The sequence below is a fragment of the Campylobacter iguaniorum genome (genome assembly GCF_000736415.1).
GTDB lineage: Bacteria > Campylobacterota > Campylobacteria > Campylobacterales > Campylobacteraceae > Campylobacter > Campylobacter iguaniorum.
In genome coordinates, this window is the sequence record NZ_CP009043.1 from 115,344 (window position 1) to 575,509 (window position 460,166).

459 protein-coding genes, 6 tRNA genes, 6 rRNA genes, 2 other RNA genes and 6 pseudogenes (2 of these 479 cut by a window edge) are annotated in these 460,166 nt (G+C 36.3%); 344 read left to right on the top strand and 135 right to left on the bottom strand.

The annotated features are described in order from the left end of the window. The 5 genes and pseudogenes from CIG1485E_RS00600 to CIG1485E_RS00615 all read left to right on the top strand — a co-directional run. Window positions 1-1,192, top strand: partial view of an ABC transporter substrate-binding protein gene (locus tag CIG1485E_RS00600; RefSeq protein ID WP_051870886.1) — the 3' portion only. The gene continues 482 nt to the left of window position 1, outside the view; 1,192 of the gene's 1,674 nt are visible here — the last part of the coding sequence; its start codon lies beyond the left edge, outside the window; its stop codon occupies window positions 1,190-1,192. Beyond that, entirely contained in the window at window positions 1,176-2,858 is a 1,683-nt protein-coding gene (locus CIG1485E_RS00605) for a sensor histidine kinase (protein WP_051870887.1), read from the top strand. The genes CIG1485E_RS00600 and CIG1485E_RS00605 overlap by 17 nt, the downstream gene beginning before the upstream one ends. A gap of 221 nt (window positions 2,859-3,079) precedes the next feature. Then, window positions 3,080-3,634 (top strand): annotated as a pseudogene (locus tag CIG1485E_RS09675) (cache domain-containing protein); the annotation flags it as partial. 231 nt (window positions 3,635-3,865) lie between these two features. Then, a pseudogene (locus tag CIG1485E_RS09680) lies at window positions 3,866-4,888 on the top strand (methyl-accepting chemotaxis protein); the annotation flags it as partial. Between the two features lie 128 nt (window positions 4,889-5,016). After that, complete coding sequence (locus CIG1485E_RS00615; protein WP_038452589.1) at window positions 5,017-5,274, top strand: hypothetical protein; 258 nt, start codon at window positions 5,017-5,019, stop codon at window positions 5,272-5,274. A 15-nt stretch (window positions 5,275-5,289) separates the two neighbouring features. Here the strand turns inward: CIG1485E_RS00615 and CIG1485E_RS00620 are convergent, their stop codons facing one another. From CIG1485E_RS00620 to ccoG, 12 genes are all read right to left on the bottom strand, one after another. Continuing rightward, window positions 5,290-5,502, bottom strand: coding sequence for a hypothetical protein (locus tag CIG1485E_RS00620; RefSeq protein WP_038452591.1), 213 nt, complete (start codon window positions 5,500-5,502; stop codon window positions 5,290-5,292). Window positions 5,503-5,581: 79 nt separating this feature from the next. Beyond that, entirely contained in the window at window positions 5,582-6,274 is a 693-nt protein-coding gene (gene ung / locus CIG1485E_RS00625) for a uracil-DNA glycosylase (protein WP_038452593.1), read from the bottom strand. Window positions 6,275-6,303: 29 nt separating this feature from the next. Continuing rightward, on the bottom strand, window positions 6,304-6,657 hold the full coding sequence (gene rplT / locus CIG1485E_RS00630; protein ID WP_002848108.1) for a 50S ribosomal protein L20: 354 nt from the start codon (window positions 6,655-6,657) through the stop codon (window positions 6,304-6,306). An 84-nt stretch (window positions 6,658-6,741) separates the two neighbouring features. Continuing rightward, on the bottom strand, window positions 6,742-6,933 hold the full coding sequence (gene rpmI, locus CIG1485E_RS00635; RefSeq protein WP_023384088.1) for a 50S ribosomal protein L35: 192 nt from the start codon (window positions 6,931-6,933) through the stop codon (window positions 6,742-6,744). Window positions 6,934-7,037: 104 nt separating this feature from the next. After that, window positions 7,038-7,658, bottom strand: coding sequence for a penicillin-binding protein activator LpoB (gene lpoB / locus CIG1485E_RS00640; RefSeq protein WP_038452598.1), 621 nt, complete (start codon window positions 7,656-7,658; stop codon window positions 7,038-7,040). A gap of 9 nt (window positions 7,659-7,667) precedes the next feature. Beyond that, window positions 7,668-8,036, bottom strand: coding sequence for a DUF1425 domain-containing protein (locus tag CIG1485E_RS00645; protein WP_038452600.1), 369 nt, complete (start codon window positions 8,034-8,036; stop codon window positions 7,668-7,670). A 3-nt stretch (window positions 8,037-8,039) separates the two neighbouring features. Continuing rightward, window positions 8,040-9,380, bottom strand: a complete 1,341-nt coding sequence (locus CIG1485E_RS00650) for a hypothetical protein (RefSeq protein WP_038452602.1) — start codon at window positions 9,378-9,380, stop codon at window positions 8,040-8,042. A 97-nt stretch (window positions 9,381-9,477) separates the two neighbouring features. Next, window positions 9,478-10,866, bottom strand: coding sequence for an efflux transporter outer membrane subunit (locus tag CIG1485E_RS00655; protein WP_038452605.1), 1,389 nt, complete (start codon window positions 10,864-10,866; stop codon window positions 9,478-9,480). After that, window positions 10,859-14,008 carry an efflux RND transporter permease subunit gene (locus tag CIG1485E_RS00660; protein WP_038452607.1) on the bottom strand — a complete coding sequence of 1,050 codons (3,150 nt, stop codon included), beginning with the start codon at window positions 14,006-14,008 and terminating at the stop codon, window positions 10,859-10,861. Before CIG1485E_RS00660 ends, CIG1485E_RS00655 begins: the two co-directional genes overlap by 8 nt. Continuing rightward, window positions 14,008-15,132 carry an efflux RND transporter periplasmic adaptor subunit gene (locus tag CIG1485E_RS00665; RefSeq protein WP_038452609.1) on the bottom strand — a complete coding sequence of 375 codons (1,125 nt, stop codon included), beginning with the start codon at window positions 15,130-15,132 and terminating at the stop codon, window positions 14,008-14,010. The genes CIG1485E_RS00660 and CIG1485E_RS00665 overlap by 1 nt, the downstream gene beginning before the upstream one ends. A gap of 115 nt (window positions 15,133-15,247) precedes the next feature. Continuing rightward, window positions 15,248-15,889, bottom strand: a complete 642-nt coding sequence (locus CIG1485E_RS00670; protein WP_038452611.1) for a TetR/AcrR family transcriptional regulator — start codon at window positions 15,887-15,889, stop codon at window positions 15,248-15,250. A 2-nt stretch (window positions 15,890-15,891) separates the two neighbouring features. Further along, window positions 15,892-17,286 carry a cytochrome c oxidase accessory protein CcoG gene (gene ccoG, locus CIG1485E_RS00675; protein WP_038452613.1) on the bottom strand — a complete coding sequence of 465 codons (1,395 nt, stop codon included), beginning with the start codon at window positions 17,284-17,286 and terminating at the stop codon, window positions 15,892-15,894. Window positions 17,287-17,444: 158 nt separating this feature from the next. Between ccoG and rpsU the strand changes: the two genes are divergently transcribed. Next, complete coding sequence (gene rpsU / locus CIG1485E_RS00680; RefSeq protein ID WP_002848116.1) at window positions 17,445-17,657, top strand: 30S ribosomal protein S21; 213 nt, start codon at window positions 17,445-17,447, stop codon at window positions 17,655-17,657. Between the two features lie 35 nt (window positions 17,658-17,692). Here rpsU and CIG1485E_RS00685 read toward each other — a convergent pair whose 3' ends face one another. From CIG1485E_RS00685 to CIG1485E_RS00730, 10 genes are read right to left on the bottom strand one after another with little or no spacing between them, the layout of a single operon-like run. Continuing rightward, window positions 17,693-18,136, bottom strand: coding sequence for a hydrogenase 3 maturation endopeptidase HyCI (locus tag CIG1485E_RS00685; protein WP_038455465.1), 444 nt, complete (start codon window positions 18,134-18,136; stop codon window positions 17,693-17,695). Window positions 18,137-18,144: 8 nt separating this feature from the next. Beyond that, the gene (locus CIG1485E_RS00690) at window positions 18,145-18,492 is read right to left on the bottom strand and encodes a formate hydrogenlyase maturation HycH family protein (RefSeq protein ID WP_038452615.1); all 348 of its coding nucleotides are present in this window, start codon (window positions 18,490-18,492) and stop codon (window positions 18,145-18,147) included. After that, on the bottom strand, window positions 18,489-19,307 hold the full coding sequence (locus tag CIG1485E_RS00695) for an NADH-quinone oxidoreductase subunit B family protein (RefSeq protein WP_038452617.1): 819 nt from the start codon (window positions 19,305-19,307) through the stop codon (window positions 18,489-18,491). The genes CIG1485E_RS00690 and CIG1485E_RS00695 overlap by 4 nt, the downstream gene beginning before the upstream one ends. Then, a complete protein-coding gene (locus CIG1485E_RS00700) occupies window positions 19,307-19,843 on the bottom strand; it encodes a formate hydrogenlyase complex iron-sulfur subunit (protein ID WP_038452620.1) in 537 nt (178 codons plus the stop codon). The genes CIG1485E_RS00695 and CIG1485E_RS00700 overlap by 1 nt, the downstream gene beginning before the upstream one ends. After that, the gene (locus CIG1485E_RS00705; RefSeq protein WP_038452623.1) at window positions 19,840-21,573 is read right to left on the bottom strand and encodes a hydrogenase large subunit; all 1,734 of its coding nucleotides are present in this window, start codon (window positions 21,571-21,573) and stop codon (window positions 19,840-19,842) included. Before CIG1485E_RS00705 ends, CIG1485E_RS00700 begins: the two co-directional genes overlap by 4 nt. Then, on the bottom strand, window positions 21,573-23,048 hold the full coding sequence (locus CIG1485E_RS00710) for a proton-conducting transporter transmembrane domain-containing protein (protein ID WP_038452625.1): 1,476 nt from the start codon (window positions 23,046-23,048) through the stop codon (window positions 21,573-21,575). The genes CIG1485E_RS00705 and CIG1485E_RS00710 overlap by 1 nt, the downstream gene beginning before the upstream one ends. 3 nt (window positions 23,049-23,051) lie before the next feature. Beyond that, a complete protein-coding gene (gene hyfE, locus CIG1485E_RS00715; protein WP_038452627.1) occupies window positions 23,052-23,687 on the bottom strand; it encodes a hydrogenase 4 membrane subunit in 636 nt (211 codons plus the stop codon). Between the two features lie 2 nt (window positions 23,688-23,689). Further along, complete coding sequence (locus CIG1485E_RS00720; RefSeq protein ID WP_038452629.1) at window positions 23,690-24,610, bottom strand: respiratory chain complex I subunit 1 family protein; 921 nt, start codon at window positions 24,608-24,610, stop codon at window positions 23,690-23,692. Beyond that, window positions 24,611-26,563 (bottom strand): proton-conducting transporter transmembrane domain-containing protein, encoded by a 1,953-nt coding sequence (locus tag CIG1485E_RS00725; RefSeq protein WP_038452631.1) that lies wholly within the window; start codon window positions 26,561-26,563, stop codon window positions 24,611-24,613. Beyond that, window positions 26,556-27,179: a 4Fe-4S dicluster domain-containing protein gene (locus CIG1485E_RS00730; protein ID WP_038452633.1), complete on the bottom strand. Its 624-nt coding sequence runs from the start codon at window positions 27,177-27,179 to the stop codon at window positions 26,556-26,558. The genes CIG1485E_RS00725 and CIG1485E_RS00730 overlap by 8 nt, the downstream gene beginning before the upstream one ends. A gap of 240 nt (window positions 27,180-27,419) precedes the next feature. Between CIG1485E_RS00730 and rfbA the strand changes: the two genes are divergently transcribed. Genes rfbA through rffA form a run of 7 tightly spaced genes read left to right on the top strand, consistent with a single transcriptional unit; the run spans window position 27,420 to window position 32,939 of the window. Beyond that, window positions 27,420-28,289: a glucose-1-phosphate thymidylyltransferase RfbA gene (gene rfbA, locus CIG1485E_RS00735; RefSeq protein WP_038452635.1), complete on the top strand. Its 870-nt coding sequence runs from the start codon at window positions 27,420-27,422 to the stop codon at window positions 28,287-28,289. Further along, window positions 28,286-29,338, top strand: coding sequence for a dTDP-glucose 4,6-dehydratase (rfbB, locus tag CIG1485E_RS00740; protein ID WP_038452637.1), 1,053 nt, complete (start codon window positions 28,286-28,288; stop codon window positions 29,336-29,338). The genes rfbA and rfbB overlap by 4 nt, the downstream gene beginning before the upstream one ends. A 37-nt stretch (window positions 29,339-29,375) precedes the next feature. Beyond that, window positions 29,376-30,314, top strand: coding sequence for a glycosyltransferase family 2 protein (locus CIG1485E_RS00745; RefSeq protein ID WP_038452639.1), 939 nt, complete (start codon window positions 29,376-29,378; stop codon window positions 30,312-30,314). Continuing rightward, complete coding sequence (locus tag CIG1485E_RS00750; protein WP_038452641.1) at window positions 30,314-30,871, top strand: acyltransferase; 558 nt, start codon at window positions 30,314-30,316, stop codon at window positions 30,869-30,871. Before CIG1485E_RS00745 ends, CIG1485E_RS00750 begins: the two co-directional genes overlap by 1 nt. 49 nt (window positions 30,872-30,920) lie before the next feature. Beyond that, window positions 30,921-31,463 carry an acyltransferase gene (locus CIG1485E_RS09140; protein ID WP_051870888.1) on the top strand — a complete coding sequence of 181 codons (543 nt, stop codon included), beginning with the start codon at window positions 30,921-30,923 and terminating at the stop codon, window positions 31,461-31,463. Then, entirely contained in the window at window positions 31,456-31,812 is a 357-nt protein-coding gene (locus tag CIG1485E_RS00760) for a hypothetical protein (protein ID WP_038452643.1), read from the top strand. Before CIG1485E_RS09140 ends, CIG1485E_RS00760 begins: the two co-directional genes overlap by 8 nt. Further along, the gene (gene rffA / locus CIG1485E_RS00765; protein WP_038452645.1) at window positions 31,812-32,939 is read left to right on the top strand and encodes a dTDP-4-amino-4,6-dideoxygalactose transaminase; all 1,128 of its coding nucleotides are present in this window, start codon (window positions 31,812-31,814) and stop codon (window positions 32,937-32,939) included. The genes CIG1485E_RS00760 and rffA overlap by 1 nt, the downstream gene beginning before the upstream one ends. A gap of 372 nt (window positions 32,940-33,311) precedes the next feature. Here the strand turns inward: rffA and CIG1485E_RS00770 are convergent. Further along, window positions 33,312-33,399 (bottom strand) — tRNA-Ser (locus CIG1485E_RS00770). A 324-nt stretch (window positions 33,400-33,723) separates the two neighbouring features. Here CIG1485E_RS00770 and moaC point away from each other — a divergent pair. The 5 genes from moaC to CIG1485E_RS00795 all read left to right on the top strand — a co-directional run bounded on the left by moaC (window position 33,724) and on the right by CIG1485E_RS00795 (window position 38,961). Further along, a complete protein-coding gene (gene moaC / locus CIG1485E_RS00775) occupies window positions 33,724-34,200 on the top strand; it encodes a cyclic pyranopterin monophosphate synthase MoaC (RefSeq protein WP_038452648.1) in 477 nt (158 codons plus the stop codon). Next, the gene (locus CIG1485E_RS00780; protein ID WP_038452651.1) at window positions 34,193-34,456 is read left to right on the top strand and encodes an HP0495 family protein; all 264 of its coding nucleotides are present in this window, start codon (window positions 34,193-34,195) and stop codon (window positions 34,454-34,456) included. Before moaC ends, CIG1485E_RS00780 begins: the two co-directional genes overlap by 8 nt. Window positions 34,457-34,465: 9 nt before the next feature. Further along, window positions 34,466-35,629, top strand: coding sequence for a hypothetical protein (locus CIG1485E_RS00785; protein ID WP_038452653.1), 1,164 nt, complete (start codon window positions 34,466-34,468; stop codon window positions 35,627-35,629). A 380-nt stretch (window positions 35,630-36,009) separates the two neighbouring features. After that, the gene (locus tag CIG1485E_RS09145; RefSeq protein WP_051870889.1) at window positions 36,010-36,849 is read left to right on the top strand and encodes a hypothetical protein; all 840 of its coding nucleotides are present in this window, start codon (window positions 36,010-36,012) and stop codon (window positions 36,847-36,849) included. Between the two features lie 171 nt (window positions 36,850-37,020). Beyond that, complete coding sequence (locus tag CIG1485E_RS00795; RefSeq protein WP_038452654.1) at window positions 37,021-38,961, top strand: hypothetical protein; 1,941 nt, start codon at window positions 37,021-37,023, stop codon at window positions 38,959-38,961. 18 nt (window positions 38,962-38,979) lie between these two features. Here the strand turns inward: CIG1485E_RS00795 and CIG1485E_RS00800 are convergent, their stop codons facing one another. Together CIG1485E_RS00800 and CIG1485E_RS00805 are read right to left on the bottom strand one after the other, a co-directional pair. Further along, entirely contained in the window at window positions 38,980-39,429 is a 450-nt protein-coding gene (locus CIG1485E_RS00800; RefSeq protein WP_038452656.1) for a DUF411 domain-containing protein, read from the bottom strand. Between the two features lie 111 nt (window positions 39,430-39,540). Next, complete coding sequence (locus CIG1485E_RS00805; RefSeq protein WP_038452658.1) at window positions 39,541-41,205, bottom strand: anaerobic C4-dicarboxylate transporter; 1,665 nt, start codon at window positions 41,203-41,205, stop codon at window positions 39,541-39,543. 211 nt (window positions 41,206-41,416) lie between these two features. On the opposite strand from CIG1485E_RS00805, the gene CIG1485E_RS00810 reads away from it, so the two are divergent. The 3 genes from CIG1485E_RS00810 (at window position 41,417) to CIG1485E_RS00820 (ending at window position 44,668) form a co-directional block, all read left to right on the top strand. Then, window positions 41,417-42,388, top strand: coding sequence for a putative transporter (locus CIG1485E_RS00810; protein WP_038452661.1), 972 nt, complete (start codon window positions 41,417-41,419; stop codon window positions 42,386-42,388). A gap of 55 nt (window positions 42,389-42,443) precedes the next feature. Then, window positions 42,444-43,238 (top strand): M48 family metallopeptidase, encoded by a 795-nt coding sequence (locus tag CIG1485E_RS00815; protein WP_038455471.1) that lies wholly within the window; start codon window positions 42,444-42,446, stop codon window positions 43,236-43,238. 125 nt (window positions 43,239-43,363) lie between these two features. Further along, window positions 43,364-44,668 (top strand): hemolysin family protein, encoded by a 1,305-nt coding sequence (locus CIG1485E_RS00820; RefSeq protein ID WP_038452663.1) that lies wholly within the window; start codon window positions 43,364-43,366, stop codon window positions 44,666-44,668. Here the strand turns inward: CIG1485E_RS00820 and CIG1485E_RS00825 are convergent. Beyond that, window positions 44,665-45,138: a hypothetical protein gene (locus CIG1485E_RS00825; RefSeq protein ID WP_038452665.1), complete on the bottom strand. Its 474-nt coding sequence runs from the start codon at window positions 45,136-45,138 to the stop codon at window positions 44,665-44,667. The two genes, CIG1485E_RS00820 and CIG1485E_RS00825, sit on opposite strands and share 4 nt — an antisense overlap. A gap of 527 nt (window positions 45,139-45,665) precedes the next feature. Here CIG1485E_RS00825 and CIG1485E_RS00830 point away from each other — a divergent pair. From CIG1485E_RS00830 to CIG1485E_RS00995, 34 genes and pseudogenes are all read left to right on the top strand, one after another. After that, window positions 45,666-47,180 (top strand): 16S ribosomal RNA (locus CIG1485E_RS00830). Between the two features lie 87 nt (window positions 47,181-47,267). Further along, a tRNA-Ala gene (locus CIG1485E_RS00835) sits at window positions 47,268-47,343 on the top strand. Window positions 47,344-47,886: 543 nt separating this feature from the next. Further along, window positions 47,887-50,797 (top strand): 23S ribosomal RNA (locus CIG1485E_RS00840). Between the two features lie 150 nt (window positions 50,798-50,947). Then, window positions 50,948-51,065 (top strand): 5S ribosomal RNA (gene rrf / locus CIG1485E_RS00845). The 16S, 23S and 5S rRNA genes sit together here with 1 tRNA gene alongside, the layout of an rRNA operon. Before the next feature lie 1,258 nt (window positions 51,066-52,323). After that, a pseudogene (locus CIG1485E_RS09560) lies at window positions 52,324-52,557 on the top strand (ComEA family DNA-binding protein); the annotation flags it as partial. 485 nt (window positions 52,558-53,042) lie between these two features. Then, window positions 53,043-53,402: an NADH-quinone oxidoreductase subunit A gene (locus CIG1485E_RS00855; RefSeq protein ID WP_038452667.1), complete on the top strand. Its 360-nt coding sequence runs from the start codon at window positions 53,043-53,045 to the stop codon at window positions 53,400-53,402. Further along, complete coding sequence (locus CIG1485E_RS00860; RefSeq protein ID WP_038452670.1) at window positions 53,393-53,899, top strand: NADH-quinone oxidoreductase subunit B; 507 nt, start codon at window positions 53,393-53,395, stop codon at window positions 53,897-53,899. The genes CIG1485E_RS00855 and CIG1485E_RS00860 overlap by 10 nt, the downstream gene beginning before the upstream one ends. Window positions 53,900-53,945: 46 nt before the next feature. Continuing rightward, window positions 53,946-55,562 (top strand): NADH-quinone oxidoreductase subunit D, encoded by a 1,617-nt coding sequence (locus tag CIG1485E_RS00865; RefSeq protein WP_038455475.1) that lies wholly within the window; start codon window positions 53,946-53,948, stop codon window positions 55,560-55,562. Further along, on the top strand, window positions 55,559-56,050 hold the full coding sequence (locus CIG1485E_RS00870; RefSeq protein ID WP_038452672.1) for an NADH-quinone oxidoreductase subunit NuoE family protein: 492 nt from the start codon (window positions 55,559-55,561) through the stop codon (window positions 56,048-56,050). Before CIG1485E_RS00865 ends, CIG1485E_RS00870 begins: the two co-directional genes overlap by 4 nt. Then, on the top strand, window positions 56,037-57,263 hold the full coding sequence (gene nuoF, locus CIG1485E_RS00875) for an NADH-quinone oxidoreductase subunit NuoF (protein WP_038452674.1): 1,227 nt from the start codon (window positions 56,037-56,039) through the stop codon (window positions 57,261-57,263). Before CIG1485E_RS00870 ends, nuoF begins: the two co-directional genes overlap by 14 nt. Before the next feature lie 161 nt (window positions 57,264-57,424). Then, on the top strand, window positions 57,425-58,768 hold the full coding sequence (locus CIG1485E_RS00880; RefSeq protein WP_038452676.1) for a 2Fe-2S iron-sulfur cluster-binding protein: 1,344 nt from the start codon (window positions 57,425-57,427) through the stop codon (window positions 58,766-58,768). After that, window positions 58,765-60,036, top strand: coding sequence for a complex I subunit 1/NuoH family protein (locus CIG1485E_RS00885; RefSeq protein ID WP_038452679.1), 1,272 nt, complete (start codon window positions 58,765-58,767; stop codon window positions 60,034-60,036). Before CIG1485E_RS00880 ends, CIG1485E_RS00885 begins: the two co-directional genes overlap by 4 nt. Beyond that, window positions 60,026-60,520 (top strand): NuoI/complex I 23 kDa subunit family protein, encoded by a 495-nt coding sequence (locus CIG1485E_RS00890; RefSeq protein ID WP_200876039.1) that lies wholly within the window; start codon window positions 60,026-60,028, stop codon window positions 60,518-60,520. The genes CIG1485E_RS00885 and CIG1485E_RS00890 overlap by 11 nt, the downstream gene beginning before the upstream one ends. Continuing rightward, on the top strand, window positions 60,520-61,014 hold the full coding sequence (locus CIG1485E_RS00895) for an NADH-quinone oxidoreductase subunit J family protein (RefSeq protein ID WP_038452682.1): 495 nt from the start codon (window positions 60,520-60,522) through the stop codon (window positions 61,012-61,014). Before CIG1485E_RS00890 ends, CIG1485E_RS00895 begins: the two co-directional genes overlap by 1 nt. Then, on the top strand, window positions 61,007-61,315 hold the full coding sequence (gene nuoK, locus CIG1485E_RS00900) for an NADH-quinone oxidoreductase subunit NuoK (protein WP_038452684.1): 309 nt from the start codon (window positions 61,007-61,009) through the stop codon (window positions 61,313-61,315). The genes CIG1485E_RS00895 and nuoK overlap by 8 nt, the downstream gene beginning before the upstream one ends. Beyond that, entirely contained in the window at window positions 61,305-63,113 is a 1,809-nt protein-coding gene (gene nuoL, locus CIG1485E_RS00905; protein ID WP_038452686.1) for an NADH-quinone oxidoreductase subunit L, read from the top strand. Before nuoK ends, nuoL begins: the two co-directional genes overlap by 11 nt. Beyond that, window positions 63,110-64,582: a complex I subunit 4 family protein gene (locus tag CIG1485E_RS00910; protein ID WP_038452688.1), complete on the top strand. Its 1,473-nt coding sequence runs from the start codon at window positions 63,110-63,112 to the stop codon at window positions 64,580-64,582. Before nuoL ends, CIG1485E_RS00910 begins: the two co-directional genes overlap by 4 nt. Next, a complete protein-coding gene (locus CIG1485E_RS00915; RefSeq protein WP_038452690.1) occupies window positions 64,579-65,970 on the top strand; it encodes an NADH-quinone oxidoreductase subunit N in 1,392 nt (463 codons plus the stop codon). Before CIG1485E_RS00910 ends, CIG1485E_RS00915 begins: the two co-directional genes overlap by 4 nt. 115 nt (window positions 65,971-66,085) lie before the next feature. Continuing rightward, entirely contained in the window at window positions 66,086-66,832 is a 747-nt protein-coding gene (locus CIG1485E_RS00920; protein WP_038452693.1) for a DUF4198 domain-containing protein, read from the top strand. Next, complete coding sequence (gene cbiM, locus CIG1485E_RS00925) at window positions 66,832-67,419, top strand: cobalt transporter CbiM (protein WP_038452695.1); 588 nt, start codon at window positions 66,832-66,834, stop codon at window positions 67,417-67,419. Before CIG1485E_RS00920 ends, cbiM begins: the two co-directional genes overlap by 1 nt. Beyond that, window positions 67,413-67,820, top strand: a complete 408-nt coding sequence (locus CIG1485E_RS00930; protein WP_038452697.1) for a hypothetical protein — start codon at window positions 67,413-67,415, stop codon at window positions 67,818-67,820. The genes cbiM and CIG1485E_RS00930 overlap by 7 nt, the downstream gene beginning before the upstream one ends. Continuing rightward, window positions 67,817-68,464 carry an energy-coupling factor transporter transmembrane component T gene (locus CIG1485E_RS00935; protein ID WP_038452700.1) on the top strand — a complete coding sequence of 216 codons (648 nt, stop codon included), beginning with the start codon at window positions 67,817-67,819 and terminating at the stop codon, window positions 68,462-68,464. The genes CIG1485E_RS00930 and CIG1485E_RS00935 overlap by 4 nt, the downstream gene beginning before the upstream one ends. Continuing rightward, window positions 68,461-69,114 carry an energy-coupling factor ABC transporter ATP-binding protein gene (locus tag CIG1485E_RS00940; protein WP_038452702.1) on the top strand — a complete coding sequence of 218 codons (654 nt, stop codon included), beginning with the start codon at window positions 68,461-68,463 and terminating at the stop codon, window positions 69,112-69,114. The genes CIG1485E_RS00935 and CIG1485E_RS00940 overlap by 4 nt, the downstream gene beginning before the upstream one ends. Before the next feature lie 74 nt (window positions 69,115-69,188). Then, window positions 69,189-71,267 (top strand): type I DNA topoisomerase, encoded by a 2,079-nt coding sequence (topA, locus tag CIG1485E_RS00945; protein WP_235183862.1) that lies wholly within the window; start codon window positions 69,189-69,191, stop codon window positions 71,265-71,267. Next, on the top strand, window positions 71,267-72,109 hold the full coding sequence (locus CIG1485E_RS00950) for a biotin synthase (RefSeq protein WP_038452707.1): 843 nt from the start codon (window positions 71,267-71,269) through the stop codon (window positions 72,107-72,109). The genes topA and CIG1485E_RS00950 overlap by 1 nt, the downstream gene beginning before the upstream one ends. Beyond that, window positions 72,090-73,265, top strand: a complete 1,176-nt coding sequence (locus tag CIG1485E_RS00955; RefSeq protein WP_038455479.1) for a cation:proton antiporter — start codon at window positions 72,090-72,092, stop codon at window positions 73,263-73,265. The genes CIG1485E_RS00950 and CIG1485E_RS00955 overlap by 20 nt, the downstream gene beginning before the upstream one ends. Before the next feature lie 69 nt (window positions 73,266-73,334). Continuing rightward, a complete protein-coding gene (locus tag CIG1485E_RS00960) occupies window positions 73,335-74,609 on the top strand; it encodes a citrate synthase (RefSeq protein WP_038452710.1) in 1,275 nt (424 codons plus the stop codon). Continuing rightward, a complete protein-coding gene (locus CIG1485E_RS00965) occupies window positions 74,609-75,385 on the top strand; it encodes a 3'(2'),5'-bisphosphate nucleotidase CysQ family protein (protein WP_038452712.1) in 777 nt (258 codons plus the stop codon). Before CIG1485E_RS00960 ends, CIG1485E_RS00965 begins: the two co-directional genes overlap by 1 nt. A 145-nt stretch (window positions 75,386-75,530) precedes the next feature. Beyond that, entirely contained in the window at window positions 75,531-76,553 is a 1,023-nt protein-coding gene (pstS, locus tag CIG1485E_RS00970) for a phosphate ABC transporter substrate-binding protein PstS (RefSeq protein WP_038452714.1), read from the top strand. Between the two features lie 15 nt (window positions 76,554-76,568). Beyond that, the gene (gene pstC, locus CIG1485E_RS00975) at window positions 76,569-77,441 is read left to right on the top strand and encodes a phosphate ABC transporter permease subunit PstC (protein WP_038452716.1); all 873 of its coding nucleotides are present in this window, start codon (window positions 76,569-76,571) and stop codon (window positions 77,439-77,441) included. Then, complete coding sequence (pstA, locus tag CIG1485E_RS00980; RefSeq protein WP_038452718.1) at window positions 77,438-78,271, top strand: phosphate ABC transporter permease PstA; 834 nt, start codon at window positions 77,438-77,440, stop codon at window positions 78,269-78,271. Before pstC ends, pstA begins: the two co-directional genes overlap by 4 nt. Before the next feature lie 9 nt (window positions 78,272-78,280). Then, complete coding sequence (pstB, locus tag CIG1485E_RS00985; RefSeq protein WP_038452720.1) at window positions 78,281-79,045, top strand: phosphate ABC transporter ATP-binding protein PstB; 765 nt, start codon at window positions 78,281-78,283, stop codon at window positions 79,043-79,045. After that, window positions 79,029-79,472: a nucleotidyltransferase family protein gene (locus tag CIG1485E_RS00990; RefSeq protein ID WP_038452723.1), complete on the top strand. Its 444-nt coding sequence runs from the start codon at window positions 79,029-79,031 to the stop codon at window positions 79,470-79,472. Before pstB ends, CIG1485E_RS00990 begins: the two co-directional genes overlap by 17 nt. Window positions 79,473-79,523: 51 nt before the next feature. Next, complete coding sequence (locus CIG1485E_RS00995; protein WP_038452725.1) at window positions 79,524-80,816, top strand: MFS transporter; 1,293 nt, start codon at window positions 79,524-79,526, stop codon at window positions 80,814-80,816. On the opposite strand, the gene rimI is transcribed toward CIG1485E_RS00995, so the two are convergent. From rimI to CIG1485E_RS01010, 3 genes are all read right to left on the bottom strand, one after another. Then, window positions 80,794-81,225, bottom strand: a complete 432-nt coding sequence (gene rimI / locus CIG1485E_RS01000) for a ribosomal protein S18-alanine N-acetyltransferase (protein WP_038452727.1) — start codon at window positions 81,223-81,225, stop codon at window positions 80,794-80,796. The two genes, CIG1485E_RS00995 and rimI, sit on opposite strands and share 23 nt — an antisense overlap. Further along, on the bottom strand, window positions 81,219-82,211 hold the full coding sequence (locus CIG1485E_RS01005) for a DUF2156 domain-containing protein (RefSeq protein WP_038452730.1): 993 nt from the start codon (window positions 82,209-82,211) through the stop codon (window positions 81,219-81,221). The genes rimI and CIG1485E_RS01005 overlap by 7 nt, the downstream gene beginning before the upstream one ends. A 64-nt stretch (window positions 82,212-82,275) precedes the next feature. Further along, window positions 82,276-83,475, bottom strand: coding sequence for a molybdopterin molybdotransferase MoeA (locus CIG1485E_RS01010; protein WP_038452732.1), 1,200 nt, complete (start codon window positions 83,473-83,475; stop codon window positions 82,276-82,278). A gap of 159 nt (window positions 83,476-83,634) precedes the next feature. Here CIG1485E_RS01010 and yedE point away from each other — a divergent pair, with 159 nt between their 5' ends. Next, window positions 83,635-84,693 (top strand): YedE family putative selenium transporter, encoded by a 1,059-nt coding sequence (gene yedE / locus CIG1485E_RS01015; RefSeq protein WP_038452734.1) that lies wholly within the window; start codon window positions 83,635-83,637, stop codon window positions 84,691-84,693. Window positions 84,694-84,753: 60 nt separating this feature from the next. On the opposite strand, the gene CIG1485E_RS01020 is transcribed toward yedE, so the two are convergent. The 3 genes from CIG1485E_RS01020 to CIG1485E_RS01030 are packed head-to-tail and all read right to left on the bottom strand — an operon-like array spanning window position 84,754 to window position 86,737. Continuing rightward, on the bottom strand, window positions 84,754-85,188 hold the full coding sequence (locus tag CIG1485E_RS01020) for a molybdopterin synthase catalytic subunit (protein ID WP_038452736.1): 435 nt from the start codon (window positions 85,186-85,188) through the stop codon (window positions 84,754-84,756). A 1-nt stretch (window position 85,189) separates the two neighbouring features. Then, window positions 85,190-85,411: a MoaD/ThiS family protein gene (locus CIG1485E_RS01025; protein WP_038452739.1), complete on the bottom strand. Its 222-nt coding sequence runs from the start codon at window positions 85,409-85,411 to the stop codon at window positions 85,190-85,192. A 12-nt stretch (window positions 85,412-85,423) separates the two neighbouring features. After that, window positions 85,424-86,737, bottom strand: coding sequence for an NFACT RNA binding domain-containing protein (locus CIG1485E_RS01030; protein ID WP_038455481.1), 1,314 nt, complete (start codon window positions 86,735-86,737; stop codon window positions 85,424-85,426). Window positions 86,738-86,801: 64 nt separating this feature from the next. Here CIG1485E_RS01030 and leuC point away from each other — a divergent pair, with 64 nt between their 5' ends. Genes leuC through CIG1485E_RS01045 form a run of 3 tightly spaced genes read left to right on the top strand, consistent with a single transcriptional unit; the run spans window position 86,802 to window position 89,605 of the window. Further along, complete coding sequence (gene leuC / locus CIG1485E_RS01035; protein WP_038452741.1) at window positions 86,802-88,067, top strand: 3-isopropylmalate dehydratase large subunit; 1,266 nt, start codon at window positions 86,802-86,804, stop codon at window positions 88,065-88,067. A 30-nt stretch (window positions 88,068-88,097) separates the two neighbouring features. Beyond that, window positions 88,098-88,640: a molybdenum cofactor guanylyltransferase gene (mobA, locus tag CIG1485E_RS01040; protein WP_038452743.1), complete on the top strand. Its 543-nt coding sequence runs from the start codon at window positions 88,098-88,100 to the stop codon at window positions 88,638-88,640. Next, complete coding sequence (locus CIG1485E_RS01045; RefSeq protein ID WP_038452745.1) at window positions 88,637-89,605, top strand: phospholipase A; 969 nt, start codon at window positions 88,637-88,639, stop codon at window positions 89,603-89,605. Before mobA ends, CIG1485E_RS01045 begins: the two co-directional genes overlap by 4 nt. A 1-nt stretch (window position 89,606) precedes the next feature. Here the strand turns inward: CIG1485E_RS01045 and CIG1485E_RS01050 are convergent, their stop codons facing one another. Genes CIG1485E_RS01050 through recA form a run of 4 tightly spaced genes read right to left on the bottom strand, consistent with a single transcriptional unit; the run spans window position 89,607 to window position 92,893 of the window. Then, window positions 89,607-90,323 (bottom strand): AMIN domain-containing protein, encoded by a 717-nt coding sequence (locus CIG1485E_RS01050; protein ID WP_038452748.1) that lies wholly within the window; start codon window positions 90,321-90,323, stop codon window positions 89,607-89,609. Beyond that, a complete protein-coding gene (locus CIG1485E_RS01055; protein WP_038452751.1) occupies window positions 90,320-90,607 on the bottom strand; it encodes a hypothetical protein in 288 nt (95 codons plus the stop codon). Before CIG1485E_RS01055 ends, CIG1485E_RS01050 begins: the two co-directional genes overlap by 4 nt. Continuing rightward, window positions 90,604-91,854 carry a phosphopyruvate hydratase gene (gene eno / locus CIG1485E_RS01060; RefSeq protein ID WP_038452753.1) on the bottom strand — a complete coding sequence of 417 codons (1,251 nt, stop codon included), beginning with the start codon at window positions 91,852-91,854 and terminating at the stop codon, window positions 90,604-90,606. Before eno ends, CIG1485E_RS01055 begins: the two co-directional genes overlap by 4 nt. 1 nt (window position 91,855) lies before the next feature. Next, window positions 91,856-92,893 (bottom strand): recombinase RecA, encoded by a 1,038-nt coding sequence (gene recA, locus CIG1485E_RS01065; protein WP_038452756.1) that lies wholly within the window; start codon window positions 92,891-92,893, stop codon window positions 91,856-91,858. Between the two features lie 96 nt (window positions 92,894-92,989). Here recA and CIG1485E_RS01070 point away from each other — a divergent pair, with 96 nt between their 5' ends. The 4 genes from CIG1485E_RS01070 (at window position 92,990) to CIG1485E_RS01085 (ending at window position 95,033) form a co-directional block, all read left to right on the top strand. Then, the gene (locus CIG1485E_RS01070) at window positions 92,990-93,859 is read left to right on the top strand and encodes a menaquinone biosynthesis family protein (protein WP_038452758.1); all 870 of its coding nucleotides are present in this window, start codon (window positions 92,990-92,992) and stop codon (window positions 93,857-93,859) included. After that, the gene (gene fliQ / locus CIG1485E_RS01075; RefSeq protein WP_038452760.1) at window positions 93,859-94,125 is read left to right on the top strand and encodes a flagellar biosynthesis protein FliQ; all 267 of its coding nucleotides are present in this window, start codon (window positions 93,859-93,861) and stop codon (window positions 94,123-94,125) included. The genes CIG1485E_RS01070 and fliQ overlap by 1 nt, the downstream gene beginning before the upstream one ends. Beyond that, entirely contained in the window at window positions 94,122-94,883 is a 762-nt protein-coding gene (locus CIG1485E_RS01080) for a UDP-N-acetylmuramate dehydrogenase (RefSeq protein ID WP_038452762.1), read from the top strand. The genes fliQ and CIG1485E_RS01080 overlap by 4 nt, the downstream gene beginning before the upstream one ends. Window positions 94,884-94,958: 75 nt before the next feature. Beyond that, window positions 94,959-95,033: transfer RNA gene (locus CIG1485E_RS01085), tRNA-Asn, on the top strand. On the opposite strand, the gene CIG1485E_RS01090 is transcribed toward CIG1485E_RS01085, so the two are convergent. Then, window positions 95,034-95,441: a hypothetical protein gene (locus CIG1485E_RS01090; RefSeq protein WP_038452764.1), complete on the bottom strand. Its 408-nt coding sequence runs from the start codon at window positions 95,439-95,441 to the stop codon at window positions 95,034-95,036. It abuts the tRNA gene before it with no gap. Between the two features lie 3 nt (window positions 95,442-95,444). Continuing rightward, window positions 95,445-95,747, bottom strand: a complete 303-nt coding sequence (locus CIG1485E_RS01095; RefSeq protein WP_038452766.1) for a hypothetical protein — start codon at window positions 95,745-95,747, stop codon at window positions 95,445-95,447. A gap of 118 nt (window positions 95,748-95,865) precedes the next feature. On the opposite strand from CIG1485E_RS01095, the gene CIG1485E_RS01100 reads away from it, so the two are divergent. The 9 genes from CIG1485E_RS01100 (at window position 95,866) to CIG1485E_RS01140 (ending at window position 105,100) form a co-directional block, all read left to right on the top strand. Continuing rightward, on the top strand, window positions 95,866-96,177 hold the full coding sequence (locus CIG1485E_RS01100; RefSeq protein ID WP_038452770.1) for a hypothetical protein: 312 nt from the start codon (window positions 95,866-95,868) through the stop codon (window positions 96,175-96,177). 8 nt (window positions 96,178-96,185) lie between these two features. Next, entirely contained in the window at window positions 96,186-96,500 is a 315-nt protein-coding gene (locus CIG1485E_RS01105; RefSeq protein WP_038452772.1) for a hypothetical protein, read from the top strand. A gap of 78 nt (window positions 96,501-96,578) precedes the next feature. Beyond that, entirely contained in the window at window positions 96,579-97,322 is a 744-nt protein-coding gene (locus CIG1485E_RS01110; protein WP_038452775.1) for a phosphatidate cytidylyltransferase, read from the top strand. Continuing rightward, window positions 97,319-98,401 (top strand): 1-deoxy-D-xylulose-5-phosphate reductoisomerase, encoded by a 1,083-nt coding sequence (locus tag CIG1485E_RS01115; protein WP_038452777.1) that lies wholly within the window; start codon window positions 97,319-97,321, stop codon window positions 98,399-98,401. The genes CIG1485E_RS01110 and CIG1485E_RS01115 overlap by 4 nt, the downstream gene beginning before the upstream one ends. After that, complete coding sequence (locus tag CIG1485E_RS01120) at window positions 98,401-99,654, top strand: uracil-xanthine permease family protein (RefSeq protein WP_038452779.1); 1,254 nt, start codon at window positions 98,401-98,403, stop codon at window positions 99,652-99,654. Before CIG1485E_RS01115 ends, CIG1485E_RS01120 begins: the two co-directional genes overlap by 1 nt. After that, window positions 99,654-100,403: a D-alanyl-D-alanine carboxypeptidase family protein gene (locus CIG1485E_RS01125; protein ID WP_038452782.1), complete on the top strand. Its 750-nt coding sequence runs from the start codon at window positions 99,654-99,656 to the stop codon at window positions 100,401-100,403. The genes CIG1485E_RS01120 and CIG1485E_RS01125 overlap by 1 nt, the downstream gene beginning before the upstream one ends. Beyond that, a complete protein-coding gene (locus CIG1485E_RS01130) occupies window positions 100,363-101,709 on the top strand; it encodes a M99 family carboxypeptidase catalytic domain-containing protein (RefSeq protein ID WP_407637573.1) in 1,347 nt (448 codons plus the stop codon). The genes CIG1485E_RS01125 and CIG1485E_RS01130 overlap by 41 nt, the downstream gene beginning before the upstream one ends. After that, entirely contained in the window at window positions 101,706-102,707 is a 1,002-nt protein-coding gene (gene tsaD, locus CIG1485E_RS01135; protein WP_038452784.1) for a tRNA (adenosine(37)-N6)-threonylcarbamoyltransferase complex transferase subunit TsaD, read from the top strand. The genes CIG1485E_RS01130 and tsaD overlap by 4 nt, the downstream gene beginning before the upstream one ends. A 20-nt stretch (window positions 102,708-102,727) precedes the next feature. Next, window positions 102,728-105,100: a tetratricopeptide repeat protein gene (locus CIG1485E_RS01140; RefSeq protein ID WP_038452786.1), complete on the top strand. Its 2,373-nt coding sequence runs from the start codon at window positions 102,728-102,730 to the stop codon at window positions 105,098-105,100. Here CIG1485E_RS01140 and miaA read toward each other — a convergent pair. Then, on the bottom strand, window positions 105,090-106,010 hold the full coding sequence (gene miaA / locus CIG1485E_RS01145) for a tRNA (adenosine(37)-N6)-dimethylallyltransferase MiaA (protein ID WP_038452789.1): 921 nt from the start codon (window positions 106,008-106,010) through the stop codon (window positions 105,090-105,092). The genes CIG1485E_RS01140 and miaA overlap by 11 nt on opposite strands. Window positions 106,011-106,094: 84 nt before the next feature. On the opposite strand from miaA, the gene mqnP reads away from it, so the two are divergent. From mqnP to CIG1485E_RS01170, 5 genes are read left to right on the top strand one after another with little or no spacing between them, the layout of a single operon-like run. Beyond that, window positions 106,095-106,964, top strand: a complete 870-nt coding sequence (gene mqnP / locus CIG1485E_RS01150) for a menaquinone biosynthesis prenyltransferase MqnP (RefSeq protein ID WP_038452791.1) — start codon at window positions 106,095-106,097, stop codon at window positions 106,962-106,964. Further along, window positions 106,958-107,464 carry a hypothetical protein gene (locus CIG1485E_RS01155; protein WP_038452793.1) on the top strand — a complete coding sequence of 169 codons (507 nt, stop codon included), beginning with the start codon at window positions 106,958-106,960 and terminating at the stop codon, window positions 107,462-107,464. The genes mqnP and CIG1485E_RS01155 overlap by 7 nt, the downstream gene beginning before the upstream one ends. After that, window positions 107,454-107,972 carry a DUF6115 domain-containing protein gene (locus CIG1485E_RS01160; protein ID WP_038452795.1) on the top strand — a complete coding sequence of 173 codons (519 nt, stop codon included), beginning with the start codon at window positions 107,454-107,456 and terminating at the stop codon, window positions 107,970-107,972. Before CIG1485E_RS01155 ends, CIG1485E_RS01160 begins: the two co-directional genes overlap by 11 nt. Next, window positions 107,972-108,940 carry a GTP 3',8-cyclase MoaA gene (gene moaA, locus CIG1485E_RS01165; protein WP_038452798.1) on the top strand — a complete coding sequence of 323 codons (969 nt, stop codon included), beginning with the start codon at window positions 107,972-107,974 and terminating at the stop codon, window positions 108,938-108,940. Before CIG1485E_RS01160 ends, moaA begins: the two co-directional genes overlap by 1 nt. Further along, window positions 108,940-109,668 carry a 7-carboxy-7-deazaguanine synthase QueE gene (locus tag CIG1485E_RS01170; RefSeq protein ID WP_051870890.1) on the top strand — a complete coding sequence of 243 codons (729 nt, stop codon included), beginning with the start codon at window positions 108,940-108,942 and terminating at the stop codon, window positions 109,666-109,668. The genes moaA and CIG1485E_RS01170 overlap by 1 nt, the downstream gene beginning before the upstream one ends. Before the next feature lie 9 nt (window positions 109,669-109,677). Here CIG1485E_RS01170 and CIG1485E_RS01175 read toward each other — a convergent pair whose 3' ends face one another. The 4 genes from CIG1485E_RS01175 to CIG1485E_RS01190 all read right to left on the bottom strand — a co-directional run bounded on the left by CIG1485E_RS01175 (window position 109,678) and on the right by CIG1485E_RS01190 (window position 114,435). Then, complete coding sequence (locus CIG1485E_RS01175; protein ID WP_038452800.1) at window positions 109,678-111,285, bottom strand: AlwI family type II restriction endonuclease; 1,608 nt, start codon at window positions 111,283-111,285, stop codon at window positions 109,678-109,680. 14 nt (window positions 111,286-111,299) lie between these two features. Further along, window positions 111,300-112,193 carry a Dam family site-specific DNA-(adenine-N6)-methyltransferase gene (locus CIG1485E_RS01180; RefSeq protein WP_038452802.1) on the bottom strand — a complete coding sequence of 298 codons (894 nt, stop codon included), beginning with the start codon at window positions 112,191-112,193 and terminating at the stop codon, window positions 111,300-111,302. After that, entirely contained in the window at window positions 112,190-113,191 is a 1,002-nt protein-coding gene (locus tag CIG1485E_RS01185; protein ID WP_038452804.1) for a DNA adenine methylase, read from the bottom strand. The genes CIG1485E_RS01180 and CIG1485E_RS01185 overlap by 4 nt, the downstream gene beginning before the upstream one ends. 95 nt (window positions 113,192-113,286) lie before the next feature. Next, window positions 113,287-114,435 (bottom strand): iron-containing alcohol dehydrogenase, encoded by a 1,149-nt coding sequence (locus tag CIG1485E_RS01190; RefSeq protein WP_038452807.1) that lies wholly within the window; start codon window positions 114,433-114,435, stop codon window positions 113,287-113,289. 84 nt (window positions 114,436-114,519) lie between these two features. Here CIG1485E_RS01190 and CIG1485E_RS01195 point away from each other — a divergent pair, with 84 nt between their 5' ends. From CIG1485E_RS01195 to CIG1485E_RS01295, 21 genes are all read left to right on the top strand, one after another. After that, complete coding sequence (locus CIG1485E_RS01195) at window positions 114,520-115,101, top strand: 6-pyruvoyl trahydropterin synthase family protein (protein WP_038452809.1); 582 nt, start codon at window positions 114,520-114,522, stop codon at window positions 115,099-115,101. Then, window positions 115,101-115,280, top strand: coding sequence for a hypothetical protein (locus CIG1485E_RS01200; RefSeq protein WP_038452811.1), 180 nt, complete (start codon window positions 115,101-115,103; stop codon window positions 115,278-115,280). The genes CIG1485E_RS01195 and CIG1485E_RS01200 overlap by 1 nt, the downstream gene beginning before the upstream one ends. Before the next feature lie 3 nt (window positions 115,281-115,283). Next, the gene (locus tag CIG1485E_RS01205; protein ID WP_038452813.1) at window positions 115,284-115,691 is read left to right on the top strand and encodes a hypothetical protein; all 408 of its coding nucleotides are present in this window, start codon (window positions 115,284-115,286) and stop codon (window positions 115,689-115,691) included. Beyond that, window positions 115,688-116,341, top strand: a complete 654-nt coding sequence (locus CIG1485E_RS01210; RefSeq protein WP_038452815.1) for a 16S rRNA (uracil(1498)-N(3))-methyltransferase — start codon at window positions 115,688-115,690, stop codon at window positions 116,339-116,341. Before CIG1485E_RS01205 ends, CIG1485E_RS01210 begins: the two co-directional genes overlap by 4 nt. A 2-nt stretch (window positions 116,342-116,343) precedes the next feature. After that, window positions 116,344-116,649, top strand: a complete 306-nt coding sequence (locus CIG1485E_RS01215) for a hypothetical protein (protein WP_038452817.1) — start codon at window positions 116,344-116,346, stop codon at window positions 116,647-116,649. Beyond that, complete coding sequence (gene polA / locus CIG1485E_RS01220) at window positions 116,646-119,273, top strand: DNA polymerase I (protein WP_038452819.1); 2,628 nt, start codon at window positions 116,646-116,648, stop codon at window positions 119,271-119,273. Before CIG1485E_RS01215 ends, polA begins: the two co-directional genes overlap by 4 nt. A 72-nt stretch (window positions 119,274-119,345) precedes the next feature. Beyond that, window positions 119,346-120,116 carry a flagellar motor stator protein MotA gene (gene motA / locus CIG1485E_RS01225; RefSeq protein WP_038452821.1) on the top strand — a complete coding sequence of 257 codons (771 nt, stop codon included), beginning with the start codon at window positions 119,346-119,348 and terminating at the stop codon, window positions 120,114-120,116. 8 nt (window positions 120,117-120,124) lie between these two features. After that, on the top strand, window positions 120,125-120,841 hold the full coding sequence (gene motB / locus CIG1485E_RS01230; protein WP_038452824.1) for a flagellar motor protein MotB: 717 nt from the start codon (window positions 120,125-120,127) through the stop codon (window positions 120,839-120,841). A gap of 76 nt (window positions 120,842-120,917) precedes the next feature. Continuing rightward, window positions 120,918-121,202 carry a DUF362 domain-containing protein gene (locus CIG1485E_RS01235; RefSeq protein ID WP_038452826.1) on the top strand — a complete coding sequence of 95 codons (285 nt, stop codon included), beginning with the start codon at window positions 120,918-120,920 and terminating at the stop codon, window positions 121,200-121,202. Between the two features lie 146 nt (window positions 121,203-121,348). Next, complete coding sequence (ndk, locus tag CIG1485E_RS01240; RefSeq protein WP_038452828.1) at window positions 121,349-121,762, top strand: nucleoside-diphosphate kinase; 414 nt, start codon at window positions 121,349-121,351, stop codon at window positions 121,760-121,762. A 7-nt stretch (window positions 121,763-121,769) separates the two neighbouring features. Then, the gene (locus tag CIG1485E_RS01245) at window positions 121,770-122,135 is read left to right on the top strand and encodes a hypothetical protein (RefSeq protein ID WP_038452830.1); all 366 of its coding nucleotides are present in this window, start codon (window positions 121,770-121,772) and stop codon (window positions 122,133-122,135) included. 1 nt (window position 122,136) lies between these two features. Then, window positions 122,137-122,283 carry a 50S ribosomal protein L32 gene (rpmF, locus tag CIG1485E_RS01250; RefSeq protein ID WP_002848290.1) on the top strand — a complete coding sequence of 49 codons (147 nt, stop codon included), beginning with the start codon at window positions 122,137-122,139 and terminating at the stop codon, window positions 122,281-122,283. 8 nt (window positions 122,284-122,291) lie between these two features. Beyond that, complete coding sequence (gene plsX, locus CIG1485E_RS01255) at window positions 122,292-123,281, top strand: phosphate acyltransferase PlsX (protein WP_038452832.1); 990 nt, start codon at window positions 122,292-122,294, stop codon at window positions 123,279-123,281. Window positions 123,282-123,289: 8 nt separating this feature from the next. Further along, a complete protein-coding gene (locus CIG1485E_RS01260; protein WP_038452834.1) occupies window positions 123,290-124,276 on the top strand; it encodes a beta-ketoacyl-ACP synthase III in 987 nt (328 codons plus the stop codon). Window positions 124,277-124,338: 62 nt separating this feature from the next. Further along, a complete protein-coding gene (locus tag CIG1485E_RS09565) occupies window positions 124,339-125,478 on the top strand; it encodes a PilZ domain-containing protein (protein WP_038452837.1) in 1,140 nt (379 codons plus the stop codon). Between the two features lie 15 nt (window positions 125,479-125,493). Beyond that, complete coding sequence (gene plsY, locus CIG1485E_RS01270) at window positions 125,494-126,111, top strand: glycerol-3-phosphate 1-O-acyltransferase PlsY (protein ID WP_038452841.1); 618 nt, start codon at window positions 125,494-125,496, stop codon at window positions 126,109-126,111. Next, a complete protein-coding gene (locus CIG1485E_RS01275) occupies window positions 126,108-126,425 on the top strand; it encodes a dihydroneopterin aldolase (protein WP_038452844.1) in 318 nt (105 codons plus the stop codon). Before plsY ends, CIG1485E_RS01275 begins: the two co-directional genes overlap by 4 nt. A 78-nt stretch (window positions 126,426-126,503) precedes the next feature. Continuing rightward, the gene (gene hsrA, locus CIG1485E_RS01280; protein ID WP_038452847.1) at window positions 126,504-127,175 is read left to right on the top strand and encodes a homeostatic response regulator transcription factor HsrA; all 672 of its coding nucleotides are present in this window, start codon (window positions 126,504-126,506) and stop codon (window positions 127,173-127,175) included. A 38-nt stretch (window positions 127,176-127,213) separates the two neighbouring features. Next, entirely contained in the window at window positions 127,214-128,470 is a 1,257-nt protein-coding gene (locus tag CIG1485E_RS01285; RefSeq protein ID WP_051870976.1) for a sensor histidine kinase, read from the top strand. 52 nt (window positions 128,471-128,522) lie between these two features. Continuing rightward, a complete protein-coding gene (locus tag CIG1485E_RS01290; RefSeq protein WP_038452849.1) occupies window positions 128,523-128,774 on the top strand; it encodes a YfhL family 4Fe-4S dicluster ferredoxin in 252 nt (83 codons plus the stop codon). Next, window positions 128,774-130,210, top strand: a complete 1,437-nt coding sequence (locus CIG1485E_RS01295) for a Ppx/GppA phosphatase family protein (protein WP_038452851.1) — start codon at window positions 128,774-128,776, stop codon at window positions 130,208-130,210. Before CIG1485E_RS01290 ends, CIG1485E_RS01295 begins: the two co-directional genes overlap by 1 nt. Here CIG1485E_RS01295 and recO read toward each other — a convergent pair. From recO to accD, 6 genes are read right to left on the bottom strand one after another with little or no spacing between them, the layout of a single operon-like run. Beyond that, on the bottom strand, window positions 130,207-130,821 hold the full coding sequence (recO, locus tag CIG1485E_RS01300) for a recombination protein RecO (RefSeq protein ID WP_038452853.1): 615 nt from the start codon (window positions 130,819-130,821) through the stop codon (window positions 130,207-130,209). The two genes, CIG1485E_RS01295 and recO, sit on opposite strands and share 4 nt — an antisense overlap. After that, window positions 130,821-131,741, bottom strand: a complete 921-nt coding sequence (locus CIG1485E_RS01305; protein WP_038452855.1) for a tRNA dihydrouridine synthase — start codon at window positions 131,739-131,741, stop codon at window positions 130,821-130,823. Before CIG1485E_RS01305 ends, recO begins: the two co-directional genes overlap by 1 nt. Continuing rightward, on the bottom strand, window positions 131,738-132,739 hold the full coding sequence (locus tag CIG1485E_RS01310) for a hypothetical protein (protein ID WP_038452857.1): 1,002 nt from the start codon (window positions 132,737-132,739) through the stop codon (window positions 131,738-131,740). Before CIG1485E_RS01310 ends, CIG1485E_RS01305 begins: the two co-directional genes overlap by 4 nt. Window positions 132,740-132,749: 10 nt before the next feature. Next, window positions 132,750-133,106: an RNA polymerase-binding protein DksA gene (gene dksA, locus CIG1485E_RS01315; protein ID WP_038452859.1), complete on the bottom strand. Its 357-nt coding sequence runs from the start codon at window positions 133,104-133,106 to the stop codon at window positions 132,750-132,752. Between the two features lie 9 nt (window positions 133,107-133,115). Beyond that, the gene (locus CIG1485E_RS01320) at window positions 133,116-133,565 is read right to left on the bottom strand and encodes a 23S rRNA (pseudouridine(1915)-N(3))-methyltransferase RlmH (protein WP_038452861.1); all 450 of its coding nucleotides are present in this window, start codon (window positions 133,563-133,565) and stop codon (window positions 133,116-133,118) included. Next, window positions 133,565-134,437, bottom strand: a complete 873-nt coding sequence (gene accD, locus CIG1485E_RS01325) for an acetyl-CoA carboxylase, carboxyltransferase subunit beta (RefSeq protein WP_038452863.1) — start codon at window positions 134,435-134,437, stop codon at window positions 133,565-133,567. Before accD ends, CIG1485E_RS01320 begins: the two co-directional genes overlap by 1 nt. Before the next feature lie 240 nt (window positions 134,438-134,677). Here accD and CIG1485E_RS01330 point away from each other — a divergent pair, with 240 nt between their 5' ends. Continuing rightward, on the top strand, window positions 134,678-135,274 hold the full coding sequence (locus CIG1485E_RS01330) for a peroxiredoxin (protein WP_038452865.1): 597 nt from the start codon (window positions 134,678-134,680) through the stop codon (window positions 135,272-135,274). Between the two features lie 49 nt (window positions 135,275-135,323). On the opposite strand, the gene serC is transcribed toward CIG1485E_RS01330, so the two are convergent. From serC to CIG1485E_RS01350, 4 genes are read right to left on the bottom strand one after another with little or no spacing between them, the layout of a single operon-like run. After that, window positions 135,324-136,403, bottom strand: a complete 1,080-nt coding sequence (serC, locus tag CIG1485E_RS01335) for a 3-phosphoserine/phosphohydroxythreonine transaminase (RefSeq protein WP_038452867.1) — start codon at window positions 136,401-136,403, stop codon at window positions 135,324-135,326. Between the two features lie 13 nt (window positions 136,404-136,416). Beyond that, the gene (gene xseA, locus CIG1485E_RS01340) at window positions 136,417-137,580 is read right to left on the bottom strand and encodes an exodeoxyribonuclease VII large subunit (RefSeq protein ID WP_038452869.1); all 1,164 of its coding nucleotides are present in this window, start codon (window positions 137,578-137,580) and stop codon (window positions 136,417-136,419) included. Continuing rightward, complete coding sequence (gene ubiE / locus CIG1485E_RS01345) at window positions 137,577-138,287, bottom strand: bifunctional demethylmenaquinone methyltransferase/2-methoxy-6-polyprenyl-1,4-benzoquinol methylase UbiE (RefSeq protein ID WP_038452871.1); 711 nt, start codon at window positions 138,285-138,287, stop codon at window positions 137,577-137,579. Before ubiE ends, xseA begins: the two co-directional genes overlap by 4 nt. Further along, window positions 138,288-139,679, bottom strand: a complete 1,392-nt coding sequence (locus tag CIG1485E_RS01350) for a CYTH domain-containing protein (RefSeq protein ID WP_038452873.1) — start codon at window positions 139,677-139,679, stop codon at window positions 138,288-138,290. Window positions 139,680-139,812: 133 nt separating this feature from the next. On the opposite strand from CIG1485E_RS01350, the gene CIG1485E_RS01355 reads away from it, so the two are divergent. The 4 genes from CIG1485E_RS01355 to CIG1485E_RS01370 are packed head-to-tail and all read left to right on the top strand — an operon-like array spanning window position 139,813 to window position 144,550. Continuing rightward, on the top strand, window positions 139,813-140,808 hold the full coding sequence (locus CIG1485E_RS01355; protein WP_038452875.1) for an HlyD family efflux transporter periplasmic adaptor subunit: 996 nt from the start codon (window positions 139,813-139,815) through the stop codon (window positions 140,806-140,808). Continuing rightward, window positions 140,783-142,438 carry an ATP-binding cassette domain-containing protein gene (locus CIG1485E_RS01360; RefSeq protein ID WP_038452878.1) on the top strand — a complete coding sequence of 552 codons (1,656 nt, stop codon included), beginning with the start codon at window positions 140,783-140,785 and terminating at the stop codon, window positions 142,436-142,438. Before CIG1485E_RS01355 ends, CIG1485E_RS01360 begins: the two co-directional genes overlap by 26 nt. Beyond that, window positions 142,428-143,504 (top strand): ABC transporter permease, encoded by a 1,077-nt coding sequence (locus CIG1485E_RS01365; RefSeq protein WP_038452881.1) that lies wholly within the window; start codon window positions 142,428-142,430, stop codon window positions 143,502-143,504. Before CIG1485E_RS01360 ends, CIG1485E_RS01365 begins: the two co-directional genes overlap by 11 nt. Further along, window positions 143,501-144,550, top strand: coding sequence for an ABC transporter permease (locus tag CIG1485E_RS01370; RefSeq protein WP_038452884.1), 1,050 nt, complete (start codon window positions 143,501-143,503; stop codon window positions 144,548-144,550). Before CIG1485E_RS01365 ends, CIG1485E_RS01370 begins: the two co-directional genes overlap by 4 nt. On the opposite strand, the gene CIG1485E_RS01375 is transcribed toward CIG1485E_RS01370, so the two are convergent. From CIG1485E_RS01375 to CIG1485E_RS01430, 12 genes are all read right to left on the bottom strand, one after another. Then, the gene (locus tag CIG1485E_RS01375) at window positions 144,551-145,915 is read right to left on the bottom strand and encodes an L-serine ammonia-lyase (protein ID WP_038452887.1); all 1,365 of its coding nucleotides are present in this window, start codon (window positions 145,913-145,915) and stop codon (window positions 144,551-144,553) included. A 15-nt stretch (window positions 145,916-145,930) separates the two neighbouring features. After that, on the bottom strand, window positions 145,931-147,190 hold the full coding sequence (locus tag CIG1485E_RS01380) for an aromatic amino acid transport family protein (protein ID WP_038452890.1): 1,260 nt from the start codon (window positions 147,188-147,190) through the stop codon (window positions 145,931-145,933). A gap of 211 nt (window positions 147,191-147,401) precedes the next feature. After that, window positions 147,402-147,818, bottom strand: coding sequence for a peroxide-responsive transcriptional repressor PerR (gene perR, locus CIG1485E_RS01385; RefSeq protein WP_038452893.1), 417 nt, complete (start codon window positions 147,816-147,818; stop codon window positions 147,402-147,404). 62 nt (window positions 147,819-147,880) lie between these two features. Continuing rightward, window positions 147,881-149,701, bottom strand: a complete 1,821-nt coding sequence (dxs, locus tag CIG1485E_RS01390; protein WP_038452896.1) for a 1-deoxy-D-xylulose-5-phosphate synthase — start codon at window positions 149,699-149,701, stop codon at window positions 147,881-147,883. A 1-nt stretch (window position 149,702) separates the two neighbouring features. Continuing rightward, window positions 149,703-150,491: a flagellar assembly protein FliH gene (fliH, locus tag CIG1485E_RS01395; protein WP_038452899.1), complete on the bottom strand. Its 789-nt coding sequence runs from the start codon at window positions 150,489-150,491 to the stop codon at window positions 149,703-149,705. Further along, window positions 150,488-151,516, bottom strand: coding sequence for a flagellar motor switch protein FliG (gene fliG, locus CIG1485E_RS01400; RefSeq protein ID WP_038452902.1), 1,029 nt, complete (start codon window positions 151,514-151,516; stop codon window positions 150,488-150,490). The genes fliH and fliG overlap by 4 nt, the downstream gene beginning before the upstream one ends. Continuing rightward, window positions 151,516-153,216 (bottom strand): flagellar basal-body MS-ring/collar protein FliF, encoded by a 1,701-nt coding sequence (fliF, locus tag CIG1485E_RS01405; RefSeq protein WP_038452905.1) that lies wholly within the window; start codon window positions 153,214-153,216, stop codon window positions 151,516-151,518. The genes fliG and fliF overlap by 1 nt, the downstream gene beginning before the upstream one ends. Window positions 153,217-153,222: 6 nt before the next feature. Beyond that, window positions 153,223-154,323: a histidinol-phosphate transaminase gene (gene hisC, locus CIG1485E_RS01410; RefSeq protein ID WP_038452907.1), complete on the bottom strand. Its 1,101-nt coding sequence runs from the start codon at window positions 154,321-154,323 to the stop codon at window positions 153,223-153,225. Window positions 154,324-154,326: 3 nt separating this feature from the next. Then, a complete protein-coding gene (gene pheA, locus CIG1485E_RS01415; protein ID WP_038452910.1) occupies window positions 154,327-155,403 on the bottom strand; it encodes a prephenate dehydratase in 1,077 nt (358 codons plus the stop codon). Beyond that, on the bottom strand, window positions 155,390-156,169 hold the full coding sequence (locus CIG1485E_RS01420) for an HAD-IIA family hydrolase (RefSeq protein ID WP_038452912.1): 780 nt from the start codon (window positions 156,167-156,169) through the stop codon (window positions 155,390-155,392). The genes pheA and CIG1485E_RS01420 overlap by 14 nt, the downstream gene beginning before the upstream one ends. After that, window positions 156,169-157,380, bottom strand: coding sequence for a diaminopimelate decarboxylase (gene lysA, locus CIG1485E_RS01425; RefSeq protein ID WP_038452916.1), 1,212 nt, complete (start codon window positions 157,378-157,380; stop codon window positions 156,169-156,171). The genes CIG1485E_RS01420 and lysA overlap by 1 nt, the downstream gene beginning before the upstream one ends. Before the next feature lie 57 nt (window positions 157,381-157,437). Further along, entirely contained in the window at window positions 157,438-158,499 is a 1,062-nt protein-coding gene (locus CIG1485E_RS01430; RefSeq protein ID WP_038452918.1) for an LptF/LptG family permease, read from the bottom strand. A 103-nt stretch (window positions 158,500-158,602) separates the two neighbouring features. On the opposite strand from CIG1485E_RS01430, the gene CIG1485E_RS01435 reads away from it, so the two are divergent. From CIG1485E_RS01435 to purF, 25 genes are all read left to right on the top strand, one after another. Further along, the gene (locus CIG1485E_RS01435) at window positions 158,603-159,232 is read left to right on the top strand and encodes a TVP38/TMEM64 family protein (protein WP_051870891.1); all 630 of its coding nucleotides are present in this window, start codon (window positions 158,603-158,605) and stop codon (window positions 159,230-159,232) included. Window positions 159,233-159,267: 35 nt separating this feature from the next. Then, a complete protein-coding gene (locus CIG1485E_RS01440; protein WP_038452921.1) occupies window positions 159,268-159,891 on the top strand; it encodes a non-canonical purine NTP pyrophosphatase in 624 nt (207 codons plus the stop codon). A gap of 273 nt (window positions 159,892-160,164) precedes the next feature. Continuing rightward, a complete protein-coding gene (locus CIG1485E_RS01445; protein WP_038452923.1) occupies window positions 160,165-162,237 on the top strand; it encodes a TonB-dependent receptor in 2,073 nt (690 codons plus the stop codon). Between the two features lie 24 nt (window positions 162,238-162,261). Beyond that, on the top strand, window positions 162,262-163,272 hold the full coding sequence (locus tag CIG1485E_RS01450) for an ABC transporter substrate-binding protein (protein WP_038452926.1): 1,011 nt from the start codon (window positions 162,262-162,264) through the stop codon (window positions 163,270-163,272). Next, window positions 163,259-164,224, top strand: coding sequence for a FecCD family ABC transporter permease (locus CIG1485E_RS01455; protein ID WP_038452928.1), 966 nt, complete (start codon window positions 163,259-163,261; stop codon window positions 164,222-164,224). Before CIG1485E_RS01450 ends, CIG1485E_RS01455 begins: the two co-directional genes overlap by 14 nt. Beyond that, the gene (locus CIG1485E_RS01460; RefSeq protein ID WP_038452931.1) at window positions 164,221-164,949 is read left to right on the top strand and encodes an ABC transporter ATP-binding protein; all 729 of its coding nucleotides are present in this window, start codon (window positions 164,221-164,223) and stop codon (window positions 164,947-164,949) included. The genes CIG1485E_RS01455 and CIG1485E_RS01460 overlap by 4 nt, the downstream gene beginning before the upstream one ends. Next, entirely contained in the window at window positions 164,946-165,737 is a 792-nt protein-coding gene (locus CIG1485E_RS01465; protein WP_038452933.1) for a class I SAM-dependent methyltransferase, read from the top strand. The genes CIG1485E_RS01460 and CIG1485E_RS01465 overlap by 4 nt, the downstream gene beginning before the upstream one ends. A 17-nt stretch (window positions 165,738-165,754) precedes the next feature. After that, on the top strand, window positions 165,755-166,189 hold the full coding sequence (gene exbB, locus CIG1485E_RS01470; protein WP_038455491.1) for a TonB-system energizer ExbB: 435 nt from the start codon (window positions 165,755-165,757) through the stop codon (window positions 166,187-166,189). Then, entirely contained in the window at window positions 166,186-166,560 is a 375-nt protein-coding gene (locus tag CIG1485E_RS01475) for a biopolymer transporter ExbD (RefSeq protein WP_038452936.1), read from the top strand. The genes exbB and CIG1485E_RS01475 overlap by 4 nt, the downstream gene beginning before the upstream one ends. Further along, entirely contained in the window at window positions 166,529-167,263 is a 735-nt protein-coding gene (locus CIG1485E_RS09445) for an energy transducer TonB (RefSeq protein WP_051870892.1), read from the top strand. Before CIG1485E_RS01475 ends, CIG1485E_RS09445 begins: the two co-directional genes overlap by 32 nt. A gap of 73 nt (window positions 167,264-167,336) precedes the next feature. Next, window positions 167,337-168,551, top strand: coding sequence for a saccharopine dehydrogenase family protein (locus CIG1485E_RS01485; protein ID WP_038452938.1), 1,215 nt, complete (start codon window positions 167,337-167,339; stop codon window positions 168,549-168,551). Continuing rightward, window positions 168,548-168,808, top strand: a complete 261-nt coding sequence (locus CIG1485E_RS01490) for a hypothetical protein (RefSeq protein ID WP_038452941.1) — start codon at window positions 168,548-168,550, stop codon at window positions 168,806-168,808. Before CIG1485E_RS01485 ends, CIG1485E_RS01490 begins: the two co-directional genes overlap by 4 nt. Window positions 168,809-168,879: 71 nt before the next feature. Further along, window positions 168,880-169,080, top strand: coding sequence for a 50S ribosomal protein L31 (gene rpmE / locus CIG1485E_RS01495; protein ID WP_038452945.1), 201 nt, complete (start codon window positions 168,880-168,882; stop codon window positions 169,078-169,080). A 6-nt stretch (window positions 169,081-169,086) separates the two neighbouring features. Beyond that, the gene (gene rsmI / locus CIG1485E_RS01500) at window positions 169,087-169,902 is read left to right on the top strand and encodes a 16S rRNA (cytidine(1402)-2'-O)-methyltransferase (RefSeq protein ID WP_038452949.1); all 816 of its coding nucleotides are present in this window, start codon (window positions 169,087-169,089) and stop codon (window positions 169,900-169,902) included. A 36-nt stretch (window positions 169,903-169,938) separates the two neighbouring features. Then, on the top strand, window positions 169,939-170,619 hold the full coding sequence (rlmB, locus tag CIG1485E_RS01505; protein ID WP_038452952.1) for a 23S rRNA (guanosine(2251)-2'-O)-methyltransferase RlmB: 681 nt from the start codon (window positions 169,939-169,941) through the stop codon (window positions 170,617-170,619). Next, window positions 170,612-171,526, top strand: a complete 915-nt coding sequence (locus CIG1485E_RS01510) for a hypothetical protein (protein WP_197408328.1) — start codon at window positions 170,612-170,614, stop codon at window positions 171,524-171,526. The genes rlmB and CIG1485E_RS01510 overlap by 8 nt, the downstream gene beginning before the upstream one ends. Next, window positions 171,520-172,335: a hypothetical protein gene (locus CIG1485E_RS01515; RefSeq protein ID WP_038452955.1), complete on the top strand. Its 816-nt coding sequence runs from the start codon at window positions 171,520-171,522 to the stop codon at window positions 172,333-172,335. Before CIG1485E_RS01510 ends, CIG1485E_RS01515 begins: the two co-directional genes overlap by 7 nt. A 10-nt stretch (window positions 172,336-172,345) precedes the next feature. Next, window positions 172,346-173,554: an LL-diaminopimelate aminotransferase gene (locus CIG1485E_RS01520; protein WP_038452959.1), complete on the top strand. Its 1,209-nt coding sequence runs from the start codon at window positions 172,346-172,348 to the stop codon at window positions 173,552-173,554. Next, complete coding sequence (locus tag CIG1485E_RS01525; protein WP_038452962.1) at window positions 173,551-174,819, top strand: homoserine dehydrogenase; 1,269 nt, start codon at window positions 173,551-173,553, stop codon at window positions 174,817-174,819. The genes CIG1485E_RS01520 and CIG1485E_RS01525 overlap by 4 nt, the downstream gene beginning before the upstream one ends. 2 nt (window positions 174,820-174,821) lie before the next feature. After that, window positions 174,822-175,160: a YraN family protein gene (locus CIG1485E_RS01530; RefSeq protein ID WP_038452965.1), complete on the top strand. Its 339-nt coding sequence runs from the start codon at window positions 174,822-174,824 to the stop codon at window positions 175,158-175,160. 69 nt (window positions 175,161-175,229) lie between these two features. Continuing rightward, on the top strand, window positions 175,230-175,544 hold the full coding sequence (gene trxA / locus CIG1485E_RS01535; RefSeq protein WP_038452967.1) for a thioredoxin: 315 nt from the start codon (window positions 175,230-175,232) through the stop codon (window positions 175,542-175,544). Window positions 175,545-175,674: 130 nt separating this feature from the next. Further along, on the top strand, window positions 175,675-176,619 hold the full coding sequence (gene trxB, locus CIG1485E_RS01540; RefSeq protein ID WP_038452968.1) for a thioredoxin-disulfide reductase: 945 nt from the start codon (window positions 175,675-175,677) through the stop codon (window positions 176,617-176,619). Between the two features lie 65 nt (window positions 176,620-176,684). Then, window positions 176,685-177,461: a complement resistance protein TraT gene (locus CIG1485E_RS01545; protein WP_407637580.1), complete on the top strand. Its 777-nt coding sequence runs from the start codon at window positions 176,685-176,687 to the stop codon at window positions 177,459-177,461. 121 nt (window positions 177,462-177,582) lie between these two features. Further along, window positions 177,583-178,347, top strand: a complete 765-nt coding sequence (gene dapB, locus CIG1485E_RS01550; protein ID WP_038452974.1) for a 4-hydroxy-tetrahydrodipicolinate reductase — start codon at window positions 177,583-177,585, stop codon at window positions 178,345-178,347. A gap of 1 nt (window position 178,348) precedes the next feature. Beyond that, window positions 178,349-179,692, top strand: a complete 1,344-nt coding sequence (gene purF, locus CIG1485E_RS01555) for an amidophosphoribosyltransferase (protein ID WP_038452976.1) — start codon at window positions 178,349-178,351, stop codon at window positions 179,690-179,692. On the opposite strand, the gene CIG1485E_RS01560 is transcribed toward purF, so the two are convergent. The 5 genes from CIG1485E_RS01560 to CIG1485E_RS01580 are packed head-to-tail and all read right to left on the bottom strand — an operon-like array spanning window position 179,689 to window position 183,562. After that, the gene (locus tag CIG1485E_RS01560) at window positions 179,689-180,228 is read right to left on the bottom strand and encodes a DUF2393 family protein (protein WP_038452979.1); all 540 of its coding nucleotides are present in this window, start codon (window positions 180,226-180,228) and stop codon (window positions 179,689-179,691) included. The genes purF and CIG1485E_RS01560 overlap by 4 nt on opposite strands. Next, a complete protein-coding gene (locus CIG1485E_RS01565; RefSeq protein ID WP_038452981.1) occupies window positions 180,228-180,761 on the bottom strand; it encodes a DUF2393 family protein in 534 nt (177 codons plus the stop codon). The genes CIG1485E_RS01560 and CIG1485E_RS01565 overlap by 1 nt, the downstream gene beginning before the upstream one ends. After that, window positions 180,745-181,491 carry a bifunctional phosphoribosyl-AMP cyclohydrolase/phosphoribosyl-ATP diphosphatase HisIE gene (gene hisIE, locus CIG1485E_RS01570; protein WP_038452985.1) on the bottom strand — a complete coding sequence of 249 codons (747 nt, stop codon included), beginning with the start codon at window positions 181,489-181,491 and terminating at the stop codon, window positions 180,745-180,747. The genes CIG1485E_RS01565 and hisIE overlap by 17 nt, the downstream gene beginning before the upstream one ends. Window positions 181,492-181,541: 50 nt before the next feature. Continuing rightward, window positions 181,542-182,627, bottom strand: a complete 1,086-nt coding sequence (locus CIG1485E_RS01575) for a prohibitin family protein (RefSeq protein WP_038452987.1) — start codon at window positions 182,625-182,627, stop codon at window positions 181,542-181,544. Window positions 182,628-182,638: 11 nt separating this feature from the next. Further along, window positions 182,639-183,562, bottom strand: coding sequence for a branched-chain amino acid transaminase (locus CIG1485E_RS01580; protein WP_038452989.1), 924 nt, complete (start codon window positions 183,560-183,562; stop codon window positions 182,639-182,641). Between the two features lie 144 nt (window positions 183,563-183,706). Here CIG1485E_RS01580 and CIG1485E_RS01585 point away from each other — a divergent pair, with 144 nt between their 5' ends. From CIG1485E_RS01585 to bcp, 4 genes are all read left to right on the top strand, one after another. Beyond that, complete coding sequence (locus CIG1485E_RS01585; protein WP_038452991.1) at window positions 183,707-184,231, top strand: Bsp6I family type II restriction endonuclease; 525 nt, start codon at window positions 183,707-183,709, stop codon at window positions 184,229-184,231. Between the two features lie 73 nt (window positions 184,232-184,304). Continuing rightward, the gene (gene dcm / locus CIG1485E_RS01590) at window positions 184,305-185,228 is read left to right on the top strand and encodes a DNA cytosine methyltransferase (RefSeq protein WP_081867117.1); all 924 of its coding nucleotides are present in this window, start codon (window positions 184,305-184,307) and stop codon (window positions 185,226-185,228) included. Between the two features lie 56 nt (window positions 185,229-185,284). Next, window positions 185,285-185,485, top strand: a complete 201-nt coding sequence (locus CIG1485E_RS01595; protein ID WP_038452996.1) for a tautomerase family protein — start codon at window positions 185,285-185,287, stop codon at window positions 185,483-185,485. An 87-nt stretch (window positions 185,486-185,572) separates the two neighbouring features. Continuing rightward, window positions 185,573-186,043, top strand: a complete 471-nt coding sequence (gene bcp / locus CIG1485E_RS01600) for a thioredoxin-dependent thiol peroxidase (RefSeq protein ID WP_038455497.1) — start codon at window positions 185,573-185,575, stop codon at window positions 186,041-186,043. Window positions 186,044-186,072: 29 nt separating this feature from the next. On the opposite strand, the gene CIG1485E_RS01605 is transcribed toward bcp, so the two are convergent. Further along, window positions 186,073-189,132 (bottom strand): DUF748 domain-containing protein, encoded by a 3,060-nt coding sequence (locus tag CIG1485E_RS01605; RefSeq protein ID WP_038452999.1) that lies wholly within the window; start codon window positions 189,130-189,132, stop codon window positions 186,073-186,075. Window positions 189,133-189,237: 105 nt separating this feature from the next. Here CIG1485E_RS01605 and CIG1485E_RS01610 point away from each other — a divergent pair, with 105 nt between their 5' ends. Together CIG1485E_RS01610 and CIG1485E_RS01615 are read left to right on the top strand one after the other, a co-directional pair. After that, window positions 189,238-190,311 carry an epoxyqueuosine reductase QueH gene (locus CIG1485E_RS01610; protein WP_038453001.1) on the top strand — a complete coding sequence of 358 codons (1,074 nt, stop codon included), beginning with the start codon at window positions 189,238-189,240 and terminating at the stop codon, window positions 190,309-190,311. A gap of 252 nt (window positions 190,312-190,563) precedes the next feature. Continuing rightward, on the top strand, window positions 190,564-190,968 hold the full coding sequence (locus CIG1485E_RS01615) for a tetratricopeptide repeat protein (RefSeq protein ID WP_051870893.1): 405 nt from the start codon (window positions 190,564-190,566) through the stop codon (window positions 190,966-190,968). A gap of 202 nt (window positions 190,969-191,170) precedes the next feature. On the opposite strand, the gene CIG1485E_RS01620 is transcribed toward CIG1485E_RS01615, so the two are convergent. Continuing rightward, the gene (locus CIG1485E_RS01620) at window positions 191,171-192,346 is read right to left on the bottom strand and encodes an MFS transporter (RefSeq protein ID WP_038453004.1); all 1,176 of its coding nucleotides are present in this window, start codon (window positions 192,344-192,346) and stop codon (window positions 191,171-191,173) included. A gap of 231 nt (window positions 192,347-192,577) precedes the next feature. On the opposite strand from CIG1485E_RS01620, the gene fabZ reads away from it, so the two are divergent. From fabZ to CIG1485E_RS01665, 9 genes are all read left to right on the top strand, one after another. Further along, on the top strand, window positions 192,578-193,024 hold the full coding sequence (gene fabZ / locus CIG1485E_RS01625) for a 3-hydroxyacyl-ACP dehydratase FabZ (RefSeq protein ID WP_038453006.1): 447 nt from the start codon (window positions 192,578-192,580) through the stop codon (window positions 193,022-193,024). A gap of 11 nt (window positions 193,025-193,035) precedes the next feature. Further along, window positions 193,036-193,824: an acyl-ACP--UDP-N-acetylglucosamine O-acyltransferase gene (gene lpxA / locus CIG1485E_RS01630; protein ID WP_038453007.1), complete on the top strand. Its 789-nt coding sequence runs from the start codon at window positions 193,036-193,038 to the stop codon at window positions 193,822-193,824. Then, window positions 193,824-195,047, top strand: coding sequence for an ATP-dependent Clp protease ATP-binding subunit ClpX (clpX, locus tag CIG1485E_RS01635; protein ID WP_038453009.1), 1,224 nt, complete (start codon window positions 193,824-193,826; stop codon window positions 195,045-195,047). The genes lpxA and clpX overlap by 1 nt, the downstream gene beginning before the upstream one ends. 12 nt (window positions 195,048-195,059) lie before the next feature. Next, entirely contained in the window at window positions 195,060-196,097 is a 1,038-nt protein-coding gene (locus CIG1485E_RS01640; protein WP_038453011.1) for a rod shape-determining protein, read from the top strand. After that, a complete protein-coding gene (gene mreC, locus CIG1485E_RS01645; RefSeq protein WP_038453013.1) occupies window positions 196,087-196,839 on the top strand; it encodes a rod shape-determining protein MreC in 753 nt (250 codons plus the stop codon). The genes CIG1485E_RS01640 and mreC overlap by 11 nt, the downstream gene beginning before the upstream one ends. Continuing rightward, window positions 196,840-200,094, top strand: coding sequence for a carbamoyl-phosphate synthase large subunit (gene carB / locus CIG1485E_RS01650; RefSeq protein WP_038453015.1), 3,255 nt, complete (start codon window positions 196,840-196,842; stop codon window positions 200,092-200,094). It abuts the gene before it with no gap. Then, complete coding sequence (locus tag CIG1485E_RS01655; RefSeq protein ID WP_038453018.1) at window positions 200,091-200,930, top strand: beta/alpha barrel domain-containing protein; 840 nt, start codon at window positions 200,091-200,093, stop codon at window positions 200,928-200,930. Before carB ends, CIG1485E_RS01655 begins: the two co-directional genes overlap by 4 nt. Beyond that, window positions 200,927-201,349, top strand: coding sequence for a Sua5 YciO YrdC YwlC family protein (locus CIG1485E_RS01660; RefSeq protein WP_038453020.1), 423 nt, complete (start codon window positions 200,927-200,929; stop codon window positions 201,347-201,349). Before CIG1485E_RS01655 ends, CIG1485E_RS01660 begins: the two co-directional genes overlap by 4 nt. A 68-nt stretch (window positions 201,350-201,417) precedes the next feature. Continuing rightward, window positions 201,418-201,798, top strand: a complete 381-nt coding sequence (locus CIG1485E_RS01665; RefSeq protein ID WP_144242165.1) for a tetratricopeptide repeat protein — start codon at window positions 201,418-201,420, stop codon at window positions 201,796-201,798. 15 nt (window positions 201,799-201,813) lie between these two features. Here CIG1485E_RS01665 and CIG1485E_RS01670 read toward each other — a convergent pair whose 3' ends face one another. The 3 genes from CIG1485E_RS01670 to surE are packed head-to-tail and all read right to left on the bottom strand — an operon-like array spanning window position 201,814 to window position 204,101. Next, window positions 201,814-202,698, bottom strand: coding sequence for a nuclease-related domain-containing protein (locus CIG1485E_RS01670; RefSeq protein WP_038453022.1), 885 nt, complete (start codon window positions 202,696-202,698; stop codon window positions 201,814-201,816). Then, the gene (locus CIG1485E_RS01675; RefSeq protein WP_038453024.1) at window positions 202,691-203,332 is read right to left on the bottom strand and encodes a tRNA threonylcarbamoyladenosine dehydratase; all 642 of its coding nucleotides are present in this window, start codon (window positions 203,330-203,332) and stop codon (window positions 202,691-202,693) included. The genes CIG1485E_RS01670 and CIG1485E_RS01675 overlap by 8 nt, the downstream gene beginning before the upstream one ends. Next, window positions 203,322-204,101 (bottom strand): 5'/3'-nucleotidase SurE, encoded by a 780-nt coding sequence (gene surE / locus CIG1485E_RS01680; protein WP_038453026.1) that lies wholly within the window; start codon window positions 204,099-204,101, stop codon window positions 203,322-203,324. Before surE ends, CIG1485E_RS01675 begins: the two co-directional genes overlap by 11 nt. Window positions 204,102-204,181: 80 nt before the next feature. On the opposite strand from surE, the gene lpxB reads away from it, so the two are divergent. From lpxB to flhB, 20 genes are all read left to right on the top strand, one after another. Further along, a complete protein-coding gene (lpxB, locus tag CIG1485E_RS01685) occupies window positions 204,182-205,207 on the top strand; it encodes a lipid-A-disaccharide synthase (RefSeq protein ID WP_038453028.1) in 1,026 nt (341 codons plus the stop codon). Window positions 205,208-205,254: 47 nt separating this feature from the next. Beyond that, window positions 205,255-205,740: a transcription elongation factor GreA gene (gene greA, locus CIG1485E_RS01690; protein ID WP_038453030.1), complete on the top strand. Its 486-nt coding sequence runs from the start codon at window positions 205,255-205,257 to the stop codon at window positions 205,738-205,740. Window positions 205,741-205,746: 6 nt separating this feature from the next. Next, window positions 205,747-206,529, top strand: coding sequence for a DNA methyltransferase (locus CIG1485E_RS01695; protein ID WP_038453032.1), 783 nt, complete (start codon window positions 205,747-205,749; stop codon window positions 206,527-206,529). Continuing rightward, entirely contained in the window at window positions 206,529-207,212 is a 684-nt protein-coding gene (locus CIG1485E_RS01700) for a restriction endonuclease NlaIII (protein ID WP_038453034.1), read from the top strand. The genes CIG1485E_RS01695 and CIG1485E_RS01700 overlap by 1 nt, the downstream gene beginning before the upstream one ends. After that, complete coding sequence (locus CIG1485E_RS01705) at window positions 207,209-208,204, top strand: DNA adenine methylase (RefSeq protein WP_038453036.1); 996 nt, start codon at window positions 207,209-207,211, stop codon at window positions 208,202-208,204. The genes CIG1485E_RS01700 and CIG1485E_RS01705 overlap by 4 nt, the downstream gene beginning before the upstream one ends. A gap of 12 nt (window positions 208,205-208,216) precedes the next feature. Next, window positions 208,217-209,233 carry an N-acetyl-gamma-glutamyl-phosphate reductase gene (gene argC, locus CIG1485E_RS01710; RefSeq protein ID WP_038453038.1) on the top strand — a complete coding sequence of 339 codons (1,017 nt, stop codon included), beginning with the start codon at window positions 208,217-208,219 and terminating at the stop codon, window positions 209,231-209,233. Next, on the top strand, window positions 209,230-209,952 hold the full coding sequence (locus CIG1485E_RS01715; protein WP_038453040.1) for a UDP-2,3-diacylglucosamine diphosphatase: 723 nt from the start codon (window positions 209,230-209,232) through the stop codon (window positions 209,950-209,952). The genes argC and CIG1485E_RS01715 overlap by 4 nt, the downstream gene beginning before the upstream one ends. Then, a complete protein-coding gene (locus tag CIG1485E_RS01720) occupies window positions 209,945-210,904 on the top strand; it encodes a chemotaxis protein (protein WP_038453042.1) in 960 nt (319 codons plus the stop codon). The genes CIG1485E_RS01715 and CIG1485E_RS01720 overlap by 8 nt, the downstream gene beginning before the upstream one ends. A gap of 3 nt (window positions 210,905-210,907) precedes the next feature. Continuing rightward, window positions 210,908-213,226 (top strand): hybrid sensor histidine kinase/response regulator, encoded by a 2,319-nt coding sequence (locus tag CIG1485E_RS01725; RefSeq protein WP_038453044.1) that lies wholly within the window; start codon window positions 210,908-210,910, stop codon window positions 213,224-213,226. A gap of 9 nt (window positions 213,227-213,235) precedes the next feature. Next, window positions 213,236-213,733 carry a chemotaxis protein CheW gene (locus CIG1485E_RS01730; RefSeq protein ID WP_038453046.1) on the top strand — a complete coding sequence of 166 codons (498 nt, stop codon included), beginning with the start codon at window positions 213,236-213,238 and terminating at the stop codon, window positions 213,731-213,733. A gap of 8 nt (window positions 213,734-213,741) precedes the next feature. Next, on the top strand, window positions 213,742-214,365 hold the full coding sequence (gene serB / locus CIG1485E_RS01735) for a phosphoserine phosphatase SerB (RefSeq protein WP_038453048.1): 624 nt from the start codon (window positions 213,742-213,744) through the stop codon (window positions 214,363-214,365). 8 nt (window positions 214,366-214,373) lie between these two features. Continuing rightward, the gene (locus CIG1485E_RS01740) at window positions 214,374-215,372 is read left to right on the top strand and encodes a transaldolase (protein ID WP_038453050.1); all 999 of its coding nucleotides are present in this window, start codon (window positions 214,374-214,376) and stop codon (window positions 215,370-215,372) included. Next, window positions 215,369-216,550: a type IV pilus twitching motility protein PilT gene (locus CIG1485E_RS01745; RefSeq protein ID WP_038453053.1), complete on the top strand. Its 1,182-nt coding sequence runs from the start codon at window positions 215,369-215,371 to the stop codon at window positions 216,548-216,550. The genes CIG1485E_RS01740 and CIG1485E_RS01745 overlap by 4 nt, the downstream gene beginning before the upstream one ends. A 58-nt stretch (window positions 216,551-216,608) precedes the next feature. After that, window positions 216,609-217,145: a 50S ribosomal protein L25/general stress protein Ctc gene (locus CIG1485E_RS01750; protein ID WP_038453055.1), complete on the top strand. Its 537-nt coding sequence runs from the start codon at window positions 216,609-216,611 to the stop codon at window positions 217,143-217,145. Beyond that, entirely contained in the window at window positions 217,145-217,693 is a 549-nt protein-coding gene (gene pth, locus CIG1485E_RS01755; protein ID WP_038453056.1) for an aminoacyl-tRNA hydrolase, read from the top strand. The genes CIG1485E_RS01750 and pth overlap by 1 nt, the downstream gene beginning before the upstream one ends. Window positions 217,694-217,762: 69 nt before the next feature. Beyond that, a complete protein-coding gene (gene nspC, locus CIG1485E_RS01760) occupies window positions 217,763-218,896 on the top strand; it encodes a carboxynorspermidine decarboxylase (protein WP_038453059.1) in 1,134 nt (377 codons plus the stop codon). Window positions 218,897-218,973: 77 nt separating this feature from the next. Beyond that, window positions 218,974-219,567 carry a sulfurtransferase-like selenium metabolism protein YedF gene (gene yedF, locus CIG1485E_RS01765; RefSeq protein WP_038453061.1) on the top strand — a complete coding sequence of 198 codons (594 nt, stop codon included), beginning with the start codon at window positions 218,974-218,976 and terminating at the stop codon, window positions 219,565-219,567. Next, on the top strand, window positions 219,548-220,579 hold the full coding sequence (gene selD / locus CIG1485E_RS01770) for a selenide, water dikinase SelD (protein WP_081867120.1): 1,032 nt from the start codon (window positions 219,548-219,550) through the stop codon (window positions 220,577-220,579). The genes yedF and selD overlap by 20 nt, the downstream gene beginning before the upstream one ends. 279 nt (window positions 220,580-220,858) lie before the next feature. After that, entirely contained in the window at window positions 220,859-221,479 is a 621-nt protein-coding gene (locus CIG1485E_RS01775; RefSeq protein WP_038453064.1) for an NAD(P)H-dependent oxidoreductase, read from the top strand. Between the two features lie 10 nt (window positions 221,480-221,489). Continuing rightward, the gene (gene flhB, locus CIG1485E_RS01780; protein ID WP_038453066.1) at window positions 221,490-222,563 is read left to right on the top strand and encodes a flagellar biosynthesis protein FlhB; all 1,074 of its coding nucleotides are present in this window, start codon (window positions 221,490-221,492) and stop codon (window positions 222,561-222,563) included. On the opposite strand, the gene nhaA is transcribed toward flhB, so the two are convergent. Then, complete coding sequence (gene nhaA, locus CIG1485E_RS01785) at window positions 222,555-223,730, bottom strand: Na+/H+ antiporter NhaA (RefSeq protein WP_038453068.1); 1,176 nt, start codon at window positions 223,728-223,730, stop codon at window positions 222,555-222,557. The two genes, flhB and nhaA, sit on opposite strands and share 9 nt — an antisense overlap. 126 nt (window positions 223,731-223,856) lie before the next feature. Beyond that, the gene (gene uvrA, locus CIG1485E_RS01790; RefSeq protein ID WP_038453071.1) at window positions 223,857-226,688 is read right to left on the bottom strand and encodes an excinuclease ABC subunit UvrA; all 2,832 of its coding nucleotides are present in this window, start codon (window positions 226,686-226,688) and stop codon (window positions 223,857-223,859) included. A gap of 231 nt (window positions 226,689-226,919) precedes the next feature. On the opposite strand from uvrA, the gene CIG1485E_RS01795 reads away from it, so the two are divergent. The 5 genes from CIG1485E_RS01795 (at window position 226,920) to CIG1485E_RS01815 (ending at window position 231,458) form a co-directional block, all read left to right on the top strand. Continuing rightward, window positions 226,920-228,578, top strand: coding sequence for an SLC13 family permease (locus CIG1485E_RS01795; protein ID WP_038453074.1), 1,659 nt, complete (start codon window positions 226,920-226,922; stop codon window positions 228,576-228,578). 261 nt (window positions 228,579-228,839) lie between these two features. Beyond that, the gene (locus CIG1485E_RS01800; protein WP_200876041.1) at window positions 228,840-229,280 is read left to right on the top strand and encodes a DUF302 domain-containing protein; all 441 of its coding nucleotides are present in this window, start codon (window positions 228,840-228,842) and stop codon (window positions 229,278-229,280) included. A gap of 302 nt (window positions 229,281-229,582) precedes the next feature. Then, window positions 229,583-229,894, top strand: coding sequence for a hypothetical protein (locus CIG1485E_RS01805; protein ID WP_038453076.1), 312 nt, complete (start codon window positions 229,583-229,585; stop codon window positions 229,892-229,894). 137 nt (window positions 229,895-230,031) lie between these two features. Then, complete coding sequence (locus CIG1485E_RS01810; protein WP_038453079.1) at window positions 230,032-230,562, top strand: hypothetical protein; 531 nt, start codon at window positions 230,032-230,034, stop codon at window positions 230,560-230,562. A gap of 20 nt (window positions 230,563-230,582) precedes the next feature. Then, complete coding sequence (locus CIG1485E_RS01815; RefSeq protein ID WP_038453082.1) at window positions 230,583-231,458, top strand: hypothetical protein; 876 nt, start codon at window positions 230,583-230,585, stop codon at window positions 231,456-231,458. 113 nt (window positions 231,459-231,571) lie between these two features. On the opposite strand, the pseudogene CIG1485E_RS09155 reads toward CIG1485E_RS01815, so the two are convergent. Beyond that, window positions 231,572-232,282, bottom strand: a pseudogene (locus CIG1485E_RS09155) (Cj0814 family flagellar-dependent secreted protein); the annotation flags it as partial. Between the two features lie 59 nt (window positions 232,283-232,341). Next, on the bottom strand, window positions 232,342-232,479 hold the full coding sequence (locus CIG1485E_RS09450) for a hypothetical protein (protein ID WP_158336099.1): 138 nt from the start codon (window positions 232,477-232,479) through the stop codon (window positions 232,342-232,344). Between the two features lie 55 nt (window positions 232,480-232,534). Here CIG1485E_RS09450 and CIG1485E_RS09455 point away from each other — a divergent pair, with 55 nt between their 5' ends. From CIG1485E_RS09455 to trpA, 6 genes are all read left to right on the top strand, one after another. Then, entirely contained in the window at window positions 232,535-232,702 is a 168-nt protein-coding gene (locus CIG1485E_RS09455; RefSeq protein WP_158336101.1) for a hypothetical protein, read from the top strand. A gap of 216 nt (window positions 232,703-232,918) precedes the next feature. Then, entirely contained in the window at window positions 232,919-234,184 is a 1,266-nt protein-coding gene (locus tag CIG1485E_RS01825; protein ID WP_038453085.1) for an anthranilate synthase component I family protein, read from the top strand. Beyond that, a complete protein-coding gene (gene trpD, locus CIG1485E_RS01830) occupies window positions 234,181-235,782 on the top strand; it encodes an anthranilate phosphoribosyltransferase (protein ID WP_038453087.1) in 1,602 nt (533 codons plus the stop codon). The genes CIG1485E_RS01825 and trpD overlap by 4 nt, the downstream gene beginning before the upstream one ends. Next, complete coding sequence (locus CIG1485E_RS01835; RefSeq protein ID WP_038453089.1) at window positions 235,773-236,369, top strand: phosphoribosylanthranilate isomerase; 597 nt, start codon at window positions 235,773-235,775, stop codon at window positions 236,367-236,369. The genes trpD and CIG1485E_RS01835 overlap by 10 nt, the downstream gene beginning before the upstream one ends. Before the next feature lie 2 nt (window positions 236,370-236,371). Further along, window positions 236,372-237,553, top strand: coding sequence for a tryptophan synthase subunit beta (gene trpB, locus CIG1485E_RS01840; protein WP_038453091.1), 1,182 nt, complete (start codon window positions 236,372-236,374; stop codon window positions 237,551-237,553). Beyond that, window positions 237,546-238,289 carry a tryptophan synthase subunit alpha gene (gene trpA, locus CIG1485E_RS01845; RefSeq protein ID WP_038453096.1) on the top strand — a complete coding sequence of 248 codons (744 nt, stop codon included), beginning with the start codon at window positions 237,546-237,548 and terminating at the stop codon, window positions 238,287-238,289. The genes trpB and trpA overlap by 8 nt, the downstream gene beginning before the upstream one ends. Before the next feature lie 55 nt (window positions 238,290-238,344). On the opposite strand, the gene bamA is transcribed toward trpA, so the two are convergent. Then, entirely contained in the window at window positions 238,345-240,600 is a 2,256-nt protein-coding gene (gene bamA, locus CIG1485E_RS01850; RefSeq protein ID WP_038453097.1) for an outer membrane protein assembly factor BamA, read from the bottom strand. 152 nt (window positions 240,601-240,752) lie between these two features. On the opposite strand from bamA, the gene CIG1485E_RS01855 reads away from it, so the two are divergent. The 15 genes from CIG1485E_RS01855 (at window position 240,753) to CIG1485E_RS01925 (ending at window position 257,980) form a co-directional block, all read left to right on the top strand. Then, entirely contained in the window at window positions 240,753-241,583 is an 831-nt protein-coding gene (locus tag CIG1485E_RS01855) for a prephenate dehydrogenase (RefSeq protein WP_038453099.1), read from the top strand. A gap of 56 nt (window positions 241,584-241,639) precedes the next feature. Continuing rightward, window positions 241,640-243,007 carry a peptidoglycan metallopeptidase Pgp6 gene (pgp6, locus tag CIG1485E_RS01860; protein ID WP_038453101.1) on the top strand — a complete coding sequence of 456 codons (1,368 nt, stop codon included), beginning with the start codon at window positions 241,640-241,642 and terminating at the stop codon, window positions 243,005-243,007. A 19-nt stretch (window positions 243,008-243,026) separates the two neighbouring features. Continuing rightward, window positions 243,027-243,926 (top strand): PhzF family isomerase, encoded by a 900-nt coding sequence (locus CIG1485E_RS01865; RefSeq protein WP_038453103.1) that lies wholly within the window; start codon window positions 243,027-243,029, stop codon window positions 243,924-243,926. Between the two features lie 71 nt (window positions 243,927-243,997). Next, a complete protein-coding gene (lpxC, locus tag CIG1485E_RS01870) occupies window positions 243,998-244,879 on the top strand; it encodes a UDP-3-O-acyl-N-acetylglucosamine deacetylase (protein WP_038453105.1) in 882 nt (293 codons plus the stop codon). Window positions 244,880-244,917: 38 nt separating this feature from the next. Further along, a complete protein-coding gene (locus CIG1485E_RS01875) occupies window positions 244,918-245,322 on the top strand; it encodes a glycoprotease (RefSeq protein WP_038455505.1) in 405 nt (134 codons plus the stop codon). Window positions 245,323-245,330: 8 nt separating this feature from the next. Then, window positions 245,331-246,215, top strand: coding sequence for a homoserine kinase (gene thrB / locus CIG1485E_RS01880; RefSeq protein WP_038453108.1), 885 nt, complete (start codon window positions 245,331-245,333; stop codon window positions 246,213-246,215). A 23-nt stretch (window positions 246,216-246,238) separates the two neighbouring features. After that, on the top strand, window positions 246,239-246,475 hold the full coding sequence (locus CIG1485E_RS01885) for a YlxR family protein (RefSeq protein WP_038453110.1): 237 nt from the start codon (window positions 246,239-246,241) through the stop codon (window positions 246,473-246,475). After that, window positions 246,468-249,047 carry a translation initiation factor IF-2 gene (gene infB / locus CIG1485E_RS01890; RefSeq protein ID WP_038453113.1) on the top strand — a complete coding sequence of 860 codons (2,580 nt, stop codon included), beginning with the start codon at window positions 246,468-246,470 and terminating at the stop codon, window positions 249,045-249,047. Before CIG1485E_RS01885 ends, infB begins: the two co-directional genes overlap by 8 nt. Further along, entirely contained in the window at window positions 249,044-249,412 is a 369-nt protein-coding gene (rbfA, locus tag CIG1485E_RS01895) for a 30S ribosome-binding factor RbfA (protein WP_038453115.1), read from the top strand. Before infB ends, rbfA begins: the two co-directional genes overlap by 4 nt. Beyond that, entirely contained in the window at window positions 249,409-249,819 is a 411-nt protein-coding gene (gene rimP / locus CIG1485E_RS01900; RefSeq protein WP_038453117.1) for a ribosome maturation factor RimP, read from the top strand. The genes rbfA and rimP overlap by 4 nt, the downstream gene beginning before the upstream one ends. 103 nt (window positions 249,820-249,922) lie before the next feature. Next, window positions 249,923-250,933 carry a bifunctional diaminohydroxyphosphoribosylaminopyrimidine deaminase/5-amino-6-(5-phosphoribosylamino)uracil reductase RibD gene (gene ribD, locus CIG1485E_RS01905; protein ID WP_038453120.1) on the top strand — a complete coding sequence of 337 codons (1,011 nt, stop codon included), beginning with the start codon at window positions 249,923-249,925 and terminating at the stop codon, window positions 250,931-250,933. A 136-nt stretch (window positions 250,934-251,069) separates the two neighbouring features. Further along, window positions 251,070-255,467 carry a glutamate synthase large subunit gene (gene gltB / locus CIG1485E_RS01910; RefSeq protein WP_038453122.1) on the top strand — a complete coding sequence of 1,466 codons (4,398 nt, stop codon included), beginning with the start codon at window positions 251,070-251,072 and terminating at the stop codon, window positions 255,465-255,467. Window position 255,468: 1 nt separating this feature from the next. Further along, window positions 255,469-256,830 carry a glutamate synthase subunit beta gene (locus tag CIG1485E_RS01915; protein WP_038453124.1) on the top strand — a complete coding sequence of 454 codons (1,362 nt, stop codon included), beginning with the start codon at window positions 255,469-255,471 and terminating at the stop codon, window positions 256,828-256,830. Window positions 256,831-256,875: 45 nt separating this feature from the next. Then, complete coding sequence (locus CIG1485E_RS01920) at window positions 256,876-257,406, top strand: LOG family protein (protein WP_038453127.1); 531 nt, start codon at window positions 256,876-256,878, stop codon at window positions 257,404-257,406. Window positions 257,407-257,464: 58 nt separating this feature from the next. Further along, on the top strand, window positions 257,465-257,980 hold the full coding sequence (locus CIG1485E_RS01925) for a hypothetical protein (RefSeq protein ID WP_038453129.1): 516 nt from the start codon (window positions 257,465-257,467) through the stop codon (window positions 257,978-257,980). Between the two features lie 20 nt (window positions 257,981-258,000). On the opposite strand, the gene CIG1485E_RS01930 is transcribed toward CIG1485E_RS01925, so the two are convergent. Further along, on the bottom strand, window positions 258,001-258,951 hold the full coding sequence (locus CIG1485E_RS01930) for a formate dehydrogenase subunit gamma (RefSeq protein WP_038453132.1): 951 nt from the start codon (window positions 258,949-258,951) through the stop codon (window positions 258,001-258,003). 172 nt (window positions 258,952-259,123) lie between these two features. On the opposite strand from CIG1485E_RS01930, the gene mnmA reads away from it, so the two are divergent. Further along, on the top strand, window positions 259,124-260,173 hold the full coding sequence (gene mnmA / locus CIG1485E_RS01935; protein ID WP_144242167.1) for a tRNA 2-thiouridine(34) synthase MnmA: 1,050 nt from the start codon (window positions 259,124-259,126) through the stop codon (window positions 260,171-260,173). Window positions 260,174-260,269: 96 nt separating this feature from the next. Here mnmA and CIG1485E_RS09635 read toward each other — a convergent pair whose 3' ends face one another. From CIG1485E_RS09635 to CIG1485E_RS01960, 5 genes are all read right to left on the bottom strand, one after another. Continuing rightward, window positions 260,270-260,761, bottom strand: coding sequence for a type II secretion system protein (locus CIG1485E_RS09635; protein WP_051870896.1), 492 nt, complete (start codon window positions 260,759-260,761; stop codon window positions 260,270-260,272). 155 nt (window positions 260,762-260,916) lie between these two features. Further along, window positions 260,917-261,414 carry a type II secretion system protein gene (locus CIG1485E_RS09575; RefSeq protein ID WP_051870897.1) on the bottom strand — a complete coding sequence of 166 codons (498 nt, stop codon included), beginning with the start codon at window positions 261,412-261,414 and terminating at the stop codon, window positions 260,917-260,919. Window positions 261,415-262,129: 715 nt separating this feature from the next. Next, window positions 262,130-262,642, bottom strand: coding sequence for a hypothetical protein (locus CIG1485E_RS01950; RefSeq protein WP_038453136.1), 513 nt, complete (start codon window positions 262,640-262,642; stop codon window positions 262,130-262,132). A gap of 38 nt (window positions 262,643-262,680) precedes the next feature. Beyond that, entirely contained in the window at window positions 262,681-263,961 is a 1,281-nt protein-coding gene (locus tag CIG1485E_RS01955; protein WP_038453138.1) for a dihydroorotase, read from the bottom strand. Between the two features lie 2 nt (window positions 263,962-263,963). Beyond that, a complete protein-coding gene (locus CIG1485E_RS01960) occupies window positions 263,964-264,896 on the bottom strand; it encodes an aspartate carbamoyltransferase catalytic subunit (RefSeq protein WP_038453140.1) in 933 nt (310 codons plus the stop codon). A 107-nt stretch (window positions 264,897-265,003) separates the two neighbouring features. On the opposite strand from CIG1485E_RS01960, the gene CIG1485E_RS01965 reads away from it, so the two are divergent. The 26 genes and pseudogenes from CIG1485E_RS01965 to CIG1485E_RS02085 all read left to right on the top strand — a co-directional run bounded on the left by CIG1485E_RS01965 (window position 265,004) and on the right by CIG1485E_RS02085 (window position 286,642). Next, a complete protein-coding gene (locus CIG1485E_RS01965) occupies window positions 265,004-265,933 on the top strand; it encodes a ribose-phosphate pyrophosphokinase (RefSeq protein WP_038453142.1) in 930 nt (309 codons plus the stop codon). Between the two features lie 271 nt (window positions 265,934-266,204). Continuing rightward, a complete protein-coding gene (lepA, locus tag CIG1485E_RS01970; protein ID WP_038453145.1) occupies window positions 266,205-267,995 on the top strand; it encodes a translation elongation factor 4 in 1,791 nt (596 codons plus the stop codon). A 31-nt stretch (window positions 267,996-268,026) separates the two neighbouring features. Continuing rightward, entirely contained in the window at window positions 268,027-268,236 is a 210-nt protein-coding gene (locus tag CIG1485E_RS01975; RefSeq protein WP_038453147.1) for a tautomerase family protein, read from the top strand. A 12-nt stretch (window positions 268,237-268,248) separates the two neighbouring features. Continuing rightward, window positions 268,249-268,923, top strand: coding sequence for a hypothetical protein (locus CIG1485E_RS01980; protein ID WP_038453149.1), 675 nt, complete (start codon window positions 268,249-268,251; stop codon window positions 268,921-268,923). Window positions 268,924-268,932: 9 nt separating this feature from the next. Further along, on the top strand, window positions 268,933-269,484 hold the full coding sequence (locus CIG1485E_RS01985; RefSeq protein ID WP_038453151.1) for a hypothetical protein: 552 nt from the start codon (window positions 268,933-268,935) through the stop codon (window positions 269,482-269,484). Beyond that, window positions 269,484-270,053 carry a ComF family protein gene (locus tag CIG1485E_RS01990; RefSeq protein ID WP_038453154.1) on the top strand — a complete coding sequence of 190 codons (570 nt, stop codon included), beginning with the start codon at window positions 269,484-269,486 and terminating at the stop codon, window positions 270,051-270,053. Before CIG1485E_RS01985 ends, CIG1485E_RS01990 begins: the two co-directional genes overlap by 1 nt. Before the next feature lie 13 nt (window positions 270,054-270,066). Continuing rightward, window positions 270,067-271,340 (top strand): annotated as a pseudogene (locus CIG1485E_RS01995) (DUF4910 domain-containing protein). Continuing rightward, on the top strand, window positions 271,337-272,824 hold the full coding sequence (locus tag CIG1485E_RS02000; protein WP_038453158.1) for an amino acid adenylation domain-containing protein: 1,488 nt from the start codon (window positions 271,337-271,339) through the stop codon (window positions 272,822-272,824). The pseudogene CIG1485E_RS01995 and the gene CIG1485E_RS02000 overlap by 4 nt, the downstream one beginning before the upstream one ends. Beyond that, window positions 272,811-273,548: a GNAT family N-acetyltransferase gene (locus CIG1485E_RS02005; RefSeq protein WP_038453161.1), complete on the top strand. Its 738-nt coding sequence runs from the start codon at window positions 272,811-272,813 to the stop codon at window positions 273,546-273,548. The genes CIG1485E_RS02000 and CIG1485E_RS02005 overlap by 14 nt, the downstream gene beginning before the upstream one ends. Continuing rightward, window positions 273,538-274,272 (top strand): formyltransferase family protein, encoded by a 735-nt coding sequence (locus tag CIG1485E_RS02010; protein ID WP_038453163.1) that lies wholly within the window; start codon window positions 273,538-273,540, stop codon window positions 274,270-274,272. Before CIG1485E_RS02005 ends, CIG1485E_RS02010 begins: the two co-directional genes overlap by 11 nt. Continuing rightward, a complete protein-coding gene (locus CIG1485E_RS02015) occupies window positions 274,269-274,493 on the top strand; it encodes a hypothetical protein (protein WP_038453165.1) in 225 nt (74 codons plus the stop codon). The genes CIG1485E_RS02010 and CIG1485E_RS02015 overlap by 4 nt, the downstream gene beginning before the upstream one ends. Beyond that, entirely contained in the window at window positions 274,490-275,272 is a 783-nt protein-coding gene (locus CIG1485E_RS02020) for an AAC(3) family N-acetyltransferase (RefSeq protein ID WP_038453168.1), read from the top strand. Before CIG1485E_RS02015 ends, CIG1485E_RS02020 begins: the two co-directional genes overlap by 4 nt. A 70-nt stretch (window positions 275,273-275,342) precedes the next feature. Beyond that, window positions 275,343-277,955, top strand: coding sequence for a DNA gyrase subunit A (gene gyrA / locus CIG1485E_RS02025; RefSeq protein WP_038453170.1), 2,613 nt, complete (start codon window positions 275,343-275,345; stop codon window positions 277,953-277,955). A gap of 45 nt (window positions 277,956-278,000) precedes the next feature. Beyond that, a complete protein-coding gene (locus CIG1485E_RS02030; protein ID WP_038453173.1) occupies window positions 278,001-278,486 on the top strand; it encodes an LPP20 family lipoprotein in 486 nt (161 codons plus the stop codon). After that, window positions 278,462-278,854, top strand: a complete 393-nt coding sequence (locus tag CIG1485E_RS02035; protein ID WP_038453175.1) for a hypothetical protein — start codon at window positions 278,462-278,464, stop codon at window positions 278,852-278,854. The genes CIG1485E_RS02030 and CIG1485E_RS02035 overlap by 25 nt, the downstream gene beginning before the upstream one ends. Before the next feature lie 3 nt (window positions 278,855-278,857). Further along, a complete protein-coding gene (locus CIG1485E_RS02040) occupies window positions 278,858-280,000 on the top strand; it encodes a sigma-54-dependent transcriptional regulator (protein WP_038453177.1) in 1,143 nt (380 codons plus the stop codon). 126 nt (window positions 280,001-280,126) lie between these two features. Next, window positions 280,127-280,579 (top strand): hypothetical protein, encoded by a 453-nt coding sequence (locus CIG1485E_RS02045; protein ID WP_051870898.1) that lies wholly within the window; start codon window positions 280,127-280,129, stop codon window positions 280,577-280,579. A gap of 56 nt (window positions 280,580-280,635) precedes the next feature. Beyond that, window positions 280,636-281,133 carry a hypothetical protein gene (locus CIG1485E_RS09165; protein ID WP_051870899.1) on the top strand — a complete coding sequence of 166 codons (498 nt, stop codon included), beginning with the start codon at window positions 280,636-280,638 and terminating at the stop codon, window positions 281,131-281,133. Between the two features lie 107 nt (window positions 281,134-281,240). Then, on the top strand, window positions 281,241-282,269 hold the full coding sequence (locus tag CIG1485E_RS02050) for an aspartate-semialdehyde dehydrogenase (protein WP_038453179.1): 1,029 nt from the start codon (window positions 281,241-281,243) through the stop codon (window positions 282,267-282,269). A gap of 76 nt (window positions 282,270-282,345) precedes the next feature. Further along, complete coding sequence (locus CIG1485E_RS02055; protein ID WP_038453182.1) at window positions 282,346-282,855, top strand: YqhA family protein; 510 nt, start codon at window positions 282,346-282,348, stop codon at window positions 282,853-282,855. 17 nt (window positions 282,856-282,872) lie between these two features. Then, on the top strand, window positions 282,873-283,904 hold the full coding sequence (gene hemE, locus CIG1485E_RS02060) for a uroporphyrinogen decarboxylase (protein WP_038453184.1): 1,032 nt from the start codon (window positions 282,873-282,875) through the stop codon (window positions 283,902-283,904). Further along, window positions 283,901-284,827: a radical SAM protein gene (locus tag CIG1485E_RS02065; protein ID WP_038453186.1), complete on the top strand. Its 927-nt coding sequence runs from the start codon at window positions 283,901-283,903 to the stop codon at window positions 284,825-284,827. The genes hemE and CIG1485E_RS02065 overlap by 4 nt, the downstream gene beginning before the upstream one ends. A gap of 60 nt (window positions 284,828-284,887) precedes the next feature. Beyond that, window positions 284,888-284,962, top strand: a tRNA-Asn gene (locus CIG1485E_RS02070). A gap of 116 nt (window positions 284,963-285,078) precedes the next feature. Then, entirely contained in the window at window positions 285,079-285,495 is a 417-nt protein-coding gene (locus CIG1485E_RS02075) for a hypothetical protein (protein WP_038453188.1), read from the top strand. Then, window positions 285,492-285,797 carry a flagellar motor switch protein FliN gene (fliN, locus tag CIG1485E_RS02080; protein WP_038453190.1) on the top strand — a complete coding sequence of 102 codons (306 nt, stop codon included), beginning with the start codon at window positions 285,492-285,494 and terminating at the stop codon, window positions 285,795-285,797. The genes CIG1485E_RS02075 and fliN overlap by 4 nt, the downstream gene beginning before the upstream one ends. Beyond that, window positions 285,794-286,642 (top strand): hypothetical protein, encoded by an 849-nt coding sequence (locus tag CIG1485E_RS02085; protein ID WP_038453193.1) that lies wholly within the window; start codon window positions 285,794-285,796, stop codon window positions 286,640-286,642. Before fliN ends, CIG1485E_RS02085 begins: the two co-directional genes overlap by 4 nt. 5 nt (window positions 286,643-286,647) lie before the next feature. Here the strand turns inward: CIG1485E_RS02085 and CIG1485E_RS02090 are convergent, their stop codons facing one another. The 6 genes from CIG1485E_RS02090 to CIG1485E_RS02115 form a co-directional block, all read right to left on the bottom strand. Beyond that, window positions 286,648-287,211: a putative periplasmic lipoprotein gene (locus tag CIG1485E_RS02090; RefSeq protein ID WP_038453195.1), complete on the bottom strand. Its 564-nt coding sequence runs from the start codon at window positions 287,209-287,211 to the stop codon at window positions 286,648-286,650. A 23-nt stretch (window positions 287,212-287,234) separates the two neighbouring features. After that, window positions 287,235-287,906, bottom strand: a complete 672-nt coding sequence (gene modB, locus CIG1485E_RS02095; RefSeq protein WP_038453198.1) for a molybdate ABC transporter permease subunit — start codon at window positions 287,904-287,906, stop codon at window positions 287,235-287,237. Continuing rightward, window positions 287,907-288,755: an ATP-binding cassette domain-containing protein gene (locus tag CIG1485E_RS02100; RefSeq protein WP_038453200.1), complete on the bottom strand. Its 849-nt coding sequence runs from the start codon at window positions 288,753-288,755 to the stop codon at window positions 287,907-287,909. Continuing rightward, window positions 288,752-289,141 (bottom strand): hypothetical protein, encoded by a 390-nt coding sequence (locus CIG1485E_RS02105; protein WP_038453201.1) that lies wholly within the window; start codon window positions 289,139-289,141, stop codon window positions 288,752-288,754. Before CIG1485E_RS02105 ends, CIG1485E_RS02100 begins: the two co-directional genes overlap by 4 nt. After that, complete coding sequence (gene modA / locus CIG1485E_RS02110) at window positions 289,141-289,881, bottom strand: molybdate ABC transporter substrate-binding protein (RefSeq protein WP_038453203.1); 741 nt, start codon at window positions 289,879-289,881, stop codon at window positions 289,141-289,143. The genes CIG1485E_RS02105 and modA overlap by 1 nt, the downstream gene beginning before the upstream one ends. A 140-nt stretch (window positions 289,882-290,021) precedes the next feature. Beyond that, on the bottom strand, window positions 290,022-290,810 hold the full coding sequence (locus CIG1485E_RS02115) for a TOBE domain-containing protein (RefSeq protein WP_038453205.1): 789 nt from the start codon (window positions 290,808-290,810) through the stop codon (window positions 290,022-290,024). A 182-nt stretch (window positions 290,811-290,992) separates the two neighbouring features. Here CIG1485E_RS02115 and CIG1485E_RS02120 point away from each other — a divergent pair, with 182 nt between their 5' ends. From CIG1485E_RS02120 to CIG1485E_RS02130, 3 genes are read left to right on the top strand one after another with little or no spacing between them, the layout of a single operon-like run. Then, window positions 290,993-291,712 (top strand): MlaA family lipoprotein, encoded by a 720-nt coding sequence (locus CIG1485E_RS02120; RefSeq protein WP_038453208.1) that lies wholly within the window; start codon window positions 290,993-290,995, stop codon window positions 291,710-291,712. A gap of 2 nt (window positions 291,713-291,714) precedes the next feature. After that, window positions 291,715-292,308: an MlaC/ttg2D family ABC transporter substrate-binding protein gene (locus CIG1485E_RS02125; RefSeq protein ID WP_038453211.1), complete on the top strand. Its 594-nt coding sequence runs from the start codon at window positions 291,715-291,717 to the stop codon at window positions 292,306-292,308. Next, window positions 292,305-294,770 carry an efflux RND transporter permease subunit gene (locus CIG1485E_RS02130; RefSeq protein ID WP_038453213.1) on the top strand — a complete coding sequence of 822 codons (2,466 nt, stop codon included), beginning with the start codon at window positions 292,305-292,307 and terminating at the stop codon, window positions 294,768-294,770. Before CIG1485E_RS02125 ends, CIG1485E_RS02130 begins: the two co-directional genes overlap by 4 nt. Here CIG1485E_RS02130 and CIG1485E_RS02135 read toward each other — a convergent pair. Continuing rightward, window positions 294,743-295,318: a BON domain-containing protein gene (locus tag CIG1485E_RS02135; RefSeq protein ID WP_038453215.1), complete on the bottom strand. Its 576-nt coding sequence runs from the start codon at window positions 295,316-295,318 to the stop codon at window positions 294,743-294,745. The genes CIG1485E_RS02130 and CIG1485E_RS02135 overlap by 28 nt on opposite strands. A 133-nt stretch (window positions 295,319-295,451) precedes the next feature. Here CIG1485E_RS02135 and CIG1485E_RS09440 point away from each other — a divergent pair. The 39 genes from CIG1485E_RS09440 (at window position 295,452) to CIG1485E_RS02325 (ending at window position 338,687) form a co-directional block, all read left to right on the top strand. Beyond that, a tRNA-Sec gene (locus CIG1485E_RS09440) sits at window positions 295,452-295,549 on the top strand. Between the two features lie 36 nt (window positions 295,550-295,585). Continuing rightward, window positions 295,586-299,698 (top strand): diguanylate cyclase domain-containing protein, encoded by a 4,113-nt coding sequence (locus CIG1485E_RS02140; protein WP_038453217.1) that lies wholly within the window; start codon window positions 295,586-295,588, stop codon window positions 299,696-299,698. Between the two features lies 1 nt (window position 299,699). After that, on the top strand, window positions 299,700-300,557 hold the full coding sequence (locus tag CIG1485E_RS02145) for an ATP phosphoribosyltransferase regulatory subunit (RefSeq protein ID WP_081867121.1): 858 nt from the start codon (window positions 299,700-299,702) through the stop codon (window positions 300,555-300,557). Between the two features lie 15 nt (window positions 300,558-300,572). Next, window positions 300,573-301,823: an adenylosuccinate synthase gene (locus CIG1485E_RS02150; protein WP_038453223.1), complete on the top strand. Its 1,251-nt coding sequence runs from the start codon at window positions 300,573-300,575 to the stop codon at window positions 301,821-301,823. Continuing rightward, window positions 301,820-302,245: a flagellar export protein FliJ gene (locus tag CIG1485E_RS02155; protein ID WP_038453225.1), complete on the top strand. Its 426-nt coding sequence runs from the start codon at window positions 301,820-301,822 to the stop codon at window positions 302,243-302,245. Before CIG1485E_RS02150 ends, CIG1485E_RS02155 begins: the two co-directional genes overlap by 4 nt. Further along, the gene (locus CIG1485E_RS02160) at window positions 302,242-302,763 is read left to right on the top strand and encodes a MotE family protein (protein WP_038453227.1); all 522 of its coding nucleotides are present in this window, start codon (window positions 302,242-302,244) and stop codon (window positions 302,761-302,763) included. Before CIG1485E_RS02155 ends, CIG1485E_RS02160 begins: the two co-directional genes overlap by 4 nt. A gap of 126 nt (window positions 302,764-302,889) precedes the next feature. After that, a complete protein-coding gene (locus tag CIG1485E_RS02165) occupies window positions 302,890-303,441 on the top strand; it encodes a DUF507 family protein (protein ID WP_038453229.1) in 552 nt (183 codons plus the stop codon). After that, window positions 303,441-304,559, top strand: coding sequence for a glutamine-hydrolyzing carbamoyl-phosphate synthase small subunit (gene carA / locus CIG1485E_RS02170; RefSeq protein ID WP_038453231.1), 1,119 nt, complete (start codon window positions 303,441-303,443; stop codon window positions 304,557-304,559). The genes CIG1485E_RS02165 and carA overlap by 1 nt, the downstream gene beginning before the upstream one ends. Further along, window positions 304,559-305,227 (top strand): sulfite exporter TauE/SafE family protein, encoded by a 669-nt coding sequence (locus CIG1485E_RS02175; protein ID WP_038453233.1) that lies wholly within the window; start codon window positions 304,559-304,561, stop codon window positions 305,225-305,227. Before carA ends, CIG1485E_RS02175 begins: the two co-directional genes overlap by 1 nt. Continuing rightward, window positions 305,224-306,459 (top strand): PAS domain-containing sensor histidine kinase, encoded by a 1,236-nt coding sequence (locus CIG1485E_RS02180; RefSeq protein WP_038453235.1) that lies wholly within the window; start codon window positions 305,224-305,226, stop codon window positions 306,457-306,459. Before CIG1485E_RS02175 ends, CIG1485E_RS02180 begins: the two co-directional genes overlap by 4 nt. Continuing rightward, complete coding sequence (locus tag CIG1485E_RS02185; protein ID WP_038453237.1) at window positions 306,452-307,132, top strand: response regulator transcription factor; 681 nt, start codon at window positions 306,452-306,454, stop codon at window positions 307,130-307,132. The genes CIG1485E_RS02180 and CIG1485E_RS02185 overlap by 8 nt, the downstream gene beginning before the upstream one ends. Window positions 307,133-307,291: 159 nt before the next feature. Further along, the gene (gene ccoN / locus CIG1485E_RS02190) at window positions 307,292-308,758 is read left to right on the top strand and encodes a cytochrome-c oxidase, cbb3-type subunit I (protein ID WP_038453238.1); all 1,467 of its coding nucleotides are present in this window, start codon (window positions 307,292-307,294) and stop codon (window positions 308,756-308,758) included. A 10-nt stretch (window positions 308,759-308,768) separates the two neighbouring features. Continuing rightward, window positions 308,769-309,434, top strand: coding sequence for a cytochrome-c oxidase, cbb3-type subunit II (gene ccoO, locus CIG1485E_RS02195; protein WP_038453240.1), 666 nt, complete (start codon window positions 308,769-308,771; stop codon window positions 309,432-309,434). A gap of 9 nt (window positions 309,435-309,443) precedes the next feature. Then, window positions 309,444-309,668 carry a cytochrome c oxidase, cbb3-type, CcoQ subunit gene (locus CIG1485E_RS02200; protein ID WP_038453242.1) on the top strand — a complete coding sequence of 75 codons (225 nt, stop codon included), beginning with the start codon at window positions 309,444-309,446 and terminating at the stop codon, window positions 309,666-309,668. After that, window positions 309,665-310,531 (top strand): cbb3-type cytochrome c oxidase N-terminal domain-containing protein, encoded by an 867-nt coding sequence (locus tag CIG1485E_RS02205; RefSeq protein WP_038453245.1) that lies wholly within the window; start codon window positions 309,665-309,667, stop codon window positions 310,529-310,531. The genes CIG1485E_RS02200 and CIG1485E_RS02205 overlap by 4 nt, the downstream gene beginning before the upstream one ends. 1 nt (window position 310,532) lies before the next feature. Next, complete coding sequence (locus CIG1485E_RS02210) at window positions 310,533-310,751, top strand: DUF4006 family protein (protein WP_038453247.1); 219 nt, start codon at window positions 310,533-310,535, stop codon at window positions 310,749-310,751. Window positions 310,752-310,885: 134 nt separating this feature from the next. After that, complete coding sequence (locus tag CIG1485E_RS02215) at window positions 310,886-311,446, top strand: hypothetical protein (protein ID WP_231723686.1); 561 nt, start codon at window positions 310,886-310,888, stop codon at window positions 311,444-311,446. 3 nt (window positions 311,447-311,449) lie between these two features. Next, a complete protein-coding gene (locus tag CIG1485E_RS02220) occupies window positions 311,450-311,983 on the top strand; it encodes a hypothetical protein (RefSeq protein ID WP_038453249.1) in 534 nt (177 codons plus the stop codon). Then, the gene (locus CIG1485E_RS02225; protein ID WP_038455512.1) at window positions 311,964-314,324 is read left to right on the top strand and encodes a PD-(D/E)XK nuclease family protein; all 2,361 of its coding nucleotides are present in this window, start codon (window positions 311,964-311,966) and stop codon (window positions 314,322-314,324) included. Before CIG1485E_RS02220 ends, CIG1485E_RS02225 begins: the two co-directional genes overlap by 20 nt. Beyond that, window positions 314,321-317,119, top strand: coding sequence for a RecB-like helicase (locus tag CIG1485E_RS02230; RefSeq protein WP_038453251.1), 2,799 nt, complete (start codon window positions 314,321-314,323; stop codon window positions 317,117-317,119). Before CIG1485E_RS02225 ends, CIG1485E_RS02230 begins: the two co-directional genes overlap by 4 nt. Before the next feature lie 83 nt (window positions 317,120-317,202). Beyond that, window positions 317,203-317,628: a 50S ribosomal protein L13 gene (rplM, locus tag CIG1485E_RS02235; protein WP_038453254.1), complete on the top strand. Its 426-nt coding sequence runs from the start codon at window positions 317,203-317,205 to the stop codon at window positions 317,626-317,628. A 2-nt stretch (window positions 317,629-317,630) separates the two neighbouring features. After that, window positions 317,631-318,020, top strand: coding sequence for a 30S ribosomal protein S9 (gene rpsI, locus CIG1485E_RS02240; protein WP_038453257.1), 390 nt, complete (start codon window positions 317,631-317,633; stop codon window positions 318,018-318,020). A gap of 292 nt (window positions 318,021-318,312) precedes the next feature. Continuing rightward, window positions 318,313-319,341 carry an OmpA family protein gene (locus CIG1485E_RS02245; protein ID WP_038453259.1) on the top strand — a complete coding sequence of 343 codons (1,029 nt, stop codon included), beginning with the start codon at window positions 318,313-318,315 and terminating at the stop codon, window positions 319,339-319,341. 32 nt (window positions 319,342-319,373) lie between these two features. Further along, a complete protein-coding gene (locus CIG1485E_RS02250; RefSeq protein WP_407637575.1) occupies window positions 319,374-320,180 on the top strand; it encodes a mechanosensitive ion channel family protein in 807 nt (268 codons plus the stop codon). Window positions 320,181-320,182: 2 nt separating this feature from the next. Further along, window positions 320,183-320,827 carry an HAD family hydrolase gene (locus CIG1485E_RS02255; RefSeq protein ID WP_038453264.1) on the top strand — a complete coding sequence of 215 codons (645 nt, stop codon included), beginning with the start codon at window positions 320,183-320,185 and terminating at the stop codon, window positions 320,825-320,827. A 165-nt stretch (window positions 320,828-320,992) separates the two neighbouring features. Then, window positions 320,993-324,550 carry a pyruvate:ferredoxin (flavodoxin) oxidoreductase gene (gene nifJ, locus CIG1485E_RS02260; RefSeq protein ID WP_038453266.1) on the top strand — a complete coding sequence of 1,186 codons (3,558 nt, stop codon included), beginning with the start codon at window positions 320,993-320,995 and terminating at the stop codon, window positions 324,548-324,550. A 96-nt stretch (window positions 324,551-324,646) separates the two neighbouring features. Next, window positions 324,647-325,300 (top strand): DUF5416 family protein, encoded by a 654-nt coding sequence (locus CIG1485E_RS02265; RefSeq protein WP_051870900.1) that lies wholly within the window; start codon window positions 324,647-324,649, stop codon window positions 325,298-325,300. Window positions 325,301-325,324: 24 nt separating this feature from the next. Further along, complete coding sequence (locus CIG1485E_RS02270; RefSeq protein WP_038453269.1) at window positions 325,325-325,918, top strand: hypothetical protein; 594 nt, start codon at window positions 325,325-325,327, stop codon at window positions 325,916-325,918. Then, a complete protein-coding gene (locus tag CIG1485E_RS02275; protein WP_038453272.1) occupies window positions 325,905-326,324 on the top strand; it encodes a hypothetical protein in 420 nt (139 codons plus the stop codon). The genes CIG1485E_RS02270 and CIG1485E_RS02275 overlap by 14 nt, the downstream gene beginning before the upstream one ends. Window positions 326,325-326,536: 212 nt before the next feature. Next, entirely contained in the window at window positions 326,537-327,754 is a 1,218-nt protein-coding gene (locus tag CIG1485E_RS02280) for a major outer membrane protein (RefSeq protein WP_038453274.1), read from the top strand. 335 nt (window positions 327,755-328,089) lie between these two features. Then, complete coding sequence (locus CIG1485E_RS02285; protein ID WP_038453276.1) at window positions 328,090-329,325, top strand: porin; 1,236 nt, start codon at window positions 328,090-328,092, stop codon at window positions 329,323-329,325. Between the two features lie 158 nt (window positions 329,326-329,483). After that, on the top strand, window positions 329,484-330,053 hold the full coding sequence (locus CIG1485E_RS02290; RefSeq protein ID WP_038453278.1) for a c-type cytochrome: 570 nt from the start codon (window positions 329,484-329,486) through the stop codon (window positions 330,051-330,053). Between the two features lie 148 nt (window positions 330,054-330,201). Continuing rightward, a complete protein-coding gene (locus CIG1485E_RS02295; RefSeq protein WP_038453280.1) occupies window positions 330,202-331,320 on the top strand; it encodes an ABC transporter substrate-binding protein in 1,119 nt (372 codons plus the stop codon). A gap of 314 nt (window positions 331,321-331,634) precedes the next feature. Continuing rightward, a complete protein-coding gene (locus tag CIG1485E_RS02300; protein ID WP_038453282.1) occupies window positions 331,635-332,531 on the top strand; it encodes a branched-chain amino acid ABC transporter permease in 897 nt (298 codons plus the stop codon). A 2-nt stretch (window positions 332,532-332,533) separates the two neighbouring features. Next, the gene (locus CIG1485E_RS02305) at window positions 332,534-333,589 is read left to right on the top strand and encodes a branched-chain amino acid ABC transporter permease (RefSeq protein WP_038453284.1); all 1,056 of its coding nucleotides are present in this window, start codon (window positions 332,534-332,536) and stop codon (window positions 333,587-333,589) included. Continuing rightward, a complete protein-coding gene (locus CIG1485E_RS02310) occupies window positions 333,586-334,350 on the top strand; it encodes an ABC transporter ATP-binding protein (RefSeq protein ID WP_038453287.1) in 765 nt (254 codons plus the stop codon). The genes CIG1485E_RS02305 and CIG1485E_RS02310 overlap by 4 nt, the downstream gene beginning before the upstream one ends. Continuing rightward, window positions 334,347-335,042: an ABC transporter ATP-binding protein gene (locus CIG1485E_RS02315; protein ID WP_038453289.1), complete on the top strand. Its 696-nt coding sequence runs from the start codon at window positions 334,347-334,349 to the stop codon at window positions 335,040-335,042. Before CIG1485E_RS02310 ends, CIG1485E_RS02315 begins: the two co-directional genes overlap by 4 nt. Window positions 335,043-335,112: 70 nt before the next feature. Further along, window positions 335,113-338,187, top strand: a complete 3,075-nt coding sequence (ccsA, locus tag CIG1485E_RS02320) for a cytochrome c biogenesis protein CcsA (RefSeq protein ID WP_038453292.1) — start codon at window positions 335,113-335,115, stop codon at window positions 338,185-338,187. Between the two features lie 50 nt (window positions 338,188-338,237). Further along, window positions 338,238-338,687 carry a hypothetical protein gene (locus CIG1485E_RS02325; RefSeq protein ID WP_038453294.1) on the top strand — a complete coding sequence of 150 codons (450 nt, stop codon included), beginning with the start codon at window positions 338,238-338,240 and terminating at the stop codon, window positions 338,685-338,687. Here the strand turns inward: CIG1485E_RS02325 and CIG1485E_RS02330 are convergent. The 4 genes from CIG1485E_RS02330 to CIG1485E_RS02345 are packed head-to-tail and all read right to left on the bottom strand — an operon-like array spanning window position 338,677 to window position 342,305. Further along, on the bottom strand, window positions 338,677-339,129 hold the full coding sequence (locus CIG1485E_RS02330) for a phosphatidylglycerophosphatase A family protein (RefSeq protein ID WP_038453296.1): 453 nt from the start codon (window positions 339,127-339,129) through the stop codon (window positions 338,677-338,679). The two genes, CIG1485E_RS02325 and CIG1485E_RS02330, sit on opposite strands and share 11 nt — an antisense overlap. 8 nt (window positions 339,130-339,137) lie before the next feature. Next, window positions 339,138-340,322, bottom strand: a complete 1,185-nt coding sequence (locus CIG1485E_RS02335) for a sulfate adenylyltransferase (RefSeq protein ID WP_038453298.1) — start codon at window positions 340,320-340,322, stop codon at window positions 339,138-339,140. Then, window positions 340,300-341,190 carry a response regulator gene (locus CIG1485E_RS02340; RefSeq protein ID WP_038453301.1) on the bottom strand — a complete coding sequence of 297 codons (891 nt, stop codon included), beginning with the start codon at window positions 341,188-341,190 and terminating at the stop codon, window positions 340,300-340,302. The genes CIG1485E_RS02335 and CIG1485E_RS02340 overlap by 23 nt, the downstream gene beginning before the upstream one ends. Next, a complete protein-coding gene (locus tag CIG1485E_RS02345; RefSeq protein ID WP_038453304.1) occupies window positions 341,187-342,305 on the bottom strand; it encodes a bifunctional 2-C-methyl-D-erythritol 4-phosphate cytidylyltransferase/2-C-methyl-D-erythritol 2,4-cyclodiphosphate synthase in 1,119 nt (372 codons plus the stop codon). Before CIG1485E_RS02345 ends, CIG1485E_RS02340 begins: the two co-directional genes overlap by 4 nt. 154 nt (window positions 342,306-342,459) lie before the next feature. On the opposite strand from CIG1485E_RS02345, the gene thiC reads away from it, so the two are divergent. From thiC to abc-f, 4 genes are all read left to right on the top strand, one after another. Further along, the gene (gene thiC / locus CIG1485E_RS02350) at window positions 342,460-343,812 is read left to right on the top strand and encodes a phosphomethylpyrimidine synthase ThiC (protein WP_038453306.1); all 1,353 of its coding nucleotides are present in this window, start codon (window positions 342,460-342,462) and stop codon (window positions 343,810-343,812) included. Further along, on the top strand, window positions 343,809-344,885 hold the full coding sequence (locus CIG1485E_RS02355) for an Mrp/NBP35 family ATP-binding protein (protein WP_038453309.1): 1,077 nt from the start codon (window positions 343,809-343,811) through the stop codon (window positions 344,883-344,885). Before thiC ends, CIG1485E_RS02355 begins: the two co-directional genes overlap by 4 nt. A 131-nt stretch (window positions 344,886-345,016) precedes the next feature. Continuing rightward, window positions 345,017-346,207 (top strand): tetrahydrodipicolinate N-succinyltransferase N-terminal domain-containing protein, encoded by a 1,191-nt coding sequence (locus CIG1485E_RS02360; protein WP_038453312.1) that lies wholly within the window; start codon window positions 345,017-345,019, stop codon window positions 346,205-346,207. Between the two features lie 8 nt (window positions 346,208-346,215). Continuing rightward, complete coding sequence (abc-f, locus tag CIG1485E_RS02365) at window positions 346,216-347,802, top strand: ribosomal protection-like ABC-F family protein (protein ID WP_038453314.1); 1,587 nt, start codon at window positions 346,216-346,218, stop codon at window positions 347,800-347,802. A 472-nt stretch (window positions 347,803-348,274) separates the two neighbouring features. On the opposite strand, the gene CIG1485E_RS02370 is transcribed toward abc-f, so the two are convergent. The 3 genes from CIG1485E_RS02370 to CIG1485E_RS02380 all read right to left on the bottom strand — a co-directional run bounded on the left by CIG1485E_RS02370 (window position 348,275) and on the right by CIG1485E_RS02380 (window position 352,760). Next, window positions 348,275-350,332: an autotransporter outer membrane beta-barrel domain-containing protein gene (locus tag CIG1485E_RS02370; RefSeq protein ID WP_038453316.1), complete on the bottom strand. Its 2,058-nt coding sequence runs from the start codon at window positions 350,330-350,332 to the stop codon at window positions 348,275-348,277. Window positions 350,333-350,494: 162 nt separating this feature from the next. After that, window positions 350,495-350,695, bottom strand: coding sequence for a KCU-star family selenoprotein (gene kcuS, locus CIG1485E_RS02375; protein WP_038453318.1), 201 nt, complete (start codon window positions 350,693-350,695; stop codon window positions 350,495-350,497). Then, on the bottom strand, window positions 350,679-352,760 hold the full coding sequence (locus CIG1485E_RS02380) for a carbon starvation CstA family protein (protein ID WP_038453320.1): 2,082 nt from the start codon (window positions 352,758-352,760) through the stop codon (window positions 350,679-350,681). Before CIG1485E_RS02380 ends, kcuS begins: the two co-directional genes overlap by 17 nt. Window positions 352,761-353,041: 281 nt before the next feature. On the opposite strand from CIG1485E_RS02380, the gene thiS reads away from it, so the two are divergent. The 3 genes from thiS to CIG1485E_RS02395 all read left to right on the top strand — a co-directional run bounded on the left by thiS (window position 353,042) and on the right by CIG1485E_RS02395 (window position 354,222). Further along, entirely contained in the window at window positions 353,042-353,245 is a 204-nt protein-coding gene (gene thiS, locus CIG1485E_RS02385) for a sulfur carrier protein ThiS (RefSeq protein WP_038453323.1), read from the top strand. A gap of 21 nt (window positions 353,246-353,266) precedes the next feature. Continuing rightward, window positions 353,267-353,746 carry a MarR family winged helix-turn-helix transcriptional regulator gene (locus CIG1485E_RS02390; RefSeq protein ID WP_144242168.1) on the top strand — a complete coding sequence of 160 codons (480 nt, stop codon included), beginning with the start codon at window positions 353,267-353,269 and terminating at the stop codon, window positions 353,744-353,746. 92 nt (window positions 353,747-353,838) lie between these two features. Next, entirely contained in the window at window positions 353,839-354,222 is a 384-nt protein-coding gene (locus CIG1485E_RS02395) for a cupin domain-containing protein (RefSeq protein WP_038453328.1), read from the top strand. Window positions 354,223-354,251: 29 nt separating this feature from the next. On the opposite strand, the gene CIG1485E_RS02400 is transcribed toward CIG1485E_RS02395, so the two are convergent. Next, window positions 354,252-354,896: a GntR family transcriptional regulator gene (locus tag CIG1485E_RS02400; RefSeq protein ID WP_038453330.1), complete on the bottom strand. Its 645-nt coding sequence runs from the start codon at window positions 354,894-354,896 to the stop codon at window positions 354,252-354,254. 234 nt (window positions 354,897-355,130) lie between these two features. Here CIG1485E_RS02400 and tcuC point away from each other — a divergent pair, with 234 nt between their 5' ends. From tcuC to thiH, 7 genes and pseudogenes are all read left to right on the top strand, one after another. Beyond that, window positions 355,131-356,462 carry an MFS transporter gene (gene tcuC / locus CIG1485E_RS02405; protein WP_081867123.1) on the top strand — a complete coding sequence of 444 codons (1,332 nt, stop codon included), beginning with the start codon at window positions 355,131-355,133 and terminating at the stop codon, window positions 356,460-356,462. Then, window positions 356,450-357,847 carry an FAD-dependent tricarballylate dehydrogenase TcuA gene (tcuA, locus tag CIG1485E_RS02410; protein WP_038453332.1) on the top strand — a complete coding sequence of 466 codons (1,398 nt, stop codon included), beginning with the start codon at window positions 356,450-356,452 and terminating at the stop codon, window positions 357,845-357,847. The genes tcuC and tcuA overlap by 13 nt, the downstream gene beginning before the upstream one ends. After that, window positions 357,844-358,923 carry a tricarballylate utilization 4Fe-4S protein TcuB gene (gene tcuB / locus CIG1485E_RS02415; RefSeq protein WP_038453334.1) on the top strand — a complete coding sequence of 360 codons (1,080 nt, stop codon included), beginning with the start codon at window positions 357,844-357,846 and terminating at the stop codon, window positions 358,921-358,923. The genes tcuA and tcuB overlap by 4 nt, the downstream gene beginning before the upstream one ends. Before the next feature lie 13 nt (window positions 358,924-358,936). Beyond that, a pseudogene (locus CIG1485E_RS02420) lies at window positions 358,937-360,610 on the top strand (DASS family sodium-coupled anion symporter). Between the two features lie 123 nt (window positions 360,611-360,733). Then, window positions 360,734-361,531 carry a sulfur carrier protein ThiS adenylyltransferase ThiF gene (thiF, locus tag CIG1485E_RS02425; protein WP_038453336.1) on the top strand — a complete coding sequence of 266 codons (798 nt, stop codon included), beginning with the start codon at window positions 360,734-360,736 and terminating at the stop codon, window positions 361,529-361,531. Next, window positions 361,524-362,294 (top strand): thiazole synthase, encoded by a 771-nt coding sequence (locus CIG1485E_RS02430; RefSeq protein ID WP_038453338.1) that lies wholly within the window; start codon window positions 361,524-361,526, stop codon window positions 362,292-362,294. The genes thiF and CIG1485E_RS02430 overlap by 8 nt, the downstream gene beginning before the upstream one ends. Then, the gene (gene thiH, locus CIG1485E_RS02435) at window positions 362,287-363,447 is read left to right on the top strand and encodes a 2-iminoacetate synthase ThiH (RefSeq protein ID WP_038453340.1); all 1,161 of its coding nucleotides are present in this window, start codon (window positions 362,287-362,289) and stop codon (window positions 363,445-363,447) included. The genes CIG1485E_RS02430 and thiH overlap by 8 nt, the downstream gene beginning before the upstream one ends. Here thiH and CIG1485E_RS02440 read toward each other — a convergent pair. After that, window positions 363,444-364,052: an IMPACT family protein gene (locus tag CIG1485E_RS02440; protein ID WP_038453342.1), complete on the bottom strand. Its 609-nt coding sequence runs from the start codon at window positions 364,050-364,052 to the stop codon at window positions 363,444-363,446. The genes thiH and CIG1485E_RS02440 overlap by 4 nt on opposite strands. 78 nt (window positions 364,053-364,130) lie before the next feature. On the opposite strand from CIG1485E_RS02440, the gene galU reads away from it, so the two are divergent. The 3 genes from galU (at window position 364,131) to CIG1485E_RS02455 (ending at window position 366,801) form a co-directional block, all read left to right on the top strand. Next, a complete protein-coding gene (gene galU, locus CIG1485E_RS02445; RefSeq protein WP_038453344.1) occupies window positions 364,131-364,961 on the top strand; it encodes a UTP--glucose-1-phosphate uridylyltransferase GalU in 831 nt (276 codons plus the stop codon). Next, window positions 364,948-366,153, top strand: coding sequence for a glucose-6-phosphate isomerase (locus tag CIG1485E_RS02450; RefSeq protein WP_038453347.1), 1,206 nt, complete (start codon window positions 364,948-364,950; stop codon window positions 366,151-366,153). The genes galU and CIG1485E_RS02450 overlap by 14 nt, the downstream gene beginning before the upstream one ends. A gap of 207 nt (window positions 366,154-366,360) precedes the next feature. Further along, window positions 366,361-366,801, top strand: coding sequence for a Dps family protein (locus CIG1485E_RS02455; protein ID WP_038453349.1), 441 nt, complete (start codon window positions 366,361-366,363; stop codon window positions 366,799-366,801). A 49-nt stretch (window positions 366,802-366,850) separates the two neighbouring features. Here the strand turns inward: CIG1485E_RS02455 and CIG1485E_RS02460 are convergent, their stop codons facing one another. The 6 genes from CIG1485E_RS02460 to CIG1485E_RS02485 all read right to left on the bottom strand — a co-directional run bounded on the left by CIG1485E_RS02460 (window position 366,851) and on the right by CIG1485E_RS02485 (window position 370,839). Continuing rightward, window positions 366,851-367,414, bottom strand: coding sequence for a YceI family protein (locus tag CIG1485E_RS02460; RefSeq protein WP_038453352.1), 564 nt, complete (start codon window positions 367,412-367,414; stop codon window positions 366,851-366,853). Between the two features lie 80 nt (window positions 367,415-367,494). Continuing rightward, entirely contained in the window at window positions 367,495-367,854 is a 360-nt protein-coding gene (locus CIG1485E_RS02465; RefSeq protein WP_038453354.1) for an HIT family protein, read from the bottom strand. Further along, the gene (gene bioD, locus CIG1485E_RS02470; RefSeq protein ID WP_038453356.1) at window positions 367,851-368,459 is read right to left on the bottom strand and encodes an ATP-dependent dethiobiotin synthetase BioD; all 609 of its coding nucleotides are present in this window, start codon (window positions 368,457-368,459) and stop codon (window positions 367,851-367,853) included. The genes CIG1485E_RS02465 and bioD overlap by 4 nt, the downstream gene beginning before the upstream one ends. Next, window positions 368,456-369,145, bottom strand: a complete 690-nt coding sequence (locus tag CIG1485E_RS02475) for a methyltransferase (protein ID WP_038453358.1) — start codon at window positions 369,143-369,145, stop codon at window positions 368,456-368,458. The genes bioD and CIG1485E_RS02475 overlap by 4 nt, the downstream gene beginning before the upstream one ends. Next, window positions 369,135-369,755: a pimeloyl-ACP methyl esterase BioG family protein gene (locus tag CIG1485E_RS02480; protein ID WP_038453360.1), complete on the bottom strand. Its 621-nt coding sequence runs from the start codon at window positions 369,753-369,755 to the stop codon at window positions 369,135-369,137. The genes CIG1485E_RS02475 and CIG1485E_RS02480 overlap by 11 nt, the downstream gene beginning before the upstream one ends. Further along, entirely contained in the window at window positions 369,736-370,839 is a 1,104-nt protein-coding gene (locus tag CIG1485E_RS02485) for an aminotransferase class I/II-fold pyridoxal phosphate-dependent enzyme (protein ID WP_038453362.1), read from the bottom strand. The genes CIG1485E_RS02480 and CIG1485E_RS02485 overlap by 20 nt, the downstream gene beginning before the upstream one ends. A gap of 151 nt (window positions 370,840-370,990) precedes the next feature. Between CIG1485E_RS02485 and CIG1485E_RS02490 the strand changes: the two genes are divergently transcribed. The 4 genes from CIG1485E_RS02490 (at window position 370,991) to rnpB (ending at window position 373,740) form a co-directional block, all read left to right on the top strand. After that, entirely contained in the window at window positions 370,991-371,470 is a 480-nt protein-coding gene (locus CIG1485E_RS02490; protein WP_051870901.1) for a type 1 glutamine amidotransferase family protein, read from the top strand. Next, on the top strand, window positions 371,463-372,281 hold the full coding sequence (locus tag CIG1485E_RS02495) for a thiamine-phosphate kinase (protein WP_038453364.1): 819 nt from the start codon (window positions 371,463-371,465) through the stop codon (window positions 372,279-372,281). Before CIG1485E_RS02490 ends, CIG1485E_RS02495 begins: the two co-directional genes overlap by 8 nt. Further along, window positions 372,259-373,392 (top strand): tRNA pseudouridine(13) synthase TruD, encoded by a 1,134-nt coding sequence (gene truD, locus CIG1485E_RS02500; RefSeq protein WP_038453366.1) that lies wholly within the window; start codon window positions 372,259-372,261, stop codon window positions 373,390-373,392. Before CIG1485E_RS02495 ends, truD begins: the two co-directional genes overlap by 23 nt. A gap of 29 nt (window positions 373,393-373,421) precedes the next feature. Beyond that, window positions 373,422-373,740, top strand: an RNA gene (rnpB, locus tag CIG1485E_RS09245) — RNase P RNA component class A. Here the strand turns inward: rnpB and CIG1485E_RS02505 are convergent. Genes CIG1485E_RS02505 through CIG1485E_RS02520 form a run of 4 tightly spaced genes read right to left on the bottom strand, consistent with a single transcriptional unit; the run spans window position 373,736 to window position 376,533 of the window. Further along, window positions 373,736-373,951 carry a hypothetical protein gene (locus CIG1485E_RS02505; protein WP_038453368.1) on the bottom strand — a complete coding sequence of 72 codons (216 nt, stop codon included), beginning with the start codon at window positions 373,949-373,951 and terminating at the stop codon, window positions 373,736-373,738. The two genes, rnpB and CIG1485E_RS02505, sit on opposite strands and share 5 nt — an antisense overlap. Then, a complete protein-coding gene (gene fliS / locus CIG1485E_RS02510; RefSeq protein ID WP_038453370.1) occupies window positions 373,951-374,328 on the bottom strand; it encodes a flagellar export chaperone FliS in 378 nt (125 codons plus the stop codon). The genes CIG1485E_RS02505 and fliS overlap by 1 nt, the downstream gene beginning before the upstream one ends. Window positions 374,329-374,337: 9 nt before the next feature. Next, window positions 374,338-376,146, bottom strand: coding sequence for a flagellar filament capping protein FliD (fliD, locus tag CIG1485E_RS09170; protein WP_051870902.1), 1,809 nt, complete (start codon window positions 376,144-376,146; stop codon window positions 374,338-374,340). A gap of 3 nt (window positions 376,147-376,149) precedes the next feature. Further along, entirely contained in the window at window positions 376,150-376,533 is a 384-nt protein-coding gene (locus CIG1485E_RS02520; RefSeq protein WP_038453372.1) for a FlaG family protein, read from the bottom strand. Window positions 376,534-376,649: 116 nt separating this feature from the next. Here CIG1485E_RS02520 and CIG1485E_RS02525 point away from each other — a divergent pair, with 116 nt between their 5' ends. The 13 genes from CIG1485E_RS02525 to CIG1485E_RS02585 all read left to right on the top strand — a co-directional run bounded on the left by CIG1485E_RS02525 (window position 376,650) and on the right by CIG1485E_RS02585 (window position 387,694). Beyond that, window positions 376,650-377,000, top strand: a complete 351-nt coding sequence (locus CIG1485E_RS02525; protein ID WP_038453374.1) for a hypothetical protein — start codon at window positions 376,650-376,652, stop codon at window positions 376,998-377,000. Further along, window positions 376,990-377,571, top strand: coding sequence for a 16S rRNA (guanine(966)-N(2))-methyltransferase RsmD (rsmD, locus tag CIG1485E_RS02530; protein ID WP_038453376.1), 582 nt, complete (start codon window positions 376,990-376,992; stop codon window positions 377,569-377,571). Before CIG1485E_RS02525 ends, rsmD begins: the two co-directional genes overlap by 11 nt. 63 nt (window positions 377,572-377,634) lie before the next feature. After that, complete coding sequence (locus CIG1485E_RS02535; RefSeq protein WP_038453378.1) at window positions 377,635-378,684, top strand: flagellar basal body P-ring protein FlgI; 1,050 nt, start codon at window positions 377,635-377,637, stop codon at window positions 378,682-378,684. Then, window positions 378,684-378,986 carry a rod-binding protein gene (locus tag CIG1485E_RS02540; RefSeq protein ID WP_038453381.1) on the top strand — a complete coding sequence of 101 codons (303 nt, stop codon included), beginning with the start codon at window positions 378,684-378,686 and terminating at the stop codon, window positions 378,984-378,986. The genes CIG1485E_RS02535 and CIG1485E_RS02540 overlap by 1 nt, the downstream gene beginning before the upstream one ends. Before the next feature lie 50 nt (window positions 378,987-379,036). Next, window positions 379,037-379,243 (top strand): flagellar biosynthesis anti-sigma factor FlgM, encoded by a 207-nt coding sequence (locus tag CIG1485E_RS02545; protein WP_038453383.1) that lies wholly within the window; start codon window positions 379,037-379,039, stop codon window positions 379,241-379,243. Between the two features lie 36 nt (window positions 379,244-379,279). After that, a complete protein-coding gene (flgN, locus tag CIG1485E_RS02550; RefSeq protein ID WP_038453386.1) occupies window positions 379,280-379,717 on the top strand; it encodes a flagellar export chaperone FlgN in 438 nt (145 codons plus the stop codon). Window position 379,718: 1 nt separating this feature from the next. Further along, window positions 379,719-381,566, top strand: a complete 1,848-nt coding sequence (gene flgK, locus CIG1485E_RS02555; RefSeq protein WP_038453388.1) for a flagellar hook-associated protein FlgK — start codon at window positions 379,719-379,721, stop codon at window positions 381,564-381,566. Window position 381,567: 1 nt separating this feature from the next. Next, window positions 381,568-382,329, top strand: coding sequence for a TIGR02757 family protein (locus CIG1485E_RS02560; RefSeq protein ID WP_038453389.1), 762 nt, complete (start codon window positions 381,568-381,570; stop codon window positions 382,327-382,329). A 60-nt stretch (window positions 382,330-382,389) separates the two neighbouring features. After that, window positions 382,390-383,757 carry a phosphomannomutase/phosphoglucomutase gene (locus tag CIG1485E_RS02565; RefSeq protein WP_038453391.1) on the top strand — a complete coding sequence of 456 codons (1,368 nt, stop codon included), beginning with the start codon at window positions 382,390-382,392 and terminating at the stop codon, window positions 383,755-383,757. After that, the gene (queC, locus tag CIG1485E_RS02570) at window positions 383,754-384,425 is read left to right on the top strand and encodes a 7-cyano-7-deazaguanine synthase QueC (protein ID WP_038453393.1); all 672 of its coding nucleotides are present in this window, start codon (window positions 383,754-383,756) and stop codon (window positions 384,423-384,425) included. Before CIG1485E_RS02565 ends, queC begins: the two co-directional genes overlap by 4 nt. Before the next feature lie 41 nt (window positions 384,426-384,466). Next, window positions 384,467-385,756, top strand: coding sequence for a glutamate--tRNA ligase (gene gltX, locus CIG1485E_RS02575; protein ID WP_038453396.1), 1,290 nt, complete (start codon window positions 384,467-384,469; stop codon window positions 385,754-385,756). Continuing rightward, the gene (locus tag CIG1485E_RS02580; protein ID WP_038455521.1) at window positions 385,756-386,046 is read left to right on the top strand and encodes a YggT family protein; all 291 of its coding nucleotides are present in this window, start codon (window positions 385,756-385,758) and stop codon (window positions 386,044-386,046) included. Before gltX ends, CIG1485E_RS02580 begins: the two co-directional genes overlap by 1 nt. Then, window positions 386,030-387,694, top strand: a complete 1,665-nt coding sequence (locus CIG1485E_RS02585; RefSeq protein ID WP_038453398.1) for a lytic transglycosylase domain-containing protein — start codon at window positions 386,030-386,032, stop codon at window positions 387,692-387,694. The genes CIG1485E_RS02580 and CIG1485E_RS02585 overlap by 17 nt, the downstream gene beginning before the upstream one ends. Here the strand turns inward: CIG1485E_RS02585 and CIG1485E_RS09320 are convergent. Then, window positions 387,588-388,091 (bottom strand): hypothetical protein, encoded by a 504-nt coding sequence (locus CIG1485E_RS09320; protein WP_081867124.1) that lies wholly within the window; start codon window positions 388,089-388,091, stop codon window positions 387,588-387,590. The two genes, CIG1485E_RS02585 and CIG1485E_RS09320, sit on opposite strands and share 107 nt — an antisense overlap. A 135-nt stretch (window positions 388,092-388,226) precedes the next feature. On the opposite strand from CIG1485E_RS09320, the gene CIG1485E_RS02590 reads away from it, so the two are divergent. The 4 genes from CIG1485E_RS02590 to luxS all read left to right on the top strand — a co-directional run bounded on the left by CIG1485E_RS02590 (window position 388,227) and on the right by luxS (window position 390,368). After that, the gene (locus tag CIG1485E_RS02590; RefSeq protein ID WP_038453400.1) at window positions 388,227-388,553 is read left to right on the top strand and encodes a DUF2325 domain-containing protein; all 327 of its coding nucleotides are present in this window, start codon (window positions 388,227-388,229) and stop codon (window positions 388,551-388,553) included. A 2-nt stretch (window positions 388,554-388,555) separates the two neighbouring features. Beyond that, window positions 388,556-389,272, top strand: a complete 717-nt coding sequence (locus CIG1485E_RS02595; protein ID WP_038453402.1) for a hypothetical protein — start codon at window positions 388,556-388,558, stop codon at window positions 389,270-389,272. Beyond that, complete coding sequence (fldA, locus tag CIG1485E_RS02600) at window positions 389,269-389,757, top strand: flavodoxin FldA (RefSeq protein ID WP_038453405.1); 489 nt, start codon at window positions 389,269-389,271, stop codon at window positions 389,755-389,757. Before CIG1485E_RS02595 ends, fldA begins: the two co-directional genes overlap by 4 nt. An 89-nt stretch (window positions 389,758-389,846) precedes the next feature. Next, window positions 389,847-390,368, top strand: a complete 522-nt coding sequence (luxS, locus tag CIG1485E_RS02605; protein WP_038453407.1) for an S-ribosylhomocysteine lyase — start codon at window positions 389,847-389,849, stop codon at window positions 390,366-390,368. 49 nt (window positions 390,369-390,417) lie between these two features. Here luxS and CIG1485E_RS02610 read toward each other — a convergent pair whose 3' ends face one another. The 9 genes from CIG1485E_RS02610 to CIG1485E_RS02650 all read right to left on the bottom strand — a co-directional run bounded on the left by CIG1485E_RS02610 (window position 390,418) and on the right by CIG1485E_RS02650 (window position 399,594). Next, window positions 390,418-391,137, bottom strand: coding sequence for a fumarate reductase iron-sulfur subunit (locus CIG1485E_RS02610; RefSeq protein ID WP_038453409.1), 720 nt, complete (start codon window positions 391,135-391,137; stop codon window positions 390,418-390,420). Next, complete coding sequence (locus tag CIG1485E_RS02615; RefSeq protein WP_038453411.1) at window positions 391,130-393,118, bottom strand: fumarate reductase flavoprotein subunit; 1,989 nt, start codon at window positions 393,116-393,118, stop codon at window positions 391,130-391,132. Before CIG1485E_RS02615 ends, CIG1485E_RS02610 begins: the two co-directional genes overlap by 8 nt. After that, window positions 393,115-393,891 carry a fumarate reductase cytochrome b subunit gene (locus CIG1485E_RS02620; protein WP_038453413.1) on the bottom strand — a complete coding sequence of 259 codons (777 nt, stop codon included), beginning with the start codon at window positions 393,889-393,891 and terminating at the stop codon, window positions 393,115-393,117. Before CIG1485E_RS02620 ends, CIG1485E_RS02615 begins: the two co-directional genes overlap by 4 nt. A 231-nt stretch (window positions 393,892-394,122) precedes the next feature. Then, window positions 394,123-394,947 (bottom strand): prolipoprotein diacylglyceryl transferase, encoded by an 825-nt coding sequence (gene lgt / locus CIG1485E_RS02625; protein ID WP_081867125.1) that lies wholly within the window; start codon window positions 394,945-394,947, stop codon window positions 394,123-394,125. Continuing rightward, window positions 394,940-395,491 carry a hypothetical protein gene (locus CIG1485E_RS02630; RefSeq protein ID WP_038453416.1) on the bottom strand — a complete coding sequence of 184 codons (552 nt, stop codon included), beginning with the start codon at window positions 395,489-395,491 and terminating at the stop codon, window positions 394,940-394,942. Before CIG1485E_RS02630 ends, lgt begins: the two co-directional genes overlap by 8 nt. Window positions 395,492-395,531: 40 nt before the next feature. Beyond that, window positions 395,532-396,674 (bottom strand): DNA polymerase Y family protein, encoded by a 1,143-nt coding sequence (locus CIG1485E_RS02635; protein WP_038453417.1) that lies wholly within the window; start codon window positions 396,672-396,674, stop codon window positions 395,532-395,534. Continuing rightward, the gene (locus CIG1485E_RS02640; protein WP_265182800.1) at window positions 396,675-398,828 is read right to left on the bottom strand and encodes a heavy metal translocating P-type ATPase; all 2,154 of its coding nucleotides are present in this window, start codon (window positions 398,826-398,828) and stop codon (window positions 396,675-396,677) included. Between the two features lie 8 nt (window positions 398,829-398,836). Further along, window positions 398,837-399,043: a heavy-metal-associated domain-containing protein gene (locus CIG1485E_RS02645; protein ID WP_038453420.1), complete on the bottom strand. Its 207-nt coding sequence runs from the start codon at window positions 399,041-399,043 to the stop codon at window positions 398,837-398,839. Then, window positions 399,040-399,594: a GNAT family N-acetyltransferase gene (locus CIG1485E_RS02650; protein WP_038453422.1), complete on the bottom strand. Its 555-nt coding sequence runs from the start codon at window positions 399,592-399,594 to the stop codon at window positions 399,040-399,042. The genes CIG1485E_RS02645 and CIG1485E_RS02650 overlap by 4 nt, the downstream gene beginning before the upstream one ends. A gap of 160 nt (window positions 399,595-399,754) precedes the next feature. Here CIG1485E_RS02650 and CIG1485E_RS02655 point away from each other — a divergent pair, with 160 nt between their 5' ends. From CIG1485E_RS02655 to CIG1485E_RS02670, 4 genes are all read left to right on the top strand, one after another. Then, a complete protein-coding gene (locus CIG1485E_RS02655; protein WP_051870979.1) occupies window positions 399,755-400,957 on the top strand; it encodes an aromatic amino acid transport family protein in 1,203 nt (400 codons plus the stop codon). A gap of 57 nt (window positions 400,958-401,014) precedes the next feature. Further along, window positions 401,015-401,722, top strand: coding sequence for a YebC/PmpR family DNA-binding transcriptional regulator (locus CIG1485E_RS02660; RefSeq protein ID WP_038453426.1), 708 nt, complete (start codon window positions 401,015-401,017; stop codon window positions 401,720-401,722). An 8-nt stretch (window positions 401,723-401,730) separates the two neighbouring features. Continuing rightward, the gene (locus CIG1485E_RS02665) at window positions 401,731-402,225 is read left to right on the top strand and encodes a peptidylprolyl isomerase (protein WP_038453428.1); all 495 of its coding nucleotides are present in this window, start codon (window positions 401,731-401,733) and stop codon (window positions 402,223-402,225) included. A gap of 217 nt (window positions 402,226-402,442) precedes the next feature. After that, complete coding sequence (locus CIG1485E_RS02670) at window positions 402,443-403,747, top strand: cation:dicarboxylate symporter family transporter (protein WP_038455527.1); 1,305 nt, start codon at window positions 402,443-402,445, stop codon at window positions 403,745-403,747. A gap of 20 nt (window positions 403,748-403,767) precedes the next feature. Here the strand turns inward: CIG1485E_RS02670 and CIG1485E_RS02675 are convergent, their stop codons facing one another. After that, entirely contained in the window at window positions 403,768-404,373 is a 606-nt protein-coding gene (locus tag CIG1485E_RS02675; RefSeq protein WP_038453430.1) for a Crp/Fnr family transcriptional regulator, read from the bottom strand. A gap of 188 nt (window positions 404,374-404,561) precedes the next feature. Between CIG1485E_RS02675 and CIG1485E_RS02680 the strand changes: the two genes are divergently transcribed. The 19 genes from CIG1485E_RS02680 (at window position 404,562) to CIG1485E_RS02770 (ending at window position 425,557) form a co-directional block, all read left to right on the top strand. Further along, a complete protein-coding gene (locus tag CIG1485E_RS02680) occupies window positions 404,562-406,907 on the top strand; it encodes a molybdopterin-dependent oxidoreductase (RefSeq protein ID WP_407637581.1) in 2,346 nt (781 codons plus the stop codon). 1 nt (window position 406,908) lies between these two features. After that, window positions 406,909-407,436, top strand: a complete 528-nt coding sequence (locus CIG1485E_RS02685; RefSeq protein WP_038453434.1) for a hypothetical protein — start codon at window positions 406,909-406,911, stop codon at window positions 407,434-407,436. A 203-nt stretch (window positions 407,437-407,639) separates the two neighbouring features. Continuing rightward, window positions 407,640-409,292 (top strand): sensor histidine kinase, encoded by a 1,653-nt coding sequence (locus tag CIG1485E_RS02690; protein ID WP_051870903.1) that lies wholly within the window; start codon window positions 407,640-407,642, stop codon window positions 409,290-409,292. Further along, entirely contained in the window at window positions 409,289-409,966 is a 678-nt protein-coding gene (locus tag CIG1485E_RS02695; RefSeq protein WP_038453437.1) for a response regulator transcription factor, read from the top strand. Before CIG1485E_RS02690 ends, CIG1485E_RS02695 begins: the two co-directional genes overlap by 4 nt. Before the next feature lie 47 nt (window positions 409,967-410,013). Next, window positions 410,014-410,625, top strand: coding sequence for a protein-disulfide oxidoreductase DsbI (gene dsbI / locus CIG1485E_RS02700; protein WP_038453439.1), 612 nt, complete (start codon window positions 410,014-410,016; stop codon window positions 410,623-410,625). A gap of 68 nt (window positions 410,626-410,693) precedes the next feature. After that, a complete protein-coding gene (locus CIG1485E_RS02705; protein WP_038453440.1) occupies window positions 410,694-412,760 on the top strand; it encodes a dynamin family protein in 2,067 nt (688 codons plus the stop codon). Then, the gene (locus CIG1485E_RS02710) at window positions 412,754-414,547 is read left to right on the top strand and encodes a dynamin family protein (protein WP_038453442.1); all 1,794 of its coding nucleotides are present in this window, start codon (window positions 412,754-412,756) and stop codon (window positions 414,545-414,547) included. The genes CIG1485E_RS02705 and CIG1485E_RS02710 overlap by 7 nt, the downstream gene beginning before the upstream one ends. Window positions 414,548-415,012: 465 nt before the next feature. Beyond that, window positions 415,013-415,873, top strand: coding sequence for a hypothetical protein (locus tag CIG1485E_RS02715; RefSeq protein WP_038453444.1), 861 nt, complete (start codon window positions 415,013-415,015; stop codon window positions 415,871-415,873). A 44-nt stretch (window positions 415,874-415,917) separates the two neighbouring features. Further along, window positions 415,918-418,512 carry a Sec-dependent nitrous-oxide reductase gene (gene nosZ, locus CIG1485E_RS02720; protein WP_038453447.1) on the top strand — a complete coding sequence of 865 codons (2,595 nt, stop codon included), beginning with the start codon at window positions 415,918-415,920 and terminating at the stop codon, window positions 418,510-418,512. A gap of 123 nt (window positions 418,513-418,635) precedes the next feature. Further along, a complete protein-coding gene (locus tag CIG1485E_RS02725; protein WP_038453449.1) occupies window positions 418,636-419,406 on the top strand; it encodes a hypothetical protein in 771 nt (256 codons plus the stop codon). Further along, a complete protein-coding gene (locus CIG1485E_RS02730) occupies window positions 419,403-420,617 on the top strand; it encodes a nitrous oxide reductase family maturation protein NosD (RefSeq protein ID WP_038453452.1) in 1,215 nt (404 codons plus the stop codon). Before CIG1485E_RS02725 ends, CIG1485E_RS02730 begins: the two co-directional genes overlap by 4 nt. Then, window positions 420,610-421,290, top strand: a complete 681-nt coding sequence (locus CIG1485E_RS02735) for a 4Fe-4S dicluster domain-containing protein (RefSeq protein ID WP_038453455.1) — start codon at window positions 420,610-420,612, stop codon at window positions 421,288-421,290. The genes CIG1485E_RS02730 and CIG1485E_RS02735 overlap by 8 nt, the downstream gene beginning before the upstream one ends. Continuing rightward, window positions 421,290-421,829 (top strand): c-type cytochrome, encoded by a 540-nt coding sequence (locus CIG1485E_RS02740; RefSeq protein WP_038453457.1) that lies wholly within the window; start codon window positions 421,290-421,292, stop codon window positions 421,827-421,829. The genes CIG1485E_RS02735 and CIG1485E_RS02740 overlap by 1 nt, the downstream gene beginning before the upstream one ends. After that, on the top strand, window positions 421,826-422,275 hold the full coding sequence (locus CIG1485E_RS02745; protein WP_038453460.1) for a c-type cytochrome: 450 nt from the start codon (window positions 421,826-421,828) through the stop codon (window positions 422,273-422,275). Before CIG1485E_RS02740 ends, CIG1485E_RS02745 begins: the two co-directional genes overlap by 4 nt. A 5-nt stretch (window positions 422,276-422,280) precedes the next feature. After that, entirely contained in the window at window positions 422,281-423,177 is an 897-nt protein-coding gene (locus CIG1485E_RS02750) for a NapH/MauN family ferredoxin-type protein (protein WP_038453462.1), read from the top strand. Between the two features lie 11 nt (window positions 423,178-423,188). After that, window positions 423,189-423,836 carry an ATP-binding cassette domain-containing protein gene (locus CIG1485E_RS02755; RefSeq protein ID WP_038453465.1) on the top strand — a complete coding sequence of 216 codons (648 nt, stop codon included), beginning with the start codon at window positions 423,189-423,191 and terminating at the stop codon, window positions 423,834-423,836. Then, the gene (locus CIG1485E_RS02760; RefSeq protein ID WP_038453467.1) at window positions 423,829-424,656 is read left to right on the top strand and encodes an ABC transporter permease; all 828 of its coding nucleotides are present in this window, start codon (window positions 423,829-423,831) and stop codon (window positions 424,654-424,656) included. Before CIG1485E_RS02755 ends, CIG1485E_RS02760 begins: the two co-directional genes overlap by 8 nt. After that, window positions 424,653-425,108, top strand: a complete 456-nt coding sequence (locus tag CIG1485E_RS02765; protein ID WP_038455531.1) for a nitrous oxide reductase accessory protein NosL — start codon at window positions 424,653-424,655, stop codon at window positions 425,106-425,108. Before CIG1485E_RS02760 ends, CIG1485E_RS02765 begins: the two co-directional genes overlap by 4 nt. Window positions 425,109-425,116: 8 nt before the next feature. Then, entirely contained in the window at window positions 425,117-425,557 is a 441-nt protein-coding gene (locus tag CIG1485E_RS02770) for a hypothetical protein (protein WP_038453469.1), read from the top strand. Here CIG1485E_RS02770 and CIG1485E_RS02775 read toward each other — a convergent pair. The 6 genes from CIG1485E_RS02775 to CIG1485E_RS02800 are packed head-to-tail and all read right to left on the bottom strand — an operon-like array spanning window position 425,547 to window position 429,804. Further along, a complete protein-coding gene (locus tag CIG1485E_RS02775) occupies window positions 425,547-426,761 on the bottom strand; it encodes a HAMP domain-containing protein (protein ID WP_038453471.1) in 1,215 nt (404 codons plus the stop codon). The two genes, CIG1485E_RS02770 and CIG1485E_RS02775, sit on opposite strands and share 11 nt — an antisense overlap. 2 nt (window positions 426,762-426,763) lie before the next feature. Continuing rightward, complete coding sequence (locus tag CIG1485E_RS02780) at window positions 426,764-427,423, bottom strand: response regulator transcription factor (RefSeq protein ID WP_038453474.1); 660 nt, start codon at window positions 427,421-427,423, stop codon at window positions 426,764-426,766. After that, entirely contained in the window at window positions 427,420-427,803 is a 384-nt protein-coding gene (locus CIG1485E_RS02785; protein ID WP_038453476.1) for a Spy/CpxP family protein refolding chaperone, read from the bottom strand. Before CIG1485E_RS02785 ends, CIG1485E_RS02780 begins: the two co-directional genes overlap by 4 nt. After that, entirely contained in the window at window positions 427,800-428,900 is a 1,101-nt protein-coding gene (locus tag CIG1485E_RS02790) for a cytochrome b/b6 domain-containing protein (RefSeq protein WP_038453478.1), read from the bottom strand. Before CIG1485E_RS02790 ends, CIG1485E_RS02785 begins: the two co-directional genes overlap by 4 nt. After that, window positions 428,881-429,378, bottom strand: a complete 498-nt coding sequence (locus CIG1485E_RS02795; protein ID WP_038453480.1) for a diheme cytochrome c — start codon at window positions 429,376-429,378, stop codon at window positions 428,881-428,883. The genes CIG1485E_RS02790 and CIG1485E_RS02795 overlap by 20 nt, the downstream gene beginning before the upstream one ends. A 9-nt stretch (window positions 429,379-429,387) precedes the next feature. Further along, window positions 429,388-429,804 (bottom strand): DUF1924 domain-containing protein, encoded by a 417-nt coding sequence (locus CIG1485E_RS02800; protein ID WP_038453483.1) that lies wholly within the window; start codon window positions 429,802-429,804, stop codon window positions 429,388-429,390. A gap of 277 nt (window positions 429,805-430,081) precedes the next feature. Between CIG1485E_RS02800 and CIG1485E_RS02805 the strand changes: the two genes are divergently transcribed. Both CIG1485E_RS02805 and CIG1485E_RS02810 read left to right on the top strand, forming a co-directional pair. Next, window positions 430,082-430,390, top strand: a complete 309-nt coding sequence (locus tag CIG1485E_RS02805) for an MGMT family protein (RefSeq protein WP_038453485.1) — start codon at window positions 430,082-430,084, stop codon at window positions 430,388-430,390. A gap of 15 nt (window positions 430,391-430,405) precedes the next feature. Continuing rightward, window positions 430,406-431,248 (top strand): isocitrate lyase/PEP mutase family protein, encoded by an 843-nt coding sequence (locus CIG1485E_RS02810; RefSeq protein ID WP_051870904.1) that lies wholly within the window; start codon window positions 430,406-430,408, stop codon window positions 431,246-431,248. Window positions 431,249-431,569: 321 nt separating this feature from the next. Here the strand turns inward: CIG1485E_RS02810 and ssrA are convergent. Next, window positions 431,570-431,930, bottom strand: a transfer-messenger RNA (tmRNA) gene (gene ssrA / locus CIG1485E_RS09285). 37 nt (window positions 431,931-431,967) lie between these two features. Then, on the bottom strand, window positions 431,968-432,384 hold the full coding sequence (locus CIG1485E_RS02815; RefSeq protein WP_038453489.1) for an Hpt domain-containing protein: 417 nt from the start codon (window positions 432,382-432,384) through the stop codon (window positions 431,968-431,970). Between the two features lie 84 nt (window positions 432,385-432,468). On the opposite strand from CIG1485E_RS02815, the gene panB reads away from it, so the two are divergent. From panB to CIG1485E_RS02855, 8 genes are read left to right on the top strand one after another with little or no spacing between them, the layout of a single operon-like run. Further along, a complete protein-coding gene (panB, locus tag CIG1485E_RS02820; RefSeq protein WP_038453492.1) occupies window positions 432,469-433,263 on the top strand; it encodes a 3-methyl-2-oxobutanoate hydroxymethyltransferase in 795 nt (264 codons plus the stop codon). Then, window positions 433,247-433,558: a rhodanese-like domain-containing protein gene (locus CIG1485E_RS02825; protein WP_038453495.1), complete on the top strand. Its 312-nt coding sequence runs from the start codon at window positions 433,247-433,249 to the stop codon at window positions 433,556-433,558. The genes panB and CIG1485E_RS02825 overlap by 17 nt, the downstream gene beginning before the upstream one ends. 9 nt (window positions 433,559-433,567) lie before the next feature. Next, the gene (gene ruvB, locus CIG1485E_RS02830) at window positions 433,568-434,581 is read left to right on the top strand and encodes a Holliday junction branch migration DNA helicase RuvB (RefSeq protein ID WP_038453498.1); all 1,014 of its coding nucleotides are present in this window, start codon (window positions 433,568-433,570) and stop codon (window positions 434,579-434,581) included. Beyond that, entirely contained in the window at window positions 434,574-435,641 is a 1,068-nt protein-coding gene (locus CIG1485E_RS02835; RefSeq protein WP_038453501.1) for an AI-2E family transporter, read from the top strand. Before ruvB ends, CIG1485E_RS02835 begins: the two co-directional genes overlap by 8 nt. Further along, window positions 435,638-436,705: an MlaE family ABC transporter permease gene (locus CIG1485E_RS02840; protein ID WP_038453504.1), complete on the top strand. Its 1,068-nt coding sequence runs from the start codon at window positions 435,638-435,640 to the stop codon at window positions 436,703-436,705. The genes CIG1485E_RS02835 and CIG1485E_RS02840 overlap by 4 nt, the downstream gene beginning before the upstream one ends. A gap of 41 nt (window positions 436,706-436,746) precedes the next feature. Beyond that, window positions 436,747-437,442, top strand: a complete 696-nt coding sequence (locus CIG1485E_RS02845; RefSeq protein ID WP_051870981.1) for an ABC transporter ATP-binding protein — start codon at window positions 436,747-436,749, stop codon at window positions 437,440-437,442. Next, window positions 437,432-438,337: an MlaD family protein gene (locus CIG1485E_RS02850; RefSeq protein ID WP_038453511.1), complete on the top strand. Its 906-nt coding sequence runs from the start codon at window positions 437,432-437,434 to the stop codon at window positions 438,335-438,337. Before CIG1485E_RS02845 ends, CIG1485E_RS02850 begins: the two co-directional genes overlap by 11 nt. Next, window positions 438,334-438,891 carry an ABC-type transport auxiliary lipoprotein family protein gene (locus CIG1485E_RS02855; protein WP_051870905.1) on the top strand — a complete coding sequence of 186 codons (558 nt, stop codon included), beginning with the start codon at window positions 438,334-438,336 and terminating at the stop codon, window positions 438,889-438,891. The genes CIG1485E_RS02850 and CIG1485E_RS02855 overlap by 4 nt, the downstream gene beginning before the upstream one ends. Here CIG1485E_RS02855 and ybeY read toward each other — a convergent pair. From ybeY to CIG1485E_RS02875, 4 genes are read right to left on the bottom strand one after another with little or no spacing between them, the layout of a single operon-like run. Then, the gene (gene ybeY, locus CIG1485E_RS02860; RefSeq protein ID WP_038453514.1) at window positions 438,888-439,292 is read right to left on the bottom strand and encodes an rRNA maturation RNase YbeY; all 405 of its coding nucleotides are present in this window, start codon (window positions 439,290-439,292) and stop codon (window positions 438,888-438,890) included. The two genes, CIG1485E_RS02855 and ybeY, sit on opposite strands and share 4 nt — an antisense overlap. A 1-nt stretch (window position 439,293) precedes the next feature. Continuing rightward, entirely contained in the window at window positions 439,294-440,637 is a 1,344-nt protein-coding gene (gene radA, locus CIG1485E_RS02865; protein ID WP_038453515.1) for a DNA repair protein RadA, read from the bottom strand. A 2-nt stretch (window positions 440,638-440,639) separates the two neighbouring features. Continuing rightward, entirely contained in the window at window positions 440,640-441,506 is an 867-nt protein-coding gene (ftsY, locus tag CIG1485E_RS02870) for a signal recognition particle-docking protein FtsY (RefSeq protein WP_038453518.1), read from the bottom strand. Next, window positions 441,506-442,057: a TlpA family protein disulfide reductase gene (locus CIG1485E_RS02875; RefSeq protein ID WP_038453519.1), complete on the bottom strand. Its 552-nt coding sequence runs from the start codon at window positions 442,055-442,057 to the stop codon at window positions 441,506-441,508. The genes ftsY and CIG1485E_RS02875 overlap by 1 nt, the downstream gene beginning before the upstream one ends. Window positions 442,058-442,105: 48 nt before the next feature. Between CIG1485E_RS02875 and CIG1485E_RS02880 the strand changes: the two genes are divergently transcribed. From CIG1485E_RS02880 to cas7b, 15 genes are all read left to right on the top strand, one after another. Further along, window positions 442,106-442,732 (top strand): 5-formyltetrahydrofolate cyclo-ligase, encoded by a 627-nt coding sequence (locus tag CIG1485E_RS02880; RefSeq protein WP_038453521.1) that lies wholly within the window; start codon window positions 442,106-442,108, stop codon window positions 442,730-442,732. Then, window positions 442,665-444,218 carry a ribonuclease Y gene (gene rny / locus CIG1485E_RS02885; RefSeq protein ID WP_038453524.1) on the top strand — a complete coding sequence of 518 codons (1,554 nt, stop codon included), beginning with the start codon at window positions 442,665-442,667 and terminating at the stop codon, window positions 444,216-444,218. The genes CIG1485E_RS02880 and rny overlap by 68 nt, the downstream gene beginning before the upstream one ends. Window positions 444,219-444,227: 9 nt before the next feature. After that, a complete protein-coding gene (locus CIG1485E_RS02890) occupies window positions 444,228-444,821 on the top strand; it encodes a lipid-binding SYLF domain-containing protein (RefSeq protein ID WP_038453527.1) in 594 nt (197 codons plus the stop codon). An 8-nt stretch (window positions 444,822-444,829) separates the two neighbouring features. Then, the gene (locus CIG1485E_RS02895) at window positions 444,830-445,396 is read left to right on the top strand and encodes a DedA family protein (RefSeq protein WP_038453530.1); all 567 of its coding nucleotides are present in this window, start codon (window positions 444,830-444,832) and stop codon (window positions 445,394-445,396) included. Continuing rightward, entirely contained in the window at window positions 445,396-446,685 is a 1,290-nt protein-coding gene (locus CIG1485E_RS02900; protein ID WP_038453533.1) for a YdgA family protein, read from the top strand. Before CIG1485E_RS02895 ends, CIG1485E_RS02900 begins: the two co-directional genes overlap by 1 nt. A gap of 549 nt (window positions 446,686-447,234) precedes the next feature. Next, window positions 447,235-448,749 (top strand): 16S ribosomal RNA (locus CIG1485E_RS02905). Window positions 448,750-448,850: 101 nt separating this feature from the next. Further along, a tRNA-Ile gene (locus CIG1485E_RS02910) sits at window positions 448,851-448,927 on the top strand. A 526-nt stretch (window positions 448,928-449,453) separates the two neighbouring features. After that, window positions 449,454-452,364, top strand: a 23S ribosomal RNA gene (locus CIG1485E_RS02915). A gap of 150 nt (window positions 452,365-452,514) precedes the next feature. Then, window positions 452,515-452,632 (top strand): 5S ribosomal RNA (gene rrf, locus CIG1485E_RS02920). An 830-nt stretch (window positions 452,633-453,462) separates the two neighbouring features. Continuing rightward, window positions 453,463-455,346 (top strand): hypothetical protein, encoded by a 1,884-nt coding sequence (locus tag CIG1485E_RS02925; protein ID WP_038453536.1) that lies wholly within the window; start codon window positions 453,463-453,465, stop codon window positions 455,344-455,346. A gap of 65 nt (window positions 455,347-455,411) precedes the next feature. After that, window positions 455,412-455,885, top strand: a complete 474-nt coding sequence (locus CIG1485E_RS02930; protein ID WP_038453538.1) for a hypothetical protein — start codon at window positions 455,412-455,414, stop codon at window positions 455,883-455,885. Between the two features lie 221 nt (window positions 455,886-456,106). Further along, window positions 456,107-456,682: an SU10 major capsid protein gene (locus CIG1485E_RS02935; protein ID WP_051870906.1), complete on the top strand. Its 576-nt coding sequence runs from the start codon at window positions 456,107-456,109 to the stop codon at window positions 456,680-456,682. 77 nt (window positions 456,683-456,759) lie between these two features. Further along, window positions 456,760-457,434: a CRISPR-associated endoribonuclease Cas6 gene (locus CIG1485E_RS02940; protein WP_038453541.1), complete on the top strand. Its 675-nt coding sequence runs from the start codon at window positions 456,760-456,762 to the stop codon at window positions 457,432-457,434. Window positions 457,435-457,619: 185 nt separating this feature from the next. After that, a complete protein-coding gene (locus CIG1485E_RS02945) occupies window positions 457,620-459,413 on the top strand; it encodes a TM1802 family CRISPR-associated protein (RefSeq protein WP_038453544.1) in 1,794 nt (597 codons plus the stop codon). 1 nt (window position 459,414) lies between these two features. Then, window positions 459,415-460,166: the 5' portion of a type I-B CRISPR-associated protein Cas7/Csh2 gene (cas7b, locus tag CIG1485E_RS02950; protein ID WP_038453547.1), read on the top strand. It continues 169 nt past the right edge of the window; 752 of the gene's 921 nt are visible here — the first part of the coding sequence; the start codon lies at window positions 459,415-459,417; its stop codon lies off the right edge, out of view.

The window sequence follows — 460,166 nt, forward strand, 5'->3', positions numbered from 1 at the left end:
TGACTTGGCTAGAATATATTTTTACACAAAAGAGTATATCGAGCGCTATAAGCCAGTTGGCAAATCAACAGGGACTAGCAATGTAGTCCCAGGTCCGTTTGGTATGGGTCCATACATCATCAAAGATGGATATGCCTTAGGCGATAGCCATACTAATAAAGTCGAGCTTGTAGCTAATCCACATTACTGGAACAAAGAGTATCCAAAGATCAAACATATCACAGTATATACGCAGCTAAATTCAGATGAAGCATTAGAAGATATAACCAAATTTGAAGGCAAATTAGATCTAGCGCCTATCGCTTTTAATAAAAAGCTAGATGTCATAATGTCTGATTATGCAAAGCTTGTTGTATCAGAATCCACAGATAATATCACTATTTTTTTTAATCTCATTAATGGAAGCAAAAAGCTACTAGATCAAAGAGTTAGGCTCGCACTCAATCAAGCTCTAAATCAAGAAAATCTCTTGAAATTTGCATACAAAAACGAGGGTAAAATCTCGCCATTTTGTGCGTCTAGTAATTATAAAATAGTTAAAGATATCATCGCTACAAACGTAGTGCCAGACTGCCATTTATCTGAAGTTGAGATAAGATCTTTGCTAAATGGATTAAAAATCAATATTTTGTCGCAAGATAGATTTATGTTTTTGTTAAAAGGTTTGGAGTATCAGCTAAATCAATATGGGGTTAAATTTGAGTATAAAATAACTACTAGCGAAAAAGATATTTATAAGCAGCTATTATCTACCATGAGTGGCAAAAATACAGAGTCTTGGGATATGCTTGTGTGGGGAAATGATGATTGGTATTATAAAGATCCTTGGACTGTATTTCTTATATATAAACCAAAAAGCTCATGGTCTGTCATACCAGAAGATAGCATTATAAAGCAGTATATTGATGATTATTTTATCACAAGTAAGGATGATCCAAAATATAAAGATATAGTAAAAAATATTTTATTTAGAGCCAAAGGGCAAGCCTATACGCTTATCGTCCCATCTCCAAATAAAGTAATGGCTGTCAATAAAGAGGTTCTCTTCAAACCATATCAAGGTGGGATTATTCCACTTTGGGAGATTGAGATTACAAAAGATCATTGGTCGGTGAGAGATTATAAAACATACCCTGATGACTTTAAAAAACCTATAAAACCTAAAAGATATTTCTATGATGAGTCTAATTAAAAACATCAATATAAGAACCAAATTTATACTTTTATTTGCGATTTTGCTGATATCTATATCTATTTTGGGATATAAAATCATAGCCATTAGCGCGTATAATCAAATCATCTTAAAAGACGTGCATAGCAAGTCAAAAGCTGTGCTGTCCTTGCAAAATAATGTTATCATACCGCTATATAATTTAAGGCAGCTCAGCCACTCTTTAGTCATGGCTCCAAATAAAAATATCAGAAAAAATATCCAGCTAGAAATCGATCAAATAATACAAACTTTGAGCCATTATTTTGAAGAAGTTGGCGTATTTAGCAATGATACTTGTATGGTGTGGAATAATTACAAAAAGTTGCTTAATAAAACAAAAGAGTATTTGGATAGCGAATTTGAAGAAGGCGCATATCTTAATATCACAACGACAACAAAAAGGCAGTTTGATATTTTAATGAATATGCTTTTAAATTTGCAAGAAAAGTCACTAAACAACTCCACCATAGCCTACAATAACGCAGTATCTAAAACCGAGGAGATTAAATTTGAGATATTGTTTATTATCGCTTTGATAATAATATTTTCTATGATTGTTAGCTGGCTGATAACTAATAATATAATCAAATCAATATACAGCGTTCAGCATGGGCTTAATAATTTTTTTAAATACCTAAATGATAAGACAACTCATGTTGGCAAAATAGAGCTATTTTGTAATGATGAATTTAAACAAATGGCTACTATCATAAATGAAAATATGCTCTACATCAGCAATAATGTCAAACAAAATGAAGCTTTAATCAAAAATGCAACAAAGGTACTAGAAGCTTTGAAATCTGGCAAACTAGGCTCAAGACTATATAAAAGCACAAATGATGAATCGCTAAATGAGCTTAAAAATATGATAAATGATATGATTGACAATCTAGAAAATCGTGTAAATACCGAAATCAATAAAAGGCTAGAGCAAGAGCAGCTTCTCATACAGCAAAGCAAACTAGCTGCCATGGGCGAAATGATAGGCAATATAGCTCATCAGTGGAGACAGCCTTTAGCAGAGATTTCAGCGATACATATGAATATCCAAGTCACGTTTAATTTCAATGAATTTGATAAAAAATACCTAAATGACAAAATAGGTGAGCTAAATAGGCTGACATCGTATATGTCGCAGACCATAAGCGATTTTCAAAATTTCTTCAAGCCAAGGGGCAAGCCAGAGCTATTTTCGGTAGCTTGCGTATGCAAAGATGCTATAAATATAATCATATCTTCTTTAAAATATCACTCTATAAATTTAAATTTGACGATACTAAATAATACATTTACCGTTGGATATAAAAACGAATATGCTCAAGTGATTTTAAATGTTTTAAGCAATGCAAAAGATATAATCATCGAAAGAAAAATAGAAAATCCAAACATAAATGTGGAAATCAAAGAAGATAATGAGTATTCTATCGTAAAAATATCTGATAATGCAGGAGGCATTGATGATTCAATCATAGATAAGATTTTTGATCCATATTTTACTACCAGACATAAAACTAAAGGCACTGGCATAGGTCTATATATGGCTAAAAATATCATAGAAAGGAATATGAATGGTGTAATAAGTGTTAAAAATATTAAAAATGGAGCACTTTTTACGATAAAAGTCCCTAAAAAAGATCAAAAATAAATTAGCATTAAATTTAAACAATTACAAAATAAGGAGTTTTCATGTCTAGTTCTGAAAATAAAACTAGCTTCACAAAGACCATAGTTGGTAAAATGGTTAGCGTATTATCTGTGTCTGCTTTAATATGCTTTAGCGTATTTTCGGTGTTTAATTATATCGATACAAAAAATATGATTAAAGACTTGTATTTTAATACATATAAGGCTGGATTAAATATATCAATGGAATACATAAATGATTATTTTCATGATAATCTTGAGTTCCCTACTGATATATCAAATCATATTGTTTCTACTGCGAATGATGAAGAAGAGATGAAAAAAATGCTAAAAACCGCATTTCAGACAAGTTCTGGTATAGATGCTGTTTTTATCGGTTTTAATGACGGTAGAACTTTAAAAATAGATCAAAATACAAATGAAGTTTATGAAATACCAAATTTCGATGGAAGAACTAGAGAGTGGTTTATCCAAGCAAAATCTACAATGAAAAACGGATATACAAAAATTTATAGTGATGTAACAACAAAAAAAGATATTATCACAGCTTTTAGCCCAGTTATAAAAGGCAATCAACTAATCGCCGTTGTCGGTGCAAATATATTTTTAGATAGCTTTAAAGACGTAATATCTAGTATGAAAATCACGAAAAATTCTGATCTTGTCTTTTTAGATGATAATGGAAATATATTAGTTCATCAAGATATTAACAAGGTGAATAATACAGATCCAAATTTCTACAAAAGAAATGTTGATATAATGAAAGAGAGTTACGCAGATAAAAACGGTAATGGCGGCATAGTAGAAGCTGATGGGAATTACGCTATTTGCACCAAAATCAAAGCTGTTGATTACTGGAATATATGCAATATCGCTTCTTCAAATGGAATAAACAGCTACGTTGCTGATGCGATGCTATCTCAAATATCTGCGATTATCATTCTTATCATTGCACTACTAGCAATTATAGCTTACGCTACAAAGCATTTTATTAGCCCTATAAATTTGATAAGAAATGGATTAAATAGCTTCTTCGACTTCCTCCACCACAAGAATGACAATCCTAAAGTAATAGAGATAAAGACTAATGATGAGTTTGGTATCATATCTAAGCTTATTAATGAAAACATTGCAAATGTTAAATCTGCTCTTGATCAAGATGATAAAGCTGTAAATGAGTCTTTAACTAGAGCTAAAGAGGTAGAGAGTGGAAACCTTAGTGTAAGAATAATAAATACTCCATACTCTCCAGGTCTTAGACAACTAAGAGATGTACTTAATAATATGCTTGATGTATTACAAGCTAAGATTGGTAAAGATATAAATGTTATCCAAAAAACATTTGATGATTTTAAAAATCTAGATTTTACTTCTAGTATATCTGATGCTAATGGCGAAGTAGAAAAGGTAACTAATCTACTAGGTAGTCAAATAACAAATATGCTAAGAGATAATCTAGCTCAAGCAAATAACTTACAAGAAAAAGCAAATGATCTAAAAACTTATGTAAGCTCACTAAATGAAGGAGCTAAATCTCAAGCAGAATCACTTCAAGAAAGTGCAGCAGCTGTTGAAGAGATGAGTAGCTCTATGAACTCTATAAATGAAAGAGCTAGTGAAGTAATCAAACAAAGTGAAGACATTAAAAACATCATTACTATAATAAGAGATATAGCAGATCAAACAAATCTTCTAGCTCTAAATGCAGCTATTGAAGCAGCACGTGCTGGAGAGCATGGTAGAGGATTTGCAGTAGTTGCTGATGAAGTTAGAAAACTAGCTGAAAGAACTCAAAAATCTCTTGGCGAGATAGAAGCTAATGTAAATATCCTAAGCCAAAGCATAAATGAGATGAGCCAAAGCATAGGTGAACAAACTGAAGCTATAAATCAAATCAATCAAGCTGTAGTAAGTGTAGATGAACTAACCAAACAAAATGTTGATATAGCTAGCAATAGCAATAGAGTAACTACTGAAGTAGAAAAGATAGCTGATATTATTGTTAGTGAAGTTAAGAAGAAGAAGTTTTAAGTAGCATAAGTGGCTTATATAATTAAGCCACTTTCTTTATATAAATTTATGTATTCGACTTTTTTTACATATTTTTTTGTTAATATTTTTCTATAAATTTAAAAAGTATAAAAGTATATAGGACAAATATGGGATACCAGTATTCAAACATTTTGCTAGAAGAGAGCTTACTTATATTAGAAAAATACAGAAACGAAATCACAACAGAACAATACCAACAAAACAGATCTATAATTTACAATTACGCTTTAGATGGTAGATATATGGATGAAGAAGGCGTCGTTGTGTTGATCGAAATCGACAAAAAGTCCAAAATGACGACATGGAACGATCTCATTGCCAAATACAAAAAAGCAGTCATAGATAGTGATTGCAAGGCGTATTAGACCAAATTTGATATTCTAATGATGAAATCTAAAGTTGTTCCAATCTATGTTTTGATTTTTTATGATTATGCTATCTAGGTTGCAAGCATTTTGAGTGCAGATTTCACTACTTTTATTTTCTTTACTTTTTATTTCTTTGTTGATTGCTTCATTTGTACTATTTATGTTTGTTTGAATATAGATTGAAAATAGAACCAAAATATATGGTATAAATTTAAGATTTTTCACGATTATTTCCTTGCTATTTTCAAAAATAATAACAAAAAAAAGTGGTAAAAAAATCGCTTGAATTATAAATAATTAGAATCTAAATTTTATTGTTCAAATCCCAATCAATAGGCGTTTGCGAGGTTTGTTTAAGGTAGTCATTGCACTTTGAGAAGTGCTTGCAACCAAAAAATGCTCCACGTGCTAGTGGGCTTGGGTGAGCTGCGCTTAGTATTAGATGCTTGTTAGCTTCTATGAGCGGGATTTTGGCTTTTGCTGGATTGCCCCAAAGCATAAAAACTACGTTTGATTTTTTGTCGCTTATATTTCGCACAACTGCGTCGGTGAATCTTTGCCAGCCAAAGCTTGAGTGAGAACCAGGCATGCCAGCTGCTACGCTTAGACTTGTGTTTAGTAGTAAAACGCCTTGTTTTGCCCAGTAAGATAGATCGCCAGAGTTTGGCTCGTTTATGCCCAGATCATCTTTTATCTCTTTATACACATTGATTAAGCTTGGTGGTATTCTTACGCCTTTTGGTACTGAAAAGCTTAGTCCCATAGCCTGACCTGCACCATGATATGGATCTTGTCCTAAGATGACTACTTTGACTTTGTCAAATGGGGTTAGATTAAATGCGTTAAATATGAGATTATTTGGGGGATATACTGTGCTTGATTTTAGAGCGTTGATTAAATTTACTTTGATATCTAAAAAATATGGGCTTAGAAATTCATCTTTTAAGACTTCTTTCCAGCTTGGATCTATTTGGACTTTAGCTAAATCGATTTGCATAAATTAAAAGCCCCAAAAAGGGGCTAGAATTATAAAGCTTTTTTAGCTTCTGCTACGATAGCAGCGAATGCAGCTGCATCATTCATAGCAAGATTTGCCAAAACTTTTCTGTCAAGGGCGATATTTGCTTTTTTAAGACCATTCATAAATCTTGAATAGCTTATGTCATTTAGTCTGCAAGCAGCGTTGATTCTGATGATCCATAAACGGCGGAAATCACGTTTTTTCGCACGTCTATCGCGGAATGCATAAACTAAACTTCTTTCTAATTGTTCTTTTGCTTTTCTAAAATGTTTATGTCTAGCACTGTAAAAACCACGAGCTAGTTTTAGAACTTTTTTATGGCGTCTTCTTCTTACTACGCCTGTTTTAACTCTTGCCATATTTATCCTTTACAAATTGGCGTCCATATCTGGAACTTGTCCTAAACTCTAAATTTAGGAGGTCAAATGACTGATGTCAAAAACTTATATACAAAGCATTTTTTTAACAGCTGAAACGTTAGTACTATCTACATAATGAGATTGTCTAAGGTCTCTCATACGCTTAGATGGCTTTTTAGTCAAGATATGGCTTCTAAATGCTGAGCCTCTTTTTATCTTGTTTTTACCAACTTTAAAGCGTTTAGCTGCACCGCGAACAGATTTCATCTTTGGCATACTAATCCTTTACTTTAAAATGAACGCTGATTTTACCAAAAAATTGATAAATTTAAGCTAAATTTTATCTATACTTTTATATATGCGTTTTGTGGCTAGCAAATTTACCAGCTCACAGACTTGCTAGAACCTGTTTTGTTGATGGTTTGCTCATCTTCCCAAAAGACAAGGCCAGAGGCGAGATCAGTCATTCTAAGTAAGAAAAAATATTCTACTTGGACTTTGCCACTACTGAGTTTTACATTGTCTTGTCTGATTTTGCCACTCAGTGAGAAATCTGGCGAGATGAGAGTTCCTTTTTTGGCTATTGTATCTTGGTTGAACTCATCGTTTTGCCTTAGCTCTCTTACATCTTCACTCATGCCATCGATTGCCCCACCCGCAGCTACTGCTGAAGTCAGGATAAATTTGCCTGATTTTCTTAGGGCTGTGGTGATCTTGGCAGTGAGTTTGTCTGTGTCGATTCTTTGGGGAGTATCATTTACGATTAAGCCCATTGCGACTACTTTTTTGCTGCCTTTTATATCGTTAAATGCTGGATCGCTAAGCATGCTATTTATCATGGTTGTGGCTGCGTTTTCGAAGTCTTGTCTGTCTAATCCCATGCTGAGTGACTCGCCTAAGTCCTCTTGGGCTGCTGTGCCGTCTGTGTACAGTATTTTGGTACTACATCCACCAAAAAGTAAAGCACCAAGGCTAAGTGCTAATATGAGTGATTTTTTCATTTTTATCCTTTATTTTTCTTTCATATCGATTTTTATGTTTGTAGCTCTTGCGTCTGTGGCGACTGCTGTTATGACAACTTCTTTATCAGGAGTAACTCTTATATAGCGGTACCTCTCATCAAGTGCACTTCTTAGGACAAATCCATAGCTATCTATCCAACTTATTTTGTATTCGATATCCACTGCATCAGAGGATTTGAGTATGATTTCGACTTCTAAAAGGTCGTTTGCATTTCTTCTTTTTTTGTAGTCTTGAATGACGTCTTTGTCTAGTGAAGACTGCACGTTAAACTCGCTTTTATCTATCTTGTCAAGAGGATGAGATGCACATCCCACAAATAAAGCACCAGCTAAAGCTAATAAAAAAACTTTTTTCATATTTTACCTTTGTATTATTGTCGTATGGCTTGGAGCAGAGCGTAAAGGCGATCTGACAAGCACCAGCGTATCTTTTGTTTCATCTAAATTTTGCTCAAATAAAATTCTGCCATTTGGCACGCTTATCGTAATTTTACCTTTATTTTCTATCATAATTACTGAAACGCTTTTTGGCAAACCAGTCCAAGAGCGGACATTTGCTCTAGTGCTTACGCTAGTTAGCAAGCTACTCAGCAACGCCAGCCAGCCGCCAGTATCGTCGTTTTTGGCTACGGCTATGTTTAAGGCTGTTTTGGTCGCTGTGGAGGTCAGGGATTTGAGTATCATGGAGGGCATATTGATTTTAAATTCAGTCGCAACAATGCTATCTAAGTTTATCAAATTTGAAGTTTGAGCCAAATTTGCTTCTATGGTTTCATAAGATGAGCCTTGCTTTTTTAGCGTTTCAAACGCCACGCTTGTGGTGACTATTTTTTTATCAACGACAAAAGGCAAGGTGAGCCTAAACTCATCTTTGATAGCTCCAAGCCCGTCTTCATAAATCAAAAATATATATTTTTTGGACTTTTGCGGATTTATGGACGCAGCTTGCTTGGCAAATGTTGCGTATTGCTTTTGGATCTCTTTGTTGTTTGGGTGGATTATAGCTATTTCTTTTAGCAAGTCGCTAGCTCTTTTGTAGTCATTATCCATGTAGAAAAACACAGAAGCAAGGTAGGTGGCGTATGGATTTGTGAAGTCTTTGACGGTGTCAAATTCTCTAAATAGCGAGTTATAATTCGCAGATATATTTTTGAAATTTGAGGCTACATTTTTGTCATAGTTTTTGTCTAAATCATCTCTGTTTTTTTCTATTTGATTTGCGAAATACTCTTTTGCCAGCTCTTGTCTCATAAGGGCTCGATTAAACTCAACTCTAGCGTTTTGAAAATCGCCTAAACTCATGAAATTTAGAGCTTTGTATGAGTTTAGCATAATCCTTTCGTGCATTGAGCCTTCATAGTCTGAGATGTTTTCATTTATGAGCGTTGAAGTTATGATTTTCGTGCCTTTTAGGGCGTAATTTTGCAAATCAACGTCGTATTTGTAAGCGTCTTCAACTGCGTCAAAAAACTCTATGCTTTGAGCAAATTTAGAGCAATTTCTAGCGATCAGTCCAGCATTTAAGCCGTTGTATATGGCGTCATCATTGTCTTTGACTTTTTCTAAGCTTTGAGCCAAAAACTCATCATCGCAGTAGCTATTTACTATCATATTTTGAAAATCGTTGTTTGTGGCTGCGTGGTTTGCACATCCAACAAAAAATAGGGTAAAAAAGAGAGATAATAGTAAATTTAGCTTCATTATTTTTCTTAAATTTGATTGTTTGATTTTATCCAAAAAGCGGTTTTTTGTCAAAATAATGGTGTTTAGAGCCAGATATTTGGCTCTAAATCTGGCGTTATTTTGTAGAGTTTGAATCAGCGTTAAAGCCGCCGCCAAGTGCTTTATAAACCCCAACGACGCTTGAAGCGACTTCTAGTTTGGACTGAGCTAGACTGAGTTTGGCACTTAGCAGGTTTCTTTGAGAGTCTAAAAACTCAAGATGCGTGCTATATCCTGCATCATATCTGATTTTAGCAAGGTCATAGACTTTGGTTTGAGAGTTGGCAAGCTCTTGCATGCTTTGCTCTTTTAAGACTGAGTTTTTACGGCTATTTAGCGCGTCTTTTATCTCGCCAAAAGCGTTTTTGATAGCCTTATCATAATTTAGCAAGCTTGCGTTTTGGTCTAAATTTGCTAGTTCGACGTTGTTTGATGTCCTACCAAAATCAAGCAAAGGCATAACCACGCTTCCACCAATACTCCAAGTGTTTGCATTATTTATCAAAAATCTATCAAATTCATCGCTACTATATCCAAAAACTCCAGTCAAAGATAGCTTTGGAAGCCACGCAGTTCTTGCTACGCCAACCATAAAATTTGAAGCTCTAAGGCTCTCAAGCGAGCTTGCTACATCTGCTCTGTGGAGCAAAATATCTGAGCTTATGCCTTCTGGAACATCTGGAGAAAGTGGCAATATTTTTGGCGCTGCTATGCTTTTGTTTAGTATTTCATCTGGATTTTGACCTATTAGCAAGGCAAGGGCAGTGTTTGTTTGTGAAATTTGGTTTTGCAAAGTGATGAGCTGTGTTTTTGCCATATCTACGCTGGCTTTTGCTTGATAATATGTAAGCTCATCTATGCTTCCAGCATCAAGCTGCTTTTGTCTATAAAATAGAGTGTTTTCATAAGTTTTTAGCGTATCTTTTAAGATCTCTTCTTGCTCATTTAGGGATATTAAGCTTAAATATGTGTTTGCTACGCTTGAAGCTATTGTTAATTTAGCTGTTTCATAATCATATTTTGTGGCTTTGAACACTGCTTCTTTGGCGTTTGCTGTGTCTCTTACTCTGCCCCAAAGATCGATTTCATAGCTTAGAACTGAGCTTAAGCCAAATGAGTTATATCTGCTTTGTGGTTGTCTTGAAAATGTCTCGCCGCTACTTTGGTTTTTGCTCGCACTGCCTTCAAGAGAGATATTTGGCAAAAAATCCAAATTTGCTTGGTTTAAATTTATGCTAGCTTTTTGTAAATTATTTAGTGCTAAAAGTAGGTCTGAGTTGTTTTTAAGTGCTTCTGCGACAAGAGAGTTTAATCTCTCGTCTTTAAAGCTTTCCCACCATTTTTCATTCACGCTATAACTATCAAATTGATATTCAAAGCTGTGATTGACCTCTATCATATCTGGTTTTAGCGAACAACCAGTTACAAGCAGTCCTAGTGATAAAATCAATAATGTTTTACGCATTTTGCTCTCCTGTAGTTGTTATTTTACCACGTTTTTTGTCTAACCAGACATTGAAGCTTTCTAGTATATAGAAAAACAGCGGAACAAAGAAAATAGCTATCGTAGTAGCTGCTATCATACCGCCTATTACTCCAGTGCCTAGTGCGTGGCGGCTTGCAGCTCCAGCTCCAGTAGCTATAGCCATCGGTAAAACGCCAAGTGTAAAGGCAAGCGAAGTCATAATGATAGGTCTAAATCTCATCTTTGCAGCGCTTATTGCAGCGTCTTTGATGTTTTTGCCAGCTAAATGCTCTTGCATAGCAAACTCAACTATCAAAATCGCGTTTTTAGCTGCAAGTCCGATGAGTAGTAAAAGTCCGATTTGGAAATATACGTCATTGCTTAAATTTCTAGCCCAAGTAAATAATAATGCTCCAAAAACAGAAAACGGCACAGCAGTCACAACAGCTAGTGGCATAAGCCATCTTTCGTATTGTGCTGCAAGGATTAAAAATACAAATATCAGACCAAATACAAATGCTTGTGCGCCTTTGCCTGTTGATGCTACTTCTTGGTATGCTGAACCAGCCCAGCCGATATTATATCCTGTTGGAAGCTCTTCATTTATAATGCTTCTTATGGCATTTATCGCATCACCTGAAGTGTATCCTGGCTTTGGATCGCCCATGATCTTAGCTGCTGGAAAGCCGTTAAATCTATCGACGTTATCAGGCCCAAGACTTCTAGTAAGTGTGACAATAGAATCAAGTGGCACCATTTTGCCATCACTTGAGCGGACATACAGGGATTTGAAGTCTTCTGGTGAGTCACGGTACTGCTCGTAAGCTCTGATATTGACTTTGTAAGTTTTACCAAGTATGTTAAAGTCATTTACATAGTACTGACCTATGGTTGAATTTACTGTTGAAAATATATCTTGAAATGATATTCCCATCATCTTGATTTTGTCTTTGTTTAGAGTCATTTTATACTCTGGGAATTGCGTATCAAGAGTGGTTCTTACTTGAGTAAGAGCTGGATGAGCGTTTGCTTTAGCAACGACTCTTTGCATATCAGCTTCTATCTCGTTGTAGTTTTTGCCAGTTATGTTTTGTGCGTAAAGCTCAAAACCACCAGTGATAGATAGACCCATTATAGGAGGTGGAGTTGTGGCAAATGTCATAGACTCTCTATCTGTTGGATATAGCATTCCAGTAAGCTGGTTTGCGATAGTTGCGGCTGCGTTTTGCTCGCCAGGTCTTTCATCCCAAGGCTTAAGCGTGATAAACATAATACCGGCATTTTCTCTAAGAGTGCCAGCTAGCATATCATATCCTGCAAGTCCAGTTACGTTTTTGACGTTTGGATTTTTGGCGATGATTTGGCGTATAAACTCAGTGTCTTCTAGTGTTCTAGGCAGGGTTGAAGCTGGTGGAAGATTTGTTATGGCTAGGACTGAGCCTTTATCTTCAGCAGGAACAAGCCCACCAGGAATGACCTTAAATAACTCTATCATCATAAAGACAATGATACCAACGCAAACTAAGCTAATGAAGACATGGCGGAGAATTTTAGCAACTCCAGCTGCAAAAATCCTTGTCGAAAAGTCAAAAAACTCATTAAATTTACGTACAAACCAAAATGGTTGATTCTCTTTTTTGCGCAAAATTATCGCGCAAAGTGCAGGGGTCAGAGTAAGAGCTACAAGTCCAGATATACACACAGAAACAACTAAAGTAAGTGCAAACTGTCTTTGGATAACACCAACAAATCCCTCCATAAATGCAACTGGTATAAACACAGCTGAAAGCACAAGCACGATAGAAATAACAGGTGCAACGATTTCGTCCATAGCTTTTATTGTGGCTTCTTTGACTGTTAAATTTGGCTCTTCATGCAGTATCCGCTCGACGTTTTCTATGACGATGATAGCATCATCGACGACTATTCCGATCGCCAAAATAAGGGCAAAAAGCGTGATTAAATTTATCGAAAATCCCATAGCATAAATCCCGCCAAACGCCCCTATAATAGACACTGGCACAGCAAGCATAGGAATAAGTGTAGCCCTAACATTACCAAGGAACATATACATAACAATAGTTACTAATATCATAGCTTCAATAAAAGTCTTGATAACCTCTTTTATGGATACTTGGACGAATTCAGTGGTGTCATAAGCTACTTCATAAGTCATTTCGCCAGGGAAAGCTTGTTTTAGTTCATCTAGTTTGACTTTTGCCGCGTTCATGGTTTCTAGTGCGTTTGCTCCACTTTGTAAAAACAAAAGAAGTGGCACCATATTTCCACCGTTAAATTTACCAGCAAACTCATATCCTTGAGCTCCAAGCTCGATAGTTGCTACATCTTTTAGCCTTAGGATATTGCCTTTTTGATTTGCGCTTATAATGATGTTTTCAAACTCTTTAACGCTTTTTAGTCTGCCTTCTGGCTTGATAGAATACACATAAGGATTTCCAGCATTTGTAGGTTGTTGTCCGATTTTGCCCGCTGCATACTGAGCATTTTGCTCTTGAATTGCACTTATTACATCAGTTGTAGTAAGTTTATATTTTTTAAGAAGATCTGGCTTTATCCAAACTCTCATAGAGTAATCTTTATTTCCGATGACTACAGCATCTCCGATACCAGGAACTCTTTTTAGCGTGTCAGCTACGTTTATGCTTACATAGTTGCTGATATCAATATCGCTTATCTTTTTGCTTGGATCATAAAATGCAGCAACAGCAAGTATAGAGCTACTTCTTTCATCGACTTTTACACCGACTCTTCTTACCTCTTCTGGAAGAGTAGAAAGAACAGGGTTTACTCTATTGTTTACATTTACTGTAGCAGTTTGTGGATCTGTGCCTATTTCAAAATATACATTTAGGCTCATTGTTCCTGATGAGCTTGATGTGCTTTGCATATATATCATGCCATCAACGCCGTTTATAGCATTTTCAAGCGGGGTGGCTACTGTGTCAGATATGGTTTGGGCGTCTGCTCCTGAGTAGGTGGCTTGAACGACTATTTGGGGAGGCGTGAGTTGAGGGTATTCTTCAACAGCTGAGCTTCTAAGTCCTATATAGCCAGCGATAACTATGACTATAGATAAAACAGAAGCAAAAACTGGACGATTGATAAAAAATCTAGAGAACATTATTTGTTTCCTTTAGTATCTTGCACTGGTTGTACGCTCTGACCTTCTCTTATTTTTTTAAAGTTGTCTATTATGATGATATCTCCGTCATTTAGTCCTGAGCTGATGATCGCTGAAGTGGCGTCTTGCGATACGATTTTTATAGGATTTTTTACTACTTTTCCATCTTTGATTGTATAAACAAATGGATTTACTAAGTCTTGCAAGATAGCAACTTGTGGGATTTTAAATCCATTTTTTTGGTAAAATCCATAAACTTCTACTGTAGCAAATGCTCCTGGTCTTAGCTTGGTAGCGTTGTTGTCAAATTTAGCCTTTGCGCTAACTGTGCCGCTACTTTGATCTATGACATTATCTATAAAATCCAAAGTACCATTATAGTCCTTGCCTTCGTATTTCATAGTCACAAGTGAGTTTAGTTGCACCCACTCTTTACTGCCCAGTTTTTGAGCGATTTCTAGTCTATTTACATCAGAAATAGCAAAATCAACGTAAATTGGATTTAGTTTTGTTAGGCGGACAAGGTCGCTATCAGCACTGCTGACGTATGAGCCGACATCTTTTAAACTATCGCCGATAACCCCAGAAAATGGCGCTGTGACAACTGAGTAATCAAGGTCGATTTTGGAGTTTTGCAAGTTTGCTTTTGCTGCAAGAACTGAAGCTTTTGTTGATTCAAAAGTAGCCTTTGAGCTGTCAAATTCCTTTTGTGAGATTGCTGAGTTGGCATGGAGCTTGAGCGATCTATCAAAGTCTGTTTTTGCATTGTTAAAATTCGCTTCTGCGACCTTTAAATTCGCTAGTGAGCTATCATAAACTGCTTTATATTTTGCTTGATCGATGAGGTAGAGTTTGTCACCAGCTTGTACTCTATCGCCAGCTTTGAAAAACTGCTTTTCTATGGTTCCAGCAACTTTAGCTTTGAGAGTTACATCCATGTTGCTTGTTGTCTGTCCACTGTAGTTTAGCACTATTGGAATATCTCCAGCTTTAGCCACAAAAACTCCTACTGGAAGTGGTGGCATACCACCAGCTTGGGCATTTTGTTTTTTGTCAGTTTGGCTAAAACATCCGCTAAAGAGTATGACAGTAGCCAAAATACTAAGTCCGTAAATTTTATTCATGATTTGCCTTTCGTTATTTCTTGTGTTTATTTATAAATTTGAGTAATCATCATTACAAAATAGTGAAAAATTATATCTTAAATTTATTAAATACTTGTTAAATTGTGAAATGAATTTACTTCAAAGCACCGCGTAAAAAGAAATCCACACACTCATCTATCCACTGCTTTTTATCTATTTTGTCTATGTCTATATCATGACCAAATACGATTTTTTGCATTGAATATGGCTCTTCTAATAAATAGCAAAATCTAAATGCTAGAAGCTCAAAATCTTGGTTTTTAAATTTAGTTTTTATGGTTGGTTTGGAGAAAAAATCCACAAGGATTTTATTAACTATTTTTACGCCACTTTCGTAAAATATTTTGCTTATTTGTGAGTCTTTGTTGAATGATTCGCTAAAAATAAGCCTTTTTAAAAGAAAAGATTCTTTAGTAAGCACGACAGCTAAGTACTCTTCGCTAAATTTATGTAAGAAATACTCCAAATCCTCAGATGAATCAAGGCAAATTTTCTTATTTATATCTTGGCTAAATTTACTAACGCCACGATCAATGATAGCTTTAAAAAGCCCTTCTTTGTTGCCAAAGTGCTTATATATGGTAGAAAGAGAGCCGCCGCTTTTTGAGATTATCTCATTTAGGCTTGTATTTTCAAAACCATTACTCAAAAATAGCTCTAAAGCCACAGATATGATCTGCTCATATCTGTTTTTGGCTTTTTGTGATTTTAGTTCGCACAATGTATTTTGGTTCATTATTAATCTTTGCTAAGAGCCTTTCTTATCTCTACCATTTTTGGAAATACAAATATAGTGTCTCTTGATACGCTTATATTTTTCTTATCATCGAGTGCGTAAGCGTTGATTTTGATATCAAGTGGAGTATCTTTGGTATTTACATTTACTAAAGTATCTCTGGTATTTAGTACGACTATCACCTTTTTCTTACCGCCAGCTTTTATCTTGATAGGAGCAGCTGGTCTGGTGATCTTGATCCTTGTGTCATTGACATCAAAATAATATATATGCTCTTGCTTTTGAGTATTTTGCATAAGAAATGTATATGCGTTTTCGACGTTAAATTTACCGTTATCAACCTCTATTTTATATAGCTCAGTTGTTCTATTTATGTTTAGTAGCATATTTTCTTTTTTAGTTGTCATAAGAGCTAGAGCGACGATAGCTACAGCGATCACGACCATATACGCAATGGTTCTAAATCTGAAGTAATTGACTGGTTTTCTTGTTTGGAGTGATTTAGCACTAGTCCAAGAAATCAGCGTTTCTTTGCCTAAATTTCCCATGACTTTAGAGCAAGCATCGCTACATTCAAGGCAGTTTATACACTCTAGTTGCATGCCTTTTCTTATATCTATGTGAGTCGGACATATATGTACGCAAGCCTCACAGCCGATACATTCAGACTCGCTAGTTAGTGGTTTTCTGCCTAGTTTTGTTTGTCCATCGTAGATTTTGCCGCCTCTTTGCTCGTCGTAGATGACTTGGATAGTGTCATTATCAAACATAACGCTTTGGATTCTAGCGTAAGGGCAGACATAAACGCAGAAGTTTTCAGCCAAATAAACAACATCAAAAACTATAAAAGCTGTAATTCCTATAAGAATTCCAACTAAAAGCTTGTGTTCGCTTGGATTTGAAAGATAAGTGAAGAAATCCTCAGGAGGCACAAAATACCACAAAAAGTTGCTCGCAGCAATTAGTGCTAAACATGCCCATAAAATAACTCCGATAGCTTTTTTAACATAATTGCCATCAAATTTCTTTTGTCTATCGCGTAAATTTTTGCGGATTCTTAAGAGTTTTGTTTGGATCAAATCTCTATAAAGCACCCTAAAAACAGTCTGCGGACAGGCCCAGCCACACCAAACACGCCCACCTAAAGTGGTTAAGAAAAATATACTAAGAAACATAATGATAAGCAAAAACGGCATTAGATAAAGCTCTTGCATATCAAATGATGTGAATAGTAAATTTAGTTGCTTTTTGTCAAAACTAAGTAGAAAAAAATGATTATCATTAATTCTGATAAAAGGCAAAACAAGCGCTATCACAGTAACTATTGCATAAGTTATGTAGCGTTTTTGGGCGTATGGAGTCTTATTGGCTAAGACATCATTTGGATTGAGTTGCATTGTAAGTCCTTAAATTTTTAACTTGACACAATTATATAACTTCTGATTTTAAAGTTAGGTTAAAAAAGTATTAATAATTACTTTTTTTACTTCAAATATAGTTAAGTTAAATTTAGGTATAATCCAAGCTTATTTTAATCTGAAAGGTGGTGAGGACTGTGCCAGGAGTTAAGGTACATCCTAACGAGTCATTTGACGAAGCTTATAGACGTTTCAAAAAACAAACTGATCGTAACTTAGTTGTTACTGAAGTTCGTGCTAGAAGATTTTTTGAGCCAATGACTGAAATTCGTAAAAAACAAAAAATTTCAGCTCGCAAAAAAATGCTTAAAAGACTTTATATGCTTAGACGCTACGAGTCAAGACTCTAAAACCATAGCCGGAAGCTTTTCCGGCTTTTTTAAATTTAGCCCAAATTTTCATCAATAAATTTAATTTTTTCCACTGCTTTCTTGGCTAAAATCTCTGCTTTTTGGCTAAGCCCTTCTCTAAAATCAAGTACATTTTCAAGCAAAACCGAAATCCCTAAAAATAGCGTTTTGGGCGTGATATTTCTAAGATAACTTAGCAAAACTGGAGTCGGGAGATTGTGCGTAGAATAGATATAATCTCTTTCATCGCTAAGGTCGAAAAACTCGATTCTTTCATCATCAAAACCACTCATCGCATCGACCACGACCAAAATATCTGGAGCAAACTCACGCAAAGCACCAAACTCATTTTCTGGTACGTCCTCGCCATAAAAGACTTTCCAGCCCTTTAAATTTTGCTCCACCAAAGAGCCGACATAAAGCCCCACGCCATCATCGCCACGCATTTTGTTGCCGATACAAAGCAAGGCTTTTTTCAAATTTGACATTATTTTAAGCCCTTTTTTAAAACAATATAACCCTCTTGCAAAGACTCTAAAATCTCTTTAAATTTAGAGTCTTGCAGCTCTAAAAGTAGCTTTTTAGCATGATCTGGCAAAATCTCAACTTCAAAATAACGGCTTATATTTCCAAGTTTAAATTTAGCATATTCGCCGCTATTTTCTAAGATTTTATCCCACTGCTCATCGCTAAACTCAGCGATTTTTTCGTTAAAATCAATAGTCCCCACGCCATGCCCGATACAAGTAGAAAACGTGACTATTTGCTTATAAGCATACGGTAATTTGTCGTTTTGATCGACGTGGCGTTTGGTGAGTTTCCAGACTTGTATCACTTTTTATCCCATGAAATTTGGTCTAAATTTATGGCTTCAAGATTAGCCAAATTTAGATATTTTAGGTAAATTTCATTATACAAAATCCCCAAGCACTCGCCAAATCTCGGATCTTCTTGCTCATTAATAGCTTTTGAAATTTGCTCTTTAACCAAATTTGCGTCTTTTGGATCACTTGCAAGCTTCATTGCACTTATAAATTTATCATACAAAATCCTGCCGTGAATATAGCTCATCAAAAACTTAGCCTTGACTAGAAGATCGCGCTCAAATGAGCTATTTTCTAGCAAAGGAGCTTGCACGATTTGGGGCATTGGTTTATCGTCTTTGTAGCTTTGTTTTTGCATTTTTTGCTCAATTATCCCAACTCCAGTGGCAAGGCCGTAGATTATGCTTGCTGGATGAGGCGGACAGCCTGGTATGAAGACATCTACTGGGATGACTTTATCAGCGCCACCCCAAACAGCGTAGCTATCGTGAAATATCCCGCCACTTGCCCCGCACGCCCCAAAGGCGACTACTATTTTTGGATCAGGAGTGGCCTCATAAGCTCTAAGAAGTGGGTAATACATCTGCCTTGTGATAGGTCCAGTGACTAGCAAGATATCGGCGTGGCGTGGGTTTGCGACTAGTTTGAAGCCAAATCTCTCAGGATCCCAAAGCGGGCTAAGTGCGGCGTAAATTTCAATCTCGCAGCCATTGCATCCACCACAATCTATACGAAATACGCTAAAGCTTCTTTTGATATTTTTCAAAAGCTCTAGTTTTGAGTTTAAATCACTATTTTTTTCTATATCTTTTGGAACTATATACATTATTTTACCGCTCCATACTCTTTGTTTGTCATCATGGCTAGTGTTTTGTTTTGTTTGCATTTTGGGCAGATGTGAAGATAGATTTTAGCTTCATTTTTGCGCTCTTGGCTTAAATTTGAGTTGTCTATTTTTTGCTCGCTATACTCTACAAATTTTTTACTCAAAAATCCCTCTCCACACTCTTTGCAGTGCATGGCTTCTAGTTCGCCGATTTGCAAAAGAGCTGATTTATCAAATTTGACCGCTAGCTCGTAGTCATTGCTTAGCACGACTGCGCCAGTAGGACAAACCTCATCGCACCTACCACAAAATATACATCTTCCACTATCGTGTTGCCACTTCATGGAGTTTTTAGCATCTTGCCATTTGACTGTTATGGCATTGCTCGGACACGCTACCCCACACGCCGCGCAACCTATGCAAAGATCGTAATTATACTTTGGTTTGCCACGGAAAAACTCTTCAACGACGTAAGGCTCAAGTGGGTATTTTTTGGTTACGATACCGTGTTTTTTGACTATATCATAAATTTTCATTTTATATCCTTTACAGGATTTTCTTTTAAGTTTTGGCAATATTTTTTAAGCTCTTTGTCGCCTATGACTTTTGATTTGCCGTTTTTGACATTGACTAGAGTCACACGCTCAGTGCATGAATAGCATGGATCAAGGCTACAGACTATTAGTGCGGCGTCGGCTATGGTGTTACCTTGGAGTTGATAGCGAAGGCTCGACCAGTTGTTGTATGTAGAGGCTCTACATCTCCAGCGATATACCTTATCAGCAGCTCCTTGCATGATCCAGTGCATATTTTCCCCGCGTGGTGCTTCGTCGTATCCTAAGCAAAACTCACCTGGCTTTAATCTATAATTAACATCAATAAATGTAGCTCCACCTGGCATTATCTCAAGGCATTGTCTGATTACTCTAAGGGCTTGCTTGAAGTCTTTTGAGCGAACCATTTCACGACTATAAACATCGCCACCATGCTCCACGTTTGGAGTGATTTCTAGCTTTTTATAAAATCCATAAGGATGGTCGTATCTTGTGTCTCTTTTAAAGCCACTGCCTCTGACATTTGGTCCAACTGGGCTAAAGTCACGTGCGACTTGTTTATCAAGTACGCCGATACCTTTCCAGCGGTTCATTTGGCGAGTATCTTCGATTACGACTTGCCAAATTTCATCAAAGCCACTTTCTATGATATCTAGTAGTTCGTAAGCTCTTTTTATCTCACTTAGAGTTATATCGCGTCTCACACCACCAACGATGATTGTCCCATAAGTCTTTCTGCCACCAGTGATGACTTGGGCTAGTTCTAGAGTGTATTCACGCACTCTAAAAAGATGCATAAACGCTGTATAGTTGCCACAAACTTCACAAGCAAGACCTAAATTTAGTAAATTTGAGTGCATGCGCTCTATCTCGCTACTCATCACTCTTATAGCCTGAGCACGCTCTGGGATTTCAAGACCAAGCCCACGCTCGATAGTCTCTATACAAGCGATTGAGTGAGCAAAACCACAAATCCCACAAATCCTCTCAGCCAAATAGCTCATTTGGTTGTAGTTTAGGCGGTTTTCGGCTAGTTTTTCCATTCCTCTGTGTTGATAAAATAGCCTATAATCAGCGTCCACGATAGTATCGCCATCGCAATAAAGCCTAAAATGTCCTGGCTCATCTGCTGTGATGTGAAGTGGTCCCATTGGGATATCTACTACATCTTGGCTATTTGGAGTTCTAAACTCGTATTCTGGCTCATCTTTGTGATCCACAGGATCTGGGCGAAATCTATAATCCATCGCATCTTTTCTAAGCGGGTGGAGATTTTCTGGCCAGTCATCGCTGAGTACTAGACGTCTTTTATCAGGTAAGCCCTCAGCCACTAGCCCAAACATATCATAAGCTTCTCTTTCATACCACACGCAAGCTGGCACGAGAGGCGTAACGCTAGGATAGGTTGGATCGCTCTCAGGGATTAGAGCTTTTACAGTGATGAAGCATTTTTCATCAAGCTCGTCACCAGCTTGCATTTTGGAGCCTTCCATAGAAAGCACGTAGTAGAGTGCGAAGTGCTTGTTAATGCTTCTTTCATCATTTGCTACCATTGTAGAAAGCCAGCCGCCGATACCGTAATATAGCTTATGAACGACCTTTGGCAAGTCGTTTCTATCTACTAAAACAGTGATTTGATCCGCGTCTTGTCTGCTGACTTCTAGCAATGTGAAGCTCTCTTGTAAAGTTTGTATAAATTTATCACCTATCATCAAAATCCTTTAATCTCATTAACGCCGTTTTCTACTAAATACCAAAAGCTATCAAACTGCCAAATACCAAAAGCAATAACCAAAAATGCTAAGGCGATAAGTGGTAGATTTTCCCATAAGCTCATCTCTGAGCCAAATTTGACCTCGCCTACTGTTTTGCCAAAACTAGCCATAAAAAAGTGTGAAAAGTCAGCGACAAAAATAATAGCAAGTGCGATCGCAAATAGCCCAACTTCTATAAATTTGCCACCCAAAATTGCTGCTTTAAATGTCAAAAACTCACTCACAAATATCGCAAACGCTGGAACGCCCACAAGCGAACAGATAGAAACCCCAAATAGCACGGTTGTAAGTGGAGCGATATTTATCATATTTCCCATTTTATGCATATCATTTGTGCCATAAATCCTAGTCATATTTCCAGTTGTAAGGAATGCTAAAGCCTTTGTAAAACTATGAGCTAAGCAGTGAAAAATCGCTGCAAAAATCCCAAGTCTGCCACCAATCCCAAGAGCAAAAGCGATAACGCCCATGTGAGCTATAGAGTGATAGGCAAACATTCTTTTGACATCGTGTTGGTGAATAAGAAAAAAGGCTGCTACAAAAAGAGTTAAAACTCCACTTATAAGCATTGCATTTTCTACAAAGCCAAATCCAGCTGAATTTGCCACAATAGCGTAGTAGCGAATAAGGCCAAGCATAGCGATTTTTAAGACTATACCACTAAGAAGTGCTGAGGTTGGGGCTGGACCTTGGGAGTGAGCGTCTGGTAGCCAGGTGTGAGTAGGTACAAGACCTGCTTTTGTGCCAAATCCAATAAGTGCAAAGATAAATACAAGCATTAAAACATGCGGATTTAAGCTGCCAGCTAGCGGCAATAGCTGCGAGAACAAAATCGCGCTTTGCTCATCGCCAAGAGTGTTTAGGCTAGATGAATACAGTAAAATAGTAGCAAACATAGCAAACGCAAGCCCTACAGAGCAGATGAGTATGTATTTGTAGCCACTTTCGAGTGATTTTTTGTTGTCTTTGCTGACGACCATAAACACAGTGGCTAAAGTGGTCGCTTCAATGGCTGCCCACATGATAGCTAGGTTGTTGCTAATACAGCTTAAAGTCATCGTAAATATGGCTATATGAGCAAGTGCTAAGTTTAGTTTTATGTGTTTTAGTGTTGTATGACCAGTTTGGAAGTGCCATTTGAAATAGCTTGTAGCGTATAAATTTGAGAAAAATCCAGTTATCGCCACCAAAACCAAAAACGCCGCTCCAAGATAATCTAAAAATAAAATTTGGTTAAAAGCGTAATATTCGCCGCCACTTATTAGCTTAGCAATACTTGAAAATATAGCAAGGCTTGTAAGAGCGCTAAGAGCTATGTGAAGTGTGCTTATAAGCTTCAAATTTGATGGCGTGATAAACAAAATCAAAGCCGAAAATAGAGGAATGATTAAAATCAAAAAAAGTATATCCATAGTTTAACCCTTTAAATTTGAGGCTTTGCTTATATCGACGTGGCCAAATGTTTTATGATAATGATAAGCCAAAACGCTCATTATAATCACAGCAAAAATCGCATCAGTCAAGATCCCAAGCTCTACTAAAGAGTGAGAATTATACGCACTCAGTGCTAGACTTAGATGAATGCCATTTTCAAAAAGACAGTAAGCAAGAATCTGCTTGATGAATGAATTTCTCAAAATAAATCCAAAAATCCCCATCATAAATATAAAAATAGAAGCCACTAAAGCAGTTTCATTTTTGATAAGTGAAAACTCGCCAAATATCGGAGCAATCACCATCGCAGTGGCTATGCTAAAGCCAAAAGCTATGACAATAGAAACCAAAAATCCACCAGTTGGCTCGTTTTCATGAATCAAATTTAGCTTTTTAACAAGATAAAATATAATAGCTGGCACCAAGCAGACTTTCATAAAAAATGCGATAATCGCCCAGCTAAATAGCTCCTTTGCTCCGTGCAAATTTGCCAAAAGAAAAAACAAGCTTACCAAACAAAATGCTTGAAAAACATAACTCAAAATGCTTAATTTGTAGCTTCTAAAGCCAAAAACAAGCACGCTTGAAATCATCATTAAAATAGTTAAAACTTCCATAATTAAACTCCGATTATGTAAAGGCTAAGGGCGATAAGCGATATAAAAAGTATGCCAAGCGCGTTAAATTTAAGACTTGAGAGAATCCTAAATCTTGGGCCAAAGTTATCTATCAAAATAGCTCCGATGTAAAATACCCCGACTTCTACTAAATTTAAAGCCAAATTTAACAGCGGATTTTCAAATCCAAACGGCACAAAAATAACCAAAAAGAAGCTTATCATTGCGTATTGTTTGAGCATGAGTGCCATTTCAGCCACACCAAGATCCCTACCGCTATACTCACCGATCACACCCTCTTGGACTTCTTGCTCGGCTTCAGCTATGTCAAAAGGCTTTCTTCCCATCTCCACATACATAGCCCACAAAAACGCTATACTAGCCACAGCGTATGAAGCGATGTGATAGCCGATTTCGCCGTTTTGTAAAACGCCTTTTATGATAGGCAAATTTGTAGTTTGGGTTAGCATTGCTATTATTATAAGACAGATTATCATGATAGGCTCGACATACACAGCTATCAGGCTTTCTCTACTTGCTCCTACTCCTGCATAAGGATTTGAGCTATCGATACTAGCCACGCCAAACACAAATCTAAAAGCTGCCACCAAATACACAGCGACAAATATATCGCTTATCATTCCGCCTTCGCTATTGCCAGCGTAACTAATAGGCATAATCATCACAAGCAAAGCCGAAATGCTAAAAAGCATATATGGACTTGCTCTAAAAAACCAGTGAATTGTATTTGGCATGGTTCTTGAACGCTTTAAAAGCTTGAAAATATCATAATAAGTCTGAAGAATTGGGTATCCCACACGACTTTGGATTTTGCCTCTTAGGTTTCTAGCCACACCATCAAAAAGCGGAACCAGCAAAATAGCAACGAAAAGTTGCAAAAGCATAAGTAGTATCGTTTGCATCTATTCTCCTAAAAAGTAAAATCCAGCTATCATCATAGCATAGAGATATATAAGTATGTAAATCACGTAAAAGCTACTTTTGCCATTTTGCATGTAGCCAATCTTGTCGCCTAAGTATAAATTTAGCCTGACAACTGGCGCATAAAGCAGATTCCACCAAAAATCATCGCTCCTACTCTCATAATTCATCTTTGCAAAATAGCTATCTTGGCTTTTGATCTCTTTAAATTTGATAATCTTGCTTATTATGCGTTTGAAATCGCCCACAAAGGCGTTTGAGTTGGTTTGCATTCGGCTATTAAATTTAAACCCGCAAGCCCAAGGCTCGCTAAGTCTTGCCTTGCTCATATTTGCCTTAAATATTCCAAAAAGTAAAAATGGTAAGATAAGCAAAAAGCACAAAAGCAAGGCGATTATCGGCATTGATAAGACATCGATATTTATACTATAAGTAGCATTTGGTATCAAGTCCATGACAACCGAGCCCAAAAACATTATTATATTATTCGCACCAAGTCCAAAATACAAGCAAGAAAACGCTAAAACAAACATACCAAGAGGCATAAATAGTGACTTTTCATAAGCCCCGTTGTAGATTTTCTCATCTTTGCAAACTCCAGCAAAAATAAGAGCATAAAGCTTGATAAAAGCAAAGACAACAATAGCTCCAGTAAGAGCCAAAGCCACGATACTAAGAGCAAAAACAGCCCTTCCTAGCAGGCTTTCGCTAAGCCCACCAAGTATCATTGAGCGGTAGATAAACCACTCACTCACAAAGCCATTTAGCGGTGGCAGAGCCGAGATACTCACCACGCCTATCAAAAACAAAATCGCAGTGATAGGCATTTTTCTGGCTAGGCCGCCAAGCTTGTCTATCTCTTTTGTTTGCGTGGCATTGTAGATGTTTCCAGCGCCTAAAAATAGCAGTGATTTAAAGGTAGCGTGATTTAGAGCGTGAAATAACGCCCCAACAAAACCAAGTAAAGCAAGCGTGCCTTCACCCAAGCCAATACCGTAAAATCCAGTTCCCACGCCAAGCAAGATTATGCCTATGTTTTCAACCGAGCTATAGGCGATGAGCTTTGAGTATTCTTTTTGGACTAATGCGTAGCTGATACCTATGAGCGCGCTTAATGCTCCAAGCACCATGATACTAAGTCCAAATCCAGGATTTATAGGCAAGAATAAGCTAAATTTGATAAGTCCAAATATCGCCATTTTTGACATAACTCCACTCATCAAAGCTGCCACGTTTGACGGTGCTAATGGATATGCGAGTGGTGACCACACATGAAATGGAAACATACCAGCCTTGCTGCCAAATCCTACTAAAAGCAAAGTAAGTACGCAAATGCTAAGCCCTGAGCTTATCTCAAATCCTTGCCACTGCGCAAATTCCATACTTCCAGCCACGCCAGAGATCAAAAGCAAGGCTATCATGATACAAAACGCACCGATTTGTGCCACGCCAAGATAAATCATCACGGTTTTGTTGCTAGTCTCTTCATCGTTAAATTTAAGTAGCAACGCCGAAACAAGAGTCATCACCTCCCACAAAACGATGAAGCTAAAGACATTTGAGCTTGAGAGAACCAAAAGCATAGAAAGGATAAAAAAGTTAAAAAGTGAAGCAAAAACGGCTAAATTTGCCCTATTTTTCAAGCTTTTTGCATATCCAATAGTGTAAATCCCAACTCCAAATGATATAAAAACAACCAAAAAGCTAAAAAATCCGCTCAGCGGAGTTAGGATAAATTCAGGTGAAAATATAAAATTTCCAGCTAATTTAAATCCGTAAGTTAAATTTATGTTTGTGATAAATATGACAACGCTATAAAGCGACACCAAACTGGGCAACCCAAAACCCACCCAAAGAGCCGTTTTAGGACATTTGTAAAGAGCTAAGCTAACAACCCCAAGGATTAAAAACGCACTATAAATCATCTCAAGCATTTTGCTCTCCTTGTTCTACTGTTTCTTTTGGTTTTTTGGCTTCTATGGTGATAAGAGGCGGCTCGCATTCAAGGATTTTGGCTATGAAATTTGACATATTTTGCCCGTCTTTTAGCTTTTTGCCAAATTTATGCTCATTGCTAAGAGGATCAAGCATGACTAAAGCGCCTTTTGGGCAGACTTCTACACACGCACTTCCTCCGTCTCTACCGTCGCAGATATCGCATTTTATGGCTACAGACATGAAGCCATCGCCACATACGTCCATTTCATCTTTGCTCGCTCCAGTTGAGCTTATATCTGCACTATCAAGATGAATAGCACCATAAGGACATGCATTCGTACATAGCCCGCATCCTATACAAAGCCTTTCATGCACTTCGACAAAGCCATTTTCGTTTCTTAAAGCTGAAGTAGGGCAAACCACAGCGCAAGGTGCGTCTTCGCACTGTCTGCACTGATTTGGCATGACACCATTTTCAAGCTTGATGACTTGAAGTCTTGGTTTAGCCAGTTTGCCTCTCTTGTAAGCCTCTTTAGAACACGCTTTCATACAGGCTTTGCAGCCGATACATAGCTCAGGATTACATATTACAAATTTATGTTTTTTACTCAAATTTGACCTTTAAATTTTTATGAATAGAATAATTATATCATTTGGTTATTAAAATATAACTTGTTATGTGTAAATTCAAGTATTAATGAAAAAAAATTAATTTAAGTGTGTAGTTTTGAAACTTAATATTAAATTTAACATATAAAATTTTAGTTTGTGGTTTAATGGTTTTAAAAGATATATATATATAATTTACGATTAACTATAAGCTAAATTATAAATCGCATAGTAAAGGAACATATGAAAGGCATAATACTAGCCGGTGGTAGTGGAACTAGGCTTTATCCCATTACAAAAAGCATATCAAAACAGCTTTTACCTATTTATGATAAGCCGATGATTTATTATCCACTTTCTGTTCTTATGCTTGCTGGAATTAATGATATTTTGATCATATCTACTCCATCTGATATACATAAATTTGAAGAACTCTTAGGTGATGGAAGAGACTGGGGAATAAAGCTCTCATATAAAGTACAGCCATCTCCAGATGGTCTAGCACAAGCTTTTATACTTGGCGAAGAATTTATAGGCAATGATAATGTTTGCTTGATACTAGGTGACAATATATTTTATGGTCAAGGGTTTTCGAATATGCTTAAAAAATCTACATCTTTAAAAAGTGGTGCTATAGTATTTGGGTATCAAGTTAAAGATCCGGAGCGTTTTGGGGTTGTTGAGTTTGATGCAAATTTAAATGTAAAGAGCATAGAAGAAAAACCAACGGATCCAAAGTCAAATTTTGCAGTCACTGGGCTTTATTTTTATGATAACAGTGTAGTAGAAATAGCAAAAAATGTAAAACCATCTGCTCGTGGAGAACTAGAAATAACCTCTATAAATCAAGAATATCTGAAAAGAAAAAATCTAAAAGTAGAGCTTTTGGGACGCGGTTTTGCATGGCTTGATACTGGGACACATGAAAGTCTTGTAGAGGCTGGACAGTTTGTCCAAACTATCGAAAAAAGGCAAGGATACAAAATAGCTTGTTTGGAAGAAATAGCCTATAATAATGGCTGGATAGATAAAAATAAGGTTCTTGAAATAGCAAAAATGTATTCAAAAAATGAATATGGATCCTATTTATATGATTTGGTAAAACAAAAATGACAAATAATCAAACAACTATCTTGTTAACTGGATGCGCTGGGTTTATCGGCTCAAATTTCGTACCATATTTTTTAGATAAATATTCAAATTACAATATTATAAATTTAGACTTACTCACCTACGCTGGCAATCTAGATAATCTCAAAGAGTGTCAAAACAATCCAAGATATAAATTTATCAAAGGCGATATTTGCAATCGTGAATTAGTGGAATTTATATTTAATGAATACGATATAAGAGGTGTGATACATTTTGCTGCTGAAAGCCACGTGGACAACTCTATCAAAAATCCAAATATTTTTATCCAAACAAATGTTTTAGGAACGCAAAATTTGCTAAATATAGCGTATAAACACTGGATGAATTCTCCATTTGAAACCAAAAATGGCTATGAAAATGCGAGATTTCATCACATATCTACTGATGAGGTTTACGGCTCACTTAGTGATAACCCAAATGAGCTTTTTACAGAATTTACGCCTTACGCACCAAACTCTCCATACTCGGCAAGTAAAGCAAGTAGCGATATGATAGCAAGAGCATATCATGAAACTTATGGTTTGAATTTAGTTATAACAAACTGTTCAAACAACTACGGCCCAAAGCAACACGATGAAAAACTTATACCAACTATTATCAAAAATGCATTAGCCAAAAAGCCTATACCAATATATGGTGATGGCAAAAATATCCGCGACTGGCTTTATGTACTGGATCATTGCAAGGGTATAGATTTAGTATTTCACAAAGCAAAAAGTGGAGAAACGTACAATATAGGCGGCAAAAATGAGCGAACAAATTTGCAGATTGTAAATAAAATCTGTGAAATTTTAGATAATAAAGTGCCACTTAATGTGAACAATGATAAAATTAACTCCTATAAAGATCTTATAACATTTATCAAAGATCGTGCAGGACATGATAGAAGGTATGCTATAGACGCAAGAAAGCTAGAAAATGAGCTTGGATGGATATCCGATGAAAGCTTCGAAAGCGGCATAGTCAAAACCGTAGAGTGGTATATGAGAAAGTATGAGATAGAACTGTGAGTTCATCAATAATACAATAATTTTTAGAAGGTATAGAGTGCAAAATCCACATATTTCAATAGTAACTCCTGTATATGGATGTTGCAAAAGTTTGTACGATTTATATGAAAGATTAAATAAGACCTTATCAACGATTACAAATAATTTTGAAATAATTATGATTAATGATGCGAGCCCAGATAATGCGTGGGAGGTAATAAAATATTTGGCTAAAAAGGATAGTAGAGTAAAGGGAATAAACTTATCTCGAAATTTTGGTCAGCATAAAGCAATAACGGCTGGGCTTAATTATGCACAAGGCTATTGGGTGGTAGTCATGGACTGCGATTTACAAGATCAGCCAGAAGAAATTATAAAGCTATACAATAAAGCTTTAGAGGGTTATGATATTGTTTTTGGAAGAAGAGCTAAAAGACAAGACGGCTTTTTTAAAAAATTAAGCTCGAAAATTTTTTATAAGATTTATGATTATTTTACAGATAGCAAAACCGATAATACTATAGCAAATTTTAGTATTTTAAATCAAAAAGTAGTTAAAGAATTTAAAAAGCTTAAAGAACAAAATAGGTCTTATTATTTATTTATTAATTGGCTAGGATTTAAAAAAATAAATATTGATATTAAGCACTCAAAAAGAAAAGAAGGTAAAAGTTCTTATACTTTTAAAAAGCTTATGGATCTTGCAATAGATAGTATAGTAGCTCAGTCGAATAAACCACTTAGACTATCTATTAAATTTGGATTTATCATTTCATTTTCTTCTTTTTTGTATGCCGTATGGTTATTTGTGGGTTATTTTATATTTTCTGTACCGGTAGAAGGATGGACAAGTATGATGGTTTCTCTTTATTTTATAAGTGGACTAATATTTGCAAATATGGGATTTTTAGGATTGTATATAGGTAAAATATTTGATGAAACAAAAAATAGGCCAATATATGTAGTCAGCGAAACAACTTTTGAAGATAAAAATTAATGGGATATTATACAGATAGCCAATTAAATGATATAGGTTTTAAATATATTGGTAAAAATGTAAAAATCAGCGATAAGGCGTCTATTTATAATCCCGATCAAATAGAAATAGGAGATAATTCAAGAATAGATGATTTTTGTGTTATTTCTGGAAAAATAAGAATATGCAAAAATGTTCATATAACACCAACTTGTTTGGTTGCAGGCGGAATAAAAGGAATAATATTTGAAGATTTTGTAACTATTGCTTATGGTGTTAAGATATTTACACAATCTGATGATTATAGTGGTAAAACAATGTGCAATTCAACCATTCCCAAAAAATACAAAGAAGAAATTTTTAAAGAAGTTATATTAAAAAAGCATACTATTGTTGGGGCTGGCTCTATTATTATGCCTGGGGTAATTCTAGAAGAGGGTACTTCTGTTGGAGCAATGTCATTAGTATTAAAATCTACTAAACCTTGGGGTATTTATTTTGGGAGTCCCGCAAGAAGATTTAAGGATAGAAAAAAAGATCTATTAAACTTAGAAAAAATATATTTGGAAATTGGTTGAGCTATGAGTAAAATAGCATGAGATTTATAAAATTTTTTTAAGGGTCAAAATGGTTTTATTTATTAAAAAGTATTTTTTTAAACAAGCATTCCTATGTTATTCATATTTTTTACATATTATGTTTTTTATTATGGATATGATGCCGTTTTTTATAAGAGATATATTTTTTAAATTTAGTTTCAAAAAGTATGGTCAAAGTGTAATAATTGATTACAAAACATTTTTTAGATATATGAATAAAATACAAATAGGTAATTTTGTTAGCATAAATAGGGGTTGTGAGTTTTATACATCAGCTGATAATGGTGGATCAATTATAGACATTAAAGATCATGTTATATTTTCCCCAAATGTAAAAATTTATAGTGCAGGTCATGATTATAAATATTTAGATTTGCCAGATACATCGGGAGATATAATTATAAAAGAGCATGTTTGGATAGGTGCAAACAGTATAGTTTTACAGGGTGTCACTATTGGAGAATATAGTATAATATCTGCAAATAGTATTGTTACAAAAGATGTTGAACCATATAGCATAGTATCCGGAATTCCGGCAAGGGTTAGAAAACAAAGGGTACTTTATGGGTAAAATTTTATTTTTTTCGCTTTTATATGCGTTTTTTAATGTTTTTGGAGCAGCATTAATAAAAAATAAATTATTAGAAAAAACTATTGGTAATTTTAAAGATTTCATATATTTTTTGTTTGATTTAAAAATATTTTTAGCAATATTTTTAATTTTTATTTCCATGTTTTTTTCAATAAAAGCATTATCTGTAGATAAGTTTTCTTTTGTTATACCTATTTTAACTGGTATAAATTTTTTAGTTACATTGGCTGTTGGTCATGTATTTTTTAAAGATGAACTAGCTTTATCTGGATATATGGGAATTATATTAATTTTAATAGGAATTTATCTGTTAGGAGTTGGAAAATAGTGATACCATTTAATAAGCCGCCTTACACTGGCAATGAAGAAAAATATGTTTTAGAATCTATGAAAAGTGATAAGATTTCAGGTGATGGAGAATTCACAAAGAGATGTCACAAATTGCTTGAAGAAAGATTAAAATGTAAAAAAGTACTTTTAACACCTTCTTGCACCCATGCTCTTGAAATGGCAGCGATTTTGCTTGACATAAAAGAAGGTGATGAGGTTATAATGCCATCATTCACATTTGTTAGTACAGCAGATGCATTTGTTTTTCGTGGCGCTAAGATAATTTTTGTTGATATTCGTCCTGATACTATGAATATCGATGAAAATAAAATAGAAGAAGCCATAACTAGTAAAACAAAAGCTATAGTACCAGTCCATTATGCCGGAGTTTCTTGCGAAATGGATACCATTATGAAAATAGCAAAAAAATATAATCTTTTTGTGGTTGAAGATGCGGCACAAGGCATGATGAGTAGCTATAAAGGAAAGGCACTTGGTACTATAGGACATTTAGGAGCTTATAGCTTTCATGAAACAAAGAACTATACAAGTGCGGGTGAGGGCGGACTTCTTTTGGTAAATGATGATAGATTTATCCAAAGAGCAGAAATAATAAGAGAAAAAGGAACGAACAGAAGCCAATTTTTTCGAGGAATGGTAGATAAATACTCTTGGGTGGATATAGGAAGTAGTTATCTTTTAAATGATATAAGCGCCGCATATCTTTGGGGAAATTTAGAAAAAGCTGATGAGATAAACCAAGATAGATTAACTGCATGGCAAAAGTATTATGATGGATTAAAGGCTTTAGAGGATAAAGGTTTAGTAGAACTTCCGAAAATTCCAAATGAATGCGTTCAAAATGCTCATATGTTTTATTTGAAGGTAAAAAACTTAGAAGAAAGAACTGTTTTAATAGATTATTTAAAAAATAACGGAATAAATGCAGTATTTCATTATATTCCACTACATACCTCGGTGGCTGGATTAAAATTTGGTAGATTTAGTGGAATAGAAACATATACTACTAGAGAAAGCGAAAGATTGATTAGATTGCCTATGTATTATAGGTTAGATGATGTAGATATAAATAAAATTTTAGGAGTGATTAGCGAGTTTTTTTGAGAGTGTAAATTTAACTGTGTAAATCCTTTTTATAAATTTTAACCTATTTAGGTTTTAAAAAGGATTTACACAGTTAAATTTACACTCTCAGTTTTTTAGAAAATAATAATTTTTTGTACTTGTTTGTTAAAGATTTGCGTTTAAGTTAATGGTTGGAAAATATTAAATAATATAGTATTTTCGTTACTTTCTTGGTAATTTACATAGTTTTACAATAAGTAATTTTGGTTATATTTGATGTACTAGATACCTTAAAATGGTTGTATTTTCATAATTTTTTATTTCCTAGCTCTACTGCCAAATGTAAGAATAGCTTTAACTAATTTTTTATTTATCTTTATTTTTGTGCCATGATTTTTAACTTGATAATAATGGCGGACAGAGAGGGATTTGAACCCTCGAAGGCTTGCACCTTACACGCGTTCCAGGCGTGCTCCTTCAACCACTCGGACATCTGCCCATAAAAATGATATTATATAAAATTTAGGCTTAAATTTGAAAAAGAATCGCCCACCAAATAAGGTGAGCGCTTACAAAAAGGAGGTTATTTGTTTAGGAATTAGAATTATATTCCATATTTTTTAACATCAAATTAATATAATATGAAAATTATAATTTAAAATACTAATAATTATCTATTAACTCACGATTAAATGCCAATTTATTAAAAGGTAGTAAACTCACAAAGTCAAACAAAGAAACTCCTTTTTGTATTTACTGTGCATCTCCTTTTGGGGATGCATTTTTTATCTTACTTCTGCTATAATTATAAAAAAGGATAATCATGCTAACACATTTAAACGAACAAAATCTCCCTAGAATGGTCGATGTCGGAGACAAAAATATAACAAGAAGAATTGCTGTAGCAAGTGGCGAGATAAAAATGAGTGGTCAAGCTTACGACGCTATCAAATCAAACACCGGCAAAAAAGGCCCAGTACTTCAAACAGCAGTAATCGCAGCAGTTATGGGCGCTAAAAAAACAAGCGACTTAATCCCGATGTGTCATCCTTTGCCGATAACTTCAGTAAATATTGACGTGGAAGATCTACCAAATTTGCCAGGATTTAAGATCATTGCTACAGTCATTACTGATGGCAAAACTGGAGTCGAGATGGAAGCCTTAACAAGCGTAAGCGCGGGACTTCTAACCATATATGATATGATAAAAGCCATAGACAAATCAATGCAGATCTCAAACATCGCTCTTGAGAGCAAAAGTGGTGGGAAAAGCGGGGATTATAGGAGAAAAGATGCCTAACGTTTGCGATTTCAACAAAAAACCAGATATTTCATATCCAAATTTTTGGGAATACAAAATAATAATAGATAAAGATACTGATGAAAAAGTGCTAGTCCAAAACTGCGTCGGCGATAGAAAACACAAGCTAAATTTCTCAAAAAATAGCCAAAATGGTAAATTTAAAAGCTTTAATCTAGCTGTTTTGGTAAATAGCGATGAAGAGCGTTTGGAGCTTTTTAGCTTGCTTAGAACAAAATGTAAATTTGTATTATAGGAGCGATTTATGAATATATTTAACGAAAATTTGAGCGAAGATGAGTTTATAAAACTCCTAAAAGAAGAGAGTTTTAAACGTCTAAAAGAAAAACTTGGTGGCGTAAGCGACGATGAAAAGATAAATTTATCCAAAGATTATTTTGATGAAATTTGTGTTTGTTTATCGCAAAATGGCAAACTAACTAGCAATGCTATAAGTGCGCTTAGCGAGTCATTTAACAAAGCCATTACTTATGACGCTGAGCAGTATTTATACAAAATAATGTACGAAAGGGATAGGCTCAAAAAGCAAATCTCATCTCAAAAAGATCAAATCAAATCTCTTATGATGCTAAACTGCAAGGTGCTTGAAGAGTATATTTGTTCTAGCAACTTTGAGAATAAAGAAGATCTATCAAAAGTCCTAAAAGATAAGCTTTTAGATGATCTTGAGATGCTTGGAATTCTCAAAGAAACAACAGAATCAGCGTTTTTAACCACTATAGAAATGGGAAATGATGTAGAAGATACGATCAAAGAGATAGCAAAAAACATAGTTTATCTAGCTATAAATGAGGGCGAGCTTACAAAGAGTCGCTTTATGGATATAGCTTTGGTGGTCGTAGAAACTGCTGCAAATCTGGCAAATGAGAGTAAAATTTATGCTAAAGAAATAGTGCGTGGAGCGATAAATGGCAGCAATGACGGCATCACAAAGGCTATAGAAAAATACAAAGATGAGCTTAAATTTGCCCCAGATGAGATATGCGAAAATCTAAGCCTTAGCATAAAAGAGCTAACTAAGATAGAAGATGATTTTGTCGGTATCTTGAAGAGTATAGCCAACCAAAACGCAGAGCCGGCTTCTGAGATTATCTTAGAAATAGTAGGCGATGAATACGACTCATATTCGGCGAAGCTAAAGAGGATTTCGGCTGAAGCAAGGGCTCAAATCTTTGAAAAAATAGAAGAACTAAGCCAAAAAAGCTTTAAATTTGGCGATGTGAATTTAGACGAAAAGATAGTAAATCTCAAAAAAGAGATAGTAGAACTAGAGAAAAAAGCTGGTGAAAAACTAGCCCAAATGAAAAACTCACAGACGTTTGAAAACGCCAAAGAACAAGCTAAAAAGCTTGGCGATAGAGTTTATGAAGCTGCTAAAAATCTCATCGATAATACAAAAAAGAGCTAAATTTATACTTTAGTTTTTGAATGGTGGTAGGAATATCGCCATTCTAATATAAATTTATCCTTAAAATGAAATTCAAATATAATAATCCCACTCTAAAATAAACTAAAATATATTAATATAACAAGTGTTAAATTTGTGATATATAAATTTATTTTTATTATTACCGATTTACAAATATACCATAAAGGGATACTATAAAAAAATTTGTTTTAGGAGTTATCTTTTTAGTTTCTACTCTATTTAGTAGCAACAATTTTACTTTTGAAAAAGTAAAAAATCCAAAAGAAGTTGCGAGTAAAAGTCTCACTCAAAAACAAGGCTTAAAATCTAAGCAAAACCTACAAGTTCGTTCTTATACTCCACTTCCTATAAGTCAGTTTGTGTTTGATGAAAACTTAGATGAGCTTACAAGTGTTTCAAGTGGCGGACAGTTTTTATTTTATTTGGCTTACAATAAAGTTCAAAATGATCCTATAAATCCTAGAAGCGATCTATTCGTAAATTTATCTCAAGGCGAAAATTATCATTGTGATTATAGCGGAACACAATCTGCTATATGTAATTATGAAGACTACTACTCTCAAGTTGAATACGCACTAAATAGTATAGGTGGTTGGTTTATTTTTAATCAGTATCCAGCAACAGACGATGAATTTGTTTTAATGGATAGAAAGAATACACTGCGGGGCAACGCTGGGCAATCTCAAAGCTTTATGGGAGGCAAATCTCATTTTAAAGTCTTAGTTGGTGCTGATGGCAGACTTGGAGTTAAATTTACCTTAGTAACTGGTGGTACTCAAAGTGTATGGACACCACAAGCTATACCATTAAATACTAGAGTTTATTTTCAAGCAAACAATAGAGGAATAGACTATGAAGTAGGCTGGACTACACTTGATGGAACTAGCTCAAGGGCAAGTGGAAGTCATCAAGGATTTTCTATACCAGCTGATATAGATGAGCATAGAGTAGCTAGAAACAATAAAACATCTTGCCAATCTGGACCAAATCTTACCAATATTAACGAAAGAAATTCTGGTTGCATAAAAATTGATTTCGGAAGCAAAATGCTAGAAACTGTAGAATTTTATAATCAAAAAAAGAATAGTCATTTTATATCCAATTTCTTTTGGAATGCCTTAACCGATATGTTTGCAGATATGAATAAAACAGATATTAGTAATAATACGGTTTTCAACCAAATACAAGTCTTGTCATAAATGCAAATTTTATCAATAAAGTGTATGGTGATTTATATTTAGGACAAAACAATTTTGCCGCCAATCAACTTAGAGTTTATATCTCAGATAATTATATTATCGCTGATGTAAGAGAATACTAATATATTTTAGGTTGGTTGCACCCAGCCTATTTATTAAAAAGGAAAACCTATGGATATAAAGTCTTTTCAAGTAAACTTAGACTTAGCTAAATTTAAATTTGATGAATATGCAGACATTGCAAAACAAAACGAAGATATATCCAAAAAAAGAGCCGAAATCTATGGGACTGATAGGAATTTTAATAAAATTAGCGAAAATGAAAGCGAAAATTATATTGCTATAAAAAATAATGAGCCTATAACATACAAAAAATATAAAGATTATGTCATATACTCAGACAATAAAGATTTATTGTATTATGAAGGCAGTCACGCGCATTATGTTATCACTAAAGATACTGATACAAATTTTATCTCAAAGCTTAGTTTAGTTGATAAAATGTTTCTTCTTAACAAAAATGATACAACAGATGAAAAAATCGTAGTAAAAGATGATAAATATTTTATGCAAAAAATGATCGATGATATGATAATAGAGCAGACATCTTTTATGCTTGATAAAAAGCTTGACCCAAACTATGATGTATGGTATTTTTTTGGTGCTGGCAGAAACCACAGCTACGCAAATAAATTCACTCCAGATGCTGAGCATTATGAGATTAAAAACTACTCAAACCCAAACCAAGCAATCCCAAATTCCTACTACCTTAACTCCTATGCAAACTCAAATTTAATCAACACCAAATTTGGTAAAGCTGAATTATTTTTAGATTTAGCTGGGGATAATGATAAATTAGGCGTTGGAAGCTTTAACTCAAATTCACAGCTATTTAGATTTGATAGTGATGGCAATGGGTTTGTAGATAAAAATGATGATTACTTTGATAAACTAAAAGTTAGGGCTTATGATGAGAATGGAAATGAGATAATAAAGAAGCTTAGTGAAGTAGTTGATAGTATAAATCTAAAAGATTTTATAGATAGTAAAAGTAATGCCTTAAATAAATGGAAAAAAGATGTAAGTGGCAATGGCTGGGATGAAAAGACATATAAACAACAATTTGATATGATAAACTCATATAATCCCTATTCTAACTTTAAAGCTGAAATTAGATATGAGAGTATGAATAACAATGATATAAAAGAGCTTTCTAAACTAGCTGATAAAGATGGCTGGATAGATGCTTCAGACTTACAAGGATTAGCAAATCTGGCTTATGCCAAAAAAGGATTTAATGGCAATTATAAATTAGAAGAGCTTAATTACTCAAATGATAAAGTAGGCTCATATAACCAATACTCTAAATTTAACTCTTTATATGAAGATTATATGGCTGAGATTAATGCATTAAATGGATTTTTTGATAGTTATAAACAGAGTGCTAGTAGTGAGATTTTAGCTGAGTTTGTGGATATTATAAAAAATCCTAGCCTTAAATCAACTCTAATGCTAAATTTAGAAAAAGAATTCACCAATCTAACTGGCCTTAAATTTACCCTAGCAAACCTAGAAAAAGTCAAAAATAGCTTTGAGAGTGATAGAAGTTTAGCAGCTAATATGCTAAAAGACACAGACGCACTAAGTGCTATAAGAATAAACAAAAATGGAACATTTACTCTTAGATTTAATAGTGGAAGAGAGATAAATGTAGATAAGCTATATAAAGATAGTGGCAAAGCATTTGATATTGAGCTAAATATAAACGCTGATTTTATGAGTGAAGATGAATTAAATCAAAGCTTAGATTTAAGTGTAAGTATGGCAAATATAAAAGATAAGCTTACAGGCGAAGTACAAACAAAATCTTTAAAAGAGCTTGGAGTAAAGATAATAAATAAACTATTAAATGGTAAATTTGCACTTCATACAAATGATGGTAAAAGCATAATAGTAGATCAAATTTACACTAAGATAGATCAAAATCAAGATACAAAAGAAAATAGTGGATTAAATAAAGAAGATGATAAATTAAACAGACAAAACAATGAATTAAATTTGATAAATGATAAAGTTAGATTTTATCCCAAACCTCTTAGGGTTTGGGCGTAGGGTTAGTGGATTTTTGGATTATTTGATTTTCTTTGCGCCTTTGTAAGTAGCCCATACTTTTTGACTACCATCTTTATAAAACGCAATCACATCGTATGTGTCTTCTATACCATCTTGCTCCATTCCAGGACTTCCAAGAGGCATTGCTGGAGTGCTGATACCGATGATGTCTTTTGGTTTTTGGGATAGTAGTCTTTTTACTTCATCTGCTGGAACGTGACCTTCTATGACGTATCCATCTATCAAGCCAGTATGGCAGCTAGATAGCTCACCAGGAACCTTTGCACCACGTTTTACGTCCATTATTTCATTTGTTTTGTACTCTACGACATTGAAGCCTTCGCTTTTCATGACCTTTGACCAATTGCCACAGCATCCACACTCTGGAGATTTGTAAACTTCGATATTTGAAGCAAAAGCCATAGTGCTAAAAATAGCTGCCGCGCTAAGTAATGATATTATTTTCATAAAAACCCTTTATAAATAAAATATCAAATTGTAAAGTAAAAGATTAAATTTAAAGTGAATTTGAGTAAAAGAAGTGTTGGTTTGAGCCAAAAGACTCAAACCAAATATCTACTATAGGTAACCGTATAGTGAAGCAAGAATATATCCAAATATACAAGATGTGATTACACCTGTAAGACCTGGGATGATAAAGCTGTGATTTATAACGTATTTACCGATTTTTGTTGTACCAGAGCGGTCAAATTGGATCGCTGCAAGGTCGCTTGGATATGTTGGGAGTATATAATATCCATAGCAAGCTGGAGCAAATGCTAAGATGATAGCTGGGCTAACGCCAATACCAAGAGCTAATGGAACGAATGCGACCAAAGCTGCTGCTTGTGAGTTAACGAATTTAGACACAAGAAGTAGCATAAGTGCGTATGTCCAAGGATACTCAGTGACAACACCACCTAGCAACTCTTTTATCATCGGAGTATGCACACCAAACATAGTTTCTGCCATCCATGAGATACCAAAAACTGCAACCAAAGCTATCATACCAGAACGGAAAATCTCATTTTTAGCGATATTTGAAGCATTTGTGTTTGTAAAGATAAGGATTATAGCACCTGCTAAAAGCATGAAAATTTGGATAGTATCGACCATGCTTAGAGTTTTTGTGCTTGGGACTTTATCTGCTACAACGATTTTAGCATTTGTAAATTCTTTTACTTCTGCGTTTGCTTTTGCTACTGTTACTTTGCCATCTACTGCGCTAAGAGTTGTAGTAGCGTTGTTTTCATTTATAGATAAAGTAGAGATAGCTTTATCATCTTTTTTAAGTTTGCCATCTTTAAATGTTTGGTTTAGCCCGTCCACAAATTTAACGTCTAAAGTAGCATTTTTGATGTTGATTTTATCTACAACTTGACCATCAGAAACCACTTGAACGACTGTAGCAGGTTTTGTTGTATTCCAGCTTGGTCTTAGATCTTTGAAATATCCCAAAGTTGCAACTAAAGCTATAGTACCTAAAAATATCCACATTGCAAGCCAGCTACTACTTGGAAGTTTTTTACCAAGTAAAGTTGTGCCGTCGCCGTATACATATTTTTTTTGTTCTGGATCTTGGATTTTTGCTTGGAACTCAGGATCTTTGTCTAGATCTTTACCTCTAAACCAAGAAAATATTCCTACACATAAAACACCAAAATATGTTGAAGGGATTGTGATTTTAAGCAAGTCTAAATATCCATCAAATCCAGCCAAATGGCTATCAGCGTTGATAAGGAATGCTGTTAATGTGACAACCGCGACTGAAACAGGGCTTGCGATGATACCCATTTGAGATGCGATTGAGCTTGCTGCCATAGGACGCTCTGGGCGGATTCCGTTTTTGATAGCTATATCATAAACGATAGGAAGCATTGTATAAACAACGTGACCAGTACCGCAAAGTATAGTTAGCGTAGAAGTCACAAATGGAGCTAGTATGCTGATGTATTTTGGGTTTTTACGCAATACTTTTTCAGCGATTTGAAGCATAACATCAAGACCACCACTTGCTTGAAGTGTTGCACTTGCGACAACGACTGCAAGGATTGTTAGCATAACAGCTATTGCAGGTTTGCCAGGTTGTACGCCAAAGGCAAAAACCAAAACTATAAGACCAATACCGCCAAGTAATCCTAGTGCGATACCGCCTTTTTTTGCGCCATAAAATAGACAGATAAGTACTACAAGAAGTTGAATTAAAAACTGAGTACCTTCGTTTAGATTCATTAGAAAATCCATAAATGTCCATCCTTTCTTTTTGAAATTGTTTGGCGAATTGTAGCACTATAAACTTTATATTTACCTTATTTAATTTTTATTATATAAACTAATTTTATACTTTAAATTATATTTCAATATATAAAATAAAAATAATTTTATGTAAAATTAAGAAAATGTTAAATTTGCTAAATTGTGTTATAATCACCACTTAAAATTAAAAAGGTCATAGATGTTTTCATCGTTTTTTAAAGACAAAAAATGGGCGGTTTGGGCTTATGGTGGACTTTTTGTTATTGTTGTTTCTTTGGTGCTTCAGACTCGCTTGAATGTCGCTATAAATGATTGGTATAAGAATTTTTATGATATTTTACAAAACGTCAAAGACCACAGCGTAGATGAGTTTTGGGCTGGGATTTGGCAATTTTTATTAATAGCGATGCCTTATGTCATCATTGCTACACTTACGACGTTTTTTGCAAGTCACTGGGTTTTTCGGTGGCGTGAGGCTATGACTTTTGCTTACGTTGATATTTGGAGAAAGTGCGAAAAAGATATAGAAGGCTCAAGCCAACGTATGCAAGAAGATATTTATAGATTTGCGAAGATTACTGAGACTTTGGGGCTTCAAATTTTAAGAGCAATGATGACTTTAATAGCCTTCATTCCTGTTTTGTGGGCGCTTAGTAGCGGAGTTGAGCTTGCTTATATCAAAGACATTCCAGGCTCTCTTGTGTGGATCGCATTAGCTGTGAGTATAGGTGGGCTTATCATATCTTGGTTTGTGGGTATAAAACTGCCAAAACTTGAGTATAACATACAAAAAAGCGAAGCTGCTTTTAGAAAAGAGTTGGTTTACGCTGAAGATGACAAGGTGCGTTATGCGACTAATGAAAGCATAATTAGCCTATTTACTGGGGTTAAATTTAACTTTTACAGGCTATTTTTGCATTATGGATATTTTAATATTTGGCTTATTTCATTTTCGCAGTTTATGGTAATTGTACCGTATATGATAATGGGCTCAGGGCTATTTACTGGGCTTATCACGCTTGGGATTTTGGTGCAAGTAAGCAACGCATTTGATCAAGTAAGAAGCAGTTTTAGCGTCTTTATCGATAACTGGACGACGATAACTGAGCTTAGGAGCATTCATAAGCGTTTGAGCGAATTTGAAGCAAATATTAAATTTGGCGAGCAATAATAGATTTGTTACTAAATTTGATGTAAAATTACAAAAATTTATTAAAAGAGTTTTCATGAAAGTTAAATTTATCATATTTTCTATGGTTTTAGCGTCTTTACTTGTTGGTTGTATTTCTAGTTCAACAAACCAAACAGCAGTCGTAGACGATAGAAAACAGCTATTTTTAGTCAGCAGTGCCCAGATGGATGAGAGTGCAAACTTAGCTTACGCTCAAACAATCTCCAAAGCAAAAAGCACCAAAACCCTTAATGTAGACGCAGCCCAAACCAAAAGAGTAAAAGCCATAAGCTTACGCCTTATAAAAGAAGTAGGGGTGTTTAGAAAAGATGCGTTAAACTGGGACTGGCAAGTCAATGTCATAGATGAAGAGACGATAAATGCTTGGTGTATGCCTGGCGGGAAAATAGTCGTTTATAGCGGGATTATTAAGAGTTTAAATTTAAACGATGATGAATTAGCAGCCATTGTGGCTCATGAAATCTCTCACGCCCTAAGAGAGCATAGCAGGGAAAAAGCAAGCGTAGATATGGCAAAAAATCTAGCCATTGGGCTTGGCGGCAAACTTTTAGGCTTAGATGAAAACGCACAAAGCCTAGCAGATCTTGCTTCAAAATACACGCTAACTCTGCCATTTTCAAGGTCAAACGAAACAGAAGCAGACACCATGGGCTTGGAGCTTATGGCAAGAGCTGGATTTGATCCAAAAGCCGCTGTAAATGTGTGGAAAAAAATGTCAAAGCTAAACTCATCGGCTCCACTTGAGATGCTTTCTACTCACCCATCAAACCAGTCTCGCATAGAAAATTTACAAAATTTATCTAAAAAAGTAGAGCCGCTATATAAATAATGTAAGTAAATTTTAGTGGTGTGTAGTTTAAAGCGTGAAAAACAGATAATTTATTTCAAAATTTTTGCTATAATAGTCAGAAATTTTTTTATTAAGGATATTAATTGGACACGGAACCCGTTGTTATGATCATACTTGCTGCCGTTTTTATACTGCTAAATGGCTTTTTTGTTTTATCAGAATTTTCAATTGTTAAAGTTAGAAAATCGCGTCTTGAAGAGCTTGTCAAGGACAAAGTCCCAAATGCAAAACTTGCTTACAAGATGTCAAATTCTCTCGACACTTATCTAAGTGCCACTCAGCTTGGTATCACTCTTAGCTCTCTTGCTCTTGGTTGGATTGGCGAACCAGCAGTGGCAAACGTCATAGAAACACCACTAAACAAATATTTTGGTATCGAGGGCGTGGCTATTCATACAGTGTCATTTATCATAGCATTTACTCTTATTACTCTTTTACACGTTGTTTTAGGTGAGCTTGTGCCAAAATCAGTTGCGATAGCAAAAGCAGAAAAAGCAGTGCTTTTCATAGCTAGACCGTTGCATTTTTTCTGGCTTATATTTTTCCCAGTTATCAAAACATTTGATTTTATTGCAGCTTTAATGTTAAAAATCATAGGCGTAAAACCAGCCAAAGATAGCGATCTTGCTCACTCAGAAGAGGAGATCAAAATAATCGTCGGAGAGAGTTTAAAAGGCGGCGTTTTAGATAGTATGGAAAGCGAAATCATCAAAAATGCAGTTGATTTTAGCGATACAGTCGCAAAAGAAATCATGACCCCACGCAAAGATATGATTTGTCTAAATAAGCAAAAAACGCTTGAAGAAAATATGAAAGTCATAGGCGAGAGTAAATTTACTCGCTTCCCATACATCGATGGAAGCAAAGATATAGTCCTTGGAATGATCCATATAAGGGATATTTTGCAAAACGATTTGAGTGGCGCTGATACAAATTTAGACAAAATAGTTCGCAAATTTATCATAGTTCCAGAAAACAGCTCGATTTCTAAAATCTTAGTTATGATGAATAAAGATAGAATTTCAGCTGCACTTGTTGTAGATGAGTATGGTGGCACTGCTGGACTTCTTACTATGGAAGATATCATTGAAGAGATAGTTGGCGATATAAACGACGAACACGATGATAAAAACCAAAATTACAAAAAATTGTCCGCTTCATCTTATGAGTTTAATGGCAGATATGAGATCGAGGGCGTCGAAGAGCTTATGGGAATAACATTTGATGAAGAAACCGAGCAGCTTACGATCGGCGGATATGTGTTTAACTTATTTGAGCGTCTGCCAAAGGTCGGTGATAAGATAGAAGATGACAACTGCACTTATGAAGTCGTCAAAATGGACGGAGCAAGCATAAATACAGTAAAAGCCACTCTTAAAGATGAGCTAAGTCAAGAAGAAAACGACTAATAATACCCAAGACAGAGCGTATCAGTTAGCTTGATACGCTTTTCTAGCGGCGGTGGCGAAAAGTATTTACACTTTTCTATATAAATATGTGAATCATACTTTAAATTTAGATCATCATACAACTTCTTTAGATTTACAAATTTCAACCTACCTATAGAGATTATTTCTAGTTTTTTATACAAATTTGATCTGTTTGATTTGACAAGATGCGAGCTGGACAGTCCAGTCAAAGAGCAAAATGCACTAGAAAGTACAAATCCATCTAAATTTAGGCATAAATTTATAAGATGTTGGTATTTTTGGGGAATTGATTTTTTATATAAGAAGACAGTTCTTGAGTTTTCATAGGTAGCGTGTATCTCGTTTTTCCAGAATTTGTAGGCATTTGAGCTTATATTTGCCAAATTTGATAGCTCATAATTGCAAATATATCCATCTAAAAACTCATTTGATGCCAAAACTCTTTTCATATTTACTCCTAAATTTAGCTTATTTTACTAATTTCCCCCTTAAATTATAAATTTATTAGTGTAAATTTAATCTAGTTGTGGAACAATCTATATAAAAATCCCCCAAACCCACCCCTATTTTGCATAAAAATATAGAAATTTAATCGATTTCCCCAACTTTTCTCAATTTCCCCAATTCTTTAAGCTATATTTAAGTATGTCTCTTGTATAATTCCAGCTCACGAAATGAGAAAGACCTTCTATCTTCTTCTAGATATTAGAAATCACTTCACTTTTCGATGTTTTTTAAAATTATAAATGTTAAACTATTTTTTATAGTCAATCTTTGAAATCTAAACAAGTGATCGATTGAGCCAGAACTACTTTTTAAAGTAAGTTCTATAGTATAAAAATAATTATATTATCTTTATACTTATTAATATATAAAACTTAAAAGTTTTTAGATTAAAAACTTCATAATAAATTTGGGTTTATCCCAAATTTATGCTGACTTTTCATCTGCAAGATAAAAAGTCTTTTGCATAAATTTTATGGAGAGTTTGATCCTGGCTCAGAGTGAACGCTGGCGGCGTGCCTAATACATGCAAGTCGAACGGAGATTTAAGAAAGCTTGCTTTTTTAAATCTTAGTGGCGCACGGGTGAGTAATGTATAGTTAATCTGCCCTACACTGGAGGACAACAGTTAGAAATGACTGCTAATACTCCATACTCCTTCTTAACATAAGTTAAGTCGGGAAAGTTTTTCGGTGTAGGATGAGACTATATTGTATCAGCTAGTTGGTGAGGTAATGGCTCACCAAGGCTTTGACGCATAACTGGTCTGAGAGGATGATCAGTCACACTGGAACTGAGACACGGTCCAGACTCCTACGGGAGGCAGCAGTAGGGAATATTGCTCAATGGGGGAAACCCTGAAGCAGCAACGCCGCGTGGAGGATGACACTTTTCGGAGCGTAAACTCCTTTTCTACAAGAAGAACCATGACGGTATTGTAGGAATAAGCACCGGCTAACTCCGTGCCAGCAGCCGCGGTAATACGGAGGGTGCAAGCGTTACTCGGAATCACTGGGCGTAAAGGACGCGTAGGCGGATTATCAAGTCTTTTGTGAAATCTAACAGCTTAACTGTTAAACTGCTTGAGAAACTGATAATCTAGAGTGAGGGAGAGGCAGATGGAATTGGTGGTGTAGGGGTAAAATCCGTAGAGATCACCAGGAATACCCATTGCGAAGGCGATCTGCTGGAACTCAACTGACGCTAATGCGTGAAAGCGTGGGGAGCAAACAGGATTAGATACCCTGGTAGTCCACGCCCTAAACGATGTATACTAGTTGTTGCTGTGCTAGTCACGGCAGTAATGCACCTAACGGATTAAGTATACCGCCTGGGGAGTACGGTCGCAAGATTAAAACTCAAAGGAATAGACGGGGACCCGCACAAGCGGTGGAGCATGTGGTTTAATTCGAAGATACGCGAAGAACCTTACCTGGGCTTGATATCCTAAGAACCTTGTAGAGATATGAGGGTGCTAGCTTGCTAGAACTTAGAGACAGGTGCTGCACGGCTGTCGTCAGCTCGTGTCGTGAGATGTTGGGTTAAGTCCCGCAACGAGCGCAACCCACGTATTTAGTTGCTAACAGTTCGGCTGAGCACTCTAAATAGACTGCCTTCGTAAGGAGGAGGAAGGTGTGGACGACGTCAAGTCATCATGGCCCTTATGCCCAGGGCGACACACGTGCTACAATGGCATATACAATGAGATGCAATATCGCGAGATGGAGCAAATCTATAAAATATGTCCCAGTTCGGATTGCTCTCTGCAACTCGAGAGCATGAAGCCGGAATCGCTAGTAATCGTAGATCAGCCATGCTACGGTGAATACGTTCCCGGGTCTTGTACTCACCGCCCGTCACACCATGGGAGTTGATTTCACTCGAAGCCCGAATGCTAAACTAGCTACGGTCCACAGTGGAATCAGCGACTGGGGTGAAGTCGTAACAAGGTAACCGTAGGAGAACCTGCGGTTGGATCACCTCCTTTCTAGAGTACATACTAGTAAGTCTCACAACTGCTAGTTAAGAAAGAGGTCTCAATCACACTTGTTTAGGTTTGAGAGATTGCTATATTGGGGAATTAGCTCAGCTGGGAGAGCGCCTGCTTTGCACGCAGGAGGTCAGCGGTTCGATCCCGCTATTCTCCACCAATAGTTTAATATTTTATAAAAGTCTAATTTAAGAACTAACATTAGTTTTTAAATTAGACTTTTGTCTAAAGTTATTTAAATTATCATTGTTAAAAGTCACAATCAAGTTTTAATAAATAAAACAATTTTACAGGACTTGTTAGAGCTTTAAATATAGACTAGTTTAGCAAATAGTTAATTAAACAATCTGTTATCCCAATAACTAAAATATTAACTATCAAGTTTAACATCACAATCTATTAAGTTTTAAAACTTACTTAGTAGTAGTTAATGCTTTCCGTCTTATAGTATATATTTAAATATTGTAAAATATAAATTATCAAATTTATTTTTTATCTTTAACAAGGAAGTGATGCAAATTAGAATAATAATCTAAACAAAAATATAAAAACTTCTCAATTCCGAAATACCAAATTTAGTATTAAGTTTGTCTTTATGGAAAATGAACACAATATTTATATTGTGTTGTGCTTTAGGTGGGTTGAGGGAGTGCTTGCACTTCCCATCGGAACAAGAGCTTTGCTCTTGTGAGAAGACTAAAAAAGGTAAGCTACTAAGAGCAAATGGTGGATGCCTTGGCTAGTAGAGGCGATGAAAGACGTGCCAGGCTGCGATAAGTCTCGGGGAGCCGTCAAGGGGCTTTGATCCGGGAATTTCTGAATGGGGCAACCCAGTTAATAGTGATATTAACTACTGTATTTACAGAGCTAACGTGGGGAATTGAAACATCTTAGTACCCACAGGAAGAGAAATCAAAAGAGATTACGCTAGTAGCGGCGAGCGAACGCGTAAGAGGGCAAACCGTTAGTTTACTAACGGGGTTGTAGGACTGCAACATAGACTTAAACAAACTAATAGAATAACCTGGAAAGGTTAGCCATAGTGGGTGATAGCCCCGTATATGAAAGTGCGTTTATACTTAGCAGTATCCTGAGTAGGGCGGGACACGTGAAATCCTGTCTGAAGCTGGGGAGACCACTCTCCAACCCTAAATACTACTACTAGACCGATAGTGCACAAGTACCGTGAGGGAAAGGTGAAAAGAACTGAGGTGATCAGAGTGAAATAGAACCTGAAACCATTTGCTTACAATCATTCAGAGCACGATTCTTTATGACGTGTGATGGACTGCCTTTTGCATAATGAGCCTGCGAGTTGTGGTGTCTGGCGAGGTTAAGGAAACCCGGAGCCGTAGCGAAAGCGAGTCTTAATAGGGCGTATAGTCAGATGCTGCAGACCCGAAACGATGTGATCTATCCATGAGCAGGTTGAAACTGGTGTAAGAGCCAGTGGAGGACCGAACAGACGGCCGTTGAAAAGGCTCCTGATGACTTGTGGATAGGGGTGAAAGGCCAATCAAACATCGTGATAGCTGGTTCTCTCCGAAATATATTTAGGTATAGCGTTGTGTCGTAATTATAAGGGGTAGAGCACTGAATGGGCTAGGGCATATACCAATGTACCAAACCCTATCAAACTCCGAATACTTATAATGTAATCACAGCAGTCAGGCGGCGAGTGATAAAATCCGTCGTCAAGAGGGGAACAACCCAGACTAACAGCTAAGGTCCCTAAATCTCATTTAAGTGGAAAACGATGTGGAGTTACTTAAACAACCAGGAGGTTGGCTTAGAAGCAGCCATCCTTTAAAGAAAGCGTAATAGCTCACTGGTCTAGTGATTCTGCGCGGAAAATATAACGGGGCTAAAATGAGTACCGAAGCTTTAGACTTAGTTTTTAACTAAGTGGTAGGAGAGCGTTCTATTCAGCGTTGAAGGTATACCGGTAAGGAGTGCTGGAGCGGATAGAAGTGAGCATGCAGGCATGAGTAGCGATAATCTAGGTGAGAATCCTAGACGCCGAAAACCCAAGGTTTCCTACGCGATGCTCGTCATCGTAGGGTTAGTCGGGTCCTAAGCAAAGTCCGAAAGGGGTATGCGATGGAAAATTGGTTAATATTCCAATACCAATTATTATGTGCGATGGAAGGACGCTTAAAGTTAGTGGAGCTAGCGGATGGAAGTGCTAGTCTAAGGGCGTAGGTTGAGTTATAGGCAAATCCGTAACTCTTTATCCGAGACCTCAAAGGCTCACGACGCTCTTCGGAGTTGAATGAGAATCCATGATACTATCGAGCCAAGAAAAGTTTCTAAGTTTAGTAATAATTGCCCGTACCGTAAACCGACACAGGTGGGTGGGATGAGTATTCTAAGGCGCGTGGAAGAACTCTCTTTAAGGAACTCTGCAAAATAGCACCGTATCTTCGGTATAAGGTGTGCCTAACTTTGTTAGTAGATTTACTCTACAAAGCAAAGAAGGTTACAACAAAGAGTCCCTCCCGACTGTTTACCATAAACACAGCACTCTGCTAACACGTAAGTGGATGTATAGGGTGTGACGCCTGCCCGGTGCTCGAAGGTTAATTGATGATGTTAGCTCTGCGAAGCATTTGATCGAAGCCCGAGTAAACGGCGGCCGTAACTATAACGGTCCTAAGGTAGCGAAATTCCTTGTCGGTTAAATACCGACCTGCATGAATGGCGTAACGAGATGGGAGCTGTCTCAAAGAGAGATCCAGTGAAATTGTAGTGGAGGTGAAAATTCCTCCTACCCGCGGCAAGACGGAAAGACCCCGTGGACCTTTACTACAGCTTGACACTGCTACTTGGATAAAGATGCGCAGGATAGGTGGGAGGCTTTGATCTATAGACCCTGGTTTATAGTGAGCCATTGTTGAGATACCACTCTTCTTTATTCGGGTAGCTAACTAGCCTAAGTTATCCTTAGGTAGGACAATGTCTGGTGGGTAGTTTGACTGGGGCGGTCGCCTCCCAAAATGTAACGGAGGCTTACAAAGGTTGGCTCAGAACGGTTGGAAATCGTTCGTAGAGTATAAAGGCATAAGCCAGCTTAACTGCAAGACATACACGTCAAGCAGAGACGAAAGTCGGTCTTAGTGATCCGGTGGTTCTGTGTGGAAGGGCCATCGCTCAAAGGATAAAAGGTACCCCGGGGATAACAGGCTGATCTCCCCCAAGAGCTCACATCGACGGGGAGGTTTGGCACCTCGATGTCGGCTCATCGCATCCTGGGGCTGGAGCAGGTCCCAAGGGTATGGCTGTTCGCCATTTAAAGCGGTACGCGAGCTGGGTTCAGAACGTCGTGAGACAGTTCGGTCCCTATCTGCCGTGGGCGTAAGAAGATTGAGGAGAGTTGACCCTAGTACGAGAGGACCGGGTCGAACTGGCCACTGGTGTACCAGTTGTTCTGCCAAGAGCATCGCTGGGTAGCTAAGCCGGGATGTGATAAGAGCTGAAAGCATCTAAGCTCGAAGCCAACTCCAAGATGAATCTTCTTTTAAGAGCTCTAGTAGACTACTAGTTTGATAGGCTGGGTGTGTAATGGATGAAAGTCCTTTAGCTGACCAGTACTAATAGCTCGTTTGCTTATCTTTATATAAGCATCACTTCCTTGTTAAGGATAAATTATATTCTTGCAAAGAAATCAGTTTTACCAATTAAAACTAAAAAGACTTTTAACGATAATTATCTAACACAAACAGTGTTAAATAAGAGAATAACTAAACATTCTTTTATTTAACACTGCCCGTGGCTATACAGATGAGGAAACGCCTTGCTCCATCTCGAACCAAGAAGCTAAGCTCATCATGGCCGATGATACTCTCTCTTACTGGGATGTGGAAAAGTAGGTCGCTGCGGGCTTTGTGTTATTATTCACTTTATTTCAATCAAATCTTTTTACCAACCAATATTTTATTTATTTCAATAATACTTTTTATTTTTAGTTCTTTATTTATATAAATTAAATTCTATTGATTAGTTTAATGTTTTACCATTGATGTAGTGCATTATTATTAATCAAATGTTTATGTTGAATTTTATCTTTTATTGATTTAGAACCATTTATTTATCGATCAAAATCTTTAGCTTATTATCAATCAAATTTTTATATTAAATTATCTTTTTTATTAATTTAGTCTTATTACTTTTTAATTGAATTTTATGTATGAGTAAATGTTTAATGAATTTATTTCTTTTAATTAGTCAAATCTTTTTTATTTCAAATCGTTTCTTTATTAGTTAAAATCTTATTTTATTTATTAAGCTCTTATGATATGATAGTCTTATTTTAAATTTAATATTTTTTATTAATACAATGTCTTACTACTTTTTATTACTTATTAAATTTATCTAGATATTTAATGCTGCCTATTAGATTTTTTATGCTTGTTTGCAAATTTAATATTTTTATTACTATCTATATCAAGTTGTCTTATTTGCAAATATTATTAATTCAATCTTATTGATCAATATGTTTGATTTTATGTTTATGCTCTTATAATATTAGGCTATTTGTTTGGTATATATATGAAATGATAGGTTATTGGTGCTATTAATATTATTGATATTAATATGTATTTACATCTTAGTAGAATAAATTTAAGTTATTCTATTAATTTATCTTTTATTGATTTAATGGCGAGAAACTAAGTCAAGGTATAAGCCAAAATCCAGTAAGTAGATTTCAAACAATGTTAGCAAATCAAACCATAAGAACAATCACAAGATTACTTATTTAAAATAGAATGAATCAATTGGTTCTATACTTTTATTTCTAATCAAATAAAGAAATTTGCATCCTCATTAAAGATTATTTATCTTTGTGCTATTTTTTTAGTTTAAAATCATATAAGGGGAAATACATAAGCTAATCAAAAGAGCTAAAATATTTAAATTTTATAATGGAAAACCATAAACATTATATGCAAAACATCATATTACTTTATTACTCTTAAACTAAAATAGTATTATTGTTTAAATCTACTTAACTAACCCCCAAGTGTTACCTTTCTTCTCATAGATTATATAATTATTACATCAAACAAGCTTATTAAGTTTAGTTTTAAAATATATGCTTATAATCAAGTAAATTCTAGTAAAAGGATAAGTAATGAATATGATGTTTAAGTTTGTATCTAGTATGGCTTTACTATCAAGCTTAGTTTATGGAGCTGTTAATCTAAATACAGCAAGTAAAGAGGAGCTAATGGCTTTGCCTGGCATTGGAGAGAGCAGGGCTGAAGCTATTATAGATTATAGAAATAAAAACAAATTTAATTCTATAGAAGATATTAAAAATGTTAAAGGTATAGGTGATAAAAGATATGAAGCTATAAAAGCAGATCTATCTATAAATGGAGACAATGATATATCAAATTTAAAATCTAAAGGTAATAGTAGTAAAAGTAGTAAAAAGGTTAAAGAGAAGAAAGATAAGATAAATAGCGATATTAAAAAAGATAGAACAGGTAAAGAGAAGAAGGATAAGAACCCAAAAGTAAAATAGATAAAAGAGTGCAAAACCTTATTATTTGTAAATTTATCTCAAAAGGGTAAATTTACACTCTCTCTAAATATGTGAAAAATTGTAACATATTTTTTACTTATTAATATTTTAGTTTAAGATAAGCGTAATAATAGTCGCTAAAATCCCATATATCCACGCATATTATACTGTGTTAAATTTACACTTTTATAAGTTTCATAGCTTATTTATCGTTATAATTTAAACCACTCAACTAATTATATTTACAAACTTCTTATTTTGGCAATATTTTGTATTATTACTGCAATTAAATTTCTTGCTTGAGTATTCAAGCTGGTTTATTTGGAGTAAAAATGCATATAAATTTAGTTCTAAGTTTTTTTCTCTACATATTTATAGTTTGCTTACTTATTGCACTATTTTATTTGACAAGAAAAATCGGCCCAAACAATCCAAACTCTTCAAAAAATAGAATTTACGAAAGCGGAATCACAAACATTTATGGCGGGATAAACTCAAGTATCAGCGTCAAATACTACATCGTAGCGATTGTGTTTGTGCTTTTTGATATAGAAGCTGTTTTTATGTATCCGTGGGCGGTGAGCCTAAGAGAGCTTGGCGTTTTTGGGCTTATTGAGATGTTTGTGTTTATGGGAATTTTGCTCATTGGTTTATTTTATATTTACAAAAAGAAGATTTTAAGATGGGAATAGAAACTTTAATCAAAAACGAAATTTTGCTTACTAGGCTTGATGATCTGCTAAATTGGGGACGCAAAAACTCACTTTGGCCTATGGCTTTTGGGACTGCGTGTTGTGCGATAGAGTTTATGAGTGCGGTATCTTCAAGGCATGATATGTCAAGATTTGGGGCTGAAGTCGTGAGATTTTCGCCACGTCAAGCAGATTTAATGCTAGTAGCTGGGACGATCTCATATAAGCAAGCTCCGATTTTAAAAGAAATTTATAACCAAATGTGTGAGCCAAAATGGGTCATCAGCATGGGCGCTTGTGCTTGTAGTGGTGGGTTTTATGACAATTACACCACTCTTCAAGGAGTCGACCAAATCATACCAGTCGATGTCTATATCAGTGGCTGTCCGCCTCGCCCTGAGGCCATCATAGACGCACTTTTAGCCCTACAAGAAAAGATATCAAGCTCATCGGTTCATGATAGACATAAAGATTTTAAAGGTTTGCTAGATGTTTGATAAAATTTGTTCTAAATTTACCGTGCTTGATAGCAAAAATGATGGAATGTTAAGCGTAAAAATATCTCAAAACGACATTTGTGAATTTGGCTTTTTTGCTAGAGATGAGCTTAAATTTGAGATATTAGCTGACGTGATTGGCGTCGATAATTTGGCTAAAAATGGCTGTTTTAGCGTGTATTATATTTTTAGAAGGCTTGATTCGGCTCTGCTTTGTGCGTGGGTGGATTTGAGCGGTGATGAGATCCATACGCTTTCGCATATTTATAGAAGTGCCAACTGGGCTGAGAGAGAGTGCTGGGATCAATTTGGTATCAAATTTACAAATCATCCAAATTTAAAAAGGATTTTAAATCACAAGGATTTCGTGGGTCATCCTTTGAGAAAAGATTATCCAATAGATAAGGGACAGCTACTTTTTGAGAGTGATAATTTGGTCGATGAAATGCAAAAAGAGCTTGTGGCAAAGGGTCTGGGCGACGAAAATGAAGAGTTCAATACTAAATTTACCTTTTTAAATTTAGGTCCAAGCCACCCTGCGACGCACGGCACTATTCGCAATTTCATGGCGCTTGATGGCGAAAAGATAAAGGCTTGCGTGAGTGAAATCGGCTATTTACACCGTGGATTTGAGAAGTCTTGTGAAAACCACACTTACGCCCAAATCATTCCATATACCGATAGGTTAAACTACTGCTCAGCGCTGCTAAATAACTTTGCTTATGCAAGAGCGATTGAGGGGATTTTAGGCGTGCAAATCACCGATAGAGCGAAATTTATGCGTGTGATTTTAGGTGAGCTTTCACGCATAATCGACCATGAAGTCTGCCTTGCTGCGATGTTTGTAGATATGGGAGCTTTGACAAATTATTGGTATCTTTATAATCCACGTGAGAAGATTTACAACTTTTTGTCTAAGCTCACTGGAGCTAGATTTACTAACTCATTTGTAAGAATTGGCGGCATGGCTGGTGACTTTTTTGAGGGCTGGGAGAGTGAGCTTCTTGGCTGCCTTGATGAAGTCCAAAAAGGCGTAGATGATACGCTAACTTTGATAGAAAATAACCGCATTTATCTCGACCGCGTCCAAAATATCTGCAAGATTTCAGCCAAAGACGCACTTAGTTTTGGCTTTACTGGGCCAAATTTAAGAGCGAGTGGGGTGGCTTACGACCTTAGAAAAGACGCACCTTATGATTTTTACGATAGTTTTGATTTTAACGTACCTGTTGGGAGCGTTGGCGATATTTATGACAGGATGTTTGTGAGATTTTTTGAGATAAAAGAGTCGATTTCTATCATCAAACAAGCCATAAAAAGCATTCCAAAAGGAGCAATAAACATAAGCGACAAAGACATAATGCTACCACCAAAAGAGCAAGTTTATGGCAATATAGAAAGCTTGATAAATCATTTTAAACTTGTTTTTGACGGGATCAAACTCCCAGCAGGGCATTATTACAGTGCTAGTGAGGGGGCAAATGGCGAGCTTGGATTTTTTACCTTGAGCGATGAAAAACCTAGCCCATATCGCTTGAAGCTTAGACCGCCTTGTTTTTACGCACTAAATGCGTTTTCGCACATGGTAGATGGGACTTTGATCGCTGATAGTGTGCTAAATTTAGGTAGCTTAAATATTATCGCAGGGGAGCTAGATAGATGAGTTTTAAATTTACACCCGAAGAGTTAAAAAGCATAGAAGAGCTTAGAAGCAAGGTTGATGATGATAGGGCTTTGGTCATGCCAGTGCTTTGGATGGTTCAGCGCAAGCAAGGATTTATTGGCAACGATGATATTTTGTACCTTGAGCGTGAGCTTGGGATTAGGGCGATATTTTTTGCTGAGGCGATAGGCTATTTTGCTATGTTTAATGATGCTAAAAAAGGTAAATATGAGCTTAAATTTTGCAAAACTATAACCTGTAAACTGCGTGGCAGCGATGAGCTTATTAAATTTTGTGAAAATTTGCTTGGTATCAAAATGGGTGAGACTTCAAGCGACGGGCTTTTTAGTCTTGGGGAGAGCGAATGCCTTGGATACTGCGAAAAAGCCCCTTGTATGCTTTGTGGTTTGGAGCAACATGCAGAGCTAAATGAAGAGAAATTGGAGAGTTTAATACAAAAAATAAGGCAAGAAAATGCAAGTCGTTAGTGCTAAATTTGACATCAAAAACGCAAACCAAATAGAAGTAGCAAAACAACACGGCGCTTACTCAAATTTAAAGCAAATTTTGAGCCTTGAGCCAAGCCATATAATGGATTTGGTAGATAAAAGTGGGCTTCGTGGTAAAGGCGGCGGTGGTGGAAGCTGTGGTGCGAAATGGAAAAATATGGTTGCCTACGCAAGCAAAACTAACGCCCAAAAACGCTACCTTGTGATAAATGGCGATGAGAGTGAGCCCGGTACTTGTAAGGACAAATATATACTAAATTTAGACCCACATCTTTTGATTGAGGGTATCATCATCTCAGCCCATGGGCTTGGTGCGAGTAGGGCTTTTGTGTATATTCGTGGGGAGTATGAAAGAGAGTTTGTAAGCCTAAATAACGCTATAAAAGAGGCAAAAGATGAACTTGATGGCTTTGAGATTGTGGTTTATAAAGGTGCTGGAGCGTACGTATGTGGCGAAAAAACTGCACTTTTAGAGAGCATTGAGGGCAAAAGAGGTCACCCAAGACTAAAACCGCATGATAAAAAAGAGCCTGATTTTTTATTTGGCTCACCATGCGTGGTAAACAACGTTGAAACCATAGCTAGCGTGCCTTTTATAGTCAAAAATGGCTGGGAAGCTTATAGGAGCTTTGGTACTGAGCAAAGCCCAGGAGCCATGCTATTTCAAGTTAGTGGCTGCGTAAACAGCCCTTGCGTCAAAGAGCTTCCATTTGGCTACAAAATGATAGATTTTATTAACGAATTTGGCGGTGGAGTGTGGAGGGGAAGAGAGCTAAAAGCAGTTATCCCTGGAGGATCGAGTGCTGCGGTGCTTACTAAAGATGAAGTGCTAAAAGCGACTTTGGATTATGAGAGCCTAAAAGAGTTTAAAAGTGCTTTGGGGACTGGCGGAATGATGGTTTTTGATGATAGTGTGAGTATGCCAAATGTGCTTTTAAATTTGCTTGAGTTTTACACTGAAGAGAGTTGCGGACAATGCACGCCGTGCCGTGAGGGCTGTGGCTGGGGGCTAAGAGTGGTAGAAAAAATCGTTCATGGCGAAGGTAAAATGAGTGATTTGCAAACTCTAAAAGACATCTGCTATATGCTCGATGGCAAGACAGTTTGCGTGTTTGCTCCAGCTGTTAAAGATGTGATAATGGGCTTTATTACTAAATTTGAGAGCGAATTTAAGGCCCTCATAAATGATTAGGCTTGGTTTGTGAGCGATTTCGTGGGAGACTTAAAAATTTCTGACTTCAATGGACTATCTGTCCTATTTTGTTTGTCAAAATTTTTTACGCAACCCACAAACTCATCTCACAACAGTTTGCCATAAAGTGTGGTTTTAGAGATTAATTTTAGGGTAAAAAAATGGTTGAAATAATTGTAGATAGTGAAAAATTTCAAGTTGATGAAAATGGAAATTTGATAACCGAACTTAAAAAGCACGGCATAGAAATCCCGCATTTTTGCTACCATGAAGCACTTGGGGTGAGTGGGAATTGCAGAATGTGTCTCATCGAAGTAGTAGGTCAAAAACGCCCGCAAATCGCCTGTGATACGCCTATTTCTGCAGGTATGGAGATCAAAATCAACAGCGAATTAACAAGAAAAGTCCAAAAAGGCTTGCTCGAAATGGAGTTTATAAATCACCCACTCGATTGCCCGACTTGCGACCAAGCTGGAGAATGCTCGCTTCAAGAGTACTATATGAAATTTGATAAAGAGGGTTCTAGAGTGGCCGTGGCTGACAAGGTCAAAAAGCATAAACGTGAGGATTTTGGCTCAAATGTCATTCACGATGAGGAGCGTTGCGTGCTTTGTAGGCGTTGCGTGAGATTTACTCAAATTTGCTCCAAGACTTATGAGCTTGGCATCGGTGGGCGTGGGGAGCATAGCAAAATAATGCTTTTTAATGACCAAAAAATAAACAATCCTTACGCTGGAAATATCGTCGATATTTGCCCTGTTGGTGCTATGACTTCGGCTGATTTTCGCTTTAAAAGGCGTGTGTGGCACTTAAAAACAACTGAAGCGATCTGCCAAGGCTGTGAAAGAGGCTGTGCGTTGAGCGTCGATAGTGACAAACCAAAATATGAAAACGAGCAAATTTACCGCTTTAGAGCTAGATTTGATGAGAGTGTAAATGGGCATTTTATCTGTGATTTTGGCAGATACAGCTACAAATTTGAGCAATTAATAGAGCCAAAAAATGATAATGCTTTGCTAAATTTAAAAGATGAGTTAAAGGCTAATTTGTCTAAATTTGACGTGCTGGTAACTTCATCGCTTAGCACTGAGGAGATGAGTGCGGCTATCAAATTTGCTAAGAGTTTTGGGGCAAATTTATATGGTTATGATGATTTTAGGGATGAGAGTTTTTGTGACTCTGAAGGGCTCAAACTTCGCTACCCAAACAAAACTGCAAACAAAAAAGGCTTAGAACATCTCCAAACCAGCACTGATCTAACACACATAAAAGATAGAGTAATTGTATTTCATTTGGGCGATAAATTTGAGCTAAATTTGAAAAATCCGACCTTTATAATGCCAAGAAAGCAAGCAGACATCATCTGTGCGAGTGCGTATCACAGAGACGGACATACGATAAACTGCGACGGAATTCTCAGATTTAGCAAGGCGGTTTTAAGCCCAGTGGCACCAAGCATCGAGCAAATAATCGCGTATTTGATGGATGAAAAGGAGGCAAAATGACACTACTTATCATTTTAAGGATAGTTTTTATCCTATCATTTGTGCTTGTTTTGATACCTGTTCTTGTTTTGCTTGAGCGTAAAATCTCAGCCTTTATCCAAGATCGCCCAGGTCCAAACCGCACAAACATAGCTGGAATCCGTCTTGGTGGGCTTGTCCAAGCCTTAGCCGACGCTCTAAAACTAGCTATCAAAGAGGATTTCACGCCTAGTTCAATTCGCTCGAAATTTTTATTTGCACTAGCGCCGATGATTTTATTTTTGCTTAGTACTCTTACGATTGCAGTTGTGCCATTTAGTGATTATTTCACGCTTGATGGGGTTAAATATCTTATGCAAGGTATTCCGTTTGATGGTGGAATTTTGTGGTATTTGGGACTTGCGAGCCTTAGCGTTTATGGGATTATTTTGGCTGGTTGGAGCTCAAACAATAAATACTCACTTCTTGGCTCGCTAAGGGCAAGCTCTACAGTCATAAGCTACGAAATCCCGCTTGGGCTTTGCGTGGTTAGTATGATTTTGACTTATAATTCTATTAGTTTAAATGATTTTGTTTTAGCTCAGCAAGGCTCATTTTTTGGGCTTCCAGCTTGGGGATTTTTGATTCAGCCTTTAGCTTTTATTATCTTTTTGGTTTGTGCTTTTGCTGAGACAAATAGAGCTCCTTTTGACGTGGCTGAGGGCGAGAGCGAGATAGTAGCTGGATATCATCTTGAGTATTCTGCGATGAGTTTTGCTATGTTTTTTATGGCTGAATACATCGCAATGACAGCTATGGCGGCACTCATTGTGACTATATTTTTTGGTGGATATTCGCTTCCGTATTTAAGTAGTAGCGATTTGATGCAAAACTATGAGCTAACGCTTGTTTGTTTGGCTATTTTTGTGAGTGTTTTTGGTTTAATTTTCATTCGTTGGCTAGTCAAAAACAACGTCACAAGATACAAAACAAAAGCCGACCACAGAAAAAGAGAGAATAAATTTTATATAGCCATGGCGTTGCTTGTGGTTTTGGCAATCGACCTTGTTTGCTTGTATTTTTATGCTTACTCACTTGAGAGTTTTGGCAAAGAGATGATGGCTCTAGTCATCAATGCAAGTGTGTTTAGCGTCAAGACTTTTGTAATGCTTTTTGTTTTTATCTGGGTTAGATGGACGATGCCGAGATTTCGCTACGACCAAATCCAGCGTCTTGGCTGGGAAATGCTTATGCCGCTAGCCATTTTAAATATTATCATAACAGCTTTGGTGGTGATCTATGTCAATTAAAATCAAAAAAATAACTAGAAATAAGATGAGCTTCAAGCAGCGAATTTATCTATTTTACATCTCTCTTGGAATGCTTAGGACATTAAAGCACTTTTTTAAAAATTTGCTAAATACCAAAAATATTGATTTCTTGGAATATCCTGAGCAAAAGCCAACTGACATCACGTCTCGTTACCGCGGCCTTCATAGACTGACTAAAAACGAAGATGGCGAGCTAAAGTGCGTGGCTTGTGATATGTGCGCGACTGCTTGTCCTGCGAAGTGCATTTTTATCATGGCAAGCGAAGTTGAGAGCAAGAAAGAAAAAGCTCCGATTAAATTTAGTATCGATATGCTTGAATGCGTCTATTGTGGACTTTGCGTGGAGGCTTGTCCGAAGGATGCTATCAGAATGGATAGTGGGATTTATACCAAAACTGGCTTTGATAGGCAGTCGTTCGTCCGTGATATTGTAGAGCTTTCAAACACAAAAGGAGGCTTTTAATGGAGCTATTTTTGTTTATAAATTTTTCATTTTTTGCTATTTTAGGAGCACTTGGGCTTGTTTTTTTCAAGCTTCCGCTTCATAGTGCTTTGAGCTTTATCGTAAGTCTTGTGGCAGTGGCTGGGCTTTATCTTTTGCTTTTTGCAAAGACTTTATTTTTGATACAAATCGTTGTTTATGCTGGAGCGATAATGGTTTTAAGCGTGTTTGTCGTGATGTTTTTCAACGTCAAAGAAGACAGGCTTTTTGCTAAATTTGGTTTAAAAAGCTTGGTTTGGTTGGTGCCAGTTTTTGTGATGTTTGGGTTTGTTTTGAGCCAAATTTGGCTACTTCCAGGCGATTTTCCTATCGTGTCACAAAATTTTGGTGAAATGAGAGAGCTTGGGGTCTATCTATTTTCAAATTTAGCCATTAGCTTTGAGGCGATTTCAGTTTTGCTAACAACTGCACTTATTGGAGTTGTGGCGGTTTTGAAAGGTAAAAATCATGCTTAATTTGTATTTGAGTGTTGCAATTATTCTTTTTGTTATCGGCGTGGTCGGGGTTTTGGCTAGAAAAAATATATTTAGCGTGTTTATGTCAGTCGAGCTGATGATAAATGCGGCGGCTTTAGTTTTTGCTAGTTTTGCAAGGCAAAATTTGAGCTTTGATGGACACGCTGCAGTTATGCTAATAATCGCTCTAGCAGCGGCTGAAGCGAGCTTTGGGCTAGCTCTCATCGTGCTACTTTACAAGCAAAAAAGCAGCCTAAATATAGAAAGTTTCAATGAGCTAAGGGATGGAAATGCTAATTAATATTTTGATTATATCGCCTTTTGTCGGGGCTATTTTGCTTGGATTTTTGTATTTGCTAAGGCATAAGCTTAAATTTAGCCAAGGTTTATTTGCCACTCTTGGCATGAGCGCTCCCATTGTTAGCTTGATCTGTGCTGGAGTGCTATTTTTTGGGCTAAAAGAGCCATTAAACGTGACTTTGTTTAACTGGATAGGAGTTGGTGAGTTTAGTATAAATATTGGATTTTATCTTGATAGCCTTAGCCTTTTAATGGGATTTTTTGTTACATTTTTGGCAGCTTTAATTCATTTTTATTCTATTGGATATATGAACGGCGAAGATGGATTTGGGAAGTTTTTTGCCTATATGAATCTATTTTTAGGCTCGATGCTCGTGCTTGTTTTTGCTAGCAACCCGCTTGTGATGTTTGTAGGCTGGGAAGGCGTGGGAGCTTGTTCGTATTTGCTAATAGCTTTTTATTTTGAGAGTAAAGACAATGTCAAAGCCGGAAATAAGGCGTTTATAGTAAACCGCGTGGGAGATTTTGGCTTTGTGATTGGACTTGCTACTTTGTATTTGGCTGTGGGAAATCTGGGCTTTGATTACGAAAGCTTGAGCCAAAATGCAAATTTAATCCCTGCAAATTTAGCTATGATAATTGGAATTTGCTTCATCTGTGGAGCTTTAGCAAAGTCTGCTCAAATCCCACTATACACATGGCTTCCTGATGCGATGGCAGGCCCTACGCCAATCTCTGCGCTCATTCACGCTGCTACTATGGTCACAGCTGGGGTTTATATGATTGTCAGATTTGACTTTTTGTATGCAAATTTAGGCTCCTTGCTTGAGGGCTTAGCGCTTCTTGGTGCGTTTGGCGCGCTTTTTGCTGGTATCATCGCCACAAAGGCAACCGATATCAAAAAAATCCTTGCCTACTCGACCATGAGCCAGCTTGGATATATGTTTGCTGGACTTGCGTTTTCTGCTCAGGCTTCAATGTATCATCTTTTTACTCATGGATTTTTTAAGGCACTTTTATTTTTGGGTGCAGGAGCTGTTATCATCGCACTTCATCATGAGCAAAATATCTTCAAAATGGGAAATTTACGCTCACAAAAAATGCTTTTTTACCCTATGCTTTTTGGTACTTTGGCAATTTGTGGAGTCTTTCCTTTTGCTGGATTTTTTTCAAAAGATGCTTTGATACTTGGGGCATTTTTGAGTGGGAATTACCTTATTTTTGGGATTTTACTTTTTACTGCTGGGCTGACAAGTTACTATATGTTTAGGCTGTTTTTTCTTGTTTTTTATTCCAAAAATCAAGCCCCAAAGGTGCATAAAGTGCCATTTAGTATGATTTTTGTAAATGTGATTTTAAGCGTTTTTGCCCTGCTTGGTGGGTTTGTGGCTGTGTTTTTAGACCTTGCTCACGTGGATTTGGGTGCTGAGATTATTGGCGGGATTGTGAGTCTTGGAGTGGCGTTTGTGGGAATTTTCATAGCTTATAAGAAATTTTATAATTATCAAAACAGGGCTGAGAGCTTGGGCAAATTTGAGAGCGTTGTGGCAAATAAATTTTACATCGATGAGATTTATGACTTTGTTTTTGTAAAAAGCTTGAAAAATCTAAGCGTGATTTTCAAAGAGATTTTTGATGAGAAGATTTTGGCTCCACTTGTAAATTTGGTGGCAAATTTAGTCAAGATTTTTGGCGTGATTTATACAAAAATCACCCAAAACGGACTGGCAAATTCATACGCTTTTTATATGGTTTTAATGATAGCGATTTTTGTTTTATATGTAAAGGTTGAATTATGATGGCAAATACCTTAAATTTGATGATTTGGACGCCATTTATTGTGGGTATTTTGGTGCTACTTTGCACCGATAAAAACGGCAAGATTTTAGCTCTGCTTAGTAGTTTGATTGTGAGCGTTTTTGGGCTAGTTTTATTTTATAAATTTGACCCGCTTGGCGAGTATTTTTATACTTTAAGTTTGGTTCCAAAATACGGCATAAACTACGCAGTTGGCGTGGACGGGCTAAATTTACTCTTGATTCTTATCATATCTTTTGCCTTGCCACCGCTGTTTTTGCGTATCAAAAATCCAAAAAAGGGCTACTGGGCAAATCTGCTTTTTATCCAAAGTGGATTTTTTTTGGTGGTGAGCGCTAGGGATTTGGCGCTTTTTTACGCTGGTTGGGAAGTGATGTTGTTGCCGATTTTTACTTTGATTGGGATTTTTGGCAAAGATGAGAAACGCGTGAGAGCTGCCTTTGAGATGATGTATTATGCGATATTTGGCTCGATGGTGATGCTTGGAGCTATCATCTATCTTGGGGCGACTTATTATTTGCAAAATGGTGCGTTTAGCTTCTTGCTTAGCGATTTGATTAAGCTAAATTTAAGTGGCGCTGAGCAGAGCGTTTTATTCTTTTGTTTTATGCTTGCTTTTGCTATCAAAATCCCGCTTTTTCCATTTCATTTATGGATGGCAAAGGCTTACACGACAGCTCCAACGAGTGGCACTTTTATGCTTTCAGTCGTGGCGTCTAAGGTCGCGATTTTGGCTATTTTGACCTTTGTTTTGCCACTTTTCCCAAACGCATTTATCCAAAACGCCTCTCTTTTTGTCTGGCTTGGGATATTTTCTATGCTTTATTTTGGGGTTGAAGCCTTTAGACAAAGGGATTTTAAAACGCTCCTTGCTTACGCTTCAGGCTCTCACCTTGGACTGATTTTAGCAGTTATTTTTAGTTTAAATTTGCAAGGCTGGGTCGGCTTAATGTATCAAATCGTAGCCCACGCGATGAGTAGCGGAATGATGTTTTTGCTTGTTGGAATCATTGCCAAACAGCTTGGCACAAGGGATTGCTTGAAGCTTGGAGGACTTGCTATCAAAGCCCCTGTTTTTGCACTATTTTTTGCAATAGCGATGGTTTCAAGCGTGGGACTTCCTTCGACTATCGGATTTGTGAGTGAGTTTTTGATGCTTCTTGGACTATTTAAAGCAAATTTAATCTATGGAGCCGTGGCGACTTTATCTATTATAATTGGCGCGGCTTATATGTTTGTCATATATAGAAAGGCGATTTTGCAAAGCACAAATAAACTAACTGCGAGCTTCAAAGACCTTAGCGTCAAAGAAAGCGTGGCGTTTTTGATACCGATAGTTTTGATTTTTGTGCTTGGACTTGCGCCAAATTTATTCTTAAACAAGATCAAGCCAGGGCTGCAAAATCACTATGAAACATACATAAAACCAAATTTAGGAGGCGAGAAATGACAGCTTTAATACCTTTTTTACTAGCCCTATTTTTGGCATTTTTAAACATATTTTTGTGCGCCATAAAGATAGATAAAAGAAGCTCAATCAACCTAAATTTGATCTTTTGGGCGATTATTTTGGTGTTGTTAATTCTTTTTAAAGATGAGTTTGGCGCTGGAAATTTGGATAGGATTTTTGATGGATTTATCTTAGCTGACAAATTTGCTTTTGGCTTTAGCGTGATTTTAAGCGTTGCTATGATGATATTTTTGGTTTCTAGCCTTTATAGCGATGAGAGCAGGTTTTACAAGCCTGAGATGATAGCGCTTGGAAGTTTGGCGAATTTTGGCTTAATGGCGATGAGCTTATCGGCTGAACTTATTCTTACTTTGATTTTTGTAGAGATTGCATCAATCGCGGTTTATGCGATGATCGCCATGGATAAAAGCACCAAAAGTGTTGAGAGTGCGTTTAAATACTTTGTGCTTTCGTCGTTTATGAGTGCGTTTTATCTGCTTGGGGCTGGGCTTATATTTGGTGTTACTGGATCTACGAAATACGAAATTTTAAGCGCGAATTTAGGTAGTAGCACGCTTGGGCTAATCGGCGTTATTTTGGTGCTTAGTATGATGTTTTTTAAGATTGCGATTTTTGGATTTTATAGGTGGAGCGTGGATGTTTATTTTGGTGCAAATACCAATATAAGCGGATTTTTAGCCTCATCATTTAAGCTTGGGGCGTTTGCGATTTTGATTAAATTTTGTTTTGTTTTTGAGCTGTCAAATTTAAATATTTTGCAAGGATTTTTCGCTATTTTGGCTGTGCTTAGTATGTTTGGCGGCAATCTCTTGTCTCTTGGGCAAAATGATGTCAAAAAGATACTTATAATGGCTGGAATCGTGCATTCTGGCTATGTTTTTATAAATTTAGCTTCGTATTCACAGGGCGTTTCGCTCTATCCTGCGCTATTTTATCTATCTACTTATATAATAGTCGTGGCTTTTGCTTTTGGGCTTTTAAACTCGCTTTTTGGCGGCAAAAATGTAAGTATAAGTGAGCTTGGAGGGCTTTATAAAACAAAGCCACTTGAAGCTTTTGCCTTTGTTCTCATCTGTCTTTCTTTTATAGGATTTCCTTTTAGCGTGGGATTTTTGGGTAAGGTTTTTATATTTTCAAGCGCGGTTGAGAGCGGACAGGTTTATCTGGCTGTTTTTGGTGTGATAAATACGATTATTTCAGTGTATTATTACCTAAAAATCATCTCTAGCATATATTTTGGCTCAAATCCAAATTTGGCTTTAATTAACTCAAATAGTAGCTGGGCGTTTGCTTTTGTGGCGATTTTGTTTATACTTTTAGAAGGAACTGGGCTGTTTTCGCTGATTAGCTTTTTTGAATTATTTTAAATTTGCAAGCCAAATTCAAGGCTTGCATAAAAATTTTGATTTTGTATTATTTCTTTAACTCCTATTAAGCAAATTTATAGCATAATTTAGTAATATTTTTAAATAAAGGATAATAATGAAAGCAAAATTCATACTTTCATCTATGGTTTTAGCCACTAGCGTTTTTGCACATTTTGGTGTTGTGATGCCTTCAAGTTCGACTGTAAATGACGAAAAAGAGGCTAAAATGAGTATAACTTATAGATTTACTCATCCTTTTGAACAAATGATGATGAATATGGAAAAACCAGTTGAGGCTGGTGTTTTTGTAAATGGCAAAAAGCAAGTTTTTACAAATCTTAAAGAACAAAAAGATGGCAAACTTAGCTACTGGACAAGCGAGTTTAACGCAAATAATCCAGCAATGTATCAATTTTACGTCGATCCAAAGCCATATTTTGAAGCAGCTGAGGATAAATTTATCCGCCATATCACAAAAACAGTTGTAAATGCTTATGGATTTGGCGAGGGCTGGGATAAGCCAGTTGGCTTAAAAGCCGAAATCGTGCCACTTTCAAGACCATACGCCTTGTATGCTGGAAATATATTTTCTGGAGTTGTTTTATACAAAGGCAAACCAGCAAAAGACGTGGTTGTAGAAGTGGAATATTACAATGAAAAAGGCTTAAAAGCACCATCTGAAGACTTCATCACGCAAGAGGTCAAAACCAATCAAAATGGAGAGTTTAGCTTCGCTATGCCACTTGCTGGCTGGTGGGGATTTGCAGCTTTGATCGATGATGACGAGAGCGTTAAAAAAGATGGCAAAGACTATCCAGTCGAGCTTGGCGGGGTTATTTGGGTCGAGACAAAAGGATATTAATGCATATTTCTGAAGGCGTTTTAAAGCCTGAAATACTCATTCCAGCTGCTGCTCTGGCCGTGGTTTGGGTGGTTTATTTGGTTTATAGGCTAAATTTAAAAGAAATCCCAAAAGTCGCTTGTATGAGTGCTCTATTTTTTGTGGCTTCATTTATTCATATTCCACTTGGCCCCACATCGATTCACTTGATGCTTGGCGGGCTAATTGGTGCATTTTTGGGCGTAAATGCTATGATTGCGATTTTTGTTGGGCTTTTGCTTCAGGCTTTGCTTTTTGGTTATGGCGGGCTGAGTGTGCTTGGCGTAAATTTGCTTATGATAGGTGCTCCAGCCGTGCTTGGTGGGTATTTTTTAAAGCTATCGTTTAAGAAATTTAGAGCCTTAAACTGGTTTTTGGTCGGAGCAGTTCCACTTTTTGTAAGCTCATGCATTTTGAGTTTGGTTCTAACTTTAAATGGAAATGAATTTATAGCTGTAGCCAGTCTAGCTTTTGCCTCAAACATCGCTCTTGTAGGCATCGAAGGACTTATTTCTTTCTTTGCGATAAGCTTCATATATAGTGTAAATAAGGAATTCTTAAAGTGTTAAAAATCGTTTTGGCTTTTGTGATTTGCGCTACTTTAAATGCACATTCTTTGAAAGTTTTCGCCGCTCAAGATGGTGATTTTGTAGACATCAAGACATATTTTTATGGGAACTCACCTTGCAAGGAGTGTAAGGTTGAGTTCATAAAAGATGGCAAGATCTTTGAAACTCTAAAAACTGATGACAAAGGAGAGCTAAAAGCAAAGCTCAAAGAGAATAAATTTGAGATTTTGGTTGATGGTGGCTTGGCACACGAAAAAAAAATCACCTTTGAGACCAACTCGCCAATCGCAGCAGATGAAAGCAGCGAATCAAACCAAGCATATATCACTAAATTTGCCATAGCTTTTGGAGCGATATTTGGTATATTCGCACTTTTGTATCTGCTAAAAAGACGCAAATGAATCTGCCTTTAGCTCTAGTTTGTTTGGTGCTTTTTAGCTTTAAAGTAGCGCTCAGCGAGGCTATAAATTTATCTTTTTTCTTCCCAGTTTTTTTGCTTGTGTTTTTTAGATTTAAAGAAATCTTGGTAATATTTAAAAGGCTGATTTTTTTAAATCTATTTGTTGCTATTGTTGCACTTAGCGTTATTTTATACGGAGATTTGCACCAAGCTGGAGTTATATTTTTGCGCTCAAATTTGATTATATTTTTTAGTCTTCTTATCTTTCATTCTAGGAGTGCTTTTGATGTCGCAACTAGTTTGCACGCTCTAAAAGTCGGCGACAAGATGAGTGCGATAGTTTATTTTTGTGCGAAGTTTATAGGAGAGTTTAGGAGCGAGTTTTTAAGGCTTAAAAAAACGCTCAAAGTCAGAGGATTTGTACCAAAAACATCGCTTTTTACCTATAAAATTTATGCAAATTTAGTCGCAATGCTATTTTTAAACGCCTTTGACAAAGCTCAAATTTTAGAAAAAACCTTTATTATTAGGAATTTTAACGGCAAATTTTATCACCATACAAAGCAAAAAGTAGGAATTTTTGATATTATTTTGCTTTTACTTTGCTGTTTTATATACTTTTTAAATATTAAGGTCGTTTTGTGAGCTGTTCTATAACTCTTAAAAATATCAGTGAGAAAAATGCTGGCAAGCTGCTTTTTGAAAATATCAGCTTAAATGCAGGTCACAAAGACAAAATCGCAATCATCGGAAATAACGGCGTTGGCAAGACTACTTTGCTTGAGATTATGGCTGGACTTAGGCAGCCAAGTAGCGGCGAAGTCGAGATATTTCACAACAAAATATTAAATTTGAATGATTTTGCAAACTACAGAAAAGACATAGGCTATCTCTTCCAAAATAGCAACGACCAGTTTATCGCTCCAAGCGTATTTGATGATGTTAGTTTTAGCTTATTAGCTGGTGGTATGGAGCCAAATTTAGCTTATGAAAAGACGCGGGAGCTTTTAAAAGAGCTTGGAATTTATCATCTCAAAGATAAGATAGTCTTTCATCTTTCAGGCGGTGAAAAGAAGCTAGTGGCTTTGGCTGGGGTTTTAGTAAATAAGCCAAAAATCTTGCTTCTTGATGAGCCAACAACCGCGCTTGACTTTGCAGTTCAAAGTAGGGTTTCAGATCTGCTTCTTAGCCTTGATATGACCCAAATCATCGTTTCGCACGATAAAGAGTTTATCAACAAAGTCGCAAATAAAATGTTTTATTTAGAGCAAAATGGGCTTAAACAAATAGGCTAAATTTATCAAAAAATCATCATTTATATACTTTTTATATTTTTTAGATAGAATTACGCCAAATAAATTTAGGGCAAATCATGAGTAAATTAATAATAGTAGAATCTCCAGCAAAAGCAAAAACCATAAAGAATTTCTTAGGCAAAGATTACAACGTAATAGCTAGCAAAGGTCACATCAGAGATCTACCAAAATCAAGTTTTGGTATCAAGATAGAAGATGATAAATTCACTCCAGAATACAGAGTCAGCACAGATCACAGCGCCATAGTCAAAGAGATAAAAACTCTAGCCAAAGACGCTGATGAGATCTACCTCGCGACCGATGAGGATAGAGAAGGGGAGGCTATAGCCTTTCACATAGCAATGGCAATAGGTAAAAATCCAGAGTCGCTGCCTCGCATAGTATTCCACGAAATAACAAAATCAGCGATCGAAAATGCCTTGCAAAACCCAAGAATCCTTGATATGAATAGCGTAAATGCACAACAAACTAGGCGTCTTTTAGATAGGATAGTTGGCTACAAACTAAGTCCACTTCTAAACTCAAAAATTAGGCGTGGCTTAAGTGCGGGACGCGTCCAAAGCTCAGCTTTAAAAATATTAGTAGATAGAGAAAAAGAGATTAGAGAGTTTAAACCAGTTGAATATTTTACAATTGATACTAAATTTAAAAAAGCTCTTGAGGCTGAACTAACTCAGTTTGATGGCAAAAAAATAGAAAAACTAACTATCCAAAACGCTGAGCGCGCCAAACTAATCGTAGAAAGGCTAAAAGGCGAGAGTTTCAGCGTAGATGAGATCGAAAGCAAAGAGCGTAAAACCAGCCCACAACCACCATTCATGACTTCTACTTTGCAACAAAGTGCCTCAAATCGTCTTGGCTTCAGCCCTAAAAAAACCATGATGTTAGCCCAAACGCTTTATGAAGGCGTGCAGACAAACAGCGGATTTATGGGTGCTATCACGTATATGAGAACCGATTCGCTAAATTTAGCAAAAGAAGCAGTTGCAGCAGCTAGAGAGACCATAAAAAGCGAATTTGGCGACAAATACCTTCCAAAAAGCCCAAATTTTTATGCGACAAAATCAAAAGGCGCTCAAGAAGCCCACGAAGCCATTCGCCCAACAAATCTTAGCTTCACGCCAGAGATTGCGAGTAAATTTTTAGATAAAGATTTGCTGAAGCTTTACACTCTTATTTATAACCGCTTTTTGGCTTGTCAAATGAGCCAAAGCATAAGCCAAACGCAAAATGTCTTTGTAAAAAGTGCTAGTAGCGTGTTTAAAATTTCAGGTAGAAAGCTCGTATTTGACGGATTTTACAGAGTTTATGGCGACATGGACAAAGACAAAATCTTGCCAAATTTGAGCGTCGGTGATGCGATGAGCTTGGAGAGTATAAAAGATGAAAGCCACTTCACTGAGCCGCCTTCAAGGTATTCTGAAGCTGGACTTGTCAAAAAGCTTGAAAGTCTTGGGATCGGCAGACCTAGCACTTACGCGCCGACTATTTCGCTTCTTACAAGCAGAGATTATGTCAAAAGCGAGAAAAAACAGCTCATACCGACCGAAATCGCATTTAGCATCACAGATATGCTTGAAAAGCACTTTAACGATATAGTTGATAGCGAATTTACTTCAAAAATGGAAGAAAAACTCGACGATATAGCCGAAAATAAAGCCGACTGGCAAGAGGTTTTGTCTAAATTTTATCATCCATTTATAGAAAAAATTGATGATGGCAAAAAAAATATCAAAAGCCAAAAAACAGCTGAGCCAATAGGTGAAAAATGCCCTGATTGTGGTGGTGAGCTTGTCAAAAGAAAAGGTAGATTTGGCGAGTTTATAGCTTGTTTAAATTTCCCAAAATGCAAATACTCAAGAAACCTAAATAATGAGGTTAAATTTGAGAAAAAAGAGCCGCAAAAAATAGGTGTCAAATGCCCTGATTGTGGCGGAGAGATCGTGGAGAGATTTGGTAAAAAGGGCAAATTTTTTGGTTGTTTAAACTACCCAAAATGCAACTTCATAAGCAAATACGCTCCGACAAATATCCCATGCCCACAATGTGGCAAAATGATGGTGCTAAAAGAGCTTAAAAAAGGCAATTTCCACGAGTGCTTGGAGTGCAAATTTAAAGAAGAGGCGAAATAATGAATAAAGTAGTAATGCTATGTGCGATTTGTAATGTAAGTAGTGGAAACTGCGCTGAAGACTGTGCTTATTGCACTCAAAGCGCACACGTCAAAGCCGATATAACCAAATTTAAGAAAAAAGAACTTGAGCAAATTTTGCTTGAAGCAAAGATGGCTAGAGCAAACCATGCGCTTGGATTTTGTCTTGTGACAAGTGGTAGGAGCTTGGATGATAAAAAGCTTGATTTTATCTGTGAAACTGCAAAAATGCTTCAAAAAGAAACACCCGAACTTATGCTAATTGCATGTAATGGAAGTGCGAGCTATGAGAGTTTAAAAGAGCTTAAAAAAGCTGGAGTCTTTAGCTATAATCACAATCTTGAAACAAGCCGCGAATACTTCCCAAAAATCTGCTCAACTCACACTTGGGATGAGAGATATGAGACAAATTTAAACGCCAAAAAAGCTGGACTTGAGCTTTGCTGCGGTGGGATTTATGGTCTTGGAGAAAGCGAGGCTGATAGAGTTAGCTTTAGAAGCTCACTTAGAGAGCTTGAGCCTTTTACAAGCCCAGTAAATTTCTTCATCCCAAATCCAGCACTCAAAATCAAAGAGCCAAAACTAAGTGTAGATGAGGCTTTAAAAATCCTAAATGACACTGCTAAAGCCCTGCCAAATACTCGTATAATGGTAGCTGGCGGTAGAGAGGTCGTGCTTGGCGACAGACAATATGAAATCTTGCAAAACGGCGCTAGCGCTATCGTGGTTGGGGATTATCTTACTACAAGTGGAGAGGTCGCTAGCAAGGACATAGAAGCGCTTAGACAAAGAGGTTTTGAGTTTGCATCAAAGTGCCACTAACGAACTTTCGATCCTTTTAGTTCTAGCATTTATTATCTTCTTGTCGCCTTATTTTTCTAAGGTGACAAAGATCCCTGTGGCTCCAGTAGAGATTATTTTAGGTATTTTGTTTGGCTATTTTGGGCTTTTGCCAGATAGCAATCTTTTTAAAATAGTAGCCGAGGTTGGATTTTTTTACCTTATGTTTTTAGCTGGAACCGAAATCGATCTAAAATCGTTTTTTAAAATTGATAAATCTATCTTAAAACTTATATTATCTTATATTGCTTTATTATACGTCATCGCAACTATCTTAGGAGCTTGGATAGAGCCTGCATTTTTGGTCTTTATAGTCGTGCCACTTATGAGCGTGGGCGTGCTTTCGACACTTTTTAAAGAGTATGGCAAGGATGAGCCTTGGCTAAATTTAGCTATGATTACTGGAAGTGTGGGCGAGGTTTTTAGCATCGTTATTCTTACTTTGGTTGGTGCATATGTGGAGTTTGGTAACAGTGGAGAGTTTTATACTAGTATAAATTATCTTATTTTGTTTATTGTGCTTTGTGTGCTTGGATTTAAGGGGCTTGAAGTGCTGTTTTGGTGGTATCCAAATCTCAAAGTCCATCTCATGCCACACTCTGATAAAGATGAAAAAGACATTAGGCTTTCTATGGCACTGTTTTTTGCCACTGTCGCTGTGATGATATATCTGAATTTAGAAATAGCCTTTGGGGCATTCATCGCTGGAAGCTTCATTGCGACGTTTTTTGATCACAAAAAAGACCTGCCACACAAGCTTGGAAGCTTTGGATTTGGCTTTTTGGTGCCGACGTTTTTTGTCTATATAGGCTCGACTGTAGATCTTAGATATATTTTTGTGCCTGGAGTGCTTGACAATGCCCTTTTAATGCTGGTTTTTATGACGCTTATTCGCGTGCTGGCTTCATTCATACTTATAAAAAAACTTGGTGGATATGGAAGCGTTTTATTTGGGCTTTCTTTATCTATGCCACTAACTCTTCTTATCGCGACCGCGACTATCGCATATAATGCTAAAAACATCACTCAAGAGCTGTATTTTGCATTTATTTTGGCTAGTTTATTTGAAGCAATTGTTTCTATGGTAATGATAAAAATTATCTTCTATTTTAAAAATAGACTTAAAAGCTCAAGTTAGTATTTGATAATGATTTTTTTTAAATAAATTTTAGGTAGAATGTGGATAAATTTATGATAAAGGATAAAAATGAGTAACACAGTAACACTTACAGACAATAGAAATGGCAAAAGTTATGAGTTTCCTATACTAGATGGAACAAAAGGTCCTAGCGTTATTGATATTTCGAGTCTTTACAAAGATACTGGAATGTTTACATTTGATAGAGGGTATACAAGCACAGCTATGTGTCGCTCAGCAATCACCTATATAGATGGTGAAAAAGGCGAACTTATGCATAGAGGCTATGATATAGCTTGGCTTGCTAAAAACAAAATGTACCTTGATTTGGTCTATTTGTTGTTTTACAAACACTTGCCAAGTCAAGATGAATTTGTTTCATTCAAAAAAGATCTAAAAGAGAGAAGCTATCTAAATGAAAAGATGCTAAAACTTTTTGATTGTTTTCCAGACAAGGCTCATCCAATGGCAGTTTTGCAAGCCTGCGTGGCTACAATGAGTGCATACTATAAAAGAGATATGAACTTTGATGATATGCATGATTATATGGAGCTTGCTAAACGTTTGGTCGCCAAAATCCCTACTTTTATAGCGTTTCATTATCGCCATACTAGAGGTTTTCCGACTATTTATCCAGATTTGGATCGTGGATTTACTGAAAATTTCTTGTATATGCTAAGAGCCTTTCCACACAATAAAGTAGAGCTTCGTCCAATTGAAGCAAAGGCTTTTGACACTGTGCTTATGCTTCATGCTGACCACGAGCAAAATGCTTCAACAACTACAGTTAGAACAGTTGGCTCAACTCACGCTCATCCATATTCTTGTATAAGTGCAGGTATCGGTGCACTTTGGGGTCACGCACATGGCGGGGCAAACGAAGGCGTTATCAGACAGCTTGAGATGATAGGTTCAGTTGATAGAGTAGATGAGTTTATCAAAAGAGCAAAAGACCACAACGATCCATTCCGTTTAATGGGCTTTGGACACAGAGTTTATAAAAACTTTGATCCAAGAGCAAAGGTTCTAAAAGGTCTTAGAGATCAGCTTATAAATGAAATAGGAATCGACAGCAATCTTATAAAAGTTGCAACAAGAATAGAAGAGATAGCACTAAATGATGAGTATTTCATCTCAAGAAATCTATATCCAAACGTCGATTTCCACTCAGGTCTAATCCTAAAAGCTTTAGGTATTCCAAATGAGATGTTTGCGGCTATCTTTGTCATGGGTAGGGTTCCAGGTTGGCTTAGCCAATGGATGGAGCTAAAAGCTCAAGACACTATAAAAATAGTTCGCCCAAGACAACTTTACGTAGGGCCAACTTGTCCTCCAGAGGCTTAATGAACGAACTTCTTGATTTAGCTCTCCTGGCTGCTAAGGCAGCTGGAGCGGCTATCTTAAAACACTACGAAAAATACGAAATAACTTACAAAAGTGACCACTCTCCACTCACTAGTGCAGATCTTGCGGCCAATGAAGTGATTTTTAAAATCCTTGAAAAATCAAATATTCCAGTTTGCTCAGAAGAGCAAATTTTAGACTTCAAATTTAGGGATTTTAACTCCAAATTTTGGCTTATAGATCCGCTTGATGGGACAAAAGAATTTATAGCCAAAAATGGTCAGTTTTGCGTCTGCATTGCTTTAATAGAGTTTGGCAGACCAGTTCTTGGCGTGATTTATGCGCCTTGCACGGACGAGATTTTTTATAGCGTGGGCGAGGGCAAAGTTTATAAAAACGGCGAACAAATTTCAACCAAACCAAACTCAAAAAATATCATTTCAGGCAACTCAAGCTATTCAAAAAGGAACGAGCTAATAGCGGCTAAATTTGGGCTAAATATCATAAAATGCGGTTCTGCGATTAAATTTTGTCGTTTGGCTGAGGGCGGGGCAAGTGTGTATGCTAGGTTTTGTGCTTCTTGCCTTTGGGACACGGGCGCTGGGGAGTTTTTGCTAGAGCAAAGTGGCGGCGTGATGGTGTCTTTAAATGATTTTAAGCCGTTAAATTATGCTAAGTCAGAGACAAAAAACGACTATTTTTTGGCATTAAATAGCTCACAAGCTCCAAATTTAGATGAGTATTTGAAATTTATAAAACCTCTCATTAAATTATAATAAATTTTATTTTTCAGTGTAAATTTTGTATGCTATTCCCAAATTTCTGCCAAAAATCCATTCGGATTTTTTGTAGCAGAAATTTTGTTTCCATCTTGTTTCCAAGTGTGGTTAAAATGCCACAAAACATTCAAAAGGAGACAAAATGTTAAAAAAAATCGCACTGTTTACAGCTACAAGCATATTGGCACTAAATTTAAGTGCAAGTGACAAAATCATAGGTCAAGGCGCTACATTCCCACTTCCAGTATATAAAGAGTGGAGCAAACTTTACTACCAAGCAACAAAAAATCAAGTTACTTACAATGGCGGTGGCAGCGGCAAGGGCATCTCAGCTATCACAGATAGAAACGGCGAGTTTGGCGGAAGCGATTCACCGCTTAAAAATGCTGAGTTGCAAGAGAAAAAACTTCTTCAATTCCCAGCCATCATCGGTAGCGTGGTACTTGCTTATAATCTAGATGGCGTAAAAGATGGTGAGCTAAAATTAAGCTCAGACGTGGTTGCTGGGATATTTTCAGGTAAAATCACAAAATGGAGCGACGCGCTTATCAAAAAAGACAATCCAAATTTAAGCTTACCAGATGCAGATATTGTCCCAGTAGTCAGAAGTGATTCAAGCGGAACTACATTTAACTTCACAAGCTACCTATCAAAAGCAAATGAGGAATGGGCTACAAAATACGGCGCAAACAAAAGCATAAACTGGGGAGCAAAAGTCACTCCAGCAGCAGGAAATCCACTAGTAGCTAGCACAATAAAACAAATCCCAAATTCAATCGGCTACATAGAATATGCTTATAAGCTTTCAACAAGATTAAACGCTGCAACCTTGCAAACTAAAAGTGGTGACTGGGCAGAGCCAACTCCTGAGAACTTTGCAAGAGCTGCCGCAAACTCAAATTTCAAAATCTCTGAGAACTTTTACGATGTCTTAGCTTACGCAAATGGAGCAAAAAGCTATCCTATCGTCGCAGCTACATTTATCTTAGTACCAAGCGACAAAGCTGAAAATACAAAAAAAGTTACTAAGTTTTTCAAATGGGCATTTAGTGATGCAAAAGCTTTAGACGCAGCTAAAAAACTTGGTTATGAACCGCTTCCAAAAGTCACAACTGATATGATTGAAGAGTATTGGAACAAAAACGGTATTAACCCAAAAAACTAATCCAAAGAAAACAATATGAATAGAGCAAAAAACAAGGTTGCCGAGATTATATTTTTTAACGCCACTAGAGTATCAGTAACGCTGGTTTTAGTGGCGCTTCTAGCTATTTTTGTATCTTTGCTTTATAAGGCCTATCCAGCTTTTAGTGAGTTTGGATTTGGCTTTATTACAAGCTCAGCTTGGGATACAAATAAAGGTGAATTTGGCGCACTTTCTAGCATTTATGGAACTGTCGTTTCGACCTTTATTGCTATGCTTCTTGCAACTCCAGTTGCCATAGGCATAGCAATATTTTTAACACAAATCGCACCACACAAAATAAGAAACTTTTTTAGCATAAATATTGAACTACTTGCTGCGATTCCTAGCATAGTTTATGGAATGTGGGGTTTTATATATTTTGTTCCGTTAGTCAGAGATGTTTTTGGCGGGACTGGATTTGGCTTGCTCACTGGCGGTATGGTGCTAGCTGTTATGATACTTCCATTTATCGCTTCAGTTTCAAGAGATGCTATGGCGACAACTCCTGAAATCCTAAAAGAATCAGCCTACGCTCTTGGTGCTACTAGATTTGACACCATAAAAGACGTTGTTTTTCCATACGCTAAATCTGGCATCATAGGTTCAGTTATTTTAGCTCTTGGTAGGGCTTTTGGTGAGACTATGGCTGTTGCGTTTTTGATAGGTGGGATTTCAAAGCTGCCAGAGTCTATAACAGACCCAGCCACGTCGATACCGGTGGCTTTGGCAACCCAGTTTGGTGAGGCTATGGGAAATGAAATTTACGAAAGTAGCTTGTTTTATCTAGCGCTTATTTTATTTGTGATTAGCTTTGCTAGTATTGCTGTGGCTAAATTCGTCTTTTTACGAAGAAGGGATACAAAATGAATAAGCAAACCCTCCAAAAAATGGCAAGAAAAAGAGTAATGATAGATAATCTTGTCAAATTTGTAAGCATAACTTTTACTGTATTTGGACTATGCTTTTTGTTTTGGATTATTGCGACTGTTATCGTAAAAGGAATGGCTGGATTTAGCCTTAGCTTATTTACTGATGTGAGTGCGTTTGGTGGGCTTGGCAACGCCTTTTTGGGGCAACTGCAATTAGTTGGCGTGGCGTGCATTGTCGGTATTCCAGTTGGGCTCTTAGCAGGAACTTATATAAGCGAATATGGAACAAACCAAAAAACTCTAAATTTTATCAGAAATATCAGTGATATTATGATGAGTACTCCAAGTATCGTAATAGGTGCTTTTGCTTATGCACTTTTGGTGCGTCCATTTAACTCATATAGTGGCTGGGCTGGAAGCTTTGCGCTGGCTATCATGATGATACCTGTGATTTTAAAAACAACTGATGATATGCTAGCCCTCGTACCAAAAACCCTAAGAGAAGCTAGCTTCGCTCTTGGTGCGACTAAATTTAAATGTATCACAAGTGTGGTTTTTAGAGCTGCTAAAAATGGACTTCTAACTGGGGTTATACTCTCCATAGCAAGAGTGGCGGGCGAGACTGCGCCTTTGCTTTTTACAAGCTCAAACTCAAACTTTTTCTCATTTGATATGAGCTCAGCTGTGCCGTCTTTGACTGTTAGTATTTATGATTTTTCTCAGCTTCCTGATGAGAGTTTAAACGCAGTAGCATGGGCTGGAGCGCTTGTTTTAGCAGTGTTTGTTCTAGGTGTAAATATCCTAGGAAGATTTTTGATAAGAAAATAAAGGAAAAATATGTCAAATTTAGCATTAGATATAAAAGATTTTTCATTTTGGTATGCAAAATCACAAAGTCCAAGTCTAAAAAATATAAATTTACCAATCCAAAAAGGCAAAGTAACAGCTCTCATTGGCCCAAGCGGTTGTGGCAAATCCACGCTTTTACGCTCTATAAACCGCATTCACGATCTCTATCCTGGCAACAAATATGAAGGCGAGATTAAATTTGATGGCAAAAATATTTTAAGCCAAAAGACCGATCTAATAGATCTAAGGATAAAAATCGGTATGATATTTCAGCAGCCAACAGCATTCCCGATGAGCATAAAAGACAATGTCGAGTATGGGCTCAAACTTGCAGGGCTAAAAGATAAGAAAAAATTATCTCAAATAGTCGAACGCTCATTAAAAGGAGCAAATATATGGGATGAGGTCAAAGATAGGCTAGATGACGACGCAAATGGTCTAAGTGGCGGTCAAAGACAAAGGCTTTGTATCGCTAGAGCTATCGCGGTAAATCCTGAAATCTTGCTTTTTGATGAGCCAACAAGCGCGCTTGATCCGATTTCAACGATCGCAATCGAAGAGCTAATACACAGCTTAAAAGATCATTACACAGTCGTGATAGTCACTCATAATATGGCTCAAGCCACAAGAGTTAGCGACTATACAGCGTTTATGTATCTTGGGGATTTGATAGAATATGGTGAAACCAAACAGATATTTGAAGCCCCAAAAACCAAGCTTTTAAAAGAGTATGTAGGTGGAAAATTTGGTTAATTTACCGCCAAAAACAAAAGATGAGCTAGTAAGCAAGCTAAAAGAGTTGAAGCCTTTAGAGATTTGGCTATTTGGTAGCTACGCTAAAGGCGTGCCAACAAGTTCTAGCGATATGGATCTGTTTTTGGTCAAAAAAAAGATAAAAGATGGCTTCAGCGATGAGCTTATAAGGCTGAGGCATGAGCTTAATGAGTTTCAAAACAAATATGGAATCGAAATAGATCTTTTTGTCGATACCAAATCAAACATAAGGCAAAAAATAGCTTTGGGCGATGAGTTTTATAGCTCAGTTTTCAAAACAGCTCAAAAAATTTACACTAAAAAGGGCAAGCAATACATTTGGCTAAATAAAATGGGTAAATTTGATAATCTAATATCAAAAGTCGCAAGGTGGCTTGTTTTAGTAGAGAAAAATTATCCGATTTAACCTAGAAAAAAACAAATTTATGATAAAATTCCCGTTTTTACGAGGAAAAATATGATAAAAACAGTATTGCCACTTAGTTTTATAACTGCTTCAAGATTTTTTGGGCTTTTTATAGTTTTGCCTGTTCTTAGTTTGTACGCTCTAAATTTAAAAGGCGCAAACGAGCTTTTAGTCGGGTTTTTGGTCGGTGGATACGCTATTACGCAGATGATTTTGCAAGTGCCTTTTGGGGCTTTGAGCGATAAATTTGGTAGAAAAAACACAATGACTTTTGGGCTTGTGATTTTCATCATTGGCTCACTGGTTTGTGCCGAAGCGAGCGATATTTATACGATGATAATCGGACGCTTGATACAAGGAAGTGGCGCTGTGGGAGCGGTGGCGACTGCGATGATAAGTGACTTCACTCCTGAAGAAAAAAGAGGCCACGCAATGGCGATAATGGGAGGAATGATAGGAATTGCGTTTAGCATTTCTATGGTTTTAAGTCCTATTTTAAGCTCCAAATTTGGTCTAGCTAGCCTTTTTTATCTCTCAGCTTTGCTTTCTGTTTTTTGTATAATCTTGCTCTATACTGTAGTGCCAAAAGAGCCAAAATTTCATCATCACGATGCAAAAGTAGCGTTCAAAACTCTAATAATCCAAAAAAATCTTCTAATCATGAATATAACAAATTTAATGCAAAAAATGCTGATGAGTGCGGCATTTGTGGCGATTCCTTTGACTTTAGTCAAAACGCTTGGATACGCAAGCGATAAGCTGTGGATAGTTTACGCTGCGTCTATGGTTTTTGGATTTGTGGCGATGGGCTTGGCTGGATTTTTGGGTGATGGCAAGGGACAGAGCAAAAATCTACTTTTGGTTGGAGTTGTGCTTTTTATCATTGCTTACATGGGGTTTGCTTTTAGTGGTTCGGTGGTTTGGTTTATTGTTTTTGTGGTTGTGTTTTTTGTGGGATTTAATCTTCATGAGCCTATCATGCAAAGCTGCGCGTCTAAATTTGCTCTAAGCAGCCAAAAGGGTGCCGCACTTGGCGTGTTTAATGCTTTTGGATACGGGGGAAGCTTTCTTGGCGGCGTGCTTGGCGGATACTTTTTGCATAAATTTGATATAGGTATTTTGGCTCTTGCTTTTGGGATTTTATCTGTTTTGTGGTTTGTGCTTTTGTGGTTTTTGACAGACCCAAAAATATTTAAAAATCTATATCTAAAAACTGCAAATTTAGACGCTTTGGACGGTGTTTGTGGCATAGTCGAGAGATACAAAAATCAAAGCGGATTTGTAGTCAAATATAACTCAACTTTGATAGATGAAAATGAGATCAAAAGGCGTCTTGGGCTTTAGTCATTTCTAGTGCGTCGCATGAGTCTGGGTAGTAGTTTTTGATGATTTTTTGGGTTTTGAAGCCAAATTTTTCATACAAGCTTATGGCGTTTTGATTATCCGCTCTAACTTCTAGTCTAAGCCTTACAAAATCATCGCAAACCTTTTGTATAAGGGCTTTTCCTACGCCTTTGCCTCTTGCTTTGTTTGATACTGCTAAAGAGTAAATTCTAGGCACTTTAAATTTAATCAAAACCAAAATATAACCCCAAATTTGCTCATCGTAAACTGCTTTTATGAGATAGTTTTTTTGGATATGATACCTAAAATTTGCCTTTGAAAGTGGGAAATTAAACTCATCAAAAACGCTATTTTCAAGCTCGCAAAGCTCACTTATATCGCTCAAATTTGCTTGTTGTAAATTTAACATTTTTGGTAGATTGAGTATTTTATCTCTAAGTGATTTGGGCGGTAGCTCATCTTGACTTTTTTGAGATTTTCAAATCCCATATCATCGCCGACATTGATAAAATCGCAATTATATTCGTTTTTAAGAACCTTTGAAAACTCTCTAAATATAAACTGAGCCGATCCAAGCACCTTAAAATCAGTTTTTTCGATGATGACGCTTGCCACGCCGTCATTTATCTTTTCTCCGACGCTAAAGCCCTTTAATTCATCATCTATAAACAAAACTATACCTATCAAATTTAGCTTTTCATAGTGGTCTAGCATTCTTTTTATGGCTGCTTTTTCTTGATACATTCCTTCTAAAAACTCATCTACGTTTTGTTGTGGCATATATTTTATGCGTTCAGTAGCCCATTCGTTGGCTAAATTTATTATGCTTTGTCTGTGGATTTGTGGATCTAGGGTTTGGATTTGGAAGTTTGGATATGTGTTTTTAAATTTATTTATTTCTGTGCGTTTGGTGTGGTATGAGTTGCCTTTTAATTCAATCAAATCATCTGTTTTGTAGATGTAATCCACAAGCTGCTTCTCAAAAATATACTCCTCAAATGCATCAAAGATATCAGCTCCACTCTCAAGCTCGTTTGCGAACTTCTCAAGCATCACTCCAGCTACGTAATCGATCCTTGCGTAATGCGTTTTTGCGTTGTTTTCGTTCATTATGGCAAAGCATTTTTCTATAGCTCTTTTGAGATTTTCTATCTTACCAAGTGGCGGCAAGAGCATACTTAGTTCACTTCCAGCCATGGCAAAAAGGCAAAAGCTATCTTCTATAATAGCGTAAAATCCACTGGCGTTTTCAAGCCAGATGTAGTTTGCTCCAAATGTGTAATCGCTGATGTCTACTTCGACTTCTTTGCCAAGCTCGCATAGATATTTTTCCATGATTTCTTTGGATTTTATATCAAATTTATGAAACTCAACTCCATTTATGATAAATTGCATTTTAGCCTCAACCTTTAAATTTGGCTGGAATTATACTACTAAAATTTGCTTTTGTATCATAAATTTACATCATTACTAAATATTCTACTACTTGACCTTTTTTTAGCATGGTTTGATCCATTTTGCAGTTTAGCAAAACAGCGTTATTATTGAGGTTTGAGACTATTGCAGATGAGCCTGATTTTTTAGTAGAAGTTGAAATTTTCATAACTCCATTATCGTTTCTCACGCTAGCTGCTCCAAACTCTTCAAAATTTGATTTTTTGGTAAAATCCTCATCGAGAATTGCTTTAAATCTATAGTTTTCGTTTGTGTTTAAAATTTTGTTTATAAACTCTCTAAAAAACAGAGCGCAAGTCACCATCGCAGAATACGGAAATCCAGGAAGCGCAAAGATAAATTTGTCACCTATTTTTGCTATTTTGATGTGGCGACCTGGCTTGATGGCTGCTCCATTTACGACTAGTTCAAACTCGCTTTTTAAAATATCTCTGATAAAATCAAAATCCCCGACGCTCACTCCGCCAGTCGTGATGAGAAAATCGCAGCTTTTAAGCGTGTTTAAGATAGTGTTTTTGATGAGTTCTAAATCATCTTTGATAACTGGAAGTATGACGGCTTCACAGTTTAGAAGTGATACCATATTTGCTATTGCGATGTGATTTGAGCTGTGGATTTGGGCTTTGTGGGTTGGGGCTTCTCCGATATCTACTATCTCGCTGCCTGTGCTAAGGACTGCGACTTTTGGCCTGATATAGACATTTACATAGCTTTGTCCAAGCTCGGCTAAGAGTGCTAGCTCAGAGTAGCCAAGTTTGGTGCCTTTTTTAAGTAGAACGTCGCCTTTTTTGTAGCTTTCGCCGATTTGTCTGAGCGCAAAGCCCAAATTTACTGGCTTGTTTATGGTGATAAGATCGTTTTCTACCGTGACATTTTCTATTGGGATTAGCGTGTCGGCATCTTCGCAAAGAAGTGAGCCAGTAAATGTTTTAACACATTCTTTGTCTTTAAGAGACGTTTTATCGTCGCTTCCAGCTGGAATGGCGCCTACTACGCGTAGTTTGCCAGAGCTTAAATCCGCAAATCTGCAAGCGTATCCGTCCATCGCAGCAGTTGCGAACTCTGGGTAGTTTTTGCTAGCTATCACGTCGCTGCTTACGATTCTGCCAAGCGCTGAGCTTAGGGCTATTCTTTCGACTCTATCCCAAATTTGAGCCGATTTTAAAAGATTATCAAGTGCTTCATTATAAGTTTTAAAATCCATTGTTTGCCTTAAATTTTCTTGTATTTTAGCTTGTTTTGTTTTAAAATCAAATTTAAATAATGAACTTTGCAAAATCTATAATTTTTATATATTTTTTATTTAAAATCTGTTAAAATGCACGCAAAGTCAGTTTGACTTATACAAATGCAAGGAATTCTTATGAATACAAAATGGTTTATCATTTCAGGTGCGGTTTTGGGTATAGTCGCAGCGTTGCTGGTATATGCTGGAAATCCAGGAAATATGGGCGTTTGCGCGGCTTGCTTTTTGCGTGATACAACAGGAGCTTTGGGCTTTCATAAAGCAGCTGTGGTTCAATACATCAGACCAGAGATCGTCGGGCTTGTGCTTGGCGGATTTATCGCTAGCGTTTTTTGGACTAAAGAATTTGCACCAAAATCAAACTCATCAGCGTTTTCTAGCCTGTTTTTGGGTATGTTTGCGATGATTGGAACTTTGGTTTTCTTAGGTTGCCCGTGGCGTGCATTTTTGCGTCTTGGCGGTGGAGATATGACTGCGATCGCTGGAGTTTTGGGGCTTGGAGCTGGAGTTTTTATCGGCACAATTTTCAAAAAAAGAGGTTACGCGGTTTCTGAGAGCGTGAGCGTATCAAAGATGGCTGGAGCTTTGCCTATTATTTTTAGCGTTGTTTTGCTTTTGGCTTTAGTTTTTGGACTAAAACTTGGCGAAAATGGCCCAATATTTAGCTCTGTCAAAGGCCCTGGCAGCCAACACGCAGCCATTATTTTATCGCTTCTTGGCGGTGCTTTGATCGGCGTTGTTATGCATAAAAGCAAATTTTGCTCAGTAGGGGCTTTTGCAAGAGCGTTTAGGGGCGATTTTTCTATGTTTATGGGCGTGGTTAGTGTTGTTGTTTTTGCTGGCGTTGTGAACTTGGCTCTTGGTCAATTCAAGCTTGGATTTGAAGGTCAGCCTATCGCCCACAATGATTTTGTATGGAACTTTTTGGGTATGGTTTTGGCTGGTCTTTGCTTTAGCCTTAGTGAGGGATGTCCTGGCAAACACTTAGTTCAGATAGGTACAGGCAATCTTGGCTCAGTAATTTTCGTCATCGGAATGATGGCTGGTGGCGCTATAGCTCACAACTTCTTGTTAGCTAGCTCAGCAGCTGGAATCACTGCTTACGCGCCTTATGCTGTTGGCTTTGGATTTTTGGCAGCTTTTTATATAGGTATTTCAAATTTAAAGAAAGCTTGATTTATAGACTTGCAGTAAATTTGCTGTGAGTGTTAAATTTGGACTGGAATTTGGCTAAATTTAGCCTAAAATTCCAGCTCCAGCTATCTTTTGGCTTCTATCTTTTGCGTAAATTCTCTCACCGTTTTTCAGATCATATTTCCATATCGGAGCGTTTGCTTTGAAGTCCTCTACAAAGTCATTTATGAGCTTGAGAGCTACTTTTCTTTGCGGGCTAAGGACTCCAGCGATGAAGCTAGTTTCGTGGTTTGGGACGTCGCCGATGGAGTGAGCCATAAGGATTTTGGCGTTTTGGCTTAGAGCCTTTTGCTGCCACGTATCAAACCACTTGCGTAAAAGCGGCTCATACACATCAAAGCTAAGCCCGTCAATGCCATGCTCATCACGCACGACGCCCACAAAGCTCATGATTGCGCCATAATTTTTGGTTTTATTCTCATCATACCAGCGGTTTGTGATTTCGTTTGCTTTTAGGCTTCCATGGTGTAGCTCCATTTTAGCCTCCGCAAACTGGCGGCAAAATGCAAATTTTATCACCGTCTTTTAGCGTAGTTTCAAGGTTAGTGACTATTTCGTCATTTAAGGCAACTGCACTTAGGCTAAGCCACTCTTTTAGGCTCTCATCTTGAGCTAAAATCTCTTTTAGCTGACCTAAATTACGAGCGTCAAGCTCTAAAATATCTCTTTTTATCGGACCCAAAAACTCGACTCTAACCATGCTTTATCCTTATTAAATTTTTATTCCAACGCTTTTGTAATTTACGTAATTCACAAAGGCGCCATTTACGACCTTTACGTTTTGCTTTTTCGTGTAATCCACGACGTAACTTCCACGCTCGCTGGTGCTAAATGTCACACAAAGTTTTGCTGCAAAGTTTATCAAATCTTCACTCAAATTTTGCTTATTTGTCTTTAGCAAGACGTGTGAGCTTGGGATGTCTTTTAAATGAAACCAAAAATCATCTTTTTTGGCCTCTTTTAGGAGCAAGGCGTTGCCTTTTTCGTTTTTGCCGACGCTGATTTTGAACTCGCCTATGTAGAAGTTTTCGATCAGATCTATGTTTTTGACATTGGCTTTGCTTTTGCTTTTTTTAGGGAGTAAAGTGTTTATTTCGTTTGTGTCACGGCTTAGCAAAATGGCGTTTTTAAGCTTTGAGAGAAACTCTATTTTCTGGGTTAAATTTTGCCTTTGAAGCTCAATGCCAGCTGCTTTTTGCTTTAGTTTTTTGCTCTCTTTAAACATCTCGTTTGCTGAGATTTTTGGTGAGTTTTGCAAGCTTAAATTTAGCATTTCACCGTTCGCGCCCTTTAGACTGATATCTCTATCATAGTCGTTTAAAAGGTATAAATTTGCAATGAGTAAATTTGCCCTTAAAGCTAGATCTTTGCTTTTTAGCTCAAGCTCATCTTTGCTTTCAAGCGAGTTTAGGTTTTCATTTAAAAGAGCGATTTTTTTGTCTAAATTTGCTATTTTTATAGCTCTTAGCTCTTCTAATTTTTTGTTTTTTAGCTTGTCAAATTCACCCTCAAAAAACTTATCAAAATCAGTGATTATCGGCGACTCATTTTCTTTTATATTAAACGGCTCAAGTTCTATGAGTTTTTTGCCGACTTTTATGGCTCTTAAATCGTTTTCAAAATGCCTTAAAGCCTCCAAAATAACGCCGTTTTCATCAGTCAAAATAATATTTGTAAAACGCCCTGTAAACTCAAGATAAAGTATTGATTTGATTAGCTTATATGAGCCACTAAGCGTGGTTTGGATTTTAAGAATTCTGTTGTTTGGCAAGACTTCTATTTTGTCGATTTTAGCTGAGTTTAGACGCTTTTTAAGTGTCACGTCAAAAGGAGCTTTATACTCCTTAGTTTGGAGATTTGAGCTAGATTTATATATGTTTGAGTTTGTTTTATTTAGGTCAAAAACCAGCTCATATTTTGGCTCAAAAGATATACAAAGCGCGCAGTCTTCAACTCTTTTTATATTTGTAATTTTTTTAAATTTAGACAAAAACTCTGAAATTTGGGTTAGGATTTTATACTTCATAAGCACGATTATACCAAAAATTTGATACAATAGCCCAAATTTAGACTAAAAATCAAGGGAAACCATGAAACAAACCATTACCGAAAAAATATTTAGTGAGCATGTAGGCAAAGAAGTAAGCGCTGGTCAAATCGTAGAAACAAACATCGATATGGTCATAGGAAACGACATCACAACGCCTATTTCAATCAGAGCTTTTAAAGAAAGTGGCGCCAAAAAATTAGCCAATCCTGACGGCTTTGCTATCGTGATGGATCACTACATTCCAGCTAAAGACATTGCAAGTGCTAATCAAGCTAAAATTAGTCGTGATTTTGCTGCCGAGCATGATCTTAAAAACTTTTTTGATGAAAAAGATATGGGAATCGAGCATGCTTTGATGCCAGAAAAAGGTCTTGTCGTGCCAGGCGATGTCATCATCGGAGCCGACTCTCACACCTGTACGCACGGCGCACTTGGGGCATTTAGCACAGGAATGGGCTCAACTGACCTAGCGTACGCTATGATAACTGGCAAAAATTGGTTTAAAATCCCACAAACCATAAAAGTCGAGTTCGTCGGCAAACCAGCTGCTTGTATATATGGCAAGGATTTGATACTTGAAGTTATCCGCCAAATCGGCGTGGACGGAGCCTTGTATAAAGCGCTTGAGTTTAGCGGCGAAGCGATGAAATATCTTGACATGGATAGTAGATTTAGTCTTTGTAATATGGCTATCGAAGCTGGTGGCAAAAGCGGTATAATCGCAGTCGATGAGATCACAAAAGAGTTTTTAGCTAGTAAAAATTTACGCTCAGAGCCAAAATATCACTACAGCGATGAGGGCGCGAACTATGAGCAAATTTTACGTATAGATGTAAGCAAGCTTGATCCAGTTATCGCTTATCCATTTTTGCCAAGCAACGGCAGGAGCATAAATGAAGCTCTAAAAGATGATCTAAAAATAGACCAAGTTTTCATCGGAAGCTGTACAAATGGACGTCTAAGTGACTTAAGAATTGCAGCAAATATCCTAAAAGGCAAAAGAGTGGCAAAGCACACTAGACTTATCATCACTCCAGCCACTCAAAAAATCGCTCTAGCAGCGCAAAAAGAGGGCTTAATGGATATATTTGTAGAAGCTGGCGCGGTCGTTTCTAACCCAACATGTGGAGCTTGTCTTGGCGGATACATGGGGATTTTGGGAGCTGGCGAGAGATGTGTGAGCACCACAAACCGCAACTTCGTTGGCAGAATGGGAGACCGCACAAGTGAAGTTTATCTTGCTAACTCAGCAGTCGCCGCAGCTACTGCAATAGCTGGTAAAATCGCAGATCCAAGAGAACTATAAAATTATAATTTAGCTATATCAAGATAAACCATGAAATACGCTCTTATTTTAGCAGGTGGCAAAAGCTCAAGAATGGGCGTTGATAAGACTTTGCTGCCGTACAAAAATTATGCGAGCTTGACGCATTTTTTATTTGATAAGTTAAATTTGATTTTTGAAGATGTCAAAATCGGTGCTAAAAGTGATAAATTTAGTCCAAATTTGCCAGTTTTAAAAGATGAATTTGATGATTTTATGCCCTTAAAAGTCATAGCAAATTTGGATAAGCATTTTGATGAGCCAGTTTTTATAATCGCAGCAGATACGCCGTTTGTGAAAGCTGGGACGATAAAAACTCTTTTTGATAATCTTAATGGTGGCGAAATTTCTTTGCCAAGTGATGGAGAGTTTGTGCATAGGCTTTGTGGATTTTACTCACCAAAAGCGAGCCAAAAAGCTAGAAATTTAATAGCTGGTGGTGATTTTGCCCTGCGTTCTTTAAACCAAATTTGCACTACAAAAATCACTAAATTTGATAAAAAAGAGCAGTTTTTAAATATCAATACGCCAAGCGATTATGAGCTGATAAAATGAAAAAGCTTATCGTTTTATCTTTGGGGGTTTGCCTAGCATATGCCAATGAAGCTTTGGAGCTTTATCAAAGAGCAGTCCAGTTTGAAAAAGCTGGCGACACGCAAAACGCACTTTTATACTATAAAAAAGCTGCGGCAAACTCATTAAATTTGAGCGATGAAAATGGTAATAAATCACTAAATTTAGACAACAAAATAGCCCTAAATGAGCCAGAAATTATAGAAAATAGCACCACAAAACAAGCCGAAAATAGCGATGATACGCCTTATAATCTTTTAAATATTTCTCCTTTGTATGACAATTATATTTTGCCGTTCACTTACGCTTCTAAAGTGCCAAATGGTGGGAGTAAAAACAAAGAAACCAAATTTCAAATAAGTGTTAAAAAGCCACTTTTAGAAGATTTTTTGGGCTTAAAAGAGAGCTTGTATTTTGGGTATACCCAAACGTCTTGGTGGCAAACCACTGAAGAGTCCACGCCTTTTAGGGAGAGCAACTATCAGCCTGAGTTTTTTGTGGATTTTCCACTAAATTTTGGTAGTCTTAAATCAGCTCAGATAGGTATTTTACACACTTCAAACGGACAAGGCGGAGAAAAATCAAGGTCGTGGAATAGGATTTATGCTAGAGGTGAGTTTGTTTATGGGGATTTAAGTATTTATCCAAGACTTTGGTGGCGAATCCCTGAAAGCGATGATGACAATCCAGACATTAGAGATTACGCTGGAAATGGCGATATAAACTTTGTTTACAAGATAAACAAGCACTATTTGAATGCTAAATTTACAAATAATTTGCACCTTGATAAGACAAACCGTGGCTCGCTTGAGCTTGGCTGGGTCTTTCCTATTTTTTCTAGTGGGCTTTATGGATACGTGCAGTATTTTAATGGATACGCCCAGAGCCTAATCGAGTATGACAAGCATACAAACAAAATAGGCGTTGGATTTTTGCTATTTAGATAGCTTATTTTATGGTTACGCTATAGCCGTTGCCAGTTTGTCTAACGTCGTAGTTGTAATCACCATCTAGCCAAATAACTGCTCTATAGTATCCCTCATGTGAGCCAAATACCACTTTTTTGACTGAGCCTTTATCAATTTTGAAGCTTTTGGTATTGAAGCTTGTGCCTGTTTTTTGAAAATCTATGATGATTTTGCTTGGTTTATCCATCGTAAAATCACGTATTTTTTTGTCTTTTGTATTTATATTAATTTTTGAATTATAAATGTCAAATTTAACTAAATCCATAAAATTAAATGTCTTTAGTGGCGGTTCTATTTTTGGTGCTATTGTTGGATTGGCTGCTGTTTTTGCCACTACTGCTTGATTTGGATTTTCGTTTGGTTTGATGCTTGTGACTGAGACATCAAGTATTTTTGTGGCTGTTTTGTTGGGTGAAATTTGGTTTTTGATGAGTATTTCATCGTGCCAGTCAAAGCTAGCATTGATATCTACTACCTTTTGTTTGATACTTCCATCTATGCTTTTATAATAAAAAACTACATGCGAAATTTCTCTGGCATCGCTTGGGAATTTGACTATTTGAGTATCAAGTGGTGGAGCAATTTTTGTGATGTTTGTGGTAATTATATCTGTACTGTTTATATCGCTTGGTAAAAATGGATTTTCTCTACCATTTAATACACACGCAAGAGCTAAAAAAGCTAGTATTTGTCTCATTTTTTATCCGTTATATAGCTGTCTGGGTCAAGGCCGATTAATTCAAAATACTCTTTTTGCAAGGCTGAGTTTGCTTCTTGAAGTTTTTTGACTTCGTGTTGCAAACTTGATTTTTGATTGTAAAGATCAAGCATTACATCAAGCGATCTAGTGCCAAAAAGTGCATTGCCTACGTAAACTCCAGCCACCACGACACAAAGCGTGATAGCTAGATATAAAAACAGTGCTTTAAAAGAGCTAGAACGCCTTTTTGGACTTTCATACTCTTCTAAAACTTCACTCAAATTTTATCTCCTAAAAACTCGCTAGTTTCACACTCGATCTCTAAAAGACGGTTGTATTTAGCGTTTCTTTCGCTTCTACTTGTTGCGCCAGTTTTTATTTCGCCAGTGTTTAGCGCTACAGCAAAGTCAGCTATGAAGCTATCTTCACTCTCGCCACTTCTGTGACTCATGATACAGCGGTAGCCGTTTCTTTGAGCTAGGCGAACTGTTTGCATGGTTTGGCTTACTGAGCCAATTTGATTTGGTTTGATCAAAATCGCATTGCCTACACCTTTTTGGATGCCTTCTTTTAGGATTTTTTCATTTGTGACAAATAGGTCATCGCCGACTAGTTGGACTTTATCCCCTAGCTTGTCTGTTAGGATTTTCCAGCCGTCCCAGTCATCTTCGCTAAGACCATCTTCTATAGAAAATATAGGATATTTAGCACAAAGCTCTTCATAGCGTGCGACTAATTGCTCGCTTGTAAAGCTCTTGCCCTCAAGCTTGTAAACGCCATTTTCATAAAGCTCACTACTAGCTACGTCAAGGGCTAATTTGATCTGCTCGCCTGGTTTGTAGCCAGCTTTAACTATAGCTTCCATGATGATTTTTAAAGGCTCTTCATTGTCTTTTAAATTTGGAGCAAATCCACCCTCATCGCCAACAGCAGTGCTATAACCAAGGTCGTTTAGTATTTTTTTAAGTGTTTGGTAGATTTCAGCTGCAGCGCGTAAAGCGTCGCTAAATTTATCAAATCCAAATGGCATAATCATAAATTCTTGAAAATCCACACTGTTGTTTGCGTGAGCGCCACCATTTATGATATTAAACATCGGCACCGGCAACACGCTAGCGTTCGCACCGCCAAGGTAGCGATAAAGTGGGATATTTAGACTATTTGCTGCAGCGCGAGCTACTGCCATAGATACGCCAAGAACTGCGTTCGCGCCTAGTTTTGAGTAGTTATCAGTGCCATCAAGATTAAGCATTGCATCATCAAGGGCTTTTTGATTATAAGCGTCCATTCCAGTTATTTCTTCAGCAATTAGTGTATTTACGTTGCTAACAGCTTTTAAAACGCCTTTTCCACCAAATCTGCTATCTCCATCTCTAAGCTCCAAAGCCTCGCGTTTGCCAGTGCTTGCACCACTTGGAACTACTGCAGTTCCTATGCTTCCATCGCAAAGCTCAACGCTGGCTTTGATTGTAGGGTTTCCACGGCTATCTAAAACTTCTATAGCGCTAACTTTTTTAATAATGACCATTTTATTCCTCTCCTCCTATTTCTTCATCGTCAATATCACTACTCATTACAGCATCGCCCATATTTTGGCGGATTTTGTCTGTTATTTCATTTGCTATGTTTGGATTTTCTTTCAAAAATGCCTTTGAGTTCTCTCTTCCTTGACCTAATTTTGAGTTATCATAACTAAACCAAGCACCGCTTTTATCGATTATATCAAGCTTCACGCCATAATCTATAATCTCGCCTTCTTTGCTTATGCCCTCACCAAACATTATGTCAAATTCAGCTTGTCTAAATGGTGGAGCAACTTTGTTTTTTACGACTTTGACTTTTACGCGGTTTCCTATTGGCTCATCGCTTTGTTTTAGTGTGGCGATTTTGCGGACATCGAGGCGAACTGAGGCGTAAAATTTAAGTGCATTTCCGCCAGTCGTAGTCTCAGGTGTGCCATATCCCATTGCGCCGATTTTCATACGAATTTGGTTGATGAAAACGACTGTTGTACCCATTTTATGTACGACGCCAGTTAGCTTTCTTAAAGCTTGACTCATAAGCCTTGCTTGAAGCCCGACGTGTTGGTCGCCCATATCGCCTTCTATCTCGCTTTTTGGAGTTAGGGCTGCTACGCTATCGATGACTATTAGATCGACCGCACCACTTCTAGCTAAGGTTTCAACTATATCAAGGGCTTGTTCGCCAAAGTCTGGTTGAGATATATAAAGATTATCTGTATCTACACCTAAATTTCCAGCGTATTTAACATCAAGAGCATGCTCAGCGTCCACAAACGCACAAACCCCGCCAGCCTTTTGGCATTCTGCTATAAGGTGCAAGGTGAGAGTGGTTTTACCAGAGCTTTCTGGCCCATAAACTTCTATAATCCTGCCTTTTGGTACACCACCAATCCCAAGAGCGATATCTAGTCCAATCGAACCAGAACTAATCGAATCGATAGGCTCTATTTCTTTATCACCAAGCCTTAAAACCGTGCCTTTACCAAAAGCTTTATCAATCTGCTTTAGGGCAAGGTCTAGACTTTTCTTTTTATTTTCATCCATATTTTACCTTTATAGAATTTGGCTTATTTTATCTTAAAAGTATTAAAAATTAAGTAAAATTTGACTAAACTAAAAGAAAAAGTTTAAAAAGGTAAAATTTTGAAAAATATAAGCGTGGCTCACTCTCCTGATGCAGATGATATTTTTATGTATCAAGCTATCAAATTTGGCTGGATTGGTAGCAAAATACTGAGTTTTTCAAACACTGCAGCTGATATCCAAACGCTAAATTACGAAGCCTTAAAAGGCACTTATGATGCGACTGCTATTAGCTTTGGGCTTTATCCGCTCATATATGAAGATTACGCACTTTTGCGTACCGCGGTGAGTTTTGGGGAGGGTTATGGACCAAAACTTATTAAGAAAAATGGCGCAGTTTTAAAGCCAAATTTCAAAGTCGCTTTGAGTGGAGAGCATACGACAAACGCCATGCTTTTTAGGCTTGCATATCCAAAAGCAAGGATAGTTTATAAAAACTTTTTAGAGATAGAAAGCGCAGTTTTGAGCGGCGAAGTGGACGCTGGAGTGCTGATACATGAGAGCATTTTGAGCTTTAGCAGTGAGCTTTGCGTAGAGCGTGAGCTTTGGGATATTTGGTGCGAGTTTAGAGGAGATGAGAGTTTGCCTTTGCCACTTGGTGGAATGGCGGTGCGTAGAAGCCTGCCACTAAGTGATGCTATAGAGTGCGAAAGAGTGCTCACAAAGGCTGTTGAAGTCGCAAACTCAAACAAAAAATTACTCTCAAAAATGCTAATCGAGCGAAATTTAGTCCGTGTGGATGACAAAAAACTTGATGTTTATCTAAATTTATATGCGAACGATAATTCTATAAATATGAGTGAAATCCAGCTAAAGGCTGTAAATAGAGTGTTTGAGCTTGGATTTGAAGCAGGATTTTACCCAAATCTTATAAAAGCTGAGCCAAATCTTATTCCGACTGAATATTTAGAAAGCAGAAACGCCTAATGCAAAGCGATTTAATCGGGCTTGGAGTGGAGACCTTTAAGCTCGCTTTGATGATAAGCTTGCCCATGCTTTTAGCTGGACTTATTGCTGGACTTATCATCAGTATATTTCAAGCTACAACTCAGATCAATGAAATGACCCTAAGCTTTGTGCCAAAAATCATCTTAGTCGTCGTGATAATCATATTTTTGATGCCTTGGATGATGAATCAAATGATAGATTTCACGGCTAGAATCCTAAATATGATACCGACATTTATCCAATGAAAATAGACTTTTCTAAATTTAGCTCTGTGAAGATCGGTGGCGTTTTTGATGTCGAGATGATAGATGAAATGTGTGAATTTGATGGAGTGATGATAGGTGGAGCAAATAATATTTTGATTTCACCAAACCCACCAAAAATGGGGATTTTGAGTCCTAAATTTGACTATATTAAATTTGAAAATGGGATTTTGAGCGTTGGAGCAAAAACAAGTGCGGCAAAGCTGTTTAAATTCGCCAAAGAGCAAAATCTTGGCGGATTTGAGTTTGTCAAAAAAATACCAGGCACGATTGGTGGGCTAATCACGATGAATGCAGGGCTAAAAGAGCATGAAATAAGCCAAAGCTTAAAAAGCATAATCACAAGTTATGGCGAATTTGACAAAAACGAGTGTGATTTTGCCTATCGTCACTCAAATATAAAAGGCGTGATTTATGAGGCTAGATTTGAGATTTTGCGTGAGTTTGACGATGATTTAAGTGAGATTTTAAACGCTAAAAGGGCTAATCAGCCCAAAGGGGCAAGTTTTGGAAGCTGCTTTGCAAATCCTAAAGCTGCCCCAGCTGGCAAACTGCTTGAAGAAGTAGGGCTAAAGGGATTTCGCATCGGCAGATGCGGATTTAGCGAAATTCATGCAAATTTTTTGATAAATTATGGCGGTGGGACTTTTAGCGATGCGATTGCCTTAATAAATTTAGCCAAAGAGCGAGTAATGGATAAATTTAAAATAGAGCTAAAAAGCGAAGTTGTGGTGCTGTGAGCTAAATTTAAAACAAATTTGCCTAAATTATTGACAAATAATAAACTTTTGTGTATAATTGCAACTCTTTTTTATTCCGGATTAGCTCAGCGGTAGAGTAGTCGGCTGTTAACCGATTGGTCGCTGGTTCGAATCCAGCATCCGGAGCCACTAATCCTTAGATTTTTTATCCATCAAAATTTCAGTTTTGCTTCTTATTTTTTTATTTAAGAATGATTTTTCACGCTCACTTAGATCACTACTTTTTATCTTATTTTTAGGTTTTGGCTCTGGTATTTTGGCGTTTATCGCTTCATCTTTTTTTGAGTTTTTTGCATTAAAAATATTAAAAACCAAAGCAACAATCACAAACAAAGAAGATAGCACAATCACCCATTTTGTGATAAGTGCGTATTTGATAAGCTCAGTTTGTGAGGTTAAATTTAGATAATTTACCACGTCAGAATATATAAAATTTGAGAAAAATATCACCAAAACTAAAGCTAAGATAAGCAAAACTTTTTTTCTAAATTTGTAAAGCAAAGTCCAAAAAATGGTTGATTTAATGAGTTTAAACATATTTTATACCAAAAAATCCAGTCCAAGCACGGCTAGAGCTGCGATTAGGGTTTTGTTTTTGAGTGAGTCAATTACGCTAGCTCTTGCGTCGCTTAGCATGATTTCTATCTCCTCATCGCTAAAATCATCAAAGCTTTGGTGGTTCATCGCAAGCCTTACTTTGAGGTTTAAAACCGCCTTTTCTTGGATTTTGAAATCTATCTTTTGCTTTAGCTTTCCGCCGCCTAATTTGGCGTAGTCAAATGTCTTTGAAATTTGGGATTTTGTGATGTTTATAGCTGATTTTGTTTTGTCTTTTATACTCAAATTTAACTCCAAAAATTTTGGGTAATTATAATAAATTTGATTAAACAATTAAATTGGAGTGAAATTTGCTTTATATTGTCTAAATTTTAGATAGAATGAAAAAAACAAAGGAGATCTGATGGCTATAACTCCAGTAAGTGGCAACATATATGTCAATCAAAACACTCCAGCAGCAGCCAGTGTGCAGAGCGATTTTCAATCCAAACTTGAGCTTCAATCTTTAGCCGCAAGCACTCTTGCAGAGCAGAAGAAAAAAGAAATCGAAGAGATAAGACCGACTGAAGAAACATACAAAATCGACCCACAAAACGAGCACGAAAAGCAAAAAAGCAAAGAAGAGCTAAAAGAGATGGAAGATGACGAAAAAGAAGAAAAAGATGAGAGCGAAGAAGAAGATTTAAGCGGACACAGGCTAAATATCGTGGTATAAAATTAAATATGAAAACTCTGATTTTTCTAGCGATTTTTTGTGTCACTGGGGCTTACGCGATAAATAAAATAGAGATAATAACTACGCAAAATAGAACTCTAAAAGCCGAAATTTGGGGCAAAGATACAACTTCACTTTTAGTCATTTATAATAATTCAAACTTAACTCCAAACTGCACTTTAACCAAAATAGGCAAAAGTTTTGATGGTGTAGTGCGAAAATGGGAGCTAAAATGCAAACTCCCAAAAAGCTCAGGCAGACTTATCATCAAATACCAAAACCCACGCAACCAAAATCTAGAGATAAATAAATTTATCGAGTAAATTTAAAATAAACATAGAGCCAAATTTAAAGTAAGCTTTTATCTGAATTTGGATAAAATCCCACGCAAAGGAAAATAAATGAAAAATCGTATAATAACTGGCGTATCGCTATTTGTGGTTTTTTTGGTCGTTGCTTTGGCTGATATATTTTGGCTAAATTTTTTAATATTTGGTGGGATTTTGGCGATTTCATTTTTGGAGAGCTTAAAACTGTTTAAAATCGAGCAAAAAAGCCTTGTTTTTATCGCCTTAGCCTTTTTTGCTATTTTGCCATTTTTAGGTGGAATAAACGATATTTTTAAGGTTATTTTATTAAATTTAATCGTGATAGCTTCGGTTTTAGCTTACACAAAATCAGATAATATCAACTTTTTGCTTCCATTTTTGTATCCGACAGTGCCTGTTTTTATGATGTTTGCACTTTATCAAAATTACGGCATGGCGTGCTTGTTTTGGCTGATTTTTACAGTGATTTTAAGCGATAGTGGCGCGTATTTTTGTGGCAAAGCCTTTGGCAAACACAGCTTCTCAGCTTCAAGCCCAAACAAGACCTTAGAAGGCGTGCTTGGTGGCTTTGTTTTGGGTAGCGTTTTGGGTAGCGTTTTTGCTTTGATATTTATCGATATTGATCTTATTATGGCAGTTTTTTGCTCCGTTTTAGTTAGTTTACTTGGTGTTTTTGGAGATCTGTTTGAAAGCTACTTAAAAAGAAGAGCTGATGTCAAAGATAGCGGGACATTGCTTGGCGAGCAAGGCGGTTTGCTTGATAGAATGGACGGCTATTTATTTGGCGTTGTGGCTATGTTTTTGGTGCTTGCATGATAATACTTGGAAGCACAGGAAGCATCGGCAAAAACGCCTGTTTGCTTGCTGGCGAGCATGGGATAAAAATAAATGCACTGGCTTGCTATAAAAACTATAAAGAGCTAAACGAACAAATAGCTAAATTTAACCCAAAACTCGTCTATATAAAAGATGAAAATCTAAAAAAATATATAAATCACAAGCATGTTTTTACACAAATTGATGGCATGGTGGAGTTTTTGAAAGCTTGTAAGAGTGAGTTTGAAGGCGATTTGCTTATCAATTCTTTAGTAGGATTTGACGGGCTTGAGCCAAGCTATCACGCTCAAAAGCTTGGCTTCAAACTAGCTTTAGCCAATAAAGAAAGCCTTGTAGCTGGTGGGAAATTTCTTGATACTGAGGCGATAAATCCTATTGATAGCGAGCATTTTGGGCTTAAATTTTTGCTAAAATCTAGCCCCAAAATCAAAAAACTAATCATCACTGCAAGTGGCGGGGCATTTTATAATCTTAGCCAAAAAGAGCTAAAAACAGCTACCCCACAAATGGCTTTAAAGCACCCAAATTGGGATATGGGAGCTAAAATCACGATAGATAGTGCGACCATGGCAAACAAGCTTTTTGAGGTGCTTGAAGCGTATTATCTGTATTCTACCAAATCCATAGACGCTTGCATAGAGCGAACTTCAAGCATTCATGCGCTTATCGATTTTGTAGACGGCTCAAGCACAGCGCACCTCTCAAAAACAGATATGAAACTAGCAATCGCCCACGCCATTGGTCTTGGGGAAAAAGAGATTTTGGAAAATGTAAATTTGCTAGAGCTTAAAAGCATTAAATTTAGACCAATAAATTTGAATAAATATAGGATTTTTGCTCTAAAAGATGAAGTGCTAAAAAATCCAGATCTTGGCGTGATAATAAATGCTGCAAATGATGAGACTGTTTATAAATTTTTAGAAGGCAAGGCTGGATTTTTGGATATTTCGGAAAATATCTTTAAGGCTTTGGATAAATTTGGCTCAAGCAGTATAAAATCCATAGAAGATGTATTTGAAATCAATCAAAAAGTTAGAGAGTTTTGTAAAGGAATTTAATGAAAGAAGAAGGTATATACGACGGTTATCACTTTAGGACGAGCGAGGCTTTGTTTGGTGTACAGTTTTTGTTTGTGGCGTTTGGCGCGCTTGTTTTGATGCCGATTTTAACAGGACTTGATATAAATGTAGCACTTTTTACAGCTGGTATCGGGACGCTGATTTTTCAGCTTTGCACGAAAAGGCGTGTTGTACCGATATTTTTGGCAAGTAGCTTTGCATTTATTGCTCCAATTACCTTTAGCGTCGGTCAGTGGGGGCTTAGCGCTACTATGGGTGGGCTTGTCGCAGCTGGACTGTTTTACGTTGTTTTAAGCTTCATCGTGCGTTTTAAGGGACAAGATTTTATATACAAGCTCTTGCCGCCAGTCGTGGTGGGGCCTGTCATCATAACAATCGGACTCATACTCTCACCAAGTGCAGTTAATATGGCGATGGGTAAAGGCGCTGTTTATAGTAGTGAAGTCTCTTTAACGATCGCTGGAATAACGCTTTTAACGACTATTATGGCTATTGTTTTTGGTCGTGGGATGATGAAACTAATCCCGATCATAATAGGCGTTGGCGTGGGATACGTGGTTTCTATATTTTATGGAATTGTTGATTTTTCTATTATTTCAAAGGCTAGTTGGTTTGCCTTGCCGAACTTCACAGCCCCTACATTTGAGCTAAATGCAATGCTTTATATGATACCAGTGGCTATCGCTCCTACAATCGAGCATATAGGAAATATTTTGGCTATTGGAAACGTGACAAAGACTGATTTTATCAAAAATCCAGGACTTAAAAACACACTTTTGGGCGACGGCTTAGCAACTAGTGCGGCTGCACTTTTTGGTGGTCCGCCAAATACGACTTATTCAGAAGTCACTGGAGCAGTTCGCCTAACAAAAGCTTATAATCCAGGTATTATGACTTGGACTGCGATAACTGCGATTTTGCTTGCATTTGTTGGGAAGCTTGGGGCGTTCATCGCCACTATCCCAGCTTGCGTAATTGGCGGAATTATGGTTTTGCTTTTTGGAATTATCGCTAGCGTGGGCATGGAAACGCTAATCAAACACAAAGTTGATCTTGCAGATCCTAGAAATATGATAATCGTTTCGCTCATTTTGGTTTTTGCCATTGGCGGAATGGTGTTTGATTTTGGTTTTGCTAGTTTTAGCGGAATTGGACTTGGTGCTATCATGGGTGTTTTATTAAATTTAGTGCTTCCAAAAACAGATAAATTTCAAGGTTATGACGGATACTAATGCGTAGGCGTGAGTTTATAAAAGATAGTTTTTTGGCTTTAGTTGGAGCTGGTTTGTTGCCAAATTTAGCTTTTGGAAGTAGTGATGAATTTGTCGCTAGCGATGAAATTGCTACTTTTAATAGCGTTTTTGCGAAGCTAAAATCAGTCCAAAATGAAGTTGGTTTTGGTAAATTTAATATCATAAGTTTTGATGAGGTTTTAGTAGCTGCAAAATACTCTTCAAGGATAGAAAAATTCAGCCAAGTTGAGCTAAATTTGATAGAAAAGCTTTATGGAGAAGATCCGTCAAAATATGGATTTTACGGCAATAAAACTTGCAGTAGCCTAACTGAAGCAATAAATCAAAAAGACATTATCAAGATACCTTTAACAGGGCATTATCTCTTTAAAGGTTTAGCTCATCAAGCTTACGAAAATCTCTTGCGAGATGTCGGAAGCTCACTATTTTTAACAAGTGGGGTAAGAAGCGTTTCTAAGCAACTATTTTTGTATATGAATAAGATAAAAAATAGTGGCTACAACATAACAAAAGCTAGCAAATCCTTAGCCCCGCCAGCTCATAGTTATCATAGCATAGGCGATTTTGACGTTGGCAAAAAGGGCTTTGGAGCCTTGAACTTTACAGAGGAATTCATAAGAACAGAAGAGTTTAAAAAACTTATTTCTTTAAAATATGTATCCATAAGATATACAAAAAAGAACTTAGATGGAGTTAGATTTGAACCGTGGCATGTACAAGTTGTTTAAAGTTTTATTGATTGGTGTTTTTTGCGTAAATTTATATGCAAACGACCTGACGTATTCTTTCATCAAAAAGGGCGTGGATGACAATAACACAGTCCTTTTGATAGGCGGGATTCAAGGCGATGAGCCAGGTGGATTTCTAGCTGCTAGCTTGGTGGCTACTGAATACAACGTGACAAAAGGCTCGCTTTGGGTTGTGCCAAATTTAAATTTTGATAGCATTATCAAAAACGACCGCGGGGCTTTTGGCGATATGAACCGTAAATTTGCTAGTATTAGTCCAGATGATCCAGATATAAAAAGTGTAAATGGTATCAAAAAGCTACTTTTGGATCAAAACGTTTCTATGGTGATTCATCTGCATGACGGAAGTGGCTTTTACAGACCGACATACATAAACGAGATGAAAAATCCGCGTCGTTGGGGCAATAGCGCGATAATTGATCAAGAAAAACTAGAATTTCCAAGCCCGTATTCAAATTTAAAAGCCATTGCCACTCAAGTCATAGAAAAAGTAAATCAAAACGCCATAGATGACGAGCATAAGTATTATTTACGCAACACAAACACAGCTTTGGGCGATAAAGAGATGCTAAAATCCTTAACATATTTTGCTATCACAAACGCAAAACCAGCCTTTGCAAATGAAGCTAGCAAATCTTTAGCTAGTCATGAGAGAGTTTATTATCATCTTTTGGCTATCGAAGAGTATCTTAAAATCGCTGGAATAGAGTTTCAAAGGGGATTTGAGCTAAATCCAAAAAGCATTAAAAAAGAAATAGAAAAAGAGATAGAAATCGTTTTGTTTAACAACAAATTCTACCTAAGCCTGAATAATCCAAGAGCCAAAATCGGCTATGTTCCTATCCCAAAAGACACAGCTTTGGAGTATAATTGCACAAGCCCGCTTGCAGCACTTATCAAAGATAAAAACGGATATACGGTCCATTATGGCAACAAAATTTTGACAAAACTCGTGCCTGAGTTTATTGATTATTCAAATTTAACAAGCAGTATCGAAATAGAAGTAGATGACAAAAAAGAGCAGATAGAACTCGGCTCAAAGATAGAAGTAAGCTCATATATAAAGGTATTGAAAAAAGATAAAATCAGAGTAAATGTCATAGGATACGGCTCCAAGCCAGTTGATGAATCAAATATAAAAATAAGTAAAAAAGATATAAAAAAAAGCTTTTCTATAGATAAAAAAGGAAATATTTTTCGGGTTGAATTATACGAGCAAAGCAAGGACGGCGATAAATTTATCGGTATGTTTTTGGTCGAGTTTAAAGACGGTAAAAGCTCATGATATTAGGTATTGAGAGTAGTTGCGATGATAGTTCAGTGGCTCTAATGGACGCTCAAACTTATGAGCTAAAGTTTTACAAAAAAATCACCCAAGAAGCAGAGCATTCTAAATTTGGTGGCGTGGTGCCAGAGCTTGCAGCTCGTCTTCACACGGCAGCTTTGCCAAATTTGATTGAAGAGATTAGCCCGTATTTTAAAGATATACAAGCAGTCGGCGTGACAAATGAGCCTGGACTTAGCGTTAGCTTGATAGGTGGAGTAAGCGTGGCAAAGTCGCTTTGCGTCGCTCTTGGAGTGCCATTAATTGGCGTAAATCACTTAATCGGACATATTTATTCGCTATTTTTAGATAGGCAAATCACGCTCCCACTTGGAGTATTGCTAGTAAGTGGCGGTCATACAATGGTGCTAAATATCGGTGAAAATGGCATCATAAAAGTCATTGCCACCACGAGTGATGATAGCTTTGGGGAGAGTTTTGACAAGGTCGCAAAAATGATGAATCTAGGCTATCCAGGTGGTGCTATCATAGAAAAATTAGCCCAAAATGGCGACGCAAAACGGTTTAAATTTACAGTTCCGCTCAAGCATGATAAACGCATAGAATATAGCTTTTCAGGGTTAAAAAACCAAGTCAGAGTAGAGATAGAAAAGCTTGGAGAGCTTAGTGAAGCTGATAAAAGCGATATTGCAGTATCTTTTCAAAACTCAGCCATAGAACACATTCTTGATAAGCTTGAAAAGATTTTTGGTGAGTATAAATTTAAAAACTTTGGCGTGGTCGGTGGGGCTAGTGCAAACTTGCTTCTTAGATCAAAACTTCAAATTTTATGTGATAAATTTGGCTCAAATTTGATGTATGCGCCGCTAAAATATTGCAGCGACAACGCAGCGATGATAGCAAGAGTAGCCACGTCTAAGTATCAAAACTCCAAATTTACCCAAGTTGGCGAGCTTGCCATAAAACCACGGGTAAATCTTGATGGTATGAGTGTTTAGTTTTATGATATAATTAAGCCATGAAGTATTTTATCTTAGCTATTTTGACCGCTATTAATGTCTTTGCTTTCAGCCTTACCATAAATACTGGAAGTCGTAGTGGGAGCGAGTATTATATCATTCATTTAGAAGATGATAAAAACATGACTTGCAACAAAAAGCTAACTAAAGATAATCAAAATTTTTATATCTGCCATGTTGATGGTCTGTTAGATCCAAAAGTCTCAAATCAAAATCTGCCATTTATGAATCTGTCTTTTGAAAAGCAAAAAAATGGCTATGATGTCATAATAGAGCCAAAAATCAGCTCTGAGATTTTAAATTTGAATAGAAGTTTGTATGAAAACTACGACTCAAAAGTCCAAAATATACCAGAGTCTAAGCATTTTACTATCGTTCTTGATAAGACAATAGGTCAAGTCCCAAAAGAGATAAATGACGGTATAAATTTTCCTATATATTATCCAAATATGCTTTTGCCAACAGTTGGTGCTTTGGATCTGAACAAAGCCCCAATCACGTATGAAGAAAGTGGAGATATAGGGCTTTATTTAGGTATCAAAAAAAGCTATGAAGACGGCGCTTATAATGAGACTTTGAGAGATTCAAGAAAAGCTATAAGTATGCACCCAAACAGCATTTTTGCTAGTGAGTTTTGGCTTTATGCGCTTAGATCGCTTGATAAAATATCTAAAAGATCTGATGACTATAGAGCAGCTGAAAAATACGCTAATGAGATAATAACAGACGCAAAATTATGGATGAAAAGCTTTGCTTCAGATAGGAATTATCCAGAGGTCTTGTACTTAGTAATGAACGCATATCTGACCCAAGAGATGCAAAGTGACGCCAACTATGCTTTAGATATTTTGATGACAGAGCATCCTGGTTCTGCTTGGACTAAGATGGCGATACTTACTTACGCTGATAAGCTACTTGTAAAAGGCAAAATCGATGACGCTTTAAATCTATACGAAGATATACTCTACTCATCAAAAGATATCGCCATAGTAAGCAGAGCAGCTATCAGACTCGCTGGAGCTAGTATAACTCAGCAAAAATTCAACGAAGCAAACGCATATATACAAAAGGTCATAACCGCAAACAAAGAGTATCTACTAGAAGATATTGCTGATTCTATGGAGATAGCAAACGCCTTTAGAGATAAAAATATGCCTCAAACTGCCGCTCAAATCTATAAAATCATCTTTGAAAACTCCAAAAGAGGCGATAATTACTATGAAGTATCTCTAAGAAATCTAGCCCTTGCCTTGTCTAAAACAGATGAGAAAAAAGCAGCTTATGAATATCTCGTAAAATATCAAAAAGAGTTTAATACAAGCGAATATATGAGCCAAATCTCAGCTGGAGTTGATAGATTGTTTTTTGATATCAATCAAACTGCTCCAAATCTCCACGAGCATTATGCAAATTTGATGAGCAAATATACTGGCTTAGATATTGGCAAAAAGGCTATGCTACAAGATATTAAGCTCTATTATGATGAGAAAAAATATCCAAAGGTGCTAAGCTACAAAGAGCAAATTTTAGATTTAAATAGTAGTGAAGTTAGTCAAATTTTACATAATTCAGCACTTATCTTAGCAAACAGTGCAAACCAAAATGGCGATTGCAAACTAAGCGTAAGGCTAGTAAAAGAGTATGATCTAAAAGAAGATATAAAAGATAAATTTAAACTATATGGCTGCTACATGCGAACAGCTCAGTATGAAGACGCCTTAAATTTAGCCTTGCCACACATCAAAGATGATGATCTGCACGACCGCGTAGAATGGCTAGCAAGAGTGAGTAGGACGCTATTTGAGCTTGGTCGGTATGAGGATTGTATACGGGCTTGTGATGAGGCTCTAAGCATTGCTTCAACTATCAAATATTCAGATCCGACTGAGGCGATTTTTTACCGTTTTTATTCGTTTATCAAGCTAAATAAATTTGAAGACGCAATCTCTAGTATAAACGCTCTTGAAAGCCTTAGAGGCAATGATATAAGACTAGTTGAGATCTATGATATAGCAGCAAAATACGCAAGTCTAAAGGGCTTTGATAGCGCAGCACTAAACTACGCTAAAAAAGCAGTAGATATGCAAGAAAAGCTCAAAATTACTACTTTTAGCCCAGAAATCGACTTCATATATATAGGTGCTTTGATGAAAATCTCAAGGCAAAATGAAGCCCTAAACGTCGCCAAATCCTTGCTTGAAATCCGCCTAAATCCAGAGCAAAGACAAAGAGCCTTGTATCAAGTGGGCGAAATTTACATCAACCAAAACGACTTCACTTCAGCCAAACCTTATGTGAGTGAGTGCGTCAGCTCAAACTTTAGCTCGCCTTGGAAAGAGCTTTGCAAAGAGCAAAATAAGCTTATAAATTAGCTAAAATTTGCTCAAATCCACTCTCAAAACTCACATTTATTTTGTCTTTAAATTTAGACGCATTAAAAGTGCGTTGGCGTTTGGCAAGCTGTGCTGTATGCGTGGAAATTAGTTCAAAAAGCTTGTAGTAAGACGATTTTTTGTCGTTTAAATTTAAGCTATTTAAGCTTGGATCAATATCGCCAAGCTCGCCATTTAGAAACTCTTTGGACTCTTTTAAACCTATGCAGTTTAGGGCTTTTACGTCATTTGGATACTTAGCAAACAAGCCCTTTGCTTCATCTATTAGCCCGCTTTCTAGCATGGCTTTTGTCCTTTGGGCTATGCGAGATCTTAGCTCATCTTTATCCCAAACAATATCAAATATTTTTAGATTTTTGATGATTGGCTCAGTTGTGTTTTGCTTCAGCCATAAACTTGGGATCTGGCTAGTTTGGGTGTAAATTTGATACCATTTTTGCATTCTAAAAGTATCGTTTTGGCTAAATTTGGCTGCGAATTCTGGGTCGTTTTGAAGCACAAGTTCCCAAATTTGGCTATTGCTAAGCGAGTTTGGGCTATCATCCAGCTTTGGACTAAGCCCACCCAGCATGGCTGAGAGATAAAATCCGCTTCCGCCAGTGATAATGAGTGGAATATCATTAGACATGGCAAACTCTCTAGCCTTGAAATACTCTTTGATAAAATCCCCCACGCAAAAATGCTCATCAGGATAGACCAAATTTATTCCAAAATGCCTGATTTGGCTTAGTTCATCAGCGTTTGGTTTGGCGCTTGCGATGTCTATTTCTTTGTAAAGACAAAGCGAATCAAGGCTAAGAATCACGCCACCAAGCCTGCTAGCTAGCTTGATAGCTAGAGCACTTTTGCCACTTGCTGTAGTTCCGATAAGCCCAAATTCATAAAACATTTCTAGCCTTTTTTTAGTGTGATTTTATCAAAAAAAGCTAAATTTAGTAAAAATTGGATAAAATAAACGATTTAAAGGAAAATAATGGCTAAATTTATACAAATTTTAAAAGATATTAATGAGCTTATCGTGTTTAAGCACTCTGTTTTTGCCTTGCCGTTTATCTTCATAGCGATGATTGTAGCTAGCAAGAGTGGAAGCGGCTCTATGTGGTTTGGGTTTGGGCTTTTGGTGCTTGGCGTGCTTTGCGCTGTAAGTGCTAGAAACTACGCTATGGCGATGAATAGATTGCTTGATGAGGACATCGATAGACCAAATCCACGCTGCTCATCTCGCCCAAGCGTCGATGGACGTATCGGCAGAGCAAATTTAAAAGCCTTTATCATAGCAAACGCTGTTATATTCGTGGTCGTAGCGTTTTTCATCAACTCTTTGGCATTTTGGCTTAGTTTTGTATTTTTGGCTATTCTTGGTGGATATTCTTATGTGAAGAGATTTTCTAGCCTAGCTCACGTGGTGCTTGGATTTTGTCTTGGATTAGCTCCTATTGCCGGGGTTATTGCAGTGAGTGGAGAAGTGCCTTTGTGGTCAGTGCTGCTTTGCCTTGGCGTGGTTTTTTGGGTTGGCGGATTTGACGTGTTGTATTCGCTCCAAGACATTGATTATGACAAAGGTGCTGGACTTTTTAGCATTCCAGCTATTTATGGACAAAAATCATCGATGTTTATTTCAGCCCTTTTTCACGGGCTTTGCGTTATTTTTTGGACTTTGTTTGTGTGGGCTGGCGGGCTTGGTTTTTGGGCGTATTTGGCTGTTTTGCTCTCAGCTTTTATACTTTATAAAGAACACACGATAGTAAGAGCAGATTTTAATAAGATAGACAAGGCATTTTTCACGCTAAATGGATATTTGGGGATTATGTTTTTTATCTTGGTTTGGATAGATTTATGGTAGATTTTAGACTTATAGCCTCTAGGGTTTTGGTGCAGTTTCAAAAGGATTTAAACGGTGAATTTGAGCTTGAATTTAGCCAAAGTAGATCTAGCATAGATGAGTGGCTAAGCCTAGAAAAAGCACGTGGCGAGAGTGCGAACTCAGATCCGCTTACCGTAAAACTCCTAGTCGAACTCTACAAAAAAGTCGATGAGCTTTCAAATTTAATCAAAAATGAAAAATCTCCACAAATCCCACTTGAGAGTCTGGAAACTGCGACTCATATAGGCTTTGAAGGGTTTAAATTTGGCGTCCAGTGCTTAGAAGAGGGTGAGATATATTTTGCAAGGATTTTGCTTCCGACATTTATCAAAAAAGAGATTTTAGTATATTTCAGAGCTTTAGATACAAACACAGCTAAGATATTTAGGGTCTCAAAGGGCGATGAGAGAGAGTGGAGCGCGTACGTAGCTGAAAGCGAAAGACTAGAGATAAGGAGAGCAAAAAACGATGAGCAATGACATACTCATATATCTATGTTTTGGTGTGATTTTGGCAGTTTTGTTTGCTCTTATGTTAGCAAAAGATAGTCAAACAGCCAAGAAATTTGCTAAATTTGAAATCATCTTAGAAAGCTTGATAAGAGAGAATTACGAGCTAAAAAAAGAGCTAAAAAATATGCAGATCCCGCCAGCTCCTAGCGAGCCTTTGGATATGCAAGAAGTTGCAAGAAGTATTGAGTTTAGCGTAAATGAAGCAGTAAATGCGAAAGTAATTCCTATCATCGAAAGCCTAAAAACTATGGAAAATGCCATAGGTAGCTTCAAAGATGACCAACAAAACAGAATGTATAATCTAGAAGAGCGAACAAGAACGATAAATAAGCTCACGCCACCTGATTTTGACATAGAAGAAAATCGCATAGTAGAGCTGTATAATTCTGGAAAAAGTATAGAGAGCATAGCAAGGGATCTCAGGCTTAGCGTGGGTAGGGTGAGTATGGTTTTAAAAGTTCATAAGGTGATTTGATGCTAATAGATAGCTATGGTAGAGTTGTTGATTATTTGAGGGTTTCAGTTACTGAGAGGTGCAATTTTCGTTGTCGCTACTGCATGCCAGAAGAGGGCATAGAAAACTTAGGTCATCAAAGCGTTTTAAGCTATGAAGAGATGTTTGAGTTTATTAAAATTTGCCTTGATAATGGCGTCACAAAGATACGTCTGACTGGTGGCGAACCTCTTGTCAGAAGTGGCATAGAAAACTTCATAGCCATGATAAATGGCTACAAGCCAGGTCTTGATCTAGCTATGACCACAAACGGCTTTTTACTTGCTAAAAAAGCCCAAGCACTCAAAGACGCTGGGCTAAAACGCCTAAACATCTCTCTTGACAGCCTTGATCCAAAAAAAGCTAATTTTTTGGCTAGAAAAGATGTGCTAGAACACGTCTTAGAGGGCATAAAAACAGCTTGCGAGCTTGGATTTGGTGTGAAGCTAAACACTGTGGCTTTAAAAGGCGTAAATGACGCTGAATTAGTGGAGCTTATGGACTTTGCCAAGTCTTGCAACGCTCAAATCCGCTATATAGAGTTTATGGAAAACAGCCACGCAAGTGGAGAGCTAAAAGGTCTAAGAAAAGATGATATTCTAGGTATTATATGCCAAAAATACAATCTAAAAGAGATAACAAAAAGCCCAAATAGCCCATCAAGTCTTTTTAAGCTTGAAGATGGGTATAAATTTGGTATCATCGATCCACATAAGCATGATTTTTGCGCTACTTGCAACCGCCTAAGGCTGAGTGCTGAGGGCTTGCTGATACCTTGTCTTTACTATGAAGATGGCAAAAGCATAAGAGAGGCCATGAGAGCTGGAGATATCAAAAAAGCTTGCGAAATCCTACGTGAAGTCATCGCCAACAAACCAGAAAAAAACAAATGGGAAAATGACGGCAAGGGCGAGATATCAAGTAGGGCGTTTTACCAAACAGGCGGCTGATAGTGATAAGCGTGGTCGAGCATTTCGCCAGCATCCAAGGCGAGGGGAAATTCCAAGGTAGATACTCATTTTTTATCCGTTTGGCTGGGTGCAATCTGTCTTGCAAAGGCTTTGGCTGTGAGATGAAATCACCTAAAACTGGCGAGATTTTGGTCGGGTGCGACACGATAAGAGCAGTTGCTATCAAGCATTTTGATTATCCTAAATTTGACTTTGTGGGTTTAAAAAATTTAGTAGAAAATCTCAAATTTAAGCCTATCATCGTCCTAACTGGCGGAGAACCTCTTCTTTGGCATAAAGACGTTGATTTGCAAAAATTCATAGCGTGGCTTTTGGAGCGTGAGTATGAAGTACATTTTGAGACAAACGGCACTGTTTTTGTGGATTTTAATCAGTTTGAAATCTATAAAAAATGCAAATTTGCTATCAGTCCCAAACTAGCCATAAGTGGCGAACCAAAATCAAAAAGATTAAATCAAAAAGCCTTAAAATCGCTATTTGCAAATGCTAGTGCGTTTTATAAATTTGTAGTGCGTGGGGACGAGCTTGATGAGATAAGAGAGATTTTAGCCTTGCAAAACGGCGAAGTGTGGTGCATGCCTCTTGGCAAAAATATCTCCGAGCTAAACGCAAACGCCATAAATGTGGCAAACTTTTGCATAAATCACGGCTTTAATTACAGCGATAGACTTCATATCAGGCTTTGGAATGACAAAGAGGGTGTGTAGATTTAGCCTTTAAATACTATTTAAACACATATCAAAAAGCTCATCGGTATTTTCAAGTTTCTTTATGAAGTCATCTGAGCTAAAACACAAGATATCAATATTTTTATCAAATTTTGAAAAATCCACGTAACGTTTGACATCATCGTGAATTTGTGGTGCTACAAAAATACTGAATTTAATTTTTTTGTTTTGGGAATTTTCTATGTTTTTGAGTAAATGACGTTCTATTGGTATTATTTCATTTGCCACTTGTATACGACCAGCCATCAAAGAAACTTCAATATAGCTTTCGCATTTTTTATCATTTGCGATAATATCGGCTTTGTTTCCACTGGCAAATCTTATAGGAATTCCCTCATCATCACAGATATAATTTGGCAAAATCTCAGCATTTTTAAAAGCTTGTTTTAAAATTATGGATGTTAAAAACTCAAATCTAAGTGGTTTATCAATCAATTTTAGAACCATATCATCTGATTTTTTGTTTTTAGAACAGGTTATTAGTAGTTCGTCTTTAATGAAGTTTTTATCATAGTTTAATGCAAATTTTTCAAGACTTTGTAGCTTTATATTTTGGCTAGTTTCTTCTGTTTCTTGTCTTTGAGTGAAATTTTCATCTATTTGGGACATATATTTATAAAATTCAAAAGCCTTTTCATCGTTATCGTTTAGGAAATTTTCATATTGTGGTATTGGCTTGGATAAAATGTAGTTAATTTTTACCATTTCATTTTTATTAAAATCTAAAAACCTGCCATTTCCACGAAGTGAAATAAGTCCAGTGATACGCATTTTTCTAATATATTCATCAATTGCCTCACCTGTAATTTGGCTTATTTTAAATCTTGTTTCATTTGTTGAATTTAATAATTTTAAACATTTTTCGTAAATGAACTCATCGCTGTATCCAAAATTTAGTTTTGAAATTTTATAAATTTCATTTCGTAAGTTTAAAATAGTCGCAAAAAGTTCGTTAACATTGTTGTTTGGGTAGCATAAAAGTATGCTTATCTCATCTCTATAAATCCCAGTTGAATTTGGGTCGCAAGTATGAAGTTTTTCTATTAATTTTAGGAGCAAAACAAATGGCGTTGTTAGATTTGAATTTTTCTTAAAAGGATTGCCTACTTGATACCTTGACATTGCATTTAAAAAAACATTCGATACAATTTCATCATCGATACTGTTATCATCTTTTATACTATTGATGAGCATTTTGCCAGTATTGCTTATTAGTATCTTTTTATTTTTTTGATAATAACAAAATCCAAATTCTTTCATCAATTTATACCAAGTATCAAACCTGCTTTCCCAGCCTTTTTCAAAGCCTTTTTCCTTGTGATTTTGTTCTGAGTTTTGGACTATAAATTCTAGTTCATCATCACTAAAACCATCTTCGCTTTGAAAAATATCTTTTAAATTTGGATGTAGATTCATAAGTTGTTGTGGATAGTAAATTTTAGCATTTATCACATTTTTTACGATTTTAAGTATAATTTCATTTGTTAAAATTTGGTTTTCAAAAATAGATAAAATTTTTAAAAAATTTGGTATTCTTTTTGGATTTCTTATGGTGGTAGAAAAACTCAAAATTTTTTGTTCAAATTTGCGTGCCATTTTATTTGCCTTGTTTATAAATTTATTACAAAAAGTTCTTTGCTATCTGCTTTTATTGTGTTATCGTTAAAGCTTATGTAATTACTTTTTATGTTGTAAATTTTGTATTTTTGAGACCATTTTTCAAAAATTGTATTTGTTTTGCCTTTATGATGGAGTAAATTTGTAATACCAAATTTAATATTTTTCTTATCTAGTTCATCAAGTTTTTGATAAAGTAAAATTTCACTCATTTCATTCCAATTTTTGCAATATTGTGAATTTGATATGAGATATGGTGGGTCGCAATATACAAAATCGCTTTTTCTGAAATCAATTTTATTTAAAAAATCACAGTAATCTTGTGAAAAAAATTCGCATTTTTTGTCTTTTATAAAATTTAGATAATCATTTATGGCTTTATAAACATTTTTATTGAAATCCACATTGCCAACAGGGAGATTGAAATCGCCTAATTTATTAAATCTAATCATATGATTAAAACCATAAATAAGCAAAATATATAATAATAAAATTTGGTTTTTATTTTTGTTGAAATCGTTTTTTAGATTTTGGTATGATTGTTTGTTAAATTTGGCATAGTATGTTTTTATATACATTTTTTTCATATCATCTGGAGCAGTTTTGCCAAGATAAGAACAGCTTAAATCATAGCTATTTATCATAGCAAATATATCATCAAAAAGTTTATTTGGCTGGTTTGCAAAAGATAGTAGAAATTTATGGATTTTGATTATATTTTGATCTATATCATTGAGTAAATATACATTGGCTTGCGTGTTTAAAAAAGCACTTCCACCACCGACAAATGGCTCAATAAATCTATCTATTTTTTTAGGAAAAAGTTTTTGCAACTCTTCCATAAGCTTATATTTGTCGCCTACGTAAAAAAGTGGTGAGCGTATCAATTCTTAACCTTTACTAGAAATAAAAATTCTTTGTGGTTGCCAAAATCTGTTTTACCAGCATTAAAAAAAATATGAGTTTGCTCTTTTATACTCAAATCGCCTTTTTTGGATAAAATTTCTACGATTTGGTCATAACTTATTTTGTTTTTTGATGAACTAGACTTTGAATTGTATGTATTGTTGTAAGTAAGAGCTATAAATTTAGTATTGAGATTTTGTATCAAATCATCAAGTATTTTTGGTGCATTTGAGCGACAATATTCACTCATATTTTGCTCTTTTGGTTTTAAGGCTATGCCAAATAACTCAGGTTTTTTCCATTGTGCTAAGTTTTCATAAATATGATAAAAACGACTATATTGACGACTATTGTATGGTGGGTCGATAAATATCAAATCAGCCTTTATCTCTTTTGCTAATTCATTGCTGTCTTTTTGATATATAATTATATTTTTTTTTGTTGATATTGGTTTGATAAGTTCAAATTTAAAGCAGTCATTAAATTGTACTTTTTTACGATACGCCTCAAAATGCCCCACAGTATTTGCAACTCTATCACAAGAATAAATTAAGCTGGCTAAAATAATACTTCTCTCTTTATCGTTTAACTCCAAGTTGTCTAAATTTTCCCTAATAAAGCCGATTTTTTTGGCATCATTTTGACTAAAAAATTTATTTCCAAAATTTAGTGAAAAATAATTTTCTTCTAAATTTTTTATTGAATTAAAATAATTTGAAATTTTGGCAAGTTTATCTTTATTAAAATTACTTTGGTTAAAAAAAGCATTGTAAATTGTCTGATTTGAATATAAAAAATCGTTGATTATAATTGTTTTTGCGTCCGTGTCTTTAATGATAAATTCTGATACGACGCCAGTTCCAGCAAAAATATCAGCAAAACTATCAAATTTTATATCTAGTATTTGGCTTTTTATAAAGTCCAAAAGCTTTGCTTTGCTACCTATATAACGCCTATTTTTTAATTCAAATTCTCTCATTGATTGGCTGTATTTCTCACTTATAGTTTAATTGTGTTAGTGATTATATTAAATATTATATTAAAAACTATTTTATTTATTAAAAAACTATATACCTAACACTCCAAAAGTATCTGTCTAACTGCTTTGTAATCGATATTTGCATGTTCTCCAGCCACTAAATTTCGTTCTTTAAATCTATTTGATATTTGCTCTGCCACTTCAAATTTATCCAGCCCAAGCTCAGCCAAGCTCGTAGCTATGCCAGTAGAGGCGAAAAGCTCTTCTATCTTGTGCGTGCAAGCCATCGCCACGCTCATTTCATCACCATTTAGAGCGAATAGCTCACGCCCCATTTTGGCTAGTTTGGTGGATTTAAATTTGATATTGTATCTCAAAAGTCTAGTCGTGACCACTGCAAGGCTTAGTCCATGATCTATTCCATACGCCGCACTTAGCTCGTGTCCGATTGCGTGGCTTGACCAGTCTTGAACACACCCAAGAGATGCCCAGCCATTTAGCGCGCAAGTCGCCGCCCAGCATAAATTTGCCCTGACGTCGTAGTTTTGCGGCTCGCTTTCTAGTGCTTTTGCATTTTGTATCACGGCTTTTAATACGCTCAAGCAAAATCCATCTTGCACATCTGTGCTTAAATCTTGCGTGGCGTACTGCTCCAAAACATGCACGAAAGTATCGACAATACCGTTTCTAAGCTGTCTTAATGGCAGGCTAAAGGTGGTTTGTGGGTCGATGATGCTAAAGCGTGGATAGACGAGTGGATTTTTAAAGCTTTTTTTGATTTTTAAAGCCCCGTTTGATATAACTGAAGCACAGTTCATCTCGCTGCCAGTCGCTGGCAAGGTCATCACGCAGCCAAGTGGCATGGCGTCACTAAATTTAGCTCTAAGCCCCACTATATCCCAAATCTCACCGTCAAATTTAGCTGCCGCGGCGATGAATTTCGTAGCGTCCAAAACGCTTCCACCACCCACACTAAGCAAAAAATCTATCTCATGCTCTTTTATCAAATTTAGAGCTTTTTGGCAAGTTTCAAGTCTAGGATTTGGCTCCACGCCCCAAAACTCACGCACAAAAAATCCTTCTAAAGCCTGAGTGACTTGCTCATAAACTCCGTTTGTTTTCACGCTTCCACCGCCAAAAATCGCCAAGACTTTGGCGTTTTTTGGTATTTCGTTTTTTATTTCTTTTATGGAATTTTTGCCAAATATAACTTTTGTTGGACATTGGTAGGTAAAATTATTCATAAGAAACTGCCTTTATTTTTTGGCAATTCTATCTTAAATTTAATAAAATATTAGATAAAATAAAACAAAAACAAAGAGAAATTTATGATTATTAGAAAACTTTATGATTACGAAAACGCCCATATAGTTAGGTTTTGTAGCTCCAAAAGGTGCCGTGAAAGTATCCACGGACACAGCTATAAATGCGAAGTTTTGCTAAGCTCAAACTACCTTGATAACGCTGAGATGGTCTATGACTTTGGTCTGATGAAACAAGGAATTAAACAAATAATTGATAGTTTTGACCACACGACGACTTTATATGCAAAAGATAGCGATGAGTACAAAAACGATATCAAAAAGCACTCCAAACGCTGGATAGAGCTGCCTTATAACCCAAGTGCTGAGCAGTTTAGCCGTGTGTTTTTTGTGCTAATTGACAGGCTTTTAAGCCTTACAAATATGCAAAATGGCGAACGAGATGTCACGCTTCATAGCATCATCGTGCATGAAACAGCCACAGGATACGCTCAATGCTTCAAAGAAGATGCTTATAACCGAAATATGGGCGTTATAAATCTTGATGAGGTTGTTTTCAGCGATGGGATCAAGGAAGAATGGGACGATTTTGGCTTTTACGAAAGGCTAAAAAATGCAGATAGATTTACAAATTTAAAGGATTGCTGATGAGATTTGCTATCATTTTGAGCGTTTTGGCTCTGTTTTTTGTGGCTTGCTCTGAAAAAAAAGAGCAAAAGATAGAAGTAACGCCAAACACCGTTGTCCCAGCTGATGTGCCGATTGCAAAAAGTGACGCAAATATCAGCATAGACAAGGATTTTCCGCCTATGCCTGTCGCGGAGTAGAGTATGAATGAAACTTATTTGATGAGTCTTGGGCTTCATGTTTGGTTTGCTAAGGCACTTTTTTGGCTGCTTGGAGTGCATTTGGTGCTTGTTTTTGTAGGTGATACGAGCAAATTTGGCTATATCAAAAGGCTGATGTATTTCTTGCCAACTTATTATCTTTTTATGGCATTTGTGTTTTTTACTGGCATTTTAAATTTAGCCATTTTGCATTTTAGCTTAAGCTTAAGCGTTGTTTTGATGATGATTTGCTGGATTTTGCTTATTCCGCTTGGCGCAATTGGATTTAAAAGGCTCAAACAAGTCCGTATAAGTAAGGAATTTGGAGCGTTTAAACGCTTTATGCTGGTTAAGATTTGCACCGAGTTTGTGCTAGTTGGCGCGGCTACTATTTTTGGAGTGATGCTTTGAGATTTTTATACGATATTAATGCTGGAAATGAGAGCTTGGAGATAAAGGGCGAGAGCTTCAATCATCTAAAAGCAAGGCGAGTAAAGCTAGGCGAACGCATCGAAATCAGAAATCTGCAAGATGGATATAGCTATCTTTACGAGATAAAAGAACTTGGTAGAAGTGCTGTTTGTGAGCTTGTTTTTCGCTCGCTACCAAAGAGCGAAGAGAGTGATTTTAGCGTGGTTTGGGCTGTGGTCGAGCCAAGCGTGATAGAAAAAACTCTGCCAAGTCTAAATGAGCTTGGCGTGGCTAAAATTATTTTTGTTTATACTGAATTTTCGCAAAAAAATATTAAGCTAGATTTGGCTAGATTTGAGCGGATTTTGATAAGCTCAAGCGAGCAATGCGGCAGAAATAGTATTATTAAATTTGAGATTTTTAAAAGCGTAGATGAGCTTTTGGAAGTTTATAAAAGCGTGGCTTTGGTGGATTTTGGCGGCGAGAGCTTGCAAAATGCAAACGCTGGCGAGCTACTTTTTGTAGGAGCTGAGGGTGGATTTAGTGATAGCGAAAGAGCGAAATTTGAGCGTAAATTTAGTCTAAAATGTAAAAATATACTTCGCTCAAATACAGCTATTATCAGCGTCGTTAGTAAATTTTTGGTGTGAAAATGGCTGGAATATTTCTTATATTTATTTGTATGTTACACGCTTTTATCTGCTTGCTTCCAGGCTTCATCGTTGGATTTTTTTACGATATTGAGCGTTATAAAAAATGGATATTTTTAGTGCTGACAAGCTTGCTTTGCGTGGCTTTAAATTTGAGCAAAATTAGCGGATTTAGTGCTTTTGCTAGTGGATTTATGCTTGATTTTGTGGGAATTTATTTTGGACTAATTATACTTATAGGATTTAGAAATATGGCAAAAAAAGCCGGACTTTGTAAGATTTGTGATAAATTTAGGAGAAAAAGTTGAAAAGCTTAACTATTATTGATACATTTGGATTTTTTTTCAGGCTTTATTATGCTATGAGTGGGCTAAAGAACAAAGAGGGCAAGCCAAGCGGAATGGTGCATGGATTTGCCAATTTCATACATAATCTCAAAAATGATTTTCCAAGCGATTATATCGTTTTTGCCCTTGATAGTGGTGGTAAAACTTTTAGAAGTGAGATTGATCCAAACTACAAAGCCAATCGTACCAGCCCGCCAGATGAGCTCAAAGCTCAGCTTCCAGTTTGTATAGAAATGATCGAAAAAATGGGGCTTTGCAGCCTTAGGCTTGAGGGCTATGAAGCTGATGATATCATAGCTAGCTTTGTCAAAAACAATAAAGATAAAGAGCTAGAAATCCGCGTCGTAACGCACGACAAAGACCTTTATCAGCTAATTAGCCCAAATGTTTTTATCTACAGCCCAGCCAAAAAAGAGCTATATGATAGAGCTGGTTGCTATGAAAAATACGGTGTTTATCCAGAACAAGTTAGGGATTTTCTCGCACTTTGTGGCGACAGTGCTGATAATATCCCAGGAGTCAAAGGCATCGGTGAAAAGGGCGCTAAAAAGCTGCTTGATGAGTTTGGAAGTATAGAAAATTTATATGAAAATTTGAGCCAAGTACGAAACGAACGCACAAAAAATATGCTTTTTGAGAGCAAAGAAAATGCCTTTATTTCCAAGCGTCTTGCGACTTTGTATGATGAGCTTGATACCCCAAATCTTGATAATGCCAAATTCCCGCAGACTAATCCTCTGCTAAAAATCACAGATATTTTGGAAGATTACTCGCTAAATCGCCTCCTAACTCAGATCCAAAACACGAAAGATGAAAAAAAGCTAAGCTTCACTTCTGTGCTAATAACTGATGAAAATAAGCTTGTAAATTTAGTAGAAAGTATCACAGAAGATACTTTGATCAGCTTCGATACAGAGACCACTGGCGTGGACGCAAAAAGTGCGAAAATAGTGGGCTTTAGCTTTTGTTTTAACGAGCAAATCAGCTACTATGTGCCACTAACTCACTCATATCTTGGCTGCCCAAAACAAATCAGTTTAGAGACTGCCAAATGGGCTATAAGCCAAATTTACAAAGGCTTTGTCGTCGGACAAAATCTCAAATATGACTTTAGGATTATCAAAAATAACTTTGATCTAAATCCACCCAAAAACTACGCCGATACGATGATTTTAGCGTGGCTTTATGACCCAAGCAGTGCTGTGGGTATGGACTCATTAGCTTTAAGACTTTATGATTATAAGACTATCAAATTTGAAGATGTGGTCGCTAAAGGTGAGACATTTGCGAGTGTGGAGTGCGAAAGTGCGGCTAAATATGCGAGTGAAGATGCGTGGATAACTTTGCGTTTTTATAAGACATTTTTGAACTTACTTGAGCCAAATTTGCTAAAAATCGCTAGAGAAGTTGAGTTTGATTTTATTTTAACATTATTTGATATGGAAAGTAACGGAATTAGGCTAAATACTGATAAATTAAGAGAGCTGATTTCTAGTAATGAAGCGGCTTTAAAGAGTTTGACGAATGAAATTTACGAGCTTTGCGGGGAGAAATTTAATATAAATTCCACCAAGCAGCTCGGCGTTGTGCTTTTTGAAAATCTCAAACTTCCAACCAAAAAAAAGACAAAAACAGGTTACAGCACTGATGAGAGTGTGCTTAGTGAGCTTTTGGAGACTCATCCAGTGATCCAAAAGTTGCTTGAATATAGGGAGCTTTATAAGCTTCAAAGCACATATTGTGAGCCACTTCTTGCACTAGCCCTAAAAGATCCAAATCAAAGAGTTTATACAAACTTTATCCACACAGGCACAGCCACAGGAAGGCTCTCAAGCAAAAATCCAAATCTCCAAAACATACCAGCGCGTGGAAGCCTAGCAAAGCAGATGAGAAGTGTGTTTGAAGCAAGAGATGGCTACAGTCTTATTTCTCTTGACTACTCTCAAATCGAGCTTAGACTTCTAGCTCATTTTAGCAAGGATCCAGCTTTGCTAGAGGCGTTTAAAAATGGCGAAGATATTCACGCAAGAACGGCTATAAGTATATTTGGGACGAGCGATCCTAAAAACAGAGCCATAGCCAAATCAATAAATTTCGGTCTTATTTATGGAATGGGAGCAAACAAGCTAAGTGGCGAGCTTGGCATTGATAAAAAAAGTGCAAAAGAGTATATTGAGCTGTATTTCAAAGCGTTTTCAACCATAAAAGAGTTTTTGGAGAGCATAAAAGTAGGAGCCAAAAACGATGGTTTTGTGACGACTTTGCTTGGCAGAAAAAGGCTTTTTGACTTCTCTCACGCCACTCCTATGCAAGTAGCAATGTATGAAAGAGAAGCGGTAAATACGAAGTTTCAAGGCAGTGCGGCTGATATTATCAAGCTTGCCATGCTTGGCGTAAAAAGCTTATTAAGCGAAGATGCAAAACTGCTTTTGCAAATTCACGATGAGCTTATATTTGAAGTAAGAGATGATCTGGCAAATGATTTTGCAAACAGAGTCAAAGAGCTTATGCAAAATGCAGTAAATTTAAATGTTCCTTTAATAGCAAATTCAACTATAGCTAAAAATTGGGGTGAGCTAAAGTAAGGATTTGTTTAAATTAAGTTAATTTTTTGCTTATTTATGCAATAATTAGCCATTTTACAACCTAGGATTTTTATGGATTTATCTACTATATTTGGTATGGTTTTAGCCGTTACAAGTATATCTGTGGGCGATATATTAGAGGGTGGAAATCCTCTTCACGTTATACACATTAGCTCACTACTTATAGTTATTCCAACTGCGATGTTCTCAGCAGTAACAGCAACAAATAAAAAGTACGTAAAAGCAGCATTTAAAGAGCTAAAAGTAGCATTTAAAGGCTCTGGAATAGACCTTTCTAAACGTATAAATGAAATGGTAGAGTATAGCACTCTTGCTAGAAAAAACGGCATTCTTTCACTAGAGCAAAAGGCAGCTCAAATAGACGATGAGTTTTTAAAAAGCGGTCTTAGTATGCTTGTAGATGGTCAGCCAATAGACGAAGTTAAAGAAAATCTTGAGCTTGCTATAGCAACTACTGAAGAGTATTATCACGAGTGCGCACACTTTTGGATGAGAACTGGCGAGAGCTGTCCTACATTTGGTCTTGTTGGAGCCGTTATGGGTCTGATGCTAGCACTTCAGCTTCTTGATGATCCAGCAGCAATGGCAGCTGGTATTGCTGGAGCGTTTACGGCTACTGTTACTGGTATCATGGGAGCTTACGCATTTTTTGGTCCTTGGGGAACAAAAATAATGGGAAATGCAAAAGATATCATAAAAGAAAAAGAGATGATAGTCGAGGCTCTTGTAGGTATCGCTGAGGGTTCAAATCCTAGAAGTTTGGAGTCAAAACTATTTAACTTCTTAGATAAAAACGAACCAAAAGTTTCTCAATTCAATTAAGGTAAAAAATGGCAAAAAAAAAGAAGTGTCCGGAGTGTCCAGCTGGCGAAAAATGGGCTGTACCATACGCGGATTTCTTGTCGCTTTTGCTAGCACTTTTTATCGCTCTTTATGCTATTTCTGCTGTAAATACTGCAAAAGTTGAAGCTCTAAAAACTGAGTTAATAAAAGTATTTGACTTCCCAGATTCAAAAGGCGTCAAAGATAGCTCCAAAAACTCAAAAAATGAAAAACAGTTTGATGGACCAGGTATCGCTATGCAAAATAGCGAAAGCGTAGCAAAAAAAGAAAACACAAATAATGAACGATATAGAGTTGCATTAGATCAAGCAGAAAACCAAATAGCAATCGATCTCCCAACTGGTGTTAAATTTGATGAAAAAAGCTATGCAGTGTATAATCCAGATATGATAAATTTCATACATATTATTTCTATGATTATCAAAAAAATGCCCGAATCAGTAGCCATTGAGGTTCGTGGATATGCAAATGATTATGGTAATTACGAGGCTGATTATAAGCTAGGAGCTGATAGGGCTTATAGCGTTTTAAAAATGCTTATAGATAATGGAATAGATCCAAAAAGACTCAGGTACACTTCTTATGGTGATAGTGTGGTACTAAAAAACACAGATCCAAAGATAGCTAAAGTATATTTTAAAGTTGATATAAGGGATAAAAAGGCTCAAAATTCAGTTTTAGACCTTATTAGCGAAATAAAATAATAATAATTATTAAGTATCATTTTAGTGAAATTTTGATAATCTTGTAAAATAAATTTAAAAATCCGAAGGAGTAAATATGGCAGTAAAAATTACTGATATTTGTATAAGTTGTGGTTCATGTATAGATGAATGCCCTGTTGAAGCTATAGTTGATGATAGCGATAACCCAACTGGCGAAGATACTTATTATGTATATGCAGACAAATGTGTTGAGTGTGTAGGTCATAATGATAGCCCAGCTTGCGCTGATGCCTGTCCGACTGATGGCTGTATCGTATGGAGTGATGTTGTTTCTGGGCAACCAAGCAGAAGCGATATCGGTGCTGATTTAAGAAGCTCTGGCACTCCAGTTGTAGCATAAATTTATAAGCCACACTTCGTGGCTTATACTATAATTAAATGTGTAAATTATATTTTTATCAAAAAATATGGCAATATTTCTTTAAGCTTATTTCTGATATAATCCCAATTCTGTAAAAAATTTCAACCATCATTTAAGGAGATTTAATGGAGCAAACATTATCTATAATCAAACCTGATGCCGTTAAAAAGGGCGTTATTGGTAAAATCATTGATAGATTTGAGAGCAACGGTTTAAGAATCGCAGCAGCAAAAAAATTACAACTAAGCACTGAAGATGCTAAGAAATTTTATGAAGTTCATGCAGCTAGACCATTTTATGGCGAGCTAGTTGAGTTTATGACAAGCGGTCCAGTTGTTGTTATGGTATTAGAAGGCGAAAACGCGGTTATGAAAAATCGTGAGCTTATGGGCGCTACAAATCCTAAAGAAGCTGCTCCTGGTACAATCAGAGCAGATTTTGCTGAGAGTATAGATGCAAATGCGGTTCACGGAAGTGACTGTTTAGAAAATGCAGCTATAGAAATCGCATTTTTCTTTGCAAAAAGAGAAATTTGCTAATTTAAAAATGAAAATACCATTTGATAAATTGACATTTCCTGGCACTGAGTTTGAAGAGCTATTTGATGAGCTTAAATTTAGTGGAAAATTAGTAAAAGTTGATCTAAAAATGGCTAAATGTGAAGCTAAAATCACTGGAAATTTAAAACACTATTGCGATAGATGCGGTAAGAATATAAATTTAGCCCTAGATGAGGAAGTTTCACTGTTTTTAAGCAACGGAACATATAAAGATCACGAGAACGAACTCAGTGATACTATTGAATTTTATGATGGCGAAATTGACATCGATGAAATTTTTCAAAGTGAAATAGAATCATATAAAAGTGACTATTTCTATTGTGATGAATGTAAAATTTTAGAAGGAGAATAAAATGGCAGTACCTAAACGTAGAGTGAGTCATACAAGAGCAGCAAAACGCAGAACTCACTATAAAGTAACTCTTCCTATGCCTGTAAAAGACAAAGATGGCAGCTGGAAAATGCCTCACCGTATCAATAAAACAACTGGCGAATATTAATATCTAAAATGATTAGTATAGCAATAGACGCTATGGGTGGGGACTTTGGTCCAAAACCGATTATAGACGGCGTTATCGATGCTTTAAATGTTAAAGAATTTAACGCCGTTTTAGTAGGTGATAGCAAAGAATTAAAGCCCCTTATACCAGATGAATATGCAAGATTTATAACATACGTCGAATCTAGCGAAGTATTTTCTATGGGCGAAAGTGCTACAGATGTTCTAAAAAGAAAAGAAAGTAGTATTTTTAAAGCTGTAGATTTGGTCAAAAACAAAGAGTGTCAAGCTGTGGTTTCAGCAGGTCATAGTGGAGCTACTATGAGTCTAGCAACTCTGAGAATTGGACGCTTAAAAAATGTTTCTAGACCGGCAATTGCTACTCTTATGCCAACTTCGGCAAACAAACAAACACTTGTTCTTGATGTTGGAGCCAATGTAGATTGCAAAGCTGAGCATTTGTTTCAGTTTGGAGTCATGGGCGAGGCTTACGCTAAGCAGATAATGAGAATCCAAAATCCAAAAATTGGTCTTTTAAGTAATGGCGAAGAAGATTGCAAGGGCAATGAAGTAACAAAAGAGGCGTTTGAACTCCTATCAAAATTAGATAGTTTTGTTGGGAATGTAGAAGGTCATCAAATTTTTGATGGTAGTGTTGATGTGATTATTTGTGATGGTTTTGTAGGAAATATACTTCTTAAAACCAGCGAAGGTGTCGCTAGTGCTATATCAAAAATCATAAAACAAAATATAAAAAAATCTCTTTTAACGATAATGGGAGCATTATTGATGAAAGGTATTTTTAAAAATTTAAAAACACAAATAGATTATGATGAGTACGGTGGCGCTCCGCTCCTTGGCGTAAAAGATTGCGTTATTATCAGCCATGGAAAAAGTAGCCCAAAAGCTGTTAAAAACGCCATATTTCAAGCGTTGAAATTTGCTGGGTCAGATATAAATAAAGTCATAGAAGACGAACTTTCTCATTTTGTCAGGTAATAACTAGTATGAAAAAAGCATCATTGATTTCAGTTGGAGCATATACTCCCAAACATATCTTAACCAACTTTGATCTAGAAAAAATGGTCGATACGAGCAATGAATGGATTGTAAAAAGAACTGGAATCAATACTAGATGCATAGCCAAAGATGAGGTCACAAGCGACCTTGCAACCAAGGCTGCACTTGTTGCTTTGCAAAGATCTGGATTAGATAAAAGCGAGATTGATGCTCTTATTTGTGCTACTGTTACACCTGATTATTTTTGTATGCCATCAACTGCTTGCAAAATTGCTTCAAATCTAAATTTAAATAATGTCACTGCTTTTGATATTAGTGCAGCTTGCACTGGTTTTATTTATCTTTTAGATATTGCAAAAAGTATGATAGAAAGTGGCTCTAAAAAAAATGTCTTAATAGTCGGCGCTGAGAAGTTCAGCTCTATTATTGATTGGAGCGATAGAAGTACTTGTGTGCTATTTGGCGATGGTGCAGGAGCTGCTGTAATAAGTGCTAGAGATGATAATGAGATAATCGATATACACACATCAAGTGATGGAAGCAAGGGTGATTTGCTTATAACTCCAGGATGTGGCACAGTAAATCCAGCTAGTCAAGAGGTCCTTGATAAAAAGCTAAATTTCTTACATATGGCTGGAAATGAAGTCTTTAAAGTAGCAGTTCAAACTCTTACAAAAGACGTCGTTGATATTTTAGAAAAAAATAAAATCGCTAGTGAACAAGTTGATCTTTTTATCCCGCACCAAGCAAATTTAAGAATCATAGAAGCAGTTAAGCAACGCTTAAATTTCACAGATGAACAATGCGTAGTAACTGTCTCAAAATATGGCAATACAAGCTCAGCATCAATCCCTATGGCTATGAATGAAGCTTACGAAAGTGGTCGCTTAAAACAAGGCGATTTAATCTTGCTTGATGCATTTGGTGGTGGTTTTACTTGGGGCTCTGCTCTGCTTAAATTTGGCGGTAAATAACCAAACTCATTTTTAGAATTCTTATGTTATAATCTTACAAATATTATTTGTTAAGGAAGCCGATGAGTTATGAGGGGCGAGAGCAACTTGTATTGAGCTGCATGGAAATTCTACAAAGTCTTAAACAAGATTATATAGATCAGACAAAACTTTTAGTCAAAGATAGTCAAAAATACATAGATCTTTACGAGCTAGACGACACTTTGTCTTTGATATTTGATTCAATTTTCCAAAAAACATACGATGAAAATAATCTAAAAAAAAGCATATATAAGTGTTTTGAAAACGATGAAAACTACGCAAAATACATTGTGCTTTATTCGATGTTTCATTTGCTGCATAAATTTAGCATCACTCTTAAAGAAAAATATCCAAATTTGCTAGATCATATTGTCTATTTGCAAAACGCCATAGAGTCTTTTCAAGATATTTTTAGGATAAATAAAACTAAAAATAAAGATATTTCTTATTCAAGCTCAAATTCTATTAAATTTAGCTCATCTGGTGGTGGCTTTGTATTTTTTGGAAATTTAATCGATGAATTAAAAAGAATGCATTCTCAAAATGAAGAGCTTTTGTTTTTGAATTTATACAATGGTGTTAATGTAGAATGCAAATCAAGAATAGTCAGTATAGATGATGACAAAGTGGTTTGCAAGGTAAATTTGATGCAAATTTTGGCTATGAAAGAAGAAGGAAATGCTTTTATAGTCAAAAGTGGAAGCATGGTTAGCAACATAAAAGCAGATATTGCAAGTATAAATTTGACAAATGATACAGTCACGATAAAAAACTTCACTCACATGGAAAAGATGTTTGCGAGCCAAAGAAAATATCCAAGAGTTCATCCAAATAAATTTACCAAAGTCATGCTCTCAAACGGGGATGGTCTTGAGGTTCAAGGCAAACTTTTTGATATTTCTCAAGGCGGTATCGGCGTAGTCAGCATGGATAATCCAGGCTTTAAAAATGGCGAAAATATAAGGGCTAAATTTAGTCTGATTATGCCAAAAAGTGATGAAAATATTGATGTGGATTTAGAGCTTAAACTAGTAGTTGCGCTAAATTATCAAGGCTCAATGAGATATTGCTGCCAGATAATAAATGAGCAGCCAATCACCCAAAAAATAGTTGAATTTTCTAAGCTCAGAGTAGAAGAAACGCTCGAAGAGCTTAAAGAAAAAGTTGCTTTATATAAATAAAATAAAAGGTTAAAAATGAATGAAAATATTATTGCTTACGCTGTAGCTTATCTTATCGGAGCTATACCATTTGGGCTTATTTTGGCTATGGTTTTTGGCAAAACAAACATCGCAAAAGAAGGTAGCCACAGTATCGGGGCGACAAACGTGCTTAGGGTTATGAAAGAATCAAATCCAAAACTTGCCAAAAGATTAGCAGTTTTGACAGTGGTTTGTGACGCTCTAAAAGGTCTTGTGCCAATGATTATAGCAAAGGCTTTTTTCGATCTTAGTGATCAAACTATCTGGACAATGGCGGTTTTAGCCGTGCTTGGACACTGCTTTTCTCCTTATCTTAAATTCGAAGGCGGAAAAGGCATAGCTACTGGGGCTGGAGTTTTGGCTTATTTCTTGCCTATTGAATTAATCTGCGCTTTGGTCGTCTGGTTTATCGTAGGAAAAGTACTGAAAATATCAAGCTTAGCATCTTTGCTGGCTCTTCTTACTCTTATTGTGGCTTCTTTTGTGTTTCATTATGATATGCCAGTTATCAACACTCACGCTCCGATTTTTATCATCGCTTTTGTGGTTGTTTACAAGCATTTGCCAAATATCAAAAGGCTACTTTGTGGAGCTGAAAGAAGAGTTATTTGATAAGCGTATTCATAGAAAATTTGGAGTTTGAAACGATAATTGGGCTTTTGGATTTTGAAAGAATTGAGAAGCAAAAAATTACCGTGCAAGCTGAGTTTAGAGCTAAAGAATTTGTTGATTATGCTAAAACTTGCGAGTTTATACAGGCTAAATTTGACAAAAAGAAATTTGGAACTGTTGAGAGTGCACTAGAGTATTTTAAGACTAAATTTAAAAAGAAATTTCCGACTTTAGAGTATTTTTATATGAAAATCTCTAAGGTTGATATTATCCCTAATGCCATTGTAGGTGCCAAAATTCAGAAGTTTTATTAAATTAAATTTAAAAAAACTTGAAATCTTGCTTAATTTATGATACAATCACGATAAAATTTAAGCTTTAAGGAAAACATAATGAGAATTTTGATAGTTGAAGATGAAGTTACTCTAAATAAAACAATTGCAGAAGGCTTGCAAGAGTTTGGCTACCAAACAGACAGTTCAGAGAGTTTTAAAGACGCTGAGTACTATATAGGCATCAGAAATTACGATTTAGTGCTTAGTGATTGGATGCTTCCTGATGGCGATGGCGTGGATCTTATAAACGTTATCAAACAAAAATCTCCTCGCACTTCAGCAGTTATAATTTCAGCAAAAGATGATAAAGAAAGCGAAATAAAAGCTCTAAGAGCTGGCGCTGATGATTATATCAAAAAACCATTTGATTTTGATGTTTTGGTCGCTCGTCTTGAGGCGCGTTTACGCTTTGGCGGAACAAATGTAATCAAAATAGATGATCTAATAATAGATCCAGATGAAGAAAAAATCACATATCTTGGTCAAGAAATCGAGCTTAAAGGCAAGCCGTTTGAGGTTTTAACTCACTTAGCACGTCATAGCGACCAAATCGTCAGCAAAGAGCAACTTCTTGATGCTATTTGGGAAGAGCCAGAGCTAGTAACTCCAAACGTAATCGAAGTAGCAATCAACCAAATTCGCCAAAAAATGGATAAACCACTAAATATCTCTACAATAGAAACAGTAAGACGCCGCGGATATAGATTTTGCTTTCCCAAAAAAGCTTAAGGGCTAAATTTACATTACAATTAGCAATAGCTGGAGCTATGCTGATTGTAATCTTTTCGGTGATGTTATACCACTATATAAAAATCACAATTTTTGAAAATATAGTCCAAAGCCTTACTTTGGAGGCTAAGAATATAATCTCGTCAAAAGAGTCTTTGGAAGTGGGTAATTTAGAGTTTTATTACCCACAATCTGAGCATCTCTCAATACTTCAAATAAGTGAAAATGTTCATGGTTTAACTAGCCCTAAATTTATACAAAGCAAAGAAGATAACGACACATTTTTAACTCTTTATTATCCATATAAAGACACTATGGTTTTAACTATCAAAAAAAATACCACAGAATACAGCAATGTTGTTGAGCAAATTTTGGTAGATATTCTTATCATAAATGCAACTGCTATATTTTTGATACTGTTTTACGCTCTGTTTTTATCTAGAATGCTACTTTTACCTATTAAAATGCTTAGTTTAAAGCTTAGTAAGCTAAATGAGAGATTTTTGCAAGAGGTTAGCATTGATGAGCTTCCTGAAGAGTTTGAGCCTCTTGGCGATAGCGTAAATAGGCTAATAGCTAGGATTCAAACATTCGTGCAATACCAAAAAGAGCTTTTCATCGGAGCAGCTCATGAGCTAAAAACTCCACTTGCAGTGATGAAAACAAAAAATGAAGTGACACTCATAAAGCCACGTGAGCAAGAAAAGTATATCGAAGCCTTAAAAAACAATAATGAATCAATAAATCAGATGAATAAAATGATAAGCTCCATCTTAGAAATCGGTAGGCAAGAGGGCGCGCAGTTTGAAAAACCAGTCAATATAGACATTATTGCTTACATAAACGAGATTGGAAATAACTTCTTAATACTAGCAAAAGGCGAAAATAAAAATATATCATTAAATTTAGAGCCGCAAAGTTTAAAGATGTTTTTGCAGCCGACTTTGTTTTTGCATGTGATACAAAACTTCGTCCAAAACGCTATCAAATTTTCACCAAGTGGAGCCACTGTCGAGATAAAAACTAGCTTACATGATGATGAGTTTGTAGTAGAAGTGATCGATCAAGGTCCAGGTATCGATGAGGGAAAAGATCTATTTGCTCCGTTTAAAAGATATGGAGACAAAGGTGGTGCTGGGCTGGGTCTATTTTTAGCCAAAGGTGCAGCTCAAGCACTTGGTGGAAATGTGCAAATTACCAACAAACCAGATAAAAGTGGAGCAATAGCCACACTAAAAATTCCTATAAACACAAAAAACACGAAAAAGCTCATAAATTCAAAATTTCTAAAGTAAATTTATAGTATAAAGTGGCTTTTAAAATATTATTCATTGTGAAAGGTTTGTTATGTCTTTGATGATAACAAAAGATTGTATAAGCTGCGATGCGTGTCGCGAGGAATGCCCAGATGAGGCTATATACGAAGATGATCCAATATATATGATAGATCCAGATAGATGTAGTGAGTGCATTAGCGACTATGCTGAGCCAGCGTGTATCATGGCGTGCCCTGTGGATTGTATCGTTCCAGATCCTGATAATATAGAGACGCCAGAAGAGCTTAAATTTAAACACGAACAATATCTAGAAGGTAATTAATGCCTAGACGAGTAGCAGTAATTGATCTTGGTTCAAACTCAGCTAGAATGGCTATATTTGAGCGTACAAGCAGACTTGGATTTTTTATTTTAAGAGAGTATAAGATCAAAGTCAGGCTTGGAGAGGGAGCTTATGAGAATGGCGGAGTTTTGCAAGATGCTGCTATGGATAATGTCTTTTGTGCTTTTAGCGAATTTAAACACTTTATAAAGCTGTATAAAGTAAATAAAGTCCTTTGCGCAGGGACTTCAGCTCTTAGAGACGCACCAAATTCAAGCGTTTTTATCAACCGTATCAAAAATGAGCTTGGGCTTGGGCTTAAAATCATTGATGGTAAAATGGAGGCATTTTATGGTGGCGTTGCCGCTTTAAATTTGCTCTCTCCACTTAGCGAGGCTACTACGATAGACATAGGTGGTGGCTCGACTGAACTAGCCAAAATCAAAGATGGCAAAATCATTGATACAATATCGCTAAACATAGGTACCGTAAGACTAAAAGAGCTGTTTTTTGATAAAAAAGACATATCTGGAGCTGCTAAATTTATAGATGATATGCTTTCAAATTTGCCAAATGGATTTAACTCAGCAAATATCATTGCGATTGGCGGAAGCCTAAGAGCCATCTCAAATGCAATAATGCAGATCAAAAAACACCCACTAAAACTAGTCCACAACTACTCTTATGAGTTAAAAGAACATAGCTCATTCATAGAAAAACTTGCCTTCGCAAATGTCTTTGATCTCAAAGATTTTCCAGTCAAAAAAGATAGATACGACACTATAAGAGAAGGTGCGATGATATTTTCTAAGGTAGCAAAAAGGCTAGGTGGCAAAAAAATACATACAAGTGGTGCTGGTGTGCGAGAGGGGATATTTTTAAGCAATCTCTTAAGACCAGGCATTAAATTTCCACAAAATTTTAATCCAAGTTTAAGAAGTCTTCAAGATAGATTTATAGAGACGAGCAATCCAAATACGCCTAAATATGCAAAGATACTTTTTGACGTGTTAAAACCTCTGCATAAACTAGATGACAAGTACGCAAATGAGCTAGTTATCGCCTCAAAACTCTATAGTCTTGGTAGATTTTTAGGATTTTACTCAGAGCATGCTCATAGTAGCTACATAGTGCAAAACGGGCTAAATTACGGCTATACTCACGAGCAAAAAGCACTCATTTCGGCTATTATTTTTTATCAAGGAAAGCTTATTAGTGAGCTTGGAGAGTTTAAAGAGCTTTTGCCAAGTATCGATGAAGTAAGGTGGCTTTCGTTTTTGCTTGGGCTTGCAAAGGCTGTAAATATAAGCGATGAAATGGAGTTTAGCTTTGTCAATCACGCCTTGCATATAAAAGGTATAAAAAACTTTTTTATGGTTAAAGAGAGTATAAAAAAACTTGTCAAACCTAGCATTTTTGCGATAACTTTTGACTAAAGACCCTCTAAAATAATATAATATAGTTGATTTATAGCAAAATCGTCCAAATGAGCTGATTTTGCTGTTTCAAATAGTTCATTTATGGCTTTTGTATCAAATACAACTTTTGAAGTACAGTGCGGGTGAGCTGGTAAAAATCCTCTTAAAAGCGAAATTCGCCCACCTATTTGACCATCGCAAAACAAGCAATTCATCTCTTTATTTAGTCGCCCCTCAAACTCAAGCAATCTTACATAAGCTTCTAAAATAGTTCTTTTTGGATTTTGTTTTTCTAGCTTTAAAGCGCAATCTTCAAGCAGATCATAATAAAACTCATTGATCTCGCTAGCGTCTTTTAAATGCTCATAAAGTAGTCGCATGAACTGTTGCCATGCAAGCAACCTATCTGTGTAAAATAGCCATTTAAAGCCAAGATGCATGGTTCCCCTAAGGTGTGGTAAGAAATTTGAGTTTTCCACCAGCTCGAAGTCTAGTTTGAAACCTTGAGTGATGACTGGATGTCTTGCCCCATAAAATCTATAGCATTTTATGAGTTGTTCTTTTGACAGTATGAAAACCAAGCAGTCCTCATCTCTGACTTTTTGGACGCGTAAGATATAGCCTTGCATTATCTAAAAAAGTCTTTGACCTTTGATAGCATCAAATTTGGATCAGTTATCAAATTTATCTCATTTCTAAAAGCGCTCGCACCATTTATTCCTTTTGAATATTCGTGCAAATGCTTTCTAAATACAGCCACGCCATGCTCTTTGTAGTGAGCTATCATCTGCCTAAAATGCTCTATGATGATCTCTTTTTTTAGCTCATCACTGATTGTTCGTTTGTTTTTGATCTCATAAAATATCCAAGGCTTTCCGATGCTAGCCCTTCCTATCATGGCTCCGTCGCAGTTTGTTATCTTTAAGACTTCATCTATGTTGTCTTTGTCAATGTCTCCATTTGCAATGACTGGGATTTTGACATTTTGTTTGATACGAGCGATCGCCTCATAATCTACCTTTGAGCTATATCCGCCAGCTCTGGTTCTGCCATGAACTGCTAGATAATCAGCCCCAGCATTTTCTATATCTTTTACTATTTTGTATGCGTTTTTTTCGCTAAATCCAAGTCTAATTTTGACTGATGTGTAGCGTTTGTTTGATATGTTTTTGATAGTTTCTACTATATCGCAAAGCAAATTTGAATCATTTAAAAGTGCTGATCCAGCGTTTTGTTTTATGACTTTTGGCACAGGACAGCCGCAGTTTAGATCTATTCCATCAATCCCGTCAATATTATTTAGGATTTCAACAGCTTTTTTGATGATGTCTTTGTCGCTTCCAGCTAGCTGGACTATATATGGAGTTTCAAGAGCGTTTTTTTCTATCATAGTTAGAGTTTTGGCACTTTCATAGACAAGGGCATTTGAGCTTATCATCTCGCTGACTGTGACATCGCAGCCAAATTTTTTGACAACGCCCCTTAAAGGCAGGTCAGAAAAACCTGCCAAAGGAGCTAAAAATAGTGGTTTTGAATTAAAATCGATCATTTATAAAATAGTGAAGCAGGAGCTAGTTTGCCGTGTTCTCTTAAGAAAAGTAGAGTTTTTATCTTGTCAAATTCGCCGTCTTGTGATGAGGTTATTATCTCTCTTAGATTATCAATCATTTGCAAATCATAAAGTATATACAAGTAGGCTTCATTTGCATTTGAATGCTCGTTTTTAAGACGGTCAAACACGCCCATTAGTTTATCTGGATCTAGTTTTGTTTTAAGGTGAGTTGCTAGGCTGATGTACTCATCAGTTTGGAATTCGTTTTTATTTATGAGATTAAATAGATCTTGACTAGATATCTCAAGAGTGCCATCTATGTATCTATTTATAAGCTTCATTGTATCTTCATTGCTATAGTCAAATCCAAATTTAGATAGCTCAAGATATGTTGCGTTATTTAGCGCTGAGCCAAATGCTTCTTGATACAAGCTATCAGAGGCATCTATTTTTGATGAAAGAATGGTTAGAGCGTATTTATAATCAGCTTTGATTTTGTTTTTTTCATTTTGTATAAACAGTGGATTTGTTTTAAGTAGTTTGAATTTTTTCAAGTCACAAACTTCACCATTTTTTACTTTTTTTGACATTTCATAAGCAAGTTTTAGATCTTCATTTTTTAAATTTGGCTCACCTAAATTTAACCATGGAGATAGAGATTTTGTCACTTCACTAGGAATTTGAAAAAGATCAGTTTTAAAATCTTTGTTTGATTCTAGACCTAAAAAAACCTCTTTTGCAAGGCTATTGTATAAATTTAGATCATTTTTAACAGCTCTTGCGTCTAAGAAATTTTTAAATCCATAGTAGCTGATGTGAAAAATGCTAAGCAAAGCAAACAAAGCTATAGGAATAACCACCCACGAAGCAACTGGCAAGTCTAAAGTGTATTCTAATATGCTAAGACTGAAGTTTTGGTTGAAAAATGTGAATACAAATACCCAAATTAGGGCAACATAGATGATTGAATATAGCACGTAACGTCTTGCTTTCATTTCTAAATCCTTACTTTTTGTTATTTTTTTCGATAATTTCGCGACAAGTTATACAGTATCTCGCATGAGGTTTGACTTTCATGCGTTCTATATCTATCTCATCTTCACACATTTCGCAAATTCCATAGCTTCCATCGGCTATTTTTGATAATGATAGGTCGATTTCGGCTAGCTCTTGCTTTTGTTTTATAGATATTGATTGCTCTAAAATAGCGTCTGCATTGATATTTGCAAAATCAAATTCATCGCTAGCTCCACTCTCTCTTAATCCATTTATCTCGTTTGCTGAGTCTATGATATTTTTTTTGATTTGAACTTTGCGTTCTTCAAGGAGTTCTTTAAAAAAATCTAAATCACTCTTTTTCATCGTTTTTCCTTATTTGTGGTATGGATGGTTTGCATTTATACAAAGCCCTCTAAAAATTTGCTCAAACAACATAAGTTTGGCTATTTTATGGGCTAAAGTAAGTCTGGAGAGACTGACTAACCTATCCATTTTTGATTTGAAATTTGAGCTTAAACCATAAGCTCCACCTATAAAAAATGAGATTTTTTGATTGTCTTTTAATAATTTTGCAAATTCAAAGCTATCTAGCTCTTCGCCTCTCTCATCAAGCCCTATGCAAAACCCGCCAAGACAAGGCATATAAGCGTTATCATAAGCGGTGTGGGATTGCTCTTTTGAGAGGCTTTGGGCTTTTGCGATTTGAGCGTTAAATTTGTTTATTTCTTGGATATTAGCCCATTTTGATGACATTTTTATATAGTCTTTTAACTCTTCAAAATCATCATTACTTTTTTGTATGCAATGGACTAAAATTTGCATTAGATAGCCTTAAATTTAATATCTTGCTCTTGTTTTTCGTTCATAAAAAATCTAATCATATCGCTAAGATATTTTTTATGCTCGTTTCTAGGAACGATTGCGTCAATTAGACCATGTTCTAGCAAGAACTCAGCTCTTTGGAAGCCTTCTGGCAAGCTAGCTTTTATAGTTTGTTCTATTACTCTTTGACCTGCAAAGCCGATCAACGCTCCTGGTTCAGCGATGATTAAGTCGCCAAGCCATGCAAAAGAAGCAGAAACGCCACCCATAGTAGGATCGGTTAAAACAGAGATAAATGGCAGTTTTGCATCGCTTAAAAGCTTTAAGGCAGCACTTGTTTTGCTCATTTGCAAAAGGCTAAATGTGCTTTCTTGCATTCTAGCGCCACCACTTGCACTTACGATGATAAGAGCGCATCTTTTTTCAATAGCTCTTTTGACGGCTCTTGTGATTTTCTCACCCTCAACTGAGCTGAGACTTCCACCCATAAAGCCAAAGTCAAACACCACAAGCTCTACAGGCAAAGCATCTATAGTAGCTTCTCCTGATATAATTGAGCTTGATCTTTTACTTTTTTCTTCGCTTTCAGCAATTCTTTTTTTATATGATTTTTTATCGACAAATTTAAGCGGATCAATTGGTTTTAAATTTGAATCAAACTCGACAAAGCTTCCTTCATCTACTATAAGCTCTATTCTTTTTTGTGGGTTTAGACGCATATGATAGCCGCATTTTGGGCATACATTATAACAAGCCTCAACCTCTTTATAATACATTAATGAATTACAGCTATTGCACTTAATCCAGTGGCTTGGAGCCTCGCTTGGATTGGATTGTTTTCTTCTCATTTTTGAAAAAAAGTCAGCAAACATTTTTTTCCTTATTTTAAAAAATTGGTCGATTATAGCCAAATTTAGCCAAATTTTTCTTTAAAGGATTTCTTGATATTTTTGTAAAATATTTTCAAATTTAATAGCGATTTGTTACGATATTTCTAAGATATATTAAATTTATAGTATTTGATTAGATATTTTTTGTCTTATTTAGAATTGATTAAACTAACAGAGATATAATTTCGCTCATAATAAAAATTACTAATAAAAGGAGACAGAATGATCGTTACAAATAAAGCACCTGAGTTAAGCGGTGTAGCAGTTTTAGGCAATGGACAAATAGAGGAAAAATTTGATCTATACAAAAATATCGGACCAAAAGGTGCGGTAGTATTTTTCTATCCAAAAGATTTTACATTTGTTTGTCCAAGTGAGATTATCGCATTTGACCACAGATATCAAGAGTTCAAAGAAAGAGGCATCGAAGTAATCGGCGTAAGCTGCGACAACGAATATTGCCACTTTGCATGGAGAGAAACAGATGTTAAACAAGGCGGTATCGGCAGAGTTCAATTCCCAATAGTAGCTGACCTTAAAAAAGAGTGGGCAAGAGGATTTGACGTATTGTTTGATGAAGCAGTTGCTCTAAGAGGAAGCTTCTTGCTTGATAGCGATGGCACTGTAAGACATGCAGTTATAAACGACCTTCCACTTGGTAGAAATATCGATGAAATGGTAAGAATGGTAGATACTATGCTATTTACAAATGAGCATGGCGAAGTTTGCCCAGCTGGCTGGAACAAAGGTGATAAAGGCATGAAACCTTCAACTGAGGGCGTTGCAAACTACCTTGGCGAAAATGGTAGCAAACTATAATTCGTAAAATTTGATAGGAGATTCTCCTATCAAATTTAAGCTATTTTAATTATCCGTTTTTTCTTTCGAATTCTTTCATAAACTCAACTAAAGTTTTTACATTGTCTAGTGTTACGGCGTTATAAATAGACGCTCTAAGCCCACCTAAAATCCTATGACCTTTTAATCCAATCATATTATTTGCTTCAGCTTCTTTGACAAAAAGTGCGTCTAAATCAGCATTTGGAGTTGTGTAGCTGACATTCATAAGAGATCTTGAGCCGACCTTTGCGTGAGCTTGATAGAAGCTTGAATTGTCAATAAAATCATAAAGATATTTTGCTTTTTGTTTGTTTAGCTCGTGGATTGCTTTTAAGCCGCCTTGCTCATTTATCCAGTCAAGCACTAAATCAAACATATAAATTCCAAATGTCGGAGGAGTGTTTGCAAGTGAGTTTGCTTCTATTTGAGTAGTGTAGCGAAGTGGGGTAGGGACGTTGTCTTTTACTCTAGCGGCTAGATCTTTGCGGATGATGACTAGAGTGATTCCTGCTGGGCCTGCATTTTTTTGAGCTCCACCATAAAACATTCCGATATTTTTGGTGTTGAAGTCAAGTTCGCGGCTAAGCAAATCGCTGCTGCTATCTACTACTAAAGGGCATTTTGTATCTGGTAATTTTGCGTACTGGGTGCCGTAAATTGTGTTGTTTGAACAGATATAAGCATAATCTGCGTCATCGCTAAATTTAATATTTTCTGGAATTCTATCAAATTTAGTCTCTTCGCTTGAGGCGACAACTTCATAATTTATGCTTTGGATTTTGGCTTCTTTAATAGCTTTTGTAGTCCAAACGCCAGTATTTACATACTGAGCAACTCCGCCATTATATAAATTCATAGGAACTTGTGCGAACTGAAGCGTTGCTCCACCTTGCAAAAATAAAACAGCATAATCATCGCTTACATTATAAAATTTTCTGATTTTTTCTATTGCTGCGTTGTGAAGAGCGTCAAAGACCTTGCCTCTGTGGCTGATCTCCATAATACTAAAACCCATGCCTTTGTAGCTGGTAAATTCAGCCTTTGCGCGTTCTAAAACGCTAAGTGGAATCGCACTTGGACCTGCGCTAAAATTTAAAACTCTATTCATATTTATCACCTTTCTAAGATTTTATTATTGCTTGTTTTTTGCTATTTTGTGAGTAAAGCGTGACTTCATCGCCACTTTTTAGCTCACTTAGAGCTGTAATTTTACCATTTTTTTGGATTTGTATCATAGTTTTTGTTAGATTAAAAAACTGATTTTGCTTTGATAAGCTTAGTTCGCACTCTTTTAGGGCGTGAGATAATCTCATAAGCTTGGTTTGGACTAGATTATCTAGTGAGATTTTTTTGTGCTTTAATTCAAGGACTGCGTTGCCGATTCTTTGAGATAAGGCTTGGTTTTTGAGATTTAGACTTACCAAATTTAGCCTATTTTCGCACTTTTCAAGTTTTTGGTTTATGAAGTTTTTAAAGGCGTCATAAACCATATCTAGGCTTTGAGCCAAAACCTTGCTATCAGGAAGCAAATCGACCATAGCAGCTGTTGGGGTAAGTGAGCGATGATCTGCTACGAAGTCACTGATACAGTAGTCTATCTCGTGACCTATGGCTGAGATTAGTGGGGTTTGGAGATCAAAAATAGCCCTTGCTAAGCCCTCATCATTGAAGCACCATAGATCTTCTTTGCTTCCGCCACCTCTTGCTAAAACTATGGCATCAAATCCTTGCAAATCAATCTTTTTTAGGATGTTGCAGATATTTGTTGCTGCCATTTCGCCTTGCATGAGTGAGTTAAAAACACTAAATTTGCATAGCGTAAAACGATCATTTATCACTTTTAGCATATCTTGATAAGCAGCTGATGTTAGGCTGGTGATTATGGCTACGTTTTTTGGAAATTTAGGTAGTGGTTTTTTAAATTTGATATCAAAAAGCCCCTCTTTTTGGAGTTTTTCTTTTAGCTCATTGAAGGCTAGTTCAAGCTCACCAATACCTGCTGGGAGCATTTTGTTTGCCATGAGTTGGTAGCCTCCAGTTGGCGGATATATTGTGAGTTTGCCTTGAACTGTGATTTTCATACCGTCTTTGACTTCAAATTTAATGGCTTGATTTTGGAATTTATACATAGCTGAGCTTATGACGCTTTTTTCATCTTTGAGTGAAAAATACCAGTGTCCAGAGCTATGTTTGATCATCCTTGAGATCTCGCCAGTGACTTCTACAAAGCTAAAATGAGTTTCGAGCAGCGCCTTTGCTTGCTCGTTGAGTTGGCTAACTGTCATTTTACTTTTTTTGCTATAAAAAGTGTGCTGACATCGAAGCTGTAGCCCTTGCAAATTTGCACTTCAAATCCAGCTTCTCTTAACTCATCGCAAAAGCTTTTTTTGTCCAAAAAGTTTTCTATACTGCTTGGCAAATACGTGTAAGCCTCTTCATTTTTGCTGATGAAACCGCCGATCTTTGGCAGTATTTTACTAAGATAAAAGTCCCTGATTTTTGGTATAAATCCGCTATTGTTTCTTTTAGTAAACTCAAGCACTACGACGTATCCACCGGGTTTTAGAACGCGGTTAAACTCTTTTAGGGCTTCATTTCTTGCTATAACGTTTCTTATGCCATAGCTAATGCTTATTATATCGGCGCTTTGGTCTTCTAAGCCAGTATTATCAGCCATCGCAGTGATAAACGTAAAGTCCTTGAACTTTTCTTTTGCTACTTCTAACATTCCGGTACTTGGATCGACGCCGGTTATGGAGTTTATTTTAACCCCAAGCTCACTAGCCATACTTTGCCAGATCCCCATCATATCGCCAGTTCCACAAGCCACATCGACTATATCAATGCTACTATTTTTATAGTTTTCTAGCACCAGTGAGCAGGCATTTTTCCTCCAGCTAATATCAACTCCAAAGCTCAAAACTCTGTTTGCTTTGTCGTAAGTCGGCGCTATTTGATTAAACATTTCTATGATTTTTTCTTGTTTTTCCACTTAAATTTCCTTCGTATAATAAACCTTCAAAATTCTTGATAATTTATGAATTTTGCCGTTGATTTTCTGCGTTTTTGTCTGAATTTTCTTTTGGATTTTTTTGATTTGTTTTTTTATATTTTTATCAAAAGTGCTAAATTTATCACTATCAAATTTCATTTTAGCAAAATTGTTAGACTGCAAGATGAAATTTATCTCTTTTAGCACTTTGTCTATTTTTTTGACTAGTTTATCTGTTTTTAAGACAAATATATCGCCAAAATATTCCAAAGTTATTTTCAAATTTAATAGATTTTTGTATAAATTCGCATAATTATTCATGCTATAAAAACTCTTTAAAGCTCCAAGGCAAAGCAATCTTAAATGATAAGCAACGCTTGATTTTAAGCAGTTTTGACCATCTTTTGATATATAAAATTTATCGCTATCGCTTAGCAAAATTTCCCACTCTTTTAAGGTTTCTTCAAACTCATCTGAGCTTAAAAATAGCCTTATCTCATCTTCTAAAATTTGCCTATTTTGATAAAAATGGTTCACCTGATTTGAGCTTGTTTGCCAAGCTTCAATGTATTCTTCTAAGAAATTTTGCTCGATCAAATTTAGCATTTTTTGAGAAATTTCTTCAAAAATATTGATAAATTTAGTGCAAATTCGCTCGTCTATGGCAAATTTAAAACTCTTCAAGAAAAATAGCGATTTGTAAATTTCGTTTTGCAAGCTTTGTAAGGAGGCTTTGTCTTTTGTTTTTAAGTAGTTTAATTTTTGGCTTAAAACAGCATTGTAAATTTGAAACAAAACCATTCTTATGCCATCATAAGTGCTTATCAAGCTTGGGAAAAACAGCTTAAACTCGCCTAGTTTTTCTATCATTTTTAGTGAGTTTTTGTAGTCAAAGTTGAAATTTGGATTGCCAAATAGGGCTAAATTTTTATTTTTATATCTTTCATCTTCTGTTATTTCTTTTAAGATATTTTGAGCTAGAAATTCTGGCATCACAAACTCTTTAGCGTCATTTTGGGTCAAAAACTCTATCTCGAAAACAGCCAAATCGCAAAGCCAGTCGCTATAAACATCTATGTTGCAAGGTAGATTATTGAGCTTAAACTCATATCTGGTTTTTGAAATAGGCAAGGCAATAGCGTGTTTGAGCGCTTTTTCATACTCTTTTTTACTGATTTTTATCTCGTGTTCTTGTCTGATAAGACCTTTGCCAAATTTCATAGTTTTGAAGAATTGATCATCACTTTTGCGGTATCTAGTCTCATTTACTGGTGAAATTTGAGTATAAAATTGTGTTATATTTAGTTGTTTAAACTCAACTCCGTCTGTTTGAAGTGTGTTTTGCAAAAAGGTATCATTTAGTAAAAATTTACGCTCAATTTCTAGAACCAATTCTAAATCCTTTGCATTAGATTGGCAATGATTTTACCTAATTTCTACTAAATATTAGCTTTATAAGATTTGTTTAATTTCTAAAAAAGTATAATGAAAATTTCACAATAAACACGCTTTTTTAGGAGTTTGCTTGAAAAAATTTCTCTTTATAATCTTAAGCCTTGCTGTCATAATTTTGCTATATTTTACTTATAAAAATGGTGGATTTAATGGGCAAAAAGAAGACATATTTTATGGTAATGTCGATACAAAAACAGTTGATCTATCATTTAGATTTTTGGGACAAATTTCAAGCATTGCCAAAGAAGAGGGCGACAGCGTAAAAATAGGCGAAGAGATAGCAAGGCTTGATGATGAGTATTTGCTAAATTCGCTTGAGAGCGTAAAAACAAATATCGCCTTAGAAAAAATCAAACTTGATAAGCTTGAAAATGGCTATAGAAAAGAAGATATTGCTTCAGCCAAAGCGAGTTTTGAAATGGGCATGGCAAATTTAGCAAAGGCAAAAGATAGCTTTGCTAGACAAGAAAAACTCATCAAAACAAACTCAACTTCACAAGAAGCTTATATGAATGCAAAGTCAAATTTAGAAGCTATGAGAGCAAATTTGGCTCTTGCTAAAGCTGGTTATGAAAAACTCCAAAATGGCTATGAAAAAGCAGATATAAAAGCTCAAGCTGAGCTAGTAAAATCCCTAGAAATCAAAAAACAAGCCATAGAACTTGACCTTAAAAACTCTATCATCAGATCGCCATATAATGGTATCTTGCAAAAAAAATACAAAGAATTAGGCTCGACTGTGGTGCAAAACGAACCAGTCGCACAGATTGCTAGAATGGATAAATTTTTTATCAGAGCTTACGCAAACGAGCCAGACCTTAAAAAGCTAGAGCTTGGAGAAGATATGCTTATATATAGCGATGCTAGAGATGAGCCATATCGTGGGCGTTTGAGCTTTATTTCAAGCGTGGCTGAGTTCACTCCAAAACACATTCAAACTATGGAGCTTAGAAGTGAGCTTGTTTATAGATTTGAGATCATTATTGATGATTTTGATACCAAACTAAAACAAGGTATGCCTGTGCATATTAAATTTAGCAATGATAAAAGCAACCAATCTTTCTAAAAGCTTCAAAAATCCGCAAATTGATGCGATCAAAAATCTAAGCTTTGAGATAAAAAAAGGCGAAATAACTGGGCTTGTAGGGCCTGATGGTGCTGGCAAAAGCACGCTTCTTAGGATGTGTGCCGGACTTCTAAAACCAAGTAGCGGGAGCCTTGAGGTTATGGGACATTCTATGCCTTGCGCTGATTTTGGATTTTTGCATGATACTAGCTATATGCCCCAACTCTTTGGGCTTTATAGCGATTTAAGCTGTCTAGAAAATCTAAATTTATACGCAAAACTTCAAGGTCTGCAAAATTCCAAAAAACGTATTGATGAGCTTTTGGATTTTACAAATTTGATGAAATTTAAAGACAGAATGGCGGGGAGTTTGTCTGGCGGAATGAAGCAAAAGCTAGCATTCGGCGCTGCTTTGCTTAAAAAGCCAAAGTTGCTTTTGCTTGACGAGCCAGGAGTGGGCGTAGATCCTATCTCAAGGAAAGAAATTTGGGCTATGGCAAGAAGCCTTGAAGAGATTAGCATATTTTGGGCGACTTCATATATGGATGAGGCTAGGCAGTGTGATAGCGTGATTTTGCTAAATGAAGGCGAAATAATCTTTAATGATAGGCCAAATTTGATAGATGATTTAATGCAAAATAGAGTATTTTTAGCTAGTTTTGATGGAGACAAAAGAGAGTTTTTGACGACTATTTTGGAGCATGAAAATGTGCTTGATGCTTATTTGGTTGGCTCTAAGATTAGGGTTGTTTTGCGTAATAAGTTTGACATAAACTCTAGCTTTAAAATGGCTAAATTTGAGCCAGTTCAAGCTAGTTTTGAAGATGCTTTTACATATATGCTTGGGATAAAAACAGTAGCTCACAGCCAGCTCTTGGGCGTTCTTAATAAGGCAGAAGAGATGCAAGGCAATAGCTTGGAGGCCAAAAATCTGTGTAAAAATTTTGGCGAATTTAAGGCTGCGAGCGATATAAGTTTTAGCGTGAAGCGTGGCGAGATTTTTGGATTTTTGGGACCAAATGGAGCTGGCAAATCGACTACTTTTAAGATGATTTGCGGGCTTCTAAAGCCAAGTAGTGGAAGCTCTTTTGTTTGTGGTGAGGATATTTCACAATCCAAAAACAAAATCGGTTATATGGCTCAAAAATTCTCACTTTACGCCAATCTTGGTTTGCTTGATAATCTTGAGTTTTTTGCTGGAATTTATGGTCTAAAAGGCAAGAAAAAAGATGAGATTTTAAACTCAATGATAGAGATTTTTGGGCTTAAAAAATATGCCAAAAACAAAGTCGGCGAGCTTCCTCTTGGTATAAAACAGCGTTTGGCTCTGTCTTGCTCACTCATGCATTCTCCTGCGGTTTTGTTTTTAGACGAGGCGACTAGCGGGGTCGATCCGATTACTAGAAAGGAGTTTTGGCGTCATATAAATGCAGTTTCAAAGCTTGGAATTAGCGTAATGGTGACGACGCATCTTATGGACGAGGCTGAGTTTTGCGATAGAGTTATGCTGATTGATGCTGGAAAAATGATAGCCATAGGCTCACCAGATGAGCTAAAGCAAAAGGCAAACTGCTCAAATATGGAAGATGCGTTTATAGCCCTTGTAAAGGAGGCTAGAGGTGAGTTTTAGGCGGATTTTTGCTATGGCTTTTAAAGAGAGTTTGCAAGCTCTGCGTGATCCAAGCACGGCTCTTATCGCAGTTATTTTGCCTATGATTTTGCTGTTTTTAATGGGATATGCAGTCTCACTGGACGCGAAAAATATCAAATTTGGCATAGTAAATCACAGCTCAAGCACGAACTCTAAAGAGCTTGTTTCTAGCTTCGTTGGGGCTGGATTTTTTGATATTAAATTTAGTCAAACAACTGCCAAATTTCAAAAAGATATGCAAAATTACGAGCTTGGCGGGTTTCTAGTCATAGATGAAAATCTTGGTAAATTTGCTTTTGAGATTATAACTGACGGAAGCGACCCAAACACCGCAAATCTCATCAATCAATACGCCACCCAAATCATAAAATCGTGGAGTAAAGAGACTTTTGGGGTGCGAAATCTAGATATTCAAACTAGGTTTTGGTTTAATGAAAAGCTCTCTAGCAGATACTTTGCGATACCTGGCTCAATCGCAGTTATTATGACTTTGATAGGCACTTTGCTAACCTCATTAGTCGTCGCAAGAGAGTGGGAGCAAGGTACGATGGAGTGCTTGATGAGTACGCCAATTTCAAATTTAGAAATCATTTTAGGCAAACTTATCCCATATTTTGCACTTGGAATGTTTAGCGTGTTGCTTTGTTTTATTATCGCTTATTTTTGGTATGAAGTGCCATTTCGTGGTAGTTTGTGGGTGCTTTTGGCGCTGAGTTTTATATATATGCTTCCAGCCCTTTGCACTGGACTTCTTATCTCAACTCTAGCTAAAAGTCAGTTTGTCGCAGCACAAATCTCCATACTTGTGGGATTTTTGCCAGCGTTTTTGCTCTCTGGATATATTTTTGAAATCTCAAATATGCCTGAAATTTTGCAGTTCATGACCTACGCTATTCCTGCAAGGTATTTTGTAAGCTCACTTAGCAATATATTTTTGGTCGGTGATACTTATGAGATTTTTATAAAAGACGCTATTTGTATGCTTGGGATCGGGTTCTTGCTTTTAGGGCTTGTGCTAAAAATCTCAAAAAGGAGCCTTGATTGAGACTATTTGCACTTATCAAAAAAGAATTTTTAGCCATAAAAAACGATAGAAGAAGTATGTTTGTAGTCATCGTGCCACCGCTTTTGCAGATTTTGATTTTTGCTTTTTCTGTGACTTTGGAGGTGCGAAACGTAAATTTGGCCATATTTAACCAAGATAGTTCGCAGCATAGCAAAGAGCTTATCACTAGCCTTGAAAGTGCTAAATTTGTCAAAGAAATTAATATGGTTTACAGCCTAGAAGAGGGCAAAAAGCTAATCACAAATCAAGATGTAATGGCGTTTTTAATAATCCCTAAAAATTACGCTTTAGGTAAAGAGAGTCTTGGCATAATCCTTGATGGCAGACACTCAAACTCAGCCCAAATCATAAATGGCTACATCGAGCAGAGCATTTTGCCAAATGATTTGGTAAGCTTAAGAAGCTTTTACAATCCAAATTTAGACAATTTTTGGTGGATAGTGCCAAATTTAGCCTGTTCGATTGTGATGATAATGGCTATAGTTTTAACAGCGCTTAGCATAGCAAGAGAGAAAGAAATAGGCACGTTTGATCAGATACTTGTATCGCCACTGACGCCTTTTGAGGTGCTTGTGGGCAAGCTTGTGGCTCCGCTTTTCATCGCTACATTTTTATCCATCATTGTCACAGCTATAAGCTATTATCTTTTCAAAATCCCAATCGTAGGAAATCTCTTGCTTTTGTATTTTGGAATGGCAGTTTTTATATTTTCGATATGCTCAGTTGGGCTATTTATATCTTGCGTTTCTAGCACGCAACAACAAGCCATACTTTGGGCTTTTGTCTTTTTATTGCCGTCGATTATGCTCTCAGGATTTGCAACCCCAATAGCAAATATGCCCTCATGGCTCCAGCCAGTTAGCGATTTTGTGCCACTGACTTACCATATCAAATTTGTAAAAGGAATATTCTTAAAAGATATTAGCCCTGTTCAGTCACTAAGCTATCTTTTGCCGATGTTTGCCTTTGGGGTGGCGTTTTTCTTAATTAGCTTAGCAGTGTTTAAAAAAAGCGTTTTGAAGTAGCTAACAAACTGAGCCAAGTGTCACAGCAAGCCCACCAAGAGCCGTTTCTTTGTATTTTAAGCTCATATCTTTGCCAGTTTCAAACATGGTTTTGATGATGTTATCTAGGCTGACTTTTGGGTCTGATTTTCTACTCATAGCCATTCTTGCTGCACTTATTGCCTTTATAGCTCCAAATGCGTTTCTCTCTATGCAAGGGATTTGCACTAGCCCATAAACTGGATCGCAAGTAAGCCCCAAATGATGCTCCATAGCCACTTCTGCTGCGTTGCATGATTTTATTGCATCAGCCCCCATCACGCTTGCCATGGCTGCTGCACTCATCGAGCTAGCAGAGCCTATCTCAGCTTGACATCCAGCCTCAGCCCCGCTTATACTAGCGTTTTTCTTATAAAGTGAGCCAATAAGCATAGCACTAAGCAAAAACTCTATGACCTTATCATCGTTAAATCCAATTGTGTGGTTTTTGAGATACAGCATTACTGCTGGAATGACGGCGCAAGCTCCGTTTGTAGGAGCAGTTACCACTCTGCCGCCGCCAGCATTTTCTTCGGCTACAGCTATTGCATAAAGCGATATATAATCAAGCACGCCAAGAGGATCGCTCGTGATAGATAGCCTTTCATTTAGCCCTTTTGCTCTTCTTTTTAGGTGAAGTCTGCCAGGCAAGTAATCGTTTTTTGGGTGAATGCCGTTTGCGTAGCTGCTTTGCATTACTTCCCAAATCTCCAAGCAATAGTCTTTGATAAACGTAGGCGAATTAAACTGAAGCTCATATTCCAAAGATAGCTTTGGGAGGTTCCATTGGTGTTTGGAGCAGAGATTTAAAATGTCTTTTGCGTTATTGAAATTTATGGCTAAATTTAGCTTGTTTTCGTCTTTGGCTTTGGCATTCATCTCATCTATGGTTTTTACAAAACCTCCGCCGACTGAGAAGTAAATTTGCGAGCCAAGAAGATTGCCTAAATCATCAAAAGCAGATATTTCAAATCCATTTTGATGCTCACACAAAAACTCTTTTGAAAAGATCATATCTGTTTCGTAGTTAAATTTAATATCTTTAAGCCCTGCAAATTTAATCTTTTTGCTCTGCATAGCATGGGCGAGTATCTCTTTTTGGATTGTTGGAGTTAGCTCTTTGGCTTTGATATTATTTAGACCCCAAATAATAGCACTATCGCTTAAGTGCCCCTTGCCAGTCAGCGACAAAGAGCCATAAAGCTTGGTTTGTATCCTTGCGGTTTGGCTATATTTTTCCCACTCATCTATGGCTTTTTGGCAAAAAAGATTAGCTCCTATCATCACGCCTAAGGTGTGCGATGATGAAGGACCAACTCCGATTTTAAAGATACTAAGATTACTCATGCTAATGCCTTTTGACTAGAAAAACTTATATATGACGCTTGAGATAGTCACAAGTCCCATGACTAAAACAAATATATCAAGCGGTTTGTTTTGCCATTTTTTCATGCCTTTAACTGTGTAAAGCCCGATGATTGGCATTACAAAAAGAATGGCAGCGATGATAGGCCCGCCAAGATCTTCGATAAATCCTAAAATACTTGGATTTAAGTAAGCAACGCAAACTATAGTCACAAACATAAATAGAGTTGTGAATAAATTTATGGCTTTTAAATTTGGCTCTTTGCCAGCGCTTTTTAGCCCTTTTCTGATAATTCCGTTTAGTCCTTCTGCGGCTCCAAAATAATGACCAAAAAATGAACTAAGAATAGCCAAAAATGCTACTAATGGAGCGCCGTATGAGATGAGCGGGTTGTCAAATTTGTTTGCAAAGTATGAAAGAATAGGGATATTTGCTGCTCTTGCAGCTTCAAAATCTGCTCCGTCTAAGCACAAAATACATGAAAATACAAAAAACATAACAAAAACTAAAAGCATCAAAGATGTGCTAAATAAAATTTGGCTTGCTTTTTGTGGAGCCTGATCCCCATACTCTCTTCTGACACTTTTAGAAAAAGTCGAAATAGCTGGAGAGTGGTTAAAAGCAAATACAAGCACTGGAAGTGTAAGCCAAACAACCACGATAAAGTCTTTAAAGCTTGGCATAAAAGATAAGCTCTCTAGCTTCCAATTTGGTATCAAATACAAAGAAAAAGCAAACAAAACAAAGCAAAGTGGATAGACTAAAGCGTTGCAAACCTTTGTGATGATCTCTTCTTTAAATAGCATAACAAGCATCATGGCTCCGACTAAAACCACTGACAAGACTATCCTTACGCTTGGATATAATTGCCTTGAGTCTGCGTCAAAAAGCGATGTTAAATTTAGCTGATTTATAAAAAAGCTTGCAAATGTGTTTGTGATACCTACACCATACGCCAAACAAATAGGATAAATCGCAAAAAAGTAAAGTATGGTGATAACGATACTAACGCCTCTTCCCCAGTGCTCTTCAGCTGCGTGGGTGATGTCTTTGTCACTGTGACTTGATGCACAAACAAATCTCGATAAGGCTCTATGAGATAGCCAAACCATTGGAAATATGAGCAAAGTCATAACAAGTACAGGAAAAAATCCACCAGTTCCAGCCCTTATAGGCAAAAATAAAATCCCAGCTCCGACAGCTGTCCCAAATAGTGAGAGCATCCATCTTACGTCAAATTCGTTTAAATTTTTCATGCTGCTACCTTGTAGTAATTTTTTATATAAATCATTAAGATAAATATAAGGTTGGCTGAAATTTAAACATAATATATATTAAATATTGATTAAAGATTTTTAATATTTTTATTTGTAATTTAAATATGTCACATTAATAATGGCGTAAACAGCCAAAAATCAAAGCCTTGAAGTGTAATTTGATAAAGAAAAGCTTAGCTTTTAGCCAAGCTTAGCAATGTGAGCAGTTTTTGCAGCCTTTTACTGTAGCAACTATATTTAGTCTATCGATGATATTGCCAACTTTTTTCTCAAGGTGCTCTTGATATTCTATCAGCTTAGCATCATCACAGTTCACATCTTCAACCATGCCACAAACTGAGCAAACTACGTGAATATGTGGGTGTTCGTATATATCGTATTTTGCTTTTTGGTTTGGAGTATTTACCTCGACAACTAGCTTTTCATCTATCAAAGTGTTTAAGTTTTTGTAGACTGTAGCTAGAGATATAGATGGATAGTCTTTTTTTATTTCTAGATATAGCTCATCTATTGTTGGGTGAGTATGTTTGTCTAAAATTTTTAGTACACAAAGTCTTTGTGGTGTTGCTTTTAGATTGACTTGTTTGAGTAGTTCGATGTAATCCATACTATTTTCCTCTTAATTTTTGGCTAATTCTACCAAAAAAACCTTTAAACAAGCTTAGCTAACTAATATTTTTTATTATTTAAAATATATTTTCTAATCATATCTACGCTAATTTCGAGCTCCTCTTCTACTAAATTTAATTTTCCATGTTTTATAAATTTATCTTCGTATTCAAAACTTTTTATCTCTACATCATGCACTAAATTTTCTTGTAAAAACGCACTTAGTATTTCGCCAACGCCACCTTTTTTAGCACTATCACTAAAAATATACCAAATTTTATGTTCTTTTGTAAGCTCTAAAAGTAGCTCTTTGTCTAAAGGTTTTATGAAAATTAGATCGACTATAGTCGGCTCAAAATCAAGCCCATTTGCTACTTGCATAGCCTTGCCGACGCCATTTCCGTATCCTATAAAGGCTATTTTTGAGTTGCCTTGAGCTAGTATTTGACCTTTTGCTAGTTTTATCGGCTCTGATTTTGTATTCCCGCTTGCCAAAAACTCGCCACGAGGATATCTGATAGCAAGTGGAGCGTTAAAACTATATGAAAACTCCATTATATTTTTAAAACTCTGCTCATCTCTTGGCGCTACTAAATTTAAATTTGGAATAGCGTTTAAAAAACTTATATCAAAAACGCCTTGATGAGTTTCGCCGTCTTCGCCTACAATACCAGCTCTATCCATACACAAAACTACTGGCAGATTCATAATCGCGCAATCATGAATGATCTGGTCGTAGGCTCTTTGCATGAAAGTCGAATAAATGGCGATGTAGGGCTTAAAACCCTCTTTTGCCATAGCTGCCATGGAGGTTATGGCGTGTTGTTCGGCTATGGCGACATCCCAAAACCTATCTGGAAATTTCTCTATTAGCTTATCCATGCCAGTTCCGCTTGGCATAGCAGCAGTTACGCCAACTACGTTTTCATGCTCGTTTGCTAAATTTAAAAGCAAATCGCTAAATATTGCCGTTGCACTTTTAGAGCCGCTTTTTTTGATCGATTCGCCACTTTCAAGATCAAACGGGCTTACTCCATGCCATTTTTCATGTCTTCCCTCAGCTGGAATGTAACCTTTGCCTTTTATGGTTTGGACATGGACGATGACTGGTTTTTTCATCGTTTTTGCAGTTTGAAATGTAGAAATGAGAGATTTTAAATCATGTCCATCAACTGGCCCTATATACTCAAGTCCGAGCTCTTCAAAAAACATCCCTGGAGTGATTAGCCTAAAACCCTCTTCAAAACGCTTTGCCATGTATGCTGCTGAGTCTGGAACATAGCTTAAAAACTGATTTACTCTGGCTTTGAAATTTTGGTAAAAAGCTCCAGCCATCATCTGAGATAGGTATTTGCTTAAAGCTCCTATTGGTTTTGAGATGCTCATTTCATTGTCATTTAGAATGATTACGCAAGGATATTTTCTATCTCCAAGCTCGTTTAGTGCTTCATACGCCATGCCAGCGCTCAATGCCCCGTCGCCTATTAGGGCTACTGGAAGTCTGTCTTCATTTTTTAGTTTTATAGCTTTGCAAGCGCCCACTGCTAGGCTTATAGAAGTCGAGCTATGACCTGCGACGAAGTAGTCAAATTTACTCTCACTTGGCTTGGTGTAGCCACTTATTCCATTAAATTGTCTAAGCGTTGAAAAGCTTTCCCATCTATCTGTTAGAAGCTTGTGTGTGTAGCTTTGGTGGCTAACATCAAATATAAAAGGGTCGTTCCCAGCTTCAAAAACATAGTGCATAGCTACTATCAGCTCGACAACACCCATATTTGAGCTAAGATGTCCGCCATTTATGCTTACTGTTTGAAGTATTTTTTCTCTTATTTCTTGGCAAAGTGTTGTTAGTTCGTCTAAATTTTTTGATTTTATATCCATATTATTCGCTTAAAATTTTTTTAATTTTTTCAAATCTTGCCATCACATCGCCATCGACATTTCCGATATCGCTTAGGACTATAACCCCGCCAGGACTTATGGCATCATCTTTTGTTATTCTGATATTTGAGCTTTCTTTGAAATTTTCTTGGATAAACTCATAATCTTTTGGGTTGGTTTTTATCTCTATATTTGAAGCGTCATTTAGCTCACTAGTTAGGCTTTTTGCTATATTTGAAGCTATGAGCGATGAATTGTCTTTGACCTCTTTATTGATGACTTCTTTTGCGATTTGAACGGCAGTTTTGGCAAGCTCAGCTTCGCTTTTTGTATATAAATTTTCTAATTTTAATTTCTCTTCATCAAGCTTTTGGAGTGAGTTTAGATATTTGTTTTGTATTTCTTTTAATTGTTCGTCAAATTTAGTCTTTGCTAGAGCTTCGCCATCTTTTTGACCCTCATCTCTAGCTCTTGTGACTTCTTCTTGAAGTCTGGTTTTGAACTCATTTTCTTGGTTTTCGATTTGCATTTGGAGTTTGACGATATTGTCGCTTAGCTCATCGGTTTTTTTGAGCAACTCTTCTATAAAGCTTGATTCTGCTGCTATCTTTGGTGGCTCTACTGGCGGCTGCTCTGCGTTTGTTTGAGTTTCAGGAGTATTTGGCTCTTGCGTTGGTTGTTCTTCTTGTTTTGGCGGCTCTTCTTGGCTAGGAAATGTTCCAAGTACCTTAAATCTATAAGGCTCGACAATATGGCTATCATTATTTGTTACAACGTTGCTTTGTTTCATTCTACCATCTCATCACTCTCGCCGACTTGGAAGACTCCAGCTTCAGCAAGTTTTTGGACTTGTTCTACAACTCTTCTTTGAGCCTCTTCTACATCTTTTACACGTACAGCGCCAAGGAACTGCATCTCTTCTACAAAGGCTTCGCTTGCTCTTTGGCTCATATTTGATAAGAATTTTTGCTTTAGATCATCGCCACTACCTTTAAGTCCTATCATTAAGTCTTTTTTATCGACTGCTTTTAGGATTTCGCGAATTGCTCCATTATCAAGCCCGCTTATATCTTCAAACGTAAACATCATCTCTTTGATAGTTACTGCTAGAGTTGGATCATTTTGTTCGATTAGGCCAATTGTTGATTTGCTTGCTTTTTGACCAAGACGGTTAAGGACTTCTGCTACAGCTCTTGGGCCACCGACTTCGACTTTGTAGCTTGTGAGGCTTTCTAGTTTGCTTTCAAGTACGGTTGAGACGCGTTTGACAACTGATGGACTGATGTCGCCTAAATTTGCCATACGAATGATAACTTCACTTCTTAGCTCATCAGGAAAATATACTAGAGTTTCAGCTGCGCTTGTCGCGTCCATGTGAGCTACTATAAGAGCGACTGTTTGAGGGTGCTCTTTCATGATGAAATCTGCTAATTGCTGAGGTCTGATTTGGCTTAGATAGCCAAAAGATTTGGTTGTTTCCATGGATTTTTGTAATTTATCCATGATTTTTTGAGCAATTTCTGGACCAAATGTACGAAATAAAATCTCTTTTGCGTACTCGATACCGCCACTTTTCATGTATTGGTTTGATTGCATTAGGGCGTAAAACTCTTCTAAAACAGCTGCTGCTATGGATTTGTCGATAGTTTTTGCGCTTGCTATATATCTTGAAATTTCAGTTATGACATCTATATCCATGTGAGAAAATAACAAAGTAGTAGCATCTTCTCCAAGCTGGATAAGTAAGATAGCTACTTTTTCAGGCATACCTAAATCATCATAAATCATCTTTTGTTGTTCATCAAGCTTTGTCACTATAACTCCTTATGTGAGTTAAAATCATTGTCATTTTTTATCATGCCTTGAAGCAAGCTAGAAACCTCTTCGCTTCTATCTGTTACTATTAGTTTCATCTTTTCAAGTAGCACTTCGTATTTCAACTCATCTTCGTTGAAGTTGCTGCTAATGCCAAGTTGTTCTTCAACTCTTTTTCTAGCGGCTTTAAATTTCTCAAGCGTATCTTCTGCTTCTTCTTGGACATTACTTTCATTGTAAATTTCAGGTTTGATATCCTCTTCTTTGGCATCTGAGAGCATTTTTTGTAAAAATGGAGTAATGACCTTCTTGTAAAATACATATAATATAAGCAAAACTATAAGGTATTTTAAAACTGGCAATAAAGGTTTTATATATAGCTCAAATATTTCAGATGTCTTTGATGAGTTGCCCTTGTTTATGTTTTTGAACTCAAAGTTGCTTACTGTGACTTCATCGCCTCTTGTTTGGTTATATCCTATTGTTTGTTCGACTAGGGATTTTATTTTGGTTAGATCTTCATTGCTTAGTGGGACGTAAGCTATCACGCTTGTAAGGTTGCCATTTTCATCTTTTGTTTTTTCATATTTGCCATCTACTACGACTGCTGCTGTTACTCTTTTTATGGTTGCGTATTGGTCTTTGACTTTTATGATTTTTTTAGAGATTTCGTAGTTTGTGTTTGCTACGTTTTTAGAATAAAGCTCTGTTGCCTTGTTGTCTTCAAGCCCTTGAACTGGACCTATGTTGCTTACTGCTCCTGGCACGCCACCGACTTCTTTTGGCTGTTTGCCCTCTCTTTTTTCTTCTATGTTTTGTTCGCTTCTGATGACTGAGTTTGGATCGTAGATTTCACTTTGGCTGTCTTTTGTAGAAAAGTCAAATTCAATGCTAACTTTGGCAGTTACCTTGTCTCTTCCACCTATAAATTTGCCAATCATATCTATGATTTTTTGCTCGTAAGATGTTTCAAACTCTTTTTTGTAGTTGATTTGGGCTGCGACTAGCTCGTTTTCTAGAGTTATGCCATCTTCGCCAAGAGCGACGCCATCTTGGGTTACTATTTTGACATCTTCGGTTTTTAAATTTGTAACTGAGCCAGCTACTATTCTTTTTATACCATCTATTTGTTTGCGGCTAAGCTTTGCGCCTTCTTTGATTTTTACCACTACTGAAGCTGTGGGTGGGACTTGGCGTTCTGTAAAGACGCTATCTTTTGGAAATGCTATATAGACTGTGGCTCTTTGTATTGGCTCAAGGCTTTCTATGGTTTTTGATAGTTCGCCTTGAATGGCTCTTTGGAATTTGACTTTTTGCTCGTTTTCTGTGGCGCCAAATTCTTGTTTGTCAAATATTTCAAAGCCACTTTTTCCATCTTTCATGATACCAAGACTTGCTACTGCAATACGCTCTTTATAAACTTCAGCAGTCGGGACTAATATGGTGTTTTCGCTTGCTAGTTTGTATTTGACTCCGTCTTTTTCTAGTTGGGCGACGATTTGGGCTGAATCAGCTGGGTTTAAATTTCTAAATAAAACGCTATATCCATCATATTCAGAGGTTTGGCCGCCTTTATAAAGGCTCAAAAATACCAAAAACCCGACAACGACAACTATACTACTAGCTGCAACGATTTTTTGCCTTAGCGTGAGATTTTGGTATAGCTGTCCGACTTGATGAAATAGCGCTTTATAATCCATATTTTATCAGATTTCCTTTTTTAGTTCGCCAAGAACTCTTTTGTTCTGCTCAGGTTTGCCTATAGTGATGCGAATCGCATTTAGGCCATAGCTTTTTAGATTTCGTAAAATTATACCTTTTTTTAGTAGATTATCTGAAATTTGTGTTGCGTTTTTTGTCTCATCAAATATAAAAGTTATAAAATTTGTATAGCTTGGGATAAATTTGATACCATTTTTTGTGGCAAATTTCTCATAAACTTTCATCTCTTTTAGGTTGTTTTTGAGAGTTTTTTTGATGAAATCTTTGTCTTTTATGGCTGCGATAGCCGCTGCAAGGCTAAGAGTTGTGATATTAAATGGAGCTCTTAATTTATGTAAAGCAGTGATAAGCTCACTATTTCCTACGCCATATCCCACTCTCATTCCACCAAGACCATACGCTTTTGAAAATGTTCCAAGATAGAGGGCATTTGGAAATTTGCTTATCAAATCTTTTGGATTAATGGCTTTTTTCTTGTCTTTAAATTTAGCAAATTCCATGTAAGCACCATCAATTATGACTAAAGTATCTTTATCGACTTCAGATATAAACTTCATAACTTCACTCGCGTCAAGACAGTCGCCAAGAGGGTTGTTTGGGATACATAAAAATATGACTTTTATCTCGTTTTTATGCTCGTTATAGGTCTTTCTAAACTCGTTTAGATCATGTTCTTTACTCTGAGTTTTATAGACTTTTGCGCCTGTGTGTTTGGCGTAAATTTCATACATCGCAAATGTAGTTCCGCTGACTAAAATAGCGTTTTTGTCGCTAGTTTTAGCATGAAGTGCAAACTCAATTATCTGGTCGCTTCCGCTTCCTATGACGATATTTTCTGATTTTACACTGTATAAATTTGCTAAAGCGTCTTTTAGCTCATAAAAGCTATCATCTGGGTATAAGCTAGCGTTTTTTGCGACTTTTTGTAAGGTTTTGATGACACTTTTGCTAGTACCTAGTGGATTTTCGTTGCTGGCTAGTTTGATTATATTTTTTGGATTTATGCCAAACTCTCTTACTACTAGCTCAATTGGCTTTCCAGCTTCGTATATTGGTAAATTTTGTATGTGGGTGTTAAATTTCATTTTTTATCCTTGTTGATTGATGTAACTTCCTAGCCAGTGTATTTCGTGGTGATTTTTGTTGGCTAGTTCTAATATGCGTTTGACATTTTCATCGTCTATGTGACCTTCAAAATCTATATAAAATACGGTTTTGAAATCTTTTTGTTTTATAGGGCGGCTTTCTAGCTTGGTGATGTTTATACCTTCGTTTCTAAACATCGAAAGTAGCTCGACTAAGGCTCCTGGACGGTGGTCGGTTTTGGCTAAAATGCTAGTTTTATTGTGTTCGCTTCTAGCGTTTTTGAAGTCGCTTAAAACAAAAAATCTAGTTCTATTTGCAAGGTTATCTTCAATCGTGTCAAACATAATAGGAACGTTGTTTATGTGGGCTGCGATTTTTGAGCAAATAGCTGCTGAAGCGCTGTCTTTTGACGCAAGAAGTGCTGCTTCGGCAGTTGATTTAGTAGGGATAAAAGGCACATCGCTAAGCCCATGATCATCAAGAAATTTGCGACATTGATTGTAGCCTTGAGGGTGTGAGTAGATCTTTTTGATATCTTTTAGGCTATCACTTATGCTCACAAAACTATGGTGTATATCCATGTAAATTTCGGCTACGATTTTGACATTTTCGTATTTGCCAAGACAGTCTAAAGTGATGCCTACAGCGCCTTCTGTGTTGTTTTCTGTAGGGACTACGCCGTATTTGGCTTCGCCATTATTTAGCTCTTTAAAAACTGCTTCGATAGTCGCAAGTGGGATGTAGTTGCTCATCGCACCAAATCTACTCTCAGCTGCTTGATGAGTGTAAGTGCCAATAGGTCCTAAAAACGCTACTTTTTGAGGCATTTCAAGGTTTCTGCTGACTGCAAAAATCTCCAAATAAATGGCCTCAATAGCCTCTTTGCTTAGCTTGTTGTCTTTGGCATTTAAAAGCCTTGAAAGTATGGCACGTTCGCGCTCAGGGCGATATATGGCAGTGCCGCTACTTTGTTTTAGTTCGCCGATTTTTTTGACAAACTCCATTCTTTGATTTAAAAGAGATAAAACTTGATCATCTATCTTATCTATCCCAACTCTAAGCTCATCAATACTTTGCATTTATCTCCTTTAGAAACTCGCTAACATCTTGATAAATTTGATCCAAAACTTCGCTTCCCACGCCGCTTTTGCTTGGATCGCTCACCTTGCCACTAAGGACTAAGGCTGTTTTCATACCAAGCTTTTTTGCGCCTTCCAAGTCGCCTTTTGCGTCGTCACTTATGATAGTAATATCTTTAAATTTGACGCCCTTACTTTGCTTGTTTATAAGATTTAGAGTCTCAGCATAAAAAGCGTCGCTTGGCTTGCCAACTGAGCTAAATTTAGCCCCTGTTGAGTAGCTTATCATATTTGTTATAGCCCCAACTCCAGGATATAGTCTGCCGTTTTTCTTATATGTGCTTGTTTCGTGCATGGCAACTAGTTTTGCGCCATTTAGCACTAGCTCATTCATGCTTGCAAAATCGCTAAATTTAAAGTCATCCCAGCTAGCTATAAGTACTGCTTTTGGGTTTTGCAAATCTTGCTTGTAACCAATGCTTTGCATAGTTTGTTTGAACTCATCAGCCCCAAACATAGCGCAGTTGCAAGGCGCTAAAATAGAGTTTAAAACGCAAAATGGATCAAGATAGGCGCCATCTTTTATTTCAAGCCCTTTTTGCCTTAATTCTTGCAAGAAATCCCCGCTTTTTTTCTTTGTGTTGTTTGTGATGACAACGTATGGAATGTCTTTTAAATTTAAAAATCTTATAAGCTCGCAAGCCCCATTTATAGGGTTTTTATCGCTATCGCTTATAAGTGTGCCTTGAACGTCAATAAAATACATTATATAAACTCTTTTTCATTTTTTATGAGATCGTCGAAGCTCTCTCTTTTGCGTATTAGCCTATCGGTACCGTTTTGGAGCGCGACTTCGGCGGCTCTATTTCTTGAGTTGTAGTTACTAGACATAGAAAATCCATAAGCTCCAGCTGATTTGACTACCAAAATATCGCCATTTTCAAGCTTAGGCAAGCTTATATCTTTGCCTAAAAAATCCCCGCTTTCACAGATTGGTCCGACGACATCGCAAAGCTCTTTTTGCCCGTCTTTTAGGGCTTTGATCTCGTGAAAAGCTTCATAAAGGCTAGGGCGGATAAGGTCATTCATAGCGCCATCGACGATGACAAATCTCTTGTGTGAGCCGTCTTTTGTGTCGTTTATCTTTTCGTATAAAACTTTTGTTAGAAACACGCCAGCGTTGCCAACTAAAAATCTTCCAGGCTCGCAAACTATAGTCGCGTCTTGTCCGCCAAGTGCAGCTAAAATGCCTTGAGCGTAGCTGTAAAGATCTGGCTCTTCTTCATTTTCGTATTTTATGCCAACCCCACCGCCGATGTCAAAGAATTTGATATCTATATCGAGTGCTCTAAGCTCTCTTAAAAGCTCACTTACGATGCGGGCAGCTTCTATGACTGGGGTGAGATCAGTCAGCTGAGAGCCGATATGGAAATGCACTCCAACTGGCTCTAAAAACTCACTTTTATGAGCGTAGAGATACATGAGTCTTGCTTTATTTAAGCTGACTCCAAATTTGTTTTTGCTAAGTCCAGTTGAGATGTAAGGGTGGGTTTTTGGATCGACATTTGGATTTACGCGAATACTGATTCTTGCTTTTTTGCCAAGCTCTTTTGCGATGTTTTCGACTCTTTTCATCTCTTCATCACTCTCTAAATTTATCATCAAAATGTCTAAATTTAGAGCTTCTTTTATCTCTTCATCGCTTTTACCCACGCCGCTGTAGATGATTTTGTAGTTTTTGGCTCCAGCTAGCAAGGCTCTTTTTACCTCTCCTATGCTAACGCAGTCAAATCCAGCTCCAAGCTCAGCCATAAATTTAAGCAAGCTTAAATTTGAATTGGCTTTTAGAGCGTAGCAGACTAGGGATTTTCTAGCTTGAAATTCTTTTTTTATCTTGTTGTATTGTGCTTGTATATAGTCAAAATCATAAACATAAAGTGGTGTATTGTATTTTTTAGCAAGTAAGCTATAATCCATAATCTCTCCAAATTTGTAAAGTTCTTGCTATTTTAGCTGAATTTGGCTAAAAAATAGCTAACGGTTTTCGTAAAACTTCTTAAATGCAAATGCTCCAAGCAAAATAATTGGTGCTATAATGCCGATTTCTGGCATGATGACGCCGTTTGAGCTAAATCTTATAAGCACAAATAAAACTCCCCAGATACAAAGCGTGACGATGACATAGATAAAACTTGCTAATGCGAGGTTAAAAAATCTTCCAGTTATTGGCAAGTAGTAGTAAAGTATAAGAACCATAAGTGGTGCAAACAGTGGAAAAAAGGTAGCTGAATATAGGGTTGATTTGATTTTACCCAAGTTTATGCCTTCGTTTTTGAGTGTTTTAAGTGAGTCAAGAGCGTCAGAGATAGAATAACTACTATTTGTTTGGTATATATTTTCTATTGTTTTTGGTTTGAAGCCATTTAGAAGAGTTAATTCTTTTTCTACACTTTGGATATAACCCGTTGTATTTAGCTCCAAATTTGCAGGTAATTTTATGATATTTACATCTAAAAGCTTCCATTTGTTGTTTTCAAATTTAGCTTTTTGGGCTGTGATTTGACCTGTGATATCATGATTTTGGACGTTGAAAATTCTTATATTATTTGCCAAACCAAGATTTGGATATAATTCTTGTATATAAATAAATTTGTCTTCATATTTTAGAAAAATACTATTAGATGATTTAGAATTACTCTGAAAGCTCATGAGGTTTTTTTGATAATCTCTTGCATAAGCAAAAGGCGTCGCAGAGAGTAAAATATAGCAAAATGTCACAAGCAAAGCTATTGAAAAAGGCGCTAAAATGAGCGAGTTTTTAGGTATTCCAAGCGAATAAAAGCTCACTAATTCGTTGTTTCTTATCATATTGATCTTTGCGACGATGAGTGCAAAAACAAGGCTTAGAGGCAAGACGTAGTTGATAGCTGTAAGAGCTGTAAGTCCCACATAAATGAGCTGCAGGTTTGCACTTTTTGGAAGATCTTTTAGATTTGTCAAAGTATCAATGCCTACATAAAATAGCTCCAAAGCTATAAAAATAATGACAAAATATTTTATATAAACCCAACCAGTATATCTTAAAAAAAGTTTCATAAATTTATCCAAAAAGTTACTTAAATTTTGGATTTTAACAAATTTATGCTTAAAAGCATTAATCAAATTTAGGTAGAATTGAGATTTTACAAAAAGGTGGCATTTGAAAACTGTTTTTAAATTTATGGTTATCGTGATTTTGGCTTGTATCGGCAGAATTTTATTTGAGTATATAGACATTGAAGTACTTAAAAATTTTATCTTGAAATATGAAAATTTCGCCTATTTAATCTATATACTTTTATGGTCTATTTTACCTATATTTTTCTTTCCAGTTTTGGTGCTTAGCGTGGTTTGCGGAATGGTTTTTGGTCTGGAAATCGGAGTGATTTTGACAAGTATTGGAGTTGGAATAAACGCTAGTTTGATGTATTTTTTGTCTAAATTTATAGGATATGAGTTTATTCAAAATCATCTTAGTAAAAAGCATTTAAAAATGCTAGAGACAAACAACGAGTTTTTTACTATACTTTTTTTGCGTTTAATCCCAGTAATCCCGTATAATCTTATAAATTTAGCTGCTGGGTTTTTGGGCTATAAATTTAGTAGCTTTTTAGCTGGGACGCTTCTTGGCAAGCTGCCTGGCATTATTATATTTTTAAATTTAGGCGTAGGGGTCACAAAGGCTGGAAGTAGCGAGTTTTACGTAGCATTAGCGTGGCTTGTTTGTCTTATGATATTTGCTCTAGCTTTGAAGTATTTTTATGAGAAATTTTGGCTCAAATTTAAGTAGATATTGGTAAAATTAGCTTTTTTAAAGGAGAATTTGTGAAAATCGTATTAGCCACAAGCAACAAAGATAAGGTAAAAGAGATAAAAGCGTTTTATAAAGATTATGAGATTTATGCTTTGAGCGAGATTTGTGAGCCTTTTGAGATAGAAGAAAACGGCTCAAGCTTCCAAGAAAATGCACTCATAAAAGCAAGAGCAGTCTATAAAAAACTAAAAGAGCTTGGGCTCGATGATGAGTTTATCAGCCTTAGCGATGATAGCGGAATAAGTGTGGAGGCTTTAAACTTTGCTCCTGGAATTTACTCAGCTAGATATAGCGGGGCTGGTGCGACGGACGCGAGCAACAGAGTCAAGCTAAAAGCAGAGCTAAACGCTTTAGGGCTCAAAAATAGCAAGGCATTTTACACAGCTTGCATAGCAATTGCTAGCAAATACGGCGAGTTTAGCGCTCATGGATTCATGCACGGCACGGCGATAGACGAAGAGCGTGGAGAAAACGGCTTTGGGTATGATTTTATGTTTATACCAAATGGTTATGATAAGACAGTGGGGCAGCTAGATGAGAGCGTCAAACTAGCTATTTCACACCGCTCACGTGGGCTTGAGCTGGCAAGATATATACTAAAATCTTTAGAAAAACGCTATAAAACTTCTAAATAATACCAAATTTGAGATTATCAAACATTGTTAATCTCAAACCATTTTTATCAAATTTGTTACAAATGTACTAAATAAAATATAAAAAAATATACTTAAAATTAATTCTTTGTCTAAATTTAGCGTTATTTTTATCTGTTTTTTTAAGTTAAATTATTAAATAATATTGATAAAATCCCTAAATTTAGTTATTTTTTACTTAAAATATAAATTTGAATACTTTAAGTAAATCAGATAGAATACTAAATAGCAATTTTTTGAAAGGATTCAAATTTAATGAGAAAAAATATAGTTTTGAGTTTGGCATTAAGCTCTGTTTTATGCTCTAGCGCTTTAGCAGCAGACAAAATGGGGGGGGGTGTTTATGATCTAGGGCGTGTGGAAGTAACTACACCAAATCAAAAAGACCAAACAGCAGAAGGAAGTGACGCAGTAGTCACTTGGGAGCAGATTAAAGAGACGCTTTCGACAAGCGTAGATCAAGCCATCAGAAATACTCCTGGTATCTATACAACTCCCAATGCTCTAGGCAGTCGTGGCGAAAGCGATATTGGTATACGTGGATTTGGTCGTACGCAAATCGGACTTTTTATAGATGGTATTCCAGTAAATTCTATCTATGACCGCCAAACAGACTGGGCACAATTTAGCACCTATGATGTATCACAAATCGACGTAGCAAAGGGCTTTGTAAGTCCGGTTTATGGTATCAACTCAATGGGTGGAGCAGTAAATATCATAAGTACCAAACCTACAAAAGAGCTTGAAGCTGGGTTAAAACTAGGATATTTCACAGGTAGAGAAAAACAACTCGCCACAAGTATCGGCGCAAATCAAGGCAACTGGTATTCAAGCTTTAGCTACTCTTTGATCGATCGTGACAGCTTCCCACTTTCAAATGACTATAAGCCTACAGTATATCAATCAGGCGATAAAGCAAGAAATAGCTACTATAAAAATCAAACCTTTAAAGGCAAGGTTGGATATGAAACAGATAATGGTAGCGAGTATTCGCTAAATGCCATTATACAAAGAGGCGAAAAAGGTGGTACGATTAATGCAAATGGCGGAGAACGTTTTTGGGATTGGCCAAATTATGATAAAAATACCGTTTATTTCTTGGGTCAAACTCAGATAAATGATAAATGGAGCTTAAACTCAAAAGTTTACTGGGATAACTTTTATAATGTATTGACAGCGAAGGGTGTTGCTGGTCCAAATGGCACAATTACCAATAGTGGATATAGAGGCGAAAGTATCTATGACGACCATAGCTTTGGTGTGATAGAAACTGCAAAATACCAGATAGACGATACAAAAGAGTTGCAATTTGGTGCAAATCTTCGCTATAACCACACAAACAATGATAACTATAATCTTACAAATCCAGCTGCTGGAGATTATAGCAGAGGTGCTTATACAAGTACTGATGAGTATGAGGATTTCCAAACTTCACTATTTACGCAATTCGGTCATCGGCTAAATGACACTTGGCGTTATATTGTATCTGCTGGATATGATAGAGTTGATACTATTTCAGCCACAAAAGGTCGCTCGGCTACAAGCGACGGAAAGCTTGATTATGAAAATGATAGCTGGGAGTGGAATGCTCAAACTATAGTTTTTGCTGACTGGGACAATGCAAACACAACTCATTTTAACGTAGGTAAGAAAAACAATTTACCGACTTTAAAAACTCGTTATGGTACTCCTTGGGGTCAAAGAGTTCCAAATCCAAGTTTGGGAACAGAGTATATTTATAACTTTGAAATCGGCCATAAATTTGACAATGGTTCAACCATGCTTAGTGCTACAGCATTTTACAATATTTTGGATAACGCTATAATCACTGTTAATGGATTAACCGGTTGTGACGCAGGTGGCAGTAATTGTTCAATGCTTAAAAATGTTGATGGCGGCTATATTTACGGCTTAGAATTAGGTGGAGAACAAAGCTTGCTTGATGACATGGTAAGAGTAGGTGCAAACTATACTTACACGCAAAAAGAGACTTCAGCAGATGCAAATGGTGGCATAAAGCTAACAAAGATCCAAGATTATCCAAACCACATAGCAAATGCATTTATCGCTTATAGCCCTGTAAAACAAGTAGATTTGGTGCTTAATGGAACATATAGAAGCGCTCAATGGACTTATGATGCGTCTACTGGATATGAAAATCAAAACGATGACGTGTTTTTGATGGATCTAAAGGCAAATTTCCGCCCTTATAAATCGCTTGAGCTTAGCATTGGAGCTACAAACTTGCTTGATGAAAACTATCAATACAATAGTGGATACTACATGGCTGGACGTAGATTTTTCTTAACTGCGGAGTATAAATACTAGCAAATTTAATATTTTGGGGATTTGATGAAAAAAATATTTTTATTAGTTTGTTGTTTGAGCCTGTGTTTTGGGCTAAATTTAGATAAATTTGAGTGTGAAAACTGTCAAAACTTAAAGCCGCAAAATATCAAAAAAGTCTATGCGAGTAATCCAACCTTGCTTTATAGTCTTTATAGTTTTGATAAGAGTTTGATAGCTGGTCTTGTGTTTGAGTTTTGGGATATAGAAAAGCGTTTTTTAGATCCTAAAGTCTATAATCTGCCAGTTGTCGGTGGCTTTTATGGGCAGGGCAAAACACCAAATATGGAGATGATTATCAGCCTTAAACCAGATCTCATTATAACTAGTAAAAATAGCAAAAAAGACCCAAAATATAGTGGGATTTTTAGAGATTTAAAAATCCCAGTTTTATACGTAGATGATGATGGAAGCGATTTTGGAGTGGAAATTTACAAGGCATTTGGCGAGATTTTTGGTAATCCAAAAAGGGCTAGAGAGCTGATAGATTATGCAAATGAAAGCCAAAATTTAGCTTCAAATTTGCAAAAGCTAAATTTAAGTAAACCAAGCGTGTATTATGCTTTTGGCAAAAACGGTCTTGAGACGGAGTGTGGGAGTTCTAGCTTTATTAGGCTTGTAGATATGGCTGGTGGAAATAGTGCGAAATTTGCTTGTAAAGGCAAAAATGCCAGACGTGTAAAGGCTGATTTTGAAAATATTTTAGCCAAAAATCCTGATGTTATTTTGGTCTATGATAAAGAGTTTTATGAGCTAATTTGGAGTGATCCAAAATGGCAACTCATAAATGCGGTTAAAAACAAACGAGTTTATCTCATACCAAGAAGTCCGTTTTCATGGGTGGGAAAACCTGCTAGCTTCACTAAGCTTTTGGGGCTTAGGTGGCTGGTAGAAATCTTGCATAAAGACGCATTGCAGATAGATATAAGAGATGAAGCAAGGAAATTTTACAAGCTATTTTTATACACGGATTTGAGCGATGAAGATTTGGATTTTATCTTAAATGAAAAAGATTAGCTTTCTTTTTGTTCTACTTTTTATTTTTAGCATAATTGCTTTGATAAATGGCAAATTTGATCTGAGCCTAAATGAGCTTTTTGGGGCGATTTTTAGTGATGAAAAACCAGCTAGCTGGATCGTGATGTTTGAGATCAGACTTCCAAGAGCACTTGGGGCGTTGCTGATTGGTGCGTCGCTTGGCGTGGCTGGAGCGTGTTATCAAAATCTTTTTATTAATCCTTTGGTGAGCCCTTCTATTTTAGGCGTTTTGAGTGGGGCTAGTTTTGGTGCGGCTTTAGCTATGGTGCTAGGATTTAGCGTAGAAGTGCAGATGTTTTTTACCTTTGTGTTTGGGTTTTTGGCTGTTTTGGTGGCTTTAATTATAGCGTTTTTTGGTGGGGCAAATGTAATAATGCTTGTCCTTGGCGGTGTGATTTCGACTAGTCTTTTTGGCTCACTTTTGGCTATTTTGAAATACGCCGCAGACCCTAATGAAACCCTTCCAGCTATTACATATTTTCTTATGGGAAGTCTTAGTCTTGCTACAAAAAGCGTGCTTTTGAGTGTGTCTGTGCCTATGATTTTTGGGATTTTGGGTCTACTTTTGATGAGTAAATTTATAGATGTTTTAAGCATGGGCGAAGAAGAGGCAAAGGCTCTTGGGGTCAATGTCGCTATGATAAAAATCTGCGTGATATTTTTAGCTACTTTGATTTCAGCCCTCAGCGTTATGCTAGCTGGCATCATTGGCTGGATAGGGCTTATTGTGCCACATATTGCTAGATTTATTTTTGGGGCGAGTGCTAAGACTATGCTTTTTAGCTCAAGCCTTATTGGGGCAGTTTTTTTGCTGATTTGCGATATTTTTAGCAGAAGTCTTTTTAGCTATGAAGTGCCTATTGGGATTATTTCTAGCTTGTTTGGAATACCGATATTTATTGCAGTTTTACTAAGTAGGAAAAACGCGTGATAAATGTGGTAAATTTAAGCGTAAAGCTTGGCTCAAAACAGGTTTTAAGTGGCGTAAATTTGGAGTTTGAGAGTGGAGTTTTAAACATACTTGGGCAAAATGGATGTGGCAAATCCACACTTTTAAAAGCCATTTTAAAGCTGGTTAAATTCAGTGGTGATGTGCTGATAAACTCACAAAACTCACGCCAACTCAGCTATAGAGATTTAGCAAAAGCCCTAAGCTACATACCTCAATCAAATTTTACTCCGTTTAATTATAGCGTTAAAGAGATGGTTTTAATGGGGCGAGTGGCGCATAAGGGGATTTTTGAGAATTACTCTAAAAATGATGAGAAAATCGCACTAAATGCACTTGATGAGCTTGGGATACTAACTCTTGCTAGTGAGCAGTTTTTACGCTTAAGTGGTGGGCAAAAACAGCTTGTTTTGATAGCTAGAGCCTTAGCGACTCAGTCTAAAATCATACTTATGGATGAGCCAGTAAATGGGCTTGATTTTGGTAACCAAATCAAGCTTTTAGATATGATAAAAAGCCTAGCAAATGCTGGATATAGCTTCATTATCACGACACATCATCCACGTCAGGCTAAATTTATCGGCGGCAGATCGGTGCTGATACAAGATGGGGCTATTTTTGCAAATATTTTAAGCAAGGATTTGGATGAAAATCTCATTTCTAAGCTTTATAAGATTGATTATAACAAATACAAGGATATATTATGATGATAAGCTCAAACTACGATGAAATCGACTTTGCGAAGTTATATTTAGAGCAAAAGGCAATCTGCTCTTTTAAGCCCAAATCTGCTGATGACTGGGATAAAAGAGCTGTTAAAATGAATGAAGGCGTGAAAAACAGCTACTACAGCGATGAGTTTGTTAAAAGAATGAGTTTTGATGCGAGTTCAAGCGTTTTAGACGTTGGTTGTGGGCCTGGCACGATAGGGCTAAAGATAGCAAGTAGCGTTAAAAACGTGATTTTGGCTGATTTTTCTGCTGGAATGCTTGAGCAAGCAAGACAAAATATAATTGATAGAAATATCACAAATGCTACAACTATGCAACTATCATTTACTGATAGCTGGAAAGATGTCCCGCAGTGCGACATAGTCGTGGCTTCAAGGTGTCTTGAAGTGCCAGATATCAAAGACGCTCTAACAAAACTAATTAGCAAAGCAAGAAAATCAGTATATCTGACTTATCACATTGGCAAGAGTTTCTTAGGTGATGAGATTAGTGAGATTTTAAGGGGTAAATTCTATCCAAAGCCCGATTATATCTACCTTATAAACGTGCTTTATGGTATGCGTTACAGGGCAAAAGTTGATTTCATCTCTCATAATGATTGCAAATTTAAAAGCGAAAGTTTTGATGATTTTATAAGGGCAGTTGAGTGGAGTTATTGTGTGAGCGTGAGCGATGAAGAAAGGCGTGATTTGCTAGAATATTATGAGAGAAACAAGCTTGTAACTAAGCAGATGAACTGGGCTTTTATCGAGATTATTTTATAAGGCTAGATATGGAAATAGTGGAGTTTTTGAAGCAAAATTTGGATTATATAATTATTGGAATTTTGCTTTTTATGAGTTTTGTGGCTTTGTTTGTGAGTGTAGAAAGAGCGATTTTTTATAGTTTTGTTGATGTGGGTAAATTTGACAGTGAAAAAGAGCTTGAAATCGTGCTTACAAAAAACTTAACATTTTTATATGTAATCTACCAAAACGCTCCTTATATCGGGCTTTTAGGTACGGTTGGTGGGATAATGATAACATTTTATGATATAGCTAGCAGTGGAAATCTGGATCAAAACTCTGTGATGATGGGGCTAAGCCTAGCACTCAAGGCCACCGCATTTGGGCTGGCCCTAGCGATCCCAAGCCTTGTGATCTATAATCTTTGTGGCAGAAAAGTTGATGTTTTGATGGCTAAATTTGAAGCTAAAAACAAAGAGATTTTGCATTGAGACGCACGAAAAAAGATGGGCTAAATTTAGTCCCATTTATCGACATTATTTTGGTGTTGCTTTGTATCACGCTAAGCATAAGTGCATTTATCCCAAACAAAAATATCAAGGTAAATTTGCCAAATGGTGGTGAAATCTCAAGAGAAAAAATGGCTAAATTTAAGGTGGTGATAAACGGAGATGATGAGATATTTTGGGGCGATGAAAAAGTCTTGCAAAGTGATATAAAAGATAAAATTTTTAGCGTTCCAAACGATGATTTGATCGAGCTTTGGTGTGATAAAGAAAGTAGGTTTAAAAGTTTTGTTTTTATCATTGATATTTTAAAAGAAAAAAACCATGCAAATTTCGTTATCCAAACAAGAGATTAGCTCAAATTTAATTGCATTTTTGCTCTCTTTTTTGGTGCATTTGCTAATCATTTTTTATATTTTTAGCCCCACAAAAATGGAGCCAAAAGCTAAAAGTTTGTCGCTTGGGCTTGAGATATTTAAAATCTCTCAAGAAGCCAAAACTATACAAAGCTCAAACGAGCCACTAAATTTAACCCCTCCAAAACCAAAAATCACGCCAAAAGAGCAACCGCCAAAGCCACCAACGCCCAAAAAAATAGAACCAACAAAACAAATAATCAAAAAACCAAAACTCACAAAAGAGATTTTAGAAGTCCAGCCAAGACCGCAAACTGCCCAAACCGCGCATCCTGCCCAAAATCCAGATTTAAATTTGGAGTCAAATTCAGATCAAAATTTAGGCTCAAATTTGAGCAATCAAAAGGAGATTATAACAGAGCTAAAAAGTGATGATGAGCTTTTTATCAAGATAAGGCAAGAGATCTTAAAAGCGACAATTTATCCAAAAATGGCTAGAAAAAATGGCTATGGGGGCGTGGTAAAAGTGGGATTTGAACTAGATGAAAATAGCATTAAAAATCTCAAAATCATAAGCCAAAGTGGATTTGGTTTGCTTGATAATGCGGCTTTAAACGCCGTTTTAAGGGCTAGTAAAAACTTCCCAAAAAATGGTGGTAAATTTAAAATAGCTTTGGATATTGCTTTTAAGATTAAGGGTTAAATTTGGTGCAAACGCAACTTATTTTTAGCTAAAATTTGCTACAATTTGCCAAAAATTTATCAAAAGGATTAAGATGAGCCATATTTTGATTATCGGAGCTGGCGGCGTGAGCCAAGTAGCAACCGTGAAATGCGCTATGAATACAAAAACTTTTACTAAAATAACCCTAGCTAGCCGTACCAAAAGCAAATGCGACAAGATAGCTAAATTTATCAAAGATCGCCTAAATGTAGATATTGATACAGCCACAATCGACGCTGATGATACAAAAGCAGTGGTAAATTTGATAAAAGAGATCAAGGCTGATTTGCTTCTCAATGTTGCGCTTCCTTATCAAGATCTTACGCTAATGGACGCTTGTCTTGAGGCTGGGATACCATACATCGATACTGCAAACTATGAGCATCCAGACACTGCGCATTTTGAGTATAAACTCCAATGGGCAAAAGATGAGAAGTTTAAAAATGCTGGGATTATGGCACTTCTTGGTAGTGGATTTGATCCAGGTGTGACAAATGTATTTTGTGCTTATGCAAAGCAAAATCTCTTTGATGAGATAAATTATATCGATATTTTGGACTGTAATGCTGGCGATCATGGATATGCGTTTGCGACAAATTTCAATCCAGAGATAAATTTGCGTGAAGTCAGCGCAAATGGCAGATACTGGGAAGAGGGCAAGTGGATAGAAACTAAGCCAATGGAGATAATGTTTAAGTGGGATTATCCAAAAGTCGGGGTCAAAGATAGTTATTTGCTTTATCACGAAGAGCTTGAAAGCTTAGTTAAAAACATACCTACTTTAAAGAGAATTCGCTTTTTTATGACTTTTGGACAAAGCTATCTAACTCATATGAAATGCCTTGAAAATGTCGGAATGCTACGCATCGATGAGGTTGAGCATAATGGCGTAAAAATCGTGCCTATGCAGTTTTTAAAGACTCTTTTACCTGATCCTGCAAGTCTTGGAGAAAGAACCAAAGGCAAGACAAATATCGGCTGCGTGATAACAGGTATGAAAGACGGCAAACCAAGAAAAGTCTATATCTACAATGTCTGCGATCACGAATCATGCTACGCTGAAACTGGAGCTCAAGCAGTTAGCTACACTACAGGCGTGCCAGCGATGATCGGATCTATGATGGTAGCAAGTGGAGTTTGGAATGGCAGGGGCGTGTTTAATATGGAAGATTTCGACGCTAAACCATTTATGGATGAGCTTAACATTCAAGGGCTTCCATGGGAGATCATTGAAATGGATCCAAATGAAGATAGAGTAGTGCAATGAGAAAAATTTTTGTTTTAATTAGCGTTTGCGGTGCTTTTTTTGGTGGTGATTTGAAGCTTGATTTTGTCAGTGGAGACGGGCTAAATTTGATGATTAATTCAAAAAATTATTTAGCTCTTGAAAAGCCTTGTGCTGGCTGGAAAACAGGCGATGAGATTGAAATTATTGATGGTGATAAAAACGCAAAATGCCTTGAAGCTGTGGTGTTAAATTTAAAAACCAAAACGACTTGTAGACTTTTATGCGATGCCAAATAAGCCAAGTAATTTGATTTTAAGCAAATTTTAGCTAAAATGCCAAGTTTTATAAAATTTTAAAAGGATAAGCAATGAAAAAAGATATACATCCAGAGTATGTTGAATGCACAGTTACTTGCGCTTGTGGAAACACATTTAAAAGCAAGTCAAACAAACCAGAGATAAGAGTTGATATTTGTAGTGAATGTCACCCATTTTTCACAGGTAGTGAAAAAATCGTAGATAGCGCTGGTCGTGTCGATAAATTTAAGAAAAAATACGGAATGAAATAACCCAAGTTGCTCTATTTTCTTCCTACCCCGATTGGGAATTTAGACGACATCTCAAAGAGATGCCTGGACATCTTAAACCTTTGTGAAATCGTCATTTGCGAAGATACTAGAGTGACAAAGTCTCTTATAACTCTTTTGAATGCTAAATTTGATAAAAATATAGCTCCAAAGGAGTTCTACTCACTTCACACTCACAACGAAAAAGAATTTTTTGCTAAATTTGATAAAGCTAAGTTTGATACTCAAATTTGCGTTTATGCAAGTGATGCTGGAATGCCTTGTATCAGCGATCCTGGTGTATCTTTAGTGCAGTTTGCTCAGCAAAACGAGATCAAATACGAGGTTTTAAGTGGTGCAAATGCCTTGCTTTTAGCTGTTGCGGCTAGTGGAATCGTGCAAAAAGAGTTTAGTTTTTTAGGTTTTTTGCCAAACACTGGCAAAGAGCGAAGTCAAGCTATCCAAAATGCTTTAAATAGTGCGTATCCAGTTGTGATATATGAGTCTCCAAAACGTATAATTTCTTTAATAGAAGCTATTTGTAAGCTTGAAGCTGATAGGAAAATCTTTGCAATAAAAGAAGCTACCAAAAAATTTGAGACTAAATTTAGTGGGAGTGCTACAAATTTACTCACCCAGCTAGAAAGTGCAAATTTGAATGGTGAATGGTGCGTGGTTGTTGATAAATCTCCAAATTCGGGCTTTGAACGCATTAGCAAAAGTGATATCGAAGAGCTTGAAATTCCTCCAAAACAAAAAGCTAAACTTTTAGCTAAACTTACGGGCGAAAATCCAAAAAAAATATACGAAAATATGATAAAATAAGCTAATTTTTAAGGGCTTTAGGGTATTATCTAGCCTATGATTATTTATGGAAAACAATTATTTTTGCATTTGTTAGAAAAGCACCCAGACAAGCTTTTGAGTATCTATCTTGCCAAAGAAGTGGAGAAAGATATATTTAATAAGGTCGTTAAAACCGGTCTTAAAATTCAAAAAGTAGATAATAAAAAAGCTCAAGGTCTAGCGCGTGGCGGAAATCATCAAGGTTTTTTAGCTGAAGTTAAAGATTATGAATTTAGCAGTTTTGATGAGATAAAAAAACTAGATAAAGTTGTTGTTTTATACGGACTTAGTGACGTAGGAAACATCGGTGGCATAGTAAGAAGTGCTTACGCTCTTGGTGCTAATGGCGTGATAGTAGTGGCAAAAAGCGTAGGTATAGAAGGCGTGATAAGAGCTAGTAGTGGAGCTGCTTATGAGCTACCAATTTGTGTGATGAATGATGGGCTTAGCTTGCTAAATGAGCTTAAGCAAACTCATTTTGAAATTTACGCAGCTGATGCAAATGGCAAGAGTCCAAAGGATGTTAAATTTGGCTCAAAAGTAGCTCTAGTCATGGGTAGTGAGGGTGAGGGGATACCTAAAAAAGCCCTAATGAAATGTGATGAAAGCCTTAGCATTAAAATGCGTGATGGTTGGGATAGTTTAAATGTAAGTGTGGCGTTTGGAATATTATTTGATAGGATTATAAATGAGTAATAATATATTAAAGCTTCAAGAAATAGGTATAAAAGAGGTTTCTAAAAAGACACATATTGAGATAGAATATCTTGAATATATGTGTGATAAGAATTATGAGAAATTAAAAAAACTAAACGCTTTTGGATATGCAAAAATCATATCAAGAGAGTATGATATAGATCTAAGCGACTGGTGCGAAGAGTTTAGAGCGTATTGCTCAGAGCATCCTGGTGAGGATGGTTGTACGTTTTGCGTATCTCCTAAGATACCAGCTTATACCTCAAAAGAAGAAGGTGGCTCATGGATTTGGGTGCTTGTCATCGTGGCTGTTTTGGTTGGCTTTGTATGGATATTTGGCTTCACTAAATATTTTGACAATTTCATGACGTTTTTTGATGATGAAAATAAGAGCGTAACTTACTCAAATACTGCTGTTGTAGAAACTGCAAAAGAGAGTTTAAATCTAGATAGCAATATGAGTATTGAAAATATTGTAAAAGATATGAGCGATATAAATGCGACAGATGAGAACCAAACTTCTGTGTCTAAGGAGCTCACAGATAGTGAAATTTTACCAGATGAAAACACAACTGCAAACACTTTATTTCAGCCTCTTGAAGCAGCGACCTCAAACGAAAATTTGACTGCTCAAGCTCTCATAGCTCCTACAAGAAATATTTGGGTTGGGATAAAATATCTTGATAATGGCTCAAAACGCTCTTTTACTACAAGTAAAGCAATCGATCTAAATTTAAGCAGAGATGCTATCGTTTTGACTGGTCATGGAGAGCTTATATTTAGTGCAAATGATGAAAATACAACTTACAAATCAAAAAACCCACTTAGATTTTTGATAAAAGATGCAAGCATAAAACCTATCGATTTTGAAGAATATGTCAAGATAAATAAGGGCGAAAAGTGGTAAGATTTTTACCTTTACTATTTCTAGTCACGTTATCTTTTTGTGCTGATTTAGGATCAAATTTAAAGAGCATAGTAGGGGATCAAATTTATCAAAAAAACAGCGCAAAGATAAGTTCGCTTTTTGCAAATGAACCGTCTTTTGTAGATATAAATGGAAATTTAAATTACGATAAAATAGCAACCACATTAAGAACAAATTCGCTTCTAAATTTAAACTACTCATCGCCTACTCATATGCAAGTTACATTTAGGACATCATCATCGCCTATGTTATTTTTAAAAGTCATTAGCCAAAGCTTAAATAATCTTGGATATACATATTTTTTAACAAAAAATTTTCAAACTATGGATTCAGGGATTTCGTGGACAGTATCGATAAACACGCAGTTTTTGCTAAATCCAGGAAATTTATACAATGAGCTTATGGGAAATAATACATTTATAAAAGATATTCAAAGAACTGGTCAGTTTTCATTCATTTATGATATCGATATGAGTAAAACTGTGCTAGATACTGCTGCTTATGAATCAGATGCAAATGTAGAGCTTTCAAAGCCGCTTGAGCCATATTTTTTCAATATAAATGGCAAAAAAAGTATAGAAATAACAGCTGATTCTAGCGACAACTGGATAGCTTTAGTAAAAGTTTTTGACAGAAATTTGAAGCTTATTTCACAGCTAAAATCAGATAAAAAAGAAAAAGTTATTGATATAGAGTTTCCTAGCGATGCGTATTATATTTTGATTGATGATGCTTATAGCCTAGAAAACATAAAACATGGACTAAAAATTTATATAAAATCTAACTAAAGGAGTTATGATGTTTGATGAAATTCGTTTTAATACAATAGAAAGACTACCAAACTACGCGTTTGCAGAAGTTAATGCCATAAAAATGGCTGCGCGTCGTGATGGAGCAGATATAATAGACTTTTCGATGGGAAATCCAGATGGAAGAACACCACAACATATCATAGACAAACTTTGCGAAAGCGCACAAAAAGACAAAACTCACGGATATAGCGTAAGTCAAGGTATATACAAGCTTCGTCTAGCAATTTGTAACTTTTATAAAAGAAAATATGGCGTAACCCTAGATCCTGAAACTGAAGCAGTGGCGACAATGGGAAGTAAAGAGGGCTTTGTGCATCTTACTCAAGCTATAGTAAATCCAGGCGACGTAGCTATCGTGCCTGATCCTGCGTATCCTATCCATACTCAAGCATTTATCATAGCTGGTGGAAATGTCGCAAAAATGCCACTTGATTATAGCGCAAATTTTGAGCTTGATGAGAACAAATTCTTTGAAAATTTGCAAAAAACAATTGACGAAAGTATCCCAAAACCAAAATATGTAGTAGTAAATTTCCCTCACAATCCTACAACTGTAACTTGTGAAAAAAGTTTTTATGAGCGTTTGGTGGCTATGGCTAAAAAAGAGAGATTTTACATCATAAGTGACGTAGCTTACGCTGAGCTTAGCTTTGATGGATATAAAACTCCAAGCATTTTTGAAGTAGAGGGTGCAAAAGACGTCGCAGTCGAGTGCTACACACTTTCAAAATCATATAATATGGCTGGCTGGAGAGTTGGTTTTGTTTGCGGAAACAAACGTCTTGTCGCAGCACTCAAAAAGATAAAATCATGGTTTGATTATGGTATGTTTACACCTATCCAAGTCGCTGCTACTGTAGCACTTGATGGGGATCAAACTTGCGTGGAGCAAATCAGAGAAACTTATGAAAAAAGAAGAGATATATTAGTAGATGCGTTCTGTTCAGCTGGCTGGGAGATAGCAAAGCCAAGAGCAACTATGTTTGCATGGGCAAAAGTCCCACCTCAAGTAGGAAATATCGGCAGTAAAGAATTTGCAAAACAACTTCTTACCAAAGCTTGCGTGGCAGTAAGTCCTGGAGCTGGATTTGGCGTGGCTGGAGATAAATACGTAAGAATAGCATTTATAGAAAATGAAAACCGTATTCGCCAAGCAGCAAGAAATATCAAAAAATATCTAAAAGAATGCGAATGAATGTAGCAATTTTAGGAGTAGGAACAGTCGGCAATGAGGTTGCAAATGTCCTTATAAGGAACCAAAAGCTCATATCAGCAAGATCTGGAATGCATATAGTGCCAGTTATTGGAGTAGTAAGGGATCTTAAAAAAGCTAGAAACTCACAAATCCCATTAACTGATGATATAGATAGCGTGATAAACCGCGATGATATCGATGTCTATGTCGAACTCATGGGTGGCATAGAAAAACCTTACGAGATAGTAAGTAAAATCCTAGCCAAAAATAAGCCAGTCGTCACCGCAAATAAAGCTATGCTAGCATATCATAGAAATGAGCTTGAGAGACTTGCTGGTGATACTCCTTTTGGCTATGAAGCTAGCGTGGCTGGTGGGATTCCTATCATCAAGGCTCTTCGTGAAGGGCTTAGTGCAAACCATATCCAAAAAATAGTTGGCATAATGAATGGCACCAGCAACTATATTCTTACAAATATGATGCAGCGTGGTGTTAAATTTGACGAGGCTTTGAAAAAGGCTCAAGAGCTTGGATACGCTGAGGCTGATCCGACATTTGATGTTGGTGGATTTGATACAGCTCACAAGCTTCTTATATTAGCTAGCCTTGCATACTCAGTCCATGCTAAGCCAGAAGATATACTAATAGAAGGCATTAGCGATATCACAAATGAAGATATTTATTTCGCCAATGAGTTTGAATACGCTATAAAACTCCTTGCAGTGGCAAAAAGAAGAGATGATAAAGTTGAGCTTAGAGTTCATCCAGCCCTCATCCAAAAAGACAAAATGATAGCCAAAGTCGATGGCGTGATGAACGCAGTTAGCGTAAGTGGGGACGCTGTTGGCGAGAGCCTATTTTACGGGGCTGGAGCTGGTGGAAGTGCTACAGCAAGTGCAGTTATAAGCGACCTTATTGACATCGCAAGAGAGGTTAAAAACCCTATGCTTGGCTACAAAGCTCCATTAGAAATCTTGCCACTTGGATTATTTAAGCCAAATGAGATAAAAACAAAATATTATCTAAGGCTAAAAGTCGCCGATGAGATAGGCGTACTAGCCAATATCACAAATTTAATGAGCCAAAACAACCTTTCTATAGATAGCTTTTTGCAAAAGCCAAGAACCGACAAAAACTCTGATTGTAGCACTTTATATTTTACAACTCATACTTGCTTGGAAGCTGATATGCTAAGGGTTGTTGGACTACTTGAAAAAGAGAATTACATAAAAGACAAACCATTTATGATTCGCATCGAAGAGTAAATTTGGGACTAAAAGATTATATTTTTGGATTTCGAAGCGAGGATTTGGCAGTGAAATATCTGCTAAATTTGGGCTTTGAAATTTGTGATAGAAATTTTCATTCTAAATTTGGAGAGATTGATATAATCGCAAAAAAAGACAATACCATTCACTTTATAGAGGTCAAAGCAACTCAAAAAGATTACGAAACAATATATAGGCTAACACAAAATAAAATTTATAAACTAATAAAAACTATTAACTTTTATATGCTAAAATACGAAAATGATATGAATTACCAGATAGATTTAATATGTATAGAAAAAGGTCAAATTAAATTTTTACAAAATGTCAGTATTTGATTTTTTTGTTGTCTTTTAATTTAAGCTTTTTTATGTATAATTCGCAGTAAATTTAATTAAGGAGAAAAAGTGGGTAAATATATAGAACTTACTTCAGAAAATTTTGACGTGGCAAAAGAGGGTGTTGCATTAGTTGATTTTTGGGCACCTTGGTGCGGACCTTGTAGAATGTTAGCTCCAGTTATTGATGAGCTTGCAGCTGAGTTTGACGGCAAAGCTAAGGTTTGTAAAGTAAATACTGATGAGGCTCAAGATCTTGCTGTAGAGTACGGTGTGCGCTCTATCCCAACTTTACTATTTTTCAAAAACGGACAAATAGTAGACCAAATGATCGGCGCTCAATCAAAAGTAGCGATCGCTGACAAAATCAATTCACTTTTATAATTTATCGGGGCTTTTGCCCCATTTTTCATATTCATTCATATCTTAATCTATCTCTTAATTCAAATCAATATTTAAATTTATCTTTATGTAAAATAGTTATATAAATATAAATTTAAAATTAGGAGAAAATATGTTAGACGTAGCAATAATCGGTGGTGGACCAGCAGGACTTTCAGCAGGACTTTATACCACTCGTGGTGGACTTAAAAATGTTGTAATGTTTGAAAAAGGTATGCCAGGAGGTCAAATTACAAGCAGCTCAGAGATGGAAAACTACCCTGGCGTAGCAACCGTGATGGATGGTATGAGCTTTATGGCTCCTTGGCTTGAGCAATGCACTCGTTTTGGGCTAAAACACGAGATGTCAAACGTAGATAGAGTGGCTAAAAATAGCGACGGAAGCTTTAGCATTTACCTTGAAGGTGGCAAAGTAGAAACTGCAAAAGCTGTTATCGTAGCTACTGGCTCAACCCCAAAAAGAGCTGGAGTAAAAGGCGAAGATGAGTTCTTTGGCAAAGGCGTTTCTACTTGCGCGACTTGCGATGGATTTTTCTACAAAAACAAAGAAGTAGCAGTTCTTGGCGGTGGTGATACTGCTCTTGAAGAGGCTGAATATCTTGCAAATATCTGTTCAAAAGTCTATTTGATCCACAGAAGAGATGAGTTTAGAGCAGCTCCAGTGACTGTAGAAAAAGCTAAAAAAAATCCAAAAATAGAGTTTATCACAAATGCTAAAGTTGATGAAATTTACGGAGACGCAACTGGCGTAACTGGAGTTAAAGTAGCTTTAAAAGATGGTTCTATAAGAGATTTGAAAGTTCCTGGAATCTTTACGTTTGTTGGTTTAAATGTCAGAAATGAAGTTCTAAAAGATGAAAATGGAAACTTTATTTGCGATACTCTTCCAGCTGGACAAGTAAGAGTAAATTTAAAAATGCAAACAAATGTGCCAGGTCTATTTGCTGCTGGAGATCTTAGAGAAGATGCCCCAAAACAAGTAGTTTGCGCTGCTGCTGATGGCGCTGTTTCTGCACTTAGTGCGATGTCTTATATAGAGAGCATAAATAAGCATTAATCGTATATTTAATCTTCTTTAATCATTTTAGATATAATCCCTTTGAAATTTTATACAAAGGGGTTATTGTGTTAAACTCAAAAATTATTTTATCAAGCATAATTGCTGGCTCTTTGCTCGCAGGCTGTGCTACTACTACACTTCAAACTAGTGCGAAAATGACACAAAGTATTTTCTTAGATCCAGTCGCAAAAGACAAAAAAATAATCTTCGTAAGCATAAAAAATACAAGCGGTCATGATGTAAATTTAGAAAACAAAATTTTGCAAGGCCTACAAAATAAAGGCTATACTATCACAGACGATCCAGATGCTGCGACTTATATTTTGATGACAAATGTCTTGTATTGTGATAAAAAGTCAGAAACAAACTCTGTTGGCTCAGCAGTTGGTCTTGGAGCAACTGGAGCTGCAATAAGTGGCTATAATGGTGGTGGAGCTGGAAGTATGATAGCAGCAGGTGCCGCTGGAGCAGTAGTCGGTGGCGTGCTTGGCAAGCTTACTGAAGATACTATTTGGCAGATGCAAGTCGATGTAAATATCAGACAAAAAGCCAAAGGCGCAGTGTATAGCTCTACTGGAAATATCGCTGGACAAGCAACTGTTAGAGATTCATCAAAAGCTGGATTCTTAAATGCATTTGGTGGAAGTATCAAAAACACAGAGGCTAGCGGCTCTTTAAATAGCAACCAAATCAATACTACTAATCAAAACTATGAAAGAGACTACGTAGAAAAAAGCACAATTATCTTTGCAGAAGCTACAAAAATGGGCTTAGAATTACCAGAAGCAACGCCTATTTTAGAAGACAAAGTCTCATCTCAAGTAGTTGGACTATTTTAGTAAATTTAATGGGGCTTCAAGCTCCATTTCTGTTATTTTAAACTCTTCACCTGACATATTATTAACCAATATATAAATATATTTATGATAAAATTGAGCCAAATTTAGACAAAGGGCTAGTATGATAAAAATCGGAATCCATGGTGCAAGTGGAAAGATGGGAAGAGAGATTATATCAAATTTAAAAGGAAATCAATTTGCAAAATTGAGCGTTGCTTATACGATTGAGCCAATTGAATTTGATGTGGGCGAGGCTATTATAACTGATGATTTAAAAACACTTTTTGATAATAGCGATGTTATCATCGACTTTAGTATCAAACAAGGTGCTTTAAATTTAATAAACTACGCAAGAACTTATCCAAAACCACTTATCATAGGTACGACTGGACTTGGAGATGAGGGTGCTGAGCTGCTTAGGCATGCAAGCGCTGTTATGCCAGTATTACAAGCTACAAATATGAGCCTTGGAGTTGCGGTTTTAAACAGACTTGCTGAGCTTGCCAGTAAGGCTTTGAGTGATTTTGATATAGAAATAGTTGAGATGCACCACCGCCATAAGCTTGATGCTCCAAGTGGCACAGCTCTTACTCTAGCCACTCACGCTGCAAAGGCTAGAAATCTCAGCCTTGAAAATGTCAGAGTAAGTGGAAGAGATGGCATGGTGGGAGCTAGAAGCAAAGATGAAATAGCAGTCATGGCTCTTAGAGGTGGAGATATAGTCGGTCGCCATACTATAGGATTTTACAATGACGGTGAGTTTGTCGAGCTAAATCATACTGCTACAAGCAGAGCGACATTTGCTAAAGGTGCTATAAAAACTGCCATTTGGATCAGTGATAAAAAAGCTGGCTTATACTCAATTTATGATTGTTTAGGACTTTAATATGTGTGCGATAGTCGGAATAATAAACTCAAAAGATGCGGCAAAAACAGCTTATTACGGCTTGTTTTCTATGCAACATCGCGGTCAAGAATCAAGCGGAATAAGCGCTAGCAATAACCACAATATAAAAACAATAAAAAATCGTGGTCTTGTCACAGAAGTTTTCAACCACGAAAGCTTTGAAGTGCTAAAAGGCGAAATGGCAATCGGACATAATCGCTACTCAACTGCTGGAAGTGACAGCGTACTAGACGCTCAGCCAGTAAGCGCGAAATACTCTTTAGGGCAAATTAGCATAGTTCATAACGGAAATTTGGTAAACAAAAACGAAGTCAGAGAAAGACTAGTCGAAGATGGCGCTATTTTCCAATCAAACATGGATACTGAAAATATCTTGCACTTAATAGCAAGAAGCCACAAAGAGCATCTCCAAGACCGCATAGTAGAAGCCGTTCGCCAAATACGTGGAGCGTATTGTTTGCTTATACTTAGTCGTTCAAAAATGTTTGCGATCAGGGATAGATACGGCGTAAGACCATTAAGTCTTGGAAAACTCAAAGACGGTGGATATATCGTAGCTAGTGAGACTTGTGCATTTGATCTAGTTGGTGCGACATTTGTTAGAGATGTAAAACCTGGCGAAATGCTGATTTTTGAAGAGGGCAAAAGCGAGTACAAAAGTGTTCAGCTTTTTGGTGAAGTAGATCCTAGAATTTGCGCATTTGAGTATATTTATTTTGCTAGACCAGATAGCATGATAGAGGGAAAAAATGTATATGAAATCCGCAAAAAACTAGGAACAAAGCTAGCACAAAAATCAAAAATCAAAGCCGATTTAGTTATTCCGGTGCCTGATTCTGGTGTGCCAGCAGCTTTAGGATATGCAAACGAGAGCAAGATACCTTTTGAAATGGCTATCGTAAGAAACCACTATGTAGGAAGAACTTTCATAGAGCCAACCCAAGAGATGAGAAATCTAAAAGTCAAGCTAAAACTAAATCCCATGAGCTCTGTTTTAGAAGGTAAAAGTGTGGTCGTCATCGATGATAGCATTGTGCGTGGAACTACTAGCAAAAAGATAGTCGAGCTTCTAAGAAATGCAGGCGCTAAAGAAATTCACATGAAAATCGCAGCTCCAGAGATAAAACACCCTTGCAAATACGGTATAGATACTCCAAGCTATGCTGAGCTAATCAGTGCAAATATGAGCACTGAAGAGGTATGTAAATTTATCGGCGCTGATAGCTTAGAGTTTTTAAGCATTGATGAGCTGGTAGATAGTCTTGGCAGTGAGAGAAAATACTCTCTTGTAAGCTTTGATGGTGATTATTTCATAAATAATTAGTGACAATAAATCTTGTGATAAAAGCTTGGTACTCTGAAGCTGGCTGGATAAGGCATATAAACGCTAAATGGTCTTGTCTCTCCAGCTTTTAGGCCTTGAGCGATTTTGAACTCCATTTCTACCGTGCTTCTTTCGACTTTTTTAGTTGATCTAAATACATCAAAAAATCCACGCTCTTGCTTGAATATACTTCCATCAAGCTTGCCTTTTTCCATTGGTGCATTTACTAGCTTTATTTCCAAAGTACAGCTTGTTATGTCAAAACCACCTATATTTTGCACTTTTCCAGAAAACACAATGGTTTCATTGATAAGAATTCTCTCATGACTTAGATCTAAAACCTTAGCTTTTTTTGTGTATTGATCTATGATAAGCATCATAAAAATAGATAAGCAGCCCATAACAAATACATTTAAAAATACCATAGATACAACTACCGATGTCTTTTTTTCTTTTAAAGAGATTATCAAAAAAAGAATAAATAAAATAACTATAACAACTAATGCTATGATATGAAAAATTGTAAAATAACTCATTAGAAACACTCCGAACTTACTTTTGTAGTATAATTAATCGGCCGAAAATCATTTATGATTAGCCTTATAGTTTTTGTTTGATTGACATCTATTGGTTCTTCTATTGTATGGGTCTGTGTGCGAAACGGTTTTGCGGATTTGATAAAATGCTTGATTTTATTGTTTTCTTCGTTAACAAATTTAAGTTTTATTCTACAATATTTAAATGGTTTTTTGGATAAATTTGTCAAATTTAGATCAGCTATGAGCGTATCTGAGAAGTTTAGTTGAGTGATTTTATCTACGATTAATTCTCGTTTTCTTAGATTTTCGTCTACAAGCTTGTGAGTATAAATAAGCCCAAAAACCACAAAGCATATGTTTGCAATAAGTATAAAACTAGCTAATAACGGCCTTTTTATCATCATTATAATGACTAAAAAAAGCACGACCAAAAAGACAAGTAAAACCCACATAACGGCTAAATAATCAACAAACACAAAATGTGCCATATAAAAATTTATGGTTTGTTTAAGACTATTTAGAACGCCCATTTTTCTCCTCTATGCCGCTAATCCCTTCGCGTCTTTTTAGCTCATCAAGCACTCTTGATGGATGTATATCGAAATCAGCCAAAGCCACTATCATATGAAAGATTATATCAGCACCCTCATAAATCACGTCAGTAGCTGGATCTCCAGCTTTATGTTCGCCAAATGATTCACGCTCAAGGTCTGAGTATTTTTTAAATTTGCTAAGATCTTTTATAGCAAAAGCAAATTCTCCAGCTTCTTCGCAGACTTTTTTTAGATACGCGTTTTCGCCTTTTGAGTAGAGTTTTGCTATGTATGAGCTGCTTGCATCTGCATTTAGCTTCCTTTGAAGTGCCACGTGATATAAGTGATCTAAGATATCATATTTTAGGTTTAAATTTGGCTCATTTTGTAGTTTTGTGTCAGAAGTTGGTTCTAAAGAAATTTGGTTAAAAAAGCAAGATTTAGCTCCAGTGTGACAAGCTGCTCCGCCATTTTGCACGACTTTTATCAGTAAAGAGTCATTATCACAATCAAGCTTCATATCTTTTATCTCTTGAGTGTTGCCACTCTCTTCGCCCTTTTTCCAAATGCGATTTTTTGTGCGTGAAAAGTAGTGTGCAAAGCCAGTTTTGATACTTAAATTTAGAGCCTCTTCATTCATATAAGCCATCATCAAAACTTCATTTGAGCCGTCTTCTTGGACGATGACTGGAAGCAATCCATCTAACTTTTGCCAATTCACACGCATAATTTTCCTTATTTTTGGTTTAGGCTAGCCAAATTTGACTAGCCTGAGAATTATTGAGCGATAGCGCTTTGTTTTACTTTGTCTTTCGTATCGACCCAGATATTTGGCACAGCGCCACCAGGAGTTAAGAAAATCTTAGCATCATTATTTACTTTTAGAGCTTCATTAAACTCTTTTTGAGTTTGGATTTGTTTTAGCTCTAGTAAATTTACAGTTAAGCTTTTTGCAACTTCTTTGTTTGAATACGCTTGAGCGTCAGCTTCGATCTTCACAGCGTCAGCTCTACCTTGAGCTTCTATCTTGACAGCTTCAGCAGTACCTTTTGCAAGGGCAGCTTTTTTGAGTGCTTCTTGGTTTGCACGTTCTACTTCGTATTTTGTTCTTTCGGCTTCTTGCTTAGCGATTTGAACGCGTTCGATTTGCTCTTTTACTTTTGGTGGAAGTATGATTTCACGAAGTTGCACGCTCAAAAGCTCAACTGGCTTGTTTGGCTGAGAGTTTATGTTTGTTCTAATACCATTGTCTATAGCGATCGCTATGTCGTTACGACGCTCTGGAAGTTCTTCAGCAGTGTATTTACCAGTGACATTTCTCACGACATCTTTAACAACTGGATCTATGATTTTGTTTTCCCAGCTGAAACCCCAAGAAGCTATGGTTTGGGGTGCGTTTTGCGGATTTAGGCGGTATTGGACTGTGATATCCATACTAACTGGAAGACCACGACCATCAAGAACTGATATAGTGTCTTTTATCTCGATGCCGCTGCCTCTGTAGTTGGCTTCGTTTCTGCCTTCGCTTGAAGTATAGTTGATGATACGAACTTTGGTATCAACTATCCTAACTTCTTGTATAAAAGGCAAGAAGAAGTGAAATCCTGGTTGCAATGGACTTGGGTCAAATTTACCCGCTGTTGATTTGATACCAACTTCGCCTGAATTGACTATGACAAATGGCTTGGCTATGACTAATATAGCGATGATTATGATTAGAGCATATATTGCACCGCTAAATTTACCAAAGCCATTGAAATTTGGCATATTTGGCTTTTTGAAGTTGAAATTTGGCTTGTCGCCACCATTTCCGCCGCCGTTACCATTTTTTTTGTTAAAATAATCGTTTAAATCTGCTGGCAATTGTATTCCTTTTAGTTTATGTAAGTTAAAAATTTCTCATATTTTGGATTTTTGCCCATAACTACATCAAAATACGCATTTTGTAGTTCTGTGGCTACTTTTCCTCTTTTTCCTGTACCGATGACTCTACCGTCGATGTTGCTTATCGGTGTGACTTCAGCGGCAGTGCCAGTGAAGAATGCTTCATCTGCGGTGTATGCTTCATCTCTAGTGATTCTTTGGCGAAGTACCTTGTATCCTAGATCTTCTGCGATTTGGATGACTGTTTTTTGAGTTATACTCACAAGGCTTGTGTCGTTTGCTGGAGTGATGATGACGCCGTCTTTTACTATGAAAAAGCACTCGCCACTACCCTCAGCGACAAATCCTTGAGGATCAAGCAATAATGCCTCATCGCAACCTGCTAATTGAGCTTCATAGTTTGCCATTTGTGAGTTGAAGTAGTTTGCGCTAGCTTTTGCCTTTGCCATCATAGAAAATGGAGCTGGTTTCATCCAAGATGCGATCTTGACTTTGATACCATTTTGCAACGCTTCTTCACCCATATATGCACCCCATTGCCACGCTGCAATGATAGTATTTACAGGGCATCCGATGTGGCTAACGCCCATTTTGCCATATCCTAAAAACACAAGCGGACGGATATAAACATTGTCATTGTATGTGTTGCTTTTTAGCAAATTTACATGAGCTTCGTTGATTTGCTCCTCGCTATAAGGGATTTCTAAGCAACAAGCTTTTGCTGATTCAAAAAGTCTTTTTGTGTGTTCTTGTAATTTAAAAATCGCTAGACCTTTTGGAGTTTGGTATGCTCTAACGCCCTCAAATACAGCGTTTCCATAGTGTAATGAATGTGTTAAAACATGAACTGTTGCATCTTTCCATGCTACTAATTTTCCATCAAACCAAATATGTTCTGCCTCTGGTAGTGCCATTTTTTTACCTCTTTTTATATTAAATTCAGTGATTTTATCAAAAAATTGATTAATATCTTTTGAATGGCAGTAAATTTGCGTGGTAAATTTGGTTAAATTTGACTTAATTTGTTATAATGCCAACTCCAAACGCTTTGAATAAATATGGCTAAAGTTAAAGTAGATTTTGTAAAGATTGATGAAGCTAGATTTGTAGAAGTTTGTAGGCTCTATTTTATGTGGAAAGACCTAAATAATTCGATCAAATCTTGGACTTCAAGGGGTATAAATATTCCTGATGTAATATCTGAGCAAATGGTTTGTTTTGCTCTAAATTTGCTATGGAACAAAGGCAGTAAAGGTGGAGATGCTACTGATGAAAATGGTGCATTGATAGAAATAAAGGCTACTTCAAATTATAACAGCGATTTGAGTTCTTTTTCTCCTGATACAAAATTTGACAGGCTTTTATTTTTTAGGTTAGATATGCAACATAATTTTGCAGATATTTATGATATAGGATTTGACGGAAACTCTTTTAAGACGTTAAAAGTCAATAATACTCAAACTGTAGCAGATCATCAAGCAATGGGGCGTCGCCCTAGACTTCAATTGATACAAATTATTGATAAATTTGGTATCAAACCACTTTGTCGCATTGATATTGTGGGTCGTAATATAATAAAATAAAAGGAGTAAGAGCGTTTGGGTTCTTACTCCTAATAAATTTGCGGCGTGTCGCAAAATATCAAGGAATTGTATAATGAAAATAGCTTCATTTTTTGCTGGTGTTGGTGGGATAGAGCAAGGGTTTGAAAATCACGAAGTAATATACGCTAACGAAATTGATAAAAACGCAACTATAACGTATATGAGTAATTTTAAAATAGATGTTGATAATATAGATATAAAGCAAGTTGATGAAATAAAATTACCAAATTTCGATATTTTAATGGGTGGTTTTCCTTGTCAAGCTTTTTCTGTGGCTGGGTATAGGCTCGGATTTGATGATGCTAGAGGAACATTGTTTTTTGAGCTTATGAGAATTGCAAAACACAAAAAACCAAAAATTATTTTTTTAGAAAATGTAAAAAACTTGGTTGGTCACGATGGTGGTAAGACATTTTCTACGATGCTAAATGTGCTTGAAGAGCTTGGTTATAAAGTAAAATATAAGGTTCTTAACGCAATGGAATACGGCAATACTCCACAAAATAGAGAGAGAATTTATATCTTGGCTTTTAAAAACAAAAATGACTATAAAAACTTCGAATTCCCAGAACCTATTGAGCTAACTACAAAACTTTGCGATGTGATAGATTTTGAAGCAAAAGTTGATGATAAATACTATTATACAAGCAAATTTAAACAATATGATTTATTGGTAAGTCAAATCACAAAAAAAGATACTATTTATCAATGGAGAAGGCAATACGTAAGAGAAAATAAAAGTAATGTTTGTCCTACTCTTACTGCAAATATGGGGACTGGTGGTCATAATGTGCCATTGATTTTAAGCAAATTTGGTATAAGAAAATTAACACCAAAAGAGTGTTTCAATTTGCAAGGTTTTCCAAAAGAATTTAATCTGCCAAATATCGCCGATAGCCACTTGTATAAGCAATCTGGCAATTCGGTTTGCGTGAATGTGATAAAAAGAATAGCACAAAGACTAAATCAGCTATAAACAAAAATATAATTAAAATTCGCTATAATCACGCATTAAATTTAAAAGGAAATGAAATGCCAATCATAAATATAAAACTAAGCGATCCGATGCCAAGCCGTGAAAAACTAGATGAAATCGCAGTCAAAATCACAGATATAATGGTAAAAGATCTAGGCAAAAATCCAGCTCGTGTGGTTATAAATTTTGATGAAATCAGAAGCGACGCAACGTATTTTGGGGCTAAATCAGTCCAAGCGATAAAAGAGGGCAAATAAATGGCGTGCTGCAAGAAAAAAACCGATGAAGTTTGCGCTCCAAAAGCCCAAAATAGCAAAGAAGCTCCAGTTTTCAGTGCTGAAGATATGGAACGTAAAGTCACCTTAAAAGCTGGCGACATGGCTCCAAGCTTCGAGCTAGAAAATAGCGACTCAGTTAATATCGCTCTTAAAGATTTTAAGGGTAAAAATGTTGTTTTGTACTTTTATCCAAAAGACAATACTCCAGGCTGCACCACTGAGGCGTGCGAGTTTAGTGCGAATTACGATGAGTTTATAGCAAAAGATACTGTGATAGTAGGCATTAGTCCAGATTCGTCAGATTCGCATACTAAATTTACCCAAAAACAAAGCCTTAAGCATATACTTTTAAGTGATCCCCAAAAAGAAGTAGCTAAGGCTTATGGCGTTTGGCAAGTGCGTAAGAATTATGGCAAAGAATATCTTGGTATCGTGCGAACAACATTTGTCATAGATAAAACTGGCAAAATATCTAAAGTCTATAAAAGCGTAAAAGCCGCAGGCCATGCACTAAAAGTCTTATCTGAACTCGCCTAAACCAGCCTAAAATAGCTAACAAAAGTTAGCTATTTTGTTTTTATTCCTACTTGCAATCTTATAAATTTATCTGCTTTTGAGCCACTTATATCTTGCAGATTTATCATATCGATTTGCTCTTTTTTCACGCCATTTTTTTGTAGTTCATCGCTTAAAAAAAGCGCTCTTTTTTGGGCTATTTTAAGCAGTGTATCGTCTTTGATTTTGACATCGTCGGCCAAAACATCTACGGCTTGATCTACGTTTTGGAATTTGATTTTATTGATTTTTTGAGCGTAAATTTGCTTTATTGCGTCTTCATAGCTTAGATTTTTTGTATTCATAAGCAGAGTTGCTTCTTTTTGGATTATGCGTTTTGAGATAGCGTATTTATCGCTTATAGTCGCGTACGCAGGAGTGATAGTAAAGATGATATCTGGCTTTTTTATGGCGATTTGGGCTAGTTTTTTGATATTTTCTTCGCTTGTTTCGGATAGGAGCGTAGTTCCTGGAATGAAATCAGCGTTGTTTATGCCCTCAGAGCTTATGCCAAGAGCAGCGCCGATAAATCTAAATGGCGATGTCACAACGTCGCTAAAAAGCTGAACGATAGCTTTGAAAACTATACTTCCATAGCTAAACTCAGGGCTGTTTAAATCCCCGCTTATCGGAAGGTCTATGTCTATTTGGTTGTTGCTGTCTTTTAATATGGCAAGACCTAGTTTGACTGGCAGGCTTACTGCGTCACTGCTTGGGATCTCTTTGCCAAGAGTTAGATTATCGAGATTTATGGTGTTTGAGCCATTGAGTTTGCCATCTTTTATTTTATAATTTAGGTTCAAATTTAGCCTGCCGTCAGCTATCTCATAGCCCAAAAATTTAGCCGAATACGGTGTGGCGTTTTTGAGATTTAGGTTTTTAAAATGCATTATAAGATCTGTGCTAAAAGTCGGCTCAAATGGATAAATAGAGAGCAAAATCTCGCTAAATCCTTGCTTTGCGACTATTCCATTTAGGGCGATATCGCTTCTTGTTTTGTTTTTGATATCGTTTATTGCGGTAGAAATTTTAGTAATATTTGTGTCAAAAACTATAGGCAAACTCTTGTCGCTAAACTCCAAAGATCCATTTTTGATGTTTATATTTTTTATATAGATATTTGGCGATTTTGAGCTCTCTTTTTTGCTGGTATCCTTGCTATCTTTAATGAGTTTGAGTAAATTTAGCTCGCCATCTTTTGAGATTTCTACTTTTAATCTTGGATTTGTTAGGGCTATATTTGAGATTTTTATACCGTTTTTGTTTAAATTTAGCGTTTTGTTTAAGCTTGTAAATGCAGCTACAACGTCGTTATTCGTATCTTTTAGGCTGAAATTTGTAGTTTTGACATTTGCATTTAGGCTCAAATCTTTTTGATAATTAATATTAGCTTTTAGATTTACTTTTGCATTTATATCTTTGATATTTAAGTAATTTTTAAGATATGGAGTTATGAAATGCAAACTCTGCAAAGTAGCGTTTATACTCGATTCTACCTTGTTAGTTGCCATGTTGATTGAGCTATTACTTGAGAGTTTTAGAAGCTTGTCGTTTATGCTTATATCAAATTTAGCTTCGCCATTATTTGCGATATTTTTTGCTTTTATATCGATGTTTGAAACTGTGTTTTTGCTGATTTCATCTTTTATGGCAACTTTGGTTTTATTTAGGTTTAATTCCTTGATTTCAAAATCAAATGGCTCTGATTTCGCCTGTGTTTTTTTGCTGCTAGAAAGTGCTAAAAAGGCGTTTGCGAGTTTGGAGCCTTTGTCATTTACAAATGAACTTATGTCTAAATTTGTAGCGTTTATACTGTCTAGTTTGAGTGAATTTGGAGCTAAATTTAGTCCGTTTAAGCTCAAATTTGACAGGTTTGCGAAGTTTGCTTTATCGTTGGTGGCTTTTAAATTTGCTAAATTAATAGAGCTTAGCAAAAGGGCAAAATTCTTGGCTAAAAGCGTGAAGTTAGCGTCATTTATCTCTGCTTTGTTTAGAGTGATTTTGGTATCAAGCTTACTTGCGCTTAAGCTATTTGTGTTTGTTTTTGCGATTTTGAGTGTGAGATTTTCTCCGTCAAATGTGACATTTGAGTCTTTTAGCAAAATCTCACTAGCCCCAGCGTCAAAGCCATCAAATTTAGCCTTAAAATCATAAATATTTAGGTTACTATTATCTAGTTTAAGATTTAAGCCATTTTGCGATTGCAAGAGATTTAGCTTCAGATTCCAGATGTCAAATTCTTTGGTAGCAAAGCTATCTTTCCCGCTTGCGACGCTGATATTTTTGATGTTTAAAGAGGCATTTGTGTCAAGCGTGACGCTCTCATCTAAACGCAAAGTATAGGCTAAATCTGAGTTGATAATCGCGCTATTTAAGCTGATTGGAAGTTCTTTTAAAAACGAAACCCAAAACGGCGTTGTCTTTAGCTCGGTTATTTTGGCATGTCCGTTTATGGTAAATGGATTTAGCGTGATATTTGCATCGGTGATGATTTTGTCGGCTAAATTTGAGCTAGTTAGAAGCTTGTGTGAGCCCAAATAATTGCGTTTGGTAGAGAGATTTTCTAAAGAGTAGCTCATATCATTTAGCTTAGCTTCAAAGCCGTTGCCAAGATCGATGTAGGCGATACTTGCGTTTATAATATCAAGTTTTTTGATGTCGTAATACAGCTCCAAACTGCTATTATCGTCGCTTTTTGTGGAGCTCTCATCGCTTAAAAGCGAAGCGAAATTATAGGTGCCGTTTTTGTCTTTTTGTATAAAAATAGTCGGATTTGTCAGCTTCAAATCAGCTATGCCTATAGTTTTTTTGAATAAATTTATTGCGTCCAAATCCACGTAAATCTCATCAAATTTGATAAGCGGAGAGCTGCCTTGAATGCTTAAGCCTGTGATGTTTGCTTCATATGTGAATGGGTTAAATTTGACTTGTTTTACGCTTAGATTTAGATCCATACTAGCAAGGATCTTGGTGCCATAATAAACGCTAAGTTTTGGCACTCCAAAAAATCCAAAAACAGTATAAAAGACTACCAAAAAAGCGGTTATCGCAATGCTAATTTTTGTTTTCATTTCAAACTCCCTTTGGCGTTATTATATAAAAATTTAGACTATTTTTAACTGAATTTAACGCAAATTTAAGTTATTAATATATCATAAAAATAAAAAGGTTTGCATTTGTTAGTTCATATTTGTTGTAGCGTTGATAGTCACTATTTTTTGCGTGAAATTAAGAAAATTTACCCAAATGAGCAGATTGTCGGATACTTTTACGACCCAAATATTCACCCATACAGCGAGTTTTTGCTGCGTTACAAAGATGTCAAAAGAAGCTGCAAAAAGCTAAGTGTAGAGCTTGTGCGTGGAGAGTATGATTATGAGGCGTGGCTTGGTGGGACAAAGGGGCTTGAAAATGAGCCAGAAAAGGGCAAAAGGTGCGAGTATTGCTTTGATTTTCGTGTGGGAAATGTGGCTAAAATCGCTCAAAATCTAGGATGCAAAAAGATAACAACAACGCTTCTTATGAGCCCTAAAAAGGATTTTACTCAATTGCAAAATGCCCTAAATAAAGCAATTTGTGGATCAAATTTAGAGGCTATTGCTATAGATCTGCGTAAAAATGGTGGCACTCAGGCTCAGTTTGAACTAGCTAAAAATGATAAACTATATCATCAAAACTACTGCGGCTGCGTATTTGCATTGCAAAAACAAAGAGCAAAAGATGAGCTAGCTGATGAGCTGTGCGAACCTCTTGGAGCCCAGATCCAGCCAGGAAGTATCAAAAGCCGCTTGAAGCTTTACAAAAAGGTGCGAAAGTGCGAGAAAAGTGGCGTTAAATTTGAGCTAGTCAGACGCAAAATCCTAAACTATAGACTTAAATTTGCCAGTGTAAAAATGGACGGGAAGGCTGTGCCAAGCTACTTTATTTTTTATTCGATATTTGGGCGTAAAATGGTGAAATTTAGCCTTTTGGAGCATGGCGAACTCATAAATCTAAACAAAGATGATACTATTTTGATTAGCCTAGCTAAATTTAACGAACTTGGTAAATTTGAGTATAAAAGCGTCCGAGAACTCATGCAAAATCCGCCAAAACTAAAGCGTGAGCTAAAGATCCGCAAAGCCCTTTGTGGTAAAGATAGCTTGTCGCCTATCATCGTGCTTGATGAGATAAAGCCAGCTAGATTCGAGATAACTTGCGAGAGTTTGATATATCCGCAAAGCGTGGAAAAATTAAGGATTTTGGAGTAAATTTACTAAGACAATAAGGCTTTTTCTTTCTTAAGGGAGACAAGGGGAAAATCATTCGATTTTTCTTTTGCGTAAATTTTGTCATTGCGAGTAAGTGAAACGAACGAAGCAATCTACCTTGGTAATCTAAGCCAAATTGTTTAAATTTGATACAAATTTAAACCAAATCCTTATACTTTGCTTTTAAAATTATATCGATGTAAGCTCATTTTGGGTTAAATTTAGGCTTTGATAATGCAAAAAGGATGGGAAATGAAGAAATTCGTTTTAGGTTTAGTAGCTTTAGTTATTGTGACTTTTAGTGGTGAATTGGAAGATGGAGAAAAGGCTTATCAAAATAGTGATTTTAAAAAAGCATTTCAATCATTTATAAAAGTCTGTAATAGTAAAAATCTTAGTGGTTGTAATTGGCTAGGAGTTTTATATGCAAAAGGTCAAGGCACCAAACAAAACTACTTCAAAGCTAAAGAATACTATCAAAAAGCTTGTGATGGTGGAAATGTTTTTGGTTGCAATAATCTTGGAAATTTGTATAGAGATAGCCAAGGTGTTAAACAAAATAAAACAAAAGCCAAAGAATTATTCGGTAAGGCTTGTGATATGGGAAATCAATATGGTTGCGATCAATATGCTAAGCTAAATTCTCAAGGATATTAAGTAAATTTAGTGGATTTTTAGCTGTGGATTGCTTCGTCGCTCGCTCCTCGCAATGACGCCCACATCAGTGGGGCTACTTTTAAGGGCTTTGCTCTTAAAAGTTTTAGGCTGTGGATTGCTTCGCCTTTTTGCTTCTAGCAATGGCGAAGTTGGTTGAATTTAATCACAATTGCCCTTTTTGGCTTGTCCTAATAAATATAAACTAACTAAATTTAGACACTTTATAAGTCATAAATGCTAAAAATGATGCACTAAAAAGTATAATGCTACTAGATATAAAAGTCGTTTGATATCCAAAAGTATCAAAAACTATACCGCCAAAACTAGCACCAAAAGCGATAGCAAGCTGGACGACTGCCACCATCGCGCCTCCTGCGGCTTCGGCTTTTGCTGGTGCTACCTTGCTTAGCCAAGTCCACCAAGCTACTGGCGCAGAAGTGCCTAAAAGCCCCCAAAATCCAAGCAAAACAAACATCGCTAGCAGTGATTTTGCAAAAATAGTGATCAAGAGCGAAACCACAGCCATACAAATAGGTATGAAAATCAACAAGCTAAAAAGCCTTGTTTTTAGAATATTTCCTATGATAAATGTCCCTATAAGCCCACAAAATCCCATAAAAAGTAGCACTGCTGAGAGCTGGTTTATGCTTACGCTAGTTTGGACTTCTAAGAATGGTCTTAGATATGTAAAAAGTACAAACTGCCCCATGAAAAATAGCGTCACACTAAGCATTCCAAGCCCAATTTGCTTATCTTTAAACAGTCCAAAAATTGTGCCTATTCGTGGGCTATGTCCGGCTTTGTGCGTTGTGGGTAAATTTGGCATACTTTTATAAAGCCATAAAAACGTGATTAATGCTAGTGGTACTATGATAAAAAACGCTCCTCTCCAGCCGATGATACCACCAAGAAAGCTGCCAAGTGGGGCTGCTATGAGAGTAGAAAGTGCGTTTCCGCCATTTAGTATAGCTAGTGCCTTTGGGACTGATATTTGTGGGACTAATCTCATCACAGTAGCAGCACTCATAGACCAAAATCCACCAATGCAAATCCCAAGCATAGCTCTGCCGATAGTTAGCACAAGTTCATTTGGCGCGAATGCAACCACTACACCAGATATTCCCATAAAAATAGTAAAAAATAAAAGTATGCTTTTTCTATCTACTTTTGGGACGATTGATGTCAAAAAAAGCGCTGTTAACAAAGCAAAAATACCAGCCACAGATATACTTTGTCCAGCCTCTCCATTTGATATATTTAAGTCATTTGCGATAGGAGTTAGCAAGCTAACTGGCATAAACTCACTAGCGACAAGCACAAAAGCTCCAAGACTCATAGCCCACACAGCTCCCCATCTTGGGTTAATTCGTTCAGTCATTATCTTCCTTAATTCTGATTTTTTTGGGCGGTATTATATAAAAAATCATTCAAATTCAATTAGAATAATACTCCTGAAATCTTGCACAATTCTACAAATTATCAAATTTATATATATTTTTATTAAAAAAATTTGATTAAATAATTTTTGATTTTTTTATCCCGTTTTATCTAACTATTTGCTAATTTTTGATAAAATTGAGCATTTATATTAACTAAAAGGCATTGTCTTATGATAGATGTAGTAGAAATCCAAAAAATTTTACCACACAGATACCCATTTTTATTGATCGATAGAGTTTGCGGGCTTGAGGCCGGCAAAAGCGTGCATGCGTACAAAAACGTAACAATCGGCGAGCAAATTTTCCAAGGACACTTTCCAGGACACCCTATCTATCCTGGCGTAATGATTATCGAGGGCATGGCTCAAGCTGGTGGGATTTTGGCATTTAAAAGCGTAGAAGACACAAGCGATATGAGCATAGAAAACAAAGTTGTATATTTTATGAGTATTGATAGGGCTAAATTTAGAAATCCAGTTCGTCCTGGCGACAAACTAGAGTATAGACTAGAAGTGCTAAAACACAAAGGAAATATCTGGGTCTTAGACGGCAAGGCTTACGTAGATGATAAGCTTGTAGCTGAAGCTGAGCTAAAAGCTATGATAGTTGATAAATAAAGTTGAAAATAATGAGCAAAATTCATCCAACCGCAGTCATCGAAGATGGAGCGATAATCGGCAGTGAGTGTGTGATAGAGCCTTACGCTTTTATAAGCCAAAATGCAGTTTTGGGAGATAATGTCACTATAAAACAAGGCGCAAGGATAGTCGGCGACACTCACATAGGAAGTGGAAGTAAAATTTACAGCTATGCCATCGTAGGAGATATCCCTCAAGATGTGAGCTACAAGCCAGAGGATTTAGGCGGAGTAAGAATAGGGGCAAACGCTACTATACGTGAGTTTTGTACGATCAACTCAGGCACGCAAAAAGGCGATGGCTTCACTAGAATAGGCGATAATGCTTTTATCATGGCTTACGTGCATATTGCCCATGATTGCTTACTAGCTAATAACATAATCCTAGCCAATAACGTAACCCTAGCAGGACATGTGGAAATAGAAGATCACGTGGTAATAGGTGGCTTAACTCCCGTGCATCAGTTTGTCAAAATCGGCGAAAGTTGCATGATAGCTGGAGCTTCAGCATTGTCTCAAGACGTGGTGCCATACTGTTTAGCTGAAGGAAATAGGGCTTATATAAGAAGCTTAAATTTAGTGGGAATAAGAAGAAGATTTAGCAAAGATGTGGTTGAAGAGATAAATAAAGCTTATAAATTTTTATTTAGAAGTGGTGGAGGGCTAAAGGATAGAGCTGATGAGCTATTAGCCTCAAATCCAAATGAATATGCAAAAAAAATGTGCGAATTTATTATAAATACAAAAAGAGGGATTCCGCTTGAAAAGAGATGTGATTAATGGCTAGAAAGTGTAGTTTTTGTGGAGAGAGTGAAGCAAACGATAGAAAGCTTCTAGCAAATGAAAATGATAGTGCGTTTATATGTGAATATTGCGTGGACGCTGCGTATCTAGCAATACACGGCGAAGAGAGCGTAGGCGGTGGCGAGCATGATAGCATAAAAGATTATAAAGATATAACTCCAAAGCTTCTAAAAGATGTTTTAGATAGCTATGTAATAGGTCAAGAAAAGGCCAAAAAAGTCTTTAGTGTGGGTGTTTATAACCATTATAAAAGAATATTTAAACAAAATGATATAGAAGATGACACCGAAATATCAAAATCAAATATCTTACTCATAGGTCCAACAGGAAGTGGCAAAACCCTAATGGCTCAGACTTTGGCTAAATTCCTAGACGTTCCTATCGCGATTTGTGATGCTACTAGCCTTACAGAGGCTGGATATGTGGGCGAAGATGTAGAAAACATACTTACAAAGCTGCTCCAAGCAGCTGATGGCGACGTAGCAAGAGCACAGCAAGGTATAGTTTTTGTCGATGAAGTAGATAAGATAGCAAGAATGGGCGAAAATCGCTCTATCACTCGTGATGTAAGTGGCGAAGGCGTCCAACAAGCCTTGCTTAAAATCATCGAAGGAAGCGTGGTAAATATCCCACCAAAAGGCGGAAGAAAGCATCCAAATCAAGAATTTATCCAAATAGATACTACAAATATTTTATTTGTTTGTGGTGGTGCGTTTGATGGATTAAGTGAGATAATCGAGCGAAGAATTGGCAAAAACATACTTGGCTTTGGTCAAGAAAAACGTGGTCGTGATGACAAGGTAAATTTGATAAGTTTAGTAGAGCCTGATGATTTGGTACATTTTGGTTTGATTCCTGAGCTTATCGGAAGACTTCATGCGATCGCTACATTAAACGAAATCACAGTAGATGATATGGTGAAGATTTTAACCGAGCCAAAAAACGCACTTTTGAAGCAATATCAAAAGCTATTTGCGATTGATGGTGCAAATCTTAAATTTGATGAAGAGGCTATAAAAGAGGTCGCAACTCAAGCAATAAATAGAAAAACAGGCGCTAGAGGTCTAAGAAGCATTATGGAAGAGATTATGATAGACATCATGTTTGACCTTCCAGAGCTTAAGGGCTATGATGTAGTTATATCAAAAGAAGTCGCTATGGGCGAGGCAAAACCACTGCTAGTAAAAGTAAAAAATTAAGAGAGGATATAGATGATATTAGATCAGATTATTGGATTTTTTTCAAGTGATATGGGTATAGATCTTGGAACTGCAAACACCCTTGTTTTGGTAAAAGATAAGGGAATAGTTATAAACGAGCCAAGCGTTGTGGCAGTCCAAAGAGAAAAGTATGGAAAACAAAAGATTCTAGCAGTCGGTCACGATGCAAAAGAGATGGTCGGTAAGACTCCAGGCGATATAGAGGCTATCCGTCCTATGAGAGATGGAGTTATCGCTGATTTTGATATGACTGAAAAAATGATAAGATACTTCATAGAAAAAACTCACAAAAGAAAGAGCTTTTTACGTCCTCGCATCATCATCTCAGTGCCTTATGGTCTAACTCAAGTAGAAAGAAAAGCAGTTCGCGAAAGCGCTCTTAGTGCTGGAGCTAGAGAGGTTTTCTTAATCGAAGAGCCTATGGCAGCAGCAATTGGAGCAAATTTACCTATACGTGAGCCTCAAGGTAGCCTTGTAGTAGATATCGGTGGTGGTACGACTGAGATAGGCGTAGTATCACTTGGTGGTCTTGTTATAAGTAAATCCATAAGAACAGCTGGAGATAAGATTGATAATAGCATTGTAAATTATGTCAAAGAAAAATACAATCTACTAATAGGCGAAAGAACTGGCGAAGATATCAAGATCAAAATCGGCTCAGCAGTCCAACTACCAAAAGAGCTTTCTATTGTAGTAAAAGGTAGAGATCAAGTAGGAGGGCTTCTAAGTAGAGTAGAGCTAACTAGCGAAGATGTCAGAGAGGCGATGCGTGAACCGCTAAAAGAGATAGCTGACGCACTAAAAACAGTCCTTGAGATGATGCCACCAGACTTGGCTGGTGATATAGTCGAGCGTGGTGTCGTGCTAACTGGTGGTGGAGCATTGATACGTGGGCTTGATAAGTATCTTGCTGATATAGTCAAGCTTCCAGTTTACGTGGCAGATGAACCGCTTCTTGCAGTAGCTAAAGGTACTGGAAAAGCACTAGAAGAGATAAGTTTACTTCAGCAGTTAATGAATGAAGAGTAAGATCAAAGTAGCAGCCATAACTATATCTTTGGCTTTTGTATCAGTATATCTAAGCGACCATGCAAGAGCTATTTTTGTCGGTGGAGCAGGCTCATCAGTCGGGCTTTACCAAAATGCTATAACATATATAAGAGATAGAATAAATGAGCATTTTAGACAAGTAGAAGAGATAAAAGCACTAAGAGCTCAAAATATAGAGCTAGAGCGTTCGGCTGCTTTGCTTTCGACATTTGCATATGAGTTAAACAATGTCTTGAGTGATAAAAACTCAAGCTCATATGCGCCACAAATCAAACAAGTAAGAGCCTTGACCTATGCCAAAATAGGCGATTATGATAAAGTTTGGTTGGATTTTAAAGATTTTGATAAAGATAAAATTTACGGCATGATATATAAAGGCAAAAGTGCAGGTATAGTTGTAAATAAAGACAGCAAGCCACTTGGTCTTTTACAAACAGATCCTGGATCTATATTTTCTGTTTATATAGGCGATGAGAAAATTGCAGGTATTGCAAAAGGAAACAATAAAAATATAATCATAAAATATATATCACAGTGGTTAAATCCAAAAATCGGAGATGAGGTCTATACAAGTGGCCTTGATGATATATTTTTTGGGGGTATTCCAGTTGGAAAAGTAGTAGAGATAAAAGAAGAAGATCTGTATAAGAGTGCAATAGTCGAACCTGATAATAAAATAGAAGTTCCATCATATTTATACGTAGTTACAAAAGGAAAATAAATGCCAAAAAGAGAAGATATCAAGACAATTTTACTTATAGGAAGTGGGCCGATCATCATCGGACAAGCATGTGAGTTCGACTACAGCGGAACTCAAGCTGCAAAGACTCTAAAAGAGCTAGGATATAGAGTAGTTCTTATAAACTCAAATCCAGCTACCATAATGACTGATCCAGACTTTGCTGATGCTACTTACGTGGAGCCAATTACAAAAGAAAGTATCGGTCGCATTATCAAAAAAGAAAACGTCGATGCGATTTTGCCTACTATGGGCGGACAGGTTGCATTAAATGTCGCAATGGAACTTTTTGAAAATGATATGCTTGGAGATGTTAAATTCTTAGGCGCAAATCCTGCTGCTATCAAAAAAGGCGAAGACAGAGTTGCATTCAAAGAAGCGATGATAAAAATCGGTATGGATCTGCCTAAATCAATGTATGCTTACAATATGGAAGACGCTATGGCAGCTGCTTTGGACATCGGATTTCCGCTTATCATAAGAGCTAGCTATACTCTTGGCGGCGCTGGAAGTGGAGTTGCTTATAATATAGATGAATTTAGAGATTTAGCAGAAGCTGGAATCGACGCAAGTCCGATAAATGAAATTTTGATCGAAGAGAGTTTGCTTGGCTGGAAAGAATACGAAATGGAGGTCATCAGAGATAGAAATGACAACTGCATTATCGTCTGTTCCATAGAAAACCTTGATCCTATGGGTGTGCATACTGGAGATAGTATCACCATCGCACCAGCTCTTACTCTAACAGACAAAGAGTATCAGCATATGCGTGATTCTAGTTTTAAAATCCTAAGAGAGATTGGTGTTGATACTGGTGGCTCTAACGTGCAGTTTGCTATAAATCCAAAAAACGGTCGTATGACAGTCATCGAGATGAATCCACGCGTTAGCCGTAGCTCAGCTCTAGCTAGTAAAGCAACAGGTTATCCAATAGCCAAAGTTGCAACAATGCTTGCAGTGGGCTTTACTCTTGATGAAATCAAAAATGACATCACAGGCACACCGGCGAGTTTCGAGCCAGTTATCGACTATATCGTTACCAAAATCCCTCGTTTTACATTTGAAAAATTCCCAGGCTCAAACCCATATCTTGGCACTGCGATGAAGAGCGTGGGTGAGGTCATGGCAATAGGCAGGAGCTTTAAAGAAAGTATCCAAAAAGCACTTTGTTCTATGGAAAAAGATTACGCTGGATTTGACTTTTTAAGCTTAAGCGAAGAAGAGCTTACATTTGGTCTTAGAAACGCCCACGAAAAGAGAATCCTATACGTCGCTCAAGCATTTAGAAATGGCAAAAGTGTAGATGATGTCTTTAATTTAACTAAAATCGATCCATGGTTTTTAAATCAAATTTGGGAGATAGTAGAGTTTGAAAAATCAGTCGATATGGATATTTTAAACGATAAAGATCTTTTAAGAAAAGCCAAAACTTGGGGCTTTAGCGATAAAATGATAGCCAAGCTAATAGATAAAGAAGACAACCTTGAGCTTAGCCAAAACGACATTTATTACGCCAGAATGAAACACGGGATAAATTTAGAATACAACGAAGTTGATACTTGTAGTGGTGAGTTTAAGGCACTTACTCCTTATCTTTATAGTAGCACAAATATCACTCCAAATTTACCAAGTCTAGCAGTTGATTCATCTAAGAAAAAGGTTCTCATCATCGGCGGAGGCCCAAACAGAATTGGTCAAGGTATAGAGTTTGATTACTGCTGCGTGCATGCAAGTTACGCTCTAAAAGACCTTGGTATCACAACTATCATGTACAACTGCAACCCAGAAACCGTATCTACTGACTATGATACAAGCGATATTTTGTACTTTGAGCCAATTGATTTTGAGCATTTAAGAGCAGTTATCGAGCGTGAAAATCCAGACGGCGTCATCGTGCATTTTGGTGGTCAAACTCCACTTAAATTTTCAAAACGCCTCACAATGATAGGCACCAAAATCATAGGAACTAGCGCAAGAGTCATCGACACAGCAGAAGATAGGAAAAAATTTAGTGAGTTTATCAGTAAAATCGGTGTCAAACAGCCAGACAACGACACAGCTACAAGCCAAAATGAAGCCATAGAAAAAGCTGCTAAAATCGGCTATCCAGTCCTTGTACGTCCTAGCTACGTGCTTGGAGGTCGTGCTATGAGAAGAGTTCATAATGAAGCTGAGCTAAAAGAGTATATGAATGAAGCAGTAAAAGTCAGCAACAACTCTCCAGTGCTTTTGGATAAATTCTTACAAGACGCCACAGAGCTTGACGTGGACGCTATAAGCGATGGCAAAGATGTATATATCGGCTCAATCATGGAGCATATCGAAGAGGCTGGAATCCACAGTGGAGATAGCGCAAGCATACTTCCACCACAAAATTTAAGCAAAGATATTATATCTCAAGTCGAAATTTGCACCAAAGATATAGCTCTTAGCCTTGGCGTAATTGGTCTTATGAATATCCAGTTTGCTATCTATCAAAATGAGCTTTATATCATCGAAGTAAACCCAAGAGCCAGCCGTACTGTGCCGTTTGTAAGCAAGGCTACTGGCATTCCTATGGCAAAAGTCGCAACCCGCGTGATGTGGCAAGGAAACTTGGTAGAAGCACTTAAATTTTACGATAAATTTGGCGTGGTGACATTTAGCAATAGCATTTACAAACCAAATGTTGGAAGTAGAATTTGCGTTAAAGAAAGCGTATTTCCGTTTAATAAGCTAAGTGGAGCTGATTTGATTTTGGGTCCAGAGATGAAGAGTACTGGCGAGGTTATGGGTATCAGTGATAGTTTTGCAAAAAGCTTTGTAAAAAGCCAAATCGCAGCTAAAAATATATTGCCAAGTGGCGGAAAAGTCTTTATCAGCTTAGCTGACGCGGATAAAGAGCGTGGCGTAGAGCTAGCTAGTGAGTTTGTAAAACTTGGATTTGAAGTCTTGGCAACTGGCGGCACATATAAATACTTAAGCGATGCTAAAGTAAGCTGCGAAATGGTATACAAAATCAGTGAAGGTCGCCCAAATATCGAAGATAAGCTCAAAAATAGCGAGATAGCATTAGCAGTCAATACAAGCGATAATAAAAGTAGTTCAAGCGACGCTCACAAGATCCGCCAAGCCGTGCTTAGATTTAAAATACCATATTTTACAAATATGAACGCAGCTTTGGTAGCGGCAAACTCAATCAGCTCAAACGAAGCGGCACTAGAGGTCAAAAGCTTACAAGAGTGGCTTAAAAAATGATAAAATTTACAAGATCAGAGCTAGAGAGTCTCATTGAAAATGACGCTCCTTTTGATGATCTTACCACTGATTTGCTAGGCATTAGCAAACTTGCAAAGCTAAGAGTTTATACAAGAAGCGATATAACTCTTAGCTGCCTTGACGCGGTTAGTGATATATCAAACATCTATAATCTTGATTTTAAAAGTAAATTTACAAACTCCAAAGAGGCGAAATCTGGTGATGAGCTTTTAGAAATTATTGGAGATTTTGGCGTTTTGCATAGGATTTATAAAAGCATTCAAAATCTGCTTGAATACGCTTGTGGCATCGCTACAAAGGCAAATTTGATAGTAAAAAATGCAAAAAGCGTAAATCCAAACTGCGAAGTTTTAGTCACTAGAAAAGTATTTCCATTTGCCAAAAAGCTTTGTTTGAAAGCCGCACTTGAAGGCGGGGCAAATATCCATAGAACCGGGCTTAGTGATAGTGTTTTGTTTTTTAGTAATCACACAAATGCTTATGATAGTCTAGATAATTTTTTCGCTGATATAGCTAAATTTAAAGCCAAACTTTGCGAGCGAAAGATAATGGCTGAAAGCGAGAGCCTAGAGCTTGCAAAAGAGCTTTTAAAAGCTGGAATAGACGGCGTCCAGTGTGATAAAATGAGTGTAGAAGATATAGCAAATTTAGTGAAATTTAGAGATAAAAACTTCCAAAATGCTGTCATTTTAGCAGCTGGTGGCATTGATGAGCTAAACGCAGCTGACTACGCACAAACTGACATAAACGCTATCGTGACAAGTGCAGTTTATAAAGGTATCGCAAATTTGGGAGCTAAAATAGAGCTAATATGATCTATCTAGCTCAAACTGACACAACTGCTGGATTTCTCAGTCAAAGTCTGCTTGAAATAAATCTAGCAAAAGGTCGCAGAAGTGATCAGCCATGCCTAATTTGCGTGAGTAAATTTAAAAATCTTGCTAAATTTACCCGCATTCCGACTAAGTTTAAAAATCTAGTTCGCCGTTCATCAAGAACAACTTTTATCTATCCAAATAATCAAGCTCTAAGAGTGGTAAAAAATCACCCACATTCGCAGTTTTTAGATGATATTATTTGGGCATATTCAAGTAGTGCAAACGCTCACGGCAAGGGCTTTGATATAGAGTTTGCCAAAGCCAAAGCAGATGTCATCATCGATGAAGAATTTCACCAAAGCTCACCATCAAAAATATATAAAATTTCAAGAACAAAGCTAAGAAAAATAAGATAAACTTTAAAGAGTTATAAAGTAAAATTTTAGTTTAATAACGTTTTATTAGTTTTGAGAGGGGCTAAAATTTGAAAAAGATAGTTTTATGTTTGTCTGTTTTATCGTCATTTTGTTTTGGAGATGACTATGAAGATGCTATTTCGCTTTACAAAAATGGTGATTTATCAAACGCAGCAATTTTATTACAAAAGTCTTGCGACGCCAAAAACGCCGCTGCTTGCGAACTTCTTGGATATATGTATGACAACGCTATGGGCGTGGATCAAGACTACAAAAAAGCAGCCAAGCTTTACGAATTAGCTTGCGACTTGGGAAATGCTGGAAGCTGCTATAATCTAGCTATCATGTATAAAAACGGCGGTGGCGTGACTAAAAATCCTGCAAAAGCAAAGGAGCTCTTTACAAAAGCTTGCGATATCGGACTGAAGATAGGTTGCGACAACAAGTAGCGACCAAAAGGTTTGCTACTCTATATCGTCTTTGATAATTTTTTCTATCAAGCCAAATTTAACCAGCTTTATGCCACGATTTCCAGCTTGCAAGAATCCTACGCTATCAGTTGGTTTGATTTTGAAAATCTTTGATTTGATCTGAATTTTTTTGCGTTTGCCAAATAGTGAGTTTAAAAAGCTTATAGGCTTGTTTCTGCTCCATTTTAGGCTTAAATTTGCTCTAAAATGCTTTGGAAGTCTTGTTTTTTTGCCATTTATTTCAAAGTACCTTATACTGCCAGTTAGCACTGCTCCGCCATAAAGATAAAGCCTTGACCACACAGTAAGCGAGCTTAGAAGTTCTATGAGTTTTGGGTCGTTTTTTCTTGGTTTTTTAAACTTAAAATACCGTTTTTTGGTTGAAATTTGTTGCAAAAATTCGCCGCTTTTTTTGATATAGTACTCATCTTTGAAATTTTTGGCAAATTTAAGACTTTTACTCATAAAAACAACTTGCGGAAATATCTCATATCCACTTAAATCAAAGCCCTCTTTTCGCAAGAAATTTACAAAAAACGTTGTATTTCTAAGCAGTTTTAAAAGCGGATTTGCGTGGTTTATGGTTTTATTTTTATTTGTTTGTATCCACTCTTTTTTGGCGTTTTGACTTACGCTTCCAGACCAGTTTTTTATCTCTACTAAGTAGATTTTTTTGTAATGCACGATGATGAAATCTATCTCGTGAAGCCCAGCGTTGCCGTCTTTTATGCGTTTGTTTTTAAAAACTGCTAAGCCATCAATCTTGCTTAAATTTGCTCCAAATTCATTTTCGCCATCATTCCCAGCTATGTCGCTAAGCTCTGGAAGATTTGTTGTTGGGTTTGCAAGTAGCTTAAAATTTTGCCAAAATTTAGTCATTTAACATCTTTTTTATAGCAAAACTTGCTAAGCTTAGTCCAAAACTCGCAGTCACACCGATGAAGCTTCCAAGCTCTTTACACCTTGGCTCTTCAGTAGAAAAAACGACTTTATAGTCTTTATTAAAGCCCGATTTTTTGAGCTCGTAGCGGATTTTTTTGGCAAATTTATCGTTTGTGGTTTTCCAGATGCTTGCGATTTTGATCTGAGTTGGGTCGATTCTTTTTGCGCCACCCATTGAGCTTATGAGCTTTTTGTGGCATTTAATGGCTAGAGCTATTTTGGCTGGGACATCGTCGATACAGTCGATAACCATATCAAATTTATCAAAATCAAACTCATCAATAATCTCTTTTGTGAGCCTTAAATTTAGCGTTTGCACGCCAGGATAAAGTCTAGCAAATACTTCAGTTTTTAGCTCGCCGACAAACTGGCTACCGATCTGGCGATTTTGATTTGTGATATCAAAGCTATCGCAATCAATTAGCGTCAAATTTACAACCCCACTTCTATATAAGGCGTCGATGCACGCTCCTCCCACGCCCCCACAGCCACAAATCAGCACTTTTGCATTTTGAAGTTTTTCAAATTTATCCCCAAAAAGCCACCTTGAGCGAGTAAATCTATCGTCCATTATTCCAGCCTTTTAGCATCTCCAAGCTCTCATGAGAGGTCATATCAAGCTTGATTGGAGTGAGTGAGGCATATCCATTAAATGTAGCGTCCAAATCGCACTCTTTATCATTTTCTTTGAGATAATGTATATTTGGAGTGCCTAGCCAGTAATATTCTAGCCCTCTTGGATTTCTATGAAGCTCAGCATTTGTGTTATATGACTGATGACCTGCTGGGACTATTTTTAGCCCTTTGTACTCATTTTTTGGAACTGCTGGAATGTTTAAATTTAAAAACTCTCTGCCTTTTAGCGGAAAACCATTTTTAAATATATTTTTTATCACATCGACACTAATCTCACAGGCTAGATCAAAGCCATATTTATCTATGCTATCGTTTTTATATAAAAGCGATATTGCCATAGACGCCACGCCTTGTAAAGTGCCTTCCATAGCCCCACCACAAGTGCCCGAATACGTGATATCTTCGCCTAAATTTGCGCCATGATTTATACCGCTTATTATAAGATCTGGTTTTTTGTGTTTATACATCGTTTCAAGCGCAAGATATATACAATCACTTGGAGTGGCGTCATCAAGCTTGAAAAATCCGTCATCAAGCTGGATAAATCTAAGTGGGCGAGTTAGCGTGATAGAGTGCGCGCAAGCTGATTTTTCAGTGCTTGGAGCGACTACGGTTACTTTTGCAATGCCTTTTAAAGCATTTCTCAAAGCTCTAATTCCTAAAGCTTCAAAACCGTCATCATTTGTTATTAAAATTTCTTTCAAAATTAACCTTTTTTAGCTTCAATTTTACATAAACTTTGTAAATTTTTGGCTATAATGATAAGAAAAACGGATAAATTTATATGAAAATATTAGTTTCTTGTCTTGAGCCATCAGCAAATTTGCATTTTAAAGAGGTTTTAAAACACCTTGAAAATGCCGAAATTTGCGGGATTTTTGATAGTAAGCTTGGAGAGCCACTTTATGATAGTAAAGAGTTTAGTGCGATGGGATTTGTGGAGATTTTGCCACTGATTTTAAAGGCAAAAAGAGCCTTAAAACAGATGGTAGAGCTAGCTAAAACCTGTGATAAAGTCTTGCTAGTAGATAGTCCAGCCTTTAATCTTCCTCTAGCAAAAGCGATCAAAGAAGCTGGGCTAAAATGCGTGGTGACCTACTATATTTTGCCGCAAGTTTGGGCGTGGAAAAAGGGTCGCGTGGCAAAGGTCGAGAAATACTGCGATAATCTAGCTTCTATTTTGCCATTTGATAGCCAGTTTTACACTAAAAGCCAGTATGTTGGCCATCCTTTGCTTGATGAAATTTTAGTGCAAAAGCAAAATGCCGCCAGTAGCGACGTGGTGGCGTTTTTGCCAGGATCAAGAAGATCAGAAATCACAAGGCTAATGCTAGTTTATAAAGAAGTGGCTGCAAATTTGAGCGCTAAAAAACTGCTCGTCATTCCGCCCCATCTAAAGGATAAAATCGCTGAATATTATGGTGATGTAATGGAGTTTGAGCTGTGTTTTGATACACACGCAGCACTTGAGAGAAGTGAGTTTGCTTTTGTTTGTTCTGGGACTGCTACACTTGAAGCAGCACTTATCGGAACGCCGTTTGCGTTGTGTTATAAAGCTAAAGCCATAGATATTTTTATAGCAAAACTGCTTGTGCATTTAAAACACGTTGGGCTTGCAAATATTATGTTTGATTTCATGCAAAAACCGCCTCTAAACGCTGAATTTATCCAAGAGCAAGTAACCCCGCAAAATCTCTTAAACGAATACAAAAACTGCGATAGGGCTAAGTTTTTGCTGGCTTGCAAAGAGCTTAGAAACTACCTAAAAAATGGAAGTTCAAAAAACGTCGCTGATATGCTTTTAAGATAAATTAGGGTAAAATCATGGCAAAAATTTGGTGTAATTAGGAGAAAACAGTGACTGAACCAATGACACTTTATGGTTATGAAAAAATAACCTCTGAACTTAAAGATTTAAAACTAGTACAAAGACCTGCTATTGTCGAAGAGATCGATATAGCAAGAAGCCATGGCGACCTCAAAGAAAACGCAGAATATCATGCCGCAAGAGAGAAACAAGCCTTCATAGAAAACCGTATAGCTGAGCTAAGCGACATTGTGAGCCGCGCTAAAGTCGTAGATCCTAGCGAGTATGAGCATGACAAGGTCAAATTTGGCTCAACTGTGACTATAATGGACGTCGAAACCGAGCTAGAGACCACTTATACGATAGTAGGAATCAGTGAAAGCAACCTTGAAAAAGGACTAATAAGCATAAATACTCCACTTTCAAAACAACTTATCGGCAAAAAAGAGGGCGATGATGTGGTTTTAACTTTGCCAAATGGCAGAAGTGAGATCGAAGTGGTAAGCGTAAGCTATAAGCCGATTAAATTTAATTGATGTAAAATGAAATTTAATGATTTGGATTTAAAAAATTGGAAAGATACGGATATTTGCGTTGATAGTTTGCAAATTTATCCAAACAGGGACAAAAGTGGAAAGCATAAAAATATTTATCACGGCAACTTTATTCCACAAATTCCAAATCAATTAATTCGTCGTTATACTAAGTCTGGTGAGTGTGTTTTTGAGCCATTTATGGGAAGTGGAACTACTCTTTTTGAATGCGAAAATTTAAATAGAAAATATATGGGTTTTGATATAAATCAAAATATAATAAATTATGTTAAAAGCTCCATGCAATCTTCTAAATTTAGCGATTATTTCATAGCCAAATGCAATTCAATGGATTTAGATAGTGTAAATCAAAATTTTATTTCACAGGATATAAATAGCGTTCAGTTTGTTTTAATGCACCCACCATATATGGATATAGTTAAATTTACAGACGATCAAAATGATCTATCCCAATGTAGCGATATAAATGAATTTATGGCTAAATTTAAGATAGTTTGTGTTAATTCATTAAAATTTCTTGATAAAAATCGCTATTTTGCAGTTGTGATAGGTGATGTTTATAAAAATAGTGAAGTTCTTCCACTTGGTTTTTATTGTATGGATATGATAAAGCAAAATTTCAAGGTCAAGTTAAAAGGTATAGTCGTAAAAAATATCGAAGGAAATCGTGGTAAATTAGGAAGTGGTGGAATTTGGACTTATAGGGCTTTAAATAGTGATTATTATATATTCAAGCATGAATATATTTTAGTATTCAAAAAGGAATTTTAATGAAAAAAAAACTAACAAAAATGGAGCTTTTTTTAAAGCTTGCAAATCCAGATAAAAATGGCGTAAGTCGCTGGGTGTATGTGAGCGAGTTTAAGGATGAATACGAAAATTTAAAGTTTGGCAATGGTGGTAGTTGGTGTAGGGCTAATAGCAGTTTGGCTAAAAAATATAAAATTGAATTTGATAAAAGTAAAAGCAGTGGTAATTCAATTGATGCAATACGCTTAATTGGCTTTAATAATGATAAAATTTTTAATCAAAATATTCGTACTGATATAAAGGACTTTTACAAAAGCAAAAATTGCGTGATGTTAGGTGTGTGTGGAAATTCTGAAAATACAAAAATAGAAATTGATCATAAGGACGGCAGAAAAATAGATGATAGAATTTCAGATACCAAAACGCAAAAATTAGAAGATTTTCAACCACTTTGCAAGGCTGCAAACGACATAAAACGCCAAATTTGTAAAAAATGCAAAGAAACAAATATTAGGTGGAGTGCCAAAAATATTTTAGGTAATCCGTATGATTTTTATCTCGGCGATGAAAAATATAGTGATAAATTTGGCTGTGTCGGTTGCTATCAATATGATCCTGTGAAATACCGTAAAGAGTGCGTTAAGAAAATCTCTCAAGAAGTATCACAAAATATAATGGAAAAGCTTTATGGAGATGAGAATTGAACTACATAGGCTCCAAATTTAAGCTTTCATCTTGGATAAAAGATGAGATCACAAAAGTAGTTGGTAGAAATCTAAAAGATAAGATTTTGTGCGATATATTTGCTGGGACTGGGATTATTGCAAGGACTTTTAAAAAGGATGTTAAAAAGGTTATTTGCAACGATTTGGAGTATTACAGCTACGTCTTAAATCGCAATTACATACAAAATCATCAAAGCAAAGATATGGCATTTGATCTAATAGATGAATTAAATAATTTAGAGTCTAAAAAAGGATTTATTTATCAAAATTATTGTCTTGGAAGTGGCAGTGGGCGTTGGTATTTTAGCGATGAGAATGGTGCCAAAATAGATGCTATTAGATCAAAATTAGAGCTACTAAAAAAATCAAATAAAATCTCAGATAATGTATATTATTTTTTACTTGCGTCACTGCTAGAAAGTGCTGATAAGGTGGCAAATACGGCTTCTGTTTATGGTGCATTTTTAAAAAATATTAAAAAATCAGCCCAACAAAAATTAGTTTTAAAACCTGCAAATTTTGAGACAAATAGCAACGAACATCTTGTATTTCAATCAAATGCAAATGAATTAATCACTCAAATTTCAGGAGATATTTTGTATCTAGACCCACCATATAATGCTCGTCAATATGGAGCAAATTATCATTTATTAAATACAATTGCGATTTATGATGAGTTTGTTCCACGTGGAAAAACTGGACTTAGAGAGTATGAAAAATCAAAATACTGCTCCAAACAGTTCGTAAAAACTGAGTTTGAGAACTTAATAAAAAATGCTAAATTTAAATATATATTTTTAAGTTACAATGACGAGGGTTTGATGAAAAGTGATGAAATAAAAGAAATCATGTCCTTATATGGTAAATATTCATTAAAACAAAAAGAGTATCAAAGATATAAAGCAGATAATAGCAGAATAAATAAAGCAGATAAAACAATAGAATATCTGCATATATTAGTAAAAAATTAATTAGGAAAAATCATGAAAATACCAGTTGGAATAGTCGGCATAAGCGGTTATACTGGACTTGAACTTGTAAAACTGCTTTTAAATCATCCACATTTTGAGCTAAGTTATGCTGGTGCGACGAGCCAAAATGAGCTAAAAGATATATTTCCTAGCCTTGCTGGAGTTATAAATCTTAAAGTCGAAGTAGCTGACGTGAGTGAGATAAAAAAGCGTTGTAATCTTGTCTTTTTGGCTTTGCCACACACTGAGGGCATGAAAATAGTAAAAGAGCTAAAAGGCTCAAATATAAAAATAGTAGATCTCTCAGCTGATTACCGCGTGAGCTTGGAAAATTATGAGAAAAACTACTGCCCACACCTTGATCCTGAAGGCATAAAATCAGCAGTTTACGGGCTAATTGAGATAAACAGAAATAAAATAATGGGTGCAAGCTTAGTAGCAAATCCAGGCTGCTATCCGACTTGTTCGCTTCTAGCACTTTTGCCTTTTGCCAGTATGCTTGAGAGTAAATTTGGCGTGATGATAGATGCAAAAAGTGGTCTAAGTGGGGCTGGAAAAAGCCTAAAAGCAAGCAGTCATTTTGTAAGCGTAAATGAAAATATGAACGCCTATAGTCCACTCACTCATCGCCACAGTGATGAGATCAAAGAGCATCTAAATTTAAATAGTGATGCGAATTTAGACGTGATGTTTGTGCCTCATCTCATCCCTCTTACTCGTGGAATGCTAGTGAGTGCTTACGCTGTTTTAAAGGGCGAGTTTAAGGATATCCAGCCACTTGAGATTTTGCGTGAGTTTTACAAAGATGAGCCATTTATCAGGATAAGAAACGAAGCTGTAAGTATCAAAAACGTCGCTGGAACGCACTTTTGCGATATTTATGCCATAAATAAAAATGGCAAACTATGGATAAATGGGGGCATAGATAACGTGCTAAGAGGCGCTTCAAGTCAAGCAGTGGCAAACGCAAATTTGATGTTTGGTTTTGATGAAAAACTAGCCTTGCCGATGCTTTCAAGTCAGATATGAAAGAGATAAAAGCTGGTGCGATATTTATCGCTGATGCTCATGATAACGCAAACAAAAAGGGCTTTTTGAACTTCTTAAAAGCCCTAGAAAACGGCACTATTGCTATGCCGCCGCAGCTTTTTGTGATGGGAGATATGTTTGATTATCTCTCCATTACGGCTTATTCTCAGGAGTTTTATAAAGAGCATATAAAGCTTTTAAACTCACTTGGCAAGCGTACTCAAATTTATTATTTTGAGGGCAATCACGACTTTAATCTAGCCCAAATTTTCCCAAATTTAGAGGTATTTGACATCTATCATCAGCCTCAAATTTTCACTACTAAATTTGGAGAAAAAATCAGCCTAGCGCATGGTGATATATTTTTAAAACCACTTGATACGCTCTTTTTACGACTTCTTAGAAGTAGGGCTTTTTTGTTGATTATGGATAAAATTGATAGGGCTTTTAGCTACAAAATCACAAAAAATATACTAAAAAAACAAGCAAATAAAAGGCTAGATTACAAAATAATTGATTTTGAGTTTGTCATCGGGGCTAAAATCCACAACTACCAAACACCAAAAATCATCGAAGGACACTATCATCAAGGCGTAAATTTGGCTTTTGACAAGCAAATTTATATAAATCTTCCTTGTTTTGCGTCTGAGCAAAGGTATTTTGTAGTAGAATACACCAATGAAATGAAATTTCAAATCTTAAGGAGCCCAAATGTTTGATGATAATATTCTTAAAACGGGTTCGAATGAGATGGAACTTGTTGATTTTCGTATATTAAAGCAAGGCAAAGACAAGGTATATGAGGGCATATACGGGGTCAATGTCGCTAAGGTCAAAGAAATCATCAAAATGCCAAATCTTACCGAACTTCCGGGAGTGCCAGACTACATAGAAGGCATATTTGACCTTCGTGGCGTGGTTATTCCTGTTATCAATTTAGCTAGATGGATGAATATTGATGAGCCAAAAGATTGTATCTTAAAACCACGCGTTATAATAGCCGAATTTAGTGATATATTTATAGGATTTATAGTCCATGAAGCAAAAAGAATTCGCCGTATAAACTGGAAAGATATCGAACCAGCCAACTTCACTGGTGGTGGAAGTGGAACTCTTGACAAATCAAAAATCACAGGAGTTACAAGGATAGAAAATGATGAAGTTTTGCTTATCTTGGATCTTGAAAGCATAGTCGAAGAGCTTGGAATTTACCAACCAAAAATCGAAATGGAAGTTGATGAGATGAAGCAACTTAGCGGTGTGGCTTTGGTGCTTGATGATAGCCTTACAGCTAGACGCCTAGTCGGTGATGCGCTAACCAAAATCGGTCTAAGGGTAGTTGAAGCAAAAGACGGCTCAGAGGGCTTAGAGAAGATGAATGACTTGTACGCTCTTTATAAAGATGATTTAGATCAAAACTTAAGAGTCATCATAAGTGATATCGAGATGCCACAAATGGACGGTTTCCACTTTGCTGCTAGCCTTAAAGAAGATAAGAGATTTGCAAATATTCCTATTATCTTTAACTCTTCACTTAGTAATGAATTTAGCGAACTTCACGGCAAAGAAGCTGGCGCTGATGGATATTTGACTAAATTTAACGCTACACAGCTTTATAAAGAAGTTACTAGAGTGGTAGATGATCATAAAAAATATTTGGATAAGAGGTGATTTATGGACGATATGCAAGAAATACTTGAAGACTTTTTAGTTGAGGCCTTTGAGCTTATTGAACAGATTGATCACGATCTTGTAGAGCTTGAAGCAAACCCAGAAGATTTGGAACTTTTAAATAGGATTTTCCGTGTCGCTCACACAGTCAAAGGAAGCTCATCATTTTTAAATTTTGATATCTTAACAAAACTTACTCACCACATGGAAGATGTCTTAAATAAAGCTCGTCATGGCGATCTAAAAATCACTCCAGATGTAATGGATGTAGTTTTAGAGTCAGTCGATATGATGAAAGCACTTTTAAATGCGATAAGAGACAATGGTAGCGATACAAGTGCAGGTATCGATATAACTGATATTTGCGCTAGACTTTCAGCTATTAATGACGGCGAAGAAGTTGCAGTCCCTGAGCCAAAAGTAGAAGAAAAGGTAGAAGAGCTAGCTAATGAAGAGACACCTGCAGAAGAAGAAAATCAAGATGTAGATGTAAATAGCCTAAGTGAGTCAGAAGTAGAAGCTGAGATAGAAAGACTTTTAAAGGTTAGAAAAGCAGAAGATAAAGCTAGAAAAGAGCATAAAAAATCAGAACCTAGCGAAGAAAAGCCAAAACCAACTCCGACCCCAAAACCAGAGCCAAAACCAGCTGCCCCAAGTGAGCCAAAAGTTGGAGCAGTAGCACAAAGCGGTGGCTCAGCAATGGAGCAAACCATACGCGTCGAGGTCAAAAGACTTGATAATCTTATGAATTTAATCGGTGAGCTTGTTCTTGGCAAAAATAGACTTCTTAAAATTTACGATGATGTCGAAGAGAGATATGAGGGAGAAAAATTCCTTGAGGAGCTAAATCAAGTTGTTTCAAGTCTAAGCTTGGTTACTACTGATATTCAACTAGCTGTTATGAAAACAAGAATGCTTCCAATAGCAAAAGTCTTTAATAAATTCCCAAGAATGGTGCGTGATCTAAGCCGTGAGCTTGGCAAACAAATCGATCTTGAAATCAGCGGTGAAGAGACTGAGCTTGATAAATCTATCGTAGAAGAGATCGGCGATCCACTAGTTCACATCATCAGAAATTCATGCGATCATGGTGTTGAAGATCCAAAAGATAGAGCTCTAAACGGCAAAGCAGAAAAAGGCCTTATCCAGCTAAAAGCGTACAACGAGGGAAATCATATAGTCATCGAAATCGTTGATGATGGTAAAGGAATTGACGCAGTCGCAGTAAAAGCAAAAGCTGTAGAGCGTGGTATCATCACAGAAAGAGAAGCTGACAATATGAGCGACAAAGAAGCTTACGCGCTTATCTTTAAGCCTGGATTTTCTCTAGCCAAACAAGTCACAAATGTAAGTGGTCGTGGCGTTGGAATGGACGTTGTCAAAACAAATATAGAAAAACTAAATGGTATCATTGACATAGATAGCGAGCTTGGCAAAGGTACTGTTATGAAGTTAAAGATTCCTTTAACTCTAGCTATTATCCAATCCCTTCTAGTCGGAGCTCAAGAGGAATTTTATGCTATTCCATTAGCAAGCGTTAAAGAGACAGTAAGAGTTCCTATAGAAGATATTTACACTATAGAAGGCAAAAATGTTCTTAGACTAAGAGATGAAGTCTTAAGCCTTGTAAGACTTAGCGATTTATTTGGTGTCAAGCAAGTATTTGAAAGTGGAGATCAAACTTACGTCGTTGTCATCAACGTTGCTGAGAGCAAGCTTGGTATAATAGTTGATAATCTAATAGGTCAAGAAGAGATCGTTATCAAATCTTTGGGTAATTACTTGCAAAATATCCGCGGTATCGCAGGTGGCACCATAAGAGGCGATGGCAAAGTAACTCTTATTGTCGATGTGGGAATGATTATGGATATGGCAAAAGATATCAAGATAGATATAAGAGCTAGCATAGAATCAAACGCAAAAGCCGCAGTAAAAGAAAAACCAAGCGATTATAAGGTACTTATAGTTGATGATTCAAAAATGGATAGAACTATAATGCAAAAATCCCTTGAGCCAATAGGCGTAACCGTGCTTGAAGCTACAAATGGCGTTGAAGCTCTAAATTTAATAAAATCAGGCGAGCATTCACTTGATGCGATACTTATAGATATCGAAATGCCAAGAATGGATGGCTATACTTTAGCTGGCGAGATCAGGAAATATTCTAAATATAGAAACTTGCCGCTTATCGCAGTTACAAGTAGAACAAGCAAGAGCGACCGTTTAAGGGGCGTTGAAGTGGGAATGACAGAGTATATCACTAAGCCATACTCTTCAGAATACCTTGAAAACGTTGTTAGAAAAAATATTAAGCTAATGTAAGGACGTAAAATGAACGATAAATTAGGTCAAGTTTTACAAAAACAGAAGCAACAAATTGTAGAGCCAACTTCTAGAGATAGCGAAGAAGTAGAACAACTTGTTGGCTTTATAGTCGGTGAAGAGGAATTTGCGATTCCTATTTTATATATCAAAGAGATTATAAAACCTATAGAATACACCAGAGTTCCAAGCGTTCCTGAGTATGTTCTTGGCGTGTTTAATCTAAGAGGAAGTGTAATTCCACTTATTGATTTGAGGGTTAAATTTAATTTAAATCCGTCTAAAATGACAGCAAATACACGCTATATAGTTATGAAAGACGATGACAATATCGCAGGCTTTGTTATTGATAGGTTAACTGAGGCTATTAGAATAAACAAAAACCGTATCGATCAGCCACCTGAAACTTTAGCAAAAGATAAAGGTATGATTCAAGGTATCGGCAAAAGAGATAATAATATCTTAACTATTTTAAAAGTCGAAGCGCTTTTAAAACGTGATTTTTAAGGTATCAAATGATAAAACTATGCGTATTTGATTTTGATTCTACACTTATGGATGGTGAGACTATCACTATCCTTTCAAAAGCACTTGGCAAAGATAAAGAAGTCTCAGAAATAACAAAAAGAGCTATGGCTGGGGAGCTAGATTTTTACGAAAGTTTGGTAAAAAGAGTTAGGTTAATAGAAGGTTTGCCGCTAAGCGATGCAATGGAAGTTGCTAGAAATTTGACCTTTATAGAGGGCGCAAAAGACATCATAACCTATCTAAAAGCAAAAGGCATAAAAACCGTAGTTTTTAGTGGTGGCTTTCATATAGCAACCGACCCAGCCCAAGAAAAATTAGGCTATGATTTAAATTTCTCCAATGAACTTCATCATAAAAATGGAATTCTCACAGGTCATGTCGGTGGTGAGATGATGTTTGGCGATAGTAAGGGCAAGATGCTAGCCCGTCTTAAAAGCTTTTTAAATTTAAAAGATGAAGAGATAGCTTGTGTCGGGGATGGGGCAAATGATGTTTCTATGTTTAAAGAAGCTGGCACTGGCATAGCTTTTTGTGCGAATGAAATTCTCAAAAAAGCAGCAACTCACATAATCGACACAAAAGATTTAAGAGAGATAAAACAAATTTTATAAGGTTTATGATGTATAACGAAACAATCAAATTTTCGCTTTGGTGCGATTTTTTAGAAAGAGATTTTATAAATAGTGAATTTATAGATTTGATAAAAAACAAAACCATAAACGGAGCCACAAGCAACCCTGCGATTTTCAAATCTGCTATTTGCGAATCTATGGCTTATAGCGCTATGAAAGAGGATTACAAAAAGAAAAGCCCAAAAGATCTTTATGAAATTTTGGCGACATCTGATATAAAAGTAGCCGCAAACAAGCTTCTTGCAAACTATGCAAATGGCGATGATGGATTTGTGAGCTTAGAAGTTGATCCAAATTTATACGATGATAGCGAAGGAACTTATAAAGAGGGCAAAAAGTTATTTAACGCCATAAAAATGCCAAACGTGATGATAAAAGTTCCAGCCACAAAAGACGGCTATAGCGCTATGAAAGAGCTAATCAAAAAAGGCGTCAGTGTAAATGCGACACTTATTTTTTCAGTTGATCAAGCCAAAGAATGCCTTGATGCGTTTGAAGAAGGAAGCAAAGCTTTTGCAAAAAGATGGCCAAACTCACCGCTTCCAAAAGGCGTTATAAGCATATTTGTAAGCCGTTTTGATAGACTTCTTGATAACGATCTTAAAGCTGCTGGCATAGAGGCTGGAAAATACGGCATATATAACGCAACTAAAGCTTATAAGCTTATAGAAGAGCGTGGTTTAAGCAACGTTAGAGCTCTTTTTGCTAGCACTGGAGTTAAGGGCGATGAGCTAGAGCCTGATTATTATATAAAAGAGCTTTTATATCCAAACTCCATAAATACAGCGCCACTTAGCACTATAAAAGAGTTTATAAAGACTAGTCATGAGCCAAAAGAGATTCCAAGTGATAGTTCTATAAGTGAATTTTTCAACTCTTGTAAAAATGCCGGCATAGACTATGATGAGGTTTGCCAAAAGCTGCTTGATGATGGATTAGACGCATTTTGCAAAGCATTTGATGAAATACTAAAAAGTCTTCAATGATAGATTATACAGTTGATGTAGATAAGCTGGATTTTAAGCTAAGAGATGAGCTAAATACTTATCTCTTGGAGCTTATAAGCTCAAATGGCAGCGACTTGCATGTCAAGACTGGTGGTATGATAAGAAAACGCGTTAAAGGCGAGATCGTGCCAGTTGATAACAAAAGAACCCTTAATCAAACTGAGGGCATAACTCTTGCTAAAGAGTTACTTCGTGGTAGATTTGTCGAACTAGTCGAGAAAAAAAGTGTTGATTTTACTTATAAACTCAATGAAGATTATAGATTTCGTGTCAATATATTTTTTCAAATGGAGGGCGTGAGTGCTGTTTTTAGAACTATTCCAGCTAAGCTTCCTACATTTAAAGAGCTAAATTTACCTAGTAGTATAGAAGAAATTTGTAAAAATACTCATAGAGGTATTATCTTAGTCACTGGCCCAACAGGAAGTGGTAAAACAACAACCCTAGCTAGCATGATAAATTACATAAATGGGCACAGAAAATCTCACATCATCACTATAGAAGATCCTATAGAATACGTCTATAAAGACGAAAACTGTATCATCAACCAAAGGAGCATAGGACAAGATGCGCCAACTTTCGCATCTGCTCTTAGATCAGCTCTTCGTGAAGATCCTGATATTATTTTGCTTGGGGAAATGAGAGATTTGGAGACTATCGAAACTGCCTTGCACGCTGCTGAGACTGGGCACTTAGTCTTATCTACGCTTCACACAGTTGATGCTGCAGATACTATTAGTAGGATTATAGGAATGTTTCCAGGCAAAGAGCAAAACAGAATCAAAACAACGCTATCTTCAGTACTTCAAGGAGTCATTAGCCAAAGACTTTGTAAGAGGGCTGATGGAAATGGAAGATGCGCTGCGATCGAAATCATGCTTGCGACACCAAGAATTAGAAATATGATTAGCGAGGGCAGAGATGATGAAATTTACGAAGCTGTAAATGATGCTGCTGGAAATAGCGGAATGCAGACATTTGATAAGCACATCTTAAAACTATATTCAGATCATATAATAGACAAAGATGAAGCACTAAACAAAGCTTCAAGAAGAAATGATCTAGAACTCAAAATAAAAGCCGTTGATATGGGTAATTTATCTCCTAAAGAATACAATATAAAAGATGATATAATCGCCCTTAAAGATATAGGCTAAGCTTAAATTTAAAAAATTTTAGATATAATCCGAACTTATTTTATTCAAAAGGAATACAATGTTAGAAGGTATCGTTAGAGAGAGTATGGATAAGAGAAGTACAAAAGCTCTTAGGAAAGATGGTTATCTAATCGCTAACATTTACGCAAAAGGTGTTGAAAATATCAACGCTGCATTCAAAGTAAATGATTTCATCAAAGCTGTAAAAGGCAAAAGCGATTTGAAATTCCCAGTTAGTGTAGCTGGTAAAACTTATGATGTAGTTGTTGTTGATTATCAAAAACACCCAGTAACAAGTGCTTTAAAACACGTTGATCTTAAAGTTGTTCTTGATGATGTAGAGTCAAAATACATGGTTCCAGTTAAACCATTTGGTACTCCAGTTGGTCTAAAAAACAAAGGTATTTTGTTACAATCTAAAAAACGTCTAACAGTAAAATGTACTGGTAAAAATCTACCAAATAGCTTTGATGTAGATGTAAGTGGTCTTGATGTAGATCATACTTTACTTGTTCGTGATATCAAAGTTCCAGAAGGCGTAAAAATCGTCGAAGCTGGACGCGTTGCAGTTGTAGGCGTAATCAAAGCAAAATAATGACTTTATTAGTAGGACTTGGCAATCCTGGCAAAGAGTATGAAAATACTCGCCATAATGTCGGTTTTATGCTTGCTGATTTACTTTTGCAAGATGGTGGATTTAACAATGTCAGTTCTACTAAATTTCAAGGCGAGCTTTTTAAAAAAGGCTCCCTTCTTATACTCAAACCAACCACTTTTATGAACTTAAGTGGTAACTCCTTAAAAGCAGTAAATGACTTCTATAAACCAGATCATATAATCGTAGTTCATGATGACTTAGATCTTAAACTTGGCGCTGTTAGATTTAAAAATGGCGGTAGCAGTGGTGGACACAATGGTATCAAATCCATCGATAGCCTTATAGGAAACGACTATGACCGCATAAGAATTGGCATAGGAAGATCAGGAAATGGTGTCATAAGCTATGTTCTTGGTGAGTTTAACCAAGAAGAAAATCAAAAACTCCAAGAAGTACTAGAACACTCCAAAAAAGCCGCCCTAGAGCTTATAAAATCTGGCGATATAACAGAAATTTCTTCAAAATTCACACTCAAAGCCAATTAATAATTTTTCTATATTTTTTATTTTGATTAAATTTAGTATAATCAAAAAATATTTTAATAAAGAGATTTCATGAAATTAAATGATATAAAAACACCAGCTTATGTGTGCGAAGAAGCCAAACTAAAAAGCAATCTTGAGCTTTTGTCTTACGTCGCAGAGCGAAGTGGGGCAAATGTGCTTTGCGCTTTAAAGGGCTTTGCATTTAGTCTTGGTATGCCTATGGTCGCAAGTGCCTTACATGGGGCGACTTGTAGTGGTCTGCACGAAGCAAAATACGCAAAAGAGCATGGATTTAAGAGCGTTCATACATACTGTCCAGCCTTTAGCAATGATGATATAGATGAGGTTTTAACCCTTAGCGATCACGTTGTATTTAATAGCTTCAACCAGTGGGATAAATTTAAACAAAAAGCCATAAATAGCGGCAAAAGCATAGGTTTAAGAGTAAATCCGCAGTTTTCACAAAGTCCAACTGATATGTATAATCCTTGCGCGAAATACTCACGTCTTGGTATCACTAGAGCTAATTTTGATGCTTCAAATTTAGACGGTATAGATGGACTTCATTTTCACGCACTTTGCGAAGAGAGTGCTTATAGTTTGGAGCTTGTTTTAGCTGAGTTTGAGGCTAAATTTGGTGAGTTTATACCAAAGATGAAATGGGTAAATTTCGGCGGCGGACATCATATCACAAAAGCTGGTTATGACGTGGAGCTTCTTATAAATTTGATTAAAAATTTCAGAGCCAAATACGGTGTAGAGGTCTTCATCGAGCCAGGCGAAGCTGTCGGTTGGGAGTGTGGATTTTTGGTTTGTAGCGTACTTGATATCGTAGATAATGAAGAAAAAACCTGCATTATAGACGCTTCTGCTGAGTGCCATATGCCAGATACTATTCTCATGCCTTATCGTCCAGCAATGCGTGGCGAGAGTAAAAATGGCAAATTTACTTACCGTTTTGGCGGGGCGACTTGTCTTGCTGGAGATATAGTAGGCAACGAAGCTGGCGAGCCATTTTATAAATTTAACCATGAGATAAAAATCGGCGATAGGGTGATTTTCGAAGATCAAATTCACTACACAATAGTCAAAAATACAACATTTAATGGTGTGAAACTTCCAAATTTGGCCATGATGAAAGAAAATGGAGAGATAACCCAGCTAAAAGAGTTTGGATACGAAGAATTCAGGCGTAGAAATTAATTTTATTTTTACAATAAAAACTTAACTTTATTGGATATAATTTTGAAGTTCAAGTTTTGAATATACAAAGGAGAAATATGCAAATCGATTGTAGAAATCTTGACTGTCCAAAACCAGTTATAAACACAAAAGAAGCCTTAAATTCACTAGAAATCGGCGAGAATTTGGAGATTTTGCTAAATAAAGCTGTCTCTTTAGAAAATGTACTTAAATTTATAAAATCAAATAATCTAAAACCAACTTTAATAACAAATGATGGTGAGTTTATAGTAAATGTCGTAAAAACTAGCGAACTAACCGACCACGACGCTTCAAAATATGGTTGTGAAATCGTTAAGAAAAAAGTTGTATTTTTAAAAGATGACAAGGTCGGTTCAGAGCCGATTGGCAATGGGCTTTTGGCTAAGTTTTTAGGCTCGATTGCCTCTGTTGAGCCAGTGTCTCGCCCAAGCTATATAATATGTGTGAATGACGCTGTTTTGATGACTACAAATAGAGCTCATCCAAGCTATGCGGCGCTTAAAGAGCTTGAGATGATGGGCGTGAAAATACTAAGTTGTGGAAGTTGTTTAGAAGCTCTTGGTATAGTCGATAGGCTCGGTATCGGCGAGGCAAGTAACGCTTTTGAAATCATAAATTTACTTTTAAATAATGAAACAGTTTGTTTATAATGACAAAAAGCTAACTAAATTTATCAAAGCATCTGGTTGCGCAGCTAAACTAGACCCGTCGGGTCTAACACAAAGTATAGCTGAGATTTTGGAGCCAAATGCAAAGATTCTATCATCTTTAAATAGCAATGAAGATGCTGGAGTATTGATGCTTAGTAGCGATCTTGCTTTGGTTCAGACTTTGGATTTTATCACTCCAGTAGTCGATGATCCGTTTTTGTTTGGGCAAATCGCTGCTGCAAACTCACTTAGCGACGTTTTTGCTATGGGCGCAAACGCCTTGAGTGCTATGAATATCGTGGGGTTTGATAAGTGCAACTTTAGCCAGGAGATACTTCACGAGATAATGGCTGGCGGAAAGAGCAAAATCAAAGAGTGTGGTGCTATTTTAGTCGGTGGCCACAGTATAGAAACAAAAGAAAATATTTATGGTTTAAGCGTCACTGGAAGCGTTCATCCAGACAAATTTTGGTCAAATAACACAGCAAAAGTCGGTGACTTACTCATCCTTACTAAGCCTCTTGGAAGCGGAGTGATGTCTACGGCTATAAAGGGCGATATGGCTAGCTTAAGCCAGATTAAAGAAGCAGTAAGCATAATGAGCCAGCTAAACTTTTACGCTATAAAAGCGTGCGATGGACTAGAGATAAATGCTGCTACTGATGTGACTGGATTTGGATTTTTGGGGCATTTGAGCGAAATGCTAAATGAAAGGGTAAGCTTTGAAATTTACGAAAATGTCGTTCCAGTACTAAAAAGCGCAAAAGATTTAGCTAGTCAAGGGATTATTCCTGAGGGTAGCTACAAAAATGCACATTTTACAAAAAATCTATGCAACAAAGAAGCTAATATCTTGTTAAGTGATGCCCAGACAAGTGGAGGGCTTATACTTAGCGTCCCAGATAAGGACGCTTATAAGGTTTTGGCAAATTTGAAAAATGCTGGATATGAAAGAGCTGAAATAATCGGCACGGTTAAAAGCAAAGGTGAATTTGGTATAAATTTAGTCTAAATTTGTGGAGCTTTGCCGTTGCGCAACTGTAAATAGAAGCTCTACTGCGAAGTTAAAAATAGGAGCTAAATGGTTGCGAAGCAACGGACTTTAGTGTTTGGTTCTTTAGCCATAGTTTTACTATGGCGTTAAAAGAACATAAAATATTATGGGTTACCCTACGTCAGTAGGGACTTTCTCAAAGAGAGTGCAAAGCACAAGAGTTTGGTCAAGCTTTTTTAAAGCTTGTCGTAAAGTGGGGCTTGGCTCCACTGCGAAATTAAAAATAGGACATAAAATATGGAATTTAAAGAAGCATTAACGTTTCGTCACGCTTGTAAAGTTTTTGACGAAAACAAAAAAATTAGTAAAGATGAATTTGGCGAAATTTTAGAAGCTGGTAGACTTGCTCCATCAGCTATGAATATGCAAAACTGGGAGTTTGAAATCATAAAAGATAAAGAGCTGCTATCAAAAGTCAAAAAGGCTTGTTGGGATCAGATCCAAATCACAAGTGCGTCCGAACTCATGGTAATTTACGCTAAAATTTCGGAGCTAAAAAATGATGAATATATCAAAAAAATCGTCGCTTTAAAATGCAAAAGCAAAGAGGATCAAGAAGCTTATTTTAACAAAGTCAAAGCATTTATCAAAAATAATGTCGGTGATAGTGATGAGCAGATTTATGGCTGGAGCAGAGCGCAATGCTACTTAGCGGTGCAAAATATGATGATGCAAGCAGCTGTTTTAGGTATAGATAGCTGTCCTTTGGAGGGCTTCGTGGAGAGTGAGCTAAACAAAGTTTTAGAGATAAATCCAAAAGAAAAAAGAGTGGCAATTCTTCTTGCTTTTGGCTATAAAATCAAACCAACAACGCCTAAATTTAGACTAAATTTAGATGAAATCGTAAAATACAGATAAGTAGATAAGTTTGGCAGACGATCAAGAAAAAACCGAAGAAGCCACCAGTAAAAAGCTAGAAGACGCTAGAAAAAAAGGCAACGTTCCCAAATCCCAAGATATGGCAGGATTTGTGACGCTTCTAGTTGGCATTGTGGCGCTTGTCTTTTTGCTCTCTTTTATGGGTAGCAAGGTAGTAAATTTATATATTTATTATCATCAAATAATAGGGCAAGAGCTGACAAGGGAGCTGTTTTTCAAAATCACTTTGCATACTATGCTTCAGGTTTTGCTTATTATTATGCCACTTGCCGTTTGCATTATGATAGCTGGAGTCATAGCAAACGTTATGCAGTTTGGTTTTTTGTTTAGCACAGAGCCACTAAGCCCAAAATTTGAAAAAATCAATCCTATTAAGGGCATTGCAAATTTATTCTCACTCAAAAAACTCATAGAATCAGTAAAAATAGTTTTAAAAGTCGGTGCTGTTTTTGGTGTGGCGTTTTATTTTTTCTTGCAGTTTGTCAAAGAGCTTCCGCACACTGTGTTTTTTTCTATGTTTTCTCAACTTTTGTGGCTTAAAGAAAAGATGTTAATACTTGCTGGAGTTATGCTTTTACTCTTTTTACTTATTGCAGTTGCCGATCTTTTTATCGTGCGTTTTCAGTATTTCAAAAACCTAAGAATGAGTAAACAAGAGGTCAAAGATGAGTATAAACAAATGGAAGGAGATCCAAGAGTAAAGGGTCGTATCAGACAAGTCCAGATGCAAACTGCTAGAAAAAGAATGATGCAAAATGTAGGCTCAGCCGATGTCGTCATCACAAACCCGACCCACTACGCAGTGGCTTTGCGCTACGATAAAGAAAAAGAAAAAGCCCCAGTCGTCCTAGCTAAAGGCGTCGATCACTTAGCACTTCGCATAAGGCAGATCGCCACAGAACACGGTATCCAAATAGTAGAAAATCCACCGCTTGCAAGGGAGCTTTATAGAGTTTGTGACGTCGATGACCAAATACCAGCAAATTTATTCCAAGCAGTGGCTGAAGTGCTAAGCTTTGTATATCTTGGCAATAAATCTAAATTTGCAAATCGGCTAAAGTAGGCTATCTTTACTAGCGCGTCTTAACACGATATATCCCAGCACAGCGCAGACCGTGCTAGCTACTAGTATGGCGATTTTGTTTGCATACAAAAACACATTGCTATCAGCGTAAGCTAGACCATCGACAAACAAGCTCATACTCATACCAACACCAGTTAGAATGCTTAGTCCATATAGATGTAGCCAGTTTGAGCTTTGTGGTAGGTCGGCGAGTTTTAGCTTGATCGCTAAATATGCGAAGCTAAAGACTCCGATTTGCTTACCTACAAATAATCCAAGCATAATGCCAAGTGGAACTGGATGAAATAAATTCATCAAAGCATCTTTGCTTAGCACCACTCCAGCATTTGAAAAGGCAAAAATAGGAAGTATCAAAAAGGCAACTATTGGGTGCAAAAAATGCATTATGGAGTTTAGCATTCCATGCTCACTATCGCCATATTCATCTTTTAAAGGTATAAACAAACTAGCGATAATCCCAGCCAAAGTGGCATGAACTCCGCTTTTTAACACAGCTACCCACAAAATGATGCCACAAGCAAGGTACAAAAGCTTGTTTTGGTTGTTTTTGTAGTTTAAAACTGCCAGTGCGATTATGGCAAATAGCGAAAGAATGAGAGAAAATATGCTAAGTTTGGTTGTGTAGAATATCGCTATAATCACGATCGCCGCGACGTCATCGATGATGGCAAGACTTAGTAAAAACAGCTTCAAACTTACTGGAATTTTGCTTCCAAGCAAAAACAAAATGGCTAGAGCAAATGCCGTGTCACTCACAGTAGGAATAGCCCAGCCATGGACATTGAAGTCGTTTGAGTGGTTTAGAGCGTAAAATATTAGAGCTGGAAATATAACCCCACCGATGCCAGCGATGGCTGGAAGTGCGACCTTTTTTATGGAGTTTAATTCGCCCTCTAAAAACTCATATTTTAGCTCAAGCCCAATCATGAAGAAAAATATAGCCATAAGTCCGTCATTTACCCAAAGTATTGTTGGTTTGACTATAGAAAAATTGCCAAATATCACGCCAGAATCAAGTCTTAGAATTTCAGTATAAAATCCGTTTAAAGCACCATTATTGGCTAGTATTAGAGCTAAAATCATCGAAAAAATGATGAGAATTCCGCTGGCTGATTCTTTTTGTAAAAATGCTTTTATGCTGTCCAAATTTGACCTTTTGATAATATTTGAGATTAAGATTGTAATATTTATGTAAGATTATAGTTTAAATTTGTAAATATAAATTTAAACTAATACATATAAGTAGTTATAAGAGAGAAAATCTCTCTTAAATCACTTCATCAGCCCCATTTGCTTTAGCTCATCAACTAAAAATTCGCCAGTAAATGAGCCTGTTTTTTTGTGTCCCTTTGCTACTTCTATAGGACTTCCTTTTGCCACTACTTTTCCACCGCCAGCTCCACCATTTGGCCCCATATCGATAAGATAATCGCAGTTTTTAATGACGTCTAGATTATGCTCGATTACGATGACTGAGTTGCCAAGCTCAACTAAGTGGTGCAAGACCTTTGTGAGTTTATCCACATCGGCAAAATGCAGACCAGTCGTCGGCTCATCAAGTACGTAAAGAGTGTTGCCAGTATCGCTTCTGCTAAGCTCTTTTGCTAGTTTGATACGTTGTGCTTCACCGCCACTAAGCGTGGTTGCTGGCTGGCCTAAAGTGACATAATCAAGCCCCACGTCAGCTATCGTCTTTAGCTTAGAGTAGATTTTTGGCACTGCTTTGAAAAACTCTAAAGCTTCTAAAACACTCATATTTAGCACTTCTGAGATGTTTTTGCCTTTGTATTCTATCTCTAGAGTTTGGGCGTTATATCTTGCACCCTTGCATATATCGCAAACCACGTTGATATCAGGCAAAAAGTGCATTTCGACTGTGATTTCGCCCTCGCCACTACACTTTTCACATCGCCCACCTTTGACATTGAAGCTAAATCTTCCTATTTTATAGCCCCTAAGTTTGGCTTCTTTGGTCGCTGCAAAAAGATTTCTTATCTCATCCATTACGCCTGTATAGGTGGCTGGATTGCTCCTTGGAGTACGTCCTATTGGGCTTTGATCTAGATAGATGACCTTGTCGAGTTGCTCTAAGCCTTCTATTTTAGCGTCTTTTACTTTTTGGACTTTTTTGGCTCTATTTAGCTCTTCGAGTGCGTTTGGAAGCAAGGTTTGAAGCACAAGCGAGCTTTTGCCACTTCCGCTAACTCCAGTGATACCTACTAGATTACGAAGTGGAAATTTAACACTCAAATTTGATATATTATTCAAATTTACATTACTTACGCTTATCCACTCTTTTTGTTTTCTAGCTTGGTAGTAGTTGATTGATTTTTCACCATTTATGTATAGGGCTGTCTGCGTGCTGCTATTTTTTAGCTCATTTGGAGTGCCGCTAAATACAACTTCACCGCCATTTATCCCAGCTCCTGGACCTATATCGACCACATAGTCAGCTGCTTCTATCGTCTTTTTATCGTGTTCGACGACTATGACTGTGTTGCCCTTTTCTTGCAAGCTTCTTAGGGTTTTGATGAGCTTGAGCGTATCTCTTTCATGAAGCCCAATACTTGGCTCATCAAGCACGTACATAACGCCACTTAGCCCACTTCCTATTTGGCTAGCGATACGGATTCTTTGAGCTTCACCACCGCTAATAGTCCTAGCATCACGCCCAAGACTAAGATAGCCAAGACCTACATCATATAAGAAAAATAGCCTTTCGTTTATCTCTTTTAGAATCGGAGTGGCGATGGCTCTGTTTTGCTCGCTAAGGTAGCTGAAATTTGCCTTATCGCTAAAAAATTTGGTGCAGTCTTCTATGCTCATACTTATAAGCTCGCCTATGGTTTTATTTGCTACTTGCACTGCTAAACTCTCGCTTTTTAGGCGTTTGCCCTTACATTCGCTGCACTCTTTTTCTGTCATATACTCACTAAAATCCTTATCATCTTTTAAAATTTCATAAGCGATTTTCATGACACCTTCAAAAGTCTTGCTTATCTTGTGTCTTTTCCACAAAAAATCAATATTTTTTGCATTTCCGTATAAAATCAGCCTTTTTTCTTCATCGCTTAGCTCTGAATAAGGCGTCTTGATACTTATGTCATTTTGTTCGCAAAACGCAAGGCTAAATTTATAAAAATAGCTTTTATTAAAGCCATACATTACTTTTATCGCACCTTGCTCGATTGATAGACTATCATCTATTATTTTGTTTAAGTCTAGGCTGAAGCGAATCCCAAGTCCATCGCAGCTTGGACAAGCGCCTTTTGGTGAGTTGAAGCTAAAGCTAAGGGGTTCAAGCTGTTCAAATGAGATTTTACAATCAAAACAAGCGCAATGCTCGCTGAAATGAATGTAGCTTTTTTCAAGCCCTAGCTCAGCAGCGTTGCTTATATCGATTTCGACCTCGCCATAGCTTTCGTGCAATGCTTTTTCCACGTCACTTGCGATGCGTGAGCTATTATCAGGATTTACTACAACTCTATCAATGACTACTTTTATCGTGTGCTTTTTGGTCTTGCTTAGCTCTATATCTTCATCAAGCCTTACCATTACGCCATCAATCATCGCTCTTATGTAGCCTTTATTCCTAAGGCTTTCTAAATTTGACTCAAAGCTACCTTTTTTCTCTCTGATAAGTGGGGCAAGTATAGTGATTTTTGCATCTTGTGGTAGATTTAAAATCTGCTCGATGATGTCGCTTGCACTCATTTTTGAGACTTCTTTTCCACATTTATGGCAGTGTTGGACGCCAACTCTAGCGTATAATAATCTAAGATAATCGTAAATTTCAGTTATTGTCCCGACAGTAGAGCGTGGGTTTTTACTAGTAGATTTTTGGTCTATGGCGATAGCTGGAGTAAGACCTTCTATGTGATCGACATCTGGCTTGCCAAATTTATCCAAAAATTGCCTTGCGTAGCTAGATAAACTCTCTATATAGCGTCTTTGCCCTTCAGCATAAAGCGTATCAAAAGCAAGCGTACTCTTGCCACTTCCACTAAGTCCAGTAAATACAACTAGCTTGTTTTTTGGTATTTCTAGACTGATATTTTTTAAGTTGTGCTCTTTGGCACCTGTTATTTTTATGGTATCGTTCATATTTTATCCGTTAAATTTAAAATCTGATATTATATCAAATTAACTTTAACCCTAAAGTAATCCAAATTTAAATTTATTGTTTAAATAATAATTTATATTATCCAAATAATGTTACTAAATTTCACACTTTGAATAAAAAAAAGATAAAATGTAATAATTTTACACTAAATCATAAAATTTATTGATAGAATGTTAAATCAAATTTGAAAAATTATTATAAAAGGTGAATTTATGTCAAATCCTAACATTCCTGTTGACAAAAAGACAAGCACGGTTCAAATCGTTGGTCTTTTTGGTGGTATTTTGGCTGCCTTGCTTGTGTATTATATGATGCCAAGCAACGCTGGAGATATAGCACAAGCTGCTGCTAATGGCAAGAAACTAAACGTCGATGGCCTTCCTATCGTGGCTGCTGTGGCAGTGCTTATGGGTATTTGGTGGATGACTGAAGCTATCGCTCTTCCAGCAACTGCTTTGCTTCCTATGGTTTTGTTCCCGCTTCTTGGTGTTGATAGCTTCAAATCAGCTGCTACTCCTTATGCTAGTGATACAATATATCTATTTATGGGTGGGTTTGTTCTTGCTCTTGCTATGCAAAAGTGGAATTTACATACTAGAATAGCCCTTACTATCGTGCTTCTTATGGGTGCAAGCCCTAGAAAGCTAATCGGTGGATTTATGGTAGCAACTGGCTTTTTATCTATGTGGGTTAGCAATACTGCAACTGCTGTTATGATGCTTCCTGTTGGACTTTCAGTACTTCACTTAGTCGGCAAGCTTACTGGCAAGGATGACGGTACGGTAGAAGGCGATATGAGACACCTTGATGAGGTACAAAGAAAAGGCGCGCAAGGTGGTATCGTAAATGCAGTGCTACACAAAGGTAAAGATATAGTCTCAGAAGTCAAAGAAAGAACTAAATCTTATAGTTCAAATTTCGGTATAGCTTTGATGCTTGGTATTGCTTACGCTGCTTCTATTGGCTCACTTTCTACTATCATAGGAACACCACCAAACGCACTTCTTGTGGCTCATATGAAAAATGAATTTGGTATTGAAATCGGCTTTGGCGAATGGATGCTTATGGGCTTACCACTTAGCATTATCATGATGGCTGCTTGTTGGGCGATACTTGTTTATTGGTTGTTCCCACCTGAGATAGATGAGATACCTGGCGGCAAAGAGGTTATCAAAGACGAATACAAAAAATTAGGCTCAATGAGTTGTGCTGAAAAACTAGTAGGAACAGTGTTTGTACTAGCTGCACTTTGCTGGGTTTTCTTAGGATTCATACTTAAATCTTATGGTATAAAAGTAGGTAGTCTTGATACTATCGTAGCGATGAGCGTTGCGGTGCTACTTTTCATCATACCTGCAAACAAAAGCGGTGAGAGACTTATAGACTGGGACAGTGCGAAAAAGCTTCCTTGGGATATTTTACTACTTTTTGGTGGTGGTCTTGCGCTTTCAGCTCAGTTTGGCAAAACAGGATTATCGCTATGGATAGGCGAGCAAGTTTCAGTGCTTGGAGCTATGCCAATCGTAGCTGTAATACTCATAGTAACTGCTCTTGTTATTTTCCTTACAGAAATCACATCAAACACCGCAACTGCTGCTGCATTCTTGCCAGTTATCGCGGGCGTGGCTATCGGTCTTGGATATGAGGGCGGAAATGTTATGTTATTTACAATTCCTGTTGCTTTGGCTGCTACTTGTGCCTTTATGCTTCCAGTCGCAACCCCGCCAAATGCGATCGCTTATGGCTCAGGATATGTAAGGATTTCAAATATGATAAAAGCTGGTTTATGGCTAAATATCATTGGAATATTCTTGATAACTTCTGTAGTACTTTTGCTTGCTACAAGCGTATTTGGTATCTCTATCAAATAATTTTGCAAATAAAACTTTGCAAATATCTTTTATCCCCAAATTCAAATTTGGGGATAAGCTCTCAAATCTAAACTGTTACGAAAAGTTACAGATAATTAAATTTTTATAAATTCAATGTAAAATTTTATCTATTTGATATAAATTTAGCTCACTGGAAATTTTCAGTATAATTTTTTGTTTATTTGTAATTATTAAATCACTAAATTTAAATTTGTAAAACTTAAGTAGACTGTAAAATATTTTAATATAAAGGATAAAAAGGTGAAGAAATTTCTACTCATAGCAGCTTTGTTTGCTAGCTTTGTATTTGGAGGTGAGAAGATGCTTGTAACTGGTTTTAGTCCGCTTGAAGTCGGCGAAACTTCTACAAAATTACAAAATATCTTAAACGAAAAAGGGCTTAAAATATTTGGTGTGTTTGAGCATTCTAAATTAGCTAAAGAAGCTGGTTTACAGATGAGCGATACCGTCGTGGTGGCTTTTGGGGCTCCAAAAGCTGGAACTCCACTTATGCAGTGTGAGCCTAGCATAGCTTTAGAGCTTCCTTTAAAAATGGTAATTTATAAAAATAAAGATGGCAAAACTGTCGTGGCATACGATGATATTAAAAATATTGCGAAACGCTATGACGCAAACTGCGATGAGGTAATTGCGAAGCTAAGCGCAGCTCAAGCTAACTTTTTTAAGGCTATAACTAAGTAAATTGATTTAATATTTTGCTCCAAATTTTAAGCTAGACAAATAAAATTTTGGAGCCAAAATGTGTGTAAATATATTATATTTTTTACGTTAGATGTGGGCTAAATCTTGATATAAATAAAATACTTTAAAAATCCAAATACTTATATATTTTGGATTAAAATTTGACTTGCTACGGTCGATGTTAAATTTAGTATCTTAAATTTAATTTAATTTTTTTCTTAATTTAAACTTTAATTGTGTATTAAGTGTTATTTAGAAATAATTTAAAATATATTTTATTTTATAAAAAGGTTGTATGGGCTATGGATAAACTAAATTTATTATCGCAACAAAATTATGCGCTTTTGTATAATCAAGAAAAAACGGCTAGCAACTTAGCCCAAACTACCACTTCTGATATGGATGAGCTAAATCAGATATGGATACATGGGATGGGTGGCAAAAGCGATCTACAAACAAGCTACAATGAGACGAATGCCCAGTATTTAGCAAAATATGGCATGGGAGTAGACGAGTCCTTAGAGTGGAAAGAGCAGATTAAATTAGGCAAGATGAATGAAAACTACCCACTCACAGGCTACACAAGAGATAAAGAGGCAAATATCAGCATTTAGGGCAAGCTTATGGGCTATGATCCAGACTTTAGCCAACAAGAGATTAATGATTTAAAGAGATTTATCAATGAAAGCGGTGGGCTGGCTTTGAGAGTGCGTGGAGTTTTACAATTACAGACAAAAATAGAGCATATAGCGTGGACGAGGCGGCTGAGCTTTTTACTGGGAGCGTTCAAAAAGCAGGACTAGCTAAGATGTTTTTTGAGTCTAAGCCAAGCAAAGACGGAATAGATGGTGTAAAAATAAGCTTCAATCTTGTTAAAAGCATAGAGCTTCTAGACTCAAATTTAAGCATAGACGACTTCAAAGCGCAGTGGGCAAAGAACGTCCTTGATGTAAGATATGGATTAAATCTTGATGAGGAAAATGCAAAATATGCTATAGATATTTTAAACGAGTTAAAATCTGGTAAAAGTGAAATTTGGGATGAATTAAATCCTAAAGCTAACCAAAATACGCAAGACCCGCAAGAAGACGCTAAACAAAACGAGCAAAAAGATAAGCCATTTAGCTTATTCAAGGCTACTCAAAAAACTAGCTACAATGAAGCTCCAGCTTCAGCTTTAAAGCATTTTTATGAGCTGATAAAGACTGAATTTGATAATGGCAAAAGTGAGCTTGAAATCCTAAAAATGATAGCTAAAAATAGCATAAATATAATAGCATAATTATTTTAAAAGGGTATTAAATGGATATTAAAAACGCTGTCACGCCAATCAATGTTCCAACATTAAATAATGGCGTGAAATTATATAACAAAAATGAAGAGACAAGGCTAGATGCATTGGCTGGTGGATTTGATCTCATAACGCCTATGTGGCAATACCACAAAGATGGTGCTCAAAAAGGCGCGTATCAAAGTAGCTTGGAGAGTGATTTTTTAATCACTGGGTCGATTAGAACTACTATTTTTGGCATGGAAACATATGCTAATTTTGACGCTAAAATCAACTGGACAAACACGGCAAATAAAGCTTTAATGGAATTTAATCTAGCTTTAGGCGAGGATTTTAAAAAGTCAGATTTTAGTAAAGACGAGCTAGAAAAAGTTGGTTTGGATCTAAAAAATATGCCAAATTTAAAGCAAAATATAGACAAATCAACTGTTTTTAATATATTTTTATATCAAAATATCAATAAATATCTTGATGTTGATTACGCTATACAAAAGCTCCTTAACTCTGGAGTCTATGAAAAAGGCAATGAAGAAGAAGATAGACAGATAAAAGAATTTGTCAAATACCAGCTCATGGCTCACTGGGAAAGCAGCCCAGCAAGCATGGAATTTGTTAAAAATTTGACTAAAGATATGGATTTAAACAATGCAAAAATAGAAAAATCCAAAGATGATAATCAAGCAACTGAGCCACAAAACGAACCCAAATCGGATGAAAAATCCCCAAGAAAAGCCATAGAAGGCAAAAGTCAAGACAATACAACCTATAGCCAAAGTAGTCAAATTTATTCAAAGGCTTTTTTGGAATTTTTAAAATCGCAAAATTTAGATAGTAGCTCCATGGCAGAACTCCTAAAAAACATAGAAAAAAGCAATATCAAAGTGTAGCAAACTACGGCCAAATTTGATTAAATTTGCTACACCTTTGTGGGGCTTAAAAGCTTTGTTAAGCCACTAGCTAGATTATCTGAAAAATTAGTAATTTGCTCATTGCTTAGTTTTCAGCCATTATCTTTGGCTTGTTGCAATTTAGCTTGAAACTCCTCCCACTGCGCTTGTGACGCCACAGTCATACCTGTTTCTTGCTTGAAGAAGAAAGACTCTAATAGTGGATTATAAATACTTGATTTAGCTCGGTTTTTGATTTCGTTTTGGAGATTGGCTATGTTTTCTATAAGGGTTTTATCTAAAGGAATGTTTTTGTTTCTGTTTGGGTCGTTTATAGTCATATACACTGACAAGGCGACATCTGCCCCAGCCTCTTTAGTTAGCTTTGTATCTCCGCCGTATAAGACTAAAATTTGTTGGCTTACACTCTTTAAGAAACTCATAAATACACCTTCTTTTGTGTAGCCTTCATTGTTTTTGTACACAGACATATCTGGATTAAAAGACCAAATAGCGTCTTTTCCTGTTTTATTATTCATTGAACTAGTAGAAAAATCCAACTTATTTGCAAAAAATCCTATGCCTAGCATTGATAATTTATCAGAAATATCATCTGCTTGATTAAATTCATCATTTGAGCTAAATATATTTGTTACTAATTCATTGCTTCTATCGATTAATCCTGATAATGCAGCGCCAGTTGGTGGCTCCATTCTACCAAAATCTACTCCCGAAGAGATATAGCCCTTTGGCATTTTACTTAGATCACTTGAGCTATAAATTTGCTTTGAGTTATCAAATACTTTGCTATTTATTTGATCAAATACATTGTAATATTATTTGATACTATTTGCCATATCTATTTTTGAAAATGCGTTATAGCTCAAAATGCTTTCTTCGCCTTTAAGCCAGTTGTTTGAAGAGTGAAATATACTGCTTTTTTCTCTATCTCTTCAAGCGTGCTTTTATGGATTTTGAAATCATCTGGAAGTCCAGCTGCTCTATTAAAATCAGCTCCCATATATCCTTTATCATCTACGCTATATCCATAGCTAGAGCCATATTTGATAGAGTTTATGTTTGTTTGGAGTTGTGATGGCTCTATTTCAAATTTGATATTTGAGCCAGTAAAGGAGCTATGTATATTAGTAGCTTTGGCTAAATTTGTGCTGCTTTGGATATTTGGCGATGAAGTTTTACTGGCATTTTTTGTCTTCTTATCTGTAAAGATAGAGTTGTATTAGTCGTTTGAGCCTATAGATGAAACTTCCATTTGCTTATCCTTTTATAACAAATTTATAACTTAATAAGCAAATGGCGTTCCTATCAAAAATCTTACATAAAATTATCAAAACTTATGCTAAATAGGGCGATTTTTCCTATGAAAAATTTAAATACTTTAAGCTAGGCAAAGAAAAATTTTTGTATAATATTTTTTTAAAAAAACTTTTGGAGCCAAAATGCTTTTACAAGAACCAGTCGCGTATCTAAAAAAGATATTACAAGATTATCCAAACTCATATATGGCAGAAGACACAACCCAAACTATCATAGGTATAGACTGCTCTTACATCGAGGGCGATGACTTTGCAAAGCTTAAATTTGCTTATGAAAATGGAAATAGGATTTGTGAGTTTGCTGGTTTATTTGGCGTTTTGAGCTACAACGCTGTGCATAAATTTGAAAATATTGGCGAGCAAAAGCTAGGACTTTACGACTTCCCGACATACTTTTACGCAGATGCAAAGGCCTACTTGCACTATGATAAACAAAGCAAAATTTACAGCTTTTATGGCAACAACGATTATTTCTCAAATCTTGAAGCAGTAGAAGCAAAACAGCCCCAAAAAGATAAATATTACAAAATAATAACAAACTTAGATAACGAGCAAAATCACTACAATAACGCTATCAAAAAAGCTAAAGAATATATAAAAAATGGAGATGTTTTTCAAGTGGTTTTGGGCGAGATTTTGGAGCTTGAGACAAATTTGGAAGCTTTGGAGTTTTACGAAGTGCTAAAAGTCCAAAATCCAAGTCCATATATGTTTTATTTCCCGACACCTTATGGCGTGGTGGCTGGAAGCAGTCCTGAGCTAATAATGCAGATAAAAAAAGATGAGATTTTCGTAGCTCCGATAGCGGGCACTAGAGGCAGAGGAAGCGACGCAAACGAAGATGAAAAGCTTAAAAATGACTTGCTAAATGACCAAAAAGAGTTAAGCGAACACAAAATGCTAATCGATTTAGCAAGAAATGATATAGGTAAATTTGCCAAACGTGGCAGTGTCAAGCTCAAAAACCCTATGCACGTGGAGTATTTTGAAAGCGTTATGCATATCGTGAGTGAGGTTTATGGTCAAAAAGATGAAAGCAGAAGCAATTTTGACGTTTTAAGTGTGGTTTTTCCAGCTGGTACGCTTAGCGGAAGCCCAAAAATCCGTGCTATGCAAATAATAAATGAGCTTGAGAGCTTTAGTCGTGGCATTTATGGTGGTGGGCTTGGATTTTGGCATTTTAATGGCGATGTTCAGATGGCGATTTTGATCCGTAGTGCGGTTTTTGTGCCTTGTGATGAGGGCAAATCAAGAGTATTTATCGGCGCTGGAGCTGGCATCGTGTGGGATAGCGTGGCGGCAAACGAATACGCTGAGATTTGCAAAAAAAGAAAGAGTTGCCTAAATGTTTTTGAGAAAATTTGCAAAAATGCAAAGGAGCCTAAATGATTTTAATGATTGATAATTACGATAGTTTTGTTTATAATATCTATCAATATATTTTAGAAACGACAGATGAAGAGGTCAGATGTCTTAGAAATGATGAGATAAATATCGAGGGCGTTAAGGCGCTAAATCCAACTAAAATCATCTTAAGCCCTGGTCCAAAACACCCTAAAGATAGCGGAGTTTGCCTTGATATTTTAAAGGCAAATTTAGACATTCCAGTGCTTGGAGTTTGTCTTGGTCATCAAGCAATAGGACTTGTTTTTGGTGCAAATATAAAAACCTTGCAAAGCCCAATGCACGGCAAAACTAGCCAGATAAACGTAACAAATCCAAACGAGATTTTCGCTGGTTTGCCAAGTAGTTTTAGCGTTATGCGTTATCATTCGCTTTACGTTGATGATTTGCCTGATTGCCTAGAAGTCACTGCTATGAGTAATGATGGCGTGATAATGGGGCTAAAGCACAAAACTAAGCCGATTTTTGGGATTCAGTTTCATCCTGAGAGCTATTTTACTCAGTATGGAAAAAAGATTATAGAAAATTTTGTCCAGCTCAATAAACCGCAAAACATAGAAAAACAGATGGTAAATTTCGCTCCATTTATGACAAAACTCCAAAAAAACTTCCCGCTTGATAGTAGTGATTATGAGGTGATTTGCAAGGCTCTAAGCGACAAAGATTATGATATAGTTCAGTTGGCTGGATTACTAGTGCTAATAAGTGAAAAGTCGCTTTATCCAGATAGCCTAGCAGCACTTGTCAAAAACATACTAAAATACTCAACTACTTATAACGACCCAGCACCGATGTTTGATATAGTCGGCACTGGTGGAGATAAGCTAAAAACCATAAATATCTCTACGACCACGGCTTTCATACTTGCTAGTCTTGGGGTAAGAGTGGCAAAACACGGCAACAGGGCAATTACAAGCAAAAGTGGAAGTAGCGATGTTTTGGGCGAGCTTGGAGTTCCTTTAGAAGCTGATATAAACAAGCTTAGAAGCCTTAGCCAAAATACAAATTTAGCATTTTTCCATGCGCCGTTTTTTCACAAAATCACAGCTGAAGTAAAAGATGTCAGAAATAAGCTTGGCATAGGAACAGTCTTTAACATACTTGGGCCACTTCTTAATCCAAATTTAGCCCTAAGCAATCAAGTTGTGGGAAATTACCTTGAAGAGGTCAATGAGCTGATCGCTAGAACGCTTTTAAATTTAGGCAGAAAACACGCTTTAGTCGTGCATGGAATGGACTCTATGGACGAGATTACGCTTTGTGATGAGACGCTGATCCATGAAGTAAAAGATGGCAAAATATTAGAATACAAAATCACTCCAGAGCAGTTTGGCTTCAATAGAGCTTTTCACGCTGATATTTTGGGTGGTGATGCGAAGAGTAATGCTGAGATTTTCAAGGCTACTTTAAAAGGTGAGCTTAAAGGGGCTAAATTTGATATAGTCGTACTAAATGCGATGTTTGGACTATATGCGGCTGATTTTGTACCAAGTCCTAGCCTAGCTAAAGATATTATTTTAGAGGCTATTAATAGTGGCAAGGTATGGAAATTTTATGAAGATTATATAAGAAAATGCAACTAAAAATTTGTGGTATTAAAAACGAGATTGAAGCCTTAGACGTCATAAGCTGCGATTTTGATGGCAAAAAGGTTGATTATATCGGTGTGATATTTGCCAAAAGCAAAAGAGCTGTCAGCAAAGAAGTGGCAAAAAATATAGTAAATTTGGCTCACAATTTTGGTATAAAGGTAGTCGGGGTTTTTGCTGATATGAGCTCCACGCTTGTCAAAGAAATTGCCAGCTTTTGTGATCTTGATGTGGTTCAGATTTACGAGCGAGTAGATGATAAAGGCTATTTTGGTTGTGAGGTTTGGCAGGTCTTTAGTGTGGGTGATGAGCTGCCAAATTTGAGTGGGAGCTATGACCTAGCGCTTTTTGATACAAAAGGCGTTTTAAAGGGTGGAAATGGGGTTAAATTTGACTGGAGCTTGCTTGAGAGTTTGGATATTAAATTTGGTTTAGCTGGAGGAATTGGGCTAGAAAATGTGAAAGATGCTATCAAATTTAAGCCATATTTGCTCGATATTAATAGCAAGGTCGAAGATGAAAACGGCATCAAAGATACAAAAAAAATAAATGAAATTTTAAAAATAATTTACGGGAGTTAGTTATGAATGTGAAGGCATATTTTGGAAAATACGGGGGACAATTCGTCCCAGAAACGGCGATGAATGCACTAATCGAGCTTGAAGAGGCTTACAATACAATTGCCATGAGCCGTGAGTTTAGAGATGAGCTTGATGAGCTTTTGAGAGATTACGTAGGTCGTCCTAGTCCAATGTATCATGCAAAAAGACTTAGCGAGCATTACGGTCATGAAATTTATCTAAAAAGAGAAGATCTAAACCACACAGGAGCTCATAAAATAAATAACGCTCTAGCTCAAGCCTTGCTTGCTAAAAAAATGGGTAAGAAAAAAGTCATGGCTGAGACTGGAGCTGGACAGCATGGCGTAGCGACTGCGACTGCAGCGGCTCTTCTTGGACTAGAATGCGATGTGTATATGGGCGAATGCGACATGAAAAGACAAGCCCTAAATGTCTATAAAATGGAGCTTTTGGGTGCAAAAGTCGTAAGCATAACTGATGGTCTTGGCACCTTAAAAGAGGCCACAACCGCCGCCATCCAAGCGTGGGTAAATGAGATTGAAACTAGATTTTACGTGATTGGCTCAGCCGTCGGCCCTCATCCATATCCAAAAATCGTGCGTGATTTTCAAAGCGTGATAGGAACTGAAGCCAAAGAGCAACTAAAAGCAAAAGGTGTTAAACCTGATTGCGTGGTAGCTTGCGTGGGTGGTGGAAGTAATGCTATAGGCATATTTTCAGCATTTTTAGATGATCATAGTGTTCGTATTTTTGGCGTGGAAGCTGGTGGGCTTGGGGCTGATACTCCTTATCACGCAGCGACTCTGACAAAAGGAAATGATGGCATAATCCATGGTATGAAAACTGTGGTCTTACAAGATGAATATGGTAGAATTTCGCCAGTTCATAGTATCAGTGCTGGACTTGATTATCCTGGTGTTGGCCCAGAGCATGCACATTTAAAAGATATCGGCAGAGTAGAGTATCACGCAGTTAGCGATGATGAGTGTATAAATGCACTTAAGCTTTGCACTCGTTTAGAAGGCATTATCCCAGCTATTGAAAGCTCACACGCTCTTGCATACCTTGAAAAGCTATGTCCTAGCCTAAAGCAAAAATCAAACATAGTAGTAAATGTAAGTGGCAGGGGCGACAAAGATATGCATACTATAATGGACTACAAAAAAGGAACTATCTATGGATAAGATTGCAAATGCGTTTAAAAATAAGGCAAATATAGGCTATATCGTGGCTGGTTATCCAAGTAGCGATTATACTAAAGAGTTTTTAAATTCGCTTGATGAAAGCGTACTTGATATCGTTGAGATTGGCATACCGTATTCAGATCCTTTGGCCGATGGAAAGCTCATAAGTATGGCTAGTTTTGAGGCTTGTAAAAACGGTATCACAACCGATAAAGTTTTTGAAATTTTAAAGTGCGTAAAAACTAGCAAATGCTTGGTATTTTTGGTTTATTATAATCTAATTTTAGCTTATGGCGAGGATAAATTCTTGCAAAATGCTAAAGAATGTGGAATGAGTGGGATTATCGTGCCTGATATGCCTTTTGATGAGAGCGAGGAGTTTAGGGCTAAGTGTTTGAAATTTAACCTTGCTTTGATACCTCTTGTAGCTCCAACATCAAAAGATAGAACCAAAGATATACTTAAAAATGCAAGTGGATTTATATACGCTGTTGGCTCTCTTGGAGTAACTGGCGGAAGTCAAACATCGCTAAATTCGCTAAAAGATATGATAGATGGCATTAAAGAAAATACAAATCTGCCAGTTGCCATAGGTTTTGGTATAAAGACAAATGAAGATGTAAAACGAACTAAGCTTTACGCAGACGGCGCAATAATTGGCACTAAAATAGTCGAACTTACACAAAAATGCAATGTAAAAGAGCTAAACAAAGAGATAGAAAAGCTATTTGTTTAAAAGAGATTTTGATAGCTAGCCAAAAGGTTAGCTATCAAATTTAGATTAAATTTAGTTAAAATCTTCTACCTATAGAAAACTCAAAACTACTTGTATCATCACCTGGCTTATCATCAAGAGCTTGAGCGTAGATGAGTTGAAGCGGTCCTATAGGTGTCACCCACTCTATACCAGCACCGACGCTTGAGCGTTTGATCTCGTTTAGGTTATCTTCGCCTATCATACCATAATCATAAAATACCATTGCACGCATTTTTAAGCGGTCAATGACAGGGATACTTAACTCAACTGAGTTATTAAACGCTATTTTACCGCCAGTATCAATGACTTTGCTGCCTTTTCCGGCTATTGTTATGTTCTTTTTAGGGGTTACGCTTCTGCTATCAAACCCTCTTATACTTCTTAAACCGCCTAAGAATAGCTTTTCATTTATAGGAAGTTTATCATCATCACTGTTCCAAATATAACCAAAGTTTGCTTTATATCTTAAGATTAGATCATAGTTGATATAATCATCAAGTCCAAGATAGTAGTTGAAATTTGATTTGTTTTTGACAAATTCCATATCTCCACCAGCTCCAGCATATTCAAAGCTAGTTCCAGCGATGATACCGCTTCTTGGGACATAATAATCATCTGTATTATTAAATGTAATGCCTGGAATTATTGAGCTTTTTAAGTTTTTGCCATTTTGATATCCAGCTTTTGTATAGAACTCATCAAGTCCAGATATTTTGCTTTGTTCGAGTTGGTAAGTTAAAAATACATTTGTGTATCTGCCAAATTTCCTACCACCAGTTACGCTAAAGCCGTAATTTTTCTCTTCATAATCATCCCACTCATAGTCATTTGCATAGATGCTTCCGCCCAGACTATACTCTGAGTCATTTACACGTGGGTTTGTTAGGCTGATAGTTCCACTTAATGTGTCATCACTCTTATCTACGCTTACGCTACCTTTGTATCCAGTACCAAATACGTTTGTATCGCTCACTCCAGCACTTAAAAGAAGTCCGTCGCTAGTGCCATATCCTATACCACCAGTTATGCTACCAGTTGAGGTTTCTTTTACGACTACTTCTAGATCAACTTGGTCTTTGTTTATGCGGTTTTCTTTGATTGAAGCATCTTCAAAATATCCACTTCTTTTTAGTGCATTTTTTGAATCGACAAGGTCAGTTCTATTGTATAAATTTCCCTCAGTCAAGTAAAGCTCACGACGTATAACCCTATCTGCTGTTCTGTCGTTTCCTGAGATAACAACATTTCTTATATATACTTTGTCATTTGGGACTACTTGGTAGATTATATCTACTGTTTTGTCTGCTTCATTTTTGTTTGTTTGTGGATAGACTCTAACGTAAGCATATCCTTTGTCAGCGACTAAATTTTCTATTTTTTCTATATCTTTTTTTAGCCACTCTGAGTTTAGTCTGTCGCCTTTTGTTAGTTTTAAGCTATCTATGATTTTTTCATTATCAAGTTCTAGCTCGCTTGGCGCTTCTATGCTTATGCTATTTACATTATATGGATTTCCTTCGCTTACATAGTATGTAAGATCTGCAGTGTAGTTATCAAAATATGTGTTTAAATATGGATTTGATACGCTAGCGTCAAGATAGCCTTTTTTTAGGTATTCATCGCGGATTTTGTTTGGGTCATTTGGCAGGTCAAAAATCTTAACCCCACCGTCATTTCGTCCCCACATCCAGCCCATGAACTCATATTCTTTGTTCGCTACTGCTGGTTCGATATCTGAATAATCCAAAACTTCAGCACCAACTAAATTTACTTTTTCTATTGTGATTTTCTCGCCTCTATTTACTGTCATTGTGACATGAAGAGCGTTTGGATTGCCGTGCATTGGCTCAGTGGTTACATCTGTAACGGTATCAAAATACCCTTTTGTTTCGTAGTATTGTCTGATTCTTTCTTTGGCTTTTTTGATGCCTGGTTGGTCGTACATTTGACCTTGTTTTATGCCAAGTATTGTATCGATGGTTTTTTTATCATTTGTCACAACGCCTTCTATATCAAGCCTTGCGATCGATGGTTTTTCTGTTAAATTTATAACAACATTGCCATCATTTTCTTCTATAAATATATCTTTGAAGTATCCTTGTTTGTATAAATTTATAATGGCTTGGTTTGAGTTTTGTGCGTTTAGCTCATCTCCAACTCTAAGCCCAGAAATGTCAGTAGCGCTGTCGCTAGATAGATGTATAAGACCTTTGTAAGCAATAGATTTGATAGTAGCCCCACTTAGTGCTAAAGGCAAACTCAAACCTACTAAGAAAAGTGTTTTTTTCATAAATTTTTACCTAATTTTTAAGTATAGTTTGGTATGGTATCATAATTTTTTTTAACATATAATAAATTCATTTTTTTGAATAATTAATGTTTTTATAATTATACTTTTGTGATTTTTAAAGTATAATTCCACAAAAATTTAAAGGTAAATTTATGAAAGTTGGCATAATAGGACTTGGACTCATCGGTGGCTCTTTAGGGCTTGCGCTTCGTGATATGAAGCTTATTTCAAGCGTGAGCGGATATGATCTAAATGAACAAAATCAATGTGACGCACTAAAACTTGGGCTTGTAGATGAGATTATCAGCTTTGAAGAGATGAAAAACAAGTGCGATATGATATTTTTAGCAATTCCGGTTGAGGCTATCGTAAAGACTTTGCAAAATCTCAAAGACATACCAAAAAGCACGACAATAGTAGATCTTGGCTCGACTAAAGAGCAAATTTTAGCTAGTTGCCCGCAAGAGATCAGAGAAAATTTCGTTGCAGCTCACCCTATGGCTGGTACTGAAAACTCAGGGCCAAAAGCAGCTTTTAAAACGCTTTTAAACGGCGCTGTTGTCGTCATCTGTGATGATAAAAATGCAGGCGAAACGCATATTAAAAAAACAGTTGAAATTTTAAGCCACGCTGGAATGAAAATAGTCTTTATGAACTCAAAAAGCCACGATCATCACGTCGGTATCATCTCGCATTTGCCTCACGCTATTAGCTTTAGCCTTGTAAATGCAACGCTCAAAGAAGAGGACAAAAGAAATATCTTGCTCCTTGCTGGAGGTAGTTTTAGCGGTATGGCTCGTATCGCAAAGTCAAGCCCAGATATGTGGTGCGATATCTTCAAACAAAATAAAGATAATCTTTTGAGTGCGGTAAATTCATTCCAAAGTGAGCTTGAAATTTGCAAAGATTTGATAAAAAATGAAAAATGGAGTGAGCTAAAAGAGTGGATGGAATCTGCTAGAAAACTAAGAGAAATTTTGTAAAATAAATTTACATTAATCTGATAGAATAATTTGTTTAAAATTTATAAGGTGTTGATATGAGAAGAAATAGAAGTTATAAGGGTATTATCTTTGTTGCTATAGTTATTTTGATAGCTGTTGGCGTGTATGGTGTGTTAAATTTAAGTATGTTTGAAAAAAATCTACCAAAAATAGTTTTAGACAGTGAGATAAATTGGAATCTCAAATCTCCAATTCCTTTAAAAGTAGAAGACGAAAGTGGCGTAAAATCTTTAAAAGTCATATTAAGCGACCAAGAAAAAAGCCATGTTTTGATCTCAAAAGAGTTTTCCACTCCAGAAAAAGAGCTGAGCTTCAACATAACTTTTCCTAAAAACAATATACTAAATAGCAAAAAACAATACACTATAAAAGTAGAAGCAACAGACGCTAGCAAATGGAACTTTTTCATGGGAAATAGCTCTGTAAAAGAGGCTAAATTTAAAATAGATACCAAAAGACCAGAGCTTTATATACTAAATCAATCATACAAAATAGCAAAAGGCGGCGCAGCTGCTGTTGTCTTTAGAGCTAGTGATGAAAATATGAAAGAGGTATTCATCACTACAAATTATGGTAAAAAATTTATAGCAACTCCATTTCACAAAGAGGGCTATTACGCAGCTATCATCGCTTGGCCTGCTACTGTAGATGACTTTAGTGCTGATGTTGTGGCTGAGGATTTGGCTGGCAATAAAAGCGTAGCTCGCATTAGATATTTCTTGCAAGATAGAAAATACAAAGTATCAAAAATACCTCTAACAGATAGATTTTTAGACGGCAAAATTTTAGAGCTTGCAAACCAATACGCAGACGATCCAGACTCTATGGACAAGCTTGCGAAGTTTAAATTTATCAACGAAACTCTAAGAATCTCAAATGAGAAAAAAATCGCAGAAATAACATCAAAAGTACCAGAAAAACTGCTAACTAGCTTTAACGTAAAACCATTTTATCCGCTTAAAAATGGCGCTGCTGTAGCGAGCTTTGGGGATCATAGATATTACACTTATGAGGGAAATGAAGTAAGCCAAAGCTGGCATTTAGGTCTTGATCTCGCAAGCGTTTCAGGGGCAAATATCGTTGCAAATAATCCATCAGTTGTCGTTTTTAACGCAGAAAATGGAATTTATGGAACAAACATCATACTTTATCACGGATTTGGACTTTACACACTTTATGGGCATTGTAGCAATTCTTTAGTAAATTTACACGACCAAATTTCACCAAATTTAGATATAGCAACCACTGGAACTAGTGGGCTAGCTCTTGGAGATCATTTGCACTTTGGAGTTTTGGTGCAAGGCATCGAAGTACGCCCAGAAGAGTGGATGGATACTAAATGGATGAAAGATAATATTTATGATATTTTAGAATTATCAAAAAAAGTCATAGATAAAAAATAACTGATTTTTGGATAAATTTATGAAAGCTTATAGAGTTTATCAAGTAGATTCTTTTACCACTAAAAAATTTTGTGGCAATCCAGCTGGGGTGGTGGCAAATGCTGACGGGCTCAGCGATGAGCAGATGCAAAGCATCGCAAGGGAGCTTAATAACTCAGAAACGGCATTCATACTAAGTCCAAGAGATAAAAAAGCAGATGTTTGGGTTCGGTTTTTTACGCCGAGCCAAGAGGTGCCGATTTGCGGTCATGCGACGATAGCGGCTCACTATATAAGAGCTTTGGAGCTTGGTTTAGACAAAGCAGATGTGTGGCAAGAAACCAAAGCCGGAACTCTTCAAGTCCAGATAAATAAAAGTAGTGATGACTATCTCATCACCATGACGCAAGGCGCTATAGAAATAGGCGACCTGCTTAGCAAAGATGTAGTTGATAAGCTTACAAAAGCCCTTAATATCAGCCAAGATGATTTAAATTTAGACTGCCCAGTTTGCATAGCATCGACTGGACATTCTAAAGTAATGGTAGGTATCAAATCAAACGAGCTTTTGAACTCTCTAAAGCCAAATGAAACTCTTTTAACATCGCTTAGTAAAGAAATTTGTTGCAACGGATATTATGTTTTTACCCTAAATCTAGATTCTGAGGCTTTAGTGCATGGGCGTATGTTTGCTCCTGCTATAGGCATCAGTGAAGATCCAGTTACTGGCAATGCTAACGGGCCTCTTGGAGCTTATTTGGTGCATTTTGGTCTCTTTGGAAGTGGTGGTGATGAGTTTAAATTTAGAGCTATTCAAGGCGAGGCAATAGGGCGAACTGGTAGCATGGAAGTGGTCGTGAAAAAAGAAAAAAACAGACCAAAAGTAGTGCAAATTTCAGGTCAAGCAGTCGTTGCTTTTAAAACAGAAATTCTAATATAAATATTTATTTTTAAATAATATTTACTAGTTTTTTGATATAATCAGCTTAGAAATTGATAAGGATTATAAATTTGAAACAAACAACAATAGCAAAAAAGGTTGAGGGAATTGGCATAGGTCTTCACAAAGGTGAGCCTATCAAAATCGTCCTTGAGCCTATGGATATAGATTCTGGTATAGTTTTTTATAGAAGTGATTTGGGGACTAGCTTTAGGGCTGAACCAAAAAATGTCATAAATACACAAATGGCAACAGTAGTTGGCAACACAAAGGGTTATGTCTCGACTATAGAGCACCTTTTGAGCGCGATAAATGGCTATGGAATAGACAATATTCGCATCGTTTTAGACGCAAACGAAGTTCCAGTAATGGACGGAAGTGCAATAAGCTTTTGTATGATGCTTGATGAAGCGGGCATTCGTGAGCTTGAAGCCAAGAAAAAAGTCCTTGTAGTAAAAAAAGAAGTAGAAGTAAGAGAAGGTGATAAATACGTCAAAGTAACGCCTAGCAAAAATCCTAAATTCAACTACACTATCAAATTTGAAAACCCAGTAATAGGCAAACAAAGCTACACTTTTGAGTTTAGCAAAGAAAATTTCATAAACGAAATAGCAAGAGCTAGAACTTTTGGCTTTTTAAAAGACGTCCAAAAGCTAAACTCAATGGGGCTAGCGCTTGGTGGAAGTCTTGATAATGCTGTAGTCATCGATGATAATCGTATCTTAAATCCTGAGGGGCTAAGGTTTGAAAATGAGTTCGTTCGCCATAAAATACTTGATGCGATAGGCGATATAAGCTTGCTTGGAGCTCCTATGGTTGGGGATTATGAAGCATATGCAGGAAGCCACGATCTAAACCACAAACTCACAGTCGCAATCCTAAGCGATGAGAAAAACTATGAAATGGTGACTTTAGATGAAAAAGCTCCAGAGTACGCAAAGGCTTTCGCATAAAAAGTATTGATATTTTAGTGGTGGCACTTAGTTCGCCAATGCTAGTTGGGATTTATGAAGATGACAAGCTTACTAGCCAGATAATCAGCGAAGAAAAGGCCAGCGAAGAGCTGATAAATATTTTATCAGATTTGAACTCTAAATTTGATATAAAAAGCATAACTTACGCAAATGGACCAGGAAGCTTCATGGGACTAAAAGTAAGCTATGCTATTCTAAAGACATTTTGCATAGTCAAAAAGTGTGATTTTAGAGCAGTTAGTGGCTTTGAACTAAACGACTTTGGAGCCATTAGAGCCAATAAAACGCTTAGTTTCACTTACAATAATGGCAATATAAATTTAGAAAAAATAGAACCAAAGCCATTTAAACTTCCTATAATTTTATCAAAATTAAATAAAAGTTGTGATACTCTTCCAAACTATATCATAGACGCAGTTTAGGAGCAAATTTGAAGATACTTACCCCAGCAACCAGCGCAAATTTAGGCCCTGGTTTTGACACATTGGGCTTAGCTATAAAACTATACAACGAAGTCGTAATCACAAAACAAAACTTTAGATCTGTTTGCATAAATGGTGAAGGCAGCGATAAAATCGGACTTAAAAAAAACAATACATTTATATTGATATTTAATGAAATACTCTCCCAGCTAACTGGCGAGCAAATGGAGTTTAGATTTAATTTCACAAATAATATTCCATTTTCAAGAGGGCTTGGAAGCAGCTCATCAGTCATCGTCGCGGCGATTGCTTCAGCCTATCATATGGCTGGATTTAAAGTAGATAAATCAGTAGTTTTAAACAAAGCCTTAAAATACGAAAGCCACCCAGATAACATATCTCCAGCAGTTTGGGGTGGATTTACCACAAATTTAGTCCATAACGGAGCAGTTTATACCCAAAGAGCCCAGCTTGGCGATGAGCTAAGAGCCGTCGTGGTCATCCCTGATAAACCGATGAGCACAAAGCAATCAAGAAACAAACTTCCAAAATCTTATAATATGATTGATACTGTAAATAACGTTTCTCACGCTTCATATCTAACTGCTTGTTTTTTAAAAAAAGACTACTTATCTCTTAAAATAGCTTGCATAGATAAAATGCACGAAGATTACCGTATGCCTTTGCTTCCAGAGCTTTACGATGTGCGTAAAATAGCCTATGAAAACGGATCTTTGATGAGTACGCTCTCAGGCAGTGGCTCGACGTTTTTTAACCTAGTTTATAGAGATGATGCGAAGAAAATTGCAGACGTTTTAAAACAAAGTTTTCCAAATTTTAGAGTGGAGATTTATGAATTTGACAACAATGGCTTTGAAATAGTACAAAGCTAAAATAAAGAAAAATAAGATATAATATGAACAAATTTCATAAACCTATAAGAATGTGTGTGGTTTGTAAAGGTAGATTTTTCCAAAAAGAACTTTTTAAATTTGGCTCCATAAATGGTGAAATAACTCCAAATCCAAAAAACATCAGATCATTTTATATATGTAATGAGTGTATAAATAAAGACAAAAAAGACCTAAAAAAGCCACTTTCAAGGTTTAGTAAAAATAGCGTAAATTTAAAGGAGATGCTAGCAAATGGCTAAAATTAGAATTAGTGAAATTGCAAAAGAACTTGGTTATTCAAGTAAAGAAATCTTAGAAAAAGCAGTCGAAATCGGCTTCAAAGTAACTACTGCTGCAAGTGCAGTTAGTGATGAAGACGCTGCAAAACTCTACGACTTTGTTCAATTTGGTAAAAAACCAGAGAGTGCAGAGAAAAAAAATACCAAAAAAGAAGCTAGCCCAAAAATACAAAAGCCAAAAGTAGAACCTAAAAAAGAGGAAATTCAAGAAGTAACCCCTCAAAAAATAGTTGAAACAGTAGAAATAAAGCAAGCCCAAGTGATAGAAAAAAAAGAAGATAGCCAGCCACAGGCTCCAAGCAAAACCGAGAGCTTAGCTAGTGCAAGTCTAGCAAAAAGACGTGGTCTAGTAATAGTCAAAAAGAAAAAAGATGAAGTCATCGCTCAAAGCCCTAAAAAACCATCATCTGAGCCTATAAATAAAAATTTAGAAGCTATATTTAGCAGTAGCGACGATAGTTTTAAGAAAAAGAAAAAAGAGAAAAAAACAGTTATTGCCACCAAAAAAGAGAACTCAGCAAAGATAGATTTGCTTGACGCTGTAAGTTTCAGCGATGATATAGCCCTTGATGACGACGATGTAGTGGTTTTGCCAGATCTTACAGTAAAACCTATAGAAGTAGAACGCACTCAAACTGTTAAAAAACAGCTAAATATCTACAAACCAGCTCAAAATAATAGTTATAATTTTGAAGGTGGTATCCAAAGAGGAAGTCGTAAAAAACATAAAAAAGTTGTTAGAGATAAAGAAAACGACGCTATTGCAAGTGTAAATATACCAAAAGAAATTCGTCTATATGAATTTGCAGATAAAATCAAAAAATCTCCAAGCGAAATCATAGCCAAACTATTTATGCTTGGTAAAATGACAACCAAAAACGACTTCTTAGAAGAAGATGAGATAGAGATTTTGGGTGCTGAATTTGATATAGAGATCAATATCATAGATACTGCTGAAGAGTTTGACTATGTCAAAGCTTACGAAGATGATACTGATGAAAATATCACAGTAGAAGACGAAGAAACAAGAGCTCCAGTAGTTACTATAATGGGTCACGTTGATCATGGTAAAACTAGCTTACTTGATTATATAAGAAGCTCACGCGTAGCTAGCGGAGAGGCTGGCGGTATCACTCAACACGTGGGTGCATATATGGTAGAAAAAAATGGCAAAAACATAACTTTTATAGACACTCCAGGACACGAAGCATTTACAGCTATGAGAGCAAGAGGAGCTGAGGTTACTGATATAGTCATCATCGTAGTAGCAGCTGATGATGGTGTAAAACCACAAACAAAAGAGGCGATAAACCATGCTAAAGCAGCTGGCGTGCCTATCATCATCGCGATTAATAAAATGGATAAAGAAAGTGCAAATCCAGATCTAGTAAAAACTGGTCTTGCTGAGCTTGACATACTTCCTACTGAATGGGGTGGAAACTATGAATTTGTTCCTATTTCAGCAAAAACTGGTATGGGCGTAGAAGATTTACTTGAAATAGTCTTGCTTCAAGCAGAACTGTTAGAGCTAAAAGCCAATCCAAACAGAGACGCAAAAGCTACTATCATCGAAAGCTCACTCCAAAAAGGTCGTGGTCCAGTAGCTACTATCATTGTAGAAAATGGTACATTAAGAGTTGGTGATACGATAGTTGCTGGCGTGGCTTATGGTAAGGTCAGAGCGCTTCAAGATGACAAAGGAAATGCACTAAAGTCAATAAAACCAGGAGAGTGTGGCGTCATCATCGGACTTAGCGAAGTTCCAGACGCTGGAGAGACTTTAATAAGTGTAAAAACAGATAAAGAAGCTAGAGAATACGCTCAAAAGAAATATGAATATTTACGCCAAAAAGAGCTTAGTAAATCAACAAAAGTAACCATAGACGAGCTTAGCGCTAAGATAGCTGAAGGTGAGCTAAAAACTCTTCCAGTCATCATTAAAGCTGACGTCCAAGGCTCACTAGAAGCTATCAAAGCTAGCCTTGAGAAGCTAAGAAATGATGAGATAAAAGTAAATGTTATACACGCAGGAGTGGGTGGAATATCTCAAAGCGACGTTGGTCTAGCAAGTGCTAGTGCAAACTGTGTGATTTTAGGATTTAATATCCGTCCAACTGGCGAAGTCAAAGAAAAAGCTAAAGAAAAAGGCGTAGAGATCAAAACTTATAACGTCATTTATAACCTTATTGATGATGTAAAAGCCTTGCTTAGCGGACTTATGAGTCCAGTTATCAGCGAAGAAGACCTTGGTCAAGCAGTTATCCGCCAAGTCATCAATGTACCAAAAATAGGACAAATTGCTGGATGTATGGTAACTGATGGAAGTATCCACAGAGGAGCAAAAATCCGTGTAATCCGTGATGGTGTAGTTGTATTTGAGGGCAATATCAGCTCACTTAAACGCTTCAAAGATGACGCAAAAGAGGTCGCAAAAGGCTATGAATGTGGCGTAGGTATCGAAGGATACAACGACATGAGAGAGGGCGATTATATAGAAAGCTACAAAGAAGTGGAAAACAAGGTAGAGCTATGAATCCAGCCGAAGTCAAACGCCTAAGAACTGAAAGTGTGCTAAAAGAGCTTATTCCAGAAGCTCTAAGCAGCCTTGAAGATCCATATCTAAAAGGTCTTTGTGTGACAGATGTCGAGTGCAAAAAGGGCAGATATGACGCCTTTGTTTATCTAGATAAAATGATGCTAGATGAGAAAGAACAAGCTTATGTTTTAAGCCACCTAAGACACGTAGAAAGACACATCCAAAACCACTGCATGGCAGCTGAGGGCTGGTATAGAGCTCCAAATTTTCATTTTAAATTTGATGAAAGGCTTGAATACCAAAATCATATTGATAAGCTTTTTGATAAAGTCAGCAGTGAGCTTGAAAAGGGTAAAAAATGACAGATTTATCAAATTTAGTCGCACAATGTGGCGTAAAACTCTATGACACAGAAGTCGTAAATGAAAATGGCAGAGTCATTTATAGGGTTTACATCACAAAAGATGGCGGAGTAAAACTAGATGATTGTGAAGCAGTAAGTAGGCTTTTGTCGCCTATTTATGATGTTATGCCACCAGTTAGCGGGGATTATATTTTGGAAGTTTCGAGTCCAGGACTAGAGCGAAAGCTTAGTAAATTTGAGCATTTTGCTGCTAGTATAGGCGAACTTGCTAAGATAAATCTAAACGACAAAACCGAGATAAAAGGCAAGATAATAGGCGTTAGCGAAAATAGCGTCACAATTGAGCCAGATCAAGAGATCAAATTTGAAGATATAAAAAAAGCAAGAACTTATATGGAGTGGTAACGCTCTTTAAATTTGGTTCGTTTTGAGCCAAATTTATTCTTTATTCTAAATTTTAATCACTATTTTATTATAATTGTTCATTAAATTTACACAAAGAGTTAAGATGAACGATGAATTTTATATGAACCTAGCCATTGATGAGGCTTGGAAATATCAGTTTTTGACATATCCAAATCCAGCAGTTGGCTGCCTAATTTTAAGTAAAAATGGCGAGATTTTAAGCTGTGAAGCCCACCAAAAAGCTGGCATGCCTCACGCTGAGCTAAATGCCGTAATTTCAGCACTACAAAGACTAAATCCAAATTTAAAAGCCGTTTTTAAAACCGCCAAAAATGCAAATGAGCTATACGCACTTGCCTTGCAAAATCATGCAAATTTGCTAAGTGGCGCGAGGGCTTATGTGAGCCTTGAGCCTTGCAGCCATCATGGCAAAACGCCACCTTGTGCAAATTTGCTAAAAGAGCTTGGTTTTGCAAAAGTGATAATTGCTACCAAAGACGTGAGCGAGCATGCAAAAGGTGGCGAGCAAGTGCTAAATGTGGCTGGAATTAGCACGCAAATAGGCGTTTGCAAAGATAGAGCTGATGAGCTTTTGGAGCCATTTTGGGCTTGGAGCAACGGCAATTTTAGCTTTTTTAAAATCGCTCTTACGCAAAATGGTGTCGCAAGTGGTGGGATTATATCAAACCACGCTAGCCGCACACATACTCACGCCATTAGAAGCCTTGTAAGTTTGCTAGTAATCGGTGGCAACACAGTTCGCACCGATCGCCCTACGCTAGATACTAGGCTTATAAACGGTGGCAAAAATCCAGATGTTTTAATCTATTCTAATGAGACTAAATTTGATACTTCAATCCCACTTTTTAGCATAAAAGATAGAAAGGTAACCATTTCAAACTCGCTTGAAGCAGCTTTTGAGCGGCATTTTGTGATGTTTGAAGGTGGAGGAAATGCACTTTCAAATTTAGATAAGAGAGTAAAATGGCTTTTAATTTACCGCTCAAATGAGTTTAAAGATGCTAAAAATATTAGTCTAAATTTGAAGATAAAAATTATGCACAGGGCTGAATTTGATGATAATGAGCTTTTATGGTGTAAAATTATAAATTAATTTATTGATATTTAAGCTTAAAAAAGATATATAAAATTTATTAAATTGTTATAAATACCGTATTTACCATATTAATAAAATATTAAGCTATATTTTAATATACTTTCGCAATTTTTTATTTTTAAAAAGGGCAAATATGGACAGATTATATTCATTTAAAGACAACTGCGGATTTGGGTTACTCGCAAATTTAAAAAACGAGCCAAGCTACCAAAATACAAGCGATGCCATAACTGCACTAGAGCGTATGATGCACAGAGGCGCTATCGCAAGTGATGGCAAAAGTGGTGATGGCTGTGGGCTTTTGTTTTCATTGCCGACTGACTTTATGCGAAAAATGGCAAAACAAAATGGCGTGGATCTGCCTGAGCAATTCGCTGTGGCTATGGTTTTTCTAAAAACAGACGAGCATATAGCTAAATTTGAAGAGCTGTGCCTTAAAAACGACCTAAAAGTCGTGCTAAATCGTGAGGTTCCAGTCGATACTGACGCTCTTGGCGAGCTTGCGCTTGAAACTTTGCCTAGAATAGTTCAGTTTTTTATCACGCCAAATACCATAATTGCCAAAAAATATTTTGAATCTTTGCTCTATCTTGCTAGACGCGAAATCCAAAGAGAGCTAAAAGAAGACGATGATTTTTATATCTGTTCGTTTTCAAACAAAGTCATAGTCTACAAAGGTCTTATTATGCCAACATATATAAAGACATTTTTCAAAGACCTAAAAGACAAGGATTTTGCGACTAGTTTTGCGCTTTTTCATCAAAGATTTTCTACAAATACCTTGCCAAAATGGCGTCTAGCTCAGCCTTTTAGGACTATAGCTCACAATGGAGAGATAAACTCAATCTCAGCAAACAGGACAAATTTAAAAATCCAAGAAAAATGCCTAAAAAGCCATAAATACACTGGCGATGAGCTAAAATCACTTTTGCCAATCACTGATTCAAACAGAAGCGATAGCGCTAGTTTGGATAACTTTTTTGAGTTTTTGATAGAAAATGAGGTTGATTTTTTCAAAGCAGTTCGCTTGACAATTCCAGCTCCATGGCAAAACAGCCCATACACTGATGCAAAAATTAGATCATTTTATGAATATACAAGCCCAAATTTTTCTCCATGGGACGGGCCTGCTGCTATTTCATTTACAAATGGTAGATTTATCGCATGTTGTTTGGATAGAAACGGTCTAAGACCAGCTAAATTTATCATCACAAAAGATGATAGAGTGCTTATTTCAAGCGAATATGGCGTACTTGATATCGCCGAGAGTGAGATAAAAGAGCGCGGAAGACTCCAAAGCGGTCAAATGATAGGACTTGATCTAAAATACGGCAAAATCATGAAAAATGACGAGATCAATGACTACATCAAAAATACAGCTGATTACACCAAATGGCTAAATGAAAACATGATCCACCTTGAAGAGTTCGTGGAGCTTCCATTTGAGAAATATGAAGATTATAAACTCTCAAATTTGCACGCCTTACAAAGAAACTTTAGCATCACAAATGAGTTTAAAGAGATGATTTTGACCCCAATGCTAAGTGGTGGCAAGGAAGCTACTGGCTCTATGGGCGATGATACAAGTCTGGCAGCATTTAGTGATGGTCAAAGAAGATTTAGCGACTTTTTCAAGCAAAAATTTGCCCAAGTCACAAATCCGCCGATTGATCCACTCCGTGAAATGGTCGTAATGAGTTTGAATATAACTTTTGGCGAATACAGAAACTTCCTAAGCGAAACAGAAGCCCACGCAAAACGTATAAAAACGATCTCTCCGATTCTTATGCAAGAGAAATTTGACGTGTTAAAAAGCTTTGGTGATGAGCATTCGCCAAGATATCAAGATGAGTTCAAAAACGCAACATTTAGCACGCTTTTTAGTGAAAATTTAAAAGGTAGTTTGGAAGACTTGGCTTATGACGTGATAAATGCTGTTAAAAACGGAGTTCATATCGTATTACTTGATGATAGGGGTGTGGATGAAAAAACCGCCGCAATACCAATGGCAATGGCAGTTGGTAGGGTTCATCAAGCTTTAATTGAAGAGGGTCTTAGATACAAGGTCAGTATCATAGCGGTTAGTGGCGAGGTGCTAGACTCTCATAGTGTTGCTTTGATGATAGGATATGGAGCGAGCGCTGTTTATCCCTATTTGCTCTTTGCTAGTGGATATGAACTGCTTGAGGGCAAGGATGAAACTAGTGTCAAAGTGGGGCTAAAAAACATACACCACGCTCTAAATGCTGGACTTCTAAAAACTATGTCAAAAATGGGTATAGCTACAGTTGGAAGCTATAAAAACTCAGCACTTTTTGACATACTTGGACTTAGTAAAAATATCACAAATGAGTGTTTTAGCTCTTCAGAAGTGCTTATCCCTGGACTTGAATACAGCGATATTGAGGCTAGAGTTTTAAAAGCACACAAAAACGCATTTAATTTTGGTGAGCATTTGATACCTTTAAATTTAGGTGGATATTACAAATACCTTGACAAAGAAGAATTCCACGACTATACGCCGTTTTTGATAAACCAAATTCACAAAACAAGCATAACTGCAAATATGAATGACTTTGCTCTCATCCGCGATGCTATCAAGGGTCGTGGGCAAAGAATGGTAAGGGATTTTTTAAGTATCAAAAGCGACCGTGAGCCAATAAGTCTTGATGAAGTCGAGCCAGTAAGCGCTATCTTAAAACGCTTTAACTCAGCTGCTATGAGTCTTGGCTCAATCAGTCCAGAAGCTCATGAGACTTTGGCGCTTGCTATGAATAAACTAGGAGCCATGAGCAACTCTGGAGAGGGTGGGGAAGCTGATGAGCGTCTAAAAAGCCCAGCAAATTCGCAGATAAAACAGATAGCAAGCGGTAGATTTGGTGTGACTCCTGAGTACCTTGCTAGTGCTAGTGAAATTCAAATTAAACTAGCTCAAGGCGCTAAGCCAGGTGAAGGTGGACAGCTTCCAGGATACAAGGTCACAGGACTGATTGCTACACTTCGCTATACTACTCCAGGCGTGACTCTCATCAGCCCACCGCCACATCATGATATTTATAGTATAGAAGATTTAGCTCAGCTTATCTTTGACCTTAAGCAGATAAATCCACGCGCCACAATTGCAGTCAAGCTAGTATCGAGCGCTGGAGTAGGCACAATTGCAGCTGGCGTGGCAAAGTGCTACGCTGATAAAATCGTCATTAGCGGCGGAGATGGTGGCACAGGAGCTGCTAACTGGACAAGTATTAAATTTACAGGAAATCCGTGGGAGCTAGGACTTATCGAAGCTCACAACGCTTTAAAAGTCAATAATCTAAGAAGTAGCGTTCATCTCCAAACTGACGGCGGCTTAAAGATAGGCGAAGACATCATCAAAGCCGCATTGCTTGGTGCTGAAAGTTATGCTTTTGGTACGCTTGCACTTGTGATTTTGGGCTGTAAAGTGCTAAAAATCTGCCACTTAAATCGCTGCACTGAGGGTGTGGCTACTCAAGACCCAGCTTTGAGAGATAAATTTGTAGGAAGCGTGGATAGAGTTGTGAATTATTTCACACTTTTGGCTGAAGATGTCAGACTTGAACTTGCAAAAATGGGTTATAAAAGCATGGATGAAATCATCGGTAGAAACGACCTTTTTGAGCCTGTAGAGAGCAAATTTGACCTAAGCGAGCTAACTAGAGTGATACCAGGAGCTAGTAAACACTGCGGCAAGCCAAATGAGCCATTTGATAAAAACGAGTTTGAAAAAGGCGTGTTAAAAGAGGTTTATAAAACCATACAAAATCCAGAGAGAAAAATAGTCATCGACAAGCAAATTTGCAACCAAAATAGAAGCTTTGGAACGCTAATAAGTGGTGAAATAGCTAAATTTTATGGCAATAAAGGCTTTGAGAGCCAAACAATCAGGATAAATTTAACAGGAATCGCAGGTCAGAGCCTCGGAGCATTTTTATCAAGCGGAATGGCTTTGTATCTAAAAGGCAGCGCAAATGACTATGTAGGCAAGGGTATGAACGGCGGTCGCATCGTCATCAGTCCAGAGGACAAAGACAACTACTTCGCAGTAGCTGGAAATACATGTTTATATGGCGCGACTGGTGGCAAGCTTTTTGCTAGTGGTATTGTGGGCGAGAGATTTTGCGTGAGAAACTCTGGGGCTACAGCAGTTGTTGAGGGCGTAGGAGACCATGCTTGTGAGTATATGACTGGCGGAGTTGTGGCGATTTTGGGTGCGACTGGTATAAACTTTGGCGCGGGAATGACTGGAGGAATTGCTTTTGTTTGGGATGAAAGAAGAGAGTTTATAGATAAGCTAAACCAAGAGCTAGTAATTGCGTTGCGTATCGATACTGATGAGATGGATGAGGTTCGCCATTTCTTAAAACGCCTACTAACTACTTATTATAACGAAACAAAAAGCGTCAGAGCTAAGCACATATTAGACAACTTTAGGGACTCTATAAGAGAGTTTTGGATGGTTAAACCAAAAGATATGACCAAATTACCACTAAATCCAGCAGACGGAGACTAAGATGCAAGAATTTTTAAAAATTTCAAGAGTGAAAACTGTAAAAAGAGATGAGAGCGAAAGACTAGGTGATTTTAAAGAAATTTACTCGCTTTTAGGAGCTAAAAACGCCACAGAACAAGCCAGCAGATGCGTCCAATGTGCAAATCCGTTTTGCCATTTTACCTGTCCTTTGCATAATTACATTCCGTTTTGGTTGCTAAATACTGCAAACTCAAATTTGCAAACAGCATTTAATCTCAGCAATGAAACAAACCCATTTCCAGAGATTACTGGTAGAGTTTGTCCGCAAGACAGACTATGCGAAGGGGCTTGCACTTTAAACTCAAATTTCGGTGCTATTGCGATAGGAAATATCGAGACATACATCACAGAAACAGGCCTTGCAAATGGACTAAAACCGTTTAAAGATGTTAAATTTAGTGATAAAAAAGTAGCAATAATCGGCTCAGGTCCAGCAGGGCTGAGTGCAGCGACCTATCTTCTAAGAAATGGCATAAACGCAGAGATTTTCGAAGCTGATAATAGAGCTGGTGGGCTTTTGGCTTATGGAATTCCTGGATTTAAAGTAGAAAAAATAGTAATCCAAAGAAGAGTAGATATGCTAAAAGACGCTGGAGCAGTTTTTCACACAAATACCAAAATAGACGACCGTAATTTTCATGATTTGATGAGTGAATTTGACGCGGTGATTTTGGCTTTTGGGGCGAGATCTAGCAGAAGCCAAGGCATCGCAAACGAAAACGCAAAAGGCATTTATAAAGCGCTTGATTTTTTAACCACAGTCCAAAAAGAGCTATATAAAGAGGAGTGCGACGCTATTGATTTGGTCGGCAAAAAAGTCGTGGTAATAGGTGGTGGTGATACTGCTATGGACTGCCTAAGAAGCGCACTTAGAAAAGGAGCTAGCAGCGCGACTTGCGTTTATAGAAGAGATAGGGCAAGTATGCCAGGAAGCAAAAAAGAGTTTGTCAATGCCACTGAAGAGGGCGCTAACTTTATATTTAATTCAGCCATAAAAGATATAGTCGTCAATGACAGCGGCGAAGTCTTAGCGCTAAATTTAGCCAAAACAACCACAAAAGATGGCAAAGTGGAGGTCATAAAAGGTGGCGAAGTCATGCAAAATGCCGACGTGGTTATCTTCGCTCTTGGCTTTGATGTAGAAAATTTAAGCTTTTTAAGTGCAAATGGAATCGAACTAGATAAATATGGCAGAGTTGCCACTGATGATTGCTTTAGAACTAGCAAAATAGGCGTTTATGCTTGTGGAGATTGCAAAAGAGGAAGTGACCTAGTAGTAACTGCTGCTAGTGAAGGAAAAAACGTAGCAAAAGTCATAGTAAAAGATTTAAATAACCTATAAAATGGTTAAATTTAGATATAATTCCAAAAAATTTAAGGAGCGATTTTGGAATATATCACTATTTTTGGATCAGCTAGATTTGATGAGCATAGCCCGTATTACAAAGCAGCTTTTAATCTAGCCTCCAAACTATCAAAGGCAGGATACGGCATAGTCACAGGTGGAAGTGGCGGTATCATGGAAGCTGCAAATAAGGGCGCGTTTTTGAGTGGTGGAGTGAGTGTGGGTATAAATGTAATCTTGCCTTTTGAGCAAAAAACTAACCCATATTGCACCACTTCAAAGCTCATAAGTAATCTTCCAGATAGAAAAAAAGAGCTTATAAGTATGAGCGATATTTTTATCATTATGCCTGGTGGTTTTGGCACGCTTGATGAGCTTTTTGAGGTCTTGACTGAGGCTCAAACTGGCGTTAGAAAGCACAAAATTATATTTTGTTGTAGCGATTTTTGGAATCCATTGATAGACTTTTTTAAAAATACCTTACTGCCAAATGGAGCTATTAATGATCATAGCTTTACTACATTTACCGTTCTTGATGATTTTGATGAAATTTTAGAATATATTCATAATTAGGTTATACAACAGTGATTTTTAGGGTATAATTTTAAGCAAATATCTTAAAAGGCTTGATATGAATTTACTCTTTCGTTTTTTGAATGATGATAATACAGCGTTTAAAGAAGTTTTCACGACAGATGCTAGACTACAGATTGAGGTTGCTAGAGATACAAACTCATCTCTAGTATCGCAAAAAGCTATTTACGACTGCGATAAGACGTTTGATGAGAGATCAAGCGATTATGTTGAAAACTGTGAGCTTGTATTTGTCCCTATATACAAGCAGTTTTTGAAGCTCAGTATCAAATCGACTTGCAAAGATGATTTTGCATTTGAGACGACTATTCCTTTTATGAGTAAAAACTTTAAAATCTCTTCTAAATACAGATACGACTACAGAAAGCTTGTAGATTTTACCAGCGATACAGAAGAAGAGAATTATATGAGTTTATTTGATATGATAACAGGAGTTATGAAAGTTTCTCGTATAGCCATAAACTACTGGCCTGAAAGTGTCGATAAAGACGGTAATAAAATCGAAGAAAAAATCCACATCATGGTAGATGCGGATCATATATTTATAAGTTAGCATAAGCTAACTTATAGGGTTTATCTTAAATTTGTATGGCTTGCTTCAAATTTAGATGGTTGCATAAGACCTTTTTTGACTAGTTCTTGATACCAGTAATGATGAAGTATATAGACCTCTTCTTCTTCTTTGTATCCGGTTATGATAGAGTGTATAGCACCTTTTATCGCAAAAACAGCCATATAAATATGCACTAGTAAAAACACAGCACAAACTACGCCAAGCACATTGTGGATGATTGCGCTTAGTCTTAGGACTTCTATTTGAGTTAGTCCAAAAGTCGTGCTAAGCACTGGAGTGTTGAAATCCATGAAATACATCGCAGCTCCAGTTAAAATCATCAAAAATCCACCGCCAGTAGCCACCCAAAACCACGCCTTTTGACCTGCGTTAAATTTACCAGCTGGGATAGGAGTCTTTTTCTTTGATAAGTATCCGCCGACTATCATCATCCATTTTATATCATAAAGAGATAGAAGCATTCTTTTGCCCCACATAAGAAGCATAGGAATAATACTTATAGCAAATACAATAGTCGCAAGTCCGTGTAGGTTTTTCATCAGACGCACGAAAAATCCACCACCAAAGCTATCGCCCCACATCATTATCACGCCAGTAGGCACAAGCACGACCCACGAAACAGCAGCTAATAAATGCACTAAACGAGCGTATTTTGAAAAGGCATAAACCTTGCCACTATGATGATCAAAATGCTTAGGACCTACAACCATATAATGCAAAGCAAATGCAAATATCACGCCAAACAAAGCCACAGCCACGCCATAAGCAAAAAAATCGCTACCTTGCAAATATGTCCAAAGCGAGCCAAAGCCACTCTCATATCTGTCTATATTGACTAGGCGTCCATCATCCCAGATAGGGCTCATACCTTGATTTGTACCCTCAAGCTGGTTTGCCATATTTGCAAACATAGGGCTGATAAAAGCCATAATTGCCAAGAATTTATTCATAGAAAAATCCTTAATTATTAAATTTTTATTAATTTTACTTTAACTTTACTTATAAATCACTTGTTGATAAGTTTAGTTTTAAATTTTAATTTTTTTCTCAAAATATATAAATTCAATCATAAAAATATACTAAATTTGTACGAGAAATCTTAAATAAATATTAAAAAACTAAATGTATAATTCGGTAAAAAATCAAGGAATAAATTTGAAAGTATTAGTTGCCCTAAGTGGCGGAGTAGATAGCTCAATGAGTGCAAAGTATCTTGTAGAGGCTGGTTATGAGGTAGTTGGCTGCTATATGAAGCTTCACGCAAAGCCAGGTTATCACGAAGAGAATATAAGAAAAGTTAAAAAGGTAGGCGAGTTTTTAGGCATACAAACGCACGTTTTGGATCTTGAAAAGGAGTTTAAAACTAGCGTTTATGACCTATTTATCAACGCCTATAAAGAGGGTCTTACGCCAAATCCATGCGCAGTTTGCAACAAAAATATTAAATTTGGAGCTTTGTGGGAGTTTGCCAAATCGCTAAAATGTGACAAAATGGCAACAGGACATTACGCCATGATAGAAGACGGCCTTATCAAATCAGCCTTTGATAAAAGCAAAGACCAAAGCTACTTTTTGGCAAATGTCTCACCTGAAATTTTACCTTTTGTCATCTTTCCACTTGGCGATAAACTAAAGGTTGATATCAAAGCAGATGCCGCCAAAATCCCCCAAATAGCCGAACTTGCAAGCCAAAAAGAAAGCAGTGAAATTTGCTTTGTAGAGACGACTTATATAGATGAGTTAAAGAAGCATTTTGACACAAACAAACCTGGCGTTGTCAGGCTAAAAGACGGCAAAGCTGTAGGCAAACATGATGGCTATATGCACTACACGATAGGCAAAAGAAAGGGCTTCACAGTAGATGGCGCCCATGATCCACACTACGTCCTAGCCATAGATCCAGCCAAAAATGAGATAATAGTAGGGCTTAAAGATGAGCTTGAAAGCTATGATTTTGAGACTGTAAATTTTAATAATTTTACCAGTAATGATGAGTTTGAGTGCTTTGTCAAGATCCGCTACAGAAGTCCAAAAATCCCTTGCTTTGTGAGTAAATCTGGCAATGGAGCCAAAGTCAGCCTAAAACAAAATGCTGGTGGCGTGGCTAGCGGTCAGCTCGCTGTGTTTTATGATGAGTTTGATAGAGTAATGGCTAGTGGATTTATTAGATAATTTAGGCTAAAAATTTAGCCTAAATTTACTTAAATATCGGCTCATCTGCGGATAATCCACTAGTATTTGTCACGCTTCTTGCATAAAAGTGAGAAATTACTCGCTAAATACCTTTGATCCACCCACTATGATACCACCTTCAGTGCTGTTTGACAGCGTTAACCACTCTTTTATCATAGGAGTTTGTCTAAAAGCAGAGCAAAACTCACTATTAGCTTTAGCATTTTCGGTGGTTTTTGGTCTTATGTAGATTCTGGCGTTTTTATTTGTGTCGCTGGTATTATAAGTCGCTATCCATATACAATCCGACCATTTATTTTCTCTATTTTTGTAGTCGTAGCCATTGATAAGCGATTTGTAAGTTGGAGACATTATTTCAAAGTTTTCATCCCCCATATCGCTTGTAAATTTACCATTTAAGATATAGTAAGCTACAAACTCATCTATGACTTTTCTTGTCTCAGATACGCTGGTAGTGACATCAGCATCAACCTTTTTTGCTATTAGCTTTGGCACTGCGATACTAGCGATAATACCTAAGATAACGATGACAAACACAAGCTCTATCATTGTAAATGCTTTTTTCATATATTTTCCTTACGTTCTTATACGTTTATAAGATTGAGTTGCGTATTGTAGCGATTTTTATTTGAAATTTAAATAAATAATTTTGATTAATATTATGTAGATTAGAGAATTTTAAGAGGTTTAAACCCCTAAATTTAGGGGTTTAAAGCGATTGATTATTTGAATATACCAGAACCACCGACTTTAATGCCTTCACCACCATCTTCATTTAATTTTTTCCAGTCCAACATGGCTGGCGTATTTTGTATAGCTTGACAGTAAGAAGACGCAGTATCAGTCCCATTTTCTATTTTTATGTTACCGTCTTTATTGCTTACAGTAATTTTAACACAAGTAGCAGCCCATTGATTACCATCAGTTTTAGTTCTACCTACGACTGCTTTCATTGTTGGTACATCATTTAAATTATCAGCTGATAATCCAGTAATAGCAACTCCAGCACCAGTTTTTTCACCGCCAATAATTGTACTCCATTCACCATCTATAGTATATTTTGCTGCTAGTTGAGTTATAACATCTTTTATCTCAGCTGCTGCTTTTACTGCTTTTGCATCATCTCCTGTAGCTGCTAGTCTTGGGACAGCAATTGAAGCTAAAATACCTAAAATAACGATAACGAACACAAGTTCGATCATTGTAAAACCTTTTTTCATGTTTCTCTCCTTGAATTGATTTTTACATACATTTATGTAAATTGTTTTTGGATAATATCACTTATAAACTTAAAAATGATTAAAACAATGCCTTAAAATGAGCGTGATTTTAAATTTAGTACTTAATTACTTTGGTTAAAGTCCCTAAAAATAGGGTAGCCATTTTTGCGTCATTGCGAACGAAGTGAAGCAATCTATTTTATATTTTTTAGATTGCTTCGTTCGTTTCACTCACTCGCAATGACAAAATTTTTCAAATTCACGCAGTGAATTTGTATTAAATCTGTGCGATTAACACAGCAACTCTGAAGCTTTTACAGGGAGATTTTGCTTCGTTACACTCGCAACTGCAAGCAGACGGGGATTGTCAAGGGGATAAGGGAAAATTTATGCAAAAATAAACTCGCAGGAGTTTATGGCATAAATTTGGAAATGTCTATCCCCCTTGTCCCCTTGATGAAATAAAAAAGAGTTTGAATTTATTGTTAAATTTAATTTGCGAATTTAAAGTTTTTATTTTTCTCTTAAGGGACAGAGGAAAACTCTTTTTATTTAAGTACGTTATAGTTTTCCCCTATCCCTTAAAATCCCAACCCCTTTCCTAGAACGTATTTGCTATAAAGAGTAGTTGGTTTATTTGAGTTTTGGATTGCTTCACGCTATAAATTTTTCCACCTAAAAAGTCTTTAGTAAAAATTTTGCAATTATATTGCTTCTATTCTCTAAAAATGCTATATTTTGATCCGATGAAATTCACACCGACTTGCGTCTTGCCATCTCCACCGTCTTTTCTAGTGCCAAAGCCATCTCTAAAAGCTTGATAGGCGATTGATTCGCGTATGACTTTGCAGTACTGACTATTTTTGTTTGCTCCATTGCCTTCATAAAATCTCACATCGGCTGAATGTCCGTCTTTGGCTTCATTTACAGATATAGTGACGCAGTGATAGACCCATTTATTAATGTCACGGTTCCAAATTTCTTCGTATGTTTTGGAAAATTTTTTAACTACATCTGGGCTTGTGTTGTTTGGCTCGTCTGTTATAAATCTACCGTGTTTTAGATAGTATGCGCTAAGCTCGCCAAGTATGTTTTTCATCTCCATGCCGGCTTGAGCGGCGTAAGCATCGTACTTGGTGGCTAGTAATTTTGGGATAGCGATACTTGCTAATATGCCTATGATGATTATCGCAAATATCACTGAGATCATGCTAAGACCTTTTTTCATTAAATCCCTTTCTTAAATTTATTTGGTTGCTAGACTTATCAAGCTACCACATTTGGGAAGTCGAATACGACTCTTCCGCTTTTTATAGTTATGAGACTAGCTCCTTTTAGCTTTTTGCCTAGTAGTGGTGAGTTTTTGGATTTGGATTTGTTTAAGCTCTCGTCATAAACATACTCAAAATCTGGATCTATGATAGCAATATCGGCTAAAAATCCCTCTTTTATCTCGCCTTTGTTTGGCAAATTTAGTATTTTGGCTGGATTTTTGCTAGTGAGCCTTGCCATGTCGTTGTAGCTAATGACACCTTGGCGGACTAAATTTAAAGTAAGTGGCACAAGGGTTTGAAGACCCAAAATACCAAATGGAGCTTTGTCAAACTCTAAGAATTTTTCATCTGTGTGATGTGGTGCGTGATCGGTGCAAATGACGTCGATAGAGCCGTTTTTAAGCCCATTTCTCATAGCCTCTACATCACTTTTGGTGCGAAGTGGTGGAGACATTTTGAAGTTTGTGTCGTAGCTTATCAGCTCGCTTTCATCGAATGTAAAGTGATGAGGACAAACCTCGCAAGTGATGTTTATGCCATCTTTTTTAGCTTGCTCGATGAGCTTTAGTGAGTAGGCGCTACTGACGTGAGCGACGTGGATGTGTCCGCCTGTGAGCTTGGCTAAAAGCATATCGCGACTTATCATTATCTCTTCTTGCTCTCTTGGCATTCCTTTTATGCCTAAAAGCATAGACATTTTGCCCTCATTCATGTGACCACCACGACATAAAGAGCAGTCTTGGGAGTGATTGATGATGAAGCTTTTATGAAATGCTGAGTATTCCAGAGCTGAACGCATAACATCACTTGAGCTAACAGGAAGTCCATCATCGCTAAACGCCACGCATCCAGCTTCGCTCATATCGCCCATTTCGGTGATACCTTTGCCACCCATGCCCTTTGTGATAGCTCCGATAGGAAGCAAGTCGATAAGACCACGTTTTTTGGCTTTGGCTATCATATCGCGGGTTATGACTGCATTGTCATTGACTGGATTTGTGTTTGCCATAGGACAGCAAGTAGTCACGCCACCAGCGACTGCACTCATAGAGCCTGTGATGATATCGTCTTTGTACTCAAGTCCTGGATCTCTGAAATGCACGTGCATATCAATAAGACCTGGAAATACCAGCTTGCCACTAGCGTCTATGATTTTATCGGCTTTTGGCTCATCAGACGAGATTGATTTTATAATCTCATTTTCTATTAAAATATTTGCTTTTAAAGTTTGAGTAGCGTTTATGATAGTCGCGTTTTTTATAAGTGTTGTCATTTTTAAGCCTTGAATTTGTTTTGATAAACTGTTTTTAAAACTGCCATTCTGATAGCTACGCCGTTTTCGACTTGGTCAAGTATGCTAGAAATCCTTGGATCGTCTGCGACGTCTGAGTTTAGCTCCACGCCTCTGTTTATCGGGCCTGGGTGGAGTATGATGACATTATCCTTTGCTACTTCTAAGCGTCTTTTGGTGAGTCCAAAATACTTGCTATATTCTCTTACGCTTGGGAATGCGACCTCGCCATCGCTTCTTTCTAGCTGGATTCTAAGCATGATTATAGCGTCGCTTCCGCGAACTGCTTCGTCCATATCACGGCAAATTTCACAGCCAAAAATCTCGGCATTTTGCATAAACATCGGAGGCCCAAAAAGCCTTACTTTGATGCCTAAAGTCTGCATTGCATAGATATTTGATCTAGCTACTCGTGAGTGAAATATATCGCCTATTATCGTGACTGTGAGATTTTCAAAGCTACCTTTAGACTCAAAGATTGTAAGCAAATCAAGCAAGGCTTGTGTAGGGTGCTCATTGCAGCCATCGCCTGCATTTATGACGCATGAGGGCGTGTTCTTAGCGACGAACTGGGCTGAGCCAGAGCTGTAGTGACGCACGATAAACACATCAGTTTTCATAGCTTCTATGTTGTTTATGGTGTCGATTAGGGTTTCGCCTTTATTGGTGCTTGAAGTGCTTGAGCTGAAATTTATCGTATCAGCGCCAAGCCTTTTGCCAGCTATTTCAAAGCTAGTTCTCGTGCGAGTGGAATTCTCAAAAAAGGCATTGACGACGGTCACGCCTTTTAATATCGGATCTTTTTTAACTGGCTCTAAATTTAGCTTTTTATACTCTTTGGCTAAATTTAAAAATGAATAAATATCATCTTTGCTTAAGTCTTTTGTAGAAATCAAATCTTTTTTTGTGTAGGTCATGATGCTCTCCGCTTTTAGATTTGCAATTTTACAAAAAACTAGCTTAATTTTTAAATTTAAGCATTGTTAGGCTAAAATTAGGCAATTTTTTTGCGAAGGTAAATTTAATGCGAGGTTATAAAATTTTTTCTGGAACTGCGAATGTTGAGTTTTCAAAAATGGTGGCAAAATACCTAGGAATTCCTCTAAGTGAAGCTAGTATAAAACGCTTTAGTGATGGCGAAATCAGCGTCCAAATCGGCGAAAGCGTACGTGGAAAAGATGTATTTATCATACAGCCAACCTGTGCTCCAGCAAATATAAATTTGATGGAACTTCTAATACTAACAGATGCTTTAAAAAGAAGTAGCGCAAGCTCGATAACTGCTGTTATACCGTATTTTGGCTATGCAAGACAAGATAGAAAAGCAGCTCCAAGAGTGCCGATCACTGCTAAGCTTGTGGCAAATATGATGCAAACAGCTGGCATAGATAGAGTCGTGACTATGGATCTTCACGCTGGACAAATTCAAGGATTTTTTGATATTCCAGTTGATAATCTATATGGAACTATGGTTTTTACTGATTATGTAAAAAGCAAAAACTTGCCAAACCCAATAGTAGCAAGCCCTGATGTGGGCGGCGTGGCACGTGCTAGGGCTTTAGCAAAGACAATGAACCTAGATATGGTTATCGTAGATAAGCGTCGTGAAAAAGCAAATGAAAGCGAAGTCATGAACGTGATCGGTGATGTAAATGGCAAAGACGTGATACTAATCGATGATATGATCGATACTGCTGGAACTATCGTAAAAGCTGCTGAGGTGTTTAAGAAAAAAGGCGCAACTAGTGTAATGGCGTTTTGTACTCATCCAGTGCTTAGTGGCCCAGCCTATGAAAGACTATCAAAAGGCATGTTAGATGAGCTAGTAGTGACTGATACTATACCTCTAAAAGAGCAAAACGAGCATATAAAAGTGATAAGCGTGGCACCGCTTTTTGGAGAAGTAATACGCCGTGTTTATCATGATGAAAGTGTGAATTCTCTATTCTCTTAAACTTTATCTTTTGAGTTCTTTTTGAGGAGTTTCGATATTCTCTTCACTGCGACGCACAATGAGTGCGTCTCATTCGCTCATATCTCACAACCACAAAAATAATCTCAAAATCTTTCAGCTTCAAAATTTTGTATTTATTTTGCATCATTGCGAGGCTTTAGCCGTGACAATCTAAATTTAAACACCATTTAACTACTCTTTAAAAGCTTTTTAACCAAAATTAACGAAAATTTTTATATAATGCAACTCTTATATTAAATTTAGGAAATTTATGAAACATATACGAAATTTTAGCATTATAGCCCATATTGATCATGGCAAAAGCACTTTGGCTGATCGCATTATCAGTGAGTGCGGAGCTATCAGCGATAGGCAGATGAGCGCCCAAGTCATGGATACTATGGATATAGAAAAAGAGCGTGGCATCACTATAAAAGCCCAAAGTGTTAGGCTTACTTACAAATATAATAATGAAGTTTATATACTAAATTTGATAGACACTCCAGGACACGTGGATTTCAGCTATGAGGTTAGTCGCTCACTTGCTAGTTGCGAAGGGGCTTTGCTCGTAGTAGACGCTAGCCAAGGCGTAGAGGCTCAGACTATTGCAAATGTTTATATCGCACTTGAAAACAGTCTTGAAATCATACCAGTTATAAACAAAATCGATCTCCCAGCAGCCGATCCAGACCGTGTAAAAAACGAAATAGAGCATATCATCGGGCTTGATTGTACTCAGGCTATCGAGGTCAGTGCAAAGACAGGAATAGGCATAAAAGAGCTGATAGAAGCTATCATCACAAGGATTCCAGCGCCCGCAACGAGGCCAGAAGCGCCGCTTAAAGCACTTATTTATGATAGCTGGTTTGATAACTATCTTGGTGCTTTAGCACTTGTTCGCATATATGATGGCAAGCTTAGCAAGGGGGATGAAGTTTACGTCATGGGAACAGACAAAAAGCACATCGTGCTAGATCTCATGTATCCACACCCACTAAGCCCTATCAAGACTTCAAATTTAAGTGGTGGCGAAGTAGGTATTGTCGTGCTTGGGCTAAAAAACGTAAGCGATGTAAGCGTCGGGGACACTATAACTCTAGCTAAAAACAAAGCCAGCGAGCCAATAGGTGGCTTTGAAAAGGCTAAGCCATTTGTTTTTGCTGGGCTTTATCCTATCGATACTGATAAATTTGAAGACTTAAGAGACGCACTTGATAAGCTAAAGCTAAATGATAGCTCAATCAGCTATGAGCCTGAGACTTCAGCGGCTCTTGGATTTGGCTTTAGGGTAGGATTTTTGGGGTTACTCCATATGGAAGTTGTCAAAGAGCGTTTGGAACGTGAGTTTAATCTCGATCTTATAGCTACAGCTCCGACTGTGACTTATGAAGTGGTGCAAACTGATGGTATCACAGTCTCTATCCAAAACCCAAGCGAATTACCGCCAGTCAATAAAATAGAGTTCATCAAAGAGCCTTATGTAAAAGCTACAGTGATTACTCCGACTGAGTTTTTAGGTAATATCATCACGCTTTTAAATAACCGCCGTGCAGTGCAGACTAAGATGGATTATATCACGACTACAAGGGTACTTTTAGAGTATGATATACCGATGAATGAGATAGTTATGGACTTTTATGATAAGCTAAAGAGCGCCACAAAGGGCTATGCAAGTTTTGATTATGAGCCAAGCGATTATAGGGTTGGGAATTTGGTCAAGTTAGACATCAAAGTAGCTGGAGAGACGGTGGATGCACTATCTATCATCGTGCCAGAAGAAAAGGCGATGAGTAAGGGTAGGGATTTTGTAAAGACTATGAAAGAGCTTGTGCCAAGGCAGCTTTTTGAAGTAGCGATTCAAGCTAGCGTAGGCAACAAAATCATAGCTAGAGAAACAGTCAAATCAATGGGTAAAAACGTAACTGCAAAGTGCTATGGTGGCGATATCACACGTAAAAGAAAACTTCTTGAAAAGCAAAAAGAGGGTAAAAAACGTATGAAAGCCATAGGTAAGGTCACATTGCCACAAGAGGCGTTTTTGAGCGTTTTGAAAATTGATTAAATTTAGAACGAAATTTGCTTAAGGATACAAAATGCCATACGTAAATATAAAAGTCACAAAAGAAAATGGTGAGCCGACAAAGGCGCAAAAAGCTGAGCTTATAGAGGGTGTAACTGAGCTTATTTGCAAGGTTTTAGGCAGAAACAGATCAAGCACGGTCGTTGTCATAGATGAGATAGATATGGCAAATTACGGTCTAGGCGGGCAGAGTATAGAAGTAAAAAGAGCTAATAAAAGCTAAAAGGAGATTTGTATGAAGAGTGTGATTTGGACGTTATTAGCAGCGTTATTTTTAGTCGGTTGTTCTAGTAAGAATGGCTTGTATATTGATAGTGGAAGTCAAAAATCTTATGAAACTATAATGACTATAAAAACTAATTGTAAGCCATGCGATAGTGCTGCGATATACAAAACAACGATAAATGGTGCGAGTTATAAAAGCGATATGGCTATAAGTTGTTGTGAAAATGTACGCAAGATAGATACAAATGTCGCCTTGCAAAAAGTATATATACATCATGTTTGGGATCTAAGAGAAAATCAAAAAGTCATCTATGTCAAAAACTCAAAAACAGCTTATACGCTAAGTAGCAGAGCTGACGCTATGTTTTATTTGGCTTTAAGAGATGAGCTTATGAGTAGGGGTATCATGGTAGTAGATAGCCAAACTTCGCCATATACTTTAAAAGTTGATTTTGCTTTTAGCGATTTTGCTGGGGTTTATAATCCAGCTTACGCTCAGTTAAACTCAAAACTAATCGGAAATGTAAGCATGACAAATATAAACTATAAAAGAAAACGCCAAATCAGCACAACGCAAAATGTAACTGGACTAAAAAATCCAAGTTTGAGCGATTTTGATCTATATATGGGGCTTCTTGCCAAACAAGCTGCAAACAAAGTAGCTGAAGAAATCAGCAAATTTTAAGGATAAAATATGAAAAATTTAGTATTAGCGACTATTTTTGCATTTTTAGTGATTGGTTGCTCGAGCACCAATTCAGTTCTTAGCCTGCCAGCTTATGAAGCTAAGGGTATAAGCGTAACTCCTGGTGCAAATATCATCATAAATAGCATAACTGATAAGAGAAAAAATACAAGCGTGATAGCCACTATAAGCGATTCTAAAGGCACTGTTGATGAGTATGTCACTCTTGGGGGCGATCTTACAAAATGGTTTGGCGAGTCGTTGCAAAAAGAGCTTTTAAAAAGTGGAGCTAGCCTTGGTGGAGGAGATGATGCTAAGGTGGTCGATATCACTATCACCGAGCTAAAGGCGAATTTGAGCGGATATACAAAAGACAATATGAAAGGAAACTGCGAAATTTACATCAAAATTTACAGAGATGGCATGACAATCACCAAACGCATATCTCAGCCACAAACGCAGTTCGCTCCTATCCATACAGCAGGTGCGTTTGATCCATTTGTCAAAGAAATCTTAGATGATATGGTAAGAAGAACAGCAAAAGCAATCCTTATCAACTAATGCGTTGCTTGAAATGTGGCAAATTTAGCTTTAAGTTTATTTGCAATGAGTGCAAATTTGCACTTAGTGAATTTGAAAATGGTGTGAGATATATTGATGGATTTAAGGTTTATTATTTTTACAAATATGACTCTATAAAAGACCTGCTTTATGCCAAGCACCAGATGCACGGACATTTCGTTTTTAAAGTTTTAGCAAATTTGAGCTTTAAAAAATTTGCTAAGGAATTTGAGTTTGGAAGTGTGGTAAATGCAATTCCGCTAGATGATAATATAAGAAGTGGATATTCACACACTGCAGTGCTTGCTAGGGCTTTGAAATCCCCTAGTATAGCTCCAGCCTATAGAGCTTTGAGAGCTAAAAGTAGTGTGAAATACACTGGCAAAAGCTTGGAATTTCGCCAGAAAAATCCAAGAAATTTTGAACTTTTAAAGAGTATCAAAAATCCAGTGATTTTAGTCGATGACATCATCACGACTGGCACAAGCATGAAAGAAGCGAAAAATCTACTTATCAAAAATGGAATTACTCCACTTTTTGGACTAGTTTTAGCCGATGCTAGAGAGTAATAAAAGGATAAAAATGTACGAACTTTTAAAAGAGCTTTTTTACATACCAAGAAGCATAACAGGCGATGGTTTTAGAAAAAGCTTATCGGTCTTAAACTCATATATGGGGGGGGGGTAGTAAGGCAAAACTCAGTTCCTAGTGGAACAAAATGCTTTGATTGGATAGTGCCGCCTGAATGGAACGTAAAAGATGCTTACATCATCACGCCAAGCGGTAAAAAAATATGCGAATTTAAAAAAAATAATCTACACCTTGTTGGCTACTCAGAGCCATTTCACGCAAAAATCAGCCTTAGTGAGCTAAAAAATCATCTCTATACTCACGCAAATTTGCCAGATGCCATTCCTTATGTGACTAGCTATTATCAAAAACGCTGGGGATTTTGTCTAAGTAAAAATGATTACGACAAGCTAGAAGATGGTATTTATGAAGTTTTTATAGATACTGAATTTAACGAAAATGGAGAGTTAAATTATGGTGAGATTTTTATCAAAGGCGCGCAAAACCAAACAGATGAAATCCTAATCTCAACTTATCTTTGTCACCCACAAATGGCAAATAATGAGCTAAGTGGTCCGGTGGTTTTAAGTCAGCTTGTAAAGTGGCTAAAAAACCAAGAAAATCTGCGTTACAACTACCGTCTTATCATCATTCCAGAGACAATTGGTTCAATTTGTTATATCAGCAAAAATTATGAAGCTCTAAAGGCAAATGTAAAAGCTGGATTTGTGCTTAGCTGTATAGGTGATGAGAGAGCTTATAGCGTGGTTTTGAGCCCTGATGAGGATAGTTTGAGCGACAAAGTCGCACTTCATACTATCAAATTCCGCCAAAATCCTAAAATTTACTCGTTTTTACTGCGTGGAAGCGATGAAAGACAGTTTAATACGCCAAATTTAAATTTGGGTATTGCGACACTTGGAAGGTCTAGTTTTAATAGATATGATGAGTATCACACAAGCTTAGATGATTTGAGTGTGGTGACGCAAAACGGGCTTGAAGGAGGGCTGGAATTTATCCAAAACTGTATTTTAAATCTTGAAATCAATAAAATTTACTCTACTACAACTACTTGTGAGCCAAATTTAGGCTCGCGTGGTCTTATTAATACTATAAATTCTGGAATGTATCCCAAAGATATGACTATGTTGCGAGATTTTTTAGCATTTTGCAATGGCAAGCGAAGCGTAATACAAATAGCCGACAAGCTTGGTGTCGAGGCAAAAAATCTAAAAAATATAATAGAAAATTTACTGAAATTTGAGTTAATAAGGGAGATGAAATGATACGAAATATTTGTGATTTTTTAGATATTAGCGTTGCAAAAAATCCCAATAAAATAGCCTTTGTAAGTGGCGAAAATAGCATAAGTTATGCTAAATTTGATGAGATTACTAATAGAGTTGCCAGCCAGATTTTAAGACTAAATTTGAAGAATGAACCCGTCTTGATTATTTTGCCAAAAAGCATTGAGGTTTTAATAGCGTTTTTAGCAGTGGCAAAAAGTGGAAATTTTTATACTTTGCTTGATGGCGCGACACCACTAGACCGCATAGAACAAGTCAAAAATATATTAAATCCAAAACTTGTAATAACGCAAAAAAACTTTAAATTTGACTGTTTTGATGAGTGCGAAATGCTATTTTGCGATGATTTTAATAAATTTGATATAGATGAAAATTTGCTAAAAATAGCTAGAGATACTCATATAGACACTAATTTGCTTTATGTATTTTTCACGAGTGGAAGCACTGGAGTGCCAAAAGGCGTGAGTATAAGCCATAAAAGCGTGATTGATTATACTTTTTGGGTGTGTGAAACATTTAAATTTAGTAGTGATGAAATACTTGCAAATCAAGCACCTTTTTACTTTGATAACTCTATTTTAGATATTTTTAGCACACTTAAAAGTGGAGCGACTTTGCATATTTTGCCGACTTCTATTTTTGCATTTCCAAGTAAGGTGCTTAGCTATTTAAAAGAACACCAAATTAGTTTGATTTTTTGGGTGCCTTCGGTGCTTGTGTATTTTGCCAATACAAATGCGCTTGATGGTTTGAGACTAGCTAGTCTCAAAAAGGTGCTATTTTGCGGAGAAATTATGCCAAATAAACAGTTAAATGTATGGCGAAAAACTCTTCCAAATACGCTTTTTGCAAATCTTTATGGACCAACAGAAATAACTGATGTATGCGCTTATTATATTTGCGATAGAGATTTTAGTGATGATGAGTTGCTGCCTATTGGTAAAGCTTGCAAAAACACCGAGCTTTTAGTTTTTGATGATGAGTTAAATTTGATAAAAAAGCCATTTATTAAAGGTGAACTTTATGTTAGGGGAACTTCTCTTAGCCTTGGATACTTTGCAAATAAACAAAAGACAAAAGAAGCTTTTATCCAAAATCCTTTGCATAATAATTATCAAGATATTCTTTATAAAACAGGGGACATAGTAGCTTATAATGAATTTGATGAACTGATTTGCTATGGCAGAATGGACGCTCAAATCAAATTAAATGGTCATCGCATTGAGCTTGGCGAGATAGAAACTATAACTAACTCTCACAAGGAGGTTTTAAACTCTGCTTGTATTTTTAAAAATAGTGACATAACGCTATTTTACGAAGCAAAAAATGAGCTAAATTTAAAAAGCTATCTTGCTTGCAAATTGCCAAATTATATGATTCCAAAAAAGTTTATTTTAGTAAATAAATTTGTGCTAAATCAAAATGGTAAAATCGATAGAAAGGTGCTTAGTGGTCTTATTTGAAGAGTTTTTAAATGTATATAATAATGGATTTAAGTTTAGTAATAATACGCTTAGCATTGGTAATATCAAAGATAAATTAGAGCAAAATCAAGCTTATTTGAAGCGTATAGAAGATAACTTTTTTCTAACTCAAAATGGTTTTATTACATATTTTGTAAATGATATTTGCAAATTTGAGTGTCAAGAAAATTATATAAAACGTATATATAAAACGCCAATTTGCGAGCTTGAAAATAGATTTTTAAGTATCAATAAATTTAGTATTTTTGATAAATATATCGGTATGAGCTTAAAAAATAGCGGTTTTAGTTTTCAAAGTTATGATGAGGTTAAAAAAGCAAAGCTTAATGATACTAATAAAATTTATAATTTTTTTATAAATTATTTTGATAAAGAATATCTTTTTATAAGCAAAACCGAACTCAGACATAGAATACAAAAAGGCCAAGTATTTGTCATAAAACAAGATGAGAAAATAATAGGTGGTTTGGTATATTTTTTAAATTTAAACTCGGCTCATTTGGATTTTATAGCAGTTAGCAATGAATTTAGACAAAGTGGTATTGGGTATAGATTGATGAGCTGCTTTTTAGGATTAAACGCCCGGTATTTCAAGCTATTTGTAAGAGAAACGAATGTAAAAGCTATAGAGTTTTATAAAAAATTTGGGTTTGAGTTTAATAGTATAAAAATTTCGTTTTATAGGAGGAAAAATGGAGTTTAAAAACGTATTTGTCGTAGGTAAAGGAAGGGTGGCTTTGGAGTGCGCTAAAATAGCTAGAAGTAAATTTAAAAACGTAGAGCTTTTAAATTTAGATGATATGCAAGACAAAGATGCTTTTTTCAATGAGCTTAAAAACACATTTATTATAAGTGCGAATAACTTTTATATATTCAAATCACAATGCGTTTTAAACAACTTTATCATCAATTACCACAACTCTCTTTTGCCATCTCATAGAGGCATGAATGCACATATTTGGTCTATTTGGAGTGGGGATACTAAGAGTGGAATTAGTTGGCATGAGGTTGAAAATACAATAGATACGGGTAGAATTTTGATACAAAAAGAAATTGCTATTGAAGATATGAGTGCTAAAGAGTTGCTTTTGGCTCAACATAAAGCTGCTATTTTTGCATTTGATGAGCTTTTAAACAGTGGATTTGATGCTAAATTCAAAGTAATTCATACTTCATGGGGGGGGGGTGAGCTACATAAAAGATGCGAGCTTCCAAACGCTGGAGTTTTGGATTTGAGTTGGGAATTCCAAAAGTTAGTAAGATTTTTAAAAGCTTTTGATGTGGGAGTTTTTAGAAAAATTCCGTATCCAAAAGTATCTGTTTTAGGTGGTTTTGTGGATATTTTGTATTATGAGATAGGAGATGGATTTGTGAATTTGAGTTTAGAAAATGGTCAAAAATTAAATATTATAAAGGAGCAAAAATGAATGTGATCAAAGAACTTTTTAACCAAATAGGAAGAAGTGATGTAAATGAGAGTATGGGTGAGCTTTTAAGCAGTGGGATTATCGATAGCATGGATATAATGGCTCTTGTTGCAGCGATCGAAAAAATGTATAAAAAACCATTGCATGCAGAGTTCATAACAAATGAGAGTTTTGAAAGTTTTGCTAGTTTAAAAGATATGATAGATAAAGCGATGAAATGAAAGCTATTTTAGAAGCAGGTGGTAAGCTTGTTTATAAAAGCGATTTGGTAGATGCTTTAAGACAAATTGGTATAAAAAGTGGTGATAGTATTTGCGTTCATACCGAGCTTTTTACTCTTGGTAACCCACTTTTAGCAAAAGATGAATTTTTAGAAGCTTTGCTTTGGTGTTTTTATGAAGTGATTGGTAAAAATGGAACTCTTATTATGCCTACTTTTACATATAGTTTTTGTAAAAACCAAATTTATGATAAGCTAAACTCAAAAAGTACTATGGGTGTTTTGACTGAATTTTTCAGACAACAAAACGGTGTTGTTCGTACAAATGATCCGATTTTTTCTTTTGCAATTGGCGGAAATAATAAGGAAGCTTTTTTAAGCGATAGTAAAAGCTGTTTTGGTAAAAACTCAGTGTATGACGTACTTAAAAGAATAAATGGGAAAATAGTTTTGTTTGGGCTAGAGCATGCTGGATATACGTTTACTCACTATATAGAAGAGCAAGCTAAAGTAAGCTATAGATATTTTAAAGAATTTAGTGGGATAAGCATAGATGAGCAAAGAAGAGAGCGAAAAACAAGTATATTTTATTTTGTAAGAAAACTAGATGTAAAATCTACGATGTCGGTTTGCAAACAAGTAGGGATATTAAAACTTTCTGATAACTTTAAAAGCGTGAAATTTGGCAATTCTATTTTAGTCGTTTTAGATGCCAAGAGATATTTTACAGATACACTAAACCAAATTTACAAAGATGAAAGATTGATTTTAGAAGATTGATAAAATATTCATTTAGCAAGTTTTTATTAAATTTAAGATATAATCAAGCCTAGTTATTTTAAGGATAAATATGGAAGATAATATTTTTAGTACAAACCAAGATATCGGCGTTATTGATGTCGAGGATTCTATAAAAACAAGCTACTTAGATTATTCGATGAGCGTCATCATAGGTAGAGCCTTGCCAGATGCTAGAGATGGTTTAAAACCCGTGCATAGGCGTATCTTGTATGCTATGAATGACCTTGGCGTAGGAAGTCGTAGCCCATACAAAAAATCAGCCCGTATCGTGGGTGATGTCATCGGTAAATACCACCCGCACGGCGATACAGCAGTTTATGACGCATTAGTCAGAATGGCTCAGAGCTTTTCTATGAGAGTTCCAGCAGTCGATGGACAAGGAAACTTTGGCTCAGTCGATGGCGATGGCGCAGCTGCGATGCGTTATACTGAAGCTAGAATGACAGTTTTGGCTGAAGAGCTTTTGAAAGATTTGGATAAAGATACTATCGATTTCATACCAAACTATGATGATAGTTTAAGTGAGCCAGATGTGCTTCCAGCGCGCGTACCAAATTTACTACTAAATGGCTCAAGTGGTATCGCTGTAGGTATGGCGACAAATATCCCTCCTCATAGCCTTGATGAGCTAGTAGATGGGCTTTTGCTAGTTCTTGAAAACAAAGAAACAAGCCTTGAAGAGATAATGACCCACATAAAAGGCCCTGATTTTCCAACTGGTGGTATAATTTTTGGTAAAAAAGGCATCATTGAAGCATACAAAACAGGTCGTGGCAGGATAAAATTAAGAGCCAAAACTCACATAGAAAAAAAGCCAAATAAAGATGTAATCGTAGTCGATGAGCTTCCATATCAAGTAAATAAAGCCAAGCTTCATTCAGACATCGCCGACCTTGTCAAGGACAAGATGATAGAGGGCATTAGCGAAGTCCGCGATGAGAGCGACAGAGATGGAATCCGCCTAGTCATCGAGCTAAAACGCGATGCGATGAGTGAAATCGTACTAAATAATCTTTTCAAATCAACTCAAATGGAAGTTACTTTTGGCGTTATAATGTTAGCTATTAACAACAAAGAACCAAAGGTATTTTCGCTAATTGAGCTACTAAAATTATTTTTAAATCATAGAAAAACAGTTATTATCCGCCGAACTATTTTTGAACTTCAAAAAGCTAAGGCTAGAGCTCACATCTTAGAAGGCCTAAAAATCGCACTTGACAACATAGATGATGTGATAAATTTAATAAAAACAAGTGCTGATACAAACGCCGCAAGAGATGGTTTGATGGCTAAATTTGGACTATCTGAGCTACAAAGCAACGCCATACTTGATATGAGACTTAGCAAGCTAACAGGACTTGAGAGAGAGAAACTAGAAGCTGAGCTAAAAGAGATTTTAGAGCTTATCGAAAAACTTGATGCGATACTCAAAAGCGAAACATTAATAGAAAATATAATCCGTGAAGAGCTTTTGGAAGTCAAGGCTAAATTTAAATGCCCACGTATCACTGAAATCGTAGATGATTACGATGATATCGATGTAGAAGATCTAATCCCAAATGAAAATATGGTAGTCACAATAACCCACCGTGGCTACATAAAAAGAGTACCAAGCAAAAACTACGAAAAACAAAAACGTGGTGGCAAAGGCAAGGTCGCAGTGACTACATACGATGATGATTTTATCGAGAGTTTCTTTACTTGTATGAGCCATGATACACTTATGTTCGTGACTGATCGCGGACAACTCTACTGGCTAAAAGTCTATAAAATCCCAGAAGGAAGTCGCACTGCAAAAGGCAAAGCTGTAGTAAATCTCATCTCACTTCAAGCTGATGAGAAGATAAAAGCTATCATTCCTACAACTGATTTTGATGAGAGCAAATCACTAGTATTCTTCACTAAAAATGGTATAGTAAAACGTACAAATTTAAGTGAGTTTAAAAATATTCGTTCAATTGGCGTTAGAGCTATAAATTTAGATGATAGCGATGAGCTAGTAACTGTGTTAATCGCAAATAGTGAGGCTGGTGAGAGCTATGAGGCTATTTCTTTAGAAGCTCAAAACGAAGAGCAACCAACCGAGCTAATCATAGATGAAGCTGAAGCAAGCGATGAAGTGGACGAGACAAGCGAAATTTGCGGTAAAATGCTATTTATCGTAACTAAAAAAGGTATGTGTATTAAATTTGCACTACACAAAGTCCGCCAAATCGGTAGAGTTAGCCGTGGTGTGACTGGAATACGCTTCAAAGAAGATGGCGATGAGGTCGTAGGGGCTGTAGTCATAGAAAACGACATCCAAGAGATCTTAAGTGTAAGTCAAAAAGGTATAGGCAAACGTACAACTGCCGATGAGTACCGCTTGCAAAGTCGTGGCGGCAAGGGCGTGATTTGTATGAAACTCACACCAAAGACCAAAGACCTAGTAGGCGTCGTGATGGTAGATGAAGAGATGGATCTCATGGCTCTGACATCGAGTGGCAAAATGATAAGAGTCGATATGCAAAGCATCAGAAAAGCAGGTCGTAATACAAGTGGCGTTATCGTCGTAAATGTAGAAGGCGATGAGGTGGTAAGCATAGCAAGATGCCCTAAGGAAGAGGTCGATGAAGATATGGACTCTGAGGTTGAATCTAGCGTAGAAGATAGCTTGGAATAAATTTTGCTTTATTCTAAGTGAGTAAATTTAAATTAAGGTTTAAAAATGAAAAGTTTGGTTTTTTTGTTGGTTTTGTTAGGCGTTTTTGCAGGATGCAGTAGTAGCAGTGTTGTTTCTACTCCTAGCGAAGTAGTTGTCCAAAAAGTAGACAAAGACGACATCCGTGATGTTATCCAAAAAGAAAAAATGGTAGCTGGCCTAGACGCTCAGCCAGAAGCTACTTTCTCTGTCATTGGCGAGGGAATCCCTCCGCTTGATACAGTTAGCCCAGCTCAAGCAAAAGCTTTGGCAAAAAGAGCAGCTATGGCTGATGGCTATAGACAACTTGCAAGCAAACTCTATGGTATCCAAATCAGTGCAAAAGACACAGTCAAAGACGCAATGCTAAAAAGCACGGTTATAGAAGCTAGAGTTCATGGACTTATCAAAAATGCTTCTATCATTGATCAAGATTTCAAAGACGGTCTTTACCGTGTCGAGATGGAACTCAAACTAGATAAAGACAAGTGGCAAGAGCTTTTTGCTTATTAATACTACCTTTACTTTTATTTGGTGGTGAGGAATTTATCTTTTGGGCTAAATACTCATCATCAAACAATATCTTAAAATCTCAAATCGTAGCTATCTCAAACGCTATGGTTTTAAGCCAAAAAGACAAGGTCTTTTTGTGCGATTTAAACTCTACTAAATTTAAAAATGAAACCACATTGAACTACTTAAAAAGAAACGAAGATGAGCTGTTTAGCTGCTTTTCATCAAGCCAAATTTTGCTAAATGAAACTTCTAAATTTAGTCTAAAAAGTGCAGATGCAAACACTCATATCACTGTTGTACCACTGCGTTTTATAGTGGATTTTAAGCCCTCTGGTGCTAGAATAAGTAAAATCAAAAGTAGGTAAATTATGAATGTTGTAATAGTCGAAGATGATATAAATATGAGAAAATCCTTAGAGATAGCTCTTGGGGATTATGAAGAATTTAATGTAAAAAGCTACAAAAGCGCCACCGAAGCTCTTAAAAAAATCAGCGATGATACTGATATAATAGTCACAGATATAAATATGCCCGGAATGGACGGGCTGGAGTTTATAAACGCATTAAACGGCAAATTTGATGTCATCATCATGACTGGAAATGCCACGCTTAATAGGGCGATTGAGAGCGTTAGGCTTGGAGTAAAGGACTTTTTGACCAAGCCATTTGACATAGAAACTCTAGTAACTGCCATAAAACGAACCAAAATCCTAAGCCAAAAACAACCAGCAAAAAAAGAAAAACAAAGCAATGATGAAAGTAGCTTTATAGGAAGTTCGCCAAGCTTGCAAAAAGTCCTAGATATAGCACTCAAAGCGGCTAAAACAGATGTGAGCGTGATGATTATGGGGGAAAGTGGTGTTGGCAAAGAGCTTTTTGCAAATTTCATTCACAAAAACTCAAAACGAAAAGACAAGCCATTTATGGCGATCAATATGGCAGCAATCCCTGAAAATCTCCTTGAAAGTGAGCTTTATGGATATGAAAAAGGAGCTTTCACAGATGCTACTGCGACTAAAAAAGGGCTTTTTGAGCTAGCAGAGGGCGGGACGCTTTTTTTAGATGAGATCGGCGAAATGCCTATAAATTTGCAACCAAAACTGTTAAGAGCATTACAAGAGCGTGAAATCGTGCGAGTAGGTGCTAGTAAACCTATCAAAATCAATGTCCGCATCGTCTCAGCAACAAATGCAAATTTAGAGAACAAGATAAAAAATGGTGAATTTAGAGAAGATTTATTTTATAGATTAAACACGGTTCCACTTTTAGTCCCACCACTTCGCGAGCGAAAAGATGAGATACTAAGTATCGCCGAATTTGTGCTAAAAAAAGCTTGCGATGAGTATGAGCTAGAGCAAAAAAGTCTTAGCAAAGAGGCGATAAAAGAGCTTTTAAACTATGAATATCCAGGCAATATAAGAGAGCTTATAAGCATAGTAGAACGCGCTGTTATCTTAAGCGACAACGTAGAAATATCAAAAGACGATCTTTTTATTTATGCTAAAAAGTAACAAATTTATTATTGATAAATAATAAAAATATGATATAATATACAAAAACATATTTTAGGAGTATTTTATGAAAAAAATACTTTATATTATTGTAAATAAATTCGTTTGTGCGTGTTGGGCTGAGTGATGGTAATAGTCGCTACAAAAGGCTTTTACGCCAATTCCAGCGATACTGTTTTTAAAGCCCAAAGTGGAGATAACGCTCTTCGCTCAAATAATAATTACTCCCAAAGCTCTACCTTGCTTGAAAGTGGCAAAGTCAAGGTCGAGTTTTTCTCAAATAACTCAGAAATCTCACTAAATTTATCAAGTCAAGCATTTGATATGCTTAAATCTCGTTTTGACAAGACTGATTTTTTGACCTTGAAAAATGGTGCAATAGGGTTTAGTGGCAATGCAAATGCCTTTGTAGATGGCTGGTATAAAGATATAATGCAAAACCGCAATTTCGCAAATGCTGACGCAAACGGCGATGGAATTATAAGAAATGAAGAGTTTTCTCAGCTTAAAAATGGTGTAAAAGATGAGTTTGCACCCCATTCATTTCAGTATTTAAACTGCGCCGATATATTGTTTTAAGAGATATAAAAAGCACTATAGGATACCAAAATAGCGAAATTGGCAATGATTTAAGCTTGAGTGATATTTTAAGTCAAACTATCCAAAGTGATAAAAATTTTGATGGAAATTTAACTAGACTTGAGATAGCTGCAAATGGACAGAGCGACAGTATTGGGTATCAAAATTTAGCCACAAATACGGTAAAAGAAATCTTTAGCATTGATAAGGGACTCAAAATCATAGATGATCCAACTGGCAAAAAAATGGCGGCAATGGATGGCAAGACAGTAAAAGAGGTAAATAACTTCTTTTTTGGCTCATCTGACGATGACGAAGACTCAAAATCCAAAAATCAATCTGTAAATTTAGATAAAACAGACACCGAAATACAAAGACTTTTAAATCTCTATCCAGAGTTAAAATCCTACTACCAGGCAAATCCAAACATCAGTAAATCAGAGCTTTTAGCTATCAAGAATACTCAAGAAAAACTTCAAAACTACAAAGAAAATCAAACAGATTTCAACGATATTTTTACTAAATTTGCATTTTATACAAATTTACAAGCGTAATTCGCAAGCTTAAATTTAGTTTTTAAATATATCCAAAAAACATAAATTTAGCTATTTTAAGTAAAATTTTGATAAAATGTAACACTTAAATTTTGACAAGGTGGATTATGAGAAAGTATAATATCGCAGTTGTCGGTGCGACTGGCGCTGTTGGAGAGGAAATTTTTAGGGTTTTAGATGAGGTTGATTTCCCAGTGGGCGATATATTGCCACTAGCAAGTAGCAAAAGTGCAGGCAATACAATCGAGTTTAGGGGCAAAAATTATACTATTGTTGAGCTAACTGATAGCGTTTTTGAAGAACACGAAGTCGAGATAGCGTTTTTTAGCGCAGGCGGAAGTATTTCGGCGCATTTTGCTCCTTTAGCAGCAGCGAGTGGGGCAGTGGTTATCGACAATACAAGCCACTTTAGAATGGATCCAGATGTTCCTCTTGTAGTGCCTGAGTGCAATCCAGAAGATATAAAAGAGTGGACAAAAAAAGGCATAATCGCGAACCCAAACTGCTCAACTATCCAAATGGTGCAAGTTTTAAAACCGCTTGATGATACTTTTGGTATCAAAAGAGTAGATGTAAGCACATATCAAGCAACAAGTGGCGCTGGTAAAAAGGGCATGGAAGAGCTTGTTTTGCAAATGCAAAAGTTTTTTGAATTTAAGCTTGATGAGTGCGAACCAAAGGCATTCAAACACCAAATCGCTCTAAATGTCATCCCTCATATCGACGTATTTTTGGATAATGACTATACAAAAGAAGAGATGAAAATGGTAAATGAAACCCAAAAAATCCTTCACAAAAATATGGAAGTAAGTGCGACTTGCGTGCGTGTGCCAGTCCTTAGAAGCCACAGCGAGAGCATAACTATACAGTTTAAAAATGATGTAAATGTCGAACGCGCAAAAGACGTTTTAGCTCACGCTCCAAGCGTCGTAGTCCAAGATGATCCAGCAAATGACTTGTACCCTATGCCAATCCACGCTAGTGATACAAATGAAACTTACGTAGGACGTATCAGAAAAGATAATTATCAAGATAATATCTTACATCTTTGGTGCGTGGCTGATCAAATCAGAGTTGGCGCTGCTACAAATGCAGTTCGCATCGCACAAAAATGGTGTGAAATGCAAGAAGATTAGGCATATAGCCTAATCTTATAAAAATATTTAAATTTTTTATATAAAATACCATTTTTAATTTACTACAAGGGTTTTGATGTTGGAAAAGATTTTTGAAAAATTGCTTTGGAATTCTAGATTTATTACTATTTTGCCAGTGATTTTCGGGCTTGTTGGCTCATTTGTTATGTTTATCGTAGCGAGTTATGACATTATCAAAGTTTTGCTTTATGCGTGGCAATACCTTATTTTGGGCGATCATAGTATTGATTTGCATAGCGATGCAGTGGGACTTATCATTGGAGCGATTGATCTTTATCTTATGGCTCTTGTATTTTTTATATTTAGTTTTGGAATTTACGAGCTATTTATCAGCGAAATCGAAGAGATGAGAACCTCCAAACAAGCAAGAGTTTTAGAAGTCCATAGCCTAGATCAGCTAAAAGACAAAATCGGCAAGGTCATTGTAATGGTTTTGGTGGTAAATTTCTTTCAAAGAGTTCTTCACGCTAAATTCGCAACTCCGCTTGAGATGACATATTTAGCGCTTTCTATCTTGGCACTTTGTTTGGGTCTTTATTTTTTGCATAAAAGTGCAAATCACTAAATTTAAAAGGATAAAAAATGATATTTATAGATGCATGTTTTGGAAAACCAACACCATATACTCCAGTTTGGATGATGCGTCAAGCAGGGCGTTATTTGCCAGAATACATGGCAGTAAGAAAAGAAGCTGGGGATTTTTTATCTCTTTGTAAAGACTATAAAAAAGCTAGCGAAGTCACGCTTCAACCAGTTGATATTTTGGGTGTGGACGCTGCTATTATGTTTAGTGATATTTTAGTCGTGCCTCTTGAAATGGGAATGGAACTTAAATTTGTCAAAGGCGAAGGCCCTGTTTTTGATACTCCGATCAAATGCATGGACGACCTTGATAAGCTAAGCGTCGAAAAAGCAGTTAAAAATTTGGATTATGTTTATGATACTATAAAGCTAACAAGAGACAAGCTGGCTGCAGATAAAGCACTGATAGGCTTTTGCGGTGCTCCATGGACGATAGCTACATATATGATAGAAGGCGGCGGTACAAAGACTTATAACGTAAGTAAAAAAATGGTATATGACAATCCACAACTTCTTCATGCCATACTTCGCAAAGTCACAAATTCGCTTAAACTTTATCTTGAAGAGCAGATAAAAGCTGGAGTAAATGCAGTTCAAATTTTTGATAGTTGGGCGAGCGCTTTGGAGCAAAGTGCTTATTTTGAGTTTGGATTTAGCTATATAAATGAGCTAGTTGATTATATAAAAGACAAATATCCACATATCGCCGTTATCGTTTTCCCTAAAGGAATCAGCGGATTTTTAGGCGAAGTGGATGGCAAATTTGACGTATTTGGCGTGGATTGGAGCACTCCGTTAATGAGTGCTAAAGAAATCCTTGGCAAAAAATATGTCTTGCAAGGTAATATGGAGCCTACAAGATTATACAACAAAGATGCGATAGATGAGGGCGTGGATGAGATTTTAAGCATTATGCGTGGCAAAAGACATATATTCAACCTTGGTCATGGAATACTTCCAGATGTGCCAGTAGAAAATGCAAAATATTTCATCAAATCAGTTCAAGAAAAATCTGCAAAATACTGCAAATGAGTTACCCTAAAAAATCATACAAATATATCTTTGGTCCAGTGAGCAGCCGCCGTTTTGGCAGCTCACTTGGGATCGATCTAAGCCCTGATAAAAAGTGTTGCAATTTTGATTGCCTTTATTGTGAGTTAGCCAAAGCAAAAGTGGTAAATGCTATAGAAAATCCTCCACTTCTAAGCGATATTATTTCAGAGCTAAAACTTGCTTTGAGTGAGTTTAAAAATATAGATGTCATAACCTTAACTGCAAATGGCGAGCCAAGTTTGTATCCCAGCTTAAAAGAGTTGGTTAGTGAGGTAAATTGCCTTAAAACTACCCAAAAAACGCTTATTCTAAGCAACGGCACATCTGTTTTGGACGCAGATAAATTTGAAGCTATGCTTGGGCTTGATATAGTCAAACTTAGTCTTGATAGCGCAGTCCAAAAGACATTTAGGCGAATTGATCGCAGCCTTGAAAATATAAAGATAGAAAATTTAGTAGAAAAAATGGCTGAGTTTAGAGCTAAATTCAGAGGCTTACTTGTCATGGAAGTTTTGGTCGTAAAAGGCTTTAATGATACTTTAGAAGAGTTTGAAGCTTTAAATTTAGCCTTTGAGATCATTAAACCAGATCGCATAGATATAAGTAGCATTGATCGTCCGCCAGCCCACGAGGCAAGTGGCATAGATGATGAAATACTTGAAAGCCTAGCCAAATTTATAACAGCTTCCCCGGTAGTCGTAGCTAGAAAAAAAGCATTAAATGCTAAGCTTGAGTTTAGTCTTGATGAACTTAGAAAACTCCTAAAACTGCGTCCGCAAAGTAAATTTGATGTGGAGCATAACTTCGCTCAAAGCTCAAAAGACGCTTTAGAGACACTGCTTCAAAACAAAGAAGCGAGCAGGGTAAATTTAGCTGGAGTTGAATTTTATAAAATTATTTAAATTTGCTAGAAGTTTGCTTGACAATTAATCAAATTTCTAGTATAATTTCAATTATTTTATTCCGGATTAGCTCAGCGGTAGAGTAGTCGGCTGTTAACCGATTGGTCGCTGGTTCGAATCCAGCATCCGGAGCCACTTTATACAATCCACAAAATCCCAAAAATAAAATAATTTGCCATTTGCATATTATTTATGATATTTTTTTAAATAAAAATTTAGTATAATATCAAAAAAGCTTTAAGGAGCGAGTTATGATGAGTGCTGTGTGCTATTCTACAAAGCATTTTTGTACTGATATTTTAGGTTTTGAGCTAGAAGACGGAAGCAAACTTGGCAAAGATGTTTATGGTGCTAGTATTCCGGTTTTTAAAAACAAAGAAGAATACCATTTTTATCTATATTTTAAGACAGATACGCTTAAATATTTTGCAAAAGTTTTATTAAACAATGACATAAAACAAGTTGATTTAGATGATTTATGCAAAGAAGTTGCAAACCAAATCATAGGCTATGCTAAAAATTTACTAAATGACAGAGGTGATGGAGATTATAAGCTTGGAACGCCTGAATTTTTAGGTAAAGTAGATGTATTTCCAGTCAAACTTGAAGAGTCAAAACTCTTTAAAATGAAAAATAGAACATTTGAGATAGGCTATAAAAAAGCATGACAGAAGAAGAGCTAAGCCCAAACGGTCTTTTTCACGGATATGATGAGCTACTTGATATTAGCGTGGATTTTATCAGTGAGCTTGGGACGACTTCAGTTAGTGTCAAAGAGCTTTTAAAGCTTGAAGTTGGCTCAGTCATCGACCTCGAAAAACCAGCCGGTGAGAGCGTCGAACTATATGTGAATAATAGAATTTTTGGCAAAGGCGAGGTCATGGTATATGAAAAAAACCTAGCTATTCGTATAAATGAGATCTTAGATTCAAAATCTGTCATACAATACTTCAAAAAAGAGTTAATATGAAATTTTTGCTACTAATCCTTACTGCTATTCCAATTTTTGCTTCAAATCTGCTGACTTATAATATCTATGAAAGAGGCGATAGAGTAGATATTATGCTTAGCTTTGACTCGCCTTATGAGGGTAGTATCAAGCAACAACAATCAAAAGATATGATAAATTTGATACTTAGCGATCTTGGCATAGAACAAGAGATAAACAAAAGCATAAACTCACCAATAATACAAAATTTATACATAGCTCAAAATGATAAATCAAGCACAAAAGTAGAGCTTAAATTCGTAGATCCTATTAGCATAACTGCTTCAAAAACATCAGATAAATTTGGACTTAGAATTCGTGTCATTAAACTAAAAGCTATGCCAAACACAGCTCCAGTTATCCCGGCAAATATCCAAACAAGAGATCAGACAAATGCCGCAGACATCGATACAAAATATATGATGGTTATAGGTATACTTTTTATCTTAGTTGTCGTGCTTTTGGTTGTTAAAAAAATGACTTTAAAATATAAAAATAAACTGAATGAGCCTTTTTCTATAAAAGAAACTCCAAGCAAAGCTAAAGCGCCGTCTTGGGAATTTAAAAAAGGTGGCGGAAATATAGAGATTATGTACGAAAAAGAGCTTGATGGTGCAAATAAAGTCGCATTGCTCAGTTATGAAAATAGAAAATATCTAGTTTTGTTTGGCAGCTCAAACGTATTGCTTGATAAATTTGGCGAAGATAAAATCTCAAATGAAGATGATTTTGAGGTATTTTTTGAAGAAAATAGACAAAAACTTGGAAAATATCTAGAAGATAGAAAAAACTCTCTAAATAGCTACAAAGATATGATGAGCGTTTGATCTCATCAGTATTCTTTTAGTATTTCTACTATCTTTTTGGCTATTGCTTCGTTGAAATTTAAAAGCGTTTTTTCTTCGCTAAAATCGATCTGAGATTTTTCGCTTTGCAAGTTTAAATTTGTTGTATAGTTTTGAGCGTCTTTTATCTGTATAAGCAAAGCTATTTGGGCGTCGTAATAATACTCTTTGTTGTAAAAATCATCATCAAACGGATCTCTATACCCAAACCCAGCCGATCTACCTCTAAAACTTCTACCAAACCCAAATCCCATATCCATATACATTCTTGGTTTTGTTGATGAGCTTTTTCTAAAGTAGTTTGTGCGACCTTTGATTATTATATTTGCTAGCTCTTGGCTTGAAATTTGATAACCGTGTTTGCTAAGCTCAAATTTAACTATTTGGGTTAGATTACCTTCATTTTCGTTGAAATTTACAAATACATTTTTGCCTGGAAGCTTTTGAGTGATAAATATCGGCGAACTAGTAGATATATAGACGTTTTGAGCAGAGCTTGCACAGCCGCTAAACAAGATAAGCATAATGACCAAAAACAAAACTTTTTTCATTTAAAGCCTTTAATTTTTGGCAATTATACTATGTTTTTTGAAATTTTGTGGTTAATAAAATAGACTAAAAATAAAACAGTAAAGCTAATAGCAAGCATAATTGCTGAATAAATATGCGCTAAATGATAATCCAAAAGCTCAACCGCGTTATATATGGCTATACTGGCGACTTTTGTCTCTCCGCCGACACTTCCTCCTATCATCAAAACTACGCCAAACTCTCCAAGAGTATGAGCAAAACTCACAATAGACGCAGTTAGTAAAGATGGCTTGATATTTGGCAATGCCACAAAAAGCATGGTTTTAAATCTACTTTTTCCAAGCGAATAGCTAGCCTCGACTAGTGAGCTTGGCATAGTTTTAAATCCAGCAAGAAGAGGTTGAAACATAAAAGGAAGTGAATAAATACAGCTTGCTATGACAAGTCCAGTGAAGTTAAAAACAAGTCTAATCCCAAAATACTCCTCCACAAAAGCACCTAAAAATGAGTAAGGAGAGAGCATAATAAGCATATAAAAGCCAAGAACTGATGGTGGTAAGACAAGTGGCAAAGATATAATAGCCTCAACTACTGGTTTTAGCTTGAAGCTGGTTCTTGCAATAGCGTAACTAAGTGGCAAGCATATACAAAATAAAATTCCAGTTGATATCAAAGCTAGTTTAAAAGAGAGTAAAAATGGCGTCCAATCTAGCATTTATATCCTTTTAATATTGATTTTAAAGGCTTTAGCGCTTAGAAGAACTTCGCAGCCAACTTCTAGATTTGTAGCTTCAGCGTGGCTTAGTGCGATTTCGCTGATTTGGTTTGCAACCTCGACTATCGCCACGTATAGGGCATCTCTTTTTTGGATTTCTAAAATCTTAGCATGAAAGCTAAATTTTTGTGAGCCTGAATGCTTTAAAAATATTTGCGACGGTGTGCCTTGATTTATGATTTTGCCATCATTTAGCTCATATACGACTTTGGCTAGCTTATAGATTTCACTGACATCGTGACTGACTAAAATAGTAGTCATGCCAAAGCTTTCATGGATTTTGATGAGATAGTCTTGAAGCTTGGCTCTGATCTCGTTATCGAGCGCTGAAAGTGGCTCATCAAGCAGCAAAATATCTGGCCTTCTCATAAGTGCTCTTGCTAGTGCCACGCGCTGCTTTTGACCGCCACTTAGTTTTGCGACGCTAGAATGCTCGTGCTCTTCAAGCTCCACAAGGCTCAAAAGCTCACTAGCTAGCTTTTTATCATTGTTTGCAAAAAGCAAATTTTTCATCACGTTCATATTTGGAAACAAAGCGTAATCTTGAAAAAGATAGCCTATATTTCTATTTTGTGGGGCTAAAAATTTATAATCATCAAAAAAAGTGATATTCGCATTTTTGATATAGCCACTATCGGCTTTCAAAAATCCAGCAAGTATGCGTAAAAGCGTGGTTTTGCCACTTCCGCTTTTGCCATGAAATGCGACGAAATCGCCTTTTTTGATGTTTAAGTGCGCGTCTAGCGTGAAGCTTGGGCTAAGAGTTTTTTTGCAAGAAATTTCAATCATAAAAACTCACTTATATAAAGAGATGTTTCGCCTAAAAGTGCGTAGGCTTCATCATTTGGATTAAATTTGTCAGCTAAATTCGATGAAAGTGTGATGTCAAATTTGATACTATTTATTTCAAGGGTTAAATTTGACACAATAGAGCCACGAATGATGCTAAAAATTTTGACTTTAAAAATATTTCTTGTGCCTAAATTTGAGTTTAAATTTAACTCACTTAAAAGCAAAATATCACTACTTTTAAAATCAAGCAAGGCACCCCCGCCAGCTTTTATATCTTCGCTTATCTCAAGTCCTAACATAAAAACATCGCCTAAATCCGAAGAAAAGGCGATTTGTGTAATGCCATCAATAGTTAAAATATCTTTGATAATGGCTTTAAGCATTAAAAGTCATATCCATATTTTTGGAATATTGCCTTGCCTTTTTCGCCTAAGATAAAGTCATAGAATTTCTTAGCAAGCTCGTTTTTCTCGCCATTTTTTAAAATAACGATACCTTGATCGATAGAAGTGTAAAGTTTGCTATCAAGTAAGACGAAGTCTTTGCCTTCTTTGTATTCGCTCATTTTTGGACTATACATTGAGCTAGCAGCGATAAATCCAACATCTCCAGCTTTTAGAGTTTGGCTTAGAGCCTCACCGATACTTCCAGCCTCGATGATTTTGTCTTTTATAGCGTCATAGATACCAGCGTTTTTGAATGCTTCTATGCTTGCAGTTCCATAAGGAGCTGTTTTTGGGTTTGCGATGATGATTGTTTTTACTTTCGGATCTTTTAATACCTCTAAGCCCTTGCTTAGATCAAATCCACGTACGCTTAGCATAGCAACTTTACCTTTTGCATATATGGCTGCTTCATTCATAGCAAAACCATCTTTATAAAGACCATTTGCAAAATCCATATTCGCAGCCATGAATACTTCAAAAGGTGCGCCGTTTTTGACTTGTGCGACTAGCTTTCCACTTGAGCCAAGACTTACGTTTAAATTTGCATCTGGGTTAAGTTTTTTGAACTCAGCTTTGATATCATCAAATGCGTAAGTTACGTTCGCAGCTGCTGCGATGTTTAGATCAGCACAAAATCCAGCCACTGCTAAAACAGCAGCTAAAAAGAACTTTTTCATATAAACTCCTATATTGAAAATTTAGATTTTGAATTATACCATAAAATATTGATTTTATTGATATAAATTATTTATTTATATTTAAATCTTGTAAGGTAAATGGGTGTAGCGAAAAAGATTCGCTACGTTTGTGGTGCGTTTTATGCTCCGATTAAGATATTGCTTGCTTTTATGATAGCTACTACTTCATCGCCAACGTTTATTTTCATCTCTTGAGCTGATTCGTTTGTGATGATTGCTGATATTTTTTGATGATTGCTAACTTCTATGATAACTTCAGCATTTACAGCACCAAGTTTTGCTTCTAAAACTTTACCTTTTAGTTGGTTAGCTGCTGAAAGTTTCATGCCTTTTCCATCTTCTTTGCCGATCATTACGCTTGGAGCTTTGAATATAAATAAAACTTCTTTGCCGACTTTAAGGTCTAAGTTTTTTTCACTTTCTACTGTGATAGTAGCTCTTAGCTTTTCGCCATTGCTTAGTTTAGCAGTAACTTCTGAGTTTACTGCACCTGTTTTGATATCTGTGATTTCAACTAATAGTTGATTTCTAGCACTTAGCTTCATATTCATCCTTTGTAGATGCGTTAGGGCATCTTTGCTTATATCTTTGCTTTTGCAAAGTTCGTCTAAAAATAATTTTTGGGCTTTAAGAATTGCATCGTAAGTATTTATGAGTCCTTTAGCATAATCGCTTAGTTCGCTACCACTATTTTTTCTATTGCCATTAACTCTTATGATAAGAGGCTCTTTTGATCTATTGTTTAAAAAATCCAAACAGTCCCAAGCATTTTTGTACGATATGTCGATAGCAGCCGCAGCTTTTGTTATGCTTTTTGTCTGATCTATAGCTTTTAACAGCTTTATGTGTTTTCCTAAAACTGCAGTATCGCTATTTAAAAACAGTTCTAAACTAACATCTGCTTTCATGTACTTCCTTTATATACTCAAATTTACTTTCAGTGTCTGTAGTATATATCTATTTTTTGAATAAATTTTAAACTATCCAAATGCTAAATTTATATAAAAAGACTAAAAATAATAATTTATAATATATAAAGGTAAAGTCATGTAAAATTTAAAGCTTTAGAGTATAAATTTACGGAGATTGCATGAAAAAAGTGATTATAGCAGTTTTATTTTGTTCTATTTTGGGTGCAAATGAAACCGATATTTCATCGTTTGATGACGAATTTAGCGATAAACCGATCTTTGATCCGCTAAGTGGATACAATAGAGTGATGACAGATGTAAATGATTTTATGTATAGAAATATGTTTACTCCTGTGTTTAAGGGTTATGATTATATTATGCCAGATGAGGGACAAACTGCGATTTCAAACTTTTTTGATAATATTTTATTTCCTATAAGATTTATAAATAACTTATTGCAATTCAAATTTGCAAATGCTGGTGAAGAAACTCTTAGATTTATCGCAAATACGGTAGTTGGATTTGGTGGCATAAGTGACGTGGCTACGAATGTTTATGGATTAAAAAAACACGATGAAGACTTCGGGCAAACTCTTGGATATTGGGGCGTTGGAAGTGGATTTCCAGTAGTTATCCCTATCCTTGGACAATCAAATTTAAGAGATATTGCTGGGCTTGGTGGGGATTATTTTATAAATCCACTTAGTTATAGCAATGATGTTTGGGCTAGAGATAGTAAATTTTTTGATCTAAATTTAGCTATAAAAACAGAGCAAATGATAAACGAAAACTCACTAGATCCAGAAAAATATCAAAAAGCAACTTCTGGAGCTGTGGATTTATATACATTTATAAAAAATGCCTACGAGCAAAGAAGAAACGCACTAATCAAGGAGTAAATTTGAAAAAGTTAATACTATTTTTATCTATTTTTAGCCTATCTTTTGGGCTTGAGCTTGCTAGCATTGAGCCGGTTATGAAAGAAAATCTTAAAACTGCTATCAGCATCGTGAGTGATAAATCGCTAAATGATATGCAAAAGTCTAACAAGTTATTTGATATGTTTGATTCGTATTTTGATTATACTTTGATGGCAAAACTTGCATTATCTAAGCATTATAAGGCGTTAAACGATGAAGAGCGAGCTAAATTTACCAAGACTTTTGAAGCCAGACTTAAAAAATCTTTCACAGATAAACTATCTCTATACACAAACGAGCAAATAGTTATAAAAGACGCGACTATTCCAAATCCAAGTAGGTATTTTGTAAATGCTGCTATCATTAGCGGCGCTGACACTTATAGCTTGGTTTTTAAATTTTACAAAGCCAAAGACAATGACTTTTTGATCTATGATGTTGATATACTCGGCGTTAGCGTGATACAGACCTATAGATCACAGTTTGATGATTTGAGTGGTAAGGTTGATTTTAATGAAATTTTAAAACGCTTGGAAGTGACAAATTTGCCAGATGACAACAAAAAAGCAAAATGAATAAAATATTCAAATTTATAGTAAATTTCCCAAAATTAGTTCTGCTTGTTAGTGTTATTTTATGCTTAATTTTTGGGATGTTTTCTACTAAATTACAAATCGATGCTTCTACCCAAACACTGCTTTTAGATAATGATAAAGAGCTTGGGATCTGGAGAGAAATCTCAAAAAGATATGAAACGCCAAATTTTTTAGTCGTTGCATATACTCCAAACCAAGATCTGCTATCTTCAAAAACACTTGATAAAATAGCTAAAATTTCTAATGAACTTGAAAAAATAGATGGCGTAAAAAGTGTTCTTTCTATTTTAAATGTTCCACTTTTGCAAAACGCAGATATTCCAGTAAGCGAGCTGGTCAAACACGTCCCGACTCTTATGGACAAAGACGCAAATTTAAGCGCAGCAAAAGACGAGTTTCTCTCAAGTCCGCTTTATAAAAATAGCCTTGTGAGTGGGGATTTTAAAACCACTTCTATAGTGATAAATTTAGAACCAAATGAAAAATACGACGCATTCATCGAAAAAAGAGATCTGCTAAAAAGCCTAGAGCAAAATAAAACCATAACCCAAAATCAAAAAATTGAGCTTGAAGCTTTGGACGTTCAATTCAAGCTTTACAGAGATGAGCTTCGTATAAAAGAGCATGAAAATATAGAACAAATCAGGGCAGTTATAAGCCAAAATAGAGGCGATGAAAGGCTGTTTTTAGGCGGAATAAATATGATCGCTGATGATATGATAGGCTTTGTCAAAAATGATCTTTTGGTTTATGGAGTTAGCGTTTTAATCCTTCTTATGCTTTGTTTGTGGCTATTTTTTAGACAGATTAGATTTGTCTTTTTGCCTATTTTTATCTGTATTTTATCTGTGATTTTGGCAAGTGGAGTTTATGGGCTTTTGGGATTTGAGATAACTGTGATTAGTTCAAATTATATCGCGCTTCAGCTCATCATCACGATTTCAGTTGTAATTCACTTGATAACTGGATATAGAGAGCTTTATATTTTGCATCCAAATTATACGCAAAAACAGCTTGTTTATCTGGCTTTAAAATCACGTGCAAATCCATGCTTTTTTGCTATTTTTACCACTGTTATTGGCTTTGTTTCGCTTTGTTTGAGTGATATAAAGCCGATCATTATGCTTGGGCTTATGATGAGTGGTGGGATTAGTATATCTCTAGTCGTGGCGTTTGTGGTGTTTGGATCTTTGCTTGTTTTACTAAATAAAAAAGAGCCAAAAAGAAGCTTTGAAAATAGCTTTAAATTTACCCATTGGTGTGCAAAATTAGCCATAAATAGACGACAAATCATCTATATTGTTAGTATTTTTATATTTATTGGTGGGATTTATGGTATATCAAAACTAAGAGTTGAAAATAGTTTTATAGGATATTTCAAATCAAGTACTGAAATTTACAAAGGAATGGAAGTCATAGACAAAAGTCTTGGTGGAACCGTGCCGCTTGATGTGACTATCAAATTTAAAGATACTAAAAGCAATGAAGTAGCGACAAAAGATGAGTTTTTGAGTGAATTTGAGAGCGAATTTAGCCAAAACGAATCAGATCCGCGCTATTGGTTTTCAACTTATAAAATGGATGTAGTAAAAAAAGTTACTAGATTTTTAGAAGATAGAGAGTTTGTAGGGAATGTAAGCTCTCTTGGAACTCTTTTAGAGGTTGGCAAAGCCTTAAATAAGGGAAATGAGCTTGATTCTTTGAGCCTTGCTATACTTTACAACGGACTTCCAGATGAGTATAAAAAGATTCTTTTGTCGCCTTATGTAAGCATAGAAGATAGTGAAGTTCATTTCGTGATTAGAACCATAGATAGCGATGAGAGGCTAAGGCGTGATGAGTTTATCAAAACGCTTCAAACAGACCTTAATGAGCTTTTGGCAGATGATAATGTAGAAGCTAGAGTTAGTGGAGTTATGGTGCTTTATAACAATATGCTTCAAAGCCTTATTAGCTCGCAAGTTGATACATTTGGTTTTGTTGTTTTAGCTCTTTTTATTGTATTTATTTTTATATTTAAAAGCGTTAAACTAGCCGTTATTGGCATTGTTGCAAATTTAGTCCCGCTTTGCGCTGTTTTTGGGATCATGGGAATGGCTGGAATCCCGCTTGATATAATGAGTATCACAATAGCTGCAATCAGCCTTGGTATCGGCGTGGACGACATAATCCACTATATACATAGATATAATCTTGAAATCAAATCCAAAGATAAAATAAGAGCTATTCGCTCAAGCCATTCTAGCATAGGATATGCTATGTATTACACATCTTTTGCGGTATTTTTGGGCTTTAGTGTTATGAGTTTTAGTAACTTTTGGCCGACTATATATTTTGGTATATTGACTGATCTTGTTATGGCTATGATGCTTTTAGGAGCTTTGCTTCTTTTGCCGGCTCTTATTTTGTCATTTTATTCGACAACTTGTAAAAAAGAGTAAATATCTCTTACGTTTGGCGTATGGGCTGCGTACCAGATAGCTCTTTTTTCTTGCTCTATTTTATGAACTACTCCGCTAAAGATAACGTCGCATTGCACCACGCTTACACCGATATTTGTGCTATTTATGAGGCTATCAGATATAAGCTCTTTTTTTAAGTTTGCTAATATGGCAAGCTCATCAGAGCTGGCGCAAATCCTATCTTTTTTGTATTTTATATATGTTTTTATCTTTTTTACTTCGTATGTGTTTTTTGCTAGCTCGACTAATTCTAGTTTTTGGGCTTCATTTTCTACTTCGCCTATTAGTAAAACTTCTCCCCAAAACGATTCTACATCAATGTCGAAATTGCTTAGATTTTTTGAATTTACGATTTTTGTTTGGATTTTTGTTTTTATGATTTTATCTTTGAGGATAGAATAAATTCCTCTTTCATCATTTGATAGGCTATATGCACTATAAACTGTGTTTGCATTCATTCCAGCTGCTACGCCGATACAGCCACAAAACATAAAAGCCAGCAAGGTCAAAAATATAATTTTTTTCATTTTGGTTATTTATGTAAAATTTGAGTTTTGTTTATTGTAACCAAGAGGAGCTTAAAACTTAGAATTTGGGCTATATTCAACTTGAATTTATATAAAATTTGTTAGAATCTTAACTTAGTATTTTGTTTTTATTGGAGAGTAAAACGACCTGGTGGCGTTCTAGGACTTCAAATCCTGTGGCGGGGCGGTTGACCGTTTCGCGGGGTGTTCGATTCACTCACTCTCTCGCCAAATGATTTTGTAAGTAATTTTTATAGGTAAGGTTTTATGAAAGTTGATAAGATCCGCGATTCGTTTTCTTCTGGTCTTTTAAAAAGAGCCTACCTAATCTCTATAATATCTATATTTGCTATAGTTTTTTTACTCTTTTTTGTATTTTCAAGCAAGGTAGAAAAGCTAGAAGATGAGCTAAAAGCAAATAATTTATACTATATGACAAATGTCATAAATCAGATAAATTACGTATATCATGATCTATCAGTTATTTCTCAAGAGGATTTGTTGGCTTATAAATTTGAAGAGATAGTAGCTAAAAACGGTGCTGTGATGTCTATATATCTCATAAATGATAAGCTTGATATTTTGGCTTCCATAAACCATTCTGGAAACAAACTAGATAAATTCCAAATCGAACATCATAAAAAAGAATTTGAGAGCAAAGACACTTTTATATCTAAATTTTATTATTACAATGATGATATAAGCTTTTATATTTATATCCCTACTACAAATAATAAAGCATTTATAGTCGAAATGGATGCCAAAGAACTTGTCAAAAATATGCTTGCATACTCGAAGCGAAAAAACGGATTTTTGATAGATAGCGATGGATTTATGCTTCCTGGAGATAAGGGCTATAGCGTATATGACGACTTTGATTTGGATATTTTATGGAAAACAACAAAACATAGCATAGCCATAACCACAAAAAATGATCGCTTTTGCTTTTATCATATATATTTTAATGAAGCTTTAAATTTAGGAATTGTTTCTAGAAAGTCGGTTTTTGAGTTTTTTAGCACTGATTTAGCGTTGATAACTTGCTTGTTTTTGATTTTGGCTTTGGTGTGTTTTATAGTTTTGGATCTATTTTTGTTTTTCAAATACAGGATTATCGCTCAAGTCGATGGGCTTCAAAAGCTACTAAATGGGCTAAAAATAGGAGAAATCCCAGCAAAGGTCATCAACTACGACCAAAAATTTTCAAATATAAGCAATAATATTTTAAATTTATATCTAAATCAAGTTATAGCGAAAAATGATCTAAGAGATTATAAAGGTCAATACTCTTTAATCTTCCAAAAAAGCAATATCAATATACTTTTTGTCGATGCAAAAAATGGAAATATTATAGATGCCAGCCAAGCAGCCATTGACTTTTATGGATATGAAAAAACAGAACTTATAGCTATGAATATCTTTGACTTGCAAATCACAAATCAATATGATGAATCGTACAATAAAATTTCATCAGTTTATGGATGTGATAGCATTGTTTGCAATCATAGATTGTCAAATGGAGATATTAGAATAGTTAGAATTTCTAGCACTATCATTACTACAAATTTTAACAGTTTTTACTTTATGATCGTTTGGGATATAACAGATGAGCAAAAGAAAATAGACAATATCAATAGCGAAAAAGTATTTTTGGAGTTAAGTCCGATTTTGATAGTGTCATTTGAGCTAGATGATATCTGGAAAGTAGTGCAGATCTCAAACAACGTCCAAAGCATACTTGGATACAAACTTGAAGATATTTTGCTTACTAAATTTAGCTTTAAAACCTTAATACATGATGATGATATATCTGCTATATTAAGAGATGTTACGCATAGGGCTAAGCTTGTGGGGACTTCTTATGAGAGCGATACTGAGTTTGATAGGTTGTGCCGTGTTAAGATGGCAAATGGTAAATTTGAGTGGTTTAAGATATTTATCAAAATATTTAAAACCGAGACTTCTACGACAGCTACTATTTTTATGTTTAAAAATACAGAGCAAAAGGTCATGGAAGACATCTATAAAGAAAGAATCAACAAATACCAAAATCTACTTCTAAGTACATCTTCAATGCCTTGGGATTATGACTGCAAGACTCAAATTTTGACATTTTCACATAGTCTTGCTTTGCTTCTTGGATATGATGGTTTAAATGAGCTTGGAGTTGTTACTTATCCAAATTTATCAAAAGTTATACACAAAAATGATTTGATAAAACTAGATAATGCCTATGAAAGTTATGTAAATGGACTGAGTGATAACTTTTTTGTGGAGCTTAGATTTATCAAAAAAGACGGAGAGCCAATCTGGATACAGATAAAAGGAAGAGCGATATCTAAAGACATAAATGGTGTACCTGTGCAGCTTTGTGGTATGTTAGAAGATATCAGCAAAAAAATTGAATCAAGATCTCAGATAAAACTCATCGCAAATATCTTTTCATACGCAAGAGAAGGTATAGTTATAACCGCTTTGGATGGAACAATTATAGATATAAATGATTCATTTACTCATATAACTGGATATGCCAAAGAAGATGTCGTAGGCAGAACCCCAAGCATACTAAAATCAAATAGGCACGATGGTGCTTTTTATAAAAAAATGTGGGATGATATCCAAGATATTGGTTTTTGGCATGGTGAAATTTGGAATAGAAGAAAAAATGGAGAGATATATCCAGAAATACTAACTATAAGTTCTGTAAGAGGCGAAGATGACGAGCCATTGCACTATATAGCGATATTTTCAGATATGACTAGAAGCAAAGACAATGAAGAAAAACTAAGAAAAATAGCCCATTACGATACGCTTACAAAGGTGCCAAATAGATTTTTGGCATTAGAATATTTAAAAGATTTTATGGATAACGCAGACAAAACTCAGCGTAAATTTGCTTTAGCTTACATAGATCTTGATGGATTTAAAATAGCAAACGATATTTACGGTCATCACTGTGGCGATGCCGTGCTTGTCAAGATGACAAATTTCATTAAAGATGCATTAAGACCTAATGATATATTGGCTAGATTTGGTGGAGATGAGTTTGTCATCATCATAAATGACGTGGAAAACCAAGCAGAATTTACTAGCCTACTAGATTCTATTATAATTGCTGCTAGCAATGAAATAGTAGTAGGCAGCAATAAAATCGCACTGAGTGCTAGCATGGGCGTGACCATTTATCCTCAAACAACAAATCTTAGTATAAATGACTTATTAAAGCAAGCAGATTGGGCTATGTACCATGCTAAACTTGCTGGTAAAAATCGTTATTATATATTTGACACACAAAAAGATATGTTGTTTGATTATTACAACGATCTTTTGATATCTAGTGATAAATTTGAAGATAATGAGTTTATTCCTATGTATCAGCCTATAATAGATGTGGGGCTTGGAGCTATTACTAGTTTTGAGCTGCTAGTCAGATGGAAACATCCAGTCAAAGGCATTATGCTTCCGCTTGACTTTTTAAATATTCTTAGAAATAAAAAGTGGTTTAATGAGTTTAGTATATGGGTTATTAAAAATGCAATAAATGCTATAAATTCTCTTCCAAACTCAGATATCAAATTTAGCGTCAATGTGCCGTTTTATCAGCTGATGAATGATGAATTTTATGCTAAATTTGAAGAGCTTTATGTAGACATGGCGCCTTTTTCTAGATTAGTCATCGAGATTACTGATACACCATTAGCTCAGTATCCAGATATTAAGCCAGGCATCTTTGATAGGTATAAAAAATTTGGTATTGATTTTGTATTTGATGATTTTGATGCAAACACAGCAGTTGTGAATATTTTAAGAGATATTCCAGCTTCTAGATATAAGATAAGTAAGTCTTATGCGACCACGCTTTTAACAGATGTAAAAAATATAGAAATAATCAAAAATATACTATGCTTGTGTAATGCCTTTGGCAAAATAGCCATACTAAAAGGTATAGAAAATAATTATATCTATAAGATAGCAACAGATCTTGGATTTAAGCGAATTCAAGGCAACTTTATATCTAAGCCAGTCCTCAGCCAAGACATAAAAGCAGTTATGGAAGATATAGTTGTGCAAAAAGTTAATGAGCCAAAAGAGGATAGATCAAGCTACTATGAATTTCTAGTATTTCAGATGGTTTGCATAACAAAAATTACTATTTCTATAGATAACAATAACTCTTTATTATTTGATTATACGGAATATATAAAAAAATATAAGGAATATTTGGATAAAATAGTTGCTGTTCCAAAATGTTGTGAAGATGTAAAAAATATCATTGATAGATTGCATAATGAAGAACTTGATAAGCCAATAAAAGATAGTTTATTAGCAGAGCTAGAAAGCAAAAGGCTTTGCATTTTAAATAGTATAGATGGAGATTAGATTGAATTATACTGATAAAGTTGTATATGAGCATGAGATTCCAGACGGCTCGAAGCTCTATTTTGGAGATAGTGCTAGGCTTAAAAGAGAGATAGAAAATAAAGCCAGTTCAATTCTTTTGAAGAATGGTTTTAGCGAGATTATTACGCCTTATTTTAGCTATCATCAGCACCTTAGTGTTGATCCTATAAAGCTAGTTAGGTTTTCTGATAGAAACAATCACGAAATAAGCCTAAGAGCTGATAGCACTGTCGATGTGGTTCGCATTGCAACACGTCGCATAAAAGATACAAGCACTAAAAAGTGGTTTTATATCCAACCAGTTTTTAAATATCCAAGCACAGAAGTTTATCAAATAGGCACAGAAATCCTAGATAGCGACAATCTTTTAGAGTGTATGAATATAGCAAAAGAGCTGTTTGATGAGTTAAAAATAGAGCCTTATTTGCAAATAAGCAATATAGAAATTCCAAAAATTATTTGCAAGCTTCTAAATTTACCAATTGATGTTTTTGAAAATGGTAGAATAGAGGTTATTTTAGGTCAAAATTTAGAGTGGTTAAACAAACTAGCTACAATAAAAGACGCAAAAGATATTGATGAGGTTATCTCTATAGTACCAAACGAGCTAAAAGAGCCACTTGTTTTGCTTAAAAATTTAGCTGACTCTTTTGAATGGAAAAATAAAGTCTACGCACCACTTTATTACTCTAAAATGCGCTATTATGATAAGCTATTTTTTAGATTTTTGAGTGGAAATTCTATTTTAAGCGGCGGTGGAAGCTATGAGATAGATGGTAGGATTTGTGTTGGTTTTGCTATTTTTAGTGACGCTCTAATCGAAAAATTAAGTAAATAATAAAAGGATGATATTATGAAAAAGGCAGATTTAATAGTTGGAGTTCAATGGGGAGATGAGGGCAAAGGCAAGATAGTTGATATGCTTTCGCAAAATTATGATGTAGTTTGTAGAAGTGGTGGCGGACACAATGCCGGTCATACTATTTGGGTAGATGGCATAAGATATGCTTTACACCTTGTTCCAAGCGGAATTTTGCATAAAAATATTATAAACATAATAGGAAATGGCGTCGTTGTAAGCCCTGAAGTTTTGATAACTGAAATGGCACAATTTGACGGACTTGAAGGAAGATTTTTTATAAGCGATAGAGCTCATCTAAATTTAGCCCACCATTCGCTAATAGATCAAGCAAAAGAGAGATTAAAAGGTGATAAAGCCATAGGAACAACTGGAAAAGGCATAGGGCCAGCATACGCAGATAAGATCAGTAGAAGCGGTCACAGAGTAGGCGAGCTTTTAAATCCAGAGTTGTTGTGCGAAAATTTGATGAAAGACTTTGAAGAAAATAAAAAATATTTTGAAGCCTTGGGCGTTCAAATTCCTCAAAAAGATAGTATTTTGGCTGATTTAACAAGATTTAGAGATGTTTTATCTCCATATATCACAAATACAACTGAGCTTCTATGGAATGCAATGGATAATGACAAAAAAGTCTTGCTTGAAGGAGCTCAAGGAACACTTCTTGATATAGATCACGGTACATATCCTTATGTGACTAGCTCAAACACTATTTCAGCTGGAGCTTGTACTGGTCTTGGACTAAGCCCAAAAAGCATAGGCGAAGTAATCGGTATCATTAAAGCTTATTCTACAAGAGTAGGAAATGGCGCATTCCCTACTGAAGATATGGGAAGCGATGGCGATAAGATGTGTGATATTGGCAAAGAGTTTGGCACGACAACTGGCAGAAGAAGAAGATGTGGTTGGTTTGACGCTGTTGGTGTAAAATACGCTTCAAGACTAAATGGAGTTGATACTTACGCACTTATGAAACTTGATGTTTTAGACGGCTTTGAGAAAGTTAAAATTTGCAAAGCTTATAAGTACAAAGGCGAGAGCATAAACTACTTCCCAGCTGATCTTGAAAACGTAACTCCAGTATATGAAGAGATGGATGGATGGGATAGCATAAGTGGTATCAAAAAATATGAAGATTTGCCACTAAATGCTAGAAAATACATAGAAAGAATAGAAGAGCTAACTGGCGTTAAAATCGGCTTTATATCAACTAGCCCAGAAAGAAACGATACTATTATTAGATGAATACCAAATTTAGCCCTATCATCAAAGTAAGAAAACAAAATATCGACAAGATAGAGATAAATCTTGCTAGATGTAGGGCATTAAAAAATGAGCTACAAGAGTCGCTAAAAATGGCGACCGCAGCTCTTGAGAGTTATAAATTTCCAAAAGGCGGCAATGCAAACACAATCAAAATAAGCCTAGAAGAGCAACGTCTTTTAAGAGAGCAAAAAGATAGCATATCTGAAAAACTAAGCTTAAACCAAAAAGAAATTTCTCACTATGAGTTTCAGCACAAAAAGGCTTATATAGAGCTCGAAAAAATAAAATATCTACACAACGAAGAGATAAAAAAATATATCCAAGCAGTCAAAAAACTAGAAGCCTCAAATCTCGATGAGATAGCAGTCCAAAGATACTCTTTTATGAAAGACGAACAATGAAATTTGTATTTATATTTGTATTTTGTTTTGTAAATTTGATGGCAAATGATTGGAATGCTATATATGAAGCAAAAAAAGATGAAATACAAAGAGAGTTTGAAAAAATCGATAGCGCAAGACAAGAGTTAGAAGCTTACAGAGCTGCTACCAAATCGCTTTTTGACAAAAGAGAAGCCGATGTCTTGAAAAAAGAGGCTGACATAAATAAAACGCTAGAAGAGATAAGCAAAAAAGAAGATAGCATAAAAGAGCTTTTAGCAAAAAATGAGCAAATTTTAGCTGAGCTTAAAACCATAACCACTGATAAAGTTTTGCAAGTCTATGAAAAGATGAAAGACGCCCCAGCAGCAAGCATAATAAGCGGCTTGCCAAGACAGGACGCCGCAAAGATACTCTACTCACTCCCACCTAAAAAAATATCATCAATACTATCAAAAATGGATCCAGCCATCGCAGCTGAGATAACAGAAATCCTAAGAAAAGATGAGCTTTTTAGCGATAATAACGCAACCAAATAAATTTATCTCACAATCATATTTAAAAATTTCAAAATAATTGGCTTAAAAGATTTAAATGTCACACCGATTTAACTCTTTTTTACATTTTTTTAGCTAAAATTGTCACAAAATAATGAAAGGTTGTTTATGCGTATAAAATTACCACATGCTCCATACATAGCAAGAAAAGTAGGACTTGATCTTTATAACTGTGGTTTTGTTACATTTAGTGCTGGCATAGAGCCGGTTGCTTTGGTCGTTAAAGATATTTTAGAAACTGATATAAACAAAGAAAAAGCACTAGAAGAAAAAGTAAAAGCAGTTTTAGAGCAAAATGAAAATGAGATGGATTTTATGCAAGTTGATAGAAAAAATATGTTTTGGCTTATCAAGAAAAAACTTGCAAAAGAATTTGACGTGATTTTATCTTATGAAGATCGCTACAGCCACGTCGCACACGAGATTTTAGAGCAAATTTGGAAAAAAAGCTTGATTGATTATAGCGTATCTGAAAACCGCGTTAAAAATGTAATTTATAACTCTATAGAAAACTACCTAAAAACCTATGAAGCCATAGAAGATACAGTAGTTGATAAGCTTGATAATTACAAAAGAAAGCTAATCCCAGGCACCGAAGAATACGATTTGATTTTTGAAAAATTATATGAAGAAGAGCTACACAAAAAAGGAATGATTTAATGAAGGCATATATTTATCTTGAAAATGGTGTTTATTTAGAAGCAAAGGCATTTGGCAAAAGCGGAAGTGCTTTTGGAGAGCTTGTTTTTAACACATCGTTAACTGGCTATGAAGAGATTATCACAGATCCTAGCTACGCTGGACAGTTTATAGTTTTTACAATGCCTGAAATCGGTATAGTTGGTATAAATGACGACGACCAAGAGAGTGCTAAAATACACGCTAGTGGTATTTTCATAAGAAATTTTAATGAAAATCCTAGTAATTTTAGAAGTCAAAAGAGCTTAGAGCAGTTTTTTTATGATCAAGGTAAATTTGGCGTTTATGATATCGACACAAGGTATCTTACAAAGATGCTAAGAGATAGTGGAAATATGCGTGTTTTTGTATCTACTGAGATAAGTGATAAAGAGGTTTTAAAGCACGAGCTTGAAAATAGTGCAAAAATAGAAGAGATAAACTATGTGAGCATTGTCAGCACAAGAAAACCTTATAATCACGAAAAAAACTCTTGGAAACCAGAGAAAATGAGCTATGGAAATGTAAAATCTATAGGCAAAAAAGTAGCCGTCATAGACTATGGCGTAAAGAGAAATATACTAAATGAGCTTTGTGAAGCTGGACTTGAAGTAGAGATCTATCCTCATGATGTCAAAGCCGAGTTTTTGATAGATAAATTTAAAAAAGGCGAGATAAACGGAGTGTTTTTGAGCAATGGTCCAGGCGAGCCAAGAATGCTTGTAAATGAGATAAATGAAATCAAAAAGCTGATAGCTGCTGATATTCCGATGTTTGGAATCTGTCTTGGACATCAGTTGCTTTCAAATGCTTATGGATATGAGACTTACAAGCTTAAATTTGGCCAACATGGAGCAAATCATCCGGTGTTAAATTTAGAAACCAAAAGCGTAGAAATAACAGCTCAAAACCATAATTATAATGTCCCAGAAAGCATCTGCGAAGTAGCTACTGTGACTCATAGAAATCTATTTGATAATACAATCGAAGGCGTGAGATATCATGGTGGAAAAGTATTTTCAGTCCAACACCACCCAGAAGCTAGCAGCGGTCCAAACGAAAGCAAATATATATTTAAGAAATTTATAGAAATATTATAATGGAATTTGCAACTATATTTAGCGTTATTAGCGTCGCTTTTTTATCTAGCATATCTCATTGTCTTGGGATGTGCGGTGGATTTGTGGTCGCTTGTAATGCTAAACTTGCAAAAAAACCTGTAGCTCAAATTTGGCTTTATAATATCAGCTATCATATAAGCAGAATTCTAGCTTACGTGGTGCTTGGTATTTTATTTGGGCTTTTTGGCTCATTTGTCATAGCAAGCGTAATTCTAAAGGGATACGTGTTTTTCGCTATTGGTCTATTTATGGTGGTTTTAGGGGTGGCTTTGATAAAAAGAGGAACTCTTTTAAAATTTATAGAAAATGACAAAATATCACAAAAATTTATAATGCCTAAATTTAAAAATCTCATACAAAAAGACGGCATATTGGCGTTTATGCTGCTTGGGTTTTTAAATGGCCTTTTACCTTGTGGGGTGGTTTATTATTTTTTAGCACTTTCACTTAGTGCTGGAAGTATCGCAAATGGAGCTTTGGTTATGGCGGCATTTGGTGTCTCGACACTTCCTGCGATGCTTGGTTTTAGCGGACTTGTAAATTTGATAAGTGGGGAGCTAAAATCAAAGATGAACTATATCTCAGCCGGTATTATAATGCTTTATGGTATATATTTGGCATATTTAGGATTTATGGCTATAAAATGATAAATTTGAGTGTAAAGTTAAAACAATACCAAGATGCTATAGATAAGAGCAATATCGTTTCAAAAACAGATATAGAAGGCTATATAACTTTTGTGAATGATGAGTTTTGCAAGATTAGTGGATATAGTAGAGAAGAACTTATCGGAAAACCTCACAACATAGTGCGCCATCCAGATGTCCCAAGTGAAAATTTCAAGATACTTTGGAAGACAATTCTTGCAAAAAAAGTCCATAAAGGTATAGTCAAAAATAGAGCCAAAGATGGAAGCTCATTTTATTTAAATACCACGATTATTCCGATACTTGATGAGAATGGGGATATAGAAGAATTTGTCGCTATCAGGCACAATGTCACTGAGGTCGTTTTGCTAAATGAGAGGCTTTTAAAAACTCAAAATGAGCTAAAAGAGCTAAACGCGTCTTTGGAGCAAAAGGTTGCCGAACAGACAAAAAAACTTATAGATCTAAATAAAAATCTAGAGCAAAGAGTACTTCAAGAAGTCGTAAAAAACGAAGAAAAAACAAGATTGATGTTTCAGCAAAGCCGCCTTGCAAATATGGGTGAAATGCTAGCAAATATAGCTCATCAGTGGAGACAGCCACTAAACGAGCTTAGTATAGACCTTTTTAGGCTTAAACAAAGTTGCGAGCCAAATAGTGAATTTATGGAAATTTACGATCACTCAAAATCAGTAATAAAAGGTATGAGCAACACCATAGAAGACTTTAGAAATTTCTTTAATTCAAATACCCAAAAGGAGAATTTTCCAGTTTATGAGGCTTTAAACAATGCTATCATAATGCTCCAAAGGACGCTTGAAAAAGAGGATATCAAGCTTGATTTTAACTGCGATAAAGAAGCTAGCGTAAGTGGATATAAAAACGAGCTAACTCAAGTATTTGTAAATTTATTTACCAACACAAGAGATGCTTTTAGGGATGTTAATATAACAAATAAAGTCATTAAAATCTCTATTAAAAAGTTAAAAGATAATGTAAAAATTAAAATTTGTGATAATGCTGGCGGCATAAAAGAAGATGTAAAAGATAAGATATTTGAGCCGTATTTTACTACCAAACATCCAAGCGTAGGAACTGGACTTGGGCTTTATATGAATAAAAAAATTATCGAAAAATTAAATGGAGATATCAGTGTAAAAAATGTCAAGGGCGGAACTTGTTTTGAAATAAATATACCAACAAAAGAGGATAAAGGAAATCAAGATGAATAAAATGCTTAAAAATTTAACAGTACTCTTAGTCGAGGATGAAGAAAAGATCAGAAATAGCATGGGAAGTGCTATGGAGGCGGTATTTAATAAAGTCATATTGGCACAAAATGGAGATGAAGGGCTTAAAAAATTTAAGAAATTTAACCCAGATATCGTAATAACAGACATCTCTATGCCTATTATGGATGGGCTTGATATGGCTAGTGGCATAAGAAATATATCAAAAGATACTCCAATAATCGTTCTTAGTGCATTTAGCGAAAAAGAAAAATTGCTAAAAGCCATAGATGTCGGCATAGATAAATACATAATCAAACCAATAGATATGGAAGAGTTGTTTGAGGCTATATCATTTTTAGCCACAAGTAAGATAAGTGGTGCAAATATTATTGAAATCGGTACTGGATACGCATTTAACAAATCAAAAAGAGTTCTGATACAAAATGATGTAGAAATCCCACTAACCAAAAAAGAATTGGCGTTTATTTCTATACTTGTAAAAAGACTTGGAACGCTTGTGCTTCACGAAGAGATAAAAAATACAGTTTGGATCGGAGAAAAGGTAAGTGACGCTGCGATTAGAACATTTATAAAGCGTATTCGTGATAAAGTTGGTTCAAATTTAATTAAAAATGTGCCAGGTCTTGGTTATAAAATAGAAACAAATTTCTAATTTTTTTAATTTCCAAACACTGATTTTATGGCTATCTAAAAAGATTAATTTATACAAAATTAATCTTTTTAAGAAAATTTATATTTTATTTACCTTATAATTTCAAAGTTATGTTTTTTTCAGCTTAACATAAAAATTTCTAACAGGAGGAACTTTTCGATGCAGCCAAGTAACGCATTGAATTATGACTATTCAGTCGCTAAGTACTTCATGTTTACCACTATTATATTTGGTATAGTAGGTATGGGTATAGGAACTTTGATAGCTTTTCAAATGGCCTATCCAGATCTAAACTACCTAGCTGGTGAATACGGAACATTTAGTCGTCTAAGACCACTTCACACAAATGGTGTGGTTTATGGGTTTATGTTGTCAGGTATATTTGCTACCTGGTATTATATCGGTCAAAGAGTACTTAAAGTCTCTATGAGCGAATCAAAATTCCTAATGTTTATAGGAAAACTACATTTTTGGCTTTATGTTTTAGTAATTGCCTTGGCTGTTGTGAGTCTTTTTGCTGGCTTATCTACTTCAAAAGAGTATGCTGAGCTTGAATGGCCTATAGATTTGCTTGTAGTTGTAGTATGGGTTTTGTGGGGAATTTCTATATTTGGACTTATAGGAATACGCCGTGAAAAAACTCTATATATCTCACTTTGGTATTATATAGCTACATTCTTAGGCGTTGCAATGCTATATTTATTCAACAACATGGAAGTTCCAACTCGTCTTGTTTCAGGAATGGGTAGCTGGTTGCACTCTGTTTCTATGTATGCTGGAAGTAATGACGCTCTAGTACAATGGTGGTGGGGACACAACGCTGTTGCGTTCGTATTTACTGTTGCAATTATCGCTCAAATTTATTATTTCTTACCAAAAGAAAGCGGTCAGCCAATATTTAGCTACAAACTTTCACTATTCTCATTTTGGGGCTTAATGTTTGTTTATCTATGGGCTGGCGGTCACCACCTTATATATTCTACAGTTCCAGACTGGATGCAAACTATGGGATCAATCTTCTCTATAGTTCTTATCTTACCAAGCTGGGGATCTGCTATAAATATGCTTCTTACTATGAAAGGCGAGTGGGGACAACTAAGAGAGAATCCACTTATTAAATTTATGGTTTTAGCAAGTACATTCTATATGTTCTCAACTCTTGAAGGACCAATCCTTTCAATCAAATCAGTAAATGCACTAGCACACTTCACTGACTGGATTCCAGGACACGTTCATGATGGTACTTTGGGCTGGGTTGGATTTATGACTATGGCAGCACTTTATCACATGACTCCAAGAGTTTTCAAAAGAGAACTTTATAGCAAATCTTTAATGGAAGCACAATTTTGGATTCAAACAACTGGTATAGTTTTATACTTCGCTTCTATGTGGATAGCTGGAATTACTCAAGGTATGATGTGGAGAGCTACAGATGAATACGGTAACCTTGCTTATTCATTTATAGATACTGTTACAGTTCTAATCCCATACTACTGGATAAGAGCAATAGGCGGATTGTTGTACTTAGTAGGCTTCTTTATGTTTACATACAACATACTAAAATCAATTTCATCAAGTAAGCCGATCGATCGTGAGCCAGTTAGTGCTTCACCGATGGCTGCGTAAGGAGGAATGAATGTTTAGTTGGTTAGAAAAAAATCCATTCTTTTTTGCGGTATTTGTGTTTATATTTATAGCTTATGCTGGTGTGGTAGAGATTTTACCAGACTTTGCAGATCGTGCTAGGCCAGTTGAGGGCAAAAAGCCTTATACTGTTTTACAGCTTGCTGGTCGTCAAGTATACATAAATGATAGTTGTAATGCATGTCACTCACAACTTATTAGACCATTCAAATCAGAAACTGATAGATATGGTATGTACTCAATTAGTGGTGAATATGCTTATGATAGACCATTTTTATGGGGTTCAAAAAGAACTGGACCAGATCTTTGGCGTGTAGGTAACTATAGAAGTACTGACTGGCATGAAAATCATATGAAGGATCCAACAAGTGTTGTTCCTGGAACTATAATGCCAGCATATAAACATATGTTTAACAAAAATGCAGATATAGAAACTGCTTATGCAGAGGCTTTCACTATCAAGAAAGTATTTAATGTGCCTTATGACGCAGAAAATATGCCAAAACTTGGTAGTTGGGATGAGGCTAAAGCTTTGGCCAAAGAAGAGGCTGCAGCTATAGTTGGACAGATGAAAGATCAAGATGTTAAAGATGCGTTTGAGCGTGGTGAAATTCGCGAAATCGTAGCTCTTATAGCATACTTGAATAGCTTAAAATAAGGTTTTATTATGAGTGTAGAAACAATGAGAGAACTTCAAGCTTATGGTTATTTTGTTTTACTGATAGCTATGGTTGTATTGCTTTATGGCTACTGGTTTCATCTCAAAAAGTCTGAAAAGACTGGTAGAAGAGACTATGAAAAGTATTCAAATTTAGCCCTTAGAGATGATCTAAGAGATGATGTTTTGGAAACTGTTTCTACTAGTAATGCTAAAGGGAGCGTTGAAAAATGAAATGGTTTAATCTCGAAGATAATATAAACTCGCTTTCTATAATTGGTGCTATAGTTATTATACTACTTACACTTATAGTAGTAGGTAGACTATTTAAGCAGATGAAAGCGAAAAAAGAAGGTGGCGAACTAAGTGAGCACAACTGGGATGGCATAGGTGAGTATAAAAACCCATTGCCAATTGGTTGGGCTGTTACATTTGTTTTGCTTATAATATGGGCTATATGGTATTTCCTAGCTGGTTATCCTCTAAATTCATATTCTCAAATCGGAGAGTATAATGAAGAGGTAAAAGCATATAATGAAAATTTCCAAAAGAAATTTGAAAATGCTAATATAGATGAGTTAAGAGCAATGGGAGAACAAGTTTTCTTAGTACAATGCTCTAGCTGCCACGGTATCACAGGCGATGGCATCAATGGCAAGGCAGCTGACCTAAATATATGGGGAAGCGAAAAAGCTATATATGACGCGATAGTAAATGGCTCAAAAGGTCTTGAGTATCCACTTGGTGAAATGCCTGGCGGTATGGCTGCAAGCAATGATGAAGCAAAAGCAATCGCAGCTTTTGTTGCTAAAGAGATATCAGCTATCAAAAAGACTAATAATGAAAATCTAGTCGAAGCTGGACGCGTCGCATGGGCTACATGCGCTGCTTGTCATGGTGAAGACGGCAAAGGTATGGACGGTCAGTCTCCAGATCTAAGCACTTATGGTTCAAGTAAATTTGTATTAGATGTTCTAAACCGTGGTAAAAGTGGTGCCATAGGTGTTATGCCTAAATTTACTGGTTCAGGAATACTAAATCCAACTCAAGAAAAAGCAGTTAGTGAATATGTTATTTCACTATCAAAAGGAGAGTAATATGGAAAATACAAATAGATGTGTTTTTGGTCTAAGTGGAGTTTCTGGAATGCTTATTGCGACTGTATTACTTCTTAGTATTTTGGGAGTGTTAACATATTTGGGTATAATCGCACAACAAGACGTTATGCAAAAACCATATCAACTAACAAATCCAACTTCTGTAGAGATGAAAAGTAGCATGAAGCAAGAATCAGAAGTCATGGTAATTAAGGAGTAAAATATGTCAAATATCTTAGAAACGTTAATTGTAGCAGGTCTTATCATAGCTGCAGCTATAACTGCTTGGGCAGTTTTAACTCCAAATCATCTTTTTATAGGATGAGATTATCATCAATCTTTAAGAGTGGCTTATTGGCCGCTCTTTTTACAATCACTCTCAATGCTACTGTGATAGACAATGCAAATATTCTAAGCGTTCCAGTAAAAGATAAATTAGATACTATAGGCTTGGAATTGCAAACAAAAACAGGTATTAAATTTGATCTTATCACATTTGCAAAACTTGATGGACAAAAACTTGAATTTCTTATCGAACCTTACATAAAAGATCCATCTTACGTTGTGCTTGCACTTGTTCCAAAAGAGCTTGGAGCAAAAAGCGGCAAAGTAGATATATTTGGCTCAAATGACGCGCTAAAACTTTTTGATAAAGAAGCAGTCCTTAGCCCATATCCAGAAAGTGGCTCGATAATACCTATTCTAGTCTCAAAAAAAGAAACTGATATCTACAACGCAGCTATGCTAAATGGTTATGCAGACGTCGCCGATAGGATAGCAAGCTCCAAAGGCGTCAAGCTAGAAAGTTCTATAGGAAATTCAAACCGAGATACCATCAACATACTTAGGTATCTCATATACGGTTCTATTATTTTAGTTATAGTCGTTTTTATGATTCGTAAATTTAAAAGGTAGGGTATGCAAACTAAAAAAAGCTTTTGGCCTTATGGGATTTTGTTGTCGATTTTTGCGATAGTTTGTGCTTGCATTTATACGATTTATTATTCACTTGATTATCCAGTTCACTTGGATAATTTCTACTTTGACAAGTATCAAAATGTAGAAAATGGTTACAATGAAATACAGATAAAACAGGCTAAATTTGAACAAGATATTAAATTTGACACAAACGCAACTATACTCATAAATGGACTTGTAAATCAAAACCCAGACCAGACTCTAAGACGCAAAAAAGTAGTTCCAGTTGTAAATTTAAACCAAGATTTGGAAATTATTTTTGATACAAATGCCTCAAATTTGGAGGCAAGCTTGTTGCTCACTCGTCCAGATACAAATGAGTTCAATCAAAACTTGCAATCAAGCCTAGAAAATGGTAAATTTAGCATTTCTAAATTTAATCTAGACAAGGCTGGAAGGTGGCAGATAATGATGAAACTTATAAACTCTGATGATAGCGTGGGATTTTATAAATTTGAACTATACGCAAAATAGAGAACTTTACGTCCTTAGCTCATCTAGAAATATTAGGGACTTTTTAGAGCAAAATTGCACGAACTCTTTACTTCCAAAAGTCATAACGATTTTTGAGTTTAACCAGACAATTCTTTTGGTAAATGGACTAAAAAAAGCCACAGATACAACCAGACTTCTTATCATGCAAGAGGCTGCCAAAGCGACAAAAGCAGTCTCTAGTGAGCTAAATATCAGCACTGAATTTTTTGCATTTTTGAAAAATAGTAGCTATCTTTTTTCTTTTTTTCAAGAGCTAGAAAGGGAGTTTGTCAGCATAGATACTCTTAAAAATAGCGATACTTATGCAAATTATGATGAGCATTTAGACATATTACAGGAGCTAAAAAATCTATATTTTAAGCTTTTAGAAGAGCATGGATTTTACGATGATATAACAATTTGCACTAAATTTAGCATAAATGAAAGCTACATAAAACAGTTTGATAAAATTCACTTAAAAATAGACGGTATGTTGTCTAAATTTGACTGGAAAGTCTTGCAAGAAGTCGCAAAAATCAGCGATTTAAATATTTATTTTAACTCTAGCAAATACAACCAAAAACTCATAAACGCAATAGAAAATATAACTAATTTGGAGCTTAAAACTGGATTTGAGTATACTTTAAATTTGAGCCAAAACAAAATCATAGCCCAAACCAAAACGCCTAAAAATAGCAAAATAAAACTAAAAGAATTCAGCATTAGATCGCTCCAATGCGCATATATTTTTGATGAAATCTCTAATTTTATCAGAAGTGGAATTGAGCCAAAAAATATAGCAGTCATCTTGCCCGATGAGGATTTTTATAGAGTTTTAAAAGCTCTTGATGAGCGTGATATGCTAAACTACGCTATGGGCGAAAGTTTGACTTATCAAAATATATTTATCTTGTGCGATAGCCTAAAACAAGCGCTTGATTCAAATTTGATGTATAAAAAAATGGAAAATTATCTTGAGTTGGCTAAGGATTTAGATCAGTTAAGCTCTACTTTAAATTTCTTCAAATTTGATGACGAACTCTATAAAAATCTAAACTTAATGTATAGATCAAACTGCACTTTTGAGAGATTTTATGAGCTATTTGATTTGATAAAATCACACGTGCAAATCTCAAATGAAGTAGGGCAAATCTTAGAAAACGAATTGTTTGTTTTAAAACAGCTTTTATCTAGCGTAAACCTTGATTTTGCCACTGTTTTTGAGATATTTTTGATGAAGCTAAAAGATATTAAGCTAAGCATGGTTGGTGGTGGAGAAGTCACTGTTATGGGGCTTTTAGAAAGTAGATCGAAAAACTATGAGGGCGTTATTATCGTCGATTTCAATGACAATTTTGTCCCAAGAAAAAGTCAAAAAGAGATGTTTTTAAGCTCTGTAATACGCAAAAAATCAGGTCTAATTAGTCACCAAGATAGAGAAAATTTACAAAGATTTTATTACGAAAGCTTGATAAATAGGGCAAAACAAGTTAGCATATCTTACACTAAAAATGAAGAGTCTTTGCTAAGCAGATTTGCTATGGATTTTGCCTATGAAAATGATTTAACACACAGTCAAAATGACTATCAAGAAGCATTAAATTTAGATGGAATTGAGCCAAATTTAAAGCCAGAAGATCCAGTTTGCAAGCATGATTTTTTTGGCTCTAGCCTCTCTTTTTCAAGGCTAAATACATATCTTGCTTGCAAAAAAAAGTATTATTATAAATACATTTTAAAGCTAAAAGAGTATAGAAATTTCACTCAAGAATCAACAAGTAATGAGCTTGGAAGTACTATTCATGCAGCACTGCAGCTCTACTTCACAACTCATAAAGACAGTTTTAATAAAAATGAGTTTCTGAGTATTCTAAATAAATTTAAAAACCAGCAAAATCTTTTAGATATGAGCGTTTTTGAGCTAAGGCTAGATAAATTTGCAGAGGTTCAAAATAGCTATTTTAAGCTTGGATATAAGGTCGCTGAGTGCGAAAAAGAGCTAAATAATGAGTTTTGTGGCGTCAAAATAGAAGGCGTCATCGATAGGATAGACATAGGCGAAGAGATCAGACTGATCGATTATAAAAGTGGCAAAATAGATGAAAGCTCGCTTCAGCTTGCCTTTTACCAAGCACTATATGGCGTGGAGTGTGAGGGGTATTTTTACTCTATAAAAGAAAATGAGTTTATATCCAGCAAAAAAACTATAGAAGATTTGAGATCGCTCATAGAAAGCTTAAAGGATGAATTTACCCAAGAGGTCTGTTTCGAACGTACAAATAAAAGTGAAACGTGCAAATACTGCGATTATGCTCTGTTTTGTAAAAAGGAGTTAAAATGAGTTTTGAGCCATTTTTAGCCCTTGAAGCCAGTGCGGGAAGCGGCAAGACTTTTATGCTTTCAGTCAGGTACGTGGCTTTGGTATTGCAAGGCAACGACATATCAAAAATCCTAGCTTTGACATTCACCAAAAAAGCAGCAAACGAAATGAAAGAGCGCATCATTAAGACTTTTTGCGAGCTGGAAACTAGTGCAGGCGAACTTAATGAGCTTAGCAAAATGCTTGGTTTAGAGCGCGAGCAAATCATTGCTTTAAGAGATAAATATAAGGCTAATTTTTTAAGAAGTGAGCTGAAAATTCTTACTTTTGACGCATTTTTTGGAATGATTTTAAAGCTTTTTAGCTTAAATTTAGGTCTTATGCCAGATTATGAAAGTGGCGCAAATATCGATAATGAGGTAAAAAACAGATTCTTAAAAAATTTGCTTAAATATGATCTTTTATCTTCAGTTGCTTACTATATGCAAGCAACCAACGAGTCAAAAACTGCGTTTTTTGCAACTTTGAAAATGCTTTATGAAAGCCTTGATGATCCGTCTTATACTGAATGTAAAATGCCTTTTGACGTCCAAGTTTTGGCTAAATACGAGACTTTAAGTAGATACGCGCTCACCTTGTCTAAAGATAAAAATTACCAAGCAAATTTTAGCGAAACAAAACTCGCCGAACTGGTAAAAAAACCACTCATAAATGACTTTCCAAATAAAAAGTATTTTAGCGTTGTGGATGCTAAATTTATAGAGCTTAGAGATGAGCTTATCCGTGCTTTAAAAGAGTATTATGCAAATTTAGAAAAGTTTAAGATAAATCAATTTTTTAAGTTCATATCTTTTTATGAAGATAGCAGATTTGGCACTATTGCAGAAAAAAATAGGCTTGATTTTGTCGATGTCACAAGGCTTGTTAAGAGACTTCTTAGCAAAGCAATAGACAAAGAAATGCTCTATTTTAGGCTTGATGGCAGGATAAAACATATCTTGATTGATGAATTTCAAGACACAAATGTCGTCCAGTATAAGATACTTTTGCCACTCATCGAAGAGACGCTTTCAGGAGATGGACAAAATGGGATCGGTAGCTTTTTTTACGTTGGGGATATCAAGCAGAGTATTTATTTTTTTCGTGGTGGTAAAAAGGAGCTTTTTTCAAAGTTAAAGTATGATTTTAAGCAGATTAAATTTGATAATCTAAAGATAAATTATAGAAGCGATAAAGCCATTGTAAATTTCGTAAATGAGACATTTAAAGAGAAATTTGGTGCCGATGAAAATGGAAATTTTGCCTACAAAGCCCAGCTTCCAAACTCCAACTCTGAGGGCTTTGTCGGGATTTATGAGTTTGAGATAAATGGCAAAGACAATAAAGAGACTAAATTTGATAATTTTTTGCAGACACTAAAACAAAGGGTTGATTTTTTAGTTAGCAGTGGCGTGAGTTTTGAAGATATTTGCATACTTTGCTGGAAAAATGACAACGCAACGCTCATAAAAGAGTTTTTAGAAAAAGCTGGTATTCCAGTGGCATCTGGTGGCTCAAATTTACTCATCAATTCAGCTAAAGTTCGACTTATTACGGAGTTTACGCGGTTTTGTTTGTTTGGAGATAAAATCTACTCTCAAAGCATAAATGAGCTTTTAGGTCACTGCCCGCCAAAACTAGAGTTAAAGATAGATGATAGTTTAGAAGCGATATTTAAGTTTATAGCCAAATATTTAAGGATTGATCCGTTTGATAAAAATTTGCTAAAACTCTATGAGATAAGCTCAAATTATAAAAATTTATTTGATTTTATTTTCAATATTGATGCAAACTCCACGCCAGCCCCAGACGCAAAGCATTTGGGGATTTCTTTGATGAGCGTGCATAAAAGCAAAGGTTTGCAGTTTGGTCACGTTATAGTTTGTGATACGATAAACAAAGGCAGAGGCGATGACAAGCCGTTTTTGATGGATTATGATACCTTTGAAGATAAGCTTGATATAAAACTAAATGATAAAATCCTATCAACGCTTGGCGATGAAAGCTACATAAAGCTAAAAAGCAGAATTGAAAATCTGGAAAAAGAAAATATCATAAATGAGCTTTATGTCGCACTCACTAGAGCCAAACAAAGCTTGCAAATTTTAGTAAATTCAAATCCAAACGGTAATTCTCCATCGTTTTTTAGGGCTTATGAAACATCATCTAAGATCGTAGAATATCTAAATTTGCAGCCAATAGAAATAGGAAAAATGGATGTTTGCAAAAAAGTAGAAAGCAAAACAGACTTTATACCACTTGATAGCTTTGAGCCAGTGCCAAAACAAGTAGTAAAGGCTAGTAGCGACGCACCTGTATCAAAAGATATTGATTCTATATATTTTGGGCTTGGACTTCACTATATGTTAGAAATGCTTGCCAGATTTGACAAGCCTAGCCTTGAGCTATCAAAGACTGCTTTGATAAATAAATTTGGTGGCATTCTAAGCGGTGAGGCTATAAATGAAATCTGCCAAAGAGTGCTAAATTTGATAAATAATCAAGATTTTCAAGCAATTATCAAAGGCAAAAAGCTATTTAAAGAGCAAGATATAGGCTTTGAAGGAAATATAAAAAGACTAGATATGCTTTGTATAAATGAAGATGAAATGGTCATCATAGACTATAAAAGCTCTAAGAATTTTATCTTAAAAAATCAAGAGCAAATGAGCGAATATATCGGCATTTTAAGGCAAATTTATGGTGAGTACAAAATAAGTGGTGCTATAGTTTTTATACTCAAAGACGGAGCCGAAATCCTAGAAGTTATGCAATAATCTAAAAATATTCTTAAATTCAGTATATTTTAAGTTTCTTTAGATATAATTCCAACTCTAATTAAAGAATAAAAGGCAAGATTATGACAAATATAACTAAGCCAAGCGAAGTAAAACGCGATTGGATCGTTCTTGACGCTGCTGGAAAGAGATTTGGTAGATTACTAACTGAAGCTGCAACTTACCTACGTGGCAAACACAAACCTGGATTTACACCAAACGTTGATTGTGGTGATTATGTTATTATCATCAACGCTAGCAAAGCTGAATTTACGGGTGCAAACAAAGCTGAAGCAAAACTTTATCACAGACATTCAGGCTATTTTGGTAGCGTTAAAAGTGAGAAATTTGGTGATTTATTAACAAATAAACCAGAAAAACTTTATAAACTTGCAGTTCGTGGTATGCTTCCAAAAACAAAACTTGGTAAAGAAATGCTTAAAAAACTTAAAGTTTATGAGGGAAGCGAACACCCACATACTGCTCAAATAGCTAAAGAAGGAAAATAATAATGGCAACAACATACGCAACAGGTAAAAGAAAAACAGCAGTTGCTAAAGTTTGGGTAAAACCAGGTAGCGGCAAAATCGTTGTAAATGGTATGGATCTAAACACTTGGCTTGGCGGACACGAAGCAATCAAACTAAAAGTTGTTCAACCACTTCTTGTAACTAAACAAGAGGCTTCTATGGATATCACTGCTACTACTTTAGGTGGTGGTTATTCAGCTCAAGCAGAAGCTTTAAGACACGGAATTTCAAGAGCTTTAGCAGCTATTGATGCAGATTTTAGAGCAACTCTTAAACCACAAGGTCTTCTTACTAGAGATAGCCGTGTTGTTGAGCGTAAAAAATGTGGACGTAGAAAAGCTAGACGTAGCCCACAATTCTCAAAAAGATAATATTTATCACTCAAATTTGGAAGCCTTTTGGCTTTCAAATTTTTTCTTATTCATCCAAATTTCAATCTTACATTTAGTAATAGTTTATAAAAAATTATAGTTAAGTTAAAAGCAATCATATATAATTCTCACTGTCCAACAATAAACCTCCTTTTTGTAATAATTTACCGGGAAGTTAAGCCTAACAACCCGGTACATTTTTAAGTTAATCAATCTAAATTTAGAAAAATAAAAGAAAATATTTTAAAAATTATGATAAAATATATACCGAAAATTTTAAGAAGGAATTAAAATGAAAAAAATTGCTATAGCACTTTGTGCAGCGTCAGCATTGTTTGGTGCGAACACTTACAACTATGAGTTTACTCCAGTTGTAGGATATGCTCATCCAGAAGGTACTCAAGGTATAGACGATCAAAAATTTATAGGTTTGAGAATCGCTAGAAACTTAGATACATTTTTATTAAGCCAAATCGAACTTGGTTTTGATTATTCTAGAAATGTTAGTTATGAAACTACAGCTAAAGGTGCGGTTGGCTTTGATACAGATATAAGAAGATATTATGCTAACCTTGTCAAAGATTTTGCTTTAACTGATGCATTCTCAATATATGGCTTAATGGGTCTTGGATATCAAGAGTTCACAAAAGAAGCTAACGATGTAGATGACGGTGGATTTGCTCAAGCTGGTCTTGGTTTGAAATACAAAGTTACAGACAACTTCGCTCTTAAAGCAGAGGCTAGAGATCTACTTGATTGGAATCAAGGTGATAGCACATTCCTTTACTCTTTAGGTTTTGCAGTATCATTTGGCGAGGCTGTAAAAGCAGCTCCAGCAGCAGTTGTTGCTCCAGTAGCTCCAGCTAAAACTGAAGTAAAACCAGCTATTGGCGATGAAGATAAAGACGGCGTATTTGACAATGTAGATAGATGCCCTGGCACTCCTGCTGGAGTAGTTGTCGATGAATATGGTTGCGAAAAAGTTATCCGTCTAAATTTAACTGCAAACTTTGCATTTGATAGCGCAAAAGTTACTCCAGAGTACGAAGCAAAAATCAAAGAAGTTGCAGATGTTATGGTTAAAAACCCAGAGTACAGAGTTATCTTAGAGGGTCACACTGATAGCACTGGTCCAGATGCTTACAACCAAAAACTATCTGTAAAAAGAGCAGACGCTGTTGCAGCAGTCTTAGAAAAAATGGGCGTATCTAAAGGCAAAATCACAACTGAGGGCTTTGGTGAGGCTAAACCAATCGCATCAAACGCTACTAAAGAAGGTAGAGCTGAAAACCGCCGCGTTGAAGCTAAATTTAGAAAATAATCTTTATGGAATTCCTACAAAATATTGATTATATGAGTATACTTGCCCTTGTTGGTAAGTATACTATGAAATTTATAGTATCTCTACTTATATTTTTCATCGGTAAGTGGGTGATATCAAAACTCGCTTTTGTCTTAGAAAAAATCATTCATAAAACAAAAATTGACGCTATGCTTGGCAACTTTTTGCTAAATGTAGTAAAAACTATGCTATTTATCTTTGTTATACTTGCAGCATTATCAAATTTGGGTATCGAAACTACATCTTTTGTTGCGGTTTTAGGTGCTGTAGGTCTAGCTATTGGTATGGCGTTTAAAGATACTTTTAACAACATAGGCGCTGGAGTTTTGATCATCTTTTTTAAGCCATTTAAGCTTGGCGATGCTATTGATGTTGGTGGCACTTTGGGTTCTGTTAGGGAGCTAAATTTATTTACGACTTACCTTACTACTGGCGATAATAGAACTATCATTATCCCAAACTCGCAAGTCATCTCATCAAAAATCATAAACTATTCGCTCAACCCTACTAGAAGAGTAGATTTAGTTTTTTCTATTGATTATAAAGACGACTTGAAACTAGCTAGAAATCTGATACTAGAAATCGCATCTAAAAAAGATATTATCCTAAATGAACCAGCGCCATTCGTTGGTGTTTCGACCCTTGGGGATAATAGCGTAGATTTGGCAGCTAGATTTTGGACTAGAAACGAAAATTACTGGAATGTCTATCATCAAATGCTAGAAGAGGTTAAAGAGGCTTTTGATAAAAACGGTATTTCCATACCATTCCCTCAAGTTGTAAATCATCATATTTACGATCCTAAAGATAGGGATTAAATTTGTCAACCATACTTTTTGATTTGGATGGGACTTTGATCGATTCGACAAGTTCCATTCTACATGGCTTCCATACTGCTTTTGATAAATTCAGCTTTCCAAACCCAACAGACGAGCAAATTTGCTCACTCATCGGACATCCGCTTGATTATATGTTTGCAAATCTTGGCGTAAGAAATGAGCTTGTTTGGGATTTTGTTGCTGCGTACAAAGAGGCTTATAGACAAAAATACCTTGATGAAACCAAGCTTTTAGATGGCGCATTTGAGGCTGTAGCTATGGCTAGTGAGTTCGCTGATCTTGGTGTCGTGACTACTAAGACTTCTAAATACTCAGTCTATTTGCTCGAACATCTTAATATAGCAAAGTATTTTAAAACCATAATAGGCAAAGATGACGTAACAAACCCAAAGCCAGATCCTGAGCCTATTTTAAAAGCTCTCAAAAGGCTTAATAAACCTGCAATAAATGCTTTTATGGTAGGAGATACTCCTATGGACGCAAACTCCGCAAAAGCCGCTGGCATCGTAAGCATAGGCGTAACTTGTGGATATGAAAACAGCGACACATTAAAATCTTGCTGTGATTTTGTCTGCCAAAACGCGAAAGAAGCTGTCGATCATATAAAAAGTAGATTAAATTTATAAAATTACATTATAAATTTATATCTTGTAACTCTACTATTTTCTTATGTGTAACTATCTGTAACGTATAATAATAAAAGATGTGTTAAATTGTAATAAGATAAAAACTTTAAGCAATAAATTTGTAGAATTATAAAATATAAATGATATATCCAAGAAAGGAAACCGATGAGTAAAATTATGAAAACAATGGATGGCAACGAAGCTGCTGCGTATGCAGCATACGCTTTTACCGAAGTTGCTGGGATTTATCCTATTACACCAAGTTCTCCTATGGCTGACTATACAGATATTTGGGCAAGTCAAGGCAAAAAGAACATATTTGGTATGCCAGTTAAGGTTGTAGAAATGCAAAGTGAGGCTGGAGCAGCCGGAACTGTTCATGGTAGCTTACAAGCTGGAGCACTTACTACTACTTATACAGCAGCTCAAGGTTTGTTACTAAAAGTTCCAAATATGTATAAGATAGCTGGTCAAATGCTACCAGGCGTAATCCACGTAGCAGCAAGATCACTAGCAGCCCAAGCTCTTTCTATATTTGGCGATCATCAAGACGTATATGCATGTAGACAAACTGGATTTGCGATGCTTGCGACTGGTTCAGTTCAAGAAGTTATGGATCTAGCTGGCGTAGCTCACCTTGCAGCTATAAAAGGTCGCGTTCCTTTTATGCACTTTTTTGACGGATTTAGGACAAGCCACGAAATCCAAAAAGTAGAGCTTATGGACTACAGTGTATTTGATAGACTTGTAGACAAAGAAGCTATCCAAAAATTCCGCGATGAAAGCATAAATCCAGAAAGCCCAAAAACTCGCGGAACTGCTCAAAACGATGACATATACTTCCAAACAAGAGAATTAAGCAACAAATTTTACGACGCACTTCCTGATATCGTAGCTGATTATATGAGCGAAATCTCAAAGGTAACTGGTCGTGAGTATAAACCATTTGTTTATTATGGTGACAAGGACGCTGAGCGTGTCATCATCGCTATGGGTTCTGCTACACAGGCTATTGAAGAAGTGGTTGATTATCTAAACTCAAAAGGCGAAAAAGTAGGACTTGTCAAAGTACATCTCTATAGACCATTTAGTCTAAAATACTTCTTTGATGTCATTCCAAACACAGTGAAAAAAATCGCAGTCTTAGATAGAACAAAAGAGCCAGGTGGGCTTGGTGAGCCACTTTATCTTGATATAAAAGCAGCTTATTATGGCACTCCAAATGCTCCAGTTATCGTAGGCGGTAGATATGGTCTAAGCTCAAAAGACGTAGATCCAGCTCAAATGATAGCAGTATATGAAAACCTAAAACAAAATGAGCCAAAAAATAACTTCACAGTCGGTATCGTCGATGATGTTACAAATTTATCCCTGGAAGTTGGAAGCAAAATTTCACTTAGCGATAAAGACTGCATAGAGTGCTTATTTTACGGACTTGGCGCAGACGGAACAGTCGGAGCCAACAAAAACTCTATCAAAATCATCGGAGATAAAACAGATCTTTACGCTCAAGCTTATTTTGCTTATGATAGCAAAAAATCAGGCGGCTACACTAGAAGCCATTTAAGATTTGGCAAAAAGCCTATCCGTTCTACTTATCTTGTTTCAAACCCTCATTTTGTGGCTTGTTCGGTCGCAGCTTATCTTGATATTTATGATGTTGTTGATGGTCTTAGAGACGGCGGAACATTTCTTCTAAACTCTATTTGGGACGCTGATGAAACCATAAAAAGAATGCCAAATAAAGTCAAACGTCTTCTAGCACAAAAAAATGCAAATTTCTATATCTTAAATGCTACAAAACTAGCTTATGAAATAGGTCTTGGAAACCGCACAAATACAATTATGCAATCAGCATTTTTCAAACTAGCAAAAATAATTGACTTTAGCGACGCTCAAAAATATATGAAAGAGTACGCTTACAAAACATACTCTAAAAAGGGCGATAAAATCGTAGAGATGAACTATCAAGCCATAGATCAAGGCGCTGATAGACTAGTCAAAATCGAAGTAGATCCAAGCTGGGTAAATTTAAAAGATGAAGCAAAAGAAGTAGAAAACAAATATGTCGGTAGCGAATTTGTAGAAAAAATAGTCAAACCAATGAACGCAGCGCGTGGTGATAGCCTGCCAGTTTCAGCGTTTGTAGGTCATGAAGACGGTGGATTTGAAGCTGGAACTACTCAGTATGAAAAACGTGGCGTAGGCGTAATGGTACCAAAATGGATAGAGGCAAACTGTATCCAATGTAACCAATGTGCATTCGTCTGTCCTCACGCAGTTATCCGCCCATTCTTAGTAGATGAAGAGGAGGCTAATAAAGCTCCAAAAGGCGTTCAAGAGCATCTTATAGAGGCAAAAGGCAAAGAAGCCAAAGGATTTAAATACAAAATCCAAGTAAGCCCACTTGATTGTACTGGTTGTGAGCTTTGCGCGCAAAACTGCCCAAGCAAAGAAAAATCACTTGTCATGGTTCCACTTGGCGAAGAGCTAGACAAAGGTGAGCAAGAAAACGCTGATTATCTATTTAAAAATGTCAAATACAAAGATGATTTAATGAGTAAAGATAGCGTAAAAGGCGCGATGTTCGCTCAGCCATTATTTGAGTTCCACGGCGCTTGTCCAGGATGTGGTGAGACTCCATATATCACGCTAGTTACAAGACTATTTGGCGAAAATATGATGGTAGCAAACGCAACTGGTTGTAGCTCTATCTATGGTGGTTCAGCTCCGTCTATGCCATATCGTAAGTCAAACAAAAACGGTCACGGCGTGGCTTGGGCAAACTCACTTTTTGAAGACAATGCAGAGTTTGGTCTTGGTATGGAAGTAGCAGTCGAGACTATCCGTCACCGCATAGAAAACATCATGCTTGATACAATCGAGCAAGTTCCAAATGCTCTAAGCGCACTTTACAAAGACTGGATAGAGTTTAAAAATAGTATAGAAAAAACATCTCAAATCAGAGATATTTTAGTCCCACAACTTGAAGCAAATTTAGACGCTCCAGGAGTTAAAGACTTGCTTGGTCTTAAACAATACATAGCCAAAAAATCACAATGGATCATCGGTGGCGATGGTTGGGCTTATGATATTGGTTATGGCGGCTTAGATCACGTCTTAGCAAGTGGTGAAAACGTAAATGTTTTGGTTTTGGATACTGAAGTTTATTCAAACACAGGCGGTCAAAGTAGCAAATCAAGCCGTGCAGGCTCTGTAGCGCAGTTTACAGCTAGTGGTAAATCAGTTCAGAAAAAAGATTTAGGTCAGATCGCTATGACTTATGGTAACATATTTGTAGCTCAAATCAACTCAAACGCAAGCCAAGCAAACGTGGTAAAAGCCATAGCAGCTGCACAGGCGTATGATGGCCCAAGCCTTGTTATAGCTTACTCTCCATGTATCGCTCATGGTATCAAAGGTGGTCTTGCGCTCTCAGGCGACCAAGCTGAGCTAGCTACAAAATGTGGTTACTGGCCAACTTACATCTATGATCCACGTTTAGTAAAAGAGGGTAAAAACCCACTGAAAATCACTTCAAAAGATCCAGAATGGGACAGATACGAAGAGTTCTTGCTAAACGAAGTTCGCTACAATTCACTTAAAAAGCTAAATCCAGCCCACGCAGCTGAGCTTTACGCACAAAACAAAGCAGATTCTATGAGAAGATTCCGCCAGTTAAAACGTTTCGCAAATGCTGATTTTAGCGACGAATTAGAATAATCTTAAAGGCTTCCTTGTGAAGCCTTCCCCGCTTTTCATTAAAACTTCACAAATTTCTACCGATTTAACTAATATAAATATTTTAAAAGAGATTATATGGATAATGCATTTATCATTGAAGAGAGCTTAGATGATAACTCACTAGAAAAAACCGATTTTCAAACAGCCATTTACAAGGGCAAATTTGATGAGTATATCATAAAAGCATCGCAGCATATCAATGGATTTTTTGTCATCACTGACACCATAAAAGACAGAGATAGTTCAGATCTCATAGGCCCAGCGGTCAAAACGTTGGTATTTAGCGACTGCACCAAGAGTTTTGATGAGATTAAGTCTGAAAATATGGTAAATTTGACAACCAAACCAAATTTGCAAAAAGAACTAGCACAAGATGAGCCAAATTTAGATGATAAATTTGAGTTTGGCAAAAAGGTAAATTTAAGCATCGCGCACGTAAATGATATCGAAATCTTGATTCACGGTTTTGATGAGACAAACGATAGCTTTGTTTTTGACCCAAATTTATTTCCGCAAGATACTATATACAAATATAGCATTTCTAAAAATGAGTTTAAAGCAAGTATGCAAATGGACGCTAGTTTGCAAGTCGCAAGAGAGTTTATTGATACATTTTGTATCAAAACAAGCTCACCAGAGCAAAAAAGCGTTACAGTTATCATCAACGGCGTTTATATGTATGAGATATTTTTGGGTAGCATTGACAAAAATAGCCCCAAAGAGTTATAATAAATCAAATTTAAAGGATAAACTATGCAAGTAAATAGTTCAAGTAGCAGTCCATTTAGCTTTCTTAGCATAAAACCAGATTCACAGGAGAATATAGCCAAGATCAAAGAAGGAGCATCAAAACTAGATGCGAAGTCTATCTCTCAAGGCTATTTTATGGATTTTCAGATAAACGCCACAGATACAACCTCAAAAAACGTAACCGTGCAAATGGGGCTTATGAGCTTTAGTATGCCAGAGCCTTTTTCCCCTAGTAGTAGCGGAAGCGACCTTTTATCTTTGATATCGCCAAGCGATTTAGCGAGCACTGGCTACACTGGCAAGCCACTAAATTCACTAAGCAAAGATGAAGCCTCTGCATTAGTTAGCGACAGCGGGTATTTTGGAGTGGATAACACTGCTAATCGTATAGCTGACTTTGTCATCGCCGCTGCTGGAGATGATCTTGGCAAGCTCCAATCAGGCTTAGAGGGTGTCAAAAACGGCTTCGCACAAGCTGAGAAGCTATGGGGCGGAAAGCTTCCAGATATTTCATATCAGACCATAGATAAGACTCTTGCTTCACTAAATGACAGAATCGCTAGTCTTGGAGGAAATCTCATAAATGTTCAAGCATAGTTTTTTGCTTTTAGTAGCATTTATTTTTGCTGGTTGTTCGCTTTTTGAAAGAGCCCCACAACCAGCCAAAAGCAAACCAGCACTCGCAAAGCCAGCCCCAAAATACATCAAAGGAACTATCCAAAAAGTCTCCAGAGATACAAATGGCTTCAAATATGAGATAAAAGGCACCGACTTATCAAATTTCAAGCTCAAATGGGCTGTTGGTGTATCTGACCAAAGTGATCTTAAAGTCGGCGATCTAGTTTACGGCGAGCTTAGCGGGGCTAAATTTACCTACATAGCTCTCATTATCCAAAACTACGCAAGCCCAGAAAAGCACGCCTACACGCCGCCAACCCACAAAAGAGATAAAAGCAAAAAAGTCAAGATAGCCTTGCCACAAGAAGAAAAACTAAATTTCTAAGATTACCGAGCATTTACCAGCTTCTTGTATAATTCCACTAACAATTAAATTTTTAACTCCTTTCTAAATGGCATCTCTTCTAGCCCAATTTGCTAGAAGAGAATGTTTGTTACCTTTGGTAAACAGTTGGTAACAAAATCATACAAATTTATCATCTTTTAAGTTAAAATCAACTATCATTTCTGACAACAATTTTCAATAAGGAGAAAGAAATGAAATTAGTTAAAATGAGTTTAGCTGCTATCGTAGCTGCTGGTGCTTTGACAAGTGTTGCAAGTGCAACTCCACTTGAAGAAGCTATAAAAAACGTAGATGTAAGCGGATTTGCTAGATATAGATATGATAGCAAAACAACTAAAGCTGCTTTAAACGACGAAACTGTTGATAAATCAGAAGCAAGCCATAGATTTACATCTTATGTAGATTTCAAAGCTGCATTAGATGACAACTTCTATGGTATCTTAGGTCTAAGATATGATAGTAAAGATATATCTGGTAGTTCTGAAGGTCAAACAAATGTTGGTGTATACGATGAAGGCACTGAAGATTTCGGTCAAACATTCAACGTTCGTCAATTCTTACTAGGCTATAAAGCTGGTAATACAACTATCCAAGCTGGTCGCCAAGTAGTAGGTACATTCTTCACTGATGATATGGTAGGTACTGGTCTTAAAGTACTAAATAGCGATATCACTGGTCTTACTCTAGCTGCAGTTGCTTTCGATGATTTGCAAAATGATCCAGATATTGGTTCAAAAGACTTAGGTACTTATAATCATAACCTTTATGGTGTAGCAGCTATCGGCTCTTATGATCCAGTTAGTTTCCAAGTATGGTATGCTGTGCTTTCTGATGTGACTGATCTATACGCAGTAGAGCTTGCAGCGAACTTCGATGTGACAAGCGATCTTAGCCTTGGTCTTAAAGGTCAATACGGCGGTTCAAGCATAGATAGCGCTTTCACAAAAGTAGCTAAAGCTGAAGCTGTTGATGCTGATGATGCAGATTTTTGGGCTATCGAGGCTTCTGCTGAGGGATTTGGTGTTGATTTCAGTGCTGGTTATATAGATTTCTCAGCTGATAAAGACAAAACTTCTGTTATATCTTATGAAGATGCTGGTAGCTTTATCAAACCAGGTGAAGACTTACTAGACTATACACTATTTAATGGTGAAAACAAATACTGGTTCGTAACTGCTGGATACTCTTTCTTAGAAAAATTCAGAGTAGGTGTTGATTATATAAGTGGTAAAAATAAAACTCGTAATGGTGTAGTTGATAGTGAAGTTGAAGCAAGTGAGATTGTTTATAGAGCAAGTTATGACTACAGTAAAAAACTTAACTTCCAAGCTTGGTATTCAAGCATTGATCGCGATAGCAATAAAAACGACGTCGATCACTTCAGATTCCAAGCTAAATACTCATTCTAATCTATCTTGATAGATTAATTCATAGAGCCGATTTTTCGGCTCTCTCTTCTACAATTTTTTATCTTATTTCATTTACTTTTATTTCTATACTATTCGTCATTGCGAGAACTATTCCAAATTTTCATCAAAAACTCCTGCGAGTTTTCTTTTATGAAAATTTTGTGGCAATCTAAATTTAAAAATAAATTTACCAAATCCAAAATCCAAAATTAAATCAAATTTCTTACATCTTGTTACATTCGGTAAACAATCGGTAACAAATTTCACTAAATTTAGCCAATATTAAGGTTACAATCACTAAAATTACACTTGAAACTTTCTTAGAAGGAGAAAAAATGAAATTATTTAAATTAAGTTTGGCTGCTGTAGTAGCTGCTGGTGCTTTAACAAGCGTTGCAAGTGCAACTCCACTTGAAGAAGCTATAAAAAACGTAGATGTAAGCGGTTTTGCTAGAGTAAGATACCAAAACACTACATCTAATAATCCAATTAAAAATGGAGCAAATGCTGTTGATAGTTCAAATGGTCAATACAGATTTACAGCTGATATCAACTTCAAAGCTGCTCTAGATGATAACTTCTATGGTATCTTAGGATTTAGATATGATAGCCAAGATATATCTGGTGATGCTAATGGCAGAACAAACACTTATGCTGGTAACAAAGGTGTTGATAACTATGGTCAAACATTCAACGTTCGCCAATTCTTACTAGGTTACAAAGCTGGTAACACAACTATCCAAGCTGGTCGCCAAGTACTTGGTACATTCTTCACTGATGATATGGTAGGTACAGGTATAAAAGTACTAAATAGCGATATCACTGGTCTTACTCTAGCTGCAGTTGCTTTTGATGATTTACAAGCTGATAAAGATATTGGCTTTTTAATTAAAAATGCTGATGGTGACATTACTGGCGGAACATATAATAGCAACCTTTATGGTGTAGCAGCTATCGGCTCTTATGATCCAGTTGCTTTCCAACTATGGTATGCTAATCTTCAAGATGTAGCTGCTCTTTATGCTGTTGATGTAGCTGTGAACTTCGATGTAACAAGCGATATCAATCTTGGATTCCAAGGTCAATACGCTGGTTCTAGTATGGATGATAGATATACTGCTGACCTTGATGATGCAGATTTTTGGGCATTACAAGCTAAATTCAAAGGTTTTGGCGTAGATGCTAGAGCTGGTTATGTAGATTTCTCAGTTGATGATAGTAAAAAATCTGGTCTTATCTCTTATGAAGATCAAGGTAAATTCATAGAAGCTGGTGAAGATCTATTTGATACTTACAAAGAATTTACTGGCGATAACAACTATTGGTTCTTAGTAGCTGGATATACATTTGACAAATTCAGAGCAGGCGTTGACTACGTAAATGGTAAAATAACTAAAGTTGCCGCTGTTGGTGAGCAAGATGCTTACGAAGTTGTTGCTAGATTAGATTATGCTTATAGCAAAAAACTTAAATTCCAAACTTGGTATGGTCACTATGAAATAGATGGCAAAGATACTTTAAAAGATGTTGAAACTGATAGAATCAGATTTGACGCTAGATACAATTTCTAATTTATCTTAGAACGCTTTTTATGAGCCGACTCGTTCGGCTCTCTCTAAAATATCTCTTTATTTAAAAACTTTTATAAATTTATATCTTAAAACTTCTCTTTACCAAGTATTAAATAAACATTTTGTATAATTTACCAAATTTAAATTCAAGGAATATAATGAATTTGTTTCAAAAATCTATGATTTGCATATCTTTAGTATCTTTTTTATCTGCCGCGACTGATGATAGTAGCTATGTCATAGAGGCTAAAGGGGATTTTGGTAGGGAGCTTAAAGCTTTGGTCGAAAAATACGCCGCAGATGAAAACGTATCTATAAATGTATACAAAAAAGCTCCGCAAGATGAAGATAATGGTGGATTTATAAATATCGGTGTGGATAAAAACAGACAATACAACGCCAGCAGAGGCGAAGCTCTATATAATCAGCATTGTTTGCAATGTCATGGTGAAAAAGGCTCAAAAAGAGCTATGGGCGTAAGCGAGCGTCTAAACAAGATGAGTGGCGAGGATATAGCTGCTTCAATGTCTGCTTATAACTCAGATCCAGACTTTGGCGGTCAGCTCAAATACGTAATGGCTCCAATGGCTAAAAACGTTAGCTTCAAGCAAGTGGGCGACATCATAGCTTATCTTAAAGGCGACAACGCATTTGTCATAGAAGACACTACTGATGGCAACAGCGATATAAGTACCAAACCAACCAAACAAGGTAGCTACTTAGAGTAAATTTATAGCCAAATTTTGGCTATAAATTTTTATTTTTATTTCAAATTGTTACAAATTTTCTATCATTTCTTATTTTTTTATCTAATTATCTGTTATATTAAGATAAATTTATGTATTATCTATGCATTATAATTTAAAAGGAGTATTAATGAAGAAAATTTCTCTTATAACTAGCATAGCTTTGCTTGCTGCTTCATCACTTATGGCAAAAGAAGTCAAAGTAGGCGTCATCATGCCTATAACTGGCGCAGTTGCGGCTTATGGTCAAACAGCTTGGGCTGGTATCGAAATGGCAAACAAACTAGAACCAACACTAAAAAACGGCGATACTGTCAAACTAGTCTTAGTAGACAATAAAGGCGATAAAGTAGAAACTACAACAGCTGCAACCAGACTTGTAACAGATGATAAGGTAGCTGGACTAATCGGTGCTATGGTCACAGGCAACACTCAACAAGTCTTGCAAATCGCAGATGAGAAAAAAGTGCCTATGATAGCTCCAGCAGCGACAGCTGATAAGCTACTTGACCGTGCAAAATACGGTGCTAGAGTTACTTTCATGGATTCATTTCAAGGAACTAGCTTTGCTACTTACGCAGCAAAAAGCTTAAATCTAAAAACAGCAGTTGTAGTAGTAGATCAATCGACTTCATACTCAATAGGTCTTGCAAAAGCCTTTAAAAAACAATATGAAAAAGACGGTGGCAAAATCCTAAAAGAGCTTAAAATAAGCAGTGGCGACAAAGATTTTAAAGCTATAGTTTCTCAAATAGGTAGCCTAAATCCAAGCCTTGTTTATATGCCATTTTATCATCCAGAAGCTGCTTTAATAGTCCGCCAAGCAAAACAAATCGGACTAAATACTCAGTTTGCTAGTGGAGATGGTGTATCAAATGACACATTTATCGAGCTTGCAGGAGACGCAGCAAATGGATACTTCTACACTGACGCATTTGATAGCACAAATCCTCCAACAGCTAAAAGTAAAGAGTTTGTCGCAGCCTATGTAAAAGAAAAAAACAGTAGCGATATTCCAGGATTTACAGCTCTTGGGGCTGATTCATACTTTCTTATGATAGATGCGATGAATCGCTGCGAAAACCCAGAAGACAAAGAGTGCGTAAATAAACAAATCAAAAGCACAAAAAACTTTGAGGGAGTTTCTGGTATCATAAACATTGATCCAAAAGGAAACGCCGTACGTTCTGTCGTAATAAAAGAGATTAAAGGTGGAAAAGCAGTTTATAAAGATACTGTAAATCCGTAAATTTGGATTGCCACGGCTTTGCCTCGCAATGACGGGGAACCCCACATAAGTGGGGCTTTAGTGGGCGTGGAGCAACGGATTTTATTTGTTGCGACTTTACGCATAGATTGCCACGGCTTTGCCTCGCAATGACGGGGAACCCCACATAAGTGGGGCTTTAGTGGGCGTGGAGCAACGGATTTTATTTGTTGCGACTTTACGCATAGATTGCCGTGGCTTCGCCTTGCAAATCTCGCAGTAATGTTGAATTATTTAAATTTGAGAAGCTATTTTCTTATTAAATTTAAGTAATTAATTACAAAAATAGGAAAATTATGGATAGTGTATTATTTTTTCAGCAGATGGTAAATGGCTTTAGTCTTGGATCCATGTATGCTTTGATCGCCATAGGTTATACTATGGTTTATGGTGTTTTAAGACTTATAAACTTCGCTCACGGCGATATCATGATGGTTGGTGCTTATGCGGCACTTTTTTCTATGACGAGCTTCACTTTGCCGTTTCCTTTCGCGCTTTTGTTTGCAGTGACAGTAGCAGCCGTGCTTGGCGTGGCTACAGATAAAATCGCCTATAAACCACTTCGCAAAGCCCCACGCATTTCGCTTCTTATAACTGCGATTGGTATTAGCTTTTTGCTTGAAAATTTATTTCAAGTTATTTTTGGTGGTGCGCCAAGATCTTTTAATGTGCCTGAGTATTTGGAACAAGTAGTTAGCATAGGTGATGTGAATTTAGCAGTGAGTGCTATTTTGGTGCCTATCATCACGCTCGTGCTTCTAGCTTGTGTGCTTTTCATACTTTACAAGACCAAATACGGCATGGCAATTCGTGCACTTGCTTTTGATATCCAAACTGTAAATTTAATGGGAATTGATGCAAATATGATTATTTCTATCGTTTTTGCTCTTGGCTCATCTTTGGCTGCTATTGGCGGAGTTTTTTGGGCGTTAAACTATCCAAGCGTTGATCCTTTAATGGGCGTTTTGATTGGTCTTAAAGCCTTTGCTGCTGCGGTTTTAGGCGGTATAGGAAGCGTGGGTGGAGCTGTGCTTGGTGGATTTATTATAGGATTTACTGAGGTTGTAGCAGTTGCATTTTTCCCTGATTTAGCTGGATTTAAAGACGCTTTTGCCTTTATATTTTTGATTTTGGTATTGCTCTTTAAGCCAACTGGAATACTTGGATATGACTTTGAAAAGAGTAGGTTCTAGCCATGAGTAAATTTAAGATTTTGCATGTTTTGTTTTTTGCTTTGGCTATTGGATTTTTATTTTTGTCTCATTACTACTTTGCAGAATATACTCAAAGTATAGTAAATAATATAGCTATTTTTATCATTTTAGCTATTAGTTACAACCTTATAAACGGCGTTACAGGGCAGTTTAGTCTTGAGCCAAATGGCTTTGTGGCTGTTGGGGCTTACGTGGCGGCGTTACTGCTTTTGAACGCTGATTCGAAGCTTTATCAGTTTGACGCTGAAGAGCCTGCTGGTATCATACTAGCCTTGCATACGACAAATTTTATCTTAACGATGATAATAAGTGGCGTTTGTGCTACTATTTTGGCTCTTATTTTAGCTATGCCAGTATTTAGGGTGCGTGGGGATTATCTTGCTATCGTGACTTTGGGATTTGGATTTATTATCCAGCTTTTAGCTGTTAATTTCCCAGCCTATACAAATGGTTCACTTGGACTAAATGAGGTTATGAAAGTCGCCGAAAATGGGGATACGAGCAGATATACAAATATATTTTATAGTGGTGGTGTGGCGATAATCGCTGTTATAGTGATATTAAATTTGATTTATTCTAAATTTGGTAGAGCCATGAAAGCAGTGCGTGATGATGAAGACGCAGCACTAGCAATGGGCGTGAATACCTTTAAGATAAAAACAATGGCATTTAGCGTTAGTGCGTTTTTTGAAGGAGTTGGTGGGGCGCTTTTAGTGGGGCTTTTAGGAAGCGTTAGCCCAGATCAATTTACATTTTTCTTCACATTCCAGCTACTTATAATTATAGTTCTTGGTGGTCTTGGAAGCACGACTGGAGCTATTCTTGGAACGATTTTGGTAATGGGGGGAAGTGAGTGGCTGAGATTCCTTGATGAGCCTATGAACTTGCTTGGTTATCAAACTGAGGCTTATCCTGGACTTAGAATGGTTGTATTTTCTGTGATACTTATATTCGTGATGCTTTTTGCAAGACGCGGTATAATGGGACAAATGGAGCTTACAGATATACTTAACAAATTTAAAAAGGCTTCAAAATGATACTAGAACTAAGGGATATAAGTAAGCATTTTGGTGGAGTTCAAGCCATCGCAAAAACTAGTTTTGGTGTCAAAAAGGGCGAGATATTTGGACTGATTGGGCCAAATGGCGCTGGCAAAACGACTATGTTTAACATCATAACTGGAGCATATACTCCAAGCAGCGGCGAAGTGGTCTTTAACTCTCAAAGCCTAAGCAATGTCAAACCACACAATATAGTGCATTTGGGTATAGCTAGAACATTTCAAAACATTAGGCTTTTTAGCTCACTTAGCGTTTTAGATAATGTCTTAATAGGGTTAAATCACGATACAAAATATAGTTTTATAGAAGCAATACTCCACCTTGGTAGATTTAGAAAATCTGAAAAAATGGCTAGAGATAGAGCTATGGGGATTTTAGATGAGCTTGGCATTGCTAAATTTGCTAATGAATCAGCTAAAAATCTAAGCTATGGAAGTCAAAGAAAAGTCGAAATCGCAAGAGCACTCGCAACTAGTCCAAAGCTGCTTTTACTCGATGAGCCAGTAGCTGGAATGAATCCAAGCGAGACTGAAGAGCTTGCAAATTTGATAATAAATTTAAGAGATAATAAAAATCTTAGCATTTTGCTAATCGAACACGATATGAAATTTGTCAATAAGCTTTGTGATAGAGTTTTGGTGCTGGATTACGGTAAGGTTATATTCGAGGGATTGCCAAGCCAGGCTGTGGCAAATAAAGATGTTATAACTGCTTATTTGGGGGATTTTTTAGAATGATAAATGTTAAAAATTTGCACGTGTATTATGGTATGATAGAAGCAGTTAAAGGCATAAACTTTAGCGTCGAAACTGGTCAAATAGTAAGTCTAATTGGCTCAAATGGTGCTGGAAAAACCTCTACATTAAACGCTCTTGTAAATTCAGTCAAAAGAACTGGAGAGATAAATTTCTTAGGCTATGAGACCAAACGCCACGCCACTCACACTATAGTAAAAAGCGGAATAGCACTAGTGCCTGAGGGCAGGCGTGTATTTATAAATTTAACCGTAGAAGAAAACCTAAAAATGGGGGCTTTTAATAATCACGAAAACTATGAGCATTTGCGTGATGCTATGTATGATTTTTTCCCACGTCTAAAACAAAAAAGAAATCAGCTTGCTGGCACACTAAGTGGTGGCGAAGCTCAAATGCTAGCTATTTCAAGAGCTTTGATGAGTGAGCCAAAGCTTCTTATGCTTGATGAGCCTAGTCTTGGACTAGCACCAAAGATAGTTGGCGAGGTTTTTGATATTATAGTCAAGCTAAAAGAAGAGGGTATCACGATACTTTTGGTAGAGCAAAATGCCTTTTTAGCTCTTAAAATTAGCGACTATGCTTATGTCTTAGAAAACGGCCATATAGTGATGGAAGGGCTGGCAAAGGATATGATCGGTAATAGCGAAATTAAAAGAAAGTATCTGGGCGCTTAGAATATTAGCAAAATATTTATTTTTTGATAATACAATTTAGCTTTAAGTGACAATTAATTTAAGGATCTAGATGAACGTTTTAAAAAAAGTTTTTTTGAGTATGGGTTCAGCCTTAGTGCTTTTTTTGATATTTGCTGTTGCAAGTGGAGTAGCAACTATCATAGAAAGTAAATACAATACACAAACTGCGTGGGCGATAGTGTATGGCGCTCCTTGGTTTGCGCTAATTCAGCTTCTTTTAGGTATAAATTTAGCATATAATATATTTAAATATAGAATTTTTACCCTAAAAAAACTTCCAGCATTTATATTTCATGTGAGTTTTCTTTTTATTCTTTTGGGTTCAGCTCTGACAAGATATATTGGCTTTGAGGGCAATATGCACATAAGAGAAAATGAACAAAGCAATGAAATCTCTACAATGCAAAGCTATATTCAGCTAAAAGCTATAGATGATGATAAGACATATATGGTTTCAGAGCCGATGTATATATCAAGCACAGGAACAAATAGCTTTAAACTAAGTGTAGATGTAGCTGGAAAACCGGCAACTTTAACATACAAAAGTTTTGTCCCAAATGCCGTCCAGTCTTGGGAAGAAAATAAAAATGGCGAGGCTGTTTTAGAAGTCATGTTTTCAGATGAGGCAAATAGCCGTAGCGTAGCATTTGGCGAGGGTGAAAATGCTGAGGTCGGAGATATAAGCTTTACATTTAACGCAGAGCCAAAACAAGAAAAATATATCAAAGTAACCTTAGAAGATGGTAAATTTTTTATACAAACAAACCAAAATGTAAGCTATATGCAGATGAATGACATGAGTAAGGGCGTTTTAGAAAAAGATAAAAAAGTTCCTTTTGAGGGGCTTAGACTTTATAGTTTAGATGGCGTAAATTTCGCTCCAAAAACTATGCTTGCTTCAGCTATAATGAGTGCAAAACAAGCCGATAGCAATACTCAAGGCGTGGACGCTATCATAGCAAATTTAAACTATGATGGTGTTGATATGCAAGTTCCATTATTTAGCTATACAAGTCCAATTGGTATAAATATAAAAGACAAGCATTTTGCCTTGTCTTGGACTCCTATGATGATAAAGCTTCCATTTGCTTTGCATCTTAAAGATTTTGAACTCAAAAGATACCCTGGCTCAAACTCTCCTATGAGTTATAGTAGTAGTGTTATCGTAAAAGATGGAGATATGAATATGGATTATGATATCTATATGAACCACGTTTTAGATCATAAAGGTTATAGATTTTTCCAAAGTAGCTATGATATGGATGAAAAGGGAACTGTGCTGTCTGTAAATAGCGATCCAGGTAAACTTCCTACATATATAGGCTATTTCTTGCTTGGACTTGGACTTTTACTAAATGTCATCAATCCAAACTCAAGATTTAGAAAACTAGCTCGCAATGTAAATGAAGCAAATGCGAAAAATTTAGCTGCTATTTTCATGGTATTTAGTGTTTTGTTTTTTGCTACAGATTCTAGTGCTTACAACTCTTTGCCAGGCATAAGTGCTGAGCATGCAAAAAATCTCTCAACTATCATAGTTCAAAGTGCAGATGGTAGAATGAAGCCATTTGACACAACTAGTCATGAGATATTAAATAAAATTTACAGAAGTGATAATTATAATGGAATGGACGCAAATCAAGTTATCTTGTCTATGATGACTGACTCTGCTTACTGGAGAAACGTTCCATTAGTCAAAATCACAGATAAAGAGCTTAAAAAACTTCTAGGAATCCCAGTAAATCAAAAATATGCTAGTTTTAATGACTTTTTTGCAAATAGCAATACTCAAAATATGGAATATAAGCTTATAAAACACAGCGAACTTGCAAATAGAAAATCTCCAGCTGCTAGAAATCAGTTTGATAAAGATGTAATAAAAGCAGATGAAAAACTAAATATTGTTTATATGGTCTTTATGGGTGAGCTTTTTAGAGTTATTCCAAAACAAGATGATGCGAACAACTCTTGGTTTTCTCCAGCAGGGGCTACAATGAGCTTTGCTAGTGAAGAGGCTAAAGAAGTAACAGGAATGCTAAAAAATTACTTTGAGGGCGTTTATAGCGGTCAAAGTACTGGCAATTGGAAAAAGGCTGATGATGCTTTGCAAGTTCTAAAAGACTATCAAGCAAAATACGGCGCAGCCGTTATGCCAAGTCAAAGCAAAATAGATATCGAGCTTGCATTTAATAAATATAAAATTTTTCAAAATTTAACTCCAGTTTATCTACTAGCTGGTTTTGCTCTTTTGATAGTTGTATTTATCAGAATGATAAGACCAAAACTAAGATTTAATTTGGTATTTAAAGTAGTTTATGTAGTAAATATCTTAGCCTTTGTGATTCATACAATCGGACTTGGACTTAGATGGTATATAGCAGAACACGCTCCATGGAGTGATAGCTACGAAAGTATGGTATTCATCGCATGGTCATTGGCGCTTAGTGGTATGGTATTTGCAAGAAGCTCGGCTATATCTTTAGCGCTTACTTCTATACTAGCTGGTGTGACACTATTTGTTGCGCATTTAAGCTGGTTAGATCCACAAATCACTACACTAGTTCCAGTTTTGCAAAGCTACTGGCTGACAATTCACGTTAGTGTTATCACTGCTAGTTATGGATTTTTAGGGCTCTGTTCATTGCTTGGCTTCTTTACTCTTATTCTTTTTGCATTACAAGGCAAAAAAGAAAATCCAGAGCTTTCAAGAAATATACTTGAAGCAACTCGCATAAATGAAATGGCGATGATTTTGGGTCTTAGCTTGCTTGTATTTGGTAACTTCTTAGGTGGCGTTTGGGCAAATGAGAGCTGGGGACGCTACTGGGGCTGGGATAGTAAGGAGACTTGGGCTTTAGTAAGCATACTTGTTTACGCTGCTATCGTGCATATGAGATTTGTTGCTAAAGTAAATTCTCAATATGCATTTGCAGTGGCTTCTATGTTTGGTTATAGCTCTATTATCATGACATATTTTGGTGTGAATTTCTACCTTGCAGGTATGCATAGTTACGCTGCTGGAGATCCGGTTCCAGTGCCTGATTTTGTCTGGATAACTATTTTGGTTATGGTAATAGTTAGCTTGCTTGCTTATAGAAAAAAAGGCTTTAGTAAGCATTTGTAGTATTTATCTAGCCCAAATTTGGGCTAGAATATCTTTTTTAGGATTGTATTTTGAATGAAAAAATGGTAGTAGGTATAGTTATCGCGATAATCATAGCGATTATTTTGATAATAGCTTTAGTTATAAATGTTGTTATAAAAAATAGATCAGTAAAGCAAACTCCACTTGCTACAAAATCAACTCCTAAAATAGACGATTCATCTCTTAGCATCCAAGATCTAATAAGCATAGTATCAGACCAAAGCACAAGCAGAGATAATCTCTTTAAAGCTTGCCAATACTTTCTTAAAAACTTTAAATTTCCAGACAAAAAAAGCGGCGCATCACAAGAGACTTTTTTGTATTTACATTTTATAGGACTTATTTCAAGTCATAAAAAATCAGATGCAAAGCTTATATCTTATTTGGATAATGAAGTAAAAAAATCCAACCCAGATTATGGATTGGAAGTAGATAAATACGAAGCTAGCGGTATAGAAAAAAGAAGATTTAGAAGCTAGTTATAAGCTTGTAACTTATAGCACTTAATAGTCCAGCAAAAAGTCCAGCTACCATATCATCGCCCATTACGCCAAGACCACCTTTGACATTTTTATCAATTCTACCAATTATGCTTGGTTTTGTTATATCAAGCAGTCTAAAAAACGCAATACTCAAAATAATCTGTGTCCAGCTCGCTCCACTAATAGCCATAGCAAGCCAAACTCCAGCCACTTCATCTATAACAATATGGCTTTGATCATGCTCGTTTGTTTTGCTTTCGTAGTCGTTTATGATTTTTATAGAGGCTAAAAATAGCAATATTGAAGCCATAAAAAGAGTTTGATCCCCAATATAAAAAAGTATAGGCAGAGCGATCACGGCTCCAGCTATGCTTCCCCACGTCCCTGGCGCTGGTTTTAGTAGACCCACGCCAAAAAATGTTAAAAATAGTTTTTGCATTGTATTTCCTAAGTAAGTGATGTTGTTTGATACAGTTTCATAAGCTCTTCATAAAACTCTGTTTGACCGTGCTTTTCTAATATTCCTAAATTTGGAAATAGATCATCGTAGATTTTTTGCAAATTACTAAAGCGATTTGGGAATAGCTCATTTAATATGATAGCTGATATCTCTTTTCTCATTAGAATTGCTGGTGGCATAATGCCTTCAAAGAGCAGTGTATTTAGCGTATTTGCGTGGTATTTTATATGATGGTGTTGTCCGTGTGGGCAAGTTTTTGTGCTGACTATGGTTCTGCACTGATTACAGTAAATATACTCAGGAACGACGATAAGCTCGAGGTCGAGTTCTTTGGCGTATTTATCAAGTACGGTATTTGCTTGATTATCGTTAAAAAACATACCAATACCCGCGTGATTTTGTCCTACGACTAGCTTTGTAGCTCCAAAGTTTTTAGCAGTTATGCACTCTAAAACTGGATTTATATGATCGCTAAAGAGATAGGTATTTTCAAAAGGCACTATCACGACTCTATCCATAGGCAAGAAGTTATCTCTAAAGTACTCAAGAGTTTTTTTCCTAAGATCGAAGCTAAGCCTTTTATCGCTATCAAATGTTCTAATCAAAAATATAATAGTCATATCAGCTTTATCTATAGTCATTCTTACTAGTCTTTCATGAAGCCTATGGAATGGATCTGCAGTAAGAGTCATAGCAGTGATTTTTTTTATATGTTTTTCTTTGATTAGGGTATGAACTTTGTTTTTTATATCTCTTAAAGTCGTATCGTAAATCTCAAATTCGCCACTTATCGCCATTTCCCCAGCCAAAATATTATCATTTAGCGATATATTTTTAGCAGCAAATATGCTTATTCCTACATCTTCTTTTTTGAGTTTAAAAGTCGAGCCAGTGATTATATGACCGACTACTACACCATCTTTTAGTATATCTATCTTATCGCCTGGTTTTGCATTATTGATTGTCTCTTGGTTTCTTTTACCAAACGGTGCAAATGTAAAGGCATAAGGCATAGGATTTTTGCCAAAATATCCTGTTTTTTTGACTATTCCGGCTTCATGTTCGTCCATAAGTCTGGTAAATTTACCAAAAATTTGATTTTGTATTAGTATCAAAGTGCCATAAGCTTCTTGGCTTATTTGTATAGTGTTATTTTTTCTTTGCGATATCATACTTCTTTCTCTTCTCCCATAGTGACTTTCTTGAAATCCCAAGTCTTTTTGATAGCTCAGTATCAGGAAAGATATCTTGATAACAAGCTATGATATGTTTGACATACTCATCAATCGTAAAAATCTCAGTTGCTTCAAATAAATTTTTGTTTGAATCTATGCTAAATTTATTGAAATTTGGCAAGCCTAGATCGCTGGTTGCACTGATGATGATTTTTTGATTTGAGATTAGGCTAAGAGCCTCTTGCCTCTCTTCTATTGAGAGCCTATCAAAGTCTGTGATGTGAAGTATGGCTTTTGATTTGTGTGATTTAAGGGTAGCTAAAAAATCATCGCTTATAGCGCTAATTTGCTCGTAAGCCATATTTGTCTCTTTAGCGTAAAAATAAACATAGCTATAAGTGTATTGAATCCTTTGAGATATAATCATCAAAGGTAGCTTGATTTTTTTGAAATCATATTTTGGAAGTGTGTATGATTTGTAGTTTGACTCTATTATTTTTTCGTATGTTGAGTTTAAAATTTGGTATTTTTTATGCGTTTGAAATAGCTTGATTTTTCTTACTAATTCTTCTATCATAAATGGCTTTTGTATATAATCATCAGCTCCAGCTTTTATCGGATTTGATACTGTGTCGCTACTGATATAGCTGATAAGAAGTATTATGATAGAACAAGAATGCTTTTTGATAATAGGATAAAAATCCCCGCCAATAAGACCAGTTGAGAGCAGTACGACGTCGTATTTATCATCTTTTAGCGCGTCTTTTGTGTTTGTTGCTATTTCGCAGCTATATCCAAAATCAGCTAACTTGCTAGAGATACTTTGGGCTAGATAAATTTCATTTTCTACTATTAAAACTTTCATAGGACTTCCTGCCAGTTGAAATATCTTAAATTTGCAGTTGCTATGGTGGCGATTCCTTCGCTTCTGCCGACGAATCCAAGCTTTTCAGTTGTTGTTGCTTTTATATTGACCTTGTTTTGACCAAGTTTTAAGATGTCTGCTACTGTTTTTCGCATTAGCTCTTTGTGTGGATTGATTTTTGGAGCCTCAGCAAGTATCGTAATATCCACGTTTATAAGCTTAAATCCGACTTCATTTATGCGTTTTAAAGTATCATTTAGTAACAGTTTTGAGTCAATATCTTTAAATCTTGGATCATTATCTGGATAAAGCTCGCCAATATCTCCAAGCCCAGCAGCCCCAAGCATGGCATCACAAAGTGCGTGCAAAGCCACATCTCCATCACTGTGAGCTAAAAATGCTTTCGAATACGGGACTTTTACTCCACAAAGCACCACAAAATCGCCATCTTTAAATTTATGCACGTCAAAGCCATTCCCACAAAATACTTCATTTGATGGTGGGAGTAAATTTAGATGTTTTAAATCATCTTTATAGGTTAGTTTTTTGGCTCTTTCATCGCCTTGTACGTACCAGACTTTGCCACCGACTGCAGCGATTGCTGAGCTATCATCGCCAAAAAGCTCATCAGTTTGAAGAGCCTCTCTTAGTTTGCTTGTGCGTGAGAGTTGTGGGGTTTGGATGAGTTTTATATCATCTCTATTTATATAATCATTTTGAAATAAAGTAGTATCGCAAACTTTTAGCGCAGGGACGACACAATCAGCGTTATTTGCCGATTCAAAGAGTTTTGCTACAAGCTCTTTTGGGACATTTGGTCTAGCTATGTCACTCACCATAACAAACTCGCTATTTACATGAGCTAGAGCGTTTTTAAGGCTCTCTTGCCTGGTGTTTCCACCTTCAATAAATTTAAAGTGGTTACTAAATTTACTCATATAATCCGATTCTTTTGATACGACTATTACATCTTTGAAATTATAATTTGAGCTTAAATTTTTTGTAGCATATAGCCAAAGCGGGTCATTCTCTATATGAAGCCATTGTTTTTTTGTCGGTAAGCCAAAGCGGGTCGAATCACCAGCGCCTAGCATTATTAGTGTTACATCAAGCAAAATTTATCCTAAATTCTAATAAAGTGTTACGAAATTATACATTTTTTAATCTTACATTGTCATTAGCTTAATGTTAGAATATTAAAAGACAAAGTTAATCTTTTTTTTAGTAAATTTAAGTAAAATTAACGGATCAAAAAAATAAGGAAAACTAATGAGAAAACAGTGGTGCGAAGCTAGAAAAAATGATCCGACTCCGACCCAGATGTATTATGCAAAACAAGGCATCATCACTCCAGAGATGGAATATATAGCTAAAATAGAGCTTTTAAAACCAGAGCTTATCAGAGATGAGGTAGCAAGTGGCAGGCTTGTCATACCAGCAAACATAAATCATACAAATCAAATCCCAATGGCAATAGGCAGAGCAGTAAAGTGCAAAATCAACGCAAATATCGGCTCAAGTGCCTTGGCTAGCGATATAAATGAAGAGATAGAAAAGCTAAAAGTTTGCTTAAAATATGGTGCTGATACTGTTATGGATCTTAGCACTGGTGGGGATTTGGACGCTATTAGAAGAGCTATTATAGGTCATTCTACTGTGCCTATTGGAACAGTTCCTATATACCAAATCATTCATGATATAAAAGATCTTGATAATCTAACCCCTGAAATTATGCTAGAATGCATTGAAAAACAAGCCAAGCAAGGTGTTGCGTATTTCACTATTCACGCTGGATTCTTGCTTAAATTTATGCCACTAGTCGCAAAACGCAAAATGGGAATAGTAAGTCGTGGCGGAAGCTTGATGGCATCTTGGATGATGAAACATCACAAAGAAAATCCATTTTACGAAGCTTTTGATGAGATCTGCGATATCTGTGCGAAATACGACGTCGCGCTTAGCCTTGGCGATAGCCTAAGGCCAGGATGTCAGTATGACGCCACAGACGCAGCCCAAATGAGTGAGCTAGCAGTACTTGGCGAACTAACCAAAAGAGCATGGGCGAAAAACGTTCAAGTCATGGTAGAAGGCCCTGGTCACGTGCCATTTGATCAAATCGAGTTTAATATGAAAGAAGAGCAACGCCTTTGCCACGACGCACCATTTTATATACTTGGACCACTTCCTACTGACATAGGCGCAGGATATGATCACATCACAAGTGCGATTGGTGGGACAATGGCAGCATTCCACGGAGCGAGCATGCTTTGTTACGTCACGCCGAAGGAGCATTTAGGCTTGCCTAACGCAAAAGACGTAAGAGATGGTATAATAGCGCACAAAATCGCAGCCCACGCCGCTGATATAGCACTAAAAAGACCAGGAGCTATCGAGCAAGACCACGCAATGAGCGACGCTAGATACAGCTTTGATTGGAATAAGCAGTTTGAACTAGCTCTTGATCCAGACAAAGCTAGAGAGCTTCACGATGAGAGTTTGCCTCAAGATGTGTTTAAAGAAGCTGAGTTTTGCTCTATGTGTGGGCCTAAATTTTGTGCGTATAAAATCAGTCGCGAAATAGCAAAAAACGAATGCGAAAGTTATCCAAAGGAAGAAAAATGAGTAATGAACAAATCTTAGAAGAGTTAAAAAAAGTAATCTATCCAGGATTTAAAAAAAGTATAGTTGAGTTTGGTTTTGTCAAATCAGTCGATCCTGATATCGTCGTAGAGGTCGTTTCGGCTAAACAAGAAGTCGCAGCTAGTGTGAAAAAGGATATTGAAGCTCTGAATTTAGGCAAAAATATAATCATACAAGCCCCAAAAGTAGAAGCCGAAAAAAGCAACTCAAGAAGTGGCAAAAACATAGCTCCACAGATTAAAAATTTCGTAATGGTAAGCAGTGGAAAAGGTGGTGTAGGCAAAAGCACAACTACACTAAATTTAGCCATTTCTATGGCAAAACAAGGCAAAAAAGTTGGTCTTTTAGACGCTGATATTTATGGTCCAAATATCCCAAGAATGTTAGGGTGCGAAAATATGCAACCAAGCGTTGTAGGTCAAAGACTAATGCCTATGCAAACTCATGGCATAGAGATGATGAGTATGGGTGTTTTGATCGAGGCTGGAACTGGTCTTATGTGGCGTGGAAGTATGATAATGAAAGCTATCACTCAGCTACTTGAAGAGGTCAATTGGAGCGATTTAGACGTGTTATTTTTGGATATGCCTCCAGGCACTGGTGACGCACAAATCACGCTAGCCCAAAGCGTTCCAGTCACAGCTGGGGTATGCGTGACAACACCACAAGTCGTAGCTCTTGATGACTCAGCTAGAAGCCTTGATATGTTTAATAAACTTCACATCCCAATAGCTGGAATAGTCGAAAATATGAGCGGATTTATCTGCCCGGATTGCGGCAAAGAGTATGATATATTTGGCAAAGACGGCGCAAATGAGCTAACTAGCAAATACAAAACTCAAATACTAGCTCAAATCCCAATCGAACCAGCTATAAGAATAGGCGGCGATAGCGGTAAGCCAGTAAGCTTCTATGAGCCAAACTCAGTATCTGCAAAAAGATACGAAGAAGCCACTATTAAGCTTTGGAGCGAGCTTGAAGAGATAAACAAAAATGGTGGTGCTGACAACTCAGCTATCCAGCCAGACAACAGTGGCAAGGCTGCTTGTCATTAAAATTATGCGTCTAGCTACGGCTAGGCGATCCAAATTTAAACCCACAAAATTTCTTAAAATATCCCATCAAATTTAGTTCTAATCTACTTTTAGATATAATCAGCCAAAAATTACAAATTTAAAGGAAATTTATGAGTATCAAAAACTTAGATGAACTTAAAAAATTCACTGATGAAATCCGCTCACAAAATGGCTACAAAGACCCACTAGCCTTTGCTATCGCAAGAGTGCAAAAAGGCAGCCAAAACAAGACTATAAACGTGCATTATAGCGTTGTAAATTATAAAGAAAATTATGGAAGTGCTGCAGTTTTAGCATGGGCTATAGAAAAAAATGGAATCAAAATCGACTTTAGCGGAAGCGAGTTTGTAGCTCCTCTTACAAGTGCTGCTATCAGCGATGCTTTAGAGATTTTTGACTTTTTAGTTCCTGAGAGCGAGGGTGACAAACACAAAAATATCCAAAATTTGCTAGTCTTAGATGAGATTTTAAACGAACAAAGCGACGAACAAAGCGAGTTTGCAGTGACTTTCTTGTACGCTGATGAAGCTCCAAAAAGCGTTGAGAGCGTATATCTTAAACTTTATCTTTTATCACTTGGCAAGGTAGAGATAAGAGGGATAAACCTAAATGGGGCTTTTGGCGTGCTTCCAAATTTAGCTTGGGATAGTCACGGCACAGCTTATGAGCTTGATTATCTAAGAGAAAATGAAATTTGGCTCAAAATGAAAGGCTGGTATCCAGCTATCGTGAGCGTGGATAAATTCCCTCGCTATCTAAGTCATATCATACCAGCTGACAATACCCGCGTTTTGGATAGTGCAAAGGTGCGAATGGGCGCAGTTTTGGCTGCAGGAACTACTGTAATGCCAGGCGCTGCTTATGTGAATTTCAACTCAGGCACAACTGGATCAGTTATGATAGAAGGCAGAGTTAGTAGCTCTGTAAGCGTAGGCGAGGGCAGTGATGTAGGCGGTGGCGCTAGCATACTTGGTGTGCTTAGCGGGACAAACGGCAATGCCATAAGCGTGGGCAAAAAATGCCTACTTGGAGCTAACTCAGTTACTGGAGTGCCTCTTGGCGATGATTGTATCGTAGATGCTGGCATTGCTATTTTAGAAGGAACTAAAGTATTTATAAGTGAAAAAAATAGAGCCGAACTAGCCAAAATCAATCCTGGGTTTAAATTTGACCGTGAGATTTACAAGGGGCTTGAACTAGCAAATCTAAATGGGCTTCACTATCGCCAAAACAGTCAAAATGGTCAAATCACAGCTTCTATCTCAAAAAGAGCTATCAAGCTAAATGCTGATTTACACTAAGGAGTGATATGTTAGAGGTCAAAAGTTTAACACAAAGATTTGGTCAGCAGCTGCTTTTTGAAGATGTAAATTTGAAGCTCAATGCACATAATCGCTATGGATTAATCGGTGCAAATGGCGCAGGAAAATCAACATTTCTTAAAATTTTAAGTGGCGAGATCGAGCATACTACTGGCGATATAGTCGTAGAAAATGGCAAAAAAATCGGCGTTTTGGGTCAAGATCAATTCGCCTTTGAGAGCTTTAGTATCAAAGACGCTGTTTTATATGGCAACAAACGCCTATATGACGCAGTAAAAGAAAAAGAAAAACTCTATATGAGCGAGGAATTCACTGATGAGATAAATGATCGCTTGAGCCATCTTGAAATCATCAGCGCCGAAGAAGATCCGACTTATGAGTATGAAACTCGCATCGAAAAAATCCTAAGTTCACTTGGTTTTAGCGACTTTGATAAGCTTATGAGTGAGGTGGAAAGCTCTGATAAATTTAAAGTGCTTCTAGCTCAAGTTTTATTCCCAAAACCTGATATTTTGTTTCTTGATGAGCCGACAAACAACCTTGACCTTGACGCCATCGCATGGTTAGAGCATGAGCTAATCAACCACGAAGGAACGCTTGTAGTCATCAGCCACGATAGGCACTTTTTAAACAGAGTTTGTACTCATATTTTAGATGTCGATTTCAAGCAAATCAGAGAGTTTGTAGGCAACTATGACGACTGGTACATCGCTGCAAATCTGATGAGCCGCCAAGCCGAAATGGAGCGAGATAAAAAGCTAAAAGAAAAAGACGAGCTAGAGAAATTCATCGCTAGATTTAGCGCTAATGCGAGCAAGGCTAAGCAAGCCACGAGTAGGGCAAAACAGCTTGAAAAACTCCAAATCAGCGAGATTAAAACATCTAGCCGTAGAGATCCAAGCATATTATTTAGGACAAACCGCGAAATCGGAAATGAGCTAATTGAATTAACAGGCTTAAACAAAAGCTTTGATGATAAAATCATACTAAAAGACTTTAGCTTCAAGATGAATAAAGGCGATAAAGTCGCTATCATCGGTAGCAACGGCGTAGGAAAATCAACGCTTTGTAAAATCATAATGGGCGAAATGCCAGCTGATAGTGGCAAAATCCACGTGGGGGCGACTATTGAGCTTGGATATTTCGCGCAAGATAGCTCAAACAAAATCACTGGAAGCTTGAAGCTTTATGAGTGGCTTCAAGATGCCAAAAACAAAGACCTTGATGAGATAAGAAAATGTCTTGGCAGAATGCTTTTTAGTGGGCTTGAGCAAGAAAAAGAAGCAGGGAGCTTGAGCGGTGGCGAAAAACACAGATTAATGCTATCAAAACTCATGCTTCAAAAAGCAAATTTGCTAGTCCTTGATGAGCCAAACAACCACCTTGATTTGGAGGCTATCATCGCACTTGGTGAGGCGCTTTATAATTTTAGTGGAAGTTGTATCTGCGTAAGCCACGACCGTGAGCTAATCGATGCGTTTGCCAACCGTATTTTGCACTTAAAAGGCAATGGTGAAATAGTCGATTTCAAAGGCACTTATGAAGAGTATCGCCAGACTTACGATATGGAGTAAATTTGGTCTTTATAAATTTGTATTAAATCTGTGCGATTAGCACAGCAACTTTGAAGCTTTTACAGGGGGATTTTGCTTCGTTACACTCGCAACTGCAAGCAGACGGGGATTGTCAAGGGGATAAGGGGTAGTGTCTGCTAAAAAACGCCCCCTTGTCCTCTTGATGAAATATTAAAAACTTTAAATTTTAAAAATCAAATTTACTAAAACACTAAAAGCTTTTCTTTCTTAAGGGGAACAAAGGGAAAACTCTTTTTATCAAACTGCGTTATAGTTCTTTATGCGTAAAGTCGCTTTCAGCAAAGCAAAAAGCTCCACGCTTTACTAAAGCCCCACTTGTGGGGTAACCCCAACTCCCTTAAAATCCCTCGTCTGCTTGCAGTTGCGAGTGTAACGAAGCAAAATCCCCTCTCTCAGAACGTATTAGCTATAAAGGTTGATTGGTTTATTTGAGTTTTGGTTTATTTCTAACTTACAACCTCCACTCAATCCCTACATTACCACTCACACCTTCTTTCTTACCGCTTAATCCTTTGATTCCTAGATCAAGAGTAAGTCTATCACTATTTGTAAGTGGTTTTAGTTTGATACCAGCTTCAATGCTCCCACTACTTCCTTGCATATCAGTAGGATCTATCTCATAGTTATAGCTTAGGTTATATCCTTTTTGTTTAGCATCAAACTCATATTCATAAGCTGCCCCAGTATATAAAGTAGTACTCTCTTTAATCTCATAATTATATCTAGCTCCAAGCTTAGCTATAAAAGAGTTAAATGTATCAAGCCTAAATTTATCATTAGTACTCATATCTACACTATCACTTCCTACTCTAGTATAATATAGCTTTGTATAGATATCTAAATTTGATCTATTATCAAGTTCTATTATATTACCCACTCCAAGAGATAATCCATAATAAGCTCTTTTAGAATCAAAGCTAGCACTTATCTTATTGCTACTATCTCCAAAATCATCACTTTTAAAATCACTCTTAACTTGACCAAATTTAATACTATTATCTATATAGAAGTTATTTACTAGATTAGTCTTACTCATAAGACCAAACCCGAAGTATGAGTTATCTCCACTTCCTTTTATATCTCCACTATCAAAGCTATTAAAGCTATCATACTTACCATATCCAGCTTCAAAGAATGCTGAGTATATAAAGCTATCATTTGCTCTTTTACTAATAGTGGCTATTAGTCCTATCATATTAGAATCTACATAGCTTCCTGTATTACTTTTAATACTACTTGCTCCCATACTTCCACTACTAGCTTCACCAAAACCATTAAAGCTTAAAGAGTTTATAGCATTTAACGCACTATCTACTTGCTCACTACTTGATACAGCACTTAGTGAGCTTGAGATTGCTCCTTCATTTATGGCTTTTTGTTTTTCATTGGCACCAGCTTTTGTGGTGGTGGCGACTAGTTTTTTGTCACTGTCTTCAAGGGCGACACTAAACTCATAAACATTACTAATGCCTTGATAGGCTGTAAATTTATCATTGATATTTAAAGGGGCGTCTATAGTATCATTTAGAGCATTTATAAGAGTAACCTTATCACCAGTCTTTATAGCTAGAGTGTTGCCATCCATTACTCCTATGCCGATTTTGACTTGATTAAGCCTGCTAACATAATTTGAAGCCAAGATTATATCATTTGCTTTAATATTATTTGAAAGATAAAAGTTTACAAACTCGAAGTATCCCACATGTTGTACCGTTATATCTTTTGTTCTTAAATTTAGCGTATTGCCTTTAATTGAGTATTCAAATGTTGTTAGATTGTCTTCAGCTTCTCCACCAAATAATCCAGCACCAACTCCAAATATTGGATTGCCAGATATATTTATAGTATTATTGATAGCCAAGCCTGATTTAGTAACTCCACCATAGACAAAGCTATTTATAGTTCCACCTGAGATATTGATTGTATTTCCAGTGGCATTGCCTGAGCGAAAGGATTTTCCACCATAAATCATTCCATTTATAGTTCCACCAGAAATGTTTATAGTATTTCCTGTGATGTCGCCTAAGCGACTATCTCCACCATAGACAGATTCAATAGTTCCACCAGAGATGTTTATAGTATTTCCAGTGACTGAGCCTGAATCGCTATATCCACCATAGACCAAGTGAATATTTCCGCCAGAAATATTGACTATATTTCCAGTGACTGAGCCTGAATCGCTCTCTCCGCCAAAGACATCATTTACTGCTCCACCAGATATATTTACTGTATTTTCATATACGTTTGTATTATCACTATATCCGCCAAAGACATTATTTACAGCACCACTAGTGCTTTTTACGGTTATGGTATTGTTATTTGTAGAGTTGTTTGGTGCTAGGGCATTACTCAAATTACGTGAGCCAATTGTTATAGTTGTCGGTGCAAAGGTTGTTGGATTAGTAGTGCCACCTACTGGGTCATAAATGAGTGTGTCAGCTAAAGCTGAGCTGACTGCTAAACTAGTGGCTAGAAGTAGGGGGGGGGTAAAGGCTGAGTTCTTAGGCATATTTTTTCCTAATTGTGAATTTATATTGTTTAGCATTATACATTAAATTTATAAGTTAAGATTTAAATTTGGGTAGAAGTTTTGTAAGAAATTGTATTTTTGATTTCAAATACTTTAAAACTCTAATCTAGTGTGGCTTATCCTAAGCCCTTTTAGAGTTTATCAGCATTTTACATTTTTGGCTTTTGCATCTTGGGATTCTCTGAAAAACTCAGCCCTGGAGAGTGGCTTTTCTCCTGGATGATGTTTTTTGAAATGCTCCAAGTAAGTATCATACTTGCGAAGCCCTATAAGTGGATACAGGGCTTCATCGAGCTTTTCGTATGCTTGCCAAACTTTTTGGAGTTTAGCAAATAGCTTCACTATAGTCGCTCGCTTTTTTGTATTCGCTTTCGTTTAGTGGATAAGCTTTTGCATTGCCATCTTTGTAAATTCTCATGCAAATCCTGATTGTCTGAACTGCGACAACAACGACAACTATCATAAATAATCCACATAAAACAGCGTCTATTATGTTGTTTCTGATGACTGCTTCAGCTTTAGCTATGGCAGCTGGATCAGTCATATTGGCTAGTTTGGCTGCTGTGTTTTGTGCAGTGGCGACGTGGCTAACTGCGTCATGAACTCTTTCGCCGTTGGCTGGAAGAAGCTTTTGGAATGCAGCGTACATCGTAGTGACAAGAACCCAAATAAGTGGAACTATAGTCACCCATGAGTATCTTGCTCTTCCCATTTTGAAGATTACGACAGTTGCAAGCATTAGCGCGATGCCAGCTAGCATTTGGTTTGCAGCACCAAATAAAGGCCAAAGTGTATAAATACCACCCATTGGATCAGTTACACCGCTATATAGCAAGTATCCCCAACCAGCCACGCAGATGATAGTAGCCACGATACCCCAAAGCCAGCTTTTTGTATCTGCCATTGGTTTGTAGATGTTGCCAAGTATGTCTTGGATCATGAATCTACCTGTCCTTGTGCCTGCATCAACTGCTGTAAGGATAAATAACGCTTCAAATAAAATAGCGAAGTGATACCAAAACGGCATAGAAGCAGCGCCACCCATAAGCTCAGAAAATAGTATAGCTAGACCCACGGCAAATGTAGGAGCACCACCAGTTCTACTCATCATAGTCTCTTCGCCTACGCTTTTTGCTAAATTTAGTATATCTTCAGGCGAAATGCTAAATCCTAGTTGAGTGATTTTGGCTGCTGCTGCGACAACATCAGTGCCAAGACCGCCGATATTGATAGAAAAATAAAGTCCTGGAGTAAGGATAGTAGCAGTCACAAGAGCCATAACGCCAACAAGGCTTTCCATAAGCATAGAGCCATATCCAATAAATAGAGTTTGACTCTCTTTTTCTACCATTTTTGGAGTTGTTCCACTAGATATTAGAGCGTGGAAACCAGATATTGCACCACAAGCAATAGTGATGAAAAGGAATGGAAATAGTGGCCCTGCAAAAACTGGACCAGTGCCATCTGTAAAGCTAGTAACTGCTGGCATTTGCAAGCTTGGTCCGATGATAACTATCACGATAGCCATGCCAGCTATAACGCCGATTTTAAGGAATGTACTTAGATAATCTCTTGGAGCTAGTAAGAACCAAACTGGCAAGATAGCAGCGATAAAACCATAAGCTATAGTAAGCCAAGCTAGAGTTGTAGCTTTGAGAGAGAATACATCTTTCCAAAACGGATCAGCTGCGACGTAGTGACCGCCCCAAAGTGAGATGATAAGAAGCACAAATCCTATAACAGAAGCTTCTATAACCTTGCCAGGACGTAAATATCTCATGTAAATTCCCATGAAAATCGCAATTGGAATAGTCATAGCTATAGTAAATAATCCCCAAGGAGAATCAGCTAAAGCCTTTACAACAACCATCGCAAGGATAGCAACAATAATAAGCATAATGAAGAAAATACCTATCATAGCAACGCCACCAGTAAATGCACCAAGCTCTTCTTTAATCATCTCACCAAGGCTCTTGCCGTTTCTTCTAACTGACAAAAACAGCACGACGAAGTCATGCACAGCGCCAGCTAAAACAACACCCACCAAAAGCCAAATCATACTTGGCAAATAACCCATTTGAGCTGCCAGTACTGGACCTACTAACGGACCAGCTCCAGCGATAGCTGCGAAGTGGTGACCAAATAATACATATTTATTTGTAGGAGTGTAGTCTTTGCCGTCATTCATTGTATAGGCTGGAGTAGCACGCCTATCGTCTAGCATCAAGACCTTTTGAGCTATGAATCTGCCGTAAAATGTATAACCTATAAGATATATACAAACGCTAGCAAGAACGAGCCAAATAGCACTAATGCTTTCGCCCGTGTGAAGTGCTAAAACTCCAAAAGCCCAAGCACCAACAATCGAAACTAAAAGCCAAATCAACTTCTGATATAGTTTCACCAGATATCCTTTTGTTTGAGATAATTTTTATTATTTTGTTATATTTTTACTTAAAGTTTGATATTAATCATAATTAATTTAAATATTTTGGAATTAATTGTGTAAATTTTACACAATTCTTACAATAACTTAATAAATTTTTAAAAGAATTATTAAAGTAAATTTACAAAAGTGTTAAATTTGATCTGCATTGATTGAAGTTGTCGTAAAAATAAAATAAATATTTACATTACGGTTTAAAAATTTGGTAAAATGCAAAAAATGAAATTTAAAGTAGGCAAAATATGATAAATATATCAGTAAATTCAAATATTGTTAGCGTAAAAGAAAATACAAATTTACGTTATTGGCTTGAGCAAAATGGCTATAAAATGGATTTTATCGCTGTGGAAATCGGCGGAGAAATAGTCAAAAAACAAGATTGGGATAGCTTCTTGCTAAGAGATGGACTAAGTATAGAGATAGTGGAGTTCGTCGGTGGCGGATGAGAGCGAAATTTAATAAAAGTCTTGACAAAGATTAGATATCTAACTATAATTACGCCTATGAAAAACAAAAAATCAAACAAAATGACAATATCTTTGGTATCTAAGCTAAGAGACGCCGCAAATCAGTTTATTATATCTAAGCTAAGGGCAAATGGTCTTGCAAATATATCGCCTAGCCACGGAGACATTTTGGCTATACTTTTTGATGAAAAACCTCACGATATGACAGAGATAGCAAAACGTATTTGCAAGACTAAGCCAACGGTGACAATTTTAGTAGAAAAGCTCGAAAACAGCGGATACATACAAAGGGTCAAAAGCGATAATGATGCAAGGGTTAGCCTTGTATATCTTAGCCAAAAAGGCGTCCAGTTAAAGCCGATTTTTTATCAAATTTCTAAAGAATTAAATAGTGTTGTTTATAAAGATTTTTCACAAATAGAAGCTGAAATTTTAGATAAATTACTAGAAAAGGCTATTTTAAATTTTAATCAGGGATAATTATTTTTATTTTAATAGTTAGATATCTAATTAATAAAAGGCTGTGCCAACACTGGTTGGCTTACCAAATTTAAAAATAAGGATTAGACGTGATGAACACAGAAAAAAACTATAAGGTAGTTTCATTAAAAGACGCTGGAAGATGCGAGTTTCATGATGAGTTAAATTTGACAGGTTGTGAAATGTCGATCAATTCGCTTCCAAGTGGCATAAGTGTGCCGTTTGTGCATTCTCACAAACAAAATGAAGAGCTGTACATAGTGCTTGAAGGAGCTGGAAAAGCATACATTGACGGCGATGAGTTTGAGATCAAAAAGGGTGATATTTTGCGCTTAAATCCAGCTGCAAAACGCTGTTTTAGTGCTTCAAAAGATAAGGGAATTAAGTTTATTTGTATTCAAACAAAGGCAAATTCGCTAGAGCAATTTAGCATGAATGACGGAGTCATAAACGACGAAAAACCAAGTTGGCTTTAAGCTTGATTGTAGCTAAGAAATCTTAGCTACTATATACTTTTGCCTTGCAAAAACATCTTTATACGCATTTTATAGGCGTTTTTAATATGCTCTTTTGCAAATTTTTGAGCCGATTCTTTATCGTGGTTTTTGAGTGCTTCGATGATTTTAAGATGTTCGTCGTGAGCCTCTTTTTGGCGAATTTCATCGCTCAATGTGCTTTTACCAAGAAGCAAAAGCGTGTTTGTCAGCTCGTTTATCGTTTTGATTAGAAATTTGTTGTGAGCGCAGCGAAAAAGCATAGAGTGAAAAACCCTATTATTTTGGACTATATCAGCTGGATTTGTAAGTTCTTTTTCTTTATTTATAATCTCTTCAAGGGCGTGGATTTCGATCTCGTTTGCATGCACTGCAGCAAAAGCAGCAGCCGTACCTTCTAAAATTTCACGCATTTCGTAAAGCTGAGTTACTGAGTTTTCATCTAAAACAGAAATCCTAAGTCCATCAATGCTAGATTCTATAAGTCCTTCATTTGCCAAAAGCGTAAGAGCTTCGCGAACGGGTGTACGTGAAAAGCCAGTTTTGGTCGCGACATCTTCTTCTTTTATCCTATCGCCAGGTTTTAGGGTTGAGTTTTCTAGTGAATTTATAAAAAAATCATAAATTTGAGTTCTTGGGGATTTTGTTTTTTTCATTTAATAACCCTTTTTTGTGTAATAATACCTAAATTTTGTTAATTCTACAAAAATTAAAATCAGAATTAAGATATATTTTTTATATAAATTTCAGTTTGTAACCAAAAGATAACAACACTATGTAAAAAAGTAACACATAATAAAATTTATTTGTATTTTTTTGTATCCAAAAGAATACTTTAATAAAATCTTTGTAATTATGTAAGCATAAAGTACAAAATATAGGAGAACAAAGTGAAAGAAGATTTAGAGTCAAACTCGCTTAAACGATCCAAAAGCAAAGAAGCTGGAAAGATTTTTAAAGTAGCCAGCGGCAACTTTATGGAGATGTATGATTTTGCTGTTTATGGATTTTACGCAGCTTTCATAGCTCAGACATTTTTTCCATCGGACAATGAATTTACTGCGGTTTTAAAAAGTTTCATTGCTTATGGAGTTGGATTTTTGATGCGTCCGCTTGGGGCTGTTGTGCTTGGTGCATTTATGGATAAACATGGTCGCAGAAACGGACTTTTGCTTACATTAAGTATCATGGCTATTGGAACATTTTCTATCGCAGTCTGTCCAAGCTATGAACAAATCGGTATCTTAGCCCCGATAATTGTCGTTTGCGGTCGTTTGCTTCAAGGATTTTCAGCTGGGGCTGAGGTCGGTGGAGCTAGCGTTTATCTAGCTGAAATAGCGCCAAAGGGTCTTAGGGGATTTTACGTAAGTTGGCAAAGTGGTAGCCAGCAAATCGCAACAATATTCGCTGGGCTTGTTGGGCTTGGTATGTATTATTTGCTTGGCGATCAGCTTACTGGCGAGTGGGGTTGGAGAATTCCATTTTTGATCGGCTGTTTGATTATACCATTTATAGTGTATATTCGTCGCTCTTTAGAAGAGACGCCTGAGTTTAAGGCTATTGGACACAAAGCTCCAAAGACCTTTAAAGCGATGATGAGTAGCGTAGCGCAAAACTGGAGAATCGTTGTTTTAGCAGTTATGTTTGTCATGATGACGACTGTTACATTTTATTTTATCACAGCTTACACGCCACGCTTTGCGACTAGAGCTCTTGGTCTAACCAAACTTGACGCATTTACGCTCACAGCGATAATTGGTTTAAGCAATCTTTTTTGGCTTCCATTTTCTGGATATTTGGGCGACAAAATCGGTAGAAAACCTATAATTTTAGTTATGACAACGATAGGATTATTCACAGCTTATCCAGCTCTTAGCTTCCTTACAAGTGGAGATACGAGCTTTGGTAAGATTGTTATGGTTGAGCTTTGGCTTAGTTTTATTTTTGGAGCTTATAATGGCGTTATGATAGTATCTTTATCTGAATTTATACCAAAAGAGGTAAAGGCGCTTGGATTTAGTTTTGCTTATTCAATCGCAGTTGCGGTGTTTGGTGGATTTACTCCTGTTGTGAGTGAGATTTTGATCGAAAATACTGGCAATCCAGCAAGTCCAGCGTACTGGCTGACATTTGCGGCGTTTTGTTCTTTTATAGCTTCATTGATAATCTTTAAAAAAGGTGGAATTTACGATAAAGCAAGGAGTAATGCATGGGAGAAATAAATTGTGATATTTTGGTAATTGGTGGTGGAAACGCTGCGCTTTGTGCTGCTATCAGCGCTAAGGAAAATGGTGCAGATGTAGTAATGCTAGAAAGCTCACCAAAAGCGTGGCGTGGAGGCAACTCTCAACATACTAGAAATTTGCGCTCCATGCACTATGGGCCAACTGATGTTTTAACTGATACTTATAGTGAAGATGAGTTTTTTGAAGATATTTATAAAGTGACAAAAGGTCAGACAAATGAGGAATTTGCTCGCTATGTCATCAAAAATACTCCTGAAGTAGTCAAATGGGCAAAAAGCCATGGCGTGAGATTTCAAGGCTCATTTGGTGGAACGCTTCAGCTTGGCCGTACAAATGCGTTTTTCTTAGGTGGTGGTAAATCACTAGTAAACTCATATTACAAAGAAGCCAAAAAAATGGGTATCAAAGTGCTTTATGAGCATGAAGCACTAAGCCTTGATATCCAAAAAGAATATATCGGCGTGAAAGTTAAAGACCACGCAAATGCTCAAATTTTAAACTTCAAAGCAGATGCTTGTGTCATCGCAAGTGGTGGATTTGAGTCAAATTTAGACAAATTACAAGAGGCTTGGGGCAAACCAGCTAAAAACTTTTTGATTAGAGGAACTAAATTTAACCAAGGTAAAATGCTTTTCGCGTTAAAAGATGCTGGAGCAAAAATAATCGGCGATCCGACTCAAGGTCACATGGTCGCAATCGATGCAAGAGCCCCAAAATACGATGGTGGAATCGCTTCTCGCGTGGATTGTGTGAGTCTTGGAATCGTGGTAAATAAAGAAGCTAAGAGATTTTATGATGAGGGTGAGGACTTTTGGCCAAAACGTTATGCTATCTGGGGAAGACTAGTTGCGTCTCAAGAAGATCAAATTGGCTATTCTATCACAGATCATAAGGTGTTAAAACGCTATATGCCACCACTCTTTGAGCCTGTTGTCGCAAACTCACTTGATGAACTTGCTGATAAAATGGGGCTTGACGCGGCGGCTTTGAGAAAAACTGTTGATGAGTATAATGCCGGCGTGGTTGAGGGTAAATTTGACCATACTGTGCTTGATGATTGCCACACAGAGGGTCTTGAGGTGAATAAAACTCACTGGGCTCAAAAGATCGACACTCCGCCATTTTACTGCTATCCGCTCCGTCCTGGTGTGACATTTACCTATCTTGGAGTCAAAGTCACAAAAGAAGCAGCAGTGGTAATGGAAAATGGTGAAGTGTGTAAAAATTTATTTGCAGCTGGCGAAATAATGGCTGGAAATATCCTAAGTCAGGGATATTGCGCTGGATTTGGTATGAGTATCGGATCTGTGTTTGGGCGTATAGCTGGGCGTGAAGCGGCGAAATCAAGGGAGCAAAAATGAACGAAAATGAAGCATTATATAATAAAGCAATTAGGTTAAGTCAAATTTGCAATGCTTGTAGGTATTGTGAGGGCTTTTGTGCGGTGTTTCCAGCGATGGAAAAAAGACGCGAGTTTCATATAAAAGACGCTGATTATCTAGCAAATTTATGTCATCAGTGTGGCGAGTGCTTGTATGCTTGTCAGTATGCGCCACCTCATGAGTTTGATCTGGACGTGCCGCGTGATTTTGCAGCAGTGAGAAAAGAAAGCTACAAAAAATTCGCAACGCCTAAGTTTTTGGGTGTGGCGTTTGAAAAGGCAGGACTGCTAACTTCTATACTTTTGCTTATCGTTTTAGCGGCGTTTTTAGCTCTTGGAAGCGGCAATCTAGGCAAAGACGCAGCTGGGAATTTTTACGAAATAACAAGCTATAAAACAATGGTCGGCATGTTTGGATTTTTTGCAGCGATTTCGTTTTTGATGATACTTGTGAGTTGCTTTAAATTTACAAGTCATATCGACTTTAAAGGTGTTAAATTTGTTGATTTTATCGGTGCTTTAAAAGACGCTTTAAGCCTCAAACACCTTGGCGGACACAACTATGAAGGCTGTACATTTCCAAATGGCGAAGATAGATCAAATTTGCGTCGTTATTTTCACCATTTTACATTTTATGGATTTATGCTTTGCGTCGGAGCTACAAGTGTGGCAGCGTTTTATGACCATTTCTTGAGCTACCATGCCCCATATCCATTTTTCTCAGTTCCAAAACTACTTGGTACAGTAGGCGGAATCGCTCTAGCTATTGGATGTACTGGACTTTTTGCTATGAAGCTAAAAGCCGATCCAGATTTGCTTGATGCAAAGAGTTTAAATATCGATTATGCTTTAATCTTTATGCTGTTTTTAAGTGCAATTAGCGGGCTTTTGCTTATGATTTTTAGGGATAGCGCAGCTCTTGCTTATCTTCTTATTTTGCATTTAAGTGCGATTTTAAGCTTTTTTATCATAGCTCCATATTCAAAGATGATGCACCTGTTTTATCGCTATTTAGCGCTTGTCAAAAACGCTAAAGAGTGTAGAACGCATGCTTAATTGAAAGGCAAAAATGGAAAAACCAATTGATAAAAAAACTAATTGGATGCAAATAATTGGTCTATTTAGCGGAATTATTGCAGCTATTTTAGTCTATGTATTTTTCCCAAGCGACGCAGCTGAGATCGTAAACTCAATGGACGCAGCCAAAGAGGCAATGGCTAAAGGCAAATCCCTAAACACAGAGGCGATGGCGATTGCAGCAGCAGTTGCTATTTTGATGGGAATTTGGTGGATGAGTGAGGCAGTGACACTTGCGGTTACTGCTTTATTACCGCTTGTTTTATTTCCTATTTTGGGTGCTGATACATTCAAAAATGTAGCCGCTCCATATGCAAATGACACAATATTTTTATTTATGGGTGGCTTTATTTTGGCTTTGGCAATGCAAAAATGGAATTTACATACCCGCATTGCAATCGCTATTGTGCTAATGGTCGGAACCTCTCCACGCCGTTTGGTCGCTGGTTTTATGTTGGCTACTGGTTTTATTACGATGTGGGTTAATAATACTGCTACAGCAATCATGATGTTGCCTGTGGGCTTATCTGTATTACACTTAGTAGAAAAACTTCGCAACACTCCAATAAGCGGAACCGTTGAGGGCGATATGAAGCATCTTGATGAAATAAGCCAGCAATCAACCCAAGGTGGCGTCGTAAGCACAATCGCACACAAAGCAGAAGATGTAATAGACAAAGTAAAAGAAAGAACCACAGCTTTTAGCACAAATTTTGGTATTTCATTAATGCTAGGAATTGCTTATGCAGCGACAATTGGCTCAACTGGAACCATAGTCGGCTCTACTTCAACTGCATTTTTTGTGGGACATATGCAAGAAGTTTATGGCATAGAAATCGGCTTTGGCGAGTGGATGCTTATGGGACTTCCATTAAGCATTCTTATGATGACTTTTTGCTGGTTTTTGCTTACTTTTGTGATATTTCCACCTGAGATGAAAGACATTCCTGGTGGCAAAGAGATCATCCGTGAAGAGTACCGCAAACTTGGCAAAATCAACATAGCTGAGATTTCGGTCGGTATAATCTTTGTTTCTGGCGCATTTTGTTGGATTTTTTTAGGTTTTATATTGAAGTATTATGATATCAAAATATCTTCGCTAAATTCACTAATTGCAATCTCTATGGCGATTTTATTTTTCCTAATTCCTGCTAATCGCAGTGGATAGCGTTTGATCGACTGGTCTACAGCCAAAAAGCTTCCTTGGGATATGTTGATATTATTTGGCGGCGGTTTGGCTCTTTCGGCTCAACTTAGCAAAACTGGTCTATCTTTATGGATAGGGCATTTAGTGCAAAATTTAAGCGGAATGAATGTTATATTAATCATTGTAATTGTTGCAGCGCTTGTGATTTTCCTAACTGAAATAGTATCAAATACCGCAACAGCAGCGACTTTCATACCTATCATAGCAGGCGTGGCACTTGGGCTTGGATATGAAGGGCGTGATATTATGGTTGTTACGATTCCTGTGACACTAGCGGCGATTTTTGCCTTTATGTTGCCTGTGGGTACGCCCCCAAATGCGATCGCTTACGGATCTGGATTTGTGCGAATGAAAGATATGATTAAGGCTGGATTTTGGCTAAATATAGCTGGAATTATAATAATCACGCTAATTACTTGCACAATGGGAATGTGGGCTTTTGGGCTTAAATTCCACTAAGCCAAATTTAAAAACCACGAGCTTTCGTGGTTTTTCTAACTTTTATCGTTAAATTATCTTTAAATAAGACAAATAAAATCCAGATTTAAATAAAACTTACTTTATATAAGCTATAATTCCAAGATGAAAAATATAATAGTAAACTCAAAACCATACCAAACAGGTGCAAATGATATGCAAAGCCTAAAAGCTGAGCTAAATATCAGCGATGAATTAGTCATCTATAAAGGCTTTAGCGTAAGTGAAAATTTAAGCCTAAATGATGGCGATAGCATAGTTTTTATAAAAAAAGGTGAGATGCCTCCACTTGAATGCTTAAAAGAGATGATAGCAGCTCGCAATAGTCCAGAGGTAAACACTGCACTAAACTCGGCAAAAGTCGGTGTAGCTGGGCTTGGTGGGCTTGGTAGCAATGTGGCTATTGCACTAGCTAGAGTAGGGGTAAGCTACTTGAAACTGGTCGATTTTGACACGGTTGATCCATCAAATTTAAACCGCCAACAATACTTCATAAAAGATATTGGCAAATTTAAAACTGAAGCTTTGAGCGATACTTTAAAACTGATAAATCCATTTGTTAAAGTGGAGTTTGAAACTGTAAGATTGGATGAAACAAACGTAAATTTAGTCTTTGAAAACTGCGATATAGTCGCTGAATGCTTCGATAACCCACAAAGCAAAGCGATGATAATCAACAATCTAAACAAAACAATAGTCGCAGCCAGCGGAATGGCAGGATATGGCAGAAGTGACGAGATAAAAACCATAAAAATGGCAAAAAATTTATATGTTTGTGGCGACTTGAAAAGTGCTGCGATGATAGGAAATGGTCTGATGGCTCCACGCGTTGGGATTTGCGCGATGCATCAAGCAAATAAAATTTTAGAAATATTAATTGATAAGGTAAAAGAAAATGGATAAATTTATTTTAGGCGGTGTGGAGTTTGAGTCGCGTTTTATCATGGGTTCTGGCAAATTTGATCCAGAGCTTATAAGTGCTTGCGTAGATGAGGCTAAGACGCAGATAGTAACGCTAGCTTTGAGACGTGTAAATAAAGATAAAAACGAAAGTATAATTGAATTTATACCAAAAAATGTAACACTTCTGCCAAACACAAGTGGCGCAAGAAACGCTGATGAGGCTGTGAGAATAGCAAGGCTAAGCCGTGAGCTTGGATGTGGAGATTTTGTCAAAATCGAAGTCATAAAAGATAGCAAATATCTATTTCCAGATAATTATGAAACCATAAAAGCCACGCAGATTCTAGCAAAAGAGGGCTTCAAGGTGCTTCCTTATATGTATCCAGATTTAAACGTGGCAAGAGAGCTTGCTCAGGCTGGAGCGGCTGCTGTTATGCCACTAGCTGCGCCTATTGGCTCAAATAAAGGTCTTATAAACCGCGAAATTATTCAAATTTTAGTAGATGAGATAAAGCTTCCTATCATCGTAGATGCTGGGCTTGGCAGACCAAGTGACGCTTGTCTTGCTATGGAAATGGGGTGCGCAGCAGTCATGGTAAATACTGCTATTGCTACTTCAAAAGATATAAGGCTTATGGCAATGGCGTTTGGTGAGGCTGTAAAGGCTGGAAGAAATGCTTACCTTGCTGGTCTTGGAAGAGTGAGCGCTAAAGCAGATGCTAGCTCGCCTTTGACTGGATTTTTAGGTGAAACAAATGCGTGATAGAACAGACCATATGAGATATTTGCCTAGCCAAGAGGTCATCAGCCACGAGATTATGGATAGGATTTTGGGCGAGAGAAGTAACACGGATTTTACTAAATTTAGCAGTGATGACGTGCTAAGAGCTATTGGCAAAGAAAATAGAAATATAGATGATTTTAAGGCACTTCTAAGCCCGGCTGCGGCTCCATTTCTTGAAGAAATGGCTCAGGCTTCAAAGGCTATAAAAGAGCGTTATTTTGGCAAAAATATCTATCTTTTTACTCCACTTTACATAGCAAATCACTGTGATAATCACTGTGTTTATTGCGGATTTAACGTGCATAATAGCATAAAAAGAGCCCAGCTTGATGAAGATGCTATCATAAAAGAGCTTGAAAATATAGCAAAAAGCGGGCTTCAAGAGCTACTCATACTTACAGGCGAAAGCCAGAGCAAAACGCCAGTAAGCTACATAGGAAGAGCTTGTGAGCTAGCCAAAAAATACTTTAATGTAGTTGGTGTTGAAATTTATCCACTAAATTCAGATGAATACGCATTTTTGCATAAATGCAGAGTAGATTATGTGACTGTTTTTCAAGAGACGTATAATCCAGTAAAATACGAAAAAATCCACCTTGAGGGCAATAAAAGGATTTTTCCATATCGCCTAAACGCCCAAGAAAGAGCCTTAAAAGGCGGTATGAGAGGAGTTGCTTTTGCAGCTTTGCTTGGGATTGATGAGTGGAGAAGTGACGCGCTTTGCACTGGACTTCATGCATATTTGCTCCAAGCAAAATATCCAGCAGCTGAGATTTCGCTTTCAGTTCCACGTCTAAGACCTATCATAAACAACGCCAAAATCAATCCAAAAGATGTCGGCGAGCGTGAGCTTTTGCAAGTTATCATGGCTTATAGAATGTTTTTACCTTTTGCAAATATTACTCTTAGCACCCGTGAAAATGCACACTTTAGGGATAATGCCATTAGGCTTGGTGTGACAAAAGTCTCAGCTGGCGTGAGTGTGGGTATCGGAGAACATGGTGGCAAAAACCAGGGCGACAAGGGCGACGGACAGTTTGAGATAAGCGACTCAAGAGATGTCGTAGCGATGAGAGCTAGCATCAAAAATGCTGGTCTTGTGCCCGTGATGAGTGATTACATCTATGTTTAGTTTGCAAAAAGCGGAATAGCTAAAAAGCTAAAATCTTGCATTTCAAAGAGCTTGGCAAATTCACTAAATTTGACAAATTCTGCTTTGTTGAATTTAAACAAATACTCACAGCCAAGCTCATTAAAGTTTTTTTGGATTTCTTCAAGATTTTCTTTGTTGAAATAATGCTCAAACCTAGCTATAAGCGTAAATGGCACAAAAAATACGCACTCATCTTTTATCTCAAATTTAATTAAATTTGCAGCATTTATGGCTAAATTTACACTGCTACTATAAGCCCTTACTAGTCCACCAACGCCTAGCTTTATCCCGCCAAAATATCTCACGACAAACACGCAAGTATCGATAAGCTCAGCCCCACGAAGAGCGTCAAGACAAGGCGGCCCAGAGCTACCTTTTGGCTCGCCATCATCGCTTGAGTTTTCTACTATTTGGAAGTATTTGTTGTAGTGTCTATAAGCCCAAACTATATGCACGGCTTTTGGGTGCTCGTCTTTTAGCATTTTATGCACGTCTTCAAACTCGCTAAAAGGGCAGATGTAGCTGATAAAATTTGATTTTTTTATCTCTTGTTTTTGTGTATAAATATCATTTACTATAAACATAAGTTTTATTTTATCAAAATAAATTTAAATTTCAACGAATTTAAGGTAAAATCGAACAAAAATTTACAAAGGCAAATAATGATACAAACTTGCTTATTTCCGGCTGCTGGATATGGAACTAGATTTTTACCAGCGACAAAAAGCTTACCAAAAGAGATGCTCCCGATCCTCACAAAACCGCTCATTCACTATGGCGTGGACGAGGCTAGGGAAGCTGGCATGCGAAATATGGCATTTGTCACAGGGCGTGGAAAACGTGCTTTGGAGGATTATTTTGACATAAGCTATGAGCTAGAACACCAAATAGCTGGAAGCAACAAAGAGTATTTGCTAAGTGAAATCCGTGATTTGATGAGTTCTTGCTCGTTTAGTTTCACAAGACAAAGTGCGATGAAAGGTCTTGGCCACGCGATTTACACAGGCAAAAATCTAGTCGGCGATGAGCCTTTTGGCGTGATTTTGGCTGATGATTTGTGTGTGAATGAAGATGGCGTAAATGTGATGAGCCAAATGACGCAAATCTATGAAAAATACCGCTGCAGCATAGTCGCAGTGATGGAAGTGCCAAAGCAAAATGTAAGTAGTTACGGCGTGGTAAATGGTAAATTTATCGAAGATGATTTGATGATGGTGAGCGATATGGTAGAAAAACCGGATCCAAAAGACGCTCCAACAAATTTAGCAATTATTGGTCGCTATATTTTGACGCCTGATATTTTTGAGATATTAGAGACTACAAATCCTGGCAAAAACGGCGAAATCCAAATCACTGACGCGCTTTTAAAACAAGCTCAAAACGGAATGGTTCTAGCGTATAAATTTAAAGGTCGTAGGTTTGATTGTGGCTCTGTGAGCGGGTTTGTCGAGGCTACAAATTTTTTCTATGAGCATGACAATGGTAGTAAATGAGCTAAAGTTTCCAAGACTTGATCTTGAAAATATAAATGCTTATGCAAGAAGAATGAATGACGAGCTAAAAGACGGCAAGATAGGATACTATCATTTGCCTAAATTTGGCGAAGAGATAATCCCAAAAATAGCTAGTTTGAAAGGCAAATTTAAAAAAGTTGTTTTGATAGGGGTCGGTGGAAGTTCGCTTGGCGTAAAGGCGATTTATGAGATGCTAAATTTGGATTGTGAAATGGTTTTTTTGGATAATCTTGATCCATTTAGCATAGAAGAAAAGCTGGCAAATTTGGTTTTTGATGAGAGCCTTTTTATACTTTCTAGCAAGTCTGGAACGACTATTGAGCCAATTAGCATTTATAAGATTATTTTGGCTAAATTTAACCCAAAAACTTATGAAAACTTCATAGTCATAACCGACCCACAAAGCAAGCTTGAAGAGTATGCGAAACTTCATAATATAACTGTTTTTAATATCCCAAAAAACGTCGGTGGGCGTTTTAGCGTGCTTTCAGCTATCGGGCTTGTGCCGCTTGGTATTTGTGGTGGTGACGTCTCGGCTTTACTTGATGGGGCAAATGCTTGTAAGAAGCATTTTATGGATGGCAAGGATGATACGATTTTGCAAAAAGCCTATCACTACGCTACGCATCCAAATGCCAAAATCAACGTTTTGTTTAGCTATAGTGACCGTCTAAAGAGCTTCAATGATTGGTATGTGCAGCTGTGGGCTGAGAGTCTTGGCAAGAAGCGTGGATATAAAAGAGTAGGACTCACGCCAGTTGGGCTAGTAGGCAGCAAGGATCAGCACTCGTTTTTGCAGCTTATAATGGAAGGAGTCAAGGACAAAACAGTGACTTTCATAACGCTTAAAAATCACGCTCCAAGTCTAAAAGTGCCAAATTTAACTCTTGAAAATTTAAGCGGCTGTGATTTTGTAAATGAGCTAAGCTTGGACGCTGTGTTTAACGCTCAAGCAAACTCAACCATGCAAGCTTTGCTTAGCGAAAATATTAGCATTGATACTATAAATTTAGATAGCTTAGATGAGTGGCACATCGGCTGGTTTATATACTATTATGAGCTTTTGACAAGTGCTACAGGCATTATGCTTGGGATTAATACATACGACCAGCCAGGAGTGGAAGTCGGTAAAAGAATACTAAAAAATTTACTATCTAAAAATAAAAATTGATTAGAAATATTGCCTTTAAATTTGTATGAAATTTAGACATCAAAGGCTCAAAATTTGGGTCTTGGTTACTTTATATTTACCATTTAAGCTATATAATTAAATCAAGTGAAAAAGTATACTCTAAATAATAAAAATTCTTAATTAAGATTTATTTTCTTTTAAGAATGATTTGGTATAATTCCACAAATTAAAAATAAAGGATACAAAATGACAAACGTAGTTAAACAACTTAACCAAATCCAAGCTGACGCTCATGCGTTTTTTATAGCTTTCCATGACTATCACTGGAATGTAAAAGGTCTTCAATTTTACGCTATTCATGAATACACTGAAAAAGCTTATGAAGAGATGGCAAGCCTTTATGACGACGTGGCTGAAAGAGCTATTCAAATCGGTGGAAAAGCAGTTTTAAAAGCTGAAGATTTAGTAAAAATGGGTGCAAAAGCTCCGGTATTGCAAAAAGATAGCTATACTCCAACTGAGGTTCTTGAAGAAGTTAGAAAAGCTTATAAATACCTTGTAGAAGAGTTCAAAAAGCTTGAAGATGTAGCTGAAAAAGCTGGCGATACAACAACTTCAAACATAGCTCAAGATCATTATGGAGATTATGAGAAGAAAATTTGGATGCTTAACTCAACTTTAGCATAATTTTTTACTTGATACTTTGATAATTAGGCGGAAATAATCCGCCTTTTATCTATCTTTCTACTGCTTCAACATCTATATTTATTTTGATTTTGTCACTAAGAACTGCATTTGAGCTGCTAGGTGCAAAACTAAAATCGCTTCTTTTGATTTCGCCTTCTAAGCTAAATCCTATTACGTTTTTGCCTTGCATATTTTTAGCTTTTCCGCCAAATTCATAGTCCAAAGTAACTGGTTTTGTAACGTTTTTTATAGTCAAATTTCCTATTACTTTGCCTTCATTTTTGCTATCTTTTACAAATTTTTCCATGACAAATTTCATATCTGGATATTGCTTAGAATCAAAAAAATCAGCTTGTTGTAGGTGATTATCCCTAGCATCATTATCAGTGTTTACTGAGCTTGTTTTTATCGTAGCACTTAGAGAGTTTATGACTCCATTATCTAAATCTATTTGAGCGTTAGCATCGCTAAATTTACCATTTACATTGCTTATGCTTAGGTGTTTTACTTTGAAATTTACATTTGAATGAGCTTTGTCAAGATCGTAAATCGCAGCATTTGCAAGAGAGCAAAGACACAAGGCACAAAGTGCTAAACTAAATCGTTTTTTCATTTTTTTCCTTAAAATTTTTGTTGGATTATGATAGGGGTTTAGTTTAAACATTATGCCAATAAAAATATAATTTATTTTTATTAATATAATTTCTCTTTTAAGAATTTTATATATTTATCAATTTCAAGCTCTCTTTTTGCCCCATCTCTTTGCCTAACTCCCCACATTGATTCAGGAAAAAAGCTGTCATCTTTAAATCTTGCTTGGATATGGATATGGACTTTTGGGACGTAGTTTGCGAAGCTCGCCCAGTTGATTTTGTCTGGATTATAAAACTCAAGCATAGTTTTTTCTACTATGAAAGCTGCTTCAAATAGCCTTTTTCTTGTGCTTTCATCACAGTCGCTAAGCTCTTTGTACTCTTTTTTTGTGAAAATTTTCACCCATGGAATTTCGCTATTTTCAAGCTCGATTTTTATAAACTCATCTTCAAAAATCATAATTTTACTCCTGATCTTAAAATTTGCTCTTTTAGATTACTAGCCACTTTTTCAAACCCCAAATCAAAATCCTCTAAAACAAAAAAGTTCAAATCTTTATATTTATTTTGTAAAAAACTCTCGCTCATCTCATCTCTGATTTGGCTAAATATTACACCCAAAATCTCAATATTTCTAGCTTTTAAGGCTTCTATGCTAAGAATTGTGTGATTGATACTACCAAGATAATTCCTTGCTACAAGGAAAGTTGGCAAGCCACTTTTAGCCATAAAATCAATCATATAAGCATTCTTATCAAGCGGACAAAAAAGCCCACCCGCAAGCTCTGTTAGCACATTTTCATCTTTTGGGATTTTGATGCTGAGACCGTCAAATTTGACGTTTTCTTTTATCATTCCGACATGTGGGCTGGCTGGAGTTTGGAGCATTATTCCAGGAGCGTGAGAGATGACATGCGGCGCTGTTTTTTTGACAAAACTCTCATCAGTAAGCGCTCCAGCTTGAATTAGTTTAAAGTATTCATAGCCAAAAGCGTAACACAAAGCCGCACTAACGTGGCTTTTGCCGGCATCAGTGTGAATGCCGCTTATGCAGATATTTTTCATTGTAGTTCTCTTTTCTTGCAGATTAAATTTACGAAATTATACGTGAGATGAAACTCGCCATTAAAGTGATTTTCTAGCTCTTTGAAGCTGGATTTTGTGAGCCTAAATTTGCCATTTATGTTATTTACGCCGGTTTGTTTAAGATGATTTAAAAGCTCTTTTAGTGAGTTAAATTTGACTACAAATTTATCTTTTTTGACGCTTAGTACTTCAAATTTATCTTCAAAAATTTGCCTTATTTCATTAGAATTTTTGTAGCTTAAGCCTTGTTTTGTGTAGCTTGAAAGCTCTTCTAAGGTACCGCCACAAAACATCGAAAAAGCCAAAATCCCATTAGGTTTTAGCGAGGCGTGAAGCCTATTTTTTAGGGCTTCAAGGTCATCTATCCACTGAAAAACAGAGCTTGAGATGATTAGATCTACTTTTGGTAAATTTAGTGACGTAATATCGCCTATTTGAGTTTCAAATTTAGCCATAAATTCACTTTTATACAAGTCATTTAGCGTGATTTTTTGGTAGTTTAGAGTGCTTAAAATGAGTTTGGTCAGCACTCCGCTTCCAGCACCTATTTCATAGATATTTTCAAAATCTTGCTTGTGGATTTTGAGCAAATTTATAAGGGAAGTTGCGGCAAATTTCTGGGCGTAAGCAAACTCATCGTAGCTTAGTGCTGTTTCAAATCTCAACTATTTCTCCAAAGCTTTTGTAACCAAAAAACGCAAAATGCGGCGCGTTAATGATTTCGCATTTGCTGCCAAGCTCACCAGCTACTTTTTGCACTGCTTTTGGCGGGAAGACAAAATCTTTTTTTGAGATGATAAATTTATCCCATTTTACGTTATTTTGAACTGGTTTTGAGCTGTTTAAATACAAACTTTCAAGCTCAAATTTGGCATTTTGGTTGAAGTCAAAATCTACCTTTGCAAGCTCTTTTAAAAAGCAAATTTTCTTAAACTCATCAAAATTAAACTCATCTATGCTTTTTTTAAACGCTATTTTTGGGATTCCACGCTCATCATCAATGCCAAAAGGCGTGCCATTTATAGCGATTGCTTGCTTTAATTTTACGCCAGCAAGAGCCAAATTTGCAGCCCAAACGCCCATACTCCAAGCGACCAAATAAATTTCTTTGCCTTCTAAAATCTGTCTATCAAACTCCAAGCTAGAATAGTCATAAACCACGCATAAATCGTACCCCGTAAGCTCCAAATGCTTGATACAACTAGGCAAAAATGAATAGCCTAAAAATAGCAAAATAAGCTTTTTGCCGCTATTTTTAACAAACTCTATTTTCATCTAAAATTTCTTTCAATTTTACTAAATCTCGCTCAAGAATGTCGCCTCTAAGGCTGATTCTAAGCCTACTTGTGCCATTTGGGACTGTTGGAGGGCGAATGGCTGGAGCAAAATAGCCATTATCAAAAAGTTTTTGAGACAGACTAAGTGCGGCGCCACTGGAACCTACTAAAAACGCACAAATATGGCTATTATTTAGACCTAAAAATTTGATATTTTTTTCTAAATTTTGCCTCTCTTGACTAAAGTTTTTGTTTAAAATAAAATGGCTCCAAGCCACGTTTATGCTAGGCAAAGAGGTCGAATATATCAAGCTTCTAGCTGAGTTTATAAAAATATCTCTAAACATCGCTGAGCAGAGCATTACAGCGCCTTCGCTGCCAATGCCTTTGCCAAGAGTGACAAGGGTAAAATCAACTTCCTTGCTAAGCCCCAAAGCATGGCAAAATCCAAGCTCATGGCGGACGAAAAACGAATGGGCTTCGTCGATATATAGTAAGACATTTGTATATTTTTTCTTTAAATTTACAAGGCCTTGTAAGTCGCAATTATCGCCGTCCATGCTAAAAACCGATTCGCTTAAGATAACGATTTTTTCAAATTTATTGGCATTTTGGCTAAGTAAATTTGCTAGAGTTTCTAAGTCATTATGAGCGTATCTTTTGAAGTTTGCATTTGCTAGTTTGAGAGCGTCTATCATGCTTGCGTGGATGAGTTTATCACACAAAAACAGCGTGTTTTCATCGCTCAATGTTGAAATACAGCTTAAATTTGCACAATATCCTGAGTTGAAAATCGTCGCTTTTTTGTCAAGTTTTTCTTCAAACCAAGCTTCAAGTGCGTCAAATTCATAGTTTGAAGTATATACAAGCCTGCTTGCCCCAGAGCCAAAAAACCAATCATTTTGTTTGCAAATATCTAAAAACTCATCTCTTAAATCTTTGTTTGTGGCGATTCCTAAATAGTCGTTGCTGCCTAAATTTAAGAGTTTTTTGTCGTTAAACTCGATAAATTTGGAGCTTGTTTTTGAGTGCTTTAGCTCTCTAAAGTTGCTATTTTCTTTTGCTTTTTGTATATCGAACATTTTTTACCTAAGATTATAATAATATATAGTTTTATAAAAATACATAATTTTACTGGAAATTAATATCTGATGATTATATCACAATGACCTTAAAATTTATCACTATTTTATATGGCTTTTGATAAGATTACGCAAATTTAAGGAGCGATTTATGAAGTGTTGCATAGTGATATATGATAAGGTAAATCTCCTAAGTTTTGCTAAAATTCACGATTTTTTTGCAAGAAAAAAGCTAGATTTTGACGTGGTTTCCTTGCGTGATAGCGTGGTTTGTGAGCATGAGTTTAGGCTATTTAGTCCAAGGCATTCAGAGTCGCTTTACGGATACGATATAGTCGCCTTGCCAGATGGAATGGGGGCTTTAAATTTACGCTATGATGATATATTCTTAAGCTGGATAAAAAGCGCTTCAAATGCAAAGGTAAAACTAGCCATTGATTTGGGAGCTTTGATATACGCTGGAGCTGGATTTTTGGAGTCAAAAAGTGCAGTTATCAGGGGCGGATACAAAAACGCACTTGGTGAATATTGCAGCGTGAGCGACGCTGAATTTTATAAAAATGAAGACATAATAAGCATGTTAGATACGCCATTTGCGTGGCAAGAGCTTGAAATGGCAATAGATGGATAAAGAGAGTTTCATCTACTCACAATTTACTAGTAAATTAAACGGCGATGACGGTGCAGTGCTTGGCAAAATGGTGCTTAGCAAAGATATGTTTGTGGAGGGTTCGCACTTTAAAAGGGCTTGGCTTAGCTTGGAGCAGATCGCTACTAAATCCATGCTTGTCAATCTAAGCGACGCAGTGGCGATGAATGCTACCCCAAAATACGCTCTTTTGGGGCTTGGCTTGCCAAAAGATATATCAAACCAAGAGGCTTTGAAACTCACAAATGCTTTCAAAAGTTCGGCGGCTAAATTTGGTGTGGAAATAATCGGTGGAGATACGGTAAAATCAAGCTTAATCATCATTAGTTTGACAATAATTTCATACTTAAATAACGGTAAAGCAGTCAGTAGAAATGGAGCTAAAATAGGTGATTTCATCTGCTATACTGGAGAGCTTGGAGACTCATTAAAGGGGCTTAAAGCCTTGCAAAATGGCGGTAAAGTCGCTTCAAACTCACGCTTTGTAAAGCCAAATTTGAGAACTAAATTCATGCAAAAATCAGCTAAATTTATGCGAAGCGCAATGGATATAAGCGATGGCTTGGCTAGTGATTTACCAAAAATTTTAGGTAAAAATAGCGTTAAATTTGATAAGCAACTATCAAATTTAGAGTTTAAAAGTGGCGAAGAATACGAGCTTTTGTTTTGCGTCTCAAGCTCAAATCTAGCCAGAGTTAAAAATGAAGCAAAAAAATGCAGAGTAAAATTAAACATACTTGGAAAAATTATAAAAGGAAGATATAAATCATATGGAAAATTCAGCCACTTTTAACCCGCTTTTTGGCACCACACACAGCCCAGTAAACGCGCATTTTAGTAAAAACGCAAGCGATTTTGTCGTGCGTGAAAATCCACTTTATGAGTTTAGCAGGAGTGGTGAGCATTTAGTGGTGGAGATCCAAAAAAAGGATCTTACGACTAGCGACGCGCTTGGTATTTTGAGCCGTCAAACTGGAGCTAAAATGCGTGATTTTGGCTATGCAGGGCTAAAAGACAAAGAGGGTATGACGACTCAATTTATCAGTTTTCCAGCCAAATTTGAGCAAGCTTTATCAAATTTTAGCCACGAAAAGCTAAAAATTTTAAGCACAACAAGGCATAATAACAAAATCAGAATCGGTCATCTTAAATCAAATCACTTCTTTATACGCCTAAAAAAAGTTATGCCAAGTGAGGCGACCAAGCTCAAAGAGGCGCTCAAAAATATAGGAAATAACGGCTATCCAAACTATTTTGGCTATCAAAGATTTGGTAAATTTGGGGATAATGCAAGAAGTGGTGAAGAGATTTTGAACGCTGGTTTGAGCGGCAATAAAAGCATGATGAGAAAATTTAATCCAAAGCTAAGAGATTTTATGATTTCTGCTTTCCAAAGTGAGCTTTTTAACAAATGGCTTAGCAAAAGGGTCGAGATGAGCCATTTTGCTGGTGAATTTAGTGTAAAAGAGCTAGAAAATATTTATAAAATAGATAAGGCTAAGGCAACGCAAATAAAGTCTCAAAAGCAGTTTTTCAGACTGATTCCTGGTGAAGTTTTAGGGCATTATCCTTTTGGTAAGGTTTTTTTGTGTGAGGATTTGGACGCTGAAGTGGCTAAATTTGTAGCCAGAGATAGAACAAGCATGGGGCTAATAACTGGCGGCAAAGCTTATGAAAGCGTAGGATTTGCTAAAACTATAGAAGATGAGATTTTTGGTGAAGCTTATAAATTTGGTAAATTTATGAACGGTTCAAGGCGTTTTGCTTGGGCGTGGCTGGAAAATCTGGAATATAAATACAATGAAGAAGTAGCGCAGTTTACCATGAGTTTTACGCTGCAAAAAGGCTCTTATGCGACTGTGGTTTTAAGAGAGATTTTGCATAGAGAGATATTTGATGAATAAATTTTAAGTAAATTTAGATATAATCACGCTCGGTGCGACGGGTAGTTGCATGAATGCATGAGGAAAGTCCGAGCTGCTATAAGACAAAGTTCCACCTAACGGGTGGCTGGGGTAACCTAAGGGATAGTGCAACAGAAAGTAAACTGCCGCTTTGGCGGTGATGGTGAAACGGCGGGGTAAGAGCCCACCAGTATTTGTGGCGACACGAATAGCTATGTAAACCCAACTTGCAGCAAGAAGGGACGGTTTGGAGTCTTATACTCAACCCTTCGCTAAAGCTTGATTGTAAAACCAAGCTTAGATAAATAACTACCACAACAGAACTCGGCTTACGGTCGCACCTTTAGATACTATACTGTTTTGCTTTTTTGATTTTTTGGAATTCGATATCTAGTTTTTCTTGTTTTTGTTTGAAGAGATTTGTGGCATCTTGTATCAAGGCTGCTGCGCATTTCATCTCTTCTAAGTTCATAGAGCTTGGATAATTGTTTGTTAGCTCATCTATTTTGCTTAGATCTTCGCTCACAAGAGCGGTTTTAAACTCATCTAGCCACTGCATTATCTATCTTCTTCTTTTGTCACTTCTCTCCATGCATCAAGAAGCTCTCTAGTGACGTGTACGACTTCATCAAGTGCAGCTTTATCATTTGCGAAATTTGCTTGAGATATGAGCTGAATTTGTCTAGCATAAAGGTTGTTTAGATACTGTGAGACTGCTCCTTGATTCATATCAAGTGAGTTTATAAGCTCAAAAAATATCGCATTTGTTTTGTTTAAAAAATGCACTTTAGTCTCGATATCTCCTTCATCTATGGCTTTTTTGGCTCTGTAGATAAATCGCAACACTCCTTCATAGAGCATTGCGACTAATTTTTGTGGGGATTCGATACCGATGTTGTTTTGGTTATAAGCTTTATAAGCTAAATTTGCTTGCATTTGTCTATCCTAGTTGCTATTACTTGCTTGTTCGATCATTGTTGTTATGGTCGATAGCTGAGTGTTTAGTTTGTTCAAAATAACCTCATATTGGGCAAATTGTGTTTGCATACGCTCATATTTGCTATCTATGGTTTTTTGTGTTTTTTCTTTCTCGCTTGTTAGCTTTTCGTTTTGGCTAACTAGACTGGCTTCATAGTTGGTCAGAGATCCATCTTTTCCTACAAGATTATTTAGCGTATCTTTTAGCTTTTCAAAAAATCCTGTAGATGTGTTTGTTTCGCCTTTTAAATCTACTTTTGTAAAGCCTAAATTTGAAAGCAACTCATCACTGCCTTCTACTTTTAAATTTGATCCACCTAAGCCTTTTAACGTCAAATTGCCATCTGTATTCAAGCTAGCACTAATATCGGTAATTCCAGCATTTGTGATGGCTTTTAGAAGCTCTTTGGTGCGTTCTTGCTTTGTTGTTCCAGTTAAGTTTATCTCGATTTCTTTATCATTGATTTTTAGCGTTCCAGTTATTGGGCTAGTGGCGTCGTCTTTGATACCAGTTGAGCTAGTGCTGACATTTGTATAGCTTGTAGCTGTACTAAAAAATCCTTGGAAATTGTCAAAATCATTTTCTAATTTGTCTTTTAGTGTCACGCTATCAAGTGTCAAAAGCCCGTCTTGGCTTAAACTAAGCCCAAAATCTTGCAATGATTTGCCGTTGCTATCGACTCCATTGATGATTTTGTTTATGCTGGTTTTGATATTGATGATTTCGCTAACGCCTTGAAAAGTTCCAGTCGCTCCAGTTTCTGAGTTGTACGAAGTGGCGACTTCAAGATTATTTATCAAGGTATTGTATGAATTTACCATCTCTTGAATGCTTTTTGTGATTGCTGTAGTATCTTGAGTGATGTTGAAGTTGGTATATTCATCTTCTTTATCAACTTTTGATAAATTTATTGTTACGCCTAATTGCAAATCAGTAACTTTGTTTGTGTTTCTAGTGATTTCTATGCCATTATAGATAAAATTTGCGTCCGCTGCTTTTTGGAGTTGTGATCCAGCGCTTGCTTTTTCTGCTTCTGTTAGTTTATCTTCTGTTTTTAGAGTAAGTGTAGCATTTGCATCGCTTGAATCTTCAAAATAAAATCCCAAAGCATTGAGTAGATTTTTTGAAGCTTCTGTGCTGCCACTTTCGTCTGCTGTATAGCTGAAGTTTATTTTATTTGCACTGCCTGTCTCGCTTGAGCTAAATACTAGTCTATATGGATTTTCTCCACCTACATTTAAGACTTTTGCGTTTATTTTGCCGTCTGTTTGGTCGTTTATTTGCGCTGCTATATCATCTAGAGAGGTTGAATTATCTGCTTCTATTTGATAGTCTTTGCCATCTATTGAGAGTTTAAAAGACGCGCTAGTCGTCCCTGAAAGGACTGGAGCATTACTCATAGAAAATGTTTTGCTTTGGTATGAGTCTTTTGCGGCTAGTTGATTTACTTTTATACTTATATCTCCTACATTTACGCCGTTATCTACTGATATGCTTGCATTATTACTTCCTGTACTGCTAACCTTTTTTGTCATATAGCTTGAGCTATCAGTTAGAGATGAAACATTTGTTTTAAAAGCACTAAGAAGTGTTGTAAGAGCTGTTAAATCTGTTTGTTTAGTTTGATTTGTAGTTATTTTATTTGTTATTGGTGTTACTGAAGCTTTTTCATCTACTTCTTTTAGACTATCTATCAAATCTTGTGTTAAAACACTACTTGATCCACCATTTGTTTTGCCAAATACGCCAAGTGCTGTTACGCTACCTACTGCCATTTTTTACTCCTTTTTATCAAAAAGCACACCAACTACTTCTCTTAAATGCTCAGTTAAATTCATAACTGCTTCAGAAGGTATCTTTCTGATGACTTTTCCACTATCTGCTTCCATGACATTGACGTACATAGAGCTTATTTTATCGTTAAAACCAAATCTTATATTTGTTTGAAGTTGCTCCATATTTTGGTTAAGCTTGCTTGTAATGTCGTTTAGTTTTTTAACTATCTCTTCATTACTCATAGCATTTTGATTTGATTCATCCTTGACGACGTTGTTTTGAATTTTTGTTCCCTCTACCCCTCTAACTGCTTTGCTGGTCTCTTTTTGCATATTTAGAGCAACCGAGTTATCGATCTGTTGCGAAGCTGCTTTAAAAATTTCCATTTTCCATCCTTTGAAAATAAGTCTATCTTTAATATCGGTTATGAGGTGTAAAATTTTATACTATTTGTTGAAATATTGCTTGTATTATGTTAAAATGCCACTTTTAGGAGATTTTGATGAAGATAGCTATAGAGTGTGATTGTATTTTGTTGCAAGAGAGTTTGAGGATATTTTTGGAGAAGTTTTATGTGCCGAAAAAAGATTGCGATTTCGTGATTGCAGATAAAAAAATGCTTTGTGATAAGCCTGTTTTTTTGATAGATGAAAACTCGCCATATCTCAAAATTCCATTTACAAAAGAAAATTTAATATCCACTTTAGAAGAGTTTTATTCAGCTATCCAAATAGATGGCACTAAAATTACGCAAAATCATCAAAACTATAATTTTGAAGAAAAAATCTCAAATTTGGTAGATAAATTTAAAATAGATTTAATAAATTTAATAAAAAGCGAATATGAAAAATAACACACTATTTACAACCATTTCTAGCGGTAAATTTAAAGGCAAAAAAGTCTTTTTACCTAGCTTAGAAACCACAAGAAGCACGAAAAATATAGTCAAAAACTCATTTTTTAACACTATTCAAAATGAAATTTATGGTAAAACTTTTATAGAGGTTTTTGGTGGCTCAGCACTAATGGCAATGGAGGCTTTAAGCAATGGTGCAAGCAAAACTTACGCCATAGAAATAGACAAAAATGCCTATAATCTAACCAAAAAAAATGTCTCAAGCCTAAACTGCGATGATATAAAATCCATAAACGCAGACACCTTCAAAGCAACCCCAAAAATCATAAAAGAAAATAGCGACATCATACTTTATATAGATCCGCCATTTGATATAAGAGATGGATTTAATGATATTTATGATAGGGTTTGGGATATGCTTAGAAATAGCAAATCTAGTGATATTTATCTTGTGGTTATGGAGCATATTTCAAGTTACGCAGCACCTGAGGCTAAATTTGGCTACACTAAATTTAAAAGCCGAACTTTTGGAAAGACAACTTTAAGCTACTATCAATTAGAACAATAATCAAATTTAAGCTAAATTTGGAATAATTTTTGCTTTAGATCCTAAAAATAATAAGGATTTGAAGTGAAATTTAAGATTTTATCGATTATTTTATTGTTTAGTTCACTGCACGCTACTCAGATAAAAGATATAGCAAATATCATTGGCGTAAGAGAAAACCAACTCATCGGCTACGGTTTGGTCGTGGGCTTAAATGGCACTGGAGATGGCTCAAGTAGCGAATTTACCATTCAATCACTCTCAAATATGCTTCAAACTGTAAATGTCAAAATCAGTCCAAACGATATAAAATCAAAAAACACAGCAGCAGTTATGGTAACTGCAAAACTTCCTCCGTTTGCCAGACAAGGTGACAAGCTAGACATCGTGATAAGCTCAATAGGCGATGCAAAAAGTCTGCAAGGTGGAACTCTTCTAATGACTGCTTTAAAAGGCGTCGATGGCGATATATACGCTCTTGGTCAAGGACCTTTGACACTTGGCGGCGGCACAAGCAAAGGTGGAAATCACCCAACTGTAGGCACTATGCTCTCAGGAGCTGTGGTCGAAAAAGAAGTTGTGTTTGATATATACGCAAGCGAAGTTGCAAATTTAAGCCTAAAAAACTCAAGTTTCCAAACCGCAGTTGATATGCAAAAAGCCATAATGGCTAAATTTGGCTCCAAATCAGCAGTTGCCATAGATCCAAGAACTGTTAGGATAAGCAGACCAGCAAATTTAAGCATGGTTGAGTTTTTGGCTAAAGTCTTAGAAGTAGATATGAACTACAAAGCAGACGAAAAAGTCATCATAGATGAAAGAACAGGAACTGTGGTAAGTGGCATAAACATAACTGTCGATCCAGTCGTCATTTCTCACAAAAACATAACCATAAAAATCGAGCCAAGCTCATACGACGCAGCCACTGCTCAAAATGGCAACGAGGTAGATACTGGCTCAAATACTTCCATTGATCCAGCGACAAATACTCTAAAAATATCTGAATCAAGAACAACAGTTGCAAACATCACAAGAGCCTTAAACAAGCTTGGAGCAACGCCAAAAGATATCATAGCTATAATTGAAAATCTAAAAAGAGCTGGCTCAATCCATGCTCCAGTGGAGATCATATAATGCAAATCGACAACACAATGGCGCTAAATGCTTATAACTCGTTAAATACTGCAAATATCGATAAACTCTCTAAAGATGATAAGCTTTTAAAAGAGCAAACTGATGCTTTTGAGGCATTTTTGGTAAAAGAGGTTTTGGATATTTCTATGAATAGTGATGAAAAAGATGAGAAAAGTCTTTTTCCAAAAGATGCAGGGGATAAAATTTACTCATCAATGTATAATGATACGATGAGTAAAGCGCTAAGCGGCGGAATGGGCTTTAGCGAAATGTTATTTAATTTTTTAAAAGAAAGAGCTTAATAAAAAATATATTTGACCGATTTAGCTAACAAGTGTTAAAAGGATCAAATATGATAAGTTCTATAAACCAAAGTACGCTCTTTGCTACTAGTAGCCAAAGTGTACTCAAAAACGAAACAAAAAAAAGCGAATCTACAATGCAAACTCAAAGTAGTAGTGAAAGCAGAGTCGATGCTATAAAAAAACAGATCAATGAAGGAACATATAAGATCGATCTTCAAGGTCTAGCAAGTAAAATAGCAGACGAACTTATGTAAATCTTTCTTACTCCTTTGAAATTTAAGGAGTAAGAAATGATAAACAAATACCTAGATGAGTCAATATCTCTACTTAATGAACTCATATCAATCACAAAAACAGACATTCAAAATATACAAGAAGCAAATCACAGCCAACTAGACGAACATACCAAACTCAAAACTCAAATCATACAAAAATTTGAAGAAAAAAAGCACAGCTTAGACAATGAGCTAGTTAAATTAGCAGCCAAAAGTAATGGAACAGATCTTGCTAGTATCTTATCAGACGAAGTAAAAGATAAGCTCTCAAAGCTTAGAGATACGCTTTTAGAGCTTCAAAAAACAAACAGAGAGTATGCAAAATCCGTCATCGTGGTGAAAGAATTTTACGACTCTTTGATAAAAAAGATGTTTAACGCTGATAGTACTAGCACGAATTCTTACGAGCAAAACGCTATCAACGCTGAGCAATTATTTAAAGTAAGGGTTTGACATGGGAGTTTTTGATTCATTATACACTGGAGTTTCTGGTCTAAACGCAGCTCAACTTCAAATTCAAATAACAGGTCACAATATAACAAATGTCAATAGCGACTACTACAACAGACAAAAAGTCGTCCAAACAGCAGTCACTACTCCAAGTAGCGCTTATGGTTCTGTTGGGCTTGGTGTAAAAGTAGAAAGTGTAGTAAGGATTCACGATGAGTTTTCTTTTGATAGGTTAAAAGCCTCATTAAGCAACCTTGAAAATACATCATATAAAAGCCAAGTTTTGCAAGAAATAGCTCAAAAATTTCCTGATCTTGATGATGCTGGACTTTTGGTTGATATGAAAAACTACTTTGATGCTTGGAATGATTTTGCCTCTCATCCATACGAAAGCACTCAAAAGACAAATTTACTTGCGATGACAAACGTGCTTACAGGGCGTATAAATGATACTTCAAATCAGTTAGAAACTATCCGTTCAAGCGTAGATAATCAAATCAAACTTACAGTCGATGAGATAAACCGTTTAGGAAAAGAGATATCTCAGATTAATGCTCAAATTCAAAGAATAGAATCAATCGAGCCGCAAATGGCGAATGATTTAAGAGATCAAAGAGATCAGCTAGAGCTTACTATGTCTAAGCTTGTCAATATTTCTACATTCAAAAACGAGCTTTATAGCGATTCTAGAGGAAGTGCAACCCTAACAGATCAAGGCAAAAACTACAATCTAAATATAGATGGTATAACCTTAGTCGATGGCGTTACATTTCACCCGATAGTTTTGAAAGAGACAGATGGGCTTTCTACTCCATACTATGAGCTAAATGATGGTACAAGAGCTGATATGTCTGCAAAAATCTCAGGTGGAAAACTAGGAGCTATGCTAGATCTTAGAGGAAGATATGCAAACGATGATGGCGTCGTGCAAGACGGGCTTATAACTCAGTTTCAAAACAACCTAAATAGCTTTGCAAAAACTCTTATCGTAGAGACAAATAACATATACGCAAGCTCACCTCAAGAGCAAATGAACTCAAGCGCGCTTGTAGATATGAAAGGCAACACAACTCTCCAAAACTTTGATAGCTCTATCCAAAGTGGCAGTTTTAATGTGCTTGTTTATGATGCTAGTGGAAATGTCGTAGCTAAAAAAAGTATAAACATCAACTCATCAACCACGCTCAATGACACAAAACAAGGCAACTCTATAATAGGAGATTTCAACGCAAACACCGATGATAATGGCAACAACAACCTAAATGATGATGTAAATGACTACTTTACTGCCGTTTATCACTATGATGAAAAGACAAATACTGGCAGCTTCAGCTTTGCTCCGACCTATCCAACTGGGGATTACAAAATAGCCATAGAAGACAATGGCACTAACTTTGCTGGCGTCTTTGGTGTGAGTAAATTTTTTGAAGGAGATAGTGCTTCAAATATAAAAATAGAAAGCTCTTTGGCAAAAGACGCATCTAAAATAAAAGGTGGCAAAACATCAGTTGAAGGCGATAATAGCATGGCAAATGCTATGGTAAATTTACAAAATTTAGAGCTAAAGTTTTACTCATCTAACGGTCAGAGCTACAAAAGTGAAACCCTATCAGGATATTACAGATACGTCACAACAGACATTGCATCGCAAACTGAAGCTGTCAATACACTAAACAACACAAATACGGCTTTATATAAAAGTGTATATTCTGAGTTTCAATCAACAAGTGGCGTAAATATGGATGAAGAGCTTTCAAATTTGATTAGATTTCAATCAAGTTATGGTGCAGCCGCAAAGATAGTAACCACAGTCGAAAAGCTCCTTGAAACGCTTTTAGGGTTAAAACAATAGTATGAAAAAAGATGATTTAAAGAAGCTTTTAGATGAGAAGCTTCTTAAGGCAAACACAGACCAAAATCTATTCGATCAGCCAGATCCACTTCAAGTAGCCAAAAAGCAAAACGATCCACTTATCGCTTTAGTTTGTGCACTTTTTGCTTATGGCAATGCTAAGCTTATTTTGAAGTTTTTAAACTCACTTGATTTTGGGCTTTTAAATGAGAGCGATGAAGAAATAAGGTCAAATTTGATAAGCCAAAACAAGCTTTACCGCTTCCAAAATCCAAAAGATGTAAGTGAGATTTTTATCACAATTAAACGTTTAAAGGAGCTTGACGTGGAGCAAATTTTGGTTAATGGATTTAACCAAAATGGTCAAATGATCGATGCTATAAACTCACTAATAGCTCAAATTTACAAGCTAAATTTATACAAAAGTGATGGCTTTGAGTTTTTCTTTGGGCGGACTTTTGAAGCTGAGCCAAAAAGTCCATACAAACGCTATAATATGTGGCTTAGGTGGATGGTAAGGCATAGTGATATTGATCTTGGACTGTTTAGCAAATTACCAAGAAGTGAACTGATTTTGCCGCTTGATACACACACTCATAAAGTCAGCCTTGCTCTTGGGCTTTGCGAGCGAAAAAGTTATGATTTTAAAGCCGCTTGGCAGATCACTGCAAATTTAAAAGAATTTGACCCAAATGATCCTATAAAATATGATTTTGCACTTTATAGAATAGGGCAGAGCAAAGAGCTAGCAAGTCTGATTTAACCAAATTTAACCAAATTTAGGATAACATTTGCACTAAAAATTTATAAAATCAGGTGCAAAATGTTTGATACTATTTTTAGAGAGTATGATATACGTGGGATTTACGAAAAAGATCTAAATGAGATTAGCGTTAAGGCAATTGGCTATTGTTTAGCTAGGGAGATGTCAAAAAGAGGCGTTAAGAAGCTAAGTGTAGGATACGATGCAAGGCTGAGTGCAAAACCACTTTTTAACTACCTTGTAAGTGGGATAAATGCTGCAAATTTAGATGTTTTTGATATAGGAATGCTACCAACTCCTGTTGGATATTTTAGTGTTTTTACTGATATTTTTGATGCAAATATCATGATTACAGGCAGTCACAATCCAAAAGATTATAACGGATTTAAGATAACTATCGGCAAGGATAGCTTTTTTGGCGCTGATATTCAAAATTTATGCAAAAGCGTAAATGAGTTTATTGCTAGCAAACAAAATATCGCCGATGATTTTAGAGCGACCAAATTTGACGTGCTTAGCAAATATGTGGCGTTTTATGAGAGCGAGTTTGCTCATTTAAAAGGGCTAAAAACCAAGTTCATCTGCGACTGCGCAAATGGTGTGGCTGGCATCATTCTTGAGCCAATTATCAAAGCTCTAAGCTTAAACGCAACCGTGCTTTATCCAGATCCTAATGGAGAGTTTCCACACCACCACCCAGACCCAAGCGAAGAGAAAAACCTAGCCGATCTAAAAAATGCTTTGCAAGGCGATTTTGCCATAGGATTTGGCTTTGACGGGGACGCTGATAGGATAGCAGTCCTTACTAAAAAACGCAGCATAAAAGGCGATGATTTGGCTTATCTATACGCCAAAAATATGCAAAATCCACGTGTTCTTGGCGAGGTGAAATGCAGCCAAAATATGTATGATGAGATAGATAAAATCGGCAAAAGCTTCATGGGAAAAACTGGTCATAGCAACATCAAAAAAGCCATGAAAGAGCTAAATATCGATATGGCTGCTGAGGTGAGCGGGCATATATTTTTCAAAGAGAGATTTTTTGGGTTTGATGACGCTGTTTATGCGATGATTCGTGTGCTTGAGCTGATCCAAAAAGGCTTTGATCTTGACGCTGAACTAGACAAACTTCCTGTACTTTATTCTACTGATGAGATCAAGATAGAAGCGAGCGAAGAGAGTAAATTTAAAATCATTGAAAAGCTAAAAAACGAGCTAAACAGTCCAAAAAATGAGCTTCCAGCTATACAAGATATCATCGATATAGACGGCGTTAGGATTAAATTTGACGGTGGTTGGGCTTTAGTTAGGGGTTCAAACACAACTCCAGTTTTGGTTACTAGATTTGAAGCAAAAACACCTGAAATTAGAGATTTATTGCAAGAAAAAATCGTAAATTTGGTAGAAAAAATAAGGCAAAGTCTATGAGTAAAAAAGCAGTTTGTGTCATCAGTGGTGGAATGGATAGCACGCTTTGTGCTTACAAAGCCCGTGAGCTTGGATATGAGATAATCGCACTTCATTTTGATTATAATCAAAGAACAATGCAAAAAGAACGTGAATGTTTTAACCAAATTTGCGATGAGCTAAACGTGGCTAAAAAGCTGATTTTAGATGTGAGTTTTATAGCAGATATCGGCGGAAACGCTCTAACTGATACTAGCCTTGAAGTGCCTAAAACTGGTCTTAGCGATGAACTTCCTATCACTTATGTTCCATTTCGTAACGGAATATTTCTAAGCATCGCAGGAGCTTTAGCGCAAAAAGAGCAGTGCGAAGCAGTTTTTATAGGCGTCGTTGAAGAAGACAGCAGTGGCTATCCAGACTGTAGTGAAGAGTTTATAACTGTGATGAATAAAGCTATAAATTTAGGCACAAGCGATGAGTCAATCAAGCTCATAACTCCACTTGTGCATCTTAGCAAAGCTGATATCGTAAAAGAATCTGTGCGTTTAAACGTGCCTTTGAACCTTACTTGGAGTTGTTATGAAAATAGCGATTTAGCGTGCGGGGTTTGTGATAGTTGCAGGCTTAGATTAAACGGATTTAAGCAAGCAAGAATTAGCGATAAAATAGCTTATAAACAAGATATTTAAGCATATTGTGATATAATCGGCAAAAAATTTAAGGAATAAAAATGTATCGTTTCGCACCATCTCCAACAGGCGATATGCACATTGGAAATCTAAGGGCAGCACTATTTAATTACATCTGCTCACTTCAAGACAAAAGCGGATTTATCTTGCGTATCGAAGATACTGATAATGCCCGCAACATTGACGGAAAAGACAAAGAAATATTTGAAATTTTGACTAAATTTGGTATCAAATGGGATACTCTTTATTATCAAAGCAAAAATCTCAAATTTCATCAAGAATTTGCCGCAAAACTTTTGCATGATAAAAAGGCGTTTTTATGCTTTTGTGATGAAGCAACGCTTGAGGCTAAAAAAGAAGCCACAAAAGCTAGAGGTGAGGCTTACCGCTATGACGGTACTTGTGAGCATTTGAGCGACGATGAAGTGCTAAATAATCCACGCCCTGCAGCAGTCAGACTAAAAATCAAAAATGAGCCTCAAAGCTTTGTTGATGCCATAAAAGGCGAGGTCAAATTTGAACCACAAAATATTGATAGTTTCGTGCTTTTAAGAGCTGATAAAACTCCTACTTATAACTTTGCTTGCGCGATTGATGATATGCTTGAGGGCGTGACATTTGTCATACGTGGCGAAGACCATGTCAGCAACACCCCAAAACAAAATCTAATCCGCCAAGCACTTGGGTATACTGGCAAAATCGACTACGCTCACTTGCCAATTATCCTAAATATTGAAGGTAAAAAAATGAGCAAAAGAGAAAATAGCTCATCTGTAAAATGGCTTTTGCAAAAGGGTTATATGCCTGAAGCCATCGCGAACTACCTTATCTTGCTTGGTAACAAAACGCCTTGTGAGATTTTTAGCTTAAATGACGCAGTTGAGTGGTTTGATATCAAAAATATCTCAAAATCTCCAGCGAAATTTGACGAAGATAAACTAGCTCAAATCAACCGCGAACACATCAAACTAGCAAGCGATGAAAGGCTAAAAGAGCTTGGGTTTGACAGACCAAATTTAGCTAGATTTTACACTCAAGAAAGCAGTCTAATCCCTGAAATAAAAGCTAAAATAGATCAAATTTACAGCTCAAAAACAGTCCTTGGGGAGTGGAGCGACAATGCAAATTTAATTAAAAATGTGGTGCTAAATTTAGATATTCCTGATAGTTTTGATGAGTTTAAAAATACCATTATAAACGCTACAAGCTTAAAAGGCAAGGCTCTATTTATGCCGCTTAGGTTGCTACTTACTGGAGCTGAGCATGGCCCTGAGCTAAAAGAGCTTTATCCGCTGATAAAAGACGAGATTAAGGAGATTGTTTCAAAATGATGGTTTTAAATACATTTTTGCTTGCAGTTGCAAGTTTGCTTCATATAATTATCACAGCTTATACTTGGATCATCATCGCTGCAGCTCTTGTGAGCTGGGTCAATCCAGATCCGTATAACAAGATAGTTCAGCTGCTTTATCGCATCACAAATCCAGCTTATGAGTTAGTACGTAAAACACGCATTCCTACTGTTTTTGGTGGCATTGATATCGCTCCTATCATCGTGCTTTTGGCTTTGCAATTTTTAGATATGTTTTTGGTTGGTATTTTAGTTGGAATCGCTGGTTAGATTTTGCCTTTTGGCTATCTCTTTTGCGACTTTTTTAGGCGCAAATGTTTTGAGTTTTGAAGAGCTTAAACATAGTCCAAAAGGTCTAGCAAAAGACTATTATATCTATAGGTATCTTAACGAAACTAAGCCTAAAAAAAGTGAAGCTAAGGAATTAAGGAGCACTATATATAGATATTCTGGTTCTTTAAAAAAGAAGATAGAAGAGATAGCTGGAGCTATAAAAGAGCCAAAATTAGATTGCAGTGGGGTTTCGCTAGCAAATGTAGTCGATGCGAACTCAACTTGCCAAAAGGCTGTTATATCTATCAAATTTTTAGAAACTATGAGCAAGGAAGATAGAGATAAATTAGCTAGAGATATTTATCAAAGCTCACCTGATTTGTCAAATTTCATCATAGGTTTTGATCAGAGTAATCCAGTAAAATACTATATAGATACAAACGATACTATAAGTTATTTGAAATATTATAATCTTAGTAGCGATAAAGAAAAGTTTTTGACAGATAATAATATTAGCAATGGATTTTTGGCAAAACTTGCTCCAAACTGGCAGTTTAAAACGCTCATAAACGATATTGTTATAAATCAAAAATATGATGAATTTAGAAAATATCTTGTGAAAGTTGATGAAAAATCCGTCGAAGGCGATATGGCATTTTTGTTTGGGTTAAATGCCTTGCTTTTAAACTCTGATGATGACGCACTTAGATTTTTTAGGCAATCAGCCAGCACGGCGACTTTTATAAGCAAAAAAGACAATGCTAATTTCTGGGTTTATCTCATCACAAAAGACAAAAAAATCCTAAAAGAGATCTCAAAAAGCTCAGATATAAATATATATAGTTTGTATGCTAAGGAATTTAGTGGTGGTGGGAAAATAAAAATAGTAGTCCCAAGACCGCACATAGAAACTCTTCTAAACTATGATTATACCGATCCCTTTGTATGGCAAAAGACAAGGGAAAAGGTGCAAAATATGAGTAAAGAGGAGCTTTTGAAATTTGGTGTTAAGTTCTTTACTCAAAATACAGTTGGCGAGTATAGTTATATGATGGAAAGAGCTCATAACTACAAGTTGCATTTTTACCCTATGCCATTTATGGAGCATATAGGAAGTGATGATGTCAAAAGACAAGCTCTCATATTGGCTCTTGCAAGGCAAGAAAGCAGATTTGTGCCAAGTGCCATTTCTAGCTCTTACGCGCTTGGAATGATGCAGTTTATGCCATTTTTGGCAAATCATATAGGCAAAAAAGAGCTGAAGATACAAAATTTCGATCAAGATGATATGTTTAAACCTGAGATTGCATATAAATTTGCAAACCACCACTTAGATTATTTAGAAAAATATCTAACAAATCCAGTTTTTATAGCTTATGCTTATAATGGTGGTATTGGATTTACAAAAAGAATGTTACAAAAAGGTGATTTGTTTAGTCAAAATAGCAAATACAAAAAGTATGAGCCATTCTTGTCAATGGAGCTAGTTCCATACGCTGAGAGTAGGAACTATGCTAAAAAAGTCCTTTCAAATTATATTATTTATTTGGCGACTTTGAATTCCAGTACAAAGATTTCGCAATTTTTTGAAAGCTTAATGATACCTGGAGATGGTGAGAAGTTTCGTCTAAACGCTCAAAACTAAGCTTTAGTGTGTCGCTTTGTTTTTGCGGCGCACTGATTTTTAGATACATTCCCCACGGCATTTTAAATGTTGTAAGCTTCAAAAGTGGATCGTCATCGCTTAAAACTGATATTTTAGTCCCATTATTATCATCGTTTATCTTAAAAGAAGTAAAGTCTATTTTGGTATCTTTTGGATAGATTGATAGTATAAAATTTTCTTCATTATTTTGAGTTATTATATCTTGATGAATCGGATTTAAATATGTCCCAACTACTAAAAATTTATCATTTGTATCTTCAAATTTTTGTGTGTAGGCTAGAAGCTCATTTTTAAGCGGGTCATGCACGTAAACTTTTTTTTGCAAACATCCAAAAGCAAGCAAGGCAATAGCAGTAAGTAGTAGATATTTTTTCATCAGCGTCCTTAAATTTTTACCAAATTATACCATATTTTTAAATTTATTTTTTTGATAAGTATAATCAAAATAAGAAAAAATTTAGCAAGCATATATTATAATAACAATTATCAAAAAAGTATCAAGGAAAAACCCATGTCAGTATTAGTAATAGGCGCAGATGAGATCACTCCGATCAAGGCGGTTTTAAAAAATTTAGGTGCAAGCAATATCGAACATTGGGATGCTAGAAATGAAAATAGGGTAAATAGAAAACCAATCCCAAATGGCACCGAGTGTGTCGTCATGCTAACTAGTTTTTTGAATCACAACACAATGAAAAAGATAAAAGGCGAAGCCAAGAAGAGAAATATACCAATAGTTTGCGCTAAAAGAAGCGTGAGCTGCGTATTTTGCGAATACTGCAAGGTTTTTGGCTTAAATAAAGAATTTGGATGCGATAGACTTGATTGTGATAAATAATCGTGAGCTTTGTTTGTAATGAAGAAGTAGATATATTTGATGATATTTATTCAAATTTAAATACTAAAAAGAAAATAGATATATTTTTGTCTTTACATAATGCTTGCGTAGAGGACAGTCTAAAAATTTCACGCAAATACATAAAATATTCTAGCAATATGGGTGAAATTTTTACAAATGCGACCTTTGATTTGCTAAAAGTAAAGCCGTTAAAAAATCTAAAATGCGTTAATTTTTGTTTGGTTTCTAATGCTATAATCCACGCGTTTTTACAAGGAAAAGAGCTGCCTAAATTTGCAAATGAGCCAACTATGGCTTTGGCTAAATTTATAAGAACTTTTTATAAAAGCGGTTATTTTGACTTTCAAATGATGTTTGAAGAATATGTCTTTGACAAGATAAAAAGACGACATCTCAATAAAGATGTTTATGTAAAAGATGGGGTTATAATTTTAAGTTCTGGTGGAATCCAGCTTTTAGGAGTTATACCTATTTTTAAGAAATTTGATAGTAATTATAAAAACAATTTGCTAAGCAAATTAAATTTTGCCATGCAAAAATATAAAAAATTTAGTTATTTGGATCTTTATGTTGTATTTCCACGACATGAGAAATTTACTAAATTTATAGAGATTAAAAATTATTTTGGGACAGAAGCTAGTTTGAAGCTTGTTCCGTATAAAATTTGCAATATAATCTATAATAAAGGAAAAATATGACAGGTATAGTTTTTGGTACTAGTATGGGAAATACTGAAGAAGCAGCAAATTTGATAGCTGCAAATTTAGGCATTGATGAAGTCTTAAATATCGCAGATGTCACTGCGGCTGAACTGAATAAATATGATAATCTTATCATAGGAACTTCTACTTGGGGAAGTGGCGATTTGCAAGATGATTGGGACGCTTTTGATTGGGACGGGTTAAATGTCCAGGGAAAAACTGTAGCGTTGTTTGGTATGGGAGATAGCTCAAGCTATAGTGACACATACTGTGATGCTATGGGTATTATATACGAAAAACTATCGCAAAAGGGTGCAAATATCGTCGGTGCGATTTCAAGCGACGGCTATGAGTTTGATGAAAGTAAAGCGGTTAAAGACGGCAAATTTGTTGGTCTTGCGCTTGACGCTGATAATGATAGCGATAAAACTGAAGATCGGATAAAAACTTGGGTAGAGATGATAAGACCAAACTTCGCATAATTCTAAGCCGCCATTTAGCGGCTTAAACTTTTTATTTCAAATTTCTTGCTAAAATCACATTAATCATATCAATATTATAAAGGAAAATTATGCCACTACTTGATAGCTTTAAAGTCGATCATACGATTATGAATGCACCAGGAGTTAGGTTAGCAAAAACAATGACTACGCCAAAAGGCGACACTATAAGTGTTTTTGATTTGCGTTTTTGTAAGCCAAATATAGATATCTTGCCCGAGCGAGGAATCCACACACTAGAGCATCTTTTTGCTGGATTTATGAGAGATCATTTAAACTCAAAAGATGTAGAAATCATCGATATATCACCTATGGGCTGCAGGACTGGATTTTATATGAGCGTGATAGGAGAGCCTAGTTGGCAAGATGTTTCTAAAGCCTGGGAAGCGTCAATGAGGGATATCTTAAATGTCAAATCTCAAGATCAAATTCCAGAGCTAAATAAATTCCAATGCGGAAGTTATAAGCTGCACTCTCTTGATGAAGCTCACGAGATAGCAAAAAATATATTATCGCACAAAGTTGGCTATATAGATAATGAAGCGATAAAACTAGATATGAGTAAGATTTGTGATTTTTGTGCTAATAATTAGCAGATAGATACGAAATGAAAAGGTCGGAAAAGCTCCGACCTTAAATTAATTATTTTACAGTTGCAAGTTTGCGACGCATATAAGCGATTTTACTTTGTAGTGGTAAGTGTTTAGGACAGTTGTCTTCACAACCTAGTAAACTCATACAACCAAATATGCCATTATCATCACCAACAAGCTCATAGAAGTCTTCATCGCTTCTTTCATCTAGTGGATCAACTTTGAATCTAGCAACTCTGTTTAGACCAACTGCACCGATAAAGTCAGGTCTCATAAGCGCAGTTCCGCAGCTTGCTACACAGATACCACACTCAATACAACGATCAAGCTCGAAAGTCTCTTGAGCTGCTTCTGGATCAACTTTTTCTTCAAGTTTGCTGATGTCAGTATCTTTGCTAGTATGTATCCAGCTCTCTACTCTTTTGCTCATGTCATTCATCCAGTTACCAGTATCAACACTAAGGTCTTTTAGTAACTTAAATGCAGGCAATGGCATAAGCTCGATAACTCCACTTGGATAGTCTTTTGTAAGGGTTCTACAAGCAAGTTGTGGGCGACCATTTACTACCATACCACAGCTTCCGCAGATTCCTGCACGACATACAAAGTCAAAGCTTAGACCTGGGTCAAATTTTTCTCTAATTTGATTTAGCGCGATGAAAAGCGTCATTCCATCTGTCTCTTCTAGCTCATACTCCGCAAAGTGAGGTTTGCTTACTTTGCTTAGTGGATTGTACTTAAATGCTCTAATTTTAATCTTCCTACTCATAGCCGATTCCTGCTCTTTCATTTAATGCTTTGTATTTTGCTTGAAGTTCATAATGCATAAGCGCATCTTGAATTTCGTGTCTGTTTTTACCTTCAGCTTCTAGTTTTGCTCTTAGAGCGTCAACTTCTTCTTGGCGTTTTGCTGATAGTGGATTTTCTATGATATTACCTTTTGCGCCATATCCTCTAAATGCCGGTGGCATTTCCATTCTCATGATATCAAGATCTTCATACTCAACTGTTGGCATAGTATCGCCATCTTTCCAGCTTGTAAGAGTTCTTTTGCACCAGTTAAGGTCATCACGTTTTGGATAATCTTCTCTATAGTGAGCACCACGGCTCTCAGTTCTAAGAAGTGCACCATAAGCAACACAAAGTGCAAGTTTAAGCATCATAGGTACACGATAAGCCTCTTCAAGCTCTGGGTTACCAAATAGCTCTTTGTTGCTTAGTTTTACGTTTGTACTCTCTTTATAAAGCTCTTCAAGCTCTTTAACAGCTTTTGCTAGACCATCGCCAGTTCTGAAGATAGCAACGTGTTCCCACATTATATCTTTCATCTTGTTTTTGATCTCAAATACATTGTATTTTCCATCTTTATTTAGAAGCTCTTGTAAATAATCTTGAGTTTTATTTATAAATTTCTCTAAAGTTTGAGTTTGGATATCTACTTCATTATTTGTACAATAATCAGCAAAATAATCTCCAACGATCATACCACTAACTACAGTTTCAGCAACGCTGTTTCCGCCAAGTCTGTTAAATCCGTGCATATCCCAGCAAGCTGCTTCACCACAACTAAATAGACCTTTTAGTGTTTGGCTCTCACCAGTTGGTTTTACACGAATTCCACCCATTGAATAGTGTTGCATAGGTAAAATTGGCGCCCAACCTTTTGGACCCTCATCAGCTGGATCTATACCGTTGAAAATTTGGCAGATCTCTTGAACGTCACGTAGGTTTTTTTCTATGTGTTCGCGTCCTAGTATGCTAATATCAAGCCAAACGTGTTCGCCATAAGGGCTTTTTACGCCTTTACCATTTCTTATGTGCTCCATGATACGACGACTTACAACGTCACGGCTAGCTAGCTCTTTTTTCTCTGGTTCATAATCAGGCATAAAGCGGTATCCATCAACATCACGAAGTAATCCGCCATCACCTCTACATCCTTCAGTTAGAAGAATACCAGATGGAACGATCGGAGTTGGGTGGAATTGAACTGCTTCCATATTTCCAAGTTTTGCAATACCAGTCTCAAGAGCTATAGCAGCACCAACACCTTCACAGATAACTGCGTTTGTAGTGTGTTTGTAAATTCTACCATAACCACCAGTTGCTATAAGTGTTCCTTTTGCAACATAAGCAGTAAGCTCGCCAGTGACAAGATCACGAACTATAGCACCATAACATCTATTGTTTTCATGGATAAGAGCGATAGCTTCTTTTCTGTCATGAACTTCAACATTGTGTTTTAATGCTTCATTTGCAACACCAAAAAGCATTGTGTGACCAGTAGCATCAGCTGTGAAGCAAGTTCTCCATTTTTTTGTACCACCAAAGTCACGGCTATGGATTAGTCCATCGACTTCTTCTTTTTCTTCAATTGTTGTTTTTTGTGCGTTTATGATAGCGCTTCTTTTGCCTTTTGTTATACGAGTCCAAGGAACGCCCCATGCTGCTAGTTCGCGTATAGCTTTAGGTGCAGTTTGAGCGAACATTCTAGCTACGTCTTGATCGCAGCCCCAGTCGCTACCTTTTACAGTATCTGCAAAGTGAACGTCTTCATTGTCACCTTCGCTCATTTTTGAGTTACCAAGACTTGCTTGCATACCACCTTGTGCGGCAGCAGAGTGACTTCTTTTAACTGGACAAAGGCTTAAAACTACAGTGCTAAGACCTTTTTCGCCAGCTGCAACAGCAGCTCTAAGACCAGCAAGGCCTCCGCCTATTACTAATGCGTCATAATATTTTACATTCATGCTTTTACTCCATTGCTGTGAATTTGGATAACTTCAGAAGTTTTCCAAGTATCAGTTGTATAGTTATGGTATCCTATTTTTAAGAAAGCAGCCATGCTTAATAGGCCAAGAACTATAAAGAATGCACTTAAAACCCATTTAAGTTTTTTAAGTTTTTTACGAGATTCTTTTGCATTGTTTCCTTCAAACCAGCCCCATTTAACGCATAGTCTGTATAAGCCTATACCTCCGTGAAGTTCAACAGCAAAAAGTAGCACTAGATAAAACAACCACATAAAATGACTAAACATTCTTTGTGCACTAAGGTCAGCTGTGATTTTGTCTGATTGAGTGATGATAATGATCAAGTGAGCAGATGCTAAAAAGAACATTATAAAACCAGTACAGGCTTGAACCCACCAAAGAGTTGTATCTTCGTGTTTCATACGCTCTGTATGAGCACGATAAACTTGCCATTGTCTAAAGTTGATAGGCATTTTTCTCATACCAAGTGCAGCATGTATAAAAAATACAACAAGTACAGCAGCAGCAATAGCGCTTGTAATGTAGCTCATAAATGGAGAATCAGAAATAAATCTGAGCTCTAAAACGTGAACAACCCAGTTAAATACGCCTTCGCCTAATAATATGGTTGACACAAAAAGCATGTGCGCCCACATAAAAAGCCCAAGGAATAATCCCGTTCCACTTTGGATAAGGTCGAGTTTGGCAGGTATACGGCTTTTTTTGCCATTAACGTCTTTGCCAAGGAAACCTTCGATTTGCTTACTCATAAGCTCCCCTTTTCTTAAAAAAATATCGAACAAAATTATATAGCAATAAAACTTGAAGTTTGATTAAAACTGTATTTAATTTTAATAATAAAGATTACGTATATATCGCTATTTTATATTAAATTTAGATAGTGCTTTCTTACTCATAACCATTTAAAGTTTGATAAAGAATTATAAGTAAGAACTATGAAAGTAATTTATTAAAATAAATTTTTGGATCAAATTTTGGATCTAAAATTTAAACGTTTTTTTTCTTAAATTTATATATAAGACAAGACCGAAAATAAACATCGCCAAAGATAAAATTTGCCCCATACTCATACCAAAAGCTACAAATCCTATTCCAAAATCTGGCTCTCTATAAAACTCACAAATAAATCTAGCAATAGTATAAAGCATCGCGTAAAGCGCTATAAGCTCGCCGTCAAATTTCTTAAATTTTCTATAAAAATATAAAATTACAAAGAGAACAAGACCTTCTAAAATCGCCTCATATAGCTGACTTGGGTGTCTTAGCTGACCAGCTACCATGATTCCCCAAGGCTCAGTTGTGACTCTGCCAAATAGCTCTTGATTCAAAAAGTTTCCAACCCTACCAAAAAAATATCCAAGCGGAATGCTAAGAGCCACAAGATCTAGCAAACTCCATAAATTTTGCTTATATTTTTTGCAAAATAGCAAAGTAGCGATGACAAATCCAACCACAGCTCCATGATAGCTCATACCACGAATCCCTACAAACTCGCCATTTGCAAATGGATTAAAAATCTGCCAAGGGTTAAGCAAATAGTAACTTGTATTTGGATCATAAATGAGCATATATCCAAGTCTAGCTCCTAGTATCACGCCGATTTCTACCCAAAAAAAGTAGTTATCAAGCAAGGAATTTGATATGTTAAATTTATCTTTTTTCGCAAAGTATTTTGCCAAAACAAGCGCGACCACAAGAGCCAAAACATACATCAAACCATACCAATGCACCTTTAATCCAAATAGCTCAAACGCCACTGGATCCATTGTTTGGTAGATTGTGTTCCAGCTATTTAGATTATTCAATCTCTATCCTTAGTCCAAGTGAGGATTTGATAACTTTAGCATAATCTATCATAAACTCGCCCATAGCTTTATAGTATGATGTTTTTGCATTGTATCTTATAAATTTAGCAAACAAAACCATGCTAGGGATTAAGTATTCGCTTAAATAAAGCCCCAAAAGTGCGTGAGATTTGTCGTTTGTATCGTTTTTGAAAATGACGCTAAGAAGTGCTAGCATATTTGAAATATGACAGGCTTTTAGCTCGCCAAAAGGCTTTTTGAAATTTATGCTTTTATAAAAATCTTCGACTTTAGCCTCATTTATTTTTTTGAAAAATTTAAGGTCGCAAGCTCCTTTAAAAGCGTTTAAATCATCTGCTAAAGCCTCGGCATTTATATCTTGCAAGGCTTTTTCTAGCAGTAAAGAGCCTTTTTTATTTTCCTCATTTTCAGTCTTTATAAGCCAGTTTGCACTCAGCTTTGAGAGTTTTTCTTGATCTAAAGAAGCTCTGAAGTTGTTAGAAAAAACTAATGCTATGATAGAATAAGCTTCACTTACTTTCATTTTTTACCTTTTTATTTTTTGAAATTATACTAAATATAGCTTAAATCTCGCCACCGCTTTTGATGGCATCTACGCCGTATTTTAAGCGGATTTTTGTCAGTGCGTTGTCGATGGTTTTGTTTTTGTTTGGTAGATTATCAAAAAGAGATTTGCTCTCTTTGGTGTCTAGTCCACCAACTGCGACGCTAAGATAGGTTATAGCAAAATCACTAAATTTATCATGGGTAAAAAACAGCTCTTTTATGGTTTTTTCAAGCAGTTTTTGTGTGAAAATCTCGTGCAAAGTCACGCTTGCGCTTATGCTTTGCCTATCTTTGTAGCGGATTTTTAGCTCAAATTTACTTGGATTTAGTCCTAAAGTATATACATCAAAACTCACATATCTACAAAGCACTAAAAGGCGTTTTTCTATGATAGATCTATCATAAATCGGAGCAAATGTCCTAGCCATGGCAAGCGATTTTCTTTGCCTTTGCTTCTCGATTTTATCACTATCTAAAGCACAAATCCGCTCATACAAAGTAATGCCATTTTTGCCAAGTTTATCAAAGACACTTTTAGCATTCAAAACATCTTTTATATGCGTGATTCCGCGACTATTTAGAAATTTGCTAGCACTTTTTCCCACGCCTGGAAACTTGCTAATCTCAAACTCACTGATTTCATCAGGTGAGCTAATAAGCCTTATGCCGTTTGGTTTGGCTAAATTTGTAGCAAATTTGGCGATAAATTTGGTCTTGCTAAGTCCTATACTACAAGGAAGTCCAAGCTCATTTTGTATTTTTTCTTTTAAAAATTTAGCAAATTCCAAAGGATTTGAATCAAATTTAGTCCCCGCTAAATCCACAAAATATTCATCTATACTGTATTTTTCTATCTCGTTTGTGAAGTTTAAAAGTAGGGTAAAAAGCTTGTTTGACAGCTCGCTATATAGTTCAAAATCAGTTGGAAGTATGATGATTTCGGGACAGATTTTTTTAGCTAAGTTTGAATGAGTAGTGCAGACTATTCCTTGCGCTCTAGCTTCGTAGCTTGCACTTACTATCACACCACTTTCTATAAAATCCCCAAATATATCAGTTTTATTTCCGCCAGCTACTGCTACAACTTTGCCATTTAAGCTTGGGTCTTTAACTCTAGCTGCTGAGACAAAAAAGCAGTCCAAATCAATATGCAAAAACATTTAAAACTTCAAAAGCCTAAGTTTGAGTGAGTTTAAAACCACGCTAAGCGAGCTAATACTCATAGCAAATGCTGCGTACATTGGAGTGAGAACCAAGCCAAAAACCGGATACAAAACTCCAGCTGCGACAGGAATGCAGATGATGTTGTAAATAAAAGCCCAAGCCAAATTTTCCTTAATAGTCTGCATAGTTTTTGAGGCTAAATTTATAGCGTTTGCTACTGAGCTTAAATCGTTTTTGATAAGAACAATATCGCCTATATCTTTAGCTATATCGCTGCCTGAACTCATAGCGATGCTTATATCTGCTGCTTTTAGAGCTAAGGCGTCGTTTATGCCATCTCCTACGAAAATGACCTTCTTGTGTTCGCTTTTTAGCTCATTTATGGCTTTATATTTATCGCTTGGTAAGACTCCAGCTATGACTTTTTCTATGCCTAAACTTTGAGCCACCAAATTTGCTGTTTTTTGGTTGTCTCCTGTGAGCATAACTGGAGTGATTCCTAGCTCTTTTAAGGCTTCTATTGTTTGTTTTGCGTCTTCTTTTATAGTGTCGCTTATGGCGATATATCCGCTAAATTTAGAGTTCAAAGCTACATAAATCATACCAAATCCACGCTCTAAAGCCTCGTTTATCTCGTCACTCATCTGGATTTTTATGCCTTTTAATTTTAGAAGAGCTTCATTTCCTACTAAAATTTGAGATGAGTTCGCGCTAATCCCCATTCCAGGTATGTTTTCAAACTCAAATTTAATATCTTTATCTATCAAATTTGGAGCGTAATCCACAATGGCTTTTGAGATTGGATGTTCGCTCAGTTTTTCTAAATTTACTATTAGTTTGAGATCTTGGGTGTTTAAATTTGTTTTTGCGACTGAGATTTCGCCCTTTGTCAGAGTGCCTGTTTTGTCAAAGACAGCGCAATTTGCAAGGTGGATTATCTCCATTATTTCTGGATTTTTGATGAGAATTGCGTTTTTGGCGCTCCAGCTAATACCTGATATTATGGCAATTGGCGTCGCTAATCCAAGAGCGCAAGGGCAAGAGATGATAAGAACGCTTATAGCACTTAGCAGACCTCTAGTCAAATCCCCAAAAAATCCCCAAACCAAAAAGGTTATAATGGCTATCAAAATGACAGAGGGAACAAAGATATTTGCAACCTTGTCAGCCAGCCTAGAAATAGGCATTTTTTGGCTGCTTGCGTTTGCTAAAAGCTCTAAGATTTGCGCTAGAAGCGTGTCGTTTGGCTCTTTTGTGACCTTGATATTTATGTAGCCATTTGTGTTAAGAGTGCCAGCGTGGACGAGATCGCCGGCGCTTTTAAACACTGGCAAACTCTCACCACTAAGAGCCGAAGTGTCTATCTCAGCCCCACCACTTACGATAACCCCGTCGCAAGGCACGTTGTAGCCATTTTTGACAACGACAATATCATTTATTTTTAGCTCACTTGCTAGGACTGATAGCGATTGACCGTCAGGCTTTAGGACTAGAGCGGTTTTGGGGCTTAGATCCATGAGTGATTTTATGTAATTTCCAGCTTTTAGCTTTGATCTTTCTTCTAAAAATTTACCCAAAAGCACGAATGTGATAATCATCGCTGAGCCACTAAAATATAGATATTTCATATTTTCAGGGATTAAATTTGGTGCTAAAAAAGTAGCTAGTGAGTATCCATAAGCCATAAATGTGCCCAGACTTATTAGCACGTTCATATCGAAATTTAAGCTTTTTACGGACGAAATGGCGTGAGTGTAAAAGCTAAGCCCACAATAAAATATAACGATACTAGCAAGCCCCAAAAGCCCTAAAGACTTGGCAAAACTAGCCTCGCCACTCATCTCAAAAATCATAATAAGTGAGCTTAAAACGGCTGAAATTATAAATTTATTTCTTAAATTTGCTAGATTTTTTTGTTTTGAGATTTGCAATTCATCGTAGTTTTGAGCTACACCAAAGCCTAGTTTTTTTATCTTGTTTTTGATAAGAGACAAATCGGCATTTTGATCTAGCTCAAAAACAGCACTAGAATCAGCGAAGCTTACTTTTGAACTCACAACTCCATTTAGTTTTTTGACTGATTTTTCTATGGAATTTGCACAATTCACACAGGTCATTCCGGTGATGTTAAATTTGACTTTGTTAATCAAAATAACTCCTATTTAATCTCTTTTATCACGCTAAAACCAAGCTCATCAAGCTCCTTTTTAAACTCTTCTACTTGGCTATCATTTAGCTCCAAACTTACTATTTTTGGCTCAGCGTTAAGATCTACATTGATATGGCCAAAATCATCTTCTAGCGAGTTTTTGATGATGTTTGCGCAGTTCATACAATGCACGTTATTTACTTCAAATTTTTTCATTTTAAATCCTTTATCATATATGTATATTCGTGGTTTGCGATGCATTTTTTGCCGACGGCAGCAAATCCAAGACTTTCGTAATATTTTTTGGTTTTTTCTTTTTTGGTGTCTACTATCAAAGAGACTTTGTCTAAGCCTAAATTTAGAGCCTTTTGAAAGCAAGCTTCAATGAGTTTGGTTGCGATGCCACGTTTTTGGTAGTTTGGATCTGTGGCTAGTGAGTCGATATAAAGCTCTTTTGCACTGCATTCTGGCTGGATTTTAGGCTCTTTGCCAAGCAAGATTAGCCTTCTTATAAATGGCTCATCAAGCTTATGACTAATGCTTCCATCATACGAGCAAATAGCCCCAACTACTTTTGAGTCAAGTCTATAAACCAAGATATTTTCATAGCTAAGCCTATTGCCTTTTTGGGCGAAAAACTCTTGTAAAATTTGGTTGGATTGTTCTAAATTTGAGGTTCCACTTAGGCTAAAGGCAATATCTTCCATAGCTAAATTTAAAAGCTCAATTACGCTTTTTGCGTCTTGTTTGGTGGCTATGCTTATCATCTGTTTTCCTTATTTTGTAATTATAATTTTTTTGATTAAATTTATCATTAATATATAAAAAATTGTTTTTGATATGGATAAAAGCTTTGTTTGGGTAGAATTTCGCAATTTTTTAAAAGGTTGTGCTTTGAATAAATTTAATAAATATGATTTAAGATGGATGATGTCGCTTTTTGGAACTGCTGTTGGAGCTGGGATTTTGTTTTTGCCTATAAAAGCTGGAGTGGCTGGGATTTGGCCGGTTTTGGTTATGGTGATTTTAGCCTTTCCTATGACATTTTTAAGCCACAGAGCCTTAGCTAGATTTTGTAATGGAAGCCAGAAAAACTCACAAAGCGATATAACTGAAATTTCTAGTGAATATTTTGGTTTTAAATGGGGATATATCATAACATTTTTATACTTTTTTGCCTTTTTTCCAGCTTGTATAATGTATGGCGTGGGGATCACAAATACAATAATCAGCTTTATGCAAAATCAGCTTGGATTTATCGATGTGGGAAGATTTTGGGTCTGTTTTTCTATTATTAGTTTGATGATGTTTGTGATGATTTTCCATGAAGATATAGTGATAAAGGTCTGCGAATGGCTGGTGTATCCGCTTTGTTTGATTTTGCTTGTGTTTTCTTTGTATCTTATACCGCACTGGGATTTTAGCGCTTTTAGCGTGGTGCCTAGCTTAAGCGAGTTTGCATGGACTATTTTGTTTGCGTTGCCAGTTTTGGCATTTGCTTTTGAGCATACTCCGGCTATTTCGACATTTTCTAGTAGTATCCAAAGAAAATATGGCAAGCAAAACGCAGATTTCAAATGCAACCAAATTTTATTTTACAATGCTGGATTATTGCTATTTTTTGTGATGTTTTTTGTCTTTTCTTGTGTAATGTGCCTAAATGAAAGCGACTTTAAAGAAGCAGCTAGCCAAAATATTCCTATAGTCAGCTATTTTGCAAATAAACTAAATGAGCCAGTCATCAACTACGCTGGTCCAGTGATCGCTATTTTGGCTATTGCGACAAGCTTTTTTGGCCATTATTTTGGTGCTAGAGAGGGTATAAATGGACTAGTGCATAAAACTTGCACCAAACTTAGCACAAAAGGGCCAAATAAAAAGAAGATTTCTATCTGGACTGGAGTGAGTTTTTATATAGTTATGCTTGTTTTATCTTATCTTAATCCTAGTATTTTGGGTATTATTGACACTCTTGCAGGGCCAGTTATTGCGGCGGTTTTGTTTTTGCTGCCTATGGTTGGAATTTACAAGGTAAAATCATTGCAAAAATACCAAAGTAAATTTGCCGATATCTTTGTTTTTGTATTTGGTTTGGTTACGATTTTGACTGTTTTATTTAAGATGATTTAAAAATTTAATCTATTTTTTGATATAATAATGGACTTAAAAAATTAATTAAGGATACTAATGGGACGAGCATTTGAATATAGACGCGCTTCAAAAGAGGCTCGTTGGGATAAGATGAGTAAGCTTTTTCCAAAATTAGGAAAAGCAATAACAGTAGCCGCAAAAGAGGGTGGCACGGATCCTGAAATGAATCCAAAACTCCGCACTGCCATAGCTACAGCAAAAGCTCAAAATATGCCAAAAGACAATATTGATGCAGCTATAAAAAGAGCAAATGGCAAAGATAGCAGCGATATCAAGACTATTTTTTATGACGGCAAGGCAGCTCACGGGGTGCAAATAGTAGTAGAAACTGCTACTGATAATCCTACAAGAACAGTTGCAAATGTCAAAGCTATATTTAGCAAAAACGGTGGCGAAATGCTGCCAAGTGGAAGCTTAAATTTCATGTTTAGCAGAAAAGCAGTTTTTGAAGTAGCAAAACCAAATAGAGATATCGAAGAGCTTGAGCTTGAGCTAATCGATGCTGGATTAAGCGACCTTGAAGAAGGCGATGACAGCCTTGTGATTTATGGAGATTATACTAGCTTTGGTACGCTCAATGAGGGAATCGAACAAGCTGGACTTGAGATAAAAAAAGGTAGCTTGCAATTTATCCCAAACTCAACTGTAAGCCTAGACGAAGCAGCTTTGGGCGAGCTTGAGAGACTTCTTGATAAGCTTGAAGATGATGACGATGTCCAAGCAGTTTATACAAATATCGAATAAGGAAAAATATGAGAAATGATGAATTAAAAGTATATGATATAGATCAAAATGAGCTTGCAAAACTTAAATTTGCTGTGATCAAAACAGATAAAGGCGATATGGTAGCTAAGCTTTTTGGAGATGACACTCCTCAGGCTGTTATGAACTTTGCAACACTTGCAAAAGATGGCTTTTATGATGGCTTAAATTTCCACAGAGTTATACCAAATTTCGTAATCCAAGGCGGATGTCCATTTGGTACTGGTACAGGCGGTCCTGGCTGGAGAATCAAATGCGAATGCGTAGGTCAAAAGCACAGGCACCTAAGAGGAAGCCTATCTATGGCTCACGCTGGACGTGACACTGGTGGAAGTCAGTTTTTTGTCTGTCATAGCCCACAACCACACTTAGACGGCGTTCATACTGTTTTTGGTGAGCTTGTTGATGATGAGAGCAAAAAAGTTTTAGACGCTATCAGACAAGGTGATAAAATTCAAACAATTGAAATAAAAGAAAATTTGTAATAGAAATATTTCATTTTATTATATAAAACATTTGCCAGTGTTACTAAACTCTACACTGGCAATTTATTATTTAAATAGAGTTTAAATACGATTATAGTGCAATCTCAATACTTAAACACACTGCAAAACTCCATTTTCTTAAACTTTTTTGTATATATTGCATTAAATTTATGTTATCATTTTTCTTCAAACTTTATAAGGAGAAATCTTGACTACTATGGTAAAAAAAGAACGATCACTTTTTTTTAGAACTATCACAAATCTTGCTTTTTGGGTTGTTCTAGGTATAGTCTTAGGTATCATTGTTGGTTTTGCATGGCCAGATCTTGGTGTGGCATCTAAACCAGGAATTGATTGGTTTATCAAAATTTTAAAATGGATGATCGGTCCTATCATATTTTTGACGATAGTATCTGGTATCATAGGTCTAGAGAGCTTAAAAGAAGTTGGTAGTATAGGCTTTAAAGGTTTTGTGTATTTTGAGGTTGTTAGTACGCTCGCACTTGCTGTTGGTATTGGTGCTGCGATGTTTTTCCAACCTGGTACTGGCATGAATCTTGATGTAAATGCTCTTGATCCTGCAAGTGTGGCAAAATATATCAAAGATCCTAAAGAAGTAGGCTCAACTCTAGCGATACTAAAAAGTGCGATCCCAAGCGATCCTATAACTCCATTTATCAAAGCAAACACATTGCAAGTTTTATTCATGGCGCTTGTCACTGCTGTAGTTTTGTCATTTTTGCCAAACAACTACAAAAAAGCTTGTATGAAACCACTAGAGTTTACTCAACACTATGTTCTTAAAATTTTGGCTTGGTTCATGTGGTTTAGCCCTATTGCTGCTTATTCTGCAATGGCGTATTTGATAGGTAAATTTGGTTTATCATCTTTGCTTGGCATGATTCAACTTTTACTAGTTATGGCGATAGCTTGTTTGATATTTATATTTGTGGTTCTTGGTATTATTTGCTACGCTGCAAAGATAAATATATTCAAATTTATGCGTTTTATCGCAAAAGAAGTTTTGGTCGTGTTCGCGACAAGCTCAAGCGAAACTGCTCTTGGGCCGCTAATGAAAAAGCTAGAAGCTGCTGGTATCTCAAGGGGTTGCGTTGGACTTATCATTCCAACAGGATATTCGTTTAACCTAGATTGTACAAATATCTACCTTTCAATGAGCGTTATTTTCTTAGCACAAGCTTTTAATATCGATCTTAGCTTTACGCATTTGCTTAGTATTTTGATCATCTTGATGATAACATCAAAAGGAGCCGTTGGTGTGACTGGTTCTGGATTTATCGTACTAGCTGGAACGCTTGGAGCATTGCATGATGTAATCCCTGTCGTGACTGTCGCGGTGCTGCTTGGCGTGGATAAATTTATGAGTGAGATGAGAGCTGTGGGTAACCTTTGTGGTAACTCAGTTGCTTGTTTGATCGTAGCTATCTGGGACAAAAAGATAGATATGGAAAAATTCCGCTACGCACTAGATCATCCAGATGAGTTCAGCTTCCATGCATAAAAGTGTTTGAGCCTTTTGGCTCAAACTAATTCTATTTTCTTTCTTGATAATTTTACGATATTATTTTTCTCAAATCCCTTTAAAATCCTGCTTATGACCTCTCTTGAAGTTCCGATTATCTCTGCTATTTCTTCATGGGATAGATTTATAACGTTTGTTTTTTGTGATCTAAGAAAGCTAAGAAGTCTAGTATCAAGCCCCAAAAATCTTATATCTTCTATCAAAGACGCCATGTGCTCTATGCGTTTTGCGTATTGGTCAAATACATAAGCTTGAAATGCCTTATCTTCTATAAACATTTTTGCTATTATGCTTGCTGGTATCTTATATCCTTCAAGGTCGGTTTCGGCTATGGCTGTTCCTACTGCTGGGACTGCGTTGAAAGTGCTTGTGAAATTTACATTGCATTGCTCACCTTTACAAAAATAGTATAGCAAAATGCTTTGACCGCTCTCGTGCATCCTGACTACTCTGACTCTTCCGTCTGTCAAAAATATCAAATTTGGGCATTCATCGCCTTGTCTGTATAGCTCAGTGCCAGCTTCTATTTTAACAAATTTAGCGTTTTCATCTAAAATCCGTTGATTGTCTCCAGATAACAATGAATAAAATTTAAAGCTTTTCATTTTCGCTCCTTTGATAAATGATACAAGAAAATCCTAAATTTACAGTCTATAAAATTATACTTAAAAATTATTCTTAATTTTGTGACCAAAGTTACATACATAAAAATTTATTTTTTATACAATTTTTATACTTCATCATTAAAGGAGATCAGGTGCTAAATACAAGAAGAAACTTTTTAAAAGGTGCAATGCTTGGTGCTGGCGCAGCTGTAAGCTTGGACGCTACTGAGCTTTTAAGCCCAGTTCAAAAGGTCGCTCACGCTAGTAACTTTGGGCCATTTTACGCTCTTACGCAAGATGGCAAGATCATAGATATCCTCCCTCATCCAATGGACAAACGCCCAACTGCAATGACAAAAATGTGGCTAGATAGAGTTTATTCTCCTACAAGGATCAAATATCCTTGCGTTAGAAAGTCTTATTTGGAGGGCAAAACTGGTCATGAAAAACTAAGAGGCAAAGAGGAGTTCGTACGTGTCAGCTGGGATGAGGCGCTAAAACTTGTAGCAAACAAGATCAAAGAGACCCCAAAAGAAAATATCTATAACGCTACATATATCGGCTGGAGTCATCCAGGAGGGATTCACTCATGTCCGTCGCTTTGTGGTAGGTTTTTTAACATAGCAAAACGTGGAGCTATCGGCACTGCTGGAGAATACAGCAACGGCGCAGCAGGAGCTGTGAATGTAGATATCATAGGGGACGTTGAAAAATACTCACTCCAAACAACCCACGAGCAAATTTTGCAAAACACCAAGACTTATGTTTTATGGGGAACTGATCTATTTAAATGCAATAAGATAGACACGAAAGTCCCGAGTCGCGAAAACGATCTTTATTACCCAAAATATGCAAAAAGTGGTATAAATTTTATCTCCATAGATCCAATCTACACAGAAACTGCTCAAATGCTAAATGCAAGATGGATCAAAATCCGTCCAAACACCGATATAGCATTAATGCTTGGTATGATGCACCACCTTTATACTAGTGGCAAATACGATAAAGAGTTTATCGCAAAATACACAGATGGATTTGATACATTCTTGCCTTATTTGCTCGGTAAAACAGATAAAATCCCAAAAACTCCAAAATGGGCAAGCAAAATCACAACAATAGATGAAAAAACAATAAAAGAATTAGCTGAACTTTTTGTCAAAGATAGAACGTTTTTAGCTGGTAACTGGGCGCTTCAAAGAGCCCAACACGGCGAAATGGCTGATTGGTGTTTGATAGTGCTAGCTAGTATGATAGGGCAGATTGGACTTGCTGGAGGTGGGGTTGGATTTTCTATGCATTTTGGCGGCGGCGGACAAGCTAGAGCCATAGTAGGCACTCCAGCTGGCATAAGCCAAGGAAGAAACAGAGTAGAAGACCGCATACCAGCCTCAAGAATTAGCGATGCTATCTTAAATCCGGGCAAAAAATACACTTACAAAGGTAAAGAAAGAGTCTATCCGACTGTAAAAGTAGCTTACGTCGCAGGATGTAGTATAGTAGGACACCACCCAGACACAAACAACATCATAAAAGCACTTCGCACGCTTGATACTTTTGTAGTTCAAGAGCCGTGGTGGACGCCAACGGCTAAGATGGCAGACATCGTGTTTCCAGCTTGCACCACTTTAGAGAGAAATGACATCGCAATGGGTGGAGTTCATGGCAAAAACGGAGTTTATGCGATGAAAAAAGCCATAGAGCCACTATATGAGTCAAAGAGCGATTTGGAGATATTTTCACTTCTTGCAAAAGAATTTGGTCAAAAAGTTTATGATAAATTCACAGATGAAAAACCAAATGAAATGGATAAGATAAAATACGAATACGATATCTCGCCAACAGCGCAGCTTATGAGCTTTGAAGAGTTTTGGCAGAGAGGATATATAGAGCTTCCAAGAGATGAAAAATCATATAAATTTGTCCGTCACGCTAAATTTAGAAGTGATCCAGTAGCAAACAAGCTAGCTACTATAAGTGGAAAGATCCAAATTACAGTTCCTAAATTTGCCGAGCTAAAATACAAGGATTTCACAGGCTATCCGACATGGATAGAGCCAGATGAGTGGCTTGGAGATAAAAATCGCAAGTACCCACTCCATTTGCTTAGCCCACATCCAAACTACAGAGTGCATTCTCAAGGAGACAACACCTATCTAAGGGCATTTTATAAGATAAATGATAGAGAGCCAGTCATGATAAATCCAAATGACGCTAAAAAATATGGCATAAGTCATGGCGACGTGGTAGAGATCTATAATGACAGAGGTAGAGTCCTAGCTGGAGCTTATGTGAGCGAAAATATAATAGAAGGCGTTATGGCACTGCAAGAAGGAGCATGGTACTGCCCTGAAAACACAATCGATGAAAATCCAAGATGTGTGAGCGGTCATATAAACGTGCTTACGAGCAATCGCCCAACTTCAAGCATGGCTCAAGCAACGAGTGTAAATACAAATTTAGTCGGTATCAAAAAAGCCACAGGCGTGATACCACCAAACATGGCTTACAATCCACCAAAAATAATAGAGGCATAATATGAAAAAAATAATTTTATCTTTAAGCATGGCAGCAAGTATGTTTGCTAGCACAAATCTTTTTGTTACAAGCGACCAAAACACACTCAAAATAGACGGCGCTGAGGTGTACTTTGGTAGTCCAGCAACGCTGATAAAAGATAGAAAAGCAAGCAAAATAGTTAAATTTGAAGGCTTCATAGACGCGGCTCATCCTGATATTTTGTTCGCTACCAAAAATTACAAGCTTCCACTAGTAAGAAGCAAAAATATAGTCAAAAACGGCGAGAAAGGCAGTATCGAGCTAGAGCTTTCAAGCTCAAATTTAACAAACGATCAAGCGATGGCTTGGGAAGATAGTGGCGATATATTTTACGATAAATGCACCAAATGTCACGGCACGCACGCTCCAAAGGAGTTTGATATGCTTAGCTGGGAGGGATTATATGGCAGTATGAAAGATAGAGCCCAACCAACAGATAATCAAGAAATGCAAATCCTAAGATACCTTTACGCTCATTCAAATGACGGGATTTTAGACGAAAAGTGATTTTTAGACCTTTGTTACACCCAAATTTAGAAACGTTTTATAGCGTTTCTAAATAATTAATCCAAAAATATAATTACTTAAATAAATATAATTTTGCACTAAAAATAGTGTAATTTATTTGTAATATGTCTTTAAGTTTTTTATAATTAATATGTTAGAATTTGGTAAATAAGTTATCTTACAATTCTAACAAAGGAATTAATTTGAAAGTTTCTGGTTTGTATCATAAAATTTTTCTTCGCATAGAAGAGTTCAAAGTTTATATTTTTATATTTGCATTTACGGCTATTTTTCTGGCTGTAACTTTTGTAAATTTAAATCAAGTAAAAGTAGAAGTCACTCAAGTCGGCGAAAATTACAGAAAAAACCTCACTAGCATACTTTCAAACTACATGAACGAGTGGATAATTTCACGCTCAAAAGTTATAGATACATACTCAGTTTTGATCTCAAATATCACTTCAGATGCAAATCACTCTAACGATGAGCTATTAAAAATGATAAAAGAGATGGCAGATAAGACAAATTTGTTTGATGTCATACAAATTTATTTTGAAAATGATAAATTTCTTATAAGCAATAATGTAGAAATCACAGATAAAGATGAGCTAGAAAGCATAAAAAATCTTGAGTGGTATAAAACAACCAAAAATAGCCCACACCCGACAGTAACCGTAGTAGAAAAACACAAAGCCCTAAACAAAAAAACGATAAATATATGCTCGACTATTACTGAAAACGGTAAATTTGATGGCATTATTTGTGGCGTCATCGGCGCAGATAATGTCCTTACAAGAATAGGAAATATCGATATAAATATAGTAAGAGATCTGTTTTTGATAGATAAAAACAACGATATAATCGCTTCTATTGATAATAGTGATGAGCTTCCTAAAATCCTAAAAAACATCGACACTAATTTTATAAATTTAGAAATAAATAAAAACAACATAACAGTAAGCATCGCAAAAACAAATACAAAAGAGTGGGCAGTAGGAACTGCTATAGATGAGTCAAATTTGATATCTCAAAGCCTAGACGCTGTTGCTAAAACCATAGCAAGGGTGATGACATTGTTTGTGGTGCTTGTGATATTTGCAAATGCCTTGCATACGTATTTGTATAGAAAAATAAAAAGAAAAAAAGATGATTATGAGCTTATCTTGACTCACAAGCTAAAGATGATAGAAACAGCCGAACTCATAGGCGTCATAAGTCATCAATTAGTCCAGCCTATAAACTCAACAAAACTTGTTCTAAGCTCAATCTTGCAACTAAAAAATGAAGATAAAATATCAAAAGAAGATGAGATAGAATATATCAATCTTTGTTTAAAATCTATGGAGCACTTAAACGACACAGTTCAAAACTTTAAAAACTTTTATAAATTTGATCCACTTCATAGCAAATTTAGCGTCCTTGGGGCTATACAAAGCTTGATAAGTATCTTGCACGTGACATTTGCAAATGATAATGTGAGTGTAAAAATCAAAGATTTTGAGGATTTTGAGATCGTGAGTAGCAGAAATTTGTTTTTGCAAGTTTTGCTTGTGTTGCTTCAAAACTCAAAAGAAGCCATAGTCTTAGAACACGCAAAATACGCACAAAGACAAGTGATAATAGAAATTACAAAAGATAATGAATTTGCCTATATTAGAGTTTGTGATTATGGTGGTGGTATAAAAGAACAGATCGCAAACAAGATATTTTCTACTCTAAAAACCAGCCAAAAAGAAGAAGGAAGCGGAATAGGGCTATATTTTGCCAAAAAAATAGCCATAGAAAAGCTACATGGAGATTTGATTTTGAAAAATTTAAAAAACCCAACTATATTTGAGTTAAGGATAAAAATATGAGAATGCAAAGTTTAAACAACATAAATATCTTAGTTGTCGAAGATGACGAGATAACAAGAGCTGCTCTAAAGCTTGGTCTAAAAAGAAGCTGCAATGTCTATCATGAAGCATCAAACGGGCTTGAGGGATTAGAAAAGTTCAAAAAATACAAGATAGATATCATCATCACAGATATTCATATGCCAGGACTAAACGGCCTTGATATGATAGATGAGATCAAAAAGCTAAAACCTACCCAAAACTTCATAGTTATGACTTCTTATGATACTGATGAGAACTTTTTTCGCTCAATCAAACAAGGTGCAACTCAGTTTATCAGAAAACCAATCAGCATAGAAGATGTGCAAAATGCGATATTTATCGTACTTTCTAAAATAGGTGATAAGACCATAAAGCTATCTGAAAATATCAGCGTAAATTTAGACAGAGAAAATATCTTTGTAGATGATAGGCAGGTGTTTTTGACAAATTTAGAGAATAAACTTTTATGGCTATTTTGCTACAACATCGATAGAGTCGTGACCTATGAGATGATAGAAGAGTATGCTTATAGCTCATCTGAAGTCAGAAAAAGCTCGATTCACACAGCGATTTTGCGTCTTAAAAAACACCTTGATAGTATCAATATCGAAAATATTTCTGGCAAGGGATACTCTCTAAGAAGCTATGAATAATCAAATTTATTTGGTAAAATGGCGTTAAATTTAATAAAAGGTCGGCTATGAAACATATTCAGTCTTTGCAAGATGAAAGAGCGATTTGGCTTTTTATGAGCGTTATTATGGGCGGGCTTGTTGTGCTGGCTCATAGCTTTTTCCAAAATTATTTGTATATGCCACCTTGCGAACAGTGCGTTTATATCAGATTTTCTATGAGTGTAATGGCAATTGGCGGGCTAATCGCAGCCATAAATCCCAAAAAAGTTATATTAAAATTAGCTGGGTATATCTTTGGATTTTATGGAGCTATAACTGGCATAATGTACTGTCTAAGGCTAAATGCGGTTCATATAGCAGTTCACGCGGGCAATCCTTTTGGCGTCAAAGGCTGCTCGAGCTTCCCGACATTTCCTTTTAATTTGCCATTAGATAGCTGGTTGCCAGGTCTTTTTAAACCAACTGGAGATTGTGGATTTGACAATCCTCTTGTCCCTGATGGCGTTAGCTTATCAAGCATTCAAGCTTGGTTTGTGGATTTGTACGCTAATGGCTGGTATTTACTGCCAAGCTTGGAGTTTATGAATATGGCAATAGCTTGTTTGATAGTTTACGCAATTGCTATTATTTTGCTTGGTGTTATGTTTTTTTCTTGGATAATTAGACTAAAAAAGTAATTGATAAATTTCATTCTTTTTAAATTTAAATATGATAAAATCTCTCAGTTTAAAATAAGGAAAATATAGTGAGTGAGTTTTTAAATGAGGTTTGGGGGATAGGCAAGTTATACATTGATTTTAAGTTTAAAAGAGCCACAAATCCACAAATCGCAGCAATAATCCTAAGCGTAAATCCAGATAATTATGATAGATATATAAGTTTAAATAGTTTTAAAAGCATATTTAAAAGCTTAGAACTTGATGTCAATGAATACAGCGTCCAGCTTATGCAAGTTGGAGTTTTGAACGCAGTTATAGCTCTTGAAATCAGGCTTAGCTCTATCCTTGAAGCATTAAACGAGCTAGCCAAAAATGAAATAATTAGATATCAAAATTATGAGTTTTTGACTAAATTTTTAAATTCGCTTGAGCTAAAAGAGGCTCAGTTTGACGCTAGTGAGCTTACATTTCATAAAAATATAAACACTCTAAATGAAATTTACTCAGAGCTCATCAGTCTTGGCGGACTAAAAACAAGGCTGGATTTAGCTTATGAAAATGCAAACAATTCAAAGTTTTTCATCGCAGTAACTGGAGTTATCAACGCTGGTAAATCAAGCACCTTAAACGCCTTGATGAATCAAAAAATCTTAGGTGCGTCAAACATTCCAGAAACGGCAAATTTAAGCGTTTTGACCTACTCAAAAGAGCCTTTTGCTAAGGTGGATTTTTGGGACAAGGAAGCTCAAATCAGTATGAATCTAGAGCCAAAAGATCTGACAAGCAAAACAGTTGCAATAAATGAGCTAAAAAACTACACAACAGCTGCAAATGATATAAGTAAATTTGTAAAAGAGGTCACACTTGGCATCGATCTTGAAATACTTAAAGATGGCATAAATATCGTAGATACTCCAGGACTTGATGACGCAGTTGTTTTAAGAGAAGAGCTGACAAAATCATATATGCAAACAAGCGATTTCATACTTCATCTAATGAATGCAAGCCAAAGTGCAACCAAAAAAGATATGAGTTTCATCTGCAACACCCTTAAAAATGGCAAAAGTGGTGGGCTTATCGTGGTTTTAACTCACGTCGATAAGCTTAGCAAAGATGATCTAGCTGAGGTTTTGGCCTATACTAGATCAAGCGTGCAAACTGAGCTAAAGGAGTACGGCTTTGATGAGAGCTTGGGCGAAGATGTGGAGTATTTTTGCGTGAGTGCGACGCAAAATATCGGCATAAATGAGCTGAAAAATTATCTATATGACAAGTTTTTTGGTGCCAATTCGCCAAAGGCAAATTTAATCATTGACAACTACAAAAAAGAGCTTTTAAACGTAACTCAAATCATAAAAGATAGTGCATTTGACGAGCTTAGCGTGCTAAATGGCGACGCAAAAAGCTCAAGCCTTAAGCTTGATAGCCTAAATTTAGAAATCACAAAACTAAATGAAAATCTTGAAGAGATAAACATTGAACTTGCAAATTTACTCAAAAAACTTGATTATAGTGATACAAATGAGTTTAGCTCCCTTAAAAACATCGCTTCACGCATAAAAGATAGGATAATTAGCGATGTCAAATACGCAAAAAGCAAGAAGCAAAAGGTGGATTTTGATAGGCTTGGAGTGATTTGCGAGAGTGGATTTAACGATATGTTTGTGGATTTTTTCAGAGATTTTAAACATAGGGTTAGCAAAGACATTGATAGCGCTTATGAAAGGCTAAAACTCAAGCTAAATGCGAGTGGGGATTTTGCCATTTTAGACATCAAAGAGTATCTTGAGGCAAATATGCCAGCCATAACTTATACAAATTTGAAAGAAAATATTTTTGAGCTTATCGGGTCGAATTTGGATTTTGAGCTACTTGCTGGTAAATTAAATGCCAAATTTGATGAGTTTATCGCCTCTTTAGAGCTTTCAAAAAGCCTAAATGCCCTAGCTATCGCTTGTAGCAGCGAGTTTATTGATATGATTAAGGCAAATTTAAAAGCCCAAAAAGAAGCGTTATTTGCAAAAGAGCAAGAGATCAAAAAATCTTCCCAGCTACTAGAAAGTAGGGGCAAAGAGTTAGAGGATCAAAAGGCAAATTTGGAAGAAAAAATAGAGCGTTTGGATAAAATTTATAGTAGGATTAGCGCGTGTTAAAAGAGTTTATAAAAGAGTATAAAAGCAGTTTTGATATAAGTTTTGATGATGGATTTAAGGGCGAATTTGATAAATTTTATAGACTTGTCACAGAGCCAAAATTTCACCCAAGTGCGAATTTATTCGAGAGATTGAATTTTTTAAATTCATTAAATTATGAGCCTCCTATCATCGCTGTGGTCGGGCAGTTTAGCAGTGGAAAATCAAGCTTTTTAAATGCTTTGCTTGGCTTAAATTTGCTTCCTACTGGCGTCGTGCCAGTCACAGCTAAGCCAACATACATAAAATACGCTCCAAATTTGATGTTAAAAGCCCTTTACAACGACGGCAGAGAGGAGTATCACGCAATAGAAGAGCTTGGTGCTTTTGTCGATCAAAGAATGAGCCTAAAAGACGTTAAATGCCTCTATATCTACGCTCCAAACGAGCTTTTAAAACAAGTTAGTTTCATCGATACTCCTGGGCTAAACTCAAGAAGTGACGCCGATACGAATGAGACAAAACGTATTTTGAATAGGGCTGGAGCGCTCATTTGGATAAGTCTAATTGATAATGCAGCGCGCGCTAGTGAGTTAGCTGAGCTAAAGCTCATCCCAAAATCCCTAAAGCAAAATGCAATCTGCCTTTTAAACCAAAAAGATAAGCTAAATAGCCAAGAGATCGCAAATGTACTAGCTCATGCTAAGCTTACTTATGATGAGTATTTTGATGATGTTTTTGCCGTGTCATCAAAAATACAAATCGCTGGAGATAAAAATAGCGGCTTTGATAGTGTCTTTAGCTTCATCACTAAGCTTACAAAAACCAAGCAAGATTTTATCAAAAACGAATGCGAAATCATCTTAAACTCATCAATAGAGCAAAACGATAAATTTATCAGCATTTTGTGTGAGCTTGGTGGGATTTTTGATAAATTTGGAGTGGATTTTGAGACTAAATTTAACCAGCTAAAAAAGGACTACGAAACTAAATTTAAACTACTTTTTGAAGAGATAAAACAAAATGCCAAACTCATCGCCACTGAGATAAATAGTGGTCTAGTGGTGCAAAATAGTGCTTATTACAAGCCCAAAAAACAGATGTTTGGCAAGGATAGTTTTGAAAAAGTCGAATATGAAAAAGTGGTTTTAAAAAGTGATGATGTACTATCTCGCCTGATTTATAATGATGAAAAAATGGCTAAAAGTTTTAAAAAGCTTAGGCGTGAGCTTGGGGCTTTTGAAGAGAGTATAAAAAATGATTTGAACGCTAGTTTTGAAGAGTTAAAAGATAGAGTTCTTGGCTTTAAGGCAAAATACGAAAGCTTAAGAAAAAGCAACGAACTGCTCTCAGACGCTTTGTTTGCTGATATTCGTAAATTCAGCAGCGAGGTTTATGCTCTGTTTTTAAATGAGTTTGAAAGGACTTTGTTCGCCAAATCCGCCTTGCTTGGGCTATTTTTTGAAAAAATATCTATCAAAATCGCTACAAATTACCAAAATGCAATCAAGCTAAGCGTGAGCTTCATAGAAGAAAAAATCAATAAAGCTGCAAGCGATTATGAGAGCGATCCTTTGGCGTTTGGGCTGTATTATCCGCGTATTGAAGAGATAAATGAGCGAGTTTTGACAATGCTAAGCTACTATGAATTTGAAAATGATTTTGTGGGACAGCGACCATTTATTATTAAATTTATTGAAGCGTTGCAAGGTGATTTTTTGGCTATAAAAGATAAAAATTTGGCTTATGTTAACGCTTTGAAAAGTAAATACGAACAAAACAAGCTAGAGTTAAGAAAAGAAAATTAAAGCATTAATAACCACCAAAAAATTCTATATTTTTAGTAATTTATTGTATTGATTGATTAAATTTATAATTAAATTTAATCAATTATATACTAAATATTTCTGAGTAAAACTTTAAATACCACCATATAATTTATTTGTTTTAATTTATATAAAAGCCCTAAAACGATGATTTTTCGGGATTTTTCTATGGGGGGGGGGTCCGAATAATAAATTTTTTTGTTATTTTAGACTGACTGTTTAAGCTATTTTGAAGTAAAATACTTAAATTTCCTATTAAAAACCTTAATTTGAAATTAAATTATATTTTTAACTCATATATTGAATAGCAAAACTTACATTTCTTACATAAATTTGTTACGAAAAGTATAAAAGCACCTATATTTTTTGAGAAATTTGACATATATCAATTAACTTCCAATGTAAAAAATTATATAATATAAACAAGTAAGAAATGAGTATTAAATCATGTTCAAGTTTTTATTTTTATCTCTAATTTTGGTTGGCGTTGGGTTTTGTGATTGCAATTTATTGCAAAAACAAGATAAGGATATTTTTGAGGTTGCGTTTGGTAAGAATGTAGCTTACTGCGATGATAGTATGCTCTACATCAAGACTTTACCGGATCTGAAAAATGTCTTTGATCTAAAGATTTCAACTGACAAAGTGACTTCAATAGCCTTTATGGATAGTGATCTTGTTGTTGGATTTAGTAGTGGTTATGCATTGCTTCTTCACCCAAACAAATCTCAAGAAACGCTCATTGATCCTATAAAATCAGGATTTATAGAGCAAATTTCATCTATAAATGTAGGCAAAGATAAGCTTATCTTTACGATAGGTAGAAACACTGTCTTAGTACACGATACTATAAGCAAGATTCAAAAGAAAACAACTATTAATATAAACTCTAAAATAATAGCGACAACTTTAGATAAAAACAGCCTTTATATAGCAACTTTTGATAGAAATCTATATATGCTAGATGTGACAAATTTCAAGCTATCTGGCTTGAGTAAGACTGGAAATTTGATAACTTCTTTAGCGTTTATGGATACAAAACCACTCATTGGACTAAGTGATGGAAGCGTGATGTATGGGGATCAAAAGTATACCATTTCTTCAAAAGCGATAGAAGCTATAAGAGTGATAAATGGCGAAATATTCGTAGCTGACGCAAGCGGCGTTGTGCGTAAATTTGATAATAAATTTAATCTAAAAAATGAAATAAAAGCAGGTAATGATACAATTCGGGATATGTTTATAGACAAAAACGGTAATCTCATAGTCATGCTATGGAATGCCTCGGTTTATACCTGTAAATTTTAAATCGGTATCCAAATTTGATACAAATTCTTAAAAAGGAGAGCCTTATGAGTAGTTTTATTAAAACTCCATTCGTAATGACTGCTGGACTGTGTCTTGCTATGTCATCAATGTTTGGCGCAAGTGAACTTGAAACTATCATGAAAGAGCGTAACTTGAGTGAGAAAGATGTATTAGCGGCTGCTAAAACATATCAACCAAGTGGACGTAAAGATGAATATGTAGTATTTTCATCAGGTGGACAAAGCGGACAAATTCTTGTTTATGGTGTTCCATCAATGAGAATTTACAAATACATTGGTGTTTTCACTCCAGAGCCATGGCAAGGCTATGGATATGACAACGAGAGTAAAGCAATACTAAAAAGCGGAGCCATAAGAGGCAAAGAGATAACTTGGGGCGATACTCACCACCCAAATTTCACTGAAAAAAATGGTGAATACGTAGGTGATTATCTATTTATAAATGATAAAGCCAACCCAAGAATGGCAGTTATCAACTTACACGATTTTGAGACTTCTCAAATAGTTGTAAACCCTATTATGAAGAGCGAACACGGCGGTAGCTTTGTTACTCCAAATACAGAATACGTTATCGAAGCTAGCCAATACGCAGCTCCATTAGATAATGGTTATCACCCAATTGATGAGTATGAAGCAGTCTATAGGGGCGCTGTTACACTTTGGAAATTTGACTATGCAAAAGGCAAGATCGATGAGAAAAAATCATTCTCACTTGAACTTCCTCCATATATGCAAGATCTAAGTGACGCTGGTAAGGGTGAGTCTATGGGCTGGGCATTTACAAATAGCTTCAACTCAGAGATGTATACTGGTGGTATAGAAAAAGGTCTTCCTCCATTTGAAGCTGGTATGAGTAGAAATGACACTGACTATATGCACGTTTATAACTGGCAAATACTAGAAAAACTAGTTCAAGATCCAAAAAACTACAAAATAATAAATAACCACAAAGTTATTCCAATTAGCGTAGCAGTTGCAAACAATGCACTTTTCTTGATACCAGAACCAAAATCTCCACACGGTGTTGATGTAACTCCAGATGGTAGATATATTTTAGTTGGTGGTAAACTTGATACTCACGCATCAGTTTATGACTTTAGAAAAATTAAAAATTTGATCGACAAAAAAGAGTTCGCTGGAAAAGATCCATTTGGTATTCCAATCCTAGATATGAAAAAAACTCTTCATGGTCAAGTTGAATTAGGTCTTGGACCACTTCACAACGCTTTTGACTCAAAAGATGGTATAGTTTATACATCTTTATATGTTGATAGCCAAGTTGTAAAATGGGACTACAAAAACCTAAAAACTCTTGATAGGGTAAATGTTCACTACAACATAGGTCACCTTGACACTATGGAAGGTAAATCAGCAAAACCAGTTGGTAAATACGCTCTAGCACTTGATAAACTCTCAATTGATAGATTTAATCCAGTTGGCCCACTTCATCCACAAAACCACCAACTTATCGATATAACTGGTGCTAAAATGGAGCTAATCTATGATATGCCAATCCCTCTTGGTGAGCCTCACGATGTTATCTCTATCGCAGCTAGCAAGCTAAAACCAGCTATGACATACAAAATGGGTACAAACTCAAGAACTGGCGAACAATCAGTTGGTATGACTCTAGCAGGACAAGAGAGAATAGAAAGAAAAGGCAAAGACGTAACTGTTTATGCAACTCTAGTAAGAAGCCATATCAATCCAGAACACATCGAAGTAAATAAAGGTGATAACGTAACTATCTACTTAACAAACTTAGAGCGTGCTCAAGATGAGACTCACGGTTTTGCAATCGATCTATATAACGTTCATGCTTCAATCGAACCAGGTAAAACCGCAAGTGTTAGCTTTGTAGCTGATGAAGAAGGTGTATTCCCTTATTACTGTACAGAGTTTTGTTCAGCACTTCACCTTGAGATGATGGGTTATATGTATGTTAAAGATCCTAACAAAAAATATGAATCAGCAAGAAAGATGAAACTTCAAGAGCTTAGCAAACCTGAACTTGAAGCTGAATACAAAAAAGTCATCGCTACAAATAAAGCAACTGATGATGTTATCCAAAGCGTTGTAACATTCTTAAAAGAAAAACACTTTGAGAAATATCCAAAAGTTAAACAACTTGTTGAAGATGCACTTGATCAATATGGTAAAATAGCTGAAGTCAAAGCAAAAGCTGATGAAGCTTATAAAAAAGGCGATATCAACGGTGCTATTTTGTGGGAATACCAAGTATGGCAATACATGGTTAAAACTGCAGATGTTGGCTTAAGAGCTAAAAATAATCTTACAAAAGCTCTTGCAACTCCTATGAGTCCAGTTGTAGCTCGTGGTGAAGAAGCATACTTAAAAGGCGGATGTAATGGTTGTCACGTTATCGGTCAAGTAAGCTCTGGTCCAGATCTAACTGGTGTTTTACTAAGACACGAAAATGCTGAGCAATGGGTATTTGATTTCATCAAAAATCCGGCTACTAAATATGAAGAAGATTATGTAAAAGCTATGATAAACTACTTCAACCTTAGAATGCCAAATCAACACATGACAGATCAAGAGATCAAAGATATCATCGAATACCTAAAATGGATCGATGAAAACGCTGGACTAAACTAGTCTAAAAGTTCTTATGAACTAAAAGCTGCCGTAGAAATACGGTGGCTTTTAATGCACGATATAACAAATTAAATTTAGTATTAAACCGTTTAGTTCAATACTAAATTAAATAAAGGAAAAACGATGAAGAAGTACCAAATTTACACCATTTTGGCTCTAGTTTTGATGACTATTGGATTTACTATTCCAGTTATTGCTTATCACGGAATGGGTGATAAGATAAAAAACGAAATTAGCTTACCAAGCTATGTGTATCCAATATACAATCTTTACACAAAGATCCAATACAAAAACCATCTTATGGCTGAAGATGTCAAGTATGATCTAGCTAAAATGATCGAAACTAGATCAGAAATCGGCGTTCCAAGTTTGCCTATATGGTATGTCTCACTTGAAGCACCAAACTATCCAAAAGAAGCTTTTCCAGATGGGATTCCAGTATATTTTCACGTAGATGGATATAGTGGTGATGTTCATGAGATGAATACCATAAATCACTATATAGGAATGTACCCTATGGAGCATGGTGGCAATGTCGAAAGAGCTATAGCTCCGTATTATTTGTTGGTTGCGACTATTTGTATGTTGCTTTATCTATACTATGATGGCAAAGGCAATTCACTTCTTATGATACCAACTATCATAGCTCCAGTTTTGTTTATGAGTGCATTTGCTGGCTGGCTTTATTGGTACGGACATAATATGCAAGAGTGGGGTGCATTTAAAATAAAACCATTTATGCCAACAGCTTTAGGTGATGGCAAGGTGGCTCAGTTTACCACTCACTCATATCCGACTATAGGATTTTGGGTAATGATGGCGATGAGCATTTTATGTATTTTGGCAATATTTTCCAAAAATAAATATTTGAGAGAGAAAAAGGAAGTTGCGTGAGAAAACTTGGCTTTTTAGTCCTTGCTTTTAATATTTGTCTTGCGAATCCACTTCAAGATGCGATAAATAACGCAAATGATGGTGACGTCATCACTCTTGGGGCTGGAGTATATGAGGGAAATATACTCATAAACAAGCCTATAACCATAGACGGCAAGGATCAAAAAGCAATCATCAGAGGTAACGGCACTGGTGATGTGATCAAAATCACAAGTGGAAATGTCAGGCTTTTAAATTTAACCATAGAAAATAGTGGAAACTCGCATACTACTATAGATTCTGGCATTACTTGTGATAATGCAAGTGATATTTTGATAGAGGGAAACTCGCTTAAAAGTACGCTTTTTGGAGTAAATTTCAAACAGTGTAACAACTCAAAGATATTAAACAACAAAATTACTTCAAAGCCAGTTGATCTAGGGCTTAGGGGAGATGCGATAAGGCTTTGGTATAGCCATGATAATATAGTTGAAGGCAACTACGTATATGACAGCAGAGATATGGTCGTATGGTACTCAAGCAACAACATAATTAGAAAAAATTATGGCGAGAGAGGTAGATACTCACTTCACTTTATGTACGCTGGAAAAAGTCTTGTAGAAGAAAATGAGTTTAAGCAAAATTCAGTTGGAATTTTCTTTATGTTTTCTTCTGGCTCACTTGTGAGAAATAATAAAGTTTTTAGCTCTACTGGGGCTTTTGGAGTTGGGATAGGTATGAAAGATACTAGTGATTTTGTGATCGAAAACAACATACTTTCGCACAATGCAAGGGGCTTGTATCTTGACCAGTCGCCATTTCAGCCAGGAACTGTAAATGTGTTTAAAAATAATCAAATTTTATACAACACATCTGGCATTCAGTTTCACGCAACTCAGCATAAAAGTATCTTTGAAAACAACGATTTCATAGGAAATATGGAAGTTGCTATCAATGATACCCCAGGCTCAAAAATAGCCAAAAATGAGTGGAGCAATAATTATTTTGATGATTATGCTGGATTTGATAGGGATAAAAATGGCATAGGAGATATTGCGTACAAGAACTTTACTTATCTTGATTCGCTCTGGCAATACTATCCAAATTTGAGATTTTTTTATGGAAGTTCTATCATGACTATACTAAATTTTATAGCAAGACTTGCTCCGTTTTCTGAGCCAGAACTTTTAATAACAGATTCTATGCCAAAAACAAGGCCAAACCATGACTAGACGAGATTTTAGTATATTTAGCATAGCCACACTTGCCACAAGCGTCGCAGGTGGATTTGCTATAAATAAATTTTATGATAAAAAACCGCATTTAAGACCGCCAGGAAGTGCGAAAAACTTTGAGTCACTATGTATCAAATGTGGTCAATGCGTGCAAGTTTGCCCATATCATAGTATTGAGCTTTTGGGCGTTGATGATGGTGTAAATATAGCTACTGCGTTTATTGATCCAAGCAAAAGAGGGTGCTATCTTTGCGATCTATTTCCTTGTGTGCTGGCCTGTCCAAGTGGGGCACTAGATCACAACACTACAAGCATAAAAGATGTGAAAATGGGCGTTGGCGTGGTTGTGAACTTGCCAAGCTGTTATGCAAATTTACAAAAAGATGTCCAAAAAAGCGATGTCGAGCATCTTTTGGAGCGAAAAACGTTCAACGAGCGTGAAGAAAAAGCCAAACAAATCATAGCTGATAATGTTGGCAAAAACTGCTCTTTATGCGTGGATTCATGTCCGGTTTCTGGAGCGATAAGCTTAGCTCAAATAGATGGCAAACCAGCACCTAAATTTAGCGCTGATTGCGTTGGATGTGGGGTTTGTGTGGAAGTTTGCTTTGCAAAGGTTATTGAGATCGCAGCTGGCAAAAGCTATGACGAAATTTATAAGGAAAATTGATGAAAAAACTAGTTATATTTAGTATTTGTGCTTTGTGCTTTTTGGGATGCAGTAGTGAGGATAAAAAGGCGGTTCAAGAAATAGAGCAAAATACTACCACAACCTCCATAACGGTTAAAAAAGGCGATGCCTTGCAAAACACTCAAAATCAGTGGATGAGCTATGATATGGACGGCCAAAAAAGAGTTAAATTTGGTCTTGGTAATGAGAATAACGAAACCACAAAATCAATAGGCGCTTTGGCATTAACAAGAACTCCACTTCAAAGCATAAACAAAGCTTTGATAAGAGGAAGATTAAGCAATAACTTCCTTATAAAATGCTCAGCCTGTCACGATGACTATGCAAACGGAATCATCGGTCCATCTTTGCTTGCAAAGACAAATGATGAGATATTTAACATGATAAACGCTTATAAAACAAAAACCAAAGCTAATGTTTTGATGGCGGATTTGGTCAAAAAAATGGATGAAAAAGAGATTAGAGCTTTAGCAGATGAAATAAGTAAATTTAATGAACAATTTAGGAGCAAAAAATGAATACAGGAAAAATAGTTGCAGGCACACTTGGCGGAGTTGTTGTACTTTTGATGGTTTATTTGATGGCTAGCGGAGATAGCACTCCAGTAGCTGCGAAGCAAGAAGTAGCAAAACAAGCTGCGACTCCAGTAGCTCAGCCAAAGCAAGAAGAGGGCTTCCAAACTAGCAGTGAACTAAATAAAATAAAAGAGCTAAAACAAAGTGTAACGATCACAAATGACGGCGTTAGCAAGCTTTATCTAAGAAGTTGCGCTCCATGTCATGGAAAAGATGGCAAAGGAATCCTAGCTCCAGACATAACTGGCAAAAACAAAGAAGCTATTTTAGCCTCACTACATGACTATAAGGCAGATAAAATCCCAAATAGCTTAATGAAGGGACTTTTGACAAACGTAAGTGATGAGAATTTAACCCAGCTAGCTGATGAAATAGCTAACTTTAAATAAAAGCCATGAATAAATTTGAAAAACGCCAAACCGTCGCAAATGCGAGCTTTTTTAGCACATTTATAACTACAAAAGAAAATGGCAAAAAGGTGCCAAGCATTAGATTTTATAGGTATTTTACTATGATTTTGGTGCATTTGCTTTTTGTGCTTTCATTTGTCGCTGATGTGCAAGTGCTTGAGGGCGATATAACAGGCTCAAGAATGATAGGATTTCACTTAGCAGATCCATTTATCACCACTGAAGTCGTGCTAGCTCATCATGATTTTCCTGTAAATTTGCTAATTGGCTCTATAACGATACTTGCATTTTACGTACTTTTTGCTGGTAGGGCATTTTGTAGCTGGGTGTGTCCGTATAATTTTTTTGCTGAATTTGCCGAAAGACTAAATGCAAAACTAATAAAAGCCAAAATTATAAAAGATAGAGAGTTTGATCACAGGGTCAAATATATCTTTTTAATCGCATTTTGGGTACTTAGTTTTACTAGTGGATATTTGGTTTTTGAGATTGTAAATGTAGAGGGAATCATATCAAGATTTATTATTTATGGTTACAGCGCTGCTATTTGGTGGGTTGTGCTTATATTTTTGGGTGAAGTTTTCTTCTCAAGGAGATTTTGGTGTAGATATGTCTGTCCGATCGGGACTTTGTATTCACTCATCACCAAATATAGAGCCATAAAAATAAGCTGGAATAAAGAAAAATGCGACCATTGTGGGGTTTGCATGGATGTTTGTATGGTTCCTAAAGTCCTTGAGATGACAAAGGCAAAAAACAAAGACGCAAGTGGTGATAAATTTAGCGTAGCTAGTGGAGATTGCACGCTTTGTGGTAGGTGTATCGATGTATGTCACCAAGACGCTCTAGGCTATGAAAATAGATTAAAAAAACTACTATAAAAAGGTAAAGCTTGATAAAAATAGATAGTATCACTAAAACTTTTGCTAGTCAAACGGTTTTAGACAGTGTAAATTTAGAGATAGAAGACGGGCAAAAGGTTCTTATAATAGGTCAAAATGGAGCTGGAAAATCTACTCTTATGAAAGCGATTTTAGGCGAGCTTATATGCGACACGGGCACTATTACGATAAATGGAATCGACCCGACAAAAGATAGAAAAAAGGCTTTAGAGTTTTTAAGCTTCGTGCCTCAAACCCCGCCACCTCTTAAACTAAGAGTTGATGAGCTTTGTGAATATAGTATAAAATCTAGCGGGTCAAATTTAAGCGATATAAAAGCTTATCTAAAAGACCTTGAGCTTGACTATGATAAAGAGGCAAAAAAGCCATTTTATAAGCTTTCGGGCGGTATGAAACAAAAGGTTTTGATAGCCATAGCACTAGCCAGAAAATCAAATACCATAATGTTTGATGAGCCTACAGCCAACCTCGATCCAGAAGCAAGGGATAGATTTTTAGAGCTTTTGAATGCTAAATTTAAAGACAAAACAATTATCTTCATATCTCACAGGATAAGCGAAGTAAAAGGCATCGTAACTAAAGTCGTAGAAATGGATCTTGGCAAAATCGTAAATGAGCGAAGGATAGAAAATGAGTAATTTACTTTTGATAACAAAAATAGATATAAAAGAGTCTTTCCGCTCAAAATGGTTTTTGCTCTATCTGCTTATTTTTGCTGGACTTATAGCGGTGTTTTTCGTAACTGGCGTGGTCGATAGCAGAGTGGCTGGATTTAGCGGGCTTACTCGTATGCTTTTGCTTTTTATCCAAATTTGCATAATCATCTTGCCGATTTTTATCTTGATAACTACAGTTAGAAGTATTAGTTCAGATAGAGAAGCTGGGGCTTTGGAGTACCTGCTAAGCTTCCCAGTATCTTTAAAAGAATATTACTTTGGCAAGGCTTTGGGCAGAGCTTTTACTGTGCTTTTGCCTATTGTTTTAGCACTCATCTTTTCTGTGATTATATCGATCATAAAAGGCGTTAGTGTGACTTGGGATCTGTTTTTTTACTACACTGGACTTTTGGTTGTTTTAGGATTTGTCTTTTTATCTTTTGGATTTTTGATTTCTAGTAGTATCAAAAGCGGTGAGTTTGGGCTTGGGGTTGCGTTTTTGTTTTGGCTGTTTTTGCTTGCATTTTTAGATCTTGCATTAATCGGACTTATGATGCAAAGTGCTATTAATGAAAATATCATCTACTCTATTGCTATCATAAATCCGCTTCAAGTCTTTAGAATAGCAGCCATGAGTATGTTTGATCCAAATTTAGCAGTCATTGGACCAGCGGCTTACTTCATACTTGATAGTTTTGGCAAAGTTAGTTTTATATTATATTCACTTATTTATCCTATAATACTTGGAAGCTTTTGTTTATATTTTGGGTATTATCTATTTTCAAAGAGAGATTTGGTATGAGAAATGTATTTTTATGTGCTTTGGTTTGTGCGTTTTGTTTGGGGGAAAATTTAAAAGATAGCGAGTTTTTTAAAGACACTAATACGACTTGCCCTATTAAATTTATAGACGTGTTTAATCATCCCGATTGGATATCTGTTTTGGAGTACAAAAATGGACAAAAAGTCCTTTTTAGCTCAGTTAAACCGATGTTTCACTACTTTTACACTGACTCATATAAGCACATTTCGCCACTTAAAAAGATGTATGTGACTGACTATAAGAGCAAAGAGCTGATAGACGCTGCGAGTGCTTACTATGTGTTTGGCAGTAGGGTAGTTAGTAATAGTGGAGATGATTTGATACCATTTTTAAGTCTTGAAGATGCAAAAGATTTTATGGCAAAAAACTCAGGTCATAAAATAATGGAATTTAAAGATATAAACAAAAAACTCATAGATTATCTTAATTAGGATTAAATATGAAAAAAGTAGTTTTTCTTTTTGGTATCGCCATTTTAGTGGGGATTATTTTGGCTTTTGAGTTTGGCAAGGGTAATGATATAAAATATGCGTCAGGCGAATCAAACGTCACTTGCGATCTAAATTTAGACAATTGCTCTGTGCAAGTCTCTGGCGAGCCTGTGACATTTGCATTTTCTCCAAAACCACTTGTGGCTATGGTGCCAACATCTTTGAAAATTTATGGTTTAAAAGGTGAGTTTAAAGAGCTTAAAGCTAGAATTTATGGCTTAAATATGGATATGGGCGTCATAGAAGTGGATCTTGAAAAACGCTCAGATATTTATATGTCAAATGTGGTTTTAAGCTCGTGTGTGGTCTCTTTGATGCAGTACCGTTTGGAGCTATTTGATGGCAAAAAACCTCTTGGCATACATATAGATTTTAATCTCAAGAGCTAAAATCCACGCAAAATACATTTTGAGCGTTTTGATAAGTGTAAGTTAGCTTAAATTTATGCTTATCAAGTATGCGTTTGACTAGGCTTAGTCCGTATCCATAGCCGCTTAGCTCGTTTGTTTTTGTGAATTTATCTGTGTAGTAGCTAAGTGGTTGCTCTAGCTTTAGGGCGTGGTTTTTGACGTAGAGTTTGTGATTTTTGGCTACTATAAATATCTTATCTGATTTGGTAAAATCATTGTATTTTAAGGCGTTGTCGATTAAATTTTTAATAGCTATGCAGATGTAGTTTGGGTCTGCTTGGAAGCTAAAATTATCCCTTGCGTCTATCTCTATATTTTCATCAAAAACCAGCATTTGTGAGAGGCTTTGTAAAAGCACTGTTTGAATATTTAGCGTTTCTAGTTTGAAGTTTGCGTTTTGTGAGTTTAATCTTTCTATATGCATTAGCTCATCAGTGAGCTTGTCCATGCTAGAGACGGCGTTTTGGAGTATTGTTTTGTATTTGCTATCTTCAAGAAAACTTATGGCTATTTTGGATTTTGAGATCGGTGTGCGTAGCTCATGGCTGATGTCTGTTAGAAGCTGGATTCTAGCCTTATCCATAGCTTCAATATCGCTTGCCATTTGGTTAAATTTATCTATGACTTGGGCGATTTCATCATTGCTTTTTGTAGGTTTTAGCCTGTATGAGTAGTTGCCTTTTCCAAATTTTTCTATTGTATTTGCTAGTTTTTTGATAGGTGTAAGTATCTTGATAAATATCAAAAACGTTACAAAAAGTAAGAAAATATCGGCATATATGAGTAAATTTAGAGTTGTTTTTTCTCTAGCTCCAAGCATTTGAGTGGTGTCAAACAAAAACAAATTCTCATCTAAATAGCTTAAATTTAGATAATAAAGTCCTGAGTTTTCATAGAGTTTAACGTGTCCAAATGTGATTTTCTCTGAGTAAATTTCTTTATAATCTTTTAGATTTTCAGGTAAATTTGACCTAGTAAATTCCAAGATTTTAAGACGATTTTGAAGATTTTTTGAGTCTGCGTTTATGAGTAATGCGATAAGGTCGTTTGCACTTTGGATATATTTTTCTTTATAAAACAGCTGAGCTTTTGCATTTTGGATCTGGTTTGTTTTAAACGACAAAAATCCCATCAAAGCAAGGCTAATGCTAAGTAAAATAACGGCTTTGGCAAAAATACTCATATCTATCCTATAAACTCATAACCCATTCCCCAGACTGATTTTATAAATTTAGGGGATTTTGAGTCATCGAGAAGTTTGTTTCTGATATTGCTTATATGCATATCGATACTTCTGTCTTTTAGCTCTTTTTGCAAGGCTTGGTTGATAGTGGAGCGTGATAGGATTTTGCCTTTGTTATTTAGTAGAAGTGTTAGGATTTCGTACTCGATTTTGGTAAGATCAAGCTGGAATCCTTGATAAAATATCTTGCAAGCGTCTTCATTTATGCTAAACTCTCCTATTTGTTTGGCGGTTGCCTTTGGCATCGCCCTTTTTAAGATGGCGTTTATCCTCATTATCAGCTCTTTTGGCTCATAAGGTTTGGCTAGATAATCATCAGCCCCGCACTCATAAGCTAGAACTTTATCGCCTAAATTTCCTCTTGCGCTTGAGATAATGATAGGCACTTGGCTAAATTTTCTTATCCTTTTGCATACTTCAAAGCCGTCAAGTTTAGGCAACATCAAATCAAGTATTACAAGTGTAAATTCGCACTCTTCAAGCTCTTTTATGGCTGCTAACGGATCGCTAAAACTACTTACGCTAAACTCATAAATACGCAAATAATCCTTTAAAAGCTCTTGCATCTCAAGGTCATCTTCTATAAGCAAAATCTTACTCATCTTATGTTCCAATGCTCTAAATTTTTAGAGAGTTGCTTTCTTTGTTTTTTGTCTAAAACAGCGTGGATTTGAGCCAAAAGCTCAGCTTGAAGTGATAAAAGTGTCATCTCATAGTCTGTTTGAAGCTCGATAAATTTATCCTTGTCAAACTCGCTTTCTTCAAACAAATCCTCTTTTTCATCTTCGATATCGTCTTTTAACTCTCTAAGGTGCTTTAGCTTTTTTGAATAATTTTTTAGGATATTTTTAATCTCTTCTTGCTGATTTTGGCTCAAATCCAAAAATGATAAATCGTTGTTGTAGATATATTTGTGCTTGTATTTGTGGCCATCGCCAAACGCAAATGCAAACAGCATAAAAAATATGATAAAAATTCTCATTTGATGCTTTCAAATTTGATTAAGTCTTTTTGGATTATACCATTTTGGATGCCTTTATGACAAGCTTCGCAGTTTGCTTTGCTTTTGATACTTTTTTGCTCAAAAGTTTTGGCTGGGATTTTATCATGCTTTTTGATCCAATACGCATTTTGCGTGATAGCTATCTCATTTTTACTTGTTTTTGCGATTTTGGTTGATATTTTGGTACCTGTTTTATCAGCTGAGTTTCGCACTAAATATTTCAAAATCTCAGAGTTGCTCTCATCATCTATGCTTGCGTCATCTCCAAAGTGGTTTTCAAGATCACTCATCATAATCTCCCAAGATTTTGCAGTTAGCAAAAACGGTGGATAGATAAAGTGACAGCTTCCACATTCTTTGGCAAAAGTAGGGTTTTGCATAGCATAATCTACCATTTCATAATGGCTTTTAAGCAGCGGATTTTGTTTATAAAAGCTGAAAGATAAAGCGGTCAAAATCGCTCCTATCCAAATTATGCAAAATAGCTTTTGTGCTAAATTTGGCTTGATAGCTCCAGCGTTTAAAGTGCTTTTAAAGCCAGTTATAATAGCGTTTAAACTATCATTTTTAGCTATAAGCTTATCTACTAAAGCTCCACAAATATGCACCAAAATCACACCCAAAAGCAAATTTGCACTGATTTCATGGATATCTTTTACGAAGCTAAATTTAGAGTAGCTTTCGTATAAATTTGCAAACACGCCAGATTTTTCATCAATACCATAAACCATAAGTCCGCTAAGGCTGCAAACAACGCCAAGAGCTAGTATAATGATGATGGCTATACTGGAGGCTGGATTGTGTGATATATAGGCGGTTTTGTGGCTACTAAAAGAGCTAAAATATCTAAAAAGTCCCCTAAAATGAAAATCACTAAATTTAGAGTATTTCGTCCCAAATAATCCCCACAAAATCCTGCCAGCTACTGCCACGCCAAACATCACGCCCAAAACTGCGTGCATATAAAGCGAAAAATCCACGATAAGATAAGCCAGCCCAAAGCCCACTATCATGGCGATGTGGGCTAGTCTGCTAGCGAGTGGGTAGATGAGGGTTTTATTTTTCCCAGCGTCCATAGTTTGGTATCTCCACGTCTTTGTCTTTGAAGTAGGCTTTATCAGCACCCTTGTGGCAAGCCGCACATCTTGCTAAGCTTCCTACCTCTTTTTGCTCAATCATCCAAGGTTTGATATCTTTGTGCTTTTCTTTTAAGTATGGAATTTGCGTAAGTGATTTATACAAAACTCCTTTTTCAAGCGATTTTGTGATTTTAGCACTTCTTTTGTAATTCATAGCATTTTGGCTTGAGTTTGCTACTAAATATGCTAGAAGCTCTTTATTATCGCTTTCATCTATGCTAGCATCAGTGCCATAATGGTTTTCTAAAGAGCCCATGATGTATTCCCAAGACTGAGATGGAAGAAGTCCAGGCTGATAGCCAAAGTGACAGCTCGCGCACTCTTTGGTATAAAGGGCATTATCGACTGGTTTTAGGCTTGGAGCTTTTGCATACAAGCTAACTAAACTTACTAAAAGTATCATAAAAAATTTCATCATCTATCCTTATTTTGTCATTATGTAGTATAGGACATCGCCTTTTTCTTTGGCAGTGCCTTCGCGTAAAAACACATCTTTGAAGTTTCTTTTTAGCCATTTTTTCACATCTTTTACATTTGTGAGCCTTGAAGCATTTGCTTTAGGCGATAGTGGATCAAGAGTTTTGTTTGTGAAAACGTTTGTGCCATTTGTGCTTAGATCTGCGTTGTGGCAGCTTTGGCAAGAGAGTATTTGAGCGTCTTTGCCAGCGTTTTTGGTGAAGTAAATTTTCTCTCCTCTTAAAGCGTCAAAATCCTTGAAGCTTGCATCATCTTTTGAAGCCTGTACCTTTAGCTCGTTTATGTAGTTTTTCATATCTGGATTTAGCATCATTGCGTTTGCCACTCCAGCTACCAAACAAAGTGTTAAAACTGTTTTTTTCATCATTTCTCCTTTATGTTTGATGAAAATTATAACGTGGCTTTGTAAAATTGAAAAATAGCTTTTCTTGACAGAAAATTGACAAAATTTAATTGCATAAATTTATAATTATTTAAATTCTTTAGCAAGTTATTTTGGCTATTTTATAGAAATTTTAACTCTGTTTATATTGATATGTGCTATTATTTTATCGCTTATTTTAATATGGTAAAAATTAGAGTTTTACAAAATAAGTATCAAAAAATGATGCATTATGCGCTATAAAAGGAACAGCTTTATAATGAGTCCTGTATTAAATGAAAATTTAATTTATGAAATATTATCTATTGTGAGTGAAATCCCAGAAGGTTCTGTTTCTACATACGGTCAAATCGCAAAACTTATTGGTAGAGATAAAAACTCAAGGCTTGTTGGCAAAGTTTTAAGCATGTCTCAATTTTATGGAAAATACCCTTGTCACAGAGTTGTGAATTGCGCTGGAAGACTTGTCTTTGGTTGGAAGCAACAAAGAGAATTGCTGCAAGATGAGGGTATAGATCTAAAAGATAAAAACCATGTTAATTTAAAAAAGTACCTTTGGGATGTTTAAAAAAGGAGAATAAAAATGCTGGAAAAACAAAAAATAATGGCAGAAAAATTGCAGCAACTTCACAAAAATAATAAAATGTTTGTTATCCCAAATGCATGGGATGTCGCCAGTGCTTATATATTTGAGAAACAGCAATTCGCAGCTGTCGCAACAACAAGTGCAGGAATTGCATATTCTCTTGGTTATTGTGATGGTGAAAAAATCCCATTTGAAGATCTAGTTTATTTAACTAAAAAAATTTCTAGTAGAATCAATATTCCTCTATCAGTTGATTTTGAGTGTGGATATTCAGAAAATATTCAACTAGTCAAAGAAAATGCTAAAAAATTAGTCGAAGCAGGTGCTGTTGGATTTAACATTGAAGATGGATTATTAGATGGAACGTTGAGCTCTATTGAATTACAAGTTGCGAAAATTAAAGCTTTATGTGAATTAAAAAAAGAATTAGGTGTTGATTTTGTAATAAACGCAAGAACTTGTGCTTACTGGTTGAATATAGGCAGTGAAAAGACTAAGTTTAAAACCGCTGTTGAAAGATGTAGGGAATTTAAAAATGCAGGAGCAGATTGTACTTTTGTGCCAGGAGCTATAGATAAAGAAACCATAAAACAGCTTGTTCAAAATATTGATGTGCCATTAAATATTATTTTAAATTGTAAATTTAATGATTTTAAAGAACTTGATAAAATCGGAGTTAGAAGATTGAGCGTAGGTTCGGGTCCTGTTCGATATATTTATGGTAAAACTATTGAGCTTGCCCGCGATCTGTATAATGATAATCTAGAAGAAATTTTAAAGTGCGATTTTTCTTATGCTAAAGCAAATGAGTATTTTAAAGTATCAATGAAAGATAAATAGAAAAATATAATACAAGTATTGTATCAATTAACATTTGGTTTAATTATTAAAATTTTCTTTGATTTGACTTTCTTCGCTGGAATTTACTAAGATAAAATGGAGTAAAAATTTGTATATTTCATTTGAATGTTGCAAAAATTTCATTTCGATTTATATAAGCATTAATTCTATGTGCTTTTATTTCGTATAAATTTGAATAATATTTTTTTAGATTTGAATTATTATAATTAACAATATCGAGGGTATTTTTGAAGTTTGATTTTAGTATTTGTTGCAAATGTGTTGAATATTTTTAGCTTTCATTTTTACAAATTTTGTATTTGGTGGAGGTGTGCGGGATCGAACCGCAGTCCAAAAATAACAAACCCACAGCCTCTACATGCTTAGCAGAAGTGAAAGCTTCACTTAGTCACGCTCACTTCCCAAAGCGATCAACCAAGCTAAGACTAAACTTCGCTCCCAAGCTCGTCAAACTTGAAAACTACACTATCAAAGATTACTCGCTACGATTTTTAGATAGTATCAAAATCAAGCAAGGCTCAACTGAACTTACGCTACTTTAGCGTAAGCAGGAGCGAATTTAACGTTGTTTGCGTTTAATTTATTTGTAGGCTTTTTAAGCTTTGCCCAAAGCTGCATGCCACCGTGACCTCACTACTCCTGTCGAAGCCAAGTCACCCCCATAAGACTGGTGATTATACAAGAAATTTGGTTTATTGTCAAGAAAAAAGATTGCGTGGGATTTGTATGATTTTTGGGTTTAGGATATGGAAGTAAATTTCATCATTTTCTATATCTCTTCTGTAGATTTCCATCTGATCAGCGATGAGTAAAAGCCAGTCTATAAGCTCATTTGAAGCACTTTCGTATAGATTTTTTTTACTTCTGACTTCTTCTAATATATCTTCACATAAAGATGATAGCTTGATAATTGGATCAAGTTGCAAAAATCCAGAGGCTGATTTGATATTATGAAATATTCTAAAAAGCTCATCTATGTTGTTTTTAAATAGATCTTTTCTTGATAAATTTATAATGAGTGGATCGAGGGATTCCACCATAATCCCAAAATGGGTTAAAAAATCTCCAACTATATCAAGGTCATATTTTATCTCTAATTGTTCTAATAATCCCATATTCGTATTCCAAAATGTATTCAGATAAATTGTAGCAAATTTTGGGTAAAATCAAGCAAAAAATTAAAAAAATAAGGAAAAATTTTGAAAAAAATAACTATTGGCAACCTACAAGCCATGAAGGGCAAAGAAAAAATAGCTATGATAACAGCTTATGACGCTTTGTTTGCAAAGATTTTTGATGATGAGGTCGATATGATACTTGTCGGAGATAGCCTAAATATGAGCTTCAATGGCAAAAGTGAAACTATTGGAATCGGGCTTGAAGAGATGATTTATCACGCAAAAGCTGTAAAAGTAGGGTGCAAAAGAGCTTATTTGGTCGTCGATATGCCTTTTGGCTCGACTGTCACTCCACAAATTACGCTTGAAAGCGCAGTTAAAATTTATAAAGAGACAGGGTGCGACGCTGTCAAAATCGAAGGCGGGGCAAATATGGCCGAAACTATAAAGCTTTTAAGTCAAAATGGAATCGCAGTCATGGCTCACATCGGACTAAAGCCCCAAACTTCACGCGCGCTTGGTGGATATAAAATATCTGGCAGAGACGAAAATAGCGTAAATGAGCTTATAAATGACGCTCTAATTTTACAAGAAGCTGGAGCGGTGCTATTTCTCATCGAAGGCACTGTAAGCGAGGCTGCTGCTGAGGTGACAAAACGCCTTGGAGTGCCGACAATTGGTATCGGAAGTGGTGTGAGCTGCGATGGTCAAGTGCTTGTTTGGAGTGATGCTTTTGGATTTTTTGATGAGTTCCAACCTAAATTTGTCAAGAGATTTTTAAACGGAGCCGAGCTTATAAAAGGCGCTTTAAAAGAGTATGTAAATGAGGTCAAAACAAGCCAGTTCCCAAGTAGTGCGTATGAATATAAAAAATGAAAATATAGTCGATATTAGGCTTGCTAGCGAGTGGATGGAGTATGGCGTTTTGCCTGGATCTAAGCTCATCACTTATGAGATGGCAAGCGGGAAGCTCAACCCTATGTTTTTGCCCCTTATCGCTGGGAATTTCAAAAAAGATGATGAGATAGTTTTGATGTGCGAAACTGCCAAACGCTCAAAATCGGCTATGAAATTTTTGCAAGTAAATGGCTATACAAATGTCAAAGAGATCAAAGGCGGGGCTTATTATTTTGAGAAAATGGGTGCTAAATTTGAGCCATATCAAGCTTAAGGAAAAAAATTGGATAGGATAGTTGAGATAGAAAAAGTAAGCTTCGAGAGCGAATATGAGGTGACTTTACGACCTGGAAGCTTCGATGATTATATAGGTCAAGAAAAGATCAAATCAAATTTAAAAGTATTTATAGAAGCGGCAAAAAGGCGTGGCGAGTGCTTGGATCACGTGCTGTTTTATGGTCCTCCTGGTCTTGGTAAAACGACGCTAGCTCATATAATCGCCACTGAAATGAGCTCAAATATCAAGATAACTGCTGCTCCGATGATAGAAAAAAGTGGCGATCTTGCAGCGATTTTGACAAACCTTGAAGAGGGCGACGTGCTTTTTATCGATGAGATTCACCGCTTAAGCTCAGCTATTGAAGAGGTTTTGTACTCAGCTATGGAAGATTTCAGGCTTGATATCATCATCGGCTCTGGCCCAGCAGCTCAAACGATAAAGATAGACATACCTAAATTTACGCTCATTGGTGCGACCACAAGGGCTGGAATGATTTCAGCGCCACTTAGAGATAGGTTTGGTATGCAATTTCGCTTGCAGTTTTACACGCCTAGCGAGCTTGCTAAGATAGTTAGCATTGCTTCAAACAAGCTTGGCAAAAGCTGCCAAAAAGAAGCGAGCTTGGAAGTAGCAAAAAGAAGTCGTGGAACCCCACGTATCGCACTAAGACTACTTAAAAGGATTAGGGATTTTGCTGAAGTCAATGATGAGAGCGTGATAACAAAAAACCGCGCAAAAGAGGCTCTCGATAGCCTTGGGGTTAATGATCTTGGCTTTGATGAGATGGATATAAAATATCTTGATATTTTGGTTGATGCTAAAAATCGCCCACTTGGGCTTTCTACTATAGCAGCGGCTTTGAGTGAAGATGAAGGCACTATTGAAGACGTGATCGAGCCATATTTGCTAGCAAATGGATATATCCAAAGAACAGCAAAAGGCAGAACGCTAAGCCACAAAAGCTATGAGCTTTATGGTATTAAATTTACAGATGATAAAGGTCTTTTTGATGATTAATCCACAAAACAAACCACAAAAGACAAACCGCATATTTTTTGCTATGTTTGCGATTTTTGTTTTATGCTTGGTCGTGTTTTTGTTTAAGTCTTATATCCTTACTATCAGCATTGGTGTGCTTCTAGCAATTGCAACTGCGAGCGTGCAAAATTTGTTTTTGAATCTGAGCAATGGCAAAAAAATGCTAAGCGCTGCGATTACTACTGTATTTTTGTGCTGTGTATTTTTTATTCCATTTATGTATGCTATGGCTCAAGTGGTTAAATACATCTCAAATTTCGATATAAATAGCATAACTTCAAGCATTGATTATATAAAAAATTATGACATCAAATTGCCAGAAAGTTTTGAGTTTTTGGAGCCAAAAATCAAAGAAATTATAGGCAGTATCAACATCACGGCTATTGCGTCAAAGGTCTTGGTTTATGCAAGAGCAAGCCTTGAAAAAAGCGCTTCGTTTTTTATAGATATTAGCTTTATTGCTCTGTTTTTCTTTTTCTCACATCTTTATGGAAGCGAGCTTGCAAGCTATGTCAAAAAGATAACTCCAATGGCAAAAAGCGAGCTTGAGTTTATATTTTTAGAAGTGGCAAACACAATGAGCGTGGTGTTTTACTCGACTATCGCTAATATTTTGTTGCAAGGCTTTTTGTTTGCGATAATTTCTTGGTATTATGGATATGACGCGCTTTTATTTGGGATTTTGTTTGCTTTTGCTTCGCTTATCCCTATCGTTGGCGGAGCTTTAGTATATGTTCCACTTAGTATTTATCAGTTTAGTTTAGGGGACGCGAGTGGGGCTGTGGTGATTTTGGTTTATTCTATTTTGGTGATATCAACCTTGGCAGATAATTTCATCAAGCCTTTTATCATCAAAATCATCAATGAAAAACTCCTAAAAACTCCAGCCAAAATCAACGAGCTACTTATATTTTTTGCGATGATTGCTGGCATTACTAGTTTTGGATTTTGGGGGATTATACTTGGTCCTGCCATCATCACGCTGAGTGCTGCGACGCTCAAACTATACGCACTGCTAAAAGAAAGAGATATAGTGTGAGAGAGATTAAATTTGAAAATGGGGTTTTGGAGCTTGTTGGCGAGTTTGATTACAAGCTTAGCAAAGCTGAGATAAAATGTCTAAAATCTTTGAAGGCTGAGGCTTTAAACCTGCAAAGCTTATCAAAGATTGATTATAGTGTGGCTATATTTTTGGCTAAGACTTATGACTGCCCAAAGCTCATAAACTCAAATGCTAAATTTGATAAAATCTTTGAGCTAGTTAGCAATAAACCAATATTAGATATGAAAATACCAAATTTAAGCCAGTTAAATTTGATTGAGAGTTTGGGTAAAAGCTTTCTTGATATAAAGGTAAATTTAGTAAATTTTTGCGTATTTTTGGGTGAATTTTTATTTAATCTTATAAAAATAATTTTAAATCCTTTAAATTTGCGTTTTAAAGAGTTATCAAATCACTTTAAAGACGCTGGTATAAAGGCGGTTTTTATCGTCTGTTTGACTAGCTTTTTGATAGGAATTGTTCTAGCTTATCAAGGTGCTAGCATGCTTGAAAACTTTGGAGCTAGCATATTTGTAGTCGATATAATGGGTATCATGACTCTTCGTGAAGTCGGCCCGCTCATAGCTGCTATCGTCGTGGCTGGTAGGTCGGCTTCTAGCTACACAGCACAAATAGGCGTTATGAAAATCACCGAAGAGATAGATGCGATGAAGACTATGGGATTTGAGCCATTTAAATTTATAGTCGTGCCTAGAGTTTTGGCTCTGATTTTGGCGATGCCAGTGGTTGTGTTTTTGGCTAATGGTATAAGTTTGCTTGGTCAAATGCTGGTTTGTAATTGGTATTTGGATCTTAGTTTTATGGATTATATCGAGAGATTTAGAAGTAGCGTTGAGCTTAGACATTTTTGGGTTGGAGTACTCAAAGCTCCGTTTTTTGGGGCTGCGATCGGGCTGATTGGCTGCATGAGAGGATTTGAGGTAAGCGGAAGCACAAACAGTGTGGGCGACCTAACGACAAAAAGCGTTGTAAATGCGATATTTTGGATTATTGCATTAGACGCTGCGTTTTCTATCATATATACGGAGCTTGAAATTTGATAAAAGCTAGCAATATAACAACAGCTTATGGCTCAAGAATCATGCACGATAGTGTGAGCTTTAGTGTGAAAAAGGGCGAAATTTACGGCTTTTTGGGTGGAAGTGGAAGCGGCAAAACCACGCTTATGAAAACACTTATTTATCTCAAAGAGCCACTTGGTGGCGAGATTTTGTTTGATGGGCAAGACATTTGGAAAGCTAGTCAGAGCCAAAGAGCTAAAATCCGCCTTGAAATGGGCGTGATGTTTCAGTTTGGGGCTTTATACAGTGCTATGAATGTCCTTGAAAATATAGGCGTAATGCTTAGAGAATATAGCAATTATAGCCTAAAAGATATTGATGAAATCTCTAAAATGTGGCTTATAAAAGTAGGGCTGAAGCTAGAAGCGGCGACCCTTTATCCAAGTGAGCTAAGTGGTGGTATGAAAAAACGCGTGGCACTTGCTAGGGCTTTGGCGCTTAGTCCTAGGATTTTGTTTTTAGATGAGCCAAACTCTGGACTAGATCCACTCTCAGCTAGAGCGCTTGATAGGCTGGTTTGCGATCTTAGAGATAGTCTTGGCATAACAGTTGTCATGGTAACTCACGATATAGATAGCATTTTTGGGATACTTGATAGATTTTTGATAATAGATAATCACAAAATAGCTTATGAAGGGGATTTAAGAGGTGCTTTGGAGTACGAGCAAAATCCTTTAAGAGAGCTATTTGAAATGAGGAGCATGAATGGAAAGTAGAAGTTCATATTTTGTAGCGGGGCTATTTTTTTGTTTGACTTTGGGGCTATTAGTATTTTTCTTGCTTTATATGAATATAAATGGCAACAAAAGTGAAAACAGATATTATTATATAGAAACAAAAGAGCTTCCAAACGGAATCAAAAAAGACTCACAAGTGCGTTTTATAGGTGTTCCTGCTGGCTTTGTCAATGATATATATTTTAGCGATCCAAAAACTGCTACTATAGAGATAAAAATGAGTATCAAAAAAGATCTTCCGATCAAAAAAGATAGCCTAGCAGTCGTTGAAGTCCAAGGAATAAGCGGAATAGCATACATAAATATAGACAAAGGCTCAAACGAATCTGAGACGTTTAATGAAAACGAAAAAGCAGTTATCAAAATGGGTGAGGGTCTGCTTGCCAAAATAGGAAATAGCGCTATTAGCTTGTCTGAAAATATAGCACAAAGCATAGCAAGAATAGAGCTTTTACTTAGTAATGAAAATATAAACAACATCGCTTTAGCCCTAAACTCAATCAATAAATTTACAAGTACTTTGGCAAATGAGCAAAATTTAAACAACATAAACGGCACATTGAAAAATCTAAATTTGATATCAGATAATATATCTAAGCTAAATTTCGAGCCGTTAATCGGCAATATCAATAGCTTTTTGCTAGGAGCTCAAAAAAGCACTCAGACATTTGAAATATCGCAAGCCCAGCTACTAAAAAAACTACAAAGTGGTGAATACGACTTCAAAAGCGTGCTAAGCCCAACTTTGCAAAACACAAACGATACGCTTATGGAGCTTCAAAGCTTGATTTATGAGATAAAAAATACACTATTTAGACTAGAAGATAATCCTTATGAATTTTTCTTCAAAGACAGAAAAGGAGATGAAAAATGAGATATTTAAGTTTGCTTGTGATGGCATTTTTGATGAGTGGATGTATAGCAAAAGACGCTCCAAATATGAGATATTATGAGCTAAATGCTCTTCTTAGCTCTCAGCCAAGATGTGATAGAAGTGCGAATGTAGAGGTGTATGTAGAGCCTATAAAATCGCTAGATACTTTCCAAACTAGAGGGATTATTTATAAGCAAGATAATCAAATTTCATATCTTGATAACTCTAAATTTATAGCATATCCTAGCGTGATGATATATAAATCTTTGATTTCGTATTTGGATTTTAACTGTAAATTTAAGCCAGTTTTGTCAAAAAATGATGCAAAAGTGGTTTTGAAAATTTCACTGCTAAATCTTTATGCTAACAAAAATAGCGCAAATTTAGAGCTTTTTGTGAGCGTGATCCAAAATGATAAAACCATAGCAAATAAGCTATTTAGAATCAAAAAAGATATGATTAAATTTAGCGATGAAGATATAGCTCTAGCGATGAATCAAGCGATGAATGAGTTTTTTAAGGAGTTGCACGAGCTTTTAAAAGAGCTGGCTTAAGCACCAGTTCTTACTATAAGACTTTTTGGTAGATTGAAGCTTTCGATGATTTCTATCTCTTTTCGTCTCATCTCTCCGTCGTCATTTTCGTGGTCATAGCCAAGGACGTGAAGCAGACCATGGATAAAAAGAAGTGCGGTTTCATCGTCATTTGAGTGAGCATATTCACCAGCTTTTTCTTTTACGAGGTCTAAATTTATCACGATTGAGCCAATTGGGAAGTGCGGCACATACTCAAGTGGAAAGCTAAGAACGTCAGTTGTTTTATCAATATTTCTTTGAGCTTTGTTGATTTCGTGCATCTCTTTGCTGTCCACGAAAATCAGCTCAACTTCGGCTTTTGTGAGTGAGTCGGCTATTTCATCTAATATTTTTGGATAAATTTCATCACAAACTATCATCTTACATCCATTCTAAAACTTGTGTTATCTCTTTGGCGACAAAGAGTTTTAAGCTTGATTTTTCTACTGGTTTGCTTGGCGCGATTGCGTTTTTAAACTTTTGCATGCTGGCTTCTTTGAGTCTTGCGTCTAGATTAAATACATCTCTGATTTCACCATTTAAGCTAAGCTCGCCCACAAAAACGCTTTCTTTGCTGATTGGGCGATTGCGAAAGCTTGATATTATGGCTGCTACGACAGCTAGATCGCAAGCAGTTTCAGCTATTTTAACCCCGCCAGTTACGTTTATAAATACATCATAATGCCCAAGTGGGATTTCTAACTTTCGCTCAAGCAAGGCAAGTATCATATCAAGGCGGTTTTTGTCAAATCCAGTTGAGCTTCTTTTTGGGTAGCTACTTTCGCAAACCAAAGCTTGGATTTCGACTATCAAAGCTCTGCTTCCTTCCATCGTGACAGTTATGGCTGAGCCACTTACTGCATTTCCTCGTGTGAAAAATTTGCTTGTAGCGTCTTTTGCGCTGACAAGTCCAGTGGCATTCATCTCAAAAATCCCGACTTCGCTAGTCGAGCCAAAGCGGTTTTTAAATCCTCTTAAAATCCTAAGTTCTCTGCTGCTATCGCCCTCAAAATACAGCACGACATCGACCATATGCTCAAGTATTCTTGGGCCTGCGATTGAGCCTTCTTTTGTGATATGACCGATGATAAATATCGATATATCCTTGCTTTTAGCCAGTCTCATTAGCTCAAATGTTATCTCTCTTACTTGCGAGATTGAGCCTGGAGCTGAGGTGATGTTTGAGCTATAAAGCGTTTGGATTGAGTCGATGATGAGTGTTTTGTAGTTATTTTTATTTACTTCAGTAAGTATGGCGTCTAAATTTATCTCTGTTAAAAGGTATAAATTTTTATGGTTTGCATTTAGTCTATCGGCTCTCATTTTGATTTGTGAGTTGCTCTCTTCGCCGCTCACATACAAGACATTTTCGCCGTTTTTGGCTAAATTTGAGCCTATTTTAAGAAGCAAGGTTGATTTGCCAATCCCTGGACTGCCACCTATTAACACAAGTGAGCCATCGACTAATCCACCTCCAAGCACTAAATCAAGCTCGCTGTCGCCGGTGGTTCTTTTGGATATTTCTTCTATTTGGATATCTGTGATAGGCTTGGCTGCTGATGGAGAAGTGGTGGCTTTGGATATTTCTTTGATTACTTTGATTTGTTCGTTGCTAAGTTCTACAAAACTCTCCCAAGCCCCACACTGCGGGCATCTTCCCATCCATTTGCTTTGTTGATTTCCACAAGCTTCACACTCAAATACTGTTGCTTTTGCTTTTGCCATTTTTAGTCCAAATATATGGCATCGCAGATTGTTTTGACAAACTCGCTTGGGTCAAATTTAACCAAATCCTCCATGCCCTCTCCAACGCCAACAAAAAGTATCGGCAGCTCAAGCTCTCTTGCAATACCAAAAAGTGCACCGCCTTTGCTTGTGCCATCTAGCTTTGTGATGATAACTCCATCAATGCTCACTATATCGTGAAATGCTTTTGCTTGAGCTACACCTGCGTTTCCTTGCGTGCCATCAAGCACTAAGATTTTTTGATGTGGAGCAGAGTCCATAGCTTTGCCAGAAATTCTAACTATTTTTTCAAGCTCATTTGCTAGATTTTTTTGATTTTGTAAACGTCCAGCAGTATCTATGATGGCGTGGTCATAGCCTTTTGCAATGGCTGAGCTTATGGTATCAAAGGCAACTGCAGCTGGATCATGACCTTGGGCTGTTGCTACTATTGGGACATTTAGGCGAGTAGCCCAAGCTTTTAGCTGCTCAACTGCTCCAGCTCTAAATGTATCGCTTGCTCCTAAAATAACAGTTTTTCCATCTTTTTTATATAAATTTGCTAGTTTTGCTATGCTTGTTGTTTTTCCTGCGCCATTGACGCCTATTATCATCTGGACAAATGGTTTGGCTTCAGTCTTTTTGCTATCATATAAGAAATAAGTTTGCATAACTCTTGAAAGGTCGCTTCTATCTACATTATTGCTTGGTGGTAGATAGTATATGATCTCTTCAACAATCTCAAAAGGCACGTCGGCTTCTAAAAGTAGCTCTTCAAGGACATCTTTTGTGATTTTTTTGTCTTTTGGCTTGCTTGAAACGATCGAGCCGATAGTCTTTTCTAGCCCTTTTTTTAGAAAACTAAACATTATAAAAGTACCTTTTTTATATCAGATTCAAGCATCTCTTCAGGGACTATGCCTACATAATGCGTTGCGTATTTTCCGTCTGGATAGTATAAAACCATATATGGTATGCCGACCACGCCACCAAGGGCTTTTGCAAAGAAGAAGTTCTCTTCGCCGTAAGCTATATTGTAGTTGATGTTAAACATTTTTATAAACTCATCCATATCTTGAGTGCTTCTTTCTTCCATCAAAACGCCAACTACTCTTAGCTTATCGCTAAATTTGTTTTGCAAGCTTACTAAATGTGGTATTTCGGCTTTGCAAGGCGGGCACCAAGTAGTAAAAAATGAAAACAGCATAGCCTTATTATTATCTTCTACGCTAAAGCCATTTTGTGTTTTTTGCATTGATAGTTTGTCGCCGTTGTTTAGAGCTAGAGAAAATGATCTTGTATAATCATCACTCATAACTGATGTTTGATCTGTAGTTGCGTTTTCATCGTTTGTTTCATTTTTGCTACAACCATATACAAAAATCAGCAAAAATGCTATAATTAAGGTCTTTGATTTCATTTGTTTTCCTATGGATTAAATTCCAATATTATACATAAAGTTTATAAAATGGGTTTTAAATTTGATAAAAATAGCTATAGAATATATGCAAAGAACAGGCTTAAAACTATAGCCAGACTAAGAGCAAAATGTTATAGCTATAAGCTGCATAAGACTTTTTTAAATTTACTTGATGATCTAAAAGTCAAAAACATACTCATATTTACACCGCTTTTTTATGAGCCAGATTTCTTAAAGCTTAGGCCACGTTTAGCTAAGAAATATAATATACTTTTGCCTTTTATGGTAGATAAAAGTTTAAAAATGGTAAAATTAAGATTGCCTTTTAAAATATCTAAATTTAATGTTAGAGAGGCAAATGATTCAAACGCTTTTTTAAAACGTATTGATCTGGCTGTTATTCCTGTGATTGGGGTTGACGGAAGTATGGCTAGAATAGGACATGGAATGGGTTATTATGATAAATTTATATCAAATTTAGGCTATAGACCAAAGATACTCTTTGTCCAAATAGAAGATTTTTATATTAAAGAAAAAATTTGTGATTTGCATGATATTACATGTGATTTTTATATAACCCCAAAAAGAAATTATATAAGGGTAAATAATGATAGAGATTTTGATCGGCTTAGGAGCCGGAGTTGTAGGTGTTGGCGCAGGATACGTAGTCGCTAAGAAGATAAATGACGCAAACTATGATATATTCTTAGAGCAAGCAAAAGCTAAGGCAAAAGCCATAGAATTTGAGGCTGAAGGCATACTAAAAGATGCAAAAGTCAAGGTAAGCGAAGCTGAGTTTGAAGCCAAAAAAAGATATGACGAAAAGGGTACTCGTCTCCAAAAAGAGTATAACCAAAAATTTGATGATATAGCCAAAAAAGAGCAGGCTATACTAAACGAACAAGAAATTTTAAAAAATAGCAAAGATGAGCTTGAAAAGTCCAAAAATCAAGCAAAGGTTCTCTACGAAGAGGGGCTAAATTTAAAAGTTTCATACGAAGAAAAGCTTGGCGAAGCTCTTAAAGTTTTGGAGCGTTCAGCTGGTTTAACTCAAGATGAAGCAAGAGACGTTGTCCTTAGCAAAGTCGAAGAAAAAAGCAGAGCAGAGATAGCTCACATCGTAAGAAAATACGAAGAAGAAGCCAAAAAAGAAGCTAAAAAAAGAGTTAATTATATCTTAGCTCAAGCCACTAGCCGTTACGCTGGAGAATTTGCAGCTGAGCGTCTTATAAATGTCGTAAATATCAAAAACGATGAGCTAAAAGGTAGAATCATCGGTAAAGAGGGAAGAAATATAAAGACCCTTGAGATGGTTCTTGGCGTAGATATTATCATCGATGATACTCCAGGAGCTATAGTCTTATCTAGCTTCAATCTTTACCGCCGTGCCATTGCCACTAGAGTTATTGAGCGTCTTGTAGAAGATGGCAGAATCCAGCCAGCTCGCATAGAAGAGATACATAAGAAAGTCTGCGATGAGTTTGAAGCTAGCATACTTGAAGAGGGAGAAAATATACTAATAGATCTTGGCATAAATAAAGTTCATCCTGAGATTGTCAAGCTCATCGGTAAGCTTAAATTTAGAGCTAGCTATGGTCAAAATGCTCTTGCTCACAGTCTTGAAGTAGCTCATTTAGCAGGTATCATAGCAGCTGAAACTGGTGGAGATGAAAAACTAGCCAAAAGAGCTGGAATACTTCACGACATAGGTAAGGCTCTCACCCATGAATACGAAGGAAGCCACGTAGATCTTGGAGCCGAAATCTGCAAAAGATACAAAGAACATCCAGTTGTCATAAACGCGATTTATGCTCACCACGGACATGAGGAGATTGGCAGCGTGGAATGCGCCGCAGTTTGTGCCGCAGACGCTCTTTCAGCAGCGCGTCCAGGAGCTAGAAGAGAGGTTCTTGAGAGCTTCTTAAAAAGAGTTGAAGAGATCGAAGAAATAGCAACTAGCAAAGAAGGTATCAAACAAGCTTATGCTATAAATGCTGGTCGCGAGATAAGAGTCATAGCAAATGCAAAGCTTGTAAATGATGATGAAGCCGTACTTTTAGCTAAAGAAATCGCAGAAGAGATACAAGAGAAGATCCAATATCCAGGCGAAATAAAAGTAAATGTTATAAGAGAGCTTAGAGCTGTTGAATTTGCTAAATAGGAGATTTTGATGAGAAAGATTATATTGTCTTTGATGCTTTGTGTTGCATCTTTGTTTGGCAATGATGAGTTACTTTTAGATAGTGCAAACGCTTATCAGATGGTTTTAAGAGCAAATGATGGCATTCCAGCTGCAAATTTGGTAGAAAAATCAAGTGCGATAATAATCTTTCCAAGAGTTGTAAAGGCTGGATTTATACTTGGTGGCATCGTGGGAAAAGGAACTATGCTAGTCAAAAATGGTGATTCTTGGCATCCAAAAGGAGTCAAGATCGGTGGTGGAAGCATAGGCTTGCAAGCTGGATATGAAGATAGCTATCTTGTTTTGTATATCTTAAAAAGCAGTATAGTCAAAGACATAGAAGATGCTAAATTTACATTTCAAGCAGATGCCTCTGTGAGCTTTGGAAGTATTGGAGCAAACACAGCAAAGATAAGCGATATCTCATTTTCAAAAGATATATATGCTTACTCAAACAACAGTGGATATTTTGCTGGAGCAAAGCTTGGCGGGACTGTTATAGGTGTAGATGAAAAGATTAAATTTGATGTAAACTCATACGGATTTAACTCATTAATCCAAGCTTTGAACTCAGCTAACTAAGGTTTTTGATGCAAGATATGTTAAGCTCATTATCCACTTACGGATATATTATTTTGTTTTTATACTCACTTGGTGGGGGAATGGTTGCGATCATCGCAGCTGGACTTCTAAGCTACGCTGGTAAGCTTGATCTTGCTACTTGTATGATTATAGCCGCAGTGGCAAATTTCATAGGCGATATGATACTGTTTTATATGGGAAGATACAACAAAAACGCTATTTTGCCATACTTTAAATCTCACAAAAGAAAACTAGCTTTAGCTCAAATTTTATTTAAAAAACACGGTGATAAGATCATTTTTATAAAAAAATATATTTACGGCTTAAAAACTTTAGTTCCCCTAGCCATCGGACTTACTAAATATGATATAAAAAAATTTACTATCATAAACGCTATTTGCTCTGTGATTTGGTCTTTGTCTTTAGGAATTGCTAGCTATCAAGCTGGTGATTTGCTCCAAAAAGCAGCTAGTTTTTTTGGTGATAGTCCGTATATAATTCCTTTGATGCTGCTTTGTTTACTTGGAATTATATGGTTGTATTTTAGTTTTGCTACAAAAAAGAGAGTTAGATAATGAAAAAAGTATTGATTGCCTTAAATTTAGTGATATTTTTGTTTGTTGCTTCTTGGGCTGGGGCTGCGTATTTGATAAATAAAAGCCATAAAGATTTGGCGGATAGATTTAAGACTAGCGATGATATAAGTGTAAGCGATGCTAAGCATTTTAGTGGTCTATTTGATGTCACTTCAAGCTTGGAGCTTAAGGTGAATATGCCGATCGTTGGTTTGCTTTTTGAGACATCAAGTCCTATGATCGTGAGATTAAATTTGCAAAGTGATTACTCTCCTATATCATTATTATTAAAAAACAATACTACAGGAAGCCTTGAAGTTCTAAACTCTCCATATAAAGATATACTAAACGAGCTATTTTCTACATCAAAACCGCTTGAATTTAGCCTTAAATCAAATATCTTAAAAAATGGAAGTATGATATTTAAGCTTTTGCCTTTAAATTTAGAAGATGAAAATTTGGCAATAAATCTTAGCAATAGCAGCATAAAGGTCGTATTTGAAAAAGAAAATATAAAAGAGATAGAGTTCGCATTGCCAGATGCTATTGTTTCAAGCAATAATGATATCATTGATCTTTCAAATTTAAAATACAGCATAAAATTACCAGATAACACAACAATAAATGATTTAGAAAAAAATATTTTATATGCAAATGAGTCATATTTTGGGTTGGATTCTATCAAAATCTCCACGATACTTGGCAAGATAGATATAAACAAATTAAGTCTAAAAGCGACAACTGCAATACAAAATGCAAAAGCTATTTTAAGCTCAGATCTTGACACTGCGTCTTTGGATATATTTGGAGTTAAATTTAATGATATAAATTTAAAAGCAGACATATTAAATTTAGATAAAGAATTATACGAAAAAGCTATGAACGATATAAGTGGTTCTGATTTTGTATCATTTGAGCAAAATATATTAAAATTATTAAAAGCAATGCCTAAACTAGAAGTTTCAAATCTTAGCTTCAAAAATGATAAGAACAATAGTCTGAAATTAAATTATTCTGTAAGCATAGATGAAGATATTAAATATATAGATAGTTTAGACAGCATAGAACAATATGTAAGCATAGCAGGAAATTTGAAAGTCAAAGATAGGGTGTCAAATTTGTTTTATTGGATACCAAATGTAAAAACATACGAAGATAGATTTATCGAAGATGGGATATTGATAAATAAAGATGGCAAACTAACGACAAGCTTCAAACTAAGCGAAGATAAAAATGATATTATATTTAATGATAATAAATCATTAAATGGATTTATATCAAATTTCTGATTTTATGTTAAAGTTGTGAACTGCAACTTTAATACTTTATATATAAATGCGACGCTATATTTGTTTTAGGATAAATAACACAGCGCCGCTTTACCTTTTCATGCTTATATTCTAATCAAATCCCCCAAACCCACCCCTATTTTGCATAAAAATATAGAAATTTAATCGATTTCCCCAACTTTTCTCAATTTCCCCAATTCTTTAAGCTATATTTAAGTATGTCTCTTGTATAATTCCAGCTCACGAAATGAGAAAGACCTTCTATCTTCTTCTAGATATTAGAAATCACTTCACTTTTCGATGTTTTTTAAAATTATAAATGTTAAACTATTTTTTATAGTCAATCTTTGAAATCTAAACAAGTGATCGATTGAGCCAGAACTACTTTTTAAAGTAAGTTCTATAGTATAAAAATAATTATATTATCTTTATACTTATTAATATATAAAACTTAAAAGTTTTTAGATTAAAAACTTCATAATAAATTTGGGTTTATCCCAAATTTATGCTGACTTTTCATCTGCAAGATAAAAAGTCTTTTGCATAAATTTTATGGAGAGTTTGATCCTGGCTCAGAGTGAACGCTGGCGGCGTGCCTAATACATGCAAGTCGAACGGAGATTTAAGAAAGCTTGCTTTTTTAAATCTTAGTGGCGCACGGGTGAGTAATGTATAGTTAATCTGCCCTACACTGGAGGACAACAGTTAGAAATGACTGCTAATACTCCATACTCCTTCTTAACATAAGTTAAGTCGGGAAAGTTTTTCGGTGTAGGATGAGACTATATTGTATCAGCTAGTTGGTGAGGTAATGGCTCACCAAGGCTTTGACGCATAACTGGTCTGAGAGGATGATCAGTCACACTGGAACTGAGACACGGTCCAGACTCCTACGGGAGGCAGCAGTAGGGAATATTGCTCAATGGGGGAAACCCTGAAGCAGCAACGCCGCGTGGAGGATGACACTTTTCGGAGCGTAAACTCCTTTTCTACAAGAAGAACCATGACGGTATTGTAGGAATAAGCACCGGCTAACTCCGTGCCAGCAGCCGCGGTAATACGGAGGGTGCAAGCGTTACTCGGAATCACTGGGCGTAAAGGACGCGTAGGCGGATTATCAAGTCTTTTGTGAAATCTAACAGCTTAACTGTTAAACTGCTTGAGAAACTGATAATCTAGAGTGAGGGAGAGGCAGATGGAATTGGTGGTGTAGGGGTAAAATCCGTAGAGATCACCAGGAATACCCATTGCGAAGGCGATCTGCTGGAACTCAACTGACGCTAATGCGTGAAAGCGTGGGGAGCAAACAGGATTAGATACCCTGGTAGTCCACGCCCTAAACGATGTATACTAGTTGTTGCTGTGCTAGTCACGGCAGTAATGCACCTAACGGATTAAGTATACCGCCTGGGGAGTACGGTCGCAAGATTAAAACTCAAAGGAATAGACGGGGACCCGCACAAGCGGTGGAGCATGTGGTTTAATTCGAAGATACGCGAAGAACCTTACCTGGGCTTGATATCCTAAGAACCTTGTAGAGATATGAGGGTGCTAGCTTGCTAGAACTTAGAGACAGGTGCTGCACGGCTGTCGTCAGCTCGTGTCGTGAGATGTTGGGTTAAGTCCCGCAACGAGCGCAACCCACGTATTTAGTTGCTAACAGTTCGGCTGAGCACTCTAAATAGACTGCCTTCGTAAGGAGGAGGAAGGTGTGGACGACGTCAAGTCATCATGGCCCTTATGCCCAGGGCGACACACGTGCTACAATGGCATATACAATGAGATGCAATATCGCGAGATGGAGCAAATCTATAAAATATGTCCCAGTTCGGATTGCTCTCTGCAACTCGAGAGCATGAAGCCGGAATCGCTAGTAATCGTAGATCAGCCATGCTACGGTGAATACGTTCCCGGGTCTTGTACTCACCGCCCGTCACACCATGGGAGTTGATTTCACTCGAAGCCCGAATGCTAAACTAGCTACGGTCCACAGTGGAATCAGCGACTGGGGTGAAGTCGTAACAAGGTAACCGTAGGAGAACCTGCGGTTGGATCACCTCCTTTCTAGAGTACATACTAGTAAGTCTCACAACTGCTAGTTAAGAAAGAGGTCTCAATCACACTTGTTTAGGTTTGAGAGATTGACAGTTTACATTTTATATAAAGGGCCTATAGCTCAGCTGGTTAGAGTGCACCCCTGATAAGGGTGAGGTCACAAGTTCAAGTCTTGTTAGGCCCACCATTAAGTCTAATTTAAGAACTAACATTAGTTTTTAAATTAGACTTTTGTCTAAAGTTATTTAAATTATCATTGTTAAAAGTCACAATCAAGTTTTAATAAATAAAACAATTTTACAGGACTTGTTAGAGCTTTAAATATAGACTAGTTTAGCAAATAGTTAATTAAACAATCTGTTATCCCAATAACTAAAATATTAACTATCAAGTTTAACATCACAATCTATTAAGTTTTAAAACTTACTTAGTAGTAGTTAATGCTTTCCGTCTTATAGTATATATTTAAATATTGTAAAATATAAATTATCAAATTTATTTTTTATCTTTAACAAGGAAGTGATGCAAATTAGAATAATAATCTAAACAAAAATATAAAAACTTCTCAATTCCGAAATACCAAATTTAGTATTAAGTTTGTCTTTATGGAAAATGAACACAATATTTATATTGTGTTGTGCTTTAGGTGGGTTGAGGGAGTGCTTGCACTTCCCATCGGAACAAGAGCTTTGCTCTTGTGAGAAGACTAAAAAAGGTAAGCTACTAAGAGCAAATGGTGGATGCCTTGGCTAGTAGAGGCGATGAAAGACGTGCCAGGCTGCGATAAGTCTCGGGGAGCCGTCAAGGGGCTTTGATCCGGGAATTTCTGAATGGGGCAACCCAGTTAATAGTGATATTAACTACTGTATTTACAGAGCTAACGTGGGGAATTGAAACATCTTAGTACCCACAGGAAGAGAAATCAAAAGAGATTACGCTAGTAGCGGCGAGCGAACGCGTAAGAGGGCAAACCGTTAGTTTACTAACGGGGTTGTAGGACTGCAACATAGACTTAAACAAACTAATAGAATAACCTGGAAAGGTTAGCCATAGTGGGTGATAGCCCCGTATATGAAAGTGCGTTTATACTTAGCAGTATCCTGAGTAGGGCGGGACACGTGAAATCCTGTCTGAAGCTGGGGAGACCACTCTCCAACCCTAAATACTACTACTAGACCGATAGTGCACAAGTACCGTGAGGGAAAGGTGAAAAGAACTGAGGTGATCAGAGTGAAATAGAACCTGAAACCATTTGCTTACAATCATTCAGAGCACGATTCTTTATGACGTGTGATGGACTGCCTTTTGCATAATGAGCCTGCGAGTTGTGGTGTCTGGCGAGGTTAAGGAAACCCGGAGCCGTAGCGAAAGCGAGTCTTAATAGGGCGTATAGTCAGATGCTGCAGACCCGAAACGATGTGATCTATCCATGAGCAGGTTGAAACTGGTGTAAGAGCCAGTGGAGGACCGAACAGACGGCCGTTGAAAAGGCTCCTGATGACTTGTGGATAGGGGTGAAAGGCCAATCAAACATCGTGATAGCTGGTTCTCTCCGAAATATATTTAGGTATAGCGTTGTGTCGTAATTATAAGGGGTAGAGCACTGAATGGGCTAGGGCATATACCAATGTACCAAACCCTATCAAACTCCGAATACTTATAATGTAATCACAGCAGTCAGGCGGCGAGTGATAAAATCCGTCGTCAAGAGGGGAACAACCCAGACTAACAGCTAAGGTCCCTAAATCTCATTTAAGTGGAAAACGATGTGGAGTTACTTAAACAACCAGGAGGTTGGCTTAGAAGCAGCCATCCTTTAAAGAAAGCGTAATAGCTCACTGGTCTAGTGATTCTGCGCGGAAAATATAACGGGGCTAAAATGAGTACCGAAGCTTTAGACTTAGTTTTTAACTAAGTGGTAGGAGAGCGTTCTATTCAGCGTTGAAGGTATACCGGTAAGGAGTGCTGGAGCGGATAGAAGTGAGCATGCAGGCATGAGTAGCGATAATCTAGGTGAGAATCCTAGACGCCGAAAACCCAAGGTTTCCTACGCGATGCTCGTCATCGTAGGGTTAGTCGGGTCCTAAGCAAAGTCCGAAAGGGGTATGCGATGGAAAATTGGTTAATATTCCAATACCAATTATTATGTGCGATGGAAGGACGCTTAAAGTTAGTGGAGCTAGCGGATGGAAGTGCTAGTCTAAGGGCGTAGGTTGAGTTATAGGCAAATCCGTAACTCTTTATCCGAGACCTCAAAGGCTCACGACGCTCTTCGGAGTTGAATGAGAATCCATGATACTATCGAGCCAAGAAAAGTTTCTAAGTTTAGTAATAATTGCCCGTACCGTAAACCGACACAGGTGGGTGGGATGAGTATTCTAAGGCGCGTGGAAGAACTCTCTTTAAGGAACTCTGCAAAATAGCACCGTATCTTCGGTATAAGGTGTGCCTAACTTTGTTAGTAGATTTACTCTACAAAGCAAAGAAGGTTACAACAAAGAGTCCCTCCCGACTGTTTACCATAAACACAGCACTCTGCTAACACGTAAGTGGATGTATAGGGTGTGACGCCTGCCCGGTGCTCGAAGGTTAATTGATGATGTTAGCTCTGCGAAGCATTTGATCGAAGCCCGAGTAAACGGCGGCCGTAACTATAACGGTCCTAAGGTAGCGAAATTCCTTGTCGGTTAAATACCGACCTGCATGAATGGCGTAACGAGATGGGAGCTGTCTCAAAGAGAGATCCAGTGAAATTGTAGTGGAGGTGAAAATTCCTCCTACCCGCGGCAAGACGGAAAGACCCCGTGGACCTTTACTACAGCTTGACACTGCTACTTGGATAAAGATGCGCAGGATAGGTGGGAGGCTTTGATCTATAGACCCTGGTTTATAGTGAGCCATTGTTGAGATACCACTCTTCTTTATTCGGGTAGCTAACTAGCCTAAGTTATCCTTAGGTAGGACAATGTCTGGTGGGTAGTTTGACTGGGGCGGTCGCCTCCCAAAATGTAACGGAGGCTTACAAAGGTTGGCTCAGAACGGTTGGAAATCGTTCGTAGAGTATAAAGGCATAAGCCAGCTTAACTGCAAGACATACACGTCAAGCAGAGACGAAAGTCGGTCTTAGTGATCCGGTGGTTCTGTGTGGAAGGGCCATCGCTCAAAGGATAAAAGGTACCCCGGGGATAACAGGCTGATCTCCCCCAAGAGCTCACATCGACGGGGAGGTTTGGCACCTCGATGTCGGCTCATCGCATCCTGGGGCTGGAGCAGGTCCCAAGGGTATGGCTGTTCGCCATTTAAAGCGGTACGCGAGCTGGGTTCAGAACGTCGTGAGACAGTTCGGTCCCTATCTGCCGTGGGCGTAAGAAGATTGAGGAGAGTTGACCCTAGTACGAGAGGACCGGGTCGAACTGGCCACTGGTGTACCAGTTGTTCTGCCAAGAGCATCGCTGGGTAGCTAAGCCGGGATGTGATAAGAGCTGAAAGCATCTAAGCTCGAAGCCAACTCCAAGATGAATCTTCTTTTAAGAGCTCTAGTAGACTACTAGTTTGATAGGCTGGGTGTGTAATGGATGAAAGTCCTTTAGCTGACCAGTACTAATAGCTCGTTTGCTTATCTTTATATAAGCATCACTTCCTTGTTAAGGATAAATTATATTCTTGCAAAGAAATCAGTTTTACCAATTAAAACTAAAAAGACTTTTAACGATAATTATCTAACACAAACAGTGTTAAATAAGAGAATAACTAAACATTCTTTTATTTAACACTGCCCGTGGCTATACAGATGAGGAAACGCCTTGCTCCATCTCGAACCAAGAAGCTAAGCTCATCATGGCCGATGATACTCTCTCTTACTGGGATGTGGAAAAGTAGGTCGCTGCGGGCTTTGTGTTATTATTCACTTTATTTCAATCAAATCTTTTTACCAACCAATATTTTATTTATTTCAATAATACTTTTTATTTTTAGTTCTTTATTTATATAAATTAAATTCTATTGATTAGTTTAATGTTTTACCATTGATGTAGTGCATTATTATTAATCAAATGTTTATGTTGAATTTTATCTTTTATTGATTTAGAACCATTTATTTATCGATCAAAATCTTTAGCTTATTATCAATCAAATTTTTATATTAAATTATCTTTTTTATTAATTTAGTCTTATTACTTTTTAATTGAATTTTATGTATGAGTAAATGTTTAATGAATTTATTTCTTTTAATTAGTCAAATCTTTTTTATTTCAAATCGTTTCTTTATTAGTTAAAATCTTATTTTATTTATTAAGCTCTTATGATATGATAGTCTTATTTTAAATTTAATATTTTTTATTAATACAATGTCTTACTACTTTTTATTACTTATTAAATTTATCTAGATATTTAATGCTGCCTATTAGATTTTTTATGCTTGTTTGCAAATTTAATATTTTTATTACTATCTATATCAAGTTGTCTTATTTGCAAATATTATTAATTCAATCTTATTGATCAATATGTTTGATTTTATGTTTATGCTCTTATAATATTAGGCTATTTGTTTGGTATATATATGAAATGATAGGTTATTGGTGCTATTAATATTATTGATATTAATATGTATTTACATCTTAGTAGAATAAATTTAAGTTATTCTATTAATTTATCTTTTATTGATTTAATGGCGAGAAACTAAGTCAAGGTATAAGCCAAAATCCAGTAAGTAGATTTCAAACAATGTTAGCAAATCAAACTATAAGAACAATCACAAGATTGCTTCCTATAATAGGTCGCAAACCAGCCTTAATACATCATCTTAAACAAGCTGGACTAAAGGCAACTGACTATAATGGATTTATGCACCAGTTAAAGCTAACAGCAAATAACCAAACAGTAGAAAAAGGTATAAGAGCTGAATTAAACGCCTTTTTAAAATCAATTGAGAATGAACCAAATAATCCAAATGGTGGTGGAAGTCCTATAAAGGGCGATAATTTTGTAACTTATCCAAATAGCGCCAAACAAACAACTACAATAAACCAAAGCTTTAACGTTCAAGAATGGGTTAAAAATATGAGTGGCGTTCTAAGCGATGAATGGATAGCGAATTTAACTAAACTTGTAAATAAGCATCCTGAAATGTTTAAAAGTGAAGCTGATGTATTTAGAGTAATAAAAGAGATAAAAGATAACCCAACTCACTTTTTTAAAAATACAAATGATGAAATAACATTAATAGGTAAAAAGTTACAAAATGGTAAAGATGGGAATATCGGTGTAGTTAAAGATACTGGCGAGATAATACATACAAATAAAAATCGTAATGGAGATTTGCAAAGGCTTAAAAGAAAGCAAACAGAAATATATAATAGACAAGGTGTAGTAGCTGGGACGCCAGCTCCAGCAACCACTCAAAAGGTGGATGGCGAATTATTAACTACACCTAATGTTGACATTATACCACAATCAACCACAAAAGAGCAAATTTTACAAAGTGCTAAATCTAAAATAGCAAACAAAGAAGAGCTAAATTTGGAAGAGAAAAAAGCACTGATTGAAGATAAAAAAGCAAGAGTAAAGGTTGAGAAAGAAATCAAACAAAAGGTAGAGCAAGAAACAAAAAACACAAACATAAACGAAAAATCCGTAGATAACTTGCCAAAGTTAGCCAAAAATGAGCCAAACACACCAAATATAAGCACAAATTTAGCAGATGATGAGATACAAGCTATCACAGATCTATCATCTCAAATAGATGAGCTAAAAGCATTTAGAAAAAATGGCAAATATCCAAACGCTCAAACAAAAAAGCTAATGCACGATAAAAGTAATGAGCTAGGTAAAATGCTTGAATCAAGAATAAGCAGTGGCAAATCAATAAATCAGAAACTAGTTGAAGAGTATCAACCACAAATAGAACGTGCAAGAGAGGAAAGGTTTAATCAAAGTAACGCAGTTGTAGAGAGTGTAAAATTAGACAAAACAAACACAACAAAACTAACACAAGAAGAGCTAGGAATAAAGGCTAAACTTGATGCATTGCAAACTACATCAACACCAAAAAAATTAAGCGAAAATGAACTTCAAATTATTATGGGGCAGTTTGATAATTTAGATAATTTAAAAGAACATTTAGCCACAAAAGGTAACGCAGAGTTAAGAATAGATTTATTTAGATTAGTTGATGAGACATTAAAAGAACCAAGTTTTAAATATAGTCAAAAAGGCAGTGATAAATATTTTAAGAAATTTAATAACTCTAATGGCGACTATTTTTATATGCTAATCACTAAAAATAACGATAAAATATTTGTTTCTCATTTTACGCCTAGAAGTGAAAAATATGTTATAAATCAGTATAAGAATGCTGGTATTATTGACAACTTTCACCCAGCTGAGCAGAAGTCTATAAAAGATAAATTGCCAACTGCTGATAACATTATACCACAATTTGCTAAAGATTACAATCTTGACATGTTTAAGTGGGATAATGGTTTAAAACCAAAAAAGGCAGCGACCAAAGAAACAGTTGGTGAGATACAAAATATTCAAGCCAAATTTAAAGATTTAAGCCCCAAGCAAAAGGCAGAGATAAGAAAATATCTCATAGATAAGCCCTAAGATTTAGGGCTTTTAAAATTTAGGAAAAAAATTAGCTATAATATAAATAAACTACAAGGATTAAAATGGATAACACACAATTATTAAATGTAGCAAACCAAACATTAAGCACGGCAAATTTAACAGTAACTTATAGTGCGGTTTTAGTCGCTGTCTTAGCAGTAGTTGTATCAGTAGCCATAGTATGGATAAGTAATAAAAATATCAAAAAGGCTACGCAAGATACTATAAAAGAGTTATCAAATAGCCAGTTTTTACAAAAAGAGTTAATAAGCAATATGGCTAAAAATGATAATTTTTTAAATGAGCTTGTAAAAACAGCTGATTTAAAATCTCAAATTTTATCAGTTTTAAAAGAGATAGAGCAAAACAAACAAACCCAAAAGCAAAAAGAGCAACTAGATACAGCCGTCGATAATATCTTAAGCGAACAAGCAAACATCGGATCTATTAAAAAAAGCATATCAGAAAACAGAGCAAGAAGAGAGTATAATCAACGCAAGAAAAACGGCGATAAAATGCTTAAAACCATTGTGTAAAATCGCTAATCTTATCCACTTAGTGGCTACTAATCGAGCCTAGTTTTGGCTCGAACTAAAAACTAAATTAACACTCACTACTATAACAACTACTTAAATTACAAAAAATCCCTAGCTTTTTTCTAAATTTAAATAAAAAATATCAAAACTCCGTATTTTAGGTAGATTACGGAGTAGCTTATATGCAAAAATAGCCTAAATTTTATTAAAAGGATAAATAAATGGCTATTACAAGCACAGGGTTTGACAATACAGTCACAGATAAAAGAGTTGGGTTAAAATCATCTGTATATGATAAAATAATCCTAATTGGAGCTGAAGAAACTCCACTTATGACAATGCTACAAACTAGCCCAGTTAAAGCAACAGAACATAGCTGGATAATCGACAAACTAGCAGAGCCAAAGAAAAACGCTCAACTAGAAATAAGCGATTTCACAAATGGCAGTAAATCAACTAAACAAAAACGTACAAACTCAGTCCAAATATTTACAACAGATGTTATGGTATCTGAAACTATGCAAAACGTAGCAACTTATGGTGGTAAAGAGCTAGAATATGAAGTAGCTAAAAAAGCAAAAGAGCATAAAAAAGATATTGAATATGCACTTTTTGGCTTGGGTCGTGATAATGATGCTAAAAAAAGCGTATTAAAAGCTCCTACTCCAAGAGATGAAGCTACAGCTGGGGAGATAAGAAACATTCAAAGCGAGTTCAAAACACTAACTCTCATTACCAACAAGTGTTACCTTTCTTCTCATGGATTATATAATTATTACATCAAACAAGCTTATTAAGTTTAGTTTTAAAATATATGCTTATAATCAAGTAAAGTAAGTAAAAATGCTAAAAATAAAAACAATAAAGGATAAATATGCTTATTATAACATCTCGCATTCCTTCGGTAAATTTTAGTATAAAAAAGGGGCTTGCGAGACTTGTACAAGGCTATATATACAATCAGCTTTCGCCAGCTGAGCATGTGGGCTACAAGCATAGTAATGGCAAGGTGTTTAAGAGAGTAAATTTTGATTTTAATTTGGTGAATAATCAAATAAAAATTCGTTTTAGTTCTTGTGAGCCAAAATTAGAAGAAACTTTAGCAATGGCCATTTTAAAAGATGGGCTGGTGCTAGGTGAGATTCACTTGGTCGATACGCATATTGAATTTATTCATAATCTAACTAGTAAAAATCACGTGGTTATAAGTGGATTCGTAGCTTGCGCGATAACAAGTCTTTTGGGTTATAAAATTTACCTTGAACCGCAAGATTCTAGACATTTAGAAATGATGAAACTCAATGCTTTGCAAAGATATGAAACTTTGATGCAAAAGCCTTATGATGGCGAATTTGAGCTAAGCCTAAAATGGCAAAATCTAAACCGCCCAAGAGAGTTTTATTATAAAGGCGATATTCCGCTGAAAGCTTGGCTTGCCAAATGGGAGATAAAAGCTAAAGCTGATCTTATAAATTTATTACTTAGTGCTGGCGTTGGAAGCGGATGTATGAATTATGGATGTGGGTTTTTAGAAATAGAGCAAGAGTAATATTTGTATTTTAAAATAAATTTTAAATCCTATAAGGAAGCTCTTGCTCGTATATATTTTATCCAAAAAAATATAACAAATATTTTTTTAAACTTAAATATATAAAATATTTATTTGTATTTTATAATAATAACTTGACATATATTTTTTTATATGTTATACTACAAAAATAAAAAGGAGTTTTCTTGAGTGATATAGTTAAAATTTTTTCCCAGATCGGCTCCATATACGCAAATGATGCAATAAAGATAAAAAATAAGGCTTTTGAATATAAAGCCATAAAAGCATATTTGTTTGATATAGAAAATAAAAGTATAGAGCCAAATTTAAATTTAGATAAAGACGATCTAATAATATGTAGATTTGGGGTTGGAGCTAATTCTGGAAATCTATTTCCAAATATTTTATTTAAAACAAATGAACTTAAAAAAGATAGCAAAAAATTTATAAAATCCGTGTTGAAATCTACAGAAAATCTTTTATCTAAATTTAGTGACGAAGATATTAACAAAGATGACAAATTACTTTTGCTTAAAAGTGTAGATGAAGATTATTTTAATAACAAAATAGATGAAATATTAAATTTGCAAGAAGATAAAGATAAAAAAACGCCTACTTATTTCTGCCTTGCTTATAAAAATAAACCAATTTCAGCATATTACAAGCAAATTTTTATAGATCATATTTCTAGCAATGAAGAGACAAAAGAAAATGGATATGATATTTTAACGAATAAATTTGGTATAGGGGCTGATGCAAATTTGGCGTTTTGTTCATCCAACGAACTCCCGCCAAAAATGCAGTGGATAAAATCGCAACTTCTGCCACTCAACTCAAATAGTGCAAAGTTAGTTAAAATGGGTTATGAAGTTATGGATAAAAATTTATCATATAATTTTTATGGCTTAAAAATGGCTTTAATTCCAATAGTATTGTCTGATAATAGTGAATTCTTAAAAGAAATTTTAGAAATTTTAAAATCTACTCAAGCAGAAGTATCTAGCCAAACAAAAAAAGATCAAGTCATTGAAGGGATTAAAAAAACAGAATTTTTTATCCACAATGGTCTTGAAATATCTGCCGAGTCTCAGCAAGGTTTGCCAGTAATAAATACGATTTTGTTTTATGAAAAATCTAATGCTGCAGTAAATTTACATCTTAGCATTGATGATGTTTTGCCATCTTTTATAACTTATGTTGGCAAACAAATGAACGCATCAAGAATAAAGGCCTTTAGAGATAAAGACAGCGGAAATAAGGATAATTTTATCTATCTTCAAAAATTATTTAAAGATAAATTAGAAATTATGAGTGTTTTGCTTGCTAGAGTTAAATTGGATAAAGATGTTATTTTTAAAAAGATCGAACAGCTTATATATTATGGAACTGTCAATATGGACTACGCATATGCTATTGGTTGGGATAAATACTTCAATGAAAGACTTCCAGACAGAAGCATAGACGCTATTAAAAGATATATTGATTTATTTAATAATATTGAAACAACAAAAGAAAAAATAATCTTACAAAAGGAGATAAAATTGGAAGAAAAAATGGATAAAAAGCAAAAAATCGACTATCTCTTTGATAGTAGTGAATTTTTAAAAGAAAATAGCTCCTTAAAAAGTGCATATTTGATCGGAATGCTTAGTGCAAATTTGATAAATTGGCAATTTGGTGTAAATCAAAGCGGTAGCAGCTCGTATGCAAAATGGCTGAATAATTGCGGACAAATAAATAAAGATAGCCTTGATAGAATTTGGAAAAAGTCCGAAGAGACAGTGCGAAAATTATGCTCTATTAGCGGCCAGACAAATCCAATTTCTACAATCGCATATATCAATGATAAATTAATGCCTTTTTTGGCAGATTCTTTGGCTGATAAAAGTATAGTAAAAAGCTCTTATATTGCTTTAGCGTTTGCTATGGGTGGAAGCGATTTTAATAAATATATCAAAACTAAAAAAGAAGGGGAATAAAATGCTTAAAAAAGAGATACTTTTTTTGTGGGACGGGGAAAATTTCAATCCAAATGGCGACATGCTAAATAGTAATGCTCCTAGAATAGATGAAGAGACAAACATAGCAGAAGCAACAGATGTTCGTATAAAAAGAACTATAAGAGATGAGCTTATGAGGGAAAATGAAGATCAGATCTTTGTAAAAGAATATAGGAGAGATGAAAATATCTTGGATTGCAAGAATGCTATTCGCCAAAATATTGATATCAAAAAAAGTAAAAATGAGGTAATAGAACAAATTTTGACTAAATTTATAGATATTAGGGCATTTGGCGGTGTTTTACCTATTTCGGACAAAGAAGAGATGAAAAAAAATAAAGATATAAAAGTTGCTGGAGTTTCTTTTACTGGTCCTGTTCAGTTTCGTATGTCAAAGTCTTTGCATAAAGTCCAATTAAAGCATATAAAAGGCACAGGAGCATTTGCTAGTGGTGAAGATAAAGACGCTAAAACATTTAGAGAAGAGGATTTTTTGGCTTATGCATTTTTTGCGACCTATGGCATCATTGATAATCATAATGCAAATAAGACTAAATTTAGCGAAAATGACGCTGCTAAAATCATCAAAGCTCTTTGGAGTGGAACTAAAAATTTAACAACTCGTACAAAAATAGGGCAAATGCCAAGATTTATGCTTATCGTAAGTTATAAAGATGATACTTATGCCGGAGATTTAAACAATAGTGTTGAATTGATAATGAAAAAAGATGA

What these genes read in the sequence shown, in the direction of transcription:
- CIG1485E_RS00605 (WP_051870887.1), top strand. Translation starts at nt 1,176, where the DNA reads ATGATGAGTCTAATTAAAAACATCAATATAAGAACCAAATTTATACTT.
- CIG1485E_RS00615 (WP_038452589.1), top strand. Translation starts at nt 5,017, where the DNA reads ATGGGATACCAGTATTCAAACATTTTGCTAGAAGAGAGCTTACTTATA.
- ung (WP_038452593.1), bottom strand. Translation starts at nt 6,274, where the DNA reads ATGCAAATCGATTTAGCTAAAGTCCAAATAGATCCAAGCTGGAAAGAA.
- rplT (WP_002848108.1), bottom strand. Translation starts at nt 6,657, where the DNA reads ATGGCAAGAGTTAAAACAGGCGTAGTAAGAAGAAGACGCCATAAAAAA.
- rpmI (WP_023384088.1), bottom strand. Translation starts at nt 6,933, where the DNA reads ATGCCAAAGATGAAATCTGTTCGCGGTGCAGCTAAACGCTTTAAAGTT.
- lpoB (WP_038452598.1), bottom strand. Translation starts at nt 7,658, where the DNA reads ATGAAAAAATCACTCATATTAGCACTTAGCCTTGGTGCTTTACTTTTT.
- CIG1485E_RS00645 (WP_038452600.1), bottom strand. Translation starts at nt 8,036, where the DNA reads ATGAAAAAAGTTTTTTTATTAGCTTTAGCTGGTGCTTTATTTGTGGGA.
- CIG1485E_RS00650 (WP_038452602.1), bottom strand. Translation starts at nt 9,380, where the DNA reads ATGAAGCTAAATTTACTATTATCTCTCTTTTTTACCCTATTTTTTGTT.
- CIG1485E_RS00655 (WP_038452605.1), bottom strand. Translation starts at nt 10,866, where the DNA reads ATGCGTAAAACATTATTGATTTTATCACTAGGACTGCTTGTAACTGGT.
- CIG1485E_RS00660 (WP_038452607.1), bottom strand. Translation starts at nt 14,008, where the DNA reads ATGTTCTCTAGATTTTTTATCAATCGTCCAGTTTTTGCTTCTGTTTTA.
- CIG1485E_RS00665 (WP_038452609.1), bottom strand. Translation starts at nt 15,132, where the DNA reads ATGAATAAAATTTACGGACTTAGTATTTTGGCTACTGTCATACTCTTT.
- CIG1485E_RS00670 (WP_038452611.1), bottom strand. Translation starts at nt 15,889, where the DNA reads ATGAACCAAAATACATTGTGCGAACTAAAATCACAAAAAGCCAAAAAC.
- ccoG (WP_038452613.1), bottom strand. Translation starts at nt 17,286, where the DNA reads ATGCAACTCAATCCAAATGATGTCTTAGCCAATAAGACTCCATACGCC.
- CIG1485E_RS00695 (WP_038452617.1), bottom strand. Translation starts at nt 19,307, where the DNA reads ATGTATATAGTTCCAAAAGATATAGAAAAAAATAGTGATTTAAACTCA.
- CIG1485E_RS00700 (WP_038452620.1), bottom strand. Translation starts at nt 19,843, where the DNA reads ATGAAAATTTATGATATAGTCAAAAAACACGGTATCGTAACCAAAAAA.
- CIG1485E_RS00705 (WP_038452623.1), bottom strand. Translation starts at nt 21,573, where the DNA reads ATGATAGGTGATAAATTTATACAAACTTTACAAGAGAGCTTCACATTG.
- CIG1485E_RS00710 (WP_038452625.1), bottom strand. Translation starts at nt 23,048, where the DNA reads ATGGATATACTTTTTTTGATTTTAATCATTCCTCTATTTTCGGCTTTG.
- hyfE (WP_038452627.1), bottom strand. Translation starts at nt 23,687, where the DNA reads ATGGAAGTTTTAACTATTTTAATGATGATTTCAAGCGTGCTTGTTTTT.
- CIG1485E_RS00720 (WP_038452629.1), bottom strand. Translation starts at nt 24,610, where the DNA reads ATGCAAACGATACTACTTATGCTTTTGCAACTTTTCGTTGCTATTTTG.
- CIG1485E_RS00725 (WP_038452631.1), bottom strand. Translation starts at nt 26,563, where the DNA reads ATGCTTGAGATGATTTATAGTGCGTTTTTAATCCTTGGGGTTGTTAGC.
- rfbA (WP_038452635.1), top strand. Translation starts at nt 27,420, where the DNA reads ATGAAAGGCATAATACTAGCCGGTGGTAGTGGAACTAGGCTTTATCCC.
- rfbB (WP_038452637.1), top strand. Translation starts at nt 28,286, where the DNA reads ATGACAAATAATCAAACAACTATCTTGTTAACTGGATGCGCTGGGTTT.
- CIG1485E_RS00750 (WP_038452641.1), top strand. Translation starts at nt 30,314, where the DNA reads ATGGGATATTATACAGATAGCCAATTAAATGATATAGGTTTTAAATAT.
- CIG1485E_RS09140 (WP_051870888.1), top strand. Translation starts at nt 30,921, where the DNA reads ATGGTTTTATTTATTAAAAAGTATTTTTTTAAACAAGCATTCCTATGT.
- CIG1485E_RS00760 (WP_038452643.1), top strand. Translation starts at nt 31,456, where the DNA reads ATGGGTAAAATTTTATTTTTTTCGCTTTTATATGCGTTTTTTAATGTT.
- moaC (WP_038452648.1), top strand. Translation starts at nt 33,724, where the DNA reads ATGCTAACACATTTAAACGAACAAAATCTCCCTAGAATGGTCGATGTC.
- CIG1485E_RS00780 (WP_038452651.1), top strand. Translation starts at nt 34,193, where the DNA reads ATGCCTAACGTTTGCGATTTCAACAAAAAACCAGATATTTCATATCCA.
- CIG1485E_RS00785 (WP_038452653.1), top strand. Translation starts at nt 34,466, where the DNA reads ATGAATATATTTAACGAAAATTTGAGCGAAGATGAGTTTATAAAACTC.
- CIG1485E_RS00795 (WP_038452654.1), top strand. Translation starts at nt 37,021, where the DNA reads ATGGATATAAAGTCTTTTCAAGTAAACTTAGACTTAGCTAAATTTAAA.
- CIG1485E_RS00800 (WP_038452656.1), bottom strand. Translation starts at nt 39,429, where the DNA reads ATGAAAATAATATCATTACTTAGCGCGGCAGCTATTTTTAGCACTATG.
- CIG1485E_RS00805 (WP_038452658.1), bottom strand. Translation starts at nt 41,205, where the DNA reads ATGGATTTTCTAATGAATCTAAACGAAGGTACTCAGTTTTTAATTCAA.
- CIG1485E_RS00810 (WP_038452661.1), top strand. Translation starts at nt 41,417, where the DNA reads ATGTTTTCATCGTTTTTTAAAGACAAAAAATGGGCGGTTTGGGCTTAT.
- CIG1485E_RS00815 (WP_038455471.1), top strand. Translation starts at nt 42,444, where the DNA reads ATGAAAGTTAAATTTATCATATTTTCTATGGTTTTAGCGTCTTTACTT.
- CIG1485E_RS00820 (WP_038452663.1), top strand. Translation starts at nt 43,364, where the DNA reads ATGATCATACTTGCTGCCGTTTTTATACTGCTAAATGGCTTTTTTGTT.
- CIG1485E_RS00825 (WP_038452665.1), bottom strand. Translation starts at nt 45,138, where the DNA reads ATGAAAAGAGTTTTGGCATCAAATGAGTTTTTAGATGGATATATTTGC.
- CIG1485E_RS00855 (WP_038452667.1), top strand. Translation starts at nt 53,043, where the DNA reads ATGCATATAAATTTAGTTCTAAGTTTTTTTCTCTACATATTTATAGTT.
- CIG1485E_RS00860 (WP_038452670.1), top strand. Translation starts at nt 53,393, where the DNA reads ATGGGAATAGAAACTTTAATCAAAAACGAAATTTTGCTTACTAGGCTT.
- CIG1485E_RS00865 (WP_038455475.1), top strand. Translation starts at nt 53,946, where the DNA reads ATGTTAAGCGTAAAAATATCTCAAAACGACATTTGTGAATTTGGCTTT.
- CIG1485E_RS00870 (WP_038452672.1), top strand. Translation starts at nt 55,559, where the DNA reads ATGAGTTTTAAATTTACACCCGAAGAGTTAAAAAGCATAGAAGAGCTT.
- nuoF (WP_038452674.1), top strand. Translation starts at nt 56,037, where the DNA reads ATGCAAGTCGTTAGTGCTAAATTTGACATCAAAAACGCAAACCAAATA.
- CIG1485E_RS00880 (WP_038452676.1), top strand. Translation starts at nt 57,425, where the DNA reads ATGGTTGAAATAATTGTAGATAGTGAAAAATTTCAAGTTGATGAAAAT.
- CIG1485E_RS00885 (WP_038452679.1), top strand. Translation starts at nt 58,765, where the DNA reads ATGACACTACTTATCATTTTAAGGATAGTTTTTATCCTATCATTTGTG.
- CIG1485E_RS00890 (WP_200876039.1), top strand. Translation starts at nt 60,026, where the DNA reads ATGTCAATTAAAATCAAAAAAATAACTAGAAATAAGATGAGCTTCAAG.
- CIG1485E_RS00895 (WP_038452682.1), top strand. Translation starts at nt 60,520, where the DNA reads ATGGAGCTATTTTTGTTTATAAATTTTTCATTTTTTGCTATTTTAGGA.
- nuoK (WP_038452684.1), top strand. Translation starts at nt 61,007, where the DNA reads ATGCTTAATTTGTATTTGAGTGTTGCAATTATTCTTTTTGTTATCGGC.
- nuoL (WP_038452686.1), top strand. Translation starts at nt 61,305, where the DNA reads ATGCTAATTAATATTTTGATTATATCGCCTTTTGTCGGGGCTATTTTG.
- CIG1485E_RS00910 (WP_038452688.1), top strand. Translation starts at nt 63,110, where the DNA reads ATGATGGCAAATACCTTAAATTTGATGATTTGGACGCCATTTATTGTG.
- CIG1485E_RS00915 (WP_038452690.1), top strand. Translation starts at nt 64,579, where the DNA reads ATGACAGCTTTAATACCTTTTTTACTAGCCCTATTTTTGGCATTTTTA.
- CIG1485E_RS00920 (WP_038452693.1), top strand. Translation starts at nt 66,086, where the DNA reads ATGAAAGCAAAATTCATACTTTCATCTATGGTTTTAGCCACTAGCGTT.
- cbiM (WP_038452695.1), top strand. Translation starts at nt 66,832, where the DNA reads ATGCATATTTCTGAAGGCGTTTTAAAGCCTGAAATACTCATTCCAGCT.
- CIG1485E_RS00935 (WP_038452700.1), top strand. Translation starts at nt 67,817, where the DNA reads ATGAATCTGCCTTTAGCTCTAGTTTGTTTGGTGCTTTTTAGCTTTAAA.
- CIG1485E_RS00950 (WP_038452707.1), top strand. Translation starts at nt 71,267, where the DNA reads ATGAATAAAGTAGTAATGCTATGTGCGATTTGTAATGTAAGTAGTGGA.
- CIG1485E_RS00960 (WP_038452710.1), top strand. Translation starts at nt 73,335, where the DNA reads ATGAGTAACACAGTAACACTTACAGACAATAGAAATGGCAAAAGTTAT.
- CIG1485E_RS00965 (WP_038452712.1), top strand. Translation starts at nt 74,609, where the DNA reads ATGAACGAACTTCTTGATTTAGCTCTCCTGGCTGCTAAGGCAGCTGGA.
- pstS (WP_038452714.1), top strand. Translation starts at nt 75,531, where the DNA reads ATGTTAAAAAAAATCGCACTGTTTACAGCTACAAGCATATTGGCACTA.
- pstC (WP_038452716.1), top strand. Translation starts at nt 76,569, where the DNA reads ATGAATAGAGCAAAAAACAAGGTTGCCGAGATTATATTTTTTAACGCC.
- pstA (WP_038452718.1), top strand. Translation starts at nt 77,438, where the DNA reads ATGAATAAGCAAACCCTCCAAAAAATGGCAAGAAAAAGAGTAATGATA.
- pstB (WP_038452720.1), top strand. Translation starts at nt 78,281, where the DNA reads ATGTCAAATTTAGCATTAGATATAAAAGATTTTTCATTTTGGTATGCA.
- CIG1485E_RS00995 (WP_038452725.1), top strand. Translation starts at nt 79,524, where the DNA reads ATGATAAAAACAGTATTGCCACTTAGTTTTATAACTGCTTCAAGATTT.
- rimI (WP_038452727.1), bottom strand. Translation starts at nt 81,225, where the DNA reads ATGTTAAATTTACAACAAGCAAATTTGAGCGATATAAGTGAGCTTTGC.
- CIG1485E_RS01005 (WP_038452730.1), bottom strand. Translation starts at nt 82,211, where the DNA reads ATGCAATTTATCATAAATGGAGTTGAGTTTCATAAATTTGATATAAAA.
- CIG1485E_RS01010 (WP_038452732.1), bottom strand. Translation starts at nt 83,475, where the DNA reads ATGGATTTTAAAACTTATAATGAAGCACTTGATAATCTTTTAAAATCG.
- yedE (WP_038452734.1), top strand. Translation starts at nt 83,635, where the DNA reads ATGAATACAAAATGGTTTATCATTTCAGGTGCGGTTTTGGGTATAGTC.
- CIG1485E_RS01020 (WP_038452736.1), bottom strand. Translation starts at nt 85,188, where the DNA reads ATGGAGCTACACCATGGAAGCCTAAAAGCAAACGAAATCACAAACCGC.
- CIG1485E_RS01025 (WP_038452739.1), bottom strand. Translation starts at nt 85,411, where the DNA reads ATGGTTAGAGTCGAGTTTTTGGGTCCGATAAAAAGAGATATTTTAGAG.
- CIG1485E_RS01030 (WP_038455481.1), bottom strand. Translation starts at nt 86,737, where the DNA reads ATGAAGTATAAAATCCTAACCCAAATTTCAGAGTTTTTGTCTAAATTT.
- leuC (WP_038452741.1), top strand. Translation starts at nt 86,802, where the DNA reads ATGAAACAAACCATTACCGAAAAAATATTTAGTGAGCATGTAGGCAAA.
- mobA (WP_038452743.1), top strand. Translation starts at nt 88,098, where the DNA reads ATGAAATACGCTCTTATTTTAGCAGGTGGCAAAAGCTCAAGAATGGGC.
- CIG1485E_RS01045 (WP_038452745.1), top strand. Translation starts at nt 88,637, where the DNA reads ATGAAAAAGCTTATCGTTTTATCTTTGGGGGTTTGCCTAGCATATGCC.
- CIG1485E_RS01050 (WP_038452748.1), bottom strand. Translation starts at nt 90,323, where the DNA reads ATGAGACAAATACTAGCTTTTTTAGCTCTTGCGTGTGTATTAAATGGT.
- eno (WP_038452753.1), bottom strand. Translation starts at nt 91,854, where the DNA reads ATGGTCATTATTAAAAAAGTTAGCGCTATAGAAGTTTTAGATAGCCGT.
- recA (WP_038452756.1), bottom strand. Translation starts at nt 92,893, where the DNA reads ATGGATGAAAATAAAAAGAAAAGTCTAGACCTTGCCCTAAAGCAGATT.
- fliQ (WP_038452760.1), top strand. Translation starts at nt 93,859, where the DNA reads ATGCAAAGCGATTTAATCGGGCTTGGAGTGGAGACCTTTAAGCTCGCT.
- CIG1485E_RS01080 (WP_038452762.1), top strand. Translation starts at nt 94,122, where the DNA reads ATGAAAATAGACTTTTCTAAATTTAGCTCTGTGAAGATCGGTGGCGTT.
- CIG1485E_RS01090 (WP_038452764.1), bottom strand. Translation starts at nt 95,441, where the DNA reads ATGTTTAAACTCATTAAATCAACCATTTTTTGGACTTTGCTTTACAAA.
- CIG1485E_RS01100 (WP_038452770.1), top strand. Translation starts at nt 95,866, where the DNA reads ATGGCTATAACTCCAGTAAGTGGCAACATATATGTCAATCAAAACACT.
- CIG1485E_RS01105 (WP_038452772.1), top strand. Translation starts at nt 96,186, where the DNA reads ATGAAAACTCTGATTTTTCTAGCGATTTTTTGTGTCACTGGGGCTTAC.
- CIG1485E_RS01110 (WP_038452775.1), top strand. Translation starts at nt 96,579, where the DNA reads ATGAAAAATCGTATAATAACTGGCGTATCGCTATTTGTGGTTTTTTTG.
- CIG1485E_RS01115 (WP_038452777.1), top strand. Translation starts at nt 97,319, where the DNA reads ATGATAATACTTGGAAGCACAGGAAGCATCGGCAAAAACGCCTGTTTG.
- CIG1485E_RS01120 (WP_038452779.1), top strand. Translation starts at nt 98,401, where the DNA reads ATGAAAGAAGAAGGTATATACGACGGTTATCACTTTAGGACGAGCGAG.
- CIG1485E_RS01125 (WP_038452782.1), top strand. Translation starts at nt 99,654, where the DNA reads ATGCGTAGGCGTGAGTTTATAAAAGATAGTTTTTTGGCTTTAGTTGGA.
- CIG1485E_RS01130 (WP_407637573.1), top strand. Translation starts at nt 100,363, where the DNA reads ATGGAGTTAGATTTGAACCGTGGCATGTACAAGTTGTTTAAAGTTTTA.
- tsaD (WP_038452784.1), top strand. Translation starts at nt 101,706, where the DNA reads ATGATATTAGGTATTGAGAGTAGTTGCGATGATAGTTCAGTGGCTCTA.
- CIG1485E_RS01140 (WP_038452786.1), top strand. Translation starts at nt 102,728, where the DNA reads ATGAAGTATTTTATCTTAGCTATTTTGACCGCTATTAATGTCTTTGCT.
- miaA (WP_038452789.1), bottom strand. Translation starts at nt 106,010, where the DNA reads ATGTTTTATGAATTTGGGCTTATCGGAACTACAGCAAGTGGCAAAAGT.
- mqnP (WP_038452791.1), top strand. Translation starts at nt 106,095, where the DNA reads ATGGCTAAATTTATACAAATTTTAAAAGATATTAATGAGCTTATCGTG.
- CIG1485E_RS01155 (WP_038452793.1), top strand. Translation starts at nt 106,958, where the DNA reads ATGGTAGATTTTAGACTTATAGCCTCTAGGGTTTTGGTGCAGTTTCAA.
- CIG1485E_RS01160 (WP_038452795.1), top strand. Translation starts at nt 107,454, where the DNA reads ATGAGCAATGACATACTCATATATCTATGTTTTGGTGTGATTTTGGCA.
- moaA (WP_038452798.1), top strand. Translation starts at nt 107,972, where the DNA reads ATGCTAATAGATAGCTATGGTAGAGTTGTTGATTATTTGAGGGTTTCA.
- CIG1485E_RS01175 (WP_038452800.1), bottom strand. Translation starts at nt 111,285, where the DNA reads ATGGCACGCAAATTTGAACAAAAAATTTTGAGTTTTTCTACCACCATA.
- CIG1485E_RS01185 (WP_038452804.1), bottom strand. Translation starts at nt 113,191, where the DNA reads ATGAGAGAATTTGAATTAAAAAATAGGCGTTATATAGGTAGCAAAGCA.
- CIG1485E_RS01190 (WP_038452807.1), bottom strand. Translation starts at nt 114,435, where the DNA reads ATGAATAATTTTACCTACCAATGTCCAACAAAAGTTATATTTGGCAAA.
- CIG1485E_RS01195 (WP_038452809.1), top strand. Translation starts at nt 114,520, where the DNA reads ATGATTATTAGAAAACTTTATGATTACGAAAACGCCCATATAGTTAGG.
- CIG1485E_RS01200 (WP_038452811.1), top strand. Translation starts at nt 115,101, where the DNA reads ATGAGATTTGCTATCATTTTGAGCGTTTTGGCTCTGTTTTTTGTGGCT.
- CIG1485E_RS01205 (WP_038452813.1), top strand. Translation starts at nt 115,284, where the DNA reads ATGAATGAAACTTATTTGATGAGTCTTGGGCTTCATGTTTGGTTTGCT.
- CIG1485E_RS01215 (WP_038452817.1), top strand. Translation starts at nt 116,344, where the DNA reads ATGGCTGGAATATTTCTTATATTTATTTGTATGTTACACGCTTTTATC.
- motA (WP_038452821.1), top strand. Translation starts at nt 119,346, where the DNA reads ATGGATTTATCTACTATATTTGGTATGGTTTTAGCCGTTACAAGTATA.
- motB (WP_038452824.1), top strand. Translation starts at nt 120,125, where the DNA reads ATGGCAAAAAAAAAGAAGTGTCCGGAGTGTCCAGCTGGCGAAAAATGG.
- CIG1485E_RS01235 (WP_038452826.1), top strand. Translation starts at nt 120,918, where the DNA reads ATGGCAGTAAAAATTACTGATATTTGTATAAGTTGTGGTTCATGTATA.
- ndk (WP_038452828.1), top strand. Translation starts at nt 121,349, where the DNA reads ATGGAGCAAACATTATCTATAATCAAACCTGATGCCGTTAAAAAGGGC.
- CIG1485E_RS01245 (WP_038452830.1), top strand. Translation starts at nt 121,770, where the DNA reads ATGAAAATACCATTTGATAAATTGACATTTCCTGGCACTGAGTTTGAA.
- rpmF (WP_002848290.1), top strand. Translation starts at nt 122,137, where the DNA reads ATGGCAGTACCTAAACGTAGAGTGAGTCATACAAGAGCAGCAAAACGC.
- plsX (WP_038452832.1), top strand. Translation starts at nt 122,292, where the DNA reads ATGATTAGTATAGCAATAGACGCTATGGGTGGGGACTTTGGTCCAAAA.
- CIG1485E_RS01260 (WP_038452834.1), top strand. Translation starts at nt 123,290, where the DNA reads ATGAAAAAAGCATCATTGATTTCAGTTGGAGCATATACTCCCAAACAT.
- CIG1485E_RS09565 (WP_038452837.1), top strand. Translation starts at nt 124,339, where the DNA reads ATGAGTTATGAGGGGCGAGAGCAACTTGTATTGAGCTGCATGGAAATT.
- plsY (WP_038452841.1), top strand. Translation starts at nt 125,494, where the DNA reads ATGAATGAAAATATTATTGCTTACGCTGTAGCTTATCTTATCGGAGCT.
- hsrA (WP_038452847.1), top strand. Translation starts at nt 126,504, where the DNA reads ATGAGAATTTTGATAGTTGAAGATGAAGTTACTCTAAATAAAACAATT.
- CIG1485E_RS01285 (WP_051870976.1), top strand. Translation starts at nt 127,214, where the DNA reads ATGCTGATTGTAATCTTTTCGGTGATGTTATACCACTATATAAAAATC.
- CIG1485E_RS01290 (WP_038452849.1), top strand. Translation starts at nt 128,523, where the DNA reads ATGTCTTTGATGATAACAAAAGATTGTATAAGCTGCGATGCGTGTCGC.
- CIG1485E_RS01295 (WP_038452851.1), top strand. Translation starts at nt 128,774, where the DNA reads ATGCCTAGACGAGTAGCAGTAATTGATCTTGGTTCAAACTCAGCTAGA.
- recO (WP_038452853.1), bottom strand. Translation starts at nt 130,821, where the DNA reads ATGCAAGGCTATATCTTACGCGTCCAAAAAGTCAGAGATGAGGACTGC.
- CIG1485E_RS01305 (WP_038452855.1), bottom strand. Translation starts at nt 131,741, where the DNA reads ATGATCGATTTTAATTCAAAACCACTATTTTTAGCTCCTTTGGCAGGT.
- CIG1485E_RS01310 (WP_038452857.1), bottom strand. Translation starts at nt 132,739, where the DNA reads ATGAAAGCAAGACGTTACGTGCTATATTCAATCATCTATGTTGCCCTA.
- dksA (WP_038452859.1), bottom strand. Translation starts at nt 133,106, where the DNA reads ATGAAAAAGAGTGATTTAGATTTTTTTAAAGAACTCCTTGAAGAACGC.
- CIG1485E_RS01320 (WP_038452861.1), bottom strand. Translation starts at nt 133,565, where the DNA reads ATGCAAATTTTAGTCCATTGCATACAAAAAAGTAATGATGATTTTGAA.
- accD (WP_038452863.1), bottom strand. Translation starts at nt 134,437, where the DNA reads ATGTTTGCTGACTTTTTTTCAAAAATGAGAAGAAAACAATCCAATCCA.
- CIG1485E_RS01330 (WP_038452865.1), top strand. Translation starts at nt 134,678, where the DNA reads ATGATCGTTACAAATAAAGCACCTGAGTTAAGCGGTGTAGCAGTTTTA.
- serC (WP_038452867.1), bottom strand. Translation starts at nt 136,403, where the DNA reads ATGAATAGAGTTTTAAATTTTAGCGCAGGTCCAAGTGCGATTCCACTT.
- xseA (WP_038452869.1), bottom strand. Translation starts at nt 137,580, where the DNA reads ATGACAGTTAGCCAACTCAACGAGCAAGCAAAGGCGCTGCTCGAAACT.
- CIG1485E_RS01360 (WP_038452878.1), top strand. Translation starts at nt 140,783, where the DNA reads ATGATAAAAGCAACCAATCTTTCTAAAAGCTTCAAAAATCCGCAAATT.
- CIG1485E_RS01375 (WP_038452887.1), bottom strand. Translation starts at nt 145,915, where the DNA reads ATGAGTAATCTTAGTATCTTTAAAATCGGAGTTGGTCCTTCATCATCG.
- CIG1485E_RS01380 (WP_038452890.1), bottom strand. Translation starts at nt 147,190, where the DNA reads ATGAAAAATTTAAACGAATTTGACGTAAGATGGATGCTCTCACTATTT.
- perR (WP_038452893.1), bottom strand. Translation starts at nt 147,818, where the DNA reads ATGGATTACATCGAACTACTCAAACAAGTCAATCTAAAAGCAACACCA.
- dxs (WP_038452896.1), bottom strand. Translation starts at nt 149,701, where the DNA reads ATGGATATAAAATCAAAAAATTTAGACGAACTAACAACACTTTGCCAA.
- fliH (WP_038452899.1), bottom strand. Translation starts at nt 150,491, where the DNA reads ATGAAACAAAGCAACGTTGTAACAAATAATGATAGCCATATTGTCGAG.
- fliF (WP_038452905.1), bottom strand. Translation starts at nt 153,216, where the DNA reads ATGGATTATAAAGCGCTATTTCATCAAGTCGGACAGCTATACCAAAAT.
- hisC (WP_038452907.1), bottom strand. Translation starts at nt 154,323, where the DNA reads ATGAAATTTAACACCCACATACAAAATTTACCAATATACGAAGCTGGA.
- pheA (WP_038452910.1), bottom strand. Translation starts at nt 155,403, where the DNA reads ATGCAAAGTATTGATGAGCTTAGAGTTGGGATAGATAAGATAGATGAT.
- CIG1485E_RS01420 (WP_038452912.1), bottom strand. Translation starts at nt 156,169, where the DNA reads ATGTATTTTATTGACGTTCAAGGCACACTTATAAGCGATAGCGATAAA.
- lysA (WP_038452916.1), bottom strand. Translation starts at nt 157,380, where the DNA reads ATGGATTATAGCTTACTTGCTAAAAAATACAATACACCACTTTATGTT.
- CIG1485E_RS01430 (WP_038452918.1), bottom strand. Translation starts at nt 158,499, where the DNA reads ATGAAACTTTTTTTAAGATATACTGGTTGGGTTTATATAAAATATTTT.
- CIG1485E_RS01445 (WP_038452923.1), top strand. Translation starts at nt 160,165, where the DNA reads ATGAGAAAAAATATAGTTTTGAGTTTGGCATTAAGCTCTGTTTTATGC.
- CIG1485E_RS01450 (WP_038452926.1), top strand. Translation starts at nt 162,262, where the DNA reads ATGAAAAAAATATTTTTATTAGTTTGTTGTTTGAGCCTGTGTTTTGGG.
- CIG1485E_RS01455 (WP_038452928.1), top strand. Translation starts at nt 163,259, where the DNA reads ATGAAAAAGATTAGCTTTCTTTTTGTTCTACTTTTTATTTTTAGCATA.
- CIG1485E_RS01465 (WP_038452933.1), top strand. Translation starts at nt 164,946, where the DNA reads ATGATGATAAGCTCAAACTACGATGAAATCGACTTTGCGAAGTTATAT.
- CIG1485E_RS09445 (WP_051870892.1), top strand. Translation starts at nt 166,529, where the DNA reads ATGCAAATTTCGTTATCCAAACAAGAGATTAGCTCAAATTTAATTGCA.
- CIG1485E_RS01485 (WP_038452938.1), top strand. Translation starts at nt 167,337, where the DNA reads ATGAGCCATATTTTGATTATCGGAGCTGGCGGCGTGAGCCAAGTAGCA.
- CIG1485E_RS01490 (WP_038452941.1), top strand. Translation starts at nt 168,548, where the DNA reads ATGAGAAAAATTTTTGTTTTAATTAGCGTTTGCGGTGCTTTTTTTGGT.
- rpmE (WP_038452945.1), top strand. Translation starts at nt 168,880, where the DNA reads ATGAAAAAAGATATACATCCAGAGTATGTTGAATGCACAGTTACTTGC.
- rlmB (WP_038452952.1), top strand. Translation starts at nt 169,939, where the DNA reads ATGATTATTTATGGAAAACAATTATTTTTGCATTTGTTAGAAAAGCAC.
- CIG1485E_RS01510 (WP_197408328.1), top strand. Translation starts at nt 170,612, where the DNA reads ATGAGTAATAATATATTAAAGCTTCAAGAAATAGGTATAAAAGAGGTT.
- CIG1485E_RS01520 (WP_038452959.1), top strand. Translation starts at nt 172,346, where the DNA reads ATGTTTGATGAAATTCGTTTTAATACAATAGAAAGACTACCAAACTAC.
- CIG1485E_RS01525 (WP_038452962.1), top strand. Translation starts at nt 173,551, where the DNA reads ATGAATGTAGCAATTTTAGGAGTAGGAACAGTCGGCAATGAGGTTGCA.
- trxB (WP_038452968.1), top strand. Translation starts at nt 175,675, where the DNA reads ATGTTAGACGTAGCAATAATCGGTGGTGGACCAGCAGGACTTTCAGCA.
- dapB (WP_038452974.1), top strand. Translation starts at nt 177,583, where the DNA reads ATGATAAAAATCGGAATCCATGGTGCAAGTGGAAAGATGGGAAGAGAG.
- purF (WP_038452976.1), top strand. Translation starts at nt 178,349, where the DNA reads ATGTGTGCGATAGTCGGAATAATAAACTCAAAAGATGCGGCAAAAACA.
- CIG1485E_RS01560 (WP_038452979.1), bottom strand. Translation starts at nt 180,228, where the DNA reads ATGAGTTATTTTACAATTTTTCATATCATAGCATTAGTTGTTATAGTT.
- CIG1485E_RS01565 (WP_038452981.1), bottom strand. Translation starts at nt 180,761, where the DNA reads ATGGGCGTTCTAAATAGTCTTAAACAAACCATAAATTTTTATATGGCA.
- hisIE (WP_038452985.1), bottom strand. Translation starts at nt 181,491, where the DNA reads ATGCGTGTGAATTGGCAAAAGTTAGATGGATTGCTTCCAGTCATCGTC.
- CIG1485E_RS01580 (WP_038452989.1), bottom strand. Translation starts at nt 183,562, where the DNA reads ATGGCACTACCAGAGGCAGAACATATTTGGTTTGATGGAAAATTAGTA.
- CIG1485E_RS01585 (WP_038452991.1), top strand. Translation starts at nt 183,707, where the DNA reads ATGGCTAAAGTTAAAGTAGATTTTGTAAAGATTGATGAAGCTAGATTT.
- dcm (WP_081867117.1), top strand. Translation starts at nt 184,305, where the DNA reads ATGAAAATAGCTTCATTTTTTGCTGGTGTTGGTGGGATAGAGCAAGGG.
- CIG1485E_RS01595 (WP_038452996.1), top strand. Translation starts at nt 185,285, where the DNA reads ATGCCAATCATAAATATAAAACTAAGCGATCCGATGCCAAGCCGTGAA.
- bcp (WP_038455497.1), top strand. Translation starts at nt 185,573, where the DNA reads ATGGAACGTAAAGTCACCTTAAAAGCTGGCGACATGGCTCCAAGCTTC.
- CIG1485E_RS01605 (WP_038452999.1), bottom strand. Translation starts at nt 189,132, where the DNA reads ATGAAAACAAAAATTAGCATTGCGATAACCGCTTTTTTGGTAGTCTTT.
- CIG1485E_RS01615 (WP_051870893.1), top strand. Translation starts at nt 190,564, where the DNA reads ATGAAGAAATTCGTTTTAGGTTTAGTAGCTTTAGTTATTGTGACTTTT.
- CIG1485E_RS01620 (WP_038453004.1), bottom strand. Translation starts at nt 192,346, where the DNA reads ATGACTGAACGAATTAACCCAAGATGGGGAGCTGTGTGGGCTATGAGT.
- fabZ (WP_038453006.1), top strand. Translation starts at nt 192,578, where the DNA reads ATGATAGATGTAGTAGAAATCCAAAAAATTTTACCACACAGATACCCA.
- lpxA (WP_038453007.1), top strand. Translation starts at nt 193,036, where the DNA reads ATGAGCAAAATTCATCCAACCGCAGTCATCGAAGATGGAGCGATAATC.
- clpX (WP_038453009.1), top strand. Translation starts at nt 193,824, where the DNA reads ATGGCTAGAAAGTGTAGTTTTTGTGGAGAGAGTGAAGCAAACGATAGA.
- CIG1485E_RS01640 (WP_038453011.1), top strand. Translation starts at nt 195,060, where the DNA reads ATGATATTAGATCAGATTATTGGATTTTTTTCAAGTGATATGGGTATA.
- mreC (WP_038453013.1), top strand. Translation starts at nt 196,087, where the DNA reads ATGAAGAGTAAGATCAAAGTAGCAGCCATAACTATATCTTTGGCTTTT.
- carB (WP_038453015.1), top strand. Translation starts at nt 196,840, where the DNA reads ATGCCAAAAAGAGAAGATATCAAGACAATTTTACTTATAGGAAGTGGG.
- CIG1485E_RS01655 (WP_038453018.1), top strand. Translation starts at nt 200,091, where the DNA reads ATGATAAAATTTACAAGATCAGAGCTAGAGAGTCTCATTGAAAATGAC.
- CIG1485E_RS01660 (WP_038453020.1), top strand. Translation starts at nt 200,927, where the DNA reads ATGATCTATCTAGCTCAAACTGACACAACTGCTGGATTTCTCAGTCAA.
- CIG1485E_RS01670 (WP_038453022.1), bottom strand. Translation starts at nt 202,698, where the DNA reads ATGACTAAATTTTGGCAAAATTTTAAGCTACTTGCAAACCCAACAACA.
- CIG1485E_RS01675 (WP_038453024.1), bottom strand. Translation starts at nt 203,332, where the DNA reads ATGGACGATAGATTTACTCGCTCAAGGTGGCTTTTTGGGGATAAATTT.
- lpxB (WP_038453028.1), top strand. Translation starts at nt 204,182, where the DNA reads ATGAAAATATTAGTTTCTTGTCTTGAGCCATCAGCAAATTTGCATTTT.
- CIG1485E_RS01695 (WP_038453032.1), top strand. Translation starts at nt 205,747, where the DNA reads ATGAAATTTAATGATTTGGATTTAAAAAATTGGAAAGATACGGATATT.
- CIG1485E_RS01700 (WP_038453034.1), top strand. Translation starts at nt 206,529, where the DNA reads ATGAAAAAAAAACTAACAAAAATGGAGCTTTTTTTAAAGCTTGCAAAT.
- argC (WP_038453038.1), top strand. Translation starts at nt 208,217, where the DNA reads ATGAAAATACCAGTTGGAATAGTCGGCATAAGCGGTTATACTGGACTT.
- CIG1485E_RS01715 (WP_038453040.1), top strand. Translation starts at nt 209,230, where the DNA reads ATGAAAGAGATAAAAGCTGGTGCGATATTTATCGCTGATGCTCATGAT.
- CIG1485E_RS01720 (WP_038453042.1), top strand. Translation starts at nt 209,945, where the DNA reads ATGTTTGATGATAATATTCTTAAAACGGGTTCGAATGAGATGGAACTT.
- CIG1485E_RS01725 (WP_038453044.1), top strand. Translation starts at nt 210,908, where the DNA reads ATGGACGATATGCAAGAAATACTTGAAGACTTTTTAGTTGAGGCCTTT.
- CIG1485E_RS01730 (WP_038453046.1), top strand. Translation starts at nt 213,236, where the DNA reads ATGAACGATAAATTAGGTCAAGTTTTACAAAAACAGAAGCAACAAATT.
- serB (WP_038453048.1), top strand. Translation starts at nt 213,742, where the DNA reads ATGATAAAACTATGCGTATTTGATTTTGATTCTACACTTATGGATGGT.
- CIG1485E_RS01740 (WP_038453050.1), top strand. Translation starts at nt 214,374, where the DNA reads ATGTATAACGAAACAATCAAATTTTCGCTTTGGTGCGATTTTTTAGAA.
- CIG1485E_RS01745 (WP_038453053.1), top strand. Translation starts at nt 215,369, where the DNA reads ATGATAGATTATACAGTTGATGTAGATAAGCTGGATTTTAAGCTAAGA.
- CIG1485E_RS01750 (WP_038453055.1), top strand. Translation starts at nt 216,609, where the DNA reads ATGTTAGAAGGTATCGTTAGAGAGAGTATGGATAAGAGAAGTACAAAA.
- pth (WP_038453056.1), top strand. Translation starts at nt 217,145, where the DNA reads ATGACTTTATTAGTAGGACTTGGCAATCCTGGCAAAGAGTATGAAAAT.
- nspC (WP_038453059.1), top strand. Translation starts at nt 217,763, where the DNA reads ATGAAATTAAATGATATAAAAACACCAGCTTATGTGTGCGAAGAAGCC.
- yedF (WP_038453061.1), top strand. Translation starts at nt 218,974, where the DNA reads ATGCAAATCGATTGTAGAAATCTTGACTGTCCAAAACCAGTTATAAAC.
- selD (WP_081867120.1), top strand. Translation starts at nt 219,548, where the DNA reads ATGAAACAGTTTGTTTATAATGACAAAAAGCTAACTAAATTTATCAAA.
- CIG1485E_RS01775 (WP_038453064.1), top strand. Translation starts at nt 220,859, where the DNA reads ATGGAATTTAAAGAAGCATTAACGTTTCGTCACGCTTGTAAAGTTTTT.
- uvrA (WP_038453071.1), bottom strand. Translation starts at nt 226,688, where the DNA reads ATGAACGATACCATAAAAATAACAGGTGCCAAAGAGCACAACTTAAAA.
- CIG1485E_RS01795 (WP_038453074.1), top strand. Translation starts at nt 226,920, where the DNA reads ATGTCAAATCCTAACATTCCTGTTGACAAAAAGACAAGCACGGTTCAA.
- CIG1485E_RS01805 (WP_038453076.1), top strand. Translation starts at nt 229,583, where the DNA reads ATGGATAAACTAAATTTATTATCGCAACAAAATTATGCGCTTTTGTAT.
- CIG1485E_RS01815 (WP_038453082.1), top strand. Translation starts at nt 230,583, where the DNA reads ATGGATATTAAAAACGCTGTCACGCCAATCAATGTTCCAACATTAAAT.
- CIG1485E_RS09450 (WP_158336099.1), bottom strand. Translation starts at nt 232,479, where the DNA reads ATGGGAGCTGATTTTAATAGAGCAGCTGGACTTCCAGATGATTTCAAA.
- CIG1485E_RS09455 (WP_158336101.1), top strand. Translation starts at nt 232,535, where the DNA reads ATGTTTGTTTGGAGTTGTGATGGCTCTATTTCAAATTTGATATTTGAG.
- CIG1485E_RS01825 (WP_038453085.1), top strand. Translation starts at nt 232,919, where the DNA reads ATGCTTTTACAAGAACCAGTCGCGTATCTAAAAAAGATATTACAAGAT.
- trpD (WP_038453087.1), top strand. Translation starts at nt 234,181, where the DNA reads ATGATTTTAATGATTGATAATTACGATAGTTTTGTTTATAATATCTAT.
- CIG1485E_RS01835 (WP_038453089.1), top strand. Translation starts at nt 235,773, where the DNA reads ATGCAACTAAAAATTTGTGGTATTAAAAACGAGATTGAAGCCTTAGAC.
- trpB (WP_038453091.1), top strand. Translation starts at nt 236,372, where the DNA reads ATGAATGTGAAGGCATATTTTGGAAAATACGGGGGACAATTCGTCCCA.
- trpA (WP_038453096.1), top strand. Translation starts at nt 237,546, where the DNA reads ATGGATAAGATTGCAAATGCGTTTAAAAATAAGGCAAATATAGGCTAT.
- bamA (WP_038453097.1), bottom strand. Translation starts at nt 240,600, where the DNA reads ATGAAAAAAACACTTTTCTTAGTAGGTTTGAGTTTGCCTTTAGCACTA.
- CIG1485E_RS01855 (WP_038453099.1), top strand. Translation starts at nt 240,753, where the DNA reads ATGAAAGTTGGCATAATAGGACTTGGACTCATCGGTGGCTCTTTAGGG.
- pgp6 (WP_038453101.1), top strand. Translation starts at nt 241,640, where the DNA reads ATGAGAAGAAATAGAAGTTATAAGGGTATTATCTTTGTTGCTATAGTT.
- CIG1485E_RS01865 (WP_038453103.1), top strand. Translation starts at nt 243,027, where the DNA reads ATGAAAGCTTATAGAGTTTATCAAGTAGATTCTTTTACCACTAAAAAA.
- CIG1485E_RS01875 (WP_038455505.1), top strand. Translation starts at nt 244,918, where the DNA reads ATGCTAGTTGGGATTTATGAAGATGACAAGCTTACTAGCCAGATAATC.
- CIG1485E_RS01885 (WP_038453110.1), top strand. Translation starts at nt 246,239, where the DNA reads ATGAACAAATTTCATAAACCTATAAGAATGTGTGTGGTTTGTAAAGGT.
- infB (WP_038453113.1), top strand. Translation starts at nt 246,468, where the DNA reads ATGGCTAAAATTAGAATTAGTGAAATTGCAAAAGAACTTGGTTATTCA.
- rbfA (WP_038453115.1), top strand. Translation starts at nt 249,044, where the DNA reads ATGAATCCAGCCGAAGTCAAACGCCTAAGAACTGAAAGTGTGCTAAAA.
- rimP (WP_038453117.1), top strand. Translation starts at nt 249,409, where the DNA reads ATGACAGATTTATCAAATTTAGTCGCACAATGTGGCGTAAAACTCTAT.
- ribD (WP_038453120.1), top strand. Translation starts at nt 249,923, where the DNA reads ATGAACGATGAATTTTATATGAACCTAGCCATTGATGAGGCTTGGAAA.
- gltB (WP_038453122.1), top strand. Translation starts at nt 251,070, where the DNA reads ATGGACAGATTATATTCATTTAAAGACAACTGCGGATTTGGGTTACTC.
- CIG1485E_RS01915 (WP_038453124.1), top strand. Translation starts at nt 255,469, where the DNA reads ATGCAAGAATTTTTAAAAATTTCAAGAGTGAAAACTGTAAAAAGAGAT.
- CIG1485E_RS01925 (WP_038453129.1), top strand. Translation starts at nt 257,465, where the DNA reads ATGAATTTACTCTTTCGTTTTTTGAATGATGATAATACAGCGTTTAAA.
- CIG1485E_RS01930 (WP_038453132.1), bottom strand. Translation starts at nt 258,951, where the DNA reads ATGAATAAATTCTTGGCAATTATGGCTTTTATCAGCCCTATGTTTGCA.
- mnmA (WP_144242167.1), top strand. Translation starts at nt 259,124, where the DNA reads ATGTATAATTCGGTAAAAAATCAAGGAATAAATTTGAAAGTATTAGTT.
- CIG1485E_RS09635 (WP_051870896.1), bottom strand. Translation starts at nt 260,761, where the DNA reads ATGAAAAAAGCATTTACAATGATAGAGCTTGTGTTTGTCATCGTTATC.
- CIG1485E_RS09575 (WP_051870897.1), bottom strand. Translation starts at nt 261,414, where the DNA reads ATGAAAAAAGGTTTTACAATGATCGAACTTGTGTTCGTTATCGTTATT.
- CIG1485E_RS01950 (WP_038453136.1), bottom strand. Translation starts at nt 262,642, where the DNA reads ATGAAAAAAGGTCTTAGCATGATCTCAGTGATATTTGCGATAATCATC.
- CIG1485E_RS01955 (WP_038453138.1), bottom strand. Translation starts at nt 263,961, where the DNA reads ATGACAACACTTATAAAAAACGCGACTATCATAAACGCTACTCAAACT.
- CIG1485E_RS01960 (WP_038453140.1), bottom strand. Translation starts at nt 264,896, where the DNA reads ATGACCTACACAAAAAAAGATTTGATTTCTACAAAAGACTTAAGCAAA.
- CIG1485E_RS01965 (WP_038453142.1), top strand. Translation starts at nt 265,004, where the DNA reads ATGCGAGGTTATAAAATTTTTTCTGGAACTGCGAATGTTGAGTTTTCA.
- lepA (WP_038453145.1), top strand. Translation starts at nt 266,205, where the DNA reads ATGAAACATATACGAAATTTTAGCATTATAGCCCATATTGATCATGGC.
- CIG1485E_RS01975 (WP_038453147.1), top strand. Translation starts at nt 268,027, where the DNA reads ATGCCATACGTAAATATAAAAGTCACAAAAGAAAATGGTGAGCCGACA.
- CIG1485E_RS01980 (WP_038453149.1), top strand. Translation starts at nt 268,249, where the DNA reads ATGAAGAGTGTGATTTGGACGTTATTAGCAGCGTTATTTTTAGTCGGT.
- CIG1485E_RS01985 (WP_038453151.1), top strand. Translation starts at nt 268,933, where the DNA reads ATGAAAAATTTAGTATTAGCGACTATTTTTGCATTTTTAGTGATTGGT.
- CIG1485E_RS01990 (WP_038453154.1), top strand. Translation starts at nt 269,484, where the DNA reads ATGCGTTGCTTGAAATGTGGCAAATTTAGCTTTAAGTTTATTTGCAAT.
- CIG1485E_RS02000 (WP_038453158.1), top strand. Translation starts at nt 271,337, where the DNA reads ATGATACGAAATATTTGTGATTTTTTAGATATTAGCGTTGCAAAAAAT.
- CIG1485E_RS02010 (WP_038453163.1), top strand. Translation starts at nt 273,538, where the DNA reads ATGGAGTTTAAAAACGTATTTGTCGTAGGTAAAGGAAGGGTGGCTTTG.
- CIG1485E_RS02015 (WP_038453165.1), top strand. Translation starts at nt 274,269, where the DNA reads ATGAATGTGATCAAAGAACTTTTTAACCAAATAGGAAGAAGTGATGTA.
- CIG1485E_RS02020 (WP_038453168.1), top strand. Translation starts at nt 274,490, where the DNA reads ATGAAAGCTATTTTAGAAGCAGGTGGTAAGCTTGTTTATAAAAGCGAT.
- gyrA (WP_038453170.1), top strand. Translation starts at nt 275,343, where the DNA reads ATGGAAGATAATATTTTTAGTACAAACCAAGATATCGGCGTTATTGAT.
- CIG1485E_RS02030 (WP_038453173.1), top strand. Translation starts at nt 278,001, where the DNA reads ATGAAAAGTTTGGTTTTTTTGTTGGTTTTGTTAGGCGTTTTTGCAGGA.
- CIG1485E_RS02040 (WP_038453177.1), top strand. Translation starts at nt 278,858, where the DNA reads ATGAATGTTGTAATAGTCGAAGATGATATAAATATGAGAAAATCCTTA.
- CIG1485E_RS02045 (WP_051870898.1), top strand. Translation starts at nt 280,127, where the DNA reads ATGGTAATAGTCGCTACAAAAGGCTTTTACGCCAATTCCAGCGATACT.
- CIG1485E_RS02050 (WP_038453179.1), top strand. Translation starts at nt 281,241, where the DNA reads ATGAGAAAGTATAATATCGCAGTTGTCGGTGCGACTGGCGCTGTTGGA.
- CIG1485E_RS02055 (WP_038453182.1), top strand. Translation starts at nt 282,346, where the DNA reads ATGTTGGAAAAGATTTTTGAAAAATTGCTTTGGAATTCTAGATTTATT.
- hemE (WP_038453184.1), top strand. Translation starts at nt 282,873, where the DNA reads ATGATATTTATAGATGCATGTTTTGGAAAACCAACACCATATACTCCA.
- CIG1485E_RS02065 (WP_038453186.1), top strand. Translation starts at nt 283,901, where the DNA reads ATGAGTTACCCTAAAAAATCATACAAATATATCTTTGGTCCAGTGAGC.
- CIG1485E_RS02075 (WP_038453188.1), top strand. Translation starts at nt 285,079, where the DNA reads ATGATGAGTGCTGTGTGCTATTCTACAAAGCATTTTTGTACTGATATT.
- fliN (WP_038453190.1), top strand. Translation starts at nt 285,492, where the DNA reads ATGACAGAAGAAGAGCTAAGCCCAAACGGTCTTTTTCACGGATATGAT.
- CIG1485E_RS02085 (WP_038453193.1), top strand. Translation starts at nt 285,794, where the DNA reads ATGAAATTTTTGCTACTAATCCTTACTGCTATTCCAATTTTTGCTTCA.
- CIG1485E_RS02090 (WP_038453195.1), bottom strand. Translation starts at nt 287,211, where the DNA reads ATGAAAAAAGTTTTGTTTTTGGTCATTATGCTTATCTTGTTTAGCGGC.
- modB (WP_038453198.1), bottom strand. Translation starts at nt 287,906, where the DNA reads ATGCTAGATTGGACGCCATTTTTACTCTCTTTTAAACTAGCTTTGATA.
- CIG1485E_RS02100 (WP_038453200.1), bottom strand. Translation starts at nt 288,755, where the DNA reads ATGATTGAAATTTCTTGCAAAAAAACTCTTAGCCCAAGCTTCACGCTA.
- CIG1485E_RS02105 (WP_038453201.1), bottom strand. Translation starts at nt 289,141, where the DNA reads ATGCTTAAAGCCATTATCAAAGATATTTTAACTATTGATGGCATTACA.
- modA (WP_038453203.1), bottom strand. Translation starts at nt 289,881, where the DNA reads ATGAAAAAGTTCTTTTTAGCTGCTGTTTTAGCAGTGGCTGGATTTTGT.
- CIG1485E_RS02115 (WP_038453205.1), bottom strand. Translation starts at nt 290,810, where the DNA reads ATGAAAGCAGATGTTAGTTTAGAACTGTTTTTAAATAGCGATACTGCA.
- CIG1485E_RS02120 (WP_038453208.1), top strand. Translation starts at nt 290,993, where the DNA reads ATGAAAAAAGTGATTATAGCAGTTTTATTTTGTTCTATTTTGGGTGCA.
- CIG1485E_RS02130 (WP_038453213.1), top strand. Translation starts at nt 292,305, where the DNA reads ATGAATAAAATATTCAAATTTATAGTAAATTTCCCAAAATTAGTTCTG.
- CIG1485E_RS02135 (WP_038453215.1), bottom strand. Translation starts at nt 295,318, where the DNA reads ATGAAAAAAATTATATTTTTGACCTTGCTGGCTTTTATGTTTTGTGGC.
- CIG1485E_RS02140 (WP_038453217.1), top strand. Translation starts at nt 295,586, where the DNA reads ATGAAAGTTGATAAGATCCGCGATTCGTTTTCTTCTGGTCTTTTAAAA.
- CIG1485E_RS02150 (WP_038453223.1), top strand. Translation starts at nt 300,573, where the DNA reads ATGAAAAAGGCAGATTTAATAGTTGGAGTTCAATGGGGAGATGAGGGC.
- CIG1485E_RS02155 (WP_038453225.1), top strand. Translation starts at nt 301,820, where the DNA reads ATGAATACCAAATTTAGCCCTATCATCAAAGTAAGAAAACAAAATATC.
- CIG1485E_RS02160 (WP_038453227.1), top strand. Translation starts at nt 302,242, where the DNA reads ATGAAATTTGTATTTATATTTGTATTTTGTTTTGTAAATTTGATGGCA.
- CIG1485E_RS02165 (WP_038453229.1), top strand. Translation starts at nt 302,890, where the DNA reads ATGCGTATAAAATTACCACATGCTCCATACATAGCAAGAAAAGTAGGA.
- carA (WP_038453231.1), top strand. Translation starts at nt 303,441, where the DNA reads ATGAAGGCATATATTTATCTTGAAAATGGTGTTTATTTAGAAGCAAAG.
- CIG1485E_RS02175 (WP_038453233.1), top strand. Translation starts at nt 304,559, where the DNA reads ATGGAATTTGCAACTATATTTAGCGTTATTAGCGTCGCTTTTTTATCT.
- CIG1485E_RS02180 (WP_038453235.1), top strand. Translation starts at nt 305,224, where the DNA reads ATGATAAATTTGAGTGTAAAGTTAAAACAATACCAAGATGCTATAGAT.
- CIG1485E_RS02185 (WP_038453237.1), top strand. Translation starts at nt 306,452, where the DNA reads ATGAATAAAATGCTTAAAAATTTAACAGTACTCTTAGTCGAGGATGAA.
- ccoN (WP_038453238.1), top strand. Translation starts at nt 307,292, where the DNA reads ATGCAGCCAAGTAACGCATTGAATTATGACTATTCAGTCGCTAAGTAC.
- ccoO (WP_038453240.1), top strand. Translation starts at nt 308,769, where the DNA reads ATGTTTAGTTGGTTAGAAAAAAATCCATTCTTTTTTGCGGTATTTGTG.
- CIG1485E_RS02200 (WP_038453242.1), top strand. Translation starts at nt 309,444, where the DNA reads ATGAGTGTAGAAACAATGAGAGAACTTCAAGCTTATGGTTATTTTGTT.
- CIG1485E_RS02205 (WP_038453245.1), top strand. Translation starts at nt 309,665, where the DNA reads ATGAAATGGTTTAATCTCGAAGATAATATAAACTCGCTTTCTATAATT.
- CIG1485E_RS02210 (WP_038453247.1), top strand. Translation starts at nt 310,533, where the DNA reads ATGGAAAATACAAATAGATGTGTTTTTGGTCTAAGTGGAGTTTCTGGA.
- CIG1485E_RS02220 (WP_038453249.1), top strand. Translation starts at nt 311,450, where the DNA reads ATGCAAACTAAAAAAAGCTTTTGGCCTTATGGGATTTTGTTGTCGATT.
- CIG1485E_RS02230 (WP_038453251.1), top strand. Translation starts at nt 314,321, where the DNA reads ATGAGTTTTGAGCCATTTTTAGCCCTTGAAGCCAGTGCGGGAAGCGGC.
- rplM (WP_038453254.1), top strand. Translation starts at nt 317,203, where the DNA reads ATGACAAATATAACTAAGCCAAGCGAAGTAAAACGCGATTGGATCGTT.
- rpsI (WP_038453257.1), top strand. Translation starts at nt 317,631, where the DNA reads ATGGCAACAACATACGCAACAGGTAAAAGAAAAACAGCAGTTGCTAAA.
- CIG1485E_RS02245 (WP_038453259.1), top strand. Translation starts at nt 318,313, where the DNA reads ATGAAAAAAATTGCTATAGCACTTTGTGCAGCGTCAGCATTGTTTGGT.
- CIG1485E_RS02250 (WP_407637575.1), top strand. Translation starts at nt 319,374, where the DNA reads ATGAGTATACTTGCCCTTGTTGGTAAGTATACTATGAAATTTATAGTA.
- nifJ (WP_038453266.1), top strand. Translation starts at nt 320,993, where the DNA reads ATGAGTAAAATTATGAAAACAATGGATGGCAACGAAGCTGCTGCGTAT.
- CIG1485E_RS02265 (WP_051870900.1), top strand. Translation starts at nt 324,647, where the DNA reads ATGGATAATGCATTTATCATTGAAGAGAGCTTAGATGATAACTCACTA.
- CIG1485E_RS02270 (WP_038453269.1), top strand. Translation starts at nt 325,325, where the DNA reads ATGCAAGTAAATAGTTCAAGTAGCAGTCCATTTAGCTTTCTTAGCATA.
- CIG1485E_RS02275 (WP_038453272.1), top strand. Translation starts at nt 325,905, where the DNA reads ATGTTCAAGCATAGTTTTTTGCTTTTAGTAGCATTTATTTTTGCTGGT.
- CIG1485E_RS02280 (WP_038453274.1), top strand. Translation starts at nt 326,537, where the DNA reads ATGAAATTAGTTAAAATGAGTTTAGCTGCTATCGTAGCTGCTGGTGCT.
- CIG1485E_RS02285 (WP_038453276.1), top strand. Translation starts at nt 328,090, where the DNA reads ATGAAATTATTTAAATTAAGTTTGGCTGCTGTAGTAGCTGCTGGTGCT.
- CIG1485E_RS02290 (WP_038453278.1), top strand. Translation starts at nt 329,484, where the DNA reads ATGAATTTGTTTCAAAAATCTATGATTTGCATATCTTTAGTATCTTTT.
- CIG1485E_RS02295 (WP_038453280.1), top strand. Translation starts at nt 330,202, where the DNA reads ATGAAGAAAATTTCTCTTATAACTAGCATAGCTTTGCTTGCTGCTTCA.
- CIG1485E_RS02300 (WP_038453282.1), top strand. Translation starts at nt 331,635, where the DNA reads ATGGATAGTGTATTATTTTTTCAGCAGATGGTAAATGGCTTTAGTCTT.
- CIG1485E_RS02305 (WP_038453284.1), top strand. Translation starts at nt 332,534, where the DNA reads ATGAGTAAATTTAAGATTTTGCATGTTTTGTTTTTTGCTTTGGCTATT.
- CIG1485E_RS02310 (WP_038453287.1), top strand. Translation starts at nt 333,586, where the DNA reads ATGATACTAGAACTAAGGGATATAAGTAAGCATTTTGGTGGAGTTCAA.
- CIG1485E_RS02315 (WP_038453289.1), top strand. Translation starts at nt 334,347, where the DNA reads ATGATAAATGTTAAAAATTTGCACGTGTATTATGGTATGATAGAAGCA.
- ccsA (WP_038453292.1), top strand. Translation starts at nt 335,113, where the DNA reads ATGAACGTTTTAAAAAAAGTTTTTTTGAGTATGGGTTCAGCCTTAGTG.
- CIG1485E_RS02330 (WP_038453296.1), bottom strand. Translation starts at nt 339,129, where the DNA reads ATGCAAAAACTATTTTTAACATTTTTTGGCGTGGGTCTACTAAAACCA.
- CIG1485E_RS02335 (WP_038453298.1), bottom strand. Translation starts at nt 340,322, where the DNA reads ATGATATCGCAAAGAAAAAATAACACTATACAAATAAGCCAAGAAGCT.
- CIG1485E_RS02340 (WP_038453301.1), bottom strand. Translation starts at nt 341,190, where the DNA reads ATGAAAGTTTTAATAGTAGAAAATGAAATTTATCTAGCCCAAAGTATC.
- thiC (WP_038453306.1), top strand. Translation starts at nt 342,460, where the DNA reads ATGAGAAAACAGTGGTGCGAAGCTAGAAAAAATGATCCGACTCCGACC.
- CIG1485E_RS02355 (WP_038453309.1), top strand. Translation starts at nt 343,809, where the DNA reads ATGAGTAATGAACAAATCTTAGAAGAGTTAAAAAAAGTAATCTATCCA.
- CIG1485E_RS02360 (WP_038453312.1), top strand. Translation starts at nt 345,017, where the DNA reads ATGAGTATCAAAAACTTAGATGAACTTAAAAAATTCACTGATGAAATC.
- abc-f (WP_038453314.1), top strand. Translation starts at nt 346,216, where the DNA reads ATGTTAGAGGTCAAAAGTTTAACACAAAGATTTGGTCAGCAGCTGCTT.
- CIG1485E_RS02370 (WP_038453316.1), bottom strand. Translation starts at nt 350,332, where the DNA reads ATGCCTAAGAACTCAGCCTTTACCCCCCCCCTACTTCTAGCCACTAGT.
- thiS (WP_038453323.1), top strand. Translation starts at nt 353,042, where the DNA reads ATGATAAATATATCAGTAAATTCAAATATTGTTAGCGTAAAAGAAAAT.
- CIG1485E_RS02395 (WP_038453328.1), top strand. Translation starts at nt 353,839, where the DNA reads ATGAACACAGAAAAAAACTATAAGGTAGTTTCATTAAAAGACGCTGGA.
- CIG1485E_RS02400 (WP_038453330.1), bottom strand. Translation starts at nt 354,896, where the DNA reads ATGAAAAAAACAAAATCCCCAAGAACTCAAATTTATGATTTTTTTATA.
- tcuA (WP_038453332.1), top strand. Translation starts at nt 356,450, where the DNA reads ATGGGAGAAATAAATTGTGATATTTTGGTAATTGGTGGTGGAAACGCT.
- tcuB (WP_038453334.1), top strand. Translation starts at nt 357,844, where the DNA reads ATGAACGAAAATGAAGCATTATATAATAAAGCAATTAGGTTAAGTCAA.
- thiF (WP_038453336.1), top strand. Translation starts at nt 360,734, where the DNA reads ATGAAAAATATAATAGTAAACTCAAAACCATACCAAACAGGTGCAAAT.
- CIG1485E_RS02430 (WP_038453338.1), top strand. Translation starts at nt 361,524, where the DNA reads ATGGATAAATTTATTTTAGGCGGTGTGGAGTTTGAGTCGCGTTTTATC.
- thiH (WP_038453340.1), top strand. Translation starts at nt 362,287, where the DNA reads ATGCGTGATAGAACAGACCATATGAGATATTTGCCTAGCCAAGAGGTC.
- CIG1485E_RS02440 (WP_038453342.1), bottom strand. Translation starts at nt 364,052, where the DNA reads ATGTTTATAGTAAATGATATTTATACACAAAAACAAGAGATAAAAAAA.
- galU (WP_038453344.1), top strand. Translation starts at nt 364,131, where the DNA reads ATGATACAAACTTGCTTATTTCCGGCTGCTGGATATGGAACTAGATTT.
- CIG1485E_RS02450 (WP_038453347.1), top strand. Translation starts at nt 364,948, where the DNA reads ATGGTAGTAAATGAGCTAAAGTTTCCAAGACTTGATCTTGAAAATATA.
- CIG1485E_RS02455 (WP_038453349.1), top strand. Translation starts at nt 366,361, where the DNA reads ATGACAAACGTAGTTAAACAACTTAACCAAATCCAAGCTGACGCTCAT.
- CIG1485E_RS02460 (WP_038453352.1), bottom strand. Translation starts at nt 367,414, where the DNA reads ATGAAAAAACGATTTAGTTTAGCACTTTGTGCCTTGTGTCTTTGCTCT.
- CIG1485E_RS02465 (WP_038453354.1), bottom strand. Translation starts at nt 367,854, where the DNA reads ATGATTTTTGAAGATGAGTTTATAAAAATCGAGCTTGAAAATAGCGAA.
- bioD (WP_038453356.1), bottom strand. Translation starts at nt 368,459, where the DNA reads ATGAAAAATATCTGCATAAGCGGCATTCACACTGATGCCGGCAAAAGC.
- CIG1485E_RS02480 (WP_038453360.1), bottom strand. Translation starts at nt 369,755, where the DNA reads ATGAAAATAGAGTTTGTTAAAAATAGCGGCAAAAAGCTTATTTTGCTA.
- CIG1485E_RS02485 (WP_038453362.1), bottom strand. Translation starts at nt 370,839, where the DNA reads ATGTTCGATATACAAAAAGCAAAAGAAAATAGCAACTTTAGAGAGCTA.
- CIG1485E_RS02490 (WP_051870901.1), top strand. Translation starts at nt 370,991, where the DNA reads ATGAAGTGTTGCATAGTGATATATGATAAGGTAAATCTCCTAAGTTTT.
- CIG1485E_RS02495 (WP_038453364.1), top strand. Translation starts at nt 371,463, where the DNA reads ATGGATAAAGAGAGTTTCATCTACTCACAATTTACTAGTAAATTAAAC.
- truD (WP_038453366.1), top strand. Translation starts at nt 372,259, where the DNA reads ATGGAAAATTCAGCCACTTTTAACCCGCTTTTTGGCACCACACACAGC.
- CIG1485E_RS02505 (WP_038453368.1), bottom strand. Translation starts at nt 373,951, where the DNA reads ATGCAGTGGCTAGATGAGTTTAAAACCGCTCTTGTGAGCGAAGATCTA.
- fliS (WP_038453370.1), bottom strand. Translation starts at nt 374,328, where the DNA reads ATGCAAGCAAATTTAGCTTATAAAGCTTATAACCAAAACAACATCGGT.
- fliD (WP_051870902.1), bottom strand. Translation starts at nt 376,146, where the DNA reads ATGGCAGTAGGTAGCGTAACAGCACTTGGCGTATTTGGCAAAACAAAT.
- CIG1485E_RS02520 (WP_038453372.1), bottom strand. Translation starts at nt 376,533, where the DNA reads ATGGAAATTTTTAAAGCAGCTTCGCAACAGATCGATAACTCGGTTGCT.
- CIG1485E_RS02525 (WP_038453374.1), top strand. Translation starts at nt 376,650, where the DNA reads ATGAAGATAGCTATAGAGTGTGATTGTATTTTGTTGCAAGAGAGTTTG.
- rsmD (WP_038453376.1), top strand. Translation starts at nt 376,990, where the DNA reads ATGAAAAATAACACACTATTTACAACCATTTCTAGCGGTAAATTTAAA.
- CIG1485E_RS02540 (WP_038453381.1), top strand. Translation starts at nt 378,684, where the DNA reads ATGCAAATCGACAACACAATGGCGCTAAATGCTTATAACTCGTTAAAT.
- CIG1485E_RS02545 (WP_038453383.1), top strand. Translation starts at nt 379,037, where the DNA reads ATGATAAGTTCTATAAACCAAAGTACGCTCTTTGCTACTAGTAGCCAA.
- flgN (WP_038453386.1), top strand. Translation starts at nt 379,280, where the DNA reads ATGATAAACAAATACCTAGATGAGTCAATATCTCTACTTAATGAACTC.
- flgK (WP_038453388.1), top strand. Translation starts at nt 379,719, where the DNA reads ATGGGAGTTTTTGATTCATTATACACTGGAGTTTCTGGTCTAAACGCA.
- CIG1485E_RS02560 (WP_038453389.1), top strand. Translation starts at nt 381,568, where the DNA reads ATGAAAAAAGATGATTTAAAGAAGCTTTTAGATGAGAAGCTTCTTAAG.
- CIG1485E_RS02565 (WP_038453391.1), top strand. Translation starts at nt 382,390, where the DNA reads ATGTTTGATACTATTTTTAGAGAGTATGATATACGTGGGATTTACGAA.
- queC (WP_038453393.1), top strand. Translation starts at nt 383,754, where the DNA reads ATGAGTAAAAAAGCAGTTTGTGTCATCAGTGGTGGAATGGATAGCACG.
- gltX (WP_038453396.1), top strand. Translation starts at nt 384,467, where the DNA reads ATGTATCGTTTCGCACCATCTCCAACAGGCGATATGCACATTGGAAAT.
- CIG1485E_RS02580 (WP_038455521.1), top strand. Translation starts at nt 385,756, where the DNA reads ATGGTTTTAAATACATTTTTGCTTGCAGTTGCAAGTTTGCTTCATATA.
- CIG1485E_RS09320 (WP_081867124.1), bottom strand. Translation starts at nt 388,091, where the DNA reads ATGAAAAAATATCTACTACTTACTGCTATTGCCTTGCTTGCTTTTGGA.
- CIG1485E_RS02590 (WP_038453400.1), top strand. Translation starts at nt 388,227, where the DNA reads ATGTCAGTATTAGTAATAGGCGCAGATGAGATCACTCCGATCAAGGCG.
- fldA (WP_038453405.1), top strand. Translation starts at nt 389,269, where the DNA reads ATGACAGGTATAGTTTTTGGTACTAGTATGGGAAATACTGAAGAAGCA.
- luxS (WP_038453407.1), top strand. Translation starts at nt 389,847, where the DNA reads ATGCCACTACTTGATAGCTTTAAAGTCGATCATACGATTATGAATGCA.
- CIG1485E_RS02610 (WP_038453409.1), bottom strand. Translation starts at nt 391,137, where the DNA reads ATGAGTAGGAAGATTAAAATTAGAGCATTTAAGTACAATCCACTAAGC.
- CIG1485E_RS02615 (WP_038453411.1), bottom strand. Translation starts at nt 393,118, where the DNA reads ATGAATGTAAAATATTATGACGCATTAGTAATAGGCGGAGGCCTTGCT.
- CIG1485E_RS02620 (WP_038453413.1), bottom strand. Translation starts at nt 393,891, where the DNA reads ATGAGTAAGCAAATCGAAGGTTTCCTTGGCAAAGACGTTAATGGCAAA.
- CIG1485E_RS02630 (WP_038453416.1), bottom strand. Translation starts at nt 395,491, where the DNA reads ATGAAAGTAAGTGAAGCTTATTCTATCATAGCATTAGTTTTTTCTAAC.
- CIG1485E_RS02635 (WP_038453417.1), bottom strand. Translation starts at nt 396,674, where the DNA reads ATGTTTTTGCATATTGATTTGGACTGCTTTTTTGTCTCAGCAGCTAGA.
- CIG1485E_RS02645 (WP_038453420.1), bottom strand. Translation starts at nt 399,043, where the DNA reads ATGAAAAAATTTGAAGTAAATAACGTGCATTGTATGAACTGCGCAAAC.
- CIG1485E_RS02650 (WP_038453422.1), bottom strand. Translation starts at nt 399,594, where the DNA reads ATGATAAGCATAGCCACCAAACAAGACGCAAAAAGCGTAATTGAGCTT.
- CIG1485E_RS02655 (WP_051870979.1), top strand. Translation starts at nt 399,755, where the DNA reads ATGATGTCGCTTTTTGGAACTGCTGTTGGAGCTGGGATTTTGTTTTTG.
- CIG1485E_RS02660 (WP_038453426.1), top strand. Translation starts at nt 401,015, where the DNA reads ATGGGACGAGCATTTGAATATAGACGCGCTTCAAAAGAGGCTCGTTGG.
- CIG1485E_RS02665 (WP_038453428.1), top strand. Translation starts at nt 401,731, where the DNA reads ATGAGAAATGATGAATTAAAAGTATATGATATAGATCAAAATGAGCTT.
- CIG1485E_RS02670 (WP_038455527.1), top strand. Translation starts at nt 402,443, where the DNA reads ATGGTAAAAAAAGAACGATCACTTTTTTTTAGAACTATCACAAATCTT.
- CIG1485E_RS02675 (WP_038453430.1), bottom strand. Translation starts at nt 404,373, where the DNA reads ATGAAAAGCTTTAAATTTTATTCATTGTTATCTGGAGACAATCAACGG.
- CIG1485E_RS02680 (WP_407637581.1), top strand. Translation starts at nt 404,562, where the DNA reads ATGCTTGGTGCTGGCGCAGCTGTAAGCTTGGACGCTACTGAGCTTTTA.
- CIG1485E_RS02685 (WP_038453434.1), top strand. Translation starts at nt 406,909, where the DNA reads ATGAAAAAAATAATTTTATCTTTAAGCATGGCAGCAAGTATGTTTGCT.
- CIG1485E_RS02695 (WP_038453437.1), top strand. Translation starts at nt 409,289, where the DNA reads ATGAGAATGCAAAGTTTAAACAACATAAATATCTTAGTTGTCGAAGAT.
- dsbI (WP_038453439.1), top strand. Translation starts at nt 410,014, where the DNA reads ATGAAACATATTCAGTCTTTGCAAGATGAAAGAGCGATTTGGCTTTTT.
- CIG1485E_RS02715 (WP_038453444.1), top strand. Translation starts at nt 415,013, where the DNA reads ATGTTCAAGTTTTTATTTTTATCTCTAATTTTGGTTGGCGTTGGGTTT.
- nosZ (WP_038453447.1), top strand. Translation starts at nt 415,918, where the DNA reads ATGAGTAGTTTTATTAAAACTCCATTCGTAATGACTGCTGGACTGTGT.
- CIG1485E_RS02725 (WP_038453449.1), top strand. Translation starts at nt 418,636, where the DNA reads ATGAAGAAGTACCAAATTTACACCATTTTGGCTCTAGTTTTGATGACT.
- CIG1485E_RS02735 (WP_038453455.1), top strand. Translation starts at nt 420,610, where the DNA reads ATGACTAGACGAGATTTTAGTATATTTAGCATAGCCACACTTGCCACA.
- CIG1485E_RS02740 (WP_038453457.1), top strand. Translation starts at nt 421,290, where the DNA reads ATGAAAAAACTAGTTATATTTAGTATTTGTGCTTTGTGCTTTTTGGGA.
- CIG1485E_RS02745 (WP_038453460.1), top strand. Translation starts at nt 421,826, where the DNA reads ATGAATACAGGAAAAATAGTTGCAGGCACACTTGGCGGAGTTGTTGTA.
- CIG1485E_RS02750 (WP_038453462.1), top strand. Translation starts at nt 422,281, where the DNA reads ATGAATAAATTTGAAAAACGCCAAACCGTCGCAAATGCGAGCTTTTTT.
- CIG1485E_RS02760 (WP_038453467.1), top strand. Translation starts at nt 423,829, where the DNA reads ATGAGTAATTTACTTTTGATAACAAAAATAGATATAAAAGAGTCTTTC.
- CIG1485E_RS02765 (WP_038455531.1), top strand. Translation starts at nt 424,653, where the DNA reads ATGAGAAATGTATTTTTATGTGCTTTGGTTTGTGCGTTTTGTTTGGGG.
- CIG1485E_RS02770 (WP_038453469.1), top strand. Translation starts at nt 425,117, where the DNA reads ATGAAAAAAGTAGTTTTTCTTTTTGGTATCGCCATTTTAGTGGGGATT.
- CIG1485E_RS02775 (WP_038453471.1), bottom strand. Translation starts at nt 426,761, where the DNA reads ATGAGTATTTTTGCCAAAGCCGTTATTTTACTTAGCATTAGCCTTGCT.
- CIG1485E_RS02780 (WP_038453474.1), bottom strand. Translation starts at nt 427,423, where the DNA reads ATGAGTAAGATTTTGCTTATAGAAGATGACCTTGAGATGCAAGAGCTT.
- CIG1485E_RS02785 (WP_038453476.1), bottom strand. Translation starts at nt 427,803, where the DNA reads ATGAGAATTTTTATCATATTTTTTATGCTGTTTGCATTTGCGTTTGGC.
- CIG1485E_RS02790 (WP_038453478.1), bottom strand. Translation starts at nt 428,900, where the DNA reads ATGGACGCTGGGAAAAATAAAACCCTCATCTACCCACTCGCTAGCAGA.
- CIG1485E_RS02795 (WP_038453480.1), bottom strand. Translation starts at nt 429,378, where the DNA reads ATGAAATTTTTTATGATACTTTTAGTAAGTTTAGTTAGCTTGTATGCA.
- CIG1485E_RS02800 (WP_038453483.1), bottom strand. Translation starts at nt 429,804, where the DNA reads ATGAAAAAAACAGTTTTAACACTTTGTTTGGTAGCTGGAGTGGCAAAC.
- CIG1485E_RS02805 (WP_038453485.1), top strand. Translation starts at nt 430,082, where the DNA reads ATGAGTCCTGTATTAAATGAAAATTTAATTTATGAAATATTATCTATT.
- CIG1485E_RS02810 (WP_051870904.1), top strand. Translation starts at nt 430,406, where the DNA reads ATGCTGGAAAAACAAAAAATAATGGCAGAAAAATTGCAGCAACTTCAC.
- CIG1485E_RS02815 (WP_038453489.1), bottom strand. Translation starts at nt 432,384, where the DNA reads ATGGGATTATTAGAACAATTAGAGATAAAATATGACCTTGATATAGTT.
- CIG1485E_RS02825 (WP_038453495.1), top strand. Translation starts at nt 433,247, where the DNA reads ATGAATATAAAAAATGAAAATATAGTCGATATTAGGCTTGCTAGCGAG.
- CIG1485E_RS02835 (WP_038453501.1), top strand. Translation starts at nt 434,574, where the DNA reads ATGATTAATCCACAAAACAAACCACAAAAGACAAACCGCATATTTTTT.
- CIG1485E_RS02845 (WP_051870981.1), top strand. Translation starts at nt 436,747, where the DNA reads ATGCACGATAGTGTGAGCTTTAGTGTGAAAAAGGGCGAAATTTACGGC.
- CIG1485E_RS02850 (WP_038453511.1), top strand. Translation starts at nt 437,432, where the DNA reads ATGGAAAGTAGAAGTTCATATTTTGTAGCGGGGCTATTTTTTTGTTTG.
- CIG1485E_RS02855 (WP_051870905.1), top strand. Translation starts at nt 438,334, where the DNA reads ATGAGATATTTAAGTTTGCTTGTGATGGCATTTTTGATGAGTGGATGT.
- ybeY (WP_038453514.1), bottom strand. Translation starts at nt 439,292, where the DNA reads ATGATAGTTTGTGATGAAATTTATCCAAAAATATTAGATGAAATAGCC.
- radA (WP_038453515.1), bottom strand. Translation starts at nt 440,637, where the DNA reads ATGGCAAAAGCAAAAGCAACAGTATTTGAGTGTGAAGCTTGTGGAAAT.
- ftsY (WP_038453518.1), bottom strand. Translation starts at nt 441,506, where the DNA reads ATGTTTAGTTTTCTAAAAAAAGGGCTAGAAAAGACTATCGGCTCGATC.
- CIG1485E_RS02875 (WP_038453519.1), bottom strand. Translation starts at nt 442,057, where the DNA reads ATGAAATCAAAGACCTTAATTATAGCATTTTTGCTGATTTTTGTATAT.
- CIG1485E_RS02880 (WP_038453521.1), top strand. Translation starts at nt 442,106, where the DNA reads ATGGGTTTTAAATTTGATAAAAATAGCTATAGAATATATGCAAAGAAC.
- rny (WP_038453524.1), top strand. Translation starts at nt 442,665, where the DNA reads ATGATAGAGATTTTGATCGGCTTAGGAGCCGGAGTTGTAGGTGTTGGC.
- CIG1485E_RS02890 (WP_038453527.1), top strand. Translation starts at nt 444,228, where the DNA reads ATGAGAAAGATTATATTGTCTTTGATGCTTTGTGTTGCATCTTTGTTT.
- CIG1485E_RS02895 (WP_038453530.1), top strand. Translation starts at nt 444,830, where the DNA reads ATGCAAGATATGTTAAGCTCATTATCCACTTACGGATATATTATTTTG.
- CIG1485E_RS02900 (WP_038453533.1), top strand. Translation starts at nt 445,396, where the DNA reads ATGAAAAAAGTATTGATTGCCTTAAATTTAGTGATATTTTTGTTTGTT.
- CIG1485E_RS02925 (WP_038453536.1), top strand. Translation starts at nt 453,463, where the DNA reads ATGTTAGCAAATCAAACTATAAGAACAATCACAAGATTGCTTCCTATA.
- CIG1485E_RS02930 (WP_038453538.1), top strand. Translation starts at nt 455,412, where the DNA reads ATGGATAACACACAATTATTAAATGTAGCAAACCAAACATTAAGCACG.
- CIG1485E_RS02935 (WP_051870906.1), top strand. Translation starts at nt 456,107, where the DNA reads ATGGCTATTACAAGCACAGGGTTTGACAATACAGTCACAGATAAAAGA.
- CIG1485E_RS02940 (WP_038453541.1), top strand. Translation starts at nt 456,760, where the DNA reads ATGCTTATTATAACATCTCGCATTCCTTCGGTAAATTTTAGTATAAAA.